401 protein-coding genes, 4 tRNA genes and 2 pseudogenes (2 of these 407 cut by a window edge) are annotated in these 459,605 nt (G+C 66.7%); 213 read left to right on the forward strand and 194 right to left on the reverse strand.

Going from position 1 to position 459,605, the window contains the following annotated elements; all coding sequences use genetic code 11:
• On the forward strand, positions 1 to 24 hold the 3' end of the coding sequence (gene dinB, locus EAH76_RS00810) for a DNA polymerase IV (protein WP_140846796.1). 1,071 nt of this gene lie to the left of the window's left edge; 24 of the gene's 1,095 nt are visible here — the last part of the coding sequence; the start codon falls outside the window, past its left edge; the stop codon is at positions 22 to 24.
• A gap of 9 nt (positions 25 to 33) precedes the next feature.
• Here the strand turns inward: dinB and EAH76_RS00815 are convergent, their stop codons facing one another.
• Both EAH76_RS00815 and EAH76_RS00820 read right to left on the reverse strand, forming a co-directional pair.
• Complete coding sequence (locus tag EAH76_RS00815) at positions 34 to 1,422, reverse strand: UdgX family uracil-DNA binding protein (protein WP_140846798.1); 1,389 nt, start codon at positions 1,420 to 1,422, stop codon at positions 34 to 36.
• A gap of 10 nt (positions 1,423 to 1,432) precedes the next feature.
• Complete coding sequence (locus EAH76_RS00820) at positions 1,433 to 2,683, reverse strand: putative DNA modification/repair radical SAM protein (RefSeq protein WP_140846800.1); 1,251 nt, start codon at positions 2,681 to 2,683, stop codon at positions 1,433 to 1,435.
• Positions 2,684 to 2,824: 141 nt separating this feature from the next.
• On the opposite strand from EAH76_RS00820, the gene EAH76_RS00825 reads away from it, so the two are divergent.
• On the forward strand, positions 2,825 to 3,124 hold the full coding sequence (locus EAH76_RS00825; protein WP_140846802.1) for a putative quinol monooxygenase: 300 nt from the start codon (positions 2,825 to 2,827) through the stop codon (positions 3,122 to 3,124).
• On the opposite strand, the gene EAH76_RS00830 is transcribed toward EAH76_RS00825, so the two are convergent.
• Positions 3,102 to 3,521 carry a hypothetical protein gene (locus EAH76_RS00830; protein WP_194150917.1) on the reverse strand — a complete coding sequence of 140 codons (420 nt, stop codon included), beginning with the start codon at positions 3,519 to 3,521 and terminating at the stop codon, positions 3,102 to 3,104. The two genes, EAH76_RS00825 and EAH76_RS00830, sit on opposite strands and share 23 nt — an antisense overlap.
• Positions 3,522 to 3,664: 143 nt before the next feature.
• Here EAH76_RS00830 and EAH76_RS00835 point away from each other — a divergent pair, with 143 nt between their 5' ends.
• A complete protein-coding gene (locus tag EAH76_RS00835) occupies positions 3,665 to 3,970 on the forward strand; it encodes a hypothetical protein (protein WP_140846804.1) in 306 nt (101 codons plus the stop codon).
• Positions 3,971 to 3,975: 5 nt separating this feature from the next.
• On the opposite strand, the gene EAH76_RS00840 is transcribed toward EAH76_RS00835, so the two are convergent.
• From EAH76_RS00840 to EAH76_RS00855, 4 genes are all read right to left on the reverse strand, one after another.
• Positions 3,976 to 7,377, reverse strand: coding sequence for a chromosome segregation SMC family protein (locus EAH76_RS00840; RefSeq protein WP_140846806.1), 3,402 nt, complete (start codon positions 7,375 to 7,377; stop codon positions 3,976 to 3,978).
• A gap of 137 nt (positions 7,378 to 7,514) precedes the next feature.
• The gene (locus EAH76_RS00845; protein WP_140846808.1) at positions 7,515 to 8,261 is read right to left on the reverse strand and encodes a thioredoxin domain-containing protein; all 747 of its coding nucleotides are present in this window, start codon (positions 8,259 to 8,261) and stop codon (positions 7,515 to 7,517) included.
• A 23-nt stretch (positions 8,262 to 8,284) separates the two neighbouring features.
• Positions 8,285 to 8,998, reverse strand: coding sequence for a thioredoxin domain-containing protein (locus tag EAH76_RS00850; RefSeq protein WP_241659483.1), 714 nt, complete (start codon positions 8,996 to 8,998; stop codon positions 8,285 to 8,287).
• Positions 8,998 to 9,534, reverse strand: a complete 537-nt coding sequence (locus EAH76_RS00855) for a DUF721 domain-containing protein (RefSeq protein ID WP_140846811.1) — start codon at positions 9,532 to 9,534, stop codon at positions 8,998 to 9,000. Before EAH76_RS00855 ends, EAH76_RS00850 begins: the two co-directional genes overlap by 1 nt.
• Before the next feature lie 14 nt (positions 9,535 to 9,548).
• Between EAH76_RS00855 and EAH76_RS00860 the strand changes: the two genes are divergently transcribed.
• The 3 genes from EAH76_RS00860 to nudC are packed head-to-tail and all read left to right on the forward strand — an operon-like array spanning position 9,549 to position 12,821.
• Positions 9,549 to 10,592 carry an A/G-specific adenine glycosylase gene (locus EAH76_RS00860; RefSeq protein WP_431357959.1) on the forward strand — a complete coding sequence of 348 codons (1,044 nt, stop codon included), beginning with the start codon at positions 9,549 to 9,551 and terminating at the stop codon, positions 10,590 to 10,592.
• The gene (locus EAH76_RS00865; protein ID WP_140846812.1) at positions 10,586 to 11,944 is read left to right on the forward strand and encodes a serine hydrolase domain-containing protein; all 1,359 of its coding nucleotides are present in this window, start codon (positions 10,586 to 10,588) and stop codon (positions 11,942 to 11,944) included. Before EAH76_RS00860 ends, EAH76_RS00865 begins: the two co-directional genes overlap by 7 nt.
• 13 nt (positions 11,945 to 11,957) lie before the next feature.
• Positions 11,958 to 12,821 carry an NAD(+) diphosphatase gene (nudC, locus tag EAH76_RS00870; RefSeq protein WP_431357969.1) on the forward strand — a complete coding sequence of 288 codons (864 nt, stop codon included), beginning with the start codon at positions 11,958 to 11,960 and terminating at the stop codon, positions 12,819 to 12,821.
• 117 nt (positions 12,822 to 12,938) lie between these two features.
• Here the strand turns inward: nudC and bfr are convergent, their stop codons facing one another.
• The 3 genes from bfr to EAH76_RS00885 form a co-directional block, all read right to left on the reverse strand.
• The gene (bfr, locus tag EAH76_RS00875) at positions 12,939 to 13,454 is read right to left on the reverse strand and encodes a bacterioferritin (protein ID WP_140848271.1); all 516 of its coding nucleotides are present in this window, start codon (positions 13,452 to 13,454) and stop codon (positions 12,939 to 12,941) included.
• Between the two features lie 98 nt (positions 13,455 to 13,552).
• Entirely contained in the window at positions 13,553 to 13,723 is a 171-nt protein-coding gene (locus EAH76_RS24370; protein WP_140846815.1) for a (2Fe-2S)-binding protein, read from the reverse strand.
• Positions 13,724 to 14,031: 308 nt separating this feature from the next.
• Positions 14,032 to 14,937 (reverse strand): prephenate dehydratase, encoded by a 906-nt coding sequence (locus tag EAH76_RS00885; protein ID WP_140846816.1) that lies wholly within the window; start codon positions 14,935 to 14,937, stop codon positions 14,032 to 14,034.
• A 134-nt stretch (positions 14,938 to 15,071) separates the two neighbouring features.
• Here EAH76_RS00885 and EAH76_RS00890 point away from each other — a divergent pair, with 134 nt between their 5' ends.
• Positions 15,072 to 15,785: a c-type cytochrome gene (locus tag EAH76_RS00890; RefSeq protein ID WP_140846819.1), complete on the forward strand. Its 714-nt coding sequence runs from the start codon at positions 15,072 to 15,074 to the stop codon at positions 15,783 to 15,785.
• A 195-nt stretch (positions 15,786 to 15,980) separates the two neighbouring features.
• On the opposite strand, the gene EAH76_RS00895 is transcribed toward EAH76_RS00890, so the two are convergent.
• Positions 15,981 to 16,916 carry an LOG family protein gene (locus EAH76_RS00895; protein WP_140846820.1) on the reverse strand — a complete coding sequence of 312 codons (936 nt, stop codon included), beginning with the start codon at positions 16,914 to 16,916 and terminating at the stop codon, positions 15,981 to 15,983.
• 37 nt (positions 16,917 to 16,953) lie between these two features.
• Complete coding sequence (locus EAH76_RS00900) at positions 16,954 to 17,619, reverse strand: extensin family protein (RefSeq protein WP_140846821.1); 666 nt, start codon at positions 17,617 to 17,619, stop codon at positions 16,954 to 16,956.
• Positions 17,620 to 17,766: 147 nt separating this feature from the next.
• Here EAH76_RS00900 and EAH76_RS00905 point away from each other — a divergent pair, with 147 nt between their 5' ends.
• The 5 genes from EAH76_RS00905 to EAH76_RS00925 all read left to right on the forward strand — a co-directional run bounded on the left by EAH76_RS00905 (position 17,767) and on the right by EAH76_RS00925 (position 24,806).
• Positions 17,767 to 18,900 carry a phosphoserine transaminase gene (locus EAH76_RS00905; protein WP_140846822.1) on the forward strand — a complete coding sequence of 378 codons (1,134 nt, stop codon included), beginning with the start codon at positions 17,767 to 17,769 and terminating at the stop codon, positions 18,898 to 18,900.
• Between the two features lie 137 nt (positions 18,901 to 19,037).
• Positions 19,038 to 20,615: a phosphoglycerate dehydrogenase gene (serA, locus tag EAH76_RS00910; RefSeq protein ID WP_140846824.1), complete on the forward strand. Its 1,578-nt coding sequence runs from the start codon at positions 19,038 to 19,040 to the stop codon at positions 20,613 to 20,615.
• A gap of 104 nt (positions 20,616 to 20,719) precedes the next feature.
• A complete protein-coding gene (locus tag EAH76_RS00915) occupies positions 20,720 to 21,076 on the forward strand; it encodes an endonuclease domain-containing protein (RefSeq protein WP_241659542.1) in 357 nt (118 codons plus the stop codon).
• Positions 21,073 to 22,179 carry an ATP phosphoribosyltransferase regulatory subunit gene (locus EAH76_RS00920; RefSeq protein WP_140846826.1) on the forward strand — a complete coding sequence of 369 codons (1,107 nt, stop codon included), beginning with the start codon at positions 21,073 to 21,075 and terminating at the stop codon, positions 22,177 to 22,179. Before EAH76_RS00915 ends, EAH76_RS00920 begins: the two co-directional genes overlap by 4 nt.
• Positions 22,180 to 22,514: 335 nt before the next feature.
• Positions 22,515 to 24,806 (forward strand): TonB-dependent receptor, encoded by a 2,292-nt coding sequence (locus EAH76_RS00925; protein WP_140846829.1) that lies wholly within the window; start codon positions 22,515 to 22,517, stop codon positions 24,804 to 24,806.
• A 217-nt stretch (positions 24,807 to 25,023) separates the two neighbouring features.
• Here EAH76_RS00925 and kduI read toward each other — a convergent pair whose 3' ends face one another.
• From kduI to EAH76_RS00945, 4 genes are all read right to left on the reverse strand, one after another.
• Complete coding sequence (kduI, locus tag EAH76_RS00930) at positions 25,024 to 25,857, reverse strand: 5-dehydro-4-deoxy-D-glucuronate isomerase (RefSeq protein ID WP_140846830.1); 834 nt, start codon at positions 25,855 to 25,857, stop codon at positions 25,024 to 25,026.
• A 20-nt stretch (positions 25,858 to 25,877) separates the two neighbouring features.
• A complete protein-coding gene (locus EAH76_RS00935; protein WP_194150918.1) occupies positions 25,878 to 27,050 on the reverse strand; it encodes a glycoside hydrolase family 88/105 protein in 1,173 nt (390 codons plus the stop codon).
• Entirely contained in the window at positions 27,047 to 28,363 is a 1,317-nt protein-coding gene (locus EAH76_RS00940; RefSeq protein ID WP_140846831.1) for an MFS transporter, read from the reverse strand. The genes EAH76_RS00935 and EAH76_RS00940 overlap by 4 nt, the downstream gene beginning before the upstream one ends.
• 138 nt (positions 28,364 to 28,501) lie before the next feature.
• Positions 28,502 to 29,248: a FadR/GntR family transcriptional regulator gene (locus EAH76_RS00945; RefSeq protein WP_347233073.1), complete on the reverse strand. Its 747-nt coding sequence runs from the start codon at positions 29,246 to 29,248 to the stop codon at positions 28,502 to 28,504.
• 128 nt (positions 29,249 to 29,376) lie between these two features.
• On the opposite strand from EAH76_RS00945, the gene EAH76_RS00950 reads away from it, so the two are divergent.
• The 5 genes from EAH76_RS00950 to nusG all read left to right on the forward strand — a co-directional run bounded on the left by EAH76_RS00950 (position 29,377) and on the right by nusG (position 35,836).
• A complete protein-coding gene (locus tag EAH76_RS00950; RefSeq protein ID WP_431357960.1) occupies positions 29,377 to 32,625 on the forward strand; it encodes a glycoside hydrolase family 2 TIM barrel-domain containing protein in 3,249 nt (1,082 codons plus the stop codon).
• A complete protein-coding gene (locus EAH76_RS00955) occupies positions 32,622 to 33,584 on the forward strand; it encodes a DUF4861 family protein (RefSeq protein WP_140846834.1) in 963 nt (320 codons plus the stop codon). The genes EAH76_RS00950 and EAH76_RS00955 overlap by 4 nt, the downstream gene beginning before the upstream one ends.
• The gene (locus EAH76_RS00960; protein WP_140846836.1) at positions 33,581 to 34,843 is read left to right on the forward strand and encodes a DUF2264 domain-containing protein; all 1,263 of its coding nucleotides are present in this window, start codon (positions 33,581 to 33,583) and stop codon (positions 34,841 to 34,843) included. Before EAH76_RS00955 ends, EAH76_RS00960 begins: the two co-directional genes overlap by 4 nt.
• 236 nt (positions 34,844 to 35,079) lie before the next feature.
• Entirely contained in the window at positions 35,080 to 35,277 is a 198-nt protein-coding gene (gene secE, locus EAH76_RS00965; protein ID WP_029625164.1) for a preprotein translocase subunit SecE, read from the forward strand.
• Between the two features lie 16 nt (positions 35,278 to 35,293).
• A complete protein-coding gene (gene nusG, locus EAH76_RS00970; protein WP_140846841.1) occupies positions 35,294 to 35,836 on the forward strand; it encodes a transcription termination/antitermination protein NusG in 543 nt (180 codons plus the stop codon).
• A 266-nt stretch (positions 35,837 to 36,102) separates the two neighbouring features.
• Here nusG and EAH76_RS00975 read toward each other — a convergent pair whose 3' ends face one another.
• On the reverse strand, positions 36,103 to 36,831 hold the full coding sequence (locus tag EAH76_RS00975; RefSeq protein WP_140846842.1) for a Crp/Fnr family transcriptional regulator: 729 nt from the start codon (positions 36,829 to 36,831) through the stop codon (positions 36,103 to 36,105).
• Between the two features lie 265 nt (positions 36,832 to 37,096).
• Between EAH76_RS00975 and rplK the strand changes: the two genes are divergently transcribed.
• The 3 genes from rplK (at position 37,097) to EAH76_RS00990 (ending at position 38,782) form a co-directional block, all read left to right on the forward strand.
• Complete coding sequence (rplK, locus tag EAH76_RS00980) at positions 37,097 to 37,528, forward strand: 50S ribosomal protein L11 (RefSeq protein WP_133190050.1); 432 nt, start codon at positions 37,097 to 37,099, stop codon at positions 37,526 to 37,528.
• Between the two features lie 4 nt (positions 37,529 to 37,532).
• Complete coding sequence (rplA, locus tag EAH76_RS00985) at positions 37,533 to 38,225, forward strand: 50S ribosomal protein L1 (protein ID WP_140846844.1); 693 nt, start codon at positions 37,533 to 37,535, stop codon at positions 38,223 to 38,225.
• 350 nt (positions 38,226 to 38,575) lie between these two features.
• Positions 38,576 to 38,782: a cold-shock protein gene (locus EAH76_RS00990; RefSeq protein ID WP_133190054.1), complete on the forward strand. Its 207-nt coding sequence runs from the start codon at positions 38,576 to 38,578 to the stop codon at positions 38,780 to 38,782.
• Positions 38,783 to 38,838: 56 nt separating this feature from the next.
• Here EAH76_RS00990 and EAH76_RS00995 read toward each other — a convergent pair whose 3' ends face one another.
• A complete protein-coding gene (locus tag EAH76_RS00995; RefSeq protein ID WP_140846846.1) occupies positions 38,839 to 40,782 on the reverse strand; it encodes an AsmA family protein in 1,944 nt (647 codons plus the stop codon).
• A gap of 176 nt (positions 40,783 to 40,958) precedes the next feature.
• Between EAH76_RS00995 and EAH76_RS01000 the strand changes: the two genes are divergently transcribed.
• Complete coding sequence (locus EAH76_RS01000; protein WP_140846847.1) at positions 40,959 to 41,270, forward strand: hypothetical protein; 312 nt, start codon at positions 40,959 to 40,961, stop codon at positions 41,268 to 41,270.
• A gap of 120 nt (positions 41,271 to 41,390) precedes the next feature.
• Here EAH76_RS01000 and EAH76_RS01005 read toward each other — a convergent pair whose 3' ends face one another.
• Positions 41,391 to 42,572, reverse strand: a complete 1,182-nt coding sequence (locus EAH76_RS01005; protein WP_140846849.1) for a pyridoxal phosphate-dependent aminotransferase — start codon at positions 42,570 to 42,572, stop codon at positions 41,391 to 41,393.
• 449 nt (positions 42,573 to 43,021) lie between these two features.
• On the opposite strand from EAH76_RS01005, the gene rplJ reads away from it, so the two are divergent.
• Together rplJ and rplL are read left to right on the forward strand one after the other, a co-directional pair.
• Positions 43,022 to 43,543: a 50S ribosomal protein L10 gene (rplJ, locus tag EAH76_RS01010; RefSeq protein WP_140846850.1), complete on the forward strand. Its 522-nt coding sequence runs from the start codon at positions 43,022 to 43,024 to the stop codon at positions 43,541 to 43,543.
• Between the two features lie 52 nt (positions 43,544 to 43,595).
• Complete coding sequence (gene rplL, locus EAH76_RS01015; protein WP_010183774.1) at positions 43,596 to 43,973, forward strand: 50S ribosomal protein L7/L12; 378 nt, start codon at positions 43,596 to 43,598, stop codon at positions 43,971 to 43,973.
• A 178-nt stretch (positions 43,974 to 44,151) separates the two neighbouring features.
• On the opposite strand, the gene EAH76_RS01020 is transcribed toward rplL, so the two are convergent.
• The 4 genes from EAH76_RS01020 to EAH76_RS24375 are packed head-to-tail and all read right to left on the reverse strand — an operon-like array spanning position 44,152 to position 46,971.
• Positions 44,152 to 44,964, reverse strand: a complete 813-nt coding sequence (locus EAH76_RS01020) for a hypothetical protein (RefSeq protein WP_140846853.1) — start codon at positions 44,962 to 44,964, stop codon at positions 44,152 to 44,154.
• A complete protein-coding gene (locus EAH76_RS01025; protein WP_140846855.1) occupies positions 44,961 to 45,173 on the reverse strand; it encodes a helix-turn-helix domain-containing protein in 213 nt (70 codons plus the stop codon). Before EAH76_RS01025 ends, EAH76_RS01020 begins: the two co-directional genes overlap by 4 nt.
• Positions 45,173 to 45,694, reverse strand: a complete 522-nt coding sequence (locus tag EAH76_RS01030; protein ID WP_241659484.1) for a DUF2975 domain-containing protein — start codon at positions 45,692 to 45,694, stop codon at positions 45,173 to 45,175. Before EAH76_RS01030 ends, EAH76_RS01025 begins: the two co-directional genes overlap by 1 nt.
• Positions 45,695 to 45,750: 56 nt before the next feature.
• On the reverse strand, positions 45,751 to 46,971 hold the full coding sequence (locus tag EAH76_RS24375) for a hypothetical protein (protein WP_241659485.1): 1,221 nt from the start codon (positions 46,969 to 46,971) through the stop codon (positions 45,751 to 45,753).
• 317 nt (positions 46,972 to 47,288) lie between these two features.
• On the opposite strand from EAH76_RS24375, the gene rpoB reads away from it, so the two are divergent.
• From rpoB to EAH76_RS01065, 6 genes are all read left to right on the forward strand, one after another.
• Positions 47,289 to 51,470 (forward strand): DNA-directed RNA polymerase subunit beta, encoded by a 4,182-nt coding sequence (gene rpoB, locus EAH76_RS01040; RefSeq protein ID WP_140846858.1) that lies wholly within the window; start codon positions 47,289 to 47,291, stop codon positions 51,468 to 51,470.
• A 192-nt stretch (positions 51,471 to 51,662) separates the two neighbouring features.
• The gene (gene rpoC, locus EAH76_RS01045; RefSeq protein ID WP_140846860.1) at positions 51,663 to 55,955 is read left to right on the forward strand and encodes a DNA-directed RNA polymerase subunit beta'; all 4,293 of its coding nucleotides are present in this window, start codon (positions 51,663 to 51,665) and stop codon (positions 55,953 to 55,955) included.
• A 197-nt stretch (positions 55,956 to 56,152) separates the two neighbouring features.
• Positions 56,153 to 58,066: a S9 family peptidase gene (locus EAH76_RS01050; RefSeq protein ID WP_140846861.1), complete on the forward strand. Its 1,914-nt coding sequence runs from the start codon at positions 56,153 to 56,155 to the stop codon at positions 58,064 to 58,066.
• A gap of 252 nt (positions 58,067 to 58,318) precedes the next feature.
• The gene (locus EAH76_RS01055) at positions 58,319 to 58,999 is read left to right on the forward strand and encodes a type 1 glutamine amidotransferase domain-containing protein (protein ID WP_140846863.1); all 681 of its coding nucleotides are present in this window, start codon (positions 58,319 to 58,321) and stop codon (positions 58,997 to 58,999) included.
• Positions 59,000 to 59,237: 238 nt separating this feature from the next.
• Positions 59,238 to 59,915, forward strand: a complete 678-nt coding sequence (locus EAH76_RS01060) for a hypothetical protein (protein WP_140846866.1) — start codon at positions 59,238 to 59,240, stop codon at positions 59,913 to 59,915.
• 99 nt (positions 59,916 to 60,014) lie between these two features.
• Positions 60,015 to 60,845, forward strand: a complete 831-nt coding sequence (locus EAH76_RS01065) for a hypothetical protein (RefSeq protein WP_140846868.1) — start codon at positions 60,015 to 60,017, stop codon at positions 60,843 to 60,845.
• A 39-nt stretch (positions 60,846 to 60,884) separates the two neighbouring features.
• Here the strand turns inward: EAH76_RS01065 and EAH76_RS01070 are convergent, their stop codons facing one another.
• The 4 genes from EAH76_RS01070 to EAH76_RS01085 all read right to left on the reverse strand — a co-directional run bounded on the left by EAH76_RS01070 (position 60,885) and on the right by EAH76_RS01085 (position 68,186).
• Positions 60,885 to 62,654, reverse strand: coding sequence for a hypothetical protein (locus EAH76_RS01070; protein WP_241659486.1), 1,770 nt, complete (start codon positions 62,652 to 62,654; stop codon positions 60,885 to 60,887).
• Between the two features lie 260 nt (positions 62,655 to 62,914).
• Positions 62,915 to 64,390 (reverse strand): carbohydrate porin, encoded by a 1,476-nt coding sequence (locus tag EAH76_RS01075; protein WP_140846870.1) that lies wholly within the window; start codon positions 64,388 to 64,390, stop codon positions 62,915 to 62,917.
• A gap of 142 nt (positions 64,391 to 64,532) precedes the next feature.
• Positions 64,533 to 67,913 (reverse strand): polysaccharide deacetylase family protein, encoded by a 3,381-nt coding sequence (locus EAH76_RS01080; RefSeq protein ID WP_140846872.1) that lies wholly within the window; start codon positions 67,911 to 67,913, stop codon positions 64,533 to 64,535.
• A gap of 196 nt (positions 67,914 to 68,109) precedes the next feature.
• A tRNA-Pro gene (locus EAH76_RS01085) sits at positions 68,110 to 68,186 on the reverse strand.
• 113 nt (positions 68,187 to 68,299) lie between these two features.
• Between EAH76_RS01085 and pnuC the strand changes: the two genes are divergently transcribed.
• Both pnuC and EAH76_RS01095 read left to right on the forward strand, forming a co-directional pair.
• Entirely contained in the window at positions 68,300 to 68,872 is a 573-nt protein-coding gene (pnuC, locus tag EAH76_RS01090) for a nicotinamide riboside transporter PnuC (protein ID WP_161988938.1), read from the forward strand.
• A complete protein-coding gene (locus EAH76_RS01095; protein WP_140846876.1) occupies positions 68,869 to 69,402 on the forward strand; it encodes an AAA family ATPase in 534 nt (177 codons plus the stop codon). The genes pnuC and EAH76_RS01095 overlap by 4 nt, the downstream gene beginning before the upstream one ends.
• Here the strand turns inward: EAH76_RS01095 and EAH76_RS01100 are convergent.
• Together EAH76_RS01100 and EAH76_RS01105 are read right to left on the reverse strand one after the other, a co-directional pair.
• Entirely contained in the window at positions 69,386 to 69,925 is a 540-nt protein-coding gene (locus EAH76_RS01100) for a peroxiredoxin (RefSeq protein ID WP_140846879.1), read from the reverse strand. The two genes, EAH76_RS01095 and EAH76_RS01100, sit on opposite strands and share 17 nt — an antisense overlap.
• A 183-nt stretch (positions 69,926 to 70,108) precedes the next feature.
• Positions 70,109 to 71,077 (reverse strand): CsgG/HfaB family protein, encoded by a 969-nt coding sequence (locus tag EAH76_RS01105; protein ID WP_140846881.1) that lies wholly within the window; start codon positions 71,075 to 71,077, stop codon positions 70,109 to 70,111.
• Between the two features lie 103 nt (positions 71,078 to 71,180).
• Here EAH76_RS01105 and lepA point away from each other — a divergent pair, with 103 nt between their 5' ends.
• Entirely contained in the window at positions 71,181 to 73,034 is a 1,854-nt protein-coding gene (gene lepA / locus EAH76_RS01110) for a translation elongation factor 4 (RefSeq protein ID WP_140846883.1), read from the forward strand.
• A gap of 386 nt (positions 73,035 to 73,420) precedes the next feature.
• On the opposite strand, the gene EAH76_RS24235 is transcribed toward lepA, so the two are convergent.
• From EAH76_RS24235 to EAH76_RS01145, 5 genes are all read right to left on the reverse strand, one after another.
• Positions 73,421 to 74,296, reverse strand: coding sequence for a hypothetical protein (locus EAH76_RS24235; protein WP_194150920.1), 876 nt, complete (start codon positions 74,294 to 74,296; stop codon positions 73,421 to 73,423).
• 617 nt (positions 74,297 to 74,913) lie between these two features.
• Positions 74,914 to 75,408: a DUF4411 family protein gene (locus tag EAH76_RS01125; protein WP_140846885.1), complete on the reverse strand. Its 495-nt coding sequence runs from the start codon at positions 75,406 to 75,408 to the stop codon at positions 74,914 to 74,916.
• The gene (locus tag EAH76_RS01130; protein ID WP_140846887.1) at positions 75,408 to 76,601 is read right to left on the reverse strand and encodes an XRE family transcriptional regulator; all 1,194 of its coding nucleotides are present in this window, start codon (positions 76,599 to 76,601) and stop codon (positions 75,408 to 75,410) included. Before EAH76_RS01130 ends, EAH76_RS01125 begins: the two co-directional genes overlap by 1 nt.
• 220 nt (positions 76,602 to 76,821) lie before the next feature.
• Complete coding sequence (gene typA / locus EAH76_RS01135) at positions 76,822 to 78,663, reverse strand: translational GTPase TypA (protein ID WP_140846889.1); 1,842 nt, start codon at positions 78,661 to 78,663, stop codon at positions 76,822 to 76,824.
• A 248-nt stretch (positions 78,664 to 78,911) separates the two neighbouring features.
• Complete coding sequence (locus EAH76_RS01145) at positions 78,912 to 81,284, reverse strand: TonB-dependent receptor (protein WP_140846894.1); 2,373 nt, start codon at positions 81,282 to 81,284, stop codon at positions 78,912 to 78,914.
• A gap of 172 nt (positions 81,285 to 81,456) precedes the next feature.
• Between EAH76_RS01145 and EAH76_RS01150 the strand changes: the two genes are divergently transcribed.
• Positions 81,457 to 82,653, forward strand: a complete 1,197-nt coding sequence (locus tag EAH76_RS01150) for a toxic anion resistance protein (RefSeq protein ID WP_140846896.1) — start codon at positions 81,457 to 81,459, stop codon at positions 82,651 to 82,653.
• A 4-nt stretch (positions 82,654 to 82,657) separates the two neighbouring features.
• Positions 82,658 to 83,350 (forward strand): hypothetical protein, encoded by a 693-nt coding sequence (locus EAH76_RS01155; protein WP_140846898.1) that lies wholly within the window; start codon positions 82,658 to 82,660, stop codon positions 83,348 to 83,350.
• 18 nt (positions 83,351 to 83,368) lie between these two features.
• Here the strand turns inward: EAH76_RS01155 and EAH76_RS01160 are convergent, their stop codons facing one another.
• Positions 83,369 to 83,734: a hypothetical protein gene (locus tag EAH76_RS01160; protein WP_140846900.1), complete on the reverse strand. Its 366-nt coding sequence runs from the start codon at positions 83,732 to 83,734 to the stop codon at positions 83,369 to 83,371.
• 183 nt (positions 83,735 to 83,917) lie between these two features.
• Here EAH76_RS01160 and EAH76_RS01165 point away from each other — a divergent pair, with 183 nt between their 5' ends.
• The 7 genes from EAH76_RS01165 to EAH76_RS01195 all read left to right on the forward strand — a co-directional run bounded on the left by EAH76_RS01165 (position 83,918) and on the right by EAH76_RS01195 (position 91,142).
• Complete coding sequence (locus EAH76_RS01165) at positions 83,918 to 85,339, forward strand: amidohydrolase (RefSeq protein ID WP_140846902.1); 1,422 nt, start codon at positions 83,918 to 83,920, stop codon at positions 85,337 to 85,339.
• Complete coding sequence (locus EAH76_RS01170; RefSeq protein WP_140846904.1) at positions 85,336 to 86,634, forward strand: amidohydrolase family protein; 1,299 nt, start codon at positions 85,336 to 85,338, stop codon at positions 86,632 to 86,634. Before EAH76_RS01165 ends, EAH76_RS01170 begins: the two co-directional genes overlap by 4 nt.
• A gap of 155 nt (positions 86,635 to 86,789) precedes the next feature.
• Positions 86,790 to 87,026: a hypothetical protein gene (locus tag EAH76_RS01175; RefSeq protein WP_140846907.1), complete on the forward strand. Its 237-nt coding sequence runs from the start codon at positions 86,790 to 86,792 to the stop codon at positions 87,024 to 87,026.
• A gap of 36 nt (positions 87,027 to 87,062) precedes the next feature.
• Positions 87,063 to 87,629: a peptidoglycan-binding protein gene (locus EAH76_RS01180; protein ID WP_140846909.1), complete on the forward strand. Its 567-nt coding sequence runs from the start codon at positions 87,063 to 87,065 to the stop codon at positions 87,627 to 87,629.
• 126 nt (positions 87,630 to 87,755) lie between these two features.
• Positions 87,756 to 88,358 carry a hypothetical protein gene (locus tag EAH76_RS01185; protein WP_140846911.1) on the forward strand — a complete coding sequence of 201 codons (603 nt, stop codon included), beginning with the start codon at positions 87,756 to 87,758 and terminating at the stop codon, positions 88,356 to 88,358.
• Positions 88,358 to 89,458 (forward strand): hypothetical protein, encoded by a 1,101-nt coding sequence (locus EAH76_RS01190; protein WP_140846913.1) that lies wholly within the window; start codon positions 88,358 to 88,360, stop codon positions 89,456 to 89,458. Before EAH76_RS01185 ends, EAH76_RS01190 begins: the two co-directional genes overlap by 1 nt.
• Positions 89,459 to 89,678: 220 nt before the next feature.
• Positions 89,679 to 91,142, forward strand: coding sequence for a DEAD/DEAH box helicase (locus EAH76_RS01195; RefSeq protein WP_140846915.1), 1,464 nt, complete (start codon positions 89,679 to 89,681; stop codon positions 91,140 to 91,142).
• 155 nt (positions 91,143 to 91,297) lie between these two features.
• Here the strand turns inward: EAH76_RS01195 and EAH76_RS01200 are convergent, their stop codons facing one another.
• Positions 91,298 to 91,963: a nitroreductase gene (locus EAH76_RS01200; RefSeq protein WP_140846918.1), complete on the reverse strand. Its 666-nt coding sequence runs from the start codon at positions 91,961 to 91,963 to the stop codon at positions 91,298 to 91,300.
• A 102-nt stretch (positions 91,964 to 92,065) separates the two neighbouring features.
• Here EAH76_RS01200 and EAH76_RS01205 point away from each other — a divergent pair, with 102 nt between their 5' ends.
• From EAH76_RS01205 to EAH76_RS01215, 3 genes are all read left to right on the forward strand, one after another.
• Positions 92,066 to 93,238, forward strand: coding sequence for an acetyl-CoA C-acetyltransferase (locus EAH76_RS01205; protein WP_140846920.1), 1,173 nt, complete (start codon positions 92,066 to 92,068; stop codon positions 93,236 to 93,238).
• Between the two features lie 115 nt (positions 93,239 to 93,353).
• Positions 93,354 to 94,136, forward strand: coding sequence for an SDR family NAD(P)-dependent oxidoreductase (locus tag EAH76_RS01210; protein ID WP_140846922.1), 783 nt, complete (start codon positions 93,354 to 93,356; stop codon positions 94,134 to 94,136).
• A 160-nt stretch (positions 94,137 to 94,296) separates the two neighbouring features.
• Positions 94,297 to 94,725 (forward strand): acyl-CoA thioesterase, encoded by a 429-nt coding sequence (locus tag EAH76_RS01215; RefSeq protein WP_140846924.1) that lies wholly within the window; start codon positions 94,297 to 94,299, stop codon positions 94,723 to 94,725.
• Here the strand turns inward: EAH76_RS01215 and EAH76_RS01220 are convergent.
• The 3 genes from EAH76_RS01220 to EAH76_RS01230 all read right to left on the reverse strand — a co-directional run bounded on the left by EAH76_RS01220 (position 94,720) and on the right by EAH76_RS01230 (position 98,494).
• Positions 94,720 to 95,814: an FUSC family protein gene (locus EAH76_RS01220; protein ID WP_194150921.1), complete on the reverse strand. Its 1,095-nt coding sequence runs from the start codon at positions 95,812 to 95,814 to the stop codon at positions 94,720 to 94,722. The two genes, EAH76_RS01215 and EAH76_RS01220, sit on opposite strands and share 6 nt — an antisense overlap.
• 338 nt (positions 95,815 to 96,152) lie before the next feature.
• Positions 96,153 to 96,941: a crotonase/enoyl-CoA hydratase family protein gene (locus EAH76_RS01225; protein ID WP_140846926.1), complete on the reverse strand. Its 789-nt coding sequence runs from the start codon at positions 96,939 to 96,941 to the stop codon at positions 96,153 to 96,155.
• A gap of 17 nt (positions 96,942 to 96,958) precedes the next feature.
• Complete coding sequence (locus EAH76_RS01230; RefSeq protein ID WP_140846929.1) at positions 96,959 to 98,494, reverse strand: acyl-CoA synthetase; 1,536 nt, start codon at positions 98,492 to 98,494, stop codon at positions 96,959 to 96,961.
• Between the two features lie 152 nt (positions 98,495 to 98,646).
• Here EAH76_RS01230 and EAH76_RS01235 point away from each other — a divergent pair, with 152 nt between their 5' ends.
• Both EAH76_RS01235 and EAH76_RS01240 read left to right on the forward strand, forming a co-directional pair.
• The gene (locus EAH76_RS01235; protein WP_140846931.1) at positions 98,647 to 99,084 is read left to right on the forward strand and encodes a PaaI family thioesterase; all 438 of its coding nucleotides are present in this window, start codon (positions 98,647 to 98,649) and stop codon (positions 99,082 to 99,084) included.
• The gene (locus EAH76_RS01240; protein WP_140846933.1) at positions 99,084 to 99,461 is read left to right on the forward strand and encodes a PaaI family thioesterase; all 378 of its coding nucleotides are present in this window, start codon (positions 99,084 to 99,086) and stop codon (positions 99,459 to 99,461) included. The genes EAH76_RS01235 and EAH76_RS01240 overlap by 1 nt, the downstream gene beginning before the upstream one ends.
• Before the next feature lie 111 nt (positions 99,462 to 99,572).
• Here the strand turns inward: EAH76_RS01240 and EAH76_RS01245 are convergent, their stop codons facing one another.
• Positions 99,573 to 100,799, reverse strand: coding sequence for a PQQ-dependent sugar dehydrogenase (locus EAH76_RS01245; protein ID WP_140846935.1), 1,227 nt, complete (start codon positions 100,797 to 100,799; stop codon positions 99,573 to 99,575).
• A gap of 223 nt (positions 100,800 to 101,022) precedes the next feature.
• Here EAH76_RS01245 and rimP point away from each other — a divergent pair, with 223 nt between their 5' ends.
• From rimP to EAH76_RS01320, 15 genes are all read left to right on the forward strand, one after another.
• The gene (rimP, locus tag EAH76_RS01250) at positions 101,023 to 101,601 is read left to right on the forward strand and encodes a ribosome maturation protein RimP (protein WP_140846936.1); all 579 of its coding nucleotides are present in this window, start codon (positions 101,023 to 101,025) and stop codon (positions 101,599 to 101,601) included.
• Positions 101,601 to 103,220 (forward strand): transcription termination factor NusA, encoded by a 1,620-nt coding sequence (nusA, locus tag EAH76_RS01255; RefSeq protein ID WP_140846939.1) that lies wholly within the window; start codon positions 101,601 to 101,603, stop codon positions 103,218 to 103,220. Before rimP ends, nusA begins: the two co-directional genes overlap by 1 nt.
• Positions 103,220 to 103,456: a tautomerase family protein gene (locus EAH76_RS01260; RefSeq protein WP_140846940.1), complete on the forward strand. Its 237-nt coding sequence runs from the start codon at positions 103,220 to 103,222 to the stop codon at positions 103,454 to 103,456. The genes nusA and EAH76_RS01260 overlap by 1 nt, the downstream gene beginning before the upstream one ends.
• Before the next feature lie 150 nt (positions 103,457 to 103,606).
• Entirely contained in the window at positions 103,607 to 104,371 is a 765-nt protein-coding gene (locus EAH76_RS01265; protein WP_140846941.1) for a DUF448 domain-containing protein, read from the forward strand.
• Positions 104,368 to 107,178, forward strand: a complete 2,811-nt coding sequence (infB, locus tag EAH76_RS01270) for a translation initiation factor IF-2 (protein ID WP_140846943.1) — start codon at positions 104,368 to 104,370, stop codon at positions 107,176 to 107,178. The genes EAH76_RS01265 and infB overlap by 4 nt, the downstream gene beginning before the upstream one ends.
• A gap of 155 nt (positions 107,179 to 107,333) precedes the next feature.
• Positions 107,334 to 107,729 carry a 30S ribosome-binding factor RbfA gene (rbfA, locus tag EAH76_RS01275; protein ID WP_140846945.1) on the forward strand — a complete coding sequence of 132 codons (396 nt, stop codon included), beginning with the start codon at positions 107,334 to 107,336 and terminating at the stop codon, positions 107,727 to 107,729.
• The gene (locus EAH76_RS01280) at positions 107,722 to 108,042 is read left to right on the forward strand and encodes an AbrB/MazE/SpoVT family DNA-binding domain-containing protein (RefSeq protein WP_241659487.1); all 321 of its coding nucleotides are present in this window, start codon (positions 107,722 to 107,724) and stop codon (positions 108,040 to 108,042) included. Before rbfA ends, EAH76_RS01280 begins: the two co-directional genes overlap by 8 nt.
• Positions 108,039 to 108,428, forward strand: coding sequence for a type II toxin-antitoxin system VapC family toxin (locus EAH76_RS01285; protein ID WP_140846948.1), 390 nt, complete (start codon positions 108,039 to 108,041; stop codon positions 108,426 to 108,428). The genes EAH76_RS01280 and EAH76_RS01285 overlap by 4 nt, the downstream gene beginning before the upstream one ends.
• Complete coding sequence (locus EAH76_RS01290) at positions 108,428 to 109,006, forward strand: thymidine kinase (RefSeq protein WP_140846951.1); 579 nt, start codon at positions 108,428 to 108,430, stop codon at positions 109,004 to 109,006. Before EAH76_RS01285 ends, EAH76_RS01290 begins: the two co-directional genes overlap by 1 nt.
• A 14-nt stretch (positions 109,007 to 109,020) precedes the next feature.
• The gene (locus tag EAH76_RS01295; RefSeq protein WP_140846953.1) at positions 109,021 to 109,725 is read left to right on the forward strand and encodes a site-2 protease family protein; all 705 of its coding nucleotides are present in this window, start codon (positions 109,021 to 109,023) and stop codon (positions 109,723 to 109,725) included.
• On the forward strand, positions 109,722 to 110,723 hold the full coding sequence (gene truB / locus EAH76_RS01300; RefSeq protein ID WP_140846956.1) for a tRNA pseudouridine(55) synthase TruB: 1,002 nt from the start codon (positions 109,722 to 109,724) through the stop codon (positions 110,721 to 110,723). Before EAH76_RS01295 ends, truB begins: the two co-directional genes overlap by 4 nt.
• Positions 110,724 to 110,743: 20 nt before the next feature.
• Entirely contained in the window at positions 110,744 to 111,013 is a 270-nt protein-coding gene (gene rpsO, locus EAH76_RS01305) for a 30S ribosomal protein S15 (RefSeq protein ID WP_010183700.1), read from the forward strand.
• Between the two features lie 174 nt (positions 111,014 to 111,187).
• Positions 111,188 to 113,566, forward strand: coding sequence for a polyribonucleotide nucleotidyltransferase (gene pnp, locus EAH76_RS01310; RefSeq protein WP_140846959.1), 2,379 nt, complete (start codon positions 111,188 to 111,190; stop codon positions 113,564 to 113,566).
• A gap of 141 nt (positions 113,567 to 113,707) precedes the next feature.
• Entirely contained in the window at positions 113,708 to 115,459 is a 1,752-nt protein-coding gene (locus EAH76_RS01315) for a DUF885 domain-containing protein (RefSeq protein ID WP_140846961.1), read from the forward strand.
• 53 nt (positions 115,460 to 115,512) lie between these two features.
• On the forward strand, positions 115,513 to 116,730 hold the full coding sequence (locus EAH76_RS01320) for a histidine-type phosphatase (protein WP_140846964.1): 1,218 nt from the start codon (positions 115,513 to 115,515) through the stop codon (positions 116,728 to 116,730).
• Positions 116,731 to 116,842: 112 nt separating this feature from the next.
• Here the strand turns inward: EAH76_RS01320 and EAH76_RS01325 are convergent, their stop codons facing one another.
• Positions 116,843 to 117,643, reverse strand: a complete 801-nt coding sequence (locus EAH76_RS01325; protein ID WP_140846967.1) for a MerR family transcriptional regulator — start codon at positions 117,641 to 117,643, stop codon at positions 116,843 to 116,845.
• A 71-nt stretch (positions 117,644 to 117,714) separates the two neighbouring features.
• Complete coding sequence (locus EAH76_RS01330; protein WP_140846970.1) at positions 117,715 to 118,557, reverse strand: oxidoreductase; 843 nt, start codon at positions 118,555 to 118,557, stop codon at positions 117,715 to 117,717.
• Between the two features lie 216 nt (positions 118,558 to 118,773).
• Between EAH76_RS01330 and EAH76_RS01335 the strand changes: the two genes are divergently transcribed.
• From EAH76_RS01335 to EAH76_RS01350, 4 genes are all read left to right on the forward strand, one after another.
• Positions 118,774 to 119,454, forward strand: coding sequence for a response regulator transcription factor (locus EAH76_RS01335; protein WP_140846974.1), 681 nt, complete (start codon positions 118,774 to 118,776; stop codon positions 119,452 to 119,454).
• A complete protein-coding gene (locus tag EAH76_RS01340; protein ID WP_140846977.1) occupies positions 119,435 to 120,778 on the forward strand; it encodes a sensor histidine kinase in 1,344 nt (447 codons plus the stop codon). Before EAH76_RS01335 ends, EAH76_RS01340 begins: the two co-directional genes overlap by 20 nt.
• A gap of 191 nt (positions 120,779 to 120,969) precedes the next feature.
• A complete protein-coding gene (locus EAH76_RS01345; protein WP_140846980.1) occupies positions 120,970 to 123,429 on the forward strand; it encodes a TonB-dependent receptor in 2,460 nt (819 codons plus the stop codon).
• A gap of 23 nt (positions 123,430 to 123,452) precedes the next feature.
• A complete protein-coding gene (locus EAH76_RS01350; RefSeq protein ID WP_140846983.1) occupies positions 123,453 to 124,166 on the forward strand; it encodes a phosphatase PAP2 family protein in 714 nt (237 codons plus the stop codon).
• A 50-nt stretch (positions 124,167 to 124,216) separates the two neighbouring features.
• On the opposite strand, the gene EAH76_RS01355 is transcribed toward EAH76_RS01350, so the two are convergent.
• Complete coding sequence (locus tag EAH76_RS01355; protein WP_140846986.1) at positions 124,217 to 124,948, reverse strand: VIT1/CCC1 transporter family protein; 732 nt, start codon at positions 124,946 to 124,948, stop codon at positions 124,217 to 124,219.
• A gap of 206 nt (positions 124,949 to 125,154) precedes the next feature.
• Here EAH76_RS01355 and EAH76_RS01360 point away from each other — a divergent pair, with 206 nt between their 5' ends.
• The 3 genes from EAH76_RS01360 (at position 125,155) to EAH76_RS01370 (ending at position 127,809) form a co-directional block, all read left to right on the forward strand.
• The gene (locus tag EAH76_RS01360; RefSeq protein ID WP_140848286.1) at positions 125,155 to 125,832 is read left to right on the forward strand and encodes a response regulator transcription factor; all 678 of its coding nucleotides are present in this window, start codon (positions 125,155 to 125,157) and stop codon (positions 125,830 to 125,832) included.
• Positions 125,819 to 127,180: a sensor histidine kinase gene (locus EAH76_RS01365; protein ID WP_140846990.1), complete on the forward strand. Its 1,362-nt coding sequence runs from the start codon at positions 125,819 to 125,821 to the stop codon at positions 127,178 to 127,180. The genes EAH76_RS01360 and EAH76_RS01365 overlap by 14 nt, the downstream gene beginning before the upstream one ends.
• A gap of 89 nt (positions 127,181 to 127,269) precedes the next feature.
• Complete coding sequence (locus EAH76_RS01370) at positions 127,270 to 127,809, forward strand: DUF3833 family protein (protein ID WP_140846993.1); 540 nt, start codon at positions 127,270 to 127,272, stop codon at positions 127,807 to 127,809.
• A gap of 99 nt (positions 127,810 to 127,908) precedes the next feature.
• On the opposite strand, the gene EAH76_RS01375 is transcribed toward EAH76_RS01370, so the two are convergent.
• Positions 127,909 to 128,163, reverse strand: a complete 255-nt coding sequence (locus EAH76_RS01375; RefSeq protein WP_140846996.1) for a hypothetical protein — start codon at positions 128,161 to 128,163, stop codon at positions 127,909 to 127,911.
• Positions 128,164 to 128,337: 174 nt separating this feature from the next.
• Between EAH76_RS01375 and EAH76_RS01380 the strand changes: the two genes are divergently transcribed.
• The 7 genes from EAH76_RS01380 to EAH76_RS01410 all read left to right on the forward strand — a co-directional run bounded on the left by EAH76_RS01380 (position 128,338) and on the right by EAH76_RS01410 (position 138,176).
• Complete coding sequence (locus EAH76_RS01380) at positions 128,338 to 129,042, forward strand: response regulator transcription factor (protein WP_037493030.1); 705 nt, start codon at positions 128,338 to 128,340, stop codon at positions 129,040 to 129,042.
• Complete coding sequence (locus tag EAH76_RS01385; protein WP_241659490.1) at positions 129,039 to 130,373, forward strand: ATP-binding protein; 1,335 nt, start codon at positions 129,039 to 129,041, stop codon at positions 130,371 to 130,373. Before EAH76_RS01380 ends, EAH76_RS01385 begins: the two co-directional genes overlap by 4 nt.
• A gap of 136 nt (positions 130,374 to 130,509) precedes the next feature.
• Complete coding sequence (locus EAH76_RS01390; RefSeq protein ID WP_140846999.1) at positions 130,510 to 131,205, forward strand: carbonic anhydrase; 696 nt, start codon at positions 130,510 to 130,512, stop codon at positions 131,203 to 131,205.
• Positions 131,206 to 131,222: 17 nt separating this feature from the next.
• The gene (locus EAH76_RS01395; RefSeq protein ID WP_194150933.1) at positions 131,223 to 132,701 is read left to right on the forward strand and encodes a SulP family inorganic anion transporter; all 1,479 of its coding nucleotides are present in this window, start codon (positions 131,223 to 131,225) and stop codon (positions 132,699 to 132,701) included.
• 305 nt (positions 132,702 to 133,006) lie between these two features.
• Positions 133,007 to 133,825, forward strand: coding sequence for a TorF family putative porin (locus EAH76_RS01400; protein WP_431357961.1), 819 nt, complete (start codon positions 133,007 to 133,009; stop codon positions 133,823 to 133,825).
• A 67-nt stretch (positions 133,826 to 133,892) separates the two neighbouring features.
• Positions 133,893 to 135,488: a tetratricopeptide repeat-containing sulfotransferase family protein gene (locus EAH76_RS01405; protein ID WP_140847006.1), complete on the forward strand. Its 1,596-nt coding sequence runs from the start codon at positions 133,893 to 133,895 to the stop codon at positions 135,486 to 135,488.
• A 102-nt stretch (positions 135,489 to 135,590) separates the two neighbouring features.
• Positions 135,591 to 138,176, forward strand: coding sequence for a TonB-dependent receptor (locus EAH76_RS01410; protein WP_140847010.1), 2,586 nt, complete (start codon positions 135,591 to 135,593; stop codon positions 138,174 to 138,176).
• An 88-nt stretch (positions 138,177 to 138,264) separates the two neighbouring features.
• Here the strand turns inward: EAH76_RS01410 and EAH76_RS01415 are convergent, their stop codons facing one another.
• A complete protein-coding gene (locus EAH76_RS01415) occupies positions 138,265 to 138,912 on the reverse strand; it encodes an outer membrane protein (RefSeq protein ID WP_140847013.1) in 648 nt (215 codons plus the stop codon).
• A 452-nt stretch (positions 138,913 to 139,364) separates the two neighbouring features.
• On the opposite strand from EAH76_RS01415, the pseudogene gndA reads away from it, so the two are divergent.
• The 7 genes and pseudogenes from gndA (at position 139,365) to EAH76_RS01450 (ending at position 148,108) form a co-directional block, all read left to right on the forward strand.
• A pseudogene (gndA, locus tag EAH76_RS01420) lies at positions 139,365 to 140,752 on the forward strand (NADP-dependent phosphogluconate dehydrogenase).
• 164 nt (positions 140,753 to 140,916) lie between these two features.
• On the forward strand, positions 140,917 to 141,861 hold the full coding sequence (locus tag EAH76_RS01425) for an alpha/beta hydrolase (RefSeq protein WP_431357970.1): 945 nt from the start codon (positions 140,917 to 140,919) through the stop codon (positions 141,859 to 141,861).
• Positions 141,858 to 142,775: an alpha/beta hydrolase gene (locus tag EAH76_RS01430; protein ID WP_241659491.1), complete on the forward strand. Its 918-nt coding sequence runs from the start codon at positions 141,858 to 141,860 to the stop codon at positions 142,773 to 142,775. The genes EAH76_RS01425 and EAH76_RS01430 overlap by 4 nt, the downstream gene beginning before the upstream one ends.
• A 344-nt stretch (positions 142,776 to 143,119) precedes the next feature.
• Complete coding sequence (locus EAH76_RS01435) at positions 143,120 to 144,199, forward strand: mechanosensitive ion channel family protein (protein ID WP_140847019.1); 1,080 nt, start codon at positions 143,120 to 143,122, stop codon at positions 144,197 to 144,199.
• Between the two features lie 44 nt (positions 144,200 to 144,243).
• Positions 144,244 to 144,951, forward strand: coding sequence for a trehalose-phosphatase (gene otsB / locus EAH76_RS01440; RefSeq protein ID WP_241659492.1), 708 nt, complete (start codon positions 144,244 to 144,246; stop codon positions 144,949 to 144,951).
• Positions 144,948 to 146,744: a glycoside hydrolase family 15 protein gene (locus EAH76_RS01445; protein ID WP_140847027.1), complete on the forward strand. Its 1,797-nt coding sequence runs from the start codon at positions 144,948 to 144,950 to the stop codon at positions 146,742 to 146,744. Before otsB ends, EAH76_RS01445 begins: the two co-directional genes overlap by 4 nt.
• Positions 146,741 to 148,108, forward strand: coding sequence for an alpha,alpha-trehalose-phosphate synthase (UDP-forming) (locus EAH76_RS01450; protein WP_140847031.1), 1,368 nt, complete (start codon positions 146,741 to 146,743; stop codon positions 148,106 to 148,108). Before EAH76_RS01445 ends, EAH76_RS01450 begins: the two co-directional genes overlap by 4 nt.
• 315 nt (positions 148,109 to 148,423) lie before the next feature.
• Here the strand turns inward: EAH76_RS01450 and EAH76_RS01455 are convergent.
• Both EAH76_RS01455 and cpdR read right to left on the reverse strand, forming a co-directional pair.
• Positions 148,424 to 148,498 (reverse strand) — tRNA-Val (locus EAH76_RS01455).
• A 79-nt stretch (positions 148,499 to 148,577) separates the two neighbouring features.
• Positions 148,578 to 148,955: a cell cycle two-component system response regulator CpdR gene (cpdR, locus tag EAH76_RS01460; RefSeq protein ID WP_140847034.1), complete on the reverse strand. Its 378-nt coding sequence runs from the start codon at positions 148,953 to 148,955 to the stop codon at positions 148,578 to 148,580.
• A 112-nt stretch (positions 148,956 to 149,067) separates the two neighbouring features.
• Between cpdR and EAH76_RS01465 the strand changes: the two genes are divergently transcribed.
• Complete coding sequence (locus tag EAH76_RS01465) at positions 149,068 to 149,916, forward strand: N-formylglutamate amidohydrolase (RefSeq protein ID WP_140847037.1); 849 nt, start codon at positions 149,068 to 149,070, stop codon at positions 149,914 to 149,916.
• Between the two features lie 169 nt (positions 149,917 to 150,085).
• On the opposite strand, the gene EAH76_RS01470 is transcribed toward EAH76_RS01465, so the two are convergent.
• The 3 genes from EAH76_RS01470 to EAH76_RS01480 are packed head-to-tail and all read right to left on the reverse strand — an operon-like array spanning position 150,086 to position 152,954.
• A complete protein-coding gene (locus tag EAH76_RS01470) occupies positions 150,086 to 150,661 on the reverse strand; it encodes a cytochrome b (RefSeq protein ID WP_140847040.1) in 576 nt (191 codons plus the stop codon).
• Complete coding sequence (locus tag EAH76_RS01475) at positions 150,661 to 151,431, reverse strand: SapC family protein (RefSeq protein ID WP_140847043.1); 771 nt, start codon at positions 151,429 to 151,431, stop codon at positions 150,661 to 150,663. Before EAH76_RS01475 ends, EAH76_RS01470 begins: the two co-directional genes overlap by 1 nt.
• Before the next feature lie 59 nt (positions 151,432 to 151,490).
• Positions 151,491 to 152,954 (reverse strand): FAD-binding oxidoreductase, encoded by a 1,464-nt coding sequence (locus EAH76_RS01480; protein WP_194150922.1) that lies wholly within the window; start codon positions 152,952 to 152,954, stop codon positions 151,491 to 151,493.
• 103 nt (positions 152,955 to 153,057) lie between these two features.
• Between EAH76_RS01480 and EAH76_RS01485 the strand changes: the two genes are divergently transcribed.
• Entirely contained in the window at positions 153,058 to 153,513 is a 456-nt protein-coding gene (locus EAH76_RS01485) for a hypothetical protein (protein WP_241659493.1), read from the forward strand.
• A 99-nt stretch (positions 153,514 to 153,612) separates the two neighbouring features.
• A pseudogene (locus tag EAH76_RS01490) lies at positions 153,613 to 155,019 on the forward strand (DEAD/DEAH box helicase); the annotation flags it as partial.
• 694 nt (positions 155,020 to 155,713) lie between these two features.
• Here EAH76_RS01490 and EAH76_RS01495 read toward each other — a convergent pair.
• From EAH76_RS01495 to EAH76_RS01540, 10 genes are all read right to left on the reverse strand, one after another.
• Entirely contained in the window at positions 155,714 to 156,328 is a 615-nt protein-coding gene (locus tag EAH76_RS01495) for a glutathione S-transferase family protein (protein WP_140847050.1), read from the reverse strand.
• Between the two features lie 65 nt (positions 156,329 to 156,393).
• On the reverse strand, positions 156,394 to 157,266 hold the full coding sequence (locus EAH76_RS01500; RefSeq protein ID WP_140847053.1) for a dienelactone hydrolase family protein: 873 nt from the start codon (positions 157,264 to 157,266) through the stop codon (positions 156,394 to 156,396).
• A gap of 100 nt (positions 157,267 to 157,366) precedes the next feature.
• The gene (locus tag EAH76_RS01505) at positions 157,367 to 158,434 is read right to left on the reverse strand and encodes an MBL fold metallo-hydrolase (RefSeq protein ID WP_140847056.1); all 1,068 of its coding nucleotides are present in this window, start codon (positions 158,432 to 158,434) and stop codon (positions 157,367 to 157,369) included.
• Between the two features lie 44 nt (positions 158,435 to 158,478).
• Positions 158,479 to 159,135, reverse strand: a complete 657-nt coding sequence (locus EAH76_RS01510) for an HAD hydrolase-like protein (RefSeq protein WP_194150923.1) — start codon at positions 159,133 to 159,135, stop codon at positions 158,479 to 158,481.
• Positions 159,136 to 159,144: 9 nt separating this feature from the next.
• Entirely contained in the window at positions 159,145 to 159,612 is a 468-nt protein-coding gene (locus EAH76_RS01515) for an EF-hand domain-containing protein (protein ID WP_194150924.1), read from the reverse strand.
• Complete coding sequence (gene queA / locus EAH76_RS01520) at positions 159,609 to 160,652, reverse strand: tRNA preQ1(34) S-adenosylmethionine ribosyltransferase-isomerase QueA (protein WP_140847062.1); 1,044 nt, start codon at positions 160,650 to 160,652, stop codon at positions 159,609 to 159,611. Before queA ends, EAH76_RS01515 begins: the two co-directional genes overlap by 4 nt.
• A gap of 31 nt (positions 160,653 to 160,683) precedes the next feature.
• A complete protein-coding gene (locus EAH76_RS01525) occupies positions 160,684 to 161,448 on the reverse strand; it encodes a peptidylprolyl isomerase (protein WP_140847065.1) in 765 nt (254 codons plus the stop codon).
• 92 nt (positions 161,449 to 161,540) lie between these two features.
• Positions 161,541 to 162,050: a pantetheine-phosphate adenylyltransferase gene (gene coaD, locus EAH76_RS01530; RefSeq protein ID WP_140847067.1), complete on the reverse strand. Its 510-nt coding sequence runs from the start codon at positions 162,048 to 162,050 to the stop codon at positions 161,541 to 161,543.
• On the reverse strand, positions 162,047 to 162,946 hold the full coding sequence (locus EAH76_RS01535) for a polyprenyl synthetase family protein (protein WP_140847069.1): 900 nt from the start codon (positions 162,944 to 162,946) through the stop codon (positions 162,047 to 162,049). Before EAH76_RS01535 ends, coaD begins: the two co-directional genes overlap by 4 nt.
• Positions 162,947 to 162,950: 4 nt before the next feature.
• A complete protein-coding gene (locus EAH76_RS01540; RefSeq protein ID WP_010185119.1) occupies positions 162,951 to 163,190 on the reverse strand; it encodes an exodeoxyribonuclease VII small subunit in 240 nt (79 codons plus the stop codon).
• Positions 163,191 to 163,199: 9 nt separating this feature from the next.
• Here EAH76_RS01540 and EAH76_RS01545 point away from each other — a divergent pair, with 9 nt between their 5' ends.
• On the forward strand, positions 163,200 to 164,627 hold the full coding sequence (locus EAH76_RS01545; protein WP_277754170.1) for an NAD-dependent succinate-semialdehyde dehydrogenase: 1,428 nt from the start codon (positions 163,200 to 163,202) through the stop codon (positions 164,625 to 164,627).
• Positions 164,628 to 164,784: 157 nt separating this feature from the next.
• Here EAH76_RS01545 and EAH76_RS01555 read toward each other — a convergent pair whose 3' ends face one another.
• The gene (locus tag EAH76_RS01555) at positions 164,785 to 165,765 is read right to left on the reverse strand and encodes an NAD(P)H-quinone oxidoreductase (RefSeq protein ID WP_140847074.1); all 981 of its coding nucleotides are present in this window, start codon (positions 165,763 to 165,765) and stop codon (positions 164,785 to 164,787) included.
• 89 nt (positions 165,766 to 165,854) lie between these two features.
• Here EAH76_RS01555 and EAH76_RS01560 point away from each other — a divergent pair, with 89 nt between their 5' ends.
• From EAH76_RS01560 to EAH76_RS01630, 15 genes are all read left to right on the forward strand, one after another.
• Positions 165,855 to 166,052 (forward strand): DUF1192 domain-containing protein, encoded by a 198-nt coding sequence (locus tag EAH76_RS01560; protein ID WP_140848302.1) that lies wholly within the window; start codon positions 165,855 to 165,857, stop codon positions 166,050 to 166,052.
• A 141-nt stretch (positions 166,053 to 166,193) separates the two neighbouring features.
• Positions 166,194 to 168,521 carry an ATP-dependent Clp protease ATP-binding subunit ClpA gene (clpA, locus tag EAH76_RS01565; RefSeq protein WP_140847076.1) on the forward strand — a complete coding sequence of 776 codons (2,328 nt, stop codon included), beginning with the start codon at positions 166,194 to 166,196 and terminating at the stop codon, positions 168,519 to 168,521.
• Positions 168,522 to 168,812: 291 nt separating this feature from the next.
• Positions 168,813 to 170,357, forward strand: coding sequence for a GGDEF domain-containing protein (locus tag EAH76_RS01570; RefSeq protein WP_241659494.1), 1,545 nt, complete (start codon positions 168,813 to 168,815; stop codon positions 170,355 to 170,357).
• Between the two features lie 56 nt (positions 170,358 to 170,413).
• Entirely contained in the window at positions 170,414 to 170,611 is a 198-nt protein-coding gene (locus EAH76_RS01575) for a hypothetical protein (protein ID WP_140847081.1), read from the forward strand.
• Between the two features lie 39 nt (positions 170,612 to 170,650).
• Entirely contained in the window at positions 170,651 to 172,345 is a 1,695-nt protein-coding gene (locus EAH76_RS01580; protein ID WP_140847083.1) for an AMP-binding protein, read from the forward strand.
• A 135-nt stretch (positions 172,346 to 172,480) separates the two neighbouring features.
• A complete protein-coding gene (locus tag EAH76_RS01585; protein ID WP_140847086.1) occupies positions 172,481 to 172,810 on the forward strand; it encodes a GIY-YIG nuclease family protein in 330 nt (109 codons plus the stop codon).
• Between the two features lie 95 nt (positions 172,811 to 172,905).
• The gene (locus tag EAH76_RS01590; protein ID WP_140847089.1) at positions 172,906 to 173,805 is read left to right on the forward strand and encodes a UDP-2,3-diacylglucosamine diphosphatase; all 900 of its coding nucleotides are present in this window, start codon (positions 172,906 to 172,908) and stop codon (positions 173,803 to 173,805) included.
• A 5-nt stretch (positions 173,806 to 173,810) separates the two neighbouring features.
• The gene (locus EAH76_RS01595) at positions 173,811 to 174,848 is read left to right on the forward strand and encodes a glycosyltransferase family 4 protein (protein ID WP_140847093.1); all 1,038 of its coding nucleotides are present in this window, start codon (positions 173,811 to 173,813) and stop codon (positions 174,846 to 174,848) included.
• Between the two features lie 51 nt (positions 174,849 to 174,899).
• Positions 174,900 to 175,145 (forward strand): type II toxin-antitoxin system ParD family antitoxin, encoded by a 246-nt coding sequence (locus EAH76_RS01600; protein ID WP_140847097.1) that lies wholly within the window; start codon positions 174,900 to 174,902, stop codon positions 175,143 to 175,145.
• On the forward strand, positions 175,145 to 175,459 hold the full coding sequence (locus tag EAH76_RS01605) for a type II toxin-antitoxin system RelE/ParE family toxin (protein WP_140847100.1): 315 nt from the start codon (positions 175,145 to 175,147) through the stop codon (positions 175,457 to 175,459). The genes EAH76_RS01600 and EAH76_RS01605 overlap by 1 nt, the downstream gene beginning before the upstream one ends.
• 107 nt (positions 175,460 to 175,566) lie before the next feature.
• A complete protein-coding gene (locus EAH76_RS01610) occupies positions 175,567 to 176,250 on the forward strand; it encodes a DUF1013 domain-containing protein (protein WP_140847104.1) in 684 nt (227 codons plus the stop codon).
• A gap of 123 nt (positions 176,251 to 176,373) precedes the next feature.
• Entirely contained in the window at positions 176,374 to 177,531 is a 1,158-nt protein-coding gene (gene tgt / locus EAH76_RS01615) for a tRNA guanosine(34) transglycosylase Tgt (RefSeq protein ID WP_140847107.1), read from the forward strand.
• Positions 177,531 to 177,713, forward strand: coding sequence for a hypothetical protein (locus tag EAH76_RS01620; RefSeq protein ID WP_140847110.1), 183 nt, complete (start codon positions 177,531 to 177,533; stop codon positions 177,711 to 177,713). The genes tgt and EAH76_RS01620 overlap by 1 nt, the downstream gene beginning before the upstream one ends.
• Before the next feature lie 207 nt (positions 177,714 to 177,920).
• Entirely contained in the window at positions 177,921 to 180,752 is a 2,832-nt protein-coding gene (locus tag EAH76_RS01625) for a M16 family metallopeptidase (RefSeq protein WP_140847113.1), read from the forward strand.
• 136 nt (positions 180,753 to 180,888) lie between these two features.
• A complete protein-coding gene (locus tag EAH76_RS01630; protein WP_194150926.1) occupies positions 180,889 to 181,920 on the forward strand; it encodes a cell wall hydrolase in 1,032 nt (343 codons plus the stop codon).
• Positions 181,921 to 182,036: 116 nt separating this feature from the next.
• Here the strand turns inward: EAH76_RS01630 and EAH76_RS01635 are convergent, their stop codons facing one another.
• Together EAH76_RS01635 and EAH76_RS01640 are read right to left on the reverse strand one after the other, a co-directional pair.
• Entirely contained in the window at positions 182,037 to 183,935 is a 1,899-nt protein-coding gene (locus EAH76_RS01635; RefSeq protein ID WP_140847116.1) for an alpha/beta hydrolase family protein, read from the reverse strand.
• A gap of 78 nt (positions 183,936 to 184,013) precedes the next feature.
• Entirely contained in the window at positions 184,014 to 187,256 is a 3,243-nt protein-coding gene (locus EAH76_RS01640) for a S41 family peptidase (protein WP_140847119.1), read from the reverse strand.
• Positions 187,257 to 187,387: 131 nt separating this feature from the next.
• On the opposite strand from EAH76_RS01640, the gene EAH76_RS01645 reads away from it, so the two are divergent.
• Together EAH76_RS01645 and EAH76_RS01650 are read left to right on the forward strand one after the other, a co-directional pair.
• Positions 187,388 to 188,749: a hypothetical protein gene (locus EAH76_RS01645; RefSeq protein WP_140847122.1), complete on the forward strand. Its 1,362-nt coding sequence runs from the start codon at positions 187,388 to 187,390 to the stop codon at positions 188,747 to 188,749.
• A gap of 49 nt (positions 188,750 to 188,798) precedes the next feature.
• Complete coding sequence (locus EAH76_RS01650; RefSeq protein WP_140847125.1) at positions 188,799 to 189,482, forward strand: ATP12 family chaperone protein; 684 nt, start codon at positions 188,799 to 188,801, stop codon at positions 189,480 to 189,482.
• 69 nt (positions 189,483 to 189,551) lie between these two features.
• Here the strand turns inward: EAH76_RS01650 and gmk are convergent, their stop codons facing one another.
• From gmk to EAH76_RS01670, 4 genes are all read right to left on the reverse strand, one after another.
• Positions 189,552 to 190,208 (reverse strand): guanylate kinase, encoded by a 657-nt coding sequence (gmk, locus tag EAH76_RS01655; protein WP_194150936.1) that lies wholly within the window; start codon positions 190,206 to 190,208, stop codon positions 189,552 to 189,554.
• Positions 190,209 to 190,259: 51 nt separating this feature from the next.
• Entirely contained in the window at positions 190,260 to 190,481 is a 222-nt protein-coding gene (locus EAH76_RS01660; RefSeq protein ID WP_140847129.1) for a hypothetical protein, read from the reverse strand.
• A gap of 58 nt (positions 190,482 to 190,539) precedes the next feature.
• Positions 190,540 to 191,925, reverse strand: a complete 1,386-nt coding sequence (gene fumC, locus EAH76_RS01665) for a class II fumarate hydratase (protein WP_140847132.1) — start codon at positions 191,923 to 191,925, stop codon at positions 190,540 to 190,542.
• 148 nt (positions 191,926 to 192,073) lie between these two features.
• On the reverse strand, positions 192,074 to 192,556 hold the full coding sequence (locus EAH76_RS01670; protein WP_140847135.1) for an SspB family protein: 483 nt from the start codon (positions 192,554 to 192,556) through the stop codon (positions 192,074 to 192,076).
• A 71-nt stretch (positions 192,557 to 192,627) separates the two neighbouring features.
• Between EAH76_RS01670 and hisB the strand changes: the two genes are divergently transcribed.
• The 8 genes from hisB (at position 192,628) to EAH76_RS01715 (ending at position 198,548) form a co-directional block, all read left to right on the forward strand.
• Positions 192,628 to 193,215 carry an imidazoleglycerol-phosphate dehydratase HisB gene (gene hisB / locus EAH76_RS01675; RefSeq protein WP_140847138.1) on the forward strand — a complete coding sequence of 196 codons (588 nt, stop codon included), beginning with the start codon at positions 192,628 to 192,630 and terminating at the stop codon, positions 193,213 to 193,215.
• Between the two features lie 97 nt (positions 193,216 to 193,312).
• Entirely contained in the window at positions 193,313 to 193,918 is a 606-nt protein-coding gene (gene hisH / locus EAH76_RS01680) for an imidazole glycerol phosphate synthase subunit HisH (protein WP_140847141.1), read from the forward strand.
• Positions 193,919 to 194,015: 97 nt separating this feature from the next.
• Positions 194,016 to 194,750 carry a 1-(5-phosphoribosyl)-5-[(5-phosphoribosylamino)methylideneamino]imidazole-4-carboxamide isomerase gene (gene hisA, locus EAH76_RS01685; RefSeq protein WP_140847144.1) on the forward strand — a complete coding sequence of 245 codons (735 nt, stop codon included), beginning with the start codon at positions 194,016 to 194,018 and terminating at the stop codon, positions 194,748 to 194,750.
• Between the two features lie 127 nt (positions 194,751 to 194,877).
• Entirely contained in the window at positions 194,878 to 195,648 is a 771-nt protein-coding gene (gene hisF, locus EAH76_RS01690; protein ID WP_140847147.1) for an imidazole glycerol phosphate synthase subunit HisF, read from the forward strand.
• 183 nt (positions 195,649 to 195,831) lie between these two features.
• Positions 195,832 to 196,020: a hypothetical protein gene (locus EAH76_RS01695; protein ID WP_140847150.1), complete on the forward strand. Its 189-nt coding sequence runs from the start codon at positions 195,832 to 195,834 to the stop codon at positions 196,018 to 196,020.
• 31 nt (positions 196,021 to 196,051) lie between these two features.
• On the forward strand, positions 196,052 to 196,372 hold the full coding sequence (locus EAH76_RS01700; RefSeq protein WP_140847153.1) for a phosphoribosyl-ATP diphosphatase: 321 nt from the start codon (positions 196,052 to 196,054) through the stop codon (positions 196,370 to 196,372).
• Between the two features lie 129 nt (positions 196,373 to 196,501).
• Positions 196,502 to 196,879: a histidine triad nucleotide-binding protein gene (locus EAH76_RS01710; RefSeq protein ID WP_140847156.1), complete on the forward strand. Its 378-nt coding sequence runs from the start codon at positions 196,502 to 196,504 to the stop codon at positions 196,877 to 196,879.
• Positions 196,880 to 196,958: 79 nt separating this feature from the next.
• Positions 196,959 to 198,548 (forward strand): amino acid permease, encoded by a 1,590-nt coding sequence (locus EAH76_RS01715; protein ID WP_140847159.1) that lies wholly within the window; start codon positions 196,959 to 196,961, stop codon positions 198,546 to 198,548.
• A gap of 199 nt (positions 198,549 to 198,747) precedes the next feature.
• On the opposite strand, the gene EAH76_RS01720 is transcribed toward EAH76_RS01715, so the two are convergent.
• Positions 198,748 to 199,746, reverse strand: coding sequence for an adenosine kinase (locus EAH76_RS01720; protein ID WP_140847162.1), 999 nt, complete (start codon positions 199,744 to 199,746; stop codon positions 198,748 to 198,750).
• 185 nt (positions 199,747 to 199,931) lie between these two features.
• Here EAH76_RS01720 and EAH76_RS01725 point away from each other — a divergent pair, with 185 nt between their 5' ends.
• On the forward strand, positions 199,932 to 200,612 hold the full coding sequence (locus EAH76_RS01725; protein ID WP_140847165.1) for an EI24 domain-containing protein: 681 nt from the start codon (positions 199,932 to 199,934) through the stop codon (positions 200,610 to 200,612).
• Entirely contained in the window at positions 200,609 to 200,974 is a 366-nt protein-coding gene (locus EAH76_RS01730; RefSeq protein ID WP_140847170.1) for a hypothetical protein, read from the forward strand. The genes EAH76_RS01725 and EAH76_RS01730 overlap by 4 nt, the downstream gene beginning before the upstream one ends.
• 1 nt (position 200,975) lies before the next feature.
• Here the strand turns inward: EAH76_RS01730 and queG are convergent, their stop codons facing one another.
• Positions 200,976 to 202,037, reverse strand: coding sequence for a tRNA epoxyqueuosine(34) reductase QueG (gene queG, locus EAH76_RS01735; RefSeq protein WP_241659495.1), 1,062 nt, complete (start codon positions 202,035 to 202,037; stop codon positions 200,976 to 200,978).
• A gap of 104 nt (positions 202,038 to 202,141) precedes the next feature.
• Here queG and EAH76_RS01740 point away from each other — a divergent pair, with 104 nt between their 5' ends.
• From EAH76_RS01740 to EAH76_RS01750, 3 genes are read left to right on the forward strand one after another with little or no spacing between them, the layout of a single operon-like run.
• Positions 202,142 to 203,089, forward strand: a complete 948-nt coding sequence (locus EAH76_RS01740) for an ABC transporter ATP-binding protein (RefSeq protein WP_140847179.1) — start codon at positions 202,142 to 202,144, stop codon at positions 203,087 to 203,089.
• Positions 203,086 to 204,342, forward strand: coding sequence for an ABC transporter permease (locus EAH76_RS01745; RefSeq protein WP_194150927.1), 1,257 nt, complete (start codon positions 203,086 to 203,088; stop codon positions 204,340 to 204,342). The genes EAH76_RS01740 and EAH76_RS01745 overlap by 4 nt, the downstream gene beginning before the upstream one ends.
• A 29-nt stretch (positions 204,343 to 204,371) precedes the next feature.
• Positions 204,372 to 205,601, forward strand: coding sequence for a cytochrome P450 (locus tag EAH76_RS01750; protein ID WP_140847183.1), 1,230 nt, complete (start codon positions 204,372 to 204,374; stop codon positions 205,599 to 205,601).
• Positions 205,602 to 205,730: 129 nt separating this feature from the next.
• Here EAH76_RS01750 and EAH76_RS01755 read toward each other — a convergent pair whose 3' ends face one another.
• Positions 205,731 to 206,132 (reverse strand): hypothetical protein, encoded by a 402-nt coding sequence (locus EAH76_RS01755; protein ID WP_431357962.1) that lies wholly within the window; start codon positions 206,130 to 206,132, stop codon positions 205,731 to 205,733.
• Here EAH76_RS01755 and msrB point away from each other — a divergent pair.
• Entirely contained in the window at positions 206,131 to 206,622 is a 492-nt protein-coding gene (gene msrB / locus EAH76_RS01760; protein ID WP_140847188.1) for a peptide-methionine (R)-S-oxide reductase MsrB, read from the forward strand. The two genes, EAH76_RS01755 and msrB, sit on opposite strands and share 2 nt — an antisense overlap.
• A 34-nt stretch (positions 206,623 to 206,656) precedes the next feature.
• On the opposite strand, the gene EAH76_RS01765 is transcribed toward msrB, so the two are convergent.
• Positions 206,657 to 207,184, reverse strand: coding sequence for a CHAP domain-containing protein (locus EAH76_RS01765; RefSeq protein ID WP_140847191.1), 528 nt, complete (start codon positions 207,182 to 207,184; stop codon positions 206,657 to 206,659).
• Between the two features lie 204 nt (positions 207,185 to 207,388).
• Between EAH76_RS01765 and EAH76_RS01770 the strand changes: the two genes are divergently transcribed.
• The 3 genes from EAH76_RS01770 (at position 207,389) to EAH76_RS01780 (ending at position 210,112) form a co-directional block, all read left to right on the forward strand.
• Complete coding sequence (locus EAH76_RS01770) at positions 207,389 to 207,868, forward strand: hypothetical protein (RefSeq protein WP_140847194.1); 480 nt, start codon at positions 207,389 to 207,391, stop codon at positions 207,866 to 207,868.
• A 142-nt stretch (positions 207,869 to 208,010) separates the two neighbouring features.
• Positions 208,011 to 209,156 (forward strand): acyl-CoA dehydrogenase family protein, encoded by a 1,146-nt coding sequence (locus EAH76_RS01775; protein WP_140847198.1) that lies wholly within the window; start codon positions 208,011 to 208,013, stop codon positions 209,154 to 209,156.
• A 167-nt stretch (positions 209,157 to 209,323) separates the two neighbouring features.
• A complete protein-coding gene (locus EAH76_RS01780) occupies positions 209,324 to 210,112 on the forward strand; it encodes an SDR family NAD(P)-dependent oxidoreductase (RefSeq protein WP_140847201.1) in 789 nt (262 codons plus the stop codon).
• A 138-nt stretch (positions 210,113 to 210,250) separates the two neighbouring features.
• On the opposite strand, the gene EAH76_RS01785 is transcribed toward EAH76_RS01780, so the two are convergent.
• The 4 genes from EAH76_RS01785 to EAH76_RS01800 all read right to left on the reverse strand — a co-directional run bounded on the left by EAH76_RS01785 (position 210,251) and on the right by EAH76_RS01800 (position 215,014).
• Complete coding sequence (locus EAH76_RS01785; RefSeq protein ID WP_140847205.1) at positions 210,251 to 210,874, reverse strand: retropepsin-like aspartic protease family protein; 624 nt, start codon at positions 210,872 to 210,874, stop codon at positions 210,251 to 210,253.
• A gap of 63 nt (positions 210,875 to 210,937) precedes the next feature.
• Positions 210,938 to 212,233: a glycoside hydrolase family 130 protein gene (locus tag EAH76_RS01790; protein ID WP_140847208.1), complete on the reverse strand. Its 1,296-nt coding sequence runs from the start codon at positions 212,231 to 212,233 to the stop codon at positions 210,938 to 210,940.
• Positions 212,234 to 212,308: 75 nt separating this feature from the next.
• On the reverse strand, positions 212,309 to 214,567 hold the full coding sequence (locus tag EAH76_RS01795) for an NADP-dependent malic enzyme (RefSeq protein WP_140847212.1): 2,259 nt from the start codon (positions 214,565 to 214,567) through the stop codon (positions 212,309 to 212,311).
• Positions 214,568 to 214,627: 60 nt separating this feature from the next.
• Positions 214,628 to 215,014 (reverse strand): winged helix-turn-helix transcriptional regulator, encoded by a 387-nt coding sequence (locus EAH76_RS01800; RefSeq protein ID WP_140847215.1) that lies wholly within the window; start codon positions 215,012 to 215,014, stop codon positions 214,628 to 214,630.
• 99 nt (positions 215,015 to 215,113) lie between these two features.
• On the opposite strand from EAH76_RS01800, the gene EAH76_RS01805 reads away from it, so the two are divergent.
• Positions 215,114 to 215,866 (forward strand): SDR family oxidoreductase, encoded by a 753-nt coding sequence (locus EAH76_RS01805; protein WP_140847218.1) that lies wholly within the window; start codon positions 215,114 to 215,116, stop codon positions 215,864 to 215,866.
• Positions 215,867 to 215,977: 111 nt separating this feature from the next.
• Positions 215,978 to 218,551, forward strand: coding sequence for a DNA mismatch repair protein MutS (gene mutS, locus EAH76_RS01810; RefSeq protein WP_140848314.1), 2,574 nt, complete (start codon positions 215,978 to 215,980; stop codon positions 218,549 to 218,551).
• Between the two features lie 15 nt (positions 218,552 to 218,566).
• Here the strand turns inward: mutS and EAH76_RS01815 are convergent, their stop codons facing one another.
• Together EAH76_RS01815 and EAH76_RS01820 are read right to left on the reverse strand one after the other, a co-directional pair.
• Complete coding sequence (locus EAH76_RS01815; RefSeq protein ID WP_140847222.1) at positions 218,567 to 219,259, reverse strand: GNAT family N-acetyltransferase; 693 nt, start codon at positions 219,257 to 219,259, stop codon at positions 218,567 to 218,569.
• A 67-nt stretch (positions 219,260 to 219,326) separates the two neighbouring features.
• Positions 219,327 to 220,214, reverse strand: a complete 888-nt coding sequence (locus tag EAH76_RS01820) for an ion channel (RefSeq protein WP_140847225.1) — start codon at positions 220,212 to 220,214, stop codon at positions 219,327 to 219,329.
• A 76-nt stretch (positions 220,215 to 220,290) separates the two neighbouring features.
• Here EAH76_RS01820 and EAH76_RS01825 point away from each other — a divergent pair, with 76 nt between their 5' ends.
• The 3 genes from EAH76_RS01825 to EAH76_RS01835 all read left to right on the forward strand — a co-directional run bounded on the left by EAH76_RS01825 (position 220,291) and on the right by EAH76_RS01835 (position 224,029).
• Positions 220,291 to 223,035 (forward strand): [protein-PII] uridylyltransferase, encoded by a 2,745-nt coding sequence (locus tag EAH76_RS01825; RefSeq protein ID WP_140847229.1) that lies wholly within the window; start codon positions 220,291 to 220,293, stop codon positions 223,033 to 223,035.
• A gap of 55 nt (positions 223,036 to 223,090) precedes the next feature.
• On the forward strand, positions 223,091 to 223,552 hold the full coding sequence (locus EAH76_RS01830) for a YaiI/YqxD family protein (RefSeq protein ID WP_140847233.1): 462 nt from the start codon (positions 223,091 to 223,093) through the stop codon (positions 223,550 to 223,552).
• A gap of 93 nt (positions 223,553 to 223,645) precedes the next feature.
• Positions 223,646 to 224,029: a VOC family protein gene (locus tag EAH76_RS01835; protein ID WP_140847237.1), complete on the forward strand. Its 384-nt coding sequence runs from the start codon at positions 223,646 to 223,648 to the stop codon at positions 224,027 to 224,029.
• A 218-nt stretch (positions 224,030 to 224,247) separates the two neighbouring features.
• Here the strand turns inward: EAH76_RS01835 and EAH76_RS01840 are convergent, their stop codons facing one another.
• From EAH76_RS01840 to thrS, 3 genes are all read right to left on the reverse strand, one after another.
• On the reverse strand, positions 224,248 to 227,076 hold the full coding sequence (locus EAH76_RS01840) for a TonB-dependent receptor (RefSeq protein ID WP_140847240.1): 2,829 nt from the start codon (positions 227,074 to 227,076) through the stop codon (positions 224,248 to 224,250).
• Between the two features lie 244 nt (positions 227,077 to 227,320).
• Positions 227,321 to 227,845: a translation initiation factor IF-3 gene (gene infC / locus EAH76_RS01845; RefSeq protein WP_037492586.1), complete on the reverse strand. Its 525-nt coding sequence runs from the start codon at positions 227,843 to 227,845 to the stop codon at positions 227,321 to 227,323.
• 198 nt (positions 227,846 to 228,043) lie between these two features.
• On the reverse strand, positions 228,044 to 230,047 hold the full coding sequence (thrS, locus tag EAH76_RS01850; protein ID WP_140847243.1) for a threonine--tRNA ligase: 2,004 nt from the start codon (positions 230,045 to 230,047) through the stop codon (positions 228,044 to 228,046).
• A 138-nt stretch (positions 230,048 to 230,185) separates the two neighbouring features.
• On the opposite strand from thrS, the gene EAH76_RS01855 reads away from it, so the two are divergent.
• Complete coding sequence (locus tag EAH76_RS01855) at positions 230,186 to 230,620, forward strand: hypothetical protein (protein ID WP_241659496.1); 435 nt, start codon at positions 230,186 to 230,188, stop codon at positions 230,618 to 230,620.
• Positions 230,621 to 230,745: 125 nt separating this feature from the next.
• Here the strand turns inward: EAH76_RS01855 and gor are convergent, their stop codons facing one another.
• Genes gor through pgi form a run of 3 tightly spaced genes read right to left on the reverse strand, consistent with a single transcriptional unit; the run spans position 230,746 to position 234,002 of the window.
• Positions 230,746 to 232,095: a glutathione-disulfide reductase gene (gene gor / locus EAH76_RS01860; RefSeq protein WP_140847246.1), complete on the reverse strand. Its 1,350-nt coding sequence runs from the start codon at positions 232,093 to 232,095 to the stop codon at positions 230,746 to 230,748.
• 45 nt (positions 232,096 to 232,140) lie between these two features.
• Complete coding sequence (locus EAH76_RS01865) at positions 232,141 to 232,509, reverse strand: DUF4174 domain-containing protein (protein WP_241659544.1); 369 nt, start codon at positions 232,507 to 232,509, stop codon at positions 232,141 to 232,143.
• 2 nt (positions 232,510 to 232,511) lie between these two features.
• Entirely contained in the window at positions 232,512 to 234,002 is a 1,491-nt protein-coding gene (pgi, locus tag EAH76_RS01870; protein ID WP_140847253.1) for a glucose-6-phosphate isomerase, read from the reverse strand.
• A gap of 116 nt (positions 234,003 to 234,118) precedes the next feature.
• Here pgi and lepB point away from each other — a divergent pair, with 116 nt between their 5' ends.
• From lepB to EAH76_RS01885, 3 genes are all read left to right on the forward strand, one after another.
• Positions 234,119 to 234,940: a signal peptidase I gene (gene lepB, locus EAH76_RS01875; RefSeq protein ID WP_140847256.1), complete on the forward strand. Its 822-nt coding sequence runs from the start codon at positions 234,119 to 234,121 to the stop codon at positions 234,938 to 234,940.
• Complete coding sequence (gene rnc, locus EAH76_RS01880; RefSeq protein WP_140847259.1) at positions 234,937 to 235,617, forward strand: ribonuclease III; 681 nt, start codon at positions 234,937 to 234,939, stop codon at positions 235,615 to 235,617. The genes lepB and rnc overlap by 4 nt, the downstream gene beginning before the upstream one ends.
• A gap of 62 nt (positions 235,618 to 235,679) precedes the next feature.
• Positions 235,680 to 236,615: a D-2-hydroxyacid dehydrogenase gene (locus EAH76_RS01885; protein ID WP_140847262.1), complete on the forward strand. Its 936-nt coding sequence runs from the start codon at positions 235,680 to 235,682 to the stop codon at positions 236,613 to 236,615.
• Between the two features lie 42 nt (positions 236,616 to 236,657).
• On the opposite strand, the gene EAH76_RS01890 is transcribed toward EAH76_RS01885, so the two are convergent.
• A complete protein-coding gene (locus EAH76_RS01890; protein WP_140847265.1) occupies positions 236,658 to 236,984 on the reverse strand; it encodes a hypothetical protein in 327 nt (108 codons plus the stop codon).
• A 238-nt stretch (positions 236,985 to 237,222) separates the two neighbouring features.
• Positions 237,223 to 238,491 (reverse strand): hypothetical protein, encoded by a 1,269-nt coding sequence (locus EAH76_RS01895; RefSeq protein ID WP_140847269.1) that lies wholly within the window; start codon positions 238,489 to 238,491, stop codon positions 237,223 to 237,225.
• A 228-nt stretch (positions 238,492 to 238,719) separates the two neighbouring features.
• Here EAH76_RS01895 and EAH76_RS01900 point away from each other — a divergent pair, with 228 nt between their 5' ends.
• Positions 238,720 to 240,306 carry a class II 3-deoxy-7-phosphoheptulonate synthase gene (locus EAH76_RS01900; protein ID WP_140847272.1) on the forward strand — a complete coding sequence of 529 codons (1,587 nt, stop codon included), beginning with the start codon at positions 238,720 to 238,722 and terminating at the stop codon, positions 240,304 to 240,306.
• A 21-nt stretch (positions 240,307 to 240,327) separates the two neighbouring features.
• Here the strand turns inward: EAH76_RS01900 and EAH76_RS01905 are convergent, their stop codons facing one another.
• On the reverse strand, positions 240,328 to 240,450 hold the full coding sequence (locus EAH76_RS01905; protein WP_241659497.1) for a lmo0937 family membrane protein: 123 nt from the start codon (positions 240,448 to 240,450) through the stop codon (positions 240,328 to 240,330).
• On the opposite strand from EAH76_RS01905, the gene EAH76_RS24380 reads away from it, so the two are divergent.
• The 5 genes from EAH76_RS24380 to EAH76_RS01925 all read left to right on the forward strand — a co-directional run bounded on the left by EAH76_RS24380 (position 240,394) and on the right by EAH76_RS01925 (position 243,361).
• A complete protein-coding gene (locus tag EAH76_RS24380) occupies positions 240,394 to 240,648 on the forward strand; it encodes a hypothetical protein (RefSeq protein ID WP_241659550.1) in 255 nt (84 codons plus the stop codon). The two genes, EAH76_RS01905 and EAH76_RS24380, sit on opposite strands and share 57 nt — an antisense overlap.
• Positions 240,634 to 240,708: transfer RNA gene (locus tag EAH76_RS01910), tRNA-Glu, on the forward strand. The genes EAH76_RS24380 and EAH76_RS01910 overlap by 15 nt, the downstream gene beginning before the upstream one ends.
• Before the next feature lie 192 nt (positions 240,709 to 240,900).
• Entirely contained in the window at positions 240,901 to 242,034 is a 1,134-nt protein-coding gene (locus EAH76_RS01915) for a hypothetical protein (protein ID WP_140847278.1), read from the forward strand.
• Positions 242,031 to 242,552, forward strand: coding sequence for a hypothetical protein (locus EAH76_RS01920; RefSeq protein WP_140847281.1), 522 nt, complete (start codon positions 242,031 to 242,033; stop codon positions 242,550 to 242,552). The genes EAH76_RS01915 and EAH76_RS01920 overlap by 4 nt, the downstream gene beginning before the upstream one ends.
• A 215-nt stretch (positions 242,553 to 242,767) precedes the next feature.
• The gene (locus EAH76_RS01925) at positions 242,768 to 243,361 is read left to right on the forward strand and encodes a hypothetical protein (protein ID WP_206667827.1); all 594 of its coding nucleotides are present in this window, start codon (positions 242,768 to 242,770) and stop codon (positions 243,359 to 243,361) included.
• Here EAH76_RS01925 and EAH76_RS01930 read toward each other — a convergent pair.
• From EAH76_RS01930 to EAH76_RS01955, 6 genes are all read right to left on the reverse strand, one after another.
• Entirely contained in the window at positions 243,358 to 243,663 is a 306-nt protein-coding gene (locus tag EAH76_RS01930; RefSeq protein WP_140847287.1) for a hypothetical protein, read from the reverse strand. The genes EAH76_RS01925 and EAH76_RS01930 overlap by 4 nt on opposite strands.
• A gap of 93 nt (positions 243,664 to 243,756) precedes the next feature.
• Entirely contained in the window at positions 243,757 to 244,383 is a 627-nt protein-coding gene (locus EAH76_RS01935; RefSeq protein WP_241659498.1) for a hypothetical protein, read from the reverse strand.
• Positions 244,337 to 244,609: a hypothetical protein gene (locus tag EAH76_RS01940; protein WP_140847291.1), complete on the reverse strand. Its 273-nt coding sequence runs from the start codon at positions 244,607 to 244,609 to the stop codon at positions 244,337 to 244,339. Before EAH76_RS01940 ends, EAH76_RS01935 begins: the two co-directional genes overlap by 47 nt.
• Positions 244,609 to 244,851, reverse strand: a complete 243-nt coding sequence (locus EAH76_RS01945) for a hypothetical protein (RefSeq protein ID WP_140847294.1) — start codon at positions 244,849 to 244,851, stop codon at positions 244,609 to 244,611. Before EAH76_RS01945 ends, EAH76_RS01940 begins: the two co-directional genes overlap by 1 nt.
• Complete coding sequence (locus EAH76_RS01950) at positions 244,848 to 245,201, reverse strand: hypothetical protein (protein ID WP_140847298.1); 354 nt, start codon at positions 245,199 to 245,201, stop codon at positions 244,848 to 244,850. Before EAH76_RS01950 ends, EAH76_RS01945 begins: the two co-directional genes overlap by 4 nt.
• A gap of 118 nt (positions 245,202 to 245,319) precedes the next feature.
• Complete coding sequence (locus EAH76_RS01955; protein WP_140847301.1) at positions 245,320 to 245,982, reverse strand: hypothetical protein; 663 nt, start codon at positions 245,980 to 245,982, stop codon at positions 245,320 to 245,322.
• Positions 245,983 to 246,140: 158 nt separating this feature from the next.
• On the opposite strand from EAH76_RS01955, the gene EAH76_RS24070 reads away from it, so the two are divergent.
• Entirely contained in the window at positions 246,141 to 246,299 is a 159-nt protein-coding gene (locus EAH76_RS24070) for a hypothetical protein (RefSeq protein WP_162559934.1), read from the forward strand.
• Between the two features lie 34 nt (positions 246,300 to 246,333).
• Here EAH76_RS24070 and EAH76_RS01960 read toward each other — a convergent pair whose 3' ends face one another.
• On the reverse strand, positions 246,334 to 247,323 hold the full coding sequence (locus EAH76_RS01960) for a PGN_0703 family putative restriction endonuclease (RefSeq protein WP_140847304.1): 990 nt from the start codon (positions 247,321 to 247,323) through the stop codon (positions 246,334 to 246,336).
• Between the two features lie 106 nt (positions 247,324 to 247,429).
• On the opposite strand from EAH76_RS01960, the gene EAH76_RS01965 reads away from it, so the two are divergent.
• The 3 genes from EAH76_RS01965 to EAH76_RS01970 all read left to right on the forward strand — a co-directional run bounded on the left by EAH76_RS01965 (position 247,430) and on the right by EAH76_RS01970 (position 250,812).
• A complete protein-coding gene (locus tag EAH76_RS01965; protein WP_140847307.1) occupies positions 247,430 to 248,335 on the forward strand; it encodes a hypothetical protein in 906 nt (301 codons plus the stop codon).
• 166 nt (positions 248,336 to 248,501) lie between these two features.
• Positions 248,502 to 248,729: a hypothetical protein gene (locus tag EAH76_RS23825; RefSeq protein ID WP_161988939.1), complete on the forward strand. Its 228-nt coding sequence runs from the start codon at positions 248,502 to 248,504 to the stop codon at positions 248,727 to 248,729.
• A complete protein-coding gene (locus EAH76_RS01970; protein ID WP_161988940.1) occupies positions 248,722 to 250,812 on the forward strand; it encodes an AAA family ATPase in 2,091 nt (696 codons plus the stop codon). The genes EAH76_RS23825 and EAH76_RS01970 overlap by 8 nt, the downstream gene beginning before the upstream one ends.
• A gap of 247 nt (positions 250,813 to 251,059) precedes the next feature.
• On the opposite strand, the gene EAH76_RS01975 is transcribed toward EAH76_RS01970, so the two are convergent.
• The 3 genes from EAH76_RS01975 to EAH76_RS01985 all read right to left on the reverse strand — a co-directional run bounded on the left by EAH76_RS01975 (position 251,060) and on the right by EAH76_RS01985 (position 252,551).
• Complete coding sequence (locus tag EAH76_RS01975) at positions 251,060 to 251,992, reverse strand: hypothetical protein (protein WP_140847313.1); 933 nt, start codon at positions 251,990 to 251,992, stop codon at positions 251,060 to 251,062.
• 74 nt (positions 251,993 to 252,066) lie between these two features.
• A complete protein-coding gene (locus EAH76_RS01980; RefSeq protein WP_140847318.1) occupies positions 252,067 to 252,351 on the reverse strand; it encodes a hypothetical protein in 285 nt (94 codons plus the stop codon).
• A 2-nt stretch (positions 252,352 to 252,353) separates the two neighbouring features.
• Entirely contained in the window at positions 252,354 to 252,551 is a 198-nt protein-coding gene (locus EAH76_RS01985) for a helix-turn-helix domain-containing protein (RefSeq protein ID WP_206667828.1), read from the reverse strand.
• 711 nt (positions 252,552 to 253,262) lie between these two features.
• Here EAH76_RS01985 and EAH76_RS01990 point away from each other — a divergent pair.
• Together EAH76_RS01990 and EAH76_RS02000 are read left to right on the forward strand one after the other, a co-directional pair.
• The gene (locus tag EAH76_RS01990; protein ID WP_140847324.1) at positions 253,263 to 254,570 is read left to right on the forward strand and encodes a hypothetical protein; all 1,308 of its coding nucleotides are present in this window, start codon (positions 253,263 to 253,265) and stop codon (positions 254,568 to 254,570) included.
• Positions 254,571 to 254,940: 370 nt separating this feature from the next.
• Positions 254,941 to 255,465: a hypothetical protein gene (locus tag EAH76_RS02000; RefSeq protein ID WP_140847328.1), complete on the forward strand. Its 525-nt coding sequence runs from the start codon at positions 254,941 to 254,943 to the stop codon at positions 255,463 to 255,465.
• A gap of 12 nt (positions 255,466 to 255,477) precedes the next feature.
• Here EAH76_RS02000 and EAH76_RS02005 read toward each other — a convergent pair whose 3' ends face one another.
• The 3 genes from EAH76_RS02005 to EAH76_RS02015 all read right to left on the reverse strand — a co-directional run bounded on the left by EAH76_RS02005 (position 255,478) and on the right by EAH76_RS02015 (position 257,217).
• A complete protein-coding gene (locus tag EAH76_RS02005) occupies positions 255,478 to 255,675 on the reverse strand; it encodes a hypothetical protein (protein WP_140847331.1) in 198 nt (65 codons plus the stop codon).
• A 597-nt stretch (positions 255,676 to 256,272) separates the two neighbouring features.
• The gene (locus EAH76_RS02010) at positions 256,273 to 256,563 is read right to left on the reverse strand and encodes a hypothetical protein (RefSeq protein WP_140847335.1); all 291 of its coding nucleotides are present in this window, start codon (positions 256,561 to 256,563) and stop codon (positions 256,273 to 256,275) included.
• A 225-nt stretch (positions 256,564 to 256,788) separates the two neighbouring features.
• Entirely contained in the window at positions 256,789 to 257,217 is a 429-nt protein-coding gene (locus EAH76_RS02015; RefSeq protein ID WP_140847338.1) for a BLUF domain-containing protein, read from the reverse strand.
• Between the two features lie 11 nt (positions 257,218 to 257,228).
• Here EAH76_RS02015 and EAH76_RS02020 point away from each other — a divergent pair, with 11 nt between their 5' ends.
• From EAH76_RS02020 to EAH76_RS02030, 3 genes are all read left to right on the forward strand, one after another.
• Complete coding sequence (locus tag EAH76_RS02020) at positions 257,229 to 257,414, forward strand: hypothetical protein (RefSeq protein WP_140847341.1); 186 nt, start codon at positions 257,229 to 257,231, stop codon at positions 257,412 to 257,414.
• On the forward strand, positions 257,411 to 257,713 hold the full coding sequence (locus tag EAH76_RS02025) for a DUF6894 family protein (protein ID WP_140847344.1): 303 nt from the start codon (positions 257,411 to 257,413) through the stop codon (positions 257,711 to 257,713). The genes EAH76_RS02020 and EAH76_RS02025 overlap by 4 nt, the downstream gene beginning before the upstream one ends.
• Before the next feature lie 160 nt (positions 257,714 to 257,873).
• Positions 257,874 to 258,605: a Crp/Fnr family transcriptional regulator gene (locus tag EAH76_RS02030; protein ID WP_241659499.1), complete on the forward strand. Its 732-nt coding sequence runs from the start codon at positions 257,874 to 257,876 to the stop codon at positions 258,603 to 258,605.
• Here EAH76_RS02030 and EAH76_RS02035 read toward each other — a convergent pair.
• The gene (locus tag EAH76_RS02035) at positions 258,586 to 258,810 is read right to left on the reverse strand and encodes a hypothetical protein (protein ID WP_140847347.1); all 225 of its coding nucleotides are present in this window, start codon (positions 258,808 to 258,810) and stop codon (positions 258,586 to 258,588) included. The two genes, EAH76_RS02030 and EAH76_RS02035, sit on opposite strands and share 20 nt — an antisense overlap.
• 239 nt (positions 258,811 to 259,049) lie before the next feature.
• Here EAH76_RS02035 and EAH76_RS02040 point away from each other — a divergent pair, with 239 nt between their 5' ends.
• The 5 genes from EAH76_RS02040 (at position 259,050) to EAH76_RS02060 (ending at position 262,090) form a co-directional block, all read left to right on the forward strand.
• On the forward strand, positions 259,050 to 259,412 hold the full coding sequence (locus EAH76_RS02040; RefSeq protein ID WP_241659500.1) for a response regulator: 363 nt from the start codon (positions 259,050 to 259,052) through the stop codon (positions 259,410 to 259,412).
• Positions 259,413 to 259,486: 74 nt separating this feature from the next.
• Positions 259,487 to 259,777: a hypothetical protein gene (locus tag EAH76_RS02045; RefSeq protein WP_140847350.1), complete on the forward strand. Its 291-nt coding sequence runs from the start codon at positions 259,487 to 259,489 to the stop codon at positions 259,775 to 259,777.
• A 251-nt stretch (positions 259,778 to 260,028) separates the two neighbouring features.
• Positions 260,029 to 260,733 (forward strand): sigma-70 family RNA polymerase sigma factor, encoded by a 705-nt coding sequence (locus EAH76_RS02050; protein WP_140847353.1) that lies wholly within the window; start codon positions 260,029 to 260,031, stop codon positions 260,731 to 260,733.
• 167 nt (positions 260,734 to 260,900) lie between these two features.
• Positions 260,901 to 261,614 carry an EAL domain-containing protein gene (locus EAH76_RS02055; RefSeq protein WP_140848324.1) on the forward strand — a complete coding sequence of 238 codons (714 nt, stop codon included), beginning with the start codon at positions 260,901 to 260,903 and terminating at the stop codon, positions 261,612 to 261,614.
• A 227-nt stretch (positions 261,615 to 261,841) separates the two neighbouring features.
• Positions 261,842 to 262,090 (forward strand): hypothetical protein, encoded by a 249-nt coding sequence (locus EAH76_RS02060; RefSeq protein ID WP_140847358.1) that lies wholly within the window; start codon positions 261,842 to 261,844, stop codon positions 262,088 to 262,090.
• Positions 262,091 to 262,136: 46 nt separating this feature from the next.
• On the opposite strand, the gene EAH76_RS02065 is transcribed toward EAH76_RS02060, so the two are convergent.
• Together EAH76_RS02065 and EAH76_RS02070 are read right to left on the reverse strand one after the other, a co-directional pair.
• Positions 262,137 to 262,529, reverse strand: coding sequence for a thermonuclease family protein (locus EAH76_RS02065; protein WP_140847361.1), 393 nt, complete (start codon positions 262,527 to 262,529; stop codon positions 262,137 to 262,139).
• A gap of 53 nt (positions 262,530 to 262,582) precedes the next feature.
• Positions 262,583 to 263,116: a hypothetical protein gene (locus tag EAH76_RS02070; protein ID WP_241659501.1), complete on the reverse strand. Its 534-nt coding sequence runs from the start codon at positions 263,114 to 263,116 to the stop codon at positions 262,583 to 262,585.
• A gap of 283 nt (positions 263,117 to 263,399) precedes the next feature.
• Between EAH76_RS02070 and EAH76_RS02075 the strand changes: the two genes are divergently transcribed.
• Positions 263,400 to 263,729 (forward strand): Rap1a/Tai family immunity protein, encoded by a 330-nt coding sequence (locus EAH76_RS02075; protein ID WP_140847368.1) that lies wholly within the window; start codon positions 263,400 to 263,402, stop codon positions 263,727 to 263,729.
• A 106-nt stretch (positions 263,730 to 263,835) separates the two neighbouring features.
• Here the strand turns inward: EAH76_RS02075 and EAH76_RS02080 are convergent, their stop codons facing one another.
• Together EAH76_RS02080 and EAH76_RS23830 are read right to left on the reverse strand one after the other, a co-directional pair.
• A complete protein-coding gene (locus tag EAH76_RS02080; protein WP_140847371.1) occupies positions 263,836 to 266,937 on the reverse strand; it encodes a hypothetical protein in 3,102 nt (1,033 codons plus the stop codon).
• A complete protein-coding gene (locus EAH76_RS23830) occupies positions 266,934 to 267,104 on the reverse strand; it encodes a hypothetical protein (protein ID WP_161988941.1) in 171 nt (56 codons plus the stop codon). The genes EAH76_RS02080 and EAH76_RS23830 overlap by 4 nt, the downstream gene beginning before the upstream one ends.
• 95 nt (positions 267,105 to 267,199) lie before the next feature.
• Here EAH76_RS23830 and EAH76_RS02085 point away from each other — a divergent pair, with 95 nt between their 5' ends.
• Positions 267,200 to 267,769, forward strand: a complete 570-nt coding sequence (locus EAH76_RS02085) for a hypothetical protein (RefSeq protein WP_140847374.1) — start codon at positions 267,200 to 267,202, stop codon at positions 267,767 to 267,769.
• 17 nt (positions 267,770 to 267,786) lie between these two features.
• Here EAH76_RS02085 and EAH76_RS24805 read toward each other — a convergent pair whose 3' ends face one another.
• Positions 267,787 to 268,038, reverse strand: a complete 252-nt coding sequence (locus tag EAH76_RS24805; protein ID WP_431357963.1) for an HGGxSTG domain-containing protein — start codon at positions 268,036 to 268,038, stop codon at positions 267,787 to 267,789.
• Between the two features lie 16 nt (positions 268,039 to 268,054).
• Between EAH76_RS24805 and EAH76_RS24810 the strand changes: the two genes are divergently transcribed.
• Positions 268,055 to 268,582: a hypothetical protein gene (locus EAH76_RS24810; RefSeq protein ID WP_140847377.1), complete on the forward strand. Its 528-nt coding sequence runs from the start codon at positions 268,055 to 268,057 to the stop codon at positions 268,580 to 268,582.
• On the opposite strand, the gene EAH76_RS23840 is transcribed toward EAH76_RS24810, so the two are convergent.
• From EAH76_RS23840 to EAH76_RS02135, 10 genes are all read right to left on the reverse strand, one after another.
• The gene (locus EAH76_RS23840; protein WP_161988943.1) at positions 268,554 to 268,859 is read right to left on the reverse strand and encodes a hypothetical protein; all 306 of its coding nucleotides are present in this window, start codon (positions 268,857 to 268,859) and stop codon (positions 268,554 to 268,556) included. The genes EAH76_RS24810 and EAH76_RS23840 overlap by 29 nt on opposite strands.
• Positions 268,846 to 270,384 carry an AAA family ATPase gene (locus EAH76_RS02100; RefSeq protein ID WP_140847380.1) on the reverse strand — a complete coding sequence of 513 codons (1,539 nt, stop codon included), beginning with the start codon at positions 270,382 to 270,384 and terminating at the stop codon, positions 268,846 to 268,848. The genes EAH76_RS23840 and EAH76_RS02100 overlap by 14 nt, the downstream gene beginning before the upstream one ends.
• Positions 270,381 to 271,358, reverse strand: coding sequence for a CHC2 zinc finger domain-containing protein (locus tag EAH76_RS02105; protein ID WP_140847383.1), 978 nt, complete (start codon positions 271,356 to 271,358; stop codon positions 270,381 to 270,383). Before EAH76_RS02105 ends, EAH76_RS02100 begins: the two co-directional genes overlap by 4 nt.
• Complete coding sequence (locus EAH76_RS02110) at positions 271,358 to 271,579, reverse strand: hypothetical protein (RefSeq protein WP_140847386.1); 222 nt, start codon at positions 271,577 to 271,579, stop codon at positions 271,358 to 271,360. Before EAH76_RS02110 ends, EAH76_RS02105 begins: the two co-directional genes overlap by 1 nt.
• Positions 271,576 to 272,034 (reverse strand): hypothetical protein, encoded by a 459-nt coding sequence (locus EAH76_RS02115; protein WP_140847390.1) that lies wholly within the window; start codon positions 272,032 to 272,034, stop codon positions 271,576 to 271,578. Before EAH76_RS02115 ends, EAH76_RS02110 begins: the two co-directional genes overlap by 4 nt.
• Positions 272,031 to 272,336 (reverse strand): hypothetical protein, encoded by a 306-nt coding sequence (locus EAH76_RS02120; RefSeq protein WP_140847393.1) that lies wholly within the window; start codon positions 272,334 to 272,336, stop codon positions 272,031 to 272,033. The genes EAH76_RS02115 and EAH76_RS02120 overlap by 4 nt, the downstream gene beginning before the upstream one ends.
• A complete protein-coding gene (locus tag EAH76_RS24130) occupies positions 272,329 to 272,493 on the reverse strand; it encodes a hypothetical protein (protein WP_170207993.1) in 165 nt (54 codons plus the stop codon). Before EAH76_RS24130 ends, EAH76_RS02120 begins: the two co-directional genes overlap by 8 nt.
• Positions 272,494 to 272,707: 214 nt before the next feature.
• Positions 272,708 to 272,902, reverse strand: a complete 195-nt coding sequence (locus tag EAH76_RS02125) for a helix-turn-helix domain-containing protein (protein WP_140847396.1) — start codon at positions 272,900 to 272,902, stop codon at positions 272,708 to 272,710.
• A 90-nt stretch (positions 272,903 to 272,992) separates the two neighbouring features.
• Positions 272,993 to 273,586: a hypothetical protein gene (locus tag EAH76_RS02130; protein WP_140847400.1), complete on the reverse strand. Its 594-nt coding sequence runs from the start codon at positions 273,584 to 273,586 to the stop codon at positions 272,993 to 272,995.
• Between the two features lie 29 nt (positions 273,587 to 273,615).
• Positions 273,616 to 274,893, reverse strand: a complete 1,278-nt coding sequence (locus tag EAH76_RS02135; RefSeq protein WP_140847403.1) for a tyrosine-type recombinase/integrase — start codon at positions 274,891 to 274,893, stop codon at positions 273,616 to 273,618.
• A gap of 703 nt (positions 274,894 to 275,596) precedes the next feature.
• On the opposite strand from EAH76_RS02135, the gene EAH76_RS24815 reads away from it, so the two are divergent.
• The gene (locus tag EAH76_RS24815) at positions 275,597 to 275,743 is read left to right on the forward strand and encodes a hypothetical protein (RefSeq protein ID WP_431357971.1); all 147 of its coding nucleotides are present in this window, start codon (positions 275,597 to 275,599) and stop codon (positions 275,741 to 275,743) included.
• Here EAH76_RS24815 and EAH76_RS02145 read toward each other — a convergent pair.
• From EAH76_RS02145 to EAH76_RS02160, 3 genes are all read right to left on the reverse strand, one after another.
• The gene (locus tag EAH76_RS02145) at positions 275,740 to 277,572 is read right to left on the reverse strand and encodes a hypothetical protein (protein WP_161988944.1); all 1,833 of its coding nucleotides are present in this window, start codon (positions 277,570 to 277,572) and stop codon (positions 275,740 to 275,742) included. The two genes, EAH76_RS24815 and EAH76_RS02145, sit on opposite strands and share 4 nt — an antisense overlap.
• 1,323 nt (positions 277,573 to 278,895) lie before the next feature.
• The gene (locus EAH76_RS02155) at positions 278,896 to 280,476 is read right to left on the reverse strand and encodes a GMC oxidoreductase (RefSeq protein ID WP_161988945.1); all 1,581 of its coding nucleotides are present in this window, start codon (positions 280,474 to 280,476) and stop codon (positions 278,896 to 278,898) included.
• Positions 280,473 to 281,393: a hypothetical protein gene (locus EAH76_RS02160; RefSeq protein ID WP_140847422.1), complete on the reverse strand. Its 921-nt coding sequence runs from the start codon at positions 281,391 to 281,393 to the stop codon at positions 280,473 to 280,475. Before EAH76_RS02160 ends, EAH76_RS02155 begins: the two co-directional genes overlap by 4 nt.
• Positions 281,394 to 281,876: 483 nt before the next feature.
• On the opposite strand from EAH76_RS02160, the gene EAH76_RS02165 reads away from it, so the two are divergent.
• From EAH76_RS02165 to EAH76_RS02180, 4 genes are all read left to right on the forward strand, one after another.
• Positions 281,877 to 283,103 (forward strand): glycosyltransferase family 2 protein, encoded by a 1,227-nt coding sequence (locus EAH76_RS02165; RefSeq protein ID WP_140847425.1) that lies wholly within the window; start codon positions 281,877 to 281,879, stop codon positions 283,101 to 283,103.
• A 395-nt stretch (positions 283,104 to 283,498) separates the two neighbouring features.
• A complete protein-coding gene (locus tag EAH76_RS02170; protein WP_241659502.1) occupies positions 283,499 to 284,674 on the forward strand; it encodes a cell wall hydrolase in 1,176 nt (391 codons plus the stop codon).
• 63 nt (positions 284,675 to 284,737) lie between these two features.
• Positions 284,738 to 285,853: an AraC family transcriptional regulator gene (locus EAH76_RS02175; RefSeq protein WP_140847428.1), complete on the forward strand. Its 1,116-nt coding sequence runs from the start codon at positions 284,738 to 284,740 to the stop codon at positions 285,851 to 285,853.
• A gap of 127 nt (positions 285,854 to 285,980) precedes the next feature.
• A complete protein-coding gene (locus EAH76_RS02180; RefSeq protein WP_161988946.1) occupies positions 285,981 to 287,429 on the forward strand; it encodes a S41 family peptidase in 1,449 nt (482 codons plus the stop codon).
• 46 nt (positions 287,430 to 287,475) lie between these two features.
• On the opposite strand, the gene EAH76_RS02185 is transcribed toward EAH76_RS02180, so the two are convergent.
• Positions 287,476 to 289,737: a glycoside hydrolase family 3 N-terminal domain-containing protein gene (locus EAH76_RS02185; protein ID WP_140847435.1), complete on the reverse strand. Its 2,262-nt coding sequence runs from the start codon at positions 289,735 to 289,737 to the stop codon at positions 287,476 to 287,478.
• Between the two features lie 318 nt (positions 289,738 to 290,055).
• On the opposite strand from EAH76_RS02185, the gene EAH76_RS02190 reads away from it, so the two are divergent.
• Positions 290,056 to 293,109 carry a TonB-dependent receptor gene (locus EAH76_RS02190; RefSeq protein WP_140847439.1) on the forward strand — a complete coding sequence of 1,018 codons (3,054 nt, stop codon included), beginning with the start codon at positions 290,056 to 290,058 and terminating at the stop codon, positions 293,107 to 293,109.
• A 37-nt stretch (positions 293,110 to 293,146) separates the two neighbouring features.
• On the opposite strand, the gene EAH76_RS02195 is transcribed toward EAH76_RS02190, so the two are convergent.
• Positions 293,147 to 294,592 (reverse strand): glucoamylase family protein, encoded by a 1,446-nt coding sequence (locus EAH76_RS02195; protein ID WP_140847442.1) that lies wholly within the window; start codon positions 294,590 to 294,592, stop codon positions 293,147 to 293,149.
• Between the two features lie 205 nt (positions 294,593 to 294,797).
• The gene (locus EAH76_RS02200; RefSeq protein ID WP_140848330.1) at positions 294,798 to 297,047 is read right to left on the reverse strand and encodes a glycoside hydrolase family 3 N-terminal domain-containing protein; all 2,250 of its coding nucleotides are present in this window, start codon (positions 297,045 to 297,047) and stop codon (positions 294,798 to 294,800) included.
• Between the two features lie 156 nt (positions 297,048 to 297,203).
• Between EAH76_RS02200 and EAH76_RS02205 the strand changes: the two genes are divergently transcribed.
• The 5 genes from EAH76_RS02205 to EAH76_RS02225 all read left to right on the forward strand — a co-directional run bounded on the left by EAH76_RS02205 (position 297,204) and on the right by EAH76_RS02225 (position 304,710).
• Positions 297,204 to 298,196, forward strand: coding sequence for a LacI family DNA-binding transcriptional regulator (locus EAH76_RS02205; protein ID WP_140847446.1), 993 nt, complete (start codon positions 297,204 to 297,206; stop codon positions 298,194 to 298,196).
• Positions 298,197 to 298,331: 135 nt separating this feature from the next.
• Entirely contained in the window at positions 298,332 to 299,546 is a 1,215-nt protein-coding gene (locus EAH76_RS02210; RefSeq protein WP_140847449.1) for a TetR family transcriptional regulator, read from the forward strand.
• A gap of 45 nt (positions 299,547 to 299,591) precedes the next feature.
• Positions 299,592 to 300,938, forward strand: a complete 1,347-nt coding sequence (locus EAH76_RS02215; protein WP_140847452.1) for an MFS transporter — start codon at positions 299,592 to 299,594, stop codon at positions 300,936 to 300,938.
• 75 nt (positions 300,939 to 301,013) lie between these two features.
• Positions 301,014 to 303,440, forward strand: a complete 2,427-nt coding sequence (locus EAH76_RS02220) for a TonB-dependent receptor (RefSeq protein WP_241659503.1) — start codon at positions 301,014 to 301,016, stop codon at positions 303,438 to 303,440.
• A 61-nt stretch (positions 303,441 to 303,501) separates the two neighbouring features.
• A complete protein-coding gene (locus tag EAH76_RS02225; protein ID WP_140847455.1) occupies positions 303,502 to 304,710 on the forward strand; it encodes a Ca2+-dependent phosphoinositide-specific phospholipase C in 1,209 nt (402 codons plus the stop codon).
• Between the two features lie 59 nt (positions 304,711 to 304,769).
• Here EAH76_RS02225 and EAH76_RS02230 read toward each other — a convergent pair whose 3' ends face one another.
• The 3 genes from EAH76_RS02230 to EAH76_RS02240 form a co-directional block, all read right to left on the reverse strand.
• A complete protein-coding gene (locus EAH76_RS02230; protein WP_140847458.1) occupies positions 304,770 to 305,678 on the reverse strand; it encodes an ROK family protein in 909 nt (302 codons plus the stop codon).
• A complete protein-coding gene (locus EAH76_RS02235) occupies positions 305,675 to 306,787 on the reverse strand; it encodes a glycoside hydrolase family 68 protein (RefSeq protein WP_140847461.1) in 1,113 nt (370 codons plus the stop codon). Before EAH76_RS02235 ends, EAH76_RS02230 begins: the two co-directional genes overlap by 4 nt.
• Positions 306,788 to 306,854: 67 nt before the next feature.
• Positions 306,855 to 309,326, reverse strand: a complete 2,472-nt coding sequence (locus EAH76_RS02240; RefSeq protein WP_140847464.1) for a TonB-dependent receptor domain-containing protein — start codon at positions 309,324 to 309,326, stop codon at positions 306,855 to 306,857.
• A gap of 152 nt (positions 309,327 to 309,478) precedes the next feature.
• On the opposite strand from EAH76_RS02240, the gene EAH76_RS02245 reads away from it, so the two are divergent.
• Positions 309,479 to 310,804 carry an MFS transporter gene (locus EAH76_RS02245; RefSeq protein WP_140847467.1) on the forward strand — a complete coding sequence of 442 codons (1,326 nt, stop codon included), beginning with the start codon at positions 309,479 to 309,481 and terminating at the stop codon, positions 310,802 to 310,804.
• Here the strand turns inward: EAH76_RS02245 and EAH76_RS02250 are convergent, their stop codons facing one another.
• Positions 310,805 to 311,812 carry a LacI family DNA-binding transcriptional regulator gene (locus tag EAH76_RS02250; protein ID WP_140847470.1) on the reverse strand — a complete coding sequence of 336 codons (1,008 nt, stop codon included), beginning with the start codon at positions 311,810 to 311,812 and terminating at the stop codon, positions 310,805 to 310,807.
• A gap of 162 nt (positions 311,813 to 311,974) precedes the next feature.
• A complete protein-coding gene (locus EAH76_RS02255) occupies positions 311,975 to 312,775 on the reverse strand; it encodes an SDR family NAD(P)-dependent oxidoreductase (RefSeq protein WP_140847473.1) in 801 nt (266 codons plus the stop codon).
• 140 nt (positions 312,776 to 312,915) lie between these two features.
• On the opposite strand from EAH76_RS02255, the gene EAH76_RS02260 reads away from it, so the two are divergent.
• Positions 312,916 to 313,296, forward strand: a complete 381-nt coding sequence (locus tag EAH76_RS02260) for a winged helix-turn-helix transcriptional regulator (RefSeq protein ID WP_277754228.1) — start codon at positions 312,916 to 312,918, stop codon at positions 313,294 to 313,296.
• A 203-nt stretch (positions 313,297 to 313,499) separates the two neighbouring features.
• Here EAH76_RS02260 and EAH76_RS02265 read toward each other — a convergent pair whose 3' ends face one another.
• Together EAH76_RS02265 and EAH76_RS02270 are read right to left on the reverse strand one after the other, a co-directional pair.
• A complete protein-coding gene (locus EAH76_RS02265) occupies positions 313,500 to 313,748 on the reverse strand; it encodes a hypothetical protein (RefSeq protein WP_140847479.1) in 249 nt (82 codons plus the stop codon).
• Positions 313,749 to 314,114: 366 nt separating this feature from the next.
• Complete coding sequence (locus tag EAH76_RS02270) at positions 314,115 to 314,522, reverse strand: MarR family winged helix-turn-helix transcriptional regulator (protein WP_140847483.1); 408 nt, start codon at positions 314,520 to 314,522, stop codon at positions 314,115 to 314,117.
• A gap of 180 nt (positions 314,523 to 314,702) precedes the next feature.
• Here EAH76_RS02270 and EAH76_RS02275 point away from each other — a divergent pair, with 180 nt between their 5' ends.
• Positions 314,703 to 315,821 (forward strand): HlyD family secretion protein, encoded by a 1,119-nt coding sequence (locus EAH76_RS02275; RefSeq protein WP_241659505.1) that lies wholly within the window; start codon positions 314,703 to 314,705, stop codon positions 315,819 to 315,821.
• Here the strand turns inward: EAH76_RS02275 and EAH76_RS02280 are convergent.
• Together EAH76_RS02280 and EAH76_RS23845 are read right to left on the reverse strand one after the other, a co-directional pair.
• Entirely contained in the window at positions 315,818 to 316,957 is a 1,140-nt protein-coding gene (locus EAH76_RS02280) for a glycerate kinase family protein (RefSeq protein ID WP_140847489.1), read from the reverse strand. The genes EAH76_RS02275 and EAH76_RS02280 overlap by 4 nt on opposite strands.
• 3 nt (positions 316,958 to 316,960) lie before the next feature.
• On the reverse strand, positions 316,961 to 317,125 hold the full coding sequence (locus tag EAH76_RS23845) for a hypothetical protein (RefSeq protein WP_161988947.1): 165 nt from the start codon (positions 317,123 to 317,125) through the stop codon (positions 316,961 to 316,963).
• A 191-nt stretch (positions 317,126 to 317,316) separates the two neighbouring features.
• Here EAH76_RS23845 and EAH76_RS02285 point away from each other — a divergent pair, with 191 nt between their 5' ends.
• Genes EAH76_RS02285 through EAH76_RS02295 form a run of 3 tightly spaced genes read left to right on the forward strand, consistent with a single transcriptional unit; the run spans position 317,317 to position 320,969 of the window.
• Positions 317,317 to 318,924 carry a DHA2 family efflux MFS transporter permease subunit gene (locus EAH76_RS02285; RefSeq protein WP_194150928.1) on the forward strand — a complete coding sequence of 536 codons (1,608 nt, stop codon included), beginning with the start codon at positions 317,317 to 317,319 and terminating at the stop codon, positions 318,922 to 318,924.
• Positions 318,925 to 318,934: 10 nt separating this feature from the next.
• On the forward strand, positions 318,935 to 320,368 hold the full coding sequence (locus tag EAH76_RS02290) for an efflux transporter outer membrane subunit (RefSeq protein ID WP_140847493.1): 1,434 nt from the start codon (positions 318,935 to 318,937) through the stop codon (positions 320,366 to 320,368).
• Positions 320,369 to 320,384: 16 nt separating this feature from the next.
• Complete coding sequence (locus tag EAH76_RS02295) at positions 320,385 to 320,969, forward strand: TetR/AcrR family transcriptional regulator (RefSeq protein WP_241659506.1); 585 nt, start codon at positions 320,385 to 320,387, stop codon at positions 320,967 to 320,969.
• A 20-nt stretch (positions 320,970 to 320,989) separates the two neighbouring features.
• Here EAH76_RS02295 and EAH76_RS02300 read toward each other — a convergent pair whose 3' ends face one another.
• The 5 genes from EAH76_RS02300 to EAH76_RS02320 form a co-directional block, all read right to left on the reverse strand.
• A complete protein-coding gene (locus EAH76_RS02300; RefSeq protein WP_140847497.1) occupies positions 320,990 to 322,282 on the reverse strand; it encodes a glycoside hydrolase family 130 protein in 1,293 nt (430 codons plus the stop codon).
• 375 nt (positions 322,283 to 322,657) lie between these two features.
• On the reverse strand, positions 322,658 to 323,653 hold the full coding sequence (locus tag EAH76_RS02305; RefSeq protein WP_170207994.1) for an SMP-30/gluconolactonase/LRE family protein: 996 nt from the start codon (positions 323,651 to 323,653) through the stop codon (positions 322,658 to 322,660).
• Positions 323,650 to 324,123: a cupin domain-containing protein gene (locus tag EAH76_RS02310; protein ID WP_140847500.1), complete on the reverse strand. Its 474-nt coding sequence runs from the start codon at positions 324,121 to 324,123 to the stop codon at positions 323,650 to 323,652. The genes EAH76_RS02305 and EAH76_RS02310 overlap by 4 nt, the downstream gene beginning before the upstream one ends.
• Complete coding sequence (locus EAH76_RS02315; RefSeq protein ID WP_140847504.1) at positions 324,120 to 325,250, reverse strand: Gfo/Idh/MocA family protein; 1,131 nt, start codon at positions 325,248 to 325,250, stop codon at positions 324,120 to 324,122. Before EAH76_RS02315 ends, EAH76_RS02310 begins: the two co-directional genes overlap by 4 nt.
• An 80-nt stretch (positions 325,251 to 325,330) precedes the next feature.
• Positions 325,331 to 325,600 (reverse strand): helix-turn-helix domain-containing protein, encoded by a 270-nt coding sequence (locus tag EAH76_RS02320; protein ID WP_140848338.1) that lies wholly within the window; start codon positions 325,598 to 325,600, stop codon positions 325,331 to 325,333.
• Between the two features lie 286 nt (positions 325,601 to 325,886).
• Here EAH76_RS02320 and EAH76_RS02325 point away from each other — a divergent pair, with 286 nt between their 5' ends.
• The 3 genes from EAH76_RS02325 (at position 325,887) to EAH76_RS02340 (ending at position 328,860) form a co-directional block, all read left to right on the forward strand.
• Positions 325,887 to 327,233 carry a GntP family permease gene (locus EAH76_RS02325; protein WP_140847507.1) on the forward strand — a complete coding sequence of 449 codons (1,347 nt, stop codon included), beginning with the start codon at positions 325,887 to 325,889 and terminating at the stop codon, positions 327,231 to 327,233.
• Between the two features lie 24 nt (positions 327,234 to 327,257).
• Entirely contained in the window at positions 327,258 to 327,935 is a 678-nt protein-coding gene (locus EAH76_RS02330) for a FadR/GntR family transcriptional regulator (RefSeq protein ID WP_140847510.1), read from the forward strand.
• A gap of 562 nt (positions 327,936 to 328,497) precedes the next feature.
• A complete protein-coding gene (locus EAH76_RS02340; protein ID WP_140847513.1) occupies positions 328,498 to 328,860 on the forward strand; it encodes a hypothetical protein in 363 nt (120 codons plus the stop codon).
• A 75-nt stretch (positions 328,861 to 328,935) separates the two neighbouring features.
• On the opposite strand, the gene EAH76_RS02345 is transcribed toward EAH76_RS02340, so the two are convergent.
• A complete protein-coding gene (locus EAH76_RS02345; protein WP_140848340.1) occupies positions 328,936 to 329,853 on the reverse strand; it encodes an alpha/beta hydrolase in 918 nt (305 codons plus the stop codon).
• Positions 329,853 to 330,362 carry a gluconokinase gene (locus tag EAH76_RS02350; protein WP_140848342.1) on the reverse strand — a complete coding sequence of 170 codons (510 nt, stop codon included), beginning with the start codon at positions 330,360 to 330,362 and terminating at the stop codon, positions 329,853 to 329,855. The genes EAH76_RS02345 and EAH76_RS02350 overlap by 1 nt, the downstream gene beginning before the upstream one ends.
• Before the next feature lie 257 nt (positions 330,363 to 330,619).
• Here EAH76_RS02350 and EAH76_RS02355 point away from each other — a divergent pair, with 257 nt between their 5' ends.
• The 3 genes from EAH76_RS02355 (at position 330,620) to EAH76_RS02365 (ending at position 339,878) form a co-directional block, all read left to right on the forward strand.
• Positions 330,620 to 333,679, forward strand: coding sequence for a glycosyl hydrolase family 28-related protein (locus EAH76_RS02355; protein WP_140848344.1), 3,060 nt, complete (start codon positions 330,620 to 330,622; stop codon positions 333,677 to 333,679).
• Positions 333,680 to 333,700: 21 nt separating this feature from the next.
• The gene (locus EAH76_RS02360; protein ID WP_140847516.1) at positions 333,701 to 336,748 is read left to right on the forward strand and encodes a TonB-dependent receptor plug domain-containing protein; all 3,048 of its coding nucleotides are present in this window, start codon (positions 333,701 to 333,703) and stop codon (positions 336,746 to 336,748) included.
• An 85-nt stretch (positions 336,749 to 336,833) separates the two neighbouring features.
• Entirely contained in the window at positions 336,834 to 339,878 is a 3,045-nt protein-coding gene (locus EAH76_RS02365; protein ID WP_140847519.1) for a glycosyl hydrolase family 28-related protein, read from the forward strand.
• 10 nt (positions 339,879 to 339,888) lie between these two features.
• Here the strand turns inward: EAH76_RS02365 and EAH76_RS02370 are convergent, their stop codons facing one another.
• From EAH76_RS02370 to EAH76_RS02395, 7 genes are read right to left on the reverse strand one after another with little or no spacing between them, the layout of a single operon-like run.
• Positions 339,889 to 340,668: an enoyl-CoA hydratase-related protein gene (locus EAH76_RS02370; protein ID WP_140847522.1), complete on the reverse strand. Its 780-nt coding sequence runs from the start codon at positions 340,666 to 340,668 to the stop codon at positions 339,889 to 339,891.
• Positions 340,665 to 340,946: a type II toxin-antitoxin system RelE/ParE family toxin gene (locus tag EAH76_RS02375; protein ID WP_161988948.1), complete on the reverse strand. Its 282-nt coding sequence runs from the start codon at positions 340,944 to 340,946 to the stop codon at positions 340,665 to 340,667. The genes EAH76_RS02370 and EAH76_RS02375 overlap by 4 nt, the downstream gene beginning before the upstream one ends.
• Positions 340,943 to 341,191, reverse strand: a complete 249-nt coding sequence (locus EAH76_RS23850) for a hypothetical protein (RefSeq protein WP_161988949.1) — start codon at positions 341,189 to 341,191, stop codon at positions 340,943 to 340,945. Before EAH76_RS23850 ends, EAH76_RS02375 begins: the two co-directional genes overlap by 4 nt.
• 32 nt (positions 341,192 to 341,223) lie before the next feature.
• On the reverse strand, positions 341,224 to 341,658 hold the full coding sequence (gene mce / locus EAH76_RS02380) for a methylmalonyl-CoA epimerase (RefSeq protein WP_140847529.1): 435 nt from the start codon (positions 341,656 to 341,658) through the stop codon (positions 341,224 to 341,226).
• 11 nt (positions 341,659 to 341,669) lie between these two features.
• Positions 341,670 to 342,242, reverse strand: a complete 573-nt coding sequence (locus EAH76_RS02385) for a hypothetical protein (RefSeq protein ID WP_140847532.1) — start codon at positions 342,240 to 342,242, stop codon at positions 341,670 to 341,672.
• On the reverse strand, positions 342,239 to 343,261 hold the full coding sequence (cobS, locus tag EAH76_RS02390; RefSeq protein WP_140847535.1) for a cobaltochelatase subunit CobS: 1,023 nt from the start codon (positions 343,259 to 343,261) through the stop codon (positions 342,239 to 342,241). The genes EAH76_RS02385 and cobS overlap by 4 nt, the downstream gene beginning before the upstream one ends.
• A 32-nt stretch (positions 343,262 to 343,293) precedes the next feature.
• Positions 343,294 to 343,986, reverse strand: a complete 693-nt coding sequence (locus EAH76_RS02395) for a winged helix-turn-helix transcriptional regulator (RefSeq protein WP_140847538.1) — start codon at positions 343,984 to 343,986, stop codon at positions 343,294 to 343,296.
• Positions 343,987 to 344,060: 74 nt separating this feature from the next.
• Between EAH76_RS02395 and EAH76_RS02400 the strand changes: the two genes are divergently transcribed.
• Positions 344,061 to 344,492 (forward strand): VOC family protein, encoded by a 432-nt coding sequence (locus tag EAH76_RS02400; RefSeq protein ID WP_140847541.1) that lies wholly within the window; start codon positions 344,061 to 344,063, stop codon positions 344,490 to 344,492.
• Positions 344,493 to 344,550: 58 nt separating this feature from the next.
• Entirely contained in the window at positions 344,551 to 345,351 is an 801-nt protein-coding gene (locus tag EAH76_RS02405; RefSeq protein WP_140847543.1) for a VOC family protein, read from the forward strand.
• Between the two features lie 132 nt (positions 345,352 to 345,483).
• Here EAH76_RS02405 and EAH76_RS02410 read toward each other — a convergent pair whose 3' ends face one another.
• Both EAH76_RS02410 and EAH76_RS02415 read right to left on the reverse strand, forming a co-directional pair.
• Positions 345,484 to 345,912 carry an endonuclease domain-containing protein gene (locus EAH76_RS02410; RefSeq protein WP_347233084.1) on the reverse strand — a complete coding sequence of 143 codons (429 nt, stop codon included), beginning with the start codon at positions 345,910 to 345,912 and terminating at the stop codon, positions 345,484 to 345,486.
• Between the two features lie 146 nt (positions 345,913 to 346,058).
• The gene (locus tag EAH76_RS02415; RefSeq protein ID WP_140847547.1) at positions 346,059 to 346,679 is read right to left on the reverse strand and encodes a J domain-containing protein; all 621 of its coding nucleotides are present in this window, start codon (positions 346,677 to 346,679) and stop codon (positions 346,059 to 346,061) included.
• A gap of 39 nt (positions 346,680 to 346,718) precedes the next feature.
• Here EAH76_RS02415 and EAH76_RS02420 point away from each other — a divergent pair, with 39 nt between their 5' ends.
• The 5 genes from EAH76_RS02420 to EAH76_RS02445 all read left to right on the forward strand — a co-directional run bounded on the left by EAH76_RS02420 (position 346,719) and on the right by EAH76_RS02445 (position 350,106).
• Positions 346,719 to 347,033 carry a BolA family protein gene (locus EAH76_RS02420; RefSeq protein ID WP_140847550.1) on the forward strand — a complete coding sequence of 105 codons (315 nt, stop codon included), beginning with the start codon at positions 346,719 to 346,721 and terminating at the stop codon, positions 347,031 to 347,033.
• Positions 347,034 to 347,035: 2 nt separating this feature from the next.
• Positions 347,036 to 347,746, forward strand: coding sequence for a glutathione S-transferase (locus tag EAH76_RS02425; protein WP_140847553.1), 711 nt, complete (start codon positions 347,036 to 347,038; stop codon positions 347,744 to 347,746).
• Positions 347,743 to 348,186: an NUDIX hydrolase gene (locus tag EAH76_RS02430; RefSeq protein WP_140847556.1), complete on the forward strand. Its 444-nt coding sequence runs from the start codon at positions 347,743 to 347,745 to the stop codon at positions 348,184 to 348,186. Before EAH76_RS02425 ends, EAH76_RS02430 begins: the two co-directional genes overlap by 4 nt.
• The gene (locus tag EAH76_RS02435; protein ID WP_140847560.1) at positions 348,183 to 349,085 is read left to right on the forward strand and encodes a pirin family protein; all 903 of its coding nucleotides are present in this window, start codon (positions 348,183 to 348,185) and stop codon (positions 349,083 to 349,085) included. The genes EAH76_RS02430 and EAH76_RS02435 overlap by 4 nt, the downstream gene beginning before the upstream one ends.
• 130 nt (positions 349,086 to 349,215) lie before the next feature.
• Complete coding sequence (locus tag EAH76_RS02445; RefSeq protein WP_140847564.1) at positions 349,216 to 350,106, forward strand: alpha/beta fold hydrolase; 891 nt, start codon at positions 349,216 to 349,218, stop codon at positions 350,104 to 350,106.
• Between the two features lie 161 nt (positions 350,107 to 350,267).
• On the opposite strand, the gene EAH76_RS02450 is transcribed toward EAH76_RS02445, so the two are convergent.
• Positions 350,268 to 351,368 (reverse strand): DUF2332 domain-containing protein, encoded by a 1,101-nt coding sequence (locus EAH76_RS02450; protein WP_140847567.1) that lies wholly within the window; start codon positions 351,366 to 351,368, stop codon positions 350,268 to 350,270.
• Between the two features lie 63 nt (positions 351,369 to 351,431).
• On the opposite strand from EAH76_RS02450, the gene hisG reads away from it, so the two are divergent.
• From hisG to EAH76_RS02470, 4 genes are all read left to right on the forward strand, one after another.
• Positions 351,432 to 352,094, forward strand: coding sequence for an ATP phosphoribosyltransferase (gene hisG / locus EAH76_RS02455; protein ID WP_140847570.1), 663 nt, complete (start codon positions 351,432 to 351,434; stop codon positions 352,092 to 352,094).
• A 184-nt stretch (positions 352,095 to 352,278) separates the two neighbouring features.
• Positions 352,279 to 353,565: a histidinol dehydrogenase gene (gene hisD, locus EAH76_RS02460; RefSeq protein WP_140847573.1), complete on the forward strand. Its 1,287-nt coding sequence runs from the start codon at positions 352,279 to 352,281 to the stop codon at positions 353,563 to 353,565.
• Positions 353,566 to 353,841: 276 nt separating this feature from the next.
• Complete coding sequence (gene nusB, locus EAH76_RS02465; RefSeq protein WP_140847576.1) at positions 353,842 to 354,312, forward strand: transcription antitermination factor NusB; 471 nt, start codon at positions 353,842 to 353,844, stop codon at positions 354,310 to 354,312.
• Positions 354,313 to 354,314: 2 nt separating this feature from the next.
• Positions 354,315 to 354,509 carry a DUF4169 family protein gene (locus EAH76_RS02470; protein ID WP_140847579.1) on the forward strand — a complete coding sequence of 65 codons (195 nt, stop codon included), beginning with the start codon at positions 354,315 to 354,317 and terminating at the stop codon, positions 354,507 to 354,509.
• Between the two features lie 10 nt (positions 354,510 to 354,519).
• Here the strand turns inward: EAH76_RS02470 and EAH76_RS24705 are convergent, their stop codons facing one another.
• The gene (locus EAH76_RS24705; protein ID WP_140847583.1) at positions 354,520 to 355,185 is read right to left on the reverse strand and encodes a methyl-accepting chemotaxis protein; all 666 of its coding nucleotides are present in this window, start codon (positions 355,183 to 355,185) and stop codon (positions 354,520 to 354,522) included.
• Positions 355,186 to 355,294: 109 nt separating this feature from the next.
• Here EAH76_RS24705 and thiL point away from each other — a divergent pair, with 109 nt between their 5' ends.
• The 15 genes from thiL to EAH76_RS02550 all read left to right on the forward strand — a co-directional run bounded on the left by thiL (position 355,295) and on the right by EAH76_RS02550 (position 370,133).
• Positions 355,295 to 356,221, forward strand: a complete 927-nt coding sequence (gene thiL / locus EAH76_RS02480; RefSeq protein WP_140847587.1) for a thiamine-phosphate kinase — start codon at positions 355,295 to 355,297, stop codon at positions 356,219 to 356,221.
• Positions 356,222 to 356,332: 111 nt separating this feature from the next.
• Positions 356,333 to 358,489 carry a sodium-translocating pyrophosphatase gene (locus tag EAH76_RS02485; protein WP_140847590.1) on the forward strand — a complete coding sequence of 719 codons (2,157 nt, stop codon included), beginning with the start codon at positions 356,333 to 356,335 and terminating at the stop codon, positions 358,487 to 358,489.
• 254 nt (positions 358,490 to 358,743) lie between these two features.
• Positions 358,744 to 359,208, forward strand: coding sequence for a Rhs element Vgr protein (locus EAH76_RS02490; RefSeq protein WP_140847593.1), 465 nt, complete (start codon positions 358,744 to 358,746; stop codon positions 359,206 to 359,208).
• A gap of 80 nt (positions 359,209 to 359,288) precedes the next feature.
• Positions 359,289 to 361,241 (forward strand): alpha/beta hydrolase family protein, encoded by a 1,953-nt coding sequence (locus EAH76_RS02495; protein ID WP_140847596.1) that lies wholly within the window; start codon positions 359,289 to 359,291, stop codon positions 361,239 to 361,241.
• A 293-nt stretch (positions 361,242 to 361,534) separates the two neighbouring features.
• Positions 361,535 to 361,753: a translation initiation factor IF-1 gene (gene infA, locus EAH76_RS02500; protein ID WP_010162480.1), complete on the forward strand. Its 219-nt coding sequence runs from the start codon at positions 361,535 to 361,537 to the stop codon at positions 361,751 to 361,753.
• Between the two features lie 13 nt (positions 361,754 to 361,766).
• Positions 361,767 to 362,342: a Maf family protein gene (locus EAH76_RS02505; protein ID WP_140847599.1), complete on the forward strand. Its 576-nt coding sequence runs from the start codon at positions 361,767 to 361,769 to the stop codon at positions 362,340 to 362,342.
• A gap of 6 nt (positions 362,343 to 362,348) precedes the next feature.
• On the forward strand, positions 362,349 to 363,305 hold the full coding sequence (locus tag EAH76_RS02510) for a ribonuclease (RefSeq protein ID WP_140847603.1): 957 nt from the start codon (positions 362,349 to 362,351) through the stop codon (positions 363,303 to 363,305).
• Entirely contained in the window at positions 363,305 to 363,493 is a 189-nt protein-coding gene (locus EAH76_RS02515) for a DNA gyrase inhibitor YacG (RefSeq protein WP_140848346.1), read from the forward strand. The genes EAH76_RS02510 and EAH76_RS02515 overlap by 1 nt, the downstream gene beginning before the upstream one ends.
• A 30-nt stretch (positions 363,494 to 363,523) precedes the next feature.
• Positions 363,524 to 363,599 (forward strand) — tRNA-Phe (locus tag EAH76_RS02520).
• A 28-nt stretch (positions 363,600 to 363,627) separates the two neighbouring features.
• Positions 363,628 to 364,377, forward strand: coding sequence for an SDR family NAD(P)-dependent oxidoreductase (locus EAH76_RS02525; RefSeq protein WP_140847607.1), 750 nt, complete (start codon positions 363,628 to 363,630; stop codon positions 364,375 to 364,377).
• Between the two features lie 113 nt (positions 364,378 to 364,490).
• The gene (locus tag EAH76_RS02530) at positions 364,491 to 366,962 is read left to right on the forward strand and encodes a DegT/DnrJ/EryC1/StrS family aminotransferase (RefSeq protein WP_140847610.1); all 2,472 of its coding nucleotides are present in this window, start codon (positions 364,491 to 364,493) and stop codon (positions 366,960 to 366,962) included.
• Positions 366,959 to 368,014 carry a glycosyltransferase family 2 protein gene (locus EAH76_RS02535; RefSeq protein WP_140847613.1) on the forward strand — a complete coding sequence of 352 codons (1,056 nt, stop codon included), beginning with the start codon at positions 366,959 to 366,961 and terminating at the stop codon, positions 368,012 to 368,014. The genes EAH76_RS02530 and EAH76_RS02535 overlap by 4 nt, the downstream gene beginning before the upstream one ends.
• A 64-nt stretch (positions 368,015 to 368,078) precedes the next feature.
• Complete coding sequence (locus EAH76_RS02540) at positions 368,079 to 368,408, forward strand: ArsR/SmtB family transcription factor (RefSeq protein ID WP_140847617.1); 330 nt, start codon at positions 368,079 to 368,081, stop codon at positions 368,406 to 368,408.
• Positions 368,409 to 368,421: 13 nt separating this feature from the next.
• On the forward strand, positions 368,422 to 368,847 hold the full coding sequence (gene arsC / locus EAH76_RS02545; RefSeq protein ID WP_140847621.1) for an arsenate reductase (glutaredoxin): 426 nt from the start codon (positions 368,422 to 368,424) through the stop codon (positions 368,845 to 368,847).
• The gene (locus tag EAH76_RS02550) at positions 368,847 to 370,133 is read left to right on the forward strand and encodes an arsenic transporter (protein WP_140847624.1); all 1,287 of its coding nucleotides are present in this window, start codon (positions 368,847 to 368,849) and stop codon (positions 370,131 to 370,133) included. Before arsC ends, EAH76_RS02550 begins: the two co-directional genes overlap by 1 nt.
• Here EAH76_RS02550 and EAH76_RS02555 read toward each other — a convergent pair whose 3' ends face one another.
• From EAH76_RS02555 to EAH76_RS02595, 9 genes are all read right to left on the reverse strand, one after another.
• Positions 370,134 to 371,498: a cation:proton antiporter gene (locus EAH76_RS02555; RefSeq protein ID WP_140847626.1), complete on the reverse strand. Its 1,365-nt coding sequence runs from the start codon at positions 371,496 to 371,498 to the stop codon at positions 370,134 to 370,136. It lies immediately after the preceding gene.
• A 62-nt stretch (positions 371,499 to 371,560) separates the two neighbouring features.
• A complete protein-coding gene (locus EAH76_RS02560; RefSeq protein WP_140847629.1) occupies positions 371,561 to 375,148 on the reverse strand; it encodes an ABC transporter permease/M1 family aminopeptidase in 3,588 nt (1,195 codons plus the stop codon).
• A gap of 14 nt (positions 375,149 to 375,162) precedes the next feature.
• Positions 375,163 to 376,074, reverse strand: a complete 912-nt coding sequence (locus EAH76_RS02565) for an ABC transporter ATP-binding protein (RefSeq protein ID WP_140847631.1) — start codon at positions 376,072 to 376,074, stop codon at positions 375,163 to 375,165.
• Positions 376,075 to 376,137: 63 nt separating this feature from the next.
• Positions 376,138 to 376,668: a hypothetical protein gene (locus EAH76_RS02570; RefSeq protein WP_140847634.1), complete on the reverse strand. Its 531-nt coding sequence runs from the start codon at positions 376,666 to 376,668 to the stop codon at positions 376,138 to 376,140.
• Complete coding sequence (locus EAH76_RS02575) at positions 376,665 to 381,647, reverse strand: DUF11 domain-containing protein (RefSeq protein ID WP_194150929.1); 4,983 nt, start codon at positions 381,645 to 381,647, stop codon at positions 376,665 to 376,667. Before EAH76_RS02575 ends, EAH76_RS02570 begins: the two co-directional genes overlap by 4 nt.
• A gap of 82 nt (positions 381,648 to 381,729) precedes the next feature.
• The gene (locus EAH76_RS02580; RefSeq protein ID WP_241659507.1) at positions 381,730 to 382,815 is read right to left on the reverse strand and encodes a hypothetical protein; all 1,086 of its coding nucleotides are present in this window, start codon (positions 382,813 to 382,815) and stop codon (positions 381,730 to 381,732) included.
• 45 nt (positions 382,816 to 382,860) lie between these two features.
• Positions 382,861 to 383,331: a hypothetical protein gene (locus EAH76_RS02585; RefSeq protein WP_140847636.1), complete on the reverse strand. Its 471-nt coding sequence runs from the start codon at positions 383,329 to 383,331 to the stop codon at positions 382,861 to 382,863.
• An 11-nt stretch (positions 383,332 to 383,342) separates the two neighbouring features.
• Positions 383,343 to 384,320 carry a hypothetical protein gene (locus EAH76_RS02590; protein ID WP_241659508.1) on the reverse strand — a complete coding sequence of 326 codons (978 nt, stop codon included), beginning with the start codon at positions 384,318 to 384,320 and terminating at the stop codon, positions 383,343 to 383,345.
• Positions 384,321 to 384,477: 157 nt separating this feature from the next.
• Positions 384,478 to 385,143 (reverse strand): response regulator, encoded by a 666-nt coding sequence (locus EAH76_RS02595; protein ID WP_140847639.1) that lies wholly within the window; start codon positions 385,141 to 385,143, stop codon positions 384,478 to 384,480.
• Between the two features lie 110 nt (positions 385,144 to 385,253).
• Here EAH76_RS02595 and EAH76_RS02600 point away from each other — a divergent pair, with 110 nt between their 5' ends.
• From EAH76_RS02600 to EAH76_RS02615, 4 genes are all read left to right on the forward strand, one after another.
• Positions 385,254 to 385,898: a LuxR C-terminal-related transcriptional regulator gene (locus EAH76_RS02600; RefSeq protein ID WP_140847642.1), complete on the forward strand. Its 645-nt coding sequence runs from the start codon at positions 385,254 to 385,256 to the stop codon at positions 385,896 to 385,898.
• Positions 385,895 to 388,396, forward strand: a complete 2,502-nt coding sequence (locus tag EAH76_RS02605; protein ID WP_140847645.1) for an ATP-binding protein — start codon at positions 385,895 to 385,897, stop codon at positions 388,394 to 388,396. Before EAH76_RS02600 ends, EAH76_RS02605 begins: the two co-directional genes overlap by 4 nt.
• Positions 388,393 to 388,797: a response regulator gene (locus tag EAH76_RS02610; protein ID WP_140847649.1), complete on the forward strand. Its 405-nt coding sequence runs from the start codon at positions 388,393 to 388,395 to the stop codon at positions 388,795 to 388,797. The genes EAH76_RS02605 and EAH76_RS02610 overlap by 4 nt, the downstream gene beginning before the upstream one ends.
• Before the next feature lie 90 nt (positions 388,798 to 388,887).
• On the forward strand, positions 388,888 to 389,307 hold the full coding sequence (locus tag EAH76_RS02615; protein WP_140847654.1) for a hemerythrin domain-containing protein: 420 nt from the start codon (positions 388,888 to 388,890) through the stop codon (positions 389,305 to 389,307).
• A gap of 60 nt (positions 389,308 to 389,367) precedes the next feature.
• On the opposite strand, the gene EAH76_RS02620 is transcribed toward EAH76_RS02615, so the two are convergent.
• The 5 genes from EAH76_RS02620 to EAH76_RS02640 form a co-directional block, all read right to left on the reverse strand.
• On the reverse strand, positions 389,368 to 390,531 hold the full coding sequence (locus tag EAH76_RS02620; RefSeq protein ID WP_140847659.1) for a CehA/McbA family metallohydrolase: 1,164 nt from the start codon (positions 390,529 to 390,531) through the stop codon (positions 389,368 to 389,370).
• Between the two features lie 65 nt (positions 390,532 to 390,596).
• Positions 390,597 to 393,104, reverse strand: a complete 2,508-nt coding sequence (locus EAH76_RS02625; RefSeq protein WP_140847664.1) for a TonB-dependent receptor — start codon at positions 393,102 to 393,104, stop codon at positions 390,597 to 390,599.
• Between the two features lie 80 nt (positions 393,105 to 393,184).
• Positions 393,185 to 393,856, reverse strand: coding sequence for a TetR/AcrR family transcriptional regulator (locus EAH76_RS02630; protein ID WP_140847668.1), 672 nt, complete (start codon positions 393,854 to 393,856; stop codon positions 393,185 to 393,187).
• A 166-nt stretch (positions 393,857 to 394,022) separates the two neighbouring features.
• The gene (locus EAH76_RS02635; protein WP_206667829.1) at positions 394,023 to 396,248 is read right to left on the reverse strand and encodes a beta-glucosidase; all 2,226 of its coding nucleotides are present in this window, start codon (positions 396,246 to 396,248) and stop codon (positions 394,023 to 394,025) included.
• Positions 396,249 to 396,321: 73 nt separating this feature from the next.
• Positions 396,322 to 398,658: a TonB-dependent receptor gene (locus EAH76_RS02640; RefSeq protein ID WP_140847672.1), complete on the reverse strand. Its 2,337-nt coding sequence runs from the start codon at positions 398,656 to 398,658 to the stop codon at positions 396,322 to 396,324.
• A gap of 251 nt (positions 398,659 to 398,909) precedes the next feature.
• Here EAH76_RS02640 and EAH76_RS02645 point away from each other — a divergent pair, with 251 nt between their 5' ends.
• The 5 genes from EAH76_RS02645 (at position 398,910) to EAH76_RS02665 (ending at position 407,395) form a co-directional block, all read left to right on the forward strand.
• Positions 398,910 to 401,603: a glycoside hydrolase family 2 TIM barrel-domain containing protein gene (locus EAH76_RS02645; RefSeq protein ID WP_140847677.1), complete on the forward strand. Its 2,694-nt coding sequence runs from the start codon at positions 398,910 to 398,912 to the stop codon at positions 401,601 to 401,603.
• A gap of 31 nt (positions 401,604 to 401,634) precedes the next feature.
• Positions 401,635 to 402,924, forward strand: a complete 1,290-nt coding sequence (locus tag EAH76_RS02650; protein WP_140847681.1) for an MFS transporter — start codon at positions 401,635 to 401,637, stop codon at positions 402,922 to 402,924.
• Positions 402,925 to 402,933: 9 nt separating this feature from the next.
• Positions 402,934 to 404,103: a mannonate dehydratase gene (uxuA, locus tag EAH76_RS02655; protein ID WP_140847686.1), complete on the forward strand. Its 1,170-nt coding sequence runs from the start codon at positions 402,934 to 402,936 to the stop codon at positions 404,101 to 404,103.
• Between the two features lie 160 nt (positions 404,104 to 404,263).
• On the forward strand, positions 404,264 to 406,612 hold the full coding sequence (locus EAH76_RS02660; RefSeq protein ID WP_140847691.1) for an FdhF/YdeP family oxidoreductase: 2,349 nt from the start codon (positions 404,264 to 404,266) through the stop codon (positions 406,610 to 406,612).
• A 3-nt stretch (positions 406,613 to 406,615) separates the two neighbouring features.
• On the forward strand, positions 406,616 to 407,395 hold the full coding sequence (locus EAH76_RS02665) for a formate/nitrite transporter family protein (protein WP_140847695.1): 780 nt from the start codon (positions 406,616 to 406,618) through the stop codon (positions 407,393 to 407,395).
• 486 nt (positions 407,396 to 407,881) lie between these two features.
• On the opposite strand, the gene EAH76_RS02670 is transcribed toward EAH76_RS02665, so the two are convergent.
• The 12 genes from EAH76_RS02670 to EAH76_RS02725 all read right to left on the reverse strand — a co-directional run bounded on the left by EAH76_RS02670 (position 407,882) and on the right by EAH76_RS02725 (position 425,094).
• Entirely contained in the window at positions 407,882 to 408,778 is an 897-nt protein-coding gene (locus EAH76_RS02670) for a LysR family transcriptional regulator (RefSeq protein WP_347233085.1), read from the reverse strand.
• A 35-nt stretch (positions 408,779 to 408,813) separates the two neighbouring features.
• Positions 408,814 to 410,118 (reverse strand): nicotinate phosphoribosyltransferase, encoded by a 1,305-nt coding sequence (pncB, locus tag EAH76_RS02675; protein ID WP_140847700.1) that lies wholly within the window; start codon positions 410,116 to 410,118, stop codon positions 408,814 to 408,816.
• Positions 410,115 to 411,149 carry a ribosome small subunit-dependent GTPase A gene (gene rsgA, locus EAH76_RS02680; protein WP_431357964.1) on the reverse strand — a complete coding sequence of 345 codons (1,035 nt, stop codon included), beginning with the start codon at positions 411,147 to 411,149 and terminating at the stop codon, positions 410,115 to 410,117. Before rsgA ends, pncB begins: the two co-directional genes overlap by 4 nt.
• Before the next feature lie 382 nt (positions 411,150 to 411,531).
• On the reverse strand, positions 411,532 to 413,181 hold the full coding sequence (locus EAH76_RS02685) for a M20/M25/M40 family metallo-hydrolase (RefSeq protein ID WP_140847705.1): 1,650 nt from the start codon (positions 413,179 to 413,181) through the stop codon (positions 411,532 to 411,534).
• Positions 413,182 to 413,251: 70 nt separating this feature from the next.
• Positions 413,252 to 414,667 (reverse strand): M20/M25/M40 family metallo-hydrolase, encoded by a 1,416-nt coding sequence (locus EAH76_RS02690; protein WP_140847709.1) that lies wholly within the window; start codon positions 414,665 to 414,667, stop codon positions 413,252 to 413,254.
• A gap of 182 nt (positions 414,668 to 414,849) precedes the next feature.
• Positions 414,850 to 416,064 carry an MFS transporter gene (locus EAH76_RS02695; RefSeq protein ID WP_140847713.1) on the reverse strand — a complete coding sequence of 405 codons (1,215 nt, stop codon included), beginning with the start codon at positions 416,062 to 416,064 and terminating at the stop codon, positions 414,850 to 414,852.
• Positions 416,065 to 416,117: 53 nt separating this feature from the next.
• The gene (locus EAH76_RS02700; RefSeq protein ID WP_194150930.1) at positions 416,118 to 417,164 is read right to left on the reverse strand and encodes a LacI family DNA-binding transcriptional regulator; all 1,047 of its coding nucleotides are present in this window, start codon (positions 417,162 to 417,164) and stop codon (positions 416,118 to 416,120) included.
• Positions 417,165 to 417,169: 5 nt separating this feature from the next.
• Entirely contained in the window at positions 417,170 to 418,648 is a 1,479-nt protein-coding gene (locus tag EAH76_RS02705) for a tryptophan halogenase family protein (RefSeq protein WP_140847721.1), read from the reverse strand.
• Positions 418,645 to 419,676: a cupin-like domain-containing protein gene (locus EAH76_RS02710; protein WP_140847725.1), complete on the reverse strand. Its 1,032-nt coding sequence runs from the start codon at positions 419,674 to 419,676 to the stop codon at positions 418,645 to 418,647. Before EAH76_RS02710 ends, EAH76_RS02705 begins: the two co-directional genes overlap by 4 nt.
• Complete coding sequence (locus EAH76_RS02715) at positions 419,669 to 420,391, reverse strand: SapC family protein (RefSeq protein ID WP_140847729.1); 723 nt, start codon at positions 420,389 to 420,391, stop codon at positions 419,669 to 419,671. Before EAH76_RS02715 ends, EAH76_RS02710 begins: the two co-directional genes overlap by 8 nt.
• Positions 420,391 to 421,911, reverse strand: coding sequence for a tryptophan halogenase family protein (locus EAH76_RS02720; RefSeq protein WP_140847732.1), 1,521 nt, complete (start codon positions 421,909 to 421,911; stop codon positions 420,391 to 420,393). The genes EAH76_RS02715 and EAH76_RS02720 overlap by 1 nt, the downstream gene beginning before the upstream one ends.
• Before the next feature lie 111 nt (positions 421,912 to 422,022).
• Complete coding sequence (locus EAH76_RS02725; protein ID WP_194150931.1) at positions 422,023 to 425,094, reverse strand: TonB-dependent receptor; 3,072 nt, start codon at positions 425,092 to 425,094, stop codon at positions 422,023 to 422,025.
• Positions 425,095 to 425,311: 217 nt separating this feature from the next.
• Here EAH76_RS02725 and EAH76_RS02730 point away from each other — a divergent pair, with 217 nt between their 5' ends.
• Entirely contained in the window at positions 425,312 to 427,564 is a 2,253-nt protein-coding gene (locus EAH76_RS02730; protein WP_140847738.1) for a beta-glucosidase family protein, read from the forward strand.
• Here EAH76_RS02730 and EAH76_RS02735 read toward each other — a convergent pair.
• From EAH76_RS02735 to EAH76_RS02795, 13 genes are all read right to left on the reverse strand, one after another.
• Positions 427,561 to 428,238 carry a DUF6445 family protein gene (locus tag EAH76_RS02735; protein ID WP_241659509.1) on the reverse strand — a complete coding sequence of 226 codons (678 nt, stop codon included), beginning with the start codon at positions 428,236 to 428,238 and terminating at the stop codon, positions 427,561 to 427,563. The two genes, EAH76_RS02730 and EAH76_RS02735, sit on opposite strands and share 4 nt — an antisense overlap.
• Positions 428,235 to 429,047, reverse strand: a complete 813-nt coding sequence (locus tag EAH76_RS02740) for a glycoside hydrolase family 16 protein (protein ID WP_140847744.1) — start codon at positions 429,045 to 429,047, stop codon at positions 428,235 to 428,237. The genes EAH76_RS02735 and EAH76_RS02740 overlap by 4 nt, the downstream gene beginning before the upstream one ends.
• A 327-nt stretch (positions 429,048 to 429,374) precedes the next feature.
• A complete protein-coding gene (locus EAH76_RS02745; protein WP_431357965.1) occupies positions 429,375 to 430,457 on the reverse strand; it encodes an AI-2E family transporter in 1,083 nt (360 codons plus the stop codon).
• On the reverse strand, positions 430,454 to 433,063 hold the full coding sequence (locus EAH76_RS02750; RefSeq protein ID WP_140848360.1) for a cation-translocating P-type ATPase: 2,610 nt from the start codon (positions 433,061 to 433,063) through the stop codon (positions 430,454 to 430,456). Before EAH76_RS02750 ends, EAH76_RS02745 begins: the two co-directional genes overlap by 4 nt.
• Positions 433,064 to 433,154: 91 nt before the next feature.
• On the reverse strand, positions 433,155 to 433,379 hold the full coding sequence (locus tag EAH76_RS02755) for a hypothetical protein (protein ID WP_140847747.1): 225 nt from the start codon (positions 433,377 to 433,379) through the stop codon (positions 433,155 to 433,157).
• A 499-nt stretch (positions 433,380 to 433,878) separates the two neighbouring features.
• Entirely contained in the window at positions 433,879 to 435,336 is a 1,458-nt protein-coding gene (locus tag EAH76_RS02760) for an efflux transporter outer membrane subunit (RefSeq protein ID WP_140847750.1), read from the reverse strand.
• Complete coding sequence (locus EAH76_RS02765) at positions 435,333 to 438,659, reverse strand: efflux RND transporter permease subunit (protein WP_140847754.1); 3,327 nt, start codon at positions 438,657 to 438,659, stop codon at positions 435,333 to 435,335. Before EAH76_RS02765 ends, EAH76_RS02760 begins: the two co-directional genes overlap by 4 nt.
• A gap of 10 nt (positions 438,660 to 438,669) precedes the next feature.
• On the reverse strand, positions 438,670 to 441,786 hold the full coding sequence (locus EAH76_RS02770; protein ID WP_140847757.1) for an efflux RND transporter permease subunit: 3,117 nt from the start codon (positions 441,784 to 441,786) through the stop codon (positions 438,670 to 438,672).
• Between the two features lie 11 nt (positions 441,787 to 441,797).
• Positions 441,798 to 443,093: an efflux RND transporter periplasmic adaptor subunit gene (locus EAH76_RS02775; RefSeq protein WP_140847760.1), complete on the reverse strand. Its 1,296-nt coding sequence runs from the start codon at positions 443,091 to 443,093 to the stop codon at positions 441,798 to 441,800.
• 416 nt (positions 443,094 to 443,509) lie between these two features.
• Positions 443,510 to 445,072: a sensor histidine kinase gene (locus tag EAH76_RS02780; protein ID WP_140847763.1), complete on the reverse strand. Its 1,563-nt coding sequence runs from the start codon at positions 445,070 to 445,072 to the stop codon at positions 443,510 to 443,512.
• Positions 445,069 to 445,767: a response regulator transcription factor gene (locus EAH76_RS02785; protein WP_241659510.1), complete on the reverse strand. Its 699-nt coding sequence runs from the start codon at positions 445,765 to 445,767 to the stop codon at positions 445,069 to 445,071. The genes EAH76_RS02780 and EAH76_RS02785 overlap by 4 nt, the downstream gene beginning before the upstream one ends.
• 11 nt (positions 445,768 to 445,778) lie before the next feature.
• Positions 445,779 to 447,350, reverse strand: a complete 1,572-nt coding sequence (locus EAH76_RS02790; protein ID WP_140847769.1) for a DUF4153 domain-containing protein — start codon at positions 447,348 to 447,350, stop codon at positions 445,779 to 445,781.
• Positions 447,351 to 447,710: 360 nt separating this feature from the next.
• Entirely contained in the window at positions 447,711 to 448,568 is an 858-nt protein-coding gene (locus EAH76_RS02795; protein WP_140847772.1) for a serine hydrolase, read from the reverse strand.
• A gap of 466 nt (positions 448,569 to 449,034) precedes the next feature.
• Here EAH76_RS02795 and EAH76_RS02800 point away from each other — a divergent pair, with 466 nt between their 5' ends.
• The gene (locus tag EAH76_RS02800) at positions 449,035 to 450,429 is read left to right on the forward strand and encodes a L,D-transpeptidase family protein (RefSeq protein ID WP_170207997.1); all 1,395 of its coding nucleotides are present in this window, start codon (positions 449,035 to 449,037) and stop codon (positions 450,427 to 450,429) included.
• Between the two features lie 13 nt (positions 450,430 to 450,442).
• A complete protein-coding gene (locus EAH76_RS02805; RefSeq protein ID WP_140847778.1) occupies positions 450,443 to 450,790 on the forward strand; it encodes a hypothetical protein in 348 nt (115 codons plus the stop codon).
• A 417-nt stretch (positions 450,791 to 451,207) separates the two neighbouring features.
• Here EAH76_RS02805 and EAH76_RS02810 read toward each other — a convergent pair whose 3' ends face one another.
• The 7 genes from EAH76_RS02810 to EAH76_RS02840 form a co-directional block, all read right to left on the reverse strand.
• A complete protein-coding gene (locus tag EAH76_RS02810; protein WP_194150932.1) occupies positions 451,208 to 452,842 on the reverse strand; it encodes a Na+/H+ antiporter in 1,635 nt (544 codons plus the stop codon).
• Between the two features lie 367 nt (positions 452,843 to 453,209).
• The gene (locus EAH76_RS02815; RefSeq protein ID WP_140847781.1) at positions 453,210 to 454,913 is read right to left on the reverse strand and encodes a cation acetate symporter; all 1,704 of its coding nucleotides are present in this window, start codon (positions 454,911 to 454,913) and stop codon (positions 453,210 to 453,212) included.
• Positions 454,910 to 455,200 (reverse strand): DUF485 domain-containing protein, encoded by a 291-nt coding sequence (locus tag EAH76_RS02820; protein WP_206667831.1) that lies wholly within the window; start codon positions 455,198 to 455,200, stop codon positions 454,910 to 454,912. The genes EAH76_RS02815 and EAH76_RS02820 overlap by 4 nt, the downstream gene beginning before the upstream one ends.
• Before the next feature lie 388 nt (positions 455,201 to 455,588).
• Entirely contained in the window at positions 455,589 to 455,957 is a 369-nt protein-coding gene (locus EAH76_RS02825; RefSeq protein WP_140847786.1) for a carboxypeptidase-like regulatory domain-containing protein, read from the reverse strand.
• A complete protein-coding gene (locus EAH76_RS02830; protein ID WP_140847789.1) occupies positions 455,894 to 458,230 on the reverse strand; it encodes a carboxypeptidase regulatory-like domain-containing protein in 2,337 nt (778 codons plus the stop codon). Before EAH76_RS02830 ends, EAH76_RS02825 begins: the two co-directional genes overlap by 64 nt.
• A gap of 29 nt (positions 458,231 to 458,259) precedes the next feature.
• Complete coding sequence (locus EAH76_RS02835; protein WP_241659511.1) at positions 458,260 to 459,084, reverse strand: fimbrial biogenesis chaperone; 825 nt, start codon at positions 459,082 to 459,084, stop codon at positions 458,260 to 458,262.
• A 109-nt stretch (positions 459,085 to 459,193) separates the two neighbouring features.
• A protein-coding gene (locus EAH76_RS02840; RefSeq protein WP_140847791.1) for a DUF4402 domain-containing protein crosses the window boundary here: on the reverse strand, positions 459,194 to 459,605 show its 3' portion. 77 nt of this gene lie beyond the right edge of the window; 412 of the gene's 489 nt are visible here — the last part of the coding sequence; the start codon falls outside the window, past its right edge — the gene reads right to left on this strand; the stop codon is at positions 459,194 to 459,196.

Here is a 459,605-nt window from a genome sequence, read left to right on the forward strand (position 1 = left end):
GAGCAGGCGACGCTGCCATTGTGAGCGACGGCGCTACGCCACCCGCTCTCCGACCCGCTGCAGATCCTCGACGAACCGCGCATATTCGGCATCTGCCTGCGCGCGATCGGGAATGCGCAGCAAATAGCTCGGATGCACCGTGATCCACGCCTCGCCCCCACCGGGCAGCGTCAGCGCGCGCCCGCGCTCCTTGCCGATCGTCACGACGCGCTTGAAAAGGCTACGCGCCGCGGTCGCGCCGAGCGCCACCGTCAGCTGCGGGCGCACCAGCAACTGCTCCTGCTCGACCCACCAGCGGCAAGCGTCGATCTCGCCGGCGTCTGGTTTGGCGTGGATGCGCCGCTTGCCGCGCGGCTCGAACTTGAAATGCTTGACCGCGTTGGTGACGTAGACGCTCGACCGCTCGATCCCCGCCGCCGCCAGCGCACGGTCGAACACCTGCCCCGCCGGCCCGACGAACGGCTTTCCCGCCAGATCCTCCTGGTCACCCGGCTGCTCGCCGACGAACATCAGGCTGGCATCGACCGGCCCCTCGCCGAACACCGTCTGCGTCGCGGGGCGGTAGAGCGAACAGCGCGTGCAGCCCGCCGCCTCGTCGCGCAGCGCCGCCCAGGCCGCGTCGATATTGTCGCCCACGTCGCGCTTGGTCTGCGCCGTCGCCATCATCCCGCTCTCGCGCGCCTGCGCGCCCGCGATCAGCCCGGGCACCAGCGCAGTCTCGGGCATGTTCTTCCAATATTTGCGCGGCATCTCCTTCAGCATCGCGCCGATCTTCAAGCGCGCCGGGTTGAAGATCGAGGCGTAATAGGTCTTCCACACCTCCTCGATCGGGTCGCCGTCAGGCGCATCGCTCTTTGCGGCGCCGGGGCCTTCGGCGAGCGTCTCGCCGTCCCAGTGCAGCGACAGCTCAGGCGTGAGGATCGACCAGCGCATGCTCGCGAAGCGATCGAGGAAGAAGCCGGCATTGGCACGCACGATATGATGCTCGGGCTCGAACCAGGCGACGAAGCGCGCCGTGCCGCCCTCGTCGACTTCGCGGAAGCGCAAGAAGGCGCGCATCTTGTGGATATCCTTGCGCACCTCTTGCGCGAGATGCTCGAGCCGCCGCAGCAACGGATCGGCGTGATCCTCGATCGCGCCCGGCTGCACCCGGATCCGCGCGAGCAGCGTGTAGAGCAAGGCGAAGCGCTCGGGATCGCTGTGGAGCACCACCTTCTTCGCCAGCTCGATGAACGCGCGCGGCACCGCGAAGGCCGGCCCGGTCGGCACCGTCGTGTCGGCAGTCGCGGCGAACAGGTCGGTCGGGCTGCCCGCCCCCTGCCAGACGACATCTTCCGGAGCGACACCAGCCGCGGCAAGGCTGCGCGCGGCATCGCGCCAGCCGTCGAAATCATCGGGTTCGGCAAGAGTTATCGCGTGCATCAAGCTCCCCTTATGCCGCGAACAACTCCAATTGCTGGATCTTGGGTGCAACCACCGGCCGCAAATCGGCACGATCACTGAGCGCGACCGGTCGCCAATCCTCGGCGATCAGGAACGGCCGTACCTTGGCGACCGACACCGTCAGCCGCGCGACATCGGCGAGATGCAGCCGCCGCCAGCGCCGCGCCGCGAGGATGGCAGTGACCGCCTTCACCCCCAACCCCGGCACGCGCAGCAACGCCTCGCGCGGCGCGCGATTGACGTCGACCGGGAACGACCCGCGGAACTTGAGCGCCCAGGCGAGCTTGGGATCGATATCAAGCGGGAGCATCCCCGTCGTCGCATCGGCCGCGGCGACGACATCGGCCGGGGTGTAATCGTAGAAGCGCATCAGCCAGTCGGACTGATATAGCCGGTGCTCGCGCATCAGCGGCGGGCGTTGCAGCGGGAGCACCGCGCTCGCATCGGGGATCGGGCTGAACGCTGAATAATAGACGCGGCGCAGGCCGAAACGGTCGTACAGCGTCGAGGCCTTGGTGACGATATCGCCATCGGTCGCCGCATCTGCCCCGACGATCATCTGCGTCGATTGCCCGGCGGGCGCAAAGCGCGGCGCCGATTTGAAGCGCTTCTTGGCATCGCCCGTGTCGAGGATCGCGGTCTTGGTGTCGCCCATCGCGCCCTCGATCCGCGCCGCCGACTTTTCGGGCGCGAGCCGCGTCAGCCCGGCGACGGTCGGCAGCTCGACATTGATCGATAGGCGATCGGCATGGAGGCCGGCCTGATGGACGAGCTCGGGATCGGCGTCGGGGATCGTCTTCAAATGGATATAACCGCGGAAATCATGATCCTCGCGCAGGCTGCGCGCGACCTTGACCATCTGCTCCATCGTATAGTTCGACGATCCGATGATCCCCGACGAAAGGAACAGCCCCTCGATATAATTGCGCCGGTAGAAGGACAGCGTGAGGCGCACCACCTCCGCCGCGGTGAAGCGCGCGCGCCGCACGTTCGAGCTCTTGCGGTTGATGCAATAATGGCAGTCGAAGATGCAGCTGTTGGTCAGCAGGATCTTCAGCAGCGAAATGCAGCGGCCATCGGGCGCATAGGCATGGCAGATCCCCATCCCCTGGTCGGTCGAGCCGACCCCCTTCCCGTCGCGCGACGTGCGTTTGACCGAGCCCGAGGAGGCGCAGGACGCATCATATTTGGCGGCGTCGGCGAGGATTGCGAGCTTTTGCTGGACGTCGAGTTGAGCCATGTGTTCGATATATGTTCCGAACTGCGGGCGCGCAACCCGCCTAATCCTGGGGGAGCCGGAGAGGCATCTGGTTCGTGGCGCGGCTACATCGGTCGCCGACCCGCTCTTTCCACCGGGCAGTCCTGTCGATACGCTCATCCAATGTTGCTGATCGTCGGAACCCTCCGCCTACCGCCCCACAAGATGGACGCCGCTCGCCCGATCATGCAGCGCATGGTGTCTGCCAGTCGGTCGGAAGACGGCTGCGTCGAGTATGGTTATGCACAAGATGTGTTCGACCCCGGCCTCATCCACGTGAAGGAGCTGTGGACCGACCAGGTCGCTCTGGATCGCCACTTCGCCTCCGCCCATATTGCCGAATGGCGTGCGGCGTGGCCCGACCTCGGCATCGGGGATCGCGACCTGCGGGTCTATGACGTCACGGAACCGCGCAGGACGTAAGCGAAGGCCGCTCGCCCGCCTGCAACCCCAGCTCGAGCCCCAATCCCAGCCGCTTCTCGTGCGTCACGTCGCTCTTCGAGCCGACCAGCCGCGTCGCCTTGCCATCGACGCATTCGACTTGCGCGACGATCCGGATCCAGCGCGAGCCCGTCGCGGTCTCGATCTCGGCGTCGAGCGCGAAGCCGGTCTTGTCGCGGATCGCGGCGACGCGCAGGCATTCGAGCGCGACGCGCGAGGCCGGCGTATAGCAGGCCGCGGCGCGCGCGCGGTCGGGCACGCTGCCGCACGGCACGCCGAAAAGATGATAGACGCCGTCGCTCCAGGTCAATTCCTCGGTCACCAGATCGCACGCCCACAGACCGACCGTCGTTCTGGTCGGCAGATCCGGATCGTTCATTGTCTTCCCCTGACGACTCATCGTCCACAGCATAGTCAACCGAGGTTAAGCAGATATGGGCGAAACCCGACGTTCCGGAGGCGATGCAACTTGCACCGCCCTGGAACGTTTCGCTGGCTCAATCATAAAAGGGTATCTCGATCATGCGCCATCTCTTCCTATCGCTTGCCGCCGCCTCGCTCGTCATTCCGGCGACGATGGCCCTCCCGACCGACAAGGCCGAAGCGCGCAAGCACCGTTATTATGGCAAGTCGAGCCGCCACTATAACTGCCGCCGTTCGTCGGGAACGACCGGCCTGCTCGTCGGTGGTGCCGGTGGTGCGCTCGCCGGTAACGCACTCGGCGGCGGCGTGCTCGGCACGGTTGCCGGCGGCGTCGGCGGTGCGTTGCTCGGCAAGCATCTCGACAAGCGTCACGACGCTGCGCAGAACCGTCGCAACGGCTGCTGATCCGACTACTCGGCGGCGAGGAGGCTTTCCGCGCCGCCGAGATCTACCGAGACGAGGCGGCTGACGCCTTGCTCGACCATCGTCACCCCGAACAGCCGGTGCATCCGGCTCATCGTCACGGCATTGTGCGTGACGATCAGGTAGCGCGTCTGCGTCTCGCGCGTCATCGCGTCGAGCAGCCCGCAGAAGCGCTCGATATTGGCATCGTCGAGCGGCGCATCGACCTCGTCGAGCACGCAGATCGGCGCCGGGTTGGTCAGAAACAGCCCGAAGATCAGCGCGACCGCGGTCAGCGCCTGCTCCCCACCCGATAGCAACGTCAGCGACTGGAGCTTCTTGCCCGGTGGCTGCGCCATGATCTCGAGTCCCGCCTCGAGCGGATCGTCCGAATCGATCAGTTCGAGATGCGCGCTGCCGCCGTTGAACAGCGTCGTGAACAGTCGGCGAAAATGCCCATCGACCGCCTCGAACGCCGCGAGCAAGCGCTGCCGGCCCTCGCGGTTGAGCGTGCCGATCGATCCGCGCAGCCGGTTGACGGCCAGACCCAGTTCCTCGCGCTCGGCCGCATTGCCCGAGCTTGCCGCTTCGAGTTCGGCGAGCTCGGTCTCGGCGACGAGATTGACCGGGCCGATGCGATCGCGGTCGAGCATCAGCTTTTCGTGGCTCCCCGATTCCTCGGCGGGGCTGCGCACCGTGGCACCATCGAATCCGACGCGCTCGGGGAGCAGCACCGAGGGGCATTGAAAGCGCTCGCCCGCCAGCCGATTCATCTCGACGCGGCGCAATTCCTGGTTTTCCGCGCGTGCCGTCGCGCCAGCGCGCGCCTCTCGCGCTTGCGCCAGCGCTTCCGCCGCCGCTGCCGCGCGCGCTTCGGTGTCGCGTAGCGTCGCTTCGGCGGCGCGCTCGGTCACTGCTGCGTCCTCGGCTTCGGCGCGCGCGGCGGTGTGCGAGCGTTCGAGCGCCGCGACTTCCGCCGCAAGCGCCTCGGGTCGGCCGATCAAAGCCTCGGCTTCAACGGCTAGCTCGCCATCGCGCTTGTCCATCTCGGCGATCCGCCGCGCCGCCTCGCCCGCGCGCGTCCGCCAGCCCTTCGCTTCGGCCGCCATCGCCGCGAGCCGCTCGCGCGCACTCGCGACATCGCGGTCGATCCCGGCGCGATCGGCGCGCGCGGTCGCGATCGCGCTGCGCCGCGCCTCGGCTTCGGCGGACAGGGTACGGACGCGCTCGCGCGTTGCGCTGCCGTCGGGGAGCGCCGCGTGAACCGCGGTCGCGCGCGCCACCTCTGCCCCCGCCTCGTCATGCTCGGCATCGATCCGCGCGCGCCGCGCGGCCAGGTCCGCGCGCTGCCCCTCGATCCGCTCGATCGCCGCAGTCGCCCGGTCTTCCGCGCGGGCTGCTTCGCGCGCACGGGTTTCGGCGCTTTCCAGCGTACGCCGCGCCGCAACCGCTGCAGCGCGCGCGTCGGCGATCGTCGTGGCGATCCGCGCGAGCTCGGCGTCCGCCACCTCGACCGCCAGCGCCGCCGCCGGACGCAGCGCGATGATCGCGCGCAGCCGGTTGATCCGCTCGAGCCGTTCGGCCGCCGCCGCGCCGCCCGACTTGGCGACATAGCCGTCCCACCGCCGCAGCACGCCACCAAGCGTCACCAGCCGTTGCCCGACCGCGAGCGCGGCGCCGTCATCGCTATCGACCACCATGACTTGCGCCAGCCGCCGCGCGAGCGCCGCCGGGGCCACGACATGCTGCCCGAGCGGCACCGTTCCCGCCGGCGGCGGCGGATCGCCCGGCACCACCGCGGCGCCGGCCCAGTGCCGCTCCCCCGCCGGATCGAGTCCGGCTTCGAGATCGTCGCCAAGCGCTGCGGCGAGTGCGCGCTCATAGCCCGGCTCGGGCTGGACCTGGTCGAGCAGGCGGTCGCGGCCGTCGCGCTTGGTCGCCTTGGTCAGCGCCGCCGCTTCGCTGTCGAGCGCGGCGAGATCGGCATGCGCGGTCGCCCGCGCCGCCTGCGCGCCGTCGCGTTGCGATATGCTGCCGCGTTCGTCGGCATCGGCGCGCGTCAGCGCGGTGCGCGCATCCTCGCCATCATCGAGCGCTTGGGCGCGCGCCGCCACGGCCTCGGCGCGCTGGGCGATCAAGGGTGCGGCATCGCCAAGGGCAGCGGCCTCGGCGGTAACGCGCGCGAGATCGCGCGCACTGCGTTCGGCGCGCGCCCGCGCCGCCGACAGCGCCGCATCGGCGACACGCGCGTCGGCCGCCTCGGTCGCCTGCGCGGCGAGCGCTTGGGCGAGCGCGACCTCGGCGTCGCGCCCGGCGCGTTCGGCCTCGCTCAGCCGCGTTTCGAGCTCGGGCACGCGCGCAATCGCTTCGGCGAGCGCTCCGTCGAGCCGCTTGGTCTCGTCCGCCAGCCGCGCGATCGCCTCGGCGGCATCGCTCGCCAGCGAGCCTTCGCGTGCGCGATCATCGGCGAGCCGCAACCGCGCCGCCGCGAGCTCCTGCGTCCGCTGCACCGCCGCCGCCTGTTCGCCACGCAACCCGCCGAGCCGATGCCCCGCTTCGCTCGCCGCCTCGCGCAACGCCTGCGCCGCGCCACGCGCTTGCGCCAATGCGTCGGTCGCGGCCAGTGCATAGGCCGCGGCGCCGCGTTGCGCCTCCGCGGCGGCGACGACGCTCGCTTCGCACGCCACCGCCTCGGCCTTCGCCGCATCCGCCGCCGCCTGCGCATCGCGCCAGCGCGCGAAGATCATCCGGGCCTCAGCGATGCGGATCTGGTCGGAGAGCGCGCGGTAGCGTTCGGCCTGCCGCGCCTGCCGCCGCAGCGCGTTGGCGCGGCCGTCCTGTTCGGCGATCAATTCGTCGAGCCGCGTCAGATTGGCCTCGGTCGCGCGCAGCTTCTGCTCGGCATCCTTGCGGCGGACGTGCAGCCCGGCGATGCCCGCGGCTTCCTCGAGCATCGCGCGGCGTTCCTGCGGCTTGGCGGCAATGATCGCGCCGATCCGTCCCTGGCTGACGAGCGCGGGCGAATGCGCGCCCGTCGCGGAGTCGGCGAACAGCAACGCCACGTCCTTCGCGCGCACGTCGCGCCCGTCGATCCGGTAGGCAGAGCCCGCCCCCCGCTCGATCCGGCGGACGACTTCGCTTTCCTCGCCTTCTGCCTCGATCAGCATCGACACTTCGGCGAAGTCGCGCGCAGGGCGCGTGTTGGTGCCGGCGAAGATGACGTCGTCCATCCCCGCGCCGCGCAGCGACCGCGCGGACGTCTCGCCCATCGTCCAGCGTAGCGCCTCGAGCAGGTTCGATTTGCCGCAGCCGTTTGGCCCGACGATGCCGGTCAGCCCCGGCTCGATCCGCAGATCGGCCGCGTCGACGAAGCTCTTGAAGCCCGACAGACGGAGCCGCTTGATCTGCATATACTCCCCTCCCCTTTAGGGGAGGGGCTGGGGGTGGGGAAGTGACTCCGGTCGGTGCCCGTTACGGCCCCACCCCAACCCCTCCCCTGAAGGGGAGGGGCTTAAGCGTTCACCGAGCGCCCCCACGCCCGCCAACGTTACGCGCCGGCGCGCTTGAGCGCTGCCTCGACGTCAGGCCAGCTCACGCCGTCGACCTTCGCGCCGTTGATGATGAAGGTCGGCGTGCCCGTCACCGCCGCGCCGTCGCCCTTGCTCATCATGCCGATGATCTCGTCGAGCGCCGCCTTGTCGGCGATGCACGCGCGCGCCTTGGCCTCGGGGATGCCGCGCTGCTTCACGAACTCGACATAGCCGAGATAGTCGCCCCAGGCGGCGGCCGCCTCGTTCGGGGTCTTGCCCTGCAGCTGCGTCTGGAGCGCGGTGGTCGCAGCCTGATCGGCGAGTTTCGCCTCGAACTGCGGCTGCGCCATGTACATCGCTTCGAGCAGCGGGAAGAAGGTCGCGGTGCCGACGCAGCGGCCGAGCAGGCTCGGCGCGAAATCGGGCTGGCCGTGGACCAGGTAATCGCGGAACTCGTAAGAGACCTTGCCGGTCGAGACGTAATTGTCGGTCAGCGGCTTCTGGCCGGTCTGGCCGAACGCGCCGCAGGTCGGGCACGTACGCGAGCCATATTCGACCAGCTTGATTGCAGCATCGGGGTTGCCCATGCGATAGCCGCCGTCGGGCGTCTTGACGACGGTTTCGGTCCAGTTCTGCCCGGTGGGCGCAGGCTTGGCGGCAACCGGTGCCGATGCGGCGACGTTGCTGTCCGAGCTCGTGCCGGTTCCGCCGCACGCGGCAAGCGACAGCGCGGCAACCGCCGACAACAGAATACGAGGGGTCATCGATAGGCTCCTAGTCAGAAAGATCATTTGGCGACAGCGGCGCGCAGCAGCGGCTCGAGCGTCGCCCAGTCGTACACATTGGCTTGCGCCGCGCCGTTCAGCACGAAGGTCGGCGTGCCGGCCACCGCATAGGCCTTGCTCGCGGCATCAGCGCGCGCGACGAGCGTATCGACCTTCTTGCGATCCGCGAGGCACGCATTGGCCTTGGCGAGCGGCAGGCCATGCTTCACCACGAAGTCGGTATAACCGTAGAACCCGGCAAGATAGGTCGCGATCGCGTTGGGCGTCGCGGTCTGTAATTCCTTCTGCTTGGCATCGGGGATCGCGTCGCTGCGCCCGACCAGCGTCTTCTGGTTGGCCATCATCGCATCGAGGATTGGGAAGAACGCGCGCGTCGGGACGCACTGGCCGAGCAGGATCGGCCCGAGATCGAGCGCGCCGTGCACGGGAAAATCGCGGAATTCATAGGAGACCTGCCCGCTCGCGATATAGCCGGTCTTGAGCGCCGGAAGGCCCTCGACGTCGAACCGCGCGCAGAGCGGGCAGGTCCGCGAGCCGAACTCGATGAGTTTGACCTTCGCCGCCGGGTTGCCCATCCGCACCCCGCCCTCGGGCGTCGCGACGACCGTCTGCAACCAGGCGCTGCGCGCCACCACCGGCGTCTTCTTTTGCGGCGCAGCCTGCGCGCTCGAAACCAGAGCGGCGCCCATCGCCAGCGCCGCCAACCCAACCCGCATCATTCGTCTCCACTCACGCTCGGCGCCCCGCGCGTCGCCGCGACACCCGCCGCCAAAGCCTCGAGCACCGCCTTCAATTCGGGATCGGCGATCGTCCGCAGGCTCGCGCCGAGATCGACCGGCACGGGCTTGAGCGACGGCGGCGCGGCGCGCGGGCGCGGCACGGGCACGTCGCCCTGGCGGAACTGCACCTTGGCGACCGCGGCATAGCCGAAGAAGCGGTTGACCCGCTCGATGATCTCGGGCGCGATATGCTGCATCATCGTCGCATGCGCGCCGCGCACGACCAAGTTGAGCGTGCCGCCGATGCGCTCGCCATGCGGGAATTTGATCGATTCGGGCGACGACACGCCGGCATAGCGCGGGCCGACGATCTCGCTCCAGCGGCTGACGACGGCGCTCTGGACGAAGCCGAAGCGTCGAAACGCGGCGCGCCCGGCATCGGGCAGCAGCTCGGCGACCGAGCGCGCACGGCCGCCGCGGGGGCGCTCGGCGGCGGGTGCTGGAGTGGCGCGCTTGCTCATTGCGTCGTCCATGCCATAGCGGGGCCGTGTCCGCCAAGCGTCCTTCCGCCCCGCCCGCAAAACTCCTGCTCGATTGGTACGATAGCCACGCGAGGGAGCTGCCGTGGCGCGCCGCGCCGGGCAGCAATGCGCCCGATCCGTATCGTGTGTGGCTGTCGGAGATCATGCTCCAGCAGACGACGGTCGCCGCGGTGCGGCCCAAGTTCGAAGCGTTCGTGGCTCGCTGGCCGAGCGTCGAGGCGCTCGCCGCCGCGCCCGAGGCCGATCTGATGGCGGCATGGGCAGGGCTCGGTTATTATGCCCGCGCCCGCAACCTCCACGCCTGCGCCCGCGCCGTCGTCGCACTGGGCGATTTCCCGACGACAGAAGACGGCCTGCGAGCGCTGCCCGGTGTCGGTGCCTACACCGCCGCCGCGATCGCCGCGATCGCTTTTGGGGAGCGTGCTGTGGTGGTCGATGCCAATGTCGCGCGCGTCGTCGCGCGGCTGTTCGCGATCGAACGGCCGCTTCCGGGCGGAATGCCCGAAGTGCGCGCGGCGACCGACCAGATCACCCCCGACACGCGATCGGGCGATTTCGCGCAGGCGATGATGGACCTCGGATCGTCGGTCTGCACGCCCCGGAGCCCGCGCTGCCTCGCCTGTCCGCTGTCGTCGGTGTGCGAGGGCTACCGGCTCGGCCATCCCGAGGGCTTCCCGATCAAGGCGGCGAAGCTCGCCAAGCCGCAGCGCCACGGCACGATTTTCTGGGCGCAGCACGACGGCAAGGTCCTGCTCGTCCGCCGTCCGCCGCGCGGCTTGCTCGGCGGCATGCGCGCGCTGCCGACCGGGCCCTGGGCCGACACGCCACCCGGCCTCGCCGACCCGCCGCTCCCCGCCGATTGGCAGCTGCTCCCCCAAACCGTCGCACATGTCTTCACCCACTTCCGGCTCAAACTGTCGCTTGCGGTCGCGCGCGTGGATGGGCATGCCGCGGACGGCGAATGGTGGGACGAGACCGGGATCGACTCGGCGGGCCTGCCGACGGTGTTCGCCAAGGCGGCGGACGCCATCAGGAGGGCAAGATGGTAGCATTGCGGTTCAAGTTCGCGGCGGCAGGATTGCTCGTCGCTGCAGGTGGCACGGCGATCGCGCAGCAGATGGCGCAGCCGCAACCCGTCCTCCGTCCGGCCCCGGCCGCAGCACCTGCCCCCGCACCCGCCACGGCTGGAGCCCTCCCCCGCACGCAGGCGCTGTTCAGCGGCGACGTCGCGGCGAACCAGTTCCCCGGCGTGGTCGGCGTGTTCGGTCGCGGCGATGCCCCTGCGATGGTCGTGGCGGCGGGCAAGATCGGCGACGAACCCGGCGCCCCCGCGACCGACCAGGACAGCCTGTGGCGCGTTTATTCGATGACCAAGCCGATCACCGCGATGGCCGCGATGATCCTGATCGAAGAGGGCAAGATGCGCCTCGACCAGCCGGTCAGCGACTTCATCCCGGCGTTCAAGACCATGCGCGTCCAGATCAGCCCAGATTCGCTCGAAACGCGCCCCGCGACCAAGCCGATCACGATCCGCAACCTGCTCACCCACACCGCCGGGCTCGGCTATACGATCATCACCAAGGGCCCGCTGCTGAAAGCGTATGAAGACGCCGGCATCACCCCCTTCACCTCCGACGCCAAGACCGAAGCGCAGCTCCGCCTCAAGCGCCCCGCGACGCTCGAGGCGTTCGCGAACAAGGTCGCCACGCTCCCGCTGATCGCCGAGCCCGGCACCAAATGGAGCTATTCGATCGGCCTCGACGTGCTGGGCCGCGTGATCGAAGTCGCCTCGGGCCAGTCGTTCGACGGCTTCCTCCAGCAGCGCATCTTCACCCCGCTCAAGATGAACTCGAGCTATTTCCAGGTCCCCGCGTCCGAAGCGCGCCGCCTCGCGACGGGCTATTTCATCGCCGGCAACAATCGCGTCCCGCTCGATCCCGGCGCGACCTCGGTCTATCTCCAGAAGCCGAGCTTCCCGTATGGCGGCGCCGGGCTCGTCACCTCGGCGGGCGATTACGACCGCTTCCTGCACATGCTGCAGAACGGCGGGACGCTCGACGGCGTGCGCATCCTCAAGCCCGCCACCGCCAAGCTCGCCATGTCGAACCTGCTGCCGACCGGGGTGATCTATCCCGGCGCGGTCTCGGCGACCGGCGGGACGACCAACCCGCAAGGGTTCGGCGCGGGCGGCTCGGTGACGCTCAACGACGTGCCCGGCGGCCCGGCCAAGGGCACCTATGGCTGGGGCGGCGCCGCGGGCACGATCGCCTGGGTCGATCCGGTCAACCAGGTCCGCGCGACGATCATGGTCAATTACCTGCCGGGCGACAAATGGCCGCTGCGCGCCGAATCGACTAAGGCGGTCTACGCCGACCTCGCCCCCTACCTCCTGCGGAAGTGATCGGCACAGCGTGATGTCTCCAGGCTTTACCGGCGGTCTGCTCGACCGCGCCGATACGCTGCGCCACGATCCCGAGGGGCTCGCCGCTGCGCGCAGCGATTGGCGCGCGCGCGTGCTGCGGCTCGACCGGTTCGAGCCCGAGCTCGATGGCGAGGGCCGGCTCGGCTGGTCCTCGCTCGCCGAGACGCCCGAGGAGGCCGAGCTGATCCTGCTCGGCTTCGACGAGTCGCGCCGCCCGCATTTCGCGGCGTACCTGCCGGGAATGCGCGCGCCCGCCGGGCGCTCGCCGCGGCTGTTCGCTTTGCTCGACCAGTTCGCGCCGGGCGAGGCGGCGACCTATGCCGCGGCGCGCTCGGTGCTCGACTGGCACAGCCGCCACCAGTTCTGCGCCAATTGCGGGCACCAGACCGCGATGTTCCGCGCCGGCTGGGGCCGCGCCTGCCCCAATTGCAAGGCGGAACACTTCCCGCGCGTCGACCCGGTGGTGATCATGATCGCAGAACATGACGGCCGCGCGCTGCTCGGTCGCCAGCCGGCGTTCCCGCCGGGCCGCTACTCGGCGCTGGCGGGGTTCCTCGAGCCCGGCGAGTCGATCGAGGAAGCCGTCGCGCGCGAGATCATGGAGGAGGCGGGCGTACGCGTGACCGACGTGCGCTACATTGCCAGCCAGCCCTGGCCCTTCCCCTCCTCGCTGATGATCGCCTGCGTCGGCGTCGCCGAGAACGACGCAATCACGCTCGACACCAACGAACTGGAGGATGCGATCTGGGTGTCGCGCGACGTGGTGCGCGCGGTACTGGCGGGCGAGGCTGGGCCGTTCTTGCCGCCGCCTTATGCGATCGCGTATACGCTGCTGAAGGCCTGGGCCGAGGGGTAGCGGGCTCCAGGGCGGCCATCGTTCATGCCGCCGAAGATGGCCCAAGCTGATCGGTCAGGCCGACACCGTATCCCCGGGGTGCCGCCCCTCAAAGCCCCCAACCCAACGCGAGATGCCTCAGCCCTTAAGATACGGTGCCGCACCTGCTTTGGGCGAGTCATGTTCGGAGATCGAATTCAGCTGGATGTAATTGTGAATGCCCATCCGTTCGATCATCTCGAACTGGCGTTCGAGCGTGTCGACATGCTCTTCCTCGCTCGCAAGGATACGCGCGAACAAGTCGCGACTGATATAGTCCTTGACCTCTTCGCAATAGGCGATCGCGCCCTTGAGCTGGACGGTCGCCTCGACTTCGAGCGCGAGATCCGACTTGAGGACCTCCTCAACGCTCTCGCCGATCCGCAGGCGGCCGAGCAGCTGGAAATTGGGCAGACCATCGAGGAACAGGATGCGCTCCGACAGCCAGTCGGCGTGCTTCATTTCGTCGATCGATTCCATCCGCTCGTACTGGGCGAGCTTGTAGACGCCCCAATGGTCGAGCATCCGGTAATGGAGCCAATATTGATTGACCGCGGTCAGCTCGTTCTTGAGCGACTCGTTCAAATACTCGATTACTTTGGGGTCGCCGCGCATCGCCATATCTCTCTCAGCCTTAGCGGGGTGTACCGTTGGCGTGTCGCGTTGGGCAAACGAAATCGGGGGATTTCCCCGCGTCTCGAGCCTCGAGCGGGTTAAGCGGCCGCGAGTTCTTCGTCGATGATCGCGCGCGCGGTCGATGCGCACTGACCGCATTTGGGCTGACGATTCATCGAGCGAAACGCTTGGCATGGAGTCCTGCAGCCCGAGCGCGCGCACTGGCGAACATCGGATTCTCGTATGGCATTGCAAACGCAGACGACCATGGAATCTCCCTCTCGATGGAGCCGCAATAGCGCTAATGCGAACCAGTCGCAAGCTAATTGCGTGTGGTTCGCAAGTGGCCAGGGGTAAGCCTTGGCTTGGAAGCGGTGTTTCAGTCCGCAAGAGACTAGCAGCAGGCGGCTGTCCTACATCTCATGGTTCATAATATGTACTGATACGCTCTTTAAAATCGTTGGACCCGCGCCACCGGATCAGCGCAGAAATGGAAACGATCGGCGTCGTAAACATCCCGTCCAGGGGTCAATCGAGTCAACCATCCACCGCCCTTAACGGCGCGTCAGCCCTTCCCTCACCCCCGCACGCGCGCGCGCCGATACGTCCCCAGCACGCGCACCCATTTCGAATGGAACCCGAGTTCCTCGAGCGCATGGTCGAGCCCCGGCTCGCCCGGCCGCCCCTCGACATCGGCGTAGAATTCGGTCGCGGCGAAGCTGCCGCCGCGCTGATAGCTTTCGAGCTTGGTCATGTTGACGCCGTTGGTCGCAAAGCCGCCCATCGCCTTGTAGAGCGCGGCGGGGACGTTCTTCACCTCGAAGATCAGCGTCGTCATCCACGCGCCGTCGCCGCCCTTTACCTCCCATGGCGCGGGATGCCCCGCGCGCGCCAGCACGACGAAGCGCGTCGTGTTGTGATCGGCATCGGCGATATCATTGGCGAGCGTCTCGAGCCCGTACAGCGCCGCCGCGCCCGGCGGGGCGAGCGCCGCGAGCGTCGGGTCGCCACGCTCGGCGACCACCGCCGCTGCGCCCGCGGTGTCGGGATAGGCGACGGGCGAAATGCCGCGCTCGCGCAGCCAGTGCCGGCACTGGCCGAGCGCCTGCGGATGGCTCATCGCCTCGCGCACGCCGGAGAGCGGCCCCTGCCCCATCAGCGCGTAGCGAATCCCCAGGAAATGCTCGCCGGTGATCACCAGCCCCGATTCGGGGAGCAGGAAATGCATGTCGGCGACGCGGCCGTGGAGCGAATTTTCGATCGGGATGATCGCGCAATCGGCGCGCCCGTCGCGCACCGCATCGATCGCATCGGCGAAGTCGAAACAGGGCAGCGGAAGGCCATCCGGGAACGCCTCGAGCGCGGCGATGTGCGAATTTGCGCCGGGCGCGCCCTGGAAGGCGACGGCGCGGCTAGGCGCTGCGGCGGCGGCTTCGGTCATCTGGGCGACAAGCGCGCGGGCGGGTTCGGCGAAATTTTCCATGGGAGCCGGGCGGTAACGGTGTCGCCGCGTCGCGGCAAGCTTGGCTTGCGGTGTCGGACCAGCGAATCTATGGGTCAAGACAACTACGTGGTCCTTCAGGGGGACCCTCCTGCGGCAGAGGCGGAAAAACGAGCATGGATAACCGGACCAACACGATTGCGGGCTGGGTTTTGGGCAGCATGGCGGCTGCGCTCGCGCTCGGTATTGCCGGCCACATGATCGTCGCGCCGATCACGTCGGAAAAGGAAGGCTATCCGATCGAGGCGCCGGCCGATGACGCGGGCGGCGGGCCCGCAGCCCCCGACAAGCCGATCGCCGAACTGATGGCGACCGCCGATGCGGCGCACGGCGCCGACGTCTTCAAGAAGTGCGGCGCCTGCCACACCGTCGCGCAGGGCGGGGCCAACGGCATCGGCCCGAATCTGTGGGCGACGGTCGGCGAAGCGATCGCGCAAGGGAAAGGCGGCTACGCCTTCTCCGACGCGCTCAAGACCGCGGGCGCAGGCAAGAAATGGGATTTCGAAGAGCTCAACAAATGGCTGACGAGCCCGCGCGCTTATGCCTCGGGCACCAAGATGACCTTTGCCGGCCTGACCAGCGCGAAGGATCGCGCCGACGTGATCCTGTATCTCAACACCCAAGGCTCGAACCTGCCGCTGCCGGCACCACCCGCCGGCGCACCGGCTGCGACCGACGCGAAGGCGCCGCCGGCCGCAGGCGCCGCCGATCCGGGCGGCAAGGCCTCGCCGGGCACGACCGACCTCGGCAACGCGACCGCCCCGGCGGCGGCTGGCAAGGTCTCGTCCTCGCCGACGGGCGAAGCGACCGCCGCACCGGTCGCGAAGTAACCTGAAAAGAGAAGGCCCCTTCCCTTCAGAAGTGGCGGGTAAACCGCGCCCCGCGTGGTTTAGGTCAGGCTGGGAGCCTGACCGACCCGACACTGGGTTGGGGTGGGGACGTCACCGCTTGGGACATGTCTCGGTGAGACACTTCCCCACCCCCTACCCCTCCCCTGAAGGGGAGGGGCTAAAGAGCGACCGCCTTCACTTATCGCGGTAGAATTCCTTCACCACCGCCCAGCCTTCCTCGGCGGTTTCGACGAAGGTGAAGATGCCGAGGTCCTTGGCCGACACCACGCCTTCCTCGACCAGCGCCTCGAAATTGACGACGCGCTCCCAGAATTTGCGACCGTAGAGCAGCACCGGGATCGGCTTGATCTTACCCGTCTGGATCAGCGTCAGCAGCTCGAACAGTTCGTCGAACGTCCCAAACCCGCCCGGGAACGCGGCCAGCGCGCGCGCATGGAGCAGGAAGTGCATTTTCCGCAGCGCGAAATAGTGGAACTGCATCGACAGCGCCGGCGTCACATAGGGGTTCGGCGCCTGTTCGTGCGGCAGCACGATGTTGAGCCCGACCGATTCGTAGCCCGCCTCGGCCGCACCGCGATTCGCCGCTTCCATGATCGACGGCCCGCCGCCCGAGCAGACGACGAACTGGCGCTTGCCTTCCTCGTCGATAGGAAAGGCGCTGACGAGCTGCGCGAGCTCATAGGCGACGTCGTAATATTTTGACTTCTCGACCAGGCTTTCGGCGATGCGGATCGCCTGCGCGTTGCCATCGACCGCGTTGCGCGCGAGATCGAGGAGCGCCTGCGCCTTGGCGGGCTCGGGGATCCGCGCCGATCCGTACATCACGAAGGTCGAGCCGATCTTGGCCTCGTCGAGGATCAGTTGCGGCTTGAGCAATTCGAGCTGGAAGCGCACCGGGCGCAGATCCTCGCGCAGCAGGAAATCCATGTCCTGGAAGGCGAGGCGATAGGCCGGGTTCTCGGTCTGCGGCGTGCTGACCGCGGCCTTGGCGGTCTCGGCATCCTGCCGCGCGCGCGCGAAGACGCGGTCGGGAACGTGCGTATGCGTGTCGGGGGTCTGGCTGTCGGGATGCGGTGCGTCCGGGCTGCCCGGTTTCGGAGTCTCTGTCATCCCACGCCTCTAAAACAAGCGCGCGCGGATTTGAAGCCTAGCGGCAGAAAGCCTTGTGATCGTCCTCGAAATGGAAGTGGTTGTAGTGCGCCGCGTTGTAATTGGGGCTGAGCACCGTGCCGAAGCGGCGGCACGCCGAATCGTGGATCGTGCGCAGGAACGCACGCGCATTGGGATCTCCACCGTTCCAATCCTGCTGCACGGTGATCCGCCGCCCATTCTTGAGCACGACGCCCGAAAAATCGACCGCATTGGCGAGCGCGTGGCCCGACAAGCGCCCCGCCCCCGCCGCCGAGCCGATCACCGCACGGCAGGCATAGGTCCCCATGCTCTCGATCCGCACCACGTCACTGCCGAGCATCTGGCGCGCCGCGGGGGCGACGGCATGTTCGATCCACCCGGTGAAGCTGCGCGCGAGACCGCAGCGCATCGCCTTCAGATTCGTGACGGGCACGCCGATGTCGATCAGCTGCACCGCCCCGACGATCCGGCATCCGCCGCCATAATCGCGATCGGGCAGCGGCGAATAGCGGACATCCTCGCGCGACAGATCGGCGAAGCACGCCTGCGTCTCGCGACTCGTTGGCAGGCTGAGCGTGATCGGCCGGCTCCCGCGCGGTCGCGTCGGAGGGCGCTGGTCGTGGCCGTTCGAGCAAGCGGCAAGCAGCAGCGACACGAGGACGATGACGATTCGGCGCGACATAGCCCCCCCGATACCCGCGTGTCGGTTAACGCCGCCACAACCTTGCGACGAACGACTCATCGCTTGACGCGCGCCGCCACGCCACTAGGACCGGCGACGGGCCACGCGGTCCCAACGCCGCGCGTGCTCTCTGTGAGGAGAGACTACATGACTGACTTACCTGCCGTCCCGGCGATCAAACCGGCGCGTCCGTACTTTTCTTCCGGCCCGTGTGCGAAACCGCCCGGCTGGTCCCCCGAAAACCTGGCTACCGAATCGCTCGGCCGCTCGCACCGTTCGAAGATCGGCAAGACGCGCCTGCAGCTCTGCATCGATCTGATGCGCGAGCTGCTCAAGCTCCCCGACACGCATCGCATCGGCATCGTCCCCGGTTCCGACACCGGCGCGTTCGAAATGGCGATGTGGACGATGCTGGGTGCCAAGCCCGTAACCACGCTCGCGTGGGAAAGCTTCGGCGAAGGCTGGGTCACCGACGCGGTCAAGCAGCTCAAGATAGATCCCACCGTCGTGCGCGCCGATTACGGCCAGCTGCCCGATCTGAACGCGGTCGATTGGTCGAACGACGTTCTGTTCACCTGGAACGGCACCACCTCGGGCGTGCGCGTGCCGAATGCCGACTGGATCCCCGAGACTCGCGAAGGCCTGTCCTTCGCCGACGCGACCAGCGCGGTGTTCGCCTATGACATCGACTGGGCCAAGATCGATGTCGCGACCTTCTCGTGGCAGAAAGTGCTCGGCGGCGAAGGCGGTCACGGCGTGCTGATCCTCGGCCCGCGCGCGGTCGAGCGGCTCGAGAGCTACACCCCCGCCTGGCCGCTGCCGAAGGTGTTCCGCCTCGTCTCGAAGGGCAAGCTCACCGAGGGCGTGTTCAAGGGCGAGACGATCAACACCCCGTCGATGCTCGCGGTCGAGGATTGCATCGCCGCGCTCGAATGGGCGAAGTCGGTCGGCGGCGCAGACGGGCTGATTGCCCGCTCGGACGCCAATGCCGCGGCGCTCGACCAGATTGTGGCGGAGCGTTCGTGGCTCGGCCATCTCGCCGCCGACGAAGCGACGCGGTCGAAGACCAGCGTCTGCCTGACGGTCGAGGGCGCCGACGAGGCATTCATCAAGACCTTCGCCGGTCTGCTCGAAAAGCAGGGCGCGGCGTATGACGTCGCCGGGTATCGCGATGCCCCTCCGGGCTTGCGCATCTGGTGCGGCGCGACGGTCGACACCGCCGATGTGGTCGCGCTCGGCCCGTGGCTCGACTGGGCCTACGCGACCGCCAAGGCCGCCTGAGCTCTTCTCCCTCTCCCCTCCGGGGAGAGGGTCGGGGAGAGGGGCTGTCACAGACACCGCCCTCTCCCGTATTTCGCATTCCCCCTCTCCCCTACCCTCTCCCCGCAAGCGGGGAGAGGGAGCAGAAGGAAAAACCCATGCCAAAAGTCCTCATTTCCGACAAAATGGACCCCAAAGCCGCCCAGATCTTCCGCGAACGCGGCGTCGAGGTCGACGAGATCACCGGCAAGACCCCCGAAGAAGTGATCGCGATCATCGGCCAATATGACGGCCTCGCGATCCGCAGCTCGACCAAGGTGACCAAGGCGATCCTCGCCGCCGCGACCAATTTGAAGGTCATCGGCCGCGCCGGCATCGGCGTCGACAATGTCGATATCCCCGCCGCCTCGGCGCAGGGCGTCGTCGTGATGAACACCCCGTTCGGCAACTCGATCACCACCGCCGAGCACGCCATCGCGCTCATGTTCGCGCTCGCGCGCCAGCTGCCCGAGGCCGACGCCTCGACCCAGGCCGGCAAGTGGGAGAAGAACCGCTTCATGGGCGTCGAGCTCACCGCCAAGACGCTCGGCCTGATCGGCGCGGGCAACATCGGCGGCATCGTCGCCGACCGTGCGCTCGGCCTGCGGATGAAGGTCGTCGCCTACGATCCGTTCCTCTCGCCTGAGCGTGCCGTCGAACTCGGCGTCGAGAAGGTCGAGCTCGAAGAGCTGCTTGCCCGCGCCGACTTCATCACGCTCCACACGCCGCTCACCGACCAGACGCGCAACATCCTGTCAGCCGAGAACCTCGCCAAGACGAAGAAGGGCGTGCGCATCATCAACTGCGCGCGCGGCGGCTTGATCGACGAGGCGGCGCTCAAGGCAGGCCTCGATTCGGGTCACATCGGCGGCGCGGCACTCGACGTGTTCGTGCAGGAGCCGGCCAAGGAATCGCCTTTGTTCGGCACGCCCAACTTCGTCTCGACACCGCATCTCGGCGCCTCGACCGACGAAGCGCAGGTCAATGTCGCGATCCAGGTCGCCGAGCAGATGTCGGATTATCTGATGTCGGGCGGCATCACCAACGCGCTCAACGTGCCGTCGCTCTCGGCCGAGGAAGCGCCGCGGTTGAAGCCGTACATGGCGCTCGCCGAGAAGCTCGGTTCGCTGGTCGGTCAGCTCACCACCGGCTCGATCGGGCGGATCTCGATCCACAGCGAGGGTGCGGCCGCCGAGCTCAACCAGAAGCCGATGGTGTCGGCGGTGCTCGCCGGGTTCCTGCGCACGCAGACCGACACGGTCAACATGGTGAACGCGCCGTTGCTCGCCAAGGAGCGCGGCATGGAAGTCCGCGAGATCAAGACCGAGCGCGAGGGCGATTACCACACGCTGCTGCGCGTCTCGGTCAAGACCGATGCGGGCGAGCGTTCGGTCGCGGGCACGCTGTTCGGGGACGCCGCGCCGCGGCTGGTCGAACTGTTCGGCATCAAGGTCGAGGCCGATCTCGCCGGGCACATGCTGTACGTCGTCAACGAGGATGCGCCGGGCTTCATCGGACGTCTGGGCACGTTGCTCGGGACGGGCGGCGTCAATATCGGCACCTTCCATCTCGGTCGCCGCTCGGCGGGTGGCGAAGCGGTGTTGCTGCTGTCGATCGACGAAGCGCTGACGCCGGAATTGCTGGCGCAAGTCCGCGCGCTCCCGGGCGTGAAGACCGCGATGGGCTTGGCGTTCTAAAGCACTAACGGTACCTTCTCTTCTCCCTCTCCCCTCCGGGGAGAGGGCCGGGGAGAGGGGCCGTGCCACAAACCGACAAGCAACTGCTCGCACGCGCCAAACACATGCGCAGCAACCCGACACCTGCCGAAGCCCGCCTCTGGTATAATCTCCGCGCCAAACGCTTCGAAGCCGTCAAGTTCAGCCATCAAGTCGTCATCTATCCCTACATCGCCGACTTCGTCGCGCGCTCCAGAAAACTCGTAATCGAGCTTGACGGCGACACCCACGCCGACGACGGAGCCTATGACGCCCGCCGCACCACGTGGCTGGAACAGCAAGGGTATCGCGTGATCCGCTTCGCTAATGCCGACGTGGTGGGAAATCTCGACGGCGTGCTTGAAGTCATCAGCGCCGCGCTTGTGACTGCCCCTCTCCCCGGCCCTCTCCCCGAAGGGGAGAGGGAGAAAGAAGCGACGTGACCACCGCCCTCCTGCCCACCGGCTTCCACGACCGCCTCCCGCCCTTCGCCGATGCCGCCGCGCGGCTCGAGCAAGCCTTGCTCGGCGCAGCGCACGCCTATGGCTACGAACGCGCTGACCCCGCGCTCGCCGAGTTCGAAGCCGGCCTCGCCGGTCGTCTCAAGGCCGCGCGCGCGCAGGATGCCGTGCGCTTCGTCGATCCCGTATCCCAGGCGACGCTCGCGATCCGCCCCGACATGACCGCGCAGATCGGCCGCATCGCCGCGACCCGGATGGGCCACCACCCGCGCCCGGTCCGCCTGTCCTATGCCGGCCCGGTGCTCAAGCTGCGCGCCTCGCAACTCTCCCCCGAGCGGGAAATGCGCCAGATCGGCTGCGAACTGATCGGCCTCGACACGATCGCCGCCGCGCGCGAGATCGTCGAGGTCGCGGTCGCCGCCCTCGCCGCGGCGGGTGTGGCTGACGTCTCGATCGATTTCACGCTGCCCGATTTGATCGATGTGCTCGCGAACGGCCCCTTTCCGGTCGAACCCGGCCAGATCGACACCCTGCGCGACCGGCTCGACGCCAAGGATGCGGGGGCGGTCGCCGCGCTCGCTCCCGCCTATCTTCCGCTGATCGAGGCGGCAGGCCCCTTCGAGACCGCGCACGACCGGCTCTGCGCGTTCGATGCCGGCGGTGCGCTGACCTCGCGGCTCGACGGGCTGTGGCAGATCGCCGAAGGGCTGAAGGGCCGCGTCGCGCTGACGCTCGACCCGACCGAGCGGCACGGCTTCGAATATCAGAGCTGGCTCGGCTTCTCGATCTTCGCGGGCGGCGTGCTCGGCGAGATCGGGCGCGGCGGCAGCTATACGATCGTCCATGAAAACGGCGCGGAGGAAGCCGCGGTCGGCTTCTCGCTCTACGCCGATGCGATCGTTGCGGCGGGGCTTGCCGAGGTCGACCGACGCCGGCTGTTCGTGCCGGTAGGCACCGATCCTGCGGTCGCAGCCGCGATGCGCGCGGCAGGCTGGGTCACGGTCGCGGCGCTCGAAGCGGGGGATACGCCCGAGGCGCAGGTCTGCACCCACGTGCTCGCCGACGGTGAACCGCGCGCGCTGTAGGCGCAACGCCCGCGGCACGGCGCGACTGGTAGCGCTGCTGCTTCACGTCCATCGGGTGACTGTCCGCACGACGGGCAAACGTAAGGCCGCGCGCGGAGCCGCGGGCCGATCGCCTACGCACATCCCCGGAAGAGCAGGCGCCGCCGCCGCGCGGACGATAACGCCCCCTCCCGGCGCCCAGGCGATTTGGTGACAAATTTCGCACAACGTCCATGTTTTCGTTTCGGACGGCGTCCAACGGCGGTTAATTTGTAGTACAAGCCTTGCACGCGGCCCGATCGGCTGATACGCACCCCCTCAATCGGGCAAAGCCGAAGACATTGGAGGGGAAGGACATGAGCTTGTTCACGACGACCGCACTCGGACGCATCCTGGCATGTGGCATGGCGGTTTCCGCCAGCAGCGCAGCCTTTGCGCAAGCCGCGCCGACCCAGCCCAACGATCCCGCCCCTTCGCCGACCGCGCTCGCCGAACAAGGCACGCCGGCGGAAACCGCGGGCACCGACATCATCGTCACCGCGCAGAAGCGCGCCGAACGCGTCCAGGACGTGCCGCTCGCGGTGCAGGTGCTGACCGGCGACGCGCTCCAGGCGCAGGGCGTGCGGCAGTTCGCCGACCTCACCAAGGCGGCGCCGTCGCTGATCATCCGCCCCGCCGAGCAGCCGGTCAATGCGTCGATCTCGATCCGCGGAATCGGCACCTTCGCCTTCTCGCCGAGCGTCGAGCCGAGCGTCGCGGTGCAGATCGACGACGTCCCCGTGCAGTTCCTCGCACGCGCCTTCGCCGATCTGTCGGACATCGAGCGGATCGAAGTGCTGCGCGGTCCGCAAAGCACGCTGTACGGTCGCTCGGCCTCGGCCGGCCTGCTCAACATCGTCACGCAGGGCCCCAGCGCGCATCTCACCGGACGCGTCGGCGGGCTCGTCACGACCGACCGCGAATATAGCGGCAACGCCGCTCTGTCGGGGCCGATCACCGACACGCTCGGCTTCCGCACCAGCGTCAATTACGACAATTTCGCGGGCAACGTCCGCAATTTGTACAATGGCGAGCGCGTCAACGGCTTCCGCACGCTCTCGACGCGCGGCAAGCTCGTCTGGAACCCGACGCCGACGCTCAACCTGACCGCGCAGATCGGCTATATCGATGGTCACACCACGATCGGCCGTCCCTTCGCCCGCGTCTCGCCCAATGCGCGGTTGCGCGGCGTCGCCGCCTATACGCCCGCAGTGTTCGCCCCCGGCGTGACCTTTACCGACGACAACACCAACGTCGTCAACAACGTGACCTCGGGCACCGATTACAGCGACTTCTCGCAGTCGCTGCGCGCTTCGCTCGATCTCGGTTTCGCCTCGCTGGTGTCGATCACCGCCTGGGACCACTTCAAGCAGTTCGACATTCTCGACCAGGACGAATCGGCGATCGCCGCGCTCGACAATCGCCAGTTCGGCACGTTCAACACGCATGCTTTCTCGCAGGAACTGCGGCTGGTCTCATCGGGCAAGACGCGCCTGCGCTACACGCTCGGCCTGTTCTATTCGAACCTCAATCTGACGCGTGATTTCACGCGCGGGCCGTTCTTCTCGGTGGCGCGCTGGTACGCGACCAACGGCAACAAGCAGTACGCCGCGTTCGGCCAGGCCGAATATGAGATCATCGACGGCACCTCGCTGATCGGCGGCATCCGCGCGGGCCACGGCAAGATCGACTACACCTTCCTCGATTATGCCGCGAACAATGCAAAGTTCGCCGGCAACAATTCGGAAGATTACCAGACCTACAAGGCCGGTATCCAGCAACGCATCACCAGCGACGTGATGGCGTTCGCCACCTTCGCCACCGGGCACAAGGGGCAGGCCTATGACATCGGCACCGGCTTCAACCTGGTGCGGCAGAATTCGGGTCCGGTCCGCCCCGAGACGTCGAAGGATTGGCAGCTCGGCGTCAAGTCGCAGTTCCTTGATCGCAAGGTCACGCTCAACGTGACGCTGTTCAACACGACCTTCGACAATTTCCAGGCGCAGGGGATCGAGACGCTCGCCGACGGGACGATCAACTTCCGCCTCGCCAATGTCGGCAAGCTGCGGACGCGCGGCGTCGAGGTCGAGGGCGGCGTACGCTTCAGCCGCGATCTCAATCTCAGCGGCGGCGTGACCTATGTCGATGCGAAGATCCTCTCCTTCCCGTTCGCGCAATGCTATCCCGGCCAGACCGTCGCGCAGGGCTGCGTCGGCAGTCCCTCGCGACAGGATCTGGCGGGGTATCGCCCGGCACAGGCGCCCGAATGGAAACTGTCGGTCAGCGCCGATTACACGCCGAGCCTGACCCCGACGCTCGATGGCGTCTTCCAGGCGGCATATAACTATCAGAGTTCGTTTAACTTCGGGATCAACCGCGATCCCGAGACGATCCAGAAGGCCTATGGCATCCTCAATCTGTCGTTCGGCATCCGTGGGGCCGATCGCAAATGGGAGCTGGTCGGCTTCGTCAACAATGTGTTCGACAAGCACTATTTCTTCAACGTCAACAATTCGTACGGCAACCAGGGCAACGCGCAGGCGACGCAGAGCAACCTGCCGCGCGACTTCAACCGCTATGCAGGGGTGCGGGCGAGCCACACTTTCTGAAGCTGGCCGACGAACGAAAGGCCGGGCGCTCCGTCGAGCGCCCGGCCTTTTGCTGTGTGATGCGCGCCCCGCCCCAAAATTCGTCACCCCGGCCTTGTGCCGGGGTCCACCGGGATACGCGTCCTGCCGCTAAAGCGCGCGCGGGACGGTGGGCCCCGGCACAAGGCCGGGGTGACGGGGGGAGGATGAGACCCTAGTCAACCCAACGCCAAACCGCTCAGCGCAGCTGGCAAATATCCAGCACGTTCATGTCGTTATAGTCGAGATTCTCGCCCGCCATCGCCCAGATGAAGCCGTACGCGCGCGTCCCCGCGCCCATATGCACCGACCAGGGCGGCGAGATCACCGCTTCCTCGTTCGCCAGCACGATGTGCCGCAGCGCATCCTCCTGCCCCATATAATGGAACACGCGGTCGTCGGGGCCGAGATCGAAGTAGAGATAGATTTCCGAACGCCGCTCATGGATGTGCGGCGGCATCGTGTTCCACACGCTGCCGGGCTTGAGCAGCGTCATGCCGAGGCACAGCGACGCGCTCCCGCAGGTATGCGGCAGGAGCAGCTGGTAGATCGTCCGGTCGTTCGATTCCTCAAGGCTGCCACGCTCGAGCGGCGTGACGTCGGCCATCGCCAGCTTGCGCAACGGGAAGGCACGGTGCGCGGGGACGCTCAGCAGATAATAGCGCGCCTCCGCACCCGCGAAGGTCACGTCGACCGACCCCATCGGCACGTACAGCGCCTCGCACCGATCGAGCGCGAACGCCTCCCCGTCGACCGTCACCACGCCCGGCCCGCCGATATTGACGATCCCGAGTTCGCGTCGCTCGAGCAACGGATGGCCGGCCGCACTCGCCGGCTCGGTCTGCTGCGGCAGTGCGAGCGTTCCCGCGCCCGGCACCGCGCCACCGATGATGAAGCGCTCGCCATGCGAATAGGTCAGCACGATCTCGCCGGAGCGGAACAGGCCGCCGACGCGGTAGCGATCGCGCAGCTCTTCGTTCGACGCGCACGCCATCATGTCGGGGTGCGTCGCGTAATAGGTCTTTTCGAACACAGGGGGTACTCCGGGAAAGGTCAGCGCTTGGACGGCGCGCGATCGAGCTCGGCGACGGCGGTCGCCGCGAGCAGGAAGGCGCCGACGCCGTAGAATTGCGTGTCGTCGGCCGCGACGCGTTCGGGGCGGTCGCTGACCTGCTGCACCCAGCCAAGCCGCCCATCGGGTTGCAGGCTGCGGACGAGCGCGTCCCAGCCCTTGCGCACCACCGGCGTATAGGCCGCGCGGTCGAGCAGGCCCGCTCTGACGCCCCACGCCATGCCATAGGTGTAGAAGCCCGTCCCGCTCGATTCCGGCGGCGACTCCTCGGGCGCGAGCAGCGACGGCGCCCAATAGCCGTCGGGCTTCTGGAGGCCCTTCAGCGTTCCCGCCATTTCGACGAACAGCTTTTCCATCCGCACGCGGTCGGGATCGCCCTTGGGCAGCAGCGGGATGATCCGCGCCATCGCCGCGAACACCCAGCCATTGCCGCGGCTCCAGAACTGCTTGCGCTGCGCCTCGTCGCGGCGTTCGAAGAAGCGGCTGTCGCGGTAGAAGAGGTGCGCGGCGGGATCGAACAGGAAGTCGGTCGTCGCCCAGAACTCGCGCAAGGCATAGTCGCGATAGCGGCGGTCGCCGGTCTGGCGCGACAGCTCGATCATCGCGGGCGGCGCCATGAACAATGCATCGCACCAGCAATAGCGCGTCAGGCATTCGGTGCCGTCATAGCCCGATGGCGGCTGATAGAAAGCCAGCCCGACGCGCGGCGGATTGGCGACGATATAGTCGAAGCGCGCGCGTGTCGGGGCGATCGCCGCGGCGCCCGCGCCATGTTTTGCCGCCCACAGATACGACTGCGTGATGACCAGATCGTCGGCATGATACGGCCGCTTCGCCGGCGTCCAGTCGTTGGCGCGCCCCGTCGCGACCACCGCCTGCGCGATCTCGGGCGGGGCCCCTGCATCAGCGAGCGCGGTCATCCCGACCCAGAACACTGCTTGTTCCCAGGCGCGCGGATTGCGCGTCTCGGTGGTGATCCGCGAGACATGGCCGGTGTCGGTCATGTGCGCGAGCTGCCACTGCGCGAGCTTGGTGGCGAGCGCGACAGCGTCGCGCGCCTGGGGCGCCGCAGCCGCCTGTGGCGCAGGCGCGGCGAGGAGCGGCGTCGACAGCAGCGCGGTGCTGGCGAGCAGGACGAGCGAGCGAGCGATCATGACGAACCTTCCGGAAGGGGCGTGCCGGCCGGATCGACAGCGACCCGCGCGAGCCTGGGACTGAGCAAGTGGAGCGCGATCAGCGCGATGAAATAGGCGCCGCCCGCCACCGCGAAGATCGGCGCATAGCTGCCCGACAGATCGAGCACATAGCCGACGAACTTGGCGATCAGCATCCCGCCGATCGCCCCCGCCGTCCCGCCGATCCCGACGACCGACCCCACCGCGGTGCGCGGAAAGAGATCCGACGGCAAGGTGAGCAAATTGGCGGAGAAGGCCTGATGCCCCGCGGTCGCCAGCCCGATCAACAGCACCGCGGTCCACAGCGAATCGATATATTGCACCGAGACGATCGGCAGCACGGCGAACGCGCAGACGAGCATCGTCAGCTTGCGCGCAGCGTTGACGCTGACCCCGGCGCGGATCATCCGCGACGACGCCCAACCGCCCGCGATGCTCCCGAGATCGGACATCACGTAGATCACGATCAGCGGCGGGCCGAAGCTCTTGAGATCGAGCCCGTAGCGCTTGCCGAGGAAGTCAGGCAGCCAGAACAGGAACATCCACCAGATCGGATCGGTGAGGAATTTGGGCACCGCATAGGCCCAGGTCGCGCGGATCCCGAACAGCCGCCGCCACGGCAGCGGCGCGCTCGGCTGCACCGGATCGCTCTGGATCAGCGCGAGTTCAGCGGCGGAGACGCGCGGATGCTCGGTCGGGCGGCGATAGATGGCGAGCCACGCGACCAGCCAGATCACGCTGAACGCGCCGGTCGCGATGAATGCCGCGCGCCAGCCGTACGCGAGCGCGATCGCAGGGACGAGCAAAGGCGTGACGATTGCGCCGACATTGGCGCCGGCGTTGAAGATGCCGACCGCGAAGGCGCGCTCACGCTGCGGAAACCATTCGGCGACCGTTTTCAGCCCCGCCGGGAAATTGCCCGATTCCCCAAGCCCGAGCGCGAACCGCGCGATGGCGAATTGCGTGACGCCGCCGACAAAGCCGTGCGCGACATGCGCCAGCGTCCAGAAGGTGAAGGCAATCGCATAGCCGACCCGCGCGCCCGCGACGTCGATCATCCGCCCGACCGCGAGGAAGCCGATGGCATAGGCCGCCTGGAACCAGAAGACGATGTCGGCATATTGGCTCTCGCGCCAGCCGAGATCGGCCTGCAGCAAGGGCTTGAGCACGCCGATCATCTGGCGGTCGACATAGTTGATCGCGGTGGCGGCAAACAGCAGCCCGCAGATCACCCAGCGATACGATCCGGCGCGGCGCGCGGCGTCGGTGATCGTGGCGTCGGCGGCGGTCATGGCTGGGGGCGCTTCATGGCGCGGAATGGTCGAAGGCCCGATCGGCATAGTCTACGCATTCAGGCCACTCACCTTCCCGGCTGCCCCGAAATCTGACGCCGGGATCCGCCTACTTGTAGTACAACTGAAAAGCGGTCGTCAATCGCTCGTGCCGCTATCCTCCACCTTCGGGCGCAGGCTGGTCGTCTCGCTCAATTGCGAGTGGCGGCTGAGGCTTTCCTGCATGTGATGCCGCGCCGCTTCGCGCGCGCGTGTCGAATCCATCCGCACGATCGCGTCTAGGATCGCCTCATGCTCGCCCTGCACCTTGGCGGCATAGGCGCGGTGGGCTTCCTCCGACTGATCGCGCAGATAGAGGTTGCGCGGCGGGACGAGGCGCAGGCCCAGAAATTCGATCAGCCGCTCGTAATAATGGTTCTGCGTCGCGCGCGCGATCGCGAGGTGGAAGCCGCTGTCGGCGCGCGCGGCAGCTTCGGGATCGTCGATCACCGCCTCCATCTGCGCGAGCGCGTCGCGGATCGCGCCGATGTCGGCGGTAGTGCGCCGCGCCGCCGCCAGCGCCGCCATCTCGGTTTCGAGCGCGAGCCGCATCTCGAGCAATTTGATAACGTCGGTGAGTTCGCTCATCTCGTCGCGCGTCACCTGGAAGGCGCGGTATTGCGCGGTTGCGGCGACGAACACGCCCGACCCCTGGCGCGACGTCGTCAGCCCCTGCGCCGACAGCCGCGCGACCGCCTCGCGCACCACGGTGCGGCTGACATTCTCCGCCGCCGAGATCTCGAGCTGCGTCGGGAAGCGCGACCCCGGCGGCATCGCGCCGCTGCGGATCCGCTCCTCGAGCTTGGCGAACAGCCCATCGGTCAGCGAGGCTGAATTTCGTGCCACCGGCGTCTCCTTCGCAACGGCGCCGAGAAAGCGCGGCGCTCGCTGCTTGTCATACGAATTTTGCAGTTGTAGCATAACTGCTAACATCGAAGAGCGCTGAGCGCTACGGTCAACGGAGAGGCGTCATCGTGCGTTCGGCATTCCCCTTATTGCTCGCGGGCGCAGCGTGTCTCGCGCCGATCACCGCGGCGGCGCAGAGCGCGCCCGTCCCACCGATCCAGCCACAAATCTCGTCAGATCGGCCCGATTGGGAAAATCCTGCCGTCTTCGCAATCGGTAAGGAGCCGCCGCGTGCGACGGGCTTCCCATTCGAGAGCCGCGCCAAGGCGATCGCCGGGCACCGCACCAAGTCCGATCGCTTCCTGCTGCTGAGCGGACAATGGTCGTTCGCTTTCTCGCCCAACGCCGATCAGCTGCCGGCCGGCTTCGAGAAGCCCAATTACGACGTCTCGCAGTGGAAGACGATCAAGGTCCCCGCCGACTGGCAGGCCGAAGGCTACGACCAGGCGCGCTACAACAACATCACCTACCCCTTCCCCGCCAACCGCCCGCTGATCCCGCACGCGACCAACCCGGTCGGATCGTACCGCCGCGATGTCGAGGTGCCGGCGGGCTGGTCGGGCAGCGACGTGATCCTGCACATCGGCGCGGCGGGATCGGCCTATTACGTCTGGGTCAACGGCGCCAAGGTCGGCTATTCCGAGGACAGCAAGCTGCCGTCGGAATTCGACGTGAGCCGCTATCTGAAACCCGGCCACAATACGATCGCGATCCAGGTCTATCGCTGGTCCGACGGCAGCTATCTCGAGGATCAGGATTTCTGGCGCGTCTCGGGGATCGAGCGCGAAGTGTTCCTGATGGCGGCGCCGAAGACGCGGATCCGCGATTTCTTCGTCCATGCCGGGCTCGACGAGCGCTATCGCGACGGCAAGCTCGCGGTCGATCTCGCGGTTACGCCGGCCAAGGGTGCGACCAGCGCGCGGATCGTGCTGCTCGATGGCGACCGCGTCGTCACCGAGAAGTCGGCATCAATCGCCGCGAGCTCCGCCGAACGCTCTGTCTCGATCGCGACGACGATCCCAGACGTCAGACCCTGGACCGCCGAGACGCCCAATCTCTATATGCTGCTGGTCGAGCTCTACGACGCGAAGGGCGCGATCGTGCAGTCGACCTATAGCCGTATCGGCTTCCGCACCGTCGCGATCCAGAACGGCCTCGTCACCGTCAACGGTCGGCCGATCACGATCCGCGGCGTCAACCGCCACGAGCATGATCCCGAGACCTTCCACGTCATCTCGCTCGAATCGATGGAGCGCGACATCCAGCTGATGAAACGCGCCAACATCAACGCGATCCGCACCTCGCATTACCCCAATGACCCGCGGCTCTACGAGCTCGCCGACCGCTATGGCCTCTATGTCATGGACGAGGCCGATATCGAGAGCCACGCCTATATGGACTGGTCGAACAACCATCCCACGCAGCGCGGGCAATATCAGCTCGGCTTCGATCCCGCCTGGAAGGCCGCGCACGTCGCGCGCGTCACCAACATGGTCGAGCGCGACAAGAACCACCCCTCGATCCTCTTCTGGTCGCTCGGCAACGAGGCCGGGATCGGCCCGAACTTCGCCGCCGCCGCTGCCGCCGCCAAGCAGCGCGATCCCTCGCGGCTGATCAGCTATCTAGGCTGGGGCACGTGGGACGGGCGGTTCGAACATCACCCCAACGATTTCGCCGACATCTATGCGCCGATGTACGACACCGCCGCCAAGCTGGTCGATTACGCGACCAACTGGTCGTTCCGGCAGCCTTTAATCATGTGCGAATATGCGCATATGATGGGCAATTCGGGCGGCGACCTGAAGGAATATTGGGACGCGATCTATGCGCATCCCGACAAGTTGCAGGGCGGCTTCATCTGGGACTGGGTCGACCAGTCGATGTACCGCAAGACTAAGGACGGTCGACGCTATTGGGGCATGGGCGGTGAATATGGCCCCAACCCCGGCGGCGAATTGGAATTCGGTGACGGCCTGATCCAGTCCGACCGCACGCCGAACCCGCAACTGTTCGAGCTGACCAAGGTCTATGCGCCGATCCAGTTCGAGGGCTTCGACCCCGCCAGCGGTGCGCTGCGGGTCACCAACCATTATGATTTCGCCAGCCTCGCCGGACTCGATCTCGGCTGGCAGATGCTCGAGGACGGCGTCGTCGTCGCGCGCGGGACGATGCCCGCGCTCGCCACCGCGGCGCGCGGGCACGAGACGACGACGCTCGCTTTGCCCGCGATCGCGCGCAAGCCGGGCGCCGAATATCTGCTCAACGTCGTCGCCCGCGCCAAGGACGCCAGCACCCCCGCAATCGCCGCGGGCCAGGTGATCGGCTGGGAGCAGTTCCCACTCGGCGCCGCTGTGGCGGTCGCGAAACCTGCCTCCTCGGGCAAGGTCGACGTCTCGCAGGCAGGCGGCATGGTCAAGCTGCGTGCCGCGGGCGCCGAACTCGTACTCGATCGCAAGACCGGGTTGCTCGTCCGCTACGCCGCGAACGGCCGCACGCTGCTGCGCGGCGGCACGCCCGATTTCTACCGCGCCTTGACCGACAATGACGTCGGCGTCGGCGTCGAGCGCACCCATACCGTGTGGAAAACAGCGTCGAGCGAGCGCACCGTCGAGGCGGTCGAGCAGCACACAACCCCCGGCGGCGCCGACGTCACGATCCGCTACCGCATCGGCAAGGACGTCGCGCGCTTCGTCACGCGCTACGCGATGGCGGGCGACGGCACGGTGGCGGTCGAGGGCAGCTTCACCCCGCTGCGCACCGATCTGCCCGATCCGCTGCGGATAGGCCTGTCCTATGCCATGCCCGGCAGCTTCGACACGCTCGAATGGTACGGCCGCGGCCCGCACGAAAGCTATTCGGATCGCAAGACCAGCGCGCCGATCGGCTTGTGGCGCGGGGCGATCGCCGAGCAGAACCACGATTACATGCGGCCGCAGGAAACCGGCAACAAGGTCGATGTGCGCTGGATGGAGCTGTCGGATCACGCCACCGGCGGTCTGCGCGTCCAGGGCGACGTACCGCTGTCGATGAACGCGCTCGCCTTCCCTTACGACGATCTCTCGCACCGCGCGCCGGGCACGCGCCGCAGCTCGGATATCGTTCCCCATGATGAGGTTTCGTTGATGATCGATGCAGTCCAGTCCGGGATCGGCGGCGACACGCAATGGGACCAGACCGGGCGCCCGCTCCCCCGCTATCGGATCGCGCTCGCGCCGCGCAGCTTCGGCTTTCGGCTGAGCCCGTTCAGCGGCGCGGGCACCACCCCGACGCTCGCCCGCCCCGCCTCGGCGACCGGCGTCGCGGAGGTGATCCAGTGAGCGCGCGCGTTCACTCCCGCCTGCTCGCCGGCACGATGCTGCTCCTCGCGGGCGCCGCCGTCGCGCAGGAGGCCACCACTCCGACGATGCCCCCGATCAGCACCCCGCTGCCGCCCGCGCCCGACCGCCAGCCGCACGCCGCGGTCAAGCTCGCCGACTATCGCTATGACGATCTGCTGTGGGAGAACGATCGCACTGCGCACCGCATCTACGGCCATGCGCTCGAGGCGGCCGAACCACCGTCGGGCTCGGGGATCGATTCGTGGGGCAAGAATGTCATCTGGCCGTTCGCTGATCGCCAGCTGCGCAGCGGCGACCAGCACAGCTATCATGGCGAGGGGCTCGATTTCTACAATGTCGGCACCGGGCGCGGCGCCGGCGGGCTCGGCATCTGGCACGACAACAAGCTGTGGACCTCGCGCAACTACACCCGCTACCGGATCCTCAAGAACGGCCCCGACGCCGCGGATTTCGAGGTCGATTATGCGCCGTGGCCGGTCGAGGTCGATCGCCGCGTGTGGGAGACGCGCCGCTTCACGCTCCCCGTCGGCACGCAGTTCACGCGGATGGTCTCGACGCTGTCTTCCGACAAGCCGGGTCCGCTGACCGTCGGCATCGGCATCGGCCGCCACGCGATCGGATCGAGCGAAGGCGCGCTGACGGTCGACCGCGCGCACGGCATCCTCTCCTTCTGGAGCGCCGAGGATGGCGTCCACGGCCGGATGGCGATCGCGCTGAAGGTCGATCCGGCGATGATAGTCGATGTGAAGAACGACTTCGACAATTACCTCGTCCTGCTCAAGGTCGAGCCGGGCAAGCCGTTCGTCTATTATTCGGGCTCGGCGTGGGACAAGGGCGTCGGCGGCTTCCGCACACGCGCCGAGTGGGACCGCTACGTCCTTTCCGCCCCCGCCGATTTCCGCGTGCCGACCGACCGCCGCCAGGGGAAGACACGATGAAGCGCCGCGACTTCATGGCCGCCGCGCTCGCGACCGGGTTCATCGCCGACACTGCACTCGGCACCAGCGCCGAGGCCGCGCCCCGCGCGCCCACCGGATCATCGGACCGCGCCTATATGGTCGATCTGCTCGCGCGGATGGCGAAGCCCGTGCTCGGTCCGATGGCGACCGGCCAGCTCCACGCGCGCTTCAAGCCCGAGCTCAGCCCGACCTGGGACGGGCGCGATCCCGGCGTCGCCTATCTCGAATGCTTCGGCCGCCTGATGGCAGGCATCGCGCCTTGGCTGTCGCTCCCCGCCGACACCACCCCCGAGGGCCGACTGCGCGAGACGCTCCAGCAGCAGGCGGTGGCGAGCTATGCGCATTCGGTCGATCCGCGCAGCCCCGACTGCCTGTTGTGGCACGGCCAGGCGCAGGCGCTCGTCGACTCGGCCTATTTCACCAACGCGCTGATGCGCGCGCCCAAGCAATTGTGGGAGCCGCTCGACACGACGACGAAGCAACGCATCGTCGCGGTCATCAAGGGCCTGCGCGACGTCTCGCCGCCCTATACCAATTGGCTGCTGTTCGCGGCGATGAACGAGGCGTTCCTGCTGTCGATCGGCGAGCAATGGGATCCGGTGCGGATCGACCTCGCGATCCGCAAGGTCAACGAATGGTATGTCGGCGATGGCTGGTACGGCGATGGCCCGCACTTCCATTTCGACTTCTACGGCGCGTACGTGATCCATCCGATGCTCGTCGAGATCCTCGAAGTGCTCGTCGCCACGGGCGCGAAGTTCAATAGCCTGGCGACCAAGGATCTGCTCGATCAAGCCTATCGCCGGATGCAGCGGTTCGGCGAGTGTCTCGAACGGATGATCGGCCCCGACGGCAGCTATCCGCCGATCGGCCGGTCGCTGACCTATCGCACCTCGGTGTTCCAGCCGCTCGGCCTGCTCGCCTGGCGGGGCCGCCTGCCCAAATCGCTCCCCGCCGGCCAGGTGCGCGGCGCGACATTGGCCGCGCAACGTGCGGTCTTCCGCTTCCCCGGCAATTTCGACGCGAACGGCTATCTGACAATCGGCTTCACCGGCCACCAGCCTGCGCTGGGCGATTGGTATTCGAATGCCGGCAGCATGTATCTCGTGGCGGAAAGCCTGGTCGCGCTCGGGCTCCCCGCCGACGCGCCCTATTGGACCGACCCGCTCCAGCCGTGGACCGCGAAACGCGCCTTTGCCGGGGAAGCATTCGCGAAGGATTATTATTCGGACGCTTAACGTCGCGCGAATATCGCGAGACGCGCGGGGCCGGGCGGCGTCGTTGCGCGACGAACCCGACTGACAGGATGGGACGTCCGCCCGCGACGCCCGCCAGCCCCCCGCTTGATTTACCCCGCCACACGCGCTACGCCGCATCCATTCCGAAATTGGGAATTCTCGTCATCGGGCCTTGGCAGGTCCGGGCGGCGGGCCCATGTCCAAACTTCGGCTAAAAGAACATGAGTGCAAAGACCGTGGCGAAGACGACTCCCCTCGAATTCATCCGACAGGTCCAGGCCGAGACCAAGAAGGTCGTCTGGCCGACCCGGCGCGAGACGATCATGACCGGCGTGATGGTCGTCATCATGACGACGCTGCTCGGCCTGTTCTTCTTCATCGTCGACACGGGGTTCGAAGCGATCGTCCACCTGCTGCTCAGCCTCGCCAAATAATCTAGGTAAAAGACACATGGCACGCTGGTACATCATTCACGCCTATTCGGGTTTCGAGGGCAAGGTCCGCGATTCGATCATGGCCGAGGCGACCCGCATGGGCCTCGAGCAGCTCGTCGAGCAGATCGAAGTCCCGACCGAGACGATCACCGAGGCGCGCCGCGGCAAGAAGATCCTCGTCGAGCGCAAGTTCATGCCGGGCTACGTGCTCGCCAAGCTCAACATGAACGACGACGTCTATCACCTCGTCAAGAACACCCCGAAGGTGACCGGCTTCCTCGGGCCGAACGGCAAGCCGCAGGCGATTCCGGAATCGGAAGCCGCGCGGATGCTCAGCACCAAGGACGAGGCCGCTGCCGCCGCCCCCAAGGCGAAGGTCAAGGTCGACTTCGAGATCGGCGATTCGGTCAAGGTGCTCGACGGCCCGTTCGCGAGCTTCAACGGCATCGTCGAAGAGCTCGATTTCGATCGCAGCCGCGTCAAGGTGTCGGTTTCGATCTTCGGTCGTGCGACCCCGGTCGAGCTCGAGTTCGAGCAAGTCGAACGCAGCAAGTCGTAAGGCGCAGGCCGCACGCGGATAGCGAAGCTATCCGCGAGACGGCCAAGACCGGCCGGCGGGTCGCGGCACGCGAGCCCGTCCGACGCCAGACGCGGGATTTACTCCCGCGTCCCTTCCCGCAAGCGCGCCCAACCGTCACCCCGGGCTCGTCCCGGGGTCCACCGGGATACGCGCCCTACGACCGCAGCACGTGCGGCACAGTGGCCCCCGGCACAAGGCCGGGGTGACGGTGGAGGTTAATAACGGGCCGAGACGCCCGACTCGCTTCAATCGTTCAGCAAGTTCAAATGCAGATAGGCCGACTGAAAATCGGCCACCGACCGTAGCTGCGCCGCATCAAGAATCACGATCGTGCGCGCGCGCCGCGCGATGAGCTCGTCGCGCTCAAGCAGCTTGAGCATGCGGTTGACATGGACCGGGGTCAGCCCGAGCGCATCGCCGATCTGCTCCTGCGTCATCGGCAGCGTGTCGCAATCGCCGCTCTCGTCATTGACGACTTCGAGCCGCACCGCACATTCGCACAACAGATGCGCCAGCCGCATCAGCGCGTCGCGTCGCCCGATATTGGCGATCCACTCCCACGCGATCGAGCCGTCGACCAGCGTGTCGAGCCAGAAGGCATGCGCGATCGCGGGATATCTTGCGGCGATATCCAGCAAGTCGACGCGCGGAATCCGGGCCATCGTGATCGCCGTCAACGCCTGGACGCTGTGATCGGCAATCTTGAGCAGCGAGTTCTGCAGATCGACCGCGTCCCCGGGCACTTGCAGCGCGATGATTTGCCGCCCGCCGTCGCCCACGATCTTCTGCCGATAGGCGAAGCCCTCGAGCAGCACGCAGGTAAAGTCCGCCCGCTCGCCCTGGCGAACCAGATAATGGCCGGGCTCAAGCATCTTTACGGTAAAGGGCAGCCCCAGCAACGCGGCCTCGTCCGCCGAATCGAACCGACTGCGTCGTTTCAGCTTGACCAGCAAACGCTGGAGTGTGTCTGTCATGGATCGTTCCCGGTAACGGCGGGAGCGCAAAACTCTCAGTCATCGGACGCCAAGAAGCTCGATGATGGCACACCATAACACAGATTGTGTATGATGCGGTGCACAAACGTTGCACGCGGGATTTCGGCACATGCGGATTTGCCTGTCGCCGCGCTTTCGGCTATGCGCCCCGCCTTCCCCGGCACTCCGCCCGGGGAATCGCGGGAGGCGGAGCTATCGCCCTGCCGTTCGAACCGCTAAACTTGAAAGAGAGTGAGACCGCCACATGGCAAAAAAGATTACCGGCTATATCAAGCTGCAGGTTCCTGCAGGCAAGGCCAACCCCTCCCCGCCGATCGGCCCTGCGCTGGGTCAGCGCGGCGTCAACATCATGGAATTCTGCAAGGCGTTCAACGCATCGACCGGCGACCAGGAAGTCGGCACGCCGCTGCCGACCGTGATCACCGTCTATGCCGACCGTTCGTTCTCGTTCGAGACCAAGACGCCGCCGGCATCGTACCTCATCAAGAAGGCCGCCAACATCAAGTCGGGCTCGAAGGAGCCGGGCAAGGTTTCGGGTGGCAAGATCTCGCGCGCCCAGCTCGCCGATATCGCGACCGCGAAGATGAAGGACCTCAACGCCAACGATCTCGAAGCCGCAACGCGGATCATCGAAGGCAGCGCCCGCGCAATGGGCCTCGAAGTGGTGGAGGGCTGAGCTCATGGCATTCGTAAGCAAGAAGCAGAAGGCCATCACGATCGATCGTGAGAAGCTCCACGGCGTCGACGAAGCGATCGCCCTCGCCAAGTCGGGCGCGACCTCGAAGTTCGACGAGACGATCGAAGTCGCGCTGAACCTCGGCGTCGATCCGCGTCACGCCGACCAGATGGTCCGCGGCGTCGTCACGCTGCCCAAGGGCACCGGCAAGACCGTTCGCGTCGGCGTGTTCGCCAAGGGCGCAAAGGCTGACGAAGCCCGTGCGGCTGGCGCCGACGTCGTCGGTGCAGAAGACCTGATGGAGCTCGTCCAGGGCGGCACGATCGATTTCGATCGCTGCATCGCGACCCCGGACATGATGGGCATCGTCGGTCGTCTCGGCAAGATCCTGGGTCCGAAGGGCCTGATGCCGAACCCGAAGCTCGGCACCGTGACGATGAACGTCGCTGCGGCGGTCGAAGCTGCCAAGGGCGGCCAGATCGAATATCGCGTCGAGAAGGCCGGCATCATCCACTCGGGCATCGGCAAGGCGTCGTTCCCGGCGGAAGACCTGCGCGCTAACTTCGACGCACTCGTCGACGCGATCGTGAAGGCCAAGCCGACCGGCGCCAAGGGCAAGTATGTCAAGAAGGTCGCCGTCAGCTCGACGATGGGCGCCGGCATCAAGGTCGACGTCGCCGAGGTTTCGGCCGCTTAAATCTTTCGAGATTTTTGCGACAAGATCGAGGGCCGGGGGAAACCCCGGCCCTTTTCTGTGCCTAAGCCCCTCCCCTTCAGGGGAGGGGTTGGGGTGGGGCCGTGCCGCGAGTCAGGCACCGCCCCTCTCGGTGAGACCTCCCCCACCCCCATCCCCTCCCCTGAAGGGGAGGGGCGGACGGGATTGCGACCGTGATTTGCAATTCCCCGGGACCTGCGCTACATAGGCATTGCTACTTTCGCAAATCGACGGTCTAGGGCGCTTTGCGGCACCATCTTCCTTCTTTCTCTGCTGATTTCGGCAACCGCCGACGCGGCTCTTCGCGTCGGCCCATCAAGAAGGATCATGTTATGACCATCGGAACCGTAAAGTTTTTCAACGCAGACAAGGGCTATGGCTTCATCGCGCCTGAAGGCGGCGGCGAAGACGCGTTCGTGCACATCACGGCCGTCGAGCGCGCCGGCATGGCGACGCTCGATAAGGACCAGCGCGTCCAGTACGAGCTCGAGCAGGACAAGCGCGGCAAGATGTCGGCTGTGAACCTGCAGCACGCCTAATCGCGTCTGCTACAAGAAAGGGCGGTCCGGTTCTCCGGACCGCCCTTTTTTTGTGCCTAGCGCAAGGCGGCTGCAACCGCGGGCGCGCAGGCGAAGCTCTGCGGTGCCGCGCCGCCCGCCGAAGGATCGGTCTTGGTCAGCCCGAGCGCCTGGCCGATCGAGCGCCCGAGCACCTTCAGCACGCCGCCCGCGCTCGGTTTGTCCTTCGCGCCGATCCCCGCCACCGCGATGCTCGGCTCGCTCAGCGTCCCGCCGATGCGGATCGGGTCGGTGATGCGCAGCAGCGCGCGGCTCTTGGTCGTCCCCGCCAGCGTCAGATCGATCCGCTCGCCATCGAGCACGATCCGCCCCGCCCCGCGCCCGACCGAGCTGCCCGTATCGATCTCGAGCGGACGCGGCACCAGCACGCCGTTCGTCCCGCGAAAATCGGCGACGAGGCATTGCAGCGGGACGGTATCGCTCGGCCCGCCGATCGCATGCGCGATCGCACCGCTCAGGCTTTGCCCGAGCACATCGGCGATCATCCGCTGGACATGCCCCTGCGTCGCGACGATCGCCGCCTTGCCGCTGCCATGCGCGAGCGCGTCGCGCACCGTCTCGCCCTGCCCGCTGAGCACGATATGCCCGCGCACTTCGCCGCCGAGCATGTCGGGCTTACCGACCAACCGTTCGAGCCTCAGCCCGGCGAGCCGCATGTCGATCGCAAGCTTGGGCAGCCCGCTGCGATGATCGACGCGGAGCGTGCACGTCATCCGCCCGTTCGCCAGCGTTGCGACGACATCGCTGACGGTCAGCCTACGATTGTCGAGGTTGAGCGTGCCCGACAGGCTCTGGAATACTGTACCGTCCTTCGACAGCAGGCGGTCGGCGGCGAAGCGGATCGTCCCATCGGTCTTCCACAGCTTCGACAGATCGATCCGCGTCGGCGGGATCACGCGCGGGCCGATCCGCGCGAGTCGCGCCGCCGATTCGGCGCGGCCCTGGCTGTCGGCGAGATCGTCGAAATCGAATTGCGACGCGTGGATCCGCGCATCGATCGCGGTGCGGATGCCATATTTGTGGACAGTCGCCCGGCCCGCAAAGCGCGAGCGGCCGATCGTGCCAGCGAGCCGGTCGACATACCAGTCGCGCACGTCGTGGCGGATCGTGCCGTTGAGGTCGATCGGCTGCGTGCCGAACAGCCCCGCCTCGATCAGATAGTCGAGGTTCTTGAGCGTTGGCGCCTGCGCGCGGATCGTCGCGGTGAAATGGCGCGTATCGAGCACGCCCTGCGCGGTGCCTTGCGCCGAGAAATCAAGCGCCGACGAGGAAAGCTTCACCGCAAACGGATACGGCGCGGTCGGGTCGATCCCCGCGATCCGGCCGCCGGTCAGCGCGAGCGTCGCGGGCGTCTCGCGGAAGCTACCCTTAGCCGACAGCCGCAGCCCCTGCGTCGCATCGACCGTCAGCGGCCCGGCGACGATCAGCTGGCGCTTGGCATCGCGCAGCACAATCTGCGTGTTGGTGACGCTAAGATCGGACAGGCTCGGGCGGCTCGTCCCGCCTTGCTTTGACTTGGCGCCATCGGGCTGCCAGTTGGCGCGACCACTCGCATCACGGACGAAGGCGATGCGCGCGCCATCGATCGCGACGCGATCTGGGCGAAAGCGCCCGGTCAGCAGAGCGAGCATCGGCACACGCACCCGTACGGTGGAAACCCGCACGAAATCCCCCTGCCCCGCCCAGGCCGGCTGCGCGATCCGGACATCGCGCAGCGCGACCACCGGCGTGTAGGAGAACAGGCCGTCGCGCGTCACCGAGCCGATTTCGACCTTGGTATGGAGCGCGGCCGATACGCGATTCTCGACCACGCCGCGCAGCAGCCCGACCGGAAACGCTCCGAGCGCCAGCACGACCACGCCGATCGCCACGAGCAAGGCGGCGCCGATCGCGAGCGCTGGACGGCGCCAGCGCTGCGGACGGTGGGCGGATGGCGGCGTGGGGTCTGAAGGAGTCGTCACGCGTCTGAAACCCAGACACGCTCGGATTGTTGCAGCGCCGATATGATTTGCCGGTCCATGGCTGCGGAAACCGCAACCGCGTATCCGACGCCCTTCCCCGCGCACGCAAAATCACGCTAGCGCCGGGAGCCGACGCCGCCGCGACACGTTGGCCGCTGGAAGGAGAAACCGCCGCGATGCCGCATGCCAGCCAGATCGTCGAATGTACCGGGCCCGAATCCCCCCACGCCTTCGACATCATCCCGCTCCAGCCGCGCAACGGCGCGCTCGATGCGGCGTGCCCCGTCTGCAAGGGCCACGGCCAGTGGAACGTCGAGATCGACCTGGTCAGCTTCCGCAGCAAGCGCGCGATCTGCAATCGGTGCCTGGGCGCGGGCTGGATCGAGACCGGCAGCGATCCGCTCGGGGTACCCGATATCGAACTCGACGCGACCGGCCATCCGCGCTGGTACACGCGGATCGTGCCGGCCGTGCCGGAGGAATCGTAACTCCCCCTTCCGTCACCCCGGCCCTGTGCCGGGGTCCACCGGGATGCACGCACCACGACGCCAGCGCGCGCGTCACAGTAGGCCCCGGGACAAGCCCGGGGTGACGGTCAGGCGGGCGGACTAAGCGACGACCTTGTCGAACGCGGTGCAGAACGCCTTCATCTCGGCGCTCGAGCCGACGGTCACGCGGCTCACCGTCGGCCAGATCGGCCACGACCGCCCGATCTCGACGCTCTGCTTGCGGAACGCCGCCTGCATGTCCTTGGCCTGCTTGGTCTTCCAGTCGATCATGAACATGTTGGCGTTGGTCGGAAACACCGTCACGCCGCGCGCCTTGAGGTGATCGAGCGTCAGCCCGCGCGCGCTCTGCATCTCGGCGCGGCGTGCGGCGATCAGCGGGGCGGCGGTCAGGCTCGCGGTCGCGCACGCCAGGCTGGTGACGGGCAAGGCGCCCGACTGCATCCCGCCGTCATAGCGCATCATCTTGGTGAGATTGGCGGGGTTGGTGATGACATAGCCCATCCGCAGCCCGGCCATGCCGAACAGCTTGGAAAAGGTCCGCATCACGATCACGTCGGGATGCTTCACCGCCAGATAGGAGGCGACTGGCACGCCCGCGAAATGCGTATAGGCCTCGTCGATCAGCACCATCGATCCGGCCGGCTTGTTGGCGATCAGCCATTCGATATCGGCGAGCGGGGTGATCGTGCCCGTCGGGTTGTTGGGCGTGCAGATGTAATAGAGCCCGGCATCGGGGTTGGCGGCGAGCATCGCCTTGACGTCGTGCGTATACTCGGCGGTCAGCGGCACCGCCTTGACCGACGCGCCGAGCCAGGCAGCGGTGCGCCCGGCAAGTTCGAAGGTCGGGTCGGCGGTGACTAGGCCCTTGGTCGGCGAGCAATAGGTCACGACCGCGCGGCACAGTGGATCGCTCGATCCCGGCCAGGGCGCGACATGGTCGAAGGGCACGGCCTCGACCGCCATCACCGCCTTGATGAAATCGCTGCGGTCATCGTGCGGGGAATAGCGATTCCCCATTCCGATCATCGCGGCGGCGGCCTTCTGTCCCGGCGCGAGCGGGCCGGTCCAGCATTCGTTCGCGCCGATGCGGACCTTGGCGGTCGGCGCCGGATCGGGAACGCCGCCCGAGGCGAAGGCCGGACGTCCGACCGACGCCGCGAGCGCGCCGACGCCGAACACCGCGGCGATCCGCGCAAGGTCGCGCCGCGCAAAGCCACGGGTGAGCAGATCGTCCTGCGCCTCGGCGCCGAGCGGTGCGGTGGTGATGCTGTCTTCGGTCATTGAATCGGCCCCTGCTTTAAGCGGATATCGATTCCGTCCTGCATGGACTCGTGCGGTCCTTGGGGCCGAGTGTTCCGCAGTTTTGAAACGAAAGCTATAGGCCACCGAAGAAAAACTGCCCTTCCGTCATCCAAGCGAAAGCTGGTGTGACGATCAGGCGGGCGTTGACTTTCCCCCATCATCGGCTAAAGCCCGCGCTCTCCCGTCACGCCTCGGCGCGGCGGGACCGTCCAAGACAGTAGGTGATCGGGATCTGCCCGGTCTTAATTTCCTGCCGAGACGGGGACCAGGATTACAACCGCTCTCGGCCCAGCCGCGACCGGTCTGCCGCCCTCCTTCAAAAGGGGCGACGCTCCCATTCCCCATCGCTGGACAATTCCGGGTGCAACAGCGCCCGGTTTGTAACCGGTCTTGTCGTGCAAACGGCAAGGCCAAACGTGGAGAATGGCATGGATCGCGCTCAAAAGACCGAGCTCGTCGCCGAGCTGAACCACAATTTTGCCGAAGTCGGCGTGGTGGTCGTCACCCGCAACCTCGGCATGACGGTGGCTCAGTCGACCAAGCTGCGGAACGCAATGCGGGACGCAGGGGCGAGCTACAAGGTCTCGAAGAACAAGCTTGCCAAGATCGCACTGGCCGACACCGACTATGCTTCGTTGAGCGACCTGCTCACCGGGCCGGTCGGTCTGGCCAGCTCCATCGACCCCGTCGCGGCCGCCAAGGTGGCCGTCGACTTCGCGAAGACGAACGACAAGTTCGAAATCGTTGGTGGTGCGATGGGTGCGACCGTCCTCGACGTAGAAGGCGTCAAGGCACTCGCGACGATGCCGTCGCTGGATGAACTGCGCGCGAAGATCGTGGGCCTCCTGGTTGCTCCTGCAACCAAGCTCGCGACGATCGCCCAGGCGCCAGCAGCACAGCTCGCCCGCGTGCTCGCCGCCTATGCGGAAAAGGACACGGCGGACGCCTGATTTCAGGTGCTTCGAGATTTCAAACCCGAACTGAACTTACTGGAGAATACACATGGCAGACCTGAACGCGCTGGTTGACCAGCTTTCCGCCCTGACCGTCATCGAAGCAGCCGACCTGTCGAAGCTGCTCGAAGAGAAGTGGGGCGTCTCGGCCGCTGCTGCTGTTGCAGCGGCTCCTGCTGCTGGCGGCGGCGCTGCTGCACCGGCTGCTGAAGAGCAGACCGAATTCGACGTCATCCTGACCGGCGACGGCGGCAAGAAGATCAACGTCATCAAGGAAGTCCGTGCGATCACCGCGCTCGGCCTGACCGAAGCCAAGACGCTGGTCGAGTCGGCTCCGAAGGCGATCAAGGAAGGCGTGTCGAAGGACGAAGCCGCCAAGATCAAGGCGCAGCTGGAAGCAGCCGGCGCGACCGTCGAGGTCAAGTGAGCCGCTAGCGGGGTGCGATTTAGCCTCGGCTAAATCGCACCCCGCAAGGCCGGACGGCGCGGCTTGCCGCGTCCGACGTCATGGGCTTTGCCCATGACGGCTTGCCACAGAAAAGGGGCGGCACCGCGAGGTGTCGCCCCTTTTTCGTTTCTTCCGTGCGCCCTAGCCGCCTGTCGCTTCACACCGGAACGGCAGCCCCGCCAACAGCCGCACGCGCCGCTGACGACTCCCCCTCGAGCAACACCTGCCCGCGCCGCTCGGCAATCGCCCGCGCAGCGCGAAGCTGGACCGCCGCGACCGCCACCACCATCACCGGAACGACGAGCGCATCGAGCACCAGCATCGGCCAGAGCACCCAATCGGGCTGCCCCGCCGCATACATGTTGAGCCGCGCATGGACCTGGCTGAACGGCACGCGCATCACCAACCCCAGCGCGAGCGCCCAGAAATACCACCAGCCGGTGACGCGCGCGGAGCGCACCGGTCCATACCCAGTCGTCCCGAGCGCGGCGTTGACGAACCACAGCAGCAGCGCGGGTTCGAGTAGGATCTGCGAGAGGCCGCCGACCGCGCGCAGCGTCATTACGTTCGCGGCGCCGCCCAGACCGAACACCTTGAGGATCGGCTCCGCGTAGATCACCAGCGCGGTCGGCACGAACTGGAACAGGATCACCCAAACATAGCGCCGCAGCGCGAGCCGCGACGGACGCAACGCCGTTCCAATGCTCTGCGTCACCAGATACCGCATCGTGAAGAACGCGACGCTCCACACCATCAGCATCTTGGGCCAGCCGAGCGCCATGCGGATCGGCTGCAGCGCTGCGGCGTGGCGCACGGCGGCATCGGGCGAGAAGAAGCCGATCCACACCTCGATGACGTGCTGCGTCAATTCGATCCCGGCCATCAGCACGATCAGCCACGGCAGCGCGCGGAAGACGCGCGCGGTATCGCCGAAAGCGCCGCCCCAGGATGTGAAGAAAGTCCGGATCATGCCTCGTCCCCCTCGAAATGCAGAATGTCCCCCGGCTGGCAGTCGAGCGCCGTGCACAAAGCCTCGAGCGTCGAGAAGCGGATCGCGCGCGCCTTGCCGGTCTTGAGGATCGACAGATTGGCGAGGCTGATATCGACCGCCGCGGCGAGCTCGGTCAGCGTCATTCGGCGTTCGTGCAGCATCGCATCGAGCGTGACGACGACCGGCATCAGACCGTCATCGCCAGATCGTCGCGCATCGCCGCGCCGCGCCGGAAGACATGCGCGAGGACGAACGCCATCAGCACCGAAATCCACCCGCCGAACGAGGGCGACCAGGTCGAGAACTGGACATGCAGCACCGCGAACCACGCGGTGAAGCCGCCCAGCAGCAGGTCGCACAGCTGGATCGCCAGCAGCGCCCAACCGATCGCGCGCAGCCGCGTCGCGTTGACCGCGGTGAAGGGATCCCCCTCGCGCACCGTATCGACGATGCGCAGCAGGTTGCGGAAGACGACGTCGATCGCGATGCCGCAGGGCACCGCCATCACCATCAGCAACCGCAACGCGAGCAGCGCCCCCGCGACGTCGAGCGTCGCCCCGTATTTCGCGATCAAGTGCGTCGACAGCGCAGTGCCGAACAGGAACGAGGCCGGTGTCGCGATCACGAACCCGACGACCGCCAGCAGATTGACGATCAGCATCACGCGCAGGATCGTGCGCGCAAACGTCAGGATACGATCGTCTCCCATCAGCGAATCTCCTTATCGTTTATCGATATGTGATGTATCGATAAACGTAAAGAGCCTTAGCGCGCGGCGGGCACCGCATATTCGATCGCGCTCACCGTATCGTACATCCGCGCGGCGCTATCGATCCGGAACGGCGCGAGCTTGCCCCCTGCCCCGCGATCGACGCCGATGACGTAGGAGCAGGCGGTCTGGCCGCTGCCGCCCGCCCAGTCATACTGCGCATTGACCGTCAGCACGGGGACGAACAGCGCCTTGCCGCCGACCTCCATCACTTCGAGCGTCGCCTTGGGATGCATCGCCATGCCGCCGAGCTCGACCGCTACGCCGGCCGGCAGCTCGAACGGAGTCGTGATCGGCTGCGCGATCGGCGCGGCGAACAGCGCCTCGATCACCGCGTCCTGCTGCGCGCCCGCGCTCAGCAAGCGAATGTCGAGCCGCACGCCCGTCGCCGCAACGTCGCCGGTGTTGCGCAGCACGATCTGATATTCGACCGCGGCGCTCAGCAGATTGGTGCCGGCGCGTTTCGGGGTCAGCTCGAAGGCGATCGAAGCGCGCTTGCTGGCTTCTGCGGCCGGCGCGACCGGCACGGGTGCTGGGGTAGCGGCGACCGCAGCCGCGGCGGGCGCGGCCGGAAGCACGGCTGCGGGCTCGAACGCGTCGGGCTCGACGATCTCAGCCATCTGCTCGTCTTCGTACACTGCGATGTCCTGCGCGGCACGTCGGCGCCACCACAGAGCCAGACCGATCGCGACGATCAGCGCCAGACCACCCCCTACTACAGGCCATAGCCACCCGCTTCCGCTCGCCGCTGGTGCAATCTCTTCGACCGCGACAGCGCTGGCCTGCGGCGTCGGCGTTGGGCTCGGCGTGAGCGACGCCGCGGGCGAAGGTGCTACAGTCAGTGCGACGTCTGGAACCGCCGGAACAACCGGCACGGGCGTTGCGCTGGCACGCGGCACCGGAGTGCGCTCGGGCGCAGGCGTCGCCCGCGCCGTGGGCGTGCTGCGCACAGGCGTCGCGGTCGCGCGCGGTATCGCGGTCGCCCGAACGGTCGGCGTGACAACCGGCGGCGCGACGGTCTCGGTCTCGACCGGACGCGGGTTGGTCGTCGGCTCCGGCGTCGGCGATACGCGCGGCGCGGGCCGGTTCGACGGCAGGCTGAACGAATCGAGCCCCGGAATCGGTTGAGCAGGTACGCTGTTCTGCGCAAGCGATGGGCTGCCAAACGCCGTCAGGCTCGCGGCGATGAGGAGGGAAAAGCGGGTCAAGGGTTTCACCCAGCCGGGCATAGCGATAAAACCCCGGCTGCCAAGGATTGCTGCGCCGAGCGGTTCGCCGCATGGCAACCGATGCCACGCCAACGCGTTGACACGCCCCCGCCCCCTGCCTATATGGCGCATTCCACCCCAACCTTCGGGAAATGATGTGCCGTCGCGCAGTGCATCGATCGTATTGATGGTTGAGGTTTCTCGAGACGCATGAAAGCTGCTGTTTTCCGCTTGCGCGGACAACACGCGGCTTTTTGTCGTTTCCGATTTGCACGCCCGCCCGGTGGATTCCGGGCCGAATTTCAGGCTTGAGGGCAGAAAACTCCATGGCAACCAAGGCAATCGACGGTAGCACGCCCACGCGGCGCGCCGAGAGCGGCACGGCAAAGCGCCGCATCCGCAAGGTGTTTGGCAACATCCACGAAGTGGTGCAGATGCCGAACCTGATCGAGGTTCAGCGCGAATCCTACGAACAGTTCCTCCGCTCCGATCCGTCGATCGGCTATGTCTCGGGTCTCGAGAAGACGCTGCGCAGCGTTTTCCCGATCCGCGATTTCGCCGGCACCGCCGAACTCGACTTCGTCAATTACGAGCTCGAGCCCCCCAAGTTCGACACCGACGAGTGCCGTCAGCGCGGCATCACCTATGCCGCGCCGATGCGCGTCACGCTGCGCCTGATCGTGTTCGAGGTCGATGCCGACACCGATTCGCGTTCGGTCCTCGATATCAAGGAGCAGGACGTCTACATGGGCGACATGCCCCTGATGACGGGCAACGGCACCTTCATCATCAACGGCACCGAGCGTGTCATCGTCTCGCAGATGCACCGTTCGCCGGGCGTGCTGTTCGACCATGACCGCGGCAAGACGCACGCCTCGGGCAAGTATCTCTTCGCGGCGCGCGTGATCCCGTATCGCGGTTCGTGGCTCGATTTCGAGTTCGACGCCAAGGACATCGTCAACGTCCGTATCGATCGCAAGCGCAAGCTGCCCGTAACGGCGCTGCTCTACGCGCTCGGCATGACCGGCGAGGAAATCCTCAACCACTTCTACAACCGCGTGACCTTCGTCCGCGGCCAGGGTGGCTGGATCATCCCGTTTCAGGCCGAGAACTGGCGTGGCCAGAAGCCGATGTACGACATCATCGACGCCAAGACCGGCGAAGTGGTGTTCCCCAACGGCCAGAAGATCAGCCCGCGCGCTGCCAACAAGTCGGCCAAGGACGGTCTCACCGACCTGCTGATCCCGACCGAGGAAATCTTCGGCCGCTACAGCGCCTATGATCTCATCAACGAGACCACCGGCCAGATCTACATCGAAGCCGGCGACGAAGTCTCGGCCGAGAATCTCGAGCTGCTCGACCAGGCCGGGATCGACCGGATCGAACTGCTCGACATCGATCACATCGCGACCGGCGCCTGGATCCGCAACACGCTCAAGGTCGACAAGGCCGAAGAGCGCGAGCAGGCATTGTCCGACATCTACCGCGTGATGCGCCCCGGCGAGCCGCCGACGCTCGAGACCGCAGAGTCGCTGTTCAGCGGCCTGTTCTTCGATCCCGACCGCTACGACCTTTCGGCCGTCGGTCGCGTCAAGCTCAACATGCGCCTCGACCTCGACGCCGAGGACACGGTCACCACGCTGCGCACCGAGGACATCCTCGCGGTCATCAAGACGCTGGTCGATCTGAAGGACGGCAAGGGCGACATCGACGATATCGACAACCTCGGTAACCGTCGTGTCCGTTCGGTCGGCGAGCTGCTCGAGAACCAGTATCGCGTCGGCTTGCTCCGCATGGAGCGCGCCGTGAAGGAGCGTATGTCGTCGGTCGACGTGTCGACGGTGATGCCGAACGACCTGATCAACGCCAAGCCTGCGGTTGCCGCTGTTCGCGAATTCTTCGGCTCGTCGCAGCTGTCGCAGTTCATGGATCAGACCAACCCGCTGTCGGAAGTCACCCACAAGCGTCGCGTGTCGGCCCTTGGACCGGGTGGTCTGACGCGTGAGCGCGCCGGTTTCGAAGTCCGCGACGTTCACCCGACGCACTATGGCCGCATCTGCCCGATCGAGACGCCGGAAGGCCCGAACATCGGTCTGATCAACTCGCTGGCGTCGTTCAGCCGCGTCAACAAGTACGGCTTCATCGAGACTCCGTACCGCAAGGTCGTCGACCACAAGGTCACCGACGACGTCGTCTATCTGTCGGCGATGGAAGAGGCCAAGCACACGATCGCGCAGGCCAACGCCGAGCTCGATTCGTCGAACGGCTTCGTCGAGGAACTGGTCTCGTCGCGTCAGGCGGGCGAATTCCTGATGGCGATCCCCAACAACATCACGTTGATGGACGTCAGCCCCAAGCAGCTCGTCTCGGTCGCCGCATCGCTCATTCCGTTCCTGGAAAACGATGACGCCAACCGCGCGCTGATGGGCTCGAACATGCAGCGTCAGGCCGTGCCGCTCGTCCAGGCCGAGGCGCCGTTCGTCGGCACCGGCATGGAAGAGACCGTCGCACGTGACTCGGGTGCAGCCATCTCCGCACGGCGTGCGGGCGTGGTCGACCAGGTCGATGCAGCGCGTATCGTCATCCGCGCAACCGGCGAGATCGATGCCGGCCAGTCGGGCGTCGACATCTACACGCTGATGAAGTTCCAGCGTTCGAACCAGAACACCTGCATCAACCAGCGTCCGCTGGTGAAGGTGGGCGATGTGATCACCGCCGGCGACGTCCTCGCCGACGGTCCGTCGACCGAGTTCGGTGAGCTCGCGCTCGGCCGTAACACGCTCGTCGCGTTCATGCCGTGGAACGGGTACAACTACGAGGATTCGATCCTCATCTCCGAGCGCATCGTGAAGGACGACGTGTTCACGTCGATCCACATCGAAGAGTTCGAAGTGATGGCGCGCGACACCAAGCTCGGGCCGGAAGACATCACGCGCGACATCCCCAACGTCGGCGAGGAAGCGCTTCGCAACCTCGACGAAGCGGGCATCGTGTACATTGGTGCCGAGGTCGAGCCGGGCGATATTCTCGCCGGCAAGATCACGCCGAAGGGCGAAAGCCCGATGACGCCGGAGGAAAAGCTCCTCCGCGCCATCTTCGGTGAAAAGGCGTCGGACGTGCGCGATACGTCGCTCCGCCTGCCGCCGGGCGTTGCTGGTACCGTCGTCGAGGTCCGGGTGTTCAACCGCCACGGCATCGACAAGGACGAGCGCGCGATGGCGATCGAGCGCGAGGAAATCGAGCGCCTGAAGAAGGACTCGGACGACGAGCGCACCATCCTCAACCGTGCGACCTGGTCGCGCCTGAAGGAAATGCTCACCGGCCAGACCGCGACTGCCGTTCCCAAGAACGGCCCGAAGAAGGGCGTGGTCATCGACCAGGACGTGCTCGATTCGGTCGACCGTCACGAGTGGTGGAAGTTCGCTGTCGCCGACGACAAGACCCAGAGCGATCTGGAAGCGGTCAAGGTGCAGTATGACGACGCCGTCAAGGTGATCGTGGACAAGTTCCAGGATCGTCGCGACAAGCTCGAGCGCGGTGACGAGCTGCCGCCGGGCGTGCTGAAAATGGTCAAGGTCTTCGTCGCGGTGAAGCGCAAGCTGCAGCCGGGCGACAAGATGGCCGGCCGTCACGGCAATAAGGGCGTGATCTCGCGCATTCTGCCGGCGGAGGACATGCCGTTCCTCGCCGACGGTACCCCGGTCGACATCGTGCTCAACCCGCTCGGCGTGCCGTCGCGCATGAACGTCGGTCAGATCTTCGAGACGCATCTCGGCTGGGCTGCCCGTAACCTCGGCCAGCAGATCTACACGCAGCTCGAAGAGTGGCGCGAGGCCAACCCCGAACCCGCAGCGGGCGACATGCCCGACGCGGTCAAGGCACGGCTGCTCGAAGTGTACGGCGAGCATTACGCCGCGGACATCGAGGCACGCGATGCGGGCCAGATCATCGAACTCGCGCAGAACCTGCGGACCGGCGTGCCGATGGGCACCCCCGTGTTCGACGGCGCCCGCGAAGCCGATGTGTCCGACATGCTCGAGCTGGCGGGTCTGCACTCGTCGGGTCAGTCGGAGCTGTTCGACGGTCGCACCGGCGACATGTTCGATCGGCGCGTGACGGTGGGCATCATCTACATGCTCAAGCTCCACCATCTGGTCGACGACAAGATCCACGCCCGGTCGATCGGGCCGTACTCGCTCGTCACGCAGCAGCCGCTGGGTGGTAAGGCGCAGTTCGGTGGTCAGCGCTTCGGCGAGATGGAGGTCTGGGCACTCCAGGCCTACGGCGCGGCGTACACCTTGCAGGAAATGCTCACGGTGAAGTCGGACGACGTGGTCGGGCGCACCAAGGTCTATGAGGCGATCGTCAAGGGTGACGACACGTTCGAGGCCGGCATTCCGGAGAGCTTCAACGTGCTCGTCAAGGAAATGCGCTCGCTGGGTCTGAACATCGAGCTCACCACCACCGAGCAGTTCGACACCGACGGCGTCGCGATCGCGGCGGAGTAACATGCCGGCCTAGCCCTATCCCGCCTTCGCGGGAGAGGGTTGGGTGAGGGCCTTCTTCTCTTCGGACGTGTGAAGAGAAGAAGACCCTCACCGGCTTCGACTAGGGCCGCGGGAAGACCGCGACCCTAGTCTGCGCAGCCTCTCCCGCGAAAGCGGGAGAGGGCAAAGAATTTCTAGGAAGGCTGTTCATCCATGAACGAACTGACCAATTTCGCGAACCCGGTCGTCAAGGCCGAGACCTTCGACCAGATCCAGATCGGCATCGCCAGCCCGGACAAGATCCGCAGCTGGTCGTTCGGCGAGATCAAGAAGCCCGAAACCATCAACTATCGCACGTTCAAGCCCGAGCGTGACGGCCTGTTCTGCGCGCGCATCTTCGGTCCGATCAAGGATTACGAGTGCCTGTGCGGCAAGTACAAGCGCATGAAGTATAAAGGCATCGTCTGCGAGAAGTGCGGCGTCGAGGTCACCGTCTCGAAGGTCCGCCGCGAGCGCATGGGCCATATCGAGCTCGCTGCTCCGGTCGCGCACATCTGGTTCCTGAAGTCGCTGCCGTCGCGCATCGGCCTGCTGCTCGACATGCAGCTCAAGCAGCTCGAGCGCGTGCTGTATTTCGAGGCGTATATCGTGATCGAGCCGGGCATCACCCCGCTCGAAAAGTATCAGCTGATGACCGAGGACGAGCTCCTCGACGCGCAGGACGAGTATGGCGAAGACGCCTTCTCGGCCGGCATCGGCGCGGAAGCCGTGCGCATCATGCTGCAGGACCTCGATCTCGAGGGTGAGCGCAAGGAGCTCCTTGAGGAGCTCGCGGTCACCAAGTCCGAGCTGAAGCCCAAGAAGATCATCAAGCGCCTGAAGGTCGTCGAGAGCTTCATCGATTCGGGCAACCGCCCCGAGTGGATGATCCTCGAAGTCGTGCCGGTCATTCCGCCCGAATTGCGCCCGCTGGTGCCGCTCGACGGTGGTCGTTTCGCGACGTCGGATCTGAACGACCTGTATCGCCGCGTGATCAACCGCAACAACCGCCTCAAGCGCCTGATGGAGCTGCGTGCGCCGGACATCATCGTGCGCAACGAGAAGCGCATGCTGCAGGAGGCCGTCGACGCGCTGTTCGATAACGGCCGTCGCGGTCGCACGATCACGGGCGCCAACAAGCGTCCGCTCAAGTCGCTGTCCGACATGCTCAAGGGCAAGCAGGGCCGCTTCCGTCAGAACCTTCTGGGCAAGCGCGTCGACTATTCGGGTCGTTCGGTCATCGTGACCGGTCCGGAACTCAAGCTGCACCAGTGCGGCCTGCCCAAGAAGATGGCGCTCGAGCTGTTCAAGCCCTTCATCTACGCCCGTCTTGATGCGAAGGGTCTCTCGATGACCCTCAAGCAGGCGAAGAAGTGGGTCGAGAAGGAGCGCAAGGAAGTCTGGGACATCCTCGACGAGGTGATCCGCGAACATCCGGTCATGCTCAACCGCGCACCGACACTTCACCGTCTCGGCATCCAGGCGTTCGAGCCTGTGCTGATCGAGGGCAAGGCGATCCAGCTGCACCCGCTCGTCTGCTCGGCCTTCAACGCCGATTTCGACGGCGATCAGATGGCGGTCCACGTGCCGCTCTCGCTCGAAGCACAGCTCGAAGCGCGCGTGCTGATGATGTCGACCAACAACATCCTGTCGCCCGCCAACGGCAAGCCGATCATCGTGCCGTCGCAGGACATGGTGCTGGGTCTGTATTACCTCTCGATGCTCAAGGAGAATGAGCCGGGCCAGGGCATGATGATTTCCGACATGTCGGAAGTCCATCAGGCGCTCGAAGCCGGCGCAGTGACCTTGCATACCAAGATCATCAGCCGCGTTCCGCAGACCGATGAAAAGGGTAACCAGTACCTCAAGCGCTATGAGACCACCCCTGGTCGCATGCTGCTCGGCGAGTGCCTGCCGCAGTCGTCGAAGGTGCCGTTCGATACCGTCAACCGCCTCCTCACCAAGAAGGACGTGGGCGACGTGATCGACGAGGTCTATCGTCACACCGGCCAGAAGGACACGGTGCTGTTCGCCGATGCGATCATGAGCCTCGGCTTCAAGCACGCGTTCAAGGCCGGCATCTCGTTCGGCATGGACGACATGATCATTCCGGACGCCAAGATCGCATTGGTCGACGAGACCAAGGGTCTGGTGAAGGACTTCGAGCAGCAATATCAGGACGGCCTGATCACGCAGCAGGAGAAGTACAACAAGGTGATCGACGCATGGAGCCGTTGCGGCGACCAGGTGGCGAACGCCATGATGGACGAGATCAAGGCGGTTAAGCATTACGAGGACGGCCCCAACAAGGGTCGCGAGAAGCCGATCAACTCGATATACATGATGGCCCACTCGGGTGCACGTGGTTCGCAGGCGCAGATCAAGCAGCTTGCCGGCATGCGCGGCCTGATGGCCAAGCCGTCGGGCGAGATCATCGAGACGCCGATCATCTCGAACTTCAAGGAAGGTCTGACCGTCCTCGAATACTTCAACTCCACCCACGGTGCTCGTAAGGGCCTCGCGGATACGGCGTTGAAGACGGCGAACTCGGGCTACCTCACGCGTCGTCTGGTCGACGTGTCGCAGGATTGCGTGATCATGGAGCTCGACTGCGGCACGACCCGCGCGCTGGAAATGCGCGCGATCGTCCAGGGCGGCTCGACGATCGCGTCGCTCGGCGAGCGCATCCTCGGCCGTACGACCGCGGAGGACATCGTCGACAGCAAGACCGGCGAGATCGTCATCCCCTCGGGCACGCTGCTCGACGAGCCGATGATCCTGCAGATCGAGGCGATCGGCACGCAGTCGTGCAAGATCCGCTCGCCGCTCGTCTGCGAGACCAAGATCGGTGTGTGCGGCAAGTGCTACGGGCGCGATCTCGCCCGCGGTACCCCGGTCAACATCGGTGAAGCGGTCGGCGTCATCGCCGCCCAGTCGATCGGTGAGCCGGGCACGCAGCTGACGATGCGTACCTTCCACATCGGCGGTGCGGCGCAGCTCAACGAGCAGTCGAACCTCGAGGCGCTCTCGGACGGCACGATGGAATATCGCGACCTGCGCACCATCACCGACCAGCGCGGCCGTCGCGTCGTTCTGTCGCGCTCGGGCGAAGTCGCGATCATGGACATGGATGGCCGCGAGCGCGCGGTGCATCGTCTCCCGTACGGCGCCTATGTGCTGTTCGACGACGGTCACATCGTGTCGAAGGGCGATCGTCTGGCCGAGTGGGACCCGTTCACCATGCCGGTGATCACCGAGAATGGCGGCGTCGTGAAGTATGTCGATCTGATCGAGGGCAAGACGCTCACCGAGCAGGCCGACGAAGCGACCGGCATCTCGCAGCGGGTCGTGACCGAAAACCGCGGCATCGCCAGCAAGAAGGAGGATCTTCGTCCGCGCCTGACCCTCACGGGTGAAAGCGCCGAGGAATCCGGCCGCTACATGCTGGTCGCGGGCGCAACGCTCTCGGTCGAGGATGGCGCGATGGTTCAGGGCGGCGACGTCCTGGCGCGTGTCAGCCGCGAGAGCGCCAAGACGCGCGACATCACCGGTGGTCTGCCGCGTGTTGCCGAGCTGTTCGAAGCGCGCAAGCCGAAGGAAAATGCGATCATCGCAAAGGTCTCGGGCCGTGTCGTGTTCGGCAAGGACTATAAGGCCAAGCGCAAGATCGGCATTCAGCCCGAGGACGGCAGCGAGGTCGTCGAGTATCTGGTGCCCAAGTCGAAGGTCATCGACGTGCAGGAAGGCGATTACGTCAAGCGCGGCGACAACCTGATCGGTGGTTCGCCTGATCCGCACGACATTCTCGAAGTGCTCGGCATCGAGCCCTTGGCCGAATATCTCGTGTCGGAAATCCAGGAGGTCTATCGTCTCCAGGGCGTGAAGATCAACGACAAGCACATCGAGACGATCGTTCGTCAGATGCTGCAGAAGGTCGAGATCACCGACGGTGGCGACACCACGCTGCTCGCCGGCGAGCAGGTCGATCGCGACGAGATGGACGAGATGAACGCCAAGATCGGCAAGAAGGAGCGTCCGGCACAGGGCAAGCCGGTCCTGCTCGGCATCACCAAGGCGTCGCTGCAGACCCGCAGCTTCATCTCGGCGGCATCGTTCCAGGAAACGACGCGCGTGCTCACCGAAGCTTCGGTGCAGGGCAAGAAGGACACGCTCACCGGTCTCAAGGAGAACGTGATCGTGGGTCGTCTGATCCCGGCTGGCACCGGTGCGGGCATGGGTCGCCTGCGCGTCACCGCTTCGTCGCGCGATGCGGCGATGCGCGTCTCGCAGCGTCGCATGGCCGAAGTCTCGATCGTCGCCCCGAACTCGGCGAAGGAAGAGCATGACGCCGAGCTGGCCCGCTCGGCGCGCGATGCCGGTGGTACCGGTGACGATGCGCTCGCCGCGGTCGTGACGAGCGGCACCGGCACCGATGCCGATGCCGGCGAGTATCTTAACAAGGAGTGATCCTCCGCGTTCGGGTTACCGCCTGAAGAAATGAGAGCCGCCGTCCGGGGAAACCCGGGCGGCGGTTTTCTTTTGGCGGTCCGCGGGGGCCGGATTTCCGCGCCAGCTGGGTCTTCGGCTGGCATAAGTATCCTTATCCAGGCACTTGCCCGCCGTGCCACGCCCGCGTTAGCTTCCCCCAAAAGGGGGGGCTTCCTATGTTTGGCAAGTTTTTGGTGTTCCTTGGAACGCTCGGTATATCTGCGATCGCGACGGCAGCCGAGCCGACGCCATCGACCTTGGCGGCAGCGTTTGGCGCACGGGTCGGAGCATCGAGTCCAGCGCTCTCCCCCGACGGCACATTCCTCGTCTATATCGCCCCCGGCGCGGGACAACTCACCGTCGCGATGGTGATGAACCTCGCCGACGGCACCACCACGCCGATCACATATGCCGACGGCAAGCCGCTGAAATTGAGATTCTGCGGCTGGTCGGCCGCCGATCGGCTGGTCTGCCTCCTATCGGGCATCTCCAGGGTCGACGGCGACAAGCTAGCGTGGAGCCGCCTCGTGGCGGTTGACGCGGACGGCAAGCACAGTCTGCCGCTCGGCAGCCAGAAAGCGAGCTACGCCGTGCGCCAGAACGACGGCGAGGTGCTCGACTGGATGGCCGGCGTCGATGGCACGGTATTGATGTCCCGCGGGAACGGTGCGGAACGCGTCGATACCCGCACCGGAAAGGGTGTGCCCGTAAAGCCCGCGGTCAGCACAGGCTGGACCGATGGTAGCGGGACCGTCCGTATCACGGGCATATACGGGACCGACGCCAAGGGCATGTTGAATGGGAAGACGACCTTTTGGTATCGCCTTCCGGGACGCTCCGAGCAGAAACTGTTCAGCCATGTCGATGGCAACGGTAACGGACTGTCTCCCGTCGCCGTCGATGGGACGCGCAACCTGGCCTATGCCGTTCAAAAGAAGGATGGCCGTCGGGCGCTCTATTCGGTGATGCTCGACGGAACGATGAAGACGGACTTGGTCTATGCCGACCCCAAGGTCGATGTCGACAGTGTCGAGACGATCGGGCGGCACGACCGCGTGATCGGCCTGCGCTATGTGACCGACAAGACCCGCATCGTCTATTTCGACGCCGGCTACCGCGCGCTTGCCCAAAGCCTCGCCAAGGCCCTCCCGAAACTGTCCGATATCGCCTTTGTCAGTGCAAGCGCCGACGAGAAACGCGTTTTGCTATTCGCCGAAAGCGATATCGATTCCGGCCATTATTTCCTCTTCGACCGCGACACGCGCAAGCTGACCGAAGTCCTAGTGCCACGGGCCGACCTGTCCGGCATGCAATTGAGCGAGCAGCGCAGCATTACCTACCCGGCGGCGGACGGTACCTTGATTCCGGCCTATCTCACCTTGCCACCCGGCAGCACCGGCCGCCACATCCCCGCGATCGTCATGCCCCACGGTGGGCCGGCTGCGCGCGATGTCTGGGGGTTCGACTGGCTGCCGCAATTCTTCGCTCAACGGGGCTATGCGGTGATCCAGCCGCAGTTTCGCGGCTCGACCGGCTTTGGCGAGGACTTCGAGAAGAAGAACGGATTCCTGTCGTGGCCCACCGCGATTGGCGACGTCCTCGATGCCGGTCGCTGGATGATCGCGCAGGGCATCGCCGATCCCGATCGGCTCGGCGTTTTCGGCTGGTCCTATGGTGGCTATGCGGCGCTGCAAGCGAATGTCGTCGATCCCGCCTTGTTCAAGGCGGTGGTCGCGGTGGCACCGGTGACCGACCTCTATCGGCTCAAGGCGGACGCGGAGAACTTCACCAACGCCCGTCTCGTCGCGAAACAGGTCGGCTCCGGCCCGCTGCGCGAGCAGGGGTCCCCCGACCATTATGCGGCGCGTTTCAGCGCTCCGGTGCTGATGTTCCACGGCGATCAGGACATCAACGTCGAGATCGTCCAATCCCGTTTGATGGATGCGGCGTTGCACCGAGCCGGCAAGTCGAGCCGTTTGATCATCTATCCTGGGCTCGACCACCAACTCGACGATAGCGCAGCGCGAACGGATCTTCTGACGCAAGCCGACGCGTTCTTCTCGGCACGGCTGCGGACCGCCGGTCGATAGTCGGGTCCCGCCGGGACGCGAACCCAATGGACCTGCGGGTGATCGGACGACGGCTTTTTGCGGGCGCCGTGCGGGCCGGTGGATCCCGTGCCGTGCGTCCGCTCTCGGTCACCGCCCCTTGCACCACCGCTACGCCACGCCCATTTCGCTCGGGCACGGAAAAGCCACGGCGGTGCGGGAGACGGGCGAACACGTCCGCCCGGCACGATCGCCGCGTCCGCGCGATGGATCCCCGATCAGAAAGCAGCCGACATGAAGATTTTGATGGTACTGACGTCGCACGACCAACTGGGCGATACCGGCAAGAAGACCGGCTTCTGGCTCGAGGAACTCGCCGCGCCCTATTACGTGTTCAAGGACGCCGGCGCAGAGATCACGCTCGCGTCGCCCGCCGGCGGAAAGCCGCCGCTCGATCCCAAGAGCAACGAGCCCAACAGCCAGACAGACGATACGCGCCGGTTCGAGACCGATCGCGCTGCCACCGCGCAGCTGGCGAGCACAGTCCGGCTCGATACGGTCGACCAGGCCGATTACGACACGGTCTTCTATCCAGGCGGCCACGGTCCGCTCTGGGATCTGGCCGAATATCCCATCTCGATCGGCTTGATCGAGTCGTTCGTCGCTGCCGACAAGCCCGTCGCCTTGGTCTGCCACGCACCCGGCGCGCTGCGTCGCGTGAAAAGCGCCGATGGCACGCCGCTCGTCAAGGGCAAGCGCGTCACCGGCTTCACCAATAGCGAGGAGGAAGCGGTCGGGCTGACCAAGATCGTGCCGTTCCTCGTCGAGGACGAACTCACCGCGCTTGGCGGCTCGTATGAGAAGACAAGCGATTGGGGCGTGCACGTCGTGCAGGACGGCTTGCTGATTACCGGGCAGAACCCGGCCTCGTCTGCGGCTGCCGCGCACAAGCTGCTCGACGCGCTCGCGAAGTGAGGCGGCAAGCGGGAGGCGCACCAGCGGCGCCTCCCGCTTGTTCGGATCGACGAGAGTGAGCGCGGCCCTGGTTCACGACACCATCAACCGGGCTGCGCAACTCGAGCACCAGCAGCGGCGACGCGCCGTACGGCCTTGCCGGCATCGGAAGCGTCGCAAGCCGCCACAGGATGCGCGGACTTGTCGCTCACCCCCCATCTGTGCTGACTAGCCCCCGCCTCCCCGGGAAAGGTCGCCGATGGATTTCATGAAATGGCTCAATTCGCTGGGCGATCTGCTCTACGAAGTGATGAGCTGGCTGATCTTCTATCCGATCACGCTGTGGCGCACGCTCACCAATCCGCTCGCGATGATGCGCTATTCGGATACCGAACTGGGTGACCTCGAAGAGGATCAGTTCGACGACACGCTCAACCCGCCGCTGTTTCTCGTGCTGTCGCTGCTGCTGACGCAGGCGATCGATGTGGCGCTCGGCGGCGGGACCAATCCGATCATCGCGCAGAAGGCAGGGCTTGCCGGGTACATCACCGACAGCACGACGCTGCTCGCGCTACGCCTGATCCTGTTCTCGCTGTTTCCGCTGATCTTTGCGGCGCGGCTGCTGCGCGCCAAGCGGGTCAAGATCACGCGCCAGCGGCTCAAATCGCCTTTCTATGCGCAATGCTATGCCTGCGCGCCGTTTGCGCTGTTCCTCGGCGCGGCGCTGTCGCTCGGGCATGCCGCAATCCCCGAAGCACGGGCCGTCGGGACAGTCCTCGCGGGCGCGGCACTGCTCGCCTATCTCTTCGCGCAGACTTTGTGGTTCGCGCGCAACCTCGAACAATCCATGGTCCGCGCGTTCGGCAATACGCTGCGTGCGTTCTTCGAGGCGTGCGGCGCCTTTCTCTTTCTCGCGATCCTTTTCGTGGCGCATTGAAACCGTGCGGGAGAGCATTCGTTCTAGCAGTTCCAGTCCTGTAGTTCATCAGCATCATCGCTCGACTGTGAAGCGAGCTTAGCGTCAGGGAGAAACACCATGCGTGCCACTCGCATCCCCCTCATTGCTCTTGCGACCCTTGGCGGCCTGCTCGCCGTCCCCGTCTCGGCGCAATCCACCGGCCTTGAGGACATGGTCGGCGCGCGCGCCGGTCAGGCCGAGAACGGCGTTCGCGCGCGCGGCTACGAGCTCATTCGCGCCGATCGCGGCGACGACCGCAGCTATACCTATTGGTGGAGCGCATCGCGCCGCCAATGCGTGACGATTGCGACGATGGACGGCCGCTACGCTTCGGTCACGCCGACGCTGCCGCCCGATTGCGGCAAGATCGCAAGCTCCGATCGCGGGCGGCCCGACACCGCCTATCCGTCGCGCCCCGCCTATCCGCCACCCTACCGCCCCAGCGACGACCGGCGGGGTGATGGCTATGGCCGCGCGCCGTCGATCGCCGGGCGGCAGGTGACGCTCGGGCTGGTCTGCTTCGGCGACGGCAGCCGCGACGGCCTAGCGACGGGCACGCAGTGGCAGTGGAATTCGCAGCGCGACCGCTACGAATACGGCAGCTACACCGAATCGCGCCGCGAGATGTTCGATGCCTCGCTGATGCTCCAGCTGTGGGACGGCGGAGGGCGGATACGCCTGCCCAAGTCGCTCATCCCGCCGATCAATTCGCGGGGCGACAATGGCTGGTGGGATTTGTACGACGTCCAGCCCGACCGCGATACGATCACCGCCACCTATCGCCTCAACGGATTCAACAAGCCGCGCATCACGATCGATCGCAGGGCAGGACGGATCACCGTCCAGGGGCTGTCGAGCTATGGCTTCCGCGGAAGGTGCGATCAGCTCGGCGGGCCCAACCGCTTCTAGCCGAACGCGCCCTCCCGGCGCTTGTCGAGGCCTGTCGCATCAGTCGGGAACACGGCTCCACGGCGCCGCCCGCCGGACGTCGAGCCTGCACAGGCCCTGCAATCCGTGTCGCCGAGCATAGCCCATCACGCGCTGCTCGTAATCGGCCGCGCGCGGGTTGGCGAAATTCCAGTCGGGCGGATTGAAGGTCGAAAAGCCGTTGATCGTCGGCACGCGCCAGCGCTCGGCCAGGAACATCGCGTCGACATTGTGCGGGTACCAGCCGTTCAGCTCGGCGTTGATGAAGAGCGGCTCGCTGCGTCGGGTCGCGACCACATAGAAACTCGCGCACCCCGCCGGCGGGGCCGGAATCGACCATAAGGCGGTGCGATGGAGCGAACGACTGAGCCGCACGGGAGATTCGGCGCTGAGATTTTCGACCACCAACGCCGCCAGGATACCGGCGGCCGGCCACGGCTTCGATCGCGCCAGATCGTGGGCCCGCTCGCGCCACATTGCGCCGACGAGCAGCAGGAACGGCAGGACCAGCCACAGCTGGTAGCGCGACACGGTGCGCAACCCCTTCGCGCCCGGTACGAGTTCGAACACCAGCCCCCACGGTGACGCCACCCAGAATTGCAGCGTGAGCAGCCAGGCGATCATCATCGCCAGCGCGAAGGCGCGAAGCTCGGCCGAGACGGGCTGGCCTCGGCCGACGCGCCGCCGAACGATGATCCGCCACGCCGCGGTGACCACAAGGATGAAGAAGATCAGCGGCAATCCCGCTTCGTGCTCGCCGCCAAGCACGCGACCGGGAAGCGCCGGATCTGCCGGCAGGACCGCACCGACCAGCGCGAACAGGGGGTGGAAGATCCAGCCCCAGACGTAATTCCCGCGCCCCACGTTGATCATGTCGATCACCGGCGTGACGAGATAGCCCAACATGTCATGGTAGGAGTCCCCGCCCGTCTCGCGGACCGTGGGGAGATAGACCGACAGGAAAGGGAGAACCGGCACGAGAAACGCCACGGCGCCACAGGCGAGCGTTCCCGCGTGGCGCCGCACGAACGCGACAAGCGTCGCCGGGCGCCAGGTCGCGCTCGTCACGCACCAGCACGCGGCGAACAGACATGCCGAGAAGATCGTGAACCAGGCCATGTAATAGGTCGTCAGCAACCACGCCGCCATCAACGCACCGAGCGGTATCGTCAGCAACCGCGCGGCGCGGTGCCGCGCATCCCGCTCGGCCCGGACGATCGCGATCGCCAGCATCATGGCGACCGGCAACAGCGCGACGCTCTGGAGCTGCGCATGGACCGCCTGCAGCGAGATGTTGCTGGCGATGGTCCAAAGCAGCGCCACGACCAACGCTGCGGACCGCCCCCAGCGCAACGTCCGAGCGACCAGCAGATACGCCGCCACGAAGCCGATCGCCTTGAAGGTCGCGATGTTCAGCGTGTCGGCCTGGAACGGGTCGGCGAACGTCCGCCAGAAGGAATAGCTCACGCCATACAGAAAATAGCCGTCATTATAGCCCAGCGTTCCGGCGTACGGATGAAAGTACAGCGTCGTCGCCCAAGGCTCCGCACCGCTGAGGACGTTGCGCCAATGTTCGAGAATGCTGATCTCGATGATGGCGTCGTCACGGCCTCCGAAACCGAGATCGAAGCTGCTCAGGATCGGCACCCGGAAGAACAGCGCCATCGCCACGATGAAAACCAGCGCCGCTGCGCCAATGCTATGGAGGCTTCGCGGGTCGGTCGCGCCGCTTGCATTTTCGGGATCGGCCGGATGTTCTCCAGTCGGCCTTGCATCGTCGGGTAAACGCATGGGCGTGAAAGTTCAATCGCGACAGAGGGCGCTTTCGTCAGCGCCAATACACGGCCGCTATACGCTGTTCTTGCGTTTATACCATGCATCGCCGCGGATCATCCTCGCGCCCTGCAGCCCGCTCAATCTCGCCTGATACCGGACGAGTCATTTGCCTTCGCCACGTCGCCTCGGGCTGCGATGCCTGAGCGCCATAGCGAGAACGCGCTCCCGCGAGAGGCGCAGGGTGACGGCGTGAAGCCGACCGACACCCCGCCCCTTTACAACGTGATCGCGCCCTTCAGCCCGAGCACCACGACCTCGTCGGCGCTGCGCACGCCGCCGGGGTGGTGGATCCACTGCACATTGGGCTGCAGCTCGAGCCACGGCAGCGGCGTCACGCTGTAATAGATTTCGGCGGCATATTCGGCGTCGCGCACCGGCGTGCCGGGGACCAGCCGGTCGGCGTCCGCCGCGCGCCCGTTGACGTTGGTCCGCCCGAACGCGACGCCGAGCACGTCGCCCGGCAGCCACGTCGCGAGCCCCTTGTAGAACACCCCGACCACCGCCTGATTGTCGGTCACCGCGGTCGCGCGGTCGGTCTGGGTGAAATTGGCGAACACGCCGAGCCCGTCGAGCGACTTGCCGTCCTTCGACTTGCCGGTGATCTGCTGCTGGACGCTGACATAGCCGCCATAGCGCCCCGAATGCTCGAGCGGGGCGAGCCCGGTGACGACGATCGGGCGGCGGTTGATGTCGAGATAGACGTCACTGCCATTGGCGGTCGTGTACCAGCCGCCGACCTTGTACGATCCGACATGGCCGCCATCGCCACCATGCGTCCACCCCGCCTCGAACGGGATTAGCACGCCCGTCGCGCCATGCCAGCGCGCGACGAAGAAATTGTTCTTCAGGTTGAGCGGATTGACCTCATAGACACCTGCCTGGACGTACACGCCGGGCCGCACATCGACATGCAGCCGCGTGCCCCACTGCCCTACCGGCCAGTTCTGCCAGTAATCGCCGACCAGATTGCCCGGCTGCGCGCCGCAGAAGGTGAGGTTCTGGAAGTGGCACGAGAAGACCGCGAAATCCGACCCCGGATTGGTGCGGCCGAGCTTGAGTTCGACCGAATCCCCGATCTTCTGTTCGTACCAGAGCTCGGTCACGCGCACCGTCTGCCCGCGGCCATAGACCTCCTGCACCTGCTGCAGCGTGTTGAGCCCGGCGACGTCGGACAGATTGTCGCCGCGCCGCCAGGTGAGCGTCGCCTGCAGCGTCCCGCCCTCGAGCCCGACGAGCTTGCCCATGTCGACCTTCGCGCCGATGTCGAACTGCCCGGTCTCGGTGATCGCCTGATGCTTGCCGCCGGTCGGATTATATGCCGTCTCCGACGCATAGCGCGCCGACACATCGACGCCGCGTTCGCCGAGCCAGGTGCGGCTGTTGCGCCAGTCGCCGAACAGGCCCGGCGGGGCCGCGCTCTGCGTATCGCCGATCTGCGAACCGGGCGAGGTATCGCGCTGGTGCAGCATGTGGTTGGGCACGTAGCGCTTGGCCGCGGCCTTAGCGGCGGTCGGGGCGGCAGGCGCGTCGGTCGCAGGCGTCTTGGTGTCGTTCGCGGTCGGCGCGGCGGGGGTGGTCGGTGGCGGTGCGGGCGCGCCGATATCGACCTGTTGCGCCATCGCAACCGCCGGCAGCAGCAGCGCGGCAAGCACGCCTGCCGCCGCGCTCGCATACAGTTTCCGAACGATCATCACCTTGCCTCACACCGAACCGATTCTGCGGGTCCGATGCAACGCAGCCGGCGCAAAGGATAGCCGAGATCCGGCCCCTGCGCGCCAATCGGCTGATTTCCCCCGGAATGTCGCGCTTATGTCACAGCCGGGTGGACGCGCCTCAGCGCGCCTGCACCCGCCCGGTCCGCACCAGCTTGCCCCACCCCACGCTGCGCCCGCGCAACGCCTGGGTGATCGCTTTCAGCACGACATAATACATGATCTGGCGATAGCCGATCCGCTGCGGGATCAGCAGCCACAGCAAGCGCCACTGCTCGCGCCGTTCGAGCGCGAAGGCGACCGTCGCCGCGAGCAGGTCGATCGCGGTGAACACCAGCCAGTAGAGCAGCATCTTGTCGACATCGTGCTGCGTCTGCGCCCAGCCATGCGCCTGCACCGCGATATAGGTCATCACGAAGCTGACGATCAGCGCCAGATCGATGATCGGCGAGATCGCCGCAAAGACGATCTGGAACAGGATCGCCTGCGGCAACCCGACGCGCGCGAGGCCCGCCGGGCGGCCGGTCGCCATGATGCTGCCATGCTTCCACAGGCATTGCAGCGTGCCGAAGGCCCAGCGGAAGCGCTGCTTGGCGAGACCCTTTATCGTCTCGGGCGACTCGGTCCAGGCGACGGCGTACTGATCGTACGTCACCGCCCAGCCCGCCCGCTGGATCGCGATCGTCAGATCCTGATCCTCGGCGAGCGTATCGTCGGGATAGCCGCCGACCTGCTGGATCGCCGCCAGACGCCACGCGCCGACCGCGCCCGGCACCACCGTCATCGCGTTCATCCGCGCCAGCGCGCGCCGCTCGAGATTCTGCGCGGTGATATATTCGACCGCCTGGAACTTGGTGAGCAGATTGACGCGATTGCCGACCTTCGCATTGCCAGCGACCGCACCGATCTTCGGATCGGCGAACCAGCGCGCAAGCCGTGCGATGGTGGTCGGCTCGAACTGCGTATCGGCATCGAGCGCGATCACGATCTCGCCCGTCGCCAGTTCGAGCGCGCGGTTGAGCGCACGCGCCTTCCCGCCATTCTCGAGCGTCAGCAGCCGCACGCGCGGATCGCCCGCGAACGCCGACGTCACGACTTCGCTCGTATCGTCGCTCGATCCGTCGTCGATCACGATCACCTCGATCCGCACGTCGGTCGAGGCGAGCACGCCGCGCACCGCGCGTTCGATCACCAGCTCCTCGTTGAACGCCGGGATCATCACCGTGACGAAGCGGGTGGGGTCGATCGGCGGGAACACCGTCTTGCCCTCGCGCCGCGCCTGGATCAGCGCGAGCGCCGACAGGATGATCGCCCGCGCAATGCCGATGCTGATCGCGAAGAAGAACAGCCAGCCGAGCGCGATCACGCCGCCGCCGAGCACCGAAAAGATGAACAGGTCGGTTTCCGCCGCGGCGCGGTCGGCGGGCGACAGCGTCGGCATCGCGACCGACTTGGGGATCCCGGCAAGCGTCGAGACGGGCACGAAGGTGTAGCCCTTGGCGCGCAGCTGGTCGATGATCACCGGAAGCGCCGCCACCGTCTCCGACCGGTCGCCACCGGCGTCGTGGAGCAGCACGATGTTGCGGCTGCACTGCGGGTCGGGGTTCGACATGTCGCACTTGCCCTTGGGGTCGGTGACCTCGTCGATCGTGTCGTCGATGATGTTCTGCACCCCGGGGCGCTTCCAGTCGCCCGGATCGACGTGCAGGCCGACCGAGATATAGCCGCGATCCTGCGCCATCAGCGCCGGGTCGATTTCGTCGGCGGTGCTCGGCTCGGCATCGCCGAAATAGGGTGCGCGGAACAGCCGCAACGTGTGCCCGGTAAACGCCTGGAACAGCCGCTGCGTGGTGTTGAGCTGGAAGGTCGTCTCGGACTGCGTCGCGCCCGCCAGATTGGGATGGGTATAGGTATGGCTGCCGATCTCATGCCCCTCGGCCACCATCCGGTTGATCAGGCTGCGCTGCGTCAGCACGTTCTCGCCGATCACGAAGAAGGTGCCGGGCACTTTCTTGGCCTTGAGGATGTCGAGGATCTTGGGCGTCCAGGTCGGATCGGGACCGTCATCGAAGGTCAGCGCGACGAGCCCCGGCTTGTAGCCGGTGCGCGCGACGACATAGGGCGAGGGCAGCGTCTGGAAGGTGACGTTGCCGATCGCGCCGTCCTTGGTCGTTTGCGTACGGCGCACGCCCTTGACCGGCACGCCCGCGATCTTGAGGATCTCGCCGCTGCCATCGATATCGACATCGGTACCCGCCGGAATATTCTCGATCACCGAAGCCGCGGGCAAGGTGCGGTGCGCCCGCCCGAAGATCGACCACAGCCCCGGATCTTCCGCCCCGAGCCGCCACAGCCCGATCCCGCTCAGCCCGACCTTCTGCAGCCAGCGCATCTGGTTGTACGCCGAGGCCGCATCGAGCATCCACACGACGTGGCGGCTGCCCGCTTCCTCATAGGCGAAGCCGGTGTTGCCGCTTTGCGGATCGAAGGTCGGCATCGCGCTCGATTCGCGCGCGGCTTCCCATGCTTCGTCGATCGCGAGCGGTTCGCCGGTGCCGTCATGCCAGTTATAGGCGTAATTGCCGATCGCGACGACGATCTTGTCGCGCGGCACATCGCGCACCGCCCGCGAGACCGATTGCTCGAACCAGCTTTGCGACGCGATCGGGCCCGCCTCGCCGCTGGTCTCATGCTGGTCGTACGCCATCAGCACGACGCGATCGACCACCTTGGCGAAGGCGCCGATGTTCCAGCCGCCTTCCTCGTCGGCGGCACCGACGGGAACCGCGATGCCGATCACCCAGTTGCGTTTGGCAAAGCGCGCCTTGGTCTCGCGCAGGAAGGTCAGGAAGTCCTGCTGGCCCTTGGGCGAGAGTTCCTCGAAGTCGAAGAACGCGCCCCCGGCCCCGTTCGCCGCGAGCCACGGCTCGAGCGTGTCGAGGAATTTCTTGCGCAGCTTGGGGTCGCGCAGCAGCGCTTCCATGCCGGCCGCATCCCAATTCCCGTCGATCGCATTCTGGATCATCGGCAGGATCAGCGGGCGCGGGTTCGCGCGGTTGATGATCTCGCGGCCCGCGGTGTCACGGAACACGGTGATGTGATGGTTGGGGCCGGATACCGACACCCAGCCCGGCACGAGCCAGTCGAGCTCGCCGATATGGCGGCGGAGCGACGCGGTCGAGGACGGATCCCATGGCACGTGGAATGCGATCGCGAGCGGCTGGTCGACCCCGACGCCGCGCGCAGGTGCACCGAGCAGCCGCGCATAGCCGGTGAGTCCGTGGCGCGCACGGCGCAGCAGCGGCTCGTGCGGCGGCGGCAATTTGGTGATCGCGGCGTGTTCGGCCTCGACCGGCAGCAAGGGCGCGCGCGGCACCGCGCCGATCGAAATCGCGAGCGCCGCCACCGCCATCACCACGAGCAGGACGAAGGCGACCACCGCCATCGCAAACCGCCGGCGCCGCCGCCCCGATGCATCATAGAAAACGGGAGCGCGGCTCATGCGGTCGGTGTCCTCGGGTAGAATAGAATAGGCTCGCATCGGGTGTTTGGCATGGCGCAATCGCGACGCCAAGGTGACAAACGCTTCATCTGAGCGAACAGAGTTTGCGACGGTGCCACATTCGGGCGCGCAGTCGCTTCACGATCAGGGTATCGGCCGGAGACAGGCTCACGGCGCTTCGGGGCCAATGCTGCAATGGTCGGGGCGATAGGATTCGAACCTACGACCCCTGGACCCCGAGACCAGTGCGCTACCAGACTGCGCCACGCCCCGACACATTGCAGGGCGCAGCGCGTAGACCCACGCCTCGCGACTATCAAGCGGAAAATCGCCTTGGCCGCGCGCAATGCTCGACGCTGGCGCAATCGCGCTGCTACGCGATGGGTATGACCACCCTCGAAATCCTGGCGTTCGGGCTCGGGCTCGCCAATGTCACGCTCGTCGTGCTGCGCAGCATCTGGAACTATGTGTTCGGGTTGGCGATGGTCGCGCTCTATGCGGTGATCTTCGTCGATGCGAAGCTCTACAGCGATGCGCTGCTGCAGGTGTTCTTCTTCGTGGTGCAGATTTACGGCTGGTGGAATTGGGCACACGTAAAGGCGCAAACCGGCGAGATCGCGGTCGGCACCTTGCCCAACCGCGAGCGCATCGTCTGGCTGGCGGCGGCTGCGGCGGGCAGCGCGGGCTGGGGCTATGCGATGTTCCGCTTCACCGATGCGTCGTTTCCCTGGCTCGATGCGACGCTCGCGATCGTCAGCGTCGTCGCCCAGATCCTGCAGTCGCGTCGCAAGCTCGAGAGCTGGTGGCTGTGGATCGCGGTCGATATCGGCTCGGTCGCTTTGTATGCCGCCAAGGGATTGAAGCTGACGATGCTGCTCTACACGATCTTCCTCGTGCTCGCGATCTGGGGGCTGATCGACTGGCGCCGCGTCGCGCGACGCACGGCGCTGGCGGTATGAGCACGATCTGCCTGCACGGGCCGGAAAGCACCGGAAAATCGACGCTGATCCCGCAGCTCGCCGCGCATTTCGACACGATCTTCGTGCCCGAATACGGCCGCACCTTCGCCGAGACGCACGGGACCGACTTCACCATGGCCGATCTGGTCGGGATCGCGCAGCAGCACGATGCGCAGACGCGCGCGGCGCTGGCGACGGGGGCCGATCCGCTGTTGCTCGATACCGATCCGTTGATGACCGCGGTGTGGGCCGACATGCTGTTCGGTCGCCGCGATCCGTGGTTCGACGCATGGCGCGGCACCGCCGACCTGTATCTGCTGCTCGATATCGATCTGCCGTGGATCGACGACGGCACGCGGATGTTCGGCAGCAAGGTCGAACGCCAGCGCTTCTTCGATCTCTCGCGCGCTGAACTCGATCGGCGTGGGCTCAGCTATGCGATCGTCGGCGGCCAGGGCCCCGCGCGCCGCGCCGCCGCGCTGGCGGCGATCGCGGCGGCGGGGCTCGGTAGGATCAGCCCTTCGCCTTGAGTGCCTTCACCGCGGCGAGCGTGCCGGTGATGTGCCCGGCGGGCTGCATCTCGGACAGGACATAGGCGATCTTGCCGTTCTTGCCGATCACGTACGACGTGCGGTTGGTCCAGCCGGCCTTTTGCGGCAGCGCGACGTCATAGCCCGAGATCGTCGCCGGGGTCGCGAGACCGACCGGGAACTTGTCGCGGCATTCGACCGAGGAGAATTCCTTGATCCGCTCGGCATTGCCCGCGGTCAGGCCGATCAGCGTCGCACCCTGCTTGGTGAAATCGTCGGCGGCCTCGGCAAAGGCATGCGCCTCGGCGGTGCAGCCCGAGGTGAAAGCGGCCGGGAAGAAGTAGAGCACGACCGGCCCCTTCTTCAGCGCTGCGGCGAGCGAGAAGGGATGCGTCTTGCCGGCGAGCGCGGCTTCGGTCGAAAAGTTCGGTGCGGTATCGCCGACCTTGAGCGCAGCGCTGGCAGGCGCGGCGGCGAGGAGGGCGGCGGTGGCAGCGGCGATAAGCGGAACAGCGAACTTCATGGCATCGTCTCCTGGGATAGTGCCGCACCCTATCCCGACGCTGAGCGCACCGCCAGCACGATCACCACCCCGCCGTCACCCCGGCCTTGTGCCGGGGTCCACCGTGTCGCGTATACTCCGCGCGAAGGATGCGCGGCCCGGTGGACCCCGGGACGAGCCCGGGGTGACGGAGACGGTGGAACTCTACCGCGAAGGCGCAAGCTTGGTGTTGAGCACCCAGCCGACATTGTCGTTCTCGTCGGCGACTTCCCACCACATGCCGTTCTTGTTGCCGGTCGGATAGACGATCGCCCCGGGCGGCAACGACCGCACCACCTTGCCTGCCGCATTCGCCGCGCTGCGCATCGCGACCGGGCCTTGCGTCGTGAAGGTCTTGGCGGGCGATGCCTCGGCGGTGCCGGTGTCGCCGGGATTGGTATAGCCGAGTTCGGTGACGAGCTTGCTGTACGCCTGGATGAAGGCGAGCGTCACGATCCGCCCGATATCGGTATTGTCATACCCCCCGCCGACCACACCGCCGCCGACGCCGCCGCCGAACACCCCGCCACCGCCGCCGAAGCTCAGGCTGTTCTTGGCGGCATAGCCGTCCTCGGTCGCGAGCGTCTCGGTCGTGCGGACGTTGGTGATCGACAGCACGACATTGGCTTCCATCTTGCGGCTGCGCACCCCGCCGACGAGGCCGCCGATCGGGCCGCCGAGCAGCCCGCCGATACCCGCCGCGACGCCGCTGCCGCTGGCATTGCTGTTCGCGCCCTGGACTTCGGCCTGGAGCACGTAATCGGCCGCCTTGATCTGCCCTTGGCCGACATTGGCGCCGCGCTGCAGCCCGAGATCGCCGCCGATGTCGCGCTCGCGCTGCGCCGCCTGCAACCCGCTGCCGCGATCGACGAGGTTGAAGCAACCCGACCGCGCGACCAGCACCTTGAGCAGCTTCTGCGGCGGCGCCAGATTGTACTGCGTCCAGCCGCGCGAATCGTCGCCGTCGACGATCGAGATCGTGCCATGCTTGCGCGGGCAGCGCGGCACGTCGTTCATCGTCGCTTCCTGGAGCTTCTGCGTGCCCGACGGCTTGGCCAGGCGCTGCGCCCCCACCTGCATCGGTACGCCCGCCAACACCGCCGCAATCGCCACACCGGCCAAGACTTTTGCCATAATACCCCCGTACAGATTCGTTACGGCGGCAATATCCCATTCACACCACCCGGCATAGGCGTATTGCGGCGACACCGACGGGCTTTGTGCGCGGGCGCGTGCGATGCTATGGGCCGCCTTTCCTTTCCGCAGCACTTATCCGGGCGAATTCGTGACCCCTCTCCACACCATCCGCAATTTCTCGATCATCGCGCATATCGATCATGGCAAGTCGACGCTCGCCGACCGCCTGATCCAGGCGACCGGCGGCCTGACCGACCGCGAAATGTCCGAGCAAGTCCTTGATAACATGGACATCGAGAAAGAGCGCGGGATCACCATCAAGGCGCAGACGGTGCGCCTGCGCTACACCGCGCACGACGGCGTCGACTATACGCTCAACCTGATGGACACGCCGGGCCATGTCGACTTCGCCTATGAAGTCAGCCGGTCGCTCGCCGCATGCGAAGGCGCGCTGCTCGTCGTCGATGCCGCGCAGGGTGTGGAAGCGCAGACGCTCGCCAACGTCTATCAGTCGATCGAGCATGATCACGAGATCATCCCGGTCATCAACAAGATCGATCTCCCCGCCGCTGACGTCGACAAGGTCAAGGCCGAGATCGAGGAAGTGATCGGCCTCGATGCGTCGCAAGCCGTGCTCACCAGCGCCAAGGCCGGGATCGGCATCGCCGAAGTGCTCGAGGCGATCGTCACGCGCATCCCGCCGCCCAAGGGCGATGCCGATGCGCCGTTGAAGGCGATGCTCGTCGACAGCTGGTACGACCCGTATCTCGGCGTCGTCATCCTCGTGCGCGTGGTCGCGGGCGTCCTCAAGAAGGGCCAGCAGATCAAGTTCATGCAGGCCGGCACGCTCCATCTGGTCGACCGCGTCGGCTGCTTCCGCCCGAAGATCGAGCAATTGACCGATCTCGGTCCCGGCGAAATCGGCTTCATCACCGCGCAGATCAAGGAAGTCGCGCAGACCCGCGTCGGCGACACGATCACCGATGCCAAGCGCCCCGCGACCGAAGCGCTGCCGGGCTTCAAGGAGGTCCAGCCGGTGGTATTCTGCGGCCTGTTCCCGGTCGACGCCGCCGATTTCGAGAAGCTGCGCGAGAGCATCTCCAAGCTGCGCCTCAACGATGCGAGCTTCTCGTTCGAGATGGAAACCAGCGCGGCGTTGGGCTTCGGCTTCCGCTGCGGCTTCCTGGGGCTGCTCCACCTGGAAATCATCCAGGAGCGCCTGACGCGCGAATACGATCTCGACCTCATCACCACCGCGCCGTCGGTGGTCTATGACATCGAGCTGACGCACGGCGGCGGGACGATCGAGCTGCACAACCCCGCCGACATGCCCGATCCCAACAAGATCCTGAGCATTTCCGAGCCGTGGATCCAGGCGGTGATCTACGTTCCCGACGAATATCTCGGCAGCGTGCTGAAGCTCTGCCAGGACCGCCGTGGGATCCAGAAGGACCTCACCTATGTCGGCGGCCGCGCGCAGGCGACGTACGAGCTGCCGCTCAACGAAGTCGTGTTCGATTTCTACGACCGGCTGAAGTCGCTGTCGAAGGGCTATGCCAGCTTCGACTACACCCAGATCGGCAAGCGCGAGGGCGACCTCGTCAAGATGAGCATCCTCGTCAACGAGGAACCGGTCGACGCGCTGTCGATGATCGTCCACCGCGGCACCGCCGAGACGCGCGGGCGCGGCATGGTCGAGCGGCTCAAGGATCTCATCCCGCGGCATCTGTTCAAGATCCCGATCCAGGCGGCGATCGGCGGCAAGGTGATCGCGCGCGAGACGATCAGCGCGATGCGCAAGGACGTGACCGCAAAATGCTATGGCGGCGATGCTTCGCGCAAGCGCAAGCTGCTCGACAAGCAGAAGAAGGGCAAGTTGAAGATGCGCGAGTACGGGAGCGTGAGCATCCCGCAGGAGGCGTTTATTGCGGCGCTGAGGATGGGGGAAGAGTGAGGCCCGAGCCTAACGCAAGGATTGCGCAGCAATCGTTGCGTTAGGCGAGGATCAGCCGAACTCCGGCCGGCGGCGCTAGCAGCGCCGTCCGACGACGCGGCTTTGCCGCGGCGCGCTCCACGCCCCGCCGCCCCAACGTCGTCACCCCGGGCCCGTCCCGGGGTCCACCGGGATGCACACGCTGCCATCGAGGCGCGCGCGCCACGGTAGACCCCGGCACAAGGCCGGGGTGACGAAGGGAGGACACGCCCCCCCCAAAAAAAAGAACCGTCACCCCGGGCTCGTCCCGGGGCCCACCGCGCCGCACACACTACCATCGCGGCGCGAGCGGCACGGCACAGCCCCCGCCACAAGGCCGGGGTGGCAGACGAGAGCAAATACCCCCCTCACCCACCCTTCTGCCGCCGCCTCGCCCGCTTAACCGCCGCCACCCCATCCCCCGCCACCCCCGCCCCCGGCTCCCCCGCCACCGCATCGACGACCGCCCGCGACGGCGCGAGCCCGTTCGCCAGCTCGGAAACCCACAGCGGAACATCCCCGCCATGCTCGCTCCAATGCGGCTCGAACGGATCGATCCCCTCGACCAACTCATCCTCCTCGCACTCGGCCGACGGCAGCAGCGTCCCGCGATATTCCGACCCGCCCTGCGGCACGCGCACGAACGCCACGTCGGGATCGTCCTCGGCCGCATCCGCCGCCGCCTCGCCGCCCTGCTCCTGCGCCGCCACCGCCACACGCCGCCGAGCGGCAAGGCACTCGAGCGCCGCCATCACCGCATCCTGCGCCTCGGCATCGAGCGTGACCCCGGCAAACCCCTCGATCGACGCCGCCAGCGCATCGCCGCGCGCCGCCACCGCCGCGAGATCGGGCGTGCCCGCGACGGTGGTGCGCATCGTCGTGGTCGTCGCCTCGGCGACCGCGCCCGCTTCCGCGCCCCCACCGGCACTGGCGCCAGCGGTCGCACCAGCGCTCGCCCCAGCCCCACCACCACCGCCCGCGCTCGCGCCCGCCGTCGCGCGCGTGCTGACATAGTTGATCGTTGTGCGGCGCCCCTCGGCGTCCTGGCCATAGTGGCGCAGGCAGAACATCAGCAGCGCATCGTTGCGCTTGCGCCGAGTGCCGGGTCGGCCCGTCCCCCGGACGGGCCTAAACCATGCGGGGCATGGTTTACCCGGCACTCCGATCACCTTGCCAGCGGCGATGACGGGGACGAGCTCGCCCTCGATCGCGCGCTCGAACGCGATGTCCTTCAGCCGCTGCACGCCGTAATCGAGCGCCGCATCCCAGGCGCGGCGCGTTGCAGGTTGGATCGTCCCCCGGACGATCCTGAATATGCCGGGGGCATATTCACCTGCAACGCCTCGGCGCCGGGCGCGCGGCGCAGCGTATAGGCGTTGGCCTGCGCCATGTTGCACATCGCCGCGGCGCGGGAGACGCTGCCGGTATCGGCGAGCGCCTCGATGAACGCCTTCTGCCGCTCGGGCGTCCAGCCGTCATGGCGATATTTGCGGGGACGGGGGTGAACTCGGGAAGAGCCGGTCGCGCCTCGCGCGCGACGGGGGTGCGGTTCTGCATGACAGTGCCTCCGGTTGCGGTTGGTGCGCGGAGGGTAGGCAGATTCGGGGCGTGTAGGACAGCGTTTTGTTTATGTTTTGTTCTCATTATGATTGACAACACTTTGCGCTCCGGGTCAAGCGAAAGCGCTCCGGAAACCCGAAGCCCTGACGTCGACCGGCAAAGCCCAATCCTTGAGCGAAATGTAAAGAAAGCGGTAGCCGTGCGCAACTTGCGCCGTGGGAGCCAGCGTGTGGGCATGATCAGGGAGCTAGACGATGGCTGTCGCAGAAAAGCTGGTGCAAACCCAGCGCCTCAGCGCTCTCTAAATCAAATCCCAGCCGGTTGAAAAGTTGAGGTCGGCGATGAAGGTTACGGGATGCATCCAATTTACGCCACAGTCTCCGCACACGTCTGGAACGTGCCGTCGTGCGCCGGTCCGTGTTGGTTTCGAAACCTCTGCCGTCACCACGCAGCGATCGACATGGCCCCGCGCCGCGGCGATCAGGAACGGATCCTGCCCGATGGTGATGAGGTCGGCTTCGTTTAACGGGTGACCATACAATTCGAGTACAGCCTGGACTGCGGCGGGGTCGCTCGGCTCGTTTAGAAGCAGCGCCTTTTTTGTTACCGCGTCGTGCATCCATGCGGCGAGTTCATCCGTGCCGCCCTCAACCTCGGCGTAAATTTCCGCTGGCATCTTTACCATTCCGCCATGCCCATGATGGATCAGCCAACGCCAAAACTCTGGAACACGTCTATGCCCATACCAAGTATTGTGCGCCGTAATAAGCGCATTGGCGTCGAGCAGGTAAAGCATCAGGCCGTAGCTCGCCGCGGTTCAGCAAGAAGTGGATAGACGTTCATCGGCTTGACACCGAGCATTCTAGCGGCTCGGGTCGGGGTCAAAGATCCGTCTGCCATGCCCTGTCGCGCGACCGAGAGGATGGCCGAACCAAGACGGTGCCGCCGGACGACATACCAATTCGGCCCGCCTTCTTTGGCGCGGTTTTTCTCACGCTCCCGTTCCCTTTGCGCGAGCCATTGACCTCGAAACGCGTCCCGAAGTTCTTCCCAACGCCCCTCGCCAATGATCCCCGCCCGAAACAACTGGTAGGCGACCATCGACCGGCTGATACGCGCGCGATTGGCAAGGACGTCTATAAGAGTGGCATCGTCACCGCCGCCACGTAGTAGCTGACCGAGGTTGATAATCTCGGCTTGATCAACCAGGGCTGCTGCTGCAGCGTCGTTGCATAGTTGCTCGATGCGTCCATTGGGCGCTCCGCCGCTGACGCCGGTCTCGCCCAGCAGGAGATGCGCCACTTCGTGCAAGAGCGTGAAGGACCACGCGGCCTTTGCGTCTTGATCGTTCACGACGATGAAGGGTGCTAGCTTATCCGAGATGGCGAAGCCTCGAAATATTCTTGCCTCAATCGCCGTGGACCAATGGCCGCAGTCTCCAGCTAGAAGGACAAATACACCTCTGGCCTCAACCAAGCTACGAATATAGCCGAATGCATCTTCTCCGCGGGCGTGCGACCGGTATTCGACCCGGTCGAAGCCCAGAGTTTCGACAATTATACTGGCAAGCGCGGCGGAATCGCGCGTGCCGGCGGCCGCCCCGACCAACTCAACATCCATTGCGTCTTCGTCGTCTTCAAGTGTTTCCCGGACAAGTGCTTGCCGGGCCTTTACATCCCGCAGCAAGGTAGCAAGCAACACGTTAGAAGGATCACCTCGGTCTGGTAGCGTTCTAAAATCTTGCCCAAGCTCCGCTGGCGCTGGAACCCCAGGCAGATAGAAAGTGAGAAGAGGGCGATGATACTGCGCGGCCATGCGTCGCAACAGCGGGGCCGTAGGAATGACATTACCAGCTTCCATGGCCGCCAGCCGTTCCTCGCCGGACACGCCACGGGAAGGCTTTAAGTCGATTTTTCGGGCAGCCGCTTCCCTGTCGAGGCCTGCCGTCTCGCGCGCCCAGATCAGGATCTCAGGGTTCAGACCAGCCACATTCACACCATGCACGTGTGAGAGTTAACGCGCTACCTCGATCATCGGCCTGACTGTTATCCGGGAAATCCAACATTTGATATTCACGGAATTAAGTCCCCTATCGTTCTTTAATGTGGCTTAGAGCGACCTGCCTGCACAAGTCAGTTTCGGTCCGCCAACAAAAAAAGGCCGGACGCTTTCGCGCCCGGCCCCTTAAACCCAACCTACAAAACCAGCCTTAGCTAAGCTTCGCCCGGCTCGCCCGCTTGCGCTCGTTCGCATCGAGGAAGCGCTTGCGCAGTCGGATCGACTTCGGCGTCACCTCGACCATCTCGTCGTCGTCGATATAGGCGATCGCCTGCTCGAGCGTCGCGCGCTTCGGGGGCGACAGGCGGACCTGGTCGTCCTTGCCGCCGCTGGCGCGGAAGTTGGTCAGCGCCTTGGTCTTCATCGGGTTGACTTCGAGATCGTCGGGCTTGGCGTTCTCGCCGACGATCATGCCCTCGTACAGCGCCTCGCCGTGGCCGACGAACAGGATGCCGCGCTCTTCGAGCGGACCCAGCGCGTAGTTATTGGCTTCGCCCGACCCGTTCGAGATCAGCACGCCGTTCTTGCGGCCTTCGATGTTGCCCTTGTGCGGGCCGTACTTCTCGAACAGCCGGTTCATGATGCCGGTGCCGCGCGTGTCCGACAGGAACTCGCCGTGATAGCCGATCATGCCGCGCGAGGGGGCGGAGAAGGTGATGCGCGTCTTGCCGCCGGTCGAGGGCCGCATGTCGGTCATCTCGGCCTTGCGCAGGTTCATCTTCTCGACGACCGTGCCCGAATATTCCTCGTCGACGTCGATGATGACGGTCTCGTACGGCTCGGTCTTGTTACCCTGCTCGTCTTCGCTGAACAGCACGCGCGGGCGGCTGATGCCGAGCTCGAAGCCTTCGCGGCGCATCGTCTCGATCAGGACGCCGAGCTGAAGCTCGCCGCGGCCGGCGACTTCGAAGCTGTCCTTGTCCGAGGCTTCGGTCACCTTGACGGCGACGTTCGACTCGGCCTCGCGGAACAGCCGCTCGCGGATCATGCGGCTCGTCACCTTGGTGCCCTCGCGACCCGCCATCGGCGAATCGTTGACGGCAAAGCGCATCGACAGCGTGGGCGGATCGATCGGCTGGGCGTGGAGCGGCTCGCTGACCGTGATGTCGGCGATCGTGTCGGCAACCGTTGCCACCGAAAGACCGGCGAGGCTGATGATGTCGCCGGCCTTGGCTTCGTCGACGGGAACGCGGTCGAGCCCGCGGAACGACATGATCTTCGACGCACGGCCGGTCTCGACGATCTTGCCGTCGTTATCGAGCGCGTGGATCGGCTGGTTGAGCTTGACCACGCCCGAGTTGACGCGGCCGGTGAGGATGCGGCCCAAGAAGGGGTCGCGGTCGAGCAGCGTGACGAGGAAGGTGAAGGGCACGCCGGCGACTTCGACCTTCGGTGCGGGGACGTGCTTCACGATCGTCTCGAACATCGGGATCAGCGTGCCTTCGCGCGCGTCCATGTCGGTCGAGGCATAGCCGTTGCGGCCCGATGCGTAGAGCACGGGGAAATCGAGCTGCTCGTCATTGGCGTCGAGCGACACGAATAGGTCGAACACTTCGTCGAGCACTTCCTGGATGCGCGCGTCGTTACGGTCGACCTTGTTGACGACGACGATCGGCTTGAGGCCGAGCGCGAGCGCCTTGCCGGTGACGAACTTGGTCTGCGGCATCGCGCCTTCCGACGAATCGACCAGCAGGACGACGCCGTCGACCATGCTCAGGATCCGCTCGACCTCGCCGCCGAAATCGGCGTGGCCGGGGGTGTCGACGATGTTGATGCGGATGCTCTCGGATTCACCCGGCGGGGTCCAGTCGACCGAGGTCGGCTTGGCGAGAATGGTGATTCCGCGCTCTTTTTCGAGATCGTTCGAGTCCATCGCACGCTCTTCGACGCGCTGGTTGTCGCGGAAGGTGCCGGACTGGCGGAACAGCTGGTCGACGAGGGTTGTCTTACCATGATCGACGTGTGCGATGATGGCCACATTGCGGAGGCTCATGAATATAGCTCGATGAAGTGAGGAATGATTGCGTTGGGCCCCTAGCGCAAATGGTGCGTCGCGGAAAGGGGGGTGGTTTTTTGGGGGCATCCCTGCCGTGGACGGTTTGGCGACCCGGATGCGCGAACACCTAAGCCCCTCCCCTTCAGGGGAGGGGTTGGGGGTGGGGCCGGGTCTCACCGAGACCAACGGCTGCAGTCACGTCCCCACCCCAACCCCTCCCCTGAAGGGGAGGGGCTCTCAAAGGTTCAGAACTTGCCCGCGACTTCCACGCCATACACGCGCGGCTCGCCGCGGATGTAGGTCGGGATGCCGAAGCCGCCGCCGGTGTTGCCCGCGTCGATCAGATACTTCTTGTCGAACGCATTACGCGCGAAGCCACCGATCCGGTATTTGCCCTGCATAAGCTCGACGCCGGCACGGACGTTGACCAGCGTATAACCGCCCTGGCTGATCGCCTCCGAATTCGGCAGCTCGAAATACTGCTTGCTCTGGTACGTTGCCGACGGCGTCGCATAGAAGATCAGGTCGCCCGCGGGCACGCGCAGCGTCGCGCCGCCCGAAGCGCTGTATTTCGGCTGGAGCCGGAACTGGTCGCCCGAATAGACGCCGTACGACGCGTTGTTGGCGATCTTGCCGTCGACATAGGCGAAATTGCCGAACAGCTGGAGGAAGCGGCCGACCTTCAGATTGCCCTCGAACTCGGCGCCCGGGTTGTTCGCCTTGCCTGCGCTCTGCGTGGTGGTGACACCATTGTTGGTCACCGAGACCTGGAAGCCGTTATACGCCTGGTAGAACACGCCGAGCGATCCGGTGAACGGCCCGATCTTGCCCTTGATGCCGCCCTCATAGTTCCACACGACTTCGTCGGGAACGATCTGCAGGTTCGGTACGACGACGCCGCCGACCGTCTGCGCGGCGAGCTGCACCACCGGCGAGCGGCGGCCCTTGCTGATCGTCGCGTAGAGGTTGATGCTGTCGCTCACGCGGTAGAGCGCGTTGAAGCGCGGCAGGATCGCGGTGAAGCTGCGCTGCGCGGTGAAGATCGTGCCGCCGGTGCTGACGGTGCCGAGCAGGCTGCTCTTCACCCCAAGCGACGCCAGGATCACCGAATTGGGCTGGACCGAGCTGTAGCCCGACTTGCGCTGCTCGATCAGCAGGCGTGCGCCCGCCGTCAGTTCGAGCCGCGGCGTCGGAATGTAGGTCCCGTCGGCGAATACCGAATAGGTGTCGTTGGTGCCGTAATTGGTGAATTCCGAGCTGTATGGGATCGCCGTCGCCGCGCCGCGCGTCAGCACGCGCGTGGCATTAGCGGCGGTCACCGTGCCGTTCGCCGCGACGCAGCCCGACACGCCGTTTGCGGCCAGCGCGGCGCGCACGCCGGCATAGGCCGCCGCGACCGAGCAGCCGAGATAGGTCCCCTCCTCGGTCGAGAAGGGCACGCGTTGGAGGTTGTTCTCGAAGAAACCGTTCCAGCCGAACGAGGCGCGATACTTGTCACCCGAGAAGTTGAAGCGGCCTTCATGGCTCCACTGGTCGCCGCGCGCATCCTCGGCGAATTCGAGATACCAGGCCGGGCCGCCATCGGCATCGAACACTTCGTTGCTGTTGAACTTGCGATAGCCGTTGACGGTGGTGAAGGTCACGCCCGGCGCGAGCTCCCAGGCGAGCGTGAGGTTGGCATCGTACACGTCGCGCTTGAGCCCGAGCTTGGCCGCGCCGAGCACCGATGCGCTGTACGGCGAGCCCGACAGTTCGGCATAGCTGTAATCGCCGCCATTGCCGCCGGTCGGTGCCAAAGCACGCGAGCGGAAAGCGGTGCCTGGGTTGCGCTGGCCATCATAGGTCAGGACGAGGCTCGCGGTGATCGCATCGGTCGGCGCCCAGCGCAGCGAACCGCGAAGGCCGCGCTGGTCCTGGCCGTTGAGATCGTCCTGCTTGATCTTGCCCTGGTTCTGGTTGGGCACGCTCGCGTCGCCCGCGATGTTGCGGACGAAACCGTCATGATATCTGTACGCGAAGGCGAGCCGCCCCGACAGCGTGTCGTTGCCGACATTGACGAAGCCCGACACCTGACCGCGATTGTAATTGCCATAGGAGCCGATGATCCCGGCCGAGGTCCCCGCACGCGGCTGCGCCGAGATGATGTTGACCGCGCCGACCGCCGAGGCGGTGCCGAACAAAGTCGCCTGCGGGCCCTTCACCACCTCGATCCGCTCGAGATCATAGGTGTCCTGATACGCGCCGCGCGTGCGCGAGATATCGACGCCGTTATAATAGATCGAAACGCGCGCGCCCTGCTGCGCCGAGCCGCTGTCCGAGGTGATGCCGCGGATCACGAAGCCGGGGTTGTTGTCGCTCTGCTCCTGGATGCGCAGGCCCGGCACGTACATCGCCATCTCGGCGAGCGAGTTGACGCCAAGCTCCTCCATCTTCGCGCCGGTCAGCGCGGTGACGGTGATCGGCACGTCCTGGATCTTCTGCTCGCGCTTCTGCGCGGTGACGACGATGTCGCCGCCTTCCTCGGGAGCGCTCGGCTGAACCGTCGACTGCGCAAGCGCGGCGGTGGAGGTGCAACCGAGCAAAATGCCGGCAAACCCGAACGAAACGGAACGACGCATCACAGAACCCCTGTTTTTTTGTATCTTGATGCGGCGCGGTACGGCCAAGCTGCGTCGGGTTCGCGTCTTTTTCGTTACGCTTGTGTGACCATATGCGTATTACCATGATGACACACTTGAACCGCGACGCGATCCCCTTCATCTAGGGAGCGACATTGCCTGGAGGGAAGACATGGCGACCGCTGCCGACACCGAAGCGACCGCGCTGGTCCTGACGCCGCCCGACCCCGTACCCGTGGTCGCGCCCGAAAAAGCGATCGGCCTGGTGCCGGTCGATGACGCTGTGCGGACACAGTTGCAGACCAAGGTCGCCGGGTTCGTCGACGATCTCGTCGCGCAGGACGTCAACAGCCCCGAATTCGGCAAGCGCGTCGATGCGATCGCTGCGATGGGCCAGAAGGAAATCCGCGCCGCCGCCGACCAGTCGAACCGCTTCCTCGATCGCCCGGTCAAGGCGATGGACGGCGAGAGCGGAGTCGGCGCCGATCTGACCGAACTGCGCCGCACGATCGAAAAGCTCGATCCTTCGGTGAACAGCAAATTGCTCTCGGGCCGCGGCATGCTGAGCAAGGTGTTCGGCGGCGGGATCAACACCTATTTCGACAAATATCGCTCCTCGCAATCGCACATCTCGGCCATCCTCAAGACGCTCGCGCGCGGCAAGGACGAGCTGCTGATGGACAATGCCGCGATCGACACCGAGCGCGCCAATCTGTGGGCCGCGATGGGCCGGCTCGAACAGATGATCGTGCTGTCGAAGGAAATGGACGCCCGGCTCGAGGACAAGGCCAACGATCTCGACCATACCGACCCCGCCAAGGCCAAGGCGCTGCGCGAGAGCGCGCTGTTCTACGTCCGCCAGCGCACGCAGGATCTGCTGACGCAAATGGCGGTGACGGTGCAGGGCTATCTCGCGCTCGATCTGGTCAAGAAGAACAATGTCGAGCTGGTGAAGGGCGTCGATCGCGCCTCGACCACGACGGTCAGCGCTTTGCGCACCGCGGTGACGGTGGCGCAGGCGCTCGCCAACCAGAAGCTCGTGCTCGACCAGATTACCGCGCTCAACACGACGACGGCCAACATCATCGATGCGACCGGCAAGCTGCTCAAGTCGCAGACCGCGACGATCCACGAACAGGCCGCCGCCGCGACGATCCCGGTCGAGACACTCCAGCGCGCGTTCCAGAACATCTATGATACGATGGACGCGATCGACACCTTCAAGCTGAAGGCGCTCGATTCGATGAAGAGCACGGTCGGCACGCTATCGAACGAAGTCGAGAAATCGAAGGGCTACATCGCCCGCGCGCAAGGCGCTGCGCAGAATGCCGGCGCGGGTGGCGAGACCTTCAAGCTGGAGGCGCTGTAAGCACGTGAGCGATGTCGACCGCCAGATCGCGCGCGCCGGGGATTTGCTCGACCGCACCCGCGCCGAGCGCCAGGCGCTCGCCACGCGCCGCCGCCAGGGCGTGAGCGTCACGCGCCGCCTTGCGCTTGCAGGCACGGCCGATCTCGCGATCATCGTCGCGGCGATCGCGGTCGGCTGGTTCGTGCCGCTCGGCATGGGGGGCGCGTTGCTCATCGGCTTGCTGATGATGGCGGTGACCGCGTTCCTGCTCTTCGCGACGCTGACCCCGGCGGTGCGCGTCGAGCAACTGACGCAAGTCCCGCTCAAGGCGCTGCCGGCCAAGACCGAGCAATGGCTCGACACGCAGCGCAAGCTGCTCCCCGCGCCTGCGCAGACCTTGGTAGACGGCATCGGCGTGCGGCTTGAAACGCTGTCGCCACAACTCGCGAGCCTCGACGAGGGCGAACCCGTCGCGATCGAGGTGCGCAAGCTGATCGGCGAGCAACTCCCCGAACTGCTCAAAGGCTATGCCAAGGTCCCGCCCCCGCTGCGCGGCGTCGCGCGCAACGGCAAGAGCCCCGATGCGCAGCTCGCCGACGCGCTCCGGCTGATCGACAGCGAGATCGGCGAGATGTCGGCGCAGATCGCGCAAGGCGATCTCGATTCGCTCGAAACACGCGGCCGCTTCCTCGAAATCAAGTATCGCGACGAAGTCTAGCCACGCGCGTCCCGTGCGTCAGACGGGTTCGGCAAGCCACGCCCGCGCCGCCGCCATCGTCATGAACACCCGCAAGCGCGGGTTGACCAGCGTACGCTCGGCCTGCGCCTTGTTGAGCTGGCTGCCCACCACGACAGCGGCGCGGCCGGTGGTCATCGCCATCCCGCCGCGCATGATCTGCGACAGCAGATCGGCGACGTCCATCGCTTGAACCGGAAAATCGAGCGATTCGACACAGGCGTCGAAATCGCCGCGGATCGCCTTGGCGGCAAGCGCCTTGAGACCCACTTCGCGCGCGAAATCGGTGACGTCTTCGGGCTTCCAGAACCCTGCGACGCGCAGGTTGAGACAGTTGGTGCGCCGGTCATACTCTACGTGGAACATCGACCCTCGATCGGCGGTCGCAAACGCACGAGGCAGACCGCATCCCGGCCCCCTACGCCAGCACGCCGCACGCGCAAAGCCTCGCATGAAAACCGCGGGACCTGCCGCCCCGCGATTGACAGCGTCGCCCTGCTCCTGGATTACTCGACCAATACAGCGCCCAAGGCGCATCAAGGGGGCCGCATGAAGCGTATCGGATGGACCACGGTGGCGCTCGCCGCCTTGCTCGCAGGCTGTGCAAGCGATGGCAAACGCCCGCAGAGCGCGTCTGCCAAGCCGAGCAAGTCTGGTCCTGGCGCGGGCAAGGGCTATGCGCACGATCCCTTCCCCTCGACCTACAAGGCCTATCCCGGCGCCCCGACGCTCGTCATCCACGTCACGATCTTCGACGGCGAAGGCGCGCGGATCGACGATGGCTCGGCGCTGTTCGCCGACGGCAAGATCGTGAGCGTAGGGCAAAGCATCGCCGCCCCCGCCGGCGCGACCGTGATCGACGGCACCGGCAAGACGCTGACCCCCGGCATCGTCGATATCCATAGCCACCTCGGCGACTATCCCTCCCCCGCGGTCGAGGCGAATTCGGACGGCAACGAAGCGACCGGCCCGGTCACCGCCGACGTCTGGGCTGAACACAGCGTCTGGCCGCAGGACCCCGGCTTCAGCCGCGCGCTCGCCAATGGCGGCGTCACCACGCTGCAGATCCTGCCCGGCTCGGCCAATCTGATGGGCGGCCGCTCGGTGGTGGTGAAGAACGTCTATGCCCGCACCGAACAGGGGATGAAATTCCCCGGCGCGCCCTACGGCCTCAAGATGGCGTGCGGCGAGAACCCCAAGCGCGTCTATGGCAGCAAGGGTCGCGAACCCTCGACGCGGATGGGCAATATCGCGGTCGATCGCCAGACCTGGGCGAAGGCGGCCGAATACAAACGCAAATGGGACAAATACGAGAAGGACGGCGGCGATCCCCCCGGCCGCGACATCGCGATGGATACGCTGGCGGGCGTGCTGGGCGGCGAGATCCTCGTCCAGAACCATTGCTACCGCGCCGATGAAATGGCCATCGTCATGGATATGGCGAAGGAGTTCGGCTACCACGTCAGCGCGTTCCACCATGCGGTCGAAGCGTACAAGATCGCCGACATCCTGAAGGAAAACGGCACCTGCGCGGCGGTGTGGTCCGACTGGTGGGGCTTCAAGATGGAGTCGTACGACGCGATCGCGGAAAATCTCGCGCTGCTGCAGAAGAACGGCGCGTGTGCGATGATCCATTCGGACGATCCCAACGGCATCCAGCGGCTCAACCAGGAAGTCGCCAAGGCACTCGCCAGCGGCCGCCATGCCGGGATCGACATTTCCGACGCGGTGGCGTGGGAATGGCTGACCTACAATCCGGCCAAGGCGCTCGGCATTGCCGACAAGACCGGCAGCCTCAAGCCCGGCAAGATGGCCGACGTGGTGCTGTGGAACGGCAATCCGTTCAGCGTCTATACGCGCCCTGAGAAGGTGTGGATCGACGGGGCGCTGCTCTACGACGCGAACGATCCGAAACGCCGCCCCGTTTCCGATTTCGAACTCGGCCAGCCCGGTGCGGGAGATACCAAGTGAAGCGCCTCCTGCTCCTCAGCGCCGCCTTCCTCGCTGCGCCCGCCGCGGCACAGTCGGTCGCGATCACCAACGCCAAACTCGTCATCGGTGACGGCTCGGCGCCGATCGACGGCGGCACGGTGATCGTCCGCGACGGGCGCGTCGTCGCGGCGGGCCGCTCGGTCGCGGTGCCGGCGGGCACGGCGACAGTCGATGCCGGCGGGCGCTGGGTCACGCCGGGGATCGTCGCGGGCTTCACCCGGATGGGGATCGTCGAGGTCGATGGCGTCGACGAGACCAACGACGCCGATGCGCGCACCAGCCCGTTCCATGCGGCGATCGACATCGCGCCCGCGGTCAACCCGAGCACCTCGTCGATCCCGCTCAACCGCGCCGAGGGGATCACGCGCGCGATCGTCGCGCCTGATATCGCCGGTTCGATCTTCGCCGGGATGGGCGCCGTGATCGATCTCGGCGCCGACCGTTTGCCGATCACGCGTGCGCGCGCCTTCCAGTTCATGGAATATGGCGAAACCGGCGGACGCGCCGCTGGCGGCAGCCGCCCCGCCGCGCTGATCGCCTTCCGCAACGCGATGACGCAGGCGCGCGATTATGCGCGCGATCCCGCCCATTATCTCGACCAGGGCAAGAACGCCTTGCTGACCCGCGCCGATGCGGCCGCGCTGGTGCCGGTCGCCGAGGGGCGGATGCCGCTGCTCGTCCATGTCGAACGCGCGTCCGACATGCTCGCCTTGCTCGACCTCAAGCGCGACTATCCGGCGTTAAAGCTCGTCTTCGTCGGCGCCGGCGAAGGCTGGATGGTCGCGCAGCAGATCGCCGCTGCGCGCATTCCCGTGATCGCCTCGGCGCTGAGCGATCTGCCCGCGAGCTTCGACCAGATCGGCGCGACGCAGTCGAACGTCGGGCGGATGAAGGCGGCGGGCGTCCTCGTCGGGATCGGCACGATCAACGACGACGAGGCGCGCCAGGCGCGGCTCGAAAAGCAATATGCCGGCAACCTCGTCGCACTGACCAAGGTGCCCGGCGCGACCGGGCTCGACTGGAACGCCGCGTTCGCCGCGATCAGCTCGGTCCCGGCCGAGGCGATCGGGATGGGCGACGAGATCGGCTCGCTCCGCGCCGGCCGGCGCGGCGACGTGGTGATCTGGGAGGGCGATCCGCTCGAACTCGGCAGCGCGGTGGCGGCGGTCTATATCGACGGCATCAAGCAGCCGCTGCGGACGCGACAAGACGCGCTGCGCGAACGCTATATGGTGCCGCAGGAAGGCGCGCTGCCCAAGGCGTACGAACGCTGACAGAAAACAGTATTGCCGATGATTTTAGCTAACATTACTCAATGAAACCGCAGAACAACCTAAATCTATTAATGATCTCATGCTAAATCATCCGCTAATCCATTGATTTATCACCCCTTTCCGCCCAGATTTATCTGGCGGCAGGGGGGAATATCATGGCGGTTCGGGCTGACGAAATCGTGGCGAAGTTCGCACCGAACGCCAAGCCCGCTTATGTGGGCGCCTTTGCCGACCCCGCCGGGCTGATGGCTGCGGCGGGGATCGTCACCCCGTTGCGGCTCGCGCATTTCCTGGCGCAGGCGCTCCACGAAACCGGCGCACTGACGATCCTCACCGAGAGCGGCCGCTATTCGGCGAAGAATCTCGCGGCGATGTGGGATTGGGGGAATTGACACCGCTATTTCGCCAATCGCGCCGCCTGCATCGCGATGGCCGATCAATGCGCGATCGATGGCGGCGTAGCGCTGTTCAGCCTCGTCTATGGCAAGCGGATGGGGAACGGCCCGCCCGAGACGCAGGACGGATGGCGCTATCGCGGACGCGGCGTGCTGCAGACCACGGGTCGCGCCTCCTACGCGCACTTCGGCGCGCAATGTCACGTCGATTTCGAGGGTCAGCCCGATCTCGTCGTCGATCCGGCGCATGCGCTCAAGCCTGCGCTGCTCGAATGGAACGCCAGACACCTCAATGTCGCGGCGGACAATAACGATATCGAGGCGATCACGCACGGCATCAACGGCGGACTGATCGGGCTGACGCAGCGTCGCGCCTGGTTCGCGAAGATCTGGCCGTTCGTCATCGGCGCGGCCCCCGTCGAGCATGCCACCGAATGGAAGGTGCAGAGCGCACTGGTTGCGGCGGGCTACGATCCCGGGTCGCCCGACGGCGTCGTCGGCCCGGCGACACGGCTCGCGATCCTCGCGTTTCGCGCCGCGCGGGGGCTCGCCGCGACGCCGCAGATCACGCCCGATCTGGTGCACGCCCTCGGTCTCTAGCGCCGGCCGATCCGCACCGTGGCGGGGTGCGCAGCAGATTGAAACTGGGGAGGTCGGATGGACATGGAGAGCTTCTGGCGGTGGGTACGCGGCGACGTTCCACCGGTACGCGCCTGCGATCAGGCCGTGGCCCGCCAGGCGTATGCCGATTATCTCCACGCGCAGATCGTCGGCTTCGCGCCAGCCAATGCCGATGCCCTGCTGGCGAAGCTGACCGAGTCTCGCGACGATCAGACGCCCTGCGCCACAGCGGCCTTTCCCGAACTGATGGGGGTCGAAACCCGGCTCGTCGATGCGCTGAGCGACGATCTGATCGATCGCACCTATTGGGTGGTGCGCGAGCGGTTCGATCGGGTCGTCGGGCCCGCCGCGATAGCCGCACATAGGACGTGGTCGCCAGCATCGCTTGCCGGGCCCGCCAAGGCGCCGCCATCCGCGACCACGCCATCCCCGACGACGCCAACGCCCACACCCGCGGAAGCCGGCGCACCGGCGCCCGAAGTCGACGACGGCCCTCCAGCGCTCGACCACGCGGCGCTCGCCAAGGATGCCGCCGCGCGAGAGGCGGCGCTGCGGCGCGACCAGTCGGCGCTGCTTGCGGCCGCAGATGCGTCAGACCTGGGCCAAACCGATGGCACACTCCCCACCGCCGCCGAGCAATCCCCCAGCCCCACGATCGAAAATCCTGCCGAGGCCGCGCCGGGCGGCACCCCGCCGGAGGACCACTGATGCCCGATTCCAGCTCCATCCCCAGCCCCACTCACAGCCCCAGCCCCACTCCCAGCCCCAGCGAGATCGCGCTCAAGCGGCGCGACATGCAGGCGATGCTCAGCTTCATCCAGGGGGCGCGGATCGTCAGCATGGCGCGCGAAACCGCGGTGAGCCAGATCCAGGCATGGCTGCTCGGGCGGTATCTCTGGAGCCTGGCCAGCAGCGCGATCGCGCTCCTGGCCATCTGCGCAGCGAGCGCGCTGTTCATCACGATCGCGGAAAATCGGGGGTTCCTTTGCGGCATCGTCCTGCTGCTGCTGATGGCGCGCGTCGGCGCGTTGATCAGCATCGGCCGCCGGATCAGGGACGAGGACATCGGCCCCAGCGTCGGCGCCGACGCGATCTACGCACTCGCGACGCTCGGGTCGGGAATCAACGGACTCGCCATCGCATTGATGTCGTCCAATGCGTTCGGGCTGGTGATGTACGCGCTGTTCGCGTCGGGGCTGCCAATGGCGATCGGCCTGACGGGCGGCATCGCGCCGAGCTTCCGGCTTTCGGTCGAGGCGTTGCATGACAAGATGCTGGCCGCACAGGCGGCCGCGGCGGATCAGCAGAAGCGCGCAACCGCGTGTCGCACGGCGCACCCTGCCCCGCCGAGCGCTGCACCGACGCGCGCGGCTGATCCGGCAGATAATGCCGCTTCGCCCGTCGATCCGGTCGCGGGGACCGACACGAATACGACCGATAGCGACGCCACCGCGCCCGACAATGCGGCGGCGGCGGCTGCCACGCCGACCCCGAACCCATCCGCCGCGCCCGATGCGGCGGTCGACTGCGCGCGCGAACGCGACCTTGCCGCCCTTACGCTGACCGAGGCGCGTGACGCGGAAAAGGCGTATGTCGCCGCGAGCATGACGACGTCTCGTAGCGGCGGCGGCGAAGCCCCGCGACAACCGATCCTCGGCGCGGTGCAGAACGGCCTCGGGCTCGCCGAGCCGTCCGATCTGTTCAAGCTGTTCATCTGGGCATTCATCGCAGGCTTTGCCGAGACGCTCGTTCCCGACATGCTCGACGCGCTCGCCAAGCGCGGAGCGAAGAGCAAGGAAAAGACGTGACGGGCGGCCGCCGTGTCCCCCGATCTTGACGGATCGCGCCGCGCGCGCTATATGCGCCCAATCGAAGCGTTATGCAGCGTGATGGGTCCTTGATAGGTCCGGCTCCGCCTCGGTCGTTATCACAACGGACCTCCCTTTTCACGCGGGGTGTCACCTCTCCCCCCGCCATTCGCGCGTCGCTGACGCGCGTCCATGGCCTATGCAATGGACTAATCTACCCATGACTTTCGCCCAACTCGGCCTCGCCGAGCCGCTCGTCCGCGCGCTCGAAGCCAAAGGCTACACCACCCCCACCCCGATCCAGAAGCAGTCGATCCCGATCCTGCTCCAGGGCGGCGATCTGCTCGGCATCGCGCAGACCGGCACCGGCAAGACCGCTGCCTTCGTGCTCCCGTCGATCCAGCATCTGGTGAACAACGAAAAGCGCGTGCTGCCGACGCATTGCCGCATGCTCGTGCTCGCGCCGACGCGCGAACTCGCCAGCCAGATCGCCGAGAGCGCGCGTGAATACGGCAAGTTCTCGAAGATGTCGGTCGCGACCGTGTTCGGCGGCACCAGCATCAACAAGAACCGCCAGGACATGGCGCGCGGCGTCGACATCCTCGTCGCCACGCCGGGCCGCCTGCTCGACCTGATCGAGCAGCGTTTCGTCAGCCTCGCGATGCTCGAGATCCTCGTGCTCGACGAAGCCGACCAGATGCTCGACCTCGGCTTCATCCACGCGCTGCGCAAGATCGTCCGCATGCTGCCCAAGCAGCGCCAGACGCTGTTCTTCTCGGCGACGATGCCGAACGCGATCCGCGAGCTCGCCAACCAGTTCCTCAACGATCCGCAGACCGTCAAGGTCGCGCCGACGTCGAGCACCGCCGAGCGCGTCGACCAGTTCGTCACCTTCCTCAACCAGGGCGAGAAGCAGGCGCTGCTGACGATCCTGTTGCGCGACGAGAAGGTCGAGCGCGCGCTCGTCTTCACGCGCACCAAGCATGGCGCCGACCGCGTCGTGAAGCTGCTCGCCGCCAACGGCATGGATTCGAACGCGATCCACGGCAACAAGAGCCAGCCGCAGCGCGAGCGCGCTTTGGCCGAGTTCAAGTCGGGCAAGGCCAAGGTCCTCGTCGCGACCGACATCGCCGCGCGCGGGATCGACGTTTCGGGCGTTTCGCATGTCTTCAACTTCGAGCTGCCGAACGTTCCCGAGCAGTATGTCCACCGCATCGGCCGTACCGCGCGCGCCGGCGCATCGGGCACCGCGATCAGCTTCGTGGCGGATGATGAGCGGACGTACCTGCGCGACATCGAGAAGCTGACCAAGGTCAAGCCCGAGATGATGCAGCTCCCCGAAGGCTTCACCGCCGAGGCGGCGCGGATCAAGGCGGCGCGTCCGGCCGGGTCCGACACGTTCGAGCGTCGCGACGAGTCCGGTCGTCACCGTGCGCCGCCCAAGGCGACGCATGCGGCACGTCCGACCGGCGAGCGTTCGGCCGGTGCCGGCCGCCCGGCTGGCGCGCGTCCCGAAGGTGCTGGTCGCCCGATGGGCGCAGGCCGTCCGGCCGGCGGTGGTCGTCCCGGTGGCCAGGGTCGCCCCGGCGGTCAGGGCCGTCCCGGCGGCGGTCGTCCCGGCGGTGCCGGTGGTCGTCCGGGTGCAGGCGGCGGCGGTGGCCGTCGTTCGCCAGCCGCGGGCTGATTTCACTTAAATCCTCCCCCGGGAACCGGGGGAGGTGGCAGGCGCAGCCTGACGGAGGGGGCCGGGCCGCGAGCGCAGCGCTTGTGGCTAGGCCCCCTCCACCACCAGCCTGAAGAAGGCTGGCGGTCCCCCTCCCCCGCTTCGCGAGGGAGGATTTAGGGGTGAAACGTCAGCCACTCCCCCTCCGGAGCCCGTGCACTGCGCAAGCGGTTCGCGGGCTCTGTCGTATCTTCCACCCCGATCGCCATCCCGCAGAACAGCATCCGCTCCCCCGGCAGCGCGATCGCCTCCCCCACCGTCTCGGGATACATCGCCCAGCATTCCTGCGCGCAACTTCCCAGCCCCGCCTCGACCGCGAGCAGCATCACATTCTGCAGATACATGCCGAGGTCGGCCCATTGCGGCGGCCCCATCCGCCGATCGACGCTACAGAACAGCGCAGCAGGCGCACCGAAGAACTGGAAGTTACGCGCGAACCACAGCCGCCGCGCCGCCTTATCCTCGCGCGGGATGCCGATCTCGCCATACATCGCCTCGCCCACCGCGAAGCGCCGGTCGCGATACGGCGCGACCAATTCGCTGGGATAGATGTCGTACGCCGGCGTCTCGCTTTCCCCGCGCCACAGCTTTGCCGCGATGTCCGCCTTGAGCCGGTCGAGCGGCGCGCCGGTCAGCACATCGACATGCCACGGCTGGAGATTGCCGCCCGTCGCTGCGCGAGCGGCCTTGGTGACGATGCCGTGCAGCACCGCTGGGTCAACCGGATCGCTCAGGAAACCCCGCACCGATCGACGCGCCAGAATCGCTTCGCTCACATCCATAGCCTCGCCTTTCGATCATCGGGTACGCCGTTCCACCTTGCCCAAGCGCCTGGATTACGGCAATAGAGGTTGCAAACAGAAACCGATTATGGAGAGTCGAGCATGGCCGAAGCCTATATCGTTGATGCAGTGCGCACCGCTGGCGGCAAGCGCGGCGGAAAACTCGCCGGGTGGCATCCGGTCGACATGGCGGCATCGGTGCTCGACGCGATCGTGGAACGCACCGGGATCGACGGCGCGGCGGTCGACGACGTGATCATGGGCTGCGTCATGCAGGGCGGGCAACAGGCCGGCCAGGTCGGCCGCAACGCCGTGCTCGCCGCCAAGAACCTCCCCGACAGCGTCCCCGCGGTCTCGATCGACCGGCAGTGCGGATCGTCGCAGCAGGCGCTGCAATTCGCCGCGCAGGCGGTGATGTCGGGAACGCAGGACGTGGTCATCGCCGCGGGCGTCGAGAGCATGACGCGCGTGCCGATGGGCACCACCGCGACCCTGTTCATGAAAGAGGGCCTCGGCAATTACAAATCGCCACGGCTCGAGGAAAAGTATCCAGGCATCATGTTCAGCCAGTTCATGGGCGCCGAGATGATCGTCAAGAAGCATGGCTTCGACCGCGCGATGCTCGACGCCTTCGCGCTCGAGAGCCACCGCCGCGCGCAGGCCGCGACCGAGCGCGGCGACTTTGCCGACGAGATCGTCGCGCTCGAGATCGAGACGCCCGAGGGGATCGTCCAGCACAGCACCGACGAGGGCATTCGATATGGCGCGACCTTGGAGAGCATCGGTTCGGTCAAGCTGCTGCAGGAAGGCGGCAGCATTAGCGCGGCCAATGCGAGCCAGATCTGCGACGGCGCCTCCGCGGTAATGATCGTCAGCGAGGCGGCGCTCAAGACGCACAACCTCACGCCGATCGCGCGGATCGTCAATCTGACCGTAACGGGCGGCGACCCCGTCATCATGCTCGAGGAACCGCTGTTCGCGACCGACCGCGCGCTGCAGCGCTCGGGCATGAAGATCGAGGAGATCGACCTGTACGAGGTCAACGAAGCGTTCGCGCCGGTGCCGCTTGCGTGGCTGAAGCACACCGGTGGCGATCCGGCCAAGCTCAACGTCAATGGCGGCGCGATCGCGCTCGGGCATCCGCTCGGCGCGAGCGGCACGAAGTTGATGGCGACGCTGGTCCACGCGCTGCAGAAATCGGGCGGGCGCTACGGCCTGCAGACGATGTGCGAGGGCGGCGGCGTCGCCAACGTCACGATCATCGAGCGCGTCTGATCCGCGTCGCCCCGGCGGAGGCCGGGGCCGTCCCGTTGTGACGCGCAACGGTGGCACCGCACCCAACAGAGCGGCCCCGGCCTCCGCCGGGGCGACGAAATTAGGGGGACTTCCCATGAAACTCGACACCACCACCGCCGCTGTCGTCACCGGCGGCGCATCGGGCCTCGGCGCCGCCACCGCACGCGCACTTGCCGCCAAGGGCGTCAAGGTCGCGATCTTCGATCTGCAGGCCGAGAAGGGCGAAGCACTCGCCGCCGAGATCGGCGGGATCTTCTGCGAGGTGAACGTCACCTCGGACGAATCGGTCGACGCCGGCTTCGCCAAGGCGCGCGCGGCGCACGGCCAGGAAGCCGTGCTCGTCTGCTGCGCCGGCACCGGCAATGCGGTGAAGACCGCGAGCCGCTCGAAGGAAGACGGCAGCATCAAGCATTTCCCGCTCGCAGCGTTCGACTGGCTCATCCAGATCAACCTGATCGGCACCTTCCGCTGCGTCGCCAAATCAGCCGCGGGCATGCTGACGCTCACGCCTGGCGAAGACGGCGAGCGCGGCGCGATCGTGATGACCGCGAGCGTCGCCGCCGAGGACGGCCAGATCGGCCAGGCGGCCTATTCCGCATCGAAGGGCGGCGTCGTCGGCATGACGCTGCCGATCGCACGCGACCTGATGGGCGAAGGCATCCGCATCAACACGATCCTGCCCGGCATCTTCGAGACCCCGCTGATGCAGGGCGCGCCGCAGGCGGTGAAGGACAATCTCGCGGCGAGCGTGCCCTTCCCCAAGCGGCTCGGCATTCCCGCGGAATATGCGCATCTCGCGCTGACGATGCTCGAGAACAGCTATTTCAACGGCGAGGACGTCCGCCTCGACGGCGCGATCCGCATGGCGCCGCGCTGATAAACACTGCGCTCCCGCTTACGGGCGGGGCACTTCTTTCTCCCCTCCTGCTTGCGGGAGGGGCCGGGGGAGGGCCCTTCTCATCCCATCGGCCCGCCGCCCCCGCTGCACGCCCCTCCCCTAACCCCTCCCGCAAGCGGGAGGGGGATAAGGAAAGTTGATGCCCCGTCCCGACCCCACGCGCCTCGATCCCGCCACCTACCCCTTCACCGTCACGATCCAGACGCGCTTCCAGGATCTCGACGTGCTCGGCCATATCAACAATGTCGCGATGGCGGCTTTGTTCGAAAGCGGACGCGTGCGCTTCAACCAGGCGATCAAGCTGCACGGCTGGGCCGGCCATCGCTGGCTCGTCGCGCGGGTCGAGATCAACTATCTCGGCGAGGGCTTCTTCCCCGATGACGTAGAGATCGCCAGCGGGATCGGCGAGATCGGCACCCGCAGCTGGAGCATCCTCTCCGCCGCTTTCCAGAACGGCGCATGCATCGCCACCTGCGATGTCGTGCTCGTGATGAGCGCGAGCGGCGGGCTCAGCGCCTTGCCGGACGAATTCCGCGCCGGGCTAGAGGCCAACCGCTTGCGGCTATGATGCGGCGGCGGGCATCCGCCGCGACGCGAAATGCCAGACGAGCAGCACCGGCTCGATCAGCGCCATCCCGATGAAGATGCTCGTCAGCCGCTCGAGCGCGGGACGGATCGCCACGTCGGCATAGCTGTCGGGCACCAGCGTTACCAGAATCGCCAGCGTGAATTGCAGCCCGAGATAGGGCACCCGCCCACCGGCATTCTCGATATGCCGCCCGATCGCGACGCCGAGGCACGTCCCCGCGATCAACACCGCCGCCGATCCGTCCGCGACGAACAGCACGGCGGCCCCCAGCGCACCGCCCCCGATGCAGCCCAGCGTACGGTGCCACAGCCGCTGGCTGACCGGGACCAGCCCGCTGCGCCCCAGCCCCGCCACCGGCACGATCATCACCGCAATCACCGTGACGCCCGCTTGCGCCAGTTGCGGGATGCCGAACAGCGCGTGGAGCGGCGGCAGCAGCGCGAGCGTAACGCCGGCCTGCGCGGCATGGCGGGCAGCATCGGGATGCCAGCCGATCCGCTGCGCCGGCACCGCAGGCGGCGCGGGCCAGCGCCGCCGCACCGTCAGCGTCGAGATCAGGCTGACCGCGACGCACGCCGCGGTGCCCGCGAGCACTTCGAGCAGGCGCGTCTGCGCAAAGGCGATCGTGTCGAGCGCGGGGTTTTCGAGCTTGTCGAGCAGGATCATCTCGAAGGTCAGCCCGAGCAGCAGCCAGGCATAGGCACGCTTGGCGGTCAGCATCCCGTACAGCCCGATCGCCCCCATCACCGCCGCGGCGAGCGACGCCCCCGGCAGCGAGCGCACCGCATAGGGCACGATCACCAACGCCGCCCCCGCCCCGACCGCGGTGCCAACGATGCGCAGCAACCCGCGCAACAGCGTCTGCGCGACATGGCCGCGCATCAGCACGAAGCCGGTAAACGCCGCCCAGGCCACGCTGTGCGCGCCGATCGTATGCGCGAGCAGGATCGCCAGCGCGACCGAGGTCACGCATTCGAGCTCGTCAATCATCCGCGGGCCGGGGGTGAAGAAGGTCCGGAGCGCGGCGCCGACAGGGGATTGGCGGAACTGGGTGAGCCGACGCTGCATGGGCTTGGCTATGGCGCAAAGGGGGCGGGGCTTAAAGGCCCCCAATCGTCACCTCGGGCATGTGCCGGGGGGGGGCACCGCGATCCTTAGACTGGCGGCAGATCGCGCTGGGCGGCACCGGGCCTGGTCCATCAGCACTACCGTCACCCCGGCCCTGTGCCGGGGTCCACCGTGACCCCGCATTGCGAGCCGCAGGATACGCGGCACGGTGGCCCCCGGCACAAGGCCGGGGTGACGAAGGGAGGCGGGGTCGTGACAGCCGGCGGACTGCGGCGGACGGCGGACGGCAGTCGGCAGTCGGCAGTCGGCAGAGGCTAGACGTCTAGCGGCAGCCGCGCTCAGTCCGCATCCCCGAACCGCGCCGGGCGCTTCTGGATGTTCGCCGCGACCTGCTCCATCATCGGCGGCTGGCCGATCACCGCGACCTGCTCGGCGGTCTCGGCCTCGAGCATCGCGCGCGGATCGGCGTCGAACGCCATGTTGCACAGCCGCTTGGCGCCGCGGATCGCGTTGGGGCTCTTGGCGGCGATGTCGTGCGCCAGCGCGAGCGCCGCGGCGTGCGGATCCTCGGCGATCCGCGTGATGAAGCCGTGATGCAGCGCTTCCTCGGCATCGAACTCGCGCGAAGTATAGATCAGTTCGCGCAGCACGTCGTCGCGCACCAGCCCGCGCCAGATCGGGAAGCCCGCCATGTCGGGCACCAGCCCCCAATAGCTCTCGCGGATCGCAAAGCGCGTATCGGGCGCGGCGATGCGGATGTCGGCGCCCGACATGATCTGGAAGCCGCCGCCGAACGCCACGCCGTGTACCGCCGCGATCACCGGCATCGGCAAATTGCGCCAGCCCCACGTCACATGCTGCGGCAGGATAGCACCCTGGTCGTTGCGCTCGTTGCGCGACAGGCCAGAGCCGCCGCCCGCCATGCTCGTCATGTCGAGCCCGGCGCAGAACGCGCGGCCCTCGCCCGACAGCACGACGCAGCGCACGTCCTTGCGCGGATGCAGCGCGTCGATCGCGGCGCCGATGCCTTCGAACATCGCCGGGTCGATCGCGTTCATCTTGTCGGCGCGCGCGAGCCGGACGTCGGCGATATGGTCGGTGATGGTGGTCGATACGCGGTCGTTCATCTGTCTCTCCATCGGCGTCACACAACCGGCGCGCCGGTCTCGGCCCAATAGTGGTCGCGCAGCAGGCGCTTGTACAATTTGCCCGTCGCGTGGCGCGGCAATTCCGCCGCAAAATCGATCTGGCGCGGCGTCTTCACCCCCGACAGCTCGGCGCGGCACCAGGCGGTCAGCTCGGTTGCGAAGGCCGCCCCCGCCTCGGCCATGTCGACCGGCTGGACCACCGCGACGACGCGCTCGCCCATCTCGGGACACGGCGCGCCGATCACCGCGACATCGGCGACGCGCGGGTGGGTGATCAGGCGGTTCTCGATCTCCTGCGGATAGATGTTCACCCCGCCCGAGATGATCATGAAGCTCTTGCGATCGGTGAGGTAGAGATAGCCGTCGCCATCGATCCGCCCGATATCGCCGAGCGTCGTCCAGCCCTGCGCGTTGCGCGCCTCCGCGGTCTTGGCCGGGTCGTTATGATATTCGAACGGCGTACCGCCTTCGAAATAGACCAGCCCCTGCTCGCCCGGCGGCAGCTCGGCGCCATCCTCGCCGCAGATGTGCAGCACGCCATACGCCGCCTTGCCGACCGAGCCCTTGTGCGCCAGCCATTCGGGCGACGCGATCGTCGTCAGGCCATTGCCCTCCGACCCGGCATAATATTCGTAGAGCACCGGCCCCCACCAGTCGATCATCGCTTCCTTGACCGGGATCGGGCACGGTGCGGCGGCGTGGATCGCGACCTTCAGGCTCGACAGATCGTGGCGCGCGCGCGTCGCCGGATCGAGCCTGAGCATCCGCACGAAATGCGTCGGCACCCACTGGCTGGCGTTGACGTGATAGCGCTCGATCGCGGCGAGCGCGGCCTCGGGGTCGAAATGCTCCATCATCACGACGGTGCCGCCGAGCCTTTGCACCGTCATCGACCAGCGCAGCGGTGCCGCGTGATACAGCGGCGCGGGGCTGAGATAGACGCTGTCGGGGCCGAGCCCGTACAGTCCGCGCGCGAGCATTTCGAGTACGGTGCCTGCAGCAATATCGGGATCCTCGGGCAGCGCGACGCGCACACCCTTGGGACGACCGGTCGTTCCCGAAGAATAGAGCATGTCGATCCCGGCTCGCTCATCGGCGATCGGCGTGGCGGGCAGCGCGGCGACCGCGTCCTCCCACGTCGCCCAGCCCGCAACCGGTCCGCCAACCGAGAGACGCGCGAGCTCCGACCCCAGCGCCGCGGTCACCCCGGCAAGGCTGGCCGAGACGACGACCAGTCGCGCGCCCGAATCCTTGAGGATGTAATCGACTTCGGCCGCGGTCAGCTTGGTCGAGATGCAAACGAAGAAGAGACCCGCCCGCTGCGCGCCCCAGGCAATGTCGTAAAAGGCCGGACTGTTCTCCAGGCACAGCGCGATCGTATCCCCCGCCTGCAGGCCCTTCGCGCGGAACAGGTGCGCCGCGCGGTTCGACCGCGCGTCGAGCTCCGCGAAGCTGACCCGCTCGCCGGTTTCGGCGACGATCAGCGCGGGTTTGCCGGGATCGGTCCGCGCATGCACGCTCGGATGCGACATTTCAGGCCCTCCAGAACAGCCGCTTGCGGGCCGTTTCGTTTTCTTTTGCAACGCGATGCTATACCGGCGCGCCGAACGCCGCAAGCGGCTAGCCGAGGCGGCGGCGCTCGGTGCTTGCACGCACGCGGCTTTGCGATACAGCGCCCGGCATCATGGCCGCCGACACACCCTCCGCATTCGACCCGCAGCGTTTCAGCCGGCTTGGCGTCGGCGGGCATGGCGGCCTGCTCAAGCTGAGCTATCACAGCCACGGGCCCGACTGGGTCGAACTGCAACTCCCCTATCAGACCGACCTGATCGGCGACCCGGCGAGCGGCGTGCTCGCCTCCGGGCCGATCCTGACGATGATGGACATGGCGACGAGCCTTGCCGTGTGGACCAAGCTCGGCAGCTTCCGCGCGCATGCGACGCTCGACCTGCGGATCGACTATCTGCGCCCCGCGACGCCGGGCAAGACGGTGTACGGGCGCGGCGAATGCTATCGCATCACGCGCTCGATCTCGTTCGTGCGCGGCCAGGCACATGACGGCGATCCGGCCGATCCGCTCGCGCATGTCGCGGGCACCTTCATGTTCACGGATGCCGCCTGATGTTGCCGCCTTATGCCACTTTGCTCGGGATCACCGTCGCTGCGGGCGACGACCCGACGCTGCTGACGATGCCGAGCGCGACGAGCTTGCTTGGGCGGCCCGGATATCTCCATGGCGGGGCGATCGGCGGGATGCTCGAAATGGCCGCGATCGTCGCGCTGCAATATGCGCTGGCCGAGGATGGCGGCGGGCAGATCAAGCCGATCAACGTCACGGTCGACTACATGCGCGGCGGACGCGAGAAGCCCACGTTCGCGCGTGGCGTGGTCACGCGGCTGGGGGGCCGAGTCGCCAATGTCGAGGCGAGCGCGTGGCAGGATGACCCCGCCAAGCCGATCGCGGCGGCGCGGATGAACTATCTGATCGTGCGGGGGTAACGCGGGTGCGTCACCCCGGCCTTGTGCCGGGGTCCACCGTCCCGCGAAAGCATCGGCCGCACCGGGTGCGGCACGGTGGGCCCCGGAACAAGTCCGGGGTGACGGGTTGGCTTATGGTTTCGGCGTCAGTCGCACCAATTTGCCGTCGTCCTGCAGCAGCCAGATCGCCCCGTCGGGCGCCTGCGCCACGTCGCGGATTCGCGCGCCCATGTCCCATTGGTCGGCGAGCTTGGCGCTATCCCCGGTGATCGCGACGCGGATCAGCGATTCGCCCGACAGCGCGCCGATCAGCAGCGACCCGCGATACGCCGGGAACATCGCGCCCGAATAATAGGCCATCCCGCCCGGCGAGATCGACGGGTTCCACCACAATTTGGGCGCCTCGAGATCGGGCCGACTAGGATGATCGGGGATCGGCTTGCCCGAATAATTGTCGCCGTTCGAGACGATCGGCCAGCCGTAATTCTTGCCCGGCAGGATCAGGTTGAGCTCGTCGCCGCCCTTCGGCCCCATCTCCTCTTCCCACAGGCGGCCGTCCGGCGTGAACACCAGCCCGTACGGGTTGCGATGCCCGCTGCTCCACGTTTCCGCGCGCACCCCGCCCGCCGCCGCCATCGGGTTTCCCGGCGCGGCCTTGCCGTCGAGCGTGAGGTGTACGATCTTGCCGAGCGCTTGCTCGGGATCCTGCGCCGGCGTGAAGCGCTGCCGCTCGCCCGAGGAGAGGAAGAGCGACTTGCCGTCGGGCGCGAAGGCGATGTTCGCACCGAACTGCCCACCGACACCGTCAGACCCGGCGCGCCACAGCACCTGCAGATTGACGAGGGCGCTTCCGGTGAACAGCCCGCGCGCGAGCGCCAGACTGCTGCCACCCGGCCGCGGTTCGGAATAGCTGATATAGACGAGCTTGCTCTTGGCGAAATCGGGTGCCGGCGCGATGTCGAGCAGCCCCCCCTGCCCTTCGTTGAGCACTTTCGGCGCGCCGGTGATCTCGGCGATCGAGCCGTCGGGACGGCGCAGCTTGATCTTGCCCGCCTTCTCGGTGACGAGCGCCGCGTCATCGGGAAGGACGGCGATCGCGAACGGCTCGTCGAAGGTCGCGAGTGTCTGCTGAGCGAACGGCGGCTTGGTCGCCGCGCGGTTGGCGCGACCAGTGGTCGCGGGGACGTTGCGCACTGTCGCGGCGGGGGCATCGTCGGGCAAGGTCGTGACCGGCGCCCTGCTCGGCTTCGCTTCCGGAGTGACCGCCGCGGTCGCGGTCGCTGCTCCCGTGGGTTGCGGCTGCGCCGAACATGCCGCCGCGGCGAACAGGAGGGCAAGCGGGGCGCGTGACGACAGCATGGACATCTCCGGTTCGGGCAATCCGCAAAAACCTTTGTCGGACAGGACTTGTTCCCGAGTCCAGCCCCCTCCCCACCGCCGCACCCGCCCCATTCGCAATGGCTTGCCAGCGACGGCGCTTGAGCCTATATCGCGATCACTCTCTACATCGTCAGGTGAAGAGGCTGGAGCCCCCCGGTTCCGGCGCCGAAGACCTTTGCCCCGATCCCAGTGAGGACCAACCTTGGCCGAAACGCCCGATCTGACCGCCCTGATCGCCCCCGAAGCCGCAGCGCTCGGCTTCGATCTCGTGCGCGTGAAGCTGTTCGGCGGCAAGGGCGACCTCACGCTCCAGGTGATGGCCGAGCGCCCCGACACGCGCCAGCTGACGATTGAGGATTGCGCCGAGCTGTCGCGCCGCATTTCCGACGTGCTCGACACGCTCGAGGCCGAGGGCCGCGACCCGATCACCGACGAATATCGCCTCGAAGTGTCGTCGCCCGGGATCGACCGGCCGCTGACGCGCCTCAAGGATTTCGCCGACTGGACCGGCCACGAGGCGCGCATCGTGCTCGCAGCGCCGATCGAGGGGCGCAAGGTGCTCACCGGACTGCTCAAAGGCGTCGAGGGCGATCGCATCACCATCTACTTGCCCAAGCATGGCGAGATGGAGATCGGGTTCGACCAGGTCGGCACCGCCAAGCTGGTGCTCACCGATGCGCTGATCGCGGCGACTCGCCCGCTGTCACTGGCCGGTGTCGAAGAAGAAGAAATCGAAGACGAAGCGCTGCCCGAGGGCATTGAAGACGAAGGACATAATTGATGGCCACCGCCGTTACCGCCAACCGCGCCGAGCTCATCGCCATTGCGAACGCAGTGGCCACCGAGAAGATGATCGACAAGGGCATCGTCATCGAGGCGATGGAAGACGCGATCCAGCGCGCCGCCAAGGCGCGCTACGGCGCCGAGAACGACATTCGCGCCAAGCTCGATCCCAACACCGGTGACCTGCGCTTGTGGCGCGTCGTCGAAGTGGTCGAGGCGGTCGACGATTACTTCAAGCAGGTGAACCTCAAGGAAGCGCAGAAGCTCCAGAAGGACTCGGTCGTCGGCGATTACATCGTCGATCCGCTGCCCCCGATCGAATTCGGCCGCATCGCCGCACAGGCCGCCAAGCAGGTCATCTTCCAGAAGGTCCGCGACGCCGAGCGCGAGCGCCAGCACGAAGAGTTCAAGGACCGGATGGGCGAGATCATCACCGGCGTCGTCAAGCGCGTCGAGTTCGGCCATGTCGTCGTCGATCTCGGCCGTGCCGAGGGCGTGATCCGTCGCGACCAGCAGATCCCGCGCGAAGTCGTCCGCGTCAACGACCGCATCCGCTCGCTGATCCTCAACGTCCGCCGCGAGAATCGCGGGCCCCAGATCTTCCTCAGCCGCGCGCACCCCGACTTCATGAAGAAGCTGTTCGCGCAGGAAGTGCCCGAAATCTACGACGGCATCATCGAGATCAAGGCCGCTGCCCGCGATCCGGGTTCGCGCGCCAAGATCGGCGTGATCAGCCATGATTCGTCGATCGATCCGGTCGGCGCGTGCGTCGGCATGAAGGGCAGCCGCGTCCAGGCGGTCGTCCAGGAAATGCAGGGCGAGAAGATCGACATCATCCCGTGGTCGCCCGACACCGCGACCTTCGTCGTCAACGCGCTGCAGCCGGCTTCGGTCAGCCGCGTCGTGATCGACGAGGAAGAGGATCGCATCGAAGTCGTCGTTCCCGACGACCAGCTGTCGCTCGCGATCGGTCGTCGTGGCCAGAACGTGCGTCTGGCGTCGCAGCTCACCGGCAAGGCGATCGACATCCTCACCGAGCAGGATGCGTCCGAGAAGCGCCAGAAGGAATTCGCCGAGCGCACCGAGATGTTCCAGACCGAGCTCGACGTCGACGAGACGCTCGCGCAGCTGCTCGTTGCCGAGGGCTTCGGCGCGCTTGAGGAAGTCGCCTATGTCGAGGTCGAGGAAATCGCCTCGATCGAAGGCTTCGACGACGATCTCGCCGCCGAGCTGCAGAGCCGCGCCGCCGAGGCGCTCGAGCGTCGCGAAGGTGCGAACCGCGAGGAACGCCGCGCGATGGGCGTCGAGGACGCGCTCGCCGAGCTGCCGCACCTCAACGAGGCGATGCTCGTCACGCTCGGCAAGGCTGGGATCAAGACGCTCGACGATCTCGCCGATCTCGCGACCGACGAGCTGATCCAGAAGAAGCGCCAGGAACAGCGCCGCCGTGCCGAAGGCGCCGACGCCAACAAGCGTCCCGAGGACAAGGGTGGCGTGCTCGGCGAGTATGGCCTGAGCGAAGCGCAGGGCAACGAGATCATCATGGCCGCGCGCGCGCACTGGTTCGACGAAGAGCCCGCCGAAGCCGCAACCGCCTCGGAGGAGAGCGAAGCCTGATGCCATTCGTCAGCATCCGCATTTCGGGCAGCGCGACCAAGGACCAGAAGTCCGCGATCGTCGCCGATGTCACCCAGTCGCTCGTCGAGCGGCTGGGCAAGAACCCGGCTGCGGTGCAGATCGTGATCGAAGAAGTGAGCCTCGAGAATTATGGCGCGGGCGGGATCCTGCTCGCCGACCGTGATGGCCCCGCCCCCAAGTCGCAGGAGGACGCTCATGCGGAATCCTCGCAATGACACGCTAGCGGTTCAGACACCGACGTGCGCAGCCCGCGTCCTCCCCTCCCTGGAAGGGAGGGGTCGGGGGTGGGTCGGCCCGTTGTCGGGCGATTCGCGCACCCCATACCGACCCACCCCCAGCCCCTCCCTTCCAGGGTGGGGAGTGCAATGAGCAGCGTCGTCCCCAAAATCGAAGCTGACGAGGATCCCACCGGAGCCATCCGCCGTTGCATCCTGCTCGGCGAACGCGCGCCGCGTGAGGCGCTCGTGCGACTCGCACTGTCGCCCGATGGCCATGTCCTCCCCGACGTGCGCGCCAAGGCCCCAGGCCGCGGTGCATGGATCGGCGTAACCCGCGCCGAGCTCGAAACCGCGATCGCCAAGGGCAAGCTCAAGGGCGCGTTCGCCCGCGCGTTCAAGACCGGCCCGTTGCTGATTCCCGACAACCTGCCGGAGATGATCGCCACCGCGCTGGAACGCGCAGTGCTCGACCGACTCGGGCTCGAGGCGCGCACCGGCCACCTGCTCACCGGCTCCGACAAGATCGAGACCGCCGCCCGCTCGGGCAAGCTGACCATGCTGCTTCACGCGTCCGACGCGGGCACCGACGGCAACCGCAAGCTCGACCAGGCCTGGCGAATCGGCAACGATGAAGAAGGCAGCGCTTTGCGGGGGTTGGCACTGCCGGTCAGCCGCACCATATTGGCCGTGGCGCTAGGTCGGCAGAATGTGGTACATATCGGCCTGACAGAACGCGATGCTGCAAAGCGGGTGGGCGAAACGCTCAACCGCTGGCTGCATTTCATCGGCCCCGAATCCGCCCTCGTGGCTTGCGAAACACCGTCGCAAGGCGCATCGGCGCACACATCCAACCCGGCGGGAAGTGGCATCCCTGCTGCGGCTGACGACGACACATGCGAGGAATTTGAGTGAGCGATACCGACAACGAAAAGCCGAAACTCGGAATGCGTCAGCCGCTCGGGCTGAAGCGCACGATCGAGACCGGCCAGGTCAAGCAGAGCTTCAGCCATGGACGGCAGAATACCGTCCAGGTCGAAGTGAAGCGCCGTCGCGTGCTCGGGCCCGGCGGCGCGCCGGTCGCGGCACCCGTCGAGCAGGCCGCTCCGGCACCGGCGCCCGTCGCCGCGCCGCGTCCGGTCGCGCCGACTCCGCCGCCGCCCCCGCCCGTCTCGCCCGGCAATTCGCTGCTGTCGCGTCAGGAGCTCCAGGCCAAGCTGCTGCGCGAAGCCGACGAGTCGCGGATGAACGCGCTCGAGGAAACGCGTCGCCGCGAAGAGCGTCTGCGGATCGAGGCGCAAGCCGAAGAGCGCCGCCGCGCCGAGGAAAATCGCCGCGCCGGTGATGCCCCCGACAGCGCCGCCGCGCCCGATCCCGTGCCCCAGCCAGCGCCCGAGCCTGTCGCAGCCCCGGTCGCCGAAGCTCCGGCCCCCGCTCCTGCGCCCGCCCCGGCGGTCGAAGCCGCGCCCGCGCCCGCGCCCGCCCCTGCGGCGGCGGCCCCGGTCGCTGCTCCGGCGGCACCTGCGCCCGTCGCTGCTGCGCCGGCCCCTGCTCCCGCGCCAGTCGCACCGCCCGCCCCGGCGCTGCGTCCGCTGAGCCTCGAGCGCGATCCGTCGATGCCAGCACCGCGCCTGTTCACGCCCGTACCGCGTCCCGAGCGTCCGCGCCCGGCACCGCCTGCCCCGGCCCCCGAACCGACGCCCGCTGCCGCAACGCCTGCTGCAGGTGCTGCCGGCGCCGCCAAGCGGCCCGCAATCGGCGTTGCCGCGCCGGTTTCGCCGAACGAACCCGCGCGCCCCGGCCAGCGTGACCGCAAGGGCGACGAGCGTCGCGGCGGCAAGCTGACCGTCAACCGTGCGCTCGACGGTGGCGATGGCGCTCGCGCCCGTTCGCTCGCCGCGCTCAAGCGCGCGCGCGAAAAGGAACATCGCCGCATGGGTGGCCCGCGCGAAGTGCAGGCCAAGCAGGTCCGCGACGTCGTCGTGCCGGAAGCGATCACCGTCCAGGAACTCGCCAACCGCATGGCCGAGAAGGGCGCCGACCTCGTCAAGATGCTGTTCAAGATGGGCTCGCCCGTCACGATGACGCAGACGATCGACCAGGATACGGCCGAGCTGCTGGTGACCGAATTCGGCCACAACATCGTCCGCGTCAGCGATTCGGACATCGACATCGCGATCGAGACCGATGCCGATCCCGAGGACACGCTGCTGCCGCGTCCGCCGGTCGTCACGATCATGGGCCATGTCGATCACGGCAAGACCTCGCTGCTCGACGCGCTGCGCGGTACCGACGTGGTGCGCGGTGAGGCGGGTGGCATCACCCAGCATATCGGCGCCTATCAGGTCACGCTGAAGGACAAGTCGAAGGTCACCTTCCTCGACACGCCGGGCCACGAAGCCTTCACCGAAATGCGCCAGCGCGGCGCCAACGTGACCGACATCGTCGTGCTCGTTGTCGCAGCGGACGATGCGATCAAGCCGCAGACGGTCGAGGCGATCAACCACACCAAGGCCGCTGGCGTCCCGATGATCGTCGCGATCAACAAGGTCGACAAGCACGACGCCAATCCGCAGAAGGTCCGCGAGGCCCTGCTGCAGTACGAAGTCGTGGTCGAGGAGATGTCGGGCGACGTCCAGGACGTCGAAGTCTCGGCGCTCAAGAAGACCGGGCTCGACGAGCTGATCGAGAAGATCCAGCTCCAGGCCGAACTGCTCGAACTGAAGGCCAACCCGAACCGCGCGGCCGAAGGCACCGTGATCGAAGCCAAGCTCGACAAGGGCCGTGGTCCGGTCGCGACCGTGCTCGTCAACCGCGGCACGCTCAAGGTCGGCGACATCTTCGTCGTCGGCGCCGAGAGCGGCAAGGTTCGCGCGATGACCAACGACAAGGGCATGCAGATCAAGGAAGCCGGCCCTTCGATGCCGGTCGAGGTCCTCGGTCTCTCGGGTGTCCCGCGTGCGGGCGATCCGCTGTCGGTGGTCGAGAACGAAGCGCGCGCGCGTGAAGTTGCCGAGTATCGCCAGAGCGTCATCACCTCGAAGCGCACCGGCGGTGGTCCGGCGAGCCTCGAGTCGATGTTCAGCGCTTTGAAGGAAAAGCAGGCGATCGAATATCCGCTGGTGGTCAAGGCCGACACGCAAGGGTCGGTCGAGGCAATCGTCGGTGCGATCAACAAGATCTCGACCGATCTCATCAAGGCCCGCGTGCTGCATTCGGGCGTCGGTGGCATCACCGAGAGCGACGTTACGCTGGCGGGTGCCAGTGGCGCGCCGATCATCGGCTTCAACGTTCGTCCGAACGCCAAGGCCCGCGAGATCGCCGAGCGTCACAAGGTCGCGTTCAAATATTATGACGTGATCTACGACCTCACCGACGAGATCCGCGCCGGCATGGCGGGCGAGCTCGGGCCGGAAGCGTTCGAGACGGTCGTCGGCCGCGCCGAAATCCGCGAGGTCTTCTCGGCTGGCAAGCACGGCAAGGCAGCGGGTCTGCTCGTTACCGAGGGCAACATCCGCAAGGCGCTCAAGGCGCGTATCACCCGGGCGGATGTCATCATCTACCAGGGCGAGATCGCCTCGCTGCGTCGCTTCAAGGACGACGTGGCCGAAGTGCGGGCGGGTCTGGAGTGCGGCGTGACCTTCACGTCGAACTTCGTCGACATCAAGCCGGGCGACTTCCTCGAAACGTTCGAAGTCGAACTGCGCGAACGCACGCTGTAATCGTGTTTCCCTCTCCCGCTTTCGCGGGAGAGGGAGGGGCCCGCGAAGCGGGAGGGTGAGGGTCGTCTTCTTCCTTCTGCGCGTCGCGCCTCGACGAAGAAGACCCTCACCCAACCCTCTCCCGCGAAGGCGGGCGAGGGCTTTAGGCTTTAGCCATGCGCCCAACCGATACCCCCGAGTCCCGCAACGTCCGCCTGCTCCGCGTCGGCGAGCAGATGCGCCACACGCTGAGCGACATCCTCGCGCGCGGCGACGTGCATGACGAGACACTCGCCAAGCATTCCGTGACGATCACCGAAGTCCGCATGTCCCCCGATTTGCGCCATGCGACGGTGTTCATGAAGCCGCTGCTCGGCCGCGACGAGGAAGCCGTGCTGAAGGCGCTGCGCACCAACACCGCCTACCTCCAGCGTGAGGTCGCCGCGCGCGTCCATATGAAATATGCCGCCAAGCTCAAGTTCCTGGCGGACGACAGCTTCGACGAAGGCAGCCACATCGACACGTTGCTCCGCGACCCGAAGGTGGCGCGCGACCTAAGCAGCGATGATTGACAGCGGCACCGGTAAGACGCATCTTACCGGCATGAACGCGCAAACGACTCTTTCGGGAAAGGGCCAGGTCGTTATCCCCAAGGATGTGCGCGACGCTCTGGGCCTGATCGCGGGCCAGAAGCTTGACGTCGTCCAGTCAGGCAACAGCATCCTCCTTCGCCCGATATTGCCCAAAAGTGGGCGTACGACCGACGAGATCTTTGCGCATCTGCTCGAGCTTGCGCCGAAATGGGAAGGACCGCCGGTGTCGATCGAGGAAATGAACCGCGCCGTCCATGCGATGTTCGCGGCGCGCACAAAGGATGACATCTGACCGTCGCTGTCGACACCAACATCGTCGTGCGCGTTCTGGTCAACGACGATCCCCGTCAGGCCGCGCTGGCGAGAGCCGTACTGTCGCGCGATTTTTCGCTGCTCGCGAGCGTTCTGCTCGAAACCGAATGGGTGCTGCGGTCGAGCTACCAATGGCCACGCGCGCGGATCGGCGAGGCGTTCGCGACGCTCATTGATCTGCCGACATTGCGCGAGGCGCCACGCGGTATCGCCTGGGCGATCGATCGCTTCGCTGCTGGCGCGGACTTCGCCGACATGCTTCATCTTGCTTGCTCGGGCGCGGCAGATGGTTTCGTTACGTTCGATCGGCGACTCGCGAAGGCTGCCGGTCCCCACACCCCGGTAAAGATCGACACGCTCCCCTGATGGCCAAGCTCTATTTCTACTACGCCTCGATGAACGCGGGCAAATCGACCAACCTGCTGCAAGCCGATTTCAACTATCGCGAGCGCGGGATGCGCACCGTGCTGCTCACCGCCGCAATCGACGATCGCTTTGCGGCAGGGACGATCACCTCGCGGATCGGACTGGCCGCCGATGCGATCACGTTCGAGCGCGACACCGATCTCGTCGCGATCGTGACGCGCGAGGGCGAGGCGCCGCCGGCGTGCGTGCTGGTCGACGAGGCGCAATTCCTCACCGCCACCCAGGTCGATCAGCTTGCCCTGCTGGCCGATGTCCACGGCATCCCGGTGCTGGCCTATGGGCTGCGCACCGACTTCCTGGGTGCGCTGTTCGAGGGTTCGGCGCGGTTGCTGGCGATCGCGGATTCGCTGATCGAGATCAAATCGGTCTGCTGGTGCGGGCGCAAGGCGACGATGAACCTGCGCGTCGATGCCGCCGGCCACGCGGTCGCCGCGGGCGCGCAGACCGAGATCGGCGGCAACGACCTGTACATTGCGCTGTGCCGTCGCCATTTCAGCGAAGCGCTCTGCGCCGCCTGACAGAACGGACCCCGATGACCAATCCCGACCTGCCCTACACCATCGCGGTGTGGCTCATCCCGCTTGTGATCGCGATCGTGTTTCACGAAGTCGCGCACGGCTATGTCGCGCGGATCTTCGGCGATCACACTGCCGAGCGGCTCGGGCGCCTCACGCTCAATCCGATCCGGCATGTCGATCCGATCGGGACGATCGTCCTGCCGATGATCCTGGCGCTCGCGCATGCGCCGATCTTCGGCTGGGCCAAGCCGGTGCCGGTCGATAATCGTCGGCTACGCAATCCGCGCCGCGACATGATGCTGGTGGCGCTGGCCGGGCCCGCGACGAATTTCGTGCTGGCGACGCTGACCGCGCTTTCGCTGGGGGCGTTCGTCGGGCTCGCCGGCGGTATTCCGCCCGAGGGCGCGCCGCACACTGTGACCGGCTTCGTGTTCGACTCGCTGTACAGCTTCCTGCTGATCAACGTCTTTCTGGGCGTGTTCAACCTGATCCCGCTGCCGCCGTTCGATGGCGGGCATGTCGTGCAAGGGCTGCTGCCGCGCGCCGCCGCGATCCAATACGCGAAGCTCGCGCGCTTCGGGCTGCCGTTGCTGCTGATCCTGCTGTTCGTGCTGCCGATGATCAGCCCGCAGGCCGATATCATCCGCCGCGTGATCGGGCCGGTCGCCAATGCCGTCGCCGATGTCTTCCTGCGGATCGCGCAGCTCGGCGGGGCATGAGCGGGGTGCATGGCTGGCTGATCCTCGACAAGCCGCTCGGCCTCGGCTCGACGCAGGGCGTCTCCGCGGTCAAGCGCGCGCTGCGCGCCTCGGGCCATGATGTCAGCAAGCGCGGCATCAAGGTTGGGCATGGCGGGACGCTCGACCCGCTCGCCACCGGCGTGCTGCCGATCGCGCTCGGCGAGGCGACCAAGCTCGCCGGGCGAATGCTCGACAGCGACAAGGTGTACGACTTTACCGTGACCTTCGGGAGCGAGACCGACACGCTCGACCTCGAAGGCAAGGTGATCGCCGAGAGCGCGGTGCGGCCGACGCTGGCGCAGGTCGAGGCGGTGTTGCCGCGTTTCACCGGGCCGATCGAGCAGGTACCGCCGATCTATTCTGCGCTGAAGGTGGATGGCGAGCGGGCCTACGATCTGGCGCGCGCTGGCGAGGCGGTCGTGCTGGCGAGCCGGTCCGTCACCGTCCATTCGCTCGTCCGCGTTCAAGAAGAAGGCCCTCACCCAACCCTCTCCCGCGAAGGCGGGAGAGGGCTTCCAGCTCCTCCTCCTTCTCCCGCCTTCGCGGGAGAAGGTCGGGATGAGGGTCTTCTTCTCGACCACCTCACCCTCACCGCCCACGTCTCGAAGGGCACCTACATCCGCAGCCTCGCCCGCGACATCGCACGCGCGCTCGGAACGGTCGGCCACGTCACCATGCTCCGCCGCACCAAGGCCGGTCCCTTCACCCTCGAAAACGCGATATCGCTGGACAAACTGGCCGAACTCGGGCAGGCGCGCGCCCTTGAAGACAAACTCCTGCCATTGAGGGCGGGGCTGGACGACATCCCGGCTCTTTCCCTCTCCCCCGATCAGGCAGGGCTGCTCCGTCAGGGGCGGGTGTTGATCGGGATCGCCGCAGACGATGGCTCCTACTTCGCGACATCGGAAGAAATTCCCGTCGCACTCGTAGAGGTTCAGGACCGCGAGGTCCGCGTCGTTCGTGGTTTCAATCTCTGAATGATGTCGAAGGAAGAAACATGACGATCACTGCAGAGCGCAAGGACGCGCTCGTCAAGGAACATGGCCGCGTCGAAGGCGACACCGGCAGCCCCGAAGTCCAGGTCGCGATCCTCACCGAGCGCATCCGCAACCTGACCGAGCACTTCAAGGGCCACAAGAAGGACAACCATTCGCGCCGCGGGCTGCTGATGATGGTCAACAAGCGGCGCACGCTGCTCGACTATCTCCGCCACAAGGACGGGGCGCGGTATACCGCCCTCATCGCGAAGCTCGGGTTGCGCAAGTAACTCGAAACGTCACGGAACGGCGCCCTCGGGCGCCGTTTCTACATCTAACCCCTTTCGCCGCGCCGCAATTCGGCAGCCCGGCATGGGAGCCACGAAAGGCTCCAAACCGCGCGGACCGGCTAGTCCGCACATAGGCCCCACTGGCATCCGGCCAGTGGTGTTGAAGGAAACGATATGTTCGATACCAAGACCGTAACCACCCAATGGGGTGGCAAGACGCTGACGCTGGAAACCGGCCGCGTCGCGCGCCAGGCAGACGGCGCCGTGATGGCGACGCTCGGCGAGACCGTGGTGCTCTGCGCCGTGACCGCCGCCAAGTCGGTGAAGGAAGGCCAGGACTTCTTCCCGCTGACCGTCCACTATCAGGAAAAGTACAGCGCAGCCGGCCGCATCCCCGGTGGCTTCTTCAAGCGTGAGCGTGGCGCGACCGAAAAGGAAACGCTGACCAGCCGCCTGATCGACCGCCCGATCCGCCCGTTGTTCCCAGAAGGGTTCTACAACGAGATCAACGTGATCTGCCAGGTCCTGTCGTATGACGGCGAGAACGAGCCCGACATGCTGGCGATGGTCGCCGCGTCGGCTGCGCTCACCATCTCGGGCGTGCCGTTCATGGGCCCGATCGGCGCGGCCCGCGTCGGCTACATCGACGGCGAGTACATCCTCAACCCGACCGTCGAGCAGATCAAGGCGGGCGAGCTCGACCTCGTCGTCGCCGCGACCGGCGATGCCGTGATGATGGTCGAATCCGAAGCCAAGGAGCTTTCGGAAGAGGTCATGCTCGGCGCGGTGCAGTTCGCGCACAAGGCGTGCCGCGAAGCCGCCAATTTGATCATCGATCTGGCCGAGCAGGCTGCCAAGGATCCGTGGGAAATGGCCGCACAGGCTGATCTCTCGGCTGCCAAAGACAAGCTCAAGAAGCTGATCGGCAAGGACATTGCGGCTGCCTATAAGGTGACCGACAAGTCCAAGCGGTCGAACCTGCTCAACGAAGCCCGCGCCAAGGGCAAGGCAGCGTTCGCCGATGCCGCCCCGCAGGACCAGATGGCTGCCGGCAAGCTGATGAAGAAGCTGGAAGCGGAAATCGTCCGCGGCGCCATCCTCAAGGACGGCCAGCGCATCGACGGCCGCACCACCACGCAGATCCGTCCGATCGAGGCGATGGTGCACTTCCTGCCGCGCGCCCACGGTTCGGCGCTGTTCACCCGCGGTGAAACGCAGGCGATCTGCACCACCACGCTCGGCACCAAGGATGCAGAGCAGATGATCGACGGCCTGACCGGTCTGAGTTACGAAAACTTCATGCTGCACTACAACTTCCCGCCCTACTCGGTCGGTGAAGTCGGCCGCTTCGGTGCGCCGGGCCGTCGTGAAGTCGGCCACGGCAAGCTCGCCTGGCGCGCGCTGCACCCGGTGCTGCCGTCGAAGGACGAGTTCCCCTACACGATCCGCGTTCTGTCGGACATCACCGAGAGCAACGGCTCGTCGTCGATGGCGACGGTCTGCGGCGGTTCGCTGTCGATGATGGATGCCGGTGTGCCGCTCAAGCGCCCGGTTTCGGGTATCGCGATGGGCCTGATCCTCGAAGGCAAGGACTTTGCGGTTCTCTCGGACATCCTCGGCGACGAGGATCACCTCGGCGACATGGACTTCAAGGTCGCTGGCACCGAAGCCGGCATCACCACGATGCAGATGGACATCAAGATCGCCGGCATCACCGACGAGATCATGCGTGTCGCTCTGGCGCAGGCCAAGGAAGGCCGCGCGCACATCCTGGGCGAAATGGCCAAGGCGCTCGACCACACGCGTGAAGAACTCTCGGCGCACGCACCGCGCATCGAGACCTTCACGATCGACAAGACCAAGATCCGTGACGTGATCGGCACGGGCGGCAAGGTCATTCGCGAGATCGTCGCGACGACCGGCGCCAAGGTCGACATCGACGACGAGGGTGTGATCAAGGTGTCGTCGTCCGACACCGCGCAGATCGAAGCCGCGATCAAGTGGATCAAGGGCATCGTCGAGGAAGCCGAAGTCGGCAAGGTCTATGACGGCAAGGTCGTCAACCTGGTGGACTTCGGTGCGTTCGTGAACTTCATGGGTGGCAAGGACGGTCTCGTCCACGTGTCCGAAATCAAGAACGAGCGCGTCGAGAAGGTCTCGGACGTCCTGAGCGAAGGCCAGGAAGTCAAGGTCAAGGTCCTCGAGATCGACCCGCGCGGCAAGGTTCGCCTGTCGATGCGCGTCGTCGACCAGGAGACCGGTGCCGAGCTCGAAGACACGCGCCCTGCCCGTGAGCCGCGCGAAGGCGGCGACCGTGGTCCGCGCCCGCCGCGTCGTGATGGCGACGGTGGTCGTGGTCCTGGCGGCGGCGATCGTGGTCCGCGCGGCGGTGGTGGCGGCGGCGAAGGCCGTGGCCCGCGTCGTGACGGCGACGGTGGCCGTGGTCCCCGCCGTGATGGCGGCGGTGCACGCCCCGAGCGCGCAGCTGGCGGCAACGAGGACGGCCCTGCGCCCGAGTTCGCCCCGGCGTTCCTGACGGGTGACCGCGACTAAGACCAACGTGGCAACGCTTTGGTGAGAGAGGGGCTCGGAGCGATCCGGGCCCCTTTTTCGTGAGCGTGTCGATCGCGTAAAAGCCGCCTCTTATCCGGCGCCGAAACTTCGCCTAGGCTGCCCCAAAGATAGGGGAATTCCATGCGCCGTCTCGTTCTCGCAGCCTTGCTCGCCACCGTTGCCGCGCCCGCGGTCGCCGCGCCTGCCGACGATCTCCACCGCGTCATCGCCGATCATTGGGCGTGGTTCCTCAAATCCAATCCGGTCTATGCGACGTCGCTGGGCGTGCACGCCTATGACGATCGGCTCGGCGATTTCAGCCTGGCCGAGCAGGACCGCCAGGCGGCGCAGGCGGCGCTGTTCATCAAGCGGCTCGATGTGATCCCGGCGGCCAAGCTTTCGGGCGAGGACCAGACCAACAAGGCGATCCTGCGCCGCATCCTGTCCGAACAGATCGAAGCCAACGGTTTCGGCGAGCGGATGATCACCTTCACCACGCTCGGCAGCTGGTACCAGAGCTTTGCCGGCCTCGCCGACACGGTACCGGTGCGCACCCGCGCCGACTTCAAGAGCTACCTCATCCGGCTCGCGCAGTTCCCCGGCGCCAATGCACAGCAATTGGAGATCACCCGGCAAGCGGTCGCGGGTGGCTATGTCCAGCCGTGCGTCGCGCTCGTCGGGTTCGAGACGACGATCACCGGCGTCATCACCGCCAAGCCCGAAGACTCGCGCTTCTACGCGCCGTTCAAGGGCAACCGCCCGGCGGGGATGAGCGAGACCGAATGGGCCGACTGGCAGAGCCGCGCGCGCACGCTGATCACCGACACGCTCAACCCCGAATATCGCAAGATCGCCGACTATTATCGCACCGCCTATCTCCCCAAATGCCGCGTCAGCGTCGGCGCCGCGGCGCTACCCGAGGGCGCGAAATACTACGCGTTCCAGGTGCGCCAGCAGACCACGACCGACCTGACGCCAGCGCAGATCCACGATATCGGCCTGGCGGAGGTCAAGCGCATCAAGACCGCGATGGAAGCGCTCGCCAGGAAAGCCGGTTTTGCCAGCCGCGAGGCGTTCATCCAGGAATTGCGCACCAACCCGAAATACTACGCCAAAAGCGAAACCGAACTGATGAGCGCCGCCGCGCTGCAGGCCAAGGCGAACGACGGCAACATGCCCAAGCTGTTCGGCACGCTGCCGCGCCTGCCGTACGGCGTGCGCCCGATCCCGGCCGAGACCGCGCCGAGCAGCCCGGCCGCCTATTACATGCCGGGGTCGCCCAAAGTCGGGATTTCCGGCACCTTCTACGTCAACACCTCGAAGCTCGACCAGCGCCCGCTCTACGAGCTTCCCGCGCTGGTGAGCCATGAGGCGGTGCCGGGCCATCACAACCAGATCGCGCTGCAGCAGGAAATGAGCCTGCCCGATTTCCGCAAGTACGACACCAATTTCACCGCCTTCGTCGAAGGCTGGGGGCTCTATTCCGAGCATCTCGGGATCGAGCTCGGCATTTACGACACGCCCGAAAAGGACATGGGGCGGCTGTCGTACGAAATGTGGCGCGCGTGCCGGCTGGTGGTCGATACCGGGCTCCACGCGCAAGGCTGGACCAAGGATCAGTCGATTGCCTTCATGAAGGCCAATACCGCGCTGACCGACGCCAATATCGAGGCCGAGGTCAATCGCTACATCACCAATCCGGGGCAGGCGCTGGCGTACAAGCTCGGCGAATTGAAGATCCTCGCGCTGCGCCAGCGCGCCGAAACCAAGCTCGGCGCGAAGTTCGACGTGCGGCGCTTCCATGATGCGGTGCTCGAACATGGCGCAGTGCCGCTCGACCTGCTCGACACGCAGATCGACACCTGGATCGCGCGCGAGCAACGCGCCGCCTGACGCCGCACGGCTGTCACACTAAGCGGGCAAGGCGGGGCCAAGGAGACAGACCCATGAAGACCCCGCTGCGCCTTGCCGCGCTCGCGCTTGCCGTGACGGCGCTCGGTGGCGCTGCGCCCGCGCCGAACGCCCCGGCCGGCCTCAAGGTCGATCGCGTCGTGCTGCTGATGCGCCACGGCATCCGCCCGCCGACCAAAGCGCAGCCGATGCCGAATGGGGTCACCGCCGATGCTTGGCCGAGCTGGCCGGTCGCGCCCGGCTGGCTGACCCCGCATGGCGCCGCCGCGGTGGTCGCGGTCGCGGGAGCGGACAGGGCAGGCTTCGTCGCGGACGGGCTGATGCCCGCGACGGCGTGCCCGACGCGCGTCGCCCTGCTCGCCGACAGCGACCAGCGCACGATCGCGACCGCGCAGAGCTATGCCGCGGGACTCGCGCCCGGCTGCGCGATCGCGATCGAGCATCGCCCGCAGGACGAGGCCGATCCCTTGTTCAACCAGATTGCCGACGGCCACGCGCCGCTCGACCCGGCGCGCGCCGCTGCCGCAGTCGATGCGGCGGTCGGCCCCGGCGGGATCGCGGCGGTCGAGCGCAGCGTGACGCCGCTGCTCGCACGGCTCGATCGCATCCTGTGCGGGCCGGCGACGACGCAGTGCGGCGTAGCGCGCGAGCCCTCGACGCTCACACCCGCCACCGCGACGACGCGCCCCAAGCTCGGCGGCGCGCTCGACCGCGCCTCGACCGCGGCACAGATCCTGCTACTCGAATATGCCGACGACAAGCCCGCGCAGGACGTCGGCTGGGGCCGCGCCACCGCCGCCGATATCACCGTGCTCGGCGCGTTCCACGCGCTCGAATTCCGCCTGCTCGCTCGCCCGCCCTATCTCGCGGCGCGCAACATGGCGGGGCTGAGCCCCCGGATCCTCACCTGGCTGTCGGACGACGCCCCCACCGCGCCGACGATCGCGATGATCGCCGGGCATGACACGCAGGTCGCCAACCTTGCCGGGTTGCTCGACCTGCATTGGCGCGTACCTGGCATCGCCGCCGACGATCCCGTGCCGGGCGGCGCGATCATGCTCGAGCGGTTGAGCGACGCGCGCGGACAGCAGTACGTCCGCGCGGTGTACCGCGCGCAATCGCTCGCCGAACTCCGCGCCGGGACCGCGCGTGCGCCGTATCGCGCGGTGCTGCCAATTACGGGCTGCACCGCGCGGGGTGTGGTCGGGCTGTGTACGCTGGCGGCGTTCAGCGCGAAGCTGGCGGTGCGCTGAGGCCGTTCTCCCAGTTCGCCCCTTTCCGTCACCCCGGCCTCGTCCCGGGGTCCACCGTGCCGCGCGTCCTGCGGGCGCAGCGTACGCGTCACGGTGGAGCCCGGGGTGACGGTTAGGAGGGACAGGCGCGGCCGTGCCCGCCCGCCGCCTTGCGCGCGACCATCGCCTCCTGAATGAACCCGAACACGGTCGCATCGAAGCCCGGATCCGCCTCGTGCTGCCATTCGTCCATCCGCTGGTACATCGCGTTCACCCCCGACCGCATTGCAGGCGTCGCGACCGCTTCGAACGGCGCGAGCAACGCCTGCCACTCGTCGAGGAAAGCCTGCGCCGCACCGCTCTCGGGCGCGAGCGGCAGCGCCGCCTTGATCCGCCCGCCGAGATCGGCCCACTGCGCGGCATAGGCCGCCGGGTCGTATTCGGGCGGCATCTGGCGCCCCGTCTCGGCAAACGCGGCTTTCTCCTCGGGCGTGAAAAAGCGGTCGGTCACCAAATCCCATTGATCGTGCGTCATCAGTCGGTCTCCGTGCTGGATCAGCGAGCAGAAGGTCGCGACATCGATGGGCTCGCTACGCTCGATGCGGGACTGGACGGTGAGCAGCAGCGCACGCGCCGCAGCAATGTCGTCGGCTTGCGCCGAGAGCGCGGCGAGTTGCGCCGCGACGATTCGCGCGAGCGATACCGGCCCGTCGCGGGTGAAGCGCTCGATCTGCGCGAGCGTCAGCCCGGCGCGCTTGAGCGTGACAATCTGGTGGACGCGCTCGAGTTCCGCCGGCCCATAGAACCGCCGCCCCGACGCCGAGCGCAACGGCCGTACCAACCCGCGCGCCTCGTAGAAACGCAGCGCGCGTGTCGTCAGGCCGGTGCGGCGGGCGACATCACTGATGTCGAGCGTGAGGGGCAAATCGGGCATGACGACGCTATGCCGCTTGACGCTGCGTCAACCGCAAGCGGTTTTTTCGCAGCGGCCGTCTTCGATCCCGATCAGCTCGGAAAATCGGTCCCGATGCTCGTCGCCTCCCCCGCCTCGATTTCGGCGAGCGCATCGCGCAGCTTCTTGGTCACCGCATCATAGCCCCATTGGCCGAGCACGAGATGGCGCGGCGGATCGGCCTGTTCGGTCAGCGCGATCATCGCCGCCGCCGCGCGCGCGGGGTCGCCCGCCTGGCTGCCGCTGATCTCCGACGTGCTCGCCAGCCGTTTGCCAGCGGTTTCGGCATAGGCCGCGATCGCGACCGGAGTCTGCTTGAGCGAACGCCCGGCCCAGTCGGTGCGGAACGGCCCCGGCTCGACGCACGTCACCTTGATGCCGATCGGCGCGCCCTCGGCGCGCAGCGCATCAGAGAAACCCTCGACCGCGTGCTTGCTGGCGGCATAATAGCCCGAGCCCGGAAAGCCGACGAACCCGGCGACCGAGCTCAGATTGATGACATGGCCCGATGCGCGCGCGCGCATCCCCGGCAGCACGGCGCGGGTCAGCGCGAACAGGCCGAAGACGTTGGCCTCGAACTGCGCGCGGATCTCGGCATCCTCGCCCTCCTCGATCGAGGCCTGATAGCCATAGCCGGCATTGTTGACGAGCACGTCGATCGCGCCGAAGCGCTCGGTCGCCGCCTTGACCGCCGCCGCGATCTGCCCGGCATCGGCCATGTCGAGCGCCAGCGCGAGCACGCGGTCCTCGGCGCCCTCCGCCAGATCGGCCACGCGCTCGGCATCGCGCGCCGTAGCGACGAGGCGCCAGCCACGCGCGAGCACCTGCTGCGCAAGTTCGCGCCCGAAGCCGGTCGAGCAGCCGGTGACGAACCAGACGGGGGTTTCGGAGGCCATACGGATTTCCTTTGTCGAGGTTCGGCGCTGTCGAACGGCAGGATCGCACGCCGGAGACGGTCTGCTCAAGACGCCCGACACCGCAAAGCGATCCATCGCGCCGCTGCGGCGGAGTGAGTTGGCGGCCCTCCCGATCCTGTCGGACCGGGCGGCTGTCATGCAGGTTTCACAATTGCGGCAGAAGGCAGCCCTTTCCCTCTGTCCAAGGTAACTGCGTTGGCGACGGTCCTGGTGGTCGAGGACGATCCCAAATCGGCGGATGCGATCTGCGCGATCCTCGCCGAGGAAGGGCTGCGCGTGACGACGGTGCAGGATGGCGCCGAGGCGTTCCTCCAGGCGAAGGACAAGGATTTCGACGCGATCGTGCTCGACCGGATGCTCCCCGGCGGGATCGACGGCGTCGGCGTGCTCGACATGCTGCGCAAGGCCGGCATCCGCACCCCGGTGCTGATCCTCAGCGCACTCTCGGCGCTCGAGGAGCGCGTGCGCGGGCTGCGTGCGGGCGGCGACGACTATCTCGCCAAGCCGTTCGAACCGCTCGAACTCGCGGCGCGCGTAATGGCGCTGATCCGCCGGCGCGTGGCGGAGTCGTCGTCGATCAGCCTCGAGCATGGCCGCGTGCGGATCGACCTGATCGCGCGCGAGGTGTGGATCGACGGCGCTCGAATCGACCTGCAGGCGCGCGAGCTGCAGCTGCTTGAATATCTCGTGCGGCATCACGACCGGCCGGTCACGCGCGCGATGATCTTCGAGGATGTCTGGGGCTATCGCTACGACCAGCGGACCAATGTCATCGACGTCCATGTCACGCGGCTGCGGCGCAAGATCGAGCGCGCCGACATGCCGCCGCTGATCGAGACCGTCAGGGGAACCGGCTATGTCTTTCGCAGCCATTAAGCGCTGGCGGCGCAGTTCGAGCGTCCGCGTCGCGATCCTCTTCCTGCTGCTGTTCGGCGCAGCGGCGACGAGCTTGCTCGGCTTCGTCCATGATCGCGCCGTCGCGCATTTCAACGCGCAGACCGACGAATGGCTCGCGCGCGAGATCGTCCGGATGATGCCGCAGACCGATCGCGCAGGAGCGATCGAGCGCGTCGCGCGGCACAACCGTTCGGACGTCCATCATCTGCGCCCGTTCGGGCTGTTCGATCCGAGCGGACGTCTGCTTGCGGGGGCGCCGCGCGCGCTTCCCGGCGGGCATGCCGACGGGCTCCCGTTCGACCTGACCAGCGTGACCCCGCGTGGCGAAGTCGATTTGCGCGCGATGACGGTCCGGCTCGGCACCGGCGATCGCTTCCTCGTCGCGCAGGACCTGCAGGAATCGCAGGCCTTTGCCGGCGACATGGTCTCGGCGATCGTGTGGGGCGGGCTCGCGCTGCTCGTGCTCGGCCTGTCGGGCTCGGTGCTGCTCGCGGTGTCGCAGGAAACGCGGATCCGCACGCTGACGCACAGCCTGCACGAGATCATGGCGGGGCGGCTCGACGCGCGGCTGGCGCCGTCGCAGCGCCGCGACGAGCTCGACGATCTCGCCTGCGAGGTCAACCGCATGCTCGACGAGGTGCAGCGGCTGATGCTCGAGGTGAAGGCGGCGGGCGACAATATCGCGCACGACATGCGCACCCCGCTGACCCGCCTGCTCGCGCGGCTGCGCCAGGCCGACACCGCCGCGGCGAGTGCGCCCGTAATGGCGGCGGCGATCGGCGACGCGGTCGAGGAAGTCACCGGGATGATCGCGATGTTCAATGCGCTGCTGCGCATCTCGGAAATGAACGAGGGCGCGCGGCGCGAAGGCTTCCGCATGCTCGATCTCGCGCAGGTGGTGACCGACGCGACCGATTTCCACGAGGTCGCCGCGATCGAGCGCGGCGTCAGCATCCGGCGCGAGATGCCCGCCGCGGTGGCGTTCGAGGGCGATGCCGATCTGCTGTTCGAGGCGGTCGGCAACCTCGTCGACAATGCGATCAAATATACCCCGGCGGGCGGCGAGATCGTCATCGGGCTCGCGGCGGGGCCGGTGCTAACGGTGAGCGACAACGGGCCCGGCATCCCGGCGGGCGAGCGCGACAAGGTCTGCGCGCGCTTCCACCGCGTCGAGGCGAGCCGCAGCCAGCCGGGCAATGGCCTCGGCCTCGCGCTCGTCTCGGCGATCGCGCATGTCCACCGCCTCGAGCTGCGGATCGGTGATGGCGCCCCCGGCTGCGTCGCGACCCTTGCCGCCGCGTGAGCCGCCCGCATTAACTCGAATTTATAATACCGACTTGGCCGGGCCATCGAACCGCCACACAGCCGTAACGACATCGCCCTAGAGGCGGGCTCAGCCAGCAGGGAAGCAGCCGGGCGGTCCGCCCCGCGGCGCCCCGGCAGAAGCGTATAAGCGCCTGTCGCGTCTGGCCGATCTTATTGGGGACTTTTCCGATGCGCGCGACTTTCCGACAGACCCTGCTCGCCGGGGTTGCCCTGTCCGTCACCCTGCCCGCCACCGCGATGGCGAACGACGTCCCTGCGCCCGTAGCAGCGCCCGCACCTGCGACGCCCGGCACCCCCGAGCAAACCACGACCAGCGCGAACAGCGCGGGGCAGGCGAACGACAAGCAGTCGCTGACCTCTTCCGACATCATCGTCACCGGATCGAAGACCGCGCAGAGCGCGCCGATCACCGTCTCGCTGACCACGACGCAGCCGCAGGCCGCGGTCAGCCGCGATTACATCGCCAACACCACCGCCGCGGCCGATTTCAACGAGCTGATCGCGCTCACGCCGAGCGTGTCGATCTCGGGCGCGGGCAACGGCTATGGCCTCGGCGAGACCAAGGCGACGATCCGCGGCTTCCAGGACGGCGAATACAACGTCACCTACGATTCGATTCCCTTCGCCGACACCAACAACCCGACGCACCATTCGACCTCGTTCTTCCCGTCGAACACGATCGAGACGATCGTCGTCGATCGTGGCCCGGGCAATGCGAGCCAGCTCGGTCAGGCGACCTATGGCGGCAACATCAACATGTACTCTCGCGCCGCGAACGAGCAGCAGAGCGCGCAGGTCGAGGGCATCGTCGGCAATTGGAACACCTTCATCGGCCGCGCCGAATATCAGTCGGGCAGCATCGAAAAGCTCGGCGGCGCGCGGATCGTCCTGACCGGGCAGTATCTGCAATCCGACGGCGCGCTGACCTATTCGCCGGTCGGCTCCAAAAACCTCTACGGCAAGATCGTCGCACCGATCGGCAGCCACAATACGCTGACGATCATGAGCACGTGGAACCGCAACCATTATTACCAGTCGGATGTGCTGAAAGGCGCGACCTGCGGCAGCGCGCGCGTCGGCGCCAACGGCACGACCGCGCTCGGCACCGATGGCCAGCCACTCACCCAGCTGACCGGCAACGATTGCGCGGTGACTTCGAACGTCGGGGTCTACGGCCGCAACTACGCGCTCGGCAACAACCCCGCGCAACAGGATTATTGGAAGTACAACCGCACCGACAAGACCACCGATTTCTCCTATGTCCGCCTGCAGAGCGATCTCGGCTCGGGCTTCTCGCTCGACAATCGCGGGTACATGTACGGCTACACCAACAACACGCTGTCGGGGAACACGGGTTCGGTCGTCAGCGGCTTCAGCGGCGCCGGCACCGCGGCCTCGCCCTACAAGGCGGTGGCCGGTCCCGCGACCGACATCCTCGGCTATGACAAGCTCAACAAATATCGCGTCTTCGGCTATATCGGCCAGGTCAATTACGACTTCGCGCTCGGCAAGATCCGCGTCGGCGGCTGGTACGAACATGCCGTCACCGACCGCCATCTGATCGACCTCGACCGCACCAACGGCGGCTTCAGCTACAATGAGAAATTCAACAACGGCAACGGCACCGCCGCGCAGACTGCGCTGCCGTCGATCGCCCAGGCCAATCTCTCCTACGTCCAGCATTCGAACTGGAACCAGTATCAGCTGTTCGGCGAGTTCGAGTTCCACCCGGTCGAAGGCCTGTCGATCACGCCCGGCGTGAAATACGTCCATTTCGAGCGCGGCATCGCGGCCGCGGTCAACCAGAAGACGCGCCTGCCGCTCGACACCAGCCAGACCTGGACCAAGACGCTGCCGTTCGCGACGGTCAACTATATGCCGACGAGCAACTGGTCGTTCTACGGCCAGTACGCGCAGGGCATGTACGTCCCCGATCTGTCGAGCTTCTATTCGGCCTCGGGCACGCTCTCGACCGCGCTCGATGCGCTGAAGCCGCAGACCTCGACCAACTATCAGGTCGGCAGCGTGTGGCATGGCAACAAGGTCTCGGTCGATGTCGACGGCTATGTCATCAACATCGACAACAAGATCGGGAACTGCACGACGACCGGCTGCGACCAGACCTTGCTCGTCAACATCGGCAAGGTCCGCTACAAGGGCGTCGAGGGCTCGCTCAGCTATATGCCGGTGCGCGGCCTCACCCTGTTCGGCAACGGATCGTACAATTACGCGCACAGCGTGACGAGCGGCGAACAGATCGCCAAGGCGCCCTTCTCGACCGCGGCGGGCGGCTTCATCTATCGCCACGAAGGCTTCCGCCTGTCGTTCGATCAGAAATTCACCGGCCCCCAATATGCCAGCGAATATAATGGCAGCCCCGGCTACCGCCTGTATCGCATCCGCCCCTACAGCATCGGCGAATTCGCGATCAGCCAGGAATTCAAGGGTGGCCTGCGGCTCGGCGTGACGGTCAACAACGTCTTCAACAGCCGCGCGGTCACCGCGATCTCGACCAGCGCGACGGGCGCGCCGGTCACCGCCGGCTATCAGAGCGGTTACGGCCAGCTCGACCAGTTCAGCTATCTGCCGCCGCGCTCGTTCCTGGCCTCGGCCCGGATCAAGTTCTGATCGCTGCGAGCGGGGACGGGACGATGCGGAAATATCTGGGTTCGGCGCTGACGACGCTGGCGCTGGGGATGATCGGGTCGGCCGGCCTCGCCGCCCCGCATGCCTTTCACTATCTCGCGGCGCCCGATTTCGCGCCGGGCGCGGTGCTCCCCGCCCCGCCCGCAAGCGGATCGGTCCAGGAGCGAAGCGAGCTCGCACAACTGCGCACGCTTATCGCGGCGGCCTCCGCCGAACGCCTCGCGCGTGCGCGTTTCGACGATGGCCAGGAGACGCCGGCGCTGTTCGACCGCACGCTCGGCGTCACGCTCGAGACATACCCGCTGACCTGGGCGCTGTTGCGCGACGTGCAGGAGGAGGCTGCGGCCGCCGCCAGCCTGGGCAAGGCGTATTTCCATCGCACGCGCCCCTATGGCGTCGATCCGACGCTGCCGAACTGCGCCAAGACGACCGCCGGCAAGCCCGCGACCTCGTATCCGAGCGGCCATGCGATCCTCGGCTATTCGACCGGCTTCGTGCTCGCCCGCTTGCTCAAGGGCCGCTCGTCCGAGATCTTCGATCGCGCCGCCGATTATGCGATGAGCCGCGAACTGTGCGGCGTCCATTTCGCGAGCGACCTGGATGCAAGCCACGCGCTCGGCACGCTCGTCGCAAGCGCGCTGCTCGCCAATGCCGCCTTCCGCGCGAAGTTCGAGGCGGCGCACGCCGAACTGGTCGCCGCGCACGTCCCAGGGGCCTGAACGAAGGATCCAGGCAGACCGACGGCCCGGCCCCGTCCGGCCCCGTCCCCTCAGCCGACCGCCGTGTGGAACACGTGCCCGACGCCGGCCGTCACCGCCATAGCGATCGATCCCCACACCATCACCCGGACCACCCCCGGCAGGATCGGCGCCCCGCCGGTCCGCGCACCCGCCGCGCCGAGCAGCCCGAGCGTCAAGACCGCGACGATCGCGATCGCCCACAGGACTGCGCTTGCGGGCACCAGCAACGCGGTCAGCACCGGGGGCAGCCCACCGGCGAGGAAGCATGCGGCCGACGCGATCGCTGCCTGAAGCGGATTGGCGGTCGACGTATCGGTAATCCCGAGCTCGTCGCGCGTGTGCGCCTCGAGCGCGTCATGCTCGCTCAGCGCGGTGACCACCTCGACCGCAAGCGCCTTGGGCAGACCGCGCTTCATGTAGATCGCCGCGAGTTCGCGCATCTCGTGCTCGGGATTGGCTTCGAGTTCGAGCCGCTCGCGCTCGATATCGGCCTTCTCCGAATCCGCCTGCGAGCTGACCGAGACATATTCGCCCGCCGCCATCGACATCGCCCCGGCGACGATCCCCGCGACACCGGTCAGGATGATCTGCGACGATCCCGCCGCGGCGGCGGCCACGCCGACCATCAGGCTCGACGTCGAGAGCAGCCCGTCATTGGCGCCGAGCACCGCGGCGCGCAGCCAGCCGATCCGCGTGACATAATGCGACTCGCCATGCGCCTTGTCGGCGCGTTCCTGCGCGGTTGCTTCGAGGAAGCTCATCGAACGCCTTTCCAATAGCCGATCACGCTCCGGATCGCCCGATCCGGCCGTACCGCGCCAAGCGCGTGCCCGTAAGACCCTTTGCGCGTCGGTACGTTCCACAGACCGCAGCGGACGCCCCGCCAGCAGTGAGCCCGGCGCTAAACGGCCGAGTCTGAACCGCAATTCAGTTGACGCCCCCCGCCCGCCACGCCGAACAGGAGCGCGTGACGCGCATCCTGCTCCTCGAAGACGATATCGGCACCGCGACCGAGATTACGCTCGAGCTGGTGGCAAACGGCTATTCGGTGACCCACCGGCTGCTCGTGTCCGAGGGCCTCGCGACCGCGCACGAGGATCCGATCGACCTGCTGATCGTCGATCGCCAGCTGCCCGACGGCGACGGACTCGACCTCATCGCCGAACTCCGCCGCAGCGGTCGCCGCACGCCCGCGCTCGTGCTGAGCGCGCTCGGCAGCCTCGACGATCGTGTGCGCGGGCTGCGCGCGGGCGGCGACGACTATCTGCCCAAGCCCTTCGCGCTGGTCGAGCTGATCGCACGAGTCGAAGCGCTGCTGCGCCGCCCCAACGAGACGCGCGATACGCGCCTCATCGCCGGGCCGCTCGACCTCGACTTGCTCGCAGGCGTCGCCACGCGCGCCGGTCGCGCACTCGAGCTGCTGCCGCGCGAATTGAAGCTGCTCGACTATTTGGTGCGCCGCCCGGGCCGGATCGTGACGCGCTCGATGTTGCTGCAGGATGTGTGGGGCTATACGTTCGAGCCCAACAGCAATGTGGTCGATGTCCATATCGGCCGGCTGCGGCGAAAGGTCGATGCCGAGGGCGAGCCGCAACTCATCCGCAACGTTCGCGGGCAAGGGTATATCTTCGATGTTCCTGGCTGACCCGCGCGTCCGTGCGACATGGCGCTGGGGCGGGGCGCTCGCCGCTTTACTCGTTGTGCAATCGGTGCTGCTGGCGGGGCTGTTCTGGCTGCTCGCCTCGAACAGCCACCGCCATTCGGCCGAAGCGACTTTCGCCGCCGATTGCCGGACGGTCGGCGCGCTGCACGATGCCGAGCGCCATGCGCTGGTCCGCCGGATGATCGCCGAGGACATCCACCGCGATCGCTTCCTCGCTTTGTTCGACCAGAACGGGCGGCTGCTCGACGGCAATGTCGCCGCGATTCCGGCAGACGTCGTCGTCGGCCGCGCCTCGGCGATAGCGACGGTGGTGCCGACCCAGCTGCCCGGCAAGACGACCGACGTCGCCCGGCTTGCCGTGTGCCGCATGCCCGGTGGCGACCGGCTGCTCACCGGGATCGACATCGACGAAGCCGAGGAGGCGCTGCGCGTCGTCGAGCGGTCGCTGATGATCGGCCTCGGGCTCGGGCTGGTGCTCGCGGTCGGCGTCGGGTTGATCGCCGGGCGTCGCGCCGCGCGCCAGGTCGACAGCGTGCGGCAGTTGACCGAGGCGATCGTCGCGGGCGATCTCGACGTCCGGCTTGCGGTCGGCGCGCGGCCCGACAGTTTCGAACTGCTCTGCGCGCATATCAACACGATGCTCGATCGGCTGCAGCTGCTGGTCGCCGATGTGCGGGTGATCGGCGATGACATTGCGCACCAGCTACGCACCCCGCTCACGCGGCTGCGCGCGCGGATCGAGCGCGGGTTGCGCGAGGCCGGCGATCGCCCCGCCTTCGAGCAAGTCGCCGAGTCGGCGCTCGCCGAGATCGACACGCTGCTCGGCATCGTCGCGGCGCTGCTGCGCGTTCGCGAGCTCGAGGATCAGGCGCGGCGCAGCCGCTTCGCGACGATCGACCTCGCGCATCTGGTCGGCGACGCGTGCGAACTGCACACGCCGACCGCCGAGGATCGCGGCATCGCCTTGCGGTGCGAGATCGAACCCGCGCCCGCGGTCGAGGGCGATGCGAGCTTGCTGATCGAGGCGGTGTCCAACCTGATCGACAATGCGATGAAGTTCGGTCCCCCCGGCGGGACGGTGCGCGTCACGCTGCGCACCGAGGGCGATGCCGCGGTCATCACCGTCGCCGATGACGGCATGGGCGTCGCGCCGGCCGAGCGATCGCTCGTCACGCAGCGTTTCTATCGCGGGCGGCATGAGTGCGAGGGCGCCGGGCTTGGCCTCAGTCTCGTCAAGGCGATCGTCGATCTGCACGGCTTCGCGCTGCAGTTCGCCGACCGGGGGAGCGCGGTGTCGCTCGTCTGCCGCCCGGCTGCGCGACTAAACTAGAATTTAGAGAGCCAATTCGCACTTCGTCCGTTGTCGCAGGCGAAGCGACGCGGATGCCTTGTCCTGCGCCGTGCTGAAAGGCGACGCGCATGACCAGTTCCGATCGAGCCACGCGGCCTGGCATCGCGCCGCTTTGTGCGCTGATCGCCGGCCTCGGCCTCGCCGGATGCGTGTCGACGACGCATCTCGCCAGCGCACCGGCGCCACGCTTCGATGCGGTGGCGTTCTTTGCGGGGCGGAGCGAAGGCAAGGGCGTGCTCAAGATCGCGCTCCACCGGCCCGCCACCACGCTGGTCGAGGGCAATGGCCGCGTGACCGACGATGGCAGCATCGTGCTCGACCAAACCGTGCGGCGGCAAGGCAAGCCCGCAACGCGGCGCCAATGGGTGCTGCATCCGGTCGGCACGGATCGCTATACGGGGACGCTCAGCGATGCCGTCGGCCCGGTCGACGGTCGCGTCGATGGCACTGTGCTGCATCTGCGCTTCGCGATGAAGGGCGGGCTGCAGGCCGAACAATTTCTTGATCTGCAGCCGGGCGGAACGGTCGCGCAGAACGTGATGATCGTCCGCAAGATGGGCGTGGCCGTGGCGCGGCTGGACGAAACGATCACGCGGCTCGGGCGCTGAGCGCGCCCGAGCGGTTTGCATCCTCTGCCGGTAGCACTCGTCTGCGCGAGGCCTTGGTGGCACGCGTGACGGGCCCGCCTCACGGCAGGCCCGGTCGCATCAGTTGGCCGCGGCGAGCACGGTCTTGGCGGCCGGTGCTGCCTTGGTGGCAGCGACCGCGCTGCGATTGTCGCAACGGACCAGCGCAGGCGACTGGACGGTCTTGCCGGCCGGGGTATGGACGTGATGAACGGTGCAGCCTTCCTTGAGCGCATCGCTGACCTGCTGCGGGCTGTGCGCCAGGCGATTGGCGAGTGCCGGCGTTGCGATCAGAGCGGGGGCGATCAGGGCGGCGGCGAGAATGGTGCGAAACATGGGAGAACTCCTCGAAGGGACAATGCTACCCAAATACGCGCGTCACCTTGCTCGCGCTGTTCGCCGCCATGACAAAGTGTTGCTGGCACAAACCGCTAGCACGCCGCGTTTGACCCCTATCCTGCCCTCCCCTACCCAATCGGACCAATGCCTGTGACCGAACCCGCTCCGCTTATGCCCACCATCGTCCTGGTCGAGGACGACCCGCATCTGCGCACGCTGACGACGCGTGCACTGCAGGAGAACGGCTACACCGTCCGCCCCGCCTCCACCGCCCCCGAAATGTGGCTGGCGATCGACCAGGGGCCGGTCGATCTGGTGCTGCTCGACATCATGCTGCCGGGCACCAGCGGGATCGATCTGTGCCGCGCGATCCGCCAGAAGAGCGACGTGCCGATCATCTTCGTGTCGGCCAAGGGGTCGGAGACCGACCGCGTCGTCGGGCTCGAACTCGGCGCGGACGATTACATCGCCAAGCCGTTCGGCACGCGCGAATTGCTCGCGCGCGTCCGCGCGGTGCTGCGCCGCGGCGGGGTCGAGCGCCAGGCGACGCCGCGCGACAATGGGATGCTGCGGTTCGACGGCTGGACGGTCAATCTGCCGCGCCGTGAACTGCTGTCGCCGACCGGCGCACTGGTCGATCTGACCGGTGCCGAGTTCGACCTGCTCGTCACGCTGTGCGACCATAGCGGCCGCGTGATCGCGCGCGAGCGGCTGATCGAGCTGTCGCGTACGCGGCTCGGCGACAGTTCGGACCGCAGCATCGACGTGCTCGTCAGCCGCTTGCGGCGCAAGCTGTCGAGCACCGGCGTCGATGCGCCGATCGCGACGGTGCGCGGCATCGGCTATATGTTCAGCGCCCCCGTGACGCGCGATTGAGCGCGACGCTGCGCCGGCACCTTCACGGCCCGGCCGGCCTGATCGGCCAGATCTTCGCGATCCTGTTGCTCGCGATGATTCTCGAATTCGGCGTGTCGACGGTGCTGTACGAACGCGCGAGCCAGTTCTCGGTGCGCGACGACGAGGCGCGGCGCCTGGCCGAGCATCTCGTCATCGCGCGCAAATTGCTCGAAGAGCAGGCGCCGCCTGCGCGTCCACGGCTGGCACGCGAGCTGACGACCAGCCGCTACGAAATCCACTGGGCGCCAGCCCTCGCGCCGCCGCCACCGCTCGCGCCGTCGCTCGACCGGATGTATCGCCAGGTGATCGGCTGGGAGCCCGATCTCGCGCATGCCGATCTGCGGCTCAATCTCGCCTCGCCCGGGCGCAATGCGGTCACCGCGGGCGGGGTGACGCTCGCCGATGGCAGCTGGATGCACTTCCATACGCGCCAGCCGATTCACCAGGTCAATCTGTCGAGCGAACGCATCCTGCTCGCGATGATCCCGGCGGCCGCGTTGCTGCTGATGGGCGGGCTGTTCATCCGCCGCACGCTGCTCCCCTTGCGCCGGCTGGCGCTCGCCGCGGACGCGGTCGGCAGCGGGAGCGACCGCGACGAGGCGGTGCCCGAAGCGGGCCCGAGCGAAGTGCGGCGCGTGATCGGCGCGTTCAACCGGATGCATGCGCGAATCTATCAATTGATCGCCGACCGGACGCAGGCGCTTGCGGCGGTCGGCCACGATCTGCGCACCCCGCTCGCGCGGCTCCGGATGCGCGCCGATGCGATTTCGGACGAGGCGTTGCGCGACGCGGTCGAGGCCGACGTGCTCGAAATGGACGCGATGGTCGCCTCGTTGCTCGCCTATCTCGGCGGCGAGGGCGAGAGCGAGGCACGTGCCGCGATCGATCTCGCGGTGCTGTGCGAAACGGTGTGCGACGATGCCAGCGACCGCGGCCGCGAGGCGCTGTACACCGGCCCCGACCATCTCGAGCTTGCGGTGCGCCCCGTCACGCTCAAGCGCGCGATCGTCAATCTCGTCGAGAATGCGCTGCATTATGGCGAGCGCGTCTATCTGACGCTGCAGCGCGACGGCGAGCGGATCGTGATCCGCGTCGAGGATGACGGGCCCGGCATACCGGCGGCCTCGCTCGCTCGCGTGATCGAGCCGTTCGTCCGGCTCGACACCGCGCGCGCGCGCGACACGATCGGGCTCGGGCTCGGGCTGTCGATCGTCGCGCGCGCGGTGGCGGAGCATGACGGCACCTTGATGCTGTCGAACCGGCCCGAGGGCGGGCTGCGCGCCGAGATCGCGTTGCCGGCGGTTTCCTAGAGCCCACACCCGCACGTCAGCGCCCGCAAAAACCGCGAGCAATCATTCGTAACGTTGGCGCCGCGGCGCAGCAAAACATGCGCGCTATCTGCTGTCGTGACCCCGTTCCCGTACGGGCAACTCAAGGAGCAGAGTCATGAACGATCTCATCGGACGCGTTCTCAGTTTCGAGAAGGGCGTTTTCCCCGACCAGAGCGCCCTCTACGCAAAGCTCGCGCAGCACGGCCAGAGCCCCAAGGCACTGATGATCTCGTGCGCCGACTCACGCGTCGTCCCCGAACACATCATGCAGGCTGCCCCCGGCGACCTGTTCGTCTGCCGCAACGCGGGCAATATCGTGCCGCCGTCGTCGTCGCAAATGGGCGGCGTGTCGTCGACCGTCGAATATGCCGTCTCGGCGCTCGGCGTGCGCGACATCATCATCTGCGGCCATTCGGACTGCGGCGCGATGAAGGCGCTGATGAACCCGGAAATGCTCAACGGCATGCCCAACGTCGCCGCCTGGCTGCGCCATAGCCACGCCGCCGAATGCGTCGTGCGCCAGGGCTATCCCGAGCTGACCAACGAGGAAGGCGTCCGCGCCGCAGCGCTCGAGAACGTCGTCGTCCAGCTGCAGCATCTGCGCACGCATCCTTCGGTCGCAGCCGGCATCGCGCGCGGCGAGATCTCGCTGCACGGCTGGTTCTTCGACATCGGCGCAGGCGCGATGTACGCGCTCGATGGCACGACGGGCCGCTTCGCGCAGATCCAGGCGGATGAACCGCTGCCGGTCGCGCATGCTGCCCAGCGCCACCGCGCTTCCGACGTCGAATATCTGGAAGCTGCAGAGTGAAACTCCCGTCGCTGAGCATGATGGGGCGGGATTTCACTGCCTCGATCGTCGTGTTCCTGGTCGCGATGCCCTTGTGTATGGGCATCGCGATCGCGTCGGGCGTGCCGCCTGAAAAAGGCCTGATCACCGGCATCATCGGTGGTCTGGTCGTCGGCATGTTCGCCGGCTCGCCGCTGCAGGTCAGCGGCCCTGCCGCGGGCCTCGCCGTCATCGTGTTCGAACTCGTTCGCGACGAGGGCCTGTCGGCACTCGGTCCGATCCTCATTCTTGCCGGCGCGATCCAGGTCGTTGCCGGCATCTTCCGCCTCGGCGGCTGGTTCCGCGCGATATCTCCCGCGGTGGTCCACGGGATGCTTGCGGGCATCGGCGTGCTGATCGTCGTCGGTCAGTTCCATGTCATGTTCGATGAAAAGCCGCTGCCAAGCGGCCTCAAGAACCTCGCGGCCGTTCCGAGCCGCCTGCTCGGCCTGTCGAGCGATATCGGCACGACCGAAATCGCGATCGGCCTTGCGGTCTTTACCTTGCTCGTCATGCTCGGCTGGGAGAAGTTCCGGCCAAAGGCGCTGCGGCTGGTACCGGGCGCGTTGCTCGGCGTCGTCGCGGCTACGCTGGTCGCGTGGCTCTCGGGCCTCGACATCGCGCGCGTCGCGGTGCCGCAGAACATCGCCGGCGCGATCAGCCTCCCCGGCGCCGACATGTTCACGCGCTTCCTCGATCCTGGTGTGATCGGCGCGGCGCTTGCCATTGCCTTCATCGCCAGTGCCGAGACGCTGCTTTCGGCAGCGGCGGTCGACCGGATGCATGACGGCGTGCGCACCGACTATAACAAGGAACTGCGCGCGCAGGGCATCGGCAATCTGCTGTGCGGATTCGCGGGCGCGCTGCCGATGACCGGCGTGATCGTCCGCAGTTCGGCCAACGTCCAGGCGGGCGCGACGACACGGCTGTCGACGATCCTGCACGGCGCGTGGATCCTCGGGTTCGTTGCGTTGCTGCCGTGGCTGCTGCGCGAGATTCCGATGGCTGCGCTGGGCGCGGTGCTGGTGCTGACCGGCTGGCGGCTGGTCAATTTCAGCCATGCCAAGCATCTGTTCAAGGATCACGGGCTGCTGCCGGTGGTGATCTGGGCGGTGACGCTGCTGCTCGTCGTGACGCAGGATCTGTTGACCGGCGTGCTGGTCGGGATCGGTCTGTCGCTGCTCGAACTCATCCCGGTGCTGCGCAACCTCCGCCTCAAGGTGGTGCGGGTCGAGAATGACGGGCATGAGACGGTGCATCTCGCCGGCGCGGCGACCTTCCTGACGCTGCCCAAACTGTCGGGCGCGCTCGACGCCGTGCCGCAGGGTGCCCCGATGCGGCTCGACATGACCGAGCTGTCGTCGGCGGATCACACCTGCGCCGAGTTGCTCAAGGACTGGCTCGCGCGGCGCCGCGCGGCTGGCGGCGAAGTCGAAGTCTATGGTGCGTCCGAGCGGCTGACCAAGCAGACCGCCTAAGCCTCTGCTTCGCTCCCTTCGGGGAGCGGTAGGGGGGTGGGGCGTCTCCCCCCGAGACATCCCTCAAGGTAAGGCCCAATCCCCAACCCCTCCCCGTCCCCGGGGAGGGGTTTTTTTGTGCACTGCCACGCACAGCAATGTTTCGTTACGGAGTGGCAAGAAAGCAGCAGCACCGCGCTCATAAAAAAATGGAGTTCCGGCCGATCGCCGCCCCATCGCTTCCCGTTTGGAGAAGCGCTAGCGGTGAGATGCGGCGGCGGTCGGGGCAGCAGGCGGGACCCGTTCGACCTATTTAGGGGGTTCCTTTGAAAATCTATTCGACCATCGCGGCAGCACTGCTGACCGCAATCGCCACGCCGGCCTTCGCCGACGAGACCGATCCGCCGCCCCCTATCGTGCTGTCGGGCTCGGTCGCGATCGTTTCCGACTATCGCTTCCGCGGCGTCTCGCAGAGCGACAAGGAAGCCGCGATCCAGGGCGGCATTTCCGCCACGCACAAGAGCGGCCTCTATGTCGGCACCTGGGCGTCCAACCTCGCCGGTTGGGGCACCTTCGGCGGCGCCAACATGGAGCTCGACCTCTACGGCGGCTATAAGCGGAGCCTCGGCGGCGGCACCGCAATCGACGTCGGGCTGACCTGGTACATGTATCCGGGCGGCGCCGATCTCACCGATTTCGGCGAAGGCTATGCCAAGCTGTCGACCACGCTCGGCCCCGTCAGCGCGCTCGCCGGCGTCGCTTACGCGCCCAAGCAGCGCGCGCTCGGCAATTTCTCGAACACGCCGCAGAGCCGCGGACAGAGCCAGGACAATACCTATCTGTGGGGCGATGTCAGCGCCGGCATCCCGACCACGCCGGTGACCGCCAAGGCGCATCTCGGCTATTCCTGGGGCAATCCCGGCCTCGGGCCGAACGGCACCAGCGTCGCGCCGACGGGCAAGTATCTCGACTATCTCGTCGGGCTCGACGTGACGTTCAAGCCGGTCACGCTCGGCCTCGCCTATGTCGGCACCGACATTTCGCGCCGCCGCGCCGCCTATCTGCTGCCCAATTTCTCCTCGACCAAGAACGGGTCGTCGATTTCGTCGGGCAAGCTCGTCGTCTCGCTGTCCGCCGCCTTCTGAACGCTGCCGGATGAAATGCGTCCCCCGCTAGCCGGGGGACGCATCGCGCGGCTACAGAGGGGATCGCATGGCACCCCCTCCCCTCCCGCAATCGCGTTACGCGCCCGCCCTAGTCGAGGCCGCGCTGGCGCTCCACGACAATCGGCTGTCCGACGCCGAGCCGCTGCTCAAGCAGCAGCTGAAGCAGGATCCGTTCGACGTCGCGGCGATGCGGATGCTCGCCGAGCTTGCCGGACGGATCGGGCGGTATCGCGATGCCGAGGCGTTGCTGCGCCGCGCGATCGAGCTGTCACCTGCCTTTACCGCGGCGCGCGCCAATCTCGCATTGGTGCTCTACCGGCTCAACCGCCCGTCCGAGGCGATCGCCGAGCTCGCCACCGTGGTGGTCGAGGATCCCGACAATCCCGGCCACGCCAACCTCCAGGCGGCCGCCTTCGGGCGAATCGGCGATTTCGACGCGGCGATCGCGTTGTACGAACGCGTGCTCGCCGATGCCCCCGCGCAGCCGCGCGTGTGGATGAGCTTTGGCCATATGCTCAAGACCGTCGGGCGCCAGGCCGACGGGATCGCCGCCTATCGTCGCGCGATCGACTTGTTGCCGAGTCTGGGCGAAGCGTGGTGGAGCCTCGCCAATCTCAAGACGGTGCGCTTCGACGAGGCCGATATCGCGCGAATGGAGACGGCGCTCGCTGCGCCGAGGATCTCGGACGAGGATCGCTTCCACCTCGACTTCGCACTCGGCAAGGCGTTCGAGGATCGGCGCCAGGCCGAGGCGGCGTTCGCGCATTATGCCGCGGGCAATGCGCGCCGCCGCGCTCAGCTAGCCTATGACGCGGACGAGACGACGCAATTCGTCGATCGCAGCATCGCGGCGTTCGACCCCGCCTTGTTCGCCGAACATTCTGGCCACGGCTCCCCCGCAGCCGACCCGATCTTCATCCTCGGCATGCCGCGCGCCGGATCGACGCTGATCGAACAGATCCTGTCGAGCCACAGCCAGGTCGAGGGGACGAGCGAACTGCCCGACATCCCCGCGCTCGCGCGCGGCGAGGCGCACTATCCCGAAGGCCTGGCCGACTGGTCACCTGGGCGGCTGAGGGAAGCGGGCGAGGCCTATCTCGCGCGCACCCGCGTCCAGCGCCGCACCGACCGTCCGTTCTTCATCGACAAGCTCCCCAACAATTGGGCGCACGTCCCTTTCATCCAGCTGATCCTCCCCAATGCGCGGATCATCGATGCGCGGCGGCATCCGCTCGGCTGCTGCTTCTCGAATTTCAAACAGCATTTCGCGCGCGGCCAAGGCTTCAGCTACGGGCTCGACGATATGGGTCGATACTATCGCGATTATGTGCGGCTGATGGCGCATGTCGATGCCGTGCTCCCCGGCCGCGTCCACCGCGTGCTGTACGAGGATATGGTCGAGGATACCGAGGCGACGGTGCGCGCGCTGCTGGCGGCATGCGGACTCGCGTTCGAGCCGAGCTGCCTCGCCTTTCACGAGACCGATCGCGCGATCCGCACCGCGAGTTCGGAACAGGTGCGCCGCCCGATCTTCCGCGACGGCACCGACGCGTGGAAGCCGTTCGAGCCGTGGCTCGATCCGCTCAAGACGGCGCTCGGCGCGACGCTCGACGCCTATCCGGCGGCGCCGAAGTCGTTGTAATTCCGCAACGGTTCGGCGGGATTGTTGCGCGTTTGTTGCAGTGCGCTTGACGGATACCGCAGTCGCGAACAGTTTCTCCGCAACATCATAAGGGGGAATTTGATGTCGCTTTTCGCGCACCGTGCCGTCGTCGCTGCATTGCTATCATCGGTCGCGTGCATAAGCCCGGCGCTGGCGCAGACCGCGCCGGCCGCGCAGACGCCCCCTGCCCCCGAGCCTGTCGTCGATGGCGGCGACATCGTCGTCACCGCGACCAAGCGCTCTGAAACGCTGCAGAGCGTGCCGATCGCGGTCCAGGCGCTGCCGACCAAGGCGCTCGACCAGCTCAACATCACCAGCTTCGCGCAATATGCCAAGCAATTGCCGTCGGTCTCGTTCCAGCCCGCCGCCAATGCGGGCGGCAATCCCGGCCAGATCGTGATCTACCAGCGCGGCATCGCGGCGGGCGGCGAAGGCAACCATTCGGGCTCGCTCCCAGCGGTCGGCGTCTATCTCGACGAGCAGCCGGTTACGACGGTCGGCGGCAATCTCGACGTCCATATCTACGACGTCGCGCGGATCGAAAGCCTGTCGGGGCCGCAGGGCACGCTGTTCGGCGCCTCGTCCGAGGCGGGCACGGTACGCATCATCACCAACAAGCCCGATCTGTCGCATTTCTACGGTCGCGCCGATGTCGAGGGCAATCACGTCAGCAAGGGCGGCTTCGGCGGCAAGGCCGAAGGGATGCTCAACATCCCGCTGTCGGAAAACATCGCGCTGCGCGTCGTTGGCTTCTACCAGCGCGATGCCGGCTACATCGATAATGTCGCGGGCACGCGGCAGTTCTGCGGCGGCAGCAACTTCGACGCCGCCGGCAATTGCGTGAAGGACGGCATCACCGTCAACAACGCGAAGTACGTCAAGAAGGACTATAACGACACCGAGATCGCCGGCGGCCGCGCCGCGCTCAAGATCGATCTCGACAGCAACTGGACCGTGACGCCGACCGTCATGTACCAGGACACCCGCAGCCACGGCGCTTATGGCTACGATTCCAAGGTCGGCGACCTCAAGCTCCAGCATTTCCTGCCCGAATATCGCCGGGATCGCTACGTCCAGGCAGCGCTGACGATCGAGGGCAAGGTCGGCAATTGGGACCTGACCTATGCCGGCGCCTATCTCGACCGCAAGGCGGCGCAGTCGAGCGACTACACCGACTATGCCGAGGCTTATGACAATCTCTATTCGTCGGTCGGCGGCCTCGCGGGGTATTTCTACTACAAGGACAATGCCGGCAAGCAGGTCGCGCCGCTGCAGAACGTGGTGGCGACCGACCATTTCAAGAAACTGAGCCAGGAACTGCGCGTCGCAAGCCCCGCAGGCGACCGCTTCCGGATCGTCGCGGGCGCCTTCTACCAGCGCCAGAGCAACGACATCCACCAGGATTACAAGGTCGCCGGGCTCGCCGATGCGCTGTCGGTCAACGGGTCGCCCGGTACGCTTTGGCTGACGCAGCAGCACCGCGTCGACAAGGACTATGCGATGTTCGGCGAGGCGAGCTTCGACATCACCCCGACGCTCACCGCGACCGCGGGTGCGCGCGCCTTCATCTACGACAATTCGCTGATCGGGTTCTTCGGCTTCGGCCGCAACCCGTCGGGCAATTATTCGGACACGCCGTATAACGGCGCGGGCAGCTCGCGTACGGGCGTCGCGGGGTGCTTCACCACCAACGGAACGCGGCTGCGCGAAGCCGTCGCCGCGGGCGCCTCGACCACGCTTGCGCCGGCCGCGGTGGCGGGAAGCCCATGTACCAATCTCGGCACCTATGTCGGCGGCGTCGGAGTCGAGCCGGTCAAGGCGTCGGGCCAGGGCGTGACCTATCGCGCCAATCTGAGCTGGAAGCCGGTCCGCGGCGTCTTGCTCTACGGCACCGTCTCGCGCGGCTTCCGCCCGGGCGGGATCAACCGTCGCGCCGACGTCGCGCCCTATGCCGCCGATTATCTGACCAATTACGAATTCGGCGCGAAGACCACGCTGCTCGGCGGCAAGGCGCATATCAACGGCGCGATCTACCAGGAGGATTGGGCCAAGTTCCAATTCTCCTATCTCGGCGCGAACAGCTTCACCGAGATCCACAACGGCCCCAACGCGCGCGTCCGCGGGATCGAACTCAACGGCAACCTCAATCTCGGCGGGCTGACGCTGAGCGCGTCGGGGGCGTATAACGACGCCAAGACACGCCAGAATCTCTGCCTGATCGACGATCCGACCTACACCTGCACCGATACCGGCAATGGCAATATCGTCTCGGCACCGGCGGGGACGCGGCTGCCGATCACGCCGCGCTTCAAGGGCACGGCGTCGGCGCGCTACTCGGTGCCGGTCGGGAGCTTCAAGGCGTACGGCCAGGGCGTCGTCTCGCACCAGAGCTCGGCTGCGTCGGACATTCGCACCGCGACCAAATATCCGACCGGCGACATCTACAACCCGGCCGCCGTACTCGGCCGGCTCGCCGCCTTCACCACCGCCGATTTCGCGCTGGGCGCGGAGTTCAATCGCTTCAGTATCGAGCTGTTCCTGCAGAACGCGTTCGACACGCGCGGCCAGATCGCGCGCTTCCAGGAATGCGGGAGTTGCGGGCAGCGGCCGTACATCATCCCGATCGTCCCGCAGACGGTCGGCGTACGTCTGCACAGCGACTTCTGAGCGCCCCTGCGCGCTCAACGCCGGACACGAAAAGGGCGGGGAATGTCGCCATTCCCCGCCCCCTCGCGCTGTCCGAAAAAAGTTTGGCTTAGAAGTGCGTGATCACGCCCAGCATCGGCCGCAGGCTGTGGAAGTTGCCGAACGTGTTGACTTCGGCGCGGATGCGGAAGCCAGCATTCCCGGTGATGCCCTTCAAGCCGATGTCCTTCGGACCGAACTCGGTGCCGATCCCGTAGGTGATCGCGCCGTAGTTCTTGTCGTTACGGTTGCCGGTCGTGTAGGCGGGGAACTTGTCGAAATCGACCCACTGATAGCCGACCTTGCCGTAGAACATGCCGCTGTCGCCAGCGCGGACGCCGAAGCGGCCAGCTGCGCCATATTCCCAATCGATGTTGCCCGAAACGCCCTTGGCGACGCTGCCTTCGGCACCGACGAACACCGGCCCGAGCGGAACGTTGATACCTGCGACGCCCTGAACGAGCGCGCCGGCGAGGCGATAGTTGTTGCGCAGCGAACCGTTGGCGTTGAGCGCCTGCGGGATGCCGTGGTTACGCTCGTTGTCGAACTGTTCCCAGCCGCCCATCACGCCTACATAGGGCTCGATGCCGAACGCACGGCTGCCGTCGGGTGCGGTCGGACCGGTCTCGACCGGAGCAGCCGGAGGCGCGTCCTGAGCGAAGGCGGGTGCAGCGACGGCCACGGCCAGCGCGGCAGCGGCGAGTTTAAGAGTACGCATTTGTAATGACCTTATCTACGGACGTTTTTTAGGGGGTGTGCCGGGATGTGTCCGGAAAGCCCGGTGCGCCCTTAACAAGCTTTGGCGGCCGATGTTGCACCGCAGCGGAATAATCCTGTCAGCGCGGGATTTTGTCACATTTCTGCAACGGTTTCTTTCCACAAGATGAACAAAACCGCGGAAAACATTGGAATCGATACTTTCAGGCACCGACCGGTCGGTGCCAGAAAGTGGCGCATCCGCCCGAATCGTCGAGTCGTCGAACCACCCGCCCGCCCGGAAGCGATGCCCTGTCGGCAACCAACCGGTCCGCAAAACCACCCGCATCGTCGCATCCAGCATTGAGGACAGACGTCAGCATATCGACCTGTCGCAGCGCGGTGACTGACACCGTTATGGGACCAGCGACAATGAGTGATGGCTGCGACATCGGCGTCTTTGGCCTCGCGACGATGGGGGCGAACCTCGCGCGCAACGCCGCCCGCAAGGGCTTTCGCGTCGCGCTGTACAACGCCATCACGAGCGGACGACGACCTTGCTCGAGCGGCACGGCGACGAAGGCGATTTCGTCGCATCCGACACGGTCGAGGCGTTCATCGCCTCGCTCAAACGCCCGCGTGCGATCATCCTGATGGTCAAGGCGGGCGATGCCGTCGATGGCGTCATCGACGAGCTGAGCCCGTTGCTCGACCCGGGCGATATCCTGATCGACGCGGGCAATTCGCTCTTCTCGGATACCGACCGGCGCGTCGGCATGGCCGCCGCCAAGGGTCTGCGCTTCGTCGGCATGGGCGTTTCGGGTGGCGAGCAAGGCGCGCTCGACGGCCCGAGCATGATGCCGGGGGGCGATCGCTCCGCCTATGACCAGTTGGCGCCGATCCTCACGCAGATGGCCGCGCAGGTCGATGGAGACGCCTGCTGCAGCTATGTCGGACCGGGCGGCGCGGGGCATTACGTCAAGATGGTGCACAACGGCATCGAATATGCCGACATGCAGGTGATCGCCGAGATCTACGACATCCTCCGCACCACGCACGGCCTGGCAGCGCCGGACATCGCCGACATATTCGCCGGCTGGCGCGACGGCGACCTGTCCTCCTACCTGCTCGACATTACGATCGACGTGCTGCGGCGGCGCGACGATGCGACGGGCGGCAGCCTGGTCGATCTCGTGCTCGACGAAGCCGAGCAGAAGGGCACGGGCCGCTGGACGGCGATGGACGCGTTCCGGCTCGGCGTGGTGGGCACGTCGACCGCGGCGGCGGTTGGCGCGCGAGTCTTGTCGGCTGGCAAAGTGCTGCGGTTGCGCGCCGCCGGTGTGCTCGACGGCCCCGCCGCTACGGTGCGACCACTCGATGCCGCCGCGACCGACGATCTGTCTGCGGCATTGCTCGCGGCGCGGATCGTGGCGTTCTCGCAAGGGTTCGATCAGATTGCCGCGGCGTCGAAAGAGCATGACTGGCGGATCGATCTCAAGGCGGTCGCCGCGCTGTGGCGGGGCGGCTGCATCATCCGCGCGCGGCTGCTCGACCGGATCCTCGACGCGCCGGCGCGCGAAGATTCCGGCGATCCGCTGCTCCTTGCACCATGGTTCCGCGATACCCTCGCACAGACGCAACACGGATGGCGCCGCACCGTGGGTATGGCGACCGCCGACGGTGTGCCGACCCCGGTCCTCGCCTCGGCGCTCGCTTACTATGACGGGCTGCGACAGGAGCGGTCGCCGGCCAATCTGATCCAGGGCCTGCGCGATGAATTCGGCGCGCACGGCTATCGCCGGGCCGGGTCGGACGACCCGCAGCACACCGACTGGGCGCGATCGGGGACCGACGCGCAGTAACGCGCGCGACCGAGTGCGTCGCGCCAAGTTCCAGGCTTCCGCGCCACGCCCCCAAAGATGATTTGCGCGATGATAGCGCTACCTCTACACCTGTAAAAAAATAAAGGTGGAGAGCAGATATGATACGCCAGCCTCGCGTCGGTCGTCACTTAACCCACGGGCGAATGGTCGGATTCGGGATCGCCATGGCGCTGATCCTGGCGACGCCCGCGCTCGCGCAAGGCGACAAGATGGCGCCGATCCCCATCCCCGCCCAGACCGGCGCGATCGACCTCGGCACCGGCAAGCTGCCCGGCTCGACCCAGCCCGAAGCGTGGCACAGCCAATATGGCAGCGTGTTCGCCCGCAACGTCACCGTCGCCACCCTGATGCCCTTCCTGCCCGATCCGGCGAAAGCGACCGGCACCGCGGTGATCGTCGCGCCGGGCGGCGGCTTCATGACGCTGTCGATGGAGAACGAAGGCTATGACGTGGCCCGCGCGCTCGCCGCGAAGGGCGTCGCGGCGTTCGTGCTCAAATACCGGCTGAAGCCGACCCCGGCGACGATGCCGGCGTTCGAACAATCGATGGCCGCGATGTTCGCGCCAGGCGCGCGCCCACCGCAGCCAAGATCCGATTCGATGACGGCCGGCCTCGCCCCGCAGATCGCCGATGCCCGCGCCGCGTTCGCGCTGGTCCGCCGGCGCGCGGCCGAGTGGCATGTCGATCCGCAGCGTATCGGCATGGTCGGCTTTTCGGCGGGGGCGATGCTGACGCTGGCGACCACGCTCGAGGGCGTCGATGCCAAGCCCGCGTTCATCGGCACCATCTACGGTCCGCTGGCGGCGATGAAGGTGCCCGCCGACGCGCCGCCGATCTTCGTCGCGCTGGCGGCGGACGATCCGTTTTTCGGCAATGGCGGTTTCGGCCTGATCGAAAGCTGGCGCACGGCCAAGCGTCCGGTCGAATTCCACCTGTTCGAACAGGGCGGACATGGGTTCGGCATGTATCCCAAGACGACGACGAGCACCGGCTGGTTCGACGAATTCGTCCGCTGGATGGCGATGCATGATCTGCTCAAGCCGGCGCCCGCGGCAACGGGCGCGGCGACCGGAACGGAGACCAAATGATGCGTCGGATCCGGCGGCTCGCGCCGCTCCTGCTGGCCTTGGCGACGGCCGGGCCAGCGGCAGCGCAGGATCCCGCGCCGGTCCCCGCCCCAACCTATACGCCGATCCCGCTCTGGCCCGACGGCGCGCCCGGGTCGGCCGCGCGGCGGAGCGAGCCCGAAATCGGCCGTGATTATTGGCTGCGCAACATCCACGATCCCTCGCTGACCGCTTTCCCGGCAGCACCGGCGCATCGCAACGGCGCGGCGATCGTCGTGATTCCCGGCGGCGGGCACAAGCTGCTGGTGTGGACCAATGAGGGGACCAAAGTCGCGACCGCGCTCAATCGGCTGGGGCTGACCGCTTTCGTGCTCAAATACCGGTTGGCGAACGAAGCCGGCTCGAAATACTCGGTCGCCGGCGACGCGGCCGACGATGCGCGGCGCGCGATCCGTTGGGTGCGTGCCCATGCCGCCGAGTACGGAATCGATCCGCACCGCGTCGGCGCGATGGGCTTTTCGGCCGGTGGCGAACTCGTGTCGCTGATCGCCGATAATCCCGAGCCGGCCGGTCGCCCCTCGCACGACGCGATCGACCGCGAATCCGCCCGACCCGACTTCCAAATGCTGGTGTTTCCCGGGCCGCGCGGGATCCCCGCCACGGCGATCGCCACCGCGCCGCCCGCGTTCCTGGTCGCCGGCAGCCGCGACGCGTGTTGCGCGGCGCCCTCGGTGGCGCTCTACGAACAGCTGCGCAAAGCGGGCGTATCGGCCGAACTGCATATGTTCGCCGACAGCGACCACGCCTTCAACCTCGACGAATCCGACCGAATCTCGATCCTCCACTGGCCCGACCGGCTGAACGACTGGCTAGCCGACGGCGGCTGGCTTTCGGCAAAGGCGGTTCCGGGCGTGGCGACGACCAAGCCCAACTAACCGTTGCCGACCCTGCGATGTCGACGACGGTGGCGGCGTGTGCCACCGGCGCGGCTTGCGGTTCGCGGCGGCGGATCATGCTTCGCTTTGGTCGATCATGGCCAAGCGCGTTTCCTGCGGGATCGCCCGAAAAGCGATCCTCTCCGAGGCGGGATCTCATCCCCAGCCCGGCGCCTTGGATCAAAAGCCAGCGTTCATCGGTTAGGACCTGAGGCACAGAAGCGGGGCCACGACGCCCGCCGCCATCATCCATCAATTCGAACGCCGGCCTTTACGCTGGCTAGCGTCCTCGATCGCATCGTGGAAACCGTCAGCGACCTGAAGCTGCGAGAAAGGTACCCATCATGCACGACCTTCTCCGCGGCGTACTGCCCGGCTGGAGCATCGATCCGGTCATCACGCTGGTCATCGCCGCCATCGGTTGCCTCCTTGCGGTCGCCCTGCATGAAAGTCTCGCGCGTATCCTGCGTCGGCTGGCCGTCAGGAGCCCCGGCCGAACCGACGATATCCTGGTCGATCGGCTGATCGCGCCGACGCGGTGGATCGCCGTCGCGCTGGGTCTGAATATCGCGCTCAACGCAGCGCCGCTCGATGCTGTCGGCGCCACCTTCGTCCATCGTGCCGCCGGCTTCATCGTACCGATGCTGCTCGGCTGGCTCGCGCTTTCCGTCCTGCGGGCGGTGCGGGACATCGTCGATGTGCGGTCGGATATCACCGCGTCGGACAATCTCGCCGCGCGGCGTCGGCGCACCCGGATCGGCATTCTCGCGCGGATCGGCACCTTCACGATCGTCTTCGTGACGCTGTGCCTGATGCTGCTCAGCATCCCGGCGATCCGCAGCGTCGGTGTCACGCTGATGGCGTCGGCGGGGCTGGCGGGGCTCGCCGTCGGCGCGGCCGCACAGCCCGCGCTCAAAAACCTGATCGCCGGCGTGCAGATGGCGTTCAGCGAACCGATCCGGCTCGACGACGTCGTCATCATCGAAGGCGAATGGGGGCGGATCGAGGAGATCCGGCTGACCTATGTCGTCGTCAAGATCTGGGACGAGCGCCGCCTGATCGTGCCGATCAGCAAATTCCTCGAAGGCTCGTTCGAGAATTGGACGCGCGACAGCAGCGCGCTGCTCGGCACCGCGTTCCTCTATGTCGATCCGACGGCGGACGTGGCGGCGCTGCGGGACCAGCTCGATAGGGTCGTGCGCCCGCATCCCAACTGGGACGGCCGCGTCGTCGGCCTGCAAGTCACCGACATCAAGCCCGAGGTGATGGAATTGCGCGCGCTCGTCAGCGCCGCCGATGCCAGCAGGGCGTTCGATCTGCGCTGCGACGTCCGCGAAGCGATGATGCGCCATATCGCCGCCGAAATGCCGCACGCCCTGCCGCGCACCCGCACGACGCTGACCGGCGAACTGGCCGCCTTGTGATGGACCGTGTAGCCCCCCCGCGCATGACCATTTCAGCACCCGCCATGCTCGCCGACCAGATCAGCCTGTTCCTCGATTTCGACGGAACGCTGGTGGAATTGGCGGAACGACCCGACGCTGTCGTCGTTACCCCGTCACTCACCGCGCTGCTGATGCAGCTCGAGGCACGCCTTGCGGGCCGTGTCGCGCTGGTGAGCGGGCGCTCCGTCGCCCAACTGGATCAGCTTATCGGTCCGTATGCACAATCGCTGACCGTGGTCGGCAGTCATGGAGCCGAGATACGCATGGCTGGCAAAGATATATCGAGCGGCGCGCGTCCGGTCGCCTTGGACGAGGCGGAGGCGGCGTTTCGCGAGGCCTTTTCGGGCAATGCGAATGTCGTGATCGAAGTGAAGACGCTCGGAGTCGCGGCGCATTACCGGCTCGACCCGTCGGTCGAACCGATCGCCGAGACCCTCGCGCAACAGCTCGCGGCCGAGAGCGGTCTGTATCTGCAAGGAGGCAAGATGATGGTCGAACTGCGAACCGACGGGCACGACAAGGGCAGCGGCATCGCCGCGCTGATGGCATCGCCACGCTTTGCCGATCGTCGCCCCGTCTTTTTGGGCGATGATGTGACCGACGAGCCGGGCTTCGCACGCTGTGCCGAGCTTGGCGGTTACGGCGTGCTGGTCGGCGCCGATCGGCCGACCGCTGCGGCTTACCGTCTCGCCGACGTCGCTGCGGTGCATGACTGGCTGGCCGCACTATGACCGCCAACCTTGACCTATGGCCGATCGGCAACTGCCAGGTCTCCGCGCTGGTCGATCGCTCGGGACGCTTCGTCTGGGGGTGCCTGCCGCGGATCGACGGCGATCCTGCCTTTTCCTCGCTGCTGGACGATTCGCCGGCGGCGGGAGACGGGGCTTACGGTTTCTGGGAGATCGACCTCGACGGTGTGATCGAGACGACGCAAACCTATCTGCGCAACTCGCCGGTGCTGGTGACGCGCCATACCGATGCGCAAGGCAATGCGATCGAAGTCACCGATTTCGCGCCCCGCTTCTTCCGCAGCGGCCGGATGTACCGGCCGACCGCGTTCGTCCGGATCGTCCGGCCCGTCGCGGGATCGCCGCGCATCCGCATCCGGATGCGCCCCGCCACATCCTGGGGAAGCGCACGCGCGGACCATACGCGTGGCTCCAATCATGTCCGCTATCTGCTCGATCACGGCGTGATGCGCCTATCGACGACGGCACCGATCGGCTGGATCGAGGACGAGCGTTTGTTCCGCGTCGAGCGGCCCCTGCACTTCTTCTTCGGCCCAGATGAGAGCTTCGGCGACGACATCGCCGCCGGGCTTGATACGATGCTCGAACGGACGCTGGCCGAATGGCGGCAATGGGTGCGCGGCCTGGCGACGCCGCAGGAATGGCAGGAAGCCGTGATCCGCTCGGCCATCACGCTCAAGCTGTGCCAGCATGAGGAAACCGGCGCGATCGTCGCGGCGATGACCACCTCGATCCCGGAACATGCCGATTCGGGGCGGAACTGGGACTATCGCTATTGCTGGATCCGGGACGCCTATTACACGATCCAGGCGCTCAACCGCCTCGGCGCGCTCGACGTGCTCGAAGGCTATCTCGAATATCTGCGCAACATCGTCGACAATACCGCGGGCGGGCATATCCAGCCGCTCTATGGCGTCGGTGGCGAGCAGACGCTGACCGAATGGGAAGCGCCGGGTCTGAACGGCTACCGCGGGATGGGCCCGGTCCGCGTCGGCAACCAGGCCTATGACCAGGTCCAGCACGATGCCTATGGCCAGATCGTGCTGTCGAACGCCCAGGCGTTCTTCGACCACCGGCTGTTCCGCATGGCGGGCATCGCCGATTTCGAAGCGCTCGAGCCGATCGGCGAACGCGCGTGGGAGCGCTATGACCAGCCCGACGCGGGGCTGTGGGAATTGCGCACCAAATCGCATGTTCACACCTATTCGGCCGCGATGTGCTGGGCGGCGTGCGACAGGCTCGCCAATGCCGCGATCGCGCTCGGCCTCGGCGAGCGCGCGACCTTCTGGCAAGACCGCGCCCACACGATGCGCGCGCGGATCGAGGAGGCGGCGTGGCGGCCCGAGACCAATCGGGTCTCGGCAACCTTTGCGGGCGACAATCTCGACGCGAGCTTGATCCAGTTGCTCGAACTGCGCTTCCTCGCGCCCGACGATCCGCGGTTCCTCGGCACGCTCGACGCGGTCGAGGCGGGGCTACGCCGCGGATCGAACATGCTGCGCTACGACAGCGAAGACGATTTCGGCGTGCCGCACACGGCGTTCAACGTCTGCACCTTCTGGCTGATCGAGGCGCTGCATTATACCGGGCGCGATGCCGATGCCCGCGCGCTGCTCGACGAGATGCTGTCGCGGCGCACGCCGGCCGGGCTGTTGTCGGAAGATATCGACCCGGTCTCGGGCGAACTGTGGGGCAATTATCCGCAGACCTATTCGCTGGTCGGCATGATCAATTGTGCCGTCCTGCTGAGCAAGCCGTGGAGCGCGGTACGATGAGCCGGCTGATCGTCATATCGAACCGGGTCTCGGCCCCGACCGAAAAGCAGCCGGCGGCCCAAGGCGGGCTGGCGGTGGCGCTGACTGCGGCGCTGCGTGAGGCCAAGGGCGTTTGGTTCGGCTGGTCGGGCGAGACCGGCGAAACCGGCGAGCTGAAGTTCGAGACCTATGACGGCGTCACTTCGGCGACGATCGACTTGCCCGAGCAGGACGTCGACGAATATTATAACGGCTATGCCAACCGCACCTTGTGGCCGCTGTTCCACTACCGGCTGGGACTGACCGAGTTCGAGCGCGACTTCCAGGGCGGGTATGAGCGCGTCAACCGCGTCTTCGGTGCGGTGATCGGGCCGCATATCGAACCCGACGACCTGATCTGGGTGCATGATTATCACATGATCCCGCTCGGCTGGGTGTTGCGCCAGCAAGGGCTGACCAACCGGCTCGGGTTCTTCCTGCATATCCCGTGGCCGCCGACACGACTGCTCACCGCGCTGCCCGAACATCGCCGCCTGGTCGAAGCGTTGTTCGCCTATGACGTGGTGGGCTTTCAGACGCAGGAATGGCTCAATACCTTCCACGATTACGTCACCAACGAAATGGGCGGGACGCTCGGAGACGATGGGGCGATCACCGTCGGAGGCCGCACGATCCGCGCGATCGCCTGCCCGATCGGCATCGACGCACAGGAATTCATTGCCAGCGCGAGCAGCGATCAAGCCAAAGAGACGCATCATCGCATGATCGAAAGCTCGATCGGCCGCAGCCTGATCGTCGGAGTCGACCGGCTCGATTATTCCAAGGGGCTGGAAGAGCGCTTCAACGGCTATCAGCGCTATCTCGAAACGCGGCCGGATGCGCAGTCCAATGTCTATATGCTGCAGATCGCCCCGCCGTCGCGCGACGCGGTGCAGAGCTACCGCGATATCCGCACGACGCTGGATGCGCTGTCGGGCCGGATCAACGGCGCGTTCGCGCATATCGACTGGGTGCCGCTGCGCTACGTCAACCAGGGGTTCCCGCGCGATGTCCTGGCGGGCGTGTATCGCTCGGCACGAATCGGCCTCGTCACGCCGCTCCGCGACGGGATGAACCTGGTCGCCAAGGAATATGTCGCGGCGCAGGATCCCGAGGACCCCGGTGTGCTGATCCTGTCGCGTTTCGCCGGGGCTTCGGAGCAACTCGAGAGCGCGCTGATGGTCAATCCCTACAGCCCGGACGACATTGCCGACGCGATCGCAACCGCGCTCGCCATGTCGCGCGAGGAGCGGATCGCGCGGTGGCGGCCGATGCTCGAGAATATTGTCGAACAGGACGTCATCTGGTGGCGCAAGCGCTTCACCACGGCGCTGATGCAGGAATAGCCTCAAGGGACGGCTTTTTCGGAGACGTGGCTTGCTGAGCAGCTGAGCCCCTCTGAAGAGCCGCCTGCGCGGGCTTGGCGCTCCAACGCACCACGACCAAAGCCCGAGGCGTGACCCGGGGCTCCTGCCTCAGCCTCCAGCTGCCATGACGCTCTATCCTTTGGGAAAGCCCGCCAAGGGCGCTAATCGACGGCGATCACCTGATGCCGCTCGCCATGGTGCTATGCGTATCCCTCGGCGTCGCGGCGGACTGATCACTTCAAAACGGATAGGCACAAAAAAGCCCGCCGTCTCGGTGAGACGGCGGGCTTTTAATGGTGGGCGTGGCAAGGATTGAACTTGCGACCCCTGCGATGTCAACACAGTGCTCTACCACTGAGCTACACGCCCACTTCGCTGCGGCAGTGCCTAGCGAGGGGCGGGCTGTAGCGAAGCCTTTGCCGCTGCGCAAGCACCTGCAAGCGCAAAATCAGATATTGTCGCTCATTCGCTCGAGCTCGAACATCCGATCGACCTCGAGCACGAGATCGCGCAGGTGGAACGGCTTGGACAGGACGCGCGCCTGCGGCATCGTCTTGCCCGCCTTGAGCGTCACCGCGGCGAAGCCGGTGATGAACATCACGCGCAGATCGGGCGCCAGATCGGCGGCCTTCTGCGCGAGCTCGATGCCGTCCATCTCGGGCATCACGATGTCGGTCAGCAGCAAATCGAAATGCTGGGTCTCGAGCAGCGGGATCGCCGCGGTCCCGCGGTCGACCGCCGCGACCGCATAGCCCGAGCGTTCGAGCGCACGCGTCAGATAGTCGCGCATCACGCGATCATCCTCGGCGAGCAGAATGCGTATCATGTCCAAAATCCCGTTTCGCGGCCCTGCCGCTTCCGTACCGCGCGATCCTATGCGCACAGGCCTTAACATTTTCCAGCCGGATCGGCGCGCGCTTATGGTACGTATTGGCACAATGGCATCCCTCCCGCCCTCGTTCGACCGTTTTGGCGACGATCCGCCCGCCAGCCCGGTCGTGCTGTCCGTACCGCATGCCGGGCGCGATTATCCGGTCGCGCTGCAGGCCGCATTGCGCGTACCGCTGAGCGCCGTGCGCGTGCTCGAGGATCGTCATATCGATGCCGTCGCGCTGGCCGCACACGGCCGCGAGACGATGCTCGTGCAGCGCCGCGCGCGCGCCTGGATCGATCTCAACCGGTCAGAGCAGGAACGCGACCCGGTGATCGACGAGGGTGCCGCCTGGACCTCGCAGCCGCTCGCCACCGCCAAGCTGCGCGGCGGGCTCGGGCTGATCCCGCGGCGCGTGGCGGGCGCGGGCGAGCTGTGGCGGCGGCGACTCGACGCCTATGACGTCGCCGCGCGGATCCGCGACGATCATCGGCCGTATCACGCCGTACTGGCGGCAGCGCTCGCCGCGGCGCGCGCGCGGTTCGGAGTCGCGGTGCTGCTCGACGTACATTCGATGCCGTCGCTCGGCGCTGGCAAGCCGGTCATCGTCCTGGGCGATCGCTTCGGGCGGAGTGCCGCCACGCGCTTCGTTTCGGCAATCGAGGGGGTGGTCGGCGCTGCAGGCCTGACGGTGGCGCGCAATGCGCCATATGCCGGCGGGCACATCCTCGATACGCAGGCGCGCCCGGCGACCGGAGTCCATGCGATCCAGATCGAATTCGACCGTACGCTCTATCTCGATCCGGCGGGCGATGCGCCGGGCGACGGGATGCCGGCAATCGCGCGGCTGCTGCGGCAGGTGATCGACGCGCTCGCCGACGAGGCAACGGGCGCGCGCGCGCTCGCTGCGGAATAAAAAAACCACCGCGTGCAATGCAGCACGCGGTGGCCAAGGTTCAGGGAGGAGGCGCCCTGAAAGGGCGCCGCGCGGTCCCGCGAAAGGGGGGAACACGGGTCCGCGTACGATGGATATAGGTGGACGCTTTTCGGCCTTCAAGGGCAAAAACTGCGCCGGCAACAGTTCGTCAGATTTCCGCGCGATCGCGCCGGCGGACCCCCGGGAGCATCCGCGCCAGCACCGCATCGTGCAGCATGAAATGATGCCGCAGCGCGGCAGCGACATGCGCGACGACCAGTGCCGCCATCGCATAGCCGAGCACCGCATGGGCGCTGTCGCCGATCGCGGCAGCGTGCGCCGACACCGGCAAATGCGGTACCTCGAACAGACCGAACCAGCGCATCGGATCGCGCGACCCGCGCCCCGCCGAGCCCATCGCCCAGCCTGACAGCGGCAGCGCAAGCAGCAGCGCGTAGAAGGCAGCGTGGCTCGCGCGGGCGGCGGCGCGTTCCCAGGACGGCAGGCTCGCGGGGAGCCGCGGCGGGCGATGCGTCAACCGCCAGCCGATTCGCGCGAGCGTCAGGGCCAGGACGGTCAGCCCGATCGACTGGTGCAGCGGAATGGCGCCCGCGACGCCGTCGAGCAGCGATTCGTGCAGCAGCCCGATCGTCAGATTGACCGCGATCAGCGCGGCGATGATCCAGTGAAACCAGATCGCGCCGCGCGAATAGCGATCGATCCGAACGATCGCGCTGCGTGCCATCAGTTGACGAGCTGCGGCACCGGTGCCTTGCCCAGACGCACCTGCCGATCGAAGATCTGCGGCAGCGTCGAGAGCGAGAAGAGATGCGCGTAGATCAGCGGGAGCAGACCCGACTTCTGGATCTTGCGCAGCTGATCGCCGCGCAGCTCGTTGAGCTTCTCTTCATTGACCATCTGGAAGCCGCGATAGATGAAGGGCTGCTCGTTGCCCTCGACCTGCAGCGTGACTTCGCCTTCCATCAGCAGGCCGAGCTCGCGCAGTTCGACCATGAAGTTGGCGGTGCGGGCGCCGGCCTGTTCGAACTGCTCGTTGAAGCTCAGGATGTTCTGCACGACCTCGGTCGGCTTGCCATCGGCGAACAGCGCCTCGCCGTCGTCGAACGCGCCGATCGCCTCGCCGGTCGGATCGAAGCAGAGCGACAGTTCCTCGGCATCGGGGCGCAGCCGCGCGAGCATGAAGGGATAGCGGCGGACATAGGCCGGGACATAGACCGTGTCCTCGGTCAGCTTGCCGTCGTCGCCAATGAAGACGTTGACGCCCTCGTTGAGGCCCATCAGCGCGATCGGGATCGCATCGTCGCCGCTGGTGAAGACGATCGGCAGCGTGCGCTGCGCCATGACAAACTCGTCGACGGTCACGGGGATCGCATGCTGGCCGACCAGGAAGGTCGCACGGTCGAGCATGCGCATCTTGAAGGCGGCATGCGTCTCGCTCGAAAGCGGCTCGAGCGCGTTGTAGAAGAGCGGAAGCGATTGCGGCGCGCTGGCCATCGGGATTCTCCATCGAACGTCAAAGCGCTGCGGTTTGCTACGCCGGATGGCCGCTGGCTCTATGGTGCGGCAGGGTTTTCCGCAAGGCCGAGCAGTTTGTCGGGGTTCATCAGCCCCTGCGGATCGAGCCCGGCCTTGATCGCGCGTAGCGCCGCCATCCGCGCGGGCGACGACAGTCGGGCGAGTTCGGCGCGCTTCATCTGGCCGATGCCGTGTTCGGCCGAGATCGATCCGCCCGCCGCGACGACGAGATCATGGACGAAGCGCGTGACGATCGGAGCATCCTCCGCATACCAGCGCGCCGCATCGGCCCCCGCGGGGGCACGGACGTGAAAATGGACATTGCCGTCGCCGAGATGCCCGAAGGCGGTCGCGTGGCTGCCGGGGAAGCGCGCTTCGGCGGCGGCGGCGGCCTCGATCATGAAGCGCGGCATCGTCGCCACGGGGACCGAGATGTCGTGCTGCATCGCCGGACCGCTCGCGCGCTCGGCTTCCGACAGCGAATCGCGGATCCGCCAGAACGCCTCGGCCTGTGCCTCCGACGCCGCGATCGTCGCATCGGCCGCCTGCCCGTCGGCGAGTGCGGGCGCGAGCAGACGTTCGAGCAGCTCGGCGGGCGCCTCGGCGGTAGGATCGGTCGCGACGGCTTCGATCAGCACGTGCCAGCGATGCTGGGTCGCGAGCGGGGCGCGCGTGCCGGGGATATGCTTGAGCACCTGCGCGAGCGAATCGCCCGAGACGATCTCGAAACTCTCGATCGTGTCGGTCCGCCGCTCGAGCCGGCGCAGCAAAGCGAGCGCGGTTTCGGGATCCGCGAGACCGACCCACGCCACCGCACGCTGCGCGATCGCCGGGTAGAGCCGCAGCGTCACCGCAGTGAGGATGCCGAGCGTGCCCTCGGCACCGATCAGCAGATGATCGAGATCATAGCCGCGATTGTCCTTCTTCAGCGCGGCGAGACCGTCATGGATTTCGCCATTGGGGAGCACCGCCTCGACGCCGGCCACCAGCCCGCGCATCGTCCCGAAGCGCAGCACCTGCGTGCCGCCGGCATTGGTCGAGGCAAGCCCCCCGATCGTCGCGCTGCCGCGCGCGCCGAGCGTCAGCGGGAAGCGCATCCCTTCCGCCTCGGCCGCCGCATGGAGATTGGCGAGGATCACCCCGGCCTCGGCGACCGCCAGCCCGGCGGCGGGATCGATCGAGCGGATCCGGTTCATCCGGCGCAGCGAAACGATCAGCGCCGAGCCATCGACAGGCGGGGTCGCCCCGCCGACCATCGAGGTGTTGCCTCCTTGCGGGACGAGCGGAACGCCATGCTCGGCGGCGAGCCGCATCACCGTGGCGACCGCCGCGGTGCTGTCGGGCGAGAGGATCGCCGGGCTGCGGCCGTGGTACCGCCCGCGCCAATCGTCGAGCCATGGCGCGATATCGCCGGGGTCGGTCGTCACCGCCGCATCGCCGAGCGCGGCGCGCACCGCGTCGATGAGGCTGGTCTGGCGCGGACTCGGCTGTATTGTGGTCATGTCCGAGCCTCTATCACTGCCATTCGCCCGCCGCCAATTCCTCCGCCAATTCATCCGGCAATTCATCCGTTGTTCAAGCCTCTCTGGTAACCCCGCGTCCTCAATGCCGAACCTGGTCCTACCGTCCGCCCTGTTGCTTGCGCTTGCCCCGGCGGCTTCCGCCGAGATGGGCCCGTTCGATCGTGTCGAACTGGCCCATCTGTCGATCCACCAGCGAATCGTGATCCGCATTCCGCGCGTCTTCGGGCGACGCTATGAGGAGCGCGCGGACTTTGCCGAACAGCGCTGGACGACCAAGAAGGGCCCGAAATGCGTGCCGATGGGCGCGCTCGAGGGCGCGGTGATCACCGGCACCGATAGCGTCGATCTGCTCGTCACAGACGGCACGCGGTTGCGCGCCGAATTCGACGACGATTGTCCCGCGCTCGATTTCTATTCGGGATTGTACGTAAAGGGCACGTCGGACGGGATGGTCTGCGCCGACCGCGACTCGATCCGCTCGCGCTCGGGGAGCGCGTGCAAAATCGACCGATTCCGGCGACTCGTTGCGAAGCGATAGGCGCCGCGATGCCCTTTTTCTTGACATTCGCGGCTTAATCCGCAAGCGCTTTGCGTCGTTCGTGGGCGCTTTCGCCCCGGCGCTTTTTCCGGACACCGCATGACTTTTGCCGATCTCGGCCTTTCCGATGAACTCCAGCGCGCCGTCAACGAGTCGGGCTATACCGAGCCGACTCCGATCCAGGCGAGCGCGATCCCCTCGATCCTGATGGGCAAGGACTTGGTCGCCGTCGCACAGACGGGCACCGGCAAGACCGCAGCCTTCGTGCTGCCGATGATCGACATCCTCGGCGAGGGCCGCAGCCGCGCCCGGATGCCGCGCACGCTGATCCTCGAGCCGACGCGCGAACTGGCCGCGCAGGTCGCCGAGAATTTCGAGAAATACGGCAAGTATCACAAGCTCTCGATGGCGCTGCTGATTGGCGGCGTTTCGATGGGCGACCAGACCGCCGCGCTCGAAAAGGGCGTCGACGTCCTGATCGCCACGCCTGGGCGCCTGATGGACCTGTTCGGGCGGGGCAAGATCCTGCTGACCGGCTGTTCGATGCTGGTGATCGACGAGGCCGACCGGATGCTCGACATGGGGTTCATCCCCGACATCGAGGAAATCTGCACCAAGCTGCCCAAGACGCGGCAGACCTTGCTCTTCTCGGCGACGATGCCGCCGCCGATCAAGAAGCTCGCCGACAAGTTCCTCGACAATCCCAAGACGATCGAAGTCGCGCGCCCCGCGACCGCCAACGTCAATATCAAGCAGTGGCTGGTCCATGTCACCGCCGCCAAGAAGCGCGACAAATTGATCGAGCTGCTGCGCCAGGAAGACGTCAAGACCGGGATCATCTTCTCGAACCGCAAGACGACGGTGCGCGAGCTCAACAAGGCGCTCCAGCGCGCCGGCTTCGCGTCGAGCGAGATCCATGGCGACATGGAGCAGTCGCAGCGCATCGCCGAGCTCGACCGCTTCAAGAAGGGCGAGGTCAGCATCCTGGTCGCCTCCGACGTCGCGGCACGCGGGATCGACGTGAAGGGCGTGAGCCATGTCTTCAACTTCGATGCGCCGTGGCATCCGGACGATTATGTCCACCGCATCGGCCGCACCGGTCGCGCCGGCGCGACGGGGATCGCCTTCACCTTCGCGACGCCCGACGATGTCGAGAACATCCAGAATATCGAGAAGCTGACCGGGTTGAAGATCGAGCGCTATGAAGCGGGCGAAGCGCCCGTCGTCGCGTCCGACGAGGCCGAAGCGCCGCGCGCCGCGACCAAGGCGCGGCGTCGCCCGAAGGCGGCAGGGAAGCCCGAGGTTGCAGCGGCCGAGGTCGCAGCCGTCGAGGACGTGGCGCCGGCCGAGGCCGAACGCCCGGCCCGCGAAGCGCGTGCGCCGCGTGCCGAGCGGCCTGCGCGTGAGGAGCGTCCCGCTCGCGAAGAGCGCCCCGCCCGTGAGGAACGTCCTGCCCGCGAAGAACGCGCGGCCCGTGAGGAACGTCCCGCTCGCGAAGAGCGTCCGGTGCGCGAGGAGCGGCCCGCTCGCGAAGAGCGCACGGCGCGTGAGGAACGTCCCGCCCGCGAAGAACGCACGGCGCGCGAGGAACGTCTCGCCCGTGAAGAGCGCACGGCGCGCGAGGAACGTCCCGCTCGCGAAGAGCGCACGGCGCGCGAGGAGCGTCCCGCCCGCGAAGCACGACCGCAGCGCGACACGCGCACCGGGCGCGAGACCGGAGCGCCCCGCGCCGAGGTCGCTAACCAGATCGAACCGATCGACGCGGTCGATGATGGGGGCTGGAATGGGCCGATGCCGGCATTCCTGCTCGCCAAGCTGACATTGACCGCTTGAGCTGACGGCGCGCGGGATAAGCGACCGGCTCCGCAGCTTGCGGGATCGGCTGCTGCGGACCGCTCGCAACGGGTCATGGCCGGTCCACGAAAGGCGGTTCCCCTCTTTAGCCCTTCCCCGAGAACCGGGAGTGCGGGGTCGATCATGCCGGGGGCATGGTCGACCCCACGCTGGCGACCGCCAGCCTTCTTAAGGCTGTTGGTGGAGGCGGCCGCCGCAAGCGATGCGTTCGCGGCGAGACCCCCTACACCCATCTCTCAGTGCTCAGGCGTTCAAGCGAGATCGCGCTCCCCCGGCACGATCTTGGCCCATGTGGGCAGGCCAAAGCTCTACTGCCCTCCCCCCGCTGCGCGAGGGAGGATTTGGGTTACGCCGCCTGCGCGATCAACGCGTCGTCGATCTCGCCCGCGCGCGTGTACGCCGGGCGGCTGAGGATGCGACCGAGATACTCCTCGAACACCGGCAGCTTCGGCAGCGAGCCGAACATCACCCCCCAGGCGACTTGCGACCCGACATAGACGTCGGCCGCGCTGAAGGACGCGCCCGCGATGTACGGGCTCGCCGACACCGCCTTCTCCAGCACATCGACCATCAGGTCGAAATGGCCGTAGCCCGCCAGGCGCTGCTGGTCGCCGGTCGGTGCCACGCCGAGCGACTTGTTGGTCACGGCTTGATCGACCGGCCCCGCTGCAAAGAACATCCAGCGATAATAATCGGCGCGCTCGCCGAGCGGCGGGGCGAGCCCGGCCTCGGGAAAGGCATCGGCGAGATAGGCGCAGATCGCCGCGCCCTCGGTCACGACATGCCCGTCATGGACGATCGCGGGCACCTTCCCCATCGGATTGATCGACAGATACGGCTCAGCCTTCATCGTCGTCGCATAATCGAGCACGACCGTCTCATACGGCGCGCCAACCTCCTCGAGCATCCAGCGGGCGATGCGCCCACGCGACATCGGGTTGGTATAGAAGGTCAGTGCCATGATCGTTTCCCCGAATCGTTCTATCAGAACATTAGAAGAACATTACTGAGCCGAAACGTCAATCCTCAGAGCGACTTTCCGAACAGCGCCAGCATCCGTGCCCACGCCTTGTCAGCCTGCGCCGCATTGTAGACCTTGCTGTCGGGCGGGGTCCAACCGTGCATCGTGCCGGCATAGACCTCGATCTCGGCGGGCAATTTCGCCGCAGCGAAAGCGGTGCGCAGCGTGTCCTTCGCCGCGGGATCGCGCGCGTCGTCGTTCGCGGCGATCGCGATGAGGTAGCTCGCCTTCATCTTCGGGATCAGCAGATGCGGGCTGTCGGGTTTGTCGGTGGCGAGCCCGCCGCCGTGGAAGGTCGCGCCGGCGCGAACCCGCGCCGGGTTGGCGGCGGCGGTGCGCATCACCATCGGGCCACCCATGCAATAGCCCGTGGTGGCGAGACCCTTGGCGCGATCGACCTGCTTCTGCGCGTCGAGCCAGGCGGTGAAGGCGAGCGCATCGCGCGTCGTGCCGTCGGTGCTGAGCGCCTGGACATAGGGCATGATCTTGGCGCGCACCTCGGGCTGCCCGAAATCCTCGCCGGCTGCGATGATCGGGGCTTTGACCGAGCGGTAGAATTGGTTGACGACCAGCACGGCATAGCCCGACTGCGCGAGCCGGTCGGCCATCTGCCGGAACGCCGGGCGCAACCCCATGATGTCGGGCCAGACGAGCACGCCGGGCGCCTTGCCGGTCGCGGGTGCGACGAAATAGGCGTCGGCCTTGCCGTCGGGCGTGTCGATCACGACGTCGCGCCCGGCGATCTTGGCGGCGTTGGCGGGTGCCGGCAGCAGCATCGCGAGCCCGGCAGCGCCGGCGATCGTCGTGAAGCCGCGGCGGGTGAGCGAGGGATCGGCGAGATGCGCGTCGTTCTCGGCCACGGTGAAGTCGTCACACATCGGTCTCTCTCCTCACGAGTCGCCGTTCAGGCGTTCGCCGTACCATAGGGAAATTTATCGCGACGGATATCCTGCCGATCCACCCCGGCACCGGGAGGATCTAGACCGCGCGCCACCACCACACGCCGTCCTCGACCGTCCGCACCGCCCGCCCCTCGACCTCGAGCCGCCGGACATGCGCGAGCGCCTCGCCCGTCGCCATGCCGAGCATGTCGAGGCCGATCGCGCGCCGGAACAGCCGCCCGAAACAGTCGATCGCGCGCTTGGGTTCGGCGAGGAAAACCTCGAGTTCGTCGAGCCGCTCGCGATGTTCGCGGTCCATCGCGTCGAGCCGCGCGTGCAGCCCGGTGAACGGATCGCCATGCCCCGGCAGCACCAGCAGATCGTCAGGCAATTGCTTGAGCCGCGCGATCGATTCGAACCATTCGCCGAGCGGGTCGGCGTCCGGCTCGGTCACACCGAGCGAGATGTTCGGGCTGATCCGCGGCAACACCTGGTCGCCCGCAATCAGCACCTTGGCCGAAGGATCGTAAAGGCAGGCATGTTCGGGGCTGTGGCCCGAACCGACGACGATCTGCCACTCGGTCTGCCCGATCCGCAGCGTGTCGCCATGCTGGATCCGCGTGTATCCCAGCGGCAGCGGCGTCACGATCCGGCGAAACCCCGCCCAGCCGCGCTCGCTGGCGTGCGCGATCTGTGCGTCGTCCCATCCCGCGCCACGCCAGAAAGCGAGCATCTCGTCCGGTACCGCGTCGCGCGCGTCCGACACCAGCATCCGTGCGGTGAGCCACTCGCCGCGCGTCATCACCAGCGGGCAGCCATGCTTGTCGCACATCCAGCCGGCGAGCCCGATATGATCGGGATGGAAATGCGTGCCGATCATCCGCGTCACGCGCACGCCGGCGAGCGCCCCCTTCGAGAGCGCCTTCCAGGCATCGCGCGCTTCGGTCGTGTTCATCCCCGTATCGACCAGGGCAACGCCGCCGTCATCGTCGAGCAGCCAGCAATTGACGTGCTTGAGCGGACCGGGAACGTGCAACCTTACCCAGCCAATGCCCGGTGCGACCGTCATCACATCGTGCGCGGCGGGCTCCGCGCCGCCGAACGGATAGGTCAGGCCCTTATGGCTAGTCGGGGCAAAAGCGGGGATGATGGGTGCGGTGGACATGGCACGGGGTAGCGCGCCGGCGCCGCCCAAGTCACGCATTTCCGCTATGCGGCGAGCGCAGCGCTCTCGCCGAGCAAATGGTGCAGCACCTGCTCGGGCGTGTCGAACAGCAGATCGGGTTCGAGCCGCGCGAGCACGTCGCGATTGGCATAGCCCCACAGCACCGCGCCCGAACAGATCCCGACCTTCTTCGCCGCGACGACATCGCGCGTCTCGTCGCCGATCGAAATCGCCTCGTGCTGTGCGATGTCGCATTTGCGCAGCACCCGGCGATAGCGCCGCGCCTTGCCGAACAGCGACGCACCGCATTCGAACCGCTCGATCAGCGCGGCATTGGCGGGCCCGAGGATCGCGCGGGCATTGTTCTCGGCATTCGAGGTGACGAGCGCGATCCGCACCCCGCTCGCCGCCAATTGCTCGAGCAACGCCGAGACCCCCTCGAACAGCGCGATGCGATCGGTCTGCTGCGCGAGCAGGCCGTGGGTGTAGCGTCCGATCGCGGGAAGCTTCCAGCGCGGGATGCCGAGATGGCGGATCACTTCGCTCGACGTCTTGCCACGCAGCGATTCGACCTCGTCGGCGGCGACCTTGCGAAACTTGAAGCGCTCAGCGAGGTGGTCGGAGACCGACAGGAACCAGTCGCCGCTATCGGCCAGCGTCCCGTCGAAATCGAAGATCACGAGACGATAGCGCGGCGACATCAGGCGATCTCAGCGCCGGCCGCGGCGTTTGCCGCCGTCGCCATCCTGTGGGACGGGGGCGCTGCGGATCGTCACCAGCTCGGCGCGGGTGACCATACCGTCCTTGTCGAGATCGAACCGGTCGAACAAAATCGCGAATTGCGCCTGGAGTTCGGCGAGCGTGATGCGATTGTCGTTGTCGCCATCGGCCTGATACGGGCTCGGCAGCGCATTGCGGTCCCCCAGCCATTTCTGCGCCCAGTCGCTATAGCCGATATAGCCGGCCGAACCGGATTGCGGCGCGGCGTCGGGAAAACTGCGCGCGACGCAAGCGGTCAGCTCCGCGCGAGTCGTCCGCGCATCGCCATTGGCGTCACACGCGGCGATGAACATCGCGGCAGGCTCGGCGACGATCGTCGCGCCCGGCTGGCGCGGCGGAACCGGTGCGGCCGGCGGCGGCACCTGCGCGGCGAGCGCGAGCATCAGAATCGACATCATGCACGCACCCCCCTGTCCGGCAGCAGCAGACTGGCGTCACCGTAGCTGTAGAATCGGTATCCGTCTGCAATTGCATGCGCATAGGCGGCTTGCATCGTATCGGTGCCCATCAGCGCGCTGACCAACATGAACAGGGTCGAGCGTGGAAGATGGAAATTGGTCACCAGCCCATCGATTCCGCGGAAGCGATAGCCCGGCGTGATGAAGATCGCCGTATCGCCTTCGAACGGCCGGATCACGCCGTCCTCCCCGGTCGCGCTTTCGATCAGGCGCAAGCTCGTCGTGCCGACCGCGATCACCCGGCCCCCGGCGGCGCGCACGGCGTTGAGGCGGTCGGCGGTCGCCGCGTCGATCCGGCCCCATTCGGCGTGCATCTTGTGGTCGGCGGTGTCGGTCGCCTTGACCGGCAGGAAGGTGCCCGCGCCGACGTGTAGCGTCAGCGTCGCATGCTCGATCCCGGCGGCGGCGAAGCGCGCCATCAGTTCGGGGGTGAAGTGCAACGCCGCAGTGGGGGCTGCGACCGCACCCTTTTCGGCGGCGAACATCGTCTGGTAATCGTCGGCGTCCTGCGCATCGGCGGGGCGGCGCGCGGCGATATAAGGCGGCAGCGGCATCCGCCCTGCCCGATCGAGCAGCAGTTCGACCGGCTCGTCGCCCTGAAATTCGAGCGCGAAGCTGCCGTCTTCGCCGCGATCGTGCGCCGTCGCAGTCACGCCGCTGCCGAAATCGATCGCGTCGCCGTCGCGCAGGCGGCGTGCGTTGCGGATGAACGCCCGCCAGCGGCGCGGCCCCTCGCGCTTGTGCAGCGTCGCGCCGATCCGCGAATCGCCGCGCGTCCCCTCGAGCTGCGCCGGGATGACGCGCGTATCGTTGAAGACGAGCAGGTCGCCCGCGCGCAATGCGCCCGGCAGGTCGCCGACGCTGCGGTCGTGCAGCGCAGCACCCTCGACCACGAGCAGCCGTGCCGAATCGCGCGGGGTCGCCGGGCGCAGCGCGATCCGCTCGGGCGGCAGGACAAAGTCGAACAGGTCGACGTTCATGACGATACTTCCCGCGCCGTGTGCGCTTTGCTTACGCCGCCTTCTTCTTCGGCGTGGCGGCGGGCTTGGCCTTGAGCATCGGCTTTACCGCCGGCTTGCTGGGCGCAAGCGTCGCAGGTGCGATCGTCGGCTCGGGTGCCGGCGGCGCAGGCACATAGGCCGGCGGGCTGTCGGCTGCGACATAGGCGTGGAGGATGCGCGACGGACGCGTCGGCGGCTCGCCGCGCGCGATCGTGTCGACATATTCCATGCCCGAGATCACGCGACCGAAGATCGTATACTTCTTGTCGAGCTTCATGTTCGGGTTGAAGACGATGAAGAACTGGCTGTTCGCGCTGTTCTCCGCCTTGGTCACCTGCTCGACGGTCGCACCCTCGGCCGAGCCTTCGCGCGCCGCCGACACCGCGCCGCGGACGTGCGGCAGCCAGTTGAATTCGGCGGGAACGTCGGGGAGCGTCGAGCCGCCAGTGCCGTCGCCCTTGGGGTCGCCGGTCTGCGCCATGAAGCCTTCGATCACGCGGTGGAACAGCAGCCCGTCATAGAAATGCTGGCGGGTGAGCGTCTTGACGCGCTCGACCATCTTCGGCGCGGCGTCGGGACGCAGCCAGATGATCACGCGGCCGCCGGTCGACAGATCGAGATAGAGCAAATTCTCGGGGTCGGTCGCCGACGGAATCGGCGGACGGCCCGCCGTCGTCACGACCGCGGACTTGGCGTCGTCCTTCTTCTTGTCGGCAAAGGCGGGTCCGGCGAGGAACGCCAGGAGAAAGACAAACAGGCTGGCAACGAAACGCATTATTTCCCCGCGAAATATCTCGGAATGAAGGTGCGCTTAGACCATGTGCCGCTTTGCGCCAAACTGAACGTTGCCGCGCAAAGGCGACCGAATTAGGGCCGCGCGCCCTTTCGGCCGATCCGCTCGACGCGGTCGGCCACTTCGCGCGCCACGCTCGGCGTCACGAAGCGATGGATCGGCCCGCCATAGAAGGCGATTTCCTTGACCAGACGGCTCGCGATCGGCTGGAGCGCGACGTCGGCCATCAGGAACACCGTCTCTACGCGGTCGTTGAGCGCGCGGTTCATGCCGGTGAGCTGATATTCATATTCGAAATCGGTGACCCCGCGCACGCCGCGCAGGATCGTGCTCGCGCCCTGCGCCTCGGCGAAATCCATCAGCAGCGAATCGAATGCGACGACGCTGACGCCGGCGATCCCCGCCGTCTCCCGCGCGATCATCGCGAGCCGTTCCTCGAGCGTGAACATCGGCGACTTGGACGCATTGGTCGTGACCCCGATGACGAGCCGATCGACCAAGGTCGCCCCGCGCCGGATGATGTCCATATGCCCCAGCGTCACCGGGTCGAACGTACCCGGATAGACGCCGACGCGCTCGGTCAACGATCGCGCTCCAGCGTGAAGCGCGCGATGTCGCGGAGCAGGTCGGCTTCGGGGCCGAAATGCTGGAGATGCTGGATCGCCTGATCGACCAGCATCCGCGCCTGCGCGCGCGCGCGGTCGAGCCCGAGCAGCGAGAGGAAGGTTTCCTTGCCCGCGCCTTCGTCCTTGCCGAGCTTCTTGCCGACCGCAGCCTCGTCCCCCTCGACGTCGAGAATGTCGTCGGCGATCTGGAAGGCGAGCCCCATGTCGCGCGCATAGCCGCGTAAGCCCACGCGCCCCTCGGGCGGCACCTTGCCGAGGATCGCGCCCGCCTCGACCGAGCAGGCGATCAGCGCGCCGGTCTTCATTGCCTGGAGTCGGGTGACGGTCGGCAGGTCGAAGGTCGATTTCTCTGCCTCCAGATCCATCGCCTGCCCGCCCGCCATGCCCGACGGGCCGGCCGAGCGCGCGAGATCGAGCACCAGCTCGCTGCGCACGAACGGATCGGGATGCGTCAGCGGGTCGGCCAGAATCTCGAACGCCAACGCATGGAGGCAATCGCCCGCCAGGATCGCGGTCGCCTCGTCGAACGCCTTGTGGACGGTCGGCTTGCCGCGACGCATGTCGTCATCGTCCATCGCGGGCAGATCGTCATGGATCAGCGAATAGACGTGAATGCATTCGATCGCGGTGGCGACGCGGCCGGCGCAATCGCGATCGACCGCGAACAGCCGCGCGGTCGCGAAGACGAGCAGCGGCCGCAACCGCTTGCCCCCGCCGATCGCGGCGTGGCGCATCGCGCGATACAGATCGGCGCGGGGGTCATCAGGAATGGCGAGGAACTTGTCGAGCCGACGATCGACGTCGGCGCCGACCTGGGACAAGGCCGCCTTGAGCGACAGGGACGCTGCGGTCATGCCATCAACCTGCGGCAAAGGGCTGCGTGCCGACGGCACGCCCCTCGCTGTCGGTACGGATCGCTTCGATCCGCGCCTGTGCCGCCGTCAGCCGGTCGTCGCAACGACGCCGCAACTTATCGCCGCGCTCATAGAGCGCGATCGCCTGGTCGAGCGGCGCATCGCCGCTTTCGAGCCTCGACACGATCCCCTCCAGTTCCTTGAGCGCCGCTTCGAACGTCAACTCTTCGATCGGTGTATCCATTTGGCAGCTATGCGGCACGCGAGCGTTTGGGGTCAAGGATACGCGACGCCTGACTTGCGTTTGTTGTTCGTCCCCAATGAGGAATACCCCATGTTTACGAGCATCGACCCCGCCACAGGCGCGCCGGGCCAATCCTATGCCGAGCTGACCGGCGCCGAAATCGAGACCAAGCTCGCGCGGGCGCACGCCACGTTCTGCGAATGGCGCGTGACCGATCTCGCGACGCGCACCGCCTTGCTCGAGCGAATCGCCGAGCAGTTCGATGCCAACACGCAGCGCCTCGCCGAGACCGCGACGCGCGAAATGGGCAAGACGCTCAAATCGGCGATCGCCGAGGTGCAGAAATGCGCGCAGGCGTTCCGCCATTATGCGCAGGAAGGGGCGGCCATGCTCGAGCCGCGCAGTTTCCCCGGCGCGACCGCGACCTGGCATCCGATGGGGCCGGTGCTGGCGGTGATGCCGTGGAATTTCCCGTACTGGCAGGTCGTGCGCTTCATGGCGCCGACGATCCTGGCGGGCAATGTCGGGCTACTGAAGCACGCGTCGAGCGTGCAGGGCTGCGCCGCGGCGCTCGAGGAGATGGTGATCGCTGCGGGCGGGCCGGCCGGGTTGTTCCAGAATCTGGCGATCAAATCGGACAAGGTCGAAGCGCTGATCGCCGACGATCGGATCGTCGCGGTGACGCTGACAGGCAGCGAAGGCGCGGGCATGAAGGTCGCCGAGGCGGCGGGACGCGCACTGAAGAAGGTCGTGCTCGAACTCGGCGGATCGGACCCGTTCATCGTAATGCCCTCGGCCGATCTCGAGGCCGCCGCCAAGGCCGCAGTCACCGCGCGCGTCCAGAACACCGGCCAGTCGTGCATCTGCGCCAAGCGGATGATCGTCCATGCCGACGTGTACGACGCGTTCCTCGCGAAATTCTCGGCCGGGATGCAGGCGGCCGTCGCGGGCGACCCGATGGACGCGGCAAGCGACATGGGCCCGCTCTCGAGCGAGGAGCAGCGCGCGACGGTGCTCGGCCAGCTGAAGCTGTTCGAGCAGGCGGGGGCAAAGCTGCTGTTCGGCGGCGAGGCGCTGCCGGGCAAGGGTGCCTATATGTCGGCAGGTATCCTGGTCGACGTGCCGATCGACCATGAGGTCGCGAACGAGGAGCTGTTCGGGCCGATCGCGATGCTGTTCAAGGCAAGCGATATCGACGAGGCGATCAGCATCGCCAATGCGGTGCCGTTCGGGCTGGGGTCTTCGGTCTGGACGCAGGATGCCGACGAGCGCGCACGCTTCGAGCGCGACATCGAGGCGGGTATGATCGCGGTCAACAAGATGCTGGCGAGTGCGCCCGAAGCGCCGTTCGGCGGGGTCAAGCGGTCGGGCCATGGGCGTGAACTCGGGCCATACGGGCTCCACGAGTTCATGAACCTGAAGACGGTGCTCGCCTGATATCCTCCTCCCCTCCCTGGAAGGGAGGGGATCGAGGGGTGGGTCGGCCCGTAGTCGGGCGTAACGCTCGCCACGGGCCGACCCACCCCCAGCCCCTCCCTTTCAGGGAGGGGAGGCACCTTGCTCAATCGCCAGTCCGCCCTTGCAGGGAGCCACCTCAATCCATCGTCAGCACGATCTTCCCGATATGATCCCCCGCCTCCATCCGCGCATGCGCGGCGGGCGCCTCGGCAAGCGGGAAGGTTCGGTCGAGGATGGGCTTCAGCCGTCCGGCCTCGACATGCGGCCATACATTGCTGTGCAATTCGTCCGCCACCAGGCTCTTGAACGCCGAATCGCGCGGGCGCAGCGTCGATCCGGTCAGCGTCAGGCGGCGGCGCATGATGTCGAAGATCGGGATCGTCGCGGTCGCCCCGCCCTGCACCGCGATCGAGACATGGCGTCCATCCTCCGCCAGGCATTTGAGATTGCGCGGCAGATAGTCGCCGCCGACCATGTCGAGCACGACCGCGCAGCCCTTGCCGCCGGTGATCGCCGCGACGCGCTCGACGAAATCCTCGGTCTTGTAATTGATCGCATGCGCCGCGCCGAGCTTCAACGCCGCCGCGCACTTGTCGTCCGAGCCCGCCGTCACGATCACGGTCAGCCCGAAGATCGCACCGAGGCCGATCGCCATCGTGCCGATCCCGCTGGTGCCACCGTGCACCAGCACGGTGTCGCCCTCGGTCGCATAGCCACGCTCGAACAGATTGGTCCACACGGTGAACAGCGTCTCGGGCAGCGCCGCTGCCTCGATCATCGACAGCGCATGCGGCACGGGCAGCACCTGCCCCGCGGCGACCGCGACATATTCGGCATAGCCGCCGCCTGCGAGCAACGCGCAGACCGGCTGCCCCATCAGCTCGAAATCGACGTCCAACCCCTGCGCGACGACGGTGCCCGAAACCTCGAGCCCGGGGATCGACGGCGCGCCCGGCGGCGGCGCATAGCCGCCCTTGCGCTGGAGCACGTCGGGCCGGTTGACCCCCGCTGCGACGACGCGGATCAGCACTTCATCGGGGCGCAGCATCGGGACGGGACGCTCGACCACGCGCAGCACTTCGGGTCCGCCCGGACCATCGGGGTCGATTGCGCGCATGGTAGCCGGAATTCCGTCCATCGGTCGTATGCCCCGTTTTGCCTGCGCGCCTTATTGACATGGCCGCCCGCCGGGTCAACGATCCCGCAATGGACTTGGACGAGATTCTCCCGAAACGCGCGGGCGATCCGCTCGCGGCGCTGCTCGCGCAGGACCTCGACCCCTTGTCGGTCGCGGAACTCGAGGCGCGCGTCGCTGCGCTAGAGGCCGAAATCGCTCGGACCAGCGCGAAGATGGAACACGCCGCCAGCCATCGCGTTCAAGCCGATAATCTGTTCAAGTCTTGATGCCAGACAGCCCCACCATCCGCTATAAGATGGCATGAAGGGCGGTGAACGATTTTCAAGAGCTTGCAGTGGCGGATACGCCTTCCGACATAGGCGCAAAGGGTTGCGCTTTCGCCGCAGCCCGCAAGGAGTGAAGTAATAATGCCATCCTTTGCCTCCGCGCTGGAAACCACGCTGCACAAGGCGTTGGAAGCCGCGTCCTCGCGCCGTCATGAATATGCGACGCTCGAACATCTGTTGCTGGCGCTCATCGATGACGAACATGCATCGAAGGTGATGCAGTCGTGCGGCGTCGATACCGCGGAGCTGACCGCCACCGTAAAGCACTATCTCGATACCGAGCTCGAAGCGCTCAAGGTCGATGCGGCGACCGACCCCTCGCCCACCAGCGGCTTCCAGCGCGTCGTCCAGCGCGCGATCCTCCATGTCCAGTCCTCGGGCCGCGACGAAGTGACCGGTGCCAACGTGCTCGTCGCTCTGTTCAGCGAGCGCGAGAGCTATGCCGTCTATTTCCTGCAGCAGCAGGACATGAGCCGGCTCGATGCGGTGAGCTTCATCAGCCACGGCGTCGGCAAGGGCGGCGCGGCGCCCGAAGCCTCGACTCCCAAGGGCGTCGAGGAAGAGAAGCCGCAAAAGCCCGGCGAGAAGGGCAAGAGCGAGAGCGCACTCAAGCAATTCTGCGTCGATCTCAACGAGAAGGCCAAGAAGGGCAAGGTCGATCCGCTGATCGGCCGTGGCCCCGAGGTCGATCGTACCGTGCAGATCCTGTGCCGCCGTTCGAAGAACAACCCGCTCTATGTCGGCGATCCCGGCGTCGGGAAGACCGCGATCGCCGAAGGTCTTGCGCGCAAGATCGTCGAGGGCAACGTGCCCGAGGTGCTGCTCCCGGCGGTGATCTACTCGCTCGACATGGGCGCGCTGCTTGCCGGCACGCGCTATCGCGGTGATTTCGAGGAGCGCCTCAAGGCGGTCGTCACCGAGCTCGAAAAGATGCCCGATGCGATCCTGTTCATCGACGAGATCCACACCGTGATCGGTGCCGGTGCCACCAGCGGCGGCGCGATGGATGCGTCGAACCTGTTGAAGCCTGCCCTGTCGGGCGGGACGATCCGCTGCATCGGCTCGACGACGTACAAGGAGTTCCGCAACCACTTCGAGAAGGACCGTGCATTGCTGCGGCGCTTCCAGAAGATCGACGTCAACGAGCCGACGATCGAGGACACGATCAAGATCCTGGCGGGCCTGCGCTCGGCGTTCGAGGACCATCACAAGGTCAAGTACACCCCCGACGCGATCAAGTCGGCGGTGGAACTCAGCGCGCGCTACATCAACGACCGCAAGCTGCCCGACAAGGCGATCGACGTGATCGACGAAGTCGGCGCGATGCAGATGCTGGTGCCGCTCGCCAAGCGCAAGAAGACGATCACCTCGCGTGAAATCGAGCAGGTCATCGCGACGATGGCGCGCATCCCGCCAAAGTCGGTCTCGACCGACGACACAAAGGCGCTCGAATCGCTCGAGACCGATCTCAAGCGCGTTGTTTTCGGGCAGAATGCCGCGATCGAGAAGCTGGCGTCCGCGATCAAGCTGTCGCGCGCCGGCCTGCGCGATCCCGAGAAGCCGATCGGCAACTATCTGTTCACCGGCCCGACCGGCGTCGGCAAGACCGAAGTCGCCAAGCAGCTTGCCCAGATCATGGGCATCCCGCTCCAGCGCTTCGATATGTCCGAGTATATGGAACGTCATTCGGTCAGCCGGCTGATCGGTGCGCCTCCGGGCTATGTCGGGTTCGACCAGGGTGGTCTGCTGACCGATGCGATCGACCAGCAGCCGCATTCGGTGCTGCTGCTCGACGAGATCGAGAAGGCGCATCCCGACCTGTTCAACATCCTGCTGCAGGTGATGGACAACGGGCGGCTGACCGACCAGCACGGCAAGACGGTCGATTTCCGCAACGTCATCCTGATCATGACGACCAATGCGGGTGCCTCCGACATGGCGCGCGAAACGCTCGGCTTCGGCAATCTCACCCGCGAGGGCGAGGACGAGCAGGCGGTGCAGAAGATGTTCACGCCGGAGTTCCGCAACCGTCTCGATGCGATCGTGCCGTTCGGCTATCTGCCGACCGAAGTGGTCGCGCGCGTGGTCGACAAGTTCATCCTGCAGCTCGAGCTGCAGCTGGCCGACCGCAACGTGCACATCAAGCTCGACGACGAATCGAAGACGTGGCTGACCACCAAGGGCTATGACAAGCTCTATGGTGCCCGCCCGATGGGCCGCCTGATCCAGGAAAAGATCAAGCAGCCGCTCGCCGAGGAACTGCTGTTCGGCAAGCTGGTCCATGGCGGCGAGGTGACGGTCAAGCTGAAGGACAACGCGCTCGCGTTCGAAATCACTTCGGCCCCACCCAAGAAGCCCAAGAAGAAGACGACGACCCGCACCGACAAGGATGCGACCCCGGTCAAGTGACCGACACGATGCCGGGCCCGAACCATGCGTTCGGGCCCGGTACCGCTGCCCGGTTGACGGGCTGCAGGCCGCCGGGTCGATCCTGCGTTGGGCTGCCGGCGACAGATTTTTATTAACGATCTTTTCGTCAAAACCGCCCTATGGCGGGCTATGCACCGTGCTGCGCGCGCCCTTTTCCCGGTATTTGCCGCCACGCTTCTGATCCTTTTTGGCGCGTCGTCCCCCGCAGCCGCGCAAACGGCCTATTCCGGCCAGGCGGTTGCGGTGTGCGTCGCGCGGGCACAGCCCGGAATGACGCCGCGATTGCTTTTTGCGGGCGCTGCACGCTTCGATTGCGATCGCGGCCAGACCGCGCTCGGCAGCGGGGACTTCTGGGTCCGCTCGGCGCCAGTGCGGCGCGCGGGTCCGGTCGAGATCCGGATCGCCAGCCTGTGGGAACATGCGGTGACGCTCCACGCGCTCTACGCCGATGGCGCGATCGTGTCGCAACGGCTCGACCCCTATGCCACGTCGCGGCATCTCCAGCTCGGCGCGATCGTCGCGCAACCGCTGCCGGTGCGTTCGGCACCGCTCGTCCGGTTGCTGTGGCATGTCGAAGGCGCCGCCAATCTGCGCGGCATCCTGCGCGAAGCCCAGATCGCCACGCCCGAGCAGGGCGTCCGCTCGAACCTCATGCTCGCGGCCCTTTATGGCGGCTTTGGCGGGCTGTGTATCGCGCTGCTCACCTATCACCTGGCGCTGTGGGCAACGCTGCGGCATCGCTTCCAGCTCGCCTATTGCACGATGGTGCTGACGCTCCTGTGCTACGCGTTTTCGTCTTCGGGGGCGCTCGCCTGGGCGTGGCCGATGATTGCCAATAACGACCGGATGCGGATCAATTACCTGACGCTTGGCCTGTCGGCGGTCGCCGCTCTGGCCTTCGCACGCACCTTTTTCGAGCCACGCGTCTTTGAAGGCCCGCTGCGCAAGCTGATCCTCGTCGTCGGCGCCACCATGCTGACCGCGACGATCGCCTATACGCTGTTCGGCCCGCGCAATGTCCGCATGTTCGACCGCTTCTATGCGCTGGCGTTTGCCGGGCAGCTGCTCATCGTCATCCCGATTCTGTGGCGCGCCTGGGTGACGCGGAGCAATTATCTCTGGTTGTTCGCACTGGCGTGGGGCGCGCCCGTGCTCTTCGCCGGTTTCCGCGTCGCAAGCGGGCTCATGCTGCTCCACTGGAATTTCTGGATCGACAATTCGACGATCGTGATGATGACGCTCGAGGCGTTGCTGTCGAGCTTCGCCATCGCCTATCGCGTGCGCGTGCTGAGCCGCGAACGCGACGCCGCGCGCGAGGGCGAACTCGCCGCGCTGCTGCTCGCCGAGAGCGATCCGCTGACCGGGCTGCTCAACCGCCGCGCCTTCCTCGAGGCGGCGATCGGACGCGAGGGCGAGCAAATGCTGATGATCGTCGACCTCGACCATTTCAAGCTAATCAACGAGACGATCGGCCACGATGGCGGCGACGAGGTGCTGCGGGCGGTAGCGCGGGCCTTGCAATGCGCGGTGCCCGCCGCGGCGCTCGTCGCGCGGATCGGCGGCGAGGAATTCGCCATCGTGCTTCCCGCCGATGCGCCGGTCGAGCCGCGCGACATCCTCGATCAGCTGCGCGCGGCACGGATGCCCTATGACGTGATCGTCACCGCGAGCATCGGCAAATGCGTCGGTCCGCTGCGCCGCGAGATCGACTGGAAAGCGCTCTATGGCTGCGCCGATCGCGCCTTGTACGACGCCAAGAGTGCCGGGCGCGATCGCGCCCGGACGCGCATGCTGGCAGACCGTGCCGCGGCGTGAGACGCCTTGCCGCGAATCGGCGGTGAGCGTATAAGCTGCGCGCAAGGGGATTGGCGTTGCGCAACCGTCGCATCATGGTCGGAATCGTCGCAGTCCTTGCGCTGATCGCGGTGGCGCGCCACCCGAACGCCGACATCCAGATCCTCACCCACGATTCGACCGATCCCGCGCCGCATCAGGTCAAGGCCGCGATCGATCTTGGAGTGGTCGGCATCTCGCTGCTGGTGACGTGGACGGGCAAGCATCTGACCTGACGCTTGCGGCAAGCGAGTGGCTTGCTTACACACATGTCAATGAGCGATCCTGAAGCCATTTGGCGCGAATCCTACCGTCACCCCAATGCCTGGGACAGCCGCTATCCTCCGCTATCCATGGTCGATCTGTTCGATCAGGCTGCCGCGCGCGCCGGTAATGCGCCGCTGATCGATTTCCTCGGGCGGCATTACAGCTATGCCGAAACGCTCGACGGCGCCAATCGCGTCGCGGCGGGGCTGCAGGCACTCGGTTATGGGCCGGGCGACCGGATCGGGCTGTTCCTGCCCAATGCGCCGCATTACCTGGCGGCCTATTACGGCATCCTCAAGCTCGGCGCGACGGTGGTCAATTTCTCGCCGCTCTACACCGTTGCCGAGCTTGCGCATCAGGTCGAGGATTCGGGCACGCGCGTCCTCTTCACGCTTTCGGCGAGCGCCTTGCTGCCGACCGCGCTGAAAGTGCTCGACGGGAGCCAGCTCGAGCGGCTCGTCGTCGGCTCGATCGCGGGCGCGCTGCCGCCGTCGAAGTCGCTTCTCTACCGCCTGTTCAAGCGCAAGGAGGTAACGCCGCGGCCGCACGACCCGCGCATCCTGAGCTTTTCGCAGCTGATCGCCAATGACGGCAAGCACGCGCCCACGACGATCGATCCTGTCAGTGACGTCGCGCTGATCCAATATACCGGCGGCACCACCGGCACCCCCAAGGGCGCGATGCTGACGCACCAGAATTTGTCGGCCAATGCCCGCCAGGTGATGGGGATCGACCCGCACCCCAGCGAGCCCGACCGGATCCTCGGCGTGCTCCCGCTGTTCCACGTCTTCGCCAATACCTGCGTGCTCAACCGGACCGTGCTCAACGGCGGCTGCATCGTGATGCTGCCGCGCTTCGAGGCGGGCGCGGTGCTCGGCGCGATCACGCGCACCAAGGCGACCGCGCTGCCGGGCGTGCCGACGATGTACCAGGCGCTGCTCGACCATCCCGATATCGCCAAGACCGATTTCTCGTCGCTGCGCGTCTGCATCTCGGGCGGCGCGCCGCTCGCCGCCGAACTCAAGGCGAAGTTCGAGGGCGTCACGGGGGCGACCGTGGTCGAAGGCTATGGCCTGTCGGAAAGCTCGGGCGTGCTCTCGGCCAATCCGTATGAGCGGCCCGGCAAGACCGGCACGATCGGCCAGCCCATTCCCGCCACGCATCTGCGCCTGGTCGACAAGGCCGACCCGACCCAGCCCCCGCCCCCCGGCGAGCCGGGCGAGATCGTCGCGATGGGTCCGCAGATCATGAAGGGCTATTGGAACCGGCCCGATGCCGATGGCGAAGTGTTCGTCAGCGATGCCGCGGGGCGCTGGCTGCGCACCGGTGATGTCGGTACGATCGACGAGGACGGTTTCGTTCGGATCGTCGACCGGCTGAAGGACATGCTGTCGGTCTCGGGCTTCAAGGTCTTCCCGAGCCAGATCGAGGCGATCCTGCACCACCATCCCGCGGTCAAGGAGGCGATGGTGATCGGCCTGCCCGACCCGTACCGGGGCGAGCAGCCGCGCGCGTATGTGACGCTCAACGAGGATGTCGCGGCGACCGGCGCCGAGTTGCGCGACTGGCTCAACCCGCAGCTCGGCCGGCATGAGCGGGTCGATGATGTCGTGGTCCGCCTGACGATGCCCAAGACGATGATCGGCAAGCTCAGCCGCAAGGATCTGATCGCCGAGGTGATGGCGGAGACGCCGACCGTATGAGCTTTGTCCCGCCCGTCACCCCCGCGAAAGCGGGGGTCCCGCTTCTTGGCACCGCGCCAACCAGAAGAAGCGGGACCCTCGCTTGCGCGAGGGTGACGGTGGCGGGGTGTATCTCGGTCGGCAAGCGCTAACACGATGCGCGGGGGTTGGATCTACATCATGTCCAACCGCTACCGTGGAACGCTGTATATCGGTGTGACGTCCCACATCGCCGGCCGCAGTTTCCAGCATCGCGACAAAACCGGTTCGGACTTTTGCCGACGGTATGACCTAACGCGCCTCGTATACGCGGATTTTGCCGAAAACATCGCCGACGCCATCGCGCGCGAAAAGGCGATGAAGAAGTGGCGGCGCGCGTGGAAAATTGAACTCATCGAACGCGCCAATCCGAAGTGGCTCGACCTGTTCGAGACCCTCAACGGCGCAGCAGAAGAAGCAGCGGGATTCCCGCTTTCGCGGGAATGACGGGTCGTATGACAGTTGCGTTAAGGTCAACGATTCCGATTGTAACAATCTGTCTGCATAGACCCAAGACCAGTAGGGCTTCGGGGTAGTCGACGATGGACACTGTGACCAAGATCGCGATGGATGGCCTGTCGGGCGGCACGATCGCCGACTTTGCCGACTTCGCGCATTCGCAGCCCTCGATTCCCGAACGCACGACCTGCGAACGCCGGGCGTATCGCACGATCTGGATTTCCGACATCCATCTCGGCACGCGCGGCTGCAATGCCGACCTGCTGATCGACTTTCTCGACCACGTCGACAGCGAGACGATGTATCTGGTCGGCGACATCATCGACGGCTGGCGGCTGAAGAAGAAATTCTACTGGCCCGCGGCGCATAACGACGTCGTCTGGCGCCTGCTCAAGCGCGCCAAGCGCGGCGCGAAGGTCGTCTATATCCCCGGCAATCACGACGAGGTCGTCCGCCAATTCTGCGGGCTCGATTTCGGCGGCGTCGCGATCCGCCGCAACGCGGTGCATGAAACCGCCGACGGGCGTCGATTGTTGGTGCTGCATGGCGACGAATTCGATGCAATCACCCTCGCGCACCGCTGGCTGGCGCATGTCGGCGATGCGGCGTATGAATTCATGATGGCGCTCAATCGCTGGGTGAACGCCTATCGACGCTTCTGCAACCTGCCCTATTGGTCGCTGTCGAAACACGCGAAAGCCAAGGTGAAGAACGCGGTGCAGTTCATCTCCAATTACGAAGAGATCGTCGCGCAGGCGGCCGGCGCACGCGGCGTCGATGGGGTCGTTTGCGGCCATATCCATACCGCCGAGTTCCGTGATATCGACGGTATCGCATATTATAACGACGGCGACTGGGTGGAAGGCTGCACGGCTTTGGTCGAACATTTCGACGGGAGAATGGAATTGCTGCACTGGGCTGACGAGATTGCCGCGCGGGAGATATCCCGGCCGACGGCGAAGATCGAGATGTTGGCGGCCTGACGCGCGTGCGGATCGCCATCGCCACCGATGCATGGAGCCCCCAGGTGAACGGGGTCGTGCGCACCTTGCAAGCGGTGCGTGCCGAACTCGAACGCCAGGGCCATGAGGTTCTGATCGTCTCGCCCGATCTGTTCTATTCGATGCCCTGCCCGACCTATCCCGAGATCCGCCTCGCGTTCGCGAGCACTGCGAGCGTCGGCAAGATGCTCGCCGATTTCGCGCCCAACGCGATCCATCTCGCGACCGAGGGGCCGGTGTGCCTGGCGGCGCGGCGCTGGTGCCTGACGCGCGGCTTTCCCTTCACCACCGCCTATCACACGCAATTCCCCGATTACGTCTCGGCGCGGACCGGGGTGAACCCCGAATGGGTGTGGCGCTATATCCGCTGGTTCCACTGGCCCGCCCAGTCGATCCTCGCCTCGACCCCGTCGATCGCCGCGACGCTCAAGTCGCATGACCTGACCAAGATCCGCCATTGGGGCCGCGGCGTCGACCTCGCGACCTTCGGGCCGGGCGTCGCGCCGCTTGCCGCCATCGCGGCTTTGAAGGCGCAGGGCGGCGGACCGATCCAGCTCTATGTCGGCCGCGTCGCGGTCGAGAAGAATATCGAGGCGTTCCTCACCGCCAAGCATCCCGGTACCAAGGTGATCGTCGGCGACGGCCCGGCGCGCACCGCGCTTGCCGCGCGCTACCCGCAGGCGCATTTTCTCGGGCCGTTGTTCGGCGCCGATCTCGCCGGGGCCTATGCCGCCGCCGACGTCTTCGTCTTCCCGAGCCGCACCGATACGTTCGGGCTGGTGATGATCGAGGCGCTCGCCAGCGGCACGCCGGTCGCCGCCTATCCGGTGACGGGGCCGGTCGATGTGCTGAACCCGCAGGTCGGCGCGATGGATGAGGATCTCGACACCGCGATCGCCGCCGCGCTCACGCGCGATCGCGCCGCCTGCGCCGCCTACGGCCAGACCTTCACCTGGGCAGCGAGCGCGCGCCAGTTCCTCGGCGCGCTCGTCCCCGTCAAGCATCCCGAGGCGATCGCGGCTTGAGCGACTAGCGGCGATGCGGTAAATTGCGGCGCTGCTGTTGGAGGGATCACGATGGACGTACCCGTTGGGCCGCATTGGGAAAGCTTCGTCGAAGCGAGCGTCGCCGAGGGCCGCTATGCGTCGGCCGTCGACGTGGTGAACGAAGGCTTGCGGTTGGTCGAAGAGCGCGACGCGAAGATCAAGGCTTTGCGCGAGACGCTGCAGGCGTCGATCGCCGAGGATGTTTGGTATTCGGCCGACGACGTATTCCTCAGCGTGCAGGAAGATCTCGATGCTTGGGAGCGTGAGCGCGGCTGATGCGCCGCCTCAAAATCAGTCGGGCGGCGCAGCGCGACCTTAAAGCCATTGCACGGTACATCGCGGACCAGAGCGGCGGCGACATCGCGCGCGGCGTAATCGATGGAGTGCGCAAGCATTGCGATCGGATCGCCGCGCTCCCCGGTTCGCTCGGGAGTGCGCGGCCGGAGCTGGGCGCAGACCTGCGCAGTACGCCGCATCATCGCTACATCATTTATTTCCGCTACACCGAAGACGCGCTGGAAGTCATCAACGTGCGCGATGCGCGCCGAGACACGTTCGCCCATTTCGCCGAGCATGACCCCGAAATCTAACCCGCCGCAACCGCGCTTGCCCTCCCCCGCCATTCGCTCTACATTGCATGTCAGCACAAGTGGCCGCTCCGAAAGGGGCGGCCCTTTCCGTTTTTGAGGAGTATCCCGTGGCCCAGCCGCTCATGCCGCACGCGACCGCCGCCTGGCTCGTCGACAATACCGCGCTCAGCTTCGAGCAGATCGCCGAATTCTGTGGCCTGCACATCCTCGAGGTCCAGGCGATCGCCGACGATACCGCCGCGACCAAGCTGACCGGGCGCGACCCGATCCGCGCGCACGAACTGACGCAGGACGAGATCGACAAGGGTCAGGCCGACCCCGAATACACGCTCAAGATCCTGAAAGGGCCCGAGCAGGTCCGCCGCACCAAGGGGCCGCGCTATACGCCGGTGTCGAAGCGGTCGGACAAGCCCGACGGCATTTCGTGGATCATCCGCAATCATCCCGAGATCAGCGACGGCGCGATCGGTCTGCTGATCGGCACGACGCGGACGACGATCGCGGCGATCCGCGACCGCAGCCACTGGAACATCGGCAACATCACGCCGAAGGATCCGGTCACGCTCGGCCTGACAACGCAGCGCGAACTCGACGCCGCGGTCGCCAAGGCGGCCAAGGCCGCCGGGCTCGAAGCGCCGGTCGACACGCGGCTCGAGGGTGATCGCGAAGCGCTCATCACCGAGCTGCGCGCCCAGCGCGACCAGCTCGCGCGCGACGCCGAAGCCGCCGAGAATGGCGAAGTCGTCGCCCCGCGCGCCGAGCCGACCGCCGAGACGCTGTTCAAGCGCTGATGTATCTCCTCCCCTCCCTGGAAGGGAGGGGTTGGGTGTGGGTTGCTCTCGGGGGAGCGCCGCACTCTCCTCATACCGACCCACCCCTCGATCCCCTCCCTTCCAGGGAGGGGAGGAAGTAAGATGAACGACAAACCCCGCTTCGATTTCACTATCCACGCCACCGACGGCAAGGCGCGGACCGGCGAGATCGCGATGCGCCGCGGCACGATCCGCACGCCGGCGTTCATGCCCGTCGGCACCGCCGCGACGGTCAAGGGCGTCAAACCCGCCGACGTCCGCGCGACCGGCGCCGACATCATTCTCGGCAACACCTATCACCTGATGCTCCGCCCCGGCGCCGAGCGCGTCGCACGATTGGGCGGGCTGCACGGCTTCATGGGCTGGGACCGCCCGATCCTCACCGACAGCGGCGGCTATCAGGTGATGAGCCTCTCAGACCTGACCAAGCGCGACGAGAATGGCGTGACCTTCAAGTCGCACCTCGACGGCTCACGCCACACGCTGAGCCCCGAACGCTCGATCGAGATCCAGCGCCTGCTCGGCTCGGACATCGTGATGGCGTTCGACGAACTCGTGCCGACCACTTCGACCCCCGAGGTGCAGGCAGCCGCCATGGCGCGCTCGATGCGCTGGGCGAAGCGCTCGCGCGATGCGTTCGACGCAGGCGGCGTACATGCCGAGGGCGCAGCGATCTTCGGCATCCAGCAGGGCGCGCTCGACCAGACGCTGCGCGGCGACAGCGCAGGGGCGCTTATCGACATCGGCTTTGACGGCTATGCGGTCGGCGGGCTTGCGGTCGGCGAAGGCCAGGAGGCGATGTTCGCCTGCCTCGACTTCGCACCCGGCCAGCTCCCTGCCGACAAGCCACGCTATTTGATGGGCGTCGGCAAGCCGACCGACATCGTCGGCGCGGTCGAGCGTGGGATAGACATGTTCGATTGCGTGCTGCCGACACGCTCGGGCCGCACGGGCCAGGCGTTCACACGGAACGGTCCGCTCAACATCCGCAACGCCAAGTTCGCCGAGGACACCGGCCCGCTCGACCCGGCATGCGGCTGCCCCACTTGCGCGCATCCCGAACACGGCGGCAGCCGCGCCTATCTTCATCATCTCGTCCGATCCGGAGAAATCCTCGGCGCTATGTTGATGACCGAGCACAATCTGTGGTTCTATCAAGCGATGATGGCGGACCTGCGGGCTGCAATCGGTGAGGGACGGCTCAAAGCCTTCGCCGATGCGTTCCGACAGGCATATGATAGCCACGCAGAGAGGGTGTAATGTCCGAGATCAACGAAATCGAAGCCGCCGCGCGCGATCATAAGCGCGTCCGTGATGCCGCCGAGGCCAAGACCGAGCAGCACGGCAACTGGCCCGTCACGCCGATCGCCATCGGGGTCGGCGTCGGTTCGGCGGCGCTGGCGGCGGTGTTGCTGTACGTGAACCGGCCGAAGAAGAAATAATACGCTTGGCTAATCCCCTCCCTGGAAGGGAGGGGTTGGGGGTGGGTCGCTCTCCAGAGCGAGTGAACCTCACCCACCGGGCCGACCCACCCCTACCCCTCCCTTCCAGGGAGGGGAGGCGCGCGGTTGGTGTCCCACGTGATTGACACAGCGCGCCCCGCGCACGACACGTAGGCGCACCACCGCCCCCATCCGGAGCCTCCCCCCATGCTGTCCCGTGCCGCCCTCCTGCTGGGCGCCGCCCTGCTCCCGCTCACCGCCGCCACCGCGCAGCCCACGCCGACCGCCCCAGCCCCAGCAATCAAGCCGATCGCCTTCACCGAACGCACGCTCGCCAACGGCCTGCGCGTCTATGCGATCCGCGACACGACGACGCCCAACGTCTCGGTTCAGGTGTGGTATGACGTCGGCTCGAAGGACGACCCCGCCGGCCGCTCGGGCTTCGCGCACATGTTCGAACATCTGATGTTCAAGGCGACGCGCAACCTCGTCTCCGAACAGTTCGACCGGCTGACCGAGGATGTCGGTGGCAACAACAACGCCTCGACCAACGACGATTACACCGAATATCACGAGACGATCCCCGCCAACCACCTCCAGCGGCTGCTGTTCGCCGAGGCCGACCGCATGGCCGCGCTGGTCGTCGAGCCCAAGAGCTTCGCCTCCGAACGCGACGTGGTGAAGGAGGAGCTGCGCCAGAACACCAATGCACGGCCCTACGGCAAGCTGTTCTCCCTCTACTTCCCCGCCGTGTCCTACACCCGCCACCCGTACGCGCGCGGGACGATCGGCAGCCTCGATAATCTCGAAAGCGCGCAGATCGACGACGTCCGCGCGTTCCACGCGACCTATTACCGGCCCGACAATGCCGTGCTCGTCGTCTCGGGCAATTTCGATGCAGCCCAGCTCGACGCCTGGGTCGACCAGTATTTCGCGAAGATCAAACGCCCGACCACGCCAATCCCGCGCGTCACGGTGACCGAGCCAGAGCGCACCAAAGCGACGCACTACGTCGTCCATGAAGCCAATACGCCGCTCCCCGCGGTAATGATCAGCTATCCGATCTCCGCCGACAACCATCCCGACGGCCCGGCGCTCAGCGTGCTCAACGCGGTCCTGTCGCAGGGCGAGAGTTCACGGCTGTACGAGTCGCTCGTCTATCGCGACCAACTCGCGCAGAGCGCCGAGAGCGTGCTTGATTCGAAGCAGGGCCCGGGCAATCTCGCGGTGTTCGCGATCCTGGCGGGCGGCAAGACCGCCGCGCAGGGCGAAACCGCACTCCGTCGCGAGGTCGCGCGGCTGCGCGATACCCCGGTAAGCGTCACCGAACTCGCCGAGGCGAAGAACGAGATCCTGACAGGCGCACTCCAGGCGCGCGAGACCGCCGAGGGCGCGGGCCGCACGATCGCCTCCTCGGTGATCATCGACGGCGACGCACGCGCCGCCGACCGGCAGCTCGCCGCGATCGGCCGCGTCACCGCCGCCGACGTCCAGCGCGTCGCCGCCAAATATCTGCGCGATCAGCGTTCGGCGACGATCCAGTATCTGCCCGAGGACGCGACAGCCAAGGCGCCGCAGAACGACCGCATCGAAGTGGCCGATACCGTAGTGGTCTCGCCATTGGTCGCGCCGGGCAAGATCGAGGTGGTGACACCCGCCAGCGCCGCCGATCGGATCGCACCGCCGCCGCCCGCCGCCGCGATCGCCGCGGCGGCACCGGTGACGCACGAATTCGCGCTCGCCAACGGGATGCGCGTCGTCGTGGTCGAAAAGCATGATCTTCCGCTGCTGACCGCCTTGCTCGTGGCGCAGGGCGGTGCTGCCGACGACCGGCCCGATCGCGCCGGGGTCAACAGCCTCGCCGCCGACCTGCTGACCAAGGGCACGACGACGCGCTCGGCGACGCAGATCGCGCGGCAGATCGAGGCGCTTGGTGGATCGATCTCGAGCGATGCGAGCTGGGACGGCAGCTCGATCGAGGTGACAGTCAAGTCCGACCAGGCGACGCCGGCGCTCGCGATCCTCGCCGATGTCGCGCGCAACCCGGTCTTCGCGCCCGCCGAAATCGAGCGCGCCCGCGCACAGACGATCGACGGCGTCCAGGTCGCGATCAAGGATCCGAGCCAGCTCGCCGCGCTCGTCGCCGCGCGCGCGGCGCTCGGCGCCTCGCCGTATGGCCATCCACGCTCGGGCACGCCCACCTCGCTCAAAGCGATCACCGCGAGCGACATCCGCAGCGCGTATGCCAAGGCCTGGGCGCCCGCGCAGGCGACGCTGGTGCTCGTCGGCGACGTGACCCCCGCTCGCGCCAAGACACTGGCCGAAGCCAATTTCGCCAGCTGGAAAGCGACCGTGCCGGTAGGCCCCGATGGCCCGCGCCAGATCTACCCCGCGCCGCGCGTCGTCGTGGTCGACATGCCGGGTGCCGGCCAGGCTGGCGTCGTCGTGGCGCGCCCCGGAATCGCGCGCAACGACCAGGCCTATTATCCCGCGGCGGTCGCCAATACGGTGTTGGGCGGCGGCTTCTCGTCGCGGCTCAATCAGGAAATCCGCATCAAGCGCGGCCTCGCTTATGGCGCGGGCAGCAGCCTGCAGGCCGGCCGCCTGCCGGGCGTCGTCGCCGCGCGGACCTCGACCAAGAACCCGAGCGCGCCCGAGACGGTGTCGATCATCCTCGCCGAGATGAAGCGGCTCGGCGCCGAGCCCGTCAGCGCGGCCGAGCTCGATACGCGCAAGGCCGTGCTGGTCGGCAATTTCGGCCGCGCGACCGAGACGACCGGCGGGATCGCCGGGACGGTCGGCGGTTATGTCGTCCAGGGCCTGCCGCTCAGCGAACTCGGGCAGTACACGCAGCGGGTCTCGGCGGTCGATCCGGCGGCGGTGCAGGCGGCAGCGGCAAAGCTGCTCGATCCCGCGGCGGCGAGCGTCATCGTGGTCGGCGACGCCAAGCTGTTCCTGCCCGAGCTGCGCAAGGCGTATCCGAATGTCGAGGTGATCCCTGCGGACGCGCTCGAGCTCGACAGCGCGACGCTCCGCTGACCGGCCGATCGGGCATCCGTCACCCCGGCCGCGCGCCGGGGTGACGAAACCCCTGCATTAACCACCAATCGTATCGTCGCGAGACACTCCCAAAACAGCAGCATCGCCGCGCCCCGAAATCGGCTACAGCGCGCGCGTGTATCTGCAGGCAATCCTTGGCTGGGTGAAGATGCGGCGGCTGAGCAAGCTCGGCGCCGTGGGTCTGTGCGCGCTCGTGCTGGCGGGCGTGTCGGCGCATGCCGCTTTGCGCGCGATCATCATCCAGCATGCCAAGGCGGCGCAGCACGCCCCCGCGCCGAGCGGCTATGAGATCGAGGATCACTTCCCCGGCGCCGCCTATTTCAACGCCGCCGACGATGCCGTGCGGGGCGACACCGCCCCGGCGCGCGGTGCGACCGGGACGATCGCGCTTCCCGACCTGCCGCTCCCGGTCGGCGCTGCGGCGCTGGCGGGGGACACATCGGTCCGCGCCGCCCTCCCCTTTTCGATGGCGCGCGCGAGCGCGATCGACCGTGGCCGCGCGCTGCAATGCCTGACCACCGCGATCTATTACGAAGCCGCGAGCGAGCCCGATGCCGGGCAGCAGGCGGTGGCACAGGTGATCCTCAACCGCGTGCGGCACCCGGCCTTCCCGGCGACGGTGTGCGGCGTGGTGTTCCAGGGCTCGGAACATACCGGGTGCCAATTCAGCTTCGCGTGCGACGGCGCGCTGCAACGCGGGGCGCCGTCGCAAGCCTATTGGCTGCGCGCGCTGAAGGTCGCTGTCGCAGCGCTCAACGGGCATGTCATGCCGCAGGTCGGGCTGGCGACGCATTACCACACCTATGCGGTCACCCCGGCGTGGAACCGTAGCCTGGTGATGACCGCCGCGATCGGCGCGCATTTCTTCCATCGCTGGCAAGGCGGTTGGGGGACGCCGGCGGCGTTCCGTCAGCCGTATCTTGGGGGCGAGCCGGTGCCCGGCCCGCATCCGCGGCTCGATCCGCCCGCGCTGGTGAGCGCGGCGGCGGTCGTGCCGGTGTCGCCGATCGCCAAACCCGCGGCGATCCAGCCGGCCTATGCGCAGAGCGGCACGCCGATCGCGCCTGCGACGCCCGCGGCGGACACGCTGCCGGGCGACTCGCAGATCCTCGACCGCTGGAAGGACTCGGGCAAGCCGCTGCGGTAGGGCCCTCCCCTCCCTGGAAGGGAGGGGTTGGGGGTGGGTCGGCCGAGGGCGGGGGCTGCCCGCGACAACGGGCCAACCCACCCCCGGCCCCTCCCTTTCAGGGAGGGGAGGAAGCCTTACTTCTTCGCCGCGAGGTACTTGTCGAACCACGCCCGCGTCCGCGCCGCGACGTCGGCCGAATTGGCTGGCGCGCGGATGCCGTGGCCTTCTTCGGGGTAGATCACCAGGCTGGTCGGCACGCCCATGTCCTTGAGGCCATGCCAATATTCGACCGACTGGGTCGGCGGCACCTCGATGTCGCGCTCGCCGACATAGATGAAGGTCGGGGTCTTGGCGTTCTTGATGAAATTGACCGCCGAGACATCCTCATACGCCTTGCGATCGTCGTACAGCGTCTTGCCGAAGAACGGCAGCATCCACTGGTCGATGCCGTTGGTGCCGTAATAGCTCACCCAGTTCGAAAGCCCGGCACCCGCGACGATCGCCTTGAAGCGGTTGGTCTGCGTATTCGCCCACATCGACATGAAACCGCCATAGCTCCCGCCGGTCAGCCCAAGCCGCGCGTCGTCGACCGGAGCGACTTTCTCGACCGCGTCGATCCCGGTGAGGATGTCGCGCAGATCGCCCCCGCCGAAGTCGCGCTTGTTGGCGGCGGTGAAGGCCTCGCCCTGCCCGTAGCTGCCGCGCGGATTGGGCAGGAAGATGTAATAGCCGGCATCGAGCATCGCGCCGTAGCCGCCACCGAAATACGGCACGTTCGCCGCCGACGGGCCGCCATGGACGATCGTGATCATCGGCGCCTTCGCCTTGGGATCGGCGCCGAGCGGTGCGAGCAGCCAGCCCTGGACGTCGAAGCCGTCATTCTTCCAGCTGATGCTGCGCGCGGTCATTTTCGCGGGGATCGCGTCATTGTCGTGCGTGATCTGGATGGGCGCATCGACCGACCCGGCGAAGATCGCGGGCGCATGCGTGAAGTCCTGCGACACGGTCGCGACGGTCCCGCCGTCGGCGCTCCACGCGGCCTTGGCATCGCCCGCAGCGAGCGTCGACGGACGGCTCCAGCCGAGACCATCGGTGCTCGCGCGCTCGGCATAGAGCCCCATCCGGTCGCCGCGCAAAGCGGTGCCGCGGACTGCGGCATCGCGCCAGACGAGCGACGTCACGGTCAGCTTGCTGTTCGGCTGGGTATTGCGCGGTTCGCCGCCGGCGAAGGGCACCGTCCAGACATCGCCGCCGACCGAACCGAAATCGCTCATCAACCCGCCGATATAGGCGACGGTCTTGCCGTCGGGCGAAACGCGCGGGAAGTTGAGCTGCGTCTTGGGCTTGGCGATCGTGCGCACCGCGCCGGTCGTCGCGTCGACCGCGTCGAGCGTCGCGACCCACCAATTGTTGTCGCCATTACCGAGCGCCGAGGTGACGACGAAGCCACTGCCGTCGGGCGTCCAGTCATATTCGTAGATGTAGCGATCGGCAGGCGAGAGCGGCTTGACCTTGTCCGCCGTCACGGTGCCACTGACGTCAAACACGGCGAGCCGCTGCTCGTCGCTCTTCTCGCCGATCTCGCCGATCTGGCGCACGCCGGCCTGCGCCGCGCCGGCTTCCTTCGCCGCGCCGATCGTGACGAGCAAGGCAATCCGCGACCCGTCGGGCGAGAAGCGCGGGGTCTGCGCGATGCCGCTGACCGTCGCCACCGTATGCGGCTTGCCGTCATGATCGACGACCAGCGTGACGAGCCCAGCCTTCCTGTCGCGCGTCAGATACGCCAGGCTGCCGTCGGGCGCGAAGGTCAGCCCCGACACCGAACATAGCGTGCCGCACGGATCGAAGCTGCGCAGCACCTTGCCGCTCGTCGCACGGATCGTGATGCTGCTCTTGCTGCCCTCACCGTCGATCGTCGCGATCCGGTCGCCCTGCGCCGACAGCGCGAGCCCGCCATAAGAGTGCACCGTGGGTGCGGCGAGCGCCGGGCTGGCGGAAGCGGCGAGCAGAAAAGCGAACAGGCTGAGGCGCATGGAAGGGAAGCTCCGTCGAGTGATGGAGCGGGATAGCACAGTGCGGTGGCGGAGCAATCGCGCCGGTGCGGCGATCGGTTATGGCTTGCCCACCTGCGCGAGCAACACATCGACCGCCGCGCTCAACTGCGCATCGGTGCCGGGGCCTTCGCCGAGCGGCCGCGTCACCGTCACGTCGACCGGGCGCGGGTGCATCTCCATGTCCTGCCCGCGCCCATCCTGGATCCGCGTGCTCGGCGTGCGCACCGACGACCCGTCGATCAGCGGCTCGCCGCCGGTGAAGATGATCCACCCCGCGGTCGGCTGCCCCACCACCTTACCGAGCCCGAGCGCGCGATAGCCCTCGGTGAAATCCTCGGCATCCGACAGCGACGATTCGTTGGTGACGAGCACGGTCGGCTTGCCGAGCGCGCGCTGGCCGAGCGCCTGGCGACCGGGCAGCGGGAACAGGTCGCGCGGCGTCATCGTCAGGTAATTGGCGCGCGCGAACACGTCGATCGCAAAGCCGTTGATAAAGCCGCCATTGTTGTTGCGGATATCGACGACGACACCCTGCCGCCGCTGATTCTCGGCATCGAGATCGAGATAGAGCTGATCGAGCGATTCGGACGACATGTCGGCGATGTGGACATAGCCGAGCTTGCCGCCCGACAGCCGATCTACCAGCGCCCTACGATCATCGACCCATTGGCGATACGCCAGCCCCGCTGCCGCGCCGACCGAAATCGGCCGCACCACCACCGTGCGCTGCCCGTTCGCGCCCGCAACGCCGAGCGCGACGCGGCGGCCGACGCTGTTCTCGAGCAAAGCATCGATATTGCCATACGCGCCGATCGGGACACCGCCGACGCGGACGATCCGGTCGCCAGGCGCGATCCTCTCGATCGCGGCGGGACCGAGCCGCACCACTTGGCGCACGACGAGCCCGCGTCCCGCATCATAGGCGGCGCGGTCGAAGCGGAGGCCGAGATCACCGACGCGATTGGGTCGCGCACTGCCCGGCGCTCCAGGGCTGAGCGAGATCCCCGAATGCGAGGCGTTGAGCTCGCCGATCATCAGATTGATGATCCGGCGTTCCTCGTCGGGCGTCCGCGCGCCCGCGATATAGGGCTGGAAGCGCGCGCGCAGCGCCTTCCAGTCCTGGCCGTTGAACTTCGCATCGAAGAATTTGCGGTCGAGGATGCTCCAAGCCTCGTCGAACACGATCTGCTTTTCGGTGGCGAAATCGACGTCCATCTCGGCGCCGACCGGGATCGGCTTTGGCTTTGGCGTGTCGAGCGGCGTCGAGATGACGCGGCCACCGTCGAGATAGAACAAGGTCTTGCCGTCGCCTGCCAGCGCGAAATCCCCCTTCGGCCGGTCGCTCTGCGTAAGCTGCTGCGCCACCGGCGGCTCGTCGGCGAGCTCGTCGAGATTGTAGCTGTAGAGGTTGGCACGCCCCTTCTCCCGCGCGCGGAAGACGAGCGTCTTGCCGTCGGGGCTGATCACCGGCGTATCGGCGTTGAGCCCGAGCGGCAGGATCGTCGCACGGGCGCGCAGGCCTTCCCAGACGATCGACACCGGCTTGACCTTGGGCGCGGGTGGCGGTGGGGCGGCGCCCTTCTTGGCCGCGATAGGCAGCGGCTTGGGCGTCGCCGGCGCTGGCGTGTCCGACGGCGTGTCGGGCGTACCCGGCTGTTTGCCCGGCTTGAACAGGTCGCTGAACTTGTCTTCCTTGAACTTCGGCACGTGCGGCAACAGGTCGATCCGCACGATGCGCGAATCCTCGCTGCGCTGCGCGGTGTCGAACAGGATGTAGGTGCCGTCGGGCGACCAGGCGATGCCGCCCATCTGCCCGTTGGCGAGGAAGCTAACCGGGCGCGCCGCGCCGCCCGCGGCGGGGACGAGCTCGACGTTCACGAACGAGCGCGAATCGAGCAGCGGGAAGGCGATATACTGGCCATCGGGCGACCAGGTCGGGCGCGGACCGTCGCGCTCGTCGGTCGCGATCGCGCCGGTGAACAGCGTGCGATCGGCCCCGCCCGCGAGCGTCACGACGTGGAGCTCGCGATCATCGAGGACATAGGCGGCCGACTTGCCGTCGGGCGCATAGGAGGGCGACGAGGCGATGCCCTGCCGCGTCAGCACCGTCTCGCGCCCGCTCGCCACGTCATATTCGACGAGCCAACGCGCGAGGCCGCGCTCGGAAATGACGAGCGCGCGGCGGCTGTCGGGCGACCAGACCACTTCGCGTTCGGCGCCGGGGGTGTTGGTCACGCGCTGCGCCGTCCCGCCGTCCTTGGCCGAAGTGGCGAACACCTCGCCATGCCCGATCACCGCGATCTTCTGCCCGTCGCTCGAGAGCGCCATCCGCGCAAAGCCCTGCAACTGTTCATGGCGACGCGGCGTCGTGCTTGCCGCACCGCGCAGCGTGATCGGCACCGCGGCGGCCTGGCCGGTCGCGGGATCGTAGCGCCACACGCCGAAATCGCGTTCGAACACGATCGCCGACCCGTTTGCCGCCATCGACGGATAGAGCAGGCGGCCATGGGTGAAGTGCGTCAGCTGCTCGGGCCCCGCCCCTGCCCCGACGCCCACGCGCCAGAGATTCTCGGGCCCGCCCTTCGCGCTCATATAGACCAGGCTCGCGCCGTCGCGGCTCCACATCGGCCAGGCGTGCTTCTCGCCATCCGCCAGCAGACGGCGAAACGCGCCGCCCTCGGCCACCGGTTTCAGCCACAGTTCGGTCTGGTCGATGTGCGAGGTGCCGTTGCGCCACCATTGCCCCGCGCTGATGCCGCGCGTGTTGATCGCGAGCGTGCTGCCATCGGGCGACGGCGCCGCCTGGAACTCGGCGAGATAGGTCTCGCGGCTGATTTGCATCGGCGTGCCGCCGTCGACCGCGATGCGGAAGATGTCGGGCTGACGGCCGACATCGGCGACCCCTGAGGCGAAGTACAGATATCTGCCGTCGGGCGACCAGGCGTCGAGCTCCTCGCCCGCCTCGGCATAGGTCAGCCGCGTCACCGCGCCGCTCGCGAGATCGAGCACATAGATGTTGGCGTTGCCGCCGCGCGTCGAGGTGAAGGCGAGCTTGGTCCCGTCGGGCGAATAGAGCGGGCGTGCCTCGGTCGCCGCATCGGTGACAAGCGGACGCGCGACACCGCCGTTCGCCGCGACCTCCCAGATGTCGCCGCCCGAAGCGAAGGCGATCAGCGCGCCGTCGGGGGAGAGCGTGGGCTCGGCGAAGGCGGGCCTGGCCTCCTGCGCCACAACGGGGGCAGCCAGCATGGTCGTGGCGAGCAAGCTCGCGGCGGCGAGCGCGCGACGTTGGAATGTCATGGAAAAGCCCCCTGGCGTGACGATGGTGTCGGCGCGTTGGCGCCCAACAAAGCGCAATTGCGCGACAATCACAAGCCGCGCCGACGGGGTGGCTTTGCGGTGGTCGCATGGTACATCGCGGCGTGCGACCGATGACCTCCAGACCCGTTATCTTCGGCGCGATCGTGCTGCTCGCGCTGCTGCATGGCGCGCTGTTCTGGCCGGGAATCATGACCTGGGACGCGATCCGGCAATATGGCCAGGCGCTGAGCGGCCAATATGACGATTGGCACCCGCCGGCGATGAATTGGCTGTGGCGGCAATTGGGGCTGTTCGGTGCGGGGCCGGCGCCGATGCTCGTGCTGCAGCTTGCCCTGTATTGGGGTGGTACCGCGCTGTGGATGCAGGCGGCGTGGGCGCGCGGACGGCGCGGCGCGACCGGCGCGATCGCCTTGCTCGCGCTATCGCCGATCGTGCTGGTGCTGGTGGGGACGATCCTCAAGGACAGCCTGTTCGCGGGCACGCTGCTGCTCGCGAGCGGCTTGCTCGCCGCGCGACCGGGCGACCGCGCCGCGCGGATCGTCGCCGCGCTGCTGCTCGTCGCGGCGGCGACGTTGCGATTCAATGCGGTTCCGGCGTGTCTCCCATTACTGCTGCTCGCCGTGCCTGCGGCGTGGCGGCGGACGGTGCCGCGGCTCGGGGCGACCGCGCTGCTCGCGGCGATCCCGCTGGTGCTCGCGCTGCCGCTCGCCAATGCCGCGCTGCACGCCAAGCGCAGCGGGGTCGAACTGTCGCTGGTGATCTATGATCTCGGCGGGATCGGTGCGTTCGCCAAGACCGATGTTTTCCCGCGCACCAGCGTGGCGAACCCGGTTGCGGTCAATGAAGACTGCTATTCGCCGATCTCGTGGGACCGCTACGCTTGGTGGGGCGCGGCGCCGTGCGCAATCGGCTTCACCACGCTCGACGCACCGCTCAAGGCCGGGCACGGCCCCTATGGCTGGTGGGCCGCGGCGGTCGCCGCGCATCCCCTCGCTTATGCCGAACATCGCCTCGCGCATTTCGACCGCAACACGCGCTTCCTCGTCCACGATGCCGATTTACCGGGCCTGTCGCCGCAGTCCGATCCGAATCCTTGGGGCTTCACCGTCGCACCGAACGGCTGGCGCAGCGCGCTCCAGCACGCCGCCGACGCTACGTTGACGACACCGCCCGGCTGGCCGATCTGCTGGCTCGCGCTCGGGCTGGGCTTGCTGGTGCTGCGTCCCAGGCTCGGCGATGGCGATCCCGCCGTCGCGCTGGCGTGGTCCGCGGTGCTCTATGGCTTCAGCTACCTCCCGCTGAGCGTCGCATCCGAAGTGCGCTACCACTTCTGGACGATGACCGCGGTGGGGATCGCGGCGGCGCTCTTGCTGTCGCAGCGCGCGACGTGGCAGCTGCCGCGCTGGCGGCTCGCGGCGGCCGCGGCACCGCTGCTGATCGTGGTCGCGGCGGGCGTCATCGCGCGCGCCTGAGGGCTGGAAGCGTTTTGAAGCGGCGCGTTCCTGCTCTAGGGCTGCGGCCATGAAGCGTTTCTGGACCAACGTCACCCTCGACGACACCCGCGCCGTCTTTCTCGACGGCAAGCCGGTGCGCACCCCCGGCCGCGTGCCGCTCGCGCCGCCGACCGATGGGCTTGCCGAAGCCGTCGCCGAAGAATGGCGCGCGGTCGAGGGCGAGATCGACCCGCGCGCGATGCCGCTCACCGGACTCGCCAATGCGGCGATCGACCGGATATCGCCCGACCCGGCGCTGTTCGCGCAAGGCCTCGCCGCTTATGCCGAGAGCGACCTGCTCTGCTACCGCGCCGATTCGCCCGACGATCTGGTCGCGCGTCAGGCCGCCGCCTGGGATCCGCTGATCGACTGGGCGCGGTTGCGCTATGACGTCCATGTCGAGGTCGTCACCGGCATCCTGCACCGCGCACAACCCGCGGCGACGCTCCAGCGACTCGGCGATGCCATCGCGGTGCGGGGAGCCTATGAACTGGCGGCGCTGTCGCCGATCGTGACGATCGGCGGCTCGCTGATCGCGGCGCTCGCGCTCGCCGAGCAGGCGGCGACGCCCGAACAGGTGTGGGACGCGGTGACGCTCGACGAGGACTATCAGGCCGAACGCTGGGGCCGCGACCCGCTCGCCGAGGCGGGAATTGCCACGCGCCGCCGTGATTTCGGCGCGGGCGTGCGGATGCTGGAATTGCTGCGGTAGGCGCTCGGAACAGACACCACCCTCTTCGTCACCCCGGCACAAGGCCGGGGTGCCGGCTAGGGCGCGCGCTTACTTCTCCGGCAAACGCCGAATAAAACCAATCATCCCGCGCTGGCGCGAGCGCTTGAGGCGTTCGGCGGTCAGGATCGTCTGGACGCACTCGTAGCAATCGTCGAGATCATCATTGACCAGCACATAGTCATAGCCGTCCCAATGGCTCACCTCGGCCTGCGCGCGGTCCATGCGGCGGTCGATCACTTCCTGCGTGTCGGTGTTGCGATCCTCGAGTCGCTGGCGCAGCGTCTTGAGGCCGGGCGGCAAAATGAACACGCGGACCACGTCGCCACCGGCAAGCTGGAACAGCTGCTGCGCGCCCTGCCAGTCGATATCGAACAGAATGTCCTGCCCGTGCTCGAGATCCTTGAACACGGTGTCGCGCGGCGTGCCGTAGCGCTCGTCGAACACGCGCGCCCATTCGAGGAACTGGTCGTCCTCCGCCATCGCGCGGAAGGTTTCCTTGTCGACGAAGTGATAGTCCTTGCCGTCGACCTCGCCCTTGCGCGGCGCACGCGTCGTATAGGACACCGACATCTTGATGCGGTTGCGCTCTTCCTTGAGCAGACGGTTGGCAATCGTGGACTTGCCCGCGCCGGACGGCGAGGACAGCACGAACATCAGCCCGCGACGCTTGAAGTTCTTGGGCTGGGAGGAGCGATGATCGACCATGCGCGCTAGTGGCGCGGGCATGCCCCTCCCGTCAAGGTTTGCTGTGCCGACTCAGGCGCGCGGCGTATCCTCGCCGAACACGCGCGTCTTGAGCTGGCCGAGGCCGCGCAGGACGAGCCAACCGGTCGCGAAGGTCAGCGCCAGCGGAATCACCGCCTTGACGACATTGGCGACGATCGCACCTTCGATCGCACCATCGACCGTGCTGTCATCCCCGTCCGAACCGTCGATCGCCGCGCCGATCGCGGCGCCAATCATCGTCGTAAAACTCATCGTACTGTCTCCCGTTCGTTACGCTCAGCGCACGAAATCGCCGATGGTTCCGGTAGCGTCAAACCATGCGTTCGGGGCGAACCAGCCGGTCGAAGGTCGCGGCATCGACGAGGCCGAGCGCGAGTCCCGCCTCTTTCAGCGTCAGGCCTTCGTGGTGCGCGTGCTTGGCGATCTTGGCGGCATTGTCATACCCGATCTCAGGGGCGAGCGCGGTGACGAGCATCAGCGAGCGATCGACCAGCTCGGCGATTCGCGCGCGATTCGGCTCGATTCCCTCGACGCAACGCTCGGCGAAGCTCGCCATGCCGACGGCGAGGAGATCGATCGAGCGCAGCAGCGCGGCGCCGAGCATCGGCTTGAACACGTTGAGTTCGAGATGCCCCTGCAAGCCGCCGATCGTGATCGCCTGGTGGTTGCCGATCACTTGTGCGGCGACCATCGTCAGCATTTCGCACTGCGTCGGGTTGACCTTGCCCGGCATGATCGAGCTGCCCGGCTCGTTCTCGGGCAGATGCAGTTCGCCGAGCCCCGAGCGCGGGCCGGAACCCAGCAAACGGATATCGTTGGCGATCTTGGTCAGCGCGACGGCGAGAGTGTTGAGCGTTCCCGAGACGTGGACGATCGGGTCGTTCGACGCGAGCGCCTCGAACTTGTTGGGCATCGTCTCGAAGGCGAGTCCCGTCAGCCGCGCGATCTCGGCGGCGATCGCGACATCGAAGCCGGCGGGCGCGTTGAGCCCGGTGCCGACCGCGGTCCCACCCTGCGCGAGCAGCAGCATGTTGTGCGTGATCGCGGGTTCGATGCGGTGGTAGCAACGGTAGAGCTGCACCGCGTAGCCCGAGAATTCCTGGCCGAGCGTGATTGGTGTCGCGTCCTGCAGATGCGTGCGACCGATCTTGACCACGTCGTGCCAAGCGTCCGACTTGGTCTTCACCGCACGGTTGAGCCGGTCGAGCGCCGGGAGCAGCCGCTGCGTCGCGCCAATCGCGGCCGCGATGTGGAGCGCGGTCGGGAAGCTGTCGTTCGACGACTGGCTCATATTGACGTGGTCGTTGGGATGGACCGGGGTCTTGCCACCGCGTTTGCCGGTGAGGATCTCGTTGGCGCGGCCGGCGATGACCTCGTTGACGTTCATGTTCGACTGCGTGCCGCTGCCGGTCTGCCAGATGACGAGCGGAAACTGGTCGTCGAGCTTGCCCGCGGCGACCTCGGCGGCGGCCGATTCGATCGCGTCGGCGATGTCTGGGGCGAGACCGTGCGCACGATTCACGCGCGCGGCGGCCTGCTTCACCAGCGCGAGCGCGTGGATGATCGCGATCGGCATCCGCTCGGTCGCGGCGAACGGGAAGTTCTCGATCGAGCGCTGCGTCTGCGCGCCCCAATAGGCGGTGGCGGGGACTTCGATGGGGCCGAGCGAATCGGTCTCGGTGCGGGTGTCGGTCATTCAGCCTCCTTATTCCCTCTCCCTTTGGGAGAGGGAGGGAGCCGCAAAGCGGCGGAAGGGTGAGGACAGGGTTAGGGCGTGTACTGCCCTCACCCTTCCCACCGCTGACGCGGCGGGCCCCTTCCCTCTCCCAATGGGAGAGGGAGACTTACTTCTTTCTTTTGAAATCCACCGCGACGACGTTCGATCCGTCCTCGACCGGCTTGTGGATCGGCTCGTCATTCTCGGCGGTGTCGTGCGGCTCGGGGCCGTCGGGAATATCCTGCGCCTGGAAGCGCAGTTCGAAATTGACCGCGGGATCATGGAAACCGGTGATCGCCGAATAGGGAATCACCAACTTCGAGGCGACCTGGTTGAAGCTCAGGCCGACCGAGAAGCGCTCGTCGTCGACGACCAGGTCCCAATAGCGGTTCTGCATCACGATCGTCATCTCGTCGGGGAACCGCTCGAGCAGCCGCTGCGGGATGTCGACGCCGGGTGCCTGCGTCTTAAAGGTGATATAGAAATGGTGCTCGCCCGGCAGGCCACCATTGGTCGCCACCGACCCAAGGACTCGGCCGACCACGGCACGCAGGGCTTCCTGTACGATGTCATCGTAGGGAATCAGGCTATCGGGCATGCCATCGCTCATGCGCCCTTGGGTAGCGCGGTTTGATGGCGGGTCAAGATTGCATGAGCCCCCGAGCGCGCTATGGGAGACGAATGCGCACCGCCACGATCAGCCGCCGGACCAGCGAGACCTCCATCGACGTCTCGGTCAACCTCGATGGAACGGGGGCGTTCCAGATTTCGACCGGGATCGGCTTCTTCGATCACATGCTCGAACAGCTTAGCCGCCACTCGCTGATCGACCTGGACGTCAAGACCGTCGGCGATCTGCATATCGACCAGCACCACACCGTCGAGGACACCGGCCTCGCGATCGGCGCGGCGATCCTTGAGGCGTTGGGCGAAAAGCGCGGCATCCGCCGCTACGCCGACGCGCATTCGCCGATGGACGAGACGCTGACGCGCGTCGCGATCGACATTTCGGGACGGCCGTATCTCGTGTGGAAGACCGAATTCTCGCAGAAGAAACTGGGCGAGATGGACACCGAGATGTTCGAGCATTTCTTCCACTCGTTCGCGCAGACCGCGGGGATCACGCTCCACATCGAGACGCTGTACGGGTCGAACAACCATCACATCGCCGAGGCGGCGTTCAAGGGCGTGGCGCGGGCGTTGCGCGAAGCGGTCGAGCTTGATCCGCGCAAGGCGGGGGTGATCCCCAGCACCAAGGGGACGTTGTGAGCTGCGCGTCGCCCCGGCGGAGGCCGGGGCCGCTACGCAATGTGGCGAGCGGTCCGCACAGCACCTCAGCGGCCCCGGCCTCCGCCGGGGCGACGATATGACCCTCGCCCTCATCGATTACGGCGCGGGTAACCTCCACTCGGTCGCCAACGCGCTGAAGGCCGCGGGCAGCACCGACGTGCTCGTCACCGCCGATGCAGACGCGGTGCTCAAGGCCGACCGTATCGTCCTCCCCGGCGTCGGCGCGTTCGGCGCGTGCGCTGCCGCGTTGCGCGCGGTGCCGGGGATGGTCGAGGCGCTCGAGCAGCGCGTTCGCCGCGACGGCGTGCCGTTCCTCGGCATCTGCGTCGGGATGCAATTGATGGCCGATACCGGCGAAGAGCACGGCGTCCATGCCGGGCTCGGCTGGGTCGCCGGCACGGTGCGTCACCTCACGCCCAACGATGCGACCGCGAAAGTCCCGCACATGGGCTGGAACGACGTTGTGCCCGTCACGCCGCACGCGCTGATCGTGCCGGGCGAGGCGTATTTCCTGCACAGCTACGCCTTCGAAGGCGCCGACACGCTGGCGACGACCGAGCATGCCGGCCAGGTCACCGCCGCGATCGGGCGCGACAATCTGCTCGGCGTGCAATTCCATCCCGAAAAGAGCCAGCGCTACGGGCTTGCGCTGCTCGAGAGGTTCCTGACGTGGAAGCCGTAATCGTCGCCCCGGCGCAGGCCGGGGCCGCCGCGTTTGGGGCACCCGACGCGCACCACAGTCTAACGGCCCCGGCCTCCGCCAGGGCGACGAGGATTTCATGACGCTGATCATCTTCCCCGCGATCGACCTCAAGGGCGGCCAGGTCGTCCGCCTCGCCGAAGGCGATATGGACCGCGCGACCGTCTATGGCGACGATCCCGCCGCGCAGGCGATGCTGTTCGCCGAGCAGGGTGCGGAATATCTGCACGTCGTCGATCTCGACGGCGCGTTCGCCGGCAAGTCGGTCAATGGGGAGGCGGTCGCCGAGATCGTCAAGCGTTTCCCCGGCCATGTGCAGCTGGGCGGCGGGATCCGTGACCGCGTGGGGATCGAACGCTGGTTCGACATGGGCGTGTCGCGCGTCGTGATCGGTACGGCCGCCTTGGAAAACCCCGAGCTGGTGCGTGAGGCCGCGCGCGATTTTCCCGGCGGGATCGTCGTCGCGGTCGATGCCAAGGACGGTTTTGTCGCGACCAAGGGCTGGGCCGACGTCTCGACGATCGAAGTCGCCGACATGGCGCGGCAGTTCGAGGATGCGGGTGTCGCGGCGCTGCTGTTCACCGATGTCGGGCGCGACGGGATGCTCAAGGGGGCCAACGTCCAGGCGACCGTCGATCTGGCGCGCGCGGTGAAGATTCCGGTGATCGCCAGCGGCGGCGTCAAGGGGATTGCCGAGATCCATGTGCTGGCGCTGCATGCGCGCGACGGGATCGAAGGCGTGATTACGGGCCGGGCACTGTATGACGGCCGGCTCGATCTGGCTGCCGCGATCGCTGTGGCGGCAGCGGCGTGAGCGGGCGCAACCGCCCCCCCTCCCTGGAAGGGAGGGGCTGGGGGTGGGTCGGCCCGTTGTCGCGGGCAGCCCCAACCCTAGGCCGACCCACCCCCGCCCCCTCCCTTTCAGGGAGGGGAGAAAAACGATGACCGTCCGCGCCCGTGTCATTCCCTGCCTCGACGTCGCCAATGGCCGCGTCGTCAAGGGCGTCAACTTCGTCGATCTCAAGGACGCCGGCGATCCGGTCGAGCAGGCGCGCGCCTATGACGCTGCCGGCGCCGACGAACTCTGCTTCCTCGACATCGGTGCGAGCCACGAGGCGCGCGGCACGATCCTCGACGTCGTGCGCCGCACCGCAGAGGTGTGCTTCATGCCGCTGACCGTCGGCGGCGGGGTCCGATCGGTCGAGGATGCGCGCGCGCTGCTGCTCGCAGGCGCCGACAAGGTCGCGGTCAATTCCGCCGCGGTCGCGCGGCCCGAACTCGTCGCCGAGCTCGCCGACAAGTTCGGCAGCCAGTGCGTCGTCGCCTCGGTCGACGCGCGCAAGGTCGATGGCGGCTGGGAAGTGTTCACGCATGGCGGCAGGCGGGCGACGGGAATCGACGCGGTCGCGCATGCGCTGCGCCTCGCCGAGCTCGGCGCGGGCGAGTTGCTCGTCACCTCGATGGACCGTGACGGGACCAAGAGCGGCTTCGACCTCGCGCTGACGCGGACGATCGCCGATCAAGTGCGCGTGCCAGTGGTGGCAAGCGGCGGCGTCGGCGGGCTCGCCGATCTCGTCGCGGGGATCAGCGAAGGGCATGCGAGCGCAGTGCTCGCGGCGTCGATCTTCCATTTCGGCGAGGTCAGCATCGCCCAGGCGCATGCGGCGCTCGGCGCAGCGGGGATCCCGGTGCGGCGGCCGGTTTCGGGCTGAGCTCGACCCTTTCTCTCTCTGCCTTTCTTCCTCGGCAACGGCCGGGGCCCGGTCGAGAGCCGTTTGCTGGAGACCGCTGCGTGAGATGGCTTGACCATCGCGACTAGGCCCCGGCCTTCGCCGGGGAAGCAAAAGGCGCGAAAAGGAGGCGGATATTTACCAACACGCCGCTACACACCGCGCATGCGCTTCCTCATCGCCCTCCTGCTCGCAAGCCCCGCGCTCGCCGCGCCGCATAGCGGTGTCGTCAAGGTTCGCACCGGCCCCGAGCTCTCCGACATCGTCCTGTTCGTCGTCGCGGCCCTCGGGGTCTGGCTCGTCCGGCGGGCGATGCGCGCCCGTTTTGCCAAGCGTGACACGCCCAAGGATTGACGCAAGCGCCCGCTTGGGCCAGCCCGCGGCCATGGCCGAAGATACACTCGACACGTTAGAGGCGACGATCCGCGCACGCCGCGGCGCCGACCCCGCGACCTCCTACACCGCCAAGCTGTTCGCGCGCGGGCGCGGCAAGATCGCGCAGAAGGTCGGCGAGGAAGCGGTCGAGACCGTCATCGCCGCGCTGACCGAGGACAAGGCCGCGCTCGTCGGCGAGGCGACCGACCTGATGTTCCACCTGCTCGTGCTGCTCGCCGAGTGCGACGTCTCGCTCGACGACATCCGCGCCGAGATCCGCCAGCGCGAAGGCGTGTCGGGGATCGACGAGAAGGCGGCGCGGAAAGCCTAAAACTCCCCTCCCGCTTGCGGGAGGGGTTGGGGGAGGGCATGTCGTAAGCACCGGCGGAAGCCATGGGAGGACAGCCCCTCCCCTAACCCCTCCCGCAAGCGGGAGGGGAATCCAAGCGAGAGGGGAATTATGCCGATCGACGCGACGCAGCCCTATGACGACCAGAACATCTTCGCCAAGATCCTGCGCGGCGAGATCCCCGCGACGCGGCTCTACGAAGACGCATACGCCATCGCCTTTCCCGACATCGCCCCGCAGGCGCCGACGCACATCCTGGTGATCCCGAAGGGCGCCTATGTTTCGTGGGACGATTTGAGCGCGCGCGGCTCGGACGCCGAGATCGCCGGCTTCGTCCGCGCGGTCGGCAAGGTCGCGCGCGATGCCGGGTTGGTCGCGCCGGGCTATCGCCTGCTCGCCAATACGGGGCTCGATTCGCACCAGGAGGTGCCGCATCTCCACGTCCATATCTTTGCCGGTCGGCCGCTCGGTCCGCTGCTCGCGCGCTAAGGGGATTGCGCGCGCCTGTTTAGGCTTTAGGCTCGGGTCAGGTTCGCGCTGGACGCGCCAATACTGGGGATCCGACTGAATGCTGTTTGACCGGGTAAAATCTCTCGACGCGATTCTCGCGACCGCGGAAAAGAAAGGGCTGCACCGATCGCTCGGCGCGTTTCAGCTGACGATGCTCGGGATCGGCGCGGTGATCGGCACCGGTATCTTCGTGCTGACTTCGGAAGCCGCGCAAAAGGCCGGTCCGGGCATGTTGCTGAGCTTCATCGTCGCAGGGTTCGTCTGCGCCGTCGCCGCCTTGTGCTATTCGGAGCTGGCCTCGATGGTCCCGGTTTCGGGATCGGCCTATACCTACACCTATGCCGTTACCGGCGAATTGCTCGCCTGGATGGTCGGCTGGGCGCTGATCCTCGAATATGCGGTCGGCGCGAGCGCGGTCGCGGTCGGCTGGTCGAACCATTTCATCGGCTTGCTCAACGGGCTCGGACTGCATGTCCCCGCCGCCATAAGTAATGCCGATGCGCTGATGGCGCACGTCGCGATCGCCTTCGGCGCGGCGCCAAGCGCCGATCTGACGACGGCGATGGCGACCGGCGGCTGGGTCAACATTCCCGCGGTCGTGATCGTCGGGCTGGTCACCTGGCTGCTCGTGCTCGGCACGACCGAGAGCGCGCGCGCCAACGCCGTGCTCGTCGCGATCAAGATCGTCGCGCTGACGGTCTTCGTGATCCTGACGATCCCGGTGCTCAAATCGAGCAATTTCGATCCCCTGATGCCCACCGGCACAGTCGGCGTGTTCGGCGCGGCAGCTTCGATCTTCTTTGCCTATGTCGGCTTCGACGCGGTCTCGACCGCGGCCGAGGAAACCAAGAACCCGCAACGCAACGTGCCCATTGGCCTGATCGCGTCGCTCGGCATCTGCACGATCTTCTACCTGCTCGTCGCCACCGGCGCGATCGGCGCGATCGGCGCGCAGCCGGTGATGAGCGCGGGCATCCCGCTGTCGCCGGGCTCGCCCGAGCTCGCCGGCCGCTGCGCCAGCATCGTTGCGAGCGGTACGCTCGAGCCGCTGGTCTGCTCGAAGGAAGCGCTGGTCCATGTGCTCAGCTCGATCGGCTGGCCGGGCGTCGGCCGGCTCGTCGGCCTCGCCGCGGTCCTGGCCTTGCCCTCGGTCGTGCTGATGATGATGTTCGGCCAGACGCGCGTGTTCTTCACCATGGCGCGCGACGGCCTGCTCCCCGCCAAGCTCGCCTCGGTCCACCCCAAGTTCCGCACGCCGCATGTCGTGACGGTCGTCACCGGGATCGGCGCGGCGCTTGCGTCGGCGGTGCTGCCGGTCGGCAAACTCGCCGATTATTCGAATTCGGGGACGCTGTTCGCCTTCTTCATGGTCGCGGTGTCGGTGATGGTGCTGCGCAAGACCGACCCGACCCGCCGCCGTCCGTTCCGTACGCCGGCGGTGTACATCATCGCGCCGCTCGCGATCATCGGCTGCCTCGGGCTGTATTTCTCGCTGCCGCTGACCGCGATCCTGGTCCTGCCGGGCTGGGGTGCGATCGGGCTGGTGGTATATTTCGTCTACAGCCGCTCGCGCAGCCATGTCGGGCGCGGCCTGACCGAAGTCGTATCGGACGACGAGCTGGCACCGGCGCCTCCGGGCGCCCGCTAAGTCGGACGGGACTGCATACGAAAAAGGCCGGGGAGCGATCCCCGGCCTTTTTTATGTCTGGCGAACTGACGCTCGAGCCTCCCCTCCCTGAAAGGGAGGGGTTGGGGGTGGGTTGGCCGATCGCGGAGAGGCCACGCCCTACAACGGGCCGACCCACCCCTCGATCCCCTCCCTTTCAGGGAGGGGAGGAAGGCAGGCTTCAGCCGAGCTTCGACGCGATCAGCGCCTTGAGATCGACCTGCGCGCGCGCGCCGTAATGCGAGATGATCTCGGCCGCGCAGACCGCCCCCATCTTGAGCGAATCGGCGATGCTCTTGCCCTGCGCCTGGCCGCGCAGGAAGCCCGCCGCGAACAGGTCGCCCGCACCCGTCGTATCGACGACGCGCTCGATCGGCTCGGCGGCGACGCTGACGGTCTGCCCGCCCGAGACCGCGATCGCGCCCTTTTCGCTGCGCGTGACGACGAGCATCGGCACCTGCGACGCCGCCGCAGCGACCGCCGCGTCGAAATCCTGATTGTCCATCAGAGCCGTAATCTCGGCCTCATTGGCGAACATGATGTCGATCAGGCCGTCGGCCATCAGCTGGCGGAAATCGCCGCCGTGGCGCGAGATGCAGAAGATATCGCTGAGCGTGAAGGCGACTTTCCGCCCGGCCGAGCGTGCGACATCGATCGCGGCGCGCATCGCCTGGCGCGGTTCCTCGGGATCCCACAGATAGCCTTCGAGATACAGGATCGCCGCATTGGCGATCAGATCGCGATCGAGCGCGGATTCGGGGAGGAACTGCGACGCACCGAGAAAGGTGTTCATCGTGCGCTGGCCATCGGGCGTGACGAAGATCAGGCAGCGTGCGGTGGTCGGATCGCCGTCGCGCGCCGCCGTCGTGAAGTCGATCCCGACCGCGCGAATGTCGTGCGCGAAGATGTCGCCGAGTTCGTCGCTCGCGACCTGGCCGATGAAACCGCACTTGCCGCCCATCGCCGCGATCCCCGCAACGGTGTTCGCCGCCGAGCCGCCGCTCGCCTCGATCCCCGGGCCCATCTTGGCGTAGAGCGCATCGGCTTCCTCGGGCGAGAACATCAGCTGCATCGAGCCCTTGGTCATCGCGGCTTCGGCGAGGAAGGCATCGTCGGACTGCGACAACACATCCACGATGGCATTGCCGATCGCGACGACGTCATAGGTGGGCTGGCTCAAGGCGGGTCTCCGGGAAAAAGGTCTCTTAGCATGTGCCGTACCGGGGGGGTGGAACGCGCGCAACTCTCCGTCACCCCGGCGCAGGTCTGGGCCGCTGCGCGGGACGCGAACGGCCCGCGTCGAACGCAGCGGCCCCGGCCTTCGCCGGGGTGACGGGCGCGCGGGAGGCAGCTAGGACCAGCCCCATGTTGCGTGCGCTCCTCCTCTCGCTCGGCCAGCTCGGCGATCGCAAGATTGTCGCGGTGTTCCTCAAGTCGCTCGCGCTGACCGTGGTGCTGATCGCCGCGCTCGGCGTCGCTTTGTGGTATGGCGCGACGCAGGCGGCGGCGGATTGGGGCTGGGATCCGGCCGCGGGCGGCGTGCTCGGCGCGGTGGCGCTGCTTGCCGCATTCGGGATCAGCTGGCTGCTGTTCCGCGCGATCGCGATCGCGGTGATGATGGCCTTCGCCGACGATGTCGTCGTCGCGGTCGAGGCGCGGCATTACCCCGCCGCGCTCGAGACCGCGCGCAGCGTCTCGGCGGCGCGCGGGATCGGCCTCGGGCTGCGCTCGGCAGCGCGGGCGATCCTCGTCAACCTCGCGCTCGCGCCGGTCTATGTCGCCTTGCTCGTCACAGGGGTCGGCACCTGGCTGCTGTTCTTCCTGGTCAATGGCTGGCTGCTCGGACGCGATCTTGGCGAGCTCGTCGCGGCGCGCCACGTGCCGCCTGCGCTGATGCGAGACTGGCGCAAGACGGGCGCGGTCGATCGCTTCGCGCTGGGGGTTGCGGGGACCGCCCTGTTCATGGTTCCGATTGCGAACCTCTTCGCGCCGATCCTTGGTGCGGCGATGGCGACGCATCTGTTCCATTCGGGGCGAACGACATGAAGCTTTTCGGTGCAATTCTGGTCGGGCTGGCGCTGTCGGGCTGCGTCGCGAGCACGACGACGGCCCCGGTCGCGCGCCCGGCGATGGTGCCGATCCCGACCGGCACCGCGGGCCTCGGCGGCGTGATCGGCGCGACCGCGGCGCATCTGACCGGCCTGTTCGGGGCGCCCGTCGCGGATGTGCGCGAAGGCACTGCGCGCAAACTGCAGTTCAACAATGCGACCTGCGTGCTCGACGCCTATCTCTATCCCAACGGCAAGTCCGAGCCCGTCGTCACCTATCTCGACGCGCGCCAGACCGACGGATCGCCGATCGATCGCGCAAGCTGCGTGGGCGCGTTGCAGGTCGGGCGGCGGAAATAGGTTAAGCGTCCGCAAGCTCGGCGAACGCCCACTCCGCGGCTTCCGCCACGACCGGGTTGGGATCGTCGCGCAGCAATGCGACCTGCGCGCGTAATCCGGGATCGCCGCTGTTGCCCGCGGCAATCAGGCAGTTGCGCACCATACGGTCGCGCCCGATGCGCTTGATCGGCGAGCCAGCGAACACCTGGCGGAAGCCCGCATCGTCGAGCGCGAGCAGATCGGCGAGCTCAGGCGCGACAAGTTCGGCGCGTGGCAGGAACGCGCGGTTCGCGCTCGCCGCGGCAGCGAACTTGTTCCACGGGCAGACCGCGAGGCAATCGTCGCAGCCGTAGATGCGGTTGCCGATGCCCTTGCGGAATTCGAGCGGGATCGGCCCGGCATGTTCGATCGTCAGATACGAGATGCAGCGCCGCGCATCTAGCCGATAGGGCGCGGGGAAGGCATCGGTCGGGCACGCGCGCTGGCAGGCGTCGCAAGATCCGCAATGGTCGGCCACCGGCGGCGTGACCGCGCCGAACGCTCCGATCTCGAGCGTCGTGTAGATCGCCCCCAGAAACAGCCAGCTCCCCTCGCTACGGCTCACCAGATTGGTATGCTTGCCCTGCCACCCCAGCCCCGCCGCCTCGGCGAGCGGCTTCTCCATCACGGGTGCTGTATCGACGAACACCTTGAGGTCGATCCCCGGCGCCTCCGCCACCAGCCAGCGTGCGAGCGCCTTCAGCGCGCGCTTGACGACGTCGTGATAGTCGCCGCCCTGCGCATAGGTCGAGATCCGCCCTACCCCGCCCTCGCCCGCCAGCGCGAGCGGATCGGTCGCCGGGGCATAACTCATCCCGAGCGCGATCACGCTCTTCACCTCGGGCCACAGTCCGGCGGGTGATTCGCGGTGGTGTGCGCGCTCCTCCATCCAGATCATCCCGCCGTGCAGCCCCTCGCGCAGCCATTGCTGCAACCGCTCGGCGGTCTTGGGCGCCGCGTCCGCCGCAGCGACACCGCACGCGACGAAACCGAATTCGCGCGCCTTCGCCGCAAGGCGCTGTTCGAGGGGCAAAGCGTCAACCACTGTCCGCCACATAGCGTGCTCGCACCGCGCTTGTCGAAGCCCGGCGCACTATTCTACACAGGCAATACAGCGCTCAGCATCGGGCGCGGACGGCGGGGGTCTTCTTGGGCAATCATCTGGCGGTCAGCGCCTCCGGCCTGATCAAGAATTTCGGCGGGCGGCGCGTCGTCGACGGCGTCGACATCGCGGTGCCCAAAGGCGCGATCTACGGCGTGCTCGGCCCCAACGGCGCGGGCAAGACGACGACGCTGCGCATGCTGCTCGGCATCATCGAGCCAGATGGCGGAAGCCGCACGCTGCTCGGCCACGATCGCCCGCGCGATGCGAGCGACCGCGTCGGCTATCTCCCCGAGGAACGCGGGCTCTACCCCGCGATGCGCGCCAAGGATGCGGTCGCCTTCATGGGCGCACTTCGCGGGCTCGATCTCAAGACCGGGCGCAAGCGCGCGGTCGAACTGCTCGAGGCGGCCGGACTCGGTTACGCGGTCGACACCAAGATCCGCAAGCTGTCGAAGGGCATGGCACAGCTCGTCCAGCTGCTCGGCTCGGTTGTCCACCAGCCCGATCTGCTCGTGCTCGACGAGCCCTTTTCGGGGCTCGACCCGGTCAATCAGGAGCGCTTGGAAGCGCTGATCCTCGCCGAGCGCGATCGCGGCGCGACGGTGCTCTTCTCGACGCACGTCATGGCGCACGCCGAGCGGCTGTGCGACCGGCTCGCGATCATCGCCGGCGGCAAGCGCCGCTTCGAGGGCACCGTGGCCGATGCGCGCGGGATGCTCCCGATGCGTGCTCAGTACGTGCCCGAGCGCGACGATCCGACGATCGCACAGCATTTGCCAGCCGATGCGCGCCACGGCGAGCAAGGCTGGTCGTTCGAAGTCCCCGATGGCGGCGTCGAGCAGGCGCTGACCCGGCTGATCGGCGCCGGCCACGGCATCGCCGGCCTGTCGATCGAACGTCCCGGCCTGCACGACGCCTTTGTGCGGATCGTCGGCGCGGCGGGACAGGATGTGGCGAACCTCGGCAAGGCCGCGACGGAGCAGGACGCATGAGCGCGCAGCCGATCAGCAACACGCGCCGCACGATCCGCCAGGCGATGACGATCGCACGGCGCGATTTCGTCGCGACGGTGTTCACCCCGACCTTCCTGCTGTTCCTGCTCTCGCCGCTGTTCACGATCGGCTTCGGCCTGGTCGGCGGGATGGGTGCATCGACCGTGGCGAGCGGATCGAGCGAGAAGACGCGGATCGTCGCGATCGTACCGCCGGCCCAGCAGGACGCGATGCGATCGGCCGATGCGCGGCTGCGCGATGCGTTCGCGCGCGGCGACCGCCCGCCCGCGCTGGCGATCGAGTCGCCCGCGGCAGATCCCGATGCGCAGGCACGCGCCGCCTTCAAGAGCCGCAAGGGCATCGACGCCTCGGCCACGCTGTTCGGCGACCTGACACATCCGACGATCCTCTACGACGGCCAGGGCCGCAGCGATGCGCGCTATCTCGCCTCGCTCGCCGAAGCGACGCTGCGCACCGACCCGGCGCAGACCCAACCGCTGAGCAAGGCGACGCTCACCTCGATCGCGCGCGCCGCGCCGACCGAGAGCGGACACAAGCAAGCCGCCTTCATCGCAGTGTTCGGGATCTTCTTCCTTGCGCTGCTGCTGGCAGGCCAAGTCGTCGGCACGATGATGGAGGAGCGCAGCAACAAGGTGGTCGAGGTGCTCGCCGCCGCGGTGCCGCTCGAGGCGGTGTTCTTCGGCAAGCTGCTCGGCATGTTCGGCTCGGCAATCCTGTTCGTCGGCTTCTGGACGACGCTCGTCACGCAGATCGGCGGCATCCTGCCCGCGCGCTACGCCACCGCGATCGGCGAGATCGGCCCGGCAGTCGGCGCGCCGATGTTCTTCCTGCTGTTCTTCGCCTATTTCGCGATGGCGTATCTGCTGCTCGGCGCGGTGTTCCTCGGCGTCGGCGCGCAAGCCTCGACCGCGCGCGAATTGCAGATGATGTCGCTGCCGATCACGATCATCCAGGTCGCGATGTTCGGCCTCGCGCTGAAGGCAAGTGCGGCGCCCGACTCGACGCTGGCCAAGGCGGTCGAGATCTTCCCGCTCAGCTCCCCGTACGCGATGGCGGCGCACGCGGCGAACCAGCCCGAGCTATGGCCGCATGTCGCCGCACTCGGCTGGCAAGCGCTGTGGGTCGCGATCGCGATCACCGTTGGCGCGCGCGCCTTCCGGCGCGGGGTGCTGCAATCGGGGAGTGGGCGACTGTTCGCCCGGCGCAAGACTGTTGACATGAGTGTCAGTTAGACGTTCACTCTCCCAAAAGGAGAGGAACAATGGCGACTCTGGCGCAGGACGTGACCGATCGGTTCGACGTCAGCCGACCCGAACTCTACCGTGACGACATCTGGCAGGCGCCGTTCCGCGAACTCCGCGCGACCGCGCCGGTCCACCGCGTCGAGCATTCCGACTTCGGTCCCTATTGGTCGGTGTCGAGCTATAAGCCGATCGTCACGGTAGAATCGCTCCCCGATCTCTATTCGTCGCAGGCGGGCGGCATCACGCTCGCCGATTTCATCGAGAACAACCCGACCGACGTCCGCATGCCGATGTTCATCGCGATGGACCGGCCCAAGCATACCGGCCAGCGCCGCACCGTCGCGCCCGCCTTCACGCCGTCCGAGATGGTGCGGATGAGCGACAATATCCGCACGCGCACCGCCGAGGTGCTCGATTCGCTCGACTGGAACACGCCGTTCGACTGGGTCGACACCGTCTCGGTCGAACTCACCACGCAGATGCTCGCGATCCTGTTCGATTTTCCGTGGGAGGATCGCCGCAAGCTGACCTTCTGGTCCGACTGGGCGGGCGATATCGAGCTCGTCAAGAATGAGGAGCTGCGGCTCGAGCGGCTGCGCCACATGTACGAGTGCGGCGGCTATTTCCAGAACCTGTGGAACGCCAAGATCGGCAAGCCGCCGACGCCCGATCTGATCTCGATGATGATCCATTCCGACGCGATGGCGGAAATGGACCAGATGGAATTTCTCGGCAATCTGATCCTGCTGATCGTCGGCGGCAACGACACGACGCGCAACACGATGAGCGCGGTCGCCTACGGGCTCGACCTGTTCCCCGACCAGCGCGCCAAGCTGGAGAGTGATCCCTCGCTGATCGCGAATACGGTGCAGGAAGTGATCCGCTGGCAGACGCCGCTCGCGCATATGCGCCGTACCGCGACGGTCGATTCCGAGCTCGAAGGGCAGCAGATCAAGGCGGGCGACAAGCTCGCGCTGTGGTACATCTCGGCCAATCGCGACGAGAGCGTATTCGAGGACCCCGACCGGATCATCGTCGATCGGCCGAACGCGCGGCGGCATCTCGCCTTTGGGCACGGCATCCACCGCTGCGTCGGGGCGCGGCTCGCCGAAATGCAGATCGCGATCCTGCTCGAGGAGATGGCAAAGCGGCGGATGCGGGTGAACGTACTCGGCGAGCCCGAACGGGTCGCGGCGTGCTTCGTCCATGGGTACCGCAAACTGCCGGTCGAAATCAGTCGCTATTGACCACTATCGTCACCCCGGCCTTGTGCCGGGGCCCACTGTGCCGCGCGTGGTTACGGGTAGCGGGTGCGTCACGGTGGACCCCGGGACAAGTCCGGGGTGACGCTTGAGAAAGACGCGGCGGGAACGCCCTCAGTTCGGCTTGGCGATCGGCTCGGCACGGACCGGCTCGGCATCGCCAGAGCAATCGCCATTCTGCCGCGCGACCACTGCGGGCGGCGCCTTGCGGCCCATCGTCCAGTTCGCCTGCATCCGCACCTTTGGATTGGGGGCACACCAGATCTCGCCGGTCTCGTTGATCGCGGTGACCCAGATGAGGTTATACTCCTGGCCGTAATCGATCACGGCAAAGGCAAAGCCCGGCCCCTTGTCGAGCACATGCACCGGAAGCGGCGGATCGAGTTGCTGCATCGTCATGGACCAGAATCGCGCGAGATCGTCTGCGGTTCCCAGTGCGTCCGCCGACATCGCACGCGCGTAACTATCCTGCACCCCAAGCGTATAGCCGAGTGACGCCAAGAGGACCCGACCCATGCACGACCGCCGCCATTTCCTCGCTCTCGCCAGCACCGGTGCCGCCGCCTTCGCGCTGTTCGGCTGCAAGGGTGCGAATGCGGGCCCGCCCGAGAAATTCGAAATTACGCTCACCGATGCGCAGTGGAAGGCCAAGCTCTCCCCCGCTGCCTATAACGTGCTGCGGCACGAGGGCACCGAGACGCCCTATACCAGCCCGCTCAACGGCGAGCATCGCGCCGGCATCTTTTCGTGCGGCGGTTGCGGACTGCCGGCCTTCTCGTCGAAGACCAAGTTCGAGAGCGGCACCGGCTGGCCGAGCTTCTGGGCGCCGCTCGCCAATGCAGTGGGGAAGCGAACCGACAGTTCGCTCGGTATGGCGCGGACCGAAGTGCATTGCCGCCGCTGCGGCGGGCATCTCGGCCATGTGTTCGATGACGGCCCGAAGCCGACGGGCCTGCGCTATTGCATGAACGGCGTGGCGATGACCTTCACGCCAGGCAAGGCCTGATCTTCCGCTCCCCGGCCTCGGCCGGGGGGCCGCATCAGCCGCGGGTTGCGTTCGACAGCGCGGCCATGATCATCGGCGTGCCACGCTCCTGCGTGTCGTCGCCGGTCGACTTGCCCGAATAGATGAAACCCTTGGTCGGATAGGCCGAGGTGCCGAGGCCGCCCTGCGGGCCGTACCACACCTTGACTTCGCTCCAGTCGCCATTGGCCGAGACGTCGATCGCGCGGACGTCGTGCTCGACGCCGCCGCGGCGCGACCAATTGGCGTGGGTGAGCAGGACTTCGCGGTCGTTCACGACTTCGCTGACCATCGCGACATGACCCATCCGCATCCGGCTGGTCGCCGAGAAAGCGAGCACCGCGCCGACCTTGGGGGCGTGGCCACGGGCGTAGCGACCGGCGGCCTGGCTCCACCAGGTGCTGGCATTGCCGTGCAGATCGATGCCCGACACTTCGCGCGCGAACGGCGCACACTGCCAGAACTGCGCCATTGCAGGGGTCGCCGTCAGAAGGGCGCACGATACCACCAGCGCAAAACGCGCTGCCAAAGCCTTGAATGTCATGTGACCCCCCAAAGGTCGTTTGAACTTGCTGAGTGTCTCAAAGCAGGTCGCCGCGCCGCTGAAAACCCTGTCGCCTCGATGAACGGAACCTTTTCCGACGAAGCGAGTTGACCGCACGATGACTGCCCGTTTCGGCATCCGCCGACGGTCGGCTTGCACCATGCGCGCTCGCATTGCCCCGCGTTGGCAGCTAAGAATCGCGCCATGAAACCAATCGCCGCCAGCTCGCGCCTCCTGCTTGCCCTTCTATTGGTCGGCGCGCCGTTGGCGGGATGCTCGCGAGAGAGCGCGCCGGATGACGACGCCGCCTTCTACCAGTCGAATGCCGCGACGCTCACGCCGGGCGTCCAGCCGGTCCGCGTCGGCGAAGGCGGCCCGGCGTTCCGCGCCTGCGCCAGTGTCGGGCAAGTGGTGAACCTGTCGCCGGCGGGCGAACGCTATCTCGCGGTGCGCTCCGCGCCCTTTGCCGAAGCCGACGAGGTCGGTCGGCTGGACGACGGCGCGAAAATGTATCTGTGCTCGCGCTCGCTCGATCAGCGTTGGCAAGGCGTGGTGGTGCCGCCCGCCGACGCGCCGACGAGCGATTGCGGCGTTACCGCGTCGCTCGCGGGCCCGCGCGCTTATGCCGGGCCGTGCAAGTCGGGCTGGGTGTTGAGCGGCTTCGTCCAGCCTGCGGCGGGCTGACGTAGCGCCACGGTTTGGTAGCCTAGTATGCTGAGCGCTACCTACGAAACGACCAAAACACGCCCGTTTTGAATTTCGGGTTTGCGAGGCACGGCAGGATCGGGCATCGCGGTGTCGGACAGACACGGCAGATGGCGGACCCATGGCACTCGACCCCGAAACCTTCGACGCATTGATCGACACGGTCCGGCGCTTCGTCGCCGAACGGCTCCGTCCGCTCGAGGCGGCGGTCGAGGAAGCCGATGCGATCCCCGCCGATGTCGTGCAGGACATGCGCGAGATGGGGCTGTTCGGCCTGTCGATCGACGAGGCATATGGCGGGCTCGGCCTGACGATGCTCGAAGAGGCCAAGGTCGCGATCGAGCTCGGCCGCACCACCCCCGCTTTCCGTTCGACCTTCGGCACCAATGTCGGGATCGGCTCGCAGGGCCTCGTCATGGCAGGCAATGCCGAGCAGAAGGCGGCGTGGCTGCCGCGCATCGCGAGCGGCGAGATCATCACCAGCTTCGCGCTGACCGAGCCCGACGTCGGTTCCGATTCGGGCGCGGTGAAGACGCGCGCGACCTTCGACGGCCAGTCGTATCGGCTGAACGGCACCAAGCGCTACATCACCAATGCCGACAAGGCCGACCTGTTCACCGTGATGGCGCGGACCAGCGACGACCCCGGCGCGCGCGGCGTCTCGGCATTCCTGGTGCCGCGCGATCTGGCGGGCGTGTCGATCGGCCATCCTGAGAAGAAGATGGGGCAGAAGGGCGCCAAGGTCGCCGACGTGGTGTTCGACGATGTCGTCGTCCCCGCCGAAAACCGGCTCGGCGCCGAGGGCGAGGGCTTCAAGATCGCGATGCGCGTGCTCGACCGCGGGCGGCTACACATTTCCGCGGTGTGCGTCGGGGTGGCCGAGCGGCTGATCGCCGATTGCGTCGCCTATGCCACGACGCGCACGCAGTTCGGCAAGCCGATCGCCGAGCATCAGTTGATCCAGGGGATGCTCGCCGATTCGAAGACCGAGGCGCTGGTCGCGCGCGCGATGGTGCTCGAGACCGCGGCTGCGAAGGACGCGGGCAAGGACGTCGTGATGGAATCCGCCGCCGCCAAATATTTCGCGAGCGAGATGGTCGGCCGCGTGGCGGACCGCGCGGTGCAGATTTTCGGCGGGGCGGGCTATATCGCCGATTACGGGATCGAGCGGCTGTACCGCGACGTGCGGCTGTTCCGCATCTACGAGGGCACCAGCCAGATCCAGCAGATCATCATCGCGCGCGAGACGATCAAGCGCGGGGGGTGACCCCTTCTACGCTCCTCCCGCTTGCAGGAGGGGCACCACCAATCCCCCTCCCGCCTGCGGGAGGGGTTAGGGGAGGGCAGTGCGGCCAAGCGCCACCCGTCAAGGCACGCCCCTCCCCCAGCCCCTCCCGCAAGCGGGAGGGGAGCAAGAAAATAGGAGAGAAGATAATGGACACCACGACCCTGTTCCGCCTCGACGGACGCGTTGCACTCGTCACCGGGGGCTCGCGCGGCATCGGCAAGATGATCGCGGCGGGCTTCATCGCACAAGGCGCGACCGTCTACATTTCTGCGCGCAAGGCCGATGCCTGCTTCGAGACCGCCAAGGAGCTCGGCGAGAAGTGCATCGCGCTACCGCAGGACGTTTCGACGGTCGCGGGCTGCAAGGCGCTCGCCACGCAATTGGCCGAACATACCGACCGGCTCGACATCCTCGTCAACAATGCCGGCGCCGCCTGGGGCGAACCGTTCGAGGCGTTCCCGGAAAAAGGCTGGGACAAGGTAATGGACCTCAACGTCAAATCGCCCTTCTTCCTGACGCAAGCACTGTTCGAGCCGCTCAAGGCCGCCGCGAGCGCTGGACAACCCGCCAAGGTCATCAACATCACCTCGATCGACGGCCAGCGGCTCAACCCGTGGGAGACGTACAGCTACCAGGCGTCGAAGGCGGCGTTGATCTATCTCACCAAGCGGATGGCGGCGCGGCTCGTCACCGATCACATCAACGTCACCTCGATCGCGCCCGGCGCGTTCGCCAGCGAGATGAACAAGGCGGCGCGCGACCATGGCTCGGCGATCGCGCAGAGCATTCCGGCCAAGCGCATCGGCGTCGACGAGGATATGGCGGGCGCCGCGATCTATCTGGCGTCGCGGGCCGGCGATTATGTGATCGGCGACACGATCACGGTCGATGGCGGACTGGTGCATGCCGCGCTGGGGACAAGCATCGACGCCTGATTCCTCCCCTCCCTGAAAGGGAGGGGCTGGGGGTGGGTCGGCCTAGGGTGGGTGTGACGTTCGATAACCGGCCAACCCACCCCCGACCCCTCCCTTCCAGGGAGGGGAGGCTCCAGCCGCCATGGACCGGAAGGACGATCAGGTCGCCTCCTGCGGATGATGCGGAGTGAGGATCAGCACGCCCTCCTCGACCCGCCACGATTTCAGCCGCGACAGGAAGTTCATCCCCACCACGTTCATCTCGCCGAACGCCGGCGACACCACCACCGGCAGATCGCGCGCGATGACATTGCCGATCCGCAGCACCGGCACCGTCGCGGTTTGTGCAGCGATATTGCCGTTTGCGGTCTGCATCACCACCGGCATCACCGAATCGCTCGGTTCGATCCCCGCGGCCGCGGCGGTGTCGGCCGAGATCGCGGTGACGGTCGCGCCGCTATCGACCAGCATCCGCCGCTCGACCCCGCCAAGTTTCACGCGCACCCAGAAATGCCCGTCGCTCGCCATCGGCACGCGCATTTCCTTGCCGACGACCTGCTGCCCGCCGATCTGGAAGCGCTGCGCCATGCGCGCGAACATCGGATCGAACTGCGCGCGCTCGACCACGAGCAACGCCACGATGACGAGCGCGCCCGCGGTCATCGCGAACGACAACAGCCGCCCCAGCACCGGCACGCGCCGCGCAAGGAACAGGATCGCCACCACGCCGGCGATCAGCAGATACAGCGTCGTGTGCGGGCCGAGATTGGGGAGGTTGGTCACGATCGGAATATAAGGCGCCAGCGCGCCTTTATGAAGGCTGACCGCAGCTAGATCTCGGTCGCCTTACTCCATTACCGCCAGCAAGCGATCGACCGTCGTCGTCGCGAACGCGGTGAAACTGTCCGCGACGCCGTACGGCAGCAGGATGTCGCGCCCGACCGCCAGCGCGCCGCAGCTATACACCACGTTCGGAACATACCCGTCGCGTTCGTTCGGGCTCGGCGTCAGGATCGGCGCGGGCGTGCGCGCGAGCAGCTTGGAGGGGTCGGCCTTGTCGAGCAGGCACGCGCCGACGCAATAATTGCGCACCGTTCCCACGCCGTGGGTGAACACCAGCCAGCCTTCGTCGGTTTCGATCGGCGAGCCGCAATTGCCCATCTGGACATACTCCCACGGATAGCTCGGCGAGACGATCTTGCCGCCGCCTGCCCAGTGCAGGATGTCGTCCGAACGGTGCAGCCAGATGCTCTCGCTATCCTGCCGCCCGAGCATCACGAACTGCCCGCCGACGCGCCGCGGGAACAGCGCCATGCCCTTCGCCCCCGCCGCATCGCCGGTGAGCGCGCGCATCACGAAGGTTTCCGAACCGTCGCCCGACAACAGTTCGGAGCGCGCCTTCGAGCCGCTGAACGCGGTATAGGTGCCGTGATAGGTGGTCGAGCCATCGTCGTCGGTGAAGAGCACGAGGCGCAGATCCTCGATCCCCTGATGCTGGCTCGGCAGCACCGGGAACAGCACGGTCTCCGAAATGTCGCGACTGCCATCGACGCGCAGCGTGACGACGGCACCGTCCTCGAGGCTCGCCCCCTCGATGATCGGCGGCACCGCGACGGGGCTCGGCGGATCGATCGACAGCGCGCCGCCCGGCACCCAATGCCCGGTACGGAACGCGACCGAGGAGACATGCCCCTCGCCGATCCCGCGCAGCGACAGGACGAACCGCACGCCGCCGTCGCGCGCGGTCGACTGGTCGCGCACCAGCACCGCGCTCGGGTTGAACAAGGCCGCCGCCTCGTACGAATATTCCTCGCTGAAATAGGCGCCGATCAGCCGGCGCTGCGCCGCGCTGGTGGTCAGCGGCGCGGGCATCTGCGCGGCGATCTCGTCATAGCGGCGCAACAGCATCGCATCGACATCGCGGTGCCGCTCGTCGAGCGAATGGGTGACGAGCTCGAGCTCGGCCGCGAGCCCGGCCTCGTCGAGCGTCAGGACGCGCTCGACGATCATTTGCGTGCGGCTGTGCTCCGCGTCCTGGAAGGCCGCGGGATACTCGAGACTGAACGGCCGGACGACCGTTCGCGCCGGGTCGGGGCGGAGGATCAGGTCGGAATGGTCGAGCACCGGCTTGCCGTCAGGCATCAGATTTCCTTCACAAGGTCCGGGGCCCATACCCTCCCCGCGCGGCTGAACGTGCGAAGCCGGGCGCGGGTCCGCTCAGCGCGCAATTCCCCCCGCCGCCAGCACGGCGAGCGTCACGAGCTCGCTCGCAGTGCTCGTCATCGGGGCGATCTGCACCGACTTTTCCATGCCGACGAGCATCGGCCCGATCACCGCGTCGCCGCCGAGTTCGCGGAGCAGCTTGGCCGAGATGTTGGCCGATTGCAGCCCCGGCAGGATCAGCACGTTGGCCGGTCCCGACAGCCGCGCGAACGGGTAATTGGCGAGCTGCTTGGGGTTGAGCGCGACGTCGGGCGCCATTTCGCCCTCATATTCGAAGCTGACCTTGCGCGCATCGAGCACCTTCACCGCGGCGCGGATGTCGTCGAGCCAATTGCCCTCGGGGTTGCCGAAGGTCGAATAGCTCAGAAACGCGACGCGCGGCTCATGCCCCATCCGCTTGGCGACGAGAGCGGTGCCCTCGGCGATGTCGGCGAGTTCCTCGGCATTGGGGCGTTCGTTGACCGTGGTGTCGGCCATGAACACGGTGTGGCTCTGCCCGACCATCAGATGGATGCCGAACGGCGTGCGGCCCGCCTCGGGATCGATCACGCGACGGATCTCGCGCATCGTGTGCGCATAGGTCCGCGTGATGCCGGTGATCATCGCATCGGCTTCGCCGAGCTGGAGCATCACCGCGCCGAAGATGTTGCGGTCCTGGTTGATCATCCGCTCGCAATCGCGGCGCAGATAGCCGCGGCGCTGGAGCCGCCCGTAGAGGAAATCGACCATCCGCGGCACCAGCGGCGACTTGCGGCTGTTGTGGAGCTCATAGGTGTCGGGATCGGTGACGCCCAGCGCGCGCAGCCGCTCGGGAACGTCGTCGCGCCCGACCAGCACGGGCGTGCCATAGCCGCCATCCTTGAACGCGATCGCCGCCCGCAGCACGACTTCCTCTTCGCCTTCGGCGAACAGCACGCGCTTGGGATGCGCCTTGGCGCCTTCATAGGCGAGCGTCAGCACCGAGGTGGTCGGGTTGAGCCGCGCCTTGAGCGTCTGGCGATAGGCGTCGAGATCGAGGATCGGCTTGGTCGCGACACCCGAATCCATCGCCGCCTTGGCGACCGCGACGGGGACGATTTCCATGAGGCGCGGATCGAATGGCGCGGGGATGATGTAATCGGGGCCGAAAGTGTGCCGCACGCCGTACGCGACGGCGACTTCCTCGGGCACCTGCTGGCGCGCGAGCGCCGCCAGCGCATGCGCCGCGGCGAGCTTCATTTCGTCGTTGATCGTCGTCGCGCGCACGTCGAGCGCACCGCGGAAGATGAACGGGAAGCACAGCACGTTGTTGATCTGGTTCGGATAATCCGAGCGCCCGGTGGCGATGATCGCATCGGGCCGCGCCGCCTTGGCTTCGGGCGGGGTGATCTCGGGATCGGGGTTGGCCATCGCGAAGATGATCGGCTTGGGCGCCATCTTCATCAGGTCCGCCGCCGGCAACGCGCCTGCCGCCGAAACGCCGATGAACACGTCGGCACCGACCAGCGCCTCGGCGCGGGTGCGCGCGGAGGTGTTGACGGCATGTGCCGACTGCCACTGGTTGATGTCGTCGCGGCCCTGGTAGATAACGCCGCCCAGATCGATCATCGTCAGATGATCGTTGGGCAGGCCCATCGCCTTGATCAGCTCGGCGCAGGCGATCGCCGCCGCGCCGGCGCCGTTCATCACCACCCGGGTGGTCTTGATGTCGCGGCCGGTCAGGAACAGCGCGTTGATGAGGCCAGCGGCGCAGATGATCGCGGTGCCGTGCTGGTCGTCATGGAACACCGGGATGTTCATCTTCGCGCGCAGCGTCTGCTCGATGATGAAGCATTCGGGCGACTTGATGTCTTCGAGATTGATCCCGCCGAAGCTCGGCTCCATCAATTCGATCGCGTCGATCAGCCGGTCCGGGTCCTCGGTCTTCAGCTCGATGTCGATCGCGTCGACATCGGCGAAGCGCTTGAAGAGCACCGCCTTGCCTTCCATCACCGGCTTCGACGCAAGCGCGCCGAGATTGCCGAGCCCGAGGATCGCCGTCCCGTTCGAGATCACCGCGACGAGATTGCCCTTGGCGGTGTAATCATACGCCAGGCTCGGATCGGCGGCGATCGCCAGCACCGGCACCGCGACGCCCGGCGAATAGGCCAAAGCGAGGTCGCGCTGCGTCGCCATCGGCTTGGAGGCGATGATCTCGAGCTTGCCCGGCCGACCCTCGGAATGGAACAGCAGCGCTTCGCGCTCGGAAAACTGAAGGTTCGATTCTTCGGACATGGCGGACGGTCTCCTGGAATGGCGCTGCCTTAGGCAGAGTTTGGCGCGATGGGAACGCCCCTAGTCGATGCTGCGGCTATCGAAAGCGGCGCGCGATGCGGTGATTCGGTCGATATTCTGCGCCGCCCACGCCCATACGCCGCAAAACGCCTCGGCCAGCGTGAGGCCGAGTTCGGTCAGGCGATATTCGACCTTGGGCGGGATCACCGGATGGATCGTACGGATCACCAGACCATCGCGCTCCATCTGGCGCAGCGTCTGGGTCAGCATCTTCTGGCTGATCCCCTCGACCAATTGCGCGATCTTCGAAAAGCGCAGCTCGCCATGCTCGGTCAGCACTTCGAGCGTGATCATCGTCCATTTGTCGGCGACGCGGCCGATCACCTCGGTGACGAGCGCCTCTACGCGCGGATCGAGATCCTCGGGATAGTCATGCGAGACGGCCATCAGTTTCCTTCAGGTGCGTATAGCAACTTTCGGTGCCTACTTTCTAATGGAGAGCGTAGCGCATATCTGCCCCCGTGTCATTGCGGCAGGAGAATTTTCATGAAGATGACCGGCAACACCCTTCTCATCACCGGCGGCGGATCGGGCATTGGCCGCGCGCTGGCGGAGCAGTTTCACGCGCTTGGCAACCAGGTGATCGTCGCCGGGCGCCGTGCCGCCCCGCTCGAAGCGCTCGCGCACGACGTGCCCGGAATCGCGACCGCACTGCTCGACGTCGCCGATGCCGCCGACATTGCGCGCTTCGCCGCGCAGATCGTAGTCGATCATCCCGCGCTCAACGTCGTGATCCACAATGCCGGGATCATGCGCGCCGAGACGCTCACCGCCGAGCCGTACGATGTGCGCGACGCCGAAGCGATGATCGCGACCAATCTGCTCGGCCCGATCCGGCTAACCGCCGCCTTGCTTCCACAGCTGCGCCGCCAGGCGGATGCCGCGATCCTGACGGTTTCCTCGGGGCTCGCCTTCGTCCCGCTCGTCGCCACGCCGACCTATTCGGCGACCAAGGCGGCGATCCACAGCTGGTCGCAGGCGCTGCGCTCGCAGCTCGCCACAACCGGGATCGACGTGATCGAGATCGCGCCGCCCGCGGTCGCGACCGATCTGATGCCGGGCCATGCCGAAGATCTCAATTCGATGCCGCTCGACGCCTATATCGCCGAGACGATGGCCTTGCTCGCGGCGAACCCCGAGGGCCCGGAAAACACCGTCGAGCGCGTCAAATTCCTGCGCGATGCCGAGCGCGAGGGGCGGTACGACGCGGTCTATGCGCGGCTCAACGCCGCGCACTGACGGGTAAGAACCGCGCGGGCGGTTTCCTTTCGGGGGTGGGGGCGGTATCGGACGCGGATGGCGCCTCCGCTGACCCCTCCCCCCGCACCTGCCGCATCCGCGCCGACCCCGATGATGGCGCAGTATCTCGCGCTCAAGGCCGAAGCGACAGATTGCCTGCTGTTCTACCGGATGGGCGATTTCTTCGAGATGTTCTTCGACGATGCGAGGATCGCCGCGGCGGTGCTCGACATCGCGCTGACCGCGCGCGGCGAACATGACGGCGTGCCGATCCCGATGTGCGGCGTGCCGGTCCACGCCGCCGACGCCTATCTCGCGCGGCTGATCAAGGCCGGCCACCGCGTCGCGATCGCCGAGCAGACCGAGAGCCCGGCCGACGCCAAGAAGCGCAGCGGCAAGACGCTTGTGTCGCGCGCGATCGTTCGCGTGGTGACCGCGGGGACGTTGACCGAGGAAGCGTTGCTCGATGCGCGCACCGCCAATTGGTGCGTCGCGATCGGCGAGGCGGCGGGCGGCGTCGCGGTTGCCGCGGCGGATATCTCGACCGGGCGTTTCGAGCTGATCGAGTGCGATGCCGCCAGTCTGGGGGCCGAACTCGCGCGGCTCGCGCCGGCCGAGACGATCGCGTCCGAAGCGACGGCGTTTGCCGAGACCGCGACGATGCTGCGCCCACGCACCGATTTCGACAGCGGCCGCGGCGAGACGCGGCTCAAGGCGCTCTACGACGTCGCGACGCTCGACGGCTTCGGCCAGTTCGGCCGCGCCGCGCTCGCCGCGGCAGGCGGTCTCGTCGCCTATCTCGACCATACCGCCAAGGGCGCGATCCCCTTCCTGCGCCCGCCGCGGCTCGCGCAAACGACGCAGCAAATGGCGATCGACGCGGCGACGCGCGAGAGCCTCGAACTGACGCAGACCACCAACGGCGCGCGCAAGGGCAGTCTGCTCGACGCGGTCGATCGCACCGTGACGGCCGCTGGCGCGCGGCTGCTCGCCGCCGATATCGGCGCGCCGCTGATGGACCGCGGCCGGATCGAGGCGCGGCTCGATCTGGTAACCTTGCTCGCCGAGGATTCGGGGTTGCGCGAGGCGTTGCGGGGCACGCTGCGCAGCATGGCCGATATCGGCCGTGCGCTCGGCCGCCTCGCCGCGGGGCGCGGTTCGCCGCGCGATCTCGGGCAGCTCCGCGACGGGCTCGACGGCGCGTGGCGATTGGGCGAGCGGCTCGGCAAGATCGAGCAGCCGCCAGCGTTGCTCGACGAGCTCGCACCGGCCCTGCGCGGCCACGGCGCACTGATCGACCTGCTGACGCGCGCACTCGTCGCAAGCCCGCCGATCGATGCGTCCGACGGCGGCTATATCGCGCCCGGCTATGACGCCGCACTCGACGACCTGCGCGATGCAGGCGCGGGCGGACGTCGCGCGATCGCCGCGCTCGAAGCCGACTATCGCGACCGCACCGGCGTCACCGCGCTGAAGATCCGCCACAATGGCGTGCTCGGCTATCATATCGAAGTCCCCGCGCGCTTCGGCGATGCGCTGATGAAGCCCGACAGCGGCTTCACCCATCGCCAGACGATGGCGGGCGCGATCCGCTTCAACGCGCCCGAACTCCACGAAGTCGCGCTGAAAGTCACGCAGGCCGGCGCGCATGCGCTGGCAGCCGAGGCCGCGCATCTCGAGGACCTGATCGAGGCCGCGCTCGCCAAGCGCGAAGCGGTCGCCGCCACCGCCGACGCGCTGGCCCGGCTCGATGTCGCGGCCGGGCTGGCCGAACGCGCGACCGAAGGTGGTTGGGCCCGCCCTGCGCTCGTCGATCACGCCTGTTTCGACATTGTCGGCGGACGCCATCCAGTGGTCGAGGACGCCCTCGCCAAGCGCGGCGAGCGCTTCGTCGCCAACGATTGCCGCCTGTCCGAAGACTCGCGGCTGTGGCTCGTCACCGGCCCCAACATGGGCGGCAAATCGACCTTCCTGCGCCAGAACGCCGCGATCGCGGTGCTCGCGCAAGCCGGCAGCTATGTCCCCGCCACGGCCGCGACGCTCGGCCTCGTCGATCGGCTGTTCAGCCGTGTCGGCGCGTCGGACAATCTCGCGCGCGGGCGATCGACCTTCATGGTCGAGATGGTCGAAACCGCGGCGATCCTCGCACAGGCGACGCCGCGCAGCTTCGTCATCCTCGACGAGGTCGGGCGCGGCACCTCGACCTATGACGGGCTCGCGATCGCCTGGGCGGTGGTCGAGGCGATCCATGAGGACAATCGCTGCCGCTGCCTGTTCGCGACGCATTATCACGAGCTGACGCGCCTCGCCGAGCGCTGCGACGCGCTGACGCTCCACCATGTCCGCGCGCGCGAGTGGAAGGGCGAACTCGTGCTCCTCCACGAGGTATCCGAAGGCCCTGCCGATCGCAGCTATGGCCTCGCGGTCGCGCGGCTCGCCGGCCTGCCACCGGCAACGATCGCGCGCGCGAAATCCGTGCTGAGCAAGCTCGAGGCCGGCCGCGCCAAGACCGGCGGCCTCGCCGCCGGGCTCGACGACCTGCCACTGTTCGCCGCCGCGATCGAAGTGGCGGAAGAGCAATGCGACGCGATCCGCGCCGAAGTCGAAACGCTCGACGTCGATGCGCTGACCCCGCGCGAGGCGCTCGAGACGCTCTACCGGCTCAAGGCGCTCACGCGCGAATAGCGGCCGCGCGCGTTTTCAAGCGCGCGCGAACAGCGTCAGCGTCATCGCCGCGCGCGACACGAAGCCCATCGACCGGTAGAGCGCGACCGCCGGGTTATCCGGATAATGGTGCAGGAAAACCCCCTCGCCGCGCTCGAGCCGCGGCGCGATCACCGCTTCCATCAGCGCACGCGCATAGCCCTGCCCACGATGATCGGGATGCGTGCAGACCGCACTCACCTCGGTGAAGCCCGGCAGCTTCATCCGCTCGCCCGCCATCGCGACCAGCCGCCCACGCCGCCGAACGCCGACATAGCCGCCCTGCAGATAGGTGTTGGGAAAGAACGGCCCGGGCGTGGTCAGCGTCGCGAGCTCGAACATCTCGGCAGCGTCGGCCGCGCCGAGCGGGACAAGGTCGATCGTCCGGCCGGCGCGGTTCAACCGCGTCGCGACCATCTGGTCGAGCCGCCGCTCGGCTTCGACCACGGTCCCCGGCAGCGGCGGCGCCGCGCCGATGCCGACCGTCGCCAGCACGCCCTGCGCGGGGACCAACGCCGCAAGCGCGGTAAGCGCTTCGGGCGACGCGTCGGCAGCGGCACCGAACAGATTGACGTCGGGCCGGAAGCGCAGCGCCCGCGCATCGCCGATCGCCAGCGCGGCATGCCGCCCGGTGAGGCTGTGCCAGACGGGACGGTCGAGCGGTGTGGCAGCGGGCGTCGGATCGGTCATGCGGGTGCTCGACCACAGCGCGCGCCGCCGCGCGTCCCGCGGCTTGCGCCCAAAGCCGCCGCGCCGCTCACGACGCGTCGATCGTCAGCACCGGCTCGGCGATCGCCACGGTCTTGTGAAAACCGCGCAGATCGAGGTGCGTCGTGCCGTTTTCCTCGCTGATCACATCGACGAACTCATGGTCGATCAGCACCGTCTCGCGGTCATAGCGCTTGCCGCCGAGCGACTGGCTCGCCAGCAGCGTGTCGATCCCGCTGATCGATAAGGTCAGCAGAAAGCGGTCGTTCGCGTTCGCCAGAGCGGTGAGCACCGGGCTATCGTCGTCGAGGATATGGACCAATGTCCAGGCCAGTCCGAGCATCGGATTGCTGCTGCGCACCAGCGGCAATTCGCTTAGCCGGCGAAAGGTGCGGCCATCGCCGAGATGCACCGTCTCGAGCCAGCTCATCTGCGCCGTCACGTCGGCGAGCGGGCGCGACCGCTTCGAGGCGACGCGGATCATCAACGCGCGCCTGCCGAGATAGCGCCCGATCACCGCGACGTCGCTGAAGATCAAACTCTCGCGCGGGCGGGCGAAGCGCGCGAAGATCAGCCCGGTGATCGTCGCCGAGAAGAACAACCCGATCAGGATCTCGACCGCCGCGATCGCATGGCCGAGCCGCGTCACCGGCGCCATCACGCCGTATCCGACGGTGCCGAGCGTATCGACCGAGAAGAAGAAGCCGTCGATCACCGATCCGGGCTCCATCGTCCCGATCGCACCGGGGAGCAGCGCGTAGATCGTGCCGAACACCAGATTGATCGCGACGAAGCTCGCCGAGACGAGCGCGATGAACCACGGCCAGCTCATCTCCATCACGCCGTAATAGAGATCGCCATAGGGCGACGGCCCGCCGGTCTTGACGGCAGGGAAGCCGCCCATCTGGACGATCTGGCGACGCGGGGATCTCGGCATGGCGCGAACCTTGGACAGGCGCGCGCTTACGTCAAGTCGCGTGGACGGACGCGCACTTACCCCCTATCTGCGCTGCATGGCTTCCCGCTTCGAATCCGTCCCCCAGCGCCGCGCGATCATCGACCGGCGCAGCCTCGCCGATGCGCTCGCCGCGCTTGCTGGCGACAGAGCGGCGCTCCGCACGCAAGGCACCGCGCTGCTCAAGGCGGCGCTCGATGCCGGACGCGAGGAGATCGCGCGGCGGCTGATCGAACATCCCTCGCGCGGGCTCGAGATCGCCGCGAGCCAGGCCTTCCTGACCGACCAGCTGCTCCGACTGCTCTACGATTTCACGACCGAGCGGCTCTATCCCAACAGCAACCCGACCGCCGCCGAACGCATCACGATCATCGCGGTCGGCGGCTATGGCCGCGGCGAGATGGCGCCCTATTCGGATGTCGATGTCGGCTTCCTCACCCCCTGGAAGCAGACCGGCTGGACCGAACAGGTCATCGAGACGATCCTCTATGCGCTGTGGGACCTCGGCATGAAGGTCGGCCATAGCAGCCGCTCGCTCGACGAGATGGTGCGCCAGGCGAAGAGCGACGTAACGATCCGCACCGCGCTGCTCGAAGCCCGCTACGTGTGGGGCGACCAAAGCGTCTATGACGCGGCGGCGCACCGCTTCAAGGCCGAGGTCCAGGCCGACAATGCGCGCCAGTTCATCGCGGACAAGCTCGCCGAGCGCGACGTGCGCCACAAGAAGATGGGCGACACGCGCTATGTCGTCGAACCCAACGTCAAGGAAGCCAAAGGCGGCCTGCGCGATCTCCACACGCTCTTCTGGATCGGCAAGTTCGCCTACAATGTCAGCGAGCCCGCGCACCTGGTCGAGGCGGGGCTGCTCAGCCGCGACGAATATCGCCAGTTCCACCGCGCCGAGAATTTCCTTTGGGCGGTGCGCTGCCATCTCCACGACATATCCGGCCGTGCCGAGGACCGGCTGACCTTCGATTTGCAGCGCGAGATCGCCGAGCGGATGCGCTTTGCCGACCGCCCCGGCAAATCGAAGGTCGAGCGCTTCATGCAATTCTACTTCCTGCAGGCGCGGACGGCAGGCGATCTGACCGGCGTGTTCCTCGCGCATCTCGACGAGAAGTTCGCCGCGCGCGGGCGGCGCTTCGGGCTGCCGACGCTGCGCCGGTCGCCGCGCAAGCTCAACGGCTTCACCGTGATCCGCGGGCGGCTCGCCATCCCGAGCGACGACTTCCTTGCGGAGAAACCGACGCGGCTGCTCGAACTGTTCGCGCTGGCCGACAAGCATGGCCTCGAAATCCATCCGCTGACGATGCGTGCCGCGGCGCGCGATGCGAAGCTCGCCGACGACATCCGGCAGGACCCGACCGCCAACGCGCTGTTCCTCGACGTGCTGACCTCGCCGCGCGACCCGGAAATCGTGCTGCGCTGGATGAACGAGGCCGGCGTGTTCGGCCGCTTCGTTCCCGATTTCGCGCGCGTCGTCGCGCAGATGCAGTTCGACATGTACCATCACTACACCGTCGACGAGCACACCATCCGCGCGATCGGCCTGCTGTCGAAGATCGAGCATGGCGAACTCGAGGCCGACCACCCGCTCGCCTCGGTGCTGCTCCACCAGATCGTCTCACGCCGCGCGCTCTATGTCGCGGTGCTGCTCCACGATATCGCCAAGGGGCGCGGCGGCGACCATTCGATCCTCGGCGCCGAAGTCGCGCATCGCCTCTGCCCGCGCTTCGGCCTGTCGCCTGCCGAGACCGAGACCGTCGCCTGGCTGGTGCGCTTCCATCTGCTGATGTCGGCAACCGCGTTCAAGCGCGACCTGTCGGACTTCAAGACGATCCTCGATTTCACCGAGATCGTGCAGAGCCCCGAGCGGCTGCGGCTGCTGCTCGTGCTGACGATCGTCGATATCCGCGCGGTCGGACCCGGCGTGTGGAACGGCTGGAAACGCCAGCTGCTCGCGACGCTCTACGAATCGGCCGAGGAAGTGCTGCGGCTCGGCCACAAGCAGAAGGGCCGCAGCGAACGCGTCGCGGTCAAGCAAGACGCACTGCGCGAATTGCTCGGCTGGAGCCCCGAACAGTTCGACGCGCTCGTCCGCCGGCTGCCCGAGCCCTATTGGGTCGCCGAGCCCGAGGACGTCATCGCCCGCAATGCGCGCCTCGTCGCCGAGGCGGGCGACGCGCAGCTGTCGATCGCCGCGCAGGTCTATCCCGAACGCGGCGCGACGCTCGTCACGATCTACGCCGCCGATCATCCCGGGCTGTTCTACCGCATCGCGGGTGCGATCAGCGTCGCGGGCGGCAACATCATCGACGCGCGGATCCACACCACGCGCGACGGCATGGCGCTCGACAATTTCCTCGTCCAGGATCCGTACGGCCGCCCGTTCGACGAGGCCGCGCAACTCGAGCGGCTCAAGCAATCGATCGAGGATGCGCTCGCCAATCGCGGCAAGATGATCGACCGGCTGATGGCGAAACCCCTCCCCCGCCCGCGCGCGGAAGCCTTCGCGATCGTCCCCAACGTGCTGATCGACAACAAGGCGTCGAACCGCTTCACTGTCATCGAGGTCAATGCACGCGACCGGCCCGCCTTGCTTCACCAGCTCGCCTATACGCTGTTCCAGTCGCGCGTGACGATCCATTCGGCGCATGTCGCGACCTATGGCGAGCGCGCGGTCGATACCTTCTATCTGACCGATCTGACCGGCGACAAGATCGCGGCGGCGAGCCGGCTCAAGACGATCGAACGCCGTCTCCTGGCTGCCGCCGCCGGGGAGCGGATGGCCGACGCGGCATGACGCTGCACGGGTCCACGGCTTGCCGCTGTACACGGCGGCATGGCATGAGCGCCCGGTGACCACCGAACCGCAAATCCTGATCGACGCCGATGCCTGCCCGGTGAAGGACGAAATCTACCGCGTCGCCTACCGCGTCAACGTCCCCGTAATCGTGGTGAGCAACATGCATTTGCGCATCCCAATCCATCCGCTGATCTCGCGTGTCGTGGTCGATTCAGGGTTCGACGCCGCCGACGACTGGATCGCGGAACACGCCCACCCCAAGACGGTGGTGGTGACCGCCGACATCCTGCTCGCCGACCGCTGCCTGAAAGCGGGCGCGGTGGTGATCGGCCCGACCGGCAAGGCGTTTACCAGCAGCTCGATCGGCAGCGCGATCGCGGTGCGCGCGATCATGGCCGATCTGCGCGCCGGCGGCGAGCAGACCGGCGGCCCCGCGCCGTTCCGCAAGGAAGATCGCTCGCGCTTTCTGTCGGCGCTCGACCTTGCCCTGACGAGCTTGCTGCGCGCGCGCTGAGCGCACGGTCGATCCTTGGTGATGGTCCCGACATGCCGTAAATCCCTGTGGGATAATCGATTCCCGCACGCGACTGCATGAAAGGAACGATCGATGCCGGTACTCGGAATTGGCGGCCTGTTTTTCCGCAGCAAGAATCCGGACGCACTGTCCGAATGGTATCGCCGCCACCTCGGAATCGGCGCTGGGTGTGTTTCGGTCGAGGGCGCGACCCCCGACGAATGGGCGTGGCAGGCGCAAGGCGGTCCAGTCGTGTTCGCGCCCTTCGCCGCCGACACCGACTATTTCCCGCAGGACAAGCCCTACATGCTCAATCTGCGCGTCCGTGATCTGGACGGGCTGACGATCGCGCTCGGCGACGCGGGAATCGAGGTGGTCACCAACGAAGAGTGGAACGACCCGGCAATCGGCCGTTTCGCGCGGATCCATGATCCGGAAGGCAATCCGATCGAGCTGTGGGAGCCGACGCCGCTCTGAGCCCCACCCGTCATGCCCACGCAAGCGGGAATCCCGCTTCTTCTTCCGGTCAGTGCGTTTCGGAGAAGAAGCCCCCCCCCCCCCCGCTTACGCGGGGGTGACGGCGGTGGGGCCACGATCAACCGGCGGTGTGGACCCGGTGCTTTCCGCTTCCGAAAAGCACCGGCCCGCCCCTCGCGAACGAGGAGCGGGCCGCGTTTATACGAGCATCCTAGAGCTCAGAAGCGCGAGCGCAGCGTCACACCGTACGTGCGCGGCTCGGCGAGATAGGCCGAGTAAAGCGCATTGCCGGTCCCGCCGAAATTGGCGACGTTGGCCGACGAGCCAGCGCCCTGGAACGGCGTGTTGAACGCGACCTGGATATACTGCTTGTTGAACACGTTCTGCGACCAGAGCTCGATCGCCCAGAGCTGATCCTTGCCGCGGATGCCGATGCGGGCGTTGACCAGCGCGAAGCCGTCCTGCTTCTTCTCGGGCGCCAGATCCGACCCGGTGTTATAGTCCGAGGTCAGGCGGCTATCGACATAGACCAGCCCCGACAGGCCGTTCGACCCGAGATCGGGTGTCCACGCCGCTGAGGTCGTCACGACATGGCGCGGTGCGTTCGACAGGACGCTGCCCGGCAGCAGGAACAGCGCCGGATCGAGCGGCGCGCCGGCCGAATTGCCGACCAGATTGCGCGCGATCCGGGTGTCGGCGAAGGTATAGCCGGCCGATACCTGGAACTGGCGGATCGGCGTCATCGTCGCCTCGAGCTCGACGCCCTGCGAGATCACGCCGGGCTTGTCGGCCTTGCCGGTGCACTGGCCGGTCGCCGCGAGATTGTCGGTGTCGCCGCCGTTGAGGCTGGTCGAGCAGCCCACGAGGTTCTGCACGACGAACACCGAGCCGTTGAAGGTGTTGAGCTGGAAGTTCTTGAACTCAGACCGGAACGCCGCGACGTTGAGGCTGAAGCCGCGCGTCTTGAACTTGGCGCCAAGCTCGTAGCTATTTACGGTTTCGGCGGCGAACCGCAGCCCCGCCGCATCGGCATTGCTGCGCGCGCTGAACACGCCCGACGCGCCGCCCAAGGGCGAGCGATCGAGGTTGTAGCCGCCCGACTTGTAGCCCTTTGCGTACGACGCATAGGTCAGCAGGCTGGGGATCGGCTTCCAGGACAGCACTGCGGTGCCGGTCACCTTACCCTCGCCGAAATTGTTCTGCAGGTTGAGCGCGTTGAGCTGCGACGACGAGTTGCCGGTGCAGCTCAGCGTCAGGATGCCGCCGATATAGGCCTTGGCCGCGGCGGGGACTGCAGCGCTAGCGAGCAGCGGCGACAGGTTCGCCTGCTGCACCGGGCAGACGGTGTTGGTGTTGTTGAAGTTCGCGCTGAAATCCTTCTGCTCGTGCGTGTAGCGCGCGCCGAGCGTCAGCGAGACGGTGTCGGTGATGTGGAAGATGTTGTGCGTGAAGAAGGCGTAATTCTCGCTCTTCTGGCGATAGACGGAACCCTGATCACCGACATTGTTGACGCCACCGCCGACGCCCGGACCGCCGGTCAGGCGATCGAGCCCGCCGAGCACCGCCGGTGCGAGCGCGCCGAACGCGCCCGTGATCGTCGCGCGACCGGCTGCCGACAAGCAGCCCGGCGCGGTGTTGTTCTGCAGAGCTGCATTCTGGCTGATATTGGCGACGAGGCGGCACGCGGCGAACTGGCCGTATTGCGAACCGAACACGACGTTGTCGACGACGCGCAGATCCTCCTTCGAATAGAAGCCGCCGACCAGCCAGTCGAGCTTGCCCGCGAAGGCCGAGCCCTGCAGGCGCGCTTCCTGCGTGAAGGTGTGGAACTGGCGGTACGCATTGCCGTCGGCCGCGCGGTGCGTCAGGTCGACATTGGTGTAATCGACGTCGCCGGCATTGCCCGCTTTGTATTCGCGGTATGCCGTGATCGAGGTCAGCGTCGCGCCGCCCAGATTCCAGTCGGCTTGGAGCGAGCCGCCATAATCGACCGTCGTGTTGCGATAGGTCTGGCCCGGCGTGATCGCGACTTCGCGATTGAAGGTGCCGGGGTTGTTGCCGGCGAGCGGATAATAGGCGCCCTGGCGCCGCAGGATGTCGACGATTGGGTTGGCTGCCGTGACCGACACGGCATGATCGGCATTGACGCCGGCGCCGTTGGCCGCCGCTGCGTCCGGCGTCGGATCAGTGGTCTGCTTCTGGCCGTAATAGGTCGCGCCGCAGCAGCTTTCGGTGCGGTGCGAATAATCGCCGATCAGGCGGAAGCTGAGGTCGGCGGTCGGCTTGAACAGCAATTGCCCGCGGACGAAATAGCGGTCGCGATCGTTGACGCGCGATTCGGTGCCGTTCGCCGGGTTGACCGTGCGGTAGAAGCCGTCGCGATTGACGTAGACGCCGTCGAGCCGGAAGGCGAGCGTGTCGGTGATCGGCCCGGTGACACCACCGGCGAGGCGCTTCTGGTCGTAATTGCCGTAAGTGCCCTCGCCATAGCCGCCGAAGGTGAATTTCGGCGACGCGGTGATGATGTTGATAAGGCCCGCCGAGGCATTGCGCCCGAACAGCGTGCCCTGCGGCCCGCGCAGCACTTCGACGCGGTCGATCTCGCCGAGCTCATTGAGGCCGACGCCGGTGCGGCTGCGATAGACACCGTCGATGAACACCGCGACCGAGCTTTCGAGGCCGGGATTGTCGCCCACGGTGCCGACGCCGCGGATGCGGGCCGAGGCGTTCGATTCGCTGCCGGTCGAGGAGATCAGCAGCGACGGCGCGAGCTGGTTGAGCGCGCGGATGTCGGAGCCGCCCGAATTCTGCAGCGATTCCTGGCCGACGGCGGACACCGCGATCGGCACGTTCGACAGACGCTCGGAGCGGCGCGTCGCGGTGACGATGATGTCGCCGGCATTCATGTCCTGCGTGGCGGCGGCGGGCGCGGTCGCGGGCGTTCCGGCCTGCGCGTCTTGCTGGGTGGTGGCGGGGGCGGTCTGGGCGAAGGCAGGGGCCGAGATCGCGACGGCAGCGACCGACAACAAGTACGCGGTTTTGCGCATTTCAGAACTCTCCAACGTTTTTTCGTTTTTTGGGTATTGTCCTTTTGAATAACTGCGCAGGGCTGAGCGTAAAGCAAAAAGCCCGCGAGAAACACGATTTCGAAGATAGGTGATGTAGTATGGCCACACCGGACCGTTCGCCGCAGTGCAACAAGAACGCGGATGACGCTACGTAAAGCTAGGAAAGCCACCGGGCCGGCGCGCAGAGGCGTCGGCCAGCCCGGTAAAGGTTGTATTTAAGGACTTATTTGGGCGCGAGCACCATCAGCATCTGACGGCCTTCCATGCGCGGATAGGCCTCGACCTTAGCGGTTTCGGCGACATCGGCCTGGACGCGCTGGAGGAGGACCATGCCGAGCTGACCGTGGCTCAATTCACGGCCGCGGAAGCGCAGCGTGATCTTGACCTTGTCGCCCTCGTCGATGAACTCGAGCACCTTCTTCATCTTGGTGTCATAGTCGTGGTCATCGATGTTCGGACGCATCTTGATCTCCTTGATCTCCTGCGTCTTCTGCGATTTCCGCGCGAGGTTGGCCTTCTTCTGCGCCTCGTACTTGAACTTGCCGACGTCGAGGAACTTTGCGACGGGCGGATCGGCGTTGGGCGACACTTCGACCAGGTCGAGACCGACCTCGCGCGCCTGCTCCATCGCCTCGCGCGTGTACATGACACCGAGGTTCTCGCCGTCCTGGTCGATCACGCGAACCTTGGGCGATACAATGAATTCGTTGAAGCGAGGGCCATTCATTGGCGGCGCCTGGCGGGTCATCGGGGGTCGGATAGGTGTAGCTCCTGTGGTTGTTTCAGAGACGATATAGGGGTTTTTCGGGCAAAACGAAAGGTGGCCTCGCGCTTCTTCGTCACCCCGGCCTTGTGCCGGGGTCCACCGCGCAACACGACCCGCTTCCGAAGGGAGAGGTGCCCCCCGGCACAAGGCCGGGGTGACGGTGGCGCGGGATCAGCAGCGTTACAGATCCGGGGCCTTGGCGGCCTCGGTCAGCATCGCGATCGCGTCGTCGAGCGTCAGGAATTGCTGGCGATCGCTCCCGAGCTGGCGCAGCGCGACCTTGCCTTCCTCGGCCTCGCGCTTGCCGACGACGAGCAAATTGGGAACCTTCGCCAGCGAATGCTCGCGCACCTTGTAGTTGATCTTCTCGTTGCGCAGATCGGTCTCGACGCGGATCCCCGCGGCCTTGAGCTTCTCGGCGACCTCACGCGCGTAATCATCGGCGTCGGAGACGATCGTCGCGACCACCGCCTGCACCGGCGACAGCCATAACGGGAAACGCCCGGCATGATGCTCGATCAGGATACCGATGAAGCGCTCGAACGTGCCGAGGATCGCGCGGTGGAGCATGATCGGGCGATGCCGCTCGCCATCGGCGCCGACGTACGACGCGTCGAGTCGCTCGGGCAGCACGCGGTCGGACTGGATCGTGCCGACCTGCCACGTCCGCCCGATCGCATCGGTCAGATGGAATTCGAGCTTGGGCGCATAGAAGGCCCCCTCGCCCGGCAGTTCCTCGAACTTGGCCTTGATCGAATCGCTAAGCTTCGATCCGAGCACCGCCTTGCGCAGTTCGTCCTCGGCCGTGTCCCACATCTCTTCGCTGCCGAAGCGCTTGTCGGGACGCAGCGCGAGCTTGACCGCATAATCCTCGAACCCGAGGTCACGGTACACGCTGTCGAGCAGCTCGCAGAATTGCTGGACCTCTTCGACAAGCTGGTCCTCGCGCACGAAGATATGCGCGTCATCCTGCGTGAACTGGCGCACGCGCATGATGCCGTGCAGCGCGCCGTGCGGCTCGTTGCGGTGGCAGCAGCCGAACTCGGCCATGCGGATCGGCAGGTCGCGATACGATTTGATCCCCTGGCGGAAGATTAGCACGTGCGCCGGGCAGTTCATCGGCTTCAACGCCATCAGGTCGGCGGTGCCGCTGAAGATCGCGGCGTCATCCTCGGTATTGGGAATCTCGTCGGGAACGACGAACATGTTCTCGCGATACTTGCCCCAATGCCCCGACTGCTCCCACTGGCGCGCGTCCATCAGCTGCGGCGTCTTGACCTCGGCATAGCCCGCGCCATCGAGCCGGCGGCGCATATACGCCTCCAACTGCCGCCACAGGATGAAGCCCTTGGGGTGCCAGAACACCGAGCCCTGCGCCTCGGACTGGAGGTGGAACAGGTCCATCTCCTGCCCGATCTTGCGGTGGTCGCGCTTGCCGGCTTCCTCGAGCATCGTGAGATGCGCATCGAGCTGCTTCTTGTTGAGCCAGCCGGTGCCATAGACGCGGCTGAGCATCGCGTTCTTCTGGTCGCCGCGCCAATAGGCGCCCGACACGCGCGTCAGCTTGAACGCGTTCGGATCGAGCTTGCCGGTCGAGGCGAGATGCGGCCCGCGGCACATGTCGAGCCAGGCACCGGGACCATTGCCCGCCTTGTAGACCGTCAGTTCCTCGCCCTCGGGGAGTTCGGCGGCCCATTCGGCCTTGAAGGTCTCGCCCTCGGCCTGCCAGCGCGCGATCAGATCGGCGCGGCTCCACACTTCGCGGATCAGCGGCTCGTTCTTGGCGATGATGCGGCGCATCTCGGCCTCGATCGCGGGCAGATCCTCGTCGGTGAACGGGCGATCCTTCGGCGCGAAGTCGTAATAGAAGCCGTCGTCGGTCGAGGGACCGAAGGTGATCTGCGTGCCCGGGAACAGGTGCTGCACCGCTTCGGCGAGCACGTGCGCAAAATCGTGGCGCGCGAGTTCGAGCGCATCGGCCTCGTCCTTCGACGTCACCAGCGCCAGCTGGGTATCGCCCTCGAACGGGCGCATGATATCGCGCAGCTCGCCGTCGATCCGCGCGGCGATGGCGGCCTTGGCGAGGCCGGGCCCGATCGCGGCGGCCACATCGGCCGGGGTAGTCCCCGGGGCTACCTCGCGGACGGAACCGTCGGGCAGCGTGATGCGGAACATGGCGGACATTATCGCGGTCTTTCGTGGGACAATAGGAACCGGCGGCTAGGCCGGGAGCGCCGATATAGCCATGCGCAAGCGCTCCGTCATCCCCGGGACTGGTATGGCAACAAACGGCGCCTTATCTCCGTAACGGGCTGAGGGGGAATGGGGATGTTTACGGGGCTGCTGGTGTTCGCGATGGTCGTGCTCAGGGGTTTTTCCGAGACGGCATCGGCGCGTTGGCTCGACCGTATGGTCCATGCGACGGTCGATGCGGTGCGCCAAGTCGAGCGACGGCATCTTATCTTCCTCGTAATCATGACGCTGCTCCTGACGATCGGGGTCGAAGCGCTCGCGGTGATGGGGCCGCTCGATCTCGCGACGATCGTCGTGATGTGGGATATTTCGACCTATATCGACATCGTCGTGACGACGGCCGTGGTCGCGACGGCGACGCGCGGTAGCCTCGGCTGGCGCGCCTTGGTCACGCGCTCGGCCCCGCGTCGCGCCCCGCGCGCGCGGCGGCAGCGCAGCGCACGCAAGGCCGCTCCGCCCTCCAATGACGACGAGAGACCGGCGGCGTTCGCACGCGCCGCCTAACCCGTCACCCCGGCCTTGTGCCGGGGCCCACCTTGCCGCGCGGGCTGAGCCGTCGGTGCATGCATCCCAGTGGCCCCCGGGACGAGCCCGGGGTGACGGAGATGGGGTGGCCGTAGGGACAAACCCTAGCGCAGGAGCACCAGTTCCTCCGCCATCGACGGATGCAGCGCGACGGTCTGGTCGAAATCGTCCTTCGTCAGCCCGGCCTTCACCGCGACCGCTGCCGCCTGCAGGATCTCGGGCGAATCGGGCCCGATCATGTGGAGCCCGAGCACTTGCCCGGTCTCGGCATTGCACACCATCTTGTACAGCGCGCGCTCGTTGCGGCCCGCCAGCACGTTCTTCATCGGGCGGAAGTCGGACATATAGACCTTCACCGATCCGAACTTGTTCTTGGCCTGCGCCTCGGTGAGACCGACCCCCGCCATCGGCGGATGGCTGAAGACGGCGGACGGGATGTTCTCGTAATCGACCCGGTGCGGCTTGTTTCCGTACATCGTGTCGGCGAAGGCCTGCCCCTCGCGGATCGCGACCGGGGTCAGCTGGACGCGGTTGGTGACGTCGCCGACCGCATAGATGCTGTCGCAGGTCGACTTGTTGTCTTCGTCCACCACGATCGCGCCCTTGTCGTCGAGCTCGACGCCAGCGCTCTCCAGCCCGAGCCCTTCGGTGTTGGGCGAACGCCCTGTCGCGAACAGCACGCAATCGACGTCGATCGGCTCGTGCCCGGTCATCGATACGCGCAGGCAGCCGTCGGGCTGTTTCTCGATCCCGCGGAACGCGGCGTTGAAGCGGAAATCGAGCCCCTTCATCATCGAGATCTGGAGCAAGCGATCGCGGATCGATTCGTCATAGCCGCGCAGGATCACGTCGGTGCGGTTGATCAGCGTAACCTTCGAGCCGAATTCGTTGAAGATCCCGGCGAATTCATTGGCGATATAGCCCGCGCCCGCAATCAGCACGCGCTTGGGCAGCGCGTCGAGATGGAACACCTCGTTCGAGGTGATGCCGAGCTCGTGCCCCGGACATTCGGGCACGATCGGCGTCGCGCCGACCGCGATCAGGATCTTGCCCGCGGTGACGTCGCGACCGTCGCCGAGCTTGACCGAATGCGGCCCCGTCACCGTCGCGCGGTCGAGGATGATATCGACGCCGTTATTGGTCAGCGTGTCGGTATAGGCGCCGTTGATCCGGTCGACCTCCTCCATCACATTGTCGCGCAGCCGGGCCCAGTCGAACCCGAGATTCTCCGGCACGTCCCAGCCGAAGCGCTTGGCGTCCTTCAGATCCTCGGCGAAATGCGCGCCATAGACGAGCAGCTTCTTGGGCACGCAGCCGCGGATGACGCAGGTGCCGCCGACGCGATATTCCTCGGCCACCGCGACCTTTGCGCCGTGTGCCGCCGCGACGCGCGACGCGCGCGTGCCGCCCGAGCCCGCACCGATGACGAAAAGGTCGTAGTCATACTCAGCCATGTCATGTCCTCTTGCGGCCGCAGATAGGCGCCCGCTGCTTGAAATCTAGCGTTGTCCCGCGCGGCGCATCGGCATCGCGTCGATCGTCGCGACCAAGGTCGTGCGATCGATCGGCTCGGCACGGCGCAGCGCGGCATGGCCGTCCTTGCCGACCAGGACCACGCCGAACGCCGCCTTGGGCAACCGCCAGCGCGTCCTGAGCGCCGCCGCGCTGTCTGCCGCACCGCGCACGGTGTCACCGGTAAGCTCGACGACCGTGACATCACGATCGCCGAGCTCCTTCGGCATTGCGTCGAGCGCGGCCCGCTGCGCGATCCGCCGCGCATCGGTTTCGCTCGGCGCGGCGACGATCAGCACGCGACGCTGATGCCGCATCTCGGCAACGCTTGCCGCCGCAATCGCCGCCGCGAGCATGATCACCCGAACGCGCGCTTGATCAGGTCGGTGGTCGACACGTCGAACTCCTGGTCGCCCGCATCGGCGGCCTTGGCCATTTCCTTACCGAGTTCGACGCCGAACTGGTCGAACGAATTGATCCCGAGCAGCACGCCGCTCACGAACACGCGCTGTTCGTAGAAGGCGATCAGCGCACCGAGCGTACGCGCATCCAGATCGTCGAGCAGGATCGTCGTGCTCGGCCGGTCGCCCGAATAGCTGCGCGCGTGATCGTCGTTCGCGCGGCCCTTCATCAGCGCGGCCCCTTGCGCGAACGCGTTGAGCAGCAACTGGCGGTGATGATCCTCCGACAGCGTATCACCGGCCTCGATCACCGCGACGAATTCGACCGGCACGAGGTGCGTGCCCTGATGGAGCAGCTGGAACACCGCATGCTGCGCATCGGTGCCGACCCCGCCCCAGGTGATCGCAGCGCTCGGCCGATCGAGCTTTTGCCCGTCGATCGTCGTGCCCTTGCCGTTCGATTCCATCTCGAGCTGCTGGAGATAGGACGGCAGCAGCCGCAGCCGCTCGTCATAGGCGAAGGTCGCGCGCGTCTCGGCGTGACGGACCTGCGTGTAATAGAGATCGGCGAAGGCCGCGAGCGCGGGCGCGTTCTGGCTGAGCGTGGTATGCTGGAAATGCCGGTCCATCTCGGCCGCGCCCTCGAGCAGTTCCGCGAAATTGTCCCAACCGAGCGCAATCGCAGCCGGGAAGCCGATCGACGACCACAGCGAATAGCGCCCGCCGACCGAATCGGCGAAGGGCAGCACGCGCGTCTCGTCGACGCCCCATTCGACCGCCTTGTCGGGGTCCGCCGTCAGCGCGATGACCCGGCCATAGGCGTCCTCGACACCCGCTTCGCCCATCCACTGCAGCACCGAATCGGCGTTGGTCAGCGTTTCCTTGGTGGTGAAGGTCTTCGACGCGATCACCAGCAGCGTGGCGGTCGGATCGAACTTCTTGAACACTTCCTCGAGCGCGGCGCCGTCTATGTTCGAGACGATCGCGACGTCGTACGCGGTATCCTCCCGCCCTAGCGCATCGACCAGCAGATCGGGCCCGAGCGCCGAGCCGCCGATGCCGACGTGCAGCACGTGCCGGATATCGCCGAGCGCGCCCGCCGCGATCGCGTCAATCAGCGCGCGCATCCGCGCGTGGAGCGCGGCGGCCTTGGCATTGTCCTCCTCGCTCCCCTCACCGCGCTCGGCGACGTGGGTGACCGAGCGGTTCTCGGTGACGTTGATGACCTTGCCCGAGAACAGCGCCTCGCGCTTGCCGTGCAGATCCTGCGCCTTGGCGAGTGCCTCGAACGCGGTGACCGCCTCGGTCGTCAGATGCGTCTTCGACCAGTCGAAGTGGATCCCGGCGACGTCGGCGCTGAAGGTCTCGAGCCGGTTGGCGTCCTCCGCAAACAGCGTCTCGAGCTTAGGCGAGGGCAGAGCCTCGATCGCGGTCCAGTCGGCAGACATTCAGGCACCTCATCGGTCGTGGGGAGGGAAACGATTCCCGCGCTAAATCGCCCTAGCGGGGCGGCATTACAACCACCAGCTTGACGATGTGGGCCCGCAGCACCAAACCGCGCGCTATGGCCGATCCCACACCGCTCCGCGACCTTCCGCCGCGCAAATCCGAAACGCGCGAGACGCTCGTCTTCTTCCTCAAGCTTGCGATCGTCGTGTTCGTGTTCCGCAGCTTCGTCTTCGCGCCGTTCAGCATCCCGTCGCAGTCGATGCTGCCGCGGCTCTATATCGGCGACTATCTGTTCGTCTCGAAATGGAATTACGGCTATTCGCGCTGGTCGCTGCCGTGGGGCGTGCCGCTGATCCCGGGGCGGATCCTCGGGCGCGATCCGGCGCGCGGCGACGTCGTCGTGTTCCGCGGGCCTCCGGGCGACGACCATGACGTGATCAAGCGCGTGATCGGCCTGCCCGGCGACAGCGTGCAGATGCGCCACGGCCAGGTGATCCTCAACGGGAGGGCCGTGCCCAAGGTCAAGATCGCCGACTTCACGATCCCGCTCTCGCCCAATTATCCCGGCGGCAGCGAATGCCCCGCCGAATTCGAGGATATGGCCGCCGGCAAGCCGATCTGCCGCTACCAGCAGTTCCGCGAGACCTTGCCCAACGGCAAGAGCTACGCCGTGCTCGACCGCGGCGAACAGATCAACGCCGACGAGACCGGCGTCTACAACGTCCCCGCCGGCCACGTCTTCGTGATGGGCGACAATCGCGACGACAGCGGCGACAGCCGGTTCGATCCGCCCGAGGGCATGGGCATGGTCCCGATGGAGCGGATCGAGGGCAAGGCGGTGTTCTCCTTCTTCTCGACCGACGGCTCGGCCAATTGGGTCCTGCCCTGGACGTGGTTCTCGGCGGCACGCTGGAGCCGGATCGGGGAAGGCTTTTGAGCGCTGACCTCAGCACCTGGATCGCCGCGAGCCTCGGCCACACCCCGCGCGACATCGCACCGTTCGAGCGCGCGCTGACGCATGGCAGCCAGGCCAAGGCGAATTACGAGCGGCTCGAATTCCTCGGCGACCGCGTCCTCGGGCTGGTGATGGCGGAGTGGCTGTTCGAGCTGTTCCCGAACGAGCCCGAAGGCGCGCTGTCAAAGCGCTTCAATGCGCTGGTGACGGGCGCGGTGTGCGCCGATGTCGCCCGCGGCCTCGGCGTCGCGGCGCAGCTCAAGCTCGGCAAGCAGGCGCGCGACGATGGCGCGTCGGACAGCGACAATGTGCTCGGCGACGTGATGGAGGCGCTGATCGGCGCGCTCTACCGCGAGGCCGGGCTCGACGGCGCGCGCCGCGCGATCCGCACCGCCTGGGCCGACCGCGCCAGCCGCGAGCTGACGGTACCGCAGCACCCCAAATCGGCGCTGCAGGAATGGGCCGCGGCGAACAACCGCAAGGCGCCGGCGTATGAAGTGGTCGAGCGCTCGGGCCCGCACCATGCGCCGCGCTTTCGCGTGAAGGCGGTGATCGGAACCTTCGCCGAAGCCGAGGCCGAGGGGAGTTCGAAGCAGGAGGCCGAGACGGCGGCGGCGACGGCGTTGCTCGACAAGGTGCGGCAGGGGGCACGCGGGTAAGCCCCTTCGACAAGATCGGAGCGAACGGGCTAGGGTAAGCTCCACGCTACTGGAGCCAGCGCATGAAAGTCGTCCTCCCCGCCCTCGCCCGCGCGCTGCTCGAGCCCAAGCTGCCCGCCGGGCTCGACATCGCCTGGGTGACGACGCGCGAGGAAGCGACCGCGGCGATCGCCGACGCCGATATCGGCTGGGTCGATCTCCTCCCGCACGGCCTGACGCCCGAAGCCGTCGCTGCGGGCGTATCGCTCAAATGGCTGTTCACCGCGATCGCCGGGCTCGATTCGCTCGACCTGCCCGAACTTGCACGGCGCGGGACGATCGTCACCAACGGTGCCGGGATCAACGCGATCGCGGTCGCCGAATATACCGTGCTCGGGATGCTCGCCGCGGCCAAGCGCTTCGACCGGGTCGTGCGGATCGCCGACGCCCACGAATGGCCCGATGCGGCGCCGGGCCGGATCGAACTGTTCGAAAGCCGCGCGCTGATCGTCGGGTACGGCGCGATCGGGACGCTGGTCGGGGAGCGGCTCAAGGCGTTCGGCGTGGACGTGACCGGCGTCACCCGCTCGGGCCGCGACGGCACGCTCACCCCCGATGCGTGGAAAGCCCGGCTCGGCGACTTCGACTGGGTGATCCTCGCCGCCCCCTCGACCGACACGACCAAGGCGATGATCGGCGCCGCCGAACTCGCCGCGATGAAGCCCAGCGCCTGGCTGCTCAACATCGCGCGCGGCGAGATGGTCGATCAGGACGCGCTGATCGCCGCGCTGACCGCCAAGACGATCGCCGGCGCCTATCTCGACACCGTCACGCCCGAGCCGCTGCCGGCCGATCATCCCTTATGGTCGGCGCCCAACACGATCCATTCGATGCATCTGTCGGGCCGCAGCCAGACCAAGATGTTCCAGCGCGCCGCCGCGCTCTTCCTGCGCAACCTCGACGCGTTCCTGGCGGGACGCGCGATGGAGAACGTGGTCGATCTCGACGCTGGCTATTGAGGCCCTGACGGCGCCCGATCCTTTCGGGCGCCGTCGTGCCGATCAATAGCCGTCGTTGCGCCAATCGCGCCCGCGGCCCCAGCCATGATGCTCGTAGCGCTCGCGCTGCCAGTGGCGGCGACGCGCCTGCTCCTGCCAGCGACGTTGCTGGATCCAGCGCTGGCGGGCATAGCCCCCGCCCTGATATCCACCGCGATGGTAGCCGCGGTCGCCGTACCGGCGGACCCCGCGGTCGTGATAGCCATAGCCGTCCTGATACTGGGCCGGGCTGTTCCAGCCACCATAGCGCTGCGCCGAGGCGGCGCCGGGGATGATCGCCAGCAAGGCCGTCAGGCCGAGCGACGCCGGAAGGATCAATTTACGAAACATACGCGAACTCCTCGTCGGCAAGAGGCCGATCGCCATGGTCTAGCAACCCCCCGATGCGCCATCGCTGAACGCAGGATGCAGCCAAGGTTAACCCCGCGGATCGCCAGAACGACGAAAGCCCCGCCATACTGGCGGGGCGTTCGAATACAGCAAGCGACCGTAAGACGTGGCACCAGCGTCTTCGACACCAACGGTGAACACGTCGAGGAACTCGACGCGGGATATCAGATGACGCGCCTCAACACCCGCCAAGCCCGGTGACCGCGCCAAACAGGCTTGGCCTACACCGTTTTTTCGGGCGATCGCTGCCCGAGCGGTCGCCGGCCGATCGATCGCCCGCCGATTCATCATCCATCTCGGGCATTCCGGGGAAGAAGGTCGCCGAGGTGCGGAAGCGCACCCGTGCGCTCCATTCCTGGTTCCACGGTCCGGTTGCGGGCCGCTCGGGATAGACGAAAGTCGATTCCGGCCCATAGCCGATCAGCGTCCCGAACATCATCTCGCCCGCCGCCTGCTTGACCTCGGCCGGGACCACGCAATTGGTCTGGCTCGGCGCGAGCAGCGTCCCGTCCGCCACGAGTCGCTGCGCGGTCGCCGGGCTGATCCAGTCCCACAGCGCACCGCCGAATTCGCGACTGGTCGAGGACGACCACCAGACGATGTCGCCACTATCGGTGTTACCGCGCCGACCGGCATCCTTCGCCCCCATCATCCAGGCATAATAGCCGGTCGCCATCGGCACGCCGTTCCACGACAGCTGAACCGCGCCATCGGGTCCGCCACCCGTGCGCACGTGGAGCCCCTGCAGATAATCCTGCTGCAGGTTGAAAGTGATGGATGGCGCAAAGGTCGATTGGATCCGGTGGTCGCCGAGCAGCGACCCGCCCTGCGGTTGGCGGCCCGACCGTGGGTTGGGCCATTCGGCATAGCTGCGGCTGTTGGCGAGCGTCGGCCCGCGATCGACCGGAACGCGCGCGGTGAACAGGTCGGGCGGCATCTGCCCAGCCGCGACCTTGGAGAAATCGATCACCACCGGCTGGCCCGGCCGCGCATGCGCGCCACACCCCCAGAAGATGAGCAACCGCCCCTTCGGGCGTTCGAACCGTTCGGGCACATCTTCACGCCCGCCGGTCCGCTGCGGCGCTGCCAGCGGGACCGAGGCGCCCATCGCCGCTTGGGGAAGGAAATAGTGGTCGCCCTGCGCTACGCCCGTCGGGTCGAGCGTCGAACCGAGGCGCAGACGCAGTTCATGCTGATCGCCGCCGCGGCGCCCGCCCATGCCCGCCATCATCTCACCGAGGTTCGGCCTGCCACCGCCACTGGTCATGCCACCCATCCCGCCGATACCGGTCGATGTGCCGACATCCATCGCATATCGCGCCTTGGGTCCGGTAATCGTCTGGCTCGACGCGGACCGGAGCGTTTTCGATACGGGTTTGCGCTGGGCGACGACGGCACTTGCGCTCAACGCTGCGGCGACGGTTGCGTTCACGATCAGACGGCGCATGGACGACCCCCCTCTTGAAACAGCGTCGCAATAATAGTCTCAAAACGGCCCTATAACCAGCGGAGGTTTTCCCCGCGCAAAGAGCGAGATGCCGGTCTCGGCCAAGAATCGGACATCCCCGAGCGCCGAGCGTGACTCGTGAAGGTCCACGACTCGCGAGAGGGCGATTTACCCCGGAAGGGAAAAACCCCCTTGCGCCCATTACCCCGTCTGGGTAATGCCCGACGCATGACGACGATGGCCGGCCTCAAGATCAAACGCTTCCGCGAAGAACGCGCCCTCACCCGCGCCGCGTTCGGGGCGTGGTACGGCGCGCCAGGCTCGACCGTCCAGGGCTGGGAAGAGGACGGGAAGCGCGCGAGCGGCCCGGTCGTCAATCAGATCGCCGCCAACGCCATCGCCACGCACGCCGATTGGTATGTACAGATTCGCACGGAGAATGACATGAGCAGCTGGGCCCCCGATAGCTGGACGCGCGCCGACGGTCGGCAGATGCCGACCTATCCCGACGCCGCCGCACTCGACGCCGCGACCGACCAGCTCGCCTCCTTCCCGCCGCTGGTCTTCGCCGGCGAAGCCCGCAATTTGACCGCTGATCTCGGTCGCGTCGCGGAAGGGAAAGCGTTCCTGCTGCAGGGCGGCGACTGCGCCGAATCGTTCGCCGAGCACAGCGCGAACAACATCCGCGACACCTTCCGCGTCATTCTGCAGATGGCGGTGGTGCTCACCTTCGCGTCGAAGCTGCCGACGGTGAAGCTCGGCCGCATGGCCGGGCAGTTCGCCAAGCCGCGCTCCGCCGATACCGAGACGATCGGCGACGTGACGCTCCCCGCCTATCGCGGCGATATCGTCAACGACATCGACTTCACCGATGCCGGCCGCCAACCCGACCCACAGCGGATGATCCGCGCCTATTCGCAGTCGGCGGCGACGCTCAACCTGCTGCGCGCGTTCGCGACCGGCGGCTATGCGAACCTCCACCAAGTCCATCGCTGGACGCACGATTATATGGGCCGCAGCCCGTGGGCCGAGAAATACAGCCATGTCGCCGACCGGATCGGCGAGGCGCTCGACTTCATGGAAGCGTGCGGGATCAGCCCCGAGACGGTGCCGCAGCTCGCGCAGACGCAATTCTACACGAGCCACGAGGCGCTGCTGCTGCGCTACGAACAGGCGCTGACGCGGCAGGATTCGCTGACCGGCGACTGGTACGACACATCGGCGCACTTCCTGTGGATCGGCGACCGCACGCGCTTCGAGGGCAGCGCGCATGTCGAATATCTGCGCGGGATCGGCAATCCGATCGGGATGAAGTGCGGCCCGAGCCTCGAGCCCGACGCGCTGCTGCGGCTGCTCGACACGCTCAACCCCAACCGCGTCCCCGGTCGCATGACGCTGATCACGCGCTACGGTCATGACAAGATCGAGGCGGGCCTGCCCAAGCTGGTGCGCGCGGTGCTGCGCGAGGGGCATCCGGTGGTGTGGAGCTGCGATCCGATGCACGGCAACGTCGTCAAGGCGGCGAACGGCTACAAGACGCGGCCGTTCGACAGGATCCTGGCCGAAGTGCGCGGCTTCTTCGCGGTCCACCGCGCCGAAGGCTCGATCGCGGGCGGCATCCATGCCGAGATGACCGGGCAGAATGTGACCGAGTGCACCGGTGGTCTGGTCGATGTGACCGAGCAGTCCTTGGCGGACCGCTATCATACGCATTGCGACCCACGGTTGAATGCGGGTCAGTCGCTCGAGCTCGCTTTCCTGTTGGCCGAAATGCTCAACGCGGAAATGGCCGAACGGCGGCGCGCGGCGGCCTGAGCCGCCCCGCGCCGCCCGGGGTCAAAGTGCGCTGCGGCCCTGCAGCAGGCGCACGACCACGACGATCAGCGCGATAACGAGCAGGATGTGGATCAAGCCACCGCCGATATGAACGGCAAACCCGAGTGCCCAGAGAACGAGCAAGACGACAACGATAGTCCAAAGCATCGGGAAACCCTTTATTTTGCGGCAGGAAATTCAAACCGTATCTGCAACGAAAACGCCGATCGGCGCGGCAAGTTCCGCTTTATCGATGAATTGCACCGCCTCGACCGCACTGCCTTGACGCCGCGCGCCCCGGTGCGTATTGCGCCGTTTCGCGCAAGCGGCCCCTTCGTCTAGCGGTTAGGACGACGCCCTCTCACGGCGTAAGCACGAGTTCGATTCTCGTAGGGGTCACCAGCGTTTTCAAGCACTTATAGGCGCTGCGACTCGTTACCTAGGAAACTTGGGTAACGAATGGGGAATATACGCCTCCGGACGGTGCCGGATCGAACGGTACAAAGATGGACGCTTGCACGTGCCTGTTTGCGCAGCCACGCTTCGATACCTAAAGCCCCTGACGGGCCAATAAAAGCGCGGGGGAAGCGGACTATGAGTGACATGGCGGATGCGATTCGGATCGACATCGCAACCCGGATCGTAGCGTCGGACGAAGACTTTTACATTGTTCGGCCTGGTAAGGGCTTCACCCTGTACCCCGACTTTAGCGCTCGATCTGCTGTGTTCCTCGACTTCCCCGACCTCGACTTGGCGGCGTTTCAAGCCGCCGGCGATACCACCCTCCGTCGAGAAATGGCCGTTCGATCCATGGCGATTCGGGATTGGCATTTGGGCGGCCGGCGCGGTCTGCCACCCTCACGTGACATCGCAGCCTACGCTGGCAAATCGTTCCGGGCCCGCTTGGGTCACTACGTGTCCGCGATCGACAAACTGTACTTCCAACTACCAGACCAGACCGTCGTCATCGTTCCAGGCCCAGGCTACTGGTCCGATGTCCTGATCGGCGTCCTTGACGGTCCGGCATTGGATTTCCGGGATTTCACACTCTACCCTGAGGAGAACCTGCCCGGCCGAAGGGTGCGATGGCTAGGTCGCCGGCAAAAAGCTTCATTCAGTGAGGCGGCACGTGATCGCCTCAAGAACCCTCATCCGTTGATGCAGTTAGAGCGCGGGCTCCGCGATGAATTCCTTCGCAGCGCGTACGATCAGTATGTGATTGGCGATCGTTACACGGCCCGCTTCCGGACTGAGTCCGATGATTACAGCTCACTGGACGATCAGGACATTACATCGTTCGTGAACTACATCGCGGGCATCATTGCGCAGCTCGAAGAGAAGGGACCAGATCAGGCCGTCACCGAGGCCGAGGCGATAGCGCTTCTCAGGCAATTTCGGGATCGCATCCCCGATCTGAGCACGAACATAAGCTCGCCTGGGTTCCTGCGCCTGCTGAGCGAACGCATCGATCCAGTCACGATCGCGCTGTTCATGGCCTTGGCAACGAGTGGGATTACTCCCTCGACGGCGCAAACGATTGAGGTTATAAATTCTGCCGGCGCCAACCACGACGCTTGTGCGTTGAAGGTCTCACAGCAGGCGAAGGGGGCGATGAGCATCATGGCCTTTGACGATTGGCAAGAGCACTGCCACCGCCTCACTGATGCCGCAAAGAATGTGCATCTGAAAACGTCGATGAAAGTGCATCACAAGCGAAAGAGCCAATGAGCGCCGCGCCGGCCGACAGCATTGCAGACCTCAGCCATAAGGCGAAGGTGTGGCTTGCCTTGGCGTTTCTAGCCAGCACCGTATCGACTGCATTAGTTGGCGCGGGGATCAACCATCATTTTGTCGTCGTGCAGGCGGATGATGCTTCGAAGAAGGCTGATGTTCGCAAGTTAGAAGACCAAGTCTCTGCGTTCGATCAGCTAGTTCGAGTGTATATGATGGGGCTGAACAAAGGCGAGGCGTCGGAAGCCCAACGAGAGGCCATCCTTGCGAACGCTCAGTCGCAGTACGATTTCTTAGGCACCCTCACCCCCCTGCTGGACCCTGACGCACGCAAGGGCGTCGAGGCGTATCGCAATCGGCTGATCGAGGTATCGAGCGCGCTCCGCAAGAGCGAAGACATTGTGTCCACCCGGGCGTTTGGTCAGTCCGTTTCGTACGCAATTGATGAGCGTGCCGTTGCGCTGTCCGCGCTACGTAGGGCGGTTGGGATGCCGGAGGCTGGGTCCAAGGCGTAACGTTCGACTGCGCCCTATTCTGACGAACATCGCCTCGCGGGGCCCTACATGAGCCAACCTTGTGGTTAGCCCCCTGCCGCAGCGCGTTTCACACGCCGAAGCGTAGATGAATCAAAGCCACCACTTCTCTTGCAAAGAAGTTTTTTTCGGAAATCGAGTCGATAGAGTCACTTAGCTCGGATTGACTAAGCTGCTGATTCTGCGATACTTTTCTGATGGACACGTCATATAATCTCAACGGCGGTTTCAAACCCGCCCTGAAGCGCTTCGCCGATCTGGACGGCCCCGATTTTTTTCCGACGCCAGCGTGGGCTACACATGCCCTGATCGACAATGAACGATTTGATGGAGACATCTGGGAAAGTGCCTGTGGAAATGGCGCTATGTCGGATGTTCTAAAGGAGACTGGCCAGCGGGTAATCAGCACCGATTTGCATGATCGTGGTTATGGCGAAGCAGGCGTAGACTTTCTGTTGAGCAACCGGCGTTCAGCCAACATCGTGACCAATCCTCCCTACAACTCCGCCGAGGGCTTTGTTCAGGCCGGACTTCACAAGGCGGATCGGAAGTTCGCCCTGCTACTACGCCTAGCTTTTCTCGAAGGTGCAAACCGCCAACGGACCATCTTCACCACGCACGCACCATCGCGCGTGTGGGTGTTCAGCGAACGGATCACGTTCTACCCTGCGGGTGCTATTCAGAAGGGAACGGGCACGACAGCGTACGCGTGGTTCGTTTGGGACAAGGAAGCGCCCGGCTCAACAGAAATGAAGTGGTTCAAGCCGGGCTACAAAGCCCAATATAGCTAAGGGTTGGCGGCGAGCCACCCTCTTCCATGGTTTGTAATCCGATAGCCGACCCGGGGGATGTGTTCCAACCGCCCATCATAGATCGCGTTTCCGGGCGTCGTTGAATGCGATTTTATGTTGCGGAAGATCTGATGCCACATCGGCTCAGGATTTCGCGGCGTTGAAGGCGCCAAGTCGCCGGCATCGAGGTGCACCATCGTCGGAACACGATTGCGAAAAGCATTAAACGTTGCGACGCCGTTTGCCTGATTGCTAGCTATAATCATGGCCAACTTCGCCATATCCTCCTCGACAAGTGACATTCGACTCTCCCTGTTGCGCTGACAGTCTGCGTCGGCGCCACATCGGAGTCGAGTCACGCTTGCTTGATCAATCCCGCCCCCATTATTAGGGGGCTAGGACACGAACATCGCTTCGACGATCGCCTGCATGAGCACCCCGCGCGGCACCGGCACGCTGATCGTCGTGTAGCCCCGGTTCTGAGCCCGGCGCTGACCGTACAGCCCAATCCATTGCCGCCCGTGCTGGCGCCAAGCTCGCTGCAGCGCCGGCACCGGTAGCAGCACGCATGTCGCGGCCGGCGCGTATGCATAGGCAATGAAGTCACAGGCGAGAGGCTTCTGCACCCAGCCGGGCGTCTTGCGCTTCTCATCCGACCAGCGCTCAAGCAGCACATCGGGCCAATCTTGCGTTCTGATCTTCTCGTCCACCGTGAAGGTGCGACCGCATGCGAGGGTCAGCAGCCGGTCGATCCCCGCGCGCTGCGCCCAACCGTCTTGCTCGATTGCGACTGCCGACATGAGCGTCGGGAAGGCGCGGCGGTAGATCGGTATCCACCAATCGGCTCCATAGCTCGCGGCAAGCGCGTGGCTGTCCTCGAAGCGATGTACACGCTCAAAGCCCGCCGTCCGCGTGTGGCGGGCGACGGGCTGGTGAAGAGGCAGCCGAGGTTGCGCCGGCTCCCGTTTTGCGAGGCTATTCGTATGCGTTCTCCTGTTCTCGGTCGTATGGGTCTTCGTCATCGTCACGCAGATCCTCGAGGTCGAAGTCACCGTCGATCTCGTCCATGCGATCGATCAGCAGCATGGTGACCCTAGCCAGCGCCGCGCGGGGCAACGTCGGGATTTGCGCCAACAGCACGGCGGTGTGGCCGGTATCACGCGGGCGAGCCCACGGCCGGCGAACCCGACGCCGCCAGGTGCGAGCGTCATGGATGCGTGGGCGGAGCGTTGACGAAGCGAAGGCCATCACAGCACCTCACCAGCTTGCCGGCGCTCGATCGTCCATCGCACCGCCTCGACGCGTTCGGGCTTGCCGACGATGTGCGACATGACGGTGGTCAGCTCGTCCGCGGGGCAATCCTGCACGACGAACCAGAGCTTGCGGCCAGACGCCAGAGCGTAGCCGCCGCCGATCGCCACCAGCGCGGACAGCCATGCGGCGGCGTCGAAGGTTCCTGGCGCCGGGCGGACCTGTTCCATCTGGCTCATGCCGCCCTCCGCATCTGAATCTCGTCGGACGCACCAGCAAGGCTGCCAATGTCTAGCAGACACTGCGCCTCGCGGACAATATCCGCCGCCGCCTCTTCGGAAAGCTCGTGCCCCTCCGCGGTCACCTGGAACGCCAGTACCATCTTGGAGACGAGTCCATCGGACGTTCGGGCTGGCGTCTCGTTTATGCGCTTCTCGATCGCGACCATGATCTCGAGGAGGTCGTCGATCTGCTCATCGGTGTGGAGACCTTCCTTGTTGATCGCCGCTAGGATCTGGTTGCGATCGTTGAGCCACCCGCGATGGGGGTCGGTCGCGCAGATCCCGGTGTGACTGATCGCGGCGCTCATGACGGCATTGCCGCAAACACGAGGGCAAACAGAGCCCAGAGGGCAGGCGCCACCGCTACGGACGCCATCGCGCCCCCAACGGTCAGGCCGATGCCCATGATCGGGCGGGACAGGGCGCTCATGCCGCGCCCCCGCTCATAAGGCGGCGAACGTCTGCAAATACCAGCTTGGTCACCTTGTCGCTGGGATCGCAGCCGCGGTATTCTTCCTCGACCAGATTGATCTTGAAAAATAGGGCCGCAATGTTCGGTGCGGGTTCGGCGAAAATTGCTTGTGCCGCAGCATCCTGTGCATCGACAGCGGCTTCCCAGCGGGCATCGACATCGCCAGTGATGGCCGCTTCTAGCTCTTCGGCCTTGGCCTGCCATTCAGCAAGCTCAGCCTCGTACGCCGCATAGGCAGCCGAGGGCTCGACGGGCGTGGCCTTGATTTCAGCGATCGTCATCTGTTCGATCGGCTTGGGATATTTCAAAGCCGGCCTATTCGGTGCGACCGGGCGCTCGCCGATCTTCTCCCTTTCGATATAATACCGCTCAAACGCCGCGGTGTGCTCGATCCCGATCGCCTTCATTTTCTCGTCGGCGCGGCGGAACGCCGCGACAAGCCGATCCCATTTCGTACGCGACATGACGGGCAACGTGCCCATCGCCGACGTAGCGCATGCGATGATTGCCGGGGCGAGAATAGCGCCGCCGAGTATGGCACGACGGGTGGTGGAAGCGGAGACGCGTTCTTCGGGGTTGGCCGGACGCACGTGTGCAGGTAAGCTGTTGGCAGCCATTATTCGTCTCCTCAAACAGACGTGATGGTCAGACCGGGTTCGGAGGGGCCTAATCCTCCTGCCCGGTCGCTTGTGCAACTTGTGCAAGCGGCACCTAGTTATTCCTGAGACTTGGGCGTGTCAAGCCACTTGTGCAAAGAGCACAAGATCGGTAGTGATTGACCATGGAGCCGGAGCTAAAAGACATCCGTTTGCCGATCATGGTGACACAGAGCGAAGCCAAGGCTATTGACGATTGGCGCTTCGAAAACCGTGTACCTACAAGGGCTGAAGCTATCCGCCGTCTCATTGCGCTCGGCCTGAAAGCGAAGGACTAATCCGCCGGGCAAAAGCGCCCAGCGGATCACCCGTTCAATCCGCCAACTTCGCTGGCACGTGCGCCGCGATCTCCGCATCCACCCGCGACCAATCGCAGTAGCGGCGGTAGAGGTCGTCGGCATAGGCAGCGTCACCGTGCTGGCGCAGGGCGTTGATGAATGCTTCCAACGTCCAGACGCCGAACCCCGCCTGCCCCTCGGTCTGCTCGGCCAAATGATCTGCGTACCGTGCTGAAATGCGACGGATCGAGGAGTTTAGCGCGGGCGTCAGGATGACGAGCCGTCCTTCGCTGTAGTCACCCCGCATGATCGCGGCTTGGGCCAGCACATGCTCGCGCATAAACTGCTGCAGCGGCGACTTGCGCAGCTCTACCGCCTCGGGATCTCGAAACAGGCCGCTCGCCGGCATCAAGTCGGCGTAGCGCTTGCCCAGCTCCTTCTGACGCGACCACCCGTTCTCGGTGTACTTCAGCTCCAGAGCGACGAAGCCGAATTCGCCCGTGCCGCTGACATAGTTGAGGATCGCATCGAAAGCGGTGCCGTCCCGCGTCAGGTCTTCGCTGCCACGTCCAGGCGAATGCTCGAACAGCACCGACTGCACTTCGGCTTCGGCCAGGTCCGGACACATCGCGCGCAACATCTTCGTGGCGAGCGCGAGGTCGAGCTTGAGCGGCCCGATGCAGTTGATCGTCTGGGAGTCCGACCCGAGCAGGTTGGTCCAGACGCGCTCGTCGTCGATCATGGCGCCGGGCTCGCGGTAGGCATGTTCACGCCAGGCGAGACGCGCGATCTCGGGCGTCATGAAGTTGCGGCCGGCCTCGCCCGCCTTGTTGCTGATCCGCGATCCGAGCTTGCGGGTGCTGCCATCGCCATAGGTGTGCGCACCCATGTCGATGCCCTGCTCCTCGCGGTAGAGGGCCTGCAGCAACCGAGCATTGGCGCGGAAGCGGGTATCGCGGTGCACATGCACTTGGTGCCGGCGCAGGACCTCTTCCGGCACGATGGGAAGGTGTGTTCGTTCCAAGGTGTATCTCCGTTCAACCTGCGGGATTTGCAGGCAGAAAGGGTTCACGCTTGGAGAGTATCAATTAACGCGGCATCGTGCGGGCGACCATTAGGAGCGACATGCAGTGCCCACAAAATGTGATTTTGAAGAGGACGCTTTCCAGCAATTGGTCGACGGAGCTATTGGGAGATTAACCCGCATTGTAACAACTCCGGGTCGGGTGACAGAAAATGTCCTAGGGTACGACGCCGCATTCTTTCTGCCGGTCGATCATTTTGCCGCCGCCCTCGGGCCGCACGTTGCCCCTCATGCGCTTTCGAACCCAACAGGTCCCTTGAGCATTGGCATTACAGTTGCCCCCTCAATCTGGACGAATCTCTCGACCATAAGCCCCGCGAAAATCCCAACTTTCAGACTGAACCTGTTTGTACAGTATAAGTCGCCGGAATTATTGCGCGGGCATAACGCGGCGCAGTGGCCCCATTGGGTTTCTCCATATTTCAGATTTAATATGACACCGCACCAGCTCGCGGTAATGGACAGAATTGATCAGTCTGGCCCGTCCGCATTGGGATGTTACTGCGCCCCAGACTTCATTGATGCGCCAACCCTCTGGAAGGTCACCGAATCAGGCAACATTCTTGATCGCGCGCATTTCGTGAGGGCTAAGAACCTCGTCACTCATGGCTGCTATACATATAAAACGGCGAAAGGCACGGGCGTAGGCTTCTCGGAACCCGAACAAATCCAACCTGAAGATTTTCCCAAAATGCTTAGCCAGGCGATTGAGGCGGGGCCTGAGATGAGTCTTGAAGAGGCGATCTTGGCCGCTTCGAAAACGATATTGGCGGCCACTGACGGTCGCGCTGCACGACGCGGCAGGCTCAGCACATTGTTGAACAACCGTACACCTGCTGATCGCGAGACAGCCCGCGCGGAAGACCCGGGGAGGCGGCGCCTGCGTGAGGCCGTGCGCGTGATTCGAGCCTTTGAGATTGTGTATCGCTCGCGGCTCTTGGTTGTGGGTTGACGCGTGACCAAATCTCTCACGTTCGCGCAGGCGATTGGACACTATTTGTTCTAAAATAGAAGGTTAACGGGCTGACCCTCGTGTAGTTAATTCACGAAATTCGCTATATGCCTTTGCAGAACGTGCACGGCATTCCGCCGCGGCGTCTTCTGCAAAGGAGACACCTGTGTACGAGAAACCCGAAATCGATTTCCGCGACTGGCTCGCCAGCGTGTCTGACCCAGAGGAGCGCGCACGATTTGCGCGTGAAGGCGGCCATACCGATCGCTGGCATCGTCGCACCCCATCGATGTGCGCAGGCGGCGGTTTCCACGCCTCCGTCAACGGCTGCATCACCGGCGCGAAGGGATCAACACCTGTCGCCCCGAATGACGGGGAGGACGACAATGCGTGATCTCGCCCTCAAGTACCGCCCGCGCAAGCTGAGCGACATCATCGGTCAGGAAGCCGCGGTTGGTGCGCTGACCCACCACATGACGACGGGCAGCAATCAATCGGTGTTGCTGGTCGGCCCCTCGGGTACGGGGAAGACCTCTGCCGCCCGCGTCATGGGCGCCGGCATCCTGTGTGAGAACACGGCGCCCCTGCCCTGCGGGCGCTGCACGTCGTGCGAGAACATCTTTGGCGGCCGCAGCGTGACGTTCGGCTGGTACGAGATGGACGGCGCGCGGCACAACGAGCCACGGCACGTCCAAGACTTCGCCCGGCTCGTGCAGCGCCCGCATTTCGGCAAATTCGTGTGCTTCCTCGACGAAATCCACGCGCTGTCCGGCGCGGCAGCCGATGTGCTGCTCAAGCCTGCGGAGGAACCCGGCGAGGGCGCGAACTTCATCTGCGCGACGACTGATCTCGCCGCGGTTCGGCCGGCACTGCGCAAGCGCTGCCTTATCGTGCATTTCAAGCCGCTGGGCGGCACGCAAATGTTCAAGCTGCTGCGCGACGTCTGTCAGTCGGAGAGCATCCGCTACGAACCGCAAGCGCTCGATATGATCGGCAGTGCGAGCGACGGCTCTGCGCGCGAGGCTCTGAACAAACTCGACCAGATCGCATGGCAGGGCGACGTCACGCCCACCCTAGCCGCTGAAACGCTCGCATTTGGCTCGACAGCGTTCGTGCTAGCCTATTTCGATGCGGTGTTGACCGGCGATGTGAACGCGCAGGAGACCGCACTGAGCGACTGGCAGGAAGAGACGCCGGAAAAGGCGCGGATGATCCGGGATTTCCTGCTCTACCTGTCCAACTTCGAAGTGACGGTCCCGGCTCGCAATCACATCGTGAACCCCGCCTTTTATCAGGTCACGGCGGCGGAACGCGAGCGGGTCGCGGCGGGGTTCAAGGCACGCGCGCGATCAGCGCGCCGAAACGCTGGCGATTACTGGCTCGATCTCATGGACGTCTGGGCTGTGCCGATCGAGACGATGCGCGACCACACGAACCTGCTGATCCGATCGCGGCGGTTTCACCGGCTTGTGAACCCAGAAGGACCGAGCGACCCGACGACGGCGCCTGAAGCGACACGGGAGCGCGCCCGCGCTTACCGATCGCGCTCCACTACGCTGCGGGTAATGCATCGGTCGACCACCGCGCTCGCCGATCCCGCGGAGTACCTTGATCTGAAGCAGGCCGAAGCAATCTACGCTCAAGCTTCGTTCCTGATTCAGCAGCACGGTTTACTGCTGAACACACGCATCACGCTCGATCACGCACGGCTCGGTGCTGGTGACGAATTGGCGGCTGGGGGCTTGGTGTCCCGGCTCACCCATGAACTAGATGTGCAGGTCAAGAGGTGGGTCCGCGGCTACCGTGCCCACTGGCTTTACGTCCATGAAGCGCGCGCGGGCGGGACCTACACCGACATCGTTGCTCACGTGCCGCCTGCCGCGCTGATGCAGTTCGCTTCCTGGCTACCCGGGCGCATGCAGGAATGGCGCGGTGCCGCAGAAAACGATGGCTGGATGCTGGACCCGCCAGTGATGAAGCTGGCGACCGGCTATCCGAATATCCGCCTGCAGCGTCACTGGCGGCTGGTGCGCGGCCTGTGGCGCGGCATCGACCCTCGCATAGGGCATTGGGACGCGCAAGAAGGGCGGGTGCCGCTGGTCGAGTTGCTGCGCGTCCCGAAGCGCGACCGCGGATCGATCGGTGAGCTTGCCTCGCTTCGTCGCATGGGCGGCTCAGGGTCGATCGCGCCGGGCGAGCGTCGCAAGGCCGAAGCCGGACGCATGAAGATGCTGTCGGCGCTGGCGGACGGCGCATGGGATCAAATAGACAGCGGCTGGGAATTGCTCGAGCGCGCCGAGCGGGAGCACGAACTCGAGCAGCGCCGTGAGGCGGAAGAGCGCGTGAAACTGGAATGGCCCGCGTCCGACAATCAGATTGAGACGGACCATCGGCGCACCGCGCTCGTCCAACTCCATGAAGGCTGGCCGCGCGATCCTCATGCACGGCGGCGCGCGTGGAAAGGCTGGTGGTCATAGGCCCGGCAGCGGCGGGTGTCTAAAAGCGCCGCCGCGCCACCCGTATCGAAAAGAAGGTTCCCGCCCCGGCGGAAGGCATCTTTTAGAGCAGTTTGTATGGAGAGGCAGAAGAGGTTGTATGAAGGTCAGATAGGCGATGAGATCGCGGAGGGGGTGTCTCTGAAATAACGCATGCGCAAGGCGTTTGCTATCGTTTCGAGAGGCAACTCCCCCAGCGTTCGTCGACAAGTCGCGCGTCGTCTACTTCTTATTCGGTGTATTTGGCACCGGCCGCTTCTGAAGCGCGCTGTCGTGCGCCAACTCCACTTTGGTGAGGCGTTGGAGTGGGGGTGGCGCTGGTCGAGCAGCTTGGATTGTCGCCGGCGCGCCTTCCGCGCTGATCGGCTTGTCGGCGTCGGCCATTTATTTGTCCCTGACTTGCGGGGCAGTCGAACTCTTTGTCAGCCAGCCTCCGTCCCGGATTACCCGCATTGGCGGCGGCGACGGCCGGCTCGGAGGTGGGGGTGATCCGGGGATTGGCGGTGCGGAGGTGGGTACTCGCGCCATCGTTGGAAGCTCCAATTGGATCGACCGAAAAAATGAGTCGATGCCCATATATAATGGCATCGCAAACAAAAGCTAACAGGAAGCCACTCAGCAGGAAAACGAGAACCTGTCCACGCGCGCTCAAGCGTCTCTGATTATTTGCGAATGTGCTCTTCGCTGCAATTGCGAACGTGTTCGCCATATACAGGCGGAGTTCCCGCGCTACGGTCGCATCAAGAGTCTCCCCAGTAAGGCCGCTGCCTGCATGAAACGCGAGCATGTCGTTTGCGTAAGCGGCAATCAGTTCGTCGTCCGCCGGATAGTCAAACTCTCGCGGCCTTACGACCTGCCATAGCCACCAGAACGCCACCGCGAATGTTCCAGTCGCAAGTAGCAATGCCCCATAGGCAAGGCATCGATAAAGATCCATTCCGAACGGGGGCAAGGCCTTAGCCGTGCTGGAAATGATCGCGCCAGCTGCGATCAATCCACCTGTGAATAGTGGAAGGGACCGCCAGACTGACTCCTCAAGATCAGTTTGACGTTTAAAGGATTCAGCAGCACGATCATCTAGGTATTTGGCCGTGGCATCGCCGATTGCGACTTTCACGCCCGCATCGTCCGGATTCTCTGGCGGTGTTACAACATCATCCATGGCCGCATCATTGCGGACAGTCAGGGTTGTGTCGATAGTGCGTGGGGTTATCACCGCCGCGACCAATGCCGCTCTTATCCAATCTCGATAGAGGTAGGCCAGTAGGTCGGCACAAGCGCCTGCGTCGCCATCCACTCCTCGACCGCGGTCATGAAGGCCGGGATACCACCTTTCTTGCCCTTAGGGTCATCGTCACGGTTCCAGGCGCCCTTGTCGGGCCAGCAATTGAGCGGCCCGACCTTTATCTGGCTGGGCGATGTGCGCCGGACATCCAATCCCTGCGCGCTGCACCAGCCGATGACCCGACGCATTACGGCGCTGTCACCCTCAGAGATCAGGGGGCGTTTTACCTTCGCCATGATCAGCGCCCACCGGCAGGGCGCACCGACGGCAGTGCGTCGAGCCAGGCCTGCGCGGCATCCGCGCGGATCAGCGTACGGCGGCCGGCTTTTACGGCGGCCAGCTCGCCACTGCGGATCAGCTCGTAGGTGCGCGTTCGACTGATGCTCATGCACTCGCGGAATTCGTTGATCGTCATCATGGCGTGATTGGCAGGCATGGCGCTGCGCTCCTCGTTGTTGAGCGAGCATATCGAGGCGAGCGCGGGCGCCGCTCAGGTCGCGGAGGCCGCGGCGAACGCCATCTCCCCCAGAGTTATCAGCCGAATTCGATCAAACCGACAGACGGCATCGCCCCGCCCGTTCAACCAGACCGCTCTCGCCGTGCAATCGGACAGCTTTGCGCGACGCGTTTTCGTCCACCCTGCTCTAGTTGTCGACGAACCACGGCCGCGGGGTGGTGTTGATACAGGAGAGCGGCACACCATAGTCTCTCGGCGCCCATGAGTCGTATCGCTTTGCAGGCTGGCGAAACACCCGATAGTCGCTGCCCTTAATCGCGTCCGATTCAGGGTCGATGAACGCCCGTCCGTCCCTGATCTCGCGGATAGTTCCGTATCCTTGCGAGCCGCGGCCAGACCAGAAAAAGACTCGTTCGCCGACGGCAATCAAAGGTTGATGGTCATTTTGCAGACCCCGCACTCCTCGTCTGTCCGATCGAATTCGGTAACAATTGTTCGCTCGTGCCGGTCGCTTGTATACCCACGCGGCCTTCGAATGCCGTTCGCGACTGCAACTCGGCGATCTTGGCGCAGCGCCTGGCGAGTTGGTGCGGGACCGTCCCCTTGGTCACCGACTGACGCCACTAGCGGACTAGAGGTCGCTCCAAAATTTGCCTCGTCGCTAAGGTGTTTAGTGGTTACCTTGGCCAGATGAGCGACTGCGACATCATTATCGACACCAATCAGGTGCTGCATTTCCAGCCGATCGACCAAATAGATTGGTGCGCGCTTACCGGATGCAATCACTGCACGCTCGTCATCACGCCGATCCTCCTACGCGAGCTAGAGCAGAAGAAGATTTTTAGTCCGTCGGCCACGCTCAAGTCACGTGCGGCAAGGATGATCGATTTCCTTGTGAGCAAGATGGTGCTGCCCGATCCGATTGAGCTGCGCCCAAAAGTGACGCTCGCTTTCGTCGTGCAGGAACCCGCAATCGACTTTGCAACTCATCAGTTAGTCCGAGAGATCAACGACGACCACTATATCGCCACCGCCATCGAGCGGCAGAACGCTGGGCGCGTTACGCTCATCGCCTCCAACGACGGCGGCATGGCAATGAAGCTGCGCTCACGTGCCATCAGGGTACTGCGGCTGACCGACGCGCTCCGGCTTCCCGATGAGGTCGAGGCCGGCGCGAAGGAACTGCGCGATGCAAAGCTTGAGATCGCCCGACTTAAATCGCGGCAGCCCAAACTTTCGGCCGCTTTCCGGGGCGGGGCCTCTAAGCGTGAGATCCGCAACGCCCGCGCGATCGAGATGGGCGTTCCGAGCTTAAGCAAGATCCGCGCTGACCATCCCTTGCTTCCGTTACCGGGAGAGCCCTCAGCATCGAATGTCGGAGCGCTATCCGCGTATCGCAGCATTTCTGCTCTTGGTATGCCGAGCCGCGAGCGCATCGAGCAGCATAACGCCGCGCTTCGGTCCTATTACACTCTCTACGAGCGCTACCTAAGGGAGCTTAGGCAATGGACAGAAAATTTGCGATTGACCGCCACGCTTCACCTTATTCTAAAGAATGACGGCTCGGCGACAGCCACCAATATCGACGTTACCGTGAACTTCCCCAAAACAATTTTCCTGTCATCGGTTTCTGAAAGGGCGAGCGAGCCGGTAGCGCCTGATGCGCCGGCAAAGCCTAACACGCTTAGCGCGTTAAACACCTATGTCGGGAATGGGGCTCGCGCCATTTACCCTGACTACCGCGCACCCCTTTTCAATCTCTATGACGGCGCGGCCCATATTGATGAAAACAATCCGCACTCTGCCCAATTCTCTATCGAGGCACTGAAGCAGAAATGTTCGCTTGAGCTCGACGATTTCTTTCTCCTTCGGGCGCCCGACTTGACCGGCAAGGGCGCCGAGATCGACGTTGAAATCACCTTCCACGAGGCCGAACCGGTTCACCACAAGCTGGCGATCACCTTCGCTGAGGTGGACGCTTCCGAATCTGATGACTGAGCACATCAGACGCCGCCACTCCTAACGAGCTCCCGTTACAGGCTCGACCATGCGCTCTCGGCGTCATCGATTGCCTGGAACACGTCGCCGTCCGCTTTTTGCCCGCGCAGGTGCGCACCTACTGCCTCGAGATCACCGTCTTTCGGGAACGATCGATCCGCACACGCTGCGGCAGCAAGTTCATCGATCCAATCTCCGCGTTCGCGCTGAGCGCTCAGCCATCGGCCGAACGGCTCGCGTTTCGTCTAGTAGCGAGAGGTGTTTGTCATCGGGCATTCCTTGATCGACTTGTCTATTCGGGCGGCCTAGCGGGTTGTCGATGTTCTCACAATGTTCTTGCAGAATCGTTGAGTGCGGTCGATGGCGCGTGATGGTTGGCCCCAAAAAAACCCTGACTGACCTACGGCGGATCGAGGCTGCGGTACGGGTGACGTGCAACGAATGCGGCCACGTCCGGATATGCGACCGCGAGGCGCTGATTCATCACCGCACTCGCCATCGCGCCGGCCTGGACTGGGCGTCCGTGCGCGCGAGCCTGCCATGCTGGAATGCAGGGTGCGGCAGCAAACACACGCGGGTCGAGGCTCTGCCCTTTAGCCAGGACCGGGTCGAGCTCCGCCGCAAGCGCGCCGAGACGATCCTGATGAACCTCGCGCTGAGCGTCCTGCATGCGGCGTCCTACCGCGAGAAGGACGTGCCGATCGCGACGCCGGATGTCCGCCTAGCGCTGAGGGTGCTCTATCCATACCTGCGCGACGAGACGCACCTGCGGTCATACTGGGCCGCCGCCGTCGCGCCGCGCGATCACGCTTGGGATAGCTGTCACCGCCCGTATGAAGCGATCGTCGCGGCGCTGCTCAAGTGTGGTCTGACTGTCGATGCTGAACTTCGCTGAGGCGGTTCGGCCTTACTGCCGGGGCGAATGCGCGATCGCCCGCATCTTGTTGATAAGGTCCGCCCAGTGCTCGTCGGTGTCGTCCTGGCCGGAGGATTTCAATCCTTCTATGGCTCGACGTAGCCACATCTCCCCATGCAGATCCATAAACGCCGCGGCTTGCATCCAGCGGAGCGCGTCAGCATTCTCATCGGATTGATCGTCAGCCAATGCAGGTCCCTATCTGCTAGTCCAGGAGAGCCCTGTAGCGGCCGCGGAAGGCGGTCTGTGCAGAGCGGCGTGGGCGTCTCGGTAGCCGGTTCTTACAATCTGAGTCGCGTTGGGATGCCCGCTGTCTGAGCCTCAGCCGCTAACGATAGGAGGTGGTCATCGATTTGCGTCCGACATACGGCCGGCGATGTGCACTTCCCTCCGAGGAGCGGCGCGCCACAAGAACGGCATTTGGCAGTGGTCACCAAGTCGATTTCCCTTTCAGGTCTCAGAAAGCGGACAGGTGAAAAATGACGGCGGACGACATTGGTTGCGGGAGATCGCGGTTAATGGATTTCCTCCGTCCCCATACATGCGCGTGGCAACACTGGAAAATAGGAGCGACTGTTCCGCAGCCGAGATGTCCGACAATGCGCTGCCCCATCGGCCTTTCTACCAAGTTCGCGGTGCTCGCGACGACGCTTATGGGCTGGGACGCGCGGTCGATGCGGAGATTTAAGAATAGGCTCGGCGGCGCTGATACTGATTCTGCGGCTTGTTGAGACAGCAAACTGAGCCCCCTCCAGTCCAGAAGAGGGCTCTAGCTTTTGCGATAGATCAGCAGCCGCGACGGTGGCGGGTGTGTGTCTTGTCGAGATGACGGCCAAGCAGGCCGCCGCCGACCCCGCCGGCAACTGTGCCTAGGACGCCGCCCCCGAGCGCATTGCCGATCAGTGCGCCGCCGACACCGCCCGCAATCGTTCCAACAGCGCCGTTCCCGCCGCCACAGCGATGTCGATAATTGCTGTGGCCGTGATAAGTGCGATGACGCGCGACCGCAGCGGTCGGCATCATAGCTGGAACGGCGACCATGGCCATCATGGCGGCCAGTGCAAACTTGCTCTTCATTGCATTCTCCTCGGGACGGTCGAGAACGTCGGAACGGACGGCTCGGTCCTACGGCCTGTCTTAGGTGCTGGCGGTGAACGGCGCTCGAACTGAATTGGCAGCTTCCCTTCAGGCTACCATCGATACCATCTAGCGCGCTCTGCGGATCGCGGATCGATCCTCCTTCGGCACCTAAAGAATGCCGAATGGAGCCAGTGAGGCGCGCTGCTGTTCCATTCGGAGAGTCTATCCGTTCGCTACCAATGGGCCGAATACCGTACGCACATCGTCGGGAGCATGTCGGAGGAAGCGGGCCACCTGTTCGCGCAAAACCGCACCGTCGCGATCAGACGTTAAACTGCCCATCGCCCAATCGCTGAACGCCTTCTTGCCGTCGATTTGATCACTCAGAATGCGCACATCCCGGTGCCTGGGATCGGCAGCAATCCGCGTCAGCAACAGGGTGACGGTTTCAGGGTTCCCCTCCAAAACCTGAATATAGCTGAGCCCGTCGGTCCACAGGAAACCGGAAACGCCGTCCAGGCCGTTATTGGCTCGCGATACTCGCAAGATCTCAACGCGATCCTCTTTGCGATCATCACCAACCGCCACACTGGAATAGATGACCCGACGAACGCGGCAGTCCCTTGTGGCAGCCTTCAAATGGTTCGTCATTAATTCTCCCAATGCGTTTCATCGACAACGCGTTTAAGGATCGCCTGCATATCGTTCGGACGTCGATCAACGCCGCTTTCGGTAATCTGTTGCCCGGAATGGCGCCAGAATCTCACTTAACGTTTGGGGTGGCGTTGGTATCCGTTGCTCGACAAGACGTCGAGGCTAATGATCTTGAAGCGAACTTATATACTTGATCCAAATCGTGGATCGTCAAGAGCAGCTCCTGTACGAACCAGCCATGCCGATATTCCATATCCACATTATAAACCAGCATTCCGACTGCCCAGATCCGGAAGGCCACGACCTGATTGATCTGGAGGTAGCGAGAAGGGTTGCCATCGCGGGCGTCCGCGAGTTTCTCGCGCACGAGATTGTGAAAAAGGGGATGCTCGATCTGCGTGGACGTGTGAACATTGAGGATGACGAAGGGGTGATACTCGCCAGCTTCCCGTTCGACGATGCCATTAATGTGGTGGGTCGCGCCGCCGTTTAGGCGATGTCCCGGCGCAGTTTGCCCAGCCGATAACTTAATCCAGGTGCATCGCGATTATCGCGGACCTTGGCGCAATCTATGTTACTATACCGCTATCACCGGTCCCGATGGCTACCGGTGACTGAGAGTGTTGAGCTCCCGCCAAGATCGGGAGATTACCGTGGAAGATGTCACCTTACAGCGGCTATTGACCAAGCTGAAGAGCCGTAGCCATTTCGAACCAGACGATGAAGCCGCGCTCATGGCGCTGCCGTTCACGCTCAAAGAGCTCGACCCGAGCGGTTATCTCGTCCGTCAGGGCGAGCGTGCAGAGTTCACCTGCGTGCTGCTCAGCGGCTTCGCCTATCGTCAGAAGATCGTCGGCGACGGCGGCCGGCAGATCGTCGCGCTGCAGGTTCCGGGGGACGCGGTCGATTTGCAGAACTCGTTACTCAAGATCGCCGACCACAGCGTGCAGGCGCTGAGCGCGATCACGATGGCGCGCATCCCGCGCAAGGCGCTGCTCGAGATCGCCGCGACGCACCCCAGGATCGCTCACGCCTTCTGGCTAGACACGCTGGTCGATGGATCTATCGCTTGGGAGTGGATCGCCAATATCGGCCGCCGCGACGCGCTGATGAGGCTCGCACATCTGCTGTGCGAAATCGCGCTGCGCCTTGAAGTGGTCGGATTTCACGAGGGCGAAGCCCACAAACTACCTATGACACAGGAGCAGATGGGCGACGCCCTCGGTCTTACGACAGTCCACGTCCACCGGATGATCAAGCAGCTCGAGCGCTCCGGGCTTATCGTGCGCGATAAGCGCACCATCGCTATTCTCGACGAACATAGACTCCGGGAGGTCGCTGACTTTCAGCGGGCCTATCTGCACCTCAACCTGCTCGACGATTGACCACATCTGGTCGTACTCCAGATCTGACCGACGGTCTGCTATCCGGAACGAGCAGGTGCAGGTCCTGCTCGCGAGCTTTCTGATCATAATCGGCAGCAAGCTCGAGGTGGATACGACGTGCCGCTGGTGACGTCGCGCGCTCCGCCATTTCCCGCGCCTGCGCTGCACGGTATTCGAAATATCGGCCGTCGGTCGGCTCAGGCATGACGGTCTCCACGCTAAGCGGGGGGGCTTTCCAGATGCTCTCGGTCACCGACTCGAATGTCGCTCGGCGATAGCACAGCATAACATCCAGGACGCCGCAGCAGACCGGATAGTTGCGTAATGCACGTTGTATTGCTTGCAACTAACTTGGATCATGTCAGTTTAGCCTGCATCGTTGAAACGTCATAAGCGTCAACGGCTGCGAGAGATCGTGCTCCCGCTGAAAAAGCGGGACCCCTCATGCCAAAAATTTCCATCCTGATTGTCGAGGACGAAAGCCTGATCGCATTGGGCTTGGCGATGGCCGTCGAGGACTTGGGCTCCGACGTCGTGGGCCCCGTCGCAACCGTGGCAGACGCGCTGGCGCTGCTCGCCGTCGGCGGCATCGATGCAGCGGTCATCGATGCGAACCTTCTGGATGGTTTAGTTACGCCGGTTGCGATGCTGCTTACCGAACAGGGGGTGCCATTTGTTGTGCACAGCGCAACCGGACTCCCTGGCGAACTCGCGTCAGCCCTAGCGCAAGCACCGCTGGTGATGAAGCCAGCGCGGCCAGAGCATGTTGTTGGGAAACTGATCCACTCGCTTAGACACGGCAACTAGATCCGTAAAAACGTCCTGTCTGGACCCATGCCCGTCCGATCGATAATGTACGATCTGATAGCAAAGGGTTGACCATGACTCGTCCTTTCGAATTCCAGCCTCGCACGGCCGAGGAGAAAGCTGAACACGCGCTGCGCATGGCAGGGATCGAGCCCTATGGATCGCCGCGGAAGGTTTGGGTCGAAGACGGTCATGTGCTCGTCGAGAGTTATGACGGCAAGATTGTTAGTATGACGCCGGAAGTGGCAATCGACCTGGGCCGCACGATCAGCGAGGCCGGCACCGAATCGTTGATCAACAAGGTTCTTGAAAAGTCTGCCGAGGCTGAAGCTGACGTCTCGGTTCAATCGGATCGAGAGCCATGATCCGACCAGGCAGCGAGCGCCACGTGCAAAGGTGCGGAAGTACGCTTGACCGCTGGAGGCCTGCAAGCATCGGATAATCGCGTAGTCGAGCCGCACTTCGACTAGGATCGTGATGCCTCTATCTGCCGGTCAGATGATCGAGAAACCGGCGGTCGCTAACCCGCCGCTCATGGCGAGGCACGATCCTCTGAGTATTTTTAAGATCTCGTTCAAGGTGGCAACTTAGCGACCTGGGCGACGTTGACCATTTTATGAATCCGACTTTCCATAGCTTCGACAATGGACAGGTCGGAAATTCCGGCACCCCGACAAGTGAGACTCTTGATCGCGTCGTCGTGCTTGGCGAGACCGCCGGGTTTTCGGTGGCTGATGGCGTCCCGCCGCTGAGCCCTCAGCAGATTCTAACGCTGGCGCTTATCCGCACCGGCCAGGAAGATCGGGAGGCTTTTCGCGAACTGTACGGGCTCACGTGTTCGAAACTATTCGGCATTTGCTTCCGCGTCTGTCGCAGTCAGGGCGCCGCTGAGGACATGCTCCATGACGTATACTTGAAGATCTGGAATCGGGCCGGCGCTTTCGATCCTGGCCGTGGCAGTGCGATTGCGTGGATGTCGACACTTGCGCGAAACCGTTGCATCGACTGGGTCCGTGCTGAATACGTCCGCCGATCGGAGCCCATCGAGGGCGCTTGGGAAATTGCAGATCCGCTGCCGCTCATCAGCGAGACAATGCTAGAAGGTGAAGCCAGTGCGGGCCTGCTGGCGTGCCTGGCAACGCTTAAGATATGCGAGCGCGATGCTATCTATGGCGCCTTTTTTGGCGGCCTGACGCATGCAGAGATGGCTGCGACGCACGACGTGCCGGTTAGCACGATGAAGAGCTGGGTTCGCCGCGGGCTCCTGAAACTTCGCCAGTCAATTGATGACGCGGGACTCGACCTGCACCCGCTAAACTGACGGGCCGACCGCGAAACGCGCGCCAGCCTGCAACATCGGAAGGCCAATTGCCTTCTCCAAGATTCACGAGCTCTTAGCATTCATCGAGTAGCCCTCAGGTTGGAGAAACGAGCATGCAGGGCGGATGCCAAGGCTGTAAATCAGATAGCCATCAGTTCGACATTGCGATGGCGTTCCAGCCGATCGTCGATGTCGAGACAGGCCACGTCTTCGCGTTCGAAGCGCTGGTGCGCGGAAGCAACGGCGAAGGTGCGGCCCACTTGCTTGCGGGCGTTACAAGCGAAAACCGATATGCGTTCGATCAGCGTTGCCGGGTGGCTGCGATAGAAGGCGCCGTCGCTGCGGGTATCCTCGACACCGGTGCCAAGCTCTCCATTAACTTCCTGCCAAACGCCGTGTACTCGCCAGCTGCCTGCATCCAGTTGACCCTTAAGACAGCGCGCGCGACAGGCTTGCCGATCGATCGATTGATCTTCGAGTTCACCGAGAATGAGGAAATGATCGACACCGATCACGTGAAGAACATCGTGGAGACCTACCGGAAGATGGGGTTCGGCACTGCGATCGACGACTTCGGCGCGGGACACGCCGGGCTTGGGCTCCTCGCGAAATTTCAAACCGACTATATCAAGCTCGACATGGAGCTCGTTCGAGGGATTGAAGCGAGTCTGCCACGCAGAATGATTGTCGAGGGTGTGATCCGCATAGCTCACTCGCTGGGCATCGTGATTATTGCCGAGGGCATCGAAACTATCGCCGAATACGACATCCTGCGTGCGATGGGGGTCCGCTATATCCAAGGTTATCTGCTCGCCCGCCCCGGGTTCAAGTGCTTGCCTGGGGTTAATTTGCCAGGTCGGAGCTTCGCTGCGTTCGCATGATGGGATCCATCTGCTGTTAACCGTGTCGACCGGGTGCACGCCTTGCGGCGCCCAACGACTCCAAGCCGGATGGATGAATTCGGACTTGCCCCAGATCCGCACGGCCGAATGATACTCTTCGCCGCGGAAGCCGACGAAGTGGAGGGCAGGCTTGCCCGGCACTCGCAATCCAGCCTGCCCGACCTTATTTCTTACTTGGTAATGTGCTTATTTCGTGCGGGTGGATGATGGCTTTTAAGACAAATCGCGAGAGTGCCGATGCTGCCAAGATCGCAGCGGATGAAGCGACGCTGCCAAATGTTCGAGACCGCGAGCTTCGATCCTTTAATGCTTATGCGGCGCTTGCTGCTCGTGATGAGCGTAGCGCGGCCAAGGCCAAGGATCGGGAAGCCCAAGAATCCGCCGACCGCGCAGACGTAGGTGAAATCGCTGAGGCGGAAGCGGACGTCTCAGTTCAGCCGCATAGAGAGCATTAATCCACCCGGCCGCCGAACGCCAAATGGTACCGCTCCAGCTCGGGTGTCATCGGCATTCTCCCATGTGATAGCGGACCCAATACTTGTCCCATCGAACGGCGGCGCCCGCGGCGAGGATCGCGCATGATAGCGATCGTCCATCCTGCAGCGTGCAGCGCGCAACGACACGCGAGTAACTCGTACCCATAGGCTGGCAGGTCATCGCCTGGTGCAGCGTCAGGCGCTCGACGACGACGCGGCTGCGCTCCGCAGCGACGTTCGAACAGGCGTATTCGGCGCGCCCCTCGCGGCAGGGCACTGTGTTTTTGAGATCCGGCGCCTGAATGCCCGCAACGCGAATCTTGGTGCCGTTCGAGCACCAGATCGGGCCGTCGCCATCATGAACGCGCGTGACCGTGCAGGAAAATATTGCGGGCGGCGGAGCGATGAGCGAAAGCATTCCCTCGCCTGCCACCCCGCTGCGCCGCCGTCACCAGCGAAGGTCGCCGGCCCTTATTTTGAGGTTGAGGCTGCGGCCTTCAGAAGCACCGGGCTCGCCGGCACTGTGGCCGGGACCACCATTGGCGCGGTTGCCTGGGCGAAAGTCAAAGGAACGTCTTCGGCGATAAATCCCTTCACTGGCGCACCCAATGGAACGCTCGCGCTTGTGCCTGTCGTGAAAAATCCAACAACTGGCACGAAAGCGACAGCAGCGACAACGCCGGCAGTTCCTGTGACGCCCTTGTCGTCGAAGGTCCCGGATAGCCGAATTTGCCGGCCGTTCACTCGCACATATAGGATGCTTGCGGTCAGATGGCCTGATTTACCCCACATGCCCTTGTTTCGAACCTCGGTGACTTCGCCGGTCGCCGGGCTGCCTGCCGGAATTACCACCTGATTGTTGACGGTCACCGCTTCCGCCACTTCCATCTGGAAATGATACCCGACACGCAGCGTCTTACCTTTCGTGCTTAGCGGCTCGGACAGCTTGAGCTGCACCTCGGTGCCTGTCCTGAGCGTGTTATCGGGCGCGACCCCGACTTGCATCGTTGGCGTATTCGCAGGAGCCGGCGCGACCTGCGCTGCACACGGCGCACACGTGAAAAGAACTGCGCTCGAAAGCGCGCAATAAAACCGATTCATGACATCCCCCGTGAAACTCGGCTTTCCCAAACCGATCGTCGCAAAGTGATTGATTCGGCGTACAAGTCAATCGGAGCGCACCACAATCGAACATAGTGCCGCCTTTCCAATATGCGGCGAGGCGAACGCTCTTGACCAGGGCCTACCTCGAAACCAGTGTAGGCTTGAGTTAGCGAATGGATGAGCAATGCTTCCTGCGATCCTCTTTTTTGCAACGTCGGCTGTATCTTCATCGCCCGGGTTTTGGGCGAGCACGGCGTCGACTGAGATGCTGGCTACCATATGCGCGGAGGCCCACGACGAGGCCCGCCGAGCTGATTTTTGCACTGGCTACGTTTTGGCGACCTACGACACCTTGGCGATCAATGGGTTCATCTGTCCGAACCCGAATTCGTCAACTGACCAGGTCATGGCCTTGGCCCGGCGGCGGCTGGCCGATCACCCCGAAGACTGGGATAAGCAGCCCAGCTACGTGTTGTCTGCCACTTTCAAAAAGGTGTTCCCGTGCAAGCGCTGAATGCTACCCGGCATTATATCGAAGCCGGGACGCTTCGCTGATTAGCCCGGTGCGTTCTTGGGCCAAGGCGCTGGCGCTGGGCCTACTTTTGTCATGCGTGCCGCTGTCACTGCCGTCCTTCGTCAGCGGGTTCGTCGCTGGCTGGAATCGCTGCAGCTCGTGTCGGCATTGATGCAGTGCCACCCGAAAAAGCGTCATTTAGGCGCTGCTGCAAATGGAGCACCTGATTGGCGATCGCAGGTTCAGCACGCGCGATGTGGCTTAGCTGCGCAATGTATGCGCGCTGTACCGGTGGGGTCGCCTTGGCCGGCGCACGGGCGATCCAGGTAAGCAGCCGCTTCGACGTAAGCACTTCCGCGCTGATGCGCTGATACGCGGCAGGCGAGGCAAGGCCAGCGGCAGCGATCGGGTGGCCCATTAGCAGCGCGACTGCTGCCGCGCCAAGCCCAGCATTGGTACGGTTCGCGATCTCGACACCGCCCGTGTTGCTGTGTCCAGCCAGCTTCTCCGAAGCCTTTACGCGTTCTGCGATGCGCGCGAGCGCTTCCATGTGACCGCGCATCTCTGAGTTCCCGAACAGCGCGGATTTGGCGCCCGGCGACATGGTGTTCCAGCGCGTCAGAAATCGGCCGATCGAGAAGGTATCGCCGTCCGCGCCCTGCGCGCCAGCCGTCGCCAGACCCATGCGGTTGATCATCAGCGAGCGCACCGAATTCGCCTCATCGGGCGACATGCGAGCCAGATGCGCTTGGAAGCGCAAGCTATCGCCCCTATTCTCAGCGAGGCGCTCGAGCGACAGATACACCTGCTCCCCGCTCTTGTCAGCTAACGGGTCGTGCGTGGCGCTCGTTGCGCGGTTGGCAGCGTCGTCCATGATCGATCGCAAACCCGGTTGGGGCAGGAGGGCAGATTTTCCGCGCTCCGAGATCTTGCTCCAGTTCGACGAAAGTTTCGCCGGGTCAAACTGAGGACCGCCACGCTGCGACTGCACCAGCGTTGCACGAACGGACGCGGCATCGTCGGGGGAGACTGACCGCATGATCCGCGAAAATGCCGAGGCGTCGCCTGTTGAACCTGTCCGCAACAGGCCCTGCAGCGCGGCGTAAGCCTCATTCGGAGTCTTGTCGCTTCGGTCGCCGGTAACGATCGACGCGGTATCGCGGATGCGCTTCATCCGACCATCGTAATAGTCGTTTGCCCGCTTCCAGCCGCGATACGCCTGCGGTCCCTCGCTGCGTGCTGTCGCTTCCATGTCCTGGGTCAGGCCGGCATACAGTGTGCGCAACTGACGGGGGGCGATCTTGTCCGACAGTCGCGGCTCGTCAAGCATGTCGCCAACGCGCGTCCGGAATTCCTGCAGATCCTGCCAAGATAGGTTGCCGCCCTGCTGCACGTCGCGCGTGATCGGATTGCCGGATGCATCGAGCAGGCCGGTCGCCTGCGTTTCGGTTTCGGGCGTGAGGGCATGGAGATATGATTGCAGGCGCGGGCTTTGGAAGAGCGCCGACAAGCGAGAGTTGCTCTCCATGTCGCTCGTCAGGTCGCCGAGCACCTGGCGCGTGTTCGTGACGCTGGCTGGGCGGGTCGCAGGGATTGGCACCGCCGAATAAAGCTCGTTCGCGCGGGTGGCGGTATCCTGTATCCACCTGCTCACGCCACGCTGCACAACCTGGCCAGCGCCTGTCTCGTCGGAGGGAGTGCCTGCCGCGTCCAGAACAGCGCCGCTGGTCGCATCGGCACGGTAAGCCTCCCGACTCGCCAGGGCTGCGCTCTGGCTCTTGATCGTATTGCCCACGTCGACCGGCGTGTCTGAGGGGCCAGCGATCTCGCTCACGCGATCCTTGAAGCTGGTGTAGAGGCGGTTCGCAGCGCGCTTGATGACGCTCGCACCGTAGGGCGTCTGCGCGGCAGCTTGCGTCGAGCGCTGCACAGTCGGTCCGCCGATGTCTTGGGGCATGATCGCGATCTTCTGATCCCGGGCGAGCCCCGCGATCTCCGATGCTTCACCGTCAGCGGCCGGAGCAGCGCGCGCCGCGAGCCGAGTGGCATCGACCGCCGGACCGCGCAACTTCGCGATCTGACCGACCGTTGCTCCGGTTGCGCCGCCGATGAGCGCACCTGTCACGCCACCTGTCAGCGCTTCGGAAGGCGAATTTGCGTCGAGCGCCCCCTTGGCTCCGCCATAAGCGGCATTCGTTGCCGACAATCGGTTGCGGACCGCGGAAGCAGCGATGCCCCGCGCTTCGGCGATCGTCGAACCAGCACGCAGTGCATCGCGGCCGGCGGTGTATCCGACACCCTCAAGACCAGTGGGAATAGCGAGAGAGCCGACAAGGGAGCCCGCGAGCGACGCATATGGGTGATCTGCCGCGTCGCCCTCGCGCGCGCCGTCGCCAAGGTCGCTTTGGAAATTATACTCGTCCCAGAAGCCGCGCTCGTTGGGGGTCGCGCCGTTGTTGCCGAGCTGGGTATCAAGCGCGCGCGCTGCCGCAGTCAGGTGGCCGACGCCGGGCACAACGCTGATGTAGCCGCGCGCCGCCGCCATGCCACCGCCTTGCTTTAGGTCGGAGGGTAGTTCCGTGGTGTGCGGGTCGGGCCGCGCGTAGCTGACGCCGGTGTCGAATTTGCGCTGGTCGCGAATCGCCTTGTCGCGCTGCGCGACATAGCCTTCGAGGCTTTCTTTCGGCTTGAACCCCTTGCTCGCGAGGAAGCGCGTAATCGTCGAAGCGCCCGCCGTCGCGTAAAGGTGATGGAGGGTCGCCTCATCTTCGGGCGACATGTGCGATGCGGGAGCGCTGGGCGTGTTGAAGCCGAGGTCGCCGACCTGCTGAGGCGCGCCCTCGCGCGGGGCTGGCGAACCTGTGTGATCCGCGTAATCATCCCAAGGGCCGTCCGCATGCGTGGGGACTATGCCGCTGCCATCGGGCGGCGGGGGAAGGTTACCGCTGCCGCCGGCAGGAAAAATCCCGCTGCCATCGGGCGGGGGCGGGATGTGCCCGCTGTCGTATTGATCGGTCGGTGCGTCCTTGAACTGAGCGTAAGGGTCCGCCGCGGTTGGGTGATGTCCCGCGCCGCCGTGCATGCGGGGATCACCGCCGATGAAGCCGGGGTCCGGCGCATCCTGAAAGTGGGCATAAGGGTCGGCACTGTTGGCCAGCGTGCTGGTGTCCGCGTAATCGTCCCATGGGCCTGCATCGCGATCGCTCATCGTACCGAAACCCGCGAACCGCAGTGGTCCCGAAGCTCGCGGCGAATGGCGGCGCGGATAAATTCCGACAGCGTCATGCCGTCTTTATGCGCCTTGTCCGTTGCTGAAGCGATCAGAGCGTTGTTGACCCGAAAGCGGGCGGTGGTGTCGTGAATTTCGACGCGCATATTGCCTCCACATGGTCCGTGGCCACAGTATTACCGCGCGATGAGCGTTAACGCGCTTGGGCAGTATTGGGCAGTTGATGCCGCGGGGAACGAAAATGGAAAAGATCGCCGACACCGACCCTGAGAGACTGCCGTTTTATCATTCCACTCGAGGTAGTGGCTTCGATGAAGCTCACCGGGACGCGATCGGCGCGATGACGGCTGATCGAGGGTGGATCGTAAACGCTTTTGCTCAGGTTGAGTATCTATTGGCCGACACTGTCGTGCGCTGCGGAAGCCTTCCCGAATACGCCGACGCCAACACGACTCTGCCGTATCGGCTCGACCAGCGGGTTACTCGGTTCGCGGATTTGATCGCGCTTGACGGCCCCTTGGCGGACCAACGTGGCGCTTTCGAGCACGTGGTGGTCAATTTCCGAGCAGCAGAAGAACGCCGCCAATTTCTCGTCCATGGTTTCGCGTCGTTTCATTTCGCGCCAGGCGGCGACATGGCAATGCGTTTCGATCGGTTCATGCCGGCCCGCGATGATCCAGATCGGCGGCGCTCGATGTGGTTTCGCCCGGCCACGCTTGCGGCCATACGGGAGGAAGCATCCTCCCAAACGGAGGACGCAATTCGCGAATTTATCGCCTTGCATGAGCGGTTCGGTTGGGTCGGGGACTGACGGCACCCGGAGACCGATCACTTGCCATAGTCTCGCAGCATCGATCGAAGCTTGCGCATCTCAGCTGTCCGCAATCCGTGCTTGAGCGCGTTCTGATTTCCCCGCGGCGCGCCGCTCCCCTTTGCCCCGCCGTGCATGCGGCACCGGTTCCGCCCCCGAACCCGCGGGGAGCGGCACGCTGTTCCCGACCGCGTCTGCGCCAGGCAACGCGGCGCGTTCGCCAGCACGGCGGGCTCGGGCTGCATGGGGTTGATGGTCTGATCCTGCATTCTCGATACCCCTTCCGTGGTGGTGGAATTCTTCGGCGACGACAGCTTGGCCGCCCTCGTAAACGTGGACGTGCCGTACGACCTGTTCGCGCGGCTGGTGCAAACGGGCCAACGCCTCGAGGGTGGTGCGGCTCTGCGTTTGTGCCTTCAGCGCGAGCGTCATGTATCGGCTGAATGCTTCGGGGTATTCGCCAGCATTTTGCCAAGCGCGGCGCATCATTTCGGTGACGGTGGCATCGAGCATCACCGATTGAGCAAGAAGGTAATCGCTAACGGACCCGAGGTCCCCGGTTTTGACCTGGTTGGCTATGTCGGAGAGCGCGCCGCTCGCATCAAGCGTAGATACCGCCTCTCCATCAAATTTGACAGTAGCCGCCGCCATCGCGTTCGCCACCGTCGCGTGGCGCATCATCGGATTGAGACGAAGTCTGGCTATGGTCAGACTCTGGCTTTCGCCAGCTGTCTCCTCGATCTCCACCGTTTCCGACCGGCGGGCGCGGTTTGTGCTCGAAGGCTTACCCATTGTTGCTGTCCTTTATCTTGAGCCGTTTGATTCGGGTGTGGATGGCGTTAGTGCTGCGGCCGATGAGCGAGCCAATTTCCGCAGCAGTGAGTCCGCCCCGCGTGAGGCGTGATAGCTGGTCGTCTTGGGCCGGCGTCCAGCGGCGGAGGGGCGTTCGCTGCCTACCCTTCGCCACGAGCACCGCCACCAACCCACTTTCCCATTCGGTTAGGTCGCGTTCGCGGTTCAGCGCGTTGGCGAACGCGAGGGCGATCGCGAGAACATTCGCCGGGCCCTCGGCGGTATTACAATTCGACATCATCGCCCCCCTCGCCCGGCGCAAGGATCATACCGCGCGTCGATTTAGCCGACCCGCGCTCGGGGAATACGACCGGCGACTTCACCAGCGCGGGATTGCCTGCATGGAAGACGGTCGGTGTGCGGGGGGCCGCTTCGGCTTCCCCACCTGCGTTTTCCCCACCTTCGCATTCTACCCGTGGACCACCTTTCCCCACCCCTGCCCCTATAGGGGGGCAGGTGGGGTGAGGACGATTTGGTCCCCCACCTTCCACACCTGTCCTCACCTCACCTGACGAGGTGGGGGGAACGTCCTGAAGCGCCCAAGTTCCGACCTCGACGAAGGTCCGGTCGTTGCTCTTGTCGTCCTTGCCATCGACCTTCACGAGCGCGCCGGTAGCGAACCAGGTGCCGAGCATCTTGTTGATGCGGGCCCGATCAGCCTTCACGCTGCTGTCAGCGCTGAGCCCGAACACGTCGGCGACGACCTTGCCGACCCACGCCTTAGCCTGAGCGTCGGCACGGTAACGCTGTGCATTGGCAACACGGTCGATTGCATGCTGCACGGTAAGCAGGTGGTCGGCAGTGACCCCCTCGAACGCGTCTGGCGGCGACCACGGGATGACGACGCCCATGTTGTCGCCGTCGTCGTTCATACCGTTGCCGAGGCTCACCGAAGCCATCGTGTACCAGTCGGACTTGTCGCTGGGCGGGGCGCGGTTGTTCTTGTCGTCGTACACTCGGAAGAACCGGCGGCGGCGTTCCTCCTCGATCCCCCACATCCTCGCCTCTTCCTCACCCATGCGATTGAGGACCAGCACCGACCGGCAGGCGTTGATGAGGGCGACGGCGCCGCGGCCGGACAAAGCGGTAACCTCTGCTGCGCCGGCCTTGCTCACGTGGTGCGCCAGCCCAATCCCGCACTTGGCGTTCTTGGCGACCATCGCCCATTCCTTAGCGATCGAGTCGATCTCCATGTTGTCGTTCTCGTTGGCCGAGTGGGACGACACGAAGGGATCGGCGTGGAGATAGTCGACGCCGCGGTCCAGCAGCTCGTCCGTCAGGCCCGCGACGAGGGGGCGGTTGATGACGATCCCTTCCGCTGCGGTCGATGCCGCCAACTTGAGGATCGCCCCTTCAAGCGCGCTATCCACGAAGAGGTGATCGCGGATATGCTCGGGACCGATCGACCAATGCTTGCACGCCGCCTGGATGATGCGGGCCAGCTCCTCGGCATCGTCCTCGAGGTTCCAGAGCCAGACCCGCTTCGGGCCTCCGGGAACCTCCTGACCGAGCAGGTTGCGGCCCGTAGCCATCGCAAGCGCCTCACCGACACTCAGGATGGTCTTACCTGCCGCGCCTGGTGCGAGGATCGCCCGAACGTGCCCACGCTGGATAGACCGGCCATAGACCCACTCACGGGGCTTGATGGTGGTCGGGTCGCGCCAGATGTAAGGCGTGGCGACGACCTTGACGGGTTCGGGGCCGTTCGCAGGCCGGTAGGGTTCAGCCTGCTCATACCGGTCACGGAGGGGGATCGCCGTCATGGCCGGCTCTCCCGTGCTATCGTGGCCATCAGCTCGGCATTGAAATCCTTGAAGGGCGGCTTGGGCGGCATAATGCGGACGGCCAATCCCTGAGCTGTGAAAGCCGCTGCGGCCTTATCTGCTGCCACTTTCCCGCCCGCGTCACCATCGGCACCAATGACGACTGCACGCACTACGTCCGGGAATGCCATCTGCGGCAGCATCGAAGTGCCGGCCGCGACCCAAACCGACCGTCCGAGCCCTTGCGCAAGGGTGAGCCCATCTTCCAGCCCTTCGCATACAATCATGCTGGCGGCGGGTGGGCCGATCTGGATCGAGCCGCCGATGACGTGGCCGAGGCTGAACTTCACCTTCCCCTTGGGATCGGTCGTTGTTGCTTTGCGACCGACTTCGGTGAGGTAGGTGCGTTGCAGCCCTACTAATTCGCCGGCGGCATCGGTGACGATCGCGACCAGGGTGGGCAGCAATCCTGGTCCATTCGCTTCAAGCACGCCGTTGCCCTCGATCTTCGGCGGGGGCAGTTGCGCGAAGCGGAGCGTGTGCGGCAGGTCGATCGTGATCCCGCGCCACCGAAGATAGGCCGCGGCCGGTGTCCCCTCGATCGGGACCGAGCCCCTCACGATCCGTTGCGCGACGGGCCGCAGGTCGGACTTGGGCTTGGCCGGCGCACGCTGCTGTTCGAGTTCGCGCAAGGCGCCACCGTCCAGCATCTCGATCGCCGGGATCAGCTTCACGCCATATGCGCGCTGCACGAAATCGAGGACATCGCCCTCGGCCCCGCAGCCGAAGCACTGGAAGCGGCGATCGTCCGCGTAGACGGTGAAGCTCGGGGATTTGTCGGGGTGGAAGGGGCAGCACCCCTTCAGCTCGCGACCGGCCCGCTGCAGCTTCACGCCCGCTTTCGCGGCAACGCCCGAGATCGGGAACCGGTCGCGGATGTCCGCACACAGGCGGGGAAGATCGAGGCTTGCCATCAGATTGCCTCCGCTATCGGAATGGAATGTACGGCGGCAAGGTAGGCTGCACGGCGCCGCGCGGGGCGAAGGTAAAGCCAGACCCGACCGACGCCGCCGCTGAGAAAGGGGTCCTGCACACCGACCGCGAAGCCAGGCCGATCGCGAAGCCGGATCACCACGACGCATGCACTAACGCACGGCCAGCCGCGGTCGCGGAGAAAAACGAGCTGCGTGCTCATGCTGTCCCTCCCGTGACGGTCGAAAGCAGGATCGGTCTGCCGGGCGCAAGTTTCTGGATCAGCGCGACCCACTGAAACTCGTGCGCGAGGCGCGTCTCGATTATCGCAGCGTTCTTACCGCCGACCGCGATAGCAGTGCCGGCCGCGTAGATTTCTGGCGTCGGCACGCTCGATACGACCGTGAAGGCGCTGCACGCTCGGATCATCTTACGAACTGACGGCATGTGGAAGCCCTCGGGACCGACGGAGCATTCGAGGTCATCGCCGATCAGCACTATCGCGGGACGCGCGTTCTTCTTCGGGATGAAGAACGCACCGGCGTCCTGCCCGACGAATAGCATGCCGACACGGTGATCGCGCACCGCCAGAAGAACTGGGCGAAGATGCGGGGCGGCCGCATCTAAGGCAGCGTCGAGCCGCGCGGTGGTCGCGCTGGCGTGGAAGACGCCGCTCATGATGCACCTCCAGTCGCGACCCACACAATGGCATTCTTGCCCGTGACGTTCTGGCGCCGCCCCCCGCTGTCGCGGATCAGGCCGCGTTGACGAAGTTCTGTTGTCCTGGGTTGGAGCGCGTCGCGGTGGATGCGAACTATATCGGCCAGTTCATGCGTTGTAAGCCCGCGTGCGCCGGCCGCACGAATTGCCCGAAGTGCGATGCGTTGAAGATGGCTGGTCGCAATGTCGATCGATCGAGCTGCGGAGATAGACGTGTCTACGCCACGATGACCGGGCGTATGCGGATAGACGTCACTCATGAACGCCTCCCGCGACAGGAGGGAGGTTGTGCCGCTTGAGCAAGATCGCGAGCCAATCTGACTGCTTTACGCTCAGCGGGTTCGCGTCGAATGCTATGCCGCCGAGGAACTGCCCCTCGTTGCGTTTCAACGCTGCGCCGCATGTGAGGATCGCCATTGCGGCGCCCTGATGGGATGGAAATGGGTTAGCCACGCGAGCCTCCCCAAGCCAATTCTGCAACGATCGCCGCGCGCCATAAAGGAAGCGCAAATCGAGTTCGCAGGGTTTGAAGTTGAAGGGATTGGCTGCTATATCCGTCGTTGTCGCCTGCCAGCAGACATTCGACGGCCTCGCCCCTACGGGCGGGGTCGTTTCGGTTTTGCACCATGGTTCACGCAGCCGCCTGATAATCGGGAAGCGCAGCGAGGAAACGGTTTAGTTCCTCTCGGAGAATAAGGGTGCGGCGACCCTGCTTCTTCGCGGCAAGATTGCCGTTTTTGAGCGCGATATAGATAGCGGAACGCGGCATCCGGGCGGCGGTAACAACCTCCGGGATGGTGAGTGCGATGGGCGATAGGTCGGCCATAACTTCTCCTGTTTTGTCCCGTTGGATGAACTGGGACGCACAGGATGGATCGACTTAGTGAGGGTAGTTAGCGACGCGCCCTAAAGTAATTTAAACGATCGGCCGCTGCTTCTCCGCCTGAGCGCGGGACAATGGTGGCAACCTGATACGCCCCAGCATCTCTACAGAAAGGCCGCGAGCCTCTTCCCCGGTCGAGGCCGTGCGTAGTGATGGTAGGATAGTTATCATTCTGTCTACAGTAGCGATAACCCCAGGATATTCCCCGCTTTCTGCCTTGCTCACCCAGTTTTTCAACTCGCCCGGCCCGAAATCTCCCTTGGCACCGCGATAGCCCCGCGCGCGCACTAAATCAGCGACTTTCGCTCGCGCCTGCTTCTCATCCAAGCCAACCTGCCGATGTAATTTGTAGCAAAGCACTGCAATCATCCGAAGCCGCTGATCAGCGTTTGCCGGGCTTGTTCGAGGCGCGGCCACTGGTCGCAACAGATCCGACTTATGATGATGCACGAGCAGATCAATCTCGTCCTTGATGTCCTCGAGCGGACTGATCGCATCTCCGATGTCGGGTATCTTCTTTAGGAACACCCCCAGGCGCTGCACATAAAGCAGGTATCTCGATAGCCGCTCTTCGTGACTCTCCGCGACATCAATGCCTTCCTTTGCGTTGTCAGCGATCGAGCGCATATCGCGTGCCCAATCCTCCCACCGGAAGCTCAAGCTGACTTCTCCAGGGGAACGACGTTGGATTTTTCCACAATGCCAAGCCCCGCAACAGCCGCCCGCACCGTTTCCGAAACGTAGCTCGGCGCAAGATGGGCGTAATGCTTCCGGGTGATCCGCTCGTCCTTATGGCCCAGCGCTTCGGCGATCACGGCCATAGGCACGCCGGCGCGGGCAAGGCGGGCGCCATAGCTGCGGCGAAGGTCGTGGAAGGTGGTCTTGTCGATCTTCGCCCGATCGAAAGCGTCGTTCATGCGCCGGAGCTGGTCGGCTTGTTTCCACTGAGTGCCATCCGGCCGGCCAAACAGCAGGTCGCCCGGCCCCTTCCCTGCCACTGCGGTTTCGAGCATCTGAGCACCCTCGTCGTCCAGATATGCCGGGCGGGCAATCGCGTTTTTGGTTTCGACCAGATAGACCGTCCGCGACTGCCGATCATAATCCTTGACCTTAGCGTGCCGCAGTTCGCCGTACCGCGCGCCAGTCAGCAGCGACGCGCGAACCATGGGCCGGAAGTCAGCCTCGCTAGCATTCACCAGGCGACGAGCCTCGTCGTCGGTAAGGAAACGCCGCTTCGGAACGTCGACCCCTCTGAAGGGCTTAACCTTGGCCCACGCCGCGATCGGCAACCATTCGCGCGTCTCCGCTGCGAGGTTTAGCGCCGCCTTCAGCACTGTTAACAGCCGGTTGGCAGTGGAACGCCGCTTGCGCAGTGCTTCCTTCGTGTCGGCCGCATGAAGCTTCGGCTCCGCCCCCTTCTTTGTCCGCACCATCTTCGCCGAACTGGCGCGAGCATTGAACCAGTCACTGATTATAGTCTGCGTGAGGTTCGCCACTTCGAGGTGGCCGAGCACCGGCCTGATGATCTCAACGCGCGAGGTCATGTCGGTCGGGACCGCACCGGTTCGAGCCTTGAAGCTTTTCGAATATTCGTCGAGCGCGTCCGAGACGGTAAAGGGCCCAGCGGGCTTCACCCCGCCCCGCGCTTTGTCCTCAAACCAATCATGTGCCGCCTTCTGCGCCTGCGACCAATCGAGCACCTTCTCGCCGTCGGCGTCGCGAACGTCATCGGCCTCGCCAATGCGCTCCTTTACATAGCCCTTGGCCGATCCCGGCAGCCGGTACCGCGCAACCCACTTGCCGCCTCGCGCGCCACGATAGTAGCCGATGTGGCAGCCTTCAGCGATCGGGCGCCAGTATATGTCGGGACTGACGGGAAGGCGCGCGCGCGCCGCGCGGTCCTGAAGACGCACATCCTTGACGGTCCTGCCCACGTCGCTCGCCCCGATCCGGAAAGTTGGGTAATGCTTGGGTAATAAGCATACCGGGACTCGGCGGGACACACAAGGACAGCAAACGGCTGATTTCTGCCGATGTTCTCCGCCCGTATTTGTCCCGTTCCATCCCGGAACATCCGGTTTTACGCCCTCTCACGGCGTAAGCACGAGTTCGATTCTCGTAGGGGTCACCAGCGACAAGCAGAAAATGGCTTGATTGCGCGGATTTTAACGACACCTCTGATCTTGTACCCGCAATTCGTCCCGCATTTTCCGCAGGCTTTAGCGGGTCGTGACGGGTGCTAAAGGCATCGTTGGCCTCGATTCGCTCAAGCGACCAGCAGAGAACCAAGCTACCACACTCCCCTTCTTCGCCCGGTCGCGCACCGTAACCGCCGCGTCGGCAGATCGGATGATCAATAAGGGTGTTTCAGCGCCTGAACGTCAATAGATGGTGGTGAGCGGCCCTGACGCAGAAGCGTCGACCCGGCGAAGGCCGCCCCCCCGTGTCGCGCCGCCCGCCAGGCCATCCAGAGGCCCCGGCTTCCGCCGGGGCGACGGCCGAGACGTTCCTGCATGGATGGGCCATACGGTGCTGGCATAATCGATCGTGTCGCTCGACGCGGCCTCGCTGAGCGATCATATTGGGCTTCCCAAGGCCATGGTCGCCGCCGCCTGTGTCGATCTGAAGCCGCTCCGCATGCCGGTGGCTCAGCTTCGGCGCGTGGCGTTCGGTCGCTCTTCCGAGCGCCTGGCCCGTGAGGCCGACCAGTGGGCGTTCGAGCTCGAAGGAGCCGAGGCCGAGCGACCGCCACGGTTACACCGACCGTCGCCCCGCGTGCGTTAACAACCGGTGGCGCGCGGGGCCGGCACCCGAATGACTCGCCACGGCGCTATCGGCGATGTCGCGCGACCGAAAGCGACGAGCTCCCGCTGGGTGCGCTTATTGAGTTCGTTCGTAAGGTACGCGACATGCGTCGCCCCCCACCGATGCGCGATCGTCAGGCGCCGACAGGTAGACGTGCCGGGCGCAAAGAAGCGGCGATAGTCGGCCTGCCGCGCTGCATCCGACGGGCTCAGCGGCATCGGGCGCGGGAGCGCCACGACATATAGGCCGTGCGAGGGCATCACCAGCGCCGCGCTTTCCCAACCAAGAATGCGGGCGGAAGGCGGCAGGGTCGCGACGACCGTGCTCGTATCGGCCTCGACCTGATGGACGGGGTAGCGATCGGTGCTGGCCCAAGGGTTGGTGAGCTGCTGGAGCGCCATCGCGGTCTGCCAAAGGATCATCAGCGCCGCACCCAGCGCCGCGCCACGCCAGGCTCGCGGCGTGAGCAGGTCCATCCCGCGTGGTGGCCGACCGGCGATCGCCTCCAGCACGGCCTTCACCAAGAGGAGGTGCAGCATCAGAAACACATAAGCGAGCAGGCGGTGCGACACCGAGATGTCGGCGATCCCGCCAATGACATAGGCCGCAAACGTGAGCGCGAGCGCGATCAGCGGCATCCGCACGCTGCGGTTGCGCGCCAGGCCGGGCAGGCCCAGCAGGACGAACAGCGTCGGCCCCGCCATCGCGATGACAAACATCGGATCGTAGAAAAACCGGAAATTGTTGAAGGTCGCCTGTCCGCGCGCAAGCCCGGCGCTGGCAAGCGACAGCGGATTGAAATAGGGCCAGAAACTCGTCGCGGCGATCGCGAGGACGATGACCATGGCGGCGCCGAAGCGGCGCGAGTGTGCGACGCCGGGTTCCAGCACGACGAACCCAAGTCCGCCAGCGACCAGGAACGCCGCGTTGAGCGGGTGCGTGATAACGCTACACGCGACGATGGCGAAGAGGCTCACAAGATGAGGAACGGCGCGCCCATCACCACGTAGCAGCCGCAATACGCTGGCCCAGGCGACAAAGGTCAGTGCGAATACCAGCTCGGCCGGATAATAGTTGCCGTGCAGCTGTGAGCGAAAGGCATAAAAGCCCGTCCAGATCAGCGGCAGCGGCCCCCACGCGCAAAGCAGCGTAGCCAGGAGCACAGCGGGTGCCCAAGGGTTCCGATAGAATACGCGGCCGAAACTGTGGACTCCGCCGATGAACACCAGCGACACTGCCATCGCCCCCAACGCCAGCGCGGTGTCGCTACCGATCTGTCCGAGCTGGGCAATATATCCCAGGGCCGACGACCAGGGCGTGTACTGCCGCGACGACGCCTGTTCGCCGTAAATGGGGTCGAGCGGATGAAGGCCATGCCGGGCGATCTCGTTGACGATCGCGCGATGCTCCCAATAGTCGGCGAAATAGAGCAGCGTCGTGGGGCGGACGACGAAGAAGGCAAAGGCGCAGAGCAGTAGATAGACCGCCGCGCCCAGCGCGAAGACGACGTCCGGCGTCGCACTGCGGCGGATGCGCTGGCGGAGCCGTACACCCCCCTCTCGCCTCGGGGTGGGGAACGATTGATCGCGAAGCAGCGAATCGCAGCGAAGCGCGGTGACGTGCGTGTCGATATCGGTCATCGTCTTTCCACAGGCGGAGTGTGGCAGGGCCGCGCGCGCACCAGCGTGAGCGAGGCGCGGCCGCGCGGAGGTGGGGTGAAATCGGCGCGTCCGGCTAGCCAGTCGGGAAGCGTGTCGGCGCCCCCATCGGGGGGCTGGGCGAAGAGATAGAAGGCCGGCGTCGAACACACGAATGCGTCGGCATTTTCGACGCTCAGCATCGGGTCGATCGCTTTCCAGCGCAGCACCTGGTTGCGGTTGGTTGGATCGCCAGGTGGGATGTTCGGGGTGTCGAGAAATACCAGCCGCGCGCCGGGGACGTTGTGGCGGAGTTCGAAAAAGCGCAAGCCGCTTCCAGTCACGATCGGCAGCGTGGCGGGAGCGGCCTTCATCACGGCGATGGCGTCGAGCCGATCGGTCTTGGCGATCTCGCCGCCGTTGCGCCATGCGCTGCCCAGGATCAGCAGCGCCAGGAGCAGCACCGAGGCGGGCGCGGCGCGCGCGCCAAGTTGGTGTGCGAGCGCTGCGAACAGCAAGCCGATGCCGATCCCGCCCGCCAGCGCATAGCGGTCGGAATAGCTGTGGCTGACGAACATCGCGAAAATGAAGACCCCGATCGGCAGCAGGGCAATGACGAGGGCGGTGGTGCGGAGCGAACTGACGTTTCGCCGCACCGCGATCGACACGACAAGCAGCCCGACAAGCGGCAAGATCAGCCAGCCAAGCAGAATGGCATAGGTCCGCACTATCGCGATCCCCTCCGGCTTGGCGTAGTAATCCGGCGCGAAGACATCGCTGCCGCTATAGGCGCGCGCGGCGAGGAGGATCGGCAGCCAGAGGAGGATCGAGCTTCCCGCGAGACCAATCGCCGCCAAGGTGCGCCATGATAAGGCGCGGCGTTCGTCGCGGGCCCGCGCCGCCTCGAGCGCTCCCAGGCCTGCCGCGAGCACGAGCGCGTAGAAATGAAGCCCGATGGCGAGCGTCAGCAGCAGGGTCATTGCGGTCAACCGGCGATTACTCGCGCGCCCGGGCCGGTCGTACACCGCGAGCGCGCAAGCAAAGGCGGCGGTCACCAGCGCATAGGGCCGAAGCTGCACCGCCCAGCCGAATAGGCCGCTGGCAAGCACGACTCCGGCAGCCAGCGCCGCGGGGGCAAGGCCGGCGTGTCGTCGTGCGATCGCCCCCGTCGCCAGCGCCGCGACGTAGATCGCGACGATCGATGGAAGGCGCAGACCCAGCGCGCTGGTGATTCCGGCCCGAGACAGGACGTGGATCAGCCAGTCGTACAGCGGCGGCGTGAACTCCGCGCCGCGGCACAGTGCTGACCAGATCGCCGCTGCGTCGGGCAGACGCGCCGTCCACAACGTCAGGACCTCGTCCATCCAGAATGGCGCATGCGCGGCAAGCGTCGCTGCCTCTACGAAGTAGATGGCGGTGAGCGCGGCGAACAGCAGGACCGCAGCGCGGTCCAGACGCGCCAGCCGCCCGCTGGTATGCGGTATGATCGCGGCTTCAGCCGGCACGCGCGACGCCGGGCGTTGCCGCGAACCGACGCGCCAGTGCGCGGCCGAGCCGGTCGGCATTCGCCATGATCGTCAGCGTCGGATGCCGTCCCGACAAAACGGGCAGCGCCGCGCCATCGGCAATGAATATTCCGGGCGCGCCGTTCAACTCGCCGATCGCGCTCGTTCCGGCTCGGCTGGTCGCCCCCATCGGGAGCGTTCCGGCCGGATGCGCGTCGGCGCCGGGCATCAAGGTCTGGCGCGATCCGGGAATGGCCCAGGCGCCCCGTCCGCGCGCCACACGGGCAAGCGCGCTGAAACTCTGCGAGAGCAGATGTTCGGCTTCGCGCGACTGTCGGCCTGTGATCCGAATACGGCCGGCGGCACCATCCTCATCGACCTGGATGCTGTTGTCGCTAAATCGCCCAGGCAAATAGGTCGTGGCAAGGACAAGCGCCGGTGCGAGGGCACGCGCGGCCTTGAGCGCGAAGGGGCGCGTGAACGGCATCCGGTCAGCAACCGGCGCGAGCGGCAAGGTGTCGGCGCCGTAGAAGACGCCCGCGGCTTCGATGCCGGGCGATAGCGCAAGCGTGTAGAAGAGCTGGCCCAGACCGAACGCGCGATCGGGCAACGCTCGGCCAACGAGATCGGGGACGAGAAACGCGATGCCGCCAACCGGGTTGCTTTCCAGCCGGACCGGCACGCCGGTAAGCCCGATCCGGCGAAGCGCGAGGCTGGTTGTCATCAGCGTCCCCGCCGCCACGATCGCGACAGGCGAACGGAAATGAACGGATTCGGTGCCGATCCGTGCCTCGACGATCTGCCCGCTGGGGTCGGCTGCCAATCGCTGAACAGCGACGCCGGCGCGATAGCGGAAATTGCGAAAACGGCGCAGCGCCGGCAGTTCGAGCGCGCTGTGGTAAATGCTGCCACGGCTGCACCCATGAAGGCACAGTCCGCAGGCGGTGCAGCCGAGCCGATCGTCGCGCGGTTCCGCCAATACGGCGTTCGGCGCGGTGATGAGGCGGAAGCCCGGTGATGGGGTGCGCCGCCCGTGCCGCCGGGCAAGCCGACCGACCGACGGCGCCAAGGATGCCAGATCGGCATCCGTAATGTCCTTGCCGCCACTAACGCCGATCCGCTGTGCGACACTTTCATATCCTGCGACAAGCGCGGCGGCATCGCCGGGGAAGCAGGCGAGATCGCTCTGATCGTAGCGTGCGGCGAGAGCTCCCCAAATCCGCGACAGGCCGCCTGCTGCATGGGATCCCAGCGCCATATAATTCTCGGTTTCGACGCCCGCTCGATCGGCAAAGCCGTGCACCGTTGCGCGTGCCAGCGCCGTCGCCAATTTCGGGGATACGCCGCCATCGGCGAGTGGGCCGGCGGCGCCGAGCTCGGTGCGCCAGCGCGCGGGATCTGCCCGAAAGTCGGCAAGCGTCTCATGCGTGGGGAGGTCTGGTAGCGGCGAATCGGATGCGTCCAGCATCAACACCCGCACTCCGGCGTTGACGAGCGGCCAAGCAGCGCTGACGCCGGCAGGGCCGCTGCCGATGATGATGACGTCAGCCTCTCCGGCGAACTCGCTCATCGCCATGCGCTAACGAGCAGGCGCGTGGGAAGGACGATGAGTTCCACCATCGCTTGCAGCGCAAGGTCGAGCAATCGACGTGGGCGCGATCCCCGGCTGAGCATCGTTTCGCCTGGCGCGCTCGCCTCGGCGATCCGTGCAGCGATCCGCAGCCGTTTGGCGAGGGGGGCGGTCGCATTCAGCGGCTCGCGACACCGCAGTCCCCAATGTGGGCGGGCAATCGCCCCCTCGGGGAGCGCTCGGGCATAGCGCCGCATCAGGGCGGGCGTCGGCGCGATGCCGACGTATCGCAAGAACATGCGGGCTTCGCTCAGCAGCGCACGGCGCCCGGCGGGCTCGCGTGGCAGGCGGAGCGACATCGGCGCCACGTCCACCCCCAGCCGAACGAGATCCAGCGCGCTGTCGATGGGTTCGGTCCCGGCGAGCCCGAGAACACGCTCCTTGTCGACCGTCGGCACGAACGGGATGCGTTCGCTCACCGCACATGCCAGCAGCGCCAGCCGCAATGGCACGGGCAGCATCGGCAAGCGTTTGCCGCCATAAGCGAGCGCCAACGCTTTCAACACGTCCCCGAAGGCAATCGGTTCGCTTCCAGCCAACGCCACCACACCCCTCGCGCGGCCATCGGCAGCGCTGAGCACGCCGCGCACCACCTCGTCGATATGGATCGGCTGCACCATGCGGCCGGGCTCGATCATCGGCAGAACGGGCAGCTGCGCGAGACGGCAGAGCAACCCGTACATCGCTTTACGCGGTCCCCCGTAGACGAGGCCAACGCGCAACGATGTCGCGTCGGGGATACTTTGTTCGATCGCCCATTTCATTCGGCCATAGCGGTTCAGCGCGTTCTGCCGCGCCGACTGGGATGAAATGAAAACGCACGTCGTTATCCCGACATCACACGCGCCGTCGAACAAGGCCTGTGACCCGGTGACGTTGCCCTGCTCGCCCGCCTGCCAGTCATGCGCGAGATGGACGAGCGCCGTGCCATCGGAAACCGTAAGCCCCGAAGGAAACGGGTCGCCAAGGGCCCATCGCACATGATCGGTCCCCGCCGGACCAGCCTTGCGCCCGAGCAAGGTGACGGAGCGTCCCTCCAGAAGCGCGCGCTCGACAAGCCGTGCGCCGATATAGCCGCCGCCCCCGGTAACGATCAAATGATGTGCGCGCACGCATCGCCCCCCTGCAGTCCAGACAATGGCTAGAGTGGAATGGTTAACGCGATCTAAACGCAAGCGGAGTTTTGGGCGCACCAGGCCAAAGCAAAGGTCCAGCCGGACCTCTCTAACACCAAGCGATGGTGCAGACCTTCATCCTAGTAGCAGGAATATCCAGATTCGGAATGTTAACCAAAATTTTAAGGCGCGACCCCTAGACCGTTGCCAAACCAGGGGGATGCAATGGCTGCGGCTCAACTTCACACACTGCCCATCGCTTCCGATCGGCCCTGGTCAGAAGACGTTTCAGATCGCACCCCAGCAGCGATAGAAGTGTCTATCGTGATGCCCTGCCTCAACGAGGCCGAGACATTGGCCCTGTGCGTGCGCAAGGCAAACGCCTTTCTCGCCGCGCACGATATCGTCGGCGAAGTGATCGTCGCGGACAACGGATCGACCGACGGATCGCAGCAGATCGCCAACGCGATGGGCGCACGGATCGTCCATGTGCCGACGCGCGGCTATGGTGCGGCGCTGATCGGCGGAATCGCCGCTGCCAAGGGCCAGTTCATCGTGATGGGCGATGCCGACGACAGCTATGACTTCGGCGCCCTGATGCCGTTCGTCGCGCAATTGCGCGACGGCGCGCAACTGGTGATGGGCAACCGCTTTAGAGGCGGAATAGCGTCCGGAGCAATGCCGCCGCTGCACCGCTATCTCGGCAATCCCGTACTGAGTTTCCTTGGGCGAACCTTTTTCGGAACGCCCGTCGGCGATTTCCATTGCGGCCTGCGTGCGTTTCGGCGTGATGCCATCGTCGCGCTGGGGCTCGGTGCGCCGGGAATGGAATTCGCGAGCGAAATGGTCGTAAAAGCATCGATCGCCAAGCTCGATATTCGCGAGGTGCCTACGACGCTCGACGCCGACGGCCGGAGTCGCCCGCCGCATTTACGGACGTGGCGGGACGGTTGGCGGCACCTGCGGTTCCTGTTGATCTACGCGCCACGCTATCTGTTCCTGTATCCTGGCATAGCGCTGACGATCGCCGGGCTGCTGGGCGTTCTTGCGCTTATGCCGGGCAGCCTGCGGTTGGGCCGCGTCGAGTTCAGCATTCACACCATGATCTTCGCCGCGATGGCGGTGCTGATCGGATCGCAGCTTATCGGCCTGTCCATCCTTGCCCGGCGCTACGGCGTGATCGTGGGGATGTGGCCCGAAAGTGCCCTGATGCGACGTGCCCGTACCTGGGTCTCGGTCGAGCGGGCGTGTCTGATCGCAGCGGCTATGCTCGTCACGGGGATCTGTGGCGCGATAACGGCTGCGGTCATCTGGTCGGACACGGGCTTTGGCGCGATGAATCCGATGGCGTTGATGCGGGTTACGATACCGTCGATGCTGCTCTGCTGTGTCGGCGTGCAGATCGCCGTGACCGCCTTCTTCGCCGGACTGCTCGATCAGCCGCAACGATAACCGATAGGGTTGGGTCGAAGACACGAAATACGGTCGGCTCGACGGATCGCCCGGCGGCGGGTGTCGTTCGCGTACCACCCGGCACTGGCGTTGGAGTACCGCGAAATAGACGGGCTACGGGCGCCCTACGCGTCTGTTCACAATGTTAGCGAACCTGTGCACCGTGCGGTCGCGAGCGGCGACGGAACGACGACGCCGTAATAGGCCTAGCGTGAGAGCCGGACTTCCTGCCCGAGCGCTGCACCACAATAGACTCCCCCGCCGGTTCCCGGCTTGGGACGGGCCGGACAAACCGCGGAATTCGCAATTCGATCGAACTGCGCTAAGGGCGCTGACCGTTCTTGGCCAGGAGCCACGCGTGCCCGCCTCACTTCCCCCCTATCTGTCGTGAACGCATGACACCTGTCCGCTCTCGCAGCACGCTGCTGCGCGTGATCGTCGTGGTGATCGCGGTCCTGGCGATCGTGCTGCCGATCCTGCTGATCCGTTTCGCGCCGCCGCTCGTGCGCCATCACGTCGCGCGCAGCGCGCCGCAGCGCGTCGTGCCCGCCGCCGAGCTCCCGCCGGTCGAGCCGGTCGCCTTCCAGGATCTTGAGCCCGACGATGCGCGCGCATTCAACGCAAGCGTGCCGTTCGTCGATGGTCCCAACCCCGCGGCGCGACCGTTCAAGCTCGCTGGAGATGCGCTCGAGCGCGCCCGCGCGATCGACTGCCTGGCCTCAGCTGTGCTCTACGAAGCGGGTGATGAGCCGATCGGGCAGCGCGCGGTGGCGCAGGTCGTCATCAATCGCGCGCGCCACCCGGCTTTCCCGAAGACGATCTGCGGCGTTGTCTTCCAGGGCGCCGAGCGCGCGACTGGGTGCCAGTTCACCTTCACCTGCGACGGCGCACTGGTGCGCCATCACTGGCTCGACGTGCAATGGAAGCGCGCGCGCGACGTGGCGACCGCGGCGCTCACCGGCGCGGTCTACAAGCCGGTCGGTTATGCGACGCATTACCATACCAATTGGGTGGTGCCCTATTGGCAGTCGAGCCTCGACAAGATCGCTGCGGTCAATACCCATTTGTTCTTCCGCTGGACCGGCTGGTGGGGCACCCCGCCCGCCTTCAATCGCCAGGTCTCGCCCGACGAGCCGATCATCGCGCAGCTCGCGCCCTATTCGGATGCGCACAAGACGGGCACCGACCTGATCGCCGGGCAGCCAGTCCTGCCCGAGGGGACGGTCGATCAAACCCCGATGCCGACCACCGCAGCGGCGACGGCACCGACCTTGCGGCCGCTGGCGAGCGATCCCAACACCTATCTGATCACGCTCGATCCGCGCATGGCGGCCGATGAATATGCCGAGCTCGCGCTCAAGCTCTGCGGCGACCGGCCCTATTGCAAGGTGATGGGCTGGAGCGACGCGAGCCAGACCGCGACCGCCTGGCCGCTCCTGCCCGCGCAGATGACCACCATGTCGTTCAGCTATCTGCGCGACCTGCGCGATGCGGCGCATCCGTTCGACCGCACGGTGTGGAAGTGCGCCGAGTTCCGACGCGCCGACCCGAAGCAATGCATGAAGGAATAGGCCTTCGTCCCCACGGACCAGCGCGGCATTTCTATGGCGCTGTAATGGCGGTAGGCCTCGCCGATGACATCCGATGCCCTCACCTTTGGATGGCGCACCGCGCTGCTGCTGGTGGCCAGCGCGCAGATGGCGATCCTGGCCGGCGCACTATGGCGCCCGCTCGCCAATCGCGCCGCCAACCGTACGCTGGCATGGCTGCTGATCGTGCTGATCGGCACGCTGACGCCCTACACGATCGGCTTTGCCGGCTTCTATGATCGCTACCCGTGGCTGTCGTTCGCGCCCTTCGCCGTCCCGCTCGCGATCGGCCCGCTGCTGTACGGATACGCCCATGCCATCGCCTTCGGCGCGCGGCCTGCGCGGTTCCGGTGGCACCTCGCGCCGGCAGTGGCGCAGTTCGCCTACCAGGCAGCGCTCTTCCCGCTGCCGCTGCAGCTCAAGAACAGGTGGGACACCCTCGCCTCGCCCATCCTCGAGCCCAGCCTGACGCTGGCATTGATCGCCAGCCTGGGCGGGTACGGAATCGCCAGTCTCGGGGTTCTGCGGCGCTATGGCACCGCGCTGGCCCAACAGCGCAGCGACGATGACCGGCTGAGCGCACGCTGGCTCGGTCGCGCCGTGGTGGCGCTGTTGCTGCTGCTCACCGTGTCAATGCTCTATGCCGGGTGGAGCGCGTTGATCGCGCCGCTCGATTATTTTGGCGACATGGGCCGGTACCTCGTGATCGCCGCGATCGGTTGCTATCTCGGGGTCGAGGGGTGGCGCCACGCCGATCTGCACCTGGCGCGCGTTCCCGCGCCGGCGGCACCCGATGCCCCGAGCGCGGCGCGTGATTGGCGTGCGCAAGGCGAAGCCTGGGCGTCGCGGGTCCGCGAAGAACAGTGGCACCGCGACCCCGAACTCTCGCTGCCGACGCTCGCGCGGTTGCTCTCGACCAACACCGGGCATCTTTCCCGCGCGCTCAACGAGGGGCTTGGCGTCAACTTCTCGACCTTCATCGCAGGGCTGCGCTGCGAGGACGTCGCCACCGCGTTGCGCGCCGGCAGCGAGGCGGACCTTCTCGGGCTCGCGCTCGATGCCGGGTTCGGATCGAAGGCGACCTTCAACCGGGTGTTCCGCGCCCGCTTCGGCCAATCGCCCTCGGCCTATCGCCGCAGCAACGGCTCAAAACCCGAATAGCTGACGGCAAAACGGGTTTTGAGGCGCGCGCAGCGGCACGGACGGCGAAACCCGACAGGCTCATTCGCGGAGTCTGCCCATGTCCTTTCTTCTATCACGCCGGTCGCTTCTCCGGGGCGCCGGCGCCTTGGGGGTCGCTGCCCTCGCGCGTCCGATCGCCGCCGCACCGAGTCCGCGTGACTTTCGGGCCGATGCCGCGCTTCTGGCGCATGCCTATCGATCACTTCATCCCGGGCTTCTGCGCTACGCCGGGCCTGCCGCGTGGAAGGTGCGCTTCGCCGCCCTAGACCGCGCGCTCGAACGCGCGCAAACCCTCGACCAGGTCTATCTGGCGTTTGCCCGGATCACCGCTGCCGTTCGGTGCGGGCACAGTTACCCCAATTTCTACAACCAGTCCGATACGATCCGCACCGCGCTGTTCGAGCGGCGCGACAAACTCCCCTTCCTGTTTCGCTGGATCGGCGAGCGGATGATCGTGACGCGGGACCTGTCGGGGACGGCGCTCGCGCCGGGCACGGAAATCCACACGATCGAGGGCACCGACGCCCGGCTGCTGCTCCGCGGCCTCATGCCGCTGGCCCGCGCCGACGGGCATAACGACGCCAAACGCCGACAGATCCTGGCGCTCAATGCGGTCGACCGGTTCCAGGCGTTCGACATCTATCTGCCGATGCAGCGGCCCGAGCTGGTCGCGCGGGGGAGCGTTCGCCTGCTCGCCACCCAGCCGAACGGGCTCTCGCGGCATCTCGAGCTGCCGCTGATGACGCTTGCCGAGCGCCGTGCCGCCGTCCCGCCGATCGACGACAAGCCCAAGGACGCGATTCTCTGGTCGCTCGAGCGCAAGCCGGGCGGTATCGCATGCCTCACCATGCCATCCTGGAGCGTCTATAACGGCAGCTGGGACTGGCGCGCGTGGCTCGAGACGCAGCTCGACACCATCGCATCGGACGGAACGCGCGCGTTGATCATCGATCTGCGCGGCAATGAAGGCGGGCTAGACTGCGGCAATCCGATCCTCGCGCGGCTGGTCGATCGCGCGATCGTGCCGGTCCGCACTGCCCGGCGCGTGCGCGCACGGCGCGTTCCGGACGATCTCCGGCCGCATGTCGATACCTGGGACAGAAGCTTTTACGATTGGGGCGATCGCGCCAGCGGCCCCCGTCCCGACGGATATTACGACCTGACCGAACGCGACGGCGATGCCAATGGCGCGATGACGATCCGGCCCGAGGGCAAGCGCTTTCGCGGCAAGGTGGTGGTGGTGATCGACGCCAGCAACAGCTCGGCGACGTTCGGCTTCGTCCAGTGTCTCAAGACGAGCGGCCTTGCGACGCTGGTCGGCGCGCCGACCGGTGGCAATCGACGCGGCATCAATGGCGGCGCGTTTCTGTTCGTGCGTCTGCCGGCGTCGGGGATCGAGATCGATCTTCCGCTGATCGGCTATTTCCCCCCGAGCGCGCAACCGGACGCGGGCATCGTGCCCGATCTGCACGTGGAGGATTCCCCGGACGACATCGCGTCGGGATTTGACCGGGCGATGGCCGTCGCCAGCCGTGCCGCCCTGTCCGAACCATGATGTCTGGTGACCTGCCACGAGCCTGCGCAAGCCGAGCTGTGGCGAGTCATGCGAGCATGACCGTGGCTGGCACGCCCGCGATCGAGGAGGGCGCGACCCAGACATCGAACGCCCCTGGCTCGGCGAAGCTGCGGTGGTCGCGATGGACAAAGGCCAGATCCGCCCGTGTTAGCCTGAAGGCGACGCGCGCACTTTGCCCGGGGTCGAGGTCGAGATGGCGAATGCCCTTCAGCGCGCGGACCGGCTGGGTAAGGCTAGCGACCTTGTCGTGCATATACAGTTGCGCCACCTCGTGCAGGCGCCGTTTGCCGGTGTTGGTGACCGTCGCCGAAACGAGGATCGCGCCGTCGCCGGCAAGGGTCGCCGCGCTAACCGCGGTGCTGGAATAGCGGACGGTCGCGTAGCCCAATCCGTGCCCGAACGGGTAGAGCGCGTCGTTCGTCACTTCGCGGTAGCGCGCTTTCCATGTCGGATCCGCGCCGAGTTGCGGGCGGCCGGTGGTGCGATGGTCGTAGAAGAACGGCTCCTGCCCCGATGCCTGCGGGAAGCTAACCGGCAGGCGGCCCTGCGGCGCGACGGCGCCGAACACGATATCGGCCATCGCATGGCCCGTTTCGGAGCCGAGGAACCAGGTCGCCAGGATCGCCGGCGCCGCGCGGACCGCGCCGCTCAAGGCGAGCGCCCGCCCGTGGCGCAGGAGCACGACGATGGGCTTGCCGGTCGCGGCGACCGCTTCTGCCAGCACGCGTTGCGGCTCGGGGATCGTCACCTCGACCCGCGCCTGCGCCTCGCCCGACATCCGCGCGCTCTCGCCGATCACCAGCACAACCACGTCCGACGCCTTCGCGGCCGCGACCGCCGCCTCGATCCCGCCCGCGAGCGGCGCTTCATAATCTGCGCCACGCGCCACTCGGAGCGCTGCCCCCGGCGCCAGCGCGGCGCGGAAACCTTCCTCCGGCGTGACGCAGGAAGCAAAATCGGGAAAACTCGCCCAGGGCCCAGGCATGTCGCCCTTGTCGGACACGCAGGGGCCGATCAGTGCAACGTTGGTCGATGTTGCCAGCGGTAGCAGATCCCCCTCGTTCTTGAGCAGCACGATCGACTTGCCCGCTGCCTCGCGCGCCAGCGCGATCGCCTGCGGCAGGCGTACGTCGCGCTGCTCGCGCGCGAGATCGAGCGAGCGATACGGATTGTCGAACAGCCCGAGCGCCTGCTTGACGCGGAGCACCCGCCGCACCGCGGTATCGACCGTCGCCAGCGCTACCTTTCCCGATCGCACCAGCGCGGGCAGATGCATGTTGTACAGCCCGCTCTGCATCGAGATGTCGCAGCCCGCGTTGATCGCCTTGGCCGCCGCATCGGCGCCATCGGCGGCAAAACCGTGGAGGATCATCTCTTCGTCCGATGTGTAATCGGACACCACCAGCCCCTTATACCCCCATTCGCCGCGCAATATGTCGGTGAGCAGATAGCGGTTGCCGGTCGAGGGCACCCCGGCGACGTCGTTGAAGCTCGCCATCGTCGACAGCGCGCCGGCGTCGAACGCGGCCTTGAACGGCGGCAGATGCGTCTCGCGCAATGTCGTCTCGGGGATGTCGGCGGTGTTATAGTCCATGCCGCCCAGCACCGCGCCATAGCCGGCGAAATGCTTCGGGCAGGCCAGCACACAATCCTCCGCGGTCAGATCCTCGCCCTGGAATCCACGTACGCGCGCCGCGGCGAATTGCGCGCCGAGCCAGCTGTCCTCGCCCGCGCCCTCGACGACGCGGCCCCAGCGCTGATCGCGCGCGACATCGACCATCGGCGCGAAGATCCAGTGGATCCCCTTGGCGCTCGCCTCGACCGCCGCCGCGCGCGCGGTGCGCCGGGCGAGCTCGGGATCGAAACTCGCCGCTTCGCCGAGCGGCACGGGGAACGTCGTCTTCATCCCGTGGATCACGTCGCCCGCGAAGATCAGCGGAATCTTGTGCGGCCCCTGCTCGACCGCAACGCGCTGCAGCTCGCGCCCCGCGGCGACGCCGATGCCGTTGTACAGGCCGGTCATCCGCCCCGCGGCGATCTCGCGCTTCACCGTATCCATGCTCTGCGCGACGAGCCCTGGATTGACCGGCGGCCCGTCGATCCGTGCGGGATCGCTGAAGATGCTGAGCTGTCCGGCCTTTTCCTCGAGACTCATCGCGGCGATCAGGCGCTCGATCCGCGCATCGCGCATACGACCGACGCGCGCGACCGCGGGCGAAAGCATGATCGAGATCGCCGATACGGACGCGCCCTTGAGCAGCGTGCGGCGCGAAACAAGGCTCGTCACTGGTCATCCTCTCCTGTGCCGTCGCGAATCGCCGAGGCGGCTCGGGCGCGACGCATTTTCCGCTTGGCGAATGCACATGAAACCGGTTACTGGGCAAGTCTTGGAACCGGTTACCCGGCCCGTCAGAGGCCGGTTCGGGGTTCCGTCCAGCACCGCGCTGGGGCAGGAAAACACGGGTGTACCGCACGGGCGTCGGCCCGCAGGGTCCCGCGACATTCCGTCCCGCGCTGCTGCGGACGGCCCCCGCGCACGTGGCCGATCCGCCGACGAACGAGAACATAACGAGGCTGGCATCCGCCTCGAATTAGGGGAGACGACATGAACACGCTGATCAAGGCGAGCCTGAAGGTGGCGCTTACGACTACCACCCTCGCCACCGGGACGCTGCTGCTCAGCGCGCCCGCGATGGCGCAGACGACATCGACCGTGCGCGGGCATATCGATGGGGCGACCGCGGGCGCGACCGTCACGCTCACCGATCTCAGCACCGGCCATGTCGAAACGGTCAAGGCCGACGCCAAGGGCGACTATATTCTGGTCGGCCTGCCGCCGAGCACCTATCGCGTGGCCTCGGGCAGCCGCTCGGCCGAAGTCGTCGTGCCGCTCGGCCAGGCGGTCACCGCCGATCTCGCCGCACCTGCCGCTGCCGGCGGCGGCAACGATATCGTCGTCACCGGATCGCGCGCGCGCGACGTGCGCACCGCGACGGTCGGCGCCAACATCTCGCGCTTCCAGCTCGAGAATCTGCCCAATGGCGACCGCAACTTCCTCAACTTCGCGGCACTCGCGCCCGGCGTCACCGTCTCGCCCCCGACGCTCGGCGGCAAGGCGCGCCAGGTCCAGGCGGGCGGCATCAATTCGGACAATACCAACACCTTCATCGACGGCATCAGCATCAAGAATCTGGTGAACCACGGCGGGACGGTCGGGCAGAACATATCGTCGGGTAATCCGTTCCCGGCGTCGGCGGTCGATCAGTTCGACGTCCAGACGCAGAACTTCAAGGCCGAGTTCGAGCAGGCCGGCTCCGCCGTCATATCGTCGGTCACCAAGACCGGCGGCAACACCTTCCACGGCGAGATCTTCGGCGAATGGCAGCCCAAGGCGTTCATCAGCGAGAATTACGATGACCGCCCCGGCAACCTCAACAACGCCACCAAGCCGTATCGCGCGAAGCCGAACTTCGACACGAAATTCTACGGCGGCAACCTCAGCGGCCCGATCATCAAGGACAAGCTGACGTTCTTCGTCGACTTCGAGGGCACCAGCAAGACCTTCGGCGCCAACGACATCAACGTCTACAACGCCAATCTCACCGGCCTGGCGCCGGCCGCGCAGACCTACGCGCAGAGCGCGCGGTCGCAATATAATGGCAGCTATCCCGCGACCTTCGACGAGAAGCTCTATTTCGGAAAGCTGACCTTCTACGCGACCGCGCGCGACACGATCAACGTGAGCGCGTTCATCCGCAACGAGTCGAACCTCCAGATCAACGGCGGCGCGACGACGCTCGACGCCTCGACCAACAACCGCAACACCGAGCATCGTTATCAGCTGACCTGGAACCATCGCGGCGAGGGCTGGCTCAACGAGTTCATCTTCGCGCGCGATGCCGCCGCCAACGGGTCGATCCCCAATGTCACGGGTCCGTCGAGCGTCGTCACCTTCAACGGGACCGGCGCGACGCCCTTGATCAGCGACAACCGCCTGCTCATCCTCGGCGGGACCAATTTCTCGCAGGACGACCATCAGTATCAGACGCTGTTCAAGGACAATGTCACCTTCTTCGGCGGCGCGCACACGGTGAAGGCCGGCATCAAGGTCAATTTCACCAAGCTGCAGCGGCTCGAGAACAATAACGGCGGCGGCACCTATTTCTACGACGCCAACACCTTCTTCGGCCTCGGCAACGCGGCCACCGCCGCGCCTTATGCCGCGACGATCAACACCGCCGTCGTAAAGCCGGTCACCGCGAACAACACCGAGATCGGCGGCTTCATCCAGGACGATTGGCGGCCGAACGACCATTGGTTGATCAGCGGCGGCCTGCGCTGGGATTACGAATCCAACGCGGTCAACAACAACTATGTGACGCCGGCTGCGATTGCTTCCGCGCTGCGCGCCTATCCGGGCTGGAAGGCGGCGGGCATCAATGCCGACGATTACATCTCGACGGGCAACAACCGGAAGCCCTTCCTCGGCGCGTTCCAGCCGCGCTTCGGCATCTCCTACGACGTCAATGGCGACCGCGATCTCGTCTTGGTGCTCGGCGGCGGGCGCTATTACAATCGCTCGCTATTCATCGATGCCGCGATCGAGACGATCAAGAACCAGTATGAATCGGTCGCGACGATCCGGACTCCGCCGACCTGTACGCTCGGCACCACCGGCTGCGTCGCGACGATCCCGACCAACGTCGACCAGTTGCGCACGCTTGCCGCGATGCAGGGCGGCGAGGTCCATCTGCTCAACAACCGGACGCGGATGCCCTTCTCGGATCAGGTCAATTTCGCGGTCAAGAAGCGTCTCGGCGTGGTCAACACCTCGATCACTTTCGCCTATATCAAGTCGCACAACATCTATCAGGAGGTGGTCGGCAACCGCAATCCGGACGGGTCGTACAGCCCGGGCGGCAATCCGGTCTATTATTATAACGGCGTGCCCTATGCAGCCGGGATTTTCTACCCTTCCGCCGCGATCAACACCGCGCCGCTGCCCGGCTATGGCAACGTCTTCATCGGCAATAGCGACGGCAAGGCGCATTATGCCGCGGTCTATCTCCAGGCCGACAAGCCTTATACCGAGGCTTCGGGTTGGGGCTTCAGCACGACGCTGACGATCTCGAGTTCGCGCTCGAACGATACGCGCAACGGCGCCTCGATCGGCGATCCGTTCAACTTCGACGCGCCGACGATCGGCGCGCAGGGGTATGGCGATTCGAGCGGGCTCGAGCGCTGGCGCTTCGTCGCGACCGGCACCATCAAGCTCCCGCTCAACATCCGCGCGACGGGCTTTGCGACGATCTCGTCGGGTCCGGCGTACGGCGGCGCCCTGTGCGGCATTCCCACCACCGCGCCCGGCGGCGGCGGCTGCTACACGACAAATTTCGGCATCTATCAGCCGGGTGGGATCGGCTACAAGAACATCGACTTCAACGTCGCCAAGACGTTCAAGATGCCCTACGCGCACGGCCACGAGCTGACGGTCTATTTCCAGGCGCTCAACGCGTTCGACTTCGTCAATCGCAACTATTCGACGTTCGGCGGCGGCTTGCAGACGATCGGCGGTGCCAGTGCGACGCGCGATCCCGACACCGGCTCGGTCGCGAGCCAGGGTCGCAACTTCAAGATCGGCGCGAAGTACAAATTCTAGCGGCGCGTGCCCCGGGGCGAACCCCGGGGCACGCCTGCTATGCCGCGAGCCAGCCGCCGGTAAAGCCCGCGCGCTCCAGCCCCAGCCGGATCGGCGCCGAGCGGCGCATCAGCCGCCAGATCATCCCGTCGCGCGTATTGGCGATCGCGCCGAGGATCGGCCCCTGGTCGATGCCGAGATAATTCTCCGACACCCAGCCGCGCACCGGATCGACGCTCCCCCGCTGGAGCGGCTTTTCGGGCTTGCGAAAGCTCGGATTGAACGCGTCGTAGAAACCGTAGCGGCCGTAGAGCCGGTCCCCCTGCTGCTTATGCAGCGCGAGCGTCGCGGGCACGACGATCTCGGGCGCGAAGGCGAGCGAGCCGATCGCCGCGGTCGGCGCGATCGTGCCGTCGTCGAAGCCGTCGGGCTCGTCGACCGGCCCGCGTGCCGAATAGGCGCGATAGTTGGTGATGTGCCCGTTGACGTCATATTGCACGTCGGCCGGACCAGCCGACGCGGTCAGCCCCCAGATGTCGCGCGAATAGCCTGCCCAGCCCATCGGGTTGCGGATCGCATAGCTGCGCTGCGCCCAGGTCGCGCGGCGGCTATTCTCGAAATAGTCCATCCCCGCCTCGCGCATCGCCGCATCGCGGATGCCGCGAAAGTCGATCCACATCTGGCTGTATTGGTGGCCGAACATCGGCGCGAAGGCGAGCCGCCGCGTCGCGCCGCTGCCGCGCCAGCACTTGGCATAAGGCGCGCACCACGCCGCCCAGGCGTCGGGGCCGACCGCATGCGTCGGCGATCCGAGCGCGAGCAGATTGACCATCATGCCCTCGTTATAGCCATCCCAGTTGCGCGCGATGAAGCCGACGCCGGGGTGCCAGCCCATCGACAGCACCGCCTGCCCGCGCCGGAACCAGTCCCAATCGGCGCGCGCATAGATCGCGCGCGCGAGGCGACCGATCTCACGCTCGTCGGGATGGTCCTGGTCGTAATATTCGGCGGCGAACAGCATGCCGAGGAACAGCATCGTGCTGTCGACCGACGACAGCTCGACATCGCCGAAGCGCAGCCCGCTGTCCATGTGGAGGAAATGGTAGAAGAAACCGCGAAAGCCCGCGACGCCCGACGTTCCGTCACCCTGCGGCGCCTGATCGAAGAAGCGCAGCGTTGCCAGCGTGCGCTCGCGCGCCGCGGCGCGGGTGATCCAGCCGCGCTCGACGCCGATCGGATAAGCGGTCAGCGCGAAGCCGACCGCGGCGATGCTGCAGAATTCGGGATTGGGCCAGGCATCGGGCACCAGCCCGTTCGCCGGATTGCCGGTCTCCCAGAACCAGCGGAAGGTGCGCTGCTCGAGATCGTCGAACAGGGCGGGCAGCTTGGGTGCGCGCACCGCGTGGCGGCGGCGTTCGCGCGCGTCCGCTGGCGCCGTGACCGCGCTTGCCAGCCCTCCCACCGCCAGGAACGTGGAGGCGGTGAAGGTACGGCGATCGATCACAATTGCTCTCCAGCCCGTGTCGGTTGGCGCATCGGGCACCGCGGATGTAACCGGTTACAGAAGTCGGTCAAGCGAAATGCCGAGCGATCGGCCACGCCGTGCCATCGCGCCCGTTGCCTGCTCTCGGCGCTGGCGATGGCCGCGAATCCGCTGCGCCGCGACACGCATCGTCGGATCATGGCGACGCTCGCGCAGCGCGCCGCAGCTACGCCAACGTAAAGCGACCCTCCACGCCGCCCGCCTCGGCCGACGGCGCGATCCACACGCGGAACGCGCCGGGCTCGACCGTCGGCTTCATGTCGGTGCCGATGAACGTCAGATCGGCGCGGCGCAGCGTGAAGCTGACCTTCTGCGACGCGCCGGGCGCGAGCGAAACCCGGCGATAGGCCTTGAGCTGGCGCACCGGGCGCGTGATGCTCGCGGCCACGTCATGGACATAGAGTTGCACGACCTCGTCCGCCGCGACCTTGCCGCTATTGCTCACCGTCGCCGAGACGGTCAGCGTGCCGTCCGCCGACAGCGTGCCGCCGTCGGAAACGTCCAACCCGGCATAGGCGATCTGCCCATAGGTCAGGCCATGTCCGAAGGCGAACAGGGCCGTATTGGGTATGCCGCGATAATGCGCCTTGAACGGCTCGAGCGGACCATCGGGATTGGGCCGGCCGGTCGCCTTGTGCGCGTAATAATAGGGGGCCTGCCCCGTTGCCCTCGAGAAGCTGACCGGCAGCCGTCCCGACGGACTGAAGCGCCCGAACAGAATGTCGGCGATCGCCGGTCCGCCTTCCGAGCCGAGGAACCACGTCACCAGGATCGCGGGGGCCGCGAGCACCGCCCCGTCGAGCGCCAGCGCGCGGCCATTCTTGAGCAGCACCACGATCGGCTTGCCCGTTGCGGCGACGGCCTCGGCGAGCGCGCGCTGCGCCGCGGGCACGACGATCTCGGTGCGCGCCTGCGCCTCGCCAGACATGTCCTGGCTCTCGCCGATCGCGAGCACGACGACATCCGCCGCCTGCGCCGCCGCGACCGCCGCGGCGATTCCGCCGTCGAGCGGCGCATCGACGCCCGACCCCGGCGTCACGCTGATCGCGGCGCGCGGCCCGGCCTGCGCCCGTACGCCCGTCGCGAGGTCGATCGCGTCGGCATCCGACCCGTAGACGTTCCACGGCCCGATCAGATCGTGCTGTCCGGCCGCGAACGGGCCGATCAGCGCGATCCTGCGGTTCTGCGCCAGCGGCAGCAGCGCGCCGTCGTTCTTGAGCAGGACGATCGAACGCCGCGCCGCGTCGCGCGCCACCGCGCGGTTGGCGGGCGTGCCGATCCGCGCCGCCTCGCGCTTCGCATCGATCCGGCGGAACGGATCGGCGAACAGACCGAGCGCCACCTTCACGCGCAACACGCGCCGCACCGCTTGGTCGAGCCGCGCCATCGGCACCGCGCCCGAGCGTACCAGATCAGGGAGATATTTGATGTACAGCGCGCTCTGCATGCTCATGTCGACACCCGCCAGGAAGGCGAGCCGTGCCGCATCGCGCTCGTCGGCGGCGAAGCCATGCGCGATCAATTCCATATCGCCGGTATAATCGGACACCGTCAGCCCGCCGAAACCCCATTCGTCGCGCAGCACCTCGGTCATCAGCCAATGGTTGGCGGTCGCAGGGATCCCCGCCACTTCGTTGAACGCCGCCATCACCGATCCGGCGCCGACATCGAGCGCTGCTTCGAACGGCGGGAAATAGACGTCGCGCAACGTCCGCTCGGATATATCGACGGAATTGTAGTCGAGCCCCCCCTCGCCCGCGCCGTACGCCGCGAAATGCTTGGCGCACGCCATCACCGCATCGTTCGCGGTCAACGCGCTGCCCTGGAACCCCCGCACCCGCGCCCGCGCGAAATCGCAGCCGAGCAGCACGTCCTCGCCCGCGCCCTCGACGCCGCGTCCCCAGCGCGCGTCGCGCGCGATGTCGACCATCGGCGCGAAGGTCCAGTCGATCCCCGCCGCCGCCGCCTCGACCGCCGCGACACGCGCGGTCCGCTCGGCGAGCGTCGGATCGAAGCTCGCCGCTTCGCCCAAGGGCACCGGGAACACCGTGCGGAAGCCGTGGATCACGTCGGCGGCGAAGATCAGCGGGATCTTCAGCCGGCTGCGCATCGCGGCCTGCTGCATCGCGAGCGCCATCTTCGCGCCATTGCCGTTGAACACGCCGGTCAGCCGGCCGGCCCCGGCATCGGCGAGCTGACTCTCATAGCCACCGGTCGGGGCGATCGGGTTGAGCTTGCTCGCGGCACCGCCGGCCCAGGCCGCGGCCATCAGCGTCAGCTGCCCGGCTTTTTCCTCGAGCGTCATCTGCCCGACCAGCGCCTCGACCGCCAGCGGCAGCGCGCCCGTGCCGACCGACGCCAGCAGCGCGCGCGCCGGACTGGAGCGCCATACCAGCACCGCCGCACCGCCGAGCATCAGGCTGCGTCGCGAGACCTGTATCGTGTTCACTCAATCCTCCCCGGTTTTGCAGAGCCTATCGCAAATGTAACCGGTTACAGCAAGAGCCTTGCCGCGGTGCCGCTTTCGTGGTGCAAGAAAGCTTGAGAACAACAGCCGGAAAACCTTCGCTTTATGGCGCATGCCACAATCCGTGATGTCGCCCGGGCGGCGAACGTTTCGATCGCGACGGTCTCGCGCGCGTTGAACGGCCACGGCAATGTGCGCGCCAATCTGCGCGAGCATGTCCAGTCGGTCGCGGCGGCGCTCGGCTATGTGCCGCACACCGGCGCGCGCAGCCTCAGCCTGGCGCGCACCAACGCGATCGGCGTGATGTTGCCCGACCTCCACGGCGAATTCTATTCGGAGGCGCTGCGTGGCATCGACGCCGAGGCGTCCGCGCGCGGGTTGCAGCTGCTGCTGTCGAACATGCACGGCGATCAGCGCGGGACCGAGACCTTGCGCTTCATGCGAGGGCGCGTCGACGCGCTGATCATCATGGCGCCCGATATCGACCCCGAGCGCCTGCTCGCGCATCTCCCCGCGAGCCTGCCGACCGTCCTGATCAGCTGCCCCGACGTCTCGGCGGACCATCCGCAGTTCCGCATCGACAATGTCGCCGCCGCCGATGCGATGGTCGAGCATCTGGTCGCGTCCGGGCGGCGGCGCATCGTCCACCTCTCGGGCCCGCGCGGCAACCGCGACGCCGAGGAGCGGATCGCCGGCTATAGCGCAGCGATGACCCGCCACGGCCTCAGCCCGCGCGTCCTGACGGGCGATTTCGAAGAGGAATCGGGGACTGCTGCGGCACAGGCGCTGCTCGGCGACACCGAGCGGGCCGATGCGCTGTTCGCGGCGAACGACATGATGGCGATCGGCGCGCTGGTCGTCTTTCAGCGCGCCGGGCTCAGCGTGCCCGAGGACATCGCCGTCGCGGGGTTCGACGATATCCCGCTCGCCCGCTTCGTCACGCCCGCGCTCACCACGATGCGCGTCGGGATTGCCGAGATCGGCGCCGAGGCGGTGTCGCGCGCCGCGGCGATTCTCGCCGGAGAGAGCGACACCGAGATCCGCTGGGTCGCGCCTCAGATCAAAGCCCGCGCGAGCACGATCGGCGGCGCGGCCTAGGTGCCGACGGGCAGTGATACAGCTTCGCTCCCGCGCGCTGGAGACCCCATCGCCGTGCAGAAATGACGGGGCCGCGCGGCGAAAAGCGCGGCAATCGGTCGTGACGTAGCGCGCGTCGTGCGCTACCGGATCGGCGTGACCGCACAGGACCCCGTCGCCGAAGAGGATGTCGAGAGCGACCGGATCGTCGATGCAGCGCTCGACATCATCGCTCGAGGCGGGCTCGCCCGACTGACGCTGCGCCCGCTTGCGGCGCAGCTCGGCGTCAGCGTGGCGGTGATCTCGGCGCGGATGGGCAGCAAGGACCAGCTGATCGACCGCGCGATCGACGTTGCCGCCCAGCGCGACCAGCGGTTCGGCGAACGCTGGTGCGATCTCGCCGCGCGGATCGCGCCGACCGACAGCGCCACCCGCGCCGCGCTTGCCGATCTCGCCTTTCGCGACTGGATGACCGCCGGCCGGCGCAATGTCGTCTTCCTGATCGAACTGGTGCACGATCGGGCGCTGCAGGACGCAGCCTCGGCGGCGCTCGACCGGTGGCTCGCACAGGCGGGAATGGTCTGGTCGCGCTTGCTGTTCGGCACGCCGGCGCTCGCCGATCTGGCGCTCGGCTACATGCTGGACGAAGCGAGCTTCGCGCTCGGCGCGGGCGATGATCCCGCCTACACGCTGCTGCGCACGCTGTGCCTGCAGCGTCTTACCCACGGCTTTGCGCGCGGTGGCGCGGATGGTGCGGCGATCGAGCGGCTGATCGCCGCGCTCGCCCCCGAGCCGCTGCCGATCGCGCGCGACGACGACCCCAAACGCCAGCGGATCGCCGACAGCGCCGCGCGGATCATCGTCTCGCAAGGGATGGAGGCGACGACGCACCGCTCGGTCGCGCTCGCCGCCGATGTGCCGGCCTCGACCGTCGTCTATCATTTCGGCGGACGCGCCGCCTTGGTCGTGGCGGGGCTGCACGCCGTGATCGCGCGCTTCCACGGCACGCGTGCGCGTGCGCGGGCCGAAGGCCGGTTGCCCGCCGACGACGCCGAGACGCGCGATCTCGTCAAGGCGACCTCGATGATCGCGCTGGCCAGCGTGCGCGAGACGAGCCTGCAGCCCTATGCGACCGACATGCGGCGGCGACGCGGCGAGAATATCCGCGCCACCGATCTCGCGGCGCTCGGCTTCGGCCCGGCGGCGGCGGCGGGCTTCGATCGCGCCACCGCGCAGGTCATCTCGATCGCGCTGTTCGGGATGCGGATGGTGGCGATGGCGCGCAAACGGCCCGAGCGCGCGCAGTACCGCGCCGCCTTTGCCGCGTTCGACGCCTGGGATGTCGCGAGGACCGATCCAGGACTGTCATAGAAGCGGCACATATCCGGTCTAAGCGGCCACGTGGCCCGCAGCAGCATGATCGATCGGAATCATCCCTCGGCGCCGCAGCTGCTGGCGCTGTCGCTGCCGACCTGGGTGTTCGCAGGGTATGATCTCGCGCGGCGCAGCTTCCTCGCCGCCTACCTCTCCTACGATCTCGGCCTGCCGATCGGCGTGGTCGGGTGGCTGGTGATGCTCGCCGGCCTCGCCTCGATTCCCGCCGAGCTCGTCGCGGGCGCGCTCTGCGATCGCGGATCGCGGCAACTGGGCGCCCGAGTGCTGTGGATGGCGTGCGGCACGGCGCTGCTGGTCGCCGGCGGCGTCGCCCTGTTGCTGCTCGGCCACTCGAGCAGCGTGCTGCTGATCGCGGTCGCGCTGGTCGCGCTCGTCGTCGGCTGGGCGGTGTGCAACGTGACGCATGGCGCCTGGGCGCTCGAGGCCACGACCAACGTCCCCGCGCGGGCGCGGATCTTCGGCCTGCGGTCGCTCGCGGGAATCCTCGGCGGGGTCGCGTTTTCGCTGCTCGCCGTGGTGCAGGCCGGCCGCGCGCTGTCGCCCTTCGCCGCGATTGTGCTGGCGGTGTCGATCGGTGCGCCGCTCGCGCATGCGCTGCTGATCGCGCTGGTGCCCGACCGGGCCGCAGCGCCGGCGCGGTGGCGGCGTGGAATGCTGCTCGAGCCGGTGCGGCTGCTCTTCGCCAATCGCGGCAACCGCCGGCTCGCCGCGCTGTTCGCACTGAACGGCGCGCACACCGCGATCACCGGCACCGGCTATCTCTATCTCGTCCGCAACGCGCTGGCGCTGCCCGGCTGGGGCGCGACCGGGATTCTCGTCCAGGCGATCTGCGCGGCGATCGGCATCGGCGCGGCGGTCGCGTTCGGCGCGCGCTGGCCGGCCGAGCGGACCTTGCGGGTGATTTGCGGGATCAATCTGCTGCTCGCGATCGCGCTGATCGCGGTTCGGCCGGGCCAGCCCGCGCTGCTGATGGCGTGGACGGCGGCGTTCGGCCTCGTCTCGGCGATCGACTTCATGGCGCTGCGCGTGATGCTCGGGACACGGCTCGATCTGGCGGCGCGCGCGGGCGCCACACCTGCACCCGCCGCGGCCTATTATGCCGGCTTCCACCTGCCCTTCAATCTGTGCGGCGCGATCGCCGCTGGCCTGTTGCTGCTGGGATATCGGCTCGCGGGGTTCGATCCGGCGTTGGCGCACGGTGCTGAACAATCGTTTTATGCGGTGCAGCTTGTGCCAGCTATTTGCGCTGCAACCCTGATGGCCGCCTCGCTTGTCCTACTGATAGACACACCCGAAACTGCCAAAAACACCTTCACCCGCAATCGCAAGGCTTTTCCAGTAAAAGTGCACTTAACTGAACAGATGTAATTTAGCTGTCACCAAACGCTCCTAGAGGACCGCCAAGCCTGTTGGCGAATCCATCGTTTTTGGGGGAATTTTACGGTGACTCTTTCGAACTTCGCGCGCCTGATGGCCGGCTCGGCGCTGCTGCTTTCCGGCCTGGTCGCCGAACAGGCGTGGGCGCAGGACACGGCAGCGAACAGCGCCCCGCCGCCTGCGGTCGACACCGCCCCGGGCGCCGCCCCCGAAGACGGCCTGACCGACATCGTCGTCACCGCGCAGCGGCGCCGCGAGAAGGCGCAGTCGGTGCCGATCTCGATCACCTCGGTCAGCGGCGCGCAGTTCGAGAAGACCGGCTATATCGGCCTGACCGACCTGCAATATGTCGTCCCCGGCGTGCAATATAACCCGACCCAGGGCGCCGCATTCCAGATCCGCGGCGTCGGCAGCAGCTCGTTCGATCTGTCCAACGCCAAGTCGGTCAACGTCGTGGTCGATGACGTGGTGATGGACAATCAGCGCGACAACGGCCTGATCGGCTTGACCGACGTCGCCAGCATCGACGTGCTGATGGGCCCGCAGGGCACGCTGTTCGGCAAGAACTCGACCTCGGGCGTGATCTCGCTGACCACCAACAAGCCCGTCCTCGGCAAGCTTTCGGGCAATTTTTACGGCAGCTATGGCGAGCGCAACGATCATATCGTCAACGGCACGGTCAACGTTCCGATCGGCGAGAACGCCGCTCTGCGCGTGTCGGCCTTCCAGCAGGGGCAGGACGGCGCGGGCCGCTACGTCACGCTCAACCGCAACCTCAACCGCGTTGACGAGGTCGGCGTGCGCGCGAAACTGCTCTACGCGCCGACCGATCGGCTCGAGCTCGTGCTCGCCGGCGAATATACCCGCCATTACGACACGTCGGTGCGCACGCCCGTCGGCGGCCCCGCCGGCTCGTCATTCGCCCCCTCGGCAGCGATCACCGCGCAGATGGCGGCGCTCGGCGTCGTCGCCAACGAGAAGAACACCGACTCGCTCGACAGCCAGCTCGGTTCGATCACGATGGTCAACAAGGGCGGCTCGCTCCACGTCAACTACCAGCTCGGCGAGCATACGCTGACCTCGATCACGGCGTATCGCGAGACCAGCTACGTCAACGTCACGCCGGCCGACCTGCTGCCGAACAACGTCAGCGCCTATCTCCCGTTCAACGTCGGCAAGCTCTATTCGAACAAGTTCAGCGAAGAGGTGCACATCGCCTCGCCGACCGGGCGTTTCTTCGAATATCTCGTCGGCGGTTTCTACAACAAGCTCAACGCCACCCAGTCGCAGGTGCAATGGGGGCCGCTCGGCGGGCCGGTGTATAATGCGGCGGGCGTGGGGATCCCTGTCCTCTCGGCCAACACCGGGGCCAACGATCCGGTGACGGGCAAGCTGCTCGGCAACACCGTGCGCTTCACCTCGTACAACGAGACCGCGGCAGTATTCGGCCAGACCAAATTCACCTTCACCCCGCAGCTCAGCCTGACGCTCGGCGGGCGCTACAATTATGACTGGAACGGCCAGACGATCGGCTATTTCGACACCGATCCGGTCGCGCTGACGGGCTACCGCCCGAGCTTCACCGCCGCCGCCACCAGCATCGCGCCGACCGCCGATTTCCGCACCGGCCGCAAGAACGCCGGCCACTTCACCTATCGTATCGCGCCGCAGTTCACGATCAGCCCCGACGTGATGCTCTATGCGACATATTCGACCGGCTACAAGCCGGGCGGGATCGCCTATGTCGGCAACAAATACGATCCGTACAACGCCGAGACGGTGAAAAGCTGGGAGGTCGGCGTGAAGTCGGAATTCCTCGATCGCCGCGTGCGACTGAACTTCGACCTCTATTCGTCGAGCTATCACGACTTCCAGGCGACGATCCTGACCCCGGTCAGCACCGGCGTAGGCGGCTTCATCCTCGCTTCCGCCATCGGCAACGCGCCGGGCCTGCGCTCGCGCGGGTTCGAAGGCGCGCTGACGATCAAGCCGACCCGCGCGTTCACGATCGGCGGCGTGGTGACCTACAACGACTCGAAATTCACCGATTATGTCGCGAGCCCGACCGCGAACTACACCGGCACGCGCCTGACCAATGCGCCGCGCTGGTCGTTCACGATCAACGGCGATTACGGCACCGAAATCTCCTCGGCGCTCAAGATCAACGCGCATGTCGACTACGCCTATCGCAGCGCGACGCAGACCGTCACCGGCGCGATGCTCGGCGACTGGCTCGCCCCGGCGGTCAGCAATGCCGATGGCACCAAGACCCCCAATGCGAGCTACTCGTTCATCCCCGCCTACGGGCTGGTCAACACGCGCGTGAGCGTCGCCAAGATCAACGATACGGTCGAGGTCGGCGTCTATGCGCGCAACCTGTTCAACACCTATTTCTCGACCGGCTACCAGATCTACGGGAACCTCGGCCTGCTGCATTACAGCACGCCAGCCGCGTATCGCACCATCGGCGGCTATGCGAAGTTCAAGTTCTGACGATCGGTCCGGCGGTGGCGCCCCGCCCCGCCGGACTTTCCTCGACCCTAGGATTCCCCCCATGAAGACATTTGCAATCGGCCTGCTCTCGGTCGGTGCGGCGACGGCGCTCGTCGCGGCCGCAGCGCAACCGCAAGCCCCCGAACCCCGGCTCAACCAGATCCAGGTGGTCGGCACGCACAACAGTTATTCACAGGGTATCGACCCGCAGTTGCTCGCGATGGCGGACACGATCGTCGGCCCGCGGCTCGCCGCACGGATGGAGACGCTGACCGGCCCAGCGAAGGCGGCGGCGCTCGAATATCACCCCAACCTCGGCAGCCTCAGCCAAGGGCTGACCTACCGCTTCCCATCGCTTCCGGCCCAGCTCGACGCGGGGATGCGCAGCCTCGAGATCGACATCAACAACGATCCGCAAGGCGGCCGCTACGCGCATCCGGCCGGCTATGCCGCGCTCAAGGCGAAGGGCGTGCCCGATGCGGACGTGCTGCCGCACGACATGACCGACATGGACAAGCCCGGCCTCAAGGTCTTCCACATCGCCGATTTCGACGTGCGCTCGAGCTGCAACCTGTTCCGCACCTGCCTCGGCCAGCTGCGCCACTGGTCCGATGCGCATCCGAACCACGAACCGATCTTCATCCTGGTCGAGGCCAAGAGCGATGCACTGCCGATCTTCCCCGGATCGACCACGCCGCTGCCGTTCGATCGTGCGGCGTTCGCCGAGATGGACCAGTCGATCTTCGACGTGATCGGGCGCGATCATCTCGTCACGCCAGATGAGGTCCGCGGCAGCTATCCCACGCTAGAGGCGGGCGTGAAGGCGCAACATTGGCCGACGCTCAGCGCGTCGCGCGGGAAATTCGTGTTCCTGCTGCTCACCGCGTTCGATCCGGTCGCGCTCGCGGCCTATCATGAGGGGCATCCCAATCTCGAGGGCCGCGCCGCCTTCCTGCGCGCGTCGCCGGGCGAGAGCTATGCCGCGTTCCTGCTGATGGACAATGCGACGATGCGCGCCAAGGAAATCCCGGCGCTGGTCAAGCAGGGCTATCTGGTCCGCGCGCGCGCCGACATCGAAACCTATGAAGCGCGCGTCAACGACCTGTCGCGCGCGAACCAGGCGTTCCGCAGCGGCGCGCAGATCGTCTCGACCGATTTCTACAAGCCCGGCAACGGCTATGGCACGCCCTATGTCGTGCGCTTGCCCGGGGGCGGTGCTGCACGCTGCAATCCGGTCAATGCCCCGGCAGACTGCCGCCTGCAGAAATAGTCCCCACCGCTCACACGTCTGCCGGCAACCGCCTGTTCACCAGGTCGTGGTTGCCGGCGTCACGGCAGCGTCTCTTGCTCCAGGATCGCCAGCGCGACCGAACCGTAGACGCCGGCATCGGCCCCGAGCGATGGCGCGACGATCAGGTCGCTGAGCGCTGCACGACTGTGCGCAGGGAGATACCCGTTCAAGGTCCGCGCGACCGCGAGATGCAGCCGCGGCAGGAGCCACGCCTGCCCATATCCGACACCGCCGCCGATCACGATCCGCTGCGGCGACAGCGTCAGGATCAGCGAACTCAGCATGTCGGCGATTTCGTCGATCACGGCGTCCCAAATCGGGTGGTCCTGCGCCAGATCCTGGGCCGGCCTGCCCGCGCGCGCCGCGATCGCCGGGCCCGATGCGAGGCCTTCGAGGCAATCGCCATGGATCGGACAGACTCCCGAGAAGCTGTCCCCCAGCTGCCGTCGGACCGGCACGTGACCGATCTCGGGATGATGGATACCGCGATGCGGATGCCCGGCGATGACGATGCCCGCGCCGATCCCGGTGCCGATCGTGATATAGGCATGGACCGCGCAGCCGACCGAAGCGCCCCATCGACCTTCGGCCAGCGCTGCGGCGGCGACATCGGTGTCGAACCCCACCGGTCCCGCAAAACCGCGCGACAGCGTTGCGACCACATCGGCGCCCGACCAGCCGGGCTTGGGCGTGTCGAGGATCGTGCCGTAGGTTTCGCTACCGCGCGCCAGCCCGATCGGCCCGAAACTCGCGATGCCGAGCGCCGCCACCGCATATCTGCGGGTCTGCTCTGTGAGCCAGTCCGCGATGGCCGCCAGCGTCACCGTCGGATCGTCGCCGGTCGGCCAGTGCGCGCGCTCGAGGATCTGCCGATCGCGGGCGATGACGGCGATGCACTTGGTCCCGCCAAGTTCCACGCCAGCAAAAAGCGGTTCCGGCCCGCTCACGCCAGCGTCGCGCGATCGGCGTCGAGCACGATGCGAAACGGCGTTGCCGGCGTGCCGCCAAACACCTGCCGCGCTTCGACCGGATCGACCGGATCGCCCGTCAGCCCCGGCCGATCGACGAAGCTGATCACGCTGAGGTCGCCGAGCACCAGCCAGCTATACGCCTGAATCGGCGCGCCGGGCGGGTTCGCGCAGACAAGGCCAGTCCCGTTGAGCGGCGCCCACGGCCCGGCAAGATCCTCGGCAACCATCCCGTACAGCCCGGTCGGGCCCGACGGACCGTCGGCGGCGAACACCTTTCGCTGCGTCGACCAGAAGCAATAATAGCGCCGAGCGTGATGGACGAGATGCGGCCGTTCGAGCTCGTTATTGACGCCGTCCGCGGTGATCAGCGGCGGCTCGAGCGTCCACTGCCCGTCCCCGCCCCGCGCCAGCCCGACCGCGCCGTTCCATGGGGAGGAGGACTGCGCGAGCGAGCCGGCGAAGACGAGATATTCGGCGCCGTCGGCCGGATCGCAAAACCATGCCGGATCGCGAAACGCCTTGATCGTGCCGATCGCGCCGCCACCGGTCATGTCGCGTGCATAGATCTGGCCATCGGCCGCGACCGATTCGACCGGTGCAGACCAATCCGCCAGGTGCGGCACGCCATCCACGATCGTCAGCGTCGCGCTGGTTTCGAACAGGCGCTGGTCGAAACTCGGCTCGGCCTCGCCGCGATGCCCGGCTGCGGTGAAATAGAGCGTCACGCGGTCATGCGCCGCCGTCACGATCGCCGACCCCGACCATTCGCGACTCCCCGGCGCGAAGCCGTCGGGCAGCAGATCGCCGAGATCGCGCCAACCGTGCGGCGTTTCGTGCATCAGCCGGATGCGCGCGAGCCCGTGGCGCGATTCGGGATCGGGCAAGACGGGTGCGGACAGCAGCATCTGCAGCGCACCGCCGGCAATCTCGGCGGTCCGCCCATCGCGCTCCTGCACCGGCCAGTAATCCCACAGATCATAGCCCGGCAGGACCGGCGCCAAGCTCCCCGCGGTAATCAGCGGGACTTCGGGATTCGGGCGAAGCGCGATCGCCGCCACAGCATCGCGAGACCAGATCGTTGTCATAAAGCGCTACCCATTCGGTCAGTCAGAAAACGCCCCGGGCGCACAGCGCGCGCCCGGGGCGATCGGTTCAGAAGTCGAGCTTGACCGCAGCGGCGATCGTACGGCCGTTGATCGAACGCGCCCGGACGATCCCGTTTGCGGGGATCGACGCTTCCTCCGCCTCGGTGAAGCCCTTGGTGTTGAACACGTTGTTCGCGTTGATCGAGACCTGCACCCGCGCGATCGGACGCACGCTGAGGAACGCGTTGACCTGAGTGAAGCCGGGCAGCTTCAGCTGGTTGGTGTCCTGCGCGTAGCTCGACGTCGTCCCGATCGCGCTCGCACCGAGCGTGAACAACCCGGTCGTGTATTGCGGGGTGATCTTGTAGACGAACTCGGCCTGGCGCCGCGGACGGTTGCCGATGACCGCGGGCGTGACGTTATCGCTGATGATCTTCGCCTTGGTGAAGGTCCCGTTCGCCGCGAGGCTGAACCCGCCGACGCGATAATTGCCCTCGAGCTCGAGGCCATATGCGCGGTACGTACGGTCGAAGAACTTCTGGCTGGTCGCTTCGAAATTCTGCTCGGCGGTCTTTGCCCAGAATGCCGTGCCGTACAGGTTCAACCCGCCATGGCTGTACTTCACCCCGGCCTCGGCCTGCCGCACGAAATCGACCGGCCGCGCGCCCGGCTGGAGCAGACCCGATGTCGGGCTGACATTGTTCGCGTTGAACAGGAAGCGATCGGCATTGGCGCGGCCGCCGCGGCTGTAGCGCGCGAAGATCGAGAGATCGCTCGCCAACCGGTAGTTCGCGCCGAACGAATAGGACGCATAATGGAAATTGTAATTGACCGGCTGTGGGCGGTTGACCGGGGTCACCGTGGTCTGCGTCTCGGGATAGGAAATCGTCCCGTTGCCGTCGACGTCGAAGCTCGTCACCGGACCATCGCCGACGACGAAGCCGCGCGCACTGCCGGTGTCGTAGCGAACGCTCGCATCCACGTTGAACCCGCCACCGGTATAGCCGATCGAGGCGAACGGCGCGTTGGTGTCGTAATCGACATTGTAGCTGCGGCGGCAGCAATTGCCGAAATACGACGCACCGTATGCGACCAGACCGGTGTCGGTGCGCGACACGCCATTGGCCGTCCGGACGTTAAGCAAAGCGGCGTTATCGCCCTTCGCGTCGAGCAGGTACGACGACCAGGTCCAGTCGATATTGATCGTCTGGCGCGACTTGTAGAAGCCGGCCGAAAAATCGATCGTCCCGTCGCCCGCATTGAAGCGGCGATTGACGCGCAGATCGTTCGTGATGTTGTTGAGGCTGTTGAGCTTGGCGTTGAACAGCACCACGCCGATCGCGTTCGACGTCGTCGGGTTGGCATAGAGCTGGCCGGCATTGGGGCCATTGGCATAGCTCACGATCGCGCCTGGGCCACCGATCGCGTTGGCGAGGTTCTGCGCGGTGTCGACGGTTGCCGGGAAGGGCGAGATGAAGCGGCCCGAAATGTCCGAATAGCGGAACTTGTCGCTGACCTTCCAACCGTCGGCGACTTCGAACTCGGTTTCGAACCCGATCGCCTTGACCACCGGATGCATGCCGTCGCGAATGTCGTCGACCTCGCGATTGTTGGCACCGTCGAGCGTCACCGCGCGGGTGAAATAGATGCTGTGGATCGTGTCGTTATTGGCGCTGAGGCCCGGCAGCGAGCTATATTTCGGGTCGCTGTTGGTGCCGCTCACGCGGACCGGGCTCGGCAGATAGGCGATCGCGCGGTCGTCGAGATATTTGACGTTGAGGCGGAAGAAGCCGCGGTCGAAGGTCTTGGTGATGTTGCCGCGGATCTGCCCGCCCTTGTTGCCGTCATAGCCGGCGCGGCGCGGGCCTTCGCCGACGCGGTAGAAGCCGCCGACGTTGAAGCGCAGCGTATCGCTGAGCTTGCCACCATAATCGGCATCGAGGCGATATTCGCCGTAGTCGAGCCCGACCGTGCCCTGGATCGAGCCGCCTTCCTGCTCGCCGGTCTTGGAAATGAGGTTGATCACGCCGCCGGGCGAGTTCGACGCGAAGGTCGAGGCCGATCCGCCGCGGACCGCCTCGACGCGCGCGACGTTGAAGTCGGCGCGCAGGAAGATGTCGGTATTGGCAAAGGCGATGTCGCCATATTCGAGGATCGGCAGGCCGTCTTCCTGCAGCTGCAGGAACTTGGCGCCGCCCGATGCGACCGGCAGGCCGCGCACGGCGATGTTGGCATTGCCCTCGCCGCCCGACGATTCCGAACGGATGCCGGGCAGGCTGCGGAACAATTCTGCGGCAGAGCGCGGTGCGGCGTTGGCGATCGCGTCGGCGTTCAGCGAGCTGACCGAAACCGAGCTGTTGAGGCGGTTCTGCCCGCGCGCCACCGCGGTGACGATGATGTCGTCCTTGTTCGACGCTTCGGCGTCGGACTGAACGGGGGCCGGAGCATCAGCCGCTGGCGGTGCCGCCTGCTGCGCGAACGCCGGTGTGCCGATCATCATTGCGGTGGTGGCGAGAAAAAGGGTGCGCCCTTTCAACATATCACTCTCCTGAAACGGTATGGCCGTTTATTCGGCTCGCACCGGCCCTAATCTTTTCACGCAAACGTTTGCAAGCGGAAATTGCAATCGTTTGCGCAAACAGCTAGAGCGCGTTGCAGGGCGGCAACAGTCCGCCCAAGGGGAGAGAGAATGTGACCAGCGGATCGGTCGGCAAGGTGCATCTGTCGTTCGCGCGGATCCTGCAGATGAACCTCGGGTTCCTCGGGCTGCAATTCAGTTTCGGGCTGCAACAAAGCAATATGGGCCCGATTTACAGCTATCTCGGCGCAGAAGAGGGCAGCATGCCGCTGCTGTGGCTGGCGGGCCCGATGACCGGGCTGATCATCCAGCCGCTGATCGGATCGATGAGCGACCGCACGCGCACCCGGCTCGGGCGCCGCACCCCCTATTTCCTGATCGGCGCGATCCTGTGCAGCCTGTCGCTGTTCGCGATGCCGTACAGCCGCACGCTGTGGATGGCGGCGAGCCTGTTATGGGTGCTCGACGCGGCCAACAACGTGACGATGGAGCCGTACCGCGCCTATGTCAGCGACCGGCTCGCCGAGCCGCAGCGCCCGCTCGGCTTCCTGACGCAGAGCGCGTTCACCGGGCTCGCGCAGACGCTGTCGTATCTCGCCCCCTCGTTGCTGGTGTGGTGGGGCATCAACAAGGATGCGCTCGACAGCAACGGCATTCCCGAAATCACGCGGATCAGCTTCCTGATCGGTGCGGTGCTGTCGATCACGACAATCTTGTGGTCGGTGTGGCGCGTTCCCGAATTGCCGCTGACGCCAGAAGAAGACGCCGCGATCAGCGCCGATCCGTTGTCGGTCCGCTCGACGATCACCGGGCTGGTCGAGGCGATCCGCGACATGCCGCCGACGATGCGGCAGCTTGCGGTGGCGATGCTGTTCCAGTGGTTCGGGATGTTCTGCTACTGGCAATATGTCGTGCTCGCGCTCGCGCGCGGGGTGTTCCACACCAGCGACCCGGCGAGCGTCGGCTTCCGCGATGCGGGGCTGCTCAACGGGCAGCTAGGCGCGTTCTACAATTTCGTCGCCTGCGTCTCGGCCTTTGCGATGGTGCCGTTCGCGCGGCGCTTCGGCGCCAAGCCGATCCATGCGGTCGCGATGGTGGCGTCGGGGGCGGCCATGCTGACGATCGCATCGACCGGGTCGATCCCGCTGCTGATCGTCGCAATGGTCGGCATCGGCATCGGCTGGGGCAGCCTGATGGGCAACCCCTATCTGATGCTCGCCAACGCGATCCCGCCCGAGCGGACCGGCGTCTATATGGGCATCTTCAACATGTTCATCGTCATCCCGATGATGGTCGAGATCCTGTTCGTGTGGCTCGCCTACCGCCCGCTGCTCGGCGGCGATCCGCGGCACGTGCTCATGCTGGGCGGCGCGATGATGCTGGCGGCGGCGGTGGCGACGTGGCGGATCCGCACGCCGGCCCGCTCCGCGATCGCCTGATCAGGCCGAGCCGCGCAGGATCAGTTCGGGCGCCATCGTCACCGACTGAACGTCGGCGCCCTCGATCCGGCGGAACAGCAGGTCGACGAGCACCCCCGCCCCGCGCCCGACATCCTGCCGTACCGTGGTGAGCGGCGGCGTCGTGTGCATCGCGATCACGACGTCGTCATAGCCGACCACGCTGACGTCCTGCGGCACGCGCTTGCCGTGCGCCGCCAGCGCCCGCAGCGCGCTCATCGCGATGACGTCCGACGCCGCGACGATACCATCGGGCGACGAATGCCCCGAAAGATACGCTTCGATCGCCGCGTACGACGCCTCGCTCGTCAAATGCATCGGCAGCAGCGTCGCCTGCCCGCTCCCCGACGCGGCGAGCGCCTGCTGGAAACCGACATAGCGCGCGGCGAATTCGGGCACTTCGATATTGCCGAAGAATGCCAGCCGTCGCCGCCCTTGCGCGAGCAGATGTTCGGCGGCGAGCCGCCCGCCCGCGACATTGTCAGTCCCGACGGTGATCTGCGTCTTGTCGGGCATGTCCGCGCCCCACACGACGATCGGGCGATAGCGCGCGGCGACCCGCTCGATCGCGTCGATCTGGTTCGACTGGCCGACCACGACGACGCCGTCGACCCGCCCGGCATCGACGATCGCATCGAGCCAGCGATCGTTCGCCGGGATGACCCGCGACAGCAGCAAATCATGCCCGCGATCGGCGATCGCGTCTGCAAGCGGTCCGAGCAGGCTCATGAAGAACGGGTCGGACAGATGCTGCTCGGCTTCGTGCCCGAGCGGCAACACCACGCCGATCGCGCCGGTCCGCCCGAGCCGCAGATTGCGTGCGGCCTGGTTGACCTTGAACCCATGCTCGCTCGCCAGGGCGACGATCCGGTCGCGCGTGGCCTTGGCGATCACCGGATTTCCGGCCAGCGAGCGCGACACCGTGGCCACGGATACGCCTGCCAGTTCGGCGAGTTCGGCCAGGGTCGAAACGGTCGGTGTCACGGACATCCCCGACCTTTGCCGCGTCCCGCGCGAAACGCCAACCATTGTGTCTCGAAAGTTGCAACGCTCTATCGAGGCGGGACTGACGGGCCGGCGCCTGTCGGCCTTTGCCAGATCGGTTCGGCCGCAAAGCCGACCGACGTCCCCGCCTCGATCGATGCGCTTCGATCAGGCCGGTTCGCTCGCGCGATAGCGCTCGCCGGCCTCGCGGCGCGACAGGAACGGCACCATCGCCAGGCGCGCCTCGGCGAAGGTCGACCATAGCGCCTCGTCATGGAGCGGCGGGATCGTCACCGTCTCGCCGCGATCGAACCCGACCAACGCGGCATCGACCAGATCTTCGGTCTCCATCACCATTTCGGGCGGGAACGCAGTGACGTCCTTGCCGTTGCGCTCCCAGATTTCGGTGCGCGTCACCCCCGGGAGCACCGCCTGCACCCGCACGCCCTTCGGCTCGAGCGTCACCGCGAGCGACTGGCTGAGATTCAGCACGAACGCCTTCGACCCGCTATACACGCCGTCGAAGCGCTCGGGCGCGAGCAGCGTGACCGAGGCGATGTTGATGATCCCGCCCGCGCCACGCTCCGCGAAGACGCGGCCAGCAGCCCCCGCCAGCACCGCGACCGCGGTGATGTTGAGCGCGATCAGCCGCTCGACCGCGCCAGCCTCGGCGTCGAGCAAGCCCCCGGCGAGCGCGATGCCGGCATTGTTGACGAGCAGCGTCAGCGTCGGGTCCGCCACGATCCGCGCCTCGACCCGCGCAAGATCGTCGCGATCGGTCAGATCGGCGGCGAGCACCGTGACCGTCCGCCCCGTCTCGCGCTCCAGCTTTTCGGCGAGCGCGGCCAGGCGCGCCTGATCGCGCGCGACGAGGATGAGGTCGTAGCCGCGCCGGGCGAGGCGATCGGCGTACAGCGCGCCAATGCCCGACGAGGCACCGGTAACCAAGGCAGTGTTCGGAGCAGACATCGCAGAATTCCTTGTCCAAGCCGTCGCATCACCCTTCCGCGAAGCGACTTGCATAAGAATAGGAACATCACTATTGTTATGCAATGGACACGAGTAGATTTGTCGATGGGGTTTGCCCGGTTGCACGCGGGTTACACCGGATGGGGGACACCTGGAGCATGTTGATCCTGCGCGACGCCGGCGCTGGGCGGACGCGGTTCGACGAGTTCCAGAAGTCGCTCGGCATCGCGCCCAACATCCTGACGCGCCGGCTTGCGGCGTTGACCGCGACGGGTCTGCTCGAACGCCGCCGCTACAATGAGCGCCCCCCGCGCGACGAATATGTGCTGACCGCGGTCGGCGCCGATTTCCTGCCCGTGCTGTACGCGCTCGGCGCGTGGGGCGCACGGCACTTTTCGGACGGCGACGTGAGCGGCCTGGTCAATGCGGCGACGGGCAAGGTCATCCGGCCCGAAGTGATCGACCGCGAAACCGGCACGCCACTCGCCCAGCTCGACCTGCGGATCGCGCCGCCAGCCTGACGGGGCCGCTACTCGCGATCCGACGAGCACATCCGCCAGCGCGGACTCTGCAGACATTGACGGTCTTCGATCCCGTGGCTCCGGACGCATCGGCGGACCGGCCTGTTACCCTCGTCGCTCTCCGCACGACACGCTGCGCGGGACGGCCGCACACCTCGCGGTGCGCGGCCTGACCTTCGCGGCGCGCGAAGCGCGATCCGCGTTCAGTTTGCGCTGCTGGTCCGCGCGTCGCGGCGGCTCTCGACGCGCTTGCTGTTGTCCTCGTCGATCGCATTCCATTGCGCCGCCGTGTGGCAGATCGACGTGGTCATGATCGAGCCCGTCGTCTCCTGGCGGCGGCAGATCTTCTTTTCCTTGACGGGTTTCGCCGGGGGAGTCTCGATGTCCTGTGCCCACGACGCCGTGGCGACGGCGGCGGCACCCAAGGCAAGCAAAGTCGTCACAAATTTCATCGGTCTTCTCCTCATGGTGAAGGGTACAGGCCACCGGCTGGTGCCTGGTCTCGCAGATGCTTCGCGCGGTCGCGGGGAACCCACGCTCTCCCGCCCGATCGGACGGCTCGAGCGTGAGCCTCGGCGCTGACGCGCGAAGCGCGCAGCGGCCATCGATAGCAACGCGCCTCCCCAAATCGCGCGAAACACCAATAGGAGGATATAACCCTAATCTTTTGCGCGCGTAAACCGCTAATCTGCCGGCGCGGCGACATATCCTGATGGTATCATGGGAAAATCCGCCGCCCCGAGCGCAGAATCGCCGCGCGGCTTAGCGCGGTCGCGACGGTCGAGCGGGGCGGGATCGCGTGGTCCGATCCGCCGGCGTCAGGCGAATTTGAGATTCGCCAGCGTCTCGCGCAGCCGGTCGGCGGTGTCCTTGGTGTTGAGGCGTTCGAACTCGTCCTGCGCGGCCCGCCACAATGGCCGCGCCTCGGCGAGCAGCGCCTCGCCCGCCGGCGTCAGCCGGATGCTCCGGGCGCGGCGGTCGGTCGCCGACGTGGTGAAATCGACCAATGCCGCCTGGACCAGCGGGCGGATGTTCTGGCCGATCGTCGTGCGGTCGAGATCGAGCAAGGCGGCGAGCGCATTGACGGTGAGCGGTGCGCGATCGTCCATCAGCACCATCATCGAAAATTGCGTCGATCGCAGGCCGACCTGGCGCAATTTCGCATCGTACAAGCGCGTGATCCGCCGGGACGCAGCGCGCAACGACGCTCCACTACAGTCGCTCATCCAGCGTTCCTTCCTCTCCCCGCCGTTGCAGCGTGCCGACGATCATAGGCCGACCGGCGGAATTTCCCAACCTATTGCTATGATGCGAGATCGACTCTGCGGCGGCATTTGTCTTGTGATATTACGTCAATCATATTAAGGACGGCGCCCGAGACAGCAGGGCTTGATGCAATGGACGCGATGACGACCGAACAGACGGCAATGACCGCGCAGCAGCGGCGGCGTTTCCCCTTTCCTTCGGGCCGCACCGTGGCGGCGTCGGGGGTGGCAATCGCGGTGGCGATTGCCGGCACAGTGTGGATCACCGCCGCTCCGTCGAGCGAGAGCACCGACGATGCGTACGTCGCCGCCGATTCGACGACCGTTGCGCCAAAGGTGCGTGGTCTCGTCTCGGCGGTCTATGTGCGGGACAATCAGACCGTCCGCGTCGGCCAGCCGATCGCGCAGATCGATCCCGAAGAGTTCAACGCGAAGGTCGCCTCGACCAAGGCGGCGGTCGCCGATGCGGTTGCCGGGGTCGCCGCGGCGCGCGCCGCGCTGGTCGATCTCGCCGCGCAGGAACGCCTGACCGGTGCGCAGACGCTCGCCGCGCGCACCGCGATCCGCTCGGCCGACGCGCAGTCGGATCGCGCGATCGCCGACCGCGCGCGTTACGACGCGCTCGTCGCCACGGGCGCGGTCGCGCGCCGCGACGCCGATTCCTACGCCGCCGCCGCAATCACCGCGCAGCAGGACGCCGCGCGTGCCCGCGCGCTCGTCGCCGTGTCGACCGAATCGGCCGGGGTCACGCGCGCCAAGCGCGCCGGGCTGCTCGCCGCGCTCCAGGTCGCGCAGGCACAGGTCGGACAGGCCCAGGCCGCGCTCGATCTCGCGCTGCAGGATCGGCGGCACACCACCATCTATGCCCCGGTCGATGGAACGATCGGCAACCGCCAGGTGCGGGTCGGCGACTATGTCCAGCCCGGCAGCCGGCTGGTGATGATCGTGCCGCTCCACGCTTTGTACGTCACCGCGAACTTCAAGGAAACGCAGACCGGCCGGATGCGCGCCGGTCAGCCGGTGTCGATCCATGCCGATGCCGCGCCGGGCAAGGAGATCCATGGCCGGGTCGACAGCCTCGCGCCGGGCTCGGGTTCGAGCTTCTCGCTGCTGCCGTTCGAGCCCGGCACGGGCAATTTCACCAAGATCGTCCAGCGCGTCGGGGTGCGGATCCGCTTCGATCGCAATCAGCCGGCGGTCGAGCAGCTGCGGCCGGGGCTGTCGGTCAGCGCCAAGGTCCGCCTGAGCACCGAGCGCTAGCCGTCGCGCGCGACCGGCCCCGCGGCGCGCCACTCGGTGGCAAGCGCAGCGGCGAGTTCGGCGACGATCTCGGCGGCGTCGCGAAACGGGTCGCGGGCCGCGCCGGCGGCGGTGACGATTTCGGCGATGCGGTCGAACAGCAGATCGCCACCCTCGACGCGCCCCGCGATCGCCCAGACCGGGACGTGCGCGGCGCGCGCGCGCTGCGCGATGCGGACGGGAAGCTTCCCCTGCAGGCTCTGGCGATCGAGCGCCCCCTCCCCGGTGATCACCAGGTCCGCGCGGGCAATGTCCGCCGGCACATCGAGCAGGTCGAGCATCAGCGTCGATCCCGAGACGATCGTCGCGTCGAGCGCGGCGGAGAGCCCGGCGGCGATCCCGCCCGCCGCCCCGCCACCGGGCAGCCGCGCGACCGGCCGGCCGAAGCTGCGCTCGAGCGCGTCCGACCACAGCTCGAGCCGCCGCTCGAGCAAAGCGACGGTCGCCGCATCGGCGCCCTTTTGCGGCGAGAACAGCCGCGCCGCACCCGCCTCGCCGACCAGCGGGCTGTCGACATCGGTCGCCACGGTGATCGCCACGCCTGCGCGGATCGCGCGATTGGCGGGCGCGCGGATCCGCCAGATGCGCTCCAGCGCGAGCAGCTCGACGGGTTGCCCGTCACGATCCTCGAACGCGAAGCCGAGCGCAAGCAGCGCGCCCGCGCCACCGTCGGTCGTCGCCGAGCCGCCGAGGCCGACCACGATCCGCGCGACGTCGCATGCGGCCACCGCACGGATCGCATCGCCCAACCCCGCACTATTGGCACGCAGCGCCGAATCGGGCGTCGGCACCAGCAGGTCGAGCCCACACATTTGCGCGGATTCGATATAGGCGGTGCCGCCGAGCGTGGCGAAGCGCGCGACGATCTCTCGCCCGAGCGGCCCGCGCGCGCGCAGCGGATGCGGCTGCGCGCCGCTCCCCACCAAGGCGTCGATCATCCCCTCCCCGCCATCGGACAAAGGGCGCCGGATCACCTGCGCCGCGGGGACGGCGCGCAGGATGCCGGTGGCGATCGCATCGGCCGCCTCGGACGCCGTCAGGCTGCCGCGGAACTTGTCGGGCGCGATCAGCACCCGCGGTGTCGGCGATCGCCCCATGGCTCAGGCCCGGAAGTCCAGCGCCAGCTTCCCGCAGGTCGCGGGGTGCTGGAACAGGAAGGCATCACCGGTATCGTAACAGGAGACGGTGGTCGTGTTCGGCATCCGCAACGAAACGTCGGCCGGCACCATCGCAACCTGCGCGCCACTCGCAATCGATACGGGCACGGTGATCTCCTCGAACAAGCTCCACGCCGAACCATCGCTCGATCGCCCGGAGCTGACGGCCCCGCGTCACGGCGGTCACCACCGCGTGCGACGGATCGCGCCGCGTGTCGAGCGGGCCGCGCGTCGCACCTTGCAAAGATCGCGTGCTGCTGTAATATGATTGCCGTCATACAACAGGAATCGCGTCGGCCATGGCAAGCATTGCAGCGAGCGGAGCGCGACGCGCGGCTGCCCCGCCGAACCCCGCGTCGATGCCGCTGTCGCGCAAATATCTGATCTTCGCGGTGCTGGCGTTCGGCCAGTTCATGGCGCTGATCGACATCCAGATCGTCGCCGCCTCGCTCAACGACATTCAGGCCGGGCTCTCGGCTGGTCCCGACGAGATCAGCTGGGTGCAGACCGCCTATCTGATGGCCGAGCTCGTGATGATCCCCTTCTCCGCCTTCCTCGCACAGGCGATGTCGACCAAATGGCTGTTCGCGACCTCGGCGGCGCTGTTCACCGCGACCAGCATCGCCTGCGGCCTTGCCTGGAACATAGAATCGATGATCGCCTTCCGCGCGATCCAGGGGTTCGTCGGCGGCGCGATGGTGCCGACGGTGTTCGCGGTCGGCTTCACGATCTTCGAGGGCAAGCAGCGCGCGCTGATTCCGGCGATCCTCGGCATGGTCTCGGTGCTCGCGCCGACGCTCGGGCCGACCGTTGGCGGGATCATCACCGAGACGATCGACTGGCGCTGGATCTTCTTCATCAACATCGCCCCCGGCATCGCGGTGACCGCGCTCGCGATCTGGCTGGTCGATATCGATCGTGCCGATACGCGGATGTTCGGCAAGATCGACTGGTCGCATCTCGTCGCGATGGCGGTCGCGCTGGCGGGGCTCGAATATGTCCTCGAAGAAGGGCCGCGGCACGATTGGTTCGGCGATCCGCAGATCGTGATGGTCGCCTGGATCGCGCTCGTCGCCTTCGGCCTGTTCCTCGAACGCTCCTTCTATTCGAAGAACCCGATCGTCCGGCTCTCGCCCTTCCGCCGCCCGACCTTCGTCTTCGCCTGCGTGTTCAACCTGGTGATCGGCTTCGGCATCTACAGCTCGACCTATCTGCTCCCGGTGTTCCTCGGCCGCGTGCGCGACTTCAACAGCCTGCAGATCGGCACCACCGTCTTCGTCGTCGGCGGCGGTCAGCTGATCGGCACCTTGATCGCGGCGAGCGCGAGCCAGCGCGTCGATCGGCGGATCACGATCGCGATCGGCCTGCTCGGCTTCGCCGGCAGCCTGTGGATGACCTCGCACATTAGCGCGGAATGGGGCTTTGGCGAGCTGCTCCTGCCGCAATTCGTCCGCGGTCTGTTCGTCATGCTGTGCATCGTGTCGAGCGTGAACATGGCGCTGACCGGGTTCATGGGACCCGAATTGCGCTCGGCCTCGGGGCTGTTCAACCTAATGCGCAATCTCGGCGGCGCGATCGGCATCGCCACCGTCAACACCTGGCTGCAGGACAATAGCCGGATCCAGGCGTCGCGCTTCGGCGAGGCGCTGGGCGCGAGCGGCAGGAGTGCGCAGGACGGCATCGCCGACCTGGCACGCCGCTTCGCCGCGATCACGCCCGACCCCGACCATGCGCTGCTGATGGCGCAGGCCGCGATCGGCCGCGTCGTCGGTCGCCAGGCGCTCACCGTCGCGTTCGACGACGTCTTCCGCCTGATGGCGCTGATGTTCCTTGCGGCACTGGTGATGGTTCCCTTTTGCGGCGCACCGCCCCCCGGCGCCGCCCCCCCGCCCCCCGACGCTCATTGAGGATCGAACGATGCGCCTGCACTTCCTGCTGCTCGGAGCGACGGTGCTGACCGGCTGCGCGGTCGGCCCGACCTTCCATCCGCCCGTCGCCGCGCTCACCCCGAGCTTCCTCGGCGCCGCGGCGATCGACACGCAAGCCCAGCCCGCCGATTGGTGGCGCGGCTTCAACGATCCGCTGCTCGCGACGCTGATCGCCAGGGCGGTCGCCAGCAACACCGACATCGCCCAGGCACGCGCGCGGCTCGCGCAATCGCGCGCCGCGGCGCAGGGCGCGGGCGCCGCCTTGCTCCCGACGCTCGATGCCACCGGCGACGTGACCACGCTCAGCCAATCGCTCGAGACGCCGATCGGCGCGGTCAGCACCGGCTTGGGCCTGCCGCGCGGCTATACCCAATATGCCGTCGGTACGCAGGCCTCGTGGGAAATCGACCTGTTCGGGGGCCTGCGCCGCGGCCGCGAGGCGGCGCGGGCCGATCTCGCCGCCAGCGCCGCCAGCACCGGCGCGGTCGAAACCGCGATCTCGGCCGAGACCGCCGACGCCTATCTGACGCTGCGCACGCTGCAGGCGCGGCTCGACGTCGCGATCGGGCAGGAGCGCAACGAAGCACTGCTCACCGATTTCGTACGCCAACGCGTCGCGCAGGGCGTTTCGGCCGACCGCGAGCTCAATCGCTCGGCCGCCGCCCTCGAAGGCGTCCGCGCGTCGATGGCGCCGCTGCGAGCGGGCATTGCGGCGCAGCTCAACCGGCTCGACGTGCTCGTCGGGGAGCAGCCGGGCAGCAACCGCGCGCTGCTCGGCCCCGCCGCCGCGATTCCGCTCGCCCCCGCCCCGGCGGGGAGCGCGGCGCCGACCGAGCTGCTGCGCCGCCGGCCCGACGTGATCGCCGCGGAACGCCGTTTGGCGGCGGCCAATGCGCGGATCGGGGTGGCGGTCGCCGATTATTATCCGCACGTCTCGTTGACCGGGCTGTTCGGCGTGGCGAGCCTTGGCACCAGTTCGCTCTTTACCGGCAACGCGGTGCAGGCGTCGGGCGGCGCCGGCGTGCGCTGGCGGCTGTTCGACTTCGGCCGCGTCGATGCCGAGGTCGCGCAGGCGCGCGGGCGCGAGGCCGAGGCGCTCGCCGCCTGGCGCGGCGCGGTCCTGTCGGCTGCCGAGGATGTCGAGACCGCGCTGGCGCGCCTCGCCGAGGCGAAGCTCGAACGCGAATCGCTCGTCCGTCAGGTCGCGGCGCTGACCACGGCGCGCGCGCAGGCGCAGGACGCCTATCGCGTCGGCGTCGTCGCATTGATCGACGTTACCGATGCAGATCGCGATCTGCTAAGCGCCTCGGATCGGCTGGCGGCCGTGCGCGGCGAGGAATCGCGCGCAGCGGTCGCGGCCTATCGTGCGTTGGGCGGGGGATGGCGTTACGACGCGCGGACACGCGACGTGGCGAGCCGCTGACGTCTGGAGAAGTACGATGCGCTACGACAGCGAACACAAGGCCAAGACCCGCGAGCGGGTGCTCAAGGAAGCCTCGGCCGCGATCCGGCTCGAGGGGCCCGATCGCGTCGGTGTCGCGGCGATCATGTCGCGCGCTGGGCTGACGCATGGCGGCTTCTATGCGCATTTCAAATCGAAGGACGATCTGGTCGCGCAGGCGATCGGCCATATGTTCGAGGATCGCTATGCCGCCTTCTTCGCGCATCTAGACACGTCCGATCCCGCCGCCGCGGTCACCGCCTTCGTGACCGGCTATCTGTCGATGCGCCACCGCGATGCGATCGATCGCGGCTGTCCGATCCCCGTGCTCGCGGGCGAAGTCCCGCGCATGTCACCCGATGCGCGCGCGATCTTCGTCACCGCGGTGCGCAAGCTGACCGAGGCCGTCACGCAATTGCTCGAAAACCTCGACATTCCCGATGCCAACCATCGCGCTTCGTCGATCCTGTCCGAGATGGTCGGGGCGCTGGCGCTGTCGCGGATGCATTCCGACACGGCCGAAGCGCAGGCGCTGCTCGACCATTCGCGCCGCTCGATCCTGCGCGCGCTCGGGCTCGACTGACGCACGATCGCCAGCGGCGGTCACTCCATCGTCTTTAGCAGATCGTCGATCCGACAGCTCGCAAAGCTGGTCGAATGGTCGGCGATGCCGAACGGCAGCAACAGCGTGCGATCATGGACGATCGCGCCACAGCTATAGACGACGTTGGGGACATAGCCGCTGCGCTCGTTGGGCCCCGGCCGCAGGATCGGCTCGGGCGTCCGCGCGAGCACCTTGCTCGGATCGGCCTTGTCGAGCAGGCACGCGCCCATCGCATAATTGCGCATCATCCCGACGCCGTGGGTGAGCAGCAGCCAGCCCTCGTCGAGCTCGATCGGCGACCCGCAATTGCCCATCTGGATATATTCCCACGGGTAGCGCGGGCCGATCAGCTTGACCCCGCCATCCCAGTTGGTGATCGTATCCGACGCGATCAGCCACAGATTTTCATTGTCCTGCCGCCCGATCATCGCGAAGCGCCCGTCGATCCGCCGCGGGAACAGCGCCATGCCCTTGCTCCCCGGCACCGATCCGGTCAGCGGCGTCATCTCGAAGGTGTTGATGCCCGTGCCGCGGAACAGCTCGCAGCGCGCGTCGCGCCCGTCGAACGCGGTATAGGTGCCGAGGAAGCTGACCGATCCGTCCTCTTCGGTGAAGCGCACCATCCGCAGATCCTCGATCCCCTGACGCTGGCTCGCGGTCACCGGGAACAGCACGCTCTCGGACGGCGCCTCGCTGCCTTCGCAGATCACCCGCGTCGTCCCCGCCGCGCCGCTCGCATCGGGCCCCTCGATCCGGGGCGAGGTGACCCAGCCGCTCGGCTCGTCGACGTGAAAGCCGTCGCGCGCGCTCCAGCTGCCGGTGCGGAAGGTGACCGAGGAGACGTGCCCCTCACCGATCCCGCGCAGCGACAGGATGAAATTGAGCCCATCGTCGGGCGCGCCATCCTGGTTCATCCGCAGCACGATGCTCGGGTTGAACAAGGCCGCCGCCTCGAACGAATATTCCGCACCGAGATAGGCACCGATCAGCAATTGCTGGTCGTCGTCGGCGCTGATCGGCGCGGCCAGATCCGCGCGCACCGCCTCGAACCGACGCCGCAGCAGCGTCTCGACATTGCGATGCCGTTCGGACAGCGACGCCACGATACGCGCGCGATCGGCGCGGCGCGTCGCCGTGTCGAGCGACAGCACGCGGTCGACGACGGTCTGCAGCCGCGGGCGCGCCGCATCGCGAAAGGGTTCGGGATAGTCGACGTTGAACGGCTTGATCACGGTGCGCGACGGGTCAGGCCGCAGCTGCAGGTCGGAATAGGTGAAGAGGGCGTCGCTCATGGAAGATGGCTCCGATAGCGGAAGGACGTGCGCGATAGGGGAACGGATGTCCGATCGAGCGGCTCCAACGCCCATCCGATGGTAAGGCTGCGTTTCGCTAGTCACTGACGGACGGCGTGCATCGTCCGCACATTCCGCCCCGTCTTCATGGTCCTATCGCGAACCGCGGGCGCGCTCGCAGGTTCCGCGGCATGCGCTCGGGCCCCTTCCGGGCGCGACGCAATGCGCGAGCTCGCCGATCGGCGTGGCCTATGCCGGGGAGAGCCAAACATCAAAAGCGTTCCGCTCGTCCCTATTTGGCCGCGCCATCACGGCCGCTGGCAGGTCCCCTCGGACATCGCGATCCGCGCCGGGCATCGACCCGCCTGCCGCGCGTCACCCCGCGATGCGCAGCGGCATACGCAGCACGCGGTCGGACGCGGTCAGGAACAGCGTCTTGCCGCCCTCGCCGAACGCGCAATTGGCGATCGGCCCGCCATTCGCGATCAGTCCGAGCGGTTCGGCCTCGGGCGTCAGGATCATCATCCCGCCGGGTGCCGAGCAGAACATCGTGCCATCACGCGCGATCTTCATCCCATCGGGGAGGCCCGGCGCGCCACCGACCTGGAGCGGTTTGGCATCGAGCCAGATCCGCGAGCCCGTCGGCAGTCCGCCCGCGTCGAGATCATAGACGCGGATCACCGGCGCCGCTTCGTCCGACACCGAGACATAGAGCCGACGCTCGTCGGGCGACAGCGCGATCCCGTTGGGCCGCGTCAGCGTCCCGTCGAGCAACACCGCCTCGCCGCCGGGCATCCAGCGATAGACGCCGTTATGCGGCAATTCCTTGAGCGACGACGTGTCGCCATCGGCCAGCCCATAAGGCGGATCGGTGAAATAGAGCGCGCCGCTACGCGCGACGTGCAGATCGTTGGGGCTGTTGAAGCGCTTGCCCTGATAGCGATCGACCAGCACGCGACGCTGCTTCGTCTTCAGATCGAAGCGATCCACGCTGCGCCCGCCGCTATTGGCGATCAGCAGCGCGCCGTCATGCCCCAGCGCCAGCCCGTTCGACCCCGCCTCGCGCACCAATTTGGGATCGGTGCCCCCCGCGCCCGAGGGCGACAGAAACGCCGTCGCCCCCCCAGCGCGCGTCCAGCGCCGCATCAGATTGGCGGGCGGATCCGAGAATAGCAGTCCCGTCCCCGGCACCCATACCGGCCCTTCGGCCCAGCGGATCCCGGTCGCGATCGTCTCGATCACCGCATCCGGCGCGATGATCCGGTCGAGCTTGGGCGACAGCCGACGGATCACGGGCGCGGTCGCCACCGCCGCAGCGGGCATCGCGACACACGCCGCGCCGAGCGCCAGCAGCTGACGGCGGTCGATCATTTCCGCGGCAGCTTCATGCCGAGCAGAACCAGCTTGCCACCGGTGATTCCGAAATAATGCGGCGTTCCCGCCGGGATCAGCATCACGTCGCCAACGCCAAGCGGCCGCGTCGTGCCGCCCTCGATCCGGCTGCCCTCGACCAGATCGGCCCGCGTGGTGTGCGGATCGACCATCCGCCCGCCCGAAATGAGCGTGCCAGCGCCCGCGATCACGATCGCATATTCGGCATCGTCGGGATGCACCGCGGGCTTGCCCGGCCCCTTCCAATATTCGAGCGCAGCGACGGTCGCCCCATCGCGCACCAACGGCGCATAAGCGAAGCCCTGCCCCGGCTTCATCCCCGCCGCCATCTTCGCAACCGCCGTCTTGACGTCGGCAGCCGAGGCGAACCCGGTCGGATCAGCGGCAGGCGCCTGCGCGGCAACCGGCGCGGCCACGGCCAGCGCGGCGATCAGCAACAGCGGCTTCATGCGCGACCGTCCAGCCGGATCGTGCGACCCTCGCGCGCCGAGCGGTAGATCGCCTCGACGATGCGCATGTCGCGCAACCCCTCCTCGCCACCGACGATCGGCTCGCGCCCGGCCACGATGCAGTCGGCGAGATGATCGAGCTGCCCCGCGAACTGCGTCACGCCGGGCCCCGGCGGCGGGGTAAGCTCGCGCTCGCGTCCATCCTTGCCGGTCCAGATATGGTTGCCGCTATAGCGCGTCGCGGGTTCGAGCTCGATCCGCCCCTTGTCGCCCATCAGCAGGATATGGTTCTGATTGGCGCTGTACATCGACTGGCACCCCGCGATCGCGCCCGAGGGAAATTCGAGATTCCATTCGATCATGTCCTCGACCTCGCGGAAACGCGGGTCGTTGCGGTCGGTCGATTCGCGCGCGGTCACCGCGATCGGCTCCTCGCCCGTCATGTAGCGCGCCGCCTGGAGCGAATAGACCCCCATGTCCATCAGCGACCCGCCGCCCGACAGCGCGCGCTTCAACCGCCATTTCGACGGATCGCCCTGAGTGAAGCCATGCTCGGTCCGGACGTAACGGATCTTGCCCGCCGCCCCGCTGCGCGCGAGCCGCATCGCCTCGAGGTTGAACGGCTCGAAATGACAGCGATAGCCGATCATCAGCTTGCGATCGGCCTTGCGGCACGCCGCGATCATTGCCTCGCATTCGGCGACCGAGATCGCCATCGGCTTTTCGCACATCACATGCTTGCCCGCCTTGGCGGCGCGGATCGTATACTCGGCATGCATCGAGTTGGGCAGGCAGACATAGACGATGTCGATCTCGGGATTGTTCCGGATCTCGTCGAAGCGCGCATAGGAATAGACCGCGTTCGCGCCGAGCCCATGCTCGGCGGCGACGCGCTTGCCCTTGGCGGCGTCGCCGGTCACCACCGCGACCAGCTTGCTATGCTGGCAATGCGCGAATTCGGGGATGATCACGCCGAGGCCGTAGCTGCCGAGCCCGACGATCGCATAGCCGAGCTTGCGCCCACCCGCCGGGAGCGGCGTCTGCGCGCCGGCCGGCGTCGCGATCATCTGCGGAGCGACCGCGGCAGCAGCCGCGGACAGGAGGAAATCGCGGCGTCCAAAATCCATGCGTCGTTCCTTGTGCGGGCGCTCGCGGTTCAGGGAAGACGCGCCTGATGGGGAGGAAATGCCGGTTTACCCGCCTGCGCTCAATGCGCCAGCGCGCTGTTGCCCCAGCCGAGCGCCTGCGCGGTGACCGCCAGTTGCGTGCGGTTATGGACCTTCAGCTTGCGCATCAACGCGGTCATGTGCGCCTTGACGGTCGCTTCGGCGATGCCGAGGTCATAGGCGATCTGTTTGTTGAGTTGCCCGCAAAAGACGCCGTCGAGCACTTTGCGCTGCGTCGGCGTGAGCCGTGCGAACGGCGTCGGCGGGTCGGTTGCGAGCCTGGTGTCGGCCGCTGTGGCGTGCTGCGTCATCGTGATCCCTCTCCCCATCATGGCGTGACGTGGCACGCGCTGTTCGATCGTCGGCTTGGGCCGATCGCAGGGACCATATGACGAATCCCGTTAGTCAGACTTTACGCAAATTGGTTGGACAGATTCAAGCCTATTTGCGACACAAAACGTCACATTCGGCATTTTTCTTTGGACAAGACGAAATGCTGTCATACAGATAGCGCCGATCGCAGCCTAAGACTGCGGAGCATTGGGGGAGGCACTGGATGGTCTATCGGCAAGCGGTAAAGTGCGGACGGCGCGTCCGATGACCCCGGCAGATTGTCGCCTGGTCCTTGCCGCCATTCTCGGCATCGCGCTGTCGATCGTGCTGATCGTACGCGGCCGGCTCCATCCCTTCATCGCCTTGCTGACCGGCGCCTTCACCGTCGGCCTGATCGCCGGGCTGCCGATCGCCGACACCGCCAAGGCGATCCAGAAAGGCGCGGGCGACATTCTCGGCGGCACCGGGCTCGTCGTCGCGCTCGGCCTCGCGCTCGGCGCGATGCTGCAACTGTCCGACGCCGCCGCTGGCCTTGCGCGCACCGCATTGCGCTGGGCCGGGGTGAAAGGCGCACCCTGGGCGAGCGTCGCGACCGGTCTCCTGATCGGCCTGCCGCTGTTCTTCGAAACCGGGCTGGTGCTGCTCCTGCCGATCGTGGCCGCCGCCGCCGCCGCGCTGCCGAGCGGCGCGAACCAGGACGCCGCCAAGCTGCGCCTGATGCTCTCGGCGCTCGCCGGGCTGTCGGTGGTCCACGCGCTCGTGCCGCCGCATCCCGGTCCGCTGCTCGCGGTCGAGATGCTCCATGCCGATCTGCTGCGCACGCTCGGCTACGGCCTGCTCGTCGGCATCCCGACCGCGATCGTCGCCGGGCCGGTGCTCGCCAAATTCACCGCGCGCGGCATCACGCTCGCGCCGCCGATGCTCGCACCCAATGTGATCGAGATGCCCGCCCCGGCGAACTGGCGCGCGCTGCTCGTCGTGCTGATGCCCGTCGTGCTGATCGCTGCGGGGCAGGCCGTCGCGCTGCTCCCACCCGCGCTCGCACCGCGCTTCGCCATCCTCGCAGTGGCGAGCAACCCGGTGCTCGCGCTGCTGATCGCGTGCCTCGCCGCGTTGCCGCTGCTCTTCGGCCGCCGCATCGGCGACGCCAAGGTGCAGGAGGCGATCTGGAGCGAGACGATGCTCCCGGCAGGCGCGATCCTGCTCGCGATCGGCGCTGGCGGCGCGTTGAAGCAGGTGCTCGTCACGGCAGGGCTTTCGGACCTGCTCGCGCGCGTCGCGACCGGCGGGCCGCTGTCGCCGATCGTGCTCGCCTGGCTCGTCGCGGTGTGCATCCGCCTCGCCACCGGCTCGGCGACGGTCGCGACGATCACCACCGCGGGGATCATGCCGGCGTTCGTCGCCGCCTCGGGCGCATCGCCCGAATGGATCGTGCTCGCGATCGGCGCGGGCTCGCTGTTCTTCAGCCATGTCAACGATCCCGGCTTCTGGCTGGTGAAGAGCTATCTCGGCATCGACACCGCCTCGACCTTCAAGACCTGGTCGGTGATGGAGACGGTCGTTTCGGTGATGGGGCTGGCGTTGATCCTCGTCGCCAGTCAGCTATTCTGACGCGATGCGACGCGGGACGAAGCCATGAGCGAGGGGCGGCTGGCCGACCGGGCCTATGCCGGGATCGTCGAGATCATCAACAAGGATGCGCTCGCGGTCGGCGATCGGCTGCCCTCGGAGGCGCGGCTCGCCGAGCTGTTCGGCATGTCGCGCACGATCGTGCGCGAGGCGCTCGTCCGGCTCGCCTCCGACGGCATCACCGAGGCGCGGCGCGGCGCGGGCTCGTTCGTCAAGGGACGCCCGTCGGACCGGCTGATCGCCTTCCTGCCGATGGATCATATGTCGGCGACCTTCGGCACCTACGAAGTCCGCTTCGTGCTCGAGGCCGAGGCCGCGCGGCTCGCCGCGTCGCGCCGCTCGAGCGAGGAAATGGCGGCGATCGACGCCGCGCTCGACGCTTTGCGCACCGCCCTGCTGTCGAGCGCGCCGGCGCATGACGAGGATATGGAGCTCCACCGCCGGATCATCCTGGCGACCGCCAACCCGGCCTTTCTGATCGCGTTCGAGGCGCTGTTCGCTGATGTCGACCGGATCATGCGCGCCGGCGTCGACATCTCGCGCTCGCGCCCGCCCGAGGTGATCGGCGCGATGCTGCGCGAGCATGAGATGCTCGTCGATGCGATCCGCCAGCAGGACGCCGACGGCGCCGCGCTAGCGATGCGCTGGCATCTGTCCGAGGGTCGGAAGCGGCTGCTGCCCTAGCGCTTTCGAAGAAGCACGCACCCCGGCGAAGGCCGGAGAACGGCGGCGGATCGAGCGCGCCTTTCATTGGCCGTAGACTCTTAAAGCTGCCATTCCACTTCCGACCAGTTGCAGACGTTCCAGGAGGCAGCGTATGCTACTCGACCTGGGAGACTGTAATGTTCGGCTGGTTTAGAAAACGGGATGAACGTCTACAACCCGAGGCTCATTGGACGGTTTTAGTAGAACCGGACCGAATTCAGGTTACGGACAATGCGTGAAACACGGCTGCGCTTGCAAAGGTTGACTTAGCGGGCGTAGCGATTGAGACAAACGATACGGGCCCTTGGGGAGCCGACGTCTGGTGGTTTATGTTCGGAGCCGACGAACGGCTCTCATGTTCGTTCCCACAGGGAGCAACAGGTGAAAGCGCGGCGCTTGATTACCTCATGAAGCTACCTGACTTCGACTATGGGCAGATGGCCCTAGCGATGGGCTCGACTGCGAACGCCAGTTTTCCTGTGTGGACTAAGGTCCGTTGACGACCACTTGCGGACGTTCGCAGATAATTTAGTTTGGCGCGATGAAGCATGTCGCGCCCACCCGAGGAATAGGCAGGGAATTGCTGGCAGTCGCCGCAATCGGGTTGATCGGGTTCGTTTATTTGGGCGGCAATTGGGAGACACGCGCGCCCACTTTCGCGCTTGGCCGCGTCATGAGTTTCGGCCTCGTCGAACAGAAGAATTATGGACAGATCGGCAGCGTCCTTAGGGCTAAGGTCGCGCTGCCTGATAATGAGATTGTCTCCGTTTCGCTTTCCAACGGATCGCTTTGTCGCGCGGGTTCGCCAATTGAAATCGAGGAGGCGCACACGCTTTTTGGCTCTCGTTTCAAGCCCGGCGTCCGCGAGTGTGGAATGCTCGCTTCGCACGCTGTCGATAGATAGCGGTTCGTCCGCTCACCACCAATCCCTGCCGTTCAGCGCACACATAGACGGCTGCGAATTTTATGGATTCACGGCTTAGTTCGGCAAAAGCTCGGTCGTACTGCTCGGCGTCGCGCGCGTGCCGCCGCCGGGCACCAGCCAGCCGCCATCGCCGAGCCAGTCGGCCAGCCGGTCGGGCCAATGCTGCAACCCAACGCGCTCGGCATGCATCGCGACGTTGAAGCCGTGGTCAGTGTCGGCGAACAGGTGCAGCTCGGCCGAGACGTGCGCGTCGCGCAATTGCTGGTAGAGCGTGAGCGTCGGCGCCGCGCAGCACGCATCGAGCGTCCCCGCCGCCAGGAACGCCGGCGGCGCCCCCGCCACCGCCCGCGCGGGCACGCCGAGCGGCCCGGGATAGATCAGCACCTGGAAATCGGGCCGGCCATCGACCCGGTCGATCGCGTCGATCGACGGGGTCACGGGCGCGGGATTGTCGGCGACGAGCGACACCAGCTCGCCCCCCGCCGAAAACCCCATCAACCCGATGCGATGCGGATCGACACCGTACTCAGCGGAGTGCGCGCGCACATAGCGCACCGCACGCCGCGCATCGGCGGCGGCATCGCGCTCGATCTGGTACGCCGAGCCCGCTTCGCGCGCGAGCCGGTACTTCAGCACGAACACCGTCACGCCGAAGCGATTGAGCGTGCGCGCCGGCATCAGCCCCTCATTCACCCACACCAGCATCTTGTGCCCACCGCCCGGCGCTATGATGATCGCCGCGCCATTGGCATGCGCGCGATCGGCGCGCAGTACCGTCAGCGTCGGGCGATGCACGCTGCGGACATAGCTGTTCTCGACGATCTCGGGCGCGTCACGCAAAGGATCGGCACCGGGCGGACCATCGGGCCAGAGCGGCACCACGCTCGGCGCGACAGTCGGAACCAAGGCCGGCCCCTGTGCCGCCAGCGGCGCGGCGCAGCAGAGCGCGACCACAAGCCCCAGCGCCCGCATCACGCCTGCGCCGCATCGCCAGCGTGATCGCACGCCAGCCACGCCAGCGCCTCGCGGCACAGCCGCTCGGGCGGCGCGCTCGCATCGAGCGTGGTCGCCGCCTCGTCGGGCCCGAGCCGCTCGAGCGTCTCGAGCTGGCTCGTCAACAGGCTGCTCGGCATATAGTGACCGGGGCGATTGCCGAGCCGCCGGCGCAACTCCTCGGGCGTGCCGTCGAGCAGCAAGAACCGCGTCGGCGCGCCGATCGCTGTGACGAGCCGATCGCGATAGCTGCGGCGCAGCGCCGAGCACGCTGCCACCGCCACGCCGGTCGCGCGCACCTCGGCGCCGATCGCCGCGCCCAGCCGGTCGAGCCACGGCCAGCGATCGGCATCGTCGAGCGGCTGCCCGCTGCGCATCTTCGCCACCGCCGCGGCGGCATGGTACGAATCGCCCTCGAGGAACGGCGCATCGAGCGCGCCAGCGAGCACCGCGCCGAGCGTCGATTTGCCGCTGCCGCTGACCCCCATGACGATCACCGCCAGCGGCGCGATCCCTCGATGCTTGACTGCCCGTTGCAAAGATTGTCCCCAAAACCGGACGGAGCCGCGACGCGTCGCGCCGGCCCGGGCCTTTCGCATCGCCTGATACCGCTGGCTATGCCCGCCTGGGAACTACGACCATCGTCGCGGATGGCAGGCCCGTTTCGGGGGCCTATTCCCAGCCTCGGCCAGGCGCGCACGTGCCGGTCGTAAAGGGTAATGTTAACGTGAACATTCGAACAGCCATGCTGGTGACGACCGCGGTAGCGCTGCTGGCCCCCGTCGTCGCGCACGCGGAATCGCCCTCGACGCTCGCCACGCCTCCGGCCGATCCGCGCGCGGTCACCGTCGCGGGCGCCAATGACGGCCGCGCCGACGCGACCAACGCGATCCAGCGCGCAATCGACGCCGCGCGCAGCACCGGCGGCACGCGCAGCGGCGAAGGCATCGTCTTCCTCCCCTCGGGCCGCTATCGCCTGACGCGCAGCATCCTCGTTCCACCCGGCGTGCGGATCTTCGGCGTCGGGCCAACGCGCCCGGTGCTCGTGCTCGGCGATGCGACCCCCGGCTTCCAGACCGGCGTCGCGACCATGGTCGTGTTCACCGGCGGCGACCAATATCAGGTCGGCAAGGTTCCCGTCCCCGTGCCCACCGTGGTCCCGTCGCGCGACGACGTGCGCGACGCCAATTCGGCGACCTTCTATTCGGCGATGAGCAATGTCGACGTCGAGATCGGCGCGGGCAATCCGGCCGCCGCCGCGGTACGCTTCCGCGTCGCGCAGCACGCCTTTCTCAGCCATATGGACTTCCGTCTGGGCTCGGCCTTTGCCGGCGTCTACCAGGCGGGCAACGTCATGGAGGACGTCCACTTCCATGGCGGGCGCTACGGCATCGTCACCGAAAAGACCTCGCCCGCGTGGCAGTTCACGCTGATCGATTCGAGCTTCGACCATCAGCGCGACGCCGCGATCCGCGAGCATGAGGTCGACCTCACGCTCGTCAACGTCGCGATCCGCGACACGCCGGTCGGGATCGACATCGACCCCGGCTATAGCGACTCGCTGTGGGGCAAGGGCGTCCGCTTCGAGCGCATCTCGCGCGCCGCGGTGACGATCAGCCGCGAGGGCAGCGCCTTCACCCAGATCGGCTTCGACAATGCGCTCGCCACCGACACGCCGGTGTTCGCGCGCTTCCGCGAGAGCGGCAAGACCGTCGCCGGGGCGGGACGCAGCTACCGCGTCGCGACCTTCTCGCACGGCCTCGCGGTGCCGACGCTCGGCGCGACCGGCCGGATCGCGACCGATGCGCAGATCACCCCGCTCGCCGCGCTGCCAGCGCCGCGCGCCAACGCGATCCGCGCGCTCCCCGCGGTCGCGCAGTGGAGCAACGTCCGCGATCTCGGCGCGCGCGGCGACGGCACCACCGACGACAGCGCCGCGCTCCAGCGCGCGATCGACACGCACCGCGTGCTCTATTTTCCGGTCGGCTTCTACCGCGTCACCACGACGCTCAAGCTGCGCCCCGACACCGTGCTGCTCGGGCTCCACCCCGCGCTGACCCAGCTCGTCCTCCCCGACTCGAACCCCGCGCATGCCGGCGTCGGCAACGTCGTGCCGATCCTCGAGACCCCCAAGGGCGGCGACAACATCCTGTCCGGCCTCGGCCTGTTTACCGGCCGCATCAACCCGCGCGCCTCGGCTTTGCTGTGGAAATCGGGCGCGAATTCACTGGTCGACGACGTCAAGATCATGGGCGGCGGCGGCACCCCGACCGCCGACGGCCTGCCGCTCAGCGCGCGCGGTGCGCACAGCGGCGATCCGGTCGCCGACAATCGCTGGGACGCGCAATATCCTAGCATCTGGGTCACCGACGGCGGCGGCGGCACCTTCGCCGATGTGTGGACGCCCAACACCTTCGCGCAGGCCGGCTTCACCGTCACCGACACCAAGACGCCGGGGCATGTCTACGAACTCTCGGCCGAGCACCACGTTCGAAACGAGATCGTGCTCGACGGCGTGGAGAACTGGGAATTCCTCGCGCCGCAGACCGAGCAGGAAGTCGGCGAAGGGATGGATGCGACCTCGCTCGACATCCGCAACTCGCGCAACCTGCTGTTCGCCAATTATCACAGCTACCGCGTGACGCGGACCTTCCACCCGGCGGCCTCCGCGGTGAAGCTGACCAACGCGTCGGACATCCGCTTCCGCAACGTCCACATCAATGCCGAGAGCGGCATCGCGAGCTGCCAGGCAGACGGCTGCGGCACCTATCTGCGCGTCAGCAAATTCCCGTTCGAAAATGCGATCCAGGACAAGACGCGCCACCTCGAAGTCCGCGAGCGCGAGTTCGCCCGGCTCGACATTCCCGCCACGCCAGCACCGGCGGCAGCCCCCACCTCGCTCCCCGGCATAGGCCCGGTGCGCAAACTCGAAAGCGGCTTCTTCTCGATCTCGGGCGCCGCGGTCGATGCCGCGGGCGCGCTCTATTTCGTCGAGCATCGCTTCCAGCGGATCTATCGCTGGAGCCCCGCCGCCGGGCTCGAGATCGTCCGCGACGCCGCGCTCGATCCGGTCAACCTCGCGGTCGAGCGGTCGGGCAAACTGCTCGTGCAATCCTCGCTTGGCGCCGAGGGCAGCGTCTACGCCTTCGACCCCGCCGGGCCGAAGACCGACGTCACGCTCATCGCCCCGACCCCGGTCGCCGCGCACCCCGGCGCGGACACGCTGCTGCCGGGCAATTGGTGGAACAACGGCGAATTCCGCGACCAGTATGACGCGAAGACCGACCATTTCACCACGCTCGGCGAAATGTTCGCGCGCGATGCCGCCACCCCCAAGCCGCGCGAATATGTCTCGCCCGATGGCAGCCTCGTGCTCCCGGCGTTCCGCGTCTGGCAGCAGGGCACGCCCGACCATGTCGGCTGGCGCTTCTCCGACACGCTCGACGCCTACAGCCTGGTCGGCGCCCGCATCGGCACGCGCGTCTATGCCAGCAACGAATCCGAAGGCCGCGTCTACAGCGCGCTGGTCGGCGCCGGCGGGACGCTCGGCGACCTCAAACCCTTTGCCGAACGCGCCGGCGAGAGCGTCGCGGTCGATGCGCAGGGCCGCGTGTTCATCGCGAACGGGCAGGTCTTCGTCCACGCCCCCGACGGCCGCGAGATCGGCCGGATCGATGTGCCGGAACGCCCGCTGCAGCTGATCTTCGGCGGCGCCGACAAGGCCACGCTGTTCATCCTGACGCACCATTCGCTCTACGCCGTGGCGATGCCGGGGGGCACGTCAGGCCACTCTAACAACAACTAGAAAAAACAGGTGAGGACCAACATGACCGATACGATCTTCGAACGCCGACCGCTCTTCCGTCGCACCCGCGGCACCCTGCTGACGGCCAGTCTCGCCTCGCTGATCGCGGTCGCGATCGCGACGCCGTCGCTCGCGCAGACCGCACCCGCCGCGCAGCCGCCTGCCCCGCCGACCGCGCAGCCCCTCCCAAGCGACACGCCGCCAGCGCCCCAGGCCGATGCCGTCGGCCAGGACATCGTCGTCACCGGCTCGCGCATCACCACCGGCGGCTTCACCGCGCCGACCCCGACGCAGAGCATCGGTGCGGCCGACATCGCGCGCAACGCCGAGCCCAACGTCTTCACGACGATCGCGCAATTGCCCTCGCTGCAGGGTTCGAGCGGTGTCACCACCGGCACCAACAGCACGTCGAGCGGCCAGCAGGGCCTCAGTTCCTTCTCGCTGCGCGGCCTCGGCACGATCCGCACGCTGACGCTGCTCGACAGCCAGCGCGTCGTCGGCGCGAACGTCACCGGCGTTCCTGACATCAGCCTGTTCCCGCAATTGCTGATCAAGCGCGTCGACGTCGTCACCGGCGGCGCATCGGCGTCGTACGGCTCGGATGCGGTCGGCGGCGTCGTCAACTTCATCACCGACAAGCGCTTCGTCGGCTTCAAGGCCAACGTCCAGGGCGGCATCACCACCTATGGCGACAACAAGCAGGGTCTGTTCCAGGCGGCGGTCGGCAGGTCGTTCTTCAACGATCGGCTGCACGTCCAGGTCAGCGGCGAATATGACCATGAGGACGGCGTTCCCGCTGGCGGCTTCGGCGAGGAACTCGCCGGCGGGCGCACCTGGTATCGCACCTCGACCTTCATCAACCGCAACGTCACCAATGACGGGTCGCCGCAATATCTCGTGCGCGATCACGCGCAGGCGTATCAATATACCAAATACGGGCTGATCACCAACGGGCCGCTGCAGGGCACCGCGTTCAACGCGGCGGGCCAGCCGTTCCAGTTCCAATACGGCTCGAACGGTGTGCCGTCTAAGACCGCGGCGGGCACGGTGTCGGGCTGCTACACGCAGGGCGGCTTCTGCCTGGGCGGCGATCTGTCGGGCAATGTCGGCATCGGCACGACGCTCCAGTCGCGGCTCGATCGCTATAACGGCTATGGCCGCGTCGGCTTCGATGTCGACGCCAACAACGAGATCTACGCGACGGTCAACATCGCGCAGGTCGACACGATGAACCAGCCCAACCCCGGCGCGACCAAATCGGGGCTGACGCTGCAATGCGCGAACCCGTTCGTCCCCGCCTCGATCCAGGCGGCCTGCGCCAGCGCCGGGATCACGCAGTTCCAGTTCGGCACCAGCAACGGCCAGCTGCCCAACAACATCTCGGTCTATCCGACGCGCAAGCAATATCGCTTCGTCGGCGGCGCGGCGGGCAAGGTGCCGGTGTTCGGGACGACCTGGAATTACGACATCTCGTACGAGCATGGCGAGAACATCACCGACATCCACGTCAAGAACATCCTGCTGACCAACCGCTACGCCGCGGCGATCCAGGCGATCAATCTCGGCGGGCAGATCGTCTGCGCCGATCCGGTCGCGCGGGCAAATGGCTGCGTGCCGATCAACATCATCGGCGGCGCGACGCCGAGCGCCGCCGCGCTTGCCTATATCGAACCCGCCAACGGTCCGTTCCAGCATACCCGCCAGACGCAGGACGCGTTCAACTTCAGCTTCAGCGGCTCGCCGCTCAGCCTGTGGGCGGGCCCGGTCTCGGTCGCCGCGGGTGCCGAATATCGCAACGAATTCTACCATGTCACCGGCGATCCGTACGGAAACGGCGTGTCGGCGGAGACGCCCTATAGCAGCGCCTATCCCGCCGATCCGGTGCTCAACACCGCGGGCAACAATTGGTACGCCGGCAATTACCACGCCGGCCGCGGCAGCTATCATGTCGCCGAAGGGTTCCTCGAAGTGAACCTGCCCTTCCTCAAATCGGACGCGCTCGGCAGCGCCAACCTCAACGTCGCAGGGCGCGTGACCAATTACAGCACCTCGGGCACGGTCTATACCTGGAAGGTCGGCGGCACCTGGGACACGCCGATCGACGGCGTGCGGCTGCGCGCGGTGACCTCGCGCGACGTGCGTGCGCCGAACCTGTCGGAGCTGTTCGCCGCGCCGATCACGACGACCGTGCCGAACTTCAGCAACCCCAACCCCAACCGCGCGCCGGGCGATCCGGCGACGCTGACGATCCTGCAGAATGCGATCGGCAACACCGCGCTGAAACCCGAAATCGCGCGCAACACCACCGCGGGCATCGTGCTGTCACGCCCGCACTGGCTGCCGGGCTTCAGCGCGTCGTTCGATTATTACCGGATCAAGATCAACGGCGTGATCTCGACGCTCAACTCGCAGCAGGAGGTCAATCTCTGCTATCTCAACAACATCACCTCGCTGTGCGGCGCGTTCAACCTGACACCGCCGGCCGGCACCGCGCCCTACGTCAATCTGCAGGCGTTCAACCTCGCGTCGATCTTCACCGACGGCTTCGACATCGAGGCGAGCTATCAGTTCGGCCTCGGCAAGGTCGGCCTGCCGGGTCGCGTCGTGCTGCGCGGGCTTGCCACCAACGTGAAGAACTACATCACCGATCCGGGCGTCCCCGGCACGATCCCGACCCAGTCCGCCGGGGTCAATGCCGGCAACACGCCATCGTGGAAGCTGCTCGCGACCGAGGCCTGGAACACCGATACGTTCAGCCTGAGCGTGCAGCAGCGCTGGTTCAGCGACGGCGTCTACAACAACGAATATGTCGTCTGCAGCACCGGCTGCCCGGTCTCGACCACCCAGCATCCGACGATCGACAACAATTCGATGCCCGGCGCCTTCTATCTCGATATCGGCGGGTCGTATAACATCACCAAGAAGCTGAACGTCTATTTCAAGATCGACAATCTGCTCGATCATGATCCGGCACCGTCGCCGCAGACCAACACCGGCATCGACACCAACCAGGCGCTCTATGATACGCTTGGCCGGCTGTTCCGGATTGGCGCGCGGTACAACTTCTAGCACCTTCGTCCCCAACCGGGTCCGGTGGGCCGGGCACCTTACGTCCCGGCCGGTGGCCGGGACGTTTTTATGCCAAGGAAATACCATGCCGAATGGGTCGATTCGCCTCCGGGCCGCCTTGCTCGCGACGCTCGTCGCGACCGCAGCGCCCGCCGCCGCCTCGACCTCCTATTACGCCACCGCGCCCGAAGATTCGCGCGCGGTGACGGTCGCGGGCGCGCGCGACGGCCGCGCCGACGATACCGGCGCTTTGCAATCGGCGATCGACGCCGCCGCGGCGAAGGGCGGCGGCGGGATCGTGTTCGTGCCGTCGGGGCGCTATCGCATCAGCCGCACGCTCTACATCTGGCCGGGCGTGCGCGTGTTCGGCGTCGGCAAGACGCGGCCGGTGATCGTGCTCGGCGATGCGACCCCGGGCTTCCAGCAAGGCGTCGCCAACATGGTGATCTTCGCCGGCGCCAAACCCGGCGCGAGCGATACCGCCAAACCCCAGCGCGTCCCCTTCCCACCCCCCGGCAGCGTGCCGTTCAACGCCGCCATCGCCGACGCCAACCCCGGCACCTTCTACCCCGCGCTGGCGAACGTCGACTTCGTGATCGGCGCGGGCAACCCTGCCGCCACCGCAATCCGCTTCCATGCCGCCCAGCACGCCTATCTCGCGCATATCGATTTCCAGATCGGCTCGGGGCTGGCCGGGCTCTATCAGGTCGCCAACCAGGCGCAGGACCTGCACTTCCACGGCGGCCGTTACGGCATTCTCACCGAAAAGCCCTCGCCCGCCTGGCAGTTCACCTTGCTCGACTCGAGCTTCGACGGGCAGCGCGAAAGCGCGATCCGCGAGCATGAGGCGAGCCTGACGCTCGTCAATGTCGCCTTCCGCAATGTGCCGACCGCGATCGATATCGACCGCGGCTATGGCGACTGGCTGTGGGGCAAGGATCTCCGCTTCGAGAACGTCTCGAACGCGGCGGTAGTGATCAGCAACGAGAACAATGTCTACACGCAGATCGGCTTCGAGAACGCGCTCGCCAGCGGCACGCCGACCTTCGCACGTTTCCGCGACAGCGGCCGGAGCGTCGCCGGAGCGGGGCCAAGCTACCGTGTCACCGCGTTCAACTACGGTCTCGCGGTCCCCGGCCTCGGCACCACCGGCAGCTACCAAACGGTGATGAACGCCGCACCGATCGCACGGCTGCCCGCAGCGCCGCCGCCCGCGCTCCGCGCGCTGCCCTCCACGGCGAGTTGGGCGAACGTCCGCAGCCTCGGCGCGAAGGGCGACGACGCGACCGACGACACCGCCGCGATCCAGCGCGCGATCGACACGCATCGCACCGTCTATTTCCCCGCCGGCCGCTACCGCGTCACCGACACTTTGAAACTAAAGCCCGACAGCGTACTCGTCGCGCTCCACCCGAGCCTGACGCAGATCATCCTGCCCGACGGCACCCCCGCCTTCCAGGGCGTCGGGCCGGCCAAGCCGCTGATCGAAAGCGCGCGCGGCGGCGATGCGATCGTCTCGGGGCTCGGCTTGTTCACCGGCGGCATCAACCCGCGGGCGACGGCTTTGCTATGGCACGCCGGCGCCAAGTCGCTGGTCGAGGACGTCAAGTTCCAGGGCGGCCACGGCACCGACCTCGCCGACGGCAGCCGCTTCGATCCGTACAACGCCAACCACACCGGCGACGCCGATCCCGCCAAGCGCTGGGACGCGCAATATCCGAGCCTGTGGGTGCAGGGCGGCGGCGGGACCTTCGCCAATCTGTGGAGCCCCAACACCTATGCCCAGTCCGGGATGCTCGTCTCCGACACGACGATCCCCGGCCATGTCTACCAGATGTCGATCGAGCATCACGCCCGCGCCGAATTCGTGCTCGATCATGTCGCCAATTGGGAATTCCTCGCGCCGCAAACCGAGGAGGAAGCCGGCGAGAGCCAGGACGCGGTCTCGTTCGAGATCCGCCACAGCCACGATATCCTGCTCGCCAACCTCCACGCCTACCGCGTGACGCGCTCGCTGAAACCCGCGCCGACCGCGGTCCGGCTGATCGACTCGCACGACCTCCGCTTCCGCAACGTCCACGTCAACGCCGAGAGCGGCCTCGGCACGTGTGACGAGAATGGCTGCGCGACCTATCTGCGCGCGAGCAAATTCCCCTACGAAAACGCGATCCAGGACGTGACTCACGGCCTCGAGGTGCGCGAGCACGAGTTCGCAATGCTCGACGTCGGCGCGGCCGCAGCGCCCGCGCGCGAAGCGGTCGCCGACGCGAAGGTCGAAAAGCTCGCCGACGGTTTCTACTCCGCCGCCGGCGGCGCTGTCGCTTCGGACGGAACGCTGTACTTCGTCGATCACCGCCACCAGCGAATCCAAGCCTGGTCGGGCGCCACCGGGCTGACCGTTGTCAGCGACGCCTCGCTCGACCCGGTCAATCTCGCGGTCGACCGCTCGGGCAAGCTGCTCGTCCTGTCCTCGAACGGTCGCGAAGGTACGGTCTACAGCCTCGATCCCAAGCGCAGCGACGCGGCGATCACCGTCATCCCGCCGACCCCGGTGGCCAATCATCCCGGCGCCCAGACCGCGCTCCCGGTCAATTACTGGGTCAATGGCGAGTTCAAGGATCAGCTCGACCCGAGGACCTTCACCTATCCGACGCTCGCCGACATGTTCGTCCGCGACATGGGCCTCGCCAAGACTCGCGAATATGTCTCGCCCGATGGCAGCCTGGTGCTCCCCGCCTACCGCACCTTCCAGCAGGGCCCGTCGAGCTTCCTCGGCTGGCGCTTCTCCGACGCGCTCGACAGCTACGGCTTCACCGCAGCCGCGATCGGCGCAACGGTGTTCGTCACCAACGCGTCCGAGAACAAGACCTATCGCGGCCGTGTCGCGGCGCAGGGCGTCGTCACCGATCTAGCGCCGTTCGCCAACCGCGGCGGCGAGAGCGTGACGACCGACGCGCAGGGCCGCGTCTATGTTGCCAACGGCCAGGTGTTCGTGTTCGACGCGAACGGCAAGCCGATCGGCCAGATCGACGTGCCCGAGCGCCCGCTGCAACTGCTCGTCGGCGGCGAGGCGGGCAAGACGCTGTTCGTCCTGACCCACCACGCGCTCTACGGCATCCCGCTGCGCTGACCGGCGCGGCTCAGGCGCCGGTGAAGGCGGGCTTGCGCTTCTGCAGGAAGGCGAGCCCGCCCTCCATCGAATCGGCCGAGCCACGCGCGGTGCGCTGGTTCTCCGCCTCCTGCAGCATCGCCGCGGCGTAATCGCTTTCATAGGCGCTGCGGATCTGGCGGCGCATAAGCCCGATCGCGCGCGTCGGCCCCGCCGCCAGCCGCTCCGCCAGCGCGAACGCCTCGGCGTCAAGCGCATCGTCGGCGACGACCTTGTGGATCATCCCCCAGTCGAGCGCCTTGGCCGCAGGCACCTTCTCGCCGAGCAGCATCATCTCGCTCGCGCGCGCCTTGCCGATCAGCCGCGGCAGCATCCAGCTCGCGCCGCCATCGGGCACCAGCCCGATATTGACGAACGCCTGGAGGAAATAGGCGGTCTCGCTCGCCACGCAGAAATCGGCGGCGAGCGCGAGGCTGCAGCCGATCCCCGCCGCCGGCCCGCGCACCGCGCTGACGACGGGCACGGCGAGATCGGCGATCGCCGCCATCGTCGGATTGTAGCTCTCCGTCAGCGCCGCGAAGGTCGCATTGCCCGGATCCTCGCTGCCGAGCGCCCCGCCCCCGACATCCGCCCCCGAACAGAAAGCCCGCCCCGCCCCCGCGATCAGCACCGCGCGCGCGCCGTCGAGTGCTTCGAGCGCCTCGCGCAATTCGACGAACATCGCGGGCGGCGCAGCATTGAGCCGCTCGGGCCGGTCAAGCGTAAGGACGAGCACGTCGCCGCGCCGTTCGGACTGGATCATCGTGGTCATGGCGTTTCCCTGTTTTCGCGGGCGTGGTGGACGCGGAGGATAAGAATCACATCGTCCGCAAGACGATATCTGAGGATGCATTGCAGGTTAACCAGCGACATCTCGCGATGCCCCTTGTCGCTGATGCGGCGTCCCATTTTCGGAAAGGCCGCCAGCAGCTCCGCGCGATGGCGAAGCTCTTCTTCCAGTCGCTCGGCTAGGCCGACGTCGCGGTCAGCGGCAAAGAGCCAGAGCCGCTGCACATCGGCATTGCCACGCGCCGACCAGCGTATTTTCACAGGCCGCGTTCGGCCCGCCAACGCCGTTTGGTCTCGGCGAGATGCTCCCAGACTTCCTCGGTGGTATAGACGCGTCCGGCAGCGATGTCGGCCTCCGCCTCTTCGATCCCCGCCCAATAGTCCGGATCAGCGTGCAGTCGGGCGACCATCGCCTCGGTCTCGGGCGACCAGATCTGCTGGCCATGCTCGTCGAGCGGACCGATGTCGTCATCGACCGGCTGAAGCTTGGGATTAGGGTCGTTCACAATGCGAATATACGCCGAAAGACAGAGCCACGCTAGTCGTGCGCCGGCGTCTCCATCAGCTCGACCAGCATCCCGCCCATGTCCTTGGGATGGACGAACACGATCGGCGTGCCATGCGCGCCGATCCGCGGCTCACCGAGCACGGTCGCGCCCTTCGCCTTCAGATCGGCGACCGCGACCTGGATGTCGGGCACCTCGAAACAGACGTGATGCTGCCCGCCCGCCGGGTTCTTGCGCAGGAACCCCGCGATCGGCGAGCTATCGTCATACGGCTCGATCAGCTCGATCTGCGTATTGGGCGTGTCGATGAAGCACACCTTCACCCCTTGCGCCGGCAAATCGAACGGCTCGCCGATCACCGTCGCGCCGAGCAGGTCGCGGTACAGCGCGATCGAACGTTCGATCGAGGGCGTCGCGACGCCGACATGGTTGAGGCGCCCGAGCGTGGTCGCAGCGTGATCGGTCATCGGAACGCCCCTTACTCGTCTTCGGGATCCGGGGCCTTCTTGGCCGTCGCCGGATCGACGGACGGACGCGGCGCCGGCGCCCCGGCGCGCGAAGGCGCCTTGCCGAACTCATAGCCGCAGGCCGACAGCACCTGCCGGATCGGCCCCGCCCCAGGTCCCGTGAACACCGCATCGACCGGCTTGTTGTCGGGATCCATCACGCGCACGCGGATCGATTTCCCCTGCGCGATCATCGCCGCGAGATTGCTGACGACGACATCGTCGCTGATGAACGCGCCGCTCCCCGGAAACTGCCAATTGGTGCCGAGCCACCCGCCTTCGTCGACATTGAGCGACACCGGCCGCGGCAGCGCGGCAGCGAAGCCGCCCTTAGGGATAAACTGCAGCGAGACGATCTTCTCCGCCGTAGCGTCGCAGCGCACCACCAGCCGCGCGCTGGCATCGCTCGACCAGGCCGAGCTCGAGGTCGCGATCGTCTTGCCGCTCGTGCGCGTCTGCACCGCCCAAGGCGCGGATGGTGCAGCAGCAGCAGCAGCGGCGGCGGCGGGCGCTGCCGCCTGAAGCAGGAGCAGCGCCGCGATCATGCCTTTGCGCCGATCTTCGGCGCGCCGACGACGCTCTCGGGCAGATCCTTGCCGAACACGCGCTGGTAATATTCCGCGACCAGGCTGCGCTCGGTCTCATCGCACTTGTTGAGGAACGACAGGCGGAACGCGAAGCCGACATCGCCGAAGATCAGCGTGTTCTGCGCCCAGGTGATGACGGTACGCGGGCTCATCACCGTCGAGATATCGCCGTTGATGAAGCCACGCCGCGTCAGGTCCGCCACGCGCACCATGTTCTCGACCTGCTTCTTGCCCTCGGGTTGGTCATACTCGCCCGACTTGGCGAGCACGATCCGCGCCTCGACCGCCGCCGGCAGATAGTTGAGCGTGACGACGATGTTCCAGCGGTCCATCTGGCCCTGGTTGATCTGCTGCGTGCCGTGATACAGGCCCGACGTATCGCCCAGGCCCACCGTATTGGCGGTCGCGAACAGGCGGAAGAACGGGTTCGGGCGGATCACGCGGTTCTGGTCGAGCAGCGTCAGCTTGCCCTCGGTCTCGAGCACGCGCTGGATCACGAACATCACGTCGGGGCGGCCCGCGTCATATTCGTCGAACACGAGCGCGGTCGGCGTCTGCAGCGCCCAGGGCAGCAGCCCCTCGCGGAATTCGGTGACCTGCTGGCCGTCCTTCAAGACGATCGCATCGCGCCCGACCAGGTCGATGCGGCTGATATGCGCATCGAGGTTGATGCGGATGCACGGCCAGTTGAGCCGCGCCGCGATCTGCTCGATATGCGTCGACTTGCCGGTGCCATGATAGCCCTGCACCATCACGCGGCGGTTGAACGCAAACCCTGCGCAGATCGCCAGCGTCGTGTCCTGGTCGAACACATAGGCCGGATCGAGATCGGGCACGCGCTCGTCGGCTTCGCTGAACGCCGGGACTTCCATGTCCGAATCGATGCCGAACAGGTCGCGCACCTTCTTCATCTGGTCGGGCGCGTCGAGGATCGTCGTCTCGCGGCTGTCGGGCTGGGTGTTGGGAATCTCGGTCATGCAGCAGCCTTAGGCCAAGGTTGGGCGCGGACTCAAGAAGCGAGCTTGGGCGGCAGCGGAAACAGCGTGACGAATTGTTCGGCGAGCGCACGATCCCCCGTCACGCCGAGCACGCCTGCCGCCTCGGCATCGGCAATCGGCCGGCCGCCATAGACGATGGCAGCGAGCGTCGGCGGGTCGGTCTCGAACACCACCGCCCCTTCGGGCTCGCCGCGCCGAATCGCGATTCCGGTCGCATCGACCGTCGCGACGAACGTCTCGGCGCCGAAGCGGAAGCCGACGCTTGCATCGAACGCGCCGCTCCGGCTGCGGTCGATCATCGTGCGGAACGACAGCATTGCCGAGGCCGGGCTGAACGGCAGAGTCGGGTCATGCAGCACCGATTGCACCGCCCAGCGCCCGAGTTCCTGGATCGCCACCTCGGCCGAATAGCCCCACGGCGTCAGCTCATAGACCTGCACCGACGCCGGCGGCGGCAGCGTGCGCCGCTGCAGGATGCCGACGCGCGCCATGCTCTCGAGCCGCTGCGTCAGCACATTGGCGCTGATCCCGGTGAGTCCCGCGCGCAGTTCGCCGAAGCGGCGCGGCCCGAACATCAGCTCGCGCACGATCAGCAGCGACCAGCGTTCGCCCACCAGCTCCATCGCCAGCGCGGTACCGCAGGCATCGTCATACCAACGCTTTGCCGCACCCGCGCCACTCGCAGTAACTTTAGATAACTTCATCGTTGCTTTTTATAACCAGAAAGCGCACCCCTGCCTATGTCGATTCGCACAATCGCACCTGCAGGAGTCACACGATGCCCCGCATGATCTTCATCAACCTTCCCGTGTCCGATGTCGCGGCCTCGACCGCCTTTTACGAGGCGATCGGCTTCGTGAAGAACCCGGCGTTCAGCAACGACCAGGGTGCCTGCCTCGTCTGGTCCGACTCGATCTATGTCATGGTCGCGGCGAAGGCGTTCTACGCCACGCTGACCCCCAAGCCGATCGCCGACACGCAGGCGACGAGCGGCGCGCTGTTCGCCTTGGCGTTCGACAGCCGCGGCGAGGTCGATGCGATCGCCGAGGCGGCGGTCGCCGCGGGCGGTCGCGAGGCGCATGGGCCAGAGGACGAAGGCTTCATGTACAGCCGCGCCTTCTGGGATCTCGACGGCCATGGCTTCGGCCCGTTCTGGATGGACCCTGCCGCGGTGGAAGACGGGCCGCCGGCCACCGCCGAGGCCGCCTGATCCATCGCGGGATCGCCCCCGCGCTCGCGCTGACCGCCTGATCGACAGGAGACGGACGATGACCAACCCGCACGGCACGCCGATCTGGTACGAACTCGTCAGCGCCGATCCGCCTGCCTCCAAAGCCTTTTACGATCATGTCATCGGCTGGACGATCGGCGAGCCCATGCCCGAGATGGACTATCGCATGATCGAAACCGGCAATGGGGGAATCGGGGGCGCAATCGGGGGCGCGGTCGGCGGGGTGATGCGGCTGAGCCCCGAGATGCAGGCGGGCGGCGCGAAACCCGGCTGGCTGTTCTATATCGGCGTCGATGACGTCGATGCGACCGCCGCGGCGATCACGGCCGCGGGCGGCGCGGTGCATATGGGCCCGTGGAGCATGCCGGGCGTCGGCTGCATGGCGGTGGTCGCCGATCCGCAGGGCATCCCGTTCTACATCATGCGCGGCAACAGCGACGCGGACAGCACCGCCTATGACCGCACCGGCATGGGCAAATGCAATTGGAACGAGCTGATCACCCCCGATCAGGACGCCGGCGACGCCTTCTACCGCGCGGTGTTCGGCTGGTCCTATCCCGACGTCATGCCGATGGGACCGCTGGGCGAATACCGCTTCTTCGCGGTCGGCGACACGACGATCGGCGCGACGATGCGGCATGACGGCGCGGAGCCGGCGCCCGGCTGGCGCTTCTATTTCCGCGCGCCCGACATCGTCGCCGCCGCGGCCAAAGTGGCCGAGGCCGGCGGCAGCGTGCTCTATGGTCCGGCCGAAGTGCCGGGCGGCGACCGCATCATCGTCGCAAGCGATCCGCACGGATTGGTGTTCGGCGTGGTCGCTTCGGGGGCGGGAGCCTGACCTAACCCCCTCGCATCCACCTAGAGAAATGCGGATGTCCGCGCCCCCGGCGCCAGCCATCACTGGAGCGCCGCGACCAAGGCGATGGGGTTCGCGGAAGGCTGCGGTAGGATGGCAAAGCGGATCGCCTACTCAAATCCTCCCCCGCGCAGCGGGAGTGTGGGGTTGGATTGCCCCCGGCAATCCAAGATCATGCCGGGGGCATGATCGACCCCACACTGGGGACCGCCAGCCTTCTTCAGGCTGGTGGTGGAGGGGGGAAGCGCGTGCCGACCTCGCAAAGGATGTGCCGCACAACCCCGTCGAGATCACGCAGCACGTCCGCGGCCTGCAGGCGCAGCATTGCGACCCCGCGCTGCTCCAGCCAAGCATCGCGCGCGCGCCATCGCGCGCTGGCCGATCCCCGCGCGAGTGTGCCTCGCCATCCACCTCGATCGCGAGGCGCGCGGGCGCACAGTAGAAATCCAGCACATAGTCCCCCGCCGGGGCTTGGCGACGGAAACGGTGCCCGTCCGGCCGGGTGCGGAGGACTTGCCACAACAGCACCTCGGGCAGCGACATCTCGCGCCGCAACCGCTTCGCACTAACGCGGGCGCGGCGGGTGCCCTTCACCTCCACCGTCCGCCCCCCTCCACCATTCGCTGAACGCTCATGGTCCCCCTCCCCCGCTTCGCGAGGGAGGAATTTATCGTATCAAACCAACCTCATCAAGCGAAGGCCGGCGCGCCCTTCAGCTGCGTGTACGCCGCGATCACCTCCTGCAGCTTGCTCTCGAAGCTGCGGTCGCCGCCGTTGCGATCGGGATGATATTTCCGCACCAGTTCGGCATATTTTTCGCGCAATCCCCGCCGGTCGACATCCGCCGCCAGCCCCAGCACCTTCAACGAGCGCCGGTCGACCTCCGACAGCGGTCGCCCATCCTTGCGCGCGGGCTCCGCCGCACGCCGGAAGCGCGCGCCGATCGCGTCGAGCGGATCGCTGAAATCGCCCCATTTCGGCGGCACGTCGGCGCCCGAATGCGCAAAGGCACGCGTCTCGCGCTCCCATCCCGCGAACGGGCGCTGCTGCTGATGGATTTCCTCGGCGCTCATGCCGGTGAAGAAATTGTAGCGCGCGTTGAACGCGCGGACATGGTCGAGGCAGAACCAGCGATACGGCCGCGGCCCGTCGCCGCCGAAGCGCGGCGCATCGCCCGCCGGCGCGCGGAATTCGCCCGCCAGTTCGCAGCCCGGTTCCTCGCACACGCGCCCGCTGCCCTCGACCCGGCCATGGAAGCGCGGGGCGGGACGCTCTCGCGCGCCATCTTTCTTGTCGTCCTCGCGCGCCACGCGGCTCCCTCAAATGCAAAAGCGGCCTATATAGGCGCGATGACCGACCCTGCCACCGCCCCCGCCCCGATTCCCGCCTCGATTTCGCGACCGCTCGTCGAGGAGATCCGCGAGCGCCTCGTCGCCGCGCTCGCCCCCACCGCGCTCGAAGTGTCGAACGACAGCGCGCAGCATGCCGGCCATCTCGGCGACGACGGCACCGGCGAATCGCATTTCAGCGTCGATGTAGCGGCCCCGGTCTTTTCGGGCCTGTCGCGCGTTGCACGACAACGATTGGTCAATCAGGCGCTCGCCGATCTGTTGCGCGAGCGGATCCATGCCCTCGCGATCCGTGCACGCGCGCCGGGAGAATGACGATGCGCTACGGTCTCTGGTATTGGCCCGAAATCCAGGGCCGCGGCGAATTCATCCGCCTCCCGCTCGAGGCCGCCGGGATCGCCTATGTCGAATGCGGGCGCGTCGAGGGCGCCGACGCGCTGATCGCCAACATGGCGCAGCATGCCGACGCGCACGGGCCGTTCGCGCCGCCCTATCTCGAGATGGACGGCATGGTGATCGCGCAGGTCGCCAACATCCTGCAATTCCTCGGCGACCATCACCAGGTCGGCGCGACCAGCATCGCCGACCGGCTGTGGCTCAACCAGCTCCAGCTGACGATCGCCGACATGGTCACCGAAGTGCACAACGTGCATCACCCGCTCGACGTGTCGCTGACCTATGAAGCGCAGAAGGACGCCGCGCGCAGCGTCGCTAAGGCCTTCCGCGAGCAGCGCCTGCCCAAGTTCCTCGGCCATTTCGAGCGCGCCGCGCAGGGCGGCATGGGCGAATGGCTGCTCGACCATCACTGGACCTATGTCGATACCTCGCTGTTCCAGCTGGTCGAAGGGCTACGCTACATGTTCCCCAAGCGTATGGCGGCGATCGAAAGCGACTATCCCGGCGTGATCCGCATCCACGATCTCGTCGCCGACCTGCCGGGCATCCGCGCCTATCTGAAAAGCGACCGCCGCCTGCCGTTCAACCAGGACGGCATCTTCCGCCACTATCCCGAGCTAGACGCAGCATGACGCGAAAACTGCGCCCCGCGGCGCGCATCCTGCTGCTCGATGAGGCCGACCGCGTATTGCTGTTCCGCTTCGATCCCGACGATCGCCCGCCCTTCTGGTGCACCCCGGGCGGCGCGGTCGATCCGGGCGAAAGCTATCCGGAGGCCGCGCGCCGCGAGTTGCGCGAAGAAACCGGGCTCGATCTCGATTGCGGTCCCGAGGTGCTGCAACGCCATGCCGAGTTCATCACGATCGAAGGCGTGCCGGTCAGCGCCGACGAGCGCTATTTCCTCGTCCGCGCGCCCCATGATGCAGTCGACACCGCCGGCCATACCGAGCTCGAGCAGCGCGTGATGACGCGTTTCCACTGGTTCACGCGCGCCGATCTCGCCGCCGCCACCGAACCCTATTTTCCCGAGGATCTCCCCGCGATCCTCGACGCCCTGGAGCGCCCGCAATGACCAACGACGATCTCATCCTGCAGACGATCACCCCGGTGACGCACGACCTCGGCGGCTTCAAGGTCCACCGGACGCTGCCGTCGCGGCCGCGCACGATGGTCGGGCCGTTCATCTTCTTCGACCAAATGGGCCCGTCGCGGCTCGGCATGGGCGAAGGGATCGACGTGCGGCCCCACCCGCACATCAACCTGTCGACCGTCACCTATCTGTTCGGCGGCGCGCTCGGCCACCGCGATTCGCTCGGCAGCGACGTCGTGATCGAGCCCGGCGCGGTCAATCTGATGACCGCAGGCCACGGCATCGTCCATTCCGAACGCACCCCCGACGCTGCGCGCGCCGACGGGCCCGAGCTGTCGGGGATCCAGACCTGGCTCGCCATGCCCGAGAAGGACGAGGAAATGGCCCCGGCGTTCGAGCATGTCGCGCGCGCCGATCTGCCGACGGTCGAGGTGTCGAACGCCCGCGCGCGCGTCGTGATGGGGAGTCTCTGGGGCGCGACCGCGCCGACCACCACCTATGCCAGCACGATCTACGCCGACATCGTCCTCGACGCGGGCGGGTCGATCCCGATCGACGCCGATGCCGACGAACGCGCGCTCTACATCGCACTCGGCGAAGCGACGCTCGACGGCATGACGCTCGAACCGATGACGCTCTACGTGCTCAAGCCCGGCACCGCAGCCACGTTGCGCTCGACGACAGGCGCGCGCGCGATGCTGTGCGGCGGCGAGGCGTTCACCACCCCGCGCCACGTGTGGTGGAACTTCGTCTCGTCGCGCCGCGACCGGATCGACGAAGCCAAGCGCGCCTGGACCGCCGGGGAGTTCCCCAAGGTGCCGGGCGACGACAAGGAATGGATCCCGATCCCGGCCATTCCCAAGACGGTCAGCTATCCGTAAATCTTCCTCCCCTCCCTGAAAGGGAGGGGATCGAGGGGTGGGTCGGCCCGTTGTCGAACGCCGCGCCCGCCTCAGGCCGACCCACCCCCAGCCCCTCCCTTCCAGGGAGGGGAGGACTGCGGAGACGATGATGCCAGAAGCCTTCACCCTGAACCGAATCGCCCTTCCGACAGGCGTCGAGCTCGACGTCGCCACCGCCGGCTCGCCCGAGCACCCGCCCGTTCTCCTCCTCCACGGCTTCCCCGAATCGCACCGCACCTGGCGCCACGTGATCCCGCAGCTCAGCCAGGACCATTTCGTCATCGCCCCCGACCAGCGCGGCTTCGCGCGCTCGTCCAAGCCCGCCGAGATCAGCGACTACACCCCCGACAAGATGGTCGCCGACCTGCTCGCGCTCGCCGACCATTTCGGGCTGACCACCTTCACGCTCGTCGGCCACGACTGGGGCGGCGCGATCGCGTGGATGGCGGCGCTGCAGAACCCCAGCCGCATCACCCGCCTCGTCATCGTCAACGCGCCGCACCCCTTCGTCTTCCAGCGCACCTTGTTCGACGACATGGCACAACGCGAGGCGAGCCAGTACATCACCGCCTTCCGCAACCCCGGCTTCGAGACCTATATCGACAGCATCGGGCTCTCGACCTTCTTCGACAATAGCTTCGCGCGCCACACCGATTTCGCGCGGATCGCTGATGAAAAGCCGGTCTATCTCGACCAATGGAGCCAACCCGGCGCGATGACCGCGATGCTCAACTGGTACCGCGCGAGCCCGATCCTCGTCCCCGCAATGGACGAAACCCCGCCGCGCCCGGCGTTCCTCGACGGCGCCTTCCCGCCGGTGACGCAGCCGACCTTGGTGGTGTGGGGCCTCGGCGATTTCGCGCTGCTGCCGAGCCAGCTCGACGGACTCGAGACGCTGGTGCCCGATCTCACGGTGGTGAAGGTCGATGCCGGACATTTCGTCCCGTGGGAGAACCCCGACGCGGTGGTGGCCGCGATCAAGGAGTGGGAAACCCCCTAAATCCTCCCTCGCGCAGCGGGGGAGGGGGACCGCCAGCCTCCTTCAGGCTGGTGGTGGAGGGGGCGTTCCGCGAGCGTAGCGCTTGTGGCGCCCCCTCCACCACCCGGCTGGAGAAGCCGGGCGGTCCCCCTCCCCCGGTTCCCGGGGGAGGATTTAAAAGGTCACACCCGGACCCGAGCCGCCGCCGGCAAATCCACCAAAGCCGCCGCCCCCGCGCCAGCCCCCGTATCGATCCAAGTCCCATGCGCATGGCTCGTCGCCACCGTAGCCCATTCCCCGTCCCCAGGCCAAGACCGCGCTCGCACCACCTGGTGCCCCACCGACCGGTCCGGCTCCATCGCCACCCACCCAAGCGGCCGCTCGACCGTCGCGCGCGCGCCCGCCGCCGCCATCGCCACCCGCACCCGCTCGGCCACCGCCTCGGGCAGATACTGCCACACCACCGAATGCATCAGCACGCGCGTCACCCCAGCTTCCTGCGGCTCGGCGAGCCGCGCCTCGATCCAATCGGCCGCATCCGCCCGCTCCAGCGAAACGCCGTGCTCGCGCACCATCTCCACCGCCGCGCGCACCCTCTCCAAGCGTTCGGGCGTCTCGGGCCAAACATAGGCCGCCAGCCGCGCCGCCACCGCAGGATCGGTCGCATCGATCGGCGCCACGTCGCACCCCCGCACCGACACGATCTCGAGCGGCACCACCGCAGGCGCCGGCCCGCTCCAGCGCGGCGTGATCGTCACCGGCGAATCATCCGGCCCGAACCCCGCACCCCCAAGATCGAACCGATACCGCCCGATCAGCAGATTGAGCCCAGCACTAGACCCGATCTCGAGCACCTCCACCCGCGGCCCGCACGCCCGCGCGATCTCGAGCAACCCGAGCAGCAACGCCGCCGACCGCCCCGGCTCATTGGTCTGCGGCGGCCCGTCGAGCCACGGCAGCAACGCCGCCTCATGCTCGCCAAGCACACGCTCGATCGTCGCGAGGATCGCGCCCGCATCGGTCACCGCCCCGGAATACACCGCCGCCAACCCGGCATCGCGCCCCGCCTGCACCAGCGCATGCAGCCCCCCGAACAGCCGCAACGGCAGCGCATCGCGCGTTGGCTCGCCCGGCCAGTCGAGCACCCGCGCCCCGATGACCGATCGCCGTGTCAGCCCATCGGCGATCGCCGCGCACATCCGGGCATAGACCGGCGCGGCATTGGCCTCGCAATAATGCTGCTGGATCCGGAACGCGTCACGATTGCTCTGCTCATCGGCCATGATCGATTTTCTCCGTCGGTCGCGTTGTTGCGCCCACCCCCACCGCCAAGTAAAGCCCGCGCCATGGCAGACCCGATCATCATCGCCGTCCCCAAGGGCCGCATCCTCGCAGAAGCGATCCCCTTGCTCGAACGCGCCGGAATCGTCCCCGAAGCCGCGTTCAGCGACGAGAACAGCCGCGCGCTGCGCTTCACCACCAACAACCCCGGAATCGACCTCATCCGCGTCCGCGCGTTCGACGTCGCGACCTTCGTCGCGCACGGCGCGGCGCAGCTCGGCATCGTCGGGTCGGACGTGCTGGCGGAGTTCGATTATTCCGAGCTCTACGCGCCGGTCGATCTCGGCATCGGCCATTGCCGCCTCTCGGTCGCCGAGCCTGCCGCGATGGCAGCAAGCGACGATCCGCGCGGCTGGAGCCACGTCCGCGTCGCGACCAAATACCCCCACGTCACCGAAGCGCATTTCGCGCGGCGCGGCGTCTCGGCGGAGTGCGTGAAGTTGAACGGCGCGATGGAGCTAGCGCCTTTGCTCGGCCTAGCGCCGCGGATCGTCGACCTGGTGTCGTCGGGCCGCACGCTGAAGGAGAACGGCCTGGTCGAGGTCGAGGTGATCTGCGAGGTCACCTCGCGCCTGATCGTCAACCGCGCCGCGTTCAAGACGCGCGGCGAAGTCGTGCCGCTGGTCGAGGCGTTCCGGCGCGCTGTTGCGCAGGAGTTGGCGGCATGAGCGGCATGATGCCTCCCCTCCCTGGAAGGGAGGGGCCGGGGGTGGGTCGGCCCGTAGTCGGGCGTAACACCTGCCATCAGCCAACCCACCCCCAACCCAGCGTTGGGTCGGTCGTGCCCCCGGCACGACCTGAACAGTGCGGGGCACTGTTCACCCAACGCTCTTTTAGGGAGGGGAGCGCGTCATGATCAACCTCACCACCACCGCTCCCACCTTCGCCGCCGATTTCACCACCCTCGTCAACGCCCGCCGCGAAGCCGACGCCGACGTCGCACGCGACGTCCGCGCGATCATCGCGCGCGTCCGTGACGAGGGCGACGCCGCCGTCCACGCCTACACAAAGAGCTTCGACCGCCACGACCTCGACGCCACCGGCTGGCAGATCGACCGCGAAGAATGGCGCGCCGCCTATGACGGCCTAGCCCCCGACCTGCGCGCCGCGCTCCAGCTCGCCGCACAACGCATCGCCACCTATCACGAGAAGCAGAAGCCACAGGGCACCGACAGCACCGACGCCAACGGCATCCGCACCGGCGCGCGCTGGAATGCGATCGAACATGCCGGGATCTACATCCCCGGCGGCCGCGCGGCCTATCCCTCGTCAGTGCTGATGAACGCGATCCCCGCCAAAGTCGCCGGCGTCGATCGCATCGTGATGGTCACCCCGACCCCCGACGGCGAGGTCAACCCGCTGGTGCTCGCCGCCGCGCACATCGTCGGCGTCGACGAGCTGTGGCGGATCGGCGGCGCGCAGGCGATCGCCGCGCTCGCCTACGGCACCGACCGCCTCCGCCCGGTCGACGTCATCACCGGCCCGGGCAACGCCTGGGTCGCCGAGGCCAAGCGCCAGCTCTACGGCGTCGTCGGCATCGACATGGTCGCAGGCCCGTCCGAGATCGTCGTCGTCGCCGACGGCGAGAACCGCGCCGACTGGATCGCCGCCGACCTGCTCTCGCAATCCGAGCACGACCCGACCAGCCAATCGATCCTGTTCACCGACTCGGCCGCTTTCGCCGACGCCGTCGCCGCCGAGGTCGACGCCCAGATCGAAACGCTTGCCACCTCGAAGGTCGCACGCGCGGCCTGGGACGCGAACGGCGCGATCATCGTCGTGCGCACGCTGGAAGAGGCACTCCCGCTGGTCGACCGCCTCGCCGCCGAGCATCTCGAGCTGGCGTGCGACGATCCGCAGGCGCTGTTCGACAAGGTGCGTCACGCCGGCTCGGTGTTCATGGGCCGCCACACGCCCGAGGCGATCGGCGATTATGTCGCCGGGCCGAACCACGTGCTCCCGACCGGCCGCCGCGCGCGCTTCGCCAGCGGGCTGTCGGTACTCGATTTCATGAAGCGGACGAGCTTCCTGCAACTGGGCCCCCAAGGCCTCGCCGCCATCGGCCCAGCTGCGGTAGCGCTCGCCGAAGCCGAAGGCCTCCCCGCCCACGCCCGCTCGGTCGCGCTCCGCCTCCCCTAATCTCCTCCCCTCCCTGAAAGGGAGGGGCTGGGGGTGGGTCGGCCTCCCGGGCGCGCGGCGCTCTCACGCAAGCGGTGTCCATCCTCGCTCGCAGGGCACGCGTCACGCCCGACTACGGGCCGACCCACCCCCGCCCCCTCCCTTCCAGGGAGGGGAGGCTCGCGGGCAACCGTCCCGCGAACTGATCCGCCAGCGCCTCCCTTCCACGAGGGGAGTAACAGCCCCCCCACACACCAATCTTCCCGTTCCCCGCTTTTTCCCCTATGGCGCCCGCCCATGTCCTCCCACGCCACTCCCCGCACCGCCGCCCGCTCCAAAGCGCGCGCCGCCGCCCGTCTCGCCGCCGTCCAGGCGTTGTACCAGCACGACATGGAAGCAACGCCGATCGCGCAGTTGCTCAACGAGTTCCACAATCACCGCCTCGGTGCGACGATCGAGGATGCCGAATATGCCGAGGCCGAGGTCGATTTCTTCGACGATGTCGTAAAGGGCACCGAGGCGCGCCTCGCCGAGATCGACACGACGATCGCCGCCAAGCTCGCCAAGGGCTGGAACCTCGCGCGGCTCGACAAGGCGATGCGCGCGATCCTCCGCGCGGGCACATACGAACTGCTTGCCCGCGCCGACGTGCCGGTCGGCACCGTCATCACCGAATATGTCGACGTCGCGCACGCCTTCTTCGACAAGCGCGAGGCGGGCTTCGTCAACGGCCTGCTCGACAACATCGCCAAGGACGTCCGCGCATAACGATGGGCGAGGTCGTCAACCTCCGCCGCGCGCGCAAAGCCCGCGCGCGCGACACGGCCGAGACGACCGCCGCCGCCAACCGCGCCGCGTTCGGCCGCAGCAAGTGCGAACGCGCGACGATGGCCGCCGATGTCACGCGGCTGGACCGCGACCTCGACGGCGCACGACTCGATCGACCCCGCCTCGGCGAGGATTAGACACGGCCGCTTAGTCGTCGGCGTCGTCGTCGGGCCGTACGGCATAATGCTCGACCATCCGCGACGCGCGGTCGGTGGCGGCGCGGGTGTCGCTCGCCAGCCGCTTCACTTCGCCCGCGACCACCGCAAACCCCTGCCCGGCGCCGCCGGCGCGCGCCGCCTCGATCGAAGCGTTGAGCGCGAGCAAATTGGTCTGCCCGGCGATCGTCGAGATCGTCTCGACGATCTCGCTGAGGTCGGTGACGGTGGAGCGCAACGCCCGCTCGCGATTTTCGAGCGCCCGCTCGAGCCGCACCTGGGTGGTGACATCGCTCGCGATCTTGAGAATGCGATCAACCGCACCGTCGCGCAGCAGCGGGGTGTAGGTCGCCTGCAGCCACACCTTCGATCCGTCGCCACGGCGCCGCGGATAGACGCCGCGGTCGAACTCGCCGGCCTGCAGCTTGCGCCAGAAGGCGAGATAGTCGGCACCCTCGACATAATCGGGGAAGCACAGCATGCGATGATGCCGGCCGATCAGCTGCTCGCGCCGATAGCCGACCAGGCGCAGGAACGTCTCGTTGGCCCAGGTGATGATCCCCGCGGCGTCGAACTCGACGACCGCCTGCGAGCGGCACACCGCATCCCACGCCGCCCGGCAATATGCATCGGTCGGTCGGCTTTCGTCGCCCGTCATCCTCACCCCTGTCGTTTTAGGACTTGCTCTATGTTAACGATCTAGGTCAGCATTATTTCCCTGTTCATCGACCGCAGACAATCGCAGTCCGCATCGCTAAACCCCCCGCATGACCGAAGCCGAGTTTCTCGCGGCGTTGCGCGCGCTGCCGCTCCATCCCGGCGCGCTGGGCTTGCGCGACGATGCGGCGCGGCTCGGGCGGCTCGTGCTGACGAGCGATACGCTGGTCGAAGGCGTGCATTACCTCGCCAGTGATCCGCCGGGCGACGTCGCGTGGAAGCTTGTCGCGACCAACCTGTCGGATCTCGCCGCCAAGGGCGCGGTGCCCGTCGGGGTGATGCTGAACTATCCGTTGCGGGCCGCGAGCCCCCCCGCCCCAACCGCACCCGCCGACTGGGACACCGCCTTCCTCGCCGGGCTCGCCGAAGCGCTCACCGCCTTCGCCGCGCCGATCCTCGGCGGTGACACCGTCTCGCTCCCACCGCATGCCCCGCGTGTCATCACGCTCACCGCGCTCGGCGACGCTGCGCACGCGCCCACGCGCAGCGGCGCACAGGCGGGCGACGCGCTCTGGGTCACCGGCACGATCGGCGATGCCGGCGCAGGGCTCGCCATCGCGCAAGGCCAGCCCGGTGCAGCCGAGCTGCTCGCCGCCTATCGCCGCCCGCAGCCGCAGCTCGCCGCGGGTCAGGCGCTCGCGCCGCAGGTCCACGCGATGATGGACGTATCCGACGGCCTGCTGATCGACGCCCAGCGTATGGCCGCGGCAAGCGGCCTCGCCGTCGCGATCGATCTGGCGCAGGTCCCGCTGTCCGACGCCTATCGCACCCACGCCGGCGACACCCGCGCCGCCCGTCTCGCCGCAGCCACCGCGGGCGACGACTATCAATTGCTCTTCGCGCTTCCCCCGCACCGCACCCCCGCCGCGCCCGCAACCCGGATCGGCGTCTTCGCGCCCGGCGAAGGCCTCACGCTGCACGACGCGGGCACACCGCTGCCGCTCCCCGCAGCACTCGGCTATCAGCACGGCGGCTAAGCCGCTCGAACCACACCGCTTGCCAAGCCCCGCCGCCGCGCTACTCTGCCTCGCAAGCGTGGGGGCGCGCGGCTGTGTGACACCTCACCGATTCCATGGGAAAGGACACGCATGACGATCGTCTATGCCGCCATCATCTGTGGCGTGATTGCCGTAGCCTACGGCCTCCTCACCTCCGCCCAGGTCCTCCGAGCGCCCGCGGGCAACGCCAAGATGCAGGACATCGCCGCCGCAATCCAGGAAGGCGCCAAGGCCTATCTCGGCCGGCAATACCGCACGATCGCGATCGTCGGGGTGATCGTCCTGATCCTCGTCTGGATCTTCCTCGACGGCATGCGCACCCCCGTCTCGGCGGTGAGCTTCGCGCTCGGCGCGGTGCTGTCGGGCGTGGCGGGCTATGTCGGGATGAACATCTCGGTCCGCGCCAACGTCCGCACCGCAGAAGCCGCGCGCACCTCGCTGCAGGGCGGCCTTACCATGGCGTTCCGCTCGGGCGCGGTCACTGGATTGTTGGTGGCAGGACTCGGGCTGCTCGCGATCTCGGGCACCTTCTGGTTCCTCGCCGGCCCGAACGGCGCCGATGCCGGGGCGCCGGTCGTCGTGAAGGCGCTCACCGCGCTCGCGTTCGGCGCCTCGCTCATCTCGATCTTCGCGCGTCTGGGCGGCGGGATCTTCACCAAGGCGGCCGATGTCGGCGCCGATCTCGTCGGCAAGGTCGAGGCCGGCATCCCCGAGGACGACCCGCGCAACCCCGCCACCATCGCCGATAACGTCGGCGACAATGTCGGCGATTGCGCCGGCATGGCGGCCGATCTGTTCGAGACCTATGTCGTCACGATCGGCGTGACGATGATCTCGGTCGCGCTCGCGCTGCGCCAGGCCGACGCGCTGCTGCAGGTGATGACGCTCCCGCTGATCGTCGGCGGGGTGTGCATCCTGACCTCGATCATCGGCACCTATTTCGTCCGCCTCGGCAAGGGGCAGTCGATCATGGGCGCGCTCTACAAGGGGTTCTGGGTCAGCATCCTGCTGTCGATCCCCGCGATCTACCTCGTCACGCGCTACGTGCTCGGCGACATGAGCGCGATCATCGGCGGCAACGCCTTCCTCGACGGCGGGACGCAGGTCGCCGCCGCCGGCGTCGCGGCGGCGACCTTCACCGGCTGGGAGCTGTTCTGGTCGATGATGGTCGGGCTCGCGGTCACCGGGCTGCTGGTGTGGATCACCGAATATTACACCGGCACCAACTTCCGCCCGGTGCGCAGCATCGCCAAGGCGTCGCAGACCGGTCACGGCACCAACGTCATCCAGGGCCTCGCGATCAGCCTCGAATCGACCGCGCTGCCGACGCTCGTCATCGTCGTCGCGGTGATCGCGGCGTATCAGCTCGCCGGCGTGATCGGCATCGCCTTCGCCGCGACCGCGATGCTGGCACAGGCGGGAATGGTCGTCGCTTTGGACGCCTACGGCCCGGTGACCGACAATGCCGGCGGGATCGCCGAGATGGCGGGCCTCCCCGACGACGTCCGCCACCGCACCGATGCTTTGGACGCGGTCGGCAACACCACCAAGGCGGTGACCAAGGGCTATGCGATCGGCTCGGCGGCGCTCGCAGCACTCGTGCTGTTCAACGCCTATACCTCGGACCTGGCGCGCGACTTCCCCGATCTCACGGTCAATTTCGCTTTGTCGAACCCGTACGTCATCGTCGGGCTGCTGCTCGGGGCGCTGCTCCCCTATCTGTTCGGCGCGATGGGGATGACCGCGGTCGGCCGCGCAGCGGGCGCGGTGGTCGAGGAAGTCCGCCACCAGTTCCGCGAGAATCCCGGCATCATGGCGGGCACCAGCCGCCCCGATTACGCACGCACGGTCGATCTCGTCACCAAGGCGGCGATCAAGGAGATGATCGTCCCGTCCTTGCTCCCGGTGCTCTCGCCGATCCTCGTCTTCTTCGTGATCCGCGCCGTAGCGGGCCAGGCCGAGGGCTTCGCGGCGCTCGGCGCGATGCTGCTCGGGGTGATCGTCTCGGGGCTGTTCGTCGCGATCTCGATGACCTCGGGCGGCGGCGCGTGGGACAATGCCAAGAAATATATCGAGGACGGCCATTATGGCGGCAAGGGCTCGGAGGCGCACAAAGCGGCGGTGACGGGGGATACCGTGGGGGATCCGTACAAGGATACCGCGGGGCCGGCGGTTAATCCGATGATTAAGATTACCAATATCGTCGCGCTGCTGCTGCTTGCAGCCCTGGCTGCAAGCGCAGGCTAGGGCGAAAGCCCTAGCAGGCGCGACCGGCCGGCGGGGGCGCCCGACGCCCCCGACCGACGGCGTGGCTTTGCCACGACGCCCCTTCTTCTTCGTCACCCCGGGCCTGTCGCGGGGCCCACCGCTCAGCGCGTGCTACGACCGTTGCGTGCGCATCCCGGTGGACCCCGGCACAAGGCCGGGGTGACGGCTGAGAGGATAGCGCCCCAAACGCCCCAAAGCTTCCCGCTTCCACCCGAACCCGCTACCCCCAGCAAATGCCCCACCGCCCCCTCTCCCCCGGCGAGCTCGACCACGCGACCGCGCTGTTCGGCCCGGCGATCGCCTACGACGGCATCAAGGTCCACGCCCGCCGCTACCTCCCCTTCCAGCCGCGCAGCGTCGCGATGGCGCCCAACGGCCACATCTATTTCCCGAAGCCCAGCTACAAGCCGGACTTCTCGACCACCGTCCCCGACCTCGCCTGGATCCTCCACGAACTCACGCATGTCTGGCAGCATCAGAGCGGCATGTGGGTCCGCCTGCGCGGCACGCTGGCTGCCGGCCGCTACGGCTATGGCGACCTCGCCGACACCAACCGCCCCTTCACGCGCTTCAACATCGAACAGCAGGCCGCGATCGTCGGCGATTACGTGCTGACGACCAACGGCTATCACGCGCAACACGGCCGCGGCGCGCGCGCGGATTACGAGCGCGTGCTGCCGTTTCTGCGGGGGGCGTAAAGCCACCACCCCGCCCGCTTGCCTCGCCCCGGCACCTTGCTAAGATGGCATCGGCGCCACGCGCGCCTGTCGGGGGACATATGACATATCAGGGATTTAAAGGCCTGTTCGGCGGGTTCGTGCTGTTCGCTGCGGTCCCGCTCGGCGCGACCGAAAGCGCACCCGCGGGGCTGCCCCACGCGCCCGCCAGCACGATCTCGGCGGAAAGTTTCGGACAGCTTCCCTTCATGGAAGCCCCCAAGCTTTCGCCCGACGGCACGCGCATCGCGACCAAGCTCGCGATCAAGGGCCAACAGCGGCTCGCGATCATTCCGCTCGACAAGACGCAGCACATCGCGATGATCGATCCCGGCGCGTCGGACATCAACGGCTGGTCGTGGGTCAACAATGACTGGCTGATCGCAAAGATCGGCAGCACGTCCCTGGTCGAGGGCGACAGCTGGTATCTGCGCCGCACGCTCAGCATCAGCGCCGATGGCAAGACGATGCACATGCTCGGCAAGGACGACGCCGCGCAAAGCGCCGACGACGTGCTGTGGATCGCGCAGGACGGCAGCCCGCACGTCCGGATCGCGCTGCAGACCTCGATCTACAGCAGCCAGCCAGGCTTCTGGCCCGAAGTGCGCGATTACGACGTGACCACCGGCCGCAGCACGCTCGTCCAGCGACCGGTCGAAACCGTGATGGACTGGTATGCCGATCCCGCCGGCACCGTGCGGCTCGGCATGGGCTATGAGGATGCGTCGCGCAGCTATCGCTTGCTCTATCGCGATTCCGCCACGCAGAGCTTCCGAACCGTCAGCCGCGCGCGCGGGCGCGACGCCGATCTCGGCAACACCCCTGCGGTCTTCCTTCCCGAACCCGGCAAGGCGCTCGGCTTCGACGATGCCGACGGTTTCAACGCACTCTATCCGCTCGATCTCGCGACGCTCAAGACCGGGCCGAAACTGTTCGGCGTTCCCGGCTACGATATCGGCAACGTCATTACCGGCGATGGCGGGTCGCGGCTCGTCGGGGTGCGCTATACCGATACGCACGCGCGCACGCACTGGTTCGACCCCAAGCTCGCCGACGTCCAGGCCAAGATCGATGCCGCCGTGGGGACCCGCACGGCGGAGATCGTGTCGTGGAGCCGCGACTTCAGCGTGCTGATGGTGTGGGTCGGCGGCGCCGACCGGCCGGGCGCCTATTATGAGTACCGCCCGGAAGAAGGCGTGATGCATCTGTTCGCCACGCTCAACGATGCGCTCGGCACCGCTGCGTATGGGCCGGTCTCCACGATCCATTACAAGGCACGCGACGGGCTCGACATTGCGGCCGTGCTGACGGTGCCGCGCGGCAAGCCCGCCAAGAATCTCCCGCTGATCCTGATGCCGCATGGCGGCCCGTTCGCGCGCGATGACGAGAGTTGGGACTGGTGGGCGCAATTCCTCGCCAGCCGCGGCTATGCCGTGCTCCAGCCCAATTATCGCGGCTCGTCGGGCTATGGCGGGGATTTCACCAAAAAGGGTCGCGGACAATGGGGCCTCGCGATGCAGGACGACCTGACCGACGCGGTCAAATGGGCGGCCGATAGCGGGCTGGCCGACGCCAAGCGCGTCTGCATCGTCGGCGGCTCCTATGGCGGCTATGCCGCGTTTCGTGCGGCGGGGCGCGATGCCGCGGTCTATCGCTGCGCGGTGTCCTATGCCGGCGTCGCCGACATGCCCGCGATGCTGCGCTATGACGGGGCGTTTCTCAACGGCGGCCGCGCCAAGGATTATTTCCGCGACCAGGCGCCCGACCTCAAGGCGGTCTCGCCGGTCTACGACGCCGCGCATTTCGCGATGCCGATCCTGATCCTCCACGGCAAGAAGGACACCGTCGTGCCGGTCGCGCAATCGCGCAGCATGGTCGCGCGGCTGAAGGCGGCGGGCAAGCCGTACCGCTATGTCGAACAGCCGCTCGGCGACCACCATTTCTCGCGCGAGGCCGACCGGGTGCAATTCCTCACCGAGCTCGAAGCGTTCCTCAAAGAGAATAATCCGGCCTGATCGCCCCCAAAAAACCGCTGTCCTACACGCCGCCTTTTTGTCATCCTCGCGCGTCGCCCGCTTGCGGGCCGCTCTTTCTGATGACCGGACGCTACACTCCCGCCACCCGCGATGGTGCGACTTTCGTGTGACTTTCCGCGGGCCACTGTATTATACATACACCACACCAAATCACGCCACGATCCGCAACCTTCGTCCCCTTTGCCCGCGCGGCTTTCCTTTTCGGGCGTCTTCGGCTATGCGCCGCGCTTCGCGAACACCGCACAAGATCACCCACATCCTCAGAGGTTTGTTTGGCAAAAGAAGAACTGCTCGAAATGCGCGGCCAGGTGGTGGAGCTTCTGCCCAACGCCATGTTCCGCGTGAAGCTTGAGAACGATCACGAAATTCTCGGTCACACCGCCGGCAAGATGCGCAAGAACCGCATCCGCGTGCTCGTCGGCGACGAGGTGCTGGTCGAGCTGACCCCGTACGATCTGACCAAGGGGCGGATCACCTATCGCTTCAAGTGAGCGCGCATCGGCGATGAGCGCGGCCCTGGTCCTCGCCTCCTCCTCGCCGCGCCGCCGCGATCTGCTCGCGCGGATCGGGGTGACGCCCGTGCGAATCGAATCGCCCGACATCGACGAGACCCCGCTGACCGGCGAGGCGCCCCGCGTCTATGCGCTGCGGCTCGCGCTCGCCAAGGCGCAGGCGGTGGGCCGTGCCGCGGACGAGATCGTCCTCGCCGGCGACACGACGATCGCGCTCGGCCGCCGAATCCTGCCACCCGCCGAGACCGAGGACGTGCAGCGCCGCCTGCTCGGCCTGCTCTCGGGTCGGCGCCATCATTGCCTGAGCGCGGTGTGCGTCATCGCCGCCGACGGGACGGCGCGAACCCGGCTGTCGGACACGATCGTCGCATTCAAGCCGCTCTCCGCCGCCGAGATCGACGCCTACATCGCCAGCGGCGAAGGGCTCGGCAAGGCCGGCGGCTATGCCATCCAGGGCCGTGCCGAAGCGTTCGTGCGCTTCCTGTCGGGGTCGCATTCAGGCGTGATCGGCCTGCCCTTGTTCGAGACGCGCGCGCTGTTGCTCGCATCGGGCGTCGCGCTTGGCTGAAGGCCGATGAGCGAATGGCTCTACGAGGCCGGGATCGGCGAGGCGCGCGCGGTGCTGGTCGCCGACGCAGGGATCGTCGAGGCGCGGATCGAGCTTGAGCAAACCGGCCCGCGGATCGGCGCAGTGCTGCCCGCCCGGCTGGTCGAGATCACGGTCAAGGGGCGCGAGGGTCGCGTTAGCTTCGCCGGCGGCGAGGCGATGCTCGCCCCGCTCCCGCCCGGCATCACGCAAGGGTCCACGCTGCTGGTCGAGCTGGTGCGCGAGGCGATCCCCGAGGGCCGCCGCACCAAGCTGCCTCGCTGCGCCCCCGCTGAAGGCCCCGAACGCGGCGGGCCGAGCCTGCTCGAGCGAATCACCGCGAGCGGCGTGGCCGTGCGGACCTGCCGTGCGCACGAGCCCGACCATTTCGAGGCCGCCGGCTGGTCGGAGGTGCTCGAGGAAGCGCAGACCGGCGACATCGTCTTTACGGGATCGGTGGGCGGCGCACTGCGAGTGAGCCCGACCCCGGCGATGACGCTGTTCGACGTCGACGGCTATCCGCCGCTCGAGCCGCTCGCGCTCGCCGCGGCGCGCGCGGTCGCGGCGGCGATCGTGCGATTCGATATCGGCGGGTCGATCGGCGTCGATTTCCCGACGCTCACCGGCAAGGCGGCGCGCGGCGCGGTCGATGCCGCACTCGACGCCGGCTTGCCGCAGCCGTTCGAGCGCACCGCGATGAACGGCTTCGGCTTCGTCCAGATCGTCCGCCGCCGTGCCCGCGTCTCGCTCCCCGAACTGCTCCGCGCCGATCCCGCCGCCGCCGAGGCGCGCGCTTTGCTCCGCCGAATCGAGCGCATCCCACCGCCGGCTCCGGCGCAGCACCGCGTGGCGCCGGGCGTGCAAAAAGTGCTCGCCGCCAATCCGCACTGGATCGCCGAGCTCGCGCGGCGTACCGGCGTCACCCCGATCTTCGAGGTGGCATGATGGCGCGTTCCAAACCCTGTCCGCTGTGCGGCAAGCCGCCCGTCGCGGCCTTCTCCCCCTTCTGCTCGCAAGGCTGCCGCGACCGCGACCTGCTGCAGTGGCTGGGCGAGGGTTATGCGATCCCGGTACGCACTTTGCCCGGCGAAGAACACGAAGACGGGCTAGACACGCCCCGAGACCGCGACTAAGAGGCCGCTTCCCCGGAGCAATTCGGGTGTGCCCGAGTAGCTCAGTTGGTAGAGCATGCGACTGAAAATCGCAGTGTCGGTGGTTCGAATCCGCCCTCGGGCACCATTTTCCTGACAGTGTCGGAGAACTGGTGATGATGCGTACGGTCTTCATCACGGGCGGAACCTCGGGGATCGGCGAGGCCGCCGTCCGCGCGTTCGCCGCTTCGGGGTGGCGCGTCGTGACCACCGGGCGCCGTGCCGACCGGCTGCAGGCGCTGGCCGATTCGCTCGGCGAAAACGTCCACACGCTCGCCTTCGACATTCGCGACCGCGCGGCGATGGAAGCGGCGATCGCTGGCCTGCCCGGCGACTTCGCGCAGATCGACCTGCTCATCAACAATGCCGGCCTCGCGCTCGGCACCGCGCCCGCGCAGGACGCCAAGCTCGACGATTGGCAGACGATGATCGACACCAACGTCTCGGCGCTCGTCGCAGTGACGCGGACGCTGCTGCCCGGCCTCGTCGCGCGCAAGGGCGCGATCATCAACCTGTCCTCGGTCGCGGCGACCTATCCTTACGCCGGCGGCAACGTCTATGGCGGCACCAAGGCGTTCGTCCACCAGTTCAGCCTAGGGCTGCGCGCCGATCTCCACGGCACCGGGGTGCGCGTCACCTCGATCGAGCCGGGCATGGTCGAGACCGAATTCACCGTGGTGCGCACCGGCGGCAACCAGGCGGCGTCCGACACGCTCTATTCCGGTGCCAACCCGATGACCGGCGACGACATCGCCGCGACCTTGCTGTGGGTCGCCGAGCTGCCGCCGCACCTCAACATCAACACGCTCGAACTGATGCCGGTCAACCAATCGTTCGCAGGGTTCGCGGTCGCTCGCCAGAGCTGACCGACCGCCGATCATACGCGTCGGAGACGAAACCATATCAGCCTCGTAACGAGATTTTAGGGGGCTGCACGCCACAAGGCGCGGGTCCGTAGTCCAGACAGGCCCGCCGCGATATGCGCTATCCCTTGATCGCTCCCAATCCGCCTCGGCTCAGCGACCATGTCGCGGCGCTGCAGCGCGTCGAGGCGTCGGGCCATTTCAGCAATAACGGTCCCGAAGTCCGCGTGTTCGAGGCCGAGGCGACGGCGCAGCTGTTCGGCGGACACGGCGCGAGCCTCGCGGTCAACAATGCGACGCTCGGGCTGATGATCGCGATCCGCGAAGCCGCGGGCGAGCGCACCGCCGGTCGCTACGCACTGATGCCCGCGCTGACCTTTGCGGCGACCGCACAGGCGGCGCTGTGGGCCGGCCTGACCCCGTTGATCTGCGACATCGACCCCGCCGACTGGACCGCGAGCGCCGAGGCCGAGGAGCGCCTGCTGCGCGAGCATGGCGACCGGATCGCGGTGCTGCTGCCCTATGCCACGTTCGGCACCGCGATCGACCTCGACCGCTATGCCTGGCTCCAGCGCGAACACGGCGTCGGCGTGGTGATCGACGCTGCCGCCTCGCTCGGCACCCGCGACGCGGGTGGTGGCGGGTTCGGCGCGGGGGCACCCTTTGCCGTCGTCCATTCGATGCACGCGACCAAGACCTTCGCGGTCGCCGAGGGCGGGCTGATCCATTCGGGCGACGCCGACCTGATCGCGCGGCTGCGCGCGATGGCCAATTTCGGCTTCGAGGCCAATCGCAGCGCGACGCTGTTCGGCCTCAACGCCAAACTGCCCGAAGTGCTCGCGGTGATGGCGCGCGCCAAGCTCGCCGAGATCGACACGGTTTGCGACCACCGCGCCGCGCTCGAAGCGGCGTATCGCACCGACCTGAAGGGCGTCGCGTTCCAGCAGGCGGAGGGCCAGCGACGCGCGAGCCAGTTCATGCCGGTGTTGCTCCCCGAATCGGTCGCCCACCGCCGCGCGGAAATCGCAGCCGCGCTCGCGGCGGTCGGGATCGGGTCGGGCCAATATTTCAGCCCGCACCTCGGCGAACAGCCGCTGTTCCAGCGGACCGCGACGATCCTGCCGACCCCGGTCGCCGATTCGATTGGGGCGCGCTCGCTCTCGCTGCCGGTGACCGATGCGATGCGAGTCGCCGATGTCGCGGTGATCGCCGAGGCGTTCAATCGCATCCTGGCGCGCGAGCTCCGCACGCCAGCGCAGCCCCGGCAACAGACGATCGCCTCGCTGCTCGTCGTCGGCGGCGGACCCGCCGGGACCGCGTTGCTCACCGCGGCGAGCAAGCGCGGCCGCTTGCCCGAGCTCGCCGGATCGGGGCTGGTCGTCGCCGAGCGCGAGGCGACGCTCGGCGAGGGGCGGATCGGCCGCTATGCGATCACCTCGGACAGCACCGCCGAGACCTTCCTCAGCGCGGTGCGCGACAATCCGCATCCCGAACTCGCCGCTCTGGTCGATCATCCGACCGGACAGGCGGTCGGCCAGTATATCGGCGCGCTCGGCGTGCCGCTGGTCGAGGCGGGGGCGTTCGTCCAGGCGGCCGGGCAACGCCTCCACGCGCTCGTCACGCAGCATGGCGGGACGGTGCTGACCGGGCACGACGTGCTCGCCACGGCGCGCGTCGCCGGCGGGCTGTGGTCGAGCCGCCTGCGCCGCCGCAGCGACGGGCACGAGTTCGACCAGCTCTCGAGCGCGGTCGCGATCGCCACCGGCGGCCACCAGCCGCTCGACCGGCTCACCGCGCAGCGCGTCGGCGGGGTTTCGCTCGTCAGCGAGGTCGGTGACCGGCTGATGCAATCAGACGAAGCGCTCGCGCTCGGCGGCCCCGAGAAGATCGTCGATCTGCTGTCGACCAAGCGCAATCCCAAGATCGTCGTGATCGGCGGATCGACCAGCGCGATCGCGACGATCGTCCTGCTGCTCAAGACCGCGAGCATCCCGCTCGGAGCGGGCGCGATCACGCTGCTCCATCGCCGTCCGCTGCGCCCCTTCTACCCCACCCCCGCCGCCGCCGAGGCCGAGGGCTTCACCGACTTCGCACCCGACGACATCTGCCCGGTAAGCGGCTTCGTCTACCGCCTCGCGGGCTTCCGGCTCGAAGCGCGCGAACTCGTGCTGCGCGAACTGCGCGTCGATGGCCGCACGCCCGATCCGCGCCTCACCGTCCATCAGGTCCGCGGCGACGACGACGCGGTCGCGCGCGCGCATCTCGCCGAGGCCGATCTCGTCATCGCGGCGCTCGGCTATCGTCCGCGTGCGCTGCCGGTGCACGATCAGGACGGCCGCCCGATCGCGCTTGCGGCGCATCAGGGCAGCGCGATGGTCGACCGGCATTGCCGCATCCTCGATGCGACCGGCGTGGCGATCCCGGGGCTGTTCGGGATCGGGCTGGCGGCCGGCTTCGTGCCGTGGGGCCGGCTTGGCGGCGAGGCGAGCTTCTCGGGTCAGGCCAACGGACTGTGGCAATGGCAGAACGATGTCGGTGCGATGATCGTTGACCAGGTGCTCGGAGATGGCGCACGAGCGGTGGCATGACTGCCCCCACCGTTAGTGTCATCATGCCCACCTATAATGGGGCGGAGCTGATCGGCGAGACGATCGCCTCGCTCCAGGCGCAGACGTTTCCCGATTTCGAACTGATCATCGTCGACGACTGCTCGACCGACGCGACCGTCGCCGTCGCGCGCAGCTTTGACGATCCGCGGATCCGCGTGATCGAGGCGCCGACCAACCGCCGCGTCGTGCTGACGCGCAACGCCGCCTTTGCCGAGGCGCGCGGCCGCTATATCGCCGCGCTCGACCATGACGATCTGTGCCATCCGACGCGGCTCGCGCGGCAGGTCGCCTATCTCGACGCGCATCCCGAGATCGTGCTGGTCGGCAGCGCTGCCAACGTGCTGTTCGAAGGAGCGATCCTGCCCTCCGCGCTCGCGCCGCTCTCGACCCCGCTGCTGATCGAATGGCTGATGCAGATCGAGAATCCGCTCGTCTGGTCCTCGGTGATGATGCGGACCGACGCGGCGCGAAAGCTCGATCCGTTCCAGCGGCCCGAGCGCGTCTATGCCGAGGATTTCGATCTCTACCACCGGATCTCGGCCTTCGGCGGGATCGCGCGGATCGACGACGAATTGCTGAGCTATCGGCGCCACGGCGGCGGCGCGTCGCAGCTCCAGGCGACCGCGATGCGCGAACGCGCGAGCGATGTCCTGGCCGATGCCTATGCCCCGCTGTTCGGCGACGCAGCGGGCGAGACCGCTTCGTTGATCGGCCGCTACGTGATGGCGCAGCAGCCCGTTCCCGACCGCGCGACGTTCGAGCGCGTCGGCGAGACGCTCGTCACGCTGCAGGACGATTTCCTGCGGCGGCACACGCCCGATGCCGAAAGCCTCGCGCTGATCCGCTGGGAAACCGCGCGGCGCTGGGCACGGATCGGGCGCGCCGGCTTGCGCACCGGCCGGCTCAAGCTCGGCGACGCGACCGGCGTGCGGCCCGACCATCTGGGCATGGGCTATGCGGGGATCGAGGAGCTGATCCTCTCGCGGCTGGTCGGCACGATCCGCTCGGCGCAGCGGCGCAAGAGCGGCTGAACTACTCCATCGGTATTTTCCGATAGGTCTTGCTCAAGCCAGAACCATCGGGTAATTCCGATGAATGCCGACCGACGACGCCCTTTCGATTCTCGCCGCGCTTGCCCATCCGACGCGCCTCGCTGCGTTTCGGTTGCTCGTGCGGCACGAGCCCGACGGGCTCTCGACCGGCGACCTCGTCGCACAGACCGGCCTGACGCAGAGCACCTTCTCGACGCATCTCGCGGTGTTGGCGAAAGCCGGCCTCGTCACGTCGGAGAAGCGCGGCCGACAGATGATCCAGCGCGCGTCGATCGGCACGCTCAGCGACCTGATGCTGTTCCTCGCCAAGGACTGTTGCGAGGGCCGGTCCGAGCTGTGCGCGCCGCTGATCGCCGACCTTGCCTGCTGCTGACCCGGAGCCCGCCATGACCGACATCATCGTCTATCACAATCCCGCCTGCGGGACCTCGCGCAACGTGCTCGCGCTGATCCGCAACAGTGGGGTCGAGCCGCACGTCATCGAATATCTCAAGACCCCGCCCAAGCGCGCGTTGCTCGTCGAACTGATCGCGCGCGCCGGCCTGACGCCGCGCGAGCTGCTACGCAGCAAGGGCACGCCCTATGCCGAGCTCGGGCTGGAAGATGCGACGCTATCCGACGCGGCGCTGATCGACGCGATGATGGCGCATCCGATCCTGATCAATCGCCCGCTCGTCGTCTCGCCGCTCGGCGTCAGACTGTGCCGCCCGTCCGAGGCGGTGCTCGACATCCTGCCCGATCCGCAGCGCGGCGCCTTTGCCAAGGAGGACGGCGAAGCGGTGGTCGACGCCGCCGGCCAGCGGATCGCCTGATGCTGCTTGCGCTGCTGATCTTCGTCGTCACGATCACGCTCGTCATCTGGCAGCCACGTGGCCTTGGGATCGGCTGGAGCGCGATGGGCGGGGCGGCGGTCGCGCTGCTGCTCGGCGTGGTCACGCTCGGCGACGTGCCGACGGTGTGGCACATCGTGTGGAACGCCACCGCCACCTTCGTGGCGATCATCATCACCAGCCTGTTGCTCGACGAAGCCGGGCTGTTCGAATGGTCCGCGCTGCATGTCGCGCGCTGGGGCGGTGGACGCGGCAAGCGGCTGTTCACGCTCGTCGTGCTGCTCGGCGCCGCGGTATCGGCGCTGTTCGCCAATGACGGCGCCGCGCTGATCCTCACCCCGATCGTCCTCGCGATGCTGCGCGCGCTCGGATACGGCGCGAAGGCGACGCTCGCCTTCGTGATGGCGGCAGGCTTCATCGCCGATACGGCGAGCCTGCCGCTCGTCGTCTCGAACCTCGTCAACATCGTCTCGGCCGATTTCTTCAAGCTCGGCTTCGGCGCCTATGCCAGCGTCATGCTCCCCGTCGATCTCGCCGCGATCGCCGCGACGTTGCTGGTCCTGCGGCTCTACTTCCGCCGCGATATTCCAGCCGCCTATGATGCCACGCAGCTCCGTCAGCCATCGGAGGCGATCCGTGATCGCGCCACCTTCACCGTCGGCTGGTTCGTCTTGGCCGCGCTGCTGCTCGGCTTCTTCGTGCTCGATCCGCTCGGCGTACCGATCAGCGCGGTCGCCGCCGCGGGTGCGCTGATCCTGCTCGGCGTCGCGAGCCGTGGCACCGTCATCCAGACCGGCCAGGTGCTGCGCGGCGCGCCGTGGCAGGTCGTGATCTTCTCGCTCGGCATGTATCTCGTCGTCTACGGCCTGCGCAACGCCGGCCTGACCAACCAGGTCGCGCTGCTGCTCGACCGTGCGGCAACAGGCGGCGTGTGGGGTGCAGCGTTCGGCACCGGGATCATCGCCGCTTTGCTGTCGTCGGTGATGAACAACATGCCGAGCGTGCTGATCGGTGCGCTGGCGATCGATGCCAGCCACGCGACCGGCACGATCCGCGAGGCGATGGTCTACGCCAACGTCATCGGCTGCGACCTCGGCCCCAAGCTGACGCCGATCGGCTCGCTCGCCACCTTGCTGTGGCTCCATGTCCTTGCGCAAAAGGACGTGCGGATCGGCTGGGGCTATTATTTCAAGGTCGGCGTGACGCTGACCGTCCCCGTGCTGCTCGTCACGCTCGCCGCACTCGCGCTGCGGCTCACGCTCGGCTGATCAGACCGACGCCAGTTCCGCATCGACCGCCGCCAGATCGCCGCGCGCGCGCGCCGCGCGCCCATAGACCGCCTCGAACAACGGCGTCGCCATCACGGTGGTGACGATCGCCATCAGCACCAGCATCGCGAACAGGGTCGGACCGATGATCCCCTTCTGCAGCCCGATATTGATGATGATCAGTTCCATCAGCCCGCGCGAATTCATCAGCGCGCCGATCCCGAGCGCGGTGCTGTTGTCCTCGCCCGACAGCCGCGCGGCGGCATAGCAGGCGCCGAACTTGGCGAGGATCGACACGACCAGGATGCCGAGCGCGATCAGCAGCAGCGACCCCGACGCGACCATGTCCATCCGCGTGTTGAGCCCCGAATAGGTGAAGAACATCGGCAGCAGGAGCACGACCGCGAGCGGCTCGACCTTGCGCTTCAACTCGGCGACGAACAGCCCGCGCGGCATGCACACCCCCATCAGGAACCCGCCGAAGATCGCATGGATGCCGATCGCGTCCATCACGAACGCCGACAGGCAGAACAGCAGCAACGCGACCGCGAGCATCCCGCTGGTCATCTCGCCACGCGCCTCGACGATCCGGCCGAGCGGCGCGAGCAGCCGCCGCCCGAGCAGCAGCATGAAGCCGGTATAGAGCAGCGCCCCGCCGATCGCGAGCACCGCAACGCCCGCCCCCGCCCCGAAGGTCGCGAGCACGATCGCGAGCACGCACCAGGAAGCGGCATCGTCGAACGCGCCCGCGGTCAGCGACAGCGTCCCGAGCGCCGAATTGGCGAGGCCGCGCTCGTTGATAATCCGCGCGAGCATCGGGAAAGCGGTCAGCGCGATGCATGCGCCCATGAACAGTGTCGCGCTCGCCCGGTCGATGCCAGCCGCGAACAGGCCGGGCACCGTCAGCAGGAACGGCGTGATCACCACCGCGAACAGAAACGGCGCGGCGATCCCCGCTGCCGACACCATCGCCGCACTCCGCGCCTTCGACTTGAAATGGTCGAGCTGCAGCGTCAGCCCAACGATGAACATGTAGAGCCCGACGCCAAGCTGCGCGCCGACATAGAGCACGTTGCGCGTCTCCTTGGGGAAGATCGCAAGCTGCAGATCAGGCAACAGCAGCCCGAACAGCGACGGCCCGAGCACGACCCCGGCGATCATCTCGCCGACGACCTGCGGCTGGCGCAGGAATTTCTGCCCGAGCCAGCCGACCACCCGGCACGCGAGGATGATCACTGCGAGCTGCAGGAAGAAATGAATGCTGAAATCGCCCGGCGTGTAGCTCTTCACCGCATTGACTGCTGGACCATGCGCCCCCAGCACATTGCCCAACGCCTGCCACGCCTCGCTCAGCAACCCGTTCATATCCCGCCCCAAAGCTCCGCGCAGCCTCTCCCCGCTGCGTCCCTGTGCGCCGCGTTAGCGCATCATCCCGTCACTGCCACGATATTATCGTCGGAATTGCGATCGATATAGGTGGTGTAGGGATCGATCCCGGCAAAGGCCGGCTTGCGCTTGCTGACGATGCGCAGCGTCTGCACGCCCGACCGGACGGGCAGGCGTTCCATCGACACCACGTCCTTGGCCGAGAAGGCGCCGAAATCGGGCTTGTGGTCGAACAGGCCCACCGCGATCGTGTCGGACAGCGGCGCCGGATTCTCCTTGCCCGTGCCGCTCGCGTAGAATTTCGCGGCATCGACGGTGAGCAGCGTCTCGAACGTCCCGTCGGGCAGTTTCCGCACGGTCGCGGTCTTCGCCTTCAGGTCATAGATCGTGATGCGATTGAGCAGGTCGCGGACCAGCTCGCGCTCGGCCGGGGTGTGCGCAAGACCGAGAAAGCCGTCCACCAGATCGAGCGAGCGCGGATAGGGCTGGCTCTTGAAGCGATATTTGGCGAGCAGACCGCGCAGCATCGCGTTGACGCGCGCCTCGCCGAGCCGATCCTGCAGCAGGTACATCACCACCGCGCCCTTGCGATAATGGATATAGCCCTGGTCCTCGACCCGATCGAGCGGCAGCTCCTCGACCCGCTCCGATCCGCGCGCGCGCAGATAGCTGTCGAGCTCGTACTTGAGGAAGCGGCGGATCTTGTCCTCGCCATAGAGGTGCTTCATCACCATCAACGCCGAATATTGCGCCATCGTCTCGACCAGGATCGTCCCGCCCTGCATGTCGGCGCTGATGATCTGGTGCGCCCAATATTGGTGGCCCAGTTCGTGCGCGGTGACATAGGTGACATAGTCGATCTTGTCGCGCGCGTTGGCATCGGCGAGGAAGCCGATCCGCTCGGAATACGGGATCGTCCCCGCGAACGCCTGGGCGAAGGTCGCATAGCCCGGAAACTCGATGATCCGGGCATAGTCGAACTGGTACGGCCCGAAATTGGCGCGATAATAGCCGAGCGAGGTCTTCATCGCCGCGAGCATGCGATCGACGTTATAGGCGTGCTTCGCGTCGTAGAAGACCGAGAGCTTCACGCCATCGGCCATCTCCGACTTCTCGGCATAGACCGCCGACTGCACCGAGAAGAACGCGAGAATCGGCGCAGGCGAGACGAAGTGCGCGGTGCGCCGGCCATTGGCGACGGTATCGGACAGCTTGCGGCCCGGCGCGATCGGCGTCTGGCCGGCATCGGTCGAGACGGTGATGTCCGAATTCACCCAATCGGCATCACCGATATAGTTGCGCCGCTGTGCCGAGACGTCCTCGAGCTTGGCCTTGCGCAGTTCGGGCGTCAGCCCGTACTTCCGCCGCTTGGCACGGTCACCGAGCAGGCCGTCGCGGTCCATCCCGATCTGCGGGGCGAATTCCGAATTGCTGAGGAAGGTGCCGTTGCCGACCAGCCGCGTATCGTCGCCATTGGCGCGCAGCGCGACCGTCTGGCGATGCGTCACGAACGACAGCGTCCCCGTCGCGCCTGGCGCGAGCGGCGTGGCGAAGCGATAGATGCGGTATTTGAGATCGGCATCATCCATCGCCAGCGTGGCACCTGGAACCACGATCGACACGATCGTGGTATCCTCGTTCGCCAGCCGCACGTGCAGGTCGCGCACCGGTGCGCCGGTATCATTGACGAAGCGATAGCTCCCTTTCGCCTCCATCCGGCGCTCGGTCGGATAGAGCGCGACATCGAGCTTGATGTCGGTTGTCGAGGGCTGAAGGACCTTCTCGTACTTCAGATATTTCTTTTCGTAGGACGCCAACCGCGCCTCGCGGTCTTCGCGCGTGCGATAGACGTTGAGCACGTCCATCTGCCGATACAGCCACACCCCCGTCACGATCGATACGAGCAAGCCACCCGCGAGCACCGCGCCCGCCGGCCCCTTGAGCCGCGCCGGAACCTGCCGCAGCCGTGGCAGCAGCCGCGTCTCGGTCCCGCGCCGCCACAGCAGATGCGCGACCACCGCAAGCGCGAGCGCGATGCCCGACCAATAGAGCCGCAGCCACCAGCTGAGCGGCCCACCGATCTGGTCGCCATTCATGTCGGACAGCTGGAGATTGCCGCTGCTGCCGTAATTATACAGCGGATGCTCGAACCCGATATTCTGCAGCGTCAGCGTGGCGACGAGGTAGACCACCATGATCCCCCAGCCGACGAACTTGTTCGGGCTGAGCGCCTGGACGAACACCGACAGAATCGCGATCAGCACCATGTCGACCGTCATCGGCAGCAGATACCAGTCGAGATATTGCAGCGGCTCGAGCGCGGTCACGCCGCGCGCGAGCTGGACGAGCATCGCCGCCACCGCCGAGATCACCAGCGTGGCGAACAACACCCCCGCCACCGCAAGCGCCTTGGGCACCATATACGCCCAGTTGGGCAGCGAGGTCGCATCGATGATCTCGTGCATCCGCCGCTCGCGGTCGCGCCACACGACTTCACCGCCATAATAGATCGCGATGATCAGCGGGAAGATGCCGAACGCGCCCATCAGCGTGCCGATCACCGCAAAGGTCAGCGGCCGCGCGGGCGTGCCATAGATTTCGCCAGCGAAGATCAACGCCCCGAGCGCGTTGAACAGCCCGATCAGCAGCAGCACGAAGAATGCCGGGCTGCGAAACACCAGCCCCATCTCGAAGCGGCAGCGCAGCCACAGCCGCGCGCCATTCGACGCCGCGGGGCGGACCGGCGGGAGGTGGTCGACCAGCATCGGCGCCGAAGCGGCGAGCTTGGCGTCCTTGCGCCGCTGTCGCCGCAACTGCCGCGCCGACGCGCCGCGTTCGGAGAAGGTGAAGCGCGAGTAAGCCAGCGCGAGCGCCGCGAACGACACGACCAGCCAGATCAGCCGGTTCCACAGGATGGTACCGGCAAAGGCAGGCAAATGCGCGTTCGACTCGCTCGCGGTGAAATAGCGCGTCGTCTTGGCCAGCGCGCCGAGCCCGAACGGTTCGATATAGGCGCCTAACTCGCGATATTCGGGCTTGGAGCGGATCACCGTGTTGAGCACGACGTAGAAAACGAGGAACACGACCACGCCGAGATACGAATACATCATCGACCGCGTCATCGTCGCGACCGCGAAGAAGATCGACGCCGTCAAAAACAGGTTCGGCAGCGCGAGCAGGAGATAGACCGAGAGATAATCGAGCAGCCGGTTCGGCCCCATCGTCTCGGGATCGACCCACGGCATCAGCGAGCCGATGAAGATCGCCAGCGGCACGACCAGAAAGGTGATCGCCGCGGCGACGAACGCGCCGAGGAAGCGCCCCATCAGATAGTCGAAGCGCGAGACTCGCGTCGAGCGCACCATCGGCCCGAAGCCGCTTTCATCGTCGCGCACGATCACGTTGGCGACGAACGCGGTCGTCACGAACATGTAGAACAAGGTCAGGATCAGCGAGATCTGCGCGATCGCGACCGGCGCGTTCTTGTGTATGTTGCCGCCGCCGCCGATCTGGATATTTTCGGTCGTCATCGCGCCGAACGGCAGCAGGAAGAACAGGACCGAGACGACCCAGAACACCGGGTTGCGGAATTGATAACCGAGCTCGAAGCGCGCGATCTTGCCGAACATGCCCCCGGCCCCCTTCACGCAGCTGCGACGGTGGGATGGACCAAGGCTGCGTCGCCGCTGCGCGAGCGCGACAGTGTCGAGAAATAGACATCCTCGAGCCCACCGACGACCGGTGCGAAACCGTCGCCCGGATCGGTGTCGGACAGGACGTGGATGATCGTGCGCCCGGCGAACAGTCGGGTCGAGATGACCTTCTGCGTCTGCGAATAGTGCGCCATGTCCTCACGCGCGATCGTCTTGGCCCAGACGGTGCCGCGCGACGCCTGGATCAGATCCTGCGGCGCGCCCTCGAGCTGGATCCGCCCAGCGGCGAGCACCGCCATGCGCGGGCACAGATCGGCGACGTCCTCGACGATATGCGTCGACAGGATGATCACGACATTCTCGCCGATCTCGGCAAGGAGGTTGAGGAAGCGGTTGCGCTCCTCGGGGTCGAGCCCTGCGGTCGGTTCGTCGACGATGATCAGCTCGGGATTGCCGATCAGCGCCTGCGCGATCCCGAAGCGCTGCCGCATCCCGCCCGAAAAGCCCGCGATCGCCTTCTTGCGGACGTTCCACAAATTGGTCTGGTTGAGCAGCGTCTCGACCGTCTGCTTGCGCTCTTGCGCCGAGGCGACGCCTTTGAGCACCGCCATATGGTCGAGCATGTCATACGCCGAAACGCGCGGATAGACGCCGAAATCCTGCGGCAGATAGCCGAGCCGTTCACGCAGCCGGTCGGGGGTCGCGAGGATGTCGATATCGCCGAAGCGGATGCTACCCGAGGTCGGCGCCTGCAGCGTGGCGACGGTGCGCATCAGCGTCGATTTGCCCGCACCGTTGGGGCCGAGCAGCCCGAACATGCCCTTGGGTATCGACAGCGTGACATCGTCGAGCGCGCGCGTACCGTTGGCATAGACATGCGTAACGTGTTCGAGTTCGAGCATGATTTCCCCCTATGTCGGCGGGAAGCTAGCGCAGTGTATTACAAAGCTAAAGCGCAAAATGCATCAGCGGATCATCACGCGATAGCGGATCTGGAAGCTGCCGAGCACGCGGAAGTTCGCTCCCGGCTTGATCCGGATCGCCCGCACCCGCGCGTCATAGCCCTGGGCGTCGGGCGTCGGCGCGTAGCTCCAGCTGCTGCCGTCATAAAAGTCGAAACAGTCGGTCGTGCTGGAGAGCGAGGCGAACGAGCAGGTCAGCCCGCTGGCGAGCAAACCGACCAGCCCACCGTCGGCAAACTCGATCGGCCCGGTGCCAGTGGCGAGGTTGGCCACGCGCAGCACGACGCTCGCCGGGAGGGCATCGTCGATCCGCATCGTGTCCACCGTCTTGCCGGTATTGCCGACCGGGTTGGTGAACAGCACTTTATATTCGACCACCGCGCCGGGAAGCGATTTCGGCGCTGCGTTGCCGAGCGGATCGGAGAGAACGGTGGCAGTCTTGGTCGCGGTCAGGTCCGCAGCGTACGCGCTGCACGGGGACAGCAGCGGGCACGCCGCGATCGCGAACGCGCGGGACAGCAAAGCGCGCATCATCGGCCGATTCCAAACAATGCGCGGCCGGCGCGGCCGAGCGAACCCTGGTCGAATTTCAGCCGTGCGGTCACATACCCTCCAGCGCGCGAATAGCGGTCATCCTCGAAATCGCGGTCGCGATAGCCCGCGACATTGTAGCCCGCGGTAATCCAAACATTCTCGGCCGGCGACACGCCGATCGTTGGTCCATAGCTGTACGACACCACACCACGCTGCCACGCATGCTGGACCGACGCCTGCACCCCGATATCGAAGCGCCGTCCGACATCCTTGCGCACGTCCACGCCGATCGCATCGACATAGCCGGTGTAATCGTCGGTCCCGAAGCTGCCATGCACCCATTTCGACCCGTAATAGACCGTCGCCTCGAGCCCATGCCCGCGTCCCTCATTGCCGGTTCGATAATTGAGCGCGAGATTATTGATCACGCGGAGCGTCCCCTGGAAGCCGCCGCCGTAGGACGACACGGCGAGCACGTTGCTGCTTTCGATCCCCGCATCGGCATGTTCCTGACGAAACTGCAGCCGCTCGAGCACCGACCAGCGGCTGTCCTGCGGCCGCAGCGCGAGCGCGAGATCGGCGTTGAGCGCGGCGGCCGAGGCGCCGAACCGATCGGTCAGCGCGGCATAGCGGATCCCCGCCGCGAGCGTGCGCCCCTGGCCGAGCGTGCGCAGGAAATCGCCGATGATCGTCCAGCGCACGTCGCGGTCCGAGCGGCGATGCTCGAGCCGCCCGTTCGCCGACCAGAGCTCGGCGCGATACCCCGCGCCGATTGTCGCCGCGACATAATCCCCATCGTTCTGATAGGTGCCCGCGGTCGCGCCGTTCGCCGTGCTCGCGAAGGCGTCGATGAACGCGCCGGTCGGCACCTTGCCGCGGACCGTGCTGCTCGCATCGAGGGTGACGTCGATCGTCCAGCGCTTGCCGATCGGCAGCGACTGGCTGAGGCCGTATTGCGCATAGGTGCGCTGCCCATTCTCGCCGATCGCCTGCTGGTTGAGCGTCGACATCAGTTTCGCCCCCGTCCACGGCGCGACATCGAAGCCCAGGCGCGCAGTGCCGACGGTGAAATCCTTGCCCTGCGCATATTCATAGCCGCCGAGCAGACGGATCCCGTCGCGCACGCGCCACGCCGCGGTGAGCTGCTGGCGCAGCGGGAAATCGACGCTCGCGCGCTCGCCGCCCGGCGCGACTTGGGCCTGCGCGCCGAGTTCGATCTTGCCACCGAGCAGCGTCTGCGTGCCGCCCAGCGTCAGCAGCCGCGAATGCCGCGCCTGCCCGTCGATCCCGCTGTCATCGGCAAAGGTCCCGCCGACGAACAGCATCCCCGTCGCGCGGCGATACTCCAACCGGGCCTCGGCGGCCTTGCGCGCGCCCGGACCATCGAGCTGGACGGCATTCCACGCGGTCAGCGTCACTGCGAGCTTGCTGGTCAAGGCGACGCGGCCATCGAGGCCGAACTTGCGCGTCCCCGCCTCGACGACGTTCTGCTGGCCAAGTCCGAAGGCTTGGTTCTGGCTCCGGCCATAGACCAAGACATCGACGCCGCCACGGTGCAGTTCCGCCTCGCCGAGCCACGCCTGCCCTGCCCCGAATCCGCTGGCCCCGCCTCGTGCATATTCAGCTCGGATTTCACTATCGACGGTCGGCTTGGCCTTGAGATCGATCCCCGCGACGGTCCCGTTGCCCACGGTCGCGTCCCGCAGCACGCTCGCACCAAGCTGCACCCGGCCTTGCGCCATGCGCACCGTCGCGCGGCCGCCGGTGGCAAGTTTGCGCAGCGTGCTTTCGGTTTCGTAATCGACCACGATGAACACCGGGTTGAGCGCGGCATCGCGCCCCAGGATCGGCTCGCGGAAGCGGATCGTGCCCGCCGCGGGATCGATGTCGTAATCGATGTGCCGGGTCATCTGCGTGCTCGTCAGAACGCGCTCGGGGCGGATCCGGTCGCGCACTTCGAGCCGCAACTGGTCGCTATTGGGCACGATGTTGCGCCCCGACAGCCGATACGGCCCCGACAGCCCGTTGCCCTGGATCTCGTCGCGGCCGTGCAGCTGGTCGGTATTGGCGGCAAACGCGCTGAACATCACGCGATTGCCCTGATATTCCGCCTTCACGCCGTTGAGCACGCGGCTGTAGCGCGTCAGCTGCGTGTCGGTCAGCCCGGTCTCGAAATCGCCGAGCAGCGCGTAGAGATTGCGCCGCTCGAGCCGCAGGTACAGCTTGCGCTGCGTCGCCGCGTCATAGCCTTGCGCGCTGCCGTCGCCATAGACGGTGTAATAGCGATCGGGATCGATCTGGCCGAGCAGCCCGCGCGAGCGGTCGATCTTGCGGTTGCTGTCATACGCCAGCGTCATCAGCCACGATCCCTTGATCCGTCCCTTGGCGTAAAAAGCGAGCTGCCCATCGGTGACGACGCCGCCGCGCATCCCCGCCGGGAGCGAGCGCGTCCGCGTCGACAGCGTGTCATAGCCGATCGTCCCCGCGCCAAAGCCCACCACCACCCAGTCGCGCGTCGAGGCGGCGAGCCAGGCGCGCACGTCGCTCGTCCGCACCGTCTTGTCCTGCGTCAGGCTGATCACGGCATGGACCGCGCCGGCGTGGGTCGTCGGCTGGAGCGCGATGAAGGCGAGACCGTCGTCGCCGGTGACGCGCGCAGTGGTCTGCGCACGGCCCTTGCCGGCGAGCTGGCGCGCCTGGTCGAGATCGACCTCGAGCGCGGCGGTATAGGGCTGGTCGACCTTGAACGGGACGAGCGTCCCGTCGCGCACCGGATGCCCGCTCCGGTCGGTCACGCGCACCGCGATCAGCGGGCGTGTCAGGCCGTCGGCGACGAGCCGGCTCGCGGCGGGTACGAACACCGCGCGATCGGCGATGCTCGCGGATCGCACCGTGCGCGTCAGCGTCGTGACGACGCCGCCCTCGGCCGAAAGCACGCGCGCCGCGATGCTATTGTCGCCGTCCTTCAACGCGATACCTGACCAGCGCGCCAGCGCGATCGTCTTGTCGGGGTTGACGTCGGTCGTGTCGAACAGCAGCGGATCGACCGGCTCGCCATTGACGACGAGCGCGACGCGCTGCCCCGGCAGATGCTTGACGACGACGCGCGTCACCGGCGCGCGCGGATTGTAGTCGGGGGTCGGGAACAGCAAGGCGACGCCCGGCTGCTGACCCGCAAACCATTCGCGGTCGCCCGCGGCATAGGCGCTGCTGGCGACCGAGATCGGCAGCGCCTCGGCCGCCGCGGTCTTCACGCCAGTCGGGCGCAGCTGGAAGTCGACGCGCTTGAGCAGGCCGCCCTCGGCCTCGACGAAGCGCGAGATTGCGCTGCCCGCGGTGCGCGTGTCGCTGTCGCATGCCACCGGCTGATAGGCGGGCGGGATGCTGTTCGTGTCCATCTGGACGACGTGGCGGCCGGGACGGATGCCCTCGACATGGTAATAGCCGTCGCGATCGGTCGCGACATAGGTGCCGTCCTCGAGCAGCAGGCGGATTCCGGGAATGCCCTTGCGCCCGCGATCGGGATCGCCGCAGCCGCCTTCGGTGACGCGGCCGATCAGCGTGAAGCCGTCGGTGAACAGCAGCGGCGTGATCCGCACCGCGGCCGCGGCTTCGTTGCTCGTCGTCCCGGCATTGCCCGAGGCGAGGACCCGGTTGACCGCATCCCCCGTCGGCGCGCCGGGCGCGATGCTGACGACATAGCGCACGTCGAGCGTCGCCCCGCCCGCGACCGCAGGAACGGTGAAATCGAGCCGCCGACCGTCGCTCGAAACCGCGGGTTCGGCCGCGCCACGCGCCGAACCGCGTTCATAACGCAGCCCGGGCGGCAAGATGTCGGTCAGATGGACGCGAAGCGCCGCATCGCGCCCACGATTGGCGAGCGTGACGCGATATTGCACGAAATCGCCCGGCGACGCCTCGCGGACCGAGGCAGTCTTGGTCAGCAACAAGGCGGTATCGCCGACCCGGTCCATCGGCACGTCGACATAGAAAGCGTCGGGCGTCGCCAGCGTGAACGCCCGGCCATAAGACGCATCGTTGATGACGAAGCCAGCGCCTTGCGGGTCCTTCAACGCGGCAAGCTCGCTTACGGTCTTGGTCGAGGGCGCGGTATAGGTGGCCGGCGGCTCGATCTTGAGATGATAGGTGCCCAATCCGACGAAGGGGAAACGGTAATTCCCCTGCGGAAAGGTATAGGTACGCCCGCTCGCATCGGTAGCCGATGTGCCGCTGACGACGCTCGACGGGTAACGGCTGATGCCGTCATCGCCAAAGACCACCGCAGGCCGGTCAGCCGCGTCGAGCAAGGTGATCCGCGCGCCGTTGATCAACGCGCCGCTGGCGGAATCGAACACATAGCCCGCCGGATCGACCAGCACCGAATTGGTCGAACCGTAGCTATACTCGTCTTCGGCAAAGCTCAGCGTGACGTGTTGCCCGCGCATCCGCGACGGGTCGCATGCCTCGGTCGCAGGGTCGCTGCCGACTTCGGGCACGCCGCCCGCGAAGACGCCGGTGTCCGGCCCGGTCTCGAGCAAGGCGAGGCTGCCCGAATAGGTTTCGGTCGACACGCTGATCGTCGCATATTCGCGCGCAAGCGGGTCGCGATTGCCACCGGCATTTTCGAGCACCAGGATCAACGGAACGTTGATGTCGAGCGCCTTGAGCGGCGGCGCGACGGCGAGCGTCGCGGCGTCGATCGGCGCAGGGGTGAATTGCAGCGTCGGAACCGTCTGGCACGACAGGCCGGTGAGCTGATAGCCCACGGGCAGCAGGCGGAAACTGAGCGTGGTCGGGCGCTTCGTGCGATCGACATCGACCGAGACGGCGTTGGACGCCACGCTCTGTCGGCCGTTCGGCGTATCGAAGCCGAGCGTCGCGATATTCGCGATGCGCGCGCCGTCCTGCGCCGTCGCAGGGGCGACGGACGCCAGCCCGAGCAGGGCGGCGAGAGCGGTCAGGGCGCGCGGATGGGGCATAGGCCGGCTGTGCTCGGCGCGCAGGACTCCCCGCGCGCCGAAGCACGTTCTCCTTGAACAAAGCGTGTGGAAGAGTGCGGTCTTAGTTGATCGTCACTTTGAACGAGACCGCGACGATTCCACCGCCGATCACCGTGCCGAGATTGGCGATGATCCGGTTGTTCGGTGTGTCATAGCTCCCGGTAAACGGCGCCGTGATCGTCGGGAGCAAGGTACAGGTGCCGCCGGGAAGACCGATCGCGAGCGAACCCGGGACATAGGTGGTGTTGGCCGGCACCGGATCGGTGATCGTCACGCTATTGGCCGAGGCGGTGAGCGTCGCATTGTTCGCAATCATGCAATATTCGACGACAGCGCCCGGCAGCGCCTTGGGATTGAGCGCGTTGACGCCGTCCGACAGGATCAGCGCGGTCTTGTTGACGGTCAAGGCGACGTTGCGCGTGGCGATGACGTAGGAGCCATAGGCCCAGCCCTGCCCGTTGCGGATGATGTCGACGCCGATGCCGTCGCTATCGCCGTCGGCGAACACCACGTCGACGGTATTGTCGGCATTGCCCAGGCTGAGGTCGGTCGCGACGAGCGCGGCGCCTTGTGTATTGGCGGTGCCGCCCGTCGCCGCGATCACCTGCAACGCGACGTCGGCCTGGTTGATCGTGCCCGTCGCCGGCACGTCGCCGACGATGAACACCTCGACCGAGTTGTCGGGCGCGAGCTCGTCGATATAGGTGCGGGTATCGACCGCCGGATCGTACACGCCGTCGCCATTGGTATCAACGAACACCTTGAAATTGGTGAGGTTGAAATCGTCGGTGCCGGTCAGCAGGCCGCCCACGATCCCCGACTGGAAAGCGTTAACCAGGAAATCCTGCGTTCCGTTGGTCGTGTTGGTGACCTTGTAGCGCGTATAGGCTGCCGTCTGACCGAGATTGACCTGCGTCGCCGCCGGCTGGTCGTAGATCACTGTCAAATTGACCTTGCGATCGACCACGAAGCTCGCAGTGGTCGAATTGGTCGTCTGCGCCGTGCCGTTGACGCTGTAGGTTACCGACGCGGTGTTGCTGACAGTCGTTCCCGCGGTGGTGTTTTGCGCGGCGGTCTGGGCATGCGCCGCACCGGTCGCACACACGGTCGCGGTTCCGGCCAGTAGGATTCCAATCTTGGTACGCATCACACTCTTCACTCCCTGTTAGATATCGAATTCAGTAGAAAATCTTTATTTGAGAACGGCCTGGAAGGAGAGCTGCCCTTGCGCTCCGCCCGGGACGGCATTGGCGAGACGCCACCGCACATTGGTGACATCATCGGGTCCCGCCGCGCGCGTGGCGCCGTCGGCCGTTCGGACGCGCAGGGTCGCGAGCGGGCCGTAGGTCTTGCCGTCGACCGACACGTCGGGCGCAGCCGAGCTTTGCGAAGGGCCGCGATAGGCGATCGCGGCGGGCACGGGATTGTCGAGCACGATGTTGCCGATCGGCTGGCTGCCGGTGTTGCGATAGCCGAGCACGAAGATCACGCGGTCACCCGGCACGACCCTGCGCGCCGGCACGAGCGCGACCCGCACGCTGCCGTCGGCGGCGCGCGTCTTCTGTTCGGTCAGCACCTTCGCGGTGACCTGGAGCGGCCCCGCGGCGAGCGCCGGCGTCGCGATGACGCTGGCCAATAAAAGGGCGGGCATAGGCAGATGCATTGGACGTCTCCTCACAAGATCTTCACGCTGAACTGGATGGTATGGCTGCCCGCAGCGGCGAGATCGCCGAGCCGGATATGGACCCCGGCAGCGTCTGCCGTGCCGGGGTCGGCGTCGGCACGGTCGCTCAGCGCAACCGCATCGAGCGCCAGGCTGTCGGCGAGATAGGCGGTGCCCGCGGGGATCGGATCGTCGATCGTCACGCCGCGCGTCGGGCCGGGCAGCGTGGCGACCAGCGTGTAGGTGATGACCGCCCCGCGCATCGCGCGGCTGCTCCCGTCGGGTGCCGTGACCGTTTGCGCCTTGGCGAGCGAGGGCTGCGCAGGGCCGGCGGGCGACAGCGTGCTGGTCGCGCTCGCGCGTGCCCCGCTGACCCCGACGACCGCGTCGGCGCCGTTCGCGCCGGCGCCGGCGAACACCGTCCCGGCGGCACCGCTGCCCGATTGCGCGCTCACCGTGGCGGTGATCGCGGCCGCCGCAGCGACCTGCGCGCCATCGACCAGCACGAAGATGCGCACCTGTTCGCCCGGCGCGAGCCTGACGCTCGGCGGCGTCAGCAGCGGATCGGTATCGGTCTGGAATGCACCGTCACCGTTGCCGTCGCGCGCGACGCGGTCGACCACGACGCCTTGCTGATTGCCGGTGATCGTCAGCGCGAAGCTCTGCGGGCCGTTCCCGGTATTGACGATGACGAACGGCACCGCGACCTGTGCCTGCGACTGGACCGCGAGGCTCGGACGTTCGGCGGTGATCGTCACGTCGAGCAGTTCGGCCGACACCAGGGTCACGGTGTTCGACGCGACTTGCTGTGCGCTGCCGTTCATCTCGAAGGTCAACGCGGCGGTGTTGACGATCGGCGTACCCGCAGGGACCGCCGCCATCGCCGGCGTCGCCGTCGCCGCCGCCACCGCGAGCGCAAGCAACGCCGCCAGGGCGGCTAGCCTCGGCTTGCGTTGCGCGACGACGATGGACGTAGGACGATCCGGCACTTTTCACCTGCACAATTGACGTGGAGGCGTTCGGCGGCATTTCAGGTTAAGCAGATCCTACCAGTCGCCATTTGGTTCCCAAGACTTCGACCAATGTCGAATGCCGCGGCAAAAAAGCAGCCGTCGGACGAGCCCTCTCGAACCGGGCGATCCCCCCTCAATCCGCGGGCGCGAAGATGGCGTCGCGATCGATCTGCGCGAGCACCCGCCGCCCCTCGCGGCGCGCAATCGACGCGATCGCGGCATCGCCCCGCGACAACTGCTCCCAGCTCGAACCGACGCGGTCGAACCCGAGCGTGCCCGCAATTCCGGCGATGCGGTGCATCGCGTCCTGCGACGGCGTACCATTCAAGGATGCCACCGCCGCTGCCAGTTCCTCGCGAAATCGCGCGATCAGCGGTACGATCGCGGGCTGACCGAACTGCTCGGCCAGGCGGTGCGCACCGGCGAGTTCGTCATCGGGGCGCCAGTCTGCAACTGCGGCGAGCAGCGCTTCGGGCCGCCCCGACGGCGCCACACACCCGTCGAACCCGAGCCGCCACAAGCGTTCGTCAGGGCCCGCAGCATCACTCTGTGCGAGGATCGCGGTGCTGCGCAGCGGCGGCGGCTCGTCGCGCAGCGCCGCGACCAGCGCCGTCGCTTCACCGCGCGGCAGCCCATCGCCGATCAGGATCAGAACAGGCCGATGGTCGCGCGCCTGGACGAGTGCGGCAGCACCATCGCGCGCTTCGAGCACATGCCATTGCCCGCTCGACCGCACCGCATCGACCAACCGTCGAGCATGCGCGTCGCCGTCCGCGATAAGGATAATCGAACGTTTCACTTGATTTCCATCAATGATCGATAACGTTATCACTAGACAAGCTTATCATTTTTGCAGAAGTTCATCGCCTTGTAATCGATAAAAAATGAACGGTGTAGGAGAGAGCTTTCGTGCAACTTGGTGGCCATGCCTTGGTCGCTGACGATCATCCCCTGACGCGGGAGGGGCTGGCGCTTGCAATACGTGCCGCGGCCCCCGGAATCGCGCTCGACAATGTGGGATCGATTGCCGAGGCCGAACGGGCGATTGCGACGCGCAAAGGCGGATATCGCCTGCTCCTGCTCGATTTCGTGCTGCCCGATGCGCGCGGCTTCTCAGGGTTCCTGCAACTGCAGCATCTGCTCGCCGCGACCCCGATCGTCGTCATTTCGGCGCGCGCCGAGCCGGTCATCATCGAGGCAGCGCGCGCGCTCGGCGCTGCCGGTTTCGTGTCGAAATCCTCCGCGCTCGATGCGCTGGCGGCATCGCTGCGGCTGATCTTCGCGGGCCAGCGCGTCTTCCCGCCGGCGCATGGTGCAAATCCCGCCGCGCAATCGCTGCGCGATCGCATCGCGACGCTTTCGGGGGCGCAGTTGCGCGTTCTGCTCGCACTCGCCGATGGCCGGCTCAACAAGCAGATCGCCGACAGCCTTGCCATCACCGAGGCGACCGTCAAAGCCCACCTGACCGTGATCTTTCGCAAGCTCGGGGTCGATAACCGCGCCCAGGCCCTGCTGGCGGTGCAGCCATTGCTGGCGGAGACCGCCGCACCATGACCTTCGCCACCGAACATGAGATCGTTCGGCCTACCCCTCCCAACCTCGTGCAGTTCCTGCTGCTGACATTGCTCGCGCCGGTGCTGCTCGCGGTCTTCTCCGTCTGGCTCGAGGCGGAATATGCCAGCACAGACGCGTTCAGGCAGCAGGCGCATGACGGCTTCGAGAACAGCGCACGCGTCGCGACGCTCATCGAACGCCTTACCGCTGCCGAATCGGCGCAGCGCGGCTTCGTCATCACCGGCGAACGCCGATTCCTCGATACCTATTCCACCGCGAAGGTCGCGGTCGGAACGACTTTCCTGCAACTGCCGCCCGAGCTGCGCGGCCATCGCGAGGAAGAACAGCGTCTCGCCACGCTACGGCGTCTTGCGCGGCTCAAATTCGCCGAGATGGACGAGGTCATCGCGAAACGGCGGACCGCGGGGCTCGATGCCGCGGCAAGCCTGGTTAGCTCCAATGCGGGCCAGCGCTTGATGGAGCAGATCCGCCTCGAATCGACCGCAATGGTCGATGCCGCCGGCCGCACCCGTGATCGCGAGGTCGCGACGTATCGCACGCGCGTCGGGGAGGACGCGACCACGATCCGGATCGGCATCGGCATTATCGGCCTGGCGATGGTGGCCGTGGCGCTGCTGATCTGGCGGCAGGGCATGGCGAAATATCGCTCGCGCCTGCAGACCTATGACGTCGCCGAACGCAACCGCGCGATCCTGCAGAGTACCGTCGATGCGATCGTCATCTTCGACCCGAACGGCATGATCGAGACGGTCAATGCCGCCGCAGCGAAGATGCTCGGGTATCGCGCCGCGGATTTGATCCGTTGGGATTCGTCTTCGCTGATCAAACAGCTCGATACGTCGCGGACATTTCATCAGCGGATCGGGCTGGTCGACGGGCAGTTGCGCATGCCGCACCGTCCCGATCGCAAGCTGGTCCACCATGACGGCCACGAGATTCCCGTCGATGTCGCGCTCGGCGTGATGCGCCTGCCCGCTGGCGACTATATCGTCGCCTCGGCGCGCAACATCGCCGAACGCAAGCGCGCCGAACGGATGAAGGACGAGCTGATCTCGACGGTCAGCCACGAATTGCGCACGCCGCTGACATCGGTGGTTGGAGCGCTCAGCCTGTTGCGCTCGGGCGCGGCCGGGACGATTGCCGAGGCCCCTGCCCGGCTGATCGAGATCGCCGAGAACAATTCTCGGCGGCTGATCCGGCTGATAAACGACATGCTCGACATCGACCGGATCCAGTCGGGCCAGCTCACGCTGCAGCGCGAGCGGACCAATCTTTGCGAGATCGCCGCGCAGGCGTGCGAGGGCAGCCAGGGGGCCGCGTCGGCGCTCGACGTCCAGATCGAATGCCTGCTCCCGAAGCATCCGGTGCTGATCTCGGGCGATGCCGAGCGTTTGTTGCAGGTGATTTCCAATCTGGCGTCGAATGCGCTGCGCGTCACCTCGGCGGGCGGTACCGTCAGGATCGGCGTCGCACAGACAGACGACGGCCAGGCGCTGGTGACCGTCGACGATGACGGACCCGGCGTGCCGATCGCGTTCCGCGACCGCATCTTCGGCCGGTTCGAGCGCGCGACCCACGAGCGCGGCGTCGGAACGGGACTCGGCCTTGCCATCTCGCGGGAGATCATCACCCGCCACGATGGCAGGATCTGGTTCGAGGATCGCCCGGCGGGTGGCACACGCTTCGCCTTTGCGCTCGACCGCTTGCGCGAGGATCGGCTCGAGGCGGCGCCGGTGGCAATGCCCAAGATCCTGGTGTGTACCGCCGATGCGGATGTGGTGGCGCTGGTCGAATCGCTCGGCATCCCGACGATGTTCGAGATGGTTCGGGTCGACACGGTGGCAGCCGCGTCGGCGGCGCTTGCGCGCGGAGATCACGCCGCGCTGCTGCTCGATCCGACCGCCCCGGAGGATACCGATTGCGGCCTCGTTCGCGCGCTCCAGGCGAGCCTCGACGCGCTTACCCCGCCGATCGTGCTCGTCACCGCCGAACACCGCGCGCGCCTCGAGACGCTGGCGACGCTCGATGGCGTCGAGTGGATCGAGGAACCGATCGATCCGGCGCGCATCGCCGAGGCGCTCCGCGCGGCGGTCGCGCGGTCGGGAACGCCGCGTCCGACGATCCTGCATCTGGACGATGACCAAGACGTGCTGCTGGTGACCGAAGCCGCGCTGCGGCTCGAGGCCAATGTGCTCAAGGCCACCGATCTCGCCGCGGCCCGCAAACTGATCGACACGCACGTGATCGATCTCGCGATACTCGACTTCGACCTGGGGGGCGCGTCGGGGCTCGATCTGCTGCCGACGCTGGCGAGCGCGCAGGACGGCGCGATCCCCGCGATCCTGTTTTCGGCGCGCGATGTCGGGGCGGATGTGACCGACCGGGTCGACGCCGTATTGGTCAAGTCGCGCAGCTCGATCCGCGATCTCAAGGCGGCGATCCGTCGCATCCTCGCCGCGGCGGACACGACACCATGATGCCGCACCTCGACCTGCTCTATGTCGATGACGACCCCGATATCCGGACGATCGTCGAGCTCGCGCTCGGGCTCGATCCGGCGATCACGGTGCGCACCGCTGCCTCGGGCAAGGCGGCGATCGCGTCGTTCGTCACGCCCGACGCGATTCCCGACGTGGTCGTGCTCGATGTCATGATGCCCGAGATGACCGGCCCGGAAACGCTCGCCGCCCTCCGGTGTCATCCGCTGCTGCGCGAGACGCCGGTCCTGTTCATGACCGCGCGCGGACGCGACGCCGACATCAAGGACTATCTCGCGCTGGGCGCGGCGGGCGTCATCCTCAAGCCGTTCGACCCGCTTCGTCTCGCCGCACAGATCCGCACCTGTGTCGGCCGCGCGGAATTGCTCCCCGACCCTTAGACCTTGGTCGCACCGCGCCCCGCCAGATCGCTTGCCGCAAGATCCTGTTAAGTGTGTGCACTGGATCACAGCCTTTGAAAGGCTGTCCTCATGATCGACCACTTGCGGCAGGACCACGACCGACTGCGCACGATCATCGCCGAGCTGCGCGCGCTGCTCAAGGATGACGGTGCGCGGATCGGGATGTGCTTCGCCGCCGCGCGCTGGGCGCTGACGCGCGAGTTGCTGCGCCACATGGCGGTCGAGAAGCAGTTTCTGCGCAACCAACCCAACGAATGCGCAGCGCTATCGACGCTTTCGGCATACAATCCCGAAAACCTCGAGCGCCGCTATCGCGAGCATCTCGCGCGCTGGAGCGCGATGGCGATCGATGCGCAGTGGAAGGACTATTGCCGCGATCTGCGCGAGGTGCTCACCGCGTTGGAACAGCATATGGATTTCGAGGAGCGTTCGGTCTTCCCCAGGGCCGAACGCCCGGCCGCGACAAGCGGATACGCGCCGCCGCATTGAGACGGGGCGCGCACCTGCGGGCGCAACGCGATGGAGCGAACCGGCCGTCCGCTGGGCATCTCAGAAGTCGGGATCGAAGTTGAAGTAAAGCGGGTTCGAAAGCGCGATCATCTTGCCGCTCAGCACGGTCGATACCGGCACTTGCGGATAGGGGGTCTGCGGACCTTCGACCTCGACACGGTAATAGCTGCGCCCCGTGGCAGCGGGCGTGTCGGTGAAGCCGACGGCGTTGCTGGTCGGATCGGTGTCATAGGCGCCGAGCAGTTCGCCATTCTTGATAACGCGGACATGATAGACCGCACCACGCACGCCACCGCCGACGAGCCGCACCTGAAAGCTGACCGGCTTTCCGCTCGGCCTCGCATCGTCGCCCATCATCATGTCCATCCGGCCGGCGCCATCGCGATCGGCGCTGAGTTCGACGCGCGGGTCGTACGGATTTGCGCTGATCGACACGCGGCCGTTGGTCAGCGCATCGACCACGCCTTTCGCATCGCGCGTCTTGGCAAACACCCAGGTCGTCGGCGTACCAACGTAATTCGCGTTGCGCTCGGCGGTGTGCGACGTCTTTTGCTCGGGGCTGTCGGGCGTGCCGTGATGCGAATCGCTGCCGCCGCGCCCGGTCAGCTTGCGGCCCGACTTCAGCATGTCGTCCCAGATCATGAGGGCTGCGGCATTGTTGGGCCAGATCGCCGAGTTCCACACTTCGAGCGAATCGAGCATGTCGAAGCTGAAGCCCCAATGGTCCTTGCCGGCGGGATGGTTGCCCGAGAGGTGGATGCCGAGCGACTTCTTGACCGCGAGGATCTTCGCATCGCGCGCATCGCGCACGTCGAACAGGCGCTGATGGTCGTACGGCTTGGCCGAGAAGACGTTGCCGTGCCCGCGCTCGGTGGTCCATTCGGCGCCATAGAGCAGGATCACCGACTTGGAGGTGAATTCGGGGTCGCTCCAACTGTTGTGCGCGACGTCGCCCGCGACGTGATTGTCGTGATCGGTGATGCCGAGATAGTCGAAGCCCGTATCCTCGGCGAACTTGATGATCTTCGCCTCGGGATTGTTGGTCGAATCCTTGCTGTGGCGCGAGTGCAGATGCAGATCGCCCTTGAGCCATTGCCCATCGGTCAGGCTGGCCACGGGCGGAATCCGCGGCGCGTCGCTCGGGGCAGCAAGCAGCGGGGTCTGCGCCACGACGAGCGCCAGCAGGGTAAGACCAACACGCACGGCAGGATCCTTTCGAAGCAGGGAAGCGGTGCGCGGCGGGGTTGTCCCACGCCGCGCACCGCGCATCAGAAGCGGTAGGTCAGCGACCCGCGATAGTTCCGCTGATAGAGCGAGCTGCCGATATAGACCGGCTGCCCGGCCTGGCTGTTGTCGATCGTCCCCGCCCGCGGGTTGCCGTTGACCAGGCCGAAGGCGTTGGTGACGTTCGCCACGATCAGCCCGATTTGCAGCTTGGGGGTGAGCTGGAATTGCGCATCGAAATCGACCGACCAATAGCTCGGCAGCCGGATCTGGTTGGCCACGTCGGTATAGATCGATCCGATATAGTTGACGTCCGACTGCAACCGCACCTTGCGGTCGAACAGCGTCAGCCCGGGCGTGATGCGGAAGGTGTTGTCGGGCACGCCGTTGACGCGGTGGTGCGAATAATCGGTCAGCACGCCGGCGCTGTTGGTGTAGACGAACTTGCTGAAGCGGTTGTCCTGCCACGTCCATGAGGCGTGCAGATCGAACCAGTCGGTCGGCCGCCACGTCCCCTCGATCTCGGTGCCGGTGGTCTTGGTGTCGCCATAGACCGTCACCGGCGACAACAGGCCGTTGGCGAGCCTTTGATAGTCGCTGATCGCGTAGCTGTTATACACCGTGCGGAAAGCGGTGGCGTAGAGATCGACCTTGCCGCGCGAATATTTGACGCCGCCCTCGAGCATGTTGAGCGTCTGCACGACGGGTGCGGCATTGGCGTTGGTGATGAAGCTCGACACGGCGGGAAGCCGGAACGTGTCGGTATAGCGCGCGAACACGCCGAAGAACGGGCGGACCTGGTAATTGGCCGCGGCGGTCCAGCCGACATGATCGTATGTGCGCGAGAACGGCGTGAACATGCCGGTGCCGACCCCGACCGAGTCGTCGGCGCTGGTCGCGCTCTGGCCGAGATTGACCTTCTTGGTGCCCTCGACCTGCCCGCGCGTCTTGATCTGCTCGTAGCGCACGCCGCCCTCGAGCCGGAACTTCGGGGTCAGCTGCCACTCGTCGCTGGCATAAGCGGCGATATTGTCCGAGCTGCCGCTCGCATTGGCATATTCGGCGCCATATTGGATGACGCCGTTGTCGCTGATCTTGAACAGCTTGTTGCCGCGCGCGTCGACGAGATAGGCGTCGAGCACTTCGGCATGCGCCTTGACGTCGGTCAGCACTGCGGCGCTGAGCGCGTTATAATCCTCTTCCTCGCGCGCATAATAGACGCCGAACGCGAGGTTGTGCGTGCCCAGCAAATCGACCTTGCCGACCAACCTCGTGTCGGTGATGAATTCGTCGAGCGGCACGGTGTGCGTCCGCGCCAGATCGATCAGCGCGAGGCCGTTGCCGTTCTGGCTGGCGAGATTGAACGCCGCGCCGCTGTCGCGATAGACCAGCGCATAGCTCGTCCCCGCCGCGGGTTTGCCGAAGGTGCTGGTCAGCAGCGCACTCGCCGATGCAGCGACGGTGTACGGCGTGATGCTGTTGCGCTGCGTCCAGCTCGTGCGATAGCGGACATTCTCCTCGACCTTGAAGCTGTCGCTGATGTCGTAATGCGCCTGGAAGCTGAGCTGGGTCAGCTTGACGCTGCTGCCGACGCCATTGTCGAACGTGACCGTGCCGTTCGGCGTCAGGAAGTTGAAATAGCGCGTGTCGGGGCCGACGACATTGTCGATCTTGTTGTCGAGCCCCACGACGTTGCTCGGCGTACCATTGGCGTTGGCCTGATAGATGCCGCCGCCCCAATAGCCGACGCGCTCGTCGATCCGCTTGACGCCGAAGGTGATCCCGCCGCGCTCGAACTCCTTCGACAGGTTGACCCGGAACTGCCCGCCGCGATCCTGCGTGTAGCCCGAATTGTGCGGGCCATCCGAGACGCGGTAATAGCCGCCGCCAAAGAAATGCCACCCGGTCGCGCCGATCGGTCCGCCGATCCAGCCGTCGACGCGGTGCGAATTGTAGCTCGCCGCTTCGTAGCGAACGAGCCCCTCGAGCGTATCGCCACCCTTGCGCGTGATGAAGTTGATCGCGGCGCCCGGCGCGTTCGAATAGAAGATCGCCGACGGCCCGCCGCGCACCACTTCGATCCGCTCGACGCTCTGGTCGATGCGCAGCGACTGGTCGCCGTTGAGCCAGCCGAGACCGGGATCGCCCTGGATCGGGATGCCATCCTCGAGCAGCGCGACGGTCTGATAGCCATCGCTCGGAATGCCGCGCACGCGCACGCCGCCCGAGACTTCACCCGAGGTCGGCGCGCTGTAGAAGCCGGGGACCTGTTTGAGCGCCTCGGCGACACCGATCGGCGCGCGGATGCGCAGATCCTGGTCCGAGATCGTCGAGATCGCGTAGCTCGTCTCGACCTTGCGCTGGCGCGACGTGCCCGCGCGGCCGGTCACGACGATATCGTCGCCGTCGGCGACGCGCGTCTTGTCGGGCTCATCTGCGGTCGTCGCGGCGGGATCGGCCGTCGCCGACTGCTGCGCGAGCACCGGCGTCGCCGCAGCGCCCGCCAGCAGGGTGGCGACCAGCGCCGACCGATGAACGAAGGAATGGATCATTGTGCGCCCCGATTGATTCGTATCGACGGCGCATATGATAGTAGTTGATATCGTTTTTATGACAGGTCAGGAAATCTCCCTCACGCGTCGACCGACGATGCCGCGCTGGATGTCGCACCTGCGGCATGTGGCGGCGCAGCCTTCGCCAGATCGGGATGATAGAAGAGCGACCGGAAAATATAGATCAGGTCTTCGAAGACCGCGTTCCGCATGCCCGGCTCTTCCTTGAGCATTTCATCGACCGAATAGGCGATCTCGACCGCCAGCCGCGTGCGGCGGCGCACCAGGTCGCGCGCAACGCCGGGCAGATAGGGCATGTACACGTCGGTCATCAGATCGGTGACGAACTGATGCGACGCAAGACGGATATGGGCGAGGCTCGGCACCGCGTGGAGCGCCCGCATGATCCAGATGGCGCCCGGCTGCTGGCGCGTGATCGCGTCCATTTCGCGGACGAGATCCTCGATATGATCGACCAGGGCATCATATCCCGCATCGCGATAGCGCTCGATCCAGTGGGTCAGCGCTTCGTTCTGGCGCTGCATTAGCCGTTCCGCCAGCGCCTTGATCACGGCATATTTGTCGTCGAAATAGCGGTAGAAAGCCGGTGATGTCAGATTGGCGCGCTGGACGATGAGGTTGCTCGAGATCCGCTCGATACCCACTTCCTCGAGCAGCGTTTCCGCAGCCGCAAGCAGGAGCTCATAGGTCTTGCGCGACCGCTCCTGCATCGGCTTGCGATGGTTGCTCAACACGGCTCTCCTGCCGCCCCGCGCGACCCCCGACCTTCTCATGATCGATGCGGGACGGCAATGCGATATTGATAGCTATCGTTTTAGGGCGCGACATTGCAGCGCCAGACACCCGATAAATCAGGTGAGCCCGCCGCGCTAAAGCGACGGGCTCAGACCCGCTCGTTCACCGAGCGAAGCGCCGCGGCGTCATCGTCACGCTGCCCGTCAGCACCGGATCCGTCGCCGATCGCGCCAGCGTTACGCCATAGCGCCCCCCCTTGATCTGCCAACGCGATGTCGCCGTGTCGTATTTGGCGAGCAAACGCGGGTCGACGGCGAGCGAGATCGTGCGGCTTTCGCCCGGCGCGAGCTCGACGCGCTCGAACCCGAGCAGCCGCGGTTCGACCACGCCGTCGATCGTCTGGAGATAGAGCTGCGGTACATCGGCGCCCGCGCGCGGGCCCGCATTGCGCACCGTCAGCTTGACCGAAAGCGTCTTGCCGCCGCTGACGCTCAGCCCCGAATAGGCGAAATGGGTGTAGCTCAGCCCATGGCCGAAGGCGTACATCGGCGCGAGCCCCTTGCGCGCGAACCAGCGATAGCCGACGTCGGCGCCCTCGGTCATCGCGACGCTGACGGGGGTATTCTCGGGCGTGCCGAAGCTCGGGATCGTCGTGCGCGGCAATTGCTCGACGCTTTGCGGGAAGGTGATCGGCAAGCGACCCGACGGATTGACCTTGCCGGTCAGCACATCGGCGATCGCCTGTGCGCCCTCCTGCCCCGGATACCAGGCGGCAACGATCGCCTTGACCTGGTCGCGCCACGGCATCGCGACCGGATTGCCGGTCTGTAGCACGACGATCGTATTGGGATTGGCCTTGGCGACCGCGGCGATGATCGCGTCCTGCCCGCGCGGGAGCGCGAGGTCGGGCGAATCGGAGCCTTCGACCTCATATTTGTTGACGAAGACGATCGCGACATCGGCGCGCGCCGCCGCCGCCGCGGCTGCCTGCGGATAAAGCCCCGGATCGAACTCGACCTTTGCGCCGGGCGCCGCCGCGGCAATCGCGTCGGTCGGTGCGCCGGCAAACCAGCGCGCGATGCGCCAGCTGCCCATCTGCCCCGCGCCGCCGATCGGATCGCTCGCCGCCCAGCCTTTCGGCGGCAGCCCCTGCGACGACCCGCCGCCCGACAGCACGCCGATCTGCGCCTTCTCACCGATCACCGCGATGCTGCGCGCGCTGGCTGCGAGCGGCAGGACGCCGTCATTCTTGAGCAACACGATGCCGCGCCGCGCGATCTCGAGCGCAGTAGCGGCGTGTCCGGCCATATCGACCGGCTTCTGCGCGGTCCATTCGGTGACGCCGACCGCCTTCATCGAGCGCAGAATCCGCCGCACCATGTCGGACAGCCGCGCATGATCGAAGCTGCCGTCGGCGAGTTTCGCCTTGAGCGGCGCGCCGAACCACACTTGCTTGTCGAGCTGGTCGCCCGATTGCTGGTCGAGCCCCTTCGCCGCGAAATCGGCCGACGACACCGCGCCCCAGTCGCTCATCACCCAACCCTTGTAGCGCCAGTCCTGCTTGAGGACGCGGTTGAGCAGGAAGTCGTTGCCGCACGCCTTGGCGCCGTTGACCAGATTGTAGGCGCACATGATCGAGCCCGGCTTGCCGGTCTCGATCGCGATCTGGAAGGCGAGCAGATCGGATTCGCGCAGCGCCGCCTCGCCGATCGTCGCGTCCCAGGTGTGCCGGTTGGTCTCGTTCGAATTGAGCGCGAAATGCTTGGCCGTGCCGATCACGCCGGCTTCCTGCGTACCGCGGATCGCCGCGCCGCCCATTAGGCCCGACAGCAGCGGATCTTCGGAGATATATTCGAAGTTGCGGCCGTTGCGCGGATCGCGCGTCAGATTCATCCCGCCGCCGAGCAGCACGTTGAAATTGCGCGCGCGCGCTTCGCTCGCGACGAGATAGCCGCCGCGCCGCGCCATTTCGGGATCGAAGGTCGCGCCGAGTGCCAACCCGGCGGGCAAGGCCGTCGCGGTATCGTCCTTGCGCACGCCGAACGGGTTGGTCACGCCGAGGCTCGCATCGGTTTCACGCAACGACGGGACGCCGAGGCGCGGGATGCCGGGCACATAGCCCGCGCCGGGGACGACATCGGCGGGCCAGACCAGATTGGGGTCGCCGAACCCTGGAATACGGAGCGCCATGAAGCCGTGGATGAGCGAGAAGCGCTCGTCATCGGTCATCTTGGCCTCGGTCTCGGCCGCCCAGCGATCCGCCGCCGTCTCGCGGTGCTGCGCGGCACGATCGCTCGCGCTACCCGGCGCCTTCGCGTGGAGCGCGCTGCCGAAAGGTCCCACGACAGCCGCGCAAAGCAGCAACAGCGTCCGGATTTTCGTCTTCATCTGCATCACCTGTCTGCGGTTCGGGTCGGGGCGGCGAACCCACGGCGCCCACGCGCCGCGGGCCCGTCAGGTATCAGAAGCGGTAGCGCGCCCGGATACCTGCATAGCGGCGTGCATTGCGCGAGAAGGTCTGTGCGACGAGACCCGTCGTGCCACCCGAGGGGGTGCCCAAGGCGCTGGCATAATGCTTGTCGAACAGATTGTTGACGAACAAGGCGACGCGAATGCCGCCGCGTGCCTTCTGGTCGATACCGATGCTGCCGTTGACGATCGCATAAGCGCCCTGGACGAGCGCCGGGTTGCCGAGCAGATCGAAGTTGACCGAGCTCTGGTAGCTGACATCGGCCTGGACGAAGCCGTCGAACGGCATCTGCGGCAGCAGCACGTCATAGGTGCCGCCGACGTTGAACTTCCAGCGCGGCGCGTTGCTCAGCCGCTTGCCCGACAGATCCTGCAAGCCGGTGCTCGATCCCGTGACGGGAAGGCAGCCCTGCGCCGCGGTCTGCCCGGTATAGCATTGCGCATTGCGGAACTGCCGGATCATCGCCTCGGTGTAGCTGATGCCACCGTCGATCGTCAGCGCCTCGAGCGGGCGTGCCTGGAACTCGACCTCGACGCCGCGGGTGCGGACCTTGCCGACATTGTTGAGCTGCAGCTGGATCGTCTGGTCGGGCAAGGTCACGCCCGACTGCGCCTGGAAGTCGCTGAAATCGGTCCAGAACCCGGCGACGTTCAGCTGGAAGCGATTGTTGAAGAAGCGGCTCTTGAGGCCGACCTCATAGGCCTTGGAGGTTTCCGGCCGCACCGGGACTGCGGCACGCCCGGGGGTGAAGCCGGTCGAGATGTCGTACCCCTGCCCCTTATAGCCGGTCGAGTAGGACGCATAGGCCATCACGCGCTTGGCGAGATCCTGCCGCAGCGCGATCTTGCCGGTGACGACACTGTCCTTGGCATTGCCGCTGCAGGTGGCGAGGCAGGTCGCGTTGTTCGCCGGTGCCGTCGTCGGGATGACGGTGTTGATGTAGCGGACCGAGATATCCTCGTGATTGGCGCGCAGTCCAACGTCGATGTGCGTCGCGCGCGCGATGTCGTACGATGCCTGGCCGAACACCGCATAGGTCGTGGTGCCGCTGGTCGAGTTCCACCGCGCGACGACCGGGCCCGAAGGACCGCGATCGAAGGTGCGATCGGTCTTGCCGTCTGAATAATAGAGACCGGCGACATAGGTGAACGGCCCCTTGTCCTTCGAGGCGAGCCGCACTTCCTGGGCGAACTGCCGGGCGTGGAAGCCGCTCTGCGCGGTGATGCCGTTGGCGAGCCCCAGCACGGGCCCGACGACATAGTCGAAATCCTCGATGAAGCGGAACTTCCAGTCCTGATAGCTGGTGATCGAAATCAGATTGACCGCGCCGAGATCGACGGTGACCTTCCCGCTGCCGTTCGCCTGCTGGCTCTTGTTGAACAGCGGACCGTCGAAGGCGGTGGTGAAATTGTCCTGGCCCGGCGTGATCCCGGCGAGCGTCGGGGTCAGCGACGCGCCATAGACGGCAGCACCGGCGGGCACGTTGCGGAAGGTGCGCGCGGTGCCGCGGCTCTCCGACACCGAATGGCCGGCGATCAGATCGACCGTGACGCCCGGCAGCGGATTGAGCGCGAGGCGACCGCGCAGCCCATAGCTGCGATCGTTGTTGAGCTTGCGCCCGTCGAAGCGGTTGGTGATGAAGCCGTCGCGATCGCCGTAGAAACCGTTGAGGCGGAAGCCGACGCCTTCGGCGAGCGGCCCCGAGATCACCGCATCGACACGGTATTCGTCGTCGGTCGTCGCGGTGCCGGTGACCGAGCCGGTCAGGCGCGCGGTCGGGCCCTGCGACACGATGTTGAGCGCGCCCGCCGAGGCGTTCTTGCCGAACAGCGTTCCCTGCGGGCCGCGCAGCACTTCGATCCGCGCAATGTCGCTGAGGCCGGAGAAGGCCTGCGCCTGCTGCAGCAGCGCGACGTCGTCGACGATGACCGCGACCGAAGGCTCGATCGCGGTCGAGAAGGCGACCGTGCCGACGCCGCGCAGGTTGATCGAATTGTTCGTCGGCACCGCGCCGGTGGTGACGGTCAGGCTCGGCGCAAGGCGCGTGAGATCGGTGACCGTGGCGACGTTGCGGTTGACCAGCGTCTCGCCCGAGATCGCGGTTACGGCGACCGGCACGTCCTGCAGATTCTGTTCGCGCTTCTGCGCGGTGACGACGATGTCGGTGAGGGCGCCTTCATCGGTGACCGCGGGTGCGGGCGCCTGCTGGTCGGCCGCGACGTCGCGCGCCGGGATGGGCGCGGGGGCAACGCTGCCCTCTTGCGCCGAGACGGGGTTCGCAAGAGCCAGCGCCGCAACGCCACCGAGCCAAACAAAACCTTTGCGCATAAATCCTCACCTCAAGATAACGCCGCTTCCCTGCGGTCTGGTAAGGCCACCTATGGGCGATATTTGTTTCCGTCAAATACGATTTGGTCAGATCACCCCCGTGCGATCGATGATATCGCACTGATTTTCATACTCTGATCGCCAGTCGGTTAATCTGCCCTGCCCTGGTAGAAAGTTCCGGCAGGCCTTCTGCGCCATCTGGTAAGACCGCGACCGCGATGATATCGGTGCTCGGATAGGAGAGCGAAAACATGAACGACCGTCTTATGCGCGGGATCGCCGCCGCAACGCTTGTCTCTGCGACCGCGCTCATGACGGCGTCCGCCCCGGCCATCGCAGCGACGGCGGAAGCGAGCGACGCGCGCGTCGCGAGCACGCTCGCGACCGGCTGGCGGTTTCATCAGGGCGATGCGCCAGAGGCGGTGACCACGCCCGCGTTCGACGATGCCGCCTGGCAACCCGTCAGCGTGCCGCACACCTGGAACCGCGTCGGCTTCTATCGCCCCGATCCGCAAACCCACGTCAACCGCGCCGAGACGATCGACAAGACGCAGGGGCTCGGCTGGTATCGCCAGCGCTTCGCCGTACCCGCGGCGATGCGCGGCAAGCGCATCTGGCTCGAATTCGACGCCGCCAGCCGCACCGCGAGCGTATGGCTAAACGGCACCAAGCTCGGCGACCATGCCGGCGGCTTCTCGCGCTTCCGGCTCGACGCCACCGACGCGCTGCGCGCCTCGGGCGACAATGTGCTGGTGGTGCGGACCGACAATAGCGCACCCGGCGGGAAGGACGCGACGACCGCCGATATCCTGCCGCTGACCGGCGATTTCTTCGTCCATGGCGGGCTCTATCGCCCGGTGCGGCTGATCGCGGTCGATCCGATCCATATCGACCTCGCCGATTTCGGCGGCTCAGGCGTCTACGCGACCACCACCGCCGCCACGACCGCCACCGCGCAGGTCGACGTGCGAACGCGCATCGCCAATGCGAGCCGCCGTGCGGGCGCGGTCCGCATCACCGCCAGCCTGATCGACACGAACGGGCGCGTAGCGGCGTCGCTCCAGACCACGCAAACGCTCGCCGCGGCCGCGACACAGGAAGCCGCGCTGACGCTGTCGGTCGCCAATCCGCATCTGTGGCAGGGCGTCGAGGATCCCTATCTCTACACGCTGGCGGTCGATGTCACCGACGCGCGCGGCCGTCTGCTCGATCGCGTGCGCCAGCCGTTCGGGATCCGCACGATTCGGATCGACCCCGACGCAGGGCTGTTCCTCAACGGCAAGCACGTCCAGCTCCGCGGCGTCGGCTACCACCAGGATCACGAGGGCAAAGGCTGGGCGATCGACGCCGCCGACGTCGCCGCCGACGTGGCGACGATGCGCGAGATGGGCGTCAACGCGATCCGCCTGACGCATTACCAGCATGGCCAGACGATCCACGATCTCGCCGATCGCTACGGTCTGCTGCTGTGGGACGAGATCCCGCTGGTGTCCGGCTGGACCCGGCGCGGCGAGCTCGAGCCGCGCGCCGCGCTGATCGACAATGCACAGCAGCAGATGCGCGAACTCGTCCGCCAGAACAGCAACCACCCTTCGGTCGTCACCTGGGGAATCGCCAACGAGGTCGATTTCGGCAATTCCTTCCCGGCCTTCCTGACCGGCTATCCCGACGGCAAGACGCCCGATCCGATGCCGCTGCTGAAGACGCTGCAGGACCTCGCGCATCGCGAGGATCCGGGCCGACCCACCGCGCTCGCCACCTGCTGCGAGGGGCGCCTGTTCGACCAGGGCGTCGCGATCCCGACCACTGCCGCAGCGGCCGATCTCGGCGGCGCCAACCGCTATTTCGGCTGGTATTTCGGCGTACCCGGCGATCTCGGCCCGCATCTCGACATGCTCCACGCCAAGCGACCGCAGCAGCCGCTGTCGGTCACCGAATATGGCGCGGGTGGCGCAACCAGCATCCACACCGACGATGTCCGGGGCGGCCCGATCGATTCGCGTGGCGTCATCCAGCCCGAGGAATATGAGAGCTATATCCACGAGGAGGCATGGCGCGCGCTCAAGGCGCGTCCGTATCTCTGGGGCACCTTCCTGTGGAACGCGTTCGATTTCGCGACGACGATCCGCGCCGAGGGCGACGCGCAGGACATCAACACCAAGGGCCTCGTCACCTATGATCGCGCGATCCGCAAGGACGCCTATTATTTCTACAAGGCGAACTGGAGCGCGACGCCGACGGTCCACATCACCGGCCGGCGCTATGCCGACCGCGCCTATCCGGTGACCGACGTGCGCGTCTACTCCAACGCCGCGACGACCGATCTGCTGCTCAACGGGCGCTCGCTCGGGCAGCGCAGCGATTGCCCCGAGCGGATCTGCGTATGGCAGAACGTTGCGCTCGCGCCCGGCAGCAACGCGCTCGTCGCGCGGGGCGGCGCGGCGGAGGATAGCCTCGCCTGGACGCTGTCGCCGGACGCCGCCGCCAATGTGCGGATCGACGCCGGCGCGATCGTCGCGGCCAAGGCGTCGCAACGCTTCGGATCGGATGCCTTCTTCACCGGCGGCAAGGCGGGCACGCTGACCAAGCCGGCCGATTACGGCAAGCCCGCCGTCGCGGCCGTGATCGCTGGGACGCAGGATGCCGCGGTCGCCGCGACCTATCGCGAGGGCCGCTTCAGCTATGCGGTCCCGCTCGCCGATGGGCAGTACCGCATCGCGCTGACCTTCGTCGAACCGTCGCTCGCGCCCGGCGCACGCGTGTTCGATGTCACCGCCAACGGGCGCACCATCGTGCAGGGGCTCGACATCGCGCGCACCGCTGGCGGATCGGCCAAGGCGCTGACCCGCACCGCGACAGTCACGGTGCGCGGCGGCAAGCTCGACTTCGTGTTCGTGCCGCGCACCGGCGACGCGATCGTCTCGGCAGTCGAGATCCTGCGATGATCGCCCGCACCCGCCACGGAAGGATCGCGGCATGGCATTGAGGATTGCGGGTCGCGGTTGGCGCGACGTGCCGCTCCGCTGGAAACTGATCGGGCTCGTCACGCTGGGGACGATCCTCAACTATCTCGCGCGCTCGACGCTGTCGGTCGCCGCGCCGCGGCTCAAGACCGAATTCGGCATGACGACCGAGGATTACAGCTGGGTCGTGCTCGCCTTCCAGGCGAGCTATACCATCATGCAGACCGTCGCCGGCGGGGTGCTCGATGCGCTCGGCACGCGGCTCGGCTTCTTCCTCTTCGCGGTCGGCTGGGCGCTCGCCAACATGGCGCACGCGCTGGCGACCGGCTGGCCGAGTCTGGCCGTGTTCCGCGCGCTGCTCGGCGCGAGCGAGGCGGCGGCCATTCCGGCCGGCGCCAAGACCGTGTCAGAATGGTTTCCTCCGCGCGAGCGCCCGCTCGCCACCAGCGTGTTCCAGATGGGCACCAGCGTCGGCAATATGATCGCGCCGCCGCTGGTCGCCTTCTGCATCCTCGCGTGGAACTGGCAGGCCGCCTTCATCGTCACCGGCGGGCTGAGCCTGATATGGGCGTTGCTGTGGTATTGGAGCTATCGCAGCCCGGCCGACCATCCGCGGCTGAGCCCGGCCGAACGCGCGGCGATCACCGCGGCGCGCGAAGAGGATGTCGATGCCAAGCCCGCGACGCGCAAGGACCTGTTGAGAAGCCGCGCCTTCTGGGGCATCGCGGTCCCGCGCTTCCTGGCGGAACCGGCATGGCAGACCTTCAACTTCTTCATCCCGCTCTATCTCGTGTCGGTGTGGCACCTCGATCTCAAGAGCATCGCGCTCTGGGCGTGGATGCCGTTCCTTGCCGCGGACTTCGGCAGTCTTGCCGCCGGCGTGCTGCCGACCTGGCTGATGAAGCGCGGCGTGCCGCTGGTCGCGTCGCGCAAGGTGACGATGACGGTCGGCGCACTGTGCATGATCGGGCCGGCGTGCATCGGGCTCGCCGGATCGCCCGGCGTCGCGATCATCCTGTTCTGCGTCGGCGGTTTCGCGCATCAGATGTTGAGCGGCGCGCTGATCACGCTATGCGCCGACATGTTCGACAGCCGGACGGTCGGTACCGCGAGCGGCATGGTCGGCACCTCCGCCTGGATCGGCGGCATGCTGTTCACGCTGCTGATCGGGCAGAGCGCGGACGCATTCGGCTATGACCCCTTGTTCGCCGCACTGGCGGCCCTCGACCTTCTCGCAGCCGCCGTGCTGTGGAGCTTGTTGCGCGCCAAGCCGCGCGCATCCGTTGAAATACAGAAAGGCTAATTCGTGTTAATGACACAGACGATGCGCTGGTTCGGTCCGAACGATCCAGTGCAGTTGCGCGCCATCCGGCAAGCGGGCGCGACCGAAGTGGTGACCGCGCTCCACGAAGTGCCCAACGGCGCCGTGTGGGAGCGCGAGGCGATCGCCGCGCGCAAGGCGATGGTGCGCGCCGCCGGGCTCGACTGGCGCGTGGTCGAGAGCTTGCCGGTCGACGAGGGGATCAAGACCCGCTCGCCCGAGTGGGACCGGCTGATCGCGCAATATTGCGAGAGCCTGACCAATCTCGCCGCCTGCGGGATCGAGGTAGTGACCTACAATTTCATGCCGCTGCTCGACTGGACACGCACCGATCTGGGCTGGGAACTGCCCGACGGCGCGCGCGCGCTGCGCTTCGAACTGGTCGCGCTCGCCGCCTACGACCTGTTCATCCTGCAGCGGCCGGGCGCGGCCGAGAGCTACGACGCGGCCACCTGCGCCGCGGCCGAGCAGCGCTATGCGACGATGGACGATGCCGCGCGCCTCGAACTCGAGCGCACGATCATCGCGGGGCTGCCGGGCAGCGAGGAGGGGTTCACCTCGCCCGCCTTCCTGCGCGCGATCGAGACCTATGCCGACATCAATGCCGCCACGCTGCGCGAACATCACGTCGCGTTTCTCGAGGCGGTGTGTCCGACGGCTGACGCGGTCGGCATCCGTCTCGTCGTCCATCCCGACGACCCGCCCTTCGCGATCTTCGGCCTGCCGCGCGTCGTCAGCACCGAAGCCGACATCGCCAACCTCTTCGCGCGCGTGCCGAACCGGTCGAACGGGCTGTGCTTCTGCACCGGATCGCTCGGGGTTCGCGCCGACAACGATCTGCCGGGCATGGTCGATCGGCTCGGCGACCGGATCGGCTTCCTGCACCTGCGTTCGGTTCAGCGCGAGCCCGACGGCGCGTTCCACGAAGCCGAGCATCTCGGCGGCGACGCGGCGATGGCGGCGATCGTCGCGGCGGTGCATGCGATGTCGGTGCGCGAACAGCGCAGCATCCCGATGCGCCCCGATCACGGCCATCAGATGCTCGACGATCTCGCCCGCGTCACCAATCCGGGCTATTCGTTGCTTGGCCGTATGCGCGGCCTCGCCGAATTGCGCGGGCTCGAGCGCGGTATCGCTTACGCGGCGGGGCAGCCGTCCTAGACGGCCATGGGCGGTTGCGCCGCTATTCCGGCGCGAGGCTCCCAGACCTTTCGGGTCATCGCTTTGGAGGACGAAAATCCTTGCCTCCCGGGGCTTGCTCACCGAAGCGGCACATGCCCGGGATGGTGTATCGCCCGGCGCGTAGTGCGGAGGACCGACGATGCCCAAGAAGCGCCCCGAGGGGATCAAGGATTATACCGGGCCTGCGGGCGGCTGGGGCGCGCTGAAGGCGGTGGCGGTGGCGCTCAAGGCGCAGCAGATCGTCTCGCGCGGCGCGCAGACCCTGCTCAAGTCGAACCAGCCCGATGGCTTCGACTGCCCGAGCTGCGCCTGGCCCGACCCCAAGCACAGCTCCTCGTTCGAATTCTGCGAGAACGGCGCCAAGGCCGTCGCGTGGGAATCGACCGCCCGCAAGATCGGCGCCGAGTTCTTCGCCAAGCACAGCGTCTCGGACATCTGGCAGCAGACCGATCACTGGATCGAAGACCAGGGCCGGGTGACCGATCCGCTGCGCTACAATGCCGCGACCGACCATTATGAGGTCGTCACCTGGGAGGAGGCGTTCGCCGGGATCGGCGCCGGGCTCGCCAAGCTCGACGATCCCAACCAGGCCGAATTCTACACCTCGGGCCGCTGCTCGAACGAGGCGGCGTTCCTCTACCAGCTGTTCGTCCGGCTCTACGGCACCAACAACTTTCCCGACTGCTCGAACATGTGCCACGAGGCGACCTCGGTCGGCCTGCCCAAGTCGATCGGCATCGGCAAGGGTACGGTCAGCCTCGAGGATTTCGACCATGCCGATCTGATCCTGTCGATCGGCCACAATCCCGGCACCAACCATCCCCGCATGATGGCGACGCTGCGCGAGGTCGCGAGGCGCGGCGGCAAGATCGTCGTGTTCAACCCGCTCAAGGAACGCGCGCTCGAACGCTTCGAATCGCCGCAGTCGGTGGTCGAGATGGCGACCTTCGCGGCGACGCCGATCGCGACCAGCTATCTGCAGGTCAAGGTCGGCGGTGACGCCGCGGCGCTCAAAGGGATCTGCAAGGCGCTGGTCGCGATGGACACCGCCGAGGCGCCGGTGCTCGACCACGCCTTCATCGCCGAGCACACCGCCGGCTTCGACGCGCTGGTCGCCGATCTCGAGACCGCCGAATGGGCCGATATCGAGCATGCGAGTGGCTTAGGGCGGAGCGACCTCGAGGAGGTCGCGCGGCTCTATGCGCAGTCCAAGGCGACGATCTGCTGCTACGGCATGGGGATCACGCAGCACCGCACCGGCACCAGCAACGTCCAGCAGATCGCCAACCTCCTGCTGCTGCGCGGCAATATGGGCCGCCCGGGCGCCGGCATCTGCCCCTTGCGCGGCCATAGCAACGTGCAGGGCGACCGCACTGTCGGCATCACCGAGCGGCCCTCACCGCTGTTGCTCGACACGATGCGCGACGTGTTCGGCTTCGAGCCGCCGCGCGCCGACGGGCATTCGGTGGTCGAGAGCATCGCCGCGATGCGCGACGGGCATGCCAAAGCGGTGGTGTGCCTGGGCGGCAACCTCGCGATCGCCTCGTCCGACCCGCAGGCGTGCGCACAGGGCTTCCGCAACATGGATCTCGCGGTCCACATCACCACCAAGCTCAACCGCACGCATCTGCTGATGGCCAAGGGCGCGACCTACATCCTGCCCTGCCTCGGCCGGACCGAGCGCGACAGCCAGGACGGCGGCGTGCAGGCGGTGACGGTCGAGGATTCGATGTCGATGGTCCACGCCTCGCGCGGCTTCCTGATGCCGCCGGGGGAGAATGTCCGCTCCGAGCCGTGGATCGTCGCCGGAATCGCCAAGGCGACGCTCGGCGCAAAGGGCGGGATCGACTGGGACGGCTATGTCGCCGATTACGACCGGATCCGCGACAGCATCGAAGCCGTGTTCCCCGCCTTCAAGGATTACAACGCGCGCATCCGCGAGCCGGGCGGCTTCCATCTGCCCAATTCGGCGGCGGAGCGGATCTGGCTGACCGACACGAAGAAGGCCAATTTCATCGTTTCGCCGAAGCTGGAGGAAGACGAATCGACCAGGGACCCGAGCGTCCTGCGGCTCACCACGCTGCGCTCGCACGACCAGTATAATACGACGATCTACGCGCTCGACGACCGCTATCGCGGCGTCTTCGGGCGGCGCGACGTGCTGTTCATGAACGCCAAGGAGATCGCGCGGCTCGGCTTCGCCGAGGGTGACGTGATCGACGTCACCACCGCGCTCGAGTTCAAGCGCGCCGATCGCATCGTCCAGGGGCTGATGCTGGTCGAGCACGAACTGCCCGACAACTGCTGCGCATCCTATTATCCCGAGACGCAGCCGCTGATCGCGCTCGAGGATCACGATCCGCAGAGCTTCACCCCATCCTACAAATCCGTTCCCGTCCAGATCCGTCGCGCGGGCGCCGACGATGGCGCGGAGCGTGTCGTGGCGCGGGCCGGCGTCGCCGGGCGGCTCACGTCGGTGAAAGCCTGAGCCATGTACGCACCGACCGTAACCACCTTCGCCGACCGCGCCGCCGCCGAGGCGGCGTCGATCCGCCGGTCTCCAATTGGCTTCTTCGTCGGCGCGATGCTGGCCGGCGCCTATATCGGCATCGCCATGATCCTCGCGCTCAGCACCGCCGACGCGCTGCCCGCGGGGGTGCGCCCACTCGTCATGGGCGCGACCTTCGGGCTCGGGCTGATCCTGACCGTCTTTGCCGGCGGCGAGCTGTTCACCGGCTATGTCATGTATCTCGGCTTCGGGCTGATGCGCCGCACGGTCAGCTGGGCGGATGCGACGCTGCTGATGGTCGTGGTGTGGGTCGGCAATCTGGTCGGTGCGCTGCTGCTCTCCGCCATCTACATAGCCGGCGGCGGCGGCGCGGTGTTCGCCAATGCCGCGACCATGTTCAACGCCTATGCCGCGCATAAGGTCGAGGCCGACGCAGTCGCGCTGATCGCGCGCGCCGCCTTGTGCAACTGGCTGGTATGCCTCGCGATCTGGACCGCCGCACGGGTGCAGGGCGATTCCGCCAAGTGCATCGTCATGGCCTGGGTCCTCCTCGCCTTCGTCGCCGCGGGGTTCGAGCATTCGGTCGCCAACATGACCGCGCTGACGCTTGGCCTGTTCGCGCCCGGCGAGACGATCACGATGGTCGGCATCGTCCGCAATCTGGCGCTGGTGACGCTCGGCAATATCGCGGGCGGATTGCTGTTCGTCGTCGGCGCCTATGGGCTGGCGGCGAAGACCGATGCGGAGCCGGTGCGCGGCTAAGGGCCAGGCTGCGAGGCTCCGCAAGCGCGTCGGGCCGCGCACGCTGCGGCACCCGGAATCGATCCCGAAGGTCGATGCGACGACGCGGACGCCGTTCAGAAGTATCGCCTACGCCGGCATCCGATGCCGCGCCCTTCGCGGCACGGTCGAGCGAAGTGGTTACCGCTCCGGCCCGAAAGACGCATGATTTCCCCCTTATGCGGACCGCATACCTCGACGACGACCGAGCGAGCGGCCGTGGTTCGTCCGTTTGGAAACTTGGTGGCGCGCCGGTTGGCGGCGCCGCTGGCCAACGCACCCGTCGAAGGCGCGTCCATTCGTCCTGCGAGCGTGTTCCTCTCGTCTGACCTTCACTGGCCCTGGTGGACCGCTCCGTTGCGAGATGTGAACGATTGCTCGCCGACGAGATTGTGACAGGTCAGTGACCGGGGCAAATAGAAAGAAGCAATGACCTGCATTACACAATATTATGGTGGGGCGCCTGGATCAGAGAAATTCGCAGGTCGCGCGCACCACCTGTTCCAGCAGCCAGGCGTGCGCGGCGTCGTGATCCAGATGGGGCGGCCATTGCGCGATGATCGGTTCGGGCGAGGTCGCGATCGGAAATGACAGCACCTTCAGCGGCATCATCGAGGCGAAATGCTGTAGGAGCCAACTGCTCGCGGTCGCGACGAGATCGGTGCCGAGGACGAGATTGGGCAGCGCCCCGTGCAGACTGGTGCGAACCGCGATCTTCCGCGCGTCGAGCAGGTCGCGGCTCGGCCCATCAAGCTGCGCATTGGGCCCGGGCCGCTCGAACACCGCGACGTGGCGTGCCTCCAGATAGTGTTCCGGCGTGATCTCGTCCCCGAAGCCGGGGTGATCGTCCCACACCATGCAGGAGGGTCGCTCGGTCATCAGTACGCGGCTTTGCAGTCCCTCGACGGCGAAGCGCTGGGGAATGACCAACATGTCGGCGCCCGTTTCGAAGGCGTTCGCCGACGACGAGCGCGTGAACGGCAGCACCGTCACGCTCACGCCCGGCGCGGCGCGGAGCAGGTCCGGAATGACCCGCCCGAGCAGCATGATCTCGAGCTGTTCCGGGGCCGCGATCGTGAAGGTCCGCACCGCGACCGCCGGGTCGAAATCGATCTGCAGCCGAAACGTGTCGCCGACATCGCGCAACAGCCGCCGCACGCGCGGACGTAGCGCCTGCGCCAGCGGGGTCAGCCTGCGCTCGCCACCGACGTCCGCAACCAGTTCGTCGCCGAACTGATCGCGCAGTTTGCGCAGCGCGACGCTCATCGCCGGCTGGCTCAGCCCCACCCACCTCCCGGCCTCTGTCAGCGAGCGCGCGTTTAGGATCGCGTGGTGGAAGGGCGGCTTGAAGGGATCGGCAGGCAGCTGCCACGTTGCGACCTATAGACCGCGCAGGCACCTCACACCGACACGGCCTGTTCCGACCTGCCGACGTCGCCGAAGATGCGCAGATAGCGCGCGATCTCGGCGGGATCGCCGGTTGCCTTGGCCGGATTGTCGGACAGCTTGACGGCCGGCCGGCCATTGGCGCGCGTCACCTTGGCGACCAGCGAGATCGGCTCCAGGCCGTGGCCGTCTCCCGGGTCACAGCCGCGGAAGTCGTTGGTCAGGTTGGTGCCCCACCCAAAGCTCATCCGCACGCGGCCGTGGAAGTGCCGATAGGTCTCGGTGATCGTATTGACGTCCATTCCGTCGGAAAAGACCAACAGCTTGCGTCTCGGGTCACGCCCCTGCGCCTGCCACCAGGCGATGATCTGCTCGCCGCCCGCAATCGGCGGCATGCTGTCGGGGCGGAAGCCGGTCCAGTCGGCGAGCCAGTCCGGCGCATCGCGCAGGAAGGCGGTGGTACCGAACGCATCGGGCAGCGCGATCCGCAGATTGCCGTCATAATGCGCCTGCCATTCCGCGAGCACGCGGTACGGCGCGCTGGCGACCCCGGCATCGTCATCGGCGAGCGCGGCCAGCACCATCGGCAGTTCGTGCGCGTTGGTGCCGATCGCCTCGAGATCATTGTCCATCGCCAGCAGCACGTTCGAGCTGCCGATGAAGCGCGACCCCAGCCCTTCCTTGAGCGCCTCGACGCACCAGCGCTGCCAGAGAAAGCCGTGCCGCCGCCGCGTGCCGAAATCGGAGAGGACGAGGTCGGGCAAGTCGCGCAGCCGCTCGACCTTGTCCCACAGCTTCGCCTTTGCGCGGGCGTAGAGGATGTCGAGCTCGAAGCGTCCCTTGCCCTTCAGCGCGGCGCGCGAGCGCAATTCGTTGACGATCGTCAGCGCCGGGATCTCCCACATCGTGGTGTGGGTCCAGGGGCCGGCGAAGGTCAGCTCGAACTGACCGTCGACGGTGCGCAGCTCATATTCGGGGAGCTGGAAATCGGCGAGCCAGGCAATGAAGTCGGGCGCGAACATGCGCTCGCGGCCGTAGAAGCTGTTGCCCGCGAGCCAGATCAGCTCCTTCTTCGAAAAGCGTACAGCGCGCGCGTGGTCGAGCTGCTCGCGCAGCTCGCGCTCGTCGATCACCTCGGCCAGGCGCACGCTCTTGCTGCGGTTGATCAGCGAGAAGGTCGCCTCGACGTCGCCGTGCAGGTGGCGGATCATCTGCAGCATCAGCAATTTGTAGAAATCGGTATCGAGCAGGCTCCGCACGATCGGGTCGAGCCGCCAGCCATGATCATAGGTGCGTGTGGCGATGTCGGTGACGGTCATCGCCTGCTTGCGGCGTTTCCGGGGCGGGAGCGGCGCGCGGCGGCGGCACCGCTGTTCGCCGCATCCTCCTGCGCGAGCTTGCGCCAGCGGGCGACGCGCGCGGGATCGAGCTCTCCTGCTGCCATCGCGGCATTGATGGCGCATCCGGGTTCCGCGACATGCGTGCAGTTCGAGAACCGGCATTCGAGGGCCACGTTCGTGACATCGTCGAAGACCTCGGTCACCCCGCTGCTCACTTCGGACATCTGCAGCTCGCGCATGCCGGGCGTATCCACGAGCCAGCCCCCCTTCTGCGCGCCACTGGCGAGGCGATACATCTCGCGGACCGTCGTGGTGTGACGGCCCTTGCCGTCGTCCTCGCGGACGGCCTGCGTGGCGATGTCGCTCGATCCCGTCAGCGTCTTGACGAGCGTGGACTTGCCGACACCCGATGATCCCACCAGCGCGACGGTCTGTCCGACACCGCAATAGTCGACCAGGCGGGCGACGCTCGCCGGATCGCGCCCGTCGACCAGTTCGACGCGCAATCCCGACTGAAGCGCACGCGCCGCATCGACCAACAGCTCGGGCTCGGGCGCGAGATCGGCTTTGGTGAGAACCACGACCGGACGGACGCCCACCTCGCGCGCGAGCACGAGATAGCGTTCCAACCGCGCGACGTTGAAGTCCTGCTTGCACGCCGTGACGATGAAGAGCGTGTCGACATTCGCGGCGATGAGCTGCACCCGGCGCTCATCCCCGGGGGCGGGCCGCTTGAAAAGGCTCGTCCGGTCTAGGATGCGCACGATCGTGCGGCTGTTCGGATCGACGAGCAGCCAGTCGCCCACGGTCGGCCGGTCCTCCGCGCCGCCTGGTACGGGCAGACTGGAGGGGATCGATTCCTCGAACCCTTCGCCCGAAACGGTCACCCTTCCACGATGCACCGAAATCACCCGGACAGGCTGGACGCTGTGGCGCTCCTCGGGCGAAAGCTGGTCGCTGAAGAACGCCTTCCAGCCGAGCTGCGCGAGACTGAGATCGGACGTTTCCACCGTAGCGTCAGCCGTCCTGCGGACGGCCTGATTCACCCGCATCCGGCGTCTGCTGCTCGGCAGCCCGCTTGTCCGCCTTGGCCTGTGCCTTCTTCGCAGTCTCAGCTGCTTTGGTCTTTTCCCGCTCGCGGCGTTCGAAGTCGTAATTTGTCTTGCGTGGTATGTCGGTTACTCCGAGGCTCGATGGTCCGGCATGAGCAAAGCGCTCGCCCCAGGACTCTTGTCTTGCGGATACACGGATCCGTCGGTCGCGACTAGGGTCAGGCCGCGGGCCCGCTCGGGTGGGGGTCCAGGAACGGTTCCTGCGCCGACCATCACCGGAGATGGATTTGATCGCAGCGTAGAACCCGGCACAGATCTCAGGCGCGGACCTGCGCTCCGCTTATTTCCGCAACGCCGCGCTCTGGTCGCGGATCGCCTTGAATTCGGAGGTCGCTTTCCAGCTCGGCCAGGTCGAAGCGTTCGCCACCTCGCGCCCGATCGTCAGCATCAGGTCGATATCCTGCTTGGCACCCGCGAGGTTCCACTCGGGCGACCAGGCGTCGCACGCCTGATGGTAGCATTTGCCCGTATAGGCATCGATCCACGCCTGCCCCGCAGCGGCCCCGCCCTGCTCCAGGTCGGAGGCGCCGGCGATGCCCATCTGCAGCAGCACCGGAACGCCGCGCTTGGCCAGGCTGAAATGGTCGGCGCGATAGAACAGCCCGCGCTCGGGCAAACCCTCGGGCGTCACCCGGCGCCCCTGCGTCGCGGCGACGCGCGCCATGTCGTCCTGCAAGCTGTCCTGCCCGACGCCGACCAGGATCGCGTCCTTCGCCTTGCCCGCGGTCTGCAGGATATCGATCGTCAGATTGGCGGCGGTCTTTTCGAGCGGATAGACCGGGTGCGTCGCATAATATTCCGAGCCGAGCAGCCCGCGCTCCTCGGCGGTCCACAGCGCGAAGGCGATCGTCCGGCGCGGCGCGGGCTCGGCCTTGAGGATCCGCGCGATCTCGAGCAGCGCCGCGACGCCGAGGGCATCGTCATTGGCGCCGCGCCGCATCGTCTGGCCATCCTTGTCGGGCGCGCCGACGCCGTACGCGTCCCAATGCGCGCCGAACATCACCGTCTGGTCGGGCGCCGCCGTGCCGGGAATCCGCGCGAGCACATTGTGGCTTTCGACGATCTTGTGCTCGACGGCGATCGCGGCGGAGAAGCTGGCGCCCTTCAGCGCCACCGGCGTGAAGCGCTTTTGTCGCGCGGCCGCGCGCAACGCCGAAAGGTCGAGCCCGGCGCTCTTGAACAGTGCGGTGGCGGCGTCGCCCTTGAGCCAGCCCTGCAGCCGCAGGCTGGTGATCGTGTCGGGCGCGCGCGCGATGTCATACGCCTCGCCCTGGCCTGACACCACGACGTTCCAGCCATAGCCTGCGCCGGCGGTATCGTGGACGATCAGCGCGCCGATCGCGCCGCGCCGCGCCAGTTCCTCGAACTTGTAGGTCCAGCGCCCGTAATAGGTCATCGTCCGGCCGCCGAACTTGCCGAACGCATCGTCGCCCTTAACCGCCTCGAAATCGGGATCGTTGACCAGCACGACGGCGACCTTGCCGTGGAGATCGACGCCCTTGAAATCGTCCCAGCCGCGTTCGGGTGCGCTGACGCCGTATCCCACGAAGACGAGCGGCGCCGCCTCGATCACGGCCTGGTCCTTGGGTTGCAGCGACCAGACATAGGCTTGCTCGCCGCGCGTCCAGCGCTGCGCCTGCCCGCCGACCGATACGCCAAAGCGCGTGGTGTCGCTCAGCTTGGTCCGCAGCAAGGGGACGGTCTGCGTCCATGTCCCGTCGGCAGCACCGGGCTCGAGCCCGAGTGCGGCCAAGCGCTTGACCAGATAGGCGATCGTCGCCGCCTCGCCCGGTCCGCCGGGCGCGCGGCCCTGGAACGCGTCCGACGACAGATCCTGCACGCTCTTGGTGATCGCGACCGGATCGACGCCCTGCGCCAGCGCCGGGGTCGCGGTGGCGAGCAGCGCGAGGATCGAAAGCGTTTTCAACATCGGCAGAGTCCCTGGTGGCCGGGACCGATCGCCCCGGCGTGTAGCACGATCGTTCGGCGTATCGCGTCGGTCAGCCCGCATAGGCCTTGATCAGATCGAACAGATAATCGCGGCCCGAATAGACCGCCTTGACGATCGCGCGCTCGTTGAGGCCGTGCGTGCCATTGCCGTCGGGGTCGCCATAGGTGCCCGGCGGACCGTAGACCGGAATGCCGATCGCCTCGAGGAAGATGCCGTCGGTCGCGCCGGTCGACATCATCGGGCTCAGCGGCACGCCGGGATAGTATTTGGCGAGCAGCGTCTGCGCCGGGCCGATGATCTTCGGGTCGAGCGGCACCGGCTTGGCGATTGGCCCGCGGCTGTCGGTCTGCTTCACGCTCAGCGCCGGATCGGCGATGACCGCGGCGAGTTGGTCGCGCACCGCGTCGGGCGAAACGCCCGGGAAGATCCGGCAGTTGATGTTCGCGCCGGCGCGCTGCGGCAGCGCATTGTTGGCATGGCCGCCGTCGAGCAGCGTCGCGACGCAGGTCGTGCGCAGCATCGAATGATAGCTCTTGTCGGTATCGACCAGCGCGAGCGCAGCCGTGTCGGCGGGGTTGGCCGAAAGCGCGATCATCGCGCGGCCCATCGCGTCCCCGCGCGCGGCGCCGGCGGTGCGGAAATACGCCTTGGTCGTGTCGGTCAGCATCACCGGGAAATCATAGCCGCGCAGCCGGACAAGCGCGTCGGACAGTTGGTAGATCGCGTTTTCCTTGACCGGTGCCGAGCTGTGCCCGCCCGGATTGGTCGCCTCGATCCGATAGTTGATCGCGGTCTTTTCGCCGACGTGGAGCGTTGAGATGACGAGCTTGCCATGCCCGTCGCTGCGCCCGCCGCCGCCCTCGTTGAGCGCGAATTCGGCGGCGATCAGATCGGGCTTGTTCGCCGCGAGCCAGGAGGCGCCGTTGAACGCCCAGCTCGTCTCTTCGCCACAGGTCAGCGCGAGCTTGATCGTCCGCTTGGGGTGATACCCCTGCTGCTTGAAGCGGATCAGACTGTCGATCCAGATCGCGTCGAGCGCCTTCATGTCGGCGGTGCCGCGCCCGTAGAAATAGCCGTTTTCCTCGATCAGCGCGTACGGATCGCGCACCCAATCCTCGCGCTTCGCCACGACCACGTCGATATGGCCGAGCAGCAGCATCGGCTTCACCGTCTTGGAGCTCCCCGGATAGACGACGACCAACCCGCCCTCCTTGGGATGATCGGGGACCGAGAAAGGCGTGATCTGCGCGTCGGTAAACCCCGCCGCCTTGAAGCGCGCGGCGACCTTGCCGGCGAGCGCGGTGCAGCTGCCCGTCGTGATGCTGGTGTCGGTCTCGACCATTTCCTTGTAGAGCGCGCGAAACGCCTGCTGGTCGGGCCGCAGCGTCTGCGCCGCGCCGGGTTGCGCCGCAAACAGGCTCGTCAGCGTCGCCAGACCGATGGCGACCGTCGCTGCATTCTTCATGGTGCTTCCCCGTCGCTGGCGTCCCGTGGCGCGCAGTATGCGCAGCCGCGACGCGATCCGGAAGCCGCCATGGGAGGACTTTCGCCCGCAGCTCGAAAATTCTTAGGGCCGATGGCGGGCGCTTGCCGGTCCGTTAGCCTAGCCTAGGGGTTAGGATGCGGCGGTGGCCGATCCCAAGCGCGTTATTTCCGTCCCGTCACGCCAAGCATCGCCAATCCTCCGAGCAACGACAAAGCGGCGAGCGCGAAGAACAAGGTCGCGAAGCTGCGGGGGGTCGCCAGCCACCAAGCCAATGCCGGCCCGATCAGCACCGGCACCGTGTTCGACAGATTGATCAGCCCCAGATCGCGTCCACGCCGCCGCGGATTGGGGAGCAATTGCATGACGAAACCGATCTGTAGGGTGAGAAACGTGGTCCAGCCGATCGAAAACAGGCCAAAGCCGATCGCCGCGGCGGTCAAGTCGGTCGCGCATGCCATCACGACGAGACCCACGACATCGAGCGCCACGGCGGCCATGAGGAACGGCTTGCGCCGGCCCGACCGGTCCGACCAGCGGCCAAACACAAGCGCCAAGGGCAACGGCACGAGGTTCGCCATGAAGATCAGGCCCCCCACCTGCGCCGGCACGGCGCTGCGCGCGGCGGGTGCCGCGACTTGCTCCATGAAGAACAAGAGGTAGGCGAACAGTACGTTCCCCGAGATCTGGACCATCAGGCGCGAGATCCAGGCGATCGCCATGTCGCGGGAGGAGACCACCACCCGCCGCTCCACCGCCTGCGCCGCTGGCCTGGCCGACAGTGCCAGCAACGGCGCCAGGCAGACGATCGCGACGATTGCGATCACGCCGAGGCGCAGCCCGAGCGCGGGTGTGGTCCATGTCGCCAAGAGCGGCCCCATCACCGCGCCAAGCGGTTGCGCGCCGGCGAGCAGCCCGCTCAGCAGGCCCTTTTGCCGGTCGAGGCTTTCCTCGGCGAGCAGCGCCACGAGCGGCGCCAAGGCGATGTTGAGCGACACCTGAAAAACCATGACCGCGACGACGAGCATCTCGGGCGTCCGCGCGCCCGCAATGCCGAGATACGACACGATCGTCGCAACGAGCCCCGCGGCGATCCACGCACGCCGCCCCCCGCCGCGTTCGAGCGAAAGATCGCTGAGCCATCCGAAGACGATTCCCGAAACGCTCGCCATCGCCGCACCAGCGATCATCGCCGTCGCAAGCACGCCAAAGCGCGCTTCCCCCGCGATCTGCTCGATCCGCAGCGGCAGCAACAGCGTCAGCAGCGGCAGATAGGCGACGACGCATCCGGCATAGCCAAGCGCGCCAAGCACCGGAACCAGAAGGGTCGATCGCCCGGCGCCGCCGGCGGAGAAGATTCGATCCGGATACGCCGTCATACGATTCGACGCTTAGGACGTCAGCACCGCCACGGCCAAGGGTTTGAACGCCGCTAGCGGCGCGGCGCGGTCGATTGGCGCAGCTCGAGCTTTGCGGGAAGGACGATCGGTTGCTCCGGCGCCTCGCGCCCGCCAAGCTCGGCGATGATCAGTTCGACCGCGCGCCCCGCGAGCTCGGCGATCGGCTGGTCGATCGCGGTGAGCGGCGGGTGCGTGAACCGCACGATCGGCGTGTTGTCGAAGCTGATCAGCGACAGATCGCGCGGCACCACGATCTTGCGGTCGCGGCACGTCTCGAGCGTGGCGAGCGCCATCTGGTCGTTGCTGGCGATGATCGCGGTCGCCGGGTCGGCCGCGTCGAGCAACGCCACCGCCGCCTGCTGGCCCGAGGCATAGCCGAAATCGCCGCTGGCCAGCAGATCGTCCGCCAGCCCCGCATCCGCCATCGCCGCGCGCCAGCCATCGACGCGCCACGCGCTGAGTTCGTAATCGGGCGGCCCGGCGATGAAGCCGATCCGCTCATGCCCCAACGCGATCAGATGCTCGGTCGCGATCCGCGCGGCGCGCTCGTCATCCATCGTCAAGGCAAAGCCCGCCCCGGCGCGGCGCGAGCCGATCCGCACGAAGCTGATCCGCTGCGCCTCGAGCAGATCGACGATCAGCGGATTCTCCGAATGCGGCGGGGTCAGGATCACCCCGTCGGGCTGGAGCGCGGCGATCGCGCCCATCAGCTCGCGCGCGATATGGTCGCTATGCGTATCGACCAGTTCGACGATCATCCGATAGCCATAGGTCGCGCAGGTCAGCATCCCGCCGAGCAGCATCTGGTCGACCCAGTCGGTGCCCTGCCGCGCGCGCCAGTCGGCGATCGTGCGCTCGCGGTCGTTGAGCGCGACGATCAGATACGAGCGCGAGCCGCCCATCCGCTGCGCCGCGATCGAGGGGACGTAGCCGAGCCGGTCGATCGCCTCCTGCACGCGCGCGACCATCTCGGGGCGGACGCTGGGCTCCTTGTTGACGACACGGCTGACGGTCTGCAGCGATACGCCTGCATCCGCCGCAACATGCTTGATCGTGACGGCCTGCCGTCTGCGCGCCATTCCGCTCAGCCGCCGCAATATTGCGCGACATAGTCGGCGTGCGCGGGCAACCCCGCGACGGTGCGTGCGACATTGTCGCGCAGCGTCGCCAGGAACTTGGCCAGTTCCTCGTCGCGCAGCTTGTCGGCGATCGGATGGTAGGCGGCGGGCTCGATCCCCTGCCCCAGCATCACCTGGACCCAGCTATTCTCGGCGAACAGCTCCTCGTTGCGGCGGAACACGCGGCCGGTCTCGCGGAACAAGGCGATCTTCTGCGCGAGGCTCTCGGGCACCTCCATCGCCGCGCATTGCCGCCAGAAGGGGGAGTCGCGGCGATTGGTCGCCTTGTAATGGAGGATCAGGAAGTCGCGGATCTGCTCCATGTCGGCGAATTGCTGGTCGTTGAACTCGGCCACGTCGCGCGGCGATATCTCGCCACCCGGCATCATCCGGATCAGCCGCAGGATCGCGCGCTGGATGAGATGGATGCTGGTCGATTCGAGCGGCTCCATGAACCCGCCCGACAGGCCGATCGCAACGACGTTGCGATGCCATTGCCGCCGCCGCGCGCCGGTGACGAAGCGGATGTTGTTCGGCTCGGTCAGGACCGTCCCCTCGACATTGCCGAGCAGCCGCTCGAGCGCAGTGTCGCGGTCGAGATAGCGGCTGCAATAGACGATGCCGTTGCCGGTGCGATGCTGTAGCGGGATGCGCCATTGCCATCCTGCATCGTGCGCCATCGCGCGCGTATAGGGGACAGGCGGGCGGACGTTTTCGGTCTGCACCGCGATGGCGGAATCGCACGGCAGCCAGTGGCTCCAATCGTCGAACCCGGCGTGCAGCGCCTGCTCGATCAGCAGCGCGCGAAAGCCGGTGCAATCGAGGAACAGGTCGCCCTCGACGACGCCCCCAGATTCGAGATGCAGCGCGGCGACATCGCCACTCTCGCCGTCGAGCGCGACGCGTGCGATCTTGCCCTCGATCCGCCGCGCCCCGTCGCCCTCCGCCATCCGCCGCAGGAACTGCGCGTAGAGCGAGGAATCGAGCTGATAGGCATAGTTCATCCGCTCGTCAGGCAGATGCGCGAACTTGCCTTCCATCGCCGCGACCAGTTCGAGGCAATAGGCGTCGTAGGCCGCGTCATGCCCGCGCTCGCGGCCGTTCATCCAGAAATGCTGGAAGCCGGCCGACCAATGGTCCTGCCCGGTCGTCCCGAACGAATGGAAATAGCGATCGCTGCCGTCCTTCCAGCCATCGAACAGAATGCCGAGCTTGAAGGTCGCCTGCGTCGCGCGCATGAAATCGGCTTCGCCGATGCCGAGCAGCCGGTTGTAGGTAACGAGTGGCGGGATCGTCGATTCGCCCACCCCGATCGTGCCGATCGCATTGGATTCGATCAGCGTCACCTCGGCCGTCCGGCCCATCGTCCGCGCGATCGCGGCGGCGGCCATCCAGCCCGCGGTGCCGCCCCCGGCAACGACGATACGGCGTGGGCTGGCGATCATTGGCTGAGGTTCCTGAGCAGGAAGGCGCGGATACGATCGGCGCTTTCGGGCGTGAGCGGGGCGAGCACGCTGCGGCCCTCTTCGGGGATATGCGCGGTCACGTCGTCGCCATTGTTGAACACGTAATAGTCGAACAGGTCGCGCCAATGCTGCTTCTGGTCGGCAGGCAAATCACGGATCGCGAGCAGCGCGTGGTTGAGCGCATCCTGCGGCGACCCCATCCAGCGCGGCGTCTCGCGCCACCAATAGTTCACCAGCACGTTGAAATCGGCGAGCCCCTCGACGTGGTGCCACCACATCGCGGGTATGTAGAGCGCGTCGCCCGCTTCGAGTTCGGCGACCTGGGCGTGCGCGAGCGCATCGGGGAAACGCGGATGGAGCTGCGCATCGGGTGCGTGGAAATCGACCATGCTGATCGCGCGGCCTGCCGGCGTGTTGTCGATCGGCCCGAGATGCAGATTGCGGAACTGCTCGCGCGGGAACAGCGTGAAGCGTCGGCGTCCGGCCGCGACGCATGCTAGATTGTTGGGCAAATCGTTATGCGCGGCGATGCGCGTCCTGGTGCCGATCCAGATGCTCGCGAGACAGGTGCGATCACCGAGATCGACATGGTTCGCCTCGTACAGGCCCGTGAAGAACTGGTGCATGTCGATCGACGCGAGATAGACTGGCGGTGCCCCAGCCTTGCCCTCGATCGCGTCGATCCGCTCGAAGATGTCGGGCAGCTTCGCCCGCAGCGTGCGGAAATTCATCGCCATCGCCGCGTCGTAGAACAGCCGGCCATCGCCGCCCGCCTCGCCGATCGCGACGGTAAAGGCGGTGTCGCGGTGATGGCGCAGCAGATAGGCGCGCGCGTCGCGCGACGAGCGGCGCCCCGCCTCGACAAGCGGCCAGTCCTTGACCAGCCCGCGAACCACGAACGGCGCATCAGCGGCGCGGAGCCGCGCGTCGAGCGCGGCCGCATCCGCGACCGCGATCTCGGGTACGCTCGCGAGATCCTTGAAGACGCCGGGATCGGCTTCAGCCACGCGGGGCGTCCCGTCGGCTCTTGCGATCGACCAGTTCGGCGACGTTGCTGAGCGAGGCGAGCGCCATGAACATCGGCAACAGATGCCCGTCGGCGTGAAGCTCGCCCAGCGCCACCGCGTCGAGCTGCTGCAACCGCTCCTCGGCGATCGCGTGATAGCCAACGAGCCGGTTGGTGCTGCCGTCGGCGAGCGTGATCTCGAGCGTCAGCGGCTCGAGCAATTCGTGCCGCGCGAGCGCTGCGAAGAAGCCTTCGCTCGCCTGCCACCCGGCATCGAGCTCGCCCAGCTGCCCGGCGATCGTCTCGAGATGCGGCGTCGGCCGGCCGAGATCGTCGAACACGCGCACGCCCTCGCCCCCGCTGGCGACGCGCGGGCTGTCGAGATCGAGATGGATCTGCTTGTCGCCGCCCTCGGTCGCGGGGTGGCCGATCAGGAAGGGCTGGATCTCCATCGCGAGCGGGCGATAGCGCGCATCCCAACGGTCGCCGTCGAGGAACAGATTCTCGCCGGGTTCGAACCCGAACATCGCCAGCGCCTGGAAACGGTCGCGCTGCGGCGTCAGGCGGAACAGGATCGGATAGTCGTTCTGCACGCGGCGAAACTCGCTCGGCACGATCAGGCACGACATCACCGCATCGCCGAAATCCGCACCGCGCGTCGAAGCGATGCGCAGCGTGCGGTGATCCTCGCTGGTCAGGAGCGCGTGGTTGGCCATCAGGAAATATGCTCCATAGCAATCGGTTGATACGCCGCCCGACAGGCGCCGAGATAGGCGCGGATCGGCGGCAGCGTCGCGACCATGCTGCGCGTACGCTGCGCGATCGGCGCCAGCGGCACCGGCTTGTGCGCGTCGAACGGCCCGGGCCCGGGAACGTGCGCGCCCATGCCATACAGGATATACTGATAGCTCGCGGCGGGGAACAGCTCGTCGATCATCGGGAAGTCGGCGCGCGTCGGCGGCCGGTTCGCCCATAGCGCGAGCAGTTCGGCGAGCCGCGGCGGGATCGATGCGGGGTCGCGGTGGTCCTGCCAATAGCGCCCGTCGCGCCGGCTGAGCACGTAATGCAATTTGAGGAACTCGACGATCCGATCCCAGCGATAGCGGAACAGCGTGTTGAAGCGTGCGGCGGTCAGCGGCATGGTTGCGCGTGTCGGCCAGTCGTCGAGCAGCGCATCGAGCGACAGCTCGATCGTGACGATCGCCGACGCCTCGAGCGGCTCGAGAAACCCCGCCGACAGGCCGATCGCGAGGCAATTGCCGGTCCAGAATTGCGCGCGGTGGCCAGATCGGAAGGTCAGCCGGCGCGGCGCGATCGGTTGCGCTGTGCCGAGATACGCGGTCAGCGTCTCAAGCGCAGCATCGTCGCTCATATGCGCGGAGGAATAGACGCAGCCGACCCCACGCCGCGTCGGCAGCCCGATGTCCCAGATCCATCCCGCTTCGTGCGCAGTCGCATCGGTCTGCGCGGCGATCGGACTGTCGGCGGCGACCGGGATCTGCACCGCGAGCGCGCGGTCGTTGAACAGCACGTCGCTACGATCGACGAACGGCACGTCGCCGACCAGCAGCGCCGCGTGGCCGGTGCAATCGAGGAACAGGTCGCCCGTGATCGCGCCATTGTCGCGGGTGCGGACTGCGATCACGTCGCCATTCTCCGCACGATCGACGTCGATGACATGATCGCGCACGTGCCGCACGCCGAGCCGTTCGGTCGCATGCCGCATCAACAGCGCGGCGAGCTTGCCGGCGTCGAGGTGATAGCCATAATTCAGCGCGCCCGCATAATCCGGCATCGCCCGCTGGCGTGGCGCCAGAGATTGCGCCGCCACCTGCGGTTGCGGGGTGACCGCATCGGCGAAAGACGCGCCGGCGGCTTCGGCTTGCCACGCGGCAACGAGCGCGCGCGCGTCCGGCTCGGCCGGCGGCGTGAAGGGGTGGAAATAGACGTCATCGTGGGCCCCGGTCGCCCAGCCGCGAAAGCGCGAGCCGTGCTTGAACGAAGCGTCGCAGGCGAGCAGGAATTCCGCCTCGCCGATCCCGATCCGCTCTAACGTCGCGCGCATCGTCGGCCAGGTCCCCTCGCCCACGCCGATCGTCGCGACATCGGGCGATTCGACGAGCGTCACCGTGATCGGCTGTGCCGTCGGCCGCGCCGCCGCGGCGATCCGGCAGGCGGCAAGCCAGCCCGCGGTCCCACCGCCGACGATGACGACTGTAGAGATGGCCGTATCCAATTGGCCCGTCCTGTTGCGGGGTCCGTAATCGGGCCCCGTTCGACACCATCTGTGCCCCGCAGCCCCGGAAAACGCCACCCTCGCAGCGCGAGGGTGGCGCCGTATCCGGTGTTAGAACGCGATCCGTGCACCCGCCGAGTAGCGCGGATCCTGCCTGGTCACGAACGTGATGTTACGATCAGAGCGGAGATGGCCGCTGCGATCCTCGCTATTGACGTTGATCCCCTCGACGAACACCGAGATGCTCTTGGTGATCGCGTAGCTCGCGCTGACGTCGAGCTGGCCATAGGTATTGATGTAGGTCGGGTTGACGCCCGCGCCCGACAGATACCCCTTGCGCCAGTTATACGCGGCGCGCGCCTGCAGGCCGTTCTTGTCGTAGAACAGCACCGCGTTGGCGCTGTCCGACAGGCCGGTGATCGCGAACTGCGAAACACTCGCCGGCAGGCGGTTGTTGTAGTTCTGGTTGCCGCGCACGATCGTGTAGTTGAGGATCGTGCCGAACCCGGTGTTCCAGAATCTGTGCTGGATCGCGAATTCGAACCCATCGACATTGGCGGTCTGATCGCTGTTGAACGGCGTCTGGATCACGAAGTTGACCAGCGGATCGTTCGGCTGCGCGACGATCGTCCCGTTGACCACGCCGCCCGGATAATTGGCGCCGATATAGTCGCGGATCTGCGCGAAGGTCGCGTTCGCCCCCAGCGCATTGAGCGCCGCCTGATAGCGCGGGCCGTTCTGCGTCACGCCGTTGAAGGTCGTCGTCGGCGAGGTGATCCCCGGGATCGTCTGGTTGACGACGGTATTGCCGATGTAATTCGCCACGTTCTTGTGGAAATACCCGACCGAGATGTAGCTCTCCTTGTTGTAATACCATTCCGCCGACAGATCGATGTTCTTCGACTTGTACGGGATCAGGCCGGGATTGCCGAGCGAGCCGGTACCGCCGCCGACGCGGAACAGCGTGTCGAGCCGGCGACCGCCCTGCAGGCTGCCATAGTCAGCCCGCGTGATGGTGTGGCTGTAGGACGCGCGGAGCTTGATCGTATCGGTCGGCTCGATGTCGAAATCGACCGACGGCAGCCAGTTCTGATAGCTGCCCTTGAACGAGGTGAAGCCGGTTCCGTTGAACAGGATGTTGAACTCGTTCTGCGAATTCTGCCGCGCGCCCGTCGGGTTTGGCACCAGCGCGGTCGCGCTGACGTCGGTCGTCTCATAGCGCAGGCCACCGATGATGTGACCCGGCATCGACAGCACGTTGAACTTGCCGTTAAACTGGAAATACGGCGAGATCGTCTTCTCGCGGACGCGCGAGTCGGTGGTGTAGGGGATCAGGCACTGGCCGTTGCCGCCGCAGATCTTGTACGCCTGGTCGAGCAGCTTGACGACGCTCGGCAGGTCGAACGTGTAGAACGACTTGACGATGTCCGCCGAATTGGCGCCGCTGATGCCGGAGAACTTGTCGGGAATGCTAGTCAGCGTGAACAGGCTGTCGGGCAGCAGCGCCGCCGCGGCCGCCCGCTGCGCAGCGCTGTCGCCGCCGGTCCCGCCCCACGTGTCGTTCTGCAGCACGCTATAGGCCGAGCGCACCTTGTTGTCGGTGTACTGCACGCCCCAGTCGAGGCTTTCGAGGAAGCCGTGGCTGTGGTCGTAATGTCCCTTGAGCTGGAACTGGTTGATCTCGTCGCGGAAGTACGAGTTGCGGAACGCGTTGCCGGTCGGGACGATGTTCGCGGCATTGAGCGGATCGATGCCCGAATACATGTTGTACGAGATGACGGGCAGCTGGTTCTGGAAATTGACCGTCTGGTTCTGCACCCCGAACACCGCGGTGCCGACCGAGTTGCTGTTGCCGTACGGGCTGTTCGGCTTCGATTCGGCGGTCGAGTGGTTGACGTCGAGCACTACAGTGACGCCGCCCGGCGCCTTCCAGGTAAGGTTGCCGCCGATCGCCTTGTTCTCGCTGCGCGCCGAGGTCTGCGACGCCGAATATGCGAGATCCTTGGTCTCGGACGCGGCGAACCGCTCGGTGTAGAAGTTCGGCCCGGCGACCGGGCCGTTGGTCCACGAGCTCGACGTGTCGTTGTGGTTGTACCAGATGCCGACGCTGTTATCGCGAATGTCGACGGTGTTGCGCGAATAGGTGTAATCGAACGTCGCGGTCAGCGCGTCGGTCGGCTTGAACTGCAGCACGGCCTGGCCGTTGATGCGCTGACGCTTGCCGTTGACGACGTCATAGCCGGCATTCTGCGGCACCTGATAGACGTCGGTCGCGCCCGGACGGTTGGTGATGTTGGCGGCGCGCGGGTCGCCGGCCTGCGCGAGCGAACCCCAATTGTTCTCGGCGCCGAGATAGCCGTCGCGAAAGCCGACATTGGCCTGGTTCGCGCTGAAATGGCGCTCCTGGAACGAGCCGAGCACGAGCACGCCGATCCGATCGTCCGCGAAGGTGTCGGAGAAGATGCCCGACACTTCGGGGGTCACGTCCTTGCCGCCGTTCTGCGACGTGTCGATCACGCCGCGCGCCGACAGCGAGCCGCGCAGGCCCGGCTTGTCGAACGGCCGCGGCGTGCGGATGTTGATGGTCGAGCCGATGCCCCCCGACGGCACGCTCGCGCGCCCCGACTTGTAGACTTCGAGCGCGGCCACGCCTTCGGACGCGAGGTTGGCGAAATCGAACGAGCGCGAGACCGGTGCGCCATTGCCGTCGCCGATCGTCGAGGTCGCGAGCTGGCGACCGTTGAGCGTGACGAGATTGTATTCGGGGCCGAAGCCGCGGACGGTAACGAACTGGCCTTCGCCGTTCGAACGGTCGATCGACACGCCGGTGATGCGCTGGAGCGATTCCGCGAGGTTGGTGTCGGGGAACTTGCCGATATCCTCGGCCGAGATCGCATCGACGATGCCCTGCGCATTGCGCTTGAGGTTGATCGAGCTGCGCAGCGAGGCGCGAATGCCGGTGACGACGATGTCGCCGCTCGCGTCGGTCCCATCGGCGGTCGCGGTGCTCTGCGTCGTCACGGTGCTGGTCGGCGCATCCTGTGTCGTCGCCGGACCGGTGTTGCCCATCGTCGACGCGGCGTCCTGCGCCACGGCGATCATCGGATAGCCCGCAAGCGCAAGCGTCGAGACGCCAAGTGCGAGTCGCGTAGCCAAACGGGTGCTAAAGCCCCCCATCGTCATCCTCCCTGATAGCGGCGCCTTACCCCAGCGCCCTCTTGTTTGAGAACGTTCACTTGTTCCTGGCTAAAGCGATTGTCAAGTCGCCGACATGGCGGAAACGCGATGTTGTGAACGTTCCCAGGATGTGCTGTTTAGGCGCCACAGGCGGCGGCGCGGCCGAGCGGGGAAGCCCCGCCGGCGACGGGATGCCCGCCGAAAATCTGGGAGGATTTCTACGATGGCAAAGACGATTCACGGCTGGCTACTCGGCGCAACGCTGCTTTCGGGCATCGGCGGGGCAGCGCCGGTGGTGGCGGGCCAGGCCGCCAAACAGACCGCAGCGCAGGACGCGCGGGCCCGCGCGGCGGCGATCGTTGCCAAAATGACACTCGACGAGAAAATCGCGCTCGTCCACGGTCTCTTCCCGCCAATGGCCAAGGGCAAGACGCCGAACGAGCTGATTCCGTCGGCCGGCCATATCGACGGCATCGCGCATCTGGGCGTTCCGCTGATTCGCGAGAGCGACGCGTCGCTCGGCGTCGCCAACCAGATCGAGCAGCGTAAGGGCGATGTCGCCACCGCCCTCCCCTCGAGCCTCGCCACTGCGGCAACCTTCGATCCCGCGATCGCGCGCGCGGGCGGCGCGATGATCGGCGCCGAGGCGCGTGCGAAGCGCTTCAGCGTGCTGCTCGCGGGCGGCGTCAATCTGACGCGCGACCCGTGGAACGGCCGCAACTTCGAATATCTCGGCGAGGATCCGCTGCTGTCGGGCATGATGGCGGGCGCGCATATCGCGGGCGTCCAGTCGAACCACATCGTCTCGACGGTCAAGCATTTCGCGCTCAATGCGCAGGAAACCGGCCGCACCGTCGTCGACGCGCAGCTTGGTGAGGCGGCGCTGCGGATGAGCGACCTGCTTGCCTTCCAGATCGCGATCGAGACGGGCAAGCCCGGCTCGGTGATGTGCGCGTATAACAAGGTCAATGGCGACTGGGCGTGCGAGAATGCGCATCTGCTGGGCGACGTGCTCAAGCGCGATTGGGGCTATCGCGGCTGGGTGATGAGCGACTGGGGCGCGGTGCATTCGACCGCCAAGGCCGCGAATGCCGGGCTCGATCAGGAATCGGGGCAGGAGCTCGACCACGCGGTCTATTTCGCCGATGCGCTCAAGGCCGATATCGCAGCCGGGCGCGTGCCGATGGCGCGGCTCGACGACATGGTGATCCGCTATCTGACCGGACTGATCGAAACCGGCGCCTATGATGCGCCCGCGAACGACGCCCAATCGATCCCCTATGACGCCCACGCCGAGGTTGCGCAGCGCGCGGCCGAAGCCGGGATCGTCCTGCTCAAGAATGATGGCGATCTCCTGCCGCTGGCACGCACCGCCAAGCGTGTCGTGCTGATCGGCGGCCGTGCCGATGTCGGCGTTCTCTCGGGCGGCGGGTCGAGCCAGGTTCGCTCGGTCGGCGGCGCGCCGGTCGAGATCCCGCTGACGAGCGGTGCGGCATCCTCGTTCGCGCGCGTCACCTGGCATGCCTCCTCCCCGCTCGCCGCGATCCGCGCCGCGATGCCGCAGGCGCAGGTCACCTGGATCGATGGCCGCGACCCCGCCGCCGCCGCGGCCGCCGCCAAGGCCGCCGACGTCGCGATCGTGTTCGCGACGCAGTGGACGACCGAAGCACAGGACGTCCCCGATCTGTCGCTCCCCGATCACCAGGACGATCTGATCGTCGCGGTCGCCGCCGCGCAGCCCAAGACGATCGCGGTGATGGAGACCGGCGGCCCCGTGCTGATGCCCTGGCTGTCGGCGGTGCCCGCGGTGCTGCAGGCGTGGTATCCGGGGCAGCGTGGCGGCCCGGCGATCGCCAACATTCTGACGGGCCGCGTCAATCCGTCGGGCCGGCTGCCGATCACCTTCCCCGCCAGCCCGACCCAGGCCCCGCGCGCGGCCCCTGTCGGGCTCGACCGGCTGACCGCCGCCGAGGCACAGGCGGCGGCCGATCCCGGCCATGCGAGCGACCATCAGCTCGCGAGCTTCCCGGTCGACTATGCCGAAGGCGCCGATGTCGGCTATCGCTGGTACGAAAAGACCCGCGCCACGCCGCTGTTCGCGTTCGGCCACGGGCTCAGCTACACCCGCTTCGCCTATCGCAACCCGGTCGTGACCGGCGGCGCAAAGCTCAGCATCAGCTTCGAGGTGGTCAATACCGGGCGCGTCGCGGGCGCCGACGTGCCGCAAATGTATGTCGCGCGAGAGGGGGCAGCGACGCCGATGCGGCTTGCCGGGTTCCAACGCGTCATGCTGAAGCCAGGCGAAGCCAAGCGCATCACGCTCGTCGCCGAGCCGCGCATCCTCGCCGACTATGACACGGCCCTGCCCGGCTGGCGGATCGCCGGTGGGCGCTACCGCGTCGCGCTGGCGCACGATGCGACCGACCGGGCGCTCGTCTCGACCGCGAGCGTCACGGCGGCGACGATGAAGCCCTAGCCGACCGATAGGAAGGCGGTAACCGTCAGCCGCCCTTGCGCGGGATCGCTCGACAGCAGCACGCCGGGCGCGATCGCGCCGCTGTGGAGCAGATAGCTCGGATAGACGAGCGCACGGTTGTAGCGCGCTTCGATCTCGAGCGTGCGCTCGAACAGCGGCGTGTCGCCCGTGACATAGCGCGCGGGTGGTACGCCGCCGTGGCGGATCTCGGCCTCGAGCTGGCCGAAGAAGATCGGCGCACGATCCTCGTCGATCGTCTCGAACCCGGTCGAGCGATGGCGAAAGAAGGCGGTGCCGTCGCCACCGTCGGGTGCGAGATAGTGGACGAGTGCGATCCGGTCCGCGCCGAACGCGTCGCAATGCGGCAGCCGCTGGCGGATATCGAGCGCCTCGGGCGGGGTCGTCACGATCGAAAAGCTCGCGTCGATCAGGGCGACCGCGCCGGCGCGGCCCAGCACTGGGCCCAGGACATCGGCGAGCGCCTCGATCTGCGCCGGCATATAGGCCGGCGGCAGTGCGGCGCGGACGCCGGGATAATGCTGCATCGCCGGGCCGAAGCTCGCTGCGATCGCCGCGGCACGCAGCACATCGGGATCGGCCGCGAAGCCGTCGATCACGACCACCGGCTGCGCTTCGCGCCCGACCCGGTGGACGGTGATCGCGGACGCGCTCACCGGGCGCGCCAATAACGGACGTAATCGACCGACAGGCGCTGCGGCAGCGCGGCATCGTCGATTCCCTTGACCCCGCCCCAATCGCCGCCGACCGCGAGATTGAGGATCAGATTGTACGGCACGGTGAACGGCCAGGCGGCATGCCCCCCCGGCTGATCGTCGGCCACGCGCATATAGCCATGGCCATCGACGCCGATCGTGATCGCATGCGGCTGCCAGTCGAGCTGGTAGCGGTGGTACGCGGTGCACGCGCTTGCGACGTGCGTCTCGGCGCCGCGCTGCGTCCCCAGCCGGTGGTTGAACGCGCCGCTGTGCAGCGTGCCGTGGACGACACGCGGCTGCCAGCCGACCATCTCCATCAGGTCGATCTCACCCATCTCGGGCCACGTCCCGCTCTGCGGCAGCAACCAGATCGCGGGCCAGGTACCGCGCCCGCATGGCAGCTTGGCGCGGACTTCGTAAAAGCCGTAGCCGAGCGCCTTGCGGCTTACGAGCTTGGCCGAGCTATATGCCTGCCCGCCCCAGTCGGAACGCGACCGCAGCGCCTCGCGCCGCGCCTCGATCACCAGCGCGCCCTGCTCGATCCGCGCATTCTCGCGCCGATCGGCCGCGTAATATTGCTTCTCGTTATTGGCCCAGCCGGTGCGGTTGCGCTCGACATCGAAGCGCCAGCGCGAGGGGTCGATCTTTCCGCTGAACTCGTCGGCAAAGGCGGGCCGCGTCGTCGGCGCCCGCATCGGCACGTCGACCGAATAGTTGGTCGCCGCCAGGCTCACCGCCTGCGCGAACAGAATCACGACATTCGCCAAGGCCTCACCTCATCCGCTCGGACCGCTCTGCGCAGTCTCTCGTGGCAACGGTTTAAGGCGCGTCGGCTTTCGAAACCACCAGCAAAATGGCGCCGGTCGCGCCGTGCTCGGCGGTGGCGGTGGCCGCTCGGGATGGATCAGGGTCGCACGCCATCGGGATCCTGCGCGATGGTCTGGCGTGCATCGCCGCGATGCGCGCACAGACGGTCACAGCCGGCGCTACGCCGGCCCGGACCGCAATCTCGCGCTCTACGACAATCCGCTGATTGAGGTCGTGCCCGCAGGCTCTGTCCGACTTTGAAGTGCCATCCCTCGTCCGTCGGCACTTCACGATGCCGGCGGCTGCGACGGGGCTTGGGTGTCGCCGACAATCCCCCACACCGCCATGAACACCGCAGCGATCACCGGCCCGATCACGAAACCGTTGAACCCCATCAGCTCGAAACCGCCGAGCGTCGCGATCAGCACGACATAGTCGGGCATGCGGGCATCACGGCCGACCAGGATCGGGCGGACCACGTTATCGACGCTGCTGATGATGAAGAAGCCGCAGAGGAATAGCACGCTCCCCTGCCAGATCGCGCCACTCGCCAACAGATACACCGTCATCAGCACCCAGATCAGCCCGGTCCCGATCGCGGGGAACAGGGAGAACACGCCCATCGCCACCCCCCAGAGGAGCGCGCCGGGGACGCCGATCGCCCACAAGACGATGCCGCCGGTCGTTCCCTGCAGGATCGCGATGATCAGACTGCCCTTGATCGTCGCGCGGATCACCGTGACGAACTTCGCCACCAGCACCGCGCGCTGGTCGAGCGTCAAGGGAATGGCGCGCTCGACGCGCGCTGCGAGCGCATGCCCGTCGCGCAGCAGGAAGAAGGTCAGATAGAGCATGACGCCCAGCGCCAGGAAGAAGCCGAACGTGCCCTGCCCGATACTGAGCACTTGCCCAAGTAGCAGCTGAAAGCTGTTCGCGACGCCTTGGCCAAGCCGGCTTCGCAGCCCCGCCATATCGCCCAGGCCGATATCGGCAAGCCAGTCCCGCGCCCATCCCGGCAAGCGCGCCTGCGTCTCGACAAACACGCGTCCGAAATCGATCTCCCCACTGCGGACGTGCATGTAGACGGTGGTCGCCTGCCGCAGCAGGGCCGATGCCAGCAGCATCGCGGGCACGACGACGACCATGACGATCACCAGCAACGTCGCCGCGGCGGCGACTCCCCGCCGGTGCGGCAGCGCGCGGAGCAGCCGTGCGTTGAGCGGCTCGAACAAAATCGCGGCGATCACCGCCCATAGGATCGCCCCGGAAAAGGGCGCGACCAGCCAGACAAAGGCAAGCGTGGCGCCCGCGACCAGCACCAAAAGGACGCCGCGCGCGACCATCGCATTGGGCGCCACCTCCGCGCTCACGCTGCAGCGACCCCACCCGCCCGCGACGGCGGCGCAGCGCGCGCGATCACCCAGCGGACCAGCGGCTTGCAGCCTTCGAGCAGCCCCAGCAGGACGACGCCCAAACCGACCGCCAGCGCCATGTCGCTCCACGCGATCGTGCCGAACTTCAGCAGCGTCTGCGCTTGCGGGAGGAACAGGATCAGCGCGGTCACGGCGGTGATCGCAAGCGCGACGTATCGCAGCGCAGCGTTGTGCCGGAATAGCGCTTCGCCGAGCGCCGCACTGAACGAACGGTTGGCCAGGATCAGCGCGACGATCTCGGCGATCAGCGCAAAGAAGATCAGCGCGCGAAGCTCGGGCTCGGGCATGCCGCCCCATGTCTCGACGAAGAAGACGCTGGCCAGCATGGCAAAGGCGATCCCGCCCTGGAGCACGCTGCCGACAATCATCGGCAGCGCGAACAGCGGTTCGGCCGGATCGCGCGGCGGCCGCGTCATGATATCAGCTTCGTCGCGCTCCGCCTCGAACACCAGCGCGCAGACCGGATCGATCACCATTTCGAGCAACGCGATGTGGATCGGGCCGAACAGCAACGGCATGCCGAAGAAGAGCGGGAGCAGCGCCAATCCGGCGATCGGCACGTGGACCGCGAAGATGAACGCCATCGCCTTGCGGATATTGTCGTAGATCCGGCGTCCGAGCCGGACCGACGCGACGATCGACCCGAAATCGTCGTCGAGCAGGACGATCGCCGCGGCCTCGCGCGCGACGTCGGTGCCGCGCTTGCCCATCGCGATGCCGATATGCGCGGCCTTGAGCGACGGCGCATCGTTGACGCCGTCGCCGGTCATCGCGACCACCTCGCCCGCGGCCTTGAACGCCTGGACGATGCGAAGCTTCTGCTCGGGCATGATGCGCGCGAAGACGGTGACGGACTTCAGCCGTGCCGCAAGCGCGGCATCGTCGAGCGCGGCGAGATCGTCGCCGGTCAGCACATCGCCATCGACGATGCCGGCCTGCGTCGCGATCGACCGCGCGGTCGCCGCATAGTCGCCCGTGATCATCACCACCCGGATGCCCGCGCTGCGGCATTCTGCGACCGCACCGGCGACACTCGCGCGGATCGGATCGGCCAGCCCGACGAGCCCGGTCAGGGTATAGCCATAGCCCTGCTGCGTTTCGGCCCAGGCGCGACTTGCGGGCGTCGCCGTCGCGACGGCAAGGACGCGGATACCCCGCACCGCCATCGCATCGACGGCGGCGGTCATCGCCGCGAACGCGTCGCTCGACAGGTGGCACAGGCCAGCGATCGCTTCCGGCGCGCCTTTGGCCGAGAGCGTGAGCGTGTCTCCACGCTCCCAGATGTTCGACATGGCGAGGAGTTCGGGGCGCAGTGCATAGCCATGCACCGGCCCGCCATCGGGCACGGCGATCGCCGGAATCGCGGCGCGCGCGGCGTGGAGCGCAATATCCATCGGATCGGTCGGCTCGGCGGCACTGGCGAGCGCCGCGGTCGCGATGAGGGCGTGATACGAATCCGGCACCGCGACGTCCGGTGCGATCGCGAGGGTCGTACCGCCCGGCAGCCACAGTTCGGCGAGCGACATGCGGTTCTCGGTCAATGTGCCGGTCTTGTCGGTACACAATATCGTCGCCGAGCCGAGCGTCTCGATCGCCGCGGCGCGGCGCGTGAGGACCCCGACCTTGCCGATCCGCCATGCCCCCATCGCCAGGAATACCGTCAGCACGACCGGAAACTCTTCGGGCAGCATCGACATCCCGATCGCGATGCCAGCGAGCAATGCCTCGATCCAGCCCCCGCGCAGCAGGCCGTACATGAGCACCACCGTCAGCGCGACCGCCCCGCCCCCGATCGCGCACCAGGTGACGATCCGCGTCGTCTCGCGGCTAAGGCGCGGCGCTTCGGTGTCGAGCGTCGCGAGCGACTGGCCGATCCGCCCGATTTCGCTGCGGGGTCCGGTCGCCAACACGCGCGCAATGCCGCTGCCGCGCGCGACGAGCGAGCCCGAATAGACATAGGGCTGACCATCGCCGCCAGGCCGCGGCGCCGCGCCGCCGGCGGGGGCGTCGTGGACGTCCAGCAGGATCTTGCCGACCGGCACCGATTCCCCCGTCAGCAGCGACTCGTCGGCCTGCAGGTCGTTTGCCGCGACGAGCACGGCATCGGCGGCGATCCGGTCCCCCTGTTCGAGAACGATCAGATCGCCGCGGACGACCTCGCGCCCGGCGACATGGCGACGCGCGCCATCGCGGATCACCAGCGCGCGCGGCGCCGAAAGGTCGCGCAGCGCCTCGAGCACATGCTCGGTTCGTGCTTCCTGAACGACGGTGACGGCGATCGAGAAGGTCGCGAAGCCCAGCAGAATCAGCGCTTCGGTGAGATCGCCGAGCAGCAGATAGGCCAGGCCGCCGGCGAGCAGCAGCGCCAGCATCGGTTCGCGCAGGACGTCGAACGCGATCCGCAGGATCGATCGCTGTGCTGCGCGCGGCAGTTCGTTGGGACCGTCCGCGGCAAGCCGCGTCGCCGCATCGTGCGACGACAATCCGCTGGCGCCTGTGTCGCCTGGTGCATCACCGGCGTGCCGAGGCGATGGCGAGATCATCGCCGCCGCCGATGCCAGGCGATCCAATAGAGCATCAGGGCAAGGCCGATCAGCAGCCCTGAGCCAAAAGCCGCAATGAGGTGGCCCGTCGTCATGACGGAGTGCGCGTCGGGGGCGTCGGGATGGGGCCGGACATCACAATGCCGACCCGAAGAGGAGACCAATTTCGGCGGCCAGGGGTTTTGGCCGCTGCGGCAGCGCAGACGATCAGGCGGGCGCTCGGGACGTTGCCGTCATTGCCCTCCAGCGCGCCGGCACCGAGCCAGCGGATACGCGACACCAGCTGGGGCTCGGGGTGAAGGTGGAACTTCGTCATCGCCGCATTCGCCTTTTTCCGCACCGCCGCTACGCTCACCCGCGTGGCATCGGCGCTGGGGAAAATCCTAGGGGAGCGACCACCGGCACCCCATACGTAGTTCCCGCGGGCACGCCCTCGCCCTTGTCGGGCGGATGATGATGACCTTGGCTCGCGCTTGCGCGATCTGGCGCGGCAGCACCGGCGGTACGGCGATCGGCGGCTGGACATCCTGCTCCGGCGGGGCAGCATCACGACCAAGCCCACGAAAACGCGGCGGCGCGCCCGCGAGCAAGGTCTGACGGCGCGTCGCGGGAAGGGAAGAAGGCGCGCCGTCGACGCGCGGGGGTCGGCCTCGGTGCTGGCTCTGCCCAGAAAGACCGATGACCAGACGGTCGGCGTGTCTCGCTGGACCTCGGACCGTGACTTCATTGGGCTTCGGTGCCCGGTAAAGCTCCGACACCTGCGTATCGCCAGATCTACACTCGAATGCAAAAATCGCTGCAGCCGGGCTCTTCGCCTACGGTACACCTTGTCCAAGGGCCGCACCGTATCCCCCGGACCATCCGCCCCCCAGCGCCTGGACCAAAGCCGCAGCGGTCGTCTGGCGGTCCGCGCGGATCTGGATCAGCGCGCGGCGCGCGGCGAACGCCGTCGCCTGCGCGGTGACGACGTCCGAATAGACGACGATCCCCGACTGATACTGGAAACGGACCGCCGCCTCGCTGCGATCGGCGGCGACCGAAGCGGTGGTGAGCAACTTTTCCTGCCGCGCAAGGATCGCGGTCGCGGCGAGATTGTCCTGCACCGCCTGGAACGCGGTGAGCGTCACCTGGCGATAATTGGCGACCGCGGCGTCATAGGCCGCGCGACTGCCCGCGACACGTGCACGGCGCGCGCCGCCATCGAAGATCGTCTGCGCGAGCGACGCCCCGACCGACCAGAGCGAGGAGGCCGAGCTGAACAGGCTCGACAAAGTATCGCTGTTGAAACCCCCGCTCCCGCTGAGGCTGAGCGACGGGAAGAAGGCGGCGCGATCGACGCCGATCTGCGCGTTGGCGGCGGCGACCAACCGCTCGGCCGAGGCGATGTCGGGGCGGCGTTCGAGCAGCGTCGAGGGGACCTCTACCGGTACGTTCGGGATCACCGGCTTCCAGTCGGCGACGGCAGGCAAGGTGAAGGCTGCGGCATTCTCGCCGATCAGCGTCGCGATCGCATCCTCGAGCTGCGCGCGCGTGCGCTTTTCGCCCTCGAGGTCGGATTGCGCCGAGGCGAGTTGCGACTGGCCCTGGAACACGTCGCTATGCGCGACGATCCCGGCATTGTAGCGGTTGGTGGCGATCGTCAGCGAGCGCTGGTACGCCGCGACGGTCGCCGCCAGGCTGACGATCTGCGCATCGGATGCACGCAGCCCGAGATAGTTGGTCACCAATTCGCCATCGAGCGCGAGTTGCGCCGAGGCGAGATCGGCGCCGCGCGACTGTTCGGTGAAGCGTTGGTTGGCGACCGTGTTGCGGATTTCGCCGAACAGATCCGGCGCCCAGCTGGCGGAAAGCCCCGCATTGTAGCTGGTCGAGGCGCGCGACCCCGCTGCCGAGGTCACCCCGTTGGTGACGATCGTACGCGATCCGCCCGACGCCGAATGCGTCACCGATCCGGTCGCTGATACCGTCGGGAACAGGCTTGCGCGCGCTTCGCGGGTGAGCGCGCGGGCCTGGCGATAGGTCGCCTCGGCCTGGGCGAGCGTCTGGTTGTGCGCATGCGCGCGGACCACGAGCTCGTCGAGCGTCGTATCGCCAAAGTCCTTCCACCACTCGCCGCGCGGCGCGCCATCGGCGGGGGCGGCGGGCTGCCAGCCGTCGACCGGCTTCCACTGCGTCGCATCGGGGCTGGTCGGACGCGCATAGGGCGGCGCGAGCGAGCAGCCGGCAAGCGCGACGCTAGCGAGGAGAGCGGACCAGGAGCGGATCGGTTTCATGCGGGAAGCTCGCGAAGGGTACCGCGTCGAGCGGCACGGAGGGCGGTTCGGCGGCGGCGATTGGCCAGGCCATCGAGGCAAACATAGATGACCGGCGTCGTGATCAGCGTGAGCACCTGGCTCGCGATCAGCCCGCCGATGATGACGATGCCGAGCGGCTGGCGCAGCTCCGCCCCCTCGCCGAAGCCGATCGCGAGCGGCAGCGCGCCGAGCGCGGCGGCGATCGTCGTCATCAGGATCGGGCGGAAGCGGAGCAGGCTCGCCTCGCGCGCCGCCGCCTCGGCGCTGATCCCGCGCGTGCGCTGCGCGTGGATCGCGAAGTCGATGATGAGAATGGCGTTCTTCTTGACGATGCCGAGCAGCAGGAAGACACCGATCAGCGCGATGATCGAGAAATCGAGCTTGAACAGCATCAGCGCGAGCACCGCCCCCACCCCCGCCGCGGGCAGCGTCGAGAGCACGGTGAGCGGGTGGATCAGGCTTTCGTAGAGGATGCCGAGCACGATGTAGATCGTCACCAGCGCGGCGAGGATCAGCAGCAGCTGGCCGCTCTGCGTATCCTTGAAGGTCGCCGCCGAGCCCGAGAATTTGCCATGCACCGTGGTCGGCATGCCGATCTGCGCCTCGGCATCGCTGATCGCCGCCTGCGCATCGGACAAAGCGACGCCCGGCGCGAGATCGAACGAGAGCGTGGTCGAGACTTCGGTGCCGTCATGGTTGACGCTCGCCGCGGTGGCGGCCTGGCCGATCGAGGCGATCGCGTCGAGCGGCACCATCGTGCGCGGCGTGTTGCTGAGCGCGGACCCGGTCGAGGGGCTGCGCAGCGCCGGGTTGGTCGCGACCGCGGCGGTCGCGGTCGCGGCGGTCTTGCCCGCCGTCCCCGTGCCGGTCGCGGCGACACCGGTGGCGCTGGTCGTCGCGACCGTCGCCGTCGTCGTGACGTTGAGCGCGGTCGCATTGGGCCCGGTCGCGATCACCGCATCGGCATTCGCGGGAACACGCACGTCGGTCAGCGCGTGCGGGCCGGTGGTCATGTCCTGCGGCCAGCCGAGGATGACGCTGTACTGGTTGATATCCTCATAGATGTTGGCGACGCTGCGCTGACCGAAGGCGTCGTACAGCGCATTGTCGACGTCGCGCGAACTGATCCCGAGCCTCGCCGCACTGTCGCGATCGATCGTCAGGAAGCTCTCGACGCCATTCTCGCTATAGTCGCTGTCGACGTTCGCGAGCTTCTTGTTGGCCTGCAGCGCATCGTTGAGCTTCTTCGACCAGGTCTTGAGCGCGGCGGTGCTGTCGGCGACGAGCGTATATTGATAGGAGGAATTGCCCTGCCGCGCGCCGATCCGCAGGTCCTGCACCGGTGCGAGGAACAGCCGGATACCGGCGATCGGCTGGAGCTTGCGCTGTAGCCGCGCGATGATCTCGGGCTCGGCGACGCCGTGCCGCTGACCGACGGGTTTCAACGCCACCATCATGAACGCGCTGCCCGCGCGATTGCCCCCGGTGAAGCCGATCACCGATTGCACCGCGCGGTCCTTGTGGATGATGCCGACGACCTGGTTGAGCTTCACCTGCATGTCCTGGAACGACACGCTCTGGTCGGCGCGCACCCCCGCCATCAGCAGCGGCGATTGCTGCTGCGGGAAGAAGCCCTTGGGCACGACGACATAGAGATAGGCGGTCAGCGCGAGCACGCCGACGAACAGCACGAGCACCAGCGGCTTCATCGCCAGCGCCCAGTCGAGCGCCTTTTCATAGACGCGCTCGACGCGCTGATAGCCGCGCTCGAGCCCGCGCGCGACGCGGCCCGGCTGCTTGACGGTGTCGCCCTCGCGCGGCCGGGGTTTGAGGAACCAGGCGCACAGCATGGGCGTGGTGGTGAGCGACAGCACGAGGCTGATCAGCACCGCCGCCGACAGCGTCACCGCGAATTCGCGGAACAGCCGCCCGACGATCCCGCCCATGAACAGCAAGGGGATGAACACCGCGACGAGGCTGACGCTGATCGACAGCACGGTGAAGCCGACCTCGGCCGCGCCGCGCAAGGCGGCATCGATCCGCCCCATCCCCTCCTCGAGATGCCGAGTGGTATTCTCGAGCACGACGATCGCGTCATCGACGACGAAGCCAGTCGCTACCGTGATCGCCATCAGCGAGAGGTTGTTGAGCGAGAAGCCGAGGAAATACATCACCCCGAAGGTGCCGAGCAGCGACACCACCGTCGCCACCGCCGGGATCATCGTCGAGCGCACGTCGCGCAGGAAAGCGAAGACGACGACGATCACCAGGACGAGCGCGATCAGCACGGTGATCTCGATTTCGCGCAGCGAGGCGCGGATCGAATTGGTGCGGTCCATCGCCACGTCGAGCTTGATGTCGGGCGGCAATTGCGCGCGCAAAGCCGGCAGCTCGGCGTTGATCTTGTCCACCATCTGGATGAGGTTGGCGCCGGGCTGCTGGGTGATATTGACGATGATCGCGCGCTTGCCGTTGTAGAGCCCGAGCGTGCGCGTATCGGCGACGCTGTCGCTGACCGTCGCGATGTCGCCCAGCCGCACCGCCGAGCTTCCTCGCCACGCCACCACCAGCGGGCGATAGTCGGCGGCGGTCTTGCCCGCGGCATTGGTGTAGATCTGCCACGAGCGGCCGTCCTTGCCCGAGATCAGCCCCTTGGGCCGGTTGGCGTTCGACGCCTCGATCGCGGCGCGGACATCCTCCATCGAGATGCCGTAGGAGTTGAGCTCGAGCGGATTGACCGCGACGCGCACCGCCGGCAGCGACCCGCCGCCCAGCTCGACATCGCCGACGCCCTGGATCTGCGCCATGCGCTGCTGGATGATGTTCGACACCGCGTCGTAGATCTGCCCGGCGGTGCGCGTGTCCGAGGTGAGCGCGAGCGTCACCACCGGCTGGCTCGCCGGGTTGACCTTGCGATAGGTCGGGTTCTGCCGCAGCGTCGCGGGCAGGTCGACGCGCGACGCGCTGATCGCCGCCTGGACCTCGCGCGCGGCGGTGTCGATGTTCTTCGACAGGTCGAACTGCAGCGAGATCCGCGTCGAGCCGAGCGAGCTTTGCGAGGTCATCTCGTTGACCCCGGCGATCGTCGCGAGCCGCCGTTCTAGCGGCGTCGCGATGCTCTGTGCCATCACGTCGGGGCTCGCGCCGGCAAGGCTCGCCGAGACGCTGATCACCGGGAAATCGACCTGCGGCAGCGGCGCCACCGGCAGCGAGAAGAACGCTGCGATCCCGGCGAGCGCAAGCCCGATCGTCAGCAGGACCGTCGCGATCGGCCGCCGGATGAAGGGCGCTGAAAGGTTCACGCAGTCACCGTCACGGGTGCGCTTCGGCTTCGGGGCCGACGTTGGGGGATTTGTACGCTCCCCAGCCGCGCCGCGCGAAGGCCTGCTGCGCGCGATCGAAATAGAGATAGATCACCGGCGTGGTGAACACCGTCAGCAACTGGCTGACGAGCAGCCCGCCGAAGATCGCGATACCGAGCGGCCGGCGCAATTCCGCCCCCTCGCCGCTGCCGAGCATCAGCGGCACCGCCGAGAAGAGCGCGGCGAGGGTCGTCATCAGGATCGGGCGGAAGCGCAGGATCGCCGCCTGGCGGATCGCCTCGAACGGTGCGAGCCCTTCGTCGCGCTCGGCGGCGATCGCGAAGTCGATCATCATGATCGCGTTCTTCTTGACGATGCCGATCAGCAGCACGATCCCGATGATCCCGATCACGTCGAGATCATGCCCCGTGATCCACAGCGCGAACAGCGCGCCGACCGCCGCCGAGGGCAAGGTCGACAGGATCGTCAGCGGGTGGATGAAGCTCTCATAGAGCACGCCGAGCACGATATAGACGCAGACGATCGCCGCGAGGATCAGGTACAATTGGTTCGACAGCGACGACGAGAAGGCCCCAGCCGCACCCAGGAAGCTGGTCGAGACGCCGGTCTTGAGCTTCAGGTCGGTGATCTTCGCCTGCACCGCATTCACCGCGGTGCCAAGCGAGACGCCCGGCGCGGTATCGAAGCCGATCGTCGCCGCCGGGAATTGCGCGACGTGATTGACCTGCAGCGGCGAGGTCCCCGCCTTGATCGTCGCGATCGCGCTGAGCGGCGTCGCGCCACCTGAGGCCTGGACGTGGAGCAGCCCGAGCGAGGCGGGGTCGGTCAGCAGGCCCGGCGCCGCTTCGAGGATCACGCGATATTGCGTCGTCTCGGTGAAGATCGTCGAGACGATCCGCTGGCCGAACGCCGAATAGAGCGCATCGTCGACGCTCGACGCGGTGATGTTGAGCCGCGCCGCCGAATCGCGATCGATATTGATATACGCCGCCTGCCCTTGCGCGCCGGCGTCGGTGGTGACGTTGCGCACCTTCGACACCGATTGCAGCGCCGCGGCGATACGCTTGGCCTCGGCATTGACGTCGGCGGTGTTCGATCCTTCGACCGAGAAGCGAAACTGCGTCGGCCCGCTCTCGGCGTCGATCGTCAGGTCCTGCGTCGGCTGGAGGTAGAGCGTGACGCCGGGGATGCGGTCGACCGCATCCTTGAGCCGCTGCATGACATCGGCCTGCGCGCCGTGGCTTTCCTTGAGGTTGATGAACATGCTGCCCGAATTGAGCGTGGCGTTGTCCGACCCATCGACCCCGACGAACGACGACAGCGAAGCGACCGATCCGTCCTGCAATATCGCCTTCGCCGCCTGCGCCTGGAGCGAGGCCATCTTGTCGTACGACACGCTCGTCGAGGCGATCAGCCGCGCCTGGAGCTGGCCGGTATCCTGCGTCGGGAACAGCCCCTTGGGGATGACGAGATAGAGCAACACGGTCAGCGCGAAAGTCGCGATCGCCACCATCAGCGTGGCGAAGCGACGGTCGAGCACATAGCCGAGCCCGCGCTCGTAATGATGCTCGACCCAGCCGAAGGCGGCGGCCGAACGCTCGGCGATGCGGCTCTTCTTCTCGTCCGCGGGGCGCTTCAACCAGCGCGCCGACAGCATCGGCGTCAGCGTCAGCGACACCACCGCCGAGATCAGGATCGTGATCGCGAGCGTCACCGCGAATTCGCGGAACAGCCGCCCGACGATATCGCCCATGAACAGCAGCGGGATCAGCACAGCGATCAGCGAGACGGTGAGCGAGATGATCGTGAAGCCGATCTCGGATGCGCCCTGCAACGCCGCCTCGAACGGCTCCATTCCCTCCTCGATATGGCGCTGGATATTCTCGATCATCACGATCGCATCGTCGACGACGAAGCCGGTCGCGATCGTCAGTGCCATCAGCGAGAGGTTATCGAGGCTGTAGTGGAGCAGATACATCACCCCGCACGTGCCGATCAGCGAGATCGGCACCGCGAGCCCGGCAACGAGCGTCGCGCGCGCCGAGTGCAGGAAGAAGAAGATCACCAGCACTACGAGCACGACCGCGAGCACGAGCTCGAACTCGACATCGCTGACCGAGGCGCGGATGCCCGTCGTGCGGTCGGCGAGCGTCGTCGCCTTGAGGCCCGCAGGCAGGCTCTTGAGCAGCACGGGGAGCTGCGCCTTGATCGCGTCGGTCGTCTGGATGACGTTCGCGCCGGGCTGGCGCTGGACGTTGAGGATGATCGCGGGCGTCGTGTTGGCGAGCGCGCCCAGCCGCGCATTCTCCGCGCCCTCGGACACTTGCGCGACGTCGGACAGGCGCACCGGCGCGCCGTTAGCGTAGCTGACGATCAGCGTCTTGTAATCCTCGACGCTCTCGAGCTGGTCGTTGGCGTTGATCTGGTACGAGCGGTTGGGCCCGTCGAAGCTGCCCTTGGCGCTATTGGCGTTGGCATTGTCGATCGCGGTGCGCAGCTGCGACAGCGACAGGCCATAGCTCGCCAGCGCCTGCGTATCGGCGCGGATCCGCATCGCGGGCTTCTGCCCGCCGGCGAGCGAGACGAGCCCGACGCCGCTGATCTGGCTGATCTTCTGCGCGAGCCGCGTGTCGACGATCGACTGGACCTGCGTCAGCGGCATCGTGTCCGAGCTGATCGCGATCGTCAGGATCGGCGCGTCGGCCGGGTTGACCTTGGCATAGACCGGCGGCGCGGGGAGATCGGCCGGGAGCAGCGCGGAGGACGCGTTGATCGCCGCCTGGACTTCTTGCTCGGCGACGTCGAGCCCCTCCGAAAGCCCAAATTGCAGCGTGATGACCGAGGCGCCCGCGGTGCTGGTCGAGGCCATGCGCGACAGGCCCGGCATCTCGCCGAACTGGCGTTCGAGCGGGGCGGTCACCGTCTGGCTCATCACCTCGGGGCTGCCGCCGGGATAGAGCGTCGTCACCTCGATCGTCGGGTAATCGACCTCGGGCAGCGCCGAGAGCGACAGCATGCGGAAGCCGACGAAGCCGGCCAGCACGATGCCGATCATCAGCAGCGCGGTCGCGACGGGACGCAGGATGAAGATGCGGGACGGGCTCATCGCGCTGCCGCTCAGCCGCCCTGCCCGCCGCGCCTGCGCCGCCCGCCGCCGGCACCGCGCGCGGCCGGCTTGTCGCCCGGCAGCGCGACCTTGGCGCCTTCGCTCAACCGGTCGCCGCCATCGGTGACGACGGTGTCGCCGAGTTTCAGGCCGGTGAGGATCTGCACCTTGTCGGCGCTCGTGACCCCAGTGGTGACCTTGCGCTGCGTGACGGTGCGGTCACCTTTCAGCAGCCAGACGAACGCGCTGTCCTGCCCCGAACGGACCGCCGCGGGGGGAATGGTGATCGCCTGGCGCGCGGTATTGACCGTCAGCCGCACGTTGACGAACTGGTTCGGGTAGAGCTGGTTGGCGGGATTGGCGAAGCGCGCCTTGCCCTTGATCGTCCCCGTCGAGGTATCGACCTGATTGTCGAGCGTCGAGAAGCGCCCCTGGTCGAGCGTATGCGTGCGCGTCCGGTCGAGCGCGACCGCGGGGATCTCGGCCCCTTGCGCGATCCGCTGGGCGATCACCGGCGCCTGGTCCTGCGGCACCGCGAACGCGACGTCGATCGGCTGGAGCGTCGTCACCACGGCGATACCATTGGTATCGCCCGCGCCGATATAATTGCCGATATCGACGACGCGCAGGCCCACGCGCCCCGACACCGGCGAGAGCACGCGCGTGAAGCCGAGGTTGATCTGCGCCTGCTGCACCGCGCCCTGGTCGATCGCGATCGTGCCCTGGAGCTGCTTGGCGGTCGCCGCCTGCGTATCGACGTCCTGCCGCGCGATCGAATCCTGCCCGAGCAGGGTGTTGTAGCGGCTGAGCTGGACGCGCGCATTGGCGAGCTGCGCCTGATCGCGGATCAGCGCGCCCTTCGCCTGCAGCAGCGCCGCCTGGTACGGCCGCGGATCGATGATCGCGAGCACCTCGCCCTTCTTGACGAGCTGCCCCTCGGCATAGAGCAATTTGGTGATCGTGCCCGAGACCTGCGGGCGGATCGTCACCGTCGCGGCGGGGGTGACGGTGCCGAGCGCCTCGATCACCACCGGCAGATCGGCCGCGCTCGCCTTGACGGTCGCGACCGTCGTCGGCTGCCCGCCGCCGCCCGGGCCGCCGCGCCCGCCGCCGCCGCCGCCGCGTCGACCGCCGCCCGCGCCTCCGGCGTCCGAACCGGAATGCGACAGCCACACCGCGAACAGGATGAGCAGCAGCAAGCCGCCCAGCCCGGCGATCCAACTGAGCGTCCGACCCCGCCTGCCCATCCGGCGCGTCGTCGCGGGGATTGGCGCGTAGGGCGTGGTATCGGTCTCGAACTCGGGCATGGAAGGCTTCCGCAACAATCTGTAACGTCTTCGGCCTTGGCGGGCCGGTTGTGTCAATCATTCAATTGTCGCAAATCTTGCCGATCGGCGGGCGTGCGCCTCGCCGGCGATGCGAAAGCGGGATCGCGGTCAGGACCTTCAGCCGGCATGGCGCCGCGTCGGTTAGCTGACTCTCGCCATGCGATTGACCTAGAAGCCGACAGCGGCAGCGCCTACGCCGCTTCCTGCCTCCTGACGCGTGTTCATATAGCGCTTCGCTGCACGCGGTGATGACCCATTGTCGGTCATTTCCGGGCTATTTTCAGCATCTGAATCGTACAATCATACCCTTCGGCTCATTGCCGAAGTCGCCAGTCGCCGAATGTTGAAAGAACGTAGCCGCGAGTGGAACTCAGGCCCCGATCCTTTCCGATCCGTCAGCACGCGTTTGATCGGAGCTCCACGACAAAGGTCGTCGCGGCCGCATCGACAAGGTCCAGCCGGCCGCCGGACTTTTCAATCAGCGAACGGGCGATAGCGAGGCCCAGGCCGGTCCCGCCCGTCTCGCGCTTGGTCGTGAAGAACGGTTCGAACAAGCGCTGACGATCGGCCGGGGCGATGCCGGGGCCGTCGTCGCTCACGCGTATGGTGAGCGCCCCCGGAACGACGGAGGTGCTCACCCGGATAGCGCTCGCCCCGGCCTGCCGACTGTTATCGAACAGCGTCGTCATCACCGCTTCGAGGGTTTCGGCCGGGCAGATAACCGCAGGCATGGCGTGCGGCAGCGACACGACCAACCCGGCTTCGCGGACGATGTCGGCCACCCGCGCGATGATCGGAAGCGGATCGATCGATGCGACCGCGCCGGGCTCCGCCATGTCGGCGCGGGCCAGATCGAGCAGCCGCGTTACCAGCAATGTCAGCCGATCGACATCGGCATCGGCGTTGGCGAGGAAGCGATCGCGATCCCCGGCCGTCATGTCGGGATGATCGTGCAACAGCTCGAGCGCACCGCGAATTCCTGCGAGCGGGGTCTTGAACTCGTGGCTCACCGAATGCGCGAAATCGCGCAGATAGTGCGAGCGGTGCTCGATTGCCGCCGCCATCGCCGCGAAATCCGCATACAGGCCCTGGATCTCGAGCGCCGCTGTGGTGGGAATGTCGGGCACGCGACCATGCCCGCTCGCCACCGCGCGCGTGGCGATCCCCAGTTGCTGGATCGGCCGCGTAACGCCGCGCGAGATGATGCCGCTGAGCACGACGAGCGCGAGGAAGATCGCCACGATGCCGATCGCGATCTTCCAGCGATCTTCGTACAGCCCCTTGAACAGCGACCGCGCCGAGCGCGAGAGCAGCAGGACGCCGACCACTTTGCCATCCACCACGATCGGTCGAGCATGATGGACGCGGATCGCGGCCGCGCGCGAGAGCCACTCGAAACGGTAGGTGGCGCGGTACGCCCCGTTGCGCCGCAAGACCGTCATCGGTCGCCCGCGCAACGCCCCAGCCACTTCGGGCAGGTGCACATACCCGCCCGCACCGTGCCCCTCACTGGCGAGACGGCCGGCGCGATCCAGCAGGAGGATCGACGCGCGCGTCGTTGCGCGCGTCGCAGCAATGATCGGCGCGAGCCGGATCGATGCGGCTGCGGCGTCGCGCGCTACCGGCTGGGCGGGCTCGGCTGCGGGGCGCTCGGGCAATATCGGAGTGGTGCTGAGATCGATCGCGCTCGTGGTCGAGCGGTCCTCGCCTCGGTCAGCGGCAAGACTCGGTGCGGTCGTCGCGCCAGGCCATCCCGCCTCCGCCGTCGCCGCAAGCGCCGCGCCTTGCGCGACGAGTTCGGCCTCGGTCTGGCGCACCAGCGTGTTTTCATAGACGCGCAGGAACACCGCGCCGAAGCCCGGCAGCGCCGCCACGACGAACAGCGTCGCAAAGACGATCGTGCGTAGCCGCATCTGCGGCCAATGGCGCTTCGCCCAACGCTTGGTCGAAGCGATCACGCTCCCGCGCACGCCCCGAGGCGATAACCGATGCCGGCGCGCGTCTCGATCACGTCGCCGCCACCCTCCCGCGCGAATTTGGCGCGCAGGTTGCGGACATGGCTGTCGATCGTCCGATCGGTAATCGCAAAACCCGGCCCGTGCAGCCGGTCGATGATCGCATCGCGGCTGAACACCTTTGCCGGCATCGACACGAGCAGCCGCAGGATCTGGAACTCGGTAACGGTGAGCGGCACATCGGTTCGATCCCACAGCGCCCGCCATCCATCGAGGTCGAGTCGCAACCGCCCCTGCGCGAGATCGCGGCCGGTCTCGACGCTCGGCGCGTGCGCCGCGGTGCGCCGCAGGATCGCCATCACGCGCGCCACCACTTCGCGCGGCGAGAACGGCTTTACGACATAATCGTCGGCGCCGAGCTCGATGCCGAGCACACGGTCGATCTCGTCGTCGCGGCTCGACAGGAACAGGATCGGGACCGGACTTTCGGCGCGCAGGCGACGGCACACCTCGAGCCCGTCCATCCGCGGCATGTTGATGTCGAGCACCACCAAATCGGGCGCGCGCTCGGACGCCAGCGCGAGCGCCGCCTCGCCGTCGCTCGCCTCGATCGTTTCTAAACCGGCCTTGTCGAGCGCGAAGACGAGCAGCTGGCGGATATGGGGATCGTCGTCGACGATGAGGATCATGCGGGGCATGGGACACAGGATCATTGTTGCGGCCCTTTCGTCAACGGCGGTGGTGCCGGGGGCGCAGCGGGCGGCGGCGGCGGCGGCACGATCGAACCGTCGCAGCCGCGACCGTTGGGTGCCGGGCGAAGCGCTGGGGAGCGTTTGCCGGCGATTGCTTCGGCGGCGCTCAGACGTCGCGCGCCGCGCGGCGTCCAGCTGCGCCAATGGCCTTGCCGAAGCAGCAGGTCGTTTTGTGCATTCCAGCGCAACCAGCCGAGCCGCTCGCGCAAGGCCGGGTCGCGCGCGTGCCGTTCGAGCCCTGCGAGAGACACCAGCGCCGACGGTCCCAGTCGCCCGAGATAGCAGAGATCGAGCTGCGGCCCGGAGCGGCCGCGCTGCAGCGCGACGCGAGTGTTCCAAGCCGCCGCCGTCGCGCCGAGATCGACCACGCTCGCCGTCACGATCACTGCCGCCGCCGCCAGGGCGTTCGCGTTGATCAGCCACGCGGCCGAGCGATCGGCGCGGAGTCGCCAGCCGATCAGCGCAAGCCCGACCGCCACCAGCCCCATCCAGGCCAGAGCAGCGAGGCGGAGTTCGGTCATCCCATAGGCGTCGACATAGTCGAGCGTGCGTAGCGCGCTCGAGGCGACGAGCAGCACGTTCTGCGCAATCCATAGCATCACGAGCGCACGGACGCTTGGTGTTGCGGCACCTGGACTACCCGGTCGCATCGCCACCATCACGAAGGCGCCCGCCAGAAGCGCGGTGACGATCAGCGCATAGGCACCGCGATGTGCATAGTCCGCCAGAGTGACGCCAGCCGGGAGCGGCGCCCCGCTCCAGAGAAACGCGATGTCGAGCCCGTTCTGCAGTGCGAACACCACGTTGAAGGTGACGAGCGCCAACGTCAGCGTCGCCGCTCCGGGCTCGTACGCGATCAGCGGGGCACGCGTCGCGGTGCGAGACATTCGCGTTACGGCACTGCTCGGGCGCAGGCTCGGCCACACCGCGATGACAACGAGGCCCGCCAGCACGCTGCGCCACACGACGGTCCAGGCATCGGGCAGCGCGATCTCTGCAAGGACGGTCTCGATGAGCGGATTGGCACTGGCAAAGAGGGCAAGGAAGACCGCACCGCCGCCAACGGGAAGGAGGAGCAGGCGTATGACCGCGCGGACACTCATTGTTCCCCGCAGGCCGCGTTGACCCGCGGCACTAAGCCGGGCGGCGTCGCGAAAGGGCGAGACCAACCCGGTCGCCGCATGCACGACGAGGCGGCGAGCCCAGATCGAGGCCTCGTCGAAACCGCGACGCGGCAACACCGCCGCCAGCGATAGCGCCACCCAGAACGAAACCCAGCCTATCACGCTCGGATCGTCGACCAGCACGCCGACCAGCGCCACGGCGATGACAAGCGCGATCCTGGCAGCGGTCCCGCGCGTCACCGCGCGCTGGGTCAATGCGAGCGCCGCGGACCAGGCGAGCGCGAATGCCCCCAGCGCAGCGCCGAGCCTCGATCCGTCGAACAGGATCTGACACGCGATCAGCAGCGCGCCGGTGGCCATTGCCTTGGCAAGGACACCGGTTTGAAATTGTCGAGCAAGCGTCATTGCAGTCTCCCGTTCGTCGGGAGCACCTTTGACCGCGCCATGTGTCGATCAGAGAGGTCGGACCGGGGTCATCGCGTGCGCAAACGATGCAGATCGCGTGCAGAGACGGAGCGCGCGCCTTCTGGCGCTGCCGGCGCGGTGCCGGAATACCCCATACCCGCATTCGGCGCGCTGAGGCCAAGCGAGCCCCGCGGCACGCGCGTGGCAGCAGAATCAGGAAACTGCGCTCGATCCTGGCCAGGGATCCCGACTGGTCGCTCGGCGCAAGCGCGATGCATTCCCGGCGTTTGGGCACACCGCCCTGCGAGGGATCACCAGCGCGGAAGAGCTAGCGAAAGTGCGCAATCAAACAGGCGCAGGTCACCGCATCCGCATGAAGACGGCGAGGGCGTTGCGGGCACTGTCGGCAAACCGGTCGTAGATCACGCGTGCGACCGCAGCGATGCCAGGCTGCCGATCGCGACCGCCTCGCGCGAACACCGCGACGGCCACGCGGTGGCCGTCGGGCATGGTAATGAACCCGACATCGTTCGTGACACCGTCGAGCGTGCCCGTCTTGTCCTCCACCAACGTACCGGTGGGAAGCAGCGCGCGGATACGGCGCGTGCCGGTCTGGCATCGCCGCATCAGGTCGAAAAGATAGGCGCTGCTTTGCGGCGTCAGAACGGTGCCGTTGGTCAATTTGTACAACAAAGCAACCATGGCGGTCGGCGTGGCGACATCCTTGCTGTCGGCCAGGTGGCCGCGCTCGCGGAGCAGTTGGGCTATGGTGCGGTCGACCCGGATGCCGGTGATCGCGTGCGACGACAGCCACTGCTGGACCGTGACCGGTCCGCCAACCGCGGCAAGCAGCTGGTCGGCCGCCTGATTGTCGCTGCGGACGATCATCAGCTCGAGCACCTTCGCGGCGGGACGGGCGGCAATCGTCTCGTCGAGGCGGCGTCGGCCTTGATCGACCTCGGCAAGGTAGGCGGCGGCGATGGCGAGCTTGACCGTACTGGCCATCGGAAACGGCGTGTTGCCATTGATGGCGACGCTCGAGCCATCGCGAAGGTCGAGCGCGGCGATGCCATATTCCCCCGAGCGCTCCGCCACCAGCCGGCTCAGCTCGCGCTCGAGCCCGATGAGCTCCGGAGAACTTGCCGCGGCAGGCGCCGGAACGAGCAAGCTTGCGGCGAGACCGGAGAGCAGCAGGCGGGACAGCAGAGGCACGCGCATCGATACTCCTTGAGCTTTGTCGTTAAGCGGCTTGGCGCATTCTAAACCGACAAGACTGAACACGCGGTGTGTGCGTGCCGGTGAACTGCGAGTAGCTGACGGTGCCGGAGCCAGTCCATGGTTAAACCGTTGCCCAACCTCGGTCTCACCCGAATTTTCGCGCCAGCCGCCGCGCTTTCACGCGATAGGCGGCAGAGCATGCTCGCTCGACATGGCAAAAGAACGACAGAGGCGGTGGGGCTGACACGAGCGACCTGGGAGCGTCTGACCAGCGCGTCACCCGCATGCACCGCCCTGGGGTGCTCACGACGATAAAAACCCCAGATAACCGATGCAGTCGGCGGCGACGGGGTGTAGGGCAGCGCTCATGATACAGCCCCATCGCAAGACCCGTCTATTGTACCGCCACACATCGAGCGCGACGCGCTGCCTCGCTTTGGCGGCCCTGTTCGTTGCACCGCCCGCCATGGCGCAGGATGCGCCACCGGCCACCGATCTGCCGATGCCTGCGCCGATCGTCCAGCCAGTGCCGTCCGCCCCGTTGCCGCACCTGAGCCCGGCCCAAGCCAACGCGCTCGCGCTTCTGCTGCGTAAAGACATCGTGGCGCAGGGTCTCGCCGACACGGAGTCGGGCGAGACCCTCGACAATGACAGCCTTGTCCGAGCCGCGCTGGATCATGCCCATGCCGTTCATGCCGGGCGGCTTGCGGAAGCCGATTTCGATCGCAACTGGGCGATGCGCCCTGCGGCATACGACCCGCTGCCGGCCTTCAAGGACGCGGTCGAGCACGACCGTCTGGCCGCCTGGATCGCGTCGCTGCCACCGCCTTACGCAGGCTATGATGCGCTGGTCACCGCGCTTGCGCGGTATCGGGCGATCGCGGCGGCGGGTGGCTGGGAGTCGCTCACCGCAGGCGCCGACCTGACGCTCGGCAACACCGGCGCGCGCGTTTCCGCGCTGCGTCAGCGCCTCGCGCTCGAAGATCCGCAAGTGACGCCGTCGGGAGATCGCTTCGACGCCGCGCTCGTCGAGGCCGTCCGTCGCGCGCAACGGCGCTACGGGCTCAATCCGACGGGGATCGCCGCCGCGCAGACGCTCGCCGCGCTCAACGTGCCGGTCGATGCGCGGCTTCGCCAGATCAAGGCCAACATGGAACGCTGGCGCTGGCTGCCGCCCGAACTCGAGAAGAACCGCGTCCAGGTGAACATCGCCGCGGCCGTGCTGACGCTGTTCGACGGCGACGTGCCGGTCATGTCGATGAAGGCGGTGACCGGGCGCCCCGGCGCCGAGACGCCGATGCTGACCTCGCAGATCCACAGCATCGTGCTCAATCCGCCATGGAACGTGCCATCGACGATCGCGGCGCGCGAGCTGTGGCCCAAGGAGAAGGCGCACCCCGGCTATTTCGCGCGCAACGGATTCCGGGTGATCGATACCGGCGACGGCGGCAAGCGGCTTCAGCAGGCCTCCGACCATAGTGCGCTGGGCAAGTACAAGTTCGATTTCGCCAACCCGTTCGCCGTCTATTTGCACGACACGCCCGCCCAGGCAGGGTTCGCGCGCTTCGATCGTTTGGCGAGCCATGGCTGCGTCCGGCTCGAAAAGCCCGGTGACCTCGCGAAGCGGCTGCTCGACGCCACGCCCGAATGGCCCGCGGACACGATCGATGCGACGGTGTCCGAAGGCAAGACGGTGCGCGCGAAGCTGGCGGCGCCCGTTGCGGTCTATCTGCTGTACTGGACGGCGTTTGCGACCGCGAACGGTCAGGTCAGTTTCCGCAATGACCCCTATGCGTGGGACGGAGCGCTGGCGACCAAGATTGCGGCACGGTCCGCGCGGCAGGCGCTTGCGGCGCGCTGAGGAGATGACGACGATGACCTACAAATTCCCGCTCGCCTTCACGGCGCTGCTGCTGATCGCCGGCCTCGGCGCTTGCTCGCAATCGAGCGAGGCGCCGTCGCACGGCGACAACTATTTCGATACGCGCACCGAACCGACCGACGAAGTCACGCCGGTGGCGCCAGAGACCCGCGCGCCCGACCCCGAACCGACCCCGACCGCCGATACCAACACGACGGCTGCGGTGCCGGAAAAGGCGCCCGCGGCGGCGCCAGACGAACAGTTGATGGACGACGCCTCCGCCACCGGCATGACGGCACGCACGACGCGCGGCGATCAGACAAACCAGGCCGCTCCGGCTGAGCAGACCGAGAACAACTAGCACGGGTGGCGATGTGCCGATCAGCTGAACTGGGGGACTGAACCTCACTATAGGGCGGCGGGCCAGTCACCAAACGTCATCCGCGGCGCCTGCCGGGCTTCCGCCAGCGACCGATTATGCTAGGGTTGGTGCGATCGAAGTCGCCAATGACGGCAGAGACAATCACGCCGCGATCGACGGGCATGGCGGCACTTCGTCGGTCGGTGCGCAGTCCCCGGTCGGCCGCCCGGCGGCCTTGGTCTACGCGTCCGAACGGTCGCAGCCCGCGATTCTGGCCGGCGTGCGCTCGGGCCCTGGATCATCGATCGCTGGCGCCCACATCCCGGTCGCGTGCTCGACCTGAGCGCGAGCATAATACTGAAAACGGGCGACTCCAGGCGTGCCGGCCCGTGTCGCCCCCCCGCACGCGGAGCCACGCTACCGGTAGCGTACCTCGAGCAGGTCCAGCTCGCGCACCAGTCTGGCCGCAAGCTCGCTGCCTAGGCCGCGCTCGCGGGCGATCGCCATGATCTCCGCACGCTCGGCGCGGACCGCGGCAAGTCGAAGCTCGCGCTCGATCCCTTCGTTCGCGCGCGCCACCTGGCTGGCGTCGCTACCCGCGCTGAGGCCCTCGATCCGCTCGCGATAGCCGTCCATGATGCGCGCGCCGGCAGCGGCGTAGACGTCCGCGTCGTTGCGTCCTTCGGCAAGCGCATGCTGCACGCGCTCGATCGTCTTGATCGCGGCTTCCGCGGCGGCGACGCGCGCCATGTCCTCCGCGGCCTGTTGCGAAGGCTCGGGCGGCATGGTCAGTCCCCGCAGCAGGAGCGGCAGGCCGATGCTCGCCAGGACGAGCGAGCTCAGGATGACGCCGGTCGCCAGAAAGATCGCGAGCTCGCGTCCCGGGAAGGGCGTACCGTTGCCCATCACCATCGGCAGCGTCAGCACGCCCGCGAGCGTGATCGCACCGCGCACCCCGGCGAACGACATGGCGGCGACCAGCCGCCACGGTGGGCTCGAGCCAGTCTCGCGTCCCGGCGCGCGGCGGAGCAGCGTGATCCGGAACGACACCCACACCCAGCCGAAGCGCAACGCGGCAAGCCCCGCCATGATCGCCGCGACGTACAGGGCCAGCCACCACGGACTGGCATGGCCGGTCAGCGCGACGGTCTGGTCGAGCCCCGACAGGATCTCGGGCAATTGCTCGCCGAGCAGCACGAAGATCATGCCGTTGGCCGCGAACTGGATCGTGTCCCACACCGAGTTGCGCCGCATCCGCGTGACCGCCAGCGCTTGCCGAGAAATCTCGGCGAAGCTCATCGTCACGCCCGCCGCGACCGCCGCGAGGATGCCCGACGCATGGACATGCTCGGCGATCAGATAGGCGCCGAACGGGATCAGCACGCTGATCAGGATCTGCGAGCCCGTCTCCTCGCCGAAGCGCCGCGACACCCACGCCTTGGTGCGCGTCACCGCGAGCGTCAGCGCGACGCCGACGAAGATCCCCGCCCCCGCCATCCAGAGGAAGTTCAACGCCGCCCCGGTCGCCGAGAAGCTGCCCGTCAGCGCCGCCGCGATCGCGACGCGCAGGCACACCAGGCCCGATGCGTCGTTGAGCAGCGACTCGCCTTCGAGAATGTGCATCATCCGCTTGGGGATCGGCACGCGCGCGGCGATCGCCGACACCGCGATCGGGTCGGTCGGCGAGATGACCGCCGCCAGCGCGAAGGCGACGGCAAGCGGCATCGCCGGAATCATCCAGTGGATCAGGAACCCCATGCCGACAACGGTCAGCAGGACCAGGCCCAGCGCCAACTCGAAGACGGTCGACAGATCCTTGAACAGCGCGTCCTTGGGGATGCGCCAGCCATCGAGAAACAGCAGCGGCGGCAGGAACAGCAGCATGAACAGCTCGGGATCGAGCGCGACGCGCAAATGCGTGGCGAGCCCCACGACGAACCCCAGCGCGATCTGCACCAGCGGCGTCGGCACCGCCACCGGCAGCATCCGCGAGACGGCGCCACTGACGACGACCGCCAGCAACAAGACCAACACAATCGATACGGATTCCAAGCCTGCGCTCCTGTATGGCCCACCGCCACGGCAGGGCGTGTAGCACGTCCTTTGCTCTTAGGCCGAGACGGGTTGGCGGGCATATTGGGGACGCCCGACTAGCGGATCATGCTGGCAAAGTCGCCACCTCCAGGTCGAGTGAGCCTTGCGCACGTTCCTCGCTGGAGAATTTGAAAAGCGAACCATTCCCTAATTCCCGCCCCCTCCGGGGCGCCGGTCAAAAGGACCTCAGTGGCAGCGACGCCGCACATTCCGCCGCTCAGACGATCTTTGGCGCCTCCCGACTACAGCCGCGTGTTCATCGCGCGCCCGCTGGGAGGTCAGCGCACAGGAGCGGACCGCCATCCACATCGACTATGCGGCCGGTTCAATGGGCAACCGAGTCATGGACGCCGATCCCCGTTTCGGAGCGCAGTCGCTGGCTTGCATATCCCGCTTTGTCGATCGCCGCGCGGGGGGATCGGTCGAGCATCGAGATCAGCCAGATCGCCGCGAACCCGGCCGGCACCGAGAACAGCGCCGGGGAGCTGTACGGGAATATGGCATGTGCGAAGCCGAACACCGCCACCCAGATGACGGGCGACAGCACGGTCAGGCCAAAGGCCGCCAGCAGCCCGATCGCGCCGCCCCAGGCCGCGCCGTTGGTGGTGCAGCCCTTCCACAGCAACGACATCACCAGCACCGGGAAATTGCCCGACGCGGCAAGCGCGAAGGCAAGGCTGACCATGAAAGCGACATTCTGCTTCTCGAACACCACGCCGAGGATGATCGCCGATATGCCGAGCAGGATCGTGGTGATCCGCGACACGCGGAGCTCCTTGATCGGATCGGCGGCGCCTTTGCGGATCACGCTTGCATAGATGTCGTGCGAGATCGCGGACGCCGCGGAGAGCGTCAGCCCCGCGACGACGGCGAGGATCGTCGCGAACGCCACCGCCGAGATGAAGCCCAGGAACAAATTGCCGCCGATCGCATGCGCCAGATGCATCACCGCCATGTTGTTGCCGCCGCGCAACGCGCCGCCCACGCCGACATAATCTGGGTTGAACGAGATCATCACGATCGCGCCGAAGCCGAGGATAAAGGTCAAGGCGTAGAAATAGCCGATCCACACCGTCGCCCACATGATCGATTTCCGCGCCTCGCGCGCATCCGGGACGGTGAAGAAGCGCATCAGGATATGCGGCAGACCGGCCGTGCCGAGCATCAGTGCAAAACCGAACGACAGCGCCGAGATCGGATCCTTGATGAACCCGCCAGGCCCCATGATCGCACGGCCCTTCGCGGCGGCATCGCTGGGCGAGAGACCGCTTTCGAGCGCCAGCCTGGTCTTCACCGCGACGGCCCGCGCGAACAGTGTTTCGAACGAGAAACCGACATGCAGCATTACGCCCAGCACCAGGAAAGTGGCGCCGCACAGGAGCATCACCGCCTTGATGATCTGCACCCACGACGTCGCGCGCATGCCGCCGAACAGGACGTAGATCATCATCAACCCGCCGACGACGGTGATCGCATAGAGATACGGAAGGCCGAACAGCAGCTGGACGAGTTGCCCCGCCCCGACCATCTGCGCGATCAGATAGAAAGAGACGACGAGCAGCGTGCTGACCGCCGCAAAGCTGCGGACCGGCCCTTGCAGGAAGCGATAGGACGCGACGTCGGCGAAGGTGAACTGGCCGAGGTTCCGCAATTTCTCGGCAACGAGAAACAGCACGATCGGCCACCCTACCAAGAATCCGATCGCGTAGATCAATCCGTCATAGCCGTCGTTGAAGATCTGCGAGGTGATGCCGAGGAAAGAGGCGGCCGAGCAATAGTCCCCCGCCATCGCGAGACCATTCTGAAACCCGGTGATGCCGCCGCCGGTATAGAAATCCGAGACGGTTCGCGTTCGTCGGGCGGCCGCTCCGGTGATGAACAGCGTGATCGCGACGAACCCCGCGAACATCAGGATCGCGGTCCAGTTTGTCGGCTGACGCTGGATCGCGCCGGCAATCGCCGCATTCGCTCCGGTCGCCCAGCCGAGCAGAGCAAGGAGGCCGGCGGTCTGCCAGAGGCTGCGCGTCACGCGCGCGTGCTCGCGAGCAGTTCGGCAAGCCGTGCATCATATTCGCCGTTCGCGCGCCGGACATAGACCGCGCAGATCGCGACCGTCCCGAGCAGCATCGCCGCGCCGAGGATCACCGCAAGGCTGATCGTGCCACCGCCGATCGGCTGCGCCATCAGCGGCTTGTCGAAGGCGACGAGCGAAATGAAGCCGCTGTAGACGAGCACGGTGATCGCGGTCAGCGTCCACGAAAAGCGCTGGCGGTCGCGCACCAACGCGGCATAGCGGGGATCGGAAGCGATCCGCATTTCCACCGCGCTTACGGATTGGTCTGAAGTCTGCATTTCATATCATCGGCAAGGATGCAGCACTTGGCAACGCATCGCCGGCGTATCGACCAACAAAATGTCATGGCTATGCGCCGCCCCGTCTTTCGCTTCCCCACTTCAGGCATGCATTCATCCGATTTCTGCGGCAGCTACGCCCCGCCGTTTCCGCCCTTGAACGGCTCAGGCTTTTCCTCGGATAGCGAACATATGTTCAGCTCACTGCGTCAAAGCGCAGCCAGTTTTGGCGGCGCCCGACAATCGCAGAGGACAATACGCTAAGGTATTAGCAGCCTGAAAACGGGATTCACGTCATCCCCCGTACAGCGAATTCTCCCAAGCCCCGCTAGGGTCATCCCGCTTTTCCTGATTATCGGGCGTGTGACGCCATGGCCAAGGCCGTGGCGCCCAAGGTGACGCGCGATGACGGCCGGTTGGCGGTGAGTTCCACGTCGGCCTCCGACACCGCGCTCGCGCCCGATAGGCGCAATCGGTACCGGCCATAGCGTATGCGCTCGAATATGAAGTAGCCGTCAAACTCGGACCGAACCTTGGCGATGACGGCCTCTTTTGAATCGACGAGTTCGACCAATTCGCCGGCCAATGCGCCGCCCGCCCCGGTCATCTTGCCTTCGATCGACCCCGTCCCGACGATGCCGAGTTCGACCGGCGTTGTCATCCCCGCGCGCGGCAGGACCATGACGCCGTCGGTCGCCGGAACGTCGAACGGATCGGCCAAACTCGCCGCGTCGACCGAGATCTTGACCGGCACCGCCGGATCAAGCGATCCGACGACGCGCGGGTCTGTCCGCGCCTTCTCCGCCGCGCGCAGCAGAACCGGCGTGCCATCGACCTGGATGCCGCCGGGCACCAACGCCTCGCCCGGCGCACGCTTGCCGTCGCCATCGTCGTCGCGAAACAGCGTGACGGCGAGGCCGCCCGACGCCGCCTGGGGCTTGGAGGTGATGCGCCCCACCCTGTCCCGGCGCCGAAGCTGGTCAGCACGTTGAAGCGCAGCGCGGCATGACCGCTCGTATCCATGTCGCCGCCCACCGTCAGCGCGAAGCGGCTGAAATCGCGCGTATACCCGCCGCTGATGCGCAGCGCGCGCGCATTCGGGGCGTAGGACGCGGCGGCCTCGAGCGCGGAGGATCGCCCCGCGCTCCAGTTCGCCGCGACTTGCACGGTGGCGAGCGAAATCTTCGATGTGACCGCCCACTGCGCTTCCCCGCGCAGCCGCACGCCGCGAACGCGCGTGTTGAACAGCAGGCCGATGCTGCCCGCGCTGGCCGCTTGCCCATTGCGCGGCGACAGCATCTGCCAGCCCCCGGTCACGCTCGCCGAGAAACCCGCCATCGCCGCCGAGATTCGCGAATTGGCCTCGATCGCGGTGCCCCCGGTGGTGCGGATAGTGGCGAGGTCGAAATGGACCGGCAGGATCAAGCCCGCCACCCGCGCCGGCTTGTCGACTGCAATGCGGATTCGCGAGGTGAGATCGGCGGACACCTGTTGCGACTGCAATCCTGCATTGCGCAGGCCCTCGAGCGAGAAGCTCGCCCCAAGCGCATGGCCGAGCACACCGATCCTGGCGGCGGTCCCCCCGCCACGCGCATGCGCCACATCGATTTGCGCGAGCATCGGGCCGACGCCGCCGCGCAGCGTGCCGTCGACGAACACCGCCGGTCCATCCGTATCGCCCAACCGATGGACCGCCGCACCGCCGGAGAAGCCGCGGCCAAGCCCATGCTCGAACCCGACGTCTTGGCGCCAGCCCATCTGACGCGCGATACCGGCAACGGGCGCACCGAACTCGATGAGATCGCGCCCTTGCTGCACCGCATCGGCCCACCACCATGTCTGGCCGGGCGGGACGGCCTGCTGGGCGATGTTGTAGACCTTGGTCTCTCGCCGCACCTGACCCTGAGGGCCGTAGGATACGATCTCGAAAATGTTGGGCCCGAAGCGCAGCGCGATCTTGCGGAAGAGATAGCGCCCGTCCGAGCCCGCCTTCGCGGCGCCGATCAGTTCGGCGTTGCGATATAGCTCGACATCCCACCCCACCGGCACGGTGCCGGTGAAGTCGATCATGTCGAAATCGTTCGCGCGCTCGAGCGGGCGGTTGGTGAGCGCGGCGCCACGGCCGAAAGCGCCTTGCGCAACGAGTGGCGTGCTGAACCCGACAACGTCGCCCAGCGCCACTTGCGTCGCGCGCATGGGCGCGAGCAGCCCGCCATCGGGATCGGCGCGGTACAGTCGCACGCGGAGCGCATCGGGCTTGAGATCATGCGTCGAGACAAGCCGCATGTCGGTGGAGAAAAAAGCGAGCTCGCCCGCCGCGAAAATCTCGTAGCCCGGCGTCGTCTGTACCGAACGGGCGGACGAACGTTCCGCCGAGAGCCCGAAATTGACGTCGATCCAAGGCGCGCGCCACGCGCGATACGGGAGCGAAATGCGCGGCAACGGCGTCGCCGGGCCAGCCGGCGCCTGCTGCAGCCGGCTGGCGAGCGCCGCGCGTCGGATCGCCGCCTCGATCGGCAGCGCACCCTTCGAGCTGACCCCGAGGACCGCGTTGGTGATGTCGACGTCGAAGTCGACGCCAAGCCATTTGCCGAGGTCGACCGCGCGCACGCACCAGCCCGACCGGCTGTCCCAGATCGTCTCGTAGGTCAGCGGGGCGCGTTGCCCACCGAATTCGGCCTGTCGCCGGGGGCGGTCGATCGCGATGCGGCGGCTTTCCTGGAACGCCCAGCCGCTCGCGGTGCCGGCCTTGGCATCGACACTGATCGCGATCTGCAGCGCGTCGATCGTGTCCTGCAGGTCAAGACACACGCCCGCCTTGGTGTTGAACGCGCGCACGCTGCTGCCGACCGGCGCGCTGCCGAGCTGGACGCTGAACAACAAGGCATCGTCAGGATCGGTCTTCAGCTGCGCATCCGCGGCCGGCGCTGCGATCGCCCCGAGTACGAGCAGCAGCGCGGCGGCGAAGGCGCGAAGCTGGACCCGGTACGACACGAAAACGCCGCGCGGCCGTCAGCCCCGGATCACGCGCCCCGCGCGACCTTGGCCTCGACCACCGCGCCCCCGCCCGCGGGATCGGTCTCGGTGAAGCGCACCACCAGTGGCCCGGCCGGCAGCTTGTCGCGCGCGATCGTCACCGACACGTCGCGGCTCGCGACCTCGGTATAGGCGGCGAGCCCCTTCACGGTCGAAATCGGCGTGCTGGAACCCTGCGCCAGGACGTCGAGCGTGCCATAAACCGAGCGGTTGCCGCTGCGCTGGAGCGTGACGGTCACACGCGCGCCATCGGCGACCGGCGTCAGATGCGCATTGGCGAGCACCGCCTTGCCCTCGATCGCACCGATGCGGACGATCACCGGGATCGCGATGCCGTAGATCGGCGTCAGCGCGATCGACATGCCTTGCGGCTGGCCCGGCTTGGGCGCGTCGGGCGCAGGCGCATCGATCGTCGCTGCGTCGGGCACCGCGCGGAACAGCAGATGCGCGCGATATTCGCCCGGCGCGAGCGACGGCGGCGCGCGCACGCCGATCCGCACCGTCTGCGGCTGCTGCGGCGCCAGCGTGATCTTGCGCGGTGCGTAATTGATGATGTCGAGCGCGGCGGCATCGGACGGCGTCGCGAGCGCCTCGTCGAGCGGGTTGATCTGCCCGGTCGCGTCCATCCGGCGCAGCACGAGCGAAATGCGGTAGGTGGTGGTCTTGTCGCCGGTGTTGCTGACCATCACTTCGCCGCCCGAATTGCCATCGAGTACGATGCGCGTCGGCGCGACCAGCAGGTCGCTGGCGATCACGGGCTGCGCGATCGAGAAAAGCACCGCGGCGGCGATCGCCGCAAGATTCCTGAGCATGTCTTTTCAAGCCTCACACTGGACGAAGCGCCGAGGAACGGGGCTTCTCATCGGGTGCGAGGCGTAGCGCTGATGGCGCTGAGAGATGGCAAATGCGCGTTAAGTAGTTTTACTGATACTCGACGATCACGTCGAACGTGCCGCTATAGCTCCCCTCGACCAAGGCGCCCGACGCGGTCAGCGTCCCCCCCATGGTGAACGGGTTCTTCGCATTGCCCGGGCGCAGCACCATCGTGCGGTCCGATGGTGTGAACACGGCCCGCAGCCTGTGCCCCTTCCCGTCGTCGAGCATAGCGGGGGAGACGATGATCGAGACGATCTCGTCCTTCGCCCCGGTGATCGCAAATGCGCCCGCGCTTTGCCCACCAAGGCATTGCAGCCCGCCCGAGCACGACAAAGCGCCGTTCGGGCTGACCGTGATTTGCCCACCATTGCCCCCCAATGCGAGCGTGCCGAAATCGATTTCGCGCAGCATCTCGACGCTTGGCGCACCATGCGGGTTCGATGCTAGCGCGGGGGCT

Origin of the sequence: Sphingomonas glacialis (assembly GCF_006439055.1) — a bacterium.
Lineage (GTDB): Bacteria > Pseudomonadota > Alphaproteobacteria > Sphingomonadales > Sphingomonadaceae > Sphingomonas > Sphingomonas glacialis_A.

What these genes read in the sequence shown, in the direction of transcription:
- EAH76_RS01470 (WP_140847040.1), bottom strand. Translation starts at nt 150,661, where the DNA reads ATGGCACGCAGCGCGATCGTTCGGATCGATCGCTATTCGCGCGGCGCG.
- EAH76_RS02080 (WP_140847371.1), bottom strand. Translation starts at nt 266,937, where the DNA reads ATGAGCGATCGCGATGCAGGCCCATGGGACGATTACGCGGACACCAGC.
- EAH76_RS01865 (WP_241659544.1), bottom strand. Translation starts at nt 232,509, where the DNA reads ATGCTCGCGGCGGCGATTGCGGCGGCAAGCGTTGCCGAGATGCGGCAT.
- EAH76_RS01635 (WP_140847116.1), bottom strand. Translation starts at nt 183,935, where the DNA reads ATGCGCCTCAGCCTGTTCGCTTTTCTGCTCGCCGCTTCCGCCAGCCCG.
- EAH76_RS01475 (WP_140847043.1), bottom strand. Translation starts at nt 151,431, where the DNA reads ATGGCCAGCGCGCCGCAATCGCTTCCGCTCTTCTACAACGCGCTCGAG.
- cobS (WP_140847535.1), bottom strand. Translation starts at nt 343,261, where the DNA reads ATGACCGAGATTCCCAACACCCAGCCCGACAGCCGCGAGACGACGATC.
- EAH76_RS02410 (WP_347233084.1), bottom strand. Translation starts at nt 345,912, where the DNA reads ATGTCGCTGCCCGAGGTGCTGTTGTGGCAAGTCCTCCGCACCCGGCCG.
- EAH76_RS01005 (WP_140846849.1), bottom strand. Translation starts at nt 42,572, where the DNA reads ATGACCGAAGACAGCATCACCACCGCACCGCTCGGCGCCGAGGCGCAG.
- EAH76_RS01725 (WP_140847165.1), top strand. Translation starts at nt 199,932, where the DNA reads ATGTTGCGTGCGCTCCTCCTCTCGCTCGGCCAGCTCGGCGATCGCAAG.
- EAH76_RS02640 (WP_140847672.1), bottom strand. Translation starts at nt 398,658, where the DNA reads ATGCGCAAAGGTTTTGTTTGGCTCGGTGGCGTTGCGGCGCTGGCTCTT.
- EAH76_RS02490 (WP_140847593.1), top strand. Translation starts at nt 358,744, where the DNA reads ATGCCCCACCGCCCCCTCTCCCCCGGCGAGCTCGACCACGCGACCGCG.
- rpoC (WP_140846860.1), top strand. Translation starts at nt 51,663, where the DNA reads ATGAACGAACTGACCAATTTCGCGAACCCGGTCGTCAAGGCCGAGACC.
- EAH76_RS00840 (WP_140846806.1), bottom strand. Translation starts at nt 7,377, where the DNA reads ATGCAGATCAAGCGGCTCCGTCTGTCGGGCTTCAAGAGCTTCGTCGAC.
- EAH76_RS01885 (WP_140847262.1), top strand. Translation starts at nt 235,680, where the DNA reads ATGAAAGTCGTCCTCCCCGCCCTCGCCCGCGCGCTGCTCGAGCCCAAG.
- EAH76_RS01895 (WP_140847269.1), bottom strand. Translation starts at nt 238,491, where the DNA reads ATGCGCCGTCTGATCGTGAACGCAACCGTCGCCGCAGCGTTGAGCGCA.
- EAH76_RS01430 (WP_241659491.1), top strand. Translation starts at nt 141,858, where the DNA reads ATGATGCGTCGGATCCGGCGGCTCGCGCCGCTCCTGCTGGCCTTGGCG.
- EAH76_RS01060 (WP_140846866.1), top strand. Translation starts at nt 59,238, where the DNA reads ATGGATTTCATGAAATGGCTCAATTCGCTGGGCGATCTGCTCTACGAA.
- EAH76_RS02170 (WP_241659502.1), top strand. Translation starts at nt 283,499, where the DNA reads ATGACACCTGTCCGCTCTCGCAGCACGCTGCTGCGCGTGATCGTCGTG.
- EAH76_RS01350 (WP_140846983.1), top strand. Translation starts at nt 123,453, where the DNA reads ATGCGGAAATATCTGGGTTCGGCGCTGACGACGCTGGCGCTGGGGATG.
- EAH76_RS01435 (WP_140847019.1), top strand. Translation starts at nt 143,120, where the DNA reads ATGCACGACCTTCTCCGCGGCGTACTGCCCGGCTGGAGCATCGATCCG.
- EAH76_RS02250 (WP_140847470.1), bottom strand. Translation starts at nt 311,812, where the DNA reads ATGTCCGTGACACCGACCGTTTCGACCCTGGCCGAACTCGCCGAACTG.
- EAH76_RS02610 (WP_140847649.1), top strand. Translation starts at nt 388,393, where the DNA reads ATGATGCCGCACCTCGACCTGCTCTATGTCGATGACGACCCCGATATC.
- nudC (WP_431357969.1), top strand. Translation starts at nt 11,958, where the DNA reads ATGTCTCCAGGCTTTACCGGCGGTCTGCTCGACCGCGCCGATACGCTG.
- EAH76_RS01945 (WP_140847294.1), bottom strand. Translation starts at nt 244,851, where the DNA reads ATGAGCCAGATGGAACAGGTCCGCCCGGCGCCAGGAACCTTCGACGCC.
- EAH76_RS01585 (WP_140847086.1), top strand. Translation starts at nt 172,481, where the DNA reads ATGCGCGGGGGTTGGATCTACATCATGTCCAACCGCTACCGTGGAACG.
- EAH76_RS02420 (WP_140847550.1), top strand. Translation starts at nt 346,719, where the DNA reads ATGACCGACCCTGCCACCGCCCCCGCCCCGATTCCCGCCTCGATTTCG.
- EAH76_RS02235 (WP_140847461.1), bottom strand. Translation starts at nt 306,787, where the DNA reads ATGACAACGATCTGGTCTCGCGATGCTGTGGCGGCGATCGCGCTTCGC.
- EAH76_RS01370 (WP_140846993.1), top strand. Translation starts at nt 127,270, where the DNA reads ATGACCAGTTCCGATCGAGCCACGCGGCCTGGCATCGCGCCGCTTTGT.
- EAH76_RS01050 (WP_140846861.1), top strand. Translation starts at nt 56,153, where the DNA reads ATGTTTGGCAAGTTTTTGGTGTTCCTTGGAACGCTCGGTATATCTGCG.
- EAH76_RS01555 (WP_140847074.1), bottom strand. Translation starts at nt 165,765, where the DNA reads ATGCGCGCAATCGACCCCGATGGTCCGGGCGGACCCGAAGTGCTGCGC.
- EAH76_RS02330 (WP_140847510.1), top strand. Translation starts at nt 327,258, where the DNA reads ATGAGCGAGGGGCGGCTGGCCGACCGGGCCTATGCCGGGATCGTCGAG.
- EAH76_RS01165 (WP_140846902.1), top strand. Translation starts at nt 83,918, where the DNA reads ATGAAGCGTATCGGATGGACCACGGTGGCGCTCGCCGCCTTGCTCGCA.
- EAH76_RS02405 (WP_140847543.1), top strand. Translation starts at nt 344,551, where the DNA reads ATGACCAACCCGCACGGCACGCCGATCTGGTACGAACTCGTCAGCGCC.
- EAH76_RS00845 (WP_140846808.1), bottom strand. Translation starts at nt 8,261, where the DNA reads ATGACCCCTCGTATTCTGTTGTCGGCGGTTGCCGCGCTGTCGCTTGCC.
- EAH76_RS01245 (WP_140846935.1), bottom strand. Translation starts at nt 100,799, where the DNA reads ATGCTGTCGTCACGCGCCCCGCTTGCCCTCCTGTTCGCCGCGGCGGCA.
- EAH76_RS02020 (WP_140847341.1), top strand. Translation starts at nt 257,229, where the DNA reads ATGCGTTTCATCGACAACGCGTTTAAGGATCGCCTGCATATCGTTCGG.
- pncB (WP_140847700.1), bottom strand. Translation starts at nt 410,118, where the DNA reads ATGACCGTCACCGACATCGCCACACGCACCTATGATCATGGCTGGCGG.
- EAH76_RS02785 (WP_241659510.1), bottom strand. Translation starts at nt 445,767, where the DNA reads ATGCCCCGCATGATCCTCATCGTCGACGACGATCCCCATATCCGCCAG.
- rpoB (WP_140846858.1), top strand. Translation starts at nt 47,289, where the DNA reads ATGGCAACCAAGGCAATCGACGGTAGCACGCCCACGCGGCGCGCCGAG.
- thiL (WP_140847587.1), top strand. Translation starts at nt 355,295, where the DNA reads ATGACCGAAGCCGAGTTTCTCGCGGCGTTGCGCGCGCTGCCGCTCCAT.
- hisD (WP_140847573.1), top strand. Translation starts at nt 352,279, where the DNA reads ATGATCAACCTCACCACCACCGCTCCCACCTTCGCCGCCGATTTCACC.
- EAH76_RS01940 (WP_140847291.1), bottom strand. Translation starts at nt 244,609, where the DNA reads ATGGCCTTCGCTTCGTCAACGCTCCGCCCACGCATCCATGACGCTCGC.
- EAH76_RS01295 (WP_140846953.1), top strand. Translation starts at nt 109,021, where the DNA reads ATGACCAATCCCGACCTGCCCTACACCATCGCGGTGTGGCTCATCCCG.
- EAH76_RS01580 (WP_140847083.1), top strand. Translation starts at nt 170,651, where the DNA reads ATGAGCGATCCTGAAGCCATTTGGCGCGAATCCTACCGTCACCCCAAT.
- EAH76_RS02295 (WP_241659506.1), top strand. Translation starts at nt 320,385, where the DNA reads ATGCGCTACGACAGCGAACACAAGGCCAAGACCCGCGAGCGGGTGCTC.
- EAH76_RS01380 (WP_037493030.1), top strand. Translation starts at nt 128,338, where the DNA reads ATGCCCACCATCGTCCTGGTCGAGGACGACCCGCATCTGCGCACGCTG.
- truB (WP_140846956.1), top strand. Translation starts at nt 109,722, where the DNA reads ATGAGCGGGGTGCATGGCTGGCTGATCCTCGACAAGCCGCTCGGCCTC.
- EAH76_RS01145 (WP_140846894.1), bottom strand. Translation starts at nt 81,284, where the DNA reads ATGCGTCGTTCCGTTTCGTTCGGGTTTGCCGGCATTTTGCTCGGTTGC.
- EAH76_RS01210 (WP_140846922.1), top strand. Translation starts at nt 93,354, where the DNA reads ATGAAACTCGACACCACCACCGCCGCTGTCGTCACCGGCGGCGCATCG.
- EAH76_RS23840 (WP_161988943.1), bottom strand. Translation starts at nt 268,859, where the DNA reads ATGTCGAATTGTAATACCGCCGAGGGCCCGGCGAATGTTCTCGCGATC.
- nusA (WP_140846939.1), top strand. Translation starts at nt 101,601, where the DNA reads ATGGCCACCGCCGTTACCGCCAACCGCGCCGAGCTCATCGCCATTGCG.
- EAH76_RS01915 (WP_140847278.1), top strand. Translation starts at nt 240,901, where the DNA reads ATGAGTGACATGGCGGATGCGATTCGGATCGACATCGCAACCCGGATC.
- EAH76_RS01840 (WP_140847240.1), bottom strand. Translation starts at nt 227,076, where the DNA reads ATGCGCAAAACCGCGTACTTGTTGTCGGTCGCTGCCGTCGCGATCTCG.
- EAH76_RS02125 (WP_140847396.1), bottom strand. Translation starts at nt 272,902, where the DNA reads ATGGCCGACCTATCGCCCATCGCACTCACCATCCCGGAGGTTGTTACC.
- EAH76_RS01545 (WP_277754170.1), top strand. Translation starts at nt 163,200, where the DNA reads ATGCGGCACGCGAGCGTTTGGGGTCAAGGATACGCGACGCCTGACTTG.
- EAH76_RS02580 (WP_241659507.1), bottom strand. Translation starts at nt 382,815, where the DNA reads ATGCGTACCAAGATTGGAATCCTACTGGCCGGAACCGCGACCGTGTGT.
- EAH76_RS01715 (WP_140847159.1), top strand. Translation starts at nt 196,959, where the DNA reads ATGCTGTTTGACCGGGTAAAATCTCTCGACGCGATTCTCGCGACCGCG.
- EAH76_RS01770 (WP_140847194.1), top strand. Translation starts at nt 207,389, where the DNA reads ATGAAACCAATCGCCGCCAGCTCGCGCCTCCTGCTTGCCCTTCTATTG.
- EAH76_RS02625 (WP_140847664.1), bottom strand. Translation starts at nt 393,104, where the DNA reads ATGATCCATTCCTTCGTTCATCGGTCGGCGCTGGTCGCCACCCTGCTG.
- EAH76_RS02035 (WP_140847347.1), bottom strand. Translation starts at nt 258,810, where the DNA reads ATGCCTGAGCCGACCGACGGCCGATATTTCGAATACCGTGCAGCGCAG.
- EAH76_RS01930 (WP_140847287.1), bottom strand. Translation starts at nt 243,663, where the DNA reads ATGTCACTTGTCGAGGAGGATATGGCGAAGTTGGCCATGATTATAGCT.
- EAH76_RS02345 (WP_140848340.1), bottom strand. Translation starts at nt 329,853, where the DNA reads ATGCGGGCGCTGGGGCTTGTGGTCGCGCTCTGCTGCGCCGCGCCGCTG.
- EAH76_RS01625 (WP_140847113.1), top strand. Translation starts at nt 177,921, where the DNA reads ATGCTGTCCCGTGCCGCCCTCCTGCTGGGCGCCGCCCTGCTCCCGCTC.
- clpA (WP_140847076.1), top strand. Translation starts at nt 166,194, where the DNA reads ATGCCATCCTTTGCCTCCGCGCTGGAAACCACGCTGCACAAGGCGTTG.
- EAH76_RS01425 (WP_431357970.1), top strand. Translation starts at nt 140,917, where the DNA reads ATGGTCGGATTCGGGATCGCCATGGCGCTGATCCTGGCGACGCCCGCG.
- hisF (WP_140847147.1), top strand. Translation starts at nt 194,878, where the DNA reads ATGACCGTCCGCGCCCGTGTCATTCCCTGCCTCGACGTCGCCAATGGC.
- EAH76_RS02065 (WP_140847361.1), bottom strand. Translation starts at nt 262,529, where the DNA reads ATGCTTTCGCTCATCGCTCCGCCGCCCGCAATATTTTCCTGCACGGTC.
- EAH76_RS02365 (WP_140847519.1), top strand. Translation starts at nt 336,834, where the DNA reads ATGCCGAATGGGTCGATTCGCCTCCGGGCCGCCTTGCTCGCGACGCTC.
- EAH76_RS01670 (WP_140847135.1), bottom strand. Translation starts at nt 192,556, where the DNA reads ATGAGCGATGGCATGCCCGATAGCCTGATTCCCTACGATGACATCGTA.
- EAH76_RS01280 (WP_241659487.1), top strand. Translation starts at nt 107,722, where the DNA reads ATGATTGACAGCGGCACCGGTAAGACGCATCTTACCGGCATGAACGCG.
- EAH76_RS02355 (WP_140848344.1), top strand. Translation starts at nt 330,620, where the DNA reads ATGCTGGTGACGACCGCGGTAGCGCTGCTGGCCCCCGTCGTCGCGCAC.
- EAH76_RS02320 (WP_140848338.1), bottom strand. Translation starts at nt 325,600, where the DNA reads ATGACGCAGCACGCCACAGCGGCCGACACCAGGCTCGCAACCGACCCG.
- EAH76_RS01235 (WP_140846931.1), top strand. Translation starts at nt 98,647, where the DNA reads ATGGCCGCCGACACACCCTCCGCATTCGACCCGCAGCGTTTCAGCCGG.
- EAH76_RS01160 (WP_140846900.1), bottom strand. Translation starts at nt 83,734, where the DNA reads ATGTTCCACGTAGAGTATGACCGGCGCACCAACTGTCTCAACCTGCGC.
- EAH76_RS01925 (WP_206667827.1), top strand. Translation starts at nt 242,768, where the DNA reads ATGGACACGTCATATAATCTCAACGGCGGTTTCAAACCCGCCCTGAAG.
- EAH76_RS02290 (WP_140847493.1), top strand. Translation starts at nt 318,935, where the DNA reads ATGCGCCTGCACTTCCTGCTGCTCGGAGCGACGGTGCTGACCGGCTGC.
- EAH76_RS02535 (WP_140847613.1), top strand. Translation starts at nt 366,959, where the DNA reads ATGACTGCCCCCACCGTTAGTGTCATCATGCCCACCTATAATGGGGCG.
- EAH76_RS02485 (WP_140847590.1), top strand. Translation starts at nt 356,333, where the DNA reads ATGACGATCGTCTATGCCGCCATCATCTGTGGCGTGATTGCCGTAGCC.
- EAH76_RS02695 (WP_140847713.1), bottom strand. Translation starts at nt 416,064, where the DNA reads ATGACGGCGTATCCGGATCGAATCTTCTCCGCCGGCGGCGCCGGGCGA.
- EAH76_RS01390 (WP_140846999.1), top strand. Translation starts at nt 130,510, where the DNA reads ATGAACGATCTCATCGGACGCGTTCTCAGTTTCGAGAAGGGCGTTTTC.
- EAH76_RS00815 (WP_140846798.1), bottom strand. Translation starts at nt 1,422, where the DNA reads ATGCACGCGATAACTCTTGCCGAACCCGATGATTTCGACGGCTGGCGC.
- rplL (WP_010183774.1), top strand. Translation starts at nt 43,596, where the DNA reads ATGGCAGACCTGAACGCGCTGGTTGACCAGCTTTCCGCCCTGACCGTC.
- hisA (WP_140847144.1), top strand. Translation starts at nt 194,016, where the DNA reads ATGACGCTGATCATCTTCCCCGCGATCGACCTCAAGGGCGGCCAGGTC.
- EAH76_RS02100 (WP_140847380.1), bottom strand. Translation starts at nt 270,384, where the DNA reads ATGACGGCGATCCCCCTCCGTGACCGGTATGAGCAGGCTGAACCCTAC.
- EAH76_RS01240 (WP_140846933.1), top strand. Translation starts at nt 99,084, where the DNA reads ATGTTGCCGCCTTATGCCACTTTGCTCGGGATCACCGTCGCTGCGGGC.
- queA (WP_140847062.1), bottom strand. Translation starts at nt 160,652, where the DNA reads ATGAACGTCGACCTGTTCGACTTTGTCCTGCCGCCCGAGCGGATCGCG.
- EAH76_RS02165 (WP_140847425.1), top strand. Translation starts at nt 281,877, where the DNA reads ATGGCTGCGGCTCAACTTCACACACTGCCCATCGCTTCCGATCGGCCC.
- mutS (WP_140848314.1), top strand. Translation starts at nt 215,978, where the DNA reads ATGATGGCGCAGTATCTCGCGCTCAAGGCCGAAGCGACAGATTGCCTG.
- EAH76_RS02760 (WP_140847750.1), bottom strand. Translation starts at nt 435,336, where the DNA reads ATGAAACCGATCCGCTCCTGGTCCGCTCTCCTCGCTAGCGTCGCGCTT.
- EAH76_RS02705 (WP_140847721.1), bottom strand. Translation starts at nt 418,648, where the DNA reads ATGATCGCCAGCCCACGCCGTATCGTCGTTGCCGGGGGCGGCACCGCG.
- EAH76_RS01355 (WP_140846986.1), bottom strand. Translation starts at nt 124,948, where the DNA reads ATGAGCTTCCTCGAAGCAACCGCGCAGGAACGCGCCGACAAGGCGCAT.
- EAH76_RS00935 (WP_194150918.1), bottom strand. Translation starts at nt 27,050, where the DNA reads ATGATCGCTCGCTCGCTCGTCCTGCTCGCCAGCACCGCGCTGCTGTCG.
- EAH76_RS02000 (WP_140847328.1), top strand. Translation starts at nt 254,941, where the DNA reads ATGGTTGGCCCCAAAAAAACCCTGACTGACCTACGGCGGATCGAGGCT.
- EAH76_RS00905 (WP_140846822.1), top strand. Translation starts at nt 17,767, where the DNA reads ATGACTGACTTACCTGCCGTCCCGGCGATCAAACCGGCGCGTCCGTAC.
- EAH76_RS01315 (WP_140846961.1), top strand. Translation starts at nt 113,708, where the DNA reads ATGCGCCGTCTCGTTCTCGCAGCCTTGCTCGCCACCGTTGCCGCGCCC.
- EAH76_RS02790 (WP_140847769.1), bottom strand. Translation starts at nt 447,350, where the DNA reads ATGACGCTTGCTCGACAATTTCAAACCGGTGTCCTTGCCAAGGCAATG.
- EAH76_RS01955 (WP_140847301.1), bottom strand. Translation starts at nt 245,982, where the DNA reads ATGGCTGCCAACAGCTTACCTGCACACGTGCGTCCGGCCAACCCCGAA.
- rplJ (WP_140846850.1), top strand. Translation starts at nt 43,022, where the DNA reads ATGGATCGCGCTCAAAAGACCGAGCTCGTCGCCGAGCTGAACCACAAT.
- EAH76_RS01600 (WP_140847097.1), top strand. Translation starts at nt 174,900, where the DNA reads ATGGACGTACCCGTTGGGCCGCATTGGGAAAGCTTCGTCGAAGCGAGC.
- EAH76_RS00825 (WP_140846802.1), top strand. Translation starts at nt 2,825, where the DNA reads ATGTTGCTGATCGTCGGAACCCTCCGCCTACCGCCCCACAAGATGGAC.
- mce (WP_140847529.1), bottom strand. Translation starts at nt 341,658, where the DNA reads ATGACCGATCACGCTGCGACCACGCTCGGGCGCCTCAACCATGTCGGC.
- EAH76_RS02265 (WP_140847479.1), bottom strand. Translation starts at nt 313,748, where the DNA reads ATGAAATTTGTGACGACTTTGCTTGCCTTGGGTGCCGCCGCCGTCGCC.
- EAH76_RS02770 (WP_140847757.1), bottom strand. Translation starts at nt 441,786, where the DNA reads ATGAGCCCGTCCCGCATCTTCATCCTGCGTCCCGTCGCGACCGCGCTG.
- EAH76_RS00900 (WP_140846821.1), bottom strand. Translation starts at nt 17,619, where the DNA reads ATGTCGCGCCGAATCGTCATCGTCCTCGTGTCGCTGCTGCTTGCCGCT.
- rbfA (WP_140846945.1), top strand. Translation starts at nt 107,334, where the DNA reads ATGCGCCCAACCGATACCCCCGAGTCCCGCAACGTCCGCCTGCTCCGC.
- EAH76_RS01365 (WP_140846990.1), top strand. Translation starts at nt 125,819, where the DNA reads ATGTTCCTGGCTGACCCGCGCGTCCGTGCGACATGGCGCTGGGGCGGG.
- EAH76_RS02555 (WP_140847626.1), bottom strand. Translation starts at nt 371,498, where the DNA reads ATGAACGGGTTGCTGAGCGAGGCGTGGCAGGCGTTGGGCAATGTGCTG.
- EAH76_RS02070 (WP_241659501.1), bottom strand. Translation starts at nt 263,116, where the DNA reads ATGCAAGTCGGGGTCGCGCCCGATAACACGCTCAGGACAGGCACCGAG.
- EAH76_RS02605 (WP_140847645.1), top strand. Translation starts at nt 385,895, where the DNA reads ATGACCTTCGCCACCGAACATGAGATCGTTCGGCCTACCCCTCCCAAC.
- EAH76_RS01260 (WP_140846940.1), top strand. Translation starts at nt 103,220, where the DNA reads ATGCCATTCGTCAGCATCCGCATTTCGGGCAGCGCGACCAAGGACCAG.
- EAH76_RS02650 (WP_140847681.1), top strand. Translation starts at nt 401,635, where the DNA reads ATGGCATTGAGGATTGCGGGTCGCGGTTGGCGCGACGTGCCGCTCCGC.
- EAH76_RS02200 (WP_140848330.1), bottom strand. Translation starts at nt 297,047, where the DNA reads ATGCTCGGCGGTGCGGCGGTGCTGGTATGGCGCTCCAGTCCGGCGCGC.
- EAH76_RS02255 (WP_140847473.1), bottom strand. Translation starts at nt 312,775, where the DNA reads ATGTCTGCTCCGAACACTGCCTTGGTTACCGGTGCCTCGTCGGGCATT.
- EAH76_RS01445 (WP_140847027.1), top strand. Translation starts at nt 144,948, where the DNA reads ATGACCGCCAACCTTGACCTATGGCCGATCGGCAACTGCCAGGTCTCC.
- EAH76_RS02280 (WP_140847489.1), bottom strand. Translation starts at nt 316,957, where the DNA reads ATGGGGCGATCGCCGACACCGCGGGTGCTGATCGCGCCCGACAAGTTC.
- EAH76_RS01765 (WP_140847191.1), bottom strand. Translation starts at nt 207,184, where the DNA reads ATGACATTCAAGGCTTTGGCAGCGCGTTTTGCGCTGGTGGTATCGTGC.
- EAH76_RS01495 (WP_140847050.1), bottom strand. Translation starts at nt 156,328, where the DNA reads ATGGCACTGACCTTCTATACCAACCCGATGTCGCGTGGGCGCATCGCC.
- EAH76_RS00855 (WP_140846811.1), bottom strand. Translation starts at nt 9,534, where the DNA reads ATGGACGACGCAATGAGCAAGCGCGCCACTCCAGCACCCGCCGCCGAG.
- EAH76_RS02560 (WP_140847629.1), bottom strand. Translation starts at nt 375,148, where the DNA reads ATGTTCGGCAAGATCGCGCGCTTCGAGCTCGGTTATCAATTCCGCAAC.
- EAH76_RS01640 (WP_140847119.1), bottom strand. Translation starts at nt 187,256, where the DNA reads ATGACATTCCAACGTCGCGCGCTCGCCGCCGCGAGCTTGCTCGCCACG.
- EAH76_RS01790 (WP_140847208.1), bottom strand. Translation starts at nt 212,233, where the DNA reads ATGCCTGACGGCAAGCCGGTGCTCGACCATTCCGACCTGATCCTCCGC.
- EAH76_RS02360 (WP_140847516.1), top strand. Translation starts at nt 333,701, where the DNA reads ATGACCGATACGATCTTCGAACGCCGACCGCTCTTCCGTCGCACCCGC.
- EAH76_RS02495 (WP_140847596.1), top strand. Translation starts at nt 359,289, where the DNA reads ATGACATATCAGGGATTTAAAGGCCTGTTCGGCGGGTTCGTGCTGTTC.
- EAH76_RS01730 (WP_140847170.1), top strand. Translation starts at nt 200,609, where the DNA reads ATGAAGCTTTTCGGTGCAATTCTGGTCGGGCTGGCGCTGTCGGGCTGC.
- EAH76_RS02130 (WP_140847400.1), bottom strand. Translation starts at nt 273,586, where the DNA reads ATGCGCTCGATCGCTGACAACGCAAAGGAAGGCATTGATGTCGCGGAG.
- EAH76_RS01220 (WP_194150921.1), bottom strand. Translation starts at nt 95,814, where the DNA reads ATGCAGCGTCGGCTCACCCAGTTCCGCCAATCCCCTGTCGGCGCCGCG.
- EAH76_RS01070 (WP_241659486.1), bottom strand. Translation starts at nt 62,654, where the DNA reads ATGCGTTTACCCGACGATGCAAGGCCGACTGGAGAACATCCGGCCGAT.
- EAH76_RS02805 (WP_140847778.1), top strand. Translation starts at nt 450,443, where the DNA reads ATGACCTACAAATTCCCGCTCGCCTTCACGGCGCTGCTGCTGATCGCC.
- EAH76_RS02225 (WP_140847455.1), top strand. Translation starts at nt 303,502, where the DNA reads ATGAAGACATTTGCAATCGGCCTGCTCTCGGTCGGTGCGGCGACGGCG.
- EAH76_RS02060 (WP_140847358.1), top strand. Translation starts at nt 261,842, where the DNA reads ATGGCTTTTAAGACAAATCGCGAGAGTGCCGATGCTGCCAAGATCGCA.
- EAH76_RS01190 (WP_140846913.1), top strand. Translation starts at nt 88,358, where the DNA reads ATGCCCGATTCCAGCTCCATCCCCAGCCCCACTCACAGCCCCAGCCCC.
- EAH76_RS00940 (WP_140846831.1), bottom strand. Translation starts at nt 28,363, where the DNA reads ATGACCGCCGCCGACGCCACGATCACCGACGCCGCGCGCCGCGCCGGA.
- EAH76_RS02510 (WP_140847603.1), top strand. Translation starts at nt 362,349, where the DNA reads ATGAGCGAATGGCTCTACGAGGCCGGGATCGGCGAGGCGCGCGCGGTG.
- EAH76_RS02045 (WP_140847350.1), top strand. Translation starts at nt 259,487, where the DNA reads ATGACTCGTCCTTTCGAATTCCAGCCTCGCACGGCCGAGGAGAAAGCT.
- EAH76_RS02050 (WP_140847353.1), top strand. Translation starts at nt 260,029, where the DNA reads ATGAATCCGACTTTCCATAGCTTCGACAATGGACAGGTCGGAAATTCC.
- EAH76_RS02660 (WP_140847691.1), top strand. Translation starts at nt 404,264, where the DNA reads ATGCCCAAGAAGCGCCCCGAGGGGATCAAGGATTATACCGGGCCTGCG.
- EAH76_RS02530 (WP_140847610.1), top strand. Translation starts at nt 364,491, where the DNA reads ATGCGCTATCCCTTGATCGCTCCCAATCCGCCTCGGCTCAGCGACCAT.
- EAH76_RS02055 (WP_140848324.1), top strand. Translation starts at nt 260,901, where the DNA reads ATGGCGTTCCAGCCGATCGTCGATGTCGAGACAGGCCACGTCTTCGCG.
- uxuA (WP_140847686.1), top strand. Translation starts at nt 402,934, where the DNA reads ATGACACAGACGATGCGCTGGTTCGGTCCGAACGATCCAGTGCAGTTG.
- EAH76_RS01775 (WP_140847198.1), top strand. Translation starts at nt 208,011, where the DNA reads ATGGCACTCGACCCCGAAACCTTCGACGCATTGATCGACACGGTCCGG.
- EAH76_RS02585 (WP_140847636.1), bottom strand. Translation starts at nt 383,331, where the DNA reads ATGCATCTGCCTATGCCCGCCCTTTTATTGGCCAGCGTCATCGCGACG.
- EAH76_RS02575 (WP_194150929.1), bottom strand. Translation starts at nt 381,647, where the DNA reads ATGCCCCATCCGCGCGCCCTGACCGCTCTCGCCGCCCTGCTCGGGCTG.
- EAH76_RS01820 (WP_140847225.1), bottom strand. Translation starts at nt 220,214, where the DNA reads ATGCCGAGATCCCCGCGTCGCCAGATCGTCCAGATGGGCGGCTTCCCT.
- tgt (WP_140847107.1), top strand. Translation starts at nt 176,374, where the DNA reads ATGAACGACAAACCCCGCTTCGATTTCACTATCCACGCCACCGACGGC.
- EAH76_RS01515 (WP_194150924.1), bottom strand. Translation starts at nt 159,612, where the DNA reads ATGATGTCGATTCTGATGCTCGCGCTCGCCGCGCAGGTGCCGCCGCCG.
- EAH76_RS01500 (WP_140847053.1), bottom strand. Translation starts at nt 157,266, where the DNA reads ATGTGTGACGACTTCACCGTGGCCGAGAACGACGCGCATCTCGCCGAT.
- EAH76_RS02540 (WP_140847617.1), top strand. Translation starts at nt 368,079, where the DNA reads ATGCCGACCGACGACGCCCTTTCGATTCTCGCCGCGCTTGCCCATCCG.
- EAH76_RS01825 (WP_140847229.1), top strand. Translation starts at nt 220,291, where the DNA reads ATGGCTTCCCGCTTCGAATCCGTCCCCCAGCGCCGCGCGATCATCGAC.
- EAH76_RS02700 (WP_194150930.1), bottom strand. Translation starts at nt 417,164, where the DNA reads ATGGCGCGCAGACGGCAGGCCGTCACGATCAAGCATGTTGCGGCGGAT.
- EAH76_RS02115 (WP_140847390.1), bottom strand. Translation starts at nt 272,034, where the DNA reads ATGAGCGGCGTCTTCCACGCCAGCGCGACCACCGCGCGGCTCGACGCT.
- EAH76_RS02085 (WP_140847374.1), top strand. Translation starts at nt 267,200, where the DNA reads ATGGAAAAGATCGCCGACACCGACCCTGAGAGACTGCCGTTTTATCAT.
- EAH76_RS01030 (WP_241659484.1), bottom strand. Translation starts at nt 45,694, where the DNA reads ATGGGAGACGATCGTATCCTGACGTTTGCGCGCACGATCCTGCGCGTG.
- EAH76_RS01900 (WP_140847272.1), top strand. Translation starts at nt 238,720, where the DNA reads ATGACGACGATGGCCGGCCTCAAGATCAAACGCTTCCGCGAAGAACGC.
- EAH76_RS01510 (WP_194150923.1), bottom strand. Translation starts at nt 159,135, where the DNA reads ATGTCGCCGCGCTATCGTCTCGTGATCTTCGATTTCGACGGGACGCTG.
- EAH76_RS00925 (WP_140846829.1), top strand. Translation starts at nt 22,515, where the DNA reads ATGAGCTTGTTCACGACGACCGCACTCGGACGCATCCTGGCATGTGGC.
- EAH76_RS02800 (WP_170207997.1), top strand. Translation starts at nt 449,035, where the DNA reads ATGGCGCAGGATGCGCCACCGGCCACCGATCTGCCGATGCCTGCGCCG.
- EAH76_RS02715 (WP_140847729.1), bottom strand. Translation starts at nt 420,391, where the DNA reads ATGGCCAACCACGCGCTCCTGACCAGCGAGGATCACCGCACGCTGCGC.
- EAH76_RS02755 (WP_140847747.1), bottom strand. Translation starts at nt 433,379, where the DNA reads ATGACGAAGTTCCACCTTCACCCCGAGCCCCAGCTGGTGTCGCGTATC.
- EAH76_RS01650 (WP_140847125.1), top strand. Translation starts at nt 188,799, where the DNA reads ATGAAGCGTTTCTGGACCAACGTCACCCTCGACGACACCCGCGCCGTC.
- EAH76_RS02015 (WP_140847338.1), bottom strand. Translation starts at nt 257,217, where the DNA reads ATGACGAACCATTTGAAGGCTGCCACAAGGGACTGCCGCGTTCGTCGG.
- gmk (WP_194150936.1), bottom strand. Translation starts at nt 190,208, where the DNA reads ATGGTCGATCATCGCTCCTCCCAGCCCAAGAACTTCAAGCGTCGCGGG.
- EAH76_RS01125 (WP_140846885.1), bottom strand. Translation starts at nt 75,408, where the DNA reads ATGCTTTACCTGCTCGACGCCAATGCGCTTATTACGGCGCACAATACT.
- EAH76_RS02835 (WP_241659511.1), bottom strand. Translation starts at nt 459,084, where the DNA reads ATGCTCAGGAATCTTGCGGCGATCGCCGCCGCGGTGCTTTTCTCGATC.
- EAH76_RS23830 (WP_161988941.1), bottom strand. Translation starts at nt 267,104, where the DNA reads ATGCGCGTCGAAATTCACGACACCACCGCCCGCTTTCGGGTCAACAAC.
- EAH76_RS02285 (WP_194150928.1), top strand. Translation starts at nt 317,317, where the DNA reads ATGGCAAGCATTGCAGCGAGCGGAGCGCGACGCGCGGCTGCCCCGCCG.
- EAH76_RS01200 (WP_140846918.1), bottom strand. Translation starts at nt 91,963, where the DNA reads ATGGATGTGAGCGAAGCGATTCTGGCGCGTCGATCGGTGCGGGGTTTC.
- EAH76_RS01215 (WP_140846924.1), top strand. Translation starts at nt 94,297, where the DNA reads ATGCCCCGTCCCGACCCCACGCGCCTCGATCCCGCCACCTACCCCTTC.
- EAH76_RS01020 (WP_140846853.1), bottom strand. Translation starts at nt 44,964, where the DNA reads ATGATCCGGACTTTCTTCACATCCTGGGGCGGCGCTTTCGGCGATACC.
- EAH76_RS00960 (WP_140846836.1), top strand. Translation starts at nt 33,581, where the DNA reads ATGAAGCGCCGCGACTTCATGGCCGCCGCGCTCGCGACCGGGTTCATC.
- EAH76_RS01415 (WP_140847013.1), bottom strand. Translation starts at nt 138,912, where the DNA reads ATGCGTACTCTTAAACTCGCCGCTGCCGCGCTGGCCGTGGCCGTCGCT.
- EAH76_RS02040 (WP_241659500.1), top strand. Translation starts at nt 259,050, where the DNA reads ATGCCAAAAATTTCCATCCTGATTGTCGAGGACGAAAGCCTGATCGCA.
- EAH76_RS01700 (WP_140847153.1), top strand. Translation starts at nt 196,052, where the DNA reads ATGGCCGAAGATACACTCGACACGTTAGAGGCGACGATCCGCGCACGC.
- EAH76_RS01990 (WP_140847324.1), top strand. Translation starts at nt 253,263, where the DNA reads ATGAGCGACTGCGACATCATTATCGACACCAATCAGGTGCTGCATTTC.
- EAH76_RS02795 (WP_140847772.1), bottom strand. Translation starts at nt 448,568, where the DNA reads ATGCGCGTGCCTCTGCTGTCCCGCCTGCTGCTCTCCGGTCTCGCCGCA.
- EAH76_RS00990 (WP_133190054.1), top strand. Translation starts at nt 38,576, where the DNA reads ATGACCATCGGAACCGTAAAGTTTTTCAACGCAGACAAGGGCTATGGC.
- pnp (WP_140846959.1), top strand. Translation starts at nt 111,188, where the DNA reads ATGTTCGATACCAAGACCGTAACCACCCAATGGGGTGGCAAGACGCTG.
- EAH76_RS01265 (WP_140846941.1), top strand. Translation starts at nt 103,607, where the DNA reads ATGAGCAGCGTCGTCCCCAAAATCGAAGCTGACGAGGATCCCACCGGA.
- lepB (WP_140847256.1), top strand. Translation starts at nt 234,119, where the DNA reads ATGGCCGATCCCACACCGCTCCGCGACCTTCCGCCGCGCAAATCCGAA.
- EAH76_RS01230 (WP_140846929.1), bottom strand. Translation starts at nt 98,494, where the DNA reads ATGTCGCATCCGAGCGTGCATGCGCGGACCGATCCCGGCAAACCCGCG.
- EAH76_RS01405 (WP_140847006.1), top strand. Translation starts at nt 133,893, where the DNA reads ATGGCACCCCCTCCCCTCCCGCAATCGCGTTACGCGCCCGCCCTAGTC.
- EAH76_RS01605 (WP_140847100.1), top strand. Translation starts at nt 175,145, where the DNA reads ATGCGCCGCCTCAAAATCAGTCGGGCGGCGCAGCGCGACCTTAAAGCC.
- cpdR (WP_140847034.1), bottom strand. Translation starts at nt 148,955, where the DNA reads ATGATACGCATTCTGCTCGCCGAGGATGATCGCGTGATGCGCGACTAT.
- EAH76_RS02240 (WP_140847464.1), bottom strand. Translation starts at nt 309,326, where the DNA reads ATGTTGAAAGGGCGCACCCTTTTTCTCGCCACCACCGCAATGATGATC.
- otsB (WP_241659492.1), top strand. Translation starts at nt 144,244, where the DNA reads ATGCTCGCCGACCAGATCAGCCTGTTCCTCGATTTCGACGGAACGCTG.
- EAH76_RS01320 (WP_140846964.1), top strand. Translation starts at nt 115,513, where the DNA reads ATGAAGACCCCGCTGCGCCTTGCCGCGCTCGCGCTTGCCGTGACGGCG.
- EAH76_RS01660 (WP_140847129.1), bottom strand. Translation starts at nt 190,481, where the DNA reads ATGAGTTTTACGACGATGATTGGCGCCGCGATCGGCGCGGCGATCGAC.
- EAH76_RS01180 (WP_140846909.1), top strand. Translation starts at nt 87,063, where the DNA reads ATGGCCGATCAATGCGCGATCGATGGCGGCGTAGCGCTGTTCAGCCTC.
- EAH76_RS00975 (WP_140846842.1), bottom strand. Translation starts at nt 36,831, where the DNA reads ATGACAGACACACTCCAGCGTTTGCTGGTCAAGCTGAAACGACGCAGT.
- EAH76_RS02505 (WP_140847599.1), top strand. Translation starts at nt 361,767, where the DNA reads ATGAGCGCGGCCCTGGTCCTCGCCTCCTCCTCGCCGCGCCGCCGCGAT.
- EAH76_RS02300 (WP_140847497.1), bottom strand. Translation starts at nt 322,282, where the DNA reads ATGAGCGACGCCCTCTTCACCTATTCCGACCTGCAGCTGCGGCCTGAC.
- pnuC (WP_161988938.1), top strand. Translation starts at nt 68,300, where the DNA reads ATGACCACCCTCGAAATCCTGGCGTTCGGGCTCGGGCTCGCCAATGTC.
- EAH76_RS02275 (WP_241659505.1), top strand. Translation starts at nt 314,703, where the DNA reads ATGACGACCGAACAGACGGCAATGACCGCGCAGCAGCGGCGGCGTTTC.
- EAH76_RS02175 (WP_140847428.1), top strand. Translation starts at nt 284,738, where the DNA reads ATGACATCCGATGCCCTCACCTTTGGATGGCGCACCGCGCTGCTGCTG.
- EAH76_RS02820 (WP_206667831.1), bottom strand. Translation starts at nt 455,200, where the DNA reads ATGCGGATCGCTTCCGATCCCCGCTATGCCGCGTTGGTGCGCGACCGC.
- EAH76_RS01950 (WP_140847298.1), bottom strand. Translation starts at nt 245,201, where the DNA reads ATGAGCGCCGCGATCAGTCACACCGGGATCTGCGCGACCGACCCCCAT.
- EAH76_RS01505 (WP_140847056.1), bottom strand. Translation starts at nt 158,434, where the DNA reads ATGTCCACCGCACCCATCATCCCCGCTTTTGCCCCGACTAGCCATAAG.
- EAH76_RS00865 (WP_140846812.1), top strand. Translation starts at nt 10,586, where the DNA reads ATGGTAGCATTGCGGTTCAAGTTCGCGGCGGCAGGATTGCTCGTCGCT.
- EAH76_RS01325 (WP_140846967.1), bottom strand. Translation starts at nt 117,643, where the DNA reads ATGCCCGATTTGCCCCTCACGCTCGACATCAGTGATGTCGCCCGCCGC.
- EAH76_RS01195 (WP_140846915.1), top strand. Translation starts at nt 89,679, where the DNA reads ATGACTTTCGCCCAACTCGGCCTCGCCGAGCCGCTCGTCCGCGCGCTC.
- EAH76_RS01485 (WP_241659493.1), top strand. Translation starts at nt 153,058, where the DNA reads ATGCCGAACCTGGTCCTACCGTCCGCCCTGTTGCTTGCGCTTGCCCCG.
- EAH76_RS02370 (WP_140847522.1), bottom strand. Translation starts at nt 340,668, where the DNA reads ATGACCACGATGATCCAGTCCGAACGGCGCGGCGACGTGCTCGTCCTT.
- msrB (WP_140847188.1), top strand. Translation starts at nt 206,131, where the DNA reads ATGCACGACCGCCGCCATTTCCTCGCTCTCGCCAGCACCGGTGCCGCC.
- EAH76_RS02525 (WP_140847607.1), top strand. Translation starts at nt 363,628, where the DNA reads ATGATGCGTACGGTCTTCATCACGGGCGGAACCTCGGGGATCGGCGAG.
- EAH76_RS02350 (WP_140848342.1), bottom strand. Translation starts at nt 330,362, where the DNA reads ATGGGGGTCAGCGGCAGCGGCAAATCGACGCTCGGCGCGGTGCTCGCT.
- EAH76_RS01745 (WP_194150927.1), top strand. Translation starts at nt 203,086, where the DNA reads ATGAGCGCGCAGCCGATCAGCAACACGCGCCGCACGATCCGCCAGGCG.
- EAH76_RS01150 (WP_140846896.1), top strand. Translation starts at nt 81,457, where the DNA reads ATGGCGACCGCTGCCGACACCGAAGCGACCGCGCTGGTCCTGACGCCG.
- EAH76_RS02725 (WP_194150931.1), bottom strand. Translation starts at nt 425,094, where the DNA reads ATGACGATGGGGGGCTTTAGCACCCGTTTGGCTACGCGACTCGCACTT.
- EAH76_RS01100 (WP_140846879.1), bottom strand. Translation starts at nt 69,925, where the DNA reads ATGAAGTTCGCTGTTCCGCTTATCGCCGCTGCCACCGCCGCCCTCCTC.
- EAH76_RS01225 (WP_140846926.1), bottom strand. Translation starts at nt 96,941, where the DNA reads ATGAACGACCGCGTATCGACCACCATCACCGACCATATCGCCGACGTC.
- EAH76_RS02685 (WP_140847705.1), bottom strand. Translation starts at nt 413,181, where the DNA reads ATGTTGAAAACGCTTTCGATCCTCGCGCTGCTCGCCACCGCGACCCCG.
- EAH76_RS01450 (WP_140847031.1), top strand. Translation starts at nt 146,741, where the DNA reads ATGAGCCGGCTGATCGTCATATCGAACCGGGTCTCGGCCCCGACCGAA.
- EAH76_RS02750 (WP_140848360.1), bottom strand. Translation starts at nt 433,063, where the DNA reads ATGATCTCGCCATCGCCTCGGCACGCCGGTGATGCACCAGGCGACACA.
- EAH76_RS01175 (WP_140846907.1), top strand. Translation starts at nt 86,790, where the DNA reads ATGGCGGTTCGGGCTGACGAAATCGTGGCGAAGTTCGCACCGAACGCC.
- EAH76_RS24370 (WP_140846815.1), bottom strand. Translation starts at nt 13,723, where the DNA reads ATGGTCGTCTGCGTTTGCAATGCCATACGAGAATCCGATGTTCGCCAG.
- EAH76_RS02400 (WP_140847541.1), top strand. Translation starts at nt 344,061, where the DNA reads ATGCCCCGCATGATCTTCATCAACCTTCCCGTGTCCGATGTCGCGGCC.
- EAH76_RS02515 (WP_140848346.1), top strand. Translation starts at nt 363,305, where the DNA reads ATGGCGCGTTCCAAACCCTGTCCGCTGTGCGGCAAGCCGCCCGTCGCG.
- typA (WP_140846889.1), bottom strand. Translation starts at nt 78,663, where the DNA reads ATGAGCCTCCGCAATGTGGCCATCATCGCACACGTCGATCATGGTAAG.
- EAH76_RS00915 (WP_241659542.1), top strand. Translation starts at nt 20,720, where the DNA reads ATGCGCAGCAACCCGACACCTGCCGAAGCCCGCCTCTGGTATAATCTC.
- EAH76_RS02305 (WP_170207994.1), bottom strand. Translation starts at nt 323,653, where the DNA reads ATGATCGACCGCCGTCAGCTGCTGGCGCTCGGCGCGGCGTGTGTCGCG.
- hisG (WP_140847570.1), top strand. Translation starts at nt 351,432, where the DNA reads ATGGCAGACCCGATCATCATCGCCGTCCCCAAGGGCCGCATCCTCGCA.
- EAH76_RS02775 (WP_140847760.1), bottom strand. Translation starts at nt 443,093, where the DNA reads ATGCCCGAGTTCGAGACCGATACCACGCCCTACGCGCCAATCCCCGCG.
- EAH76_RS00830 (WP_194150917.1), bottom strand. Translation starts at nt 3,521, where the DNA reads ATGAACGATCCGGATCTGCCGACCAGAACGACGGTCGGTCTGTGGGCG.
- EAH76_RS01985 (WP_206667828.1), bottom strand. Translation starts at nt 252,551, where the DNA reads ATGCCTGCCAATCACGCCATGATGACGATCAACGAATTCCGCGAGTGC.
- EAH76_RS01395 (WP_194150933.1), top strand. Translation starts at nt 131,223, where the DNA reads ATGATGGGGCGGGATTTCACTGCCTCGATCGTCGTGTTCCTGGTCGCG.
- rplK (WP_133190050.1), top strand. Translation starts at nt 37,097, where the DNA reads ATGGCAAAAAAGATTACCGGCTATATCAAGCTGCAGGTTCCTGCAGGC.
- nusG (WP_140846841.1), top strand. Translation starts at nt 35,294, where the DNA reads ATGGCACGCTGGTACATCATTCACGCCTATTCGGGTTTCGAGGGCAAG.
- EAH76_RS02635 (WP_206667829.1), bottom strand. Translation starts at nt 396,248, where the DNA reads ATGAAGACGAAAATCCGGACGCTGTTGCTGCTTTGCGCGGCTGTCGTG.
- EAH76_RS00850 (WP_241659483.1), bottom strand. Translation starts at nt 8,998, where the DNA reads ATGCGGGTTGGGTTGGCGGCGCTGGCGATGGGCGCCGCTCTGGTTTCG.
- EAH76_RS01920 (WP_140847281.1), top strand. Translation starts at nt 242,031, where the DNA reads ATGAGCGCCGCGCCGGCCGACAGCATTGCAGACCTCAGCCATAAGGCG.
- EAH76_RS01805 (WP_140847218.1), top strand. Translation starts at nt 215,114, where the DNA reads ATGAAGATGACCGGCAACACCCTTCTCATCACCGGCGGCGGATCGGGC.
- EAH76_RS02110 (WP_140847386.1), bottom strand. Translation starts at nt 271,579, where the DNA reads ATGAGCACGCAGCTCGTTTTTCTCCGCGACCGCGGCTGGCCGTGCGTT.
- EAH76_RS02105 (WP_140847383.1), bottom strand. Translation starts at nt 271,358, where the DNA reads ATGGCAAGCCTCGATCTTCCCCGCCTGTGTGCGGACATCCGCGACCGG.
- EAH76_RS01560 (WP_140848302.1), top strand. Translation starts at nt 165,855, where the DNA reads ATGGACTTGGACGAGATTCTCCCGAAACGCGCGGGCGATCCGCTCGCG.
- EAH76_RS02155 (WP_161988945.1), bottom strand. Translation starts at nt 280,476, where the DNA reads ATGAGCGAGTTCGCCGGAGAGGCTGACGTCATCATCATCGGCAGCGGC.
- EAH76_RS02325 (WP_140847507.1), top strand. Translation starts at nt 325,887, where the DNA reads ATGACCCCGGCAGATTGTCGCCTGGTCCTTGCCGCCATTCTCGGCATC.
- EAH76_RS02570 (WP_140847634.1), bottom strand. Translation starts at nt 376,668, where the DNA reads ATGATGCGCGCTTTGCTGTCCCGCGCGTTCGCGATCGCGGCGTGCCCG.
- EAH76_RS02615 (WP_140847654.1), top strand. Translation starts at nt 388,888, where the DNA reads ATGATCGACCACTTGCGGCAGGACCACGACCGACTGCGCACGATCATC.
- EAH76_RS01105 (WP_140846881.1), bottom strand. Translation starts at nt 71,077, where the DNA reads ATGGCAAAAGTCTTGGCCGGTGTGGCGATTGCGGCGGTGTTGGCGGGC.
- EAH76_RS01000 (WP_140846847.1), top strand. Translation starts at nt 40,959, where the DNA reads ATGCCGCATGCCAGCCAGATCGTCGAATGTACCGGGCCCGAATCCCCC.
- EAH76_RS02690 (WP_140847709.1), bottom strand. Translation starts at nt 414,667, where the DNA reads ATGAAGAATGCAGCGACGGTCGCCATCGGTCTGGCGACGCTGACGAGC.
- EAH76_RS01065 (WP_140846868.1), top strand. Translation starts at nt 60,015, where the DNA reads ATGCGTGCCACTCGCATCCCCCTCATTGCTCTTGCGACCCTTGGCGGC.
- EAH76_RS01970 (WP_161988940.1), top strand. Translation starts at nt 248,722, where the DNA reads ATGCGTGATCTCGCCCTCAAGTACCGCCCGCGCAAGCTGAGCGACATC.
- EAH76_RS02075 (WP_140847368.1), top strand. Translation starts at nt 263,400, where the DNA reads ATGCTTCCTGCGATCCTCTTTTTTGCAACGTCGGCTGTATCTTCATCG.
- EAH76_RS02270 (WP_140847483.1), bottom strand. Translation starts at nt 314,522, where the DNA reads ATGAGCGACTGTAGTGGAGCGTCGTTGCGCGCTGCGTCCCGGCGGATC.
- EAH76_RS01855 (WP_241659496.1), top strand. Translation starts at nt 230,186, where the DNA reads ATGGGGATGTTTACGGGGCTGCTGGTGTTCGCGATGGTCGTGCTCAGG.
- EAH76_RS01975 (WP_140847313.1), bottom strand. Translation starts at nt 251,992, where the DNA reads ATGGATGATGTTGTAACACCGCCAGAGAATCCGGACGATGCGGGCGTG.
- EAH76_RS01935 (WP_241659498.1), bottom strand. Translation starts at nt 244,383, where the DNA reads ATGACGAAGACCCATACGACCGAGAACAGGAGAACGCATACGAATAGC.
- EAH76_RS01645 (WP_140847122.1), top strand. Translation starts at nt 187,388, where the DNA reads ATGACCTCCAGACCCGTTATCTTCGGCGCGATCGTGCTGCTCGCGCTG.
- EAH76_RS02470 (WP_140847579.1), top strand. Translation starts at nt 354,315, where the DNA reads ATGGGCGAGGTCGTCAACCTCCGCCGCGCGCGCAAAGCCCGCGCGCGC.
- EAH76_RS00820 (WP_140846800.1), bottom strand. Translation starts at nt 2,683, where the DNA reads ATGGCTCAACTCGACGTCCAGCAAAAGCTCGCAATCCTCGCCGACGCC.
- EAH76_RS01205 (WP_140846920.1), top strand. Translation starts at nt 92,066, where the DNA reads ATGGCCGAAGCCTATATCGTTGATGCAGTGCGCACCGCTGGCGGCAAG.
- EAH76_RS01075 (WP_140846870.1), bottom strand. Translation starts at nt 64,390, where the DNA reads ATGATCGTTCGGAAACTGTATGCGAGCGCGGCGGCAGGCGTGCTTGCC.
- EAH76_RS02260 (WP_277754228.1), top strand. Translation starts at nt 312,916, where the DNA reads ATGGGGGACACCTGGAGCATGTTGATCCTGCGCGACGCCGGCGCTGGG.
- EAH76_RS02205 (WP_140847446.1), top strand. Translation starts at nt 297,204, where the DNA reads ATGGCGCATGCCACAATCCGTGATGTCGCCCGGGCGGCGAACGTTTCG.
- nusB (WP_140847576.1), top strand. Translation starts at nt 353,842, where the DNA reads ATGTCCTCCCACGCCACTCCCCGCACCGCCGCCCGCTCCAAAGCGCGC.
- EAH76_RS02215 (WP_140847452.1), top strand. Translation starts at nt 299,592, where the DNA reads ATGATCGATCGGAATCATCCCTCGGCGCCGCAGCTGCTGGCGCTGTCG.
- EAH76_RS00885 (WP_140846816.1), bottom strand. Translation starts at nt 14,937, where the DNA reads ATGGAAAATTTCGCCGAACCCGCCCGCGCGCTTGTCGCCCAGATGACC.
- EAH76_RS01835 (WP_140847237.1), top strand. Translation starts at nt 223,646, where the DNA reads ATGCCGGTACTCGGAATTGGCGGCCTGTTTTTCCGCAGCAAGAATCCG.
- EAH76_RS01025 (WP_140846855.1), bottom strand. Translation starts at nt 45,173, where the DNA reads ATGCCGGTCGTCGTCACGCTCGATGCGATGCTGCACGAACGCCGAATG.
- EAH76_RS01800 (WP_140847215.1), bottom strand. Translation starts at nt 215,014, where the DNA reads ATGGCCGTCTCGCATGACTATCCCGAGGATCTCGATCCGCGCGTAGAG.
- EAH76_RS02010 (WP_140847335.1), bottom strand. Translation starts at nt 256,563, where the DNA reads ATGAAGAGCAAGTTTGCACTGGCCGCCATGATGGCCATGGTCGCCGTT.
- gor (WP_140847246.1), bottom strand. Translation starts at nt 232,095, where the DNA reads ATGGCTGAGTATGACTACGACCTTTTCGTCATCGGTGCGGGCTCGGGC.
- EAH76_RS01095 (WP_140846876.1), top strand. Translation starts at nt 68,869, where the DNA reads ATGAGCACGATCTGCCTGCACGGGCCGGAAAGCACCGGAAAATCGACG.
- EAH76_RS01780 (WP_140847201.1), top strand. Translation starts at nt 209,324, where the DNA reads ATGGACACCACGACCCTGTTCCGCCTCGACGGACGCGTTGCACTCGTC.
- EAH76_RS00890 (WP_140846819.1), top strand. Translation starts at nt 15,072, where the DNA reads ATGGATAACCGGACCAACACGATTGCGGGCTGGGTTTTGGGCAGCATG.
- EAH76_RS24130 (WP_170207993.1), bottom strand. Translation starts at nt 272,493, where the DNA reads ATGGCGATCCTCACATGCGGCGCAGCGTTGAAACGCAACGAGGGGCAG.
- EAH76_RS02430 (WP_140847556.1), top strand. Translation starts at nt 347,743, where the DNA reads ATGACGCGAAAACTGCGCCCCGCGGCGCGCATCCTGCTGCTCGATGAG.
- EAH76_RS24705 (WP_140847583.1), bottom strand. Translation starts at nt 355,185, where the DNA reads ATGACGGGCGACGAAAGCCGACCGACCGATGCATATTGCCGGGCGGCG.
- EAH76_RS02395 (WP_140847538.1), bottom strand. Translation starts at nt 343,986, where the DNA reads ATGAAGTTATCTAAAGTTACTGCGAGTGGCGCGGGTGCGGCAAAGCGT.
- serA (WP_140846824.1), top strand. Translation starts at nt 19,038, where the DNA reads ATGCCAAAAGTCCTCATTTCCGACAAAATGGACCCCAAAGCCGCCCAG.
- EAH76_RS01590 (WP_140847089.1), top strand. Translation starts at nt 172,906, where the DNA reads ATGGACACTGTGACCAAGATCGCGATGGATGGCCTGTCGGGCGGCACG.
- arsC (WP_140847621.1), top strand. Translation starts at nt 368,422, where the DNA reads ATGACCGACATCATCGTCTATCACAATCCCGCCTGCGGGACCTCGCGC.
- pgi (WP_140847253.1), bottom strand. Translation starts at nt 234,002, where the DNA reads ATGTCTGCCGACTGGACCGCGATCGAGGCTCTGCCCTCGCCTAAGCTC.
- rpsO (WP_010183700.1), top strand. Translation starts at nt 110,744, where the DNA reads ATGACGATCACTGCAGAGCGCAAGGACGCGCTCGTCAAGGAACATGGC.
- EAH76_RS01290 (WP_140846951.1), top strand. Translation starts at nt 108,428, where the DNA reads ATGGCCAAGCTCTATTTCTACTACGCCTCGATGAACGCGGGCAAATCG.
- rplA (WP_140846844.1), top strand. Translation starts at nt 37,533, where the DNA reads ATGGCATTCGTAAGCAAGAAGCAGAAGGCCATCACGATCGATCGTGAG.
- EAH76_RS00895 (WP_140846820.1), bottom strand. Translation starts at nt 16,916, where the DNA reads ATGACAGAGACTCCGAAACCGGGCAGCCCGGACGCACCGCATCCCGAC.
- EAH76_RS02120 (WP_140847393.1), bottom strand. Translation starts at nt 272,336, where the DNA reads ATGAGTGACGTCTATCCGCATACGCCCGGTCATCGTGGCGTAGACACG.
- EAH76_RS02340 (WP_140847513.1), top strand. Translation starts at nt 328,498, where the DNA reads ATGAAGCATGTCGCGCCCACCCGAGGAATAGGCAGGGAATTGCTGGCA.
- EAH76_RS01695 (WP_140847150.1), top strand. Translation starts at nt 195,832, where the DNA reads ATGCGCTTCCTCATCGCCCTCCTGCTCGCAAGCCCCGCGCTCGCCGCG.
- hisB (WP_140847138.1), top strand. Translation starts at nt 192,628, where the DNA reads ATGCGCACCGCCACGATCAGCCGCCGGACCAGCGAGACCTCCATCGAC.
- EAH76_RS01080 (WP_140846872.1), bottom strand. Translation starts at nt 67,913, where the DNA reads ATGAGCCGCGCTCCCGTTTTCTATGATGCATCGGGGCGGCGGCGCCGG.
- EAH76_RS01620 (WP_140847110.1), top strand. Translation starts at nt 177,531, where the DNA reads ATGTCCGAGATCAACGAAATCGAAGCCGCCGCGCGCGATCATAAGCGC.
- hisH (WP_140847141.1), top strand. Translation starts at nt 193,313, where the DNA reads ATGACCCTCGCCCTCATCGATTACGGCGCGGGTAACCTCCACTCGGTC.
- lepA (WP_140846883.1), top strand. Translation starts at nt 71,181, where the DNA reads ATGCTATGGGCCGCCTTTCCTTTCCGCAGCACTTATCCGGGCGAATTC.
- EAH76_RS01480 (WP_194150922.1), bottom strand. Translation starts at nt 152,954, where the DNA reads ATGACCACAATACAGCCGAGTCCGCGCCAGACCAGCCTCATCGACGCG.
- EAH76_RS02730 (WP_140847738.1), top strand. Translation starts at nt 425,312, where the DNA reads ATGGCAAAGACGATTCACGGCTGGCTACTCGGCGCAACGCTGCTTTCG.
- EAH76_RS01815 (WP_140847222.1), bottom strand. Translation starts at nt 219,259, where the DNA reads ATGACCGATCCGACGCCCGCTGCCACACCGCTCGACCGTCCCGTCTGG.
- EAH76_RS00835 (WP_140846804.1), top strand. Translation starts at nt 3,665, where the DNA reads ATGCGCCATCTCTTCCTATCGCTTGCCGCCGCCTCGCTCGTCATTCCG.
- fumC (WP_140847132.1), bottom strand. Translation starts at nt 191,925, where the DNA reads ATGACCGACACCCGCACCGAGACCGATTCGCTCGGCCCCATCGAAGTC.
- EAH76_RS01890 (WP_140847265.1), bottom strand. Translation starts at nt 236,984, where the DNA reads ATGTTTCGTAAATTGATCCTTCCGGCGTCGCTCGGCCTGACGGCCTTG.
- EAH76_RS01330 (WP_140846970.1), bottom strand. Translation starts at nt 118,557, where the DNA reads ATGGCCTCCGAAACCCCCGTCTGGTTCGTCACCGGCTGCTCGACCGGC.
- EAH76_RS02385 (WP_140847532.1), bottom strand. Translation starts at nt 342,242, where the DNA reads ATGATCGCGGCGCTGCTCCTGCTTCAGGCGGCAGCGCCCGCCGCCGCC.
- infC (WP_037492586.1), bottom strand. Translation starts at nt 227,845, where the DNA reads ATGACCCGCCAGGCGCCGCCAATGAATGGCCCTCGCTTCAACGAATTC.
- EAH76_RS24805 (WP_431357963.1), bottom strand. Translation starts at nt 268,038, where the DNA reads ATGCAGGATCAGACCATCAACCCCATGCAGCCCGAGCCCGCCGTGCTG.
- EAH76_RS01795 (WP_140847212.1), bottom strand. Translation starts at nt 214,567, where the DNA reads ATGTCCGAAGAATCGAACCTTCAGTTTTCCGAGCGCGAAGCGCTGCTG.
- EAH76_RS01375 (WP_140846996.1), bottom strand. Translation starts at nt 128,163, where the DNA reads ATGTTTCGCACCATTCTCGCCGCCGCCCTGATCGCCCCCGCTCTGATC.
- EAH76_RS01750 (WP_140847183.1), top strand. Translation starts at nt 204,372, where the DNA reads ATGGCGACTCTGGCGCAGGACGTGACCGATCGGTTCGACGTCAGCCGA.
- EAH76_RS02190 (WP_140847439.1), top strand. Translation starts at nt 290,056, where the DNA reads ATGAACACGCTGATCAAGGCGAGCCTGAAGGTGGCGCTTACGACTACC.
- EAH76_RS02310 (WP_140847500.1), bottom strand. Translation starts at nt 324,123, where the DNA reads ATGAAGCCGCTGTTGCTGATCGCCGCGCTGGCCGTGGCCGCGCCGGTT.
- EAH76_RS01570 (WP_241659494.1), top strand. Translation starts at nt 168,813, where the DNA reads ATGACGCCGCGATTGCTTTTTGCGGGCGCTGCACGCTTCGATTGCGAT.
- EAH76_RS02565 (WP_140847631.1), bottom strand. Translation starts at nt 376,074, where the DNA reads ATGCTCGAACTCGAACACGTTACGCATGTCTATGCCAACGGTACGCGC.
- EAH76_RS01345 (WP_140846980.1), top strand. Translation starts at nt 120,970, where the DNA reads ATGCGCGCGACTTTCCGACAGACCCTGCTCGCCGGGGTTGCCCTGTCC.
- EAH76_RS02425 (WP_140847553.1), top strand. Translation starts at nt 347,036, where the DNA reads ATGCGCTACGGTCTCTGGTATTGGCCCGAAATCCAGGGCCGCGGCGAA.
- EAH76_RS24815 (WP_431357971.1), top strand. Translation starts at nt 275,597, where the DNA reads ATGCCGGTGGCTCAGCTTCGGCGCGTGGCGTTCGGTCGCTCTTCCGAG.
- EAH76_RS02550 (WP_140847624.1), top strand. Translation starts at nt 368,847, where the DNA reads ATGCTGCTTGCGCTGCTGATCTTCGTCGTCACGATCACGCTCGTCATC.
- EAH76_RS02445 (WP_140847564.1), top strand. Translation starts at nt 349,216, where the DNA reads ATGCCAGAAGCCTTCACCCTGAACCGAATCGCCCTTCCGACAGGCGTC.
- EAH76_RS02435 (WP_140847560.1), top strand. Translation starts at nt 348,183, where the DNA reads ATGACCAACGACGATCTCATCCTGCAGACGATCACCCCGGTGACGCAC.
- EAH76_RS01540 (WP_010185119.1), bottom strand. Translation starts at nt 163,190, where the DNA reads ATGGATACACCGATCGAAGAGTTGACGTTCGAAGCGGCGCTCAAGGAA.
- EAH76_RS01525 (WP_140847065.1), bottom strand. Translation starts at nt 161,448, where the DNA reads ATGCGTTTCGTTGCCAGCCTGTTTGTCTTTCTCCTGGCGTTCCTCGCC.
- EAH76_RS01410 (WP_140847010.1), top strand. Translation starts at nt 135,591, where the DNA reads ATGTCGCTTTTCGCGCACCGTGCCGTCGTCGCTGCATTGCTATCATCG.
- EAH76_RS01980 (WP_140847318.1), bottom strand. Translation starts at nt 252,351, where the DNA reads ATGGCGAAGGTAAAACGCCCCCTGATCTCTGAGGGTGACAGCGCCGTA.
- EAH76_RS01340 (WP_140846977.1), top strand. Translation starts at nt 119,435, where the DNA reads ATGTCTTTCGCAGCCATTAAGCGCTGGCGGCGCAGTTCGAGCGTCCGC.
- EAH76_RS01535 (WP_140847069.1), bottom strand. Translation starts at nt 162,946, where the DNA reads ATGACCGCAGCGTCCCTGTCGCTCAAGGCGGCCTTGTCCCAGGTCGGC.
- EAH76_RS02665 (WP_140847695.1), top strand. Translation starts at nt 406,616, where the DNA reads ATGTACGCACCGACCGTAACCACCTTCGCCGACCGCGCCGCCGCCGAG.
- EAH76_RS01465 (WP_140847037.1), top strand. Translation starts at nt 149,068, where the DNA reads ATGGCATCCCTCCCGCCCTCGTTCGACCGTTTTGGCGACGATCCGCCC.
- EAH76_RS01710 (WP_140847156.1), top strand. Translation starts at nt 196,502, where the DNA reads ATGCCGATCGACGCGACGCAGCCCTATGACGACCAGAACATCTTCGCC.
- thrS (WP_140847243.1), bottom strand. Translation starts at nt 230,047, where the DNA reads ATGTCCGCCATGTTCCGCATCACGCTGCCCGACGGTTCCGTCCGCGAG.
- EAH76_RS01055 (WP_140846863.1), top strand. Translation starts at nt 58,319, where the DNA reads ATGAAGATTTTGATGGTACTGACGTCGCACGACCAACTGGGCGATACC.
- EAH76_RS02645 (WP_140847677.1), top strand. Translation starts at nt 398,910, where the DNA reads ATGAACGACCGTCTTATGCGCGGGATCGCCGCCGCAACGCTTGTCTCT.
- EAH76_RS02450 (WP_140847567.1), bottom strand. Translation starts at nt 351,368, where the DNA reads ATGGCCGATGAGCAGAGCAATCGTGACGCGTTCCGGATCCAGCAGCAT.
- EAH76_RS01755 (WP_431357962.1), bottom strand. Translation starts at nt 206,132, where the DNA reads ATGGGTCGGGTCCTCTTGGCGTCACTCGGCTATACGCTTGGGGTGCAG.
- bfr (WP_140848271.1), bottom strand. Translation starts at nt 13,454, where the DNA reads ATGCGCGGCGACCCCAAAGTAATCGAGTATTTGAACGAGTCGCTCAAG.
- EAH76_RS02315 (WP_140847504.1), bottom strand. Translation starts at nt 325,250, where the DNA reads ATGGATTTTGGACGCCGCGATTTCCTCCTGTCCGCGGCTGCTGCCGCG.